The sequence below is a fragment of the Bacillus sp. LQ16 genome (assembly GCF_057784645.1).
The window spans coordinates 3,133,658-3,595,030 of record NZ_CM173491.1 but is presented as its reverse complement, the minus strand read 5'-3'; the positions used below and the strand labels follow the sequence as shown (position 1 = coordinate 3,595,030).

Genomic DNA, 461,373 nt, shown 5'->3' with positions numbered 1-461,373 from the left:
TAAAGGGAGTTTGCAAAAGGCCTTGTAAATACAAGGTCTTTTTTATTTTGTATACAAAATATATTTACTCTTTGTTTCTATAGCATAAATGTCGTGTCCTCTTATGAAACTTGTACATATTGTATGTATACGAAGTAAAAAAATTGATAGGAGATTTTATATGCAAAACAGATCGAGTTCAAATGTTACGTTTATTGATGTGTCTCATTGGGAAGGGAATATTGATTGGAATGCAGTGAAGGCATCTGGAATTCCAGCAGCGTATGCAAAAGCGACAGAAGGTGTAAATTATATTGATCCTACTTTTACTAAAAATGTACAAGCAGCCCGAAGTGCGAATGTATTAATTGGTGCATACCATTTTGCACGTCCAGAACAAAATGATGCAATTTCAGAGGCGAAATATTTTGTGAGTATATTACAAAGTAACCAGACAGACTTAATGCCAGTTCTGGATTTAGAATCACCAAAAGATCCGAGTAATAGTAATTTAACTGGTAGCGCTATATCGAATTGGGCAAGAAACTTCATAAATTATGTGAAACAGGCTACTGGAAAAGATGTAATGTTATATACAGGAGTTTGGTATATTAATGAGTTCGGAATTAGCGGATTAAGTGATATTCCACTTTGGATTGCTAAATACTCGAGTACACCGCCTGCTGATGCTGGTGGATGGACAGCGTGGACAGCATGGCAGTACACAGATTCTGGACAAATTTCAGGTGTAGGAAATTGTGATGTATCAGCTGCAGTTTCACTAGAAGCTTTACAAGGGAATGGAGCAAGTGGTGGAGGGAATGTTTCTCCGCCTAATAATGCAACTCCAGTGTACGGGGTTGCTATAATTAATGGAGATAATGTGAATTTGAGAAGTGGACCATCTTTGCAGTCTAGTATAATTCGCCAATTGAATCGTGGCGAAACATATGAAGTTTGGGGAGAACAAGATGGATGGCTTTGTTTAGGGACAAATCAGTGGGTATATAATGATCCGAGTTATATTCAGTATAAACATTATGTGGCGACTATTACTGGTGATAATGTAAATTTACGTGACGCTCCATCATTAAAAGGAAATGTTATAAGACAGTTACATCATGGTGAATCGTATCGAGTATGGAGTAAGCAAGATGGATGGCTTTGCTTAGGGACAAATCAATGGATATACTACGATCCAAGTTATATTCAGTATGGTGTACAATAGAGTGAAAATAAAAGGTGCCCCGTCAGAGGTGCCTTTTATTAAAAATATACAACTTTTACAAAGTCTATATCGAAACCATAGTATACTATAGTAGATATATTTTAAAAAAATAATAGAAAATGAAATAAAGGGGTAAAAATATGAATTATGTGCTAATAGGTGCGGTTTTAATATTATTAGCTGTAGTATTTGTGCTGTTTTATAAAAATAAACAGTTAGAATCAGAGAGTCAGCAAGTAGAATTTGAAAAGAAACAAGCAATTGAAACATATGAAAACGAAATTGCAGCTACGGTGATAGAGCATAAAGAACAACAAAATAATTTGAAAAATATGGAACAGAAAAAATACAATGATTTACAAGTAAGTGCAAATAGAGAAATTGAAAATATGCGTATGATGAAAAATCAATTAGCTATGCAACATAGTAAAGAACGTAGTGAAATACAAAATAAACATAATAACGAAATACATATGTTTCAAAAATTAATTGCAAATTTACGAGAATATACTAAAAACGGCGCTGAAATGAATACGTACGAAACATTACATTATATGAAGCGAGGATTCATAGAGCAAGGCATCATATTAGATGCTGAAATTGAAATCATGCCGAATGTTTTTATTAAAAATAATAGTGAAATAAACGATAATCGAATCCATCATCTCATCTTGTGCAAAACTGGTATTTATCTACTTGAGACGAAAGAATGGGAAGAGAAATTAATTCATGGTTTAACGAAAGAAAATGCTGGTATATATTCATTTATGATTGATGAAATGGGTAAGTATCAACAAGAAGTTGAAAAAGAAGAGACATTTGAATATATAGTAGGTAAAGATTCGTCAACTATGCAAGTGAAAAATGAAGGAAATCCAGTATATAAGGCGAAGAAACTATCTCAAATTTTATACAATTGTTTGAAAGAAATGCAGGCTAATAGTATAAAAGAAAAGGTAAAACCAGTTGTATATTTTTATAATGAAAATGGAAAAGAAATAATAGATCTTTCTAGTGAGGAAACACCTAGATTAAAAGATCGGGAGCAAATTGTAACGTTCTTCAGAAATGAAATCTTAGCAGGGAAAGTAGTATATACAGTGCAAGAATTAGAACAGATTCGAGAAATGATTAGCCGGATGAATTATATAGTGAGTTAAAAGGGGAGATCTCTCTGAACGCTATGCTACGTGGCATTTTGTATGTCTATTTTTGTTTGTATATAGTAATGTACATTCTATTTATATTCGTCATTGATATGGTCCATATACCCTTAAGTGTAAGGAGCATTTTTGTAGTATTCATACCATTTGTTTTATTAGTCATGATTCAAAGGGCTATTTTATATGTTTCTAAAAATCGTAATGAAGAAAAGAAGCAAATGTTGGGGGGGGTAATAGTAGCACTCATACCATTAATAGTATGCACTGTACAACTAAGTGTAAATGAATATACATCAAAGTTTAATCAAAATAGATGGTTAAATCATGCAGATAAGCGGGTATATATGGTAGATGATCTATTACAAAAATATAAATTAATAGGGAAATCAAATGAAGAAATTATACAATTATTAGGGGCTCCAACGGAAACGAGAAGTGGGGAAGAAGGAGTTACCACTTTGTATTATCTTGGGACTGAACGTGGCTTTCTTCCAATAGATAGCGAACAGCTTGTTTTCCAATTTGATAGAGGTGGAAAAGTCATGGAATATACGGTGCATAAAGATTAAAGAAACGTAGAGGGAAGCTATATGTTATAGCTTCTTTTTTATTTTTCAATATGTCACGGAAGGGGGAGAAGGTTTTTGAGTGGAATAAGGAATGAAAGCGGAGGTGATGCATATATATAGATGCATTGGGTGATTATTAGTCCGATTGGTGAGGGGTAATAATTAATAAGTACGGACAAAAACCCCACTCATTAAAGTTTCACTTTATCATATTGTATAAATGAAAAGGAGGTAAGACGGTGAAAGCAATCCCGACTGATGTCCTGAGTAAAGAATTGATGGAAAGAGAAGGAGTTATCTCTATTACAGTAAAGGAATTTGAAAAGATAGAAGTAGCTGGAGTGGTGGTCGCTGGTCCAGCAGTTATTTTGATTAATCAAGATTAAGTACATATCATTGAAATAAAAAGCATCCATCTAGGATGCTTTTTATTTGTATGTAAGGATAAATATGATGGATAATTGTGTTACTGGAGGGAAAGTCTGTGGCAATAATTATAACAATGTTAGTAATGGGTATTTTATTAGGATTTGTTGGAGCTGGAGGAGCTGGGTTTATTATCGCGATACTCACTTTAGTATTCCAAATCCCTATTCATGTTGCTCTTGCAACATCTTTAACTGCAATGGCATTTACGACATTATCAGGTGTTGTAAGTCATTACCGTGAAGGCAATGTTGCACTTATTATAGGCGGGATTGTTGGGGGATTTGGCGCAATTGGCTCTTATATTGGTTCTAAATTTGGTTCACTTATACCAGCACATCTTCTTCATTGGTTTACAGCTGGGATGTTATTTTTATCGGCAATTTTTATGTTTATTAAATTAATTATGTTCCAAAACAAAGAAAAGTCGTCTTTATATAAACATAAAGAGTTTTCCGTGAACTACTTGTTGAAATGTGTATGCCTTGGATTAGTTACTGGAATGATGGCTGGTTCATTTGGGATTGGTTCTGCACCGTTTATTCAACTTGGATTAATGGTTCTATTGGGACTTACGATTCAGCAATCTGTAGGGACAACAATGCTTGTTATATTACCGATTGCAATTGGAGGCGGGATAGGATATAGTTCGGAAGGATATTTAGATTATATATTGTTATTACAAGTATTGATTGGGACCATGTTAGGGGCATACATTGGCGCGAAGTTTACAAATTATGCACCGCGAACGCTTTTGAGGTTTTCGATGATTATGACACCGGTTTTAGCTGGTTGTATGCTATTGATGGAATAAAGTGAAATTATAATCAGTAGGGGGTTACTGCTTACAAATAGCAGGATAAAATTAATATAGCAAACTATTAATATATTTTACGAATGAATTATATAGGTAATTCATATTTCCCATATAAAAGGATTTGTTTTAATATTATGAGTGTAAAGTTCGAGTATTCGAAGTACTACTTGAATTATATCCCTATCCCTTTTCTAAAAATGCGAACAAGTTTTGCCCTATTCTATTCAATAGTTAATTGCATAGAAATATATTGTTCGATGACCATTATGGAACGTACATAATGGGAAAATCCCGATCCTTAAAGAGGATGCCCCTAATCTTCATGTGAAAATATGATCGGATATGAAAGCTGACCAATTTATGGTCAGCTTTCTTTTTGTTCGAAAATTATTTCTTCTTTAATTTCTGTTTGCAATAATACAGTTTTTCCGAAGCGACGTTTGCATTCCGCGCGCACTTTTTCAAGGGCTAGTAGCTGAGTAGTGGCGGGAACTGTGACAATAGCTTGGCGAGGTTTTCGATTTTCTTCACAAAAGACACATTCCACAACATAATTAGAAATCATATTTTCATCCTTCCAGTTTTAATTTCTAAGAAGGGATTGTCTATGAAGTTGATGTAATTTTTCGTCATTGTTTTATTATTTTCCTCTTTTTTTCAAGGGGAAAATAATAAAGAAGGCGAATTTTAGTAGGGGAGGGATGTTTATGGAGAGATGGATAGGTAGTGCAGCGGTATGTGTAAATGAAAAAAATGAAGTTTTAATGGTATTGCAGGGCAAAGAGGGAGAAGAAAAAAGGTGGTCTGTCCCAAGTGGAGGACTTGAAAAGGGAGAGACACTAGAAGAATGTTGTATCAGGGAAGTTTGGGAAGAAACAGGTTACAATGTGGAAGTTGTAAATAAAATATATGAAAAAGAGGGTATTACATACGGTGTTCCAGTGTATGTCCATTATTATTTTGTTAAACAAATAGGCGGTAATATGAAAATCCAAGATCCTGATGAGTTAATACATGAAATTGCTTGGAAAGGGATACATGAAGTTGAACAATTGTGTTTAGCTTTTCCAGAGGATTATGAATTGCTGTGCCAATATATAGATAAAGAAGCAAGTATGTAAATACTTGCTTCTTTAATGTATCCAAGATAAGAAAAGCGGAACGATAACTAAACTAGCGCCTGCTGTTAAAAGCATAGATAAACTTGCAATTGTTCCTTCCACAGGACCGATTTCGAATGCTTTTGATGTACCGGTTCCATTTGCGCTTGTTCCTAACATAATACCTTTTGCGATTGCTGTTTTAATACGGCAAATACGTATGAGAGAAGGGCCGAGCAATGCTCCTGTTAAGGCAGTTAAAACGACAAATACAGCAGTTAATTGTGACATACCACCAATCATTTCTGAAATAGCCATTGCGATTGGTGTTGTTACGATATGTGGCGCTAAACTATGTTCTAGTGATGAATCAATTTGAAAATAATTTGCTAGTAGTGCTGAAGTAATGACTGATAAAAACGAACCGACAATGACATTAAGTAAGATAGCCATTCCATGTTTCTTTAATAAATCAAAGTATTTATAGATTGGCCATGCAAAAGCAACTGTTGCGGGCTTTAATAATTCAGTTAACCAGTGACCACCAGATTCATATGTTTCATAAGGTGTATCTAATCCGAGCAATAAAGCAATTAAAATAATGGGACAGACGAGAAGAGGAGAAAGTAGACTCCAATTCCAACGTTGATACATTTTTTTTGATAGCCAATATGTGAATAGTGTTAATAGTAAACAAAGAAATCCGATCATTGCGTTGATCCTTTCCGCTTTAGTAGCAATTCTGTTAAAAGTCCTGTAACTAAGGTAACGCAAAGAGTGCTAATCATAATAATTAAAATGAGATCGATTCCATATTGTGTTAGTGTATCTCTGTAACGTATGACAGCGACTGCAGAAGGGATGAAAAATAAAATAAGTTCTTTTAATAAAAAATCTGCTCCGTCCTGTATCCATTCTTTTTTAACTAGGTTAAATTTTAATGAAATTAATAATAAAAAAATACCGATTATACTTCCTGGAACTGGGAGGTGTGCCTGTTTTGCAATCCATTCACCTGTCCAAGCGAAACAAAATAGTAATAAAATTTGTCCGCTTAACTTCCACCATTTCATACAGTAACCACCTCTTTCTTTTTTTACATAAAAATTGTAAAAAAGAATTAACAATTTCTACTATACGTTCATTCAAAATATTTGTCTAATATATAAATTATATGTTATTAATATATTAGACATATTAATCGAAAGTGAAAAGGGTGTCCAAAAATGGAATTACGGCATTTGCAATATTTTATTGTTGTGGCAGAAGAGTTACACTTTGGACGGGCGGCTGCTCGTTTACAAATGACACAACCACCACTTAGTCAACAAATACAGCAATTAGAAAAAGAAATGGGAGTTACATTATTTTCAAGAACGAAAAGAAAGGTTGAACTAACAGAAGCAGGAGAAATGTTTTTAAAAGAAGTAAAAAAGGCGTTTGAACAAATTGAAAAAGCAGTAGAAGTTGCACAAAGTGCGCAAAGGGGAGAAGTAGGATCACTTTCAATTGGTTTTGTAGGTGCGGCGATATATGATATTTTACCATCAATTGTTAGGGAATATAGAAAAAAATTTCCGAGAGTGTCTGTTGCATTACATGAATTGTCAACACCAGATCAAGTTCATGCACTTCATGATAACCGTATCGATATTGGCTTTTTACGTCCACCAATTCCAACGCAATTATTAGAATTAGAGCCAATTCAAAGGTTATCATGCACCTTATGTTTACCAAAGGCACATCCACTTGCAGAGAAAGATGAAATACATATAGAAGATTTACGAGATGAGCCGTTTGTATTTATTACGAGACCAGTATGGCCAGCTTTGTATGATACAATTTTATCTCTTTGCAGAGAAGTTGGATTTAGTCCGCGTATTGTACAAGAAGCAACAGAGTATCAAACAGTTATGGGGCTTGTAGCAGCAGGGATTGGAATTACAGTAATACCCGTGTCGGCAAATAAGTTATATAAAACAGAAGTTGTATATAAAGAGTTATATGATTCTAATTTTGTTGCAGAAATGTCAGTGGCTTACAAAAAAATGAATAGTAATCCAGAGCTGCTAGAGTTTTTAAAAATTGCAAGAGAGAAGAAAAGAATAGAAGTAGAAGATGAGCAATAGTAGTAACAGAATATGGATTTAATTCAAATCCATAAAAGTACACCTTATTAAACAATAAAGCGGAAATGCAACTTAAGTTGCATTTCCGCTTTATTGTTCTTTTTTTAGCTCGATACTAAATAGATAAACGTGTTCATTTTTTTTTAAGAGTAGATCAATACCTGTTTCTTCATCAATGGTAGGAACGCTTACAGTTTCTTTACTGGTTTGGATTACAGCAGCTAAAGTTGTTTTTTGATTGTATTTTAAATTTTTTATAGATTGGATTGTAGTAGTTGCAGAGCTATTTACGCTTGGTGGCGCTTCTTCAGGAACAAGTGTTGAACCACCTTCAATATTCAGATACCACTGCCTTTTTTCTTGTATATCTTTATCGAATTGGAAATGTGGTGGTAAAAAAGAAAGCTTTACTTTCTTTTTTGAAAAATGTGAGGTAGCTATATTAGCAATTTCTTTTGTTTTTTTACCATTGTTATAATAATCAATTGTAGCATTTATTTCATCTTTATCATTTTTAAGAGTAACGTTATAAAACATGCTATTTCCTTCTTGAAAAGGAGTCATTTGTAAAATAGAAGCTTGCTCTTTTGTTAATTTGTATGGCTCAACAATGGCAACTTCATTGTTTTTTATTTGGCTACAACTTGTGAGTAATAATAAACACAAGATTGATAGTAATTTTATACGCATGCAATCTCCTCCTTTTTACAATTATATTCTAAATGTGATTTTTTATCATTTCGTTTTCTAGGACTAAAGACTTAGAAGAAATTCCGATTGTAGTGCGATGTTTAAAATGTCATATTTTTATACACTAGTAGTATAGAATGCGTATGTAATAAGGTAGGGGAAGAATTTTATGTCTTTATGTCGGTTAGCGAGAAAAAATATTAGAACATTTGCTACCAAAAGGATGAAGCAATTTATGTGGATTGCTATGAGTACTATGATTTTGTTTTTTATGATATCGTTACAATTTAATGAAGGAGCTATTTTGAAAGTAGGGGATGCATTTGTATTTCAAATGTATTTTTACACACTGTTTATTGTACTAATTTTCATATGTATTTTTACTACATATAAAATGATGTACTCCCTTTTGCTAGTGAGGAGAGAGGAGTTTATATCTTATGTAGCAGAAAATATGAAAAGAAAAGAGGTACTATGTGTATTATGTCAGGAGCAATTATTCATTTATGGAGCAGCATTTGTTTTTGGATTAATTAATGGGATGCTATTTTTGAAATTATTCACGGTTATCTTTATGAAAATCGCAGGGATACAAGGAATAAATAGTGCGCCAATTACAATATATGCAGTTGTAATTATTAGTGTAATTATGGTGACTGTCGTTTTAATATCGATGATGCAATGTTATCGATTTGTTCGAAGTTTAAAAGATGAAAATTCGTTGCGGTTTAAAGAAAGGGCATGAGAAATCATGCTTTTTTCTATTTTACACGTAAAAATAATCATGTTACAGTGAAAAGACCTGACAAAGAATGGGAAGGAAAGGTTGTATAGAATGACAAATGAACAATCAATTGTAAAAGTCGATCGGTTAACGAAGCGAATCGGCTCAAAGACACTTGTACAAAATATTAGTTTTGAAGTGAAAAAAGGCGAGGTTGTCGGTTTACTCGGACCAAACGGTGCTGGAAAAACGACTTTAATGAGAATGATGGTTGGTATGATCCGTATGACAGAAGGTGAAGTATGGATTGATGGTCAATCTGTGAAACAGCAATTTGAAAAAACCGCTGCGAAAATTGGGGCGGTAATTGAGACACCCGAATTTTATCCGTTTTTGAGCGGGTATGAAAATTTAACATATTTCGGACGAATGAATGGTAATGTGACCGAAGGGCGTATCGATGAAGTAGTGAAATTGTTAGGAATGGGACAAGTAATTAATCGTAAAGTAAAGGCATATTCACTCGGCATGAGACAACGTTTAGGAATCGCTCAGGCGCTTATTCACGATCCGGATGTGTTGGTACTAGATGAACCGACGAATGGATTAGACCCTAGTGGAATACATGAAATGAGAATGTACATAAAAAAAATTGCACATGAACAAGGAAAAGCTGTACTTGTATCAAGTCACTTACTTTCAGAAGTTGAATTAATGTGTGACAGAGTTATCATTATTCAGCACGGGGAATATGTGGCTACGCAAAATATTCAGCATAGCCAAAGCGAAGAGATGGAGACGATCCGTATACGTGTAGATGATGCGAATAAAGCAGCGGAAATATTAGGGCATGATGTTTTAGTAAAAGATAATGAATTACTTATTAATGTAAAAGATGAAGAAATCCCAAATGTTATTCGTACATTGCTTGAGAAAAATATTCAAGTGTATCGTGTATATGAAGAAAGAAAAACGTTAGAAGAGCAATTTTTAGAATTAACAGGGGGAAAAGATATTGTTTAATTTAGTATATAACGAACTGTATAAAATATTTAAGCGGAAGCGAACGATTATTCCATTTGCGGTTATTGCAGTATTAATAATCGGATTAGGGTGGGTTACGGTAAAGTATTTTGAACCGGAAACAAAAGGATGGAAAGTAGATTATACAGAACGTACTGTAGAAATTGAGAAAAAGCTTGGCATGAAAAAAGAAGCTATTTTAGCAGAAAAATCAGGGGATGAGCTTGTAAAAGAATACCAGCTTAAGATGAAGCATTTAGATACAGATACAGCACCGGCAAGCAGTTCTCCACTTTCTTTCATGAGAGATACAGGTTTTATCGTATTTCCAATTTTGCTCCCATTTATCCTCGTGTATGCAAGTACAATTTTTGCGAATGAATATAGCTGGGGAACATATAAATTTTTAACGATACGACCAGCGAGTCGCTTTAAAATTTTAACAGCAAAATTTTTAGCAATCGTTATATTTGCAGCTTTATTATTTATATTTAATATGTTCTTCTCTGCTTTATATGGACTTGTTATTTATAAATTCCAACAGCCTGCATGGAGTGAGTTTATTTTCCAAGATGGAAATATAATAAAACAAAACATTTTTGTAGAAGCAAGTAAATATTATGTTTTATCGTGGTTACCAACGGTTGTGTACGCATCGTTTGCATTTATGATTTCTGTGTTAACGAGATCTAGTGGAGGTGCAATTGGTATTTCACTATTCCTTGCTTTATCAGGCAATATTGCGTTATTAGCAGCCACTAGATATAACTGGGCGAAATATTTATTGCCAGCAAACACAGATTTATATAGTATTTCAAAGAATGGAAGTTTTATTGATGGAGTAACATTCCCGTTTGCATCATGTATGTTGCTACTTTATTTGTTCGTATTTTTATGTATTTCATATACTGTGTTTTTAAAACGTGATTTAACTTAATAAGAAAAGCCGTTCAGGGTGCTGAGATGCACTTTGAACGGCTTTTTTTATGAGAATTGTTTAAGTGCTCTTTCGGCTAGTAAAGCAAAGTATTCTGCACTTATAGGCAATGCCTCTTCATTAATTGTAAAAGCAGGATGATGCCATTCATGTGTACCGCTCGTTCCCATAAAGACGAATGAACCTGGTATTTCCTGTTGGTAAAATGAGAAATCTTCTCCAGCCATTGACGGACTAGGCGAGATGATATTAAGATTCATCTTTGTGGCAACTTGAGTAGATAAGTCTGTAAGAGCTTTATCGTTGTGAACAGCAGGAGGACCTGAATAAAAACGGAATTTCGTTTTTACACCTAATGCATCAGATACACCTTTAATAATACGCTCCATGAGTGCTGGAATCTTTTCACGTGTTTCAGCTTGGAACGTGCGAATCGTTCCTTCTAACGTAGCTTTTTCAGGAATCACGTTCCACGTATTTCCTGCATGAATATTTGTAACACTAACAATCGCATTATGAGATGAACTTATATTTCGGCTTACAATTGTTTGCAGTGCCATCACAATTTGAGAGGATGCGACAATAGGATCTACGCCAGCATCTGGTACAGCCGCGTGTGTACCAACTCCGTGAATTTCAATTTCAAATCGATCAACTCCGGCCATCAGTGGACCATCTTTAATGCCAATTGTACCTACTGGTAAATCAGGTTTATTATGCATGCCGAAAATCGCTTGCACATTACGTAAATGTCCAGCATCAATAACTTTGCAAGCGCCATTACTACTTTCTTCAGCTGGTTGGAATATGAAGCGAATCGTTCCATTTAGGGAAGATTCTCTTTCTTTTAATAAGAAAGCAGTACCTAAAATAGCAGCTGTATGAAAATCGTGTCCACAAGCATGCATTTTCCCTCGTACTTTAGATGCATAGGACAAATGTGTTTCTTCTTGAATAGGAAGGGCATCAATATCAGCACGAACTGCTACAATTGGCCCGTTTTTATTACCAGACACTTCAGCGATAATTCCTGTTTCTAAATTGGAATCAATGATAGTAATGTTTTTTTCTTCTAACCAATTTTTTATTGCTTTTGTTGTTTCGAACTCTTCATATGATAGTTCTGGATACTCATGTAAATGTCGACGGATGGAAATAAGTTTTTCTTTTAGTTGATTTGAAATAGATACCATGTAGTATGCCTTCTTTCTTCAGCAAAATATTTACCATAAGTATACAACAATAAAAGAGAGGATTCTCAAATGAAAATCCTCTCTCGTTTATCCCATAAAAGCCCGATTGGTTCAACTAATTAAAGTTTCACTTTATGCTGCGACTTTTTTATGCGTATGATGTTTACGATAACGTCCACGCATTGCGTATGCAATTTGCGGGATTGCAATCCCAATTAATATAAGTGATACACCGAACCATTGTGAAGATAGTACAGCCTCTTTTAAAACGAATACGGACATAATTGTTGTAACTGGTAGTTCCGCTGCACCAAGAATAGTCGCTAAGCCAGAACCGATTTTTGGAATCCCGATTGTAAAGGCAATAGATGGAATGACGATACTAAATGTTCCTAATCCTAAACCGTATTTCCAAAGACCTTGAGAAATGGCACCATTAAAAATAAATGTTGGTGGGAATACAATCATGACTAAAGTTAAAGCACCAGTCATTAAGAGAACACCGCGCGGTAATGAAGGTACTTCAACAGCAACTTTTCCGCTCACGAAAATGTATGTTGCGAATGTAACAGCAGATAATAAACCTAAAATGATTCCAGTCGTATCGAAAGCACCTGCTGATTGTTCTAGTAAACCACTGGATAAAAATGTCCCTACAAGTAAGAAAATAACAGAAATAACTTTTTCTCTTGAAGGTAATGTTTTTGTTGCGACTGCTTCAATGATAATTCCGACCCAAACGAATTGGAATAAAAGAATAATTGCAATAGAAGCTGGTACAGTTTTTAATGAAGCATAATAAAAAATTCCGGTAAAACTTGCAGATGTTCCTGCAACGAATAAAAGTAATGCTTGCTTTAAAGGAACGCGATGTCTAGAAAATAGAAGTGTAATAGCAAGCAAAATAATCCAACCGAACAAATATTGGCTGCCAATTACCTCTCCAAGTGAAAATCCTTCTGCATATGCAAGCTTAACAAAAATAGCTAAAATTCCATAACTACACGCTCCTAATAAAACTAAAAGAGAATAACGAAGCATGAAAAATTCCTCCCATCTATATGAAGTTGTTCCGTATCGAAAATATATAACTAGAGGGAAGTATACAAAATTAGAAATAAAGGGTCAAATGAAAGAAAAGTATGACATTTTATAGAATAATAATAAAAGTATGATATTTATGCATAATCTTGGAATTATTAATAGTAGAAGTATTATAAAATCAACTTTGCATTGTATAGAGACAGCATTTGAAAAAAATATTTTTTAAACCAATATGTAAATAGGCGTACTAGTAGCGTGCTAATTATTTGAGAAACTATGTTACCTTTGTTATGTTAATAACAATTAAAGGAGTTTCATAATGCATTTGATTTTTTTCTATATAATAGAAGGAAATGAAAACGTTTTATTAGAAACTGTGAGGAAGTATGGTTTTTCTTATTACCACGTTGTAAAAGTGATTTCACGAATTGTTCATAGTATTTTTATGTGTTTTTGTTACAATATTTAGGGAGAGGAGTGGAATGATGCAAGATATTAGTATTTTTTTAGCGTTTGGCGCCGGGTTCTTATCATTTATTTCCCCATGTTGCTTACCGCTTTATCCGGCATTTTTATCGTACATAACAGGTATGTCGGTTTCTGAATTGAAAGAAGAAAATGCAATGCTTCGCAAAAGAAGTATGATACATACAGCGTTTTTCTTACTTGGATTTTCAATTATATTTATTGCAATTGGATTTGGTACAAGTTTTATTGGAGGAATCTTTACTGACTATAAAGATTTAATCAGACAGTTAGGTGGTATCTTTATCATCGTGTTCGGTTTAATTATTGTCGGGGTGTTTAAGCCGAAATTTTTAATGCAAGACCGTAAATTTACATTTAAAAATCGTCCAAGTGGCTATTTTGGATCAGTACTAATTGGATTAGCTTTTGCAGCAGGGTGGACGCCATGTACCGGACCAATTCTAGTGTCCGTAATTGGATTAGCAGCAACAAATCCAGAATCAGCAATGATTTACATGATTGCTTACATACTTGGATTTGCTATCCCGTTTTTCGTACTGTCATTTTTTATTACGAAAATGTCTTGGATTAAAAGAAATAGTATGGCCTTCATGAAAGTCGGAGGATACATTATGATTGTTATGGGTGTCTTCCTATACTTTAACTGGATGACGAAAATTATCGTATATTTCTCAAGTTTATTTGGTGGTTTTACCGGTTTTTAGTATTATTCTGCGAAAATGTTGGAAATACTAACGGAAAAGCATATAATGAAAGTATATTTTGCATATAGCCACAAAAAAGGATGAGAAAATATGAACATAGTTGTTTTATCCAGTATCGTTGCTGTTTGTATGGCTGTCGGTGCGATGTTTATTCGTTTAAAAGCAGCTAAGAAACCTGCAACATTGAAAAAAATTATACTTCCGCCATTTTTTATGAGTACGGGCGCATTGATGTATGTTTTTCCTGAATTTCGATTAACTCCAGCAGAAATGTTAGAAGCGATTGGTGTCGGTTTGATTTTCTCTATTTTTCTTATTAAAACATCTAAATTTGAAATTAGAGGACAAGAGATTTATTTGAAGCGTTCAAAAGCCTTTGTTTTTATATTAATTGGATTACTTGTCGTGCGGATTGTATTTAAAACATACTTAAGCCAATCTCTTGATTTAGGACAACTTAGTGGCATGTTCTTCTTACTTGCGTTTGCGATGATTGTGTCATGGAGAATTGCAATGTATCGTTCCTTTACGAAATTACAGAAGGAAATGGAAAAAGAAGATGGTTTTTATAATGAAAAAGATATGAAGCTAACTTAAAAACTGTATATGTACTAAATAAAAAGACAGCGTTAAAGGCGCTGTCTTTTTTATCGAAAATAATATGGAGTTACTTTGCGAGTAAAGATTGATAGTTAGAATAATCAATCTTTTTTTCTTGTAGTTTTTTAATTAAAAATTTATGATCACGCTTTGGTGTGGCAATGATATATCCTTTAATAATTAAGTCTTGTGTAATTCGAGAGGCATTTTCTTGTAATGCAAGTTCCCCGATTTTTCCAGCGATCTTTGATTTTGCAACATCGCGAAATAGTTCTGGAACAGGACTTACAAGCTCTTCTAACAATTGTTTTTGTTCGTCAGCCCATAAATGTCTCGTTTTATTTATGTAGTGTTCTTCCCAATCCAAAATGGACATGCCGTCTTCTTTTGGTAATCGTTTTAAAAATTTTCTGAACATAAAGTATCCACCGATAGACATAAGCCCTAATAAAATAACCGTCCATAATACAATGAACCAACTGAACCATCCTTCGAGCAAGCATATCCCCCCTTAATGATAGCGGTTTTCTTTTATTCATATTATATACAGTGAGATTCATAGAAAGCAAGAACGCTTGGTCATTTTGACCAAGCGTTATAGTTTAAACGAAGTATAGTTGTTCAACACATAAATTATTATTATCGTCTTCAACATACTCAATAATAAGTGTGCCAACTTTACGATCTTTATCTTCAGTTGTGAAAATAGAGTAAGAAGTAAAACGTGTTTTTGATAGGCCGCTTATATGTGTAGGTAAAGAAATGTAGTCGTTATCGCGGAAGAATTCCATCAGTTCAATATCCTCAAATTCTTTTCGGTCAACTTGTTTGTTTGTATAGCGGCGTTGAAGTTGTTTTAAAGACTCATTCCAAGAAATTGCTTTTGTGTCGTATACCATTGTTCTATCTCCTTACTGTATGTAATCATTAAGAACATACGTTCTAATCTAGTATACTCTTTTTATTCGAAAAGGGAAAGCAAAAAATAATGTAAGCTTGGATTTCCAAGCTTACATTATTGATGCGTCCGTCATAATCTCTATTTTTTATTATAAGTTAGATAGGAATAAGAAACAAGATGATATATATAATGTTGAGAGTTTTAAAAATTCTGTATATTATAGGTGTACTAAAGTGTAAGGGAATGAGAGGTATGGTATACGTAATTTCACTGCAAGGGCCGATGGCTAGCGGAAAAACAACATTGGCTAAAAGGTTAGAGAGATGTGGGCTTTCGGTTATATATGAAAATCCTTATCCAATTGTAGAAAAGCGAAAGCGATTAAATTTGGATATGAATTCAAAAGAAGGGTTTATCATAAATCAAAAAATGTTTATCGAAGCAAAAATTAAGGAGTTTCAAAATGTGAAAGGTTCAGTCGTAATTTTTGATCGCGGACCAGAAGACATTGAGTTTTTTACACTCTTTTATCCAACGATTATAGGGGAAGAGTGGGATATAGAAGCTGAATTGAAAGGTGAATTATATAAATTAAGAGAATGTCGTTCAGATGCCATTTTTTATTTAGATGTGACGAAAAAGAATGTATATGATAGAAAAAATAACGATAGGACAAGAAAACGAAGTACATTTGAGGAGCAATTTAAATTAGTAGAAACGGAAAAAGATTGGTATAAACAATTTCCTGTAACTTATTTGGATACGAATAGATTAACAGTGGACGATCTAGAGGTATATTTTATGTACTGGTTAAAGGAGAGAGGGCTATGAAAAAAATCCTTTTATTTGTATACCCAACATTTGCAGAGTTTGAAATAACAGTAGCAACGGCATTGCTGAAAACGAAGTATGAAATCATAACAGCGGGCTTAACAAAAGAATTGATTATAAGTGAAACTGGGTTGCAAGTGCAGCCGCATATAGAAGTAAGTGAAGTATGTGTAGATGAGTATGAGGGGATACTTATTCCAGGTGGAGAAGAAGTACAGTTGGAAGATGCAAAATCTCTTTTTTCAATCATTCGTCAATTTCATGAACAAGAAAAATTAGTGGCGGCAATTTGCGCTGGACCGTATGCGCTAGCAAAAGCGGGCTTATTTAAGGGGATTTCTTATACTGCGACTATAGATTATCAAAAGTTCGATTGTTTTCCAATAGAAAATTTCGTGTATAAAGAAGTTGTGCAACACTCAAATATCATTACAGCACAAGGGCATGCATTTGTACCATTCGGAATAGCAATTGCCTCTTATTTTGGAGTGGCAGACGAACATAATACCAATTTTTATGGTGGTAAAGGCAATGTAGTAATGGAGAAACTTTTACGAGAAAACGTGTAAAAGCTAGCAAATGCTAGCTTTTTTCTTTTTGACATCGATAAATTGCTAACGTTTTCGGATCGCGCCATATACCGTTATGAAGTGATAATTCATTTTCTACTTCTTCTTTTAGCCATTCCTTCATTTCCGCGTGAAGATATGTATTATCAGGTATATTTAGCGACGGAAACATGCTAGAAATATAGTTTACTATTGGAGTAGCATGATGGAAAACGAGCGCATTATGAATAACTGTTTCTTCAACAGTTGGAAAAACGGATTGTAATATCTCTTTACCGTTTTCTAAACAAAATGGAGTGACTGATGATGTTGTTTTCGGTAAATCAAATGCGTCTAACATGCGGTTACACATTTCAACTATACGAGGTAGTGTAACGCTAGAATTTGTTGTAGCTAAAAGTGAGCCGCCGGGACGAATTACTTTATGGAATCCTTGAATTGTTTTTTCAACATCTTTCATGTGATATAACATATGTCTTGCGATTATTAGGTCATAATAATTTGTTTCGAAAGGGAGTTTACTAGCATCCCCTCGTTTCCATTCTATTAAGTTATTTGTCTTAGCAGCCTCAGCAAGCATAGCTTCGGATTGATCCAATCCGGTTAATGGGCCTTTATGACCATTTGTTTGTAAAAGGGAAAGGAATTTTCCACTAGCACATCCAACCTCTAATATGTTTTCTTCCCCTTGAAGTTGTAAATGTTTAATGACAATCGTATCTAAATCTACGTGTTTTTCTTCGTAATGTGTATGTGTGTCGATGCGTGTTTGTAAATGGTTGCTAACGTTATATTGACGTTTTACATCATTCATTTTTTCACATTCCACCTTCGTGCAAAATTGCTGAATCGCATGTGTTAATACGTCGGTTTTCTTTAAACCTTCGTAATGGAGTGCAGTTTCAAACCTTGCAAGTAATTTTTCTTCAATTCGAAAATGAATATCTTTTCGCTTCGTCATTGAAATCTCGCCCCTTTGCATCTGTTAGTGAGACTATAGCATGCTTGGAAAAATTGTGTAAATAATTTATGTACACAAATGGAGGGGATGAAAAAATTGTTTGAATGTGAGTTTAAACTATTGACGATTTAACCGTTTTCATATATTCTTAAATTAAGTAATATTCAAATAATTCAAAAGAAATGAGAGAGTCACATGCTTCTTCAAGGAACACATCGAATTGGTCGTATGGCCATGCTGTTGGCACTTGCGGATGAAAATGAAAGTCCTGTATTATCCATTCCAAAAGGTTGGAAGTATTGTACGGGGAAAGTGGGTTCGATGAATTCGCAAAAGGTTGTCGCAGCAATGGAAACAGCGGCTAAGAGCAACCAAGTTATTGAAACAGACGTTTACAGAGAAACACATGCACTTTATCATGCAATTATGGAAGCTTTGTACGGAGTGACGAGAGGTCAAATTCAGTTAGCAGACGTTCTTCGTACAGTAGGACTTCGGTTTGCGATTGTGCGCGGTACACCATACGACGGAAAAAAAGAAGGCGAATGGGTTGCTGTTGCGCTTTATGGAACGATTGGTGCACCTGTAAAAGGATCTGAGCATGAGGCGATTGGTTTAGGAATTAATCACATATGATTTGCCCATAGTCTATTAGTTAGAAGGGGGCCTTACTTTTTTAGGACAGAAGTCTGTCTTAAAAAGATAAGGTCCCCTTTTGCCTTTTTAAGGAGGAAAAATGATGATTACGTTAACAGGACATACATTGACAGTTGAAGAAATGAAGAGGTTATTACTTGAAGGAGAAGGTGTAACAGCTTGTCCAACTAGTATGCAAAAGGTAGCAGAATGCCGCGAAGTAGTTGAGAAAATCGTAGAAGACGGAAAAGTCGTTTACGGTATTACAACTGGGTTTGGAAAATTTAGTGATGTGCTTATCCAAAAAGATGATGTGAAGGCACTTCAGCATAATTTAATTCAGTCACATGCATGTGGGATAGGCGATCCATTCCCAGAAGAAGTATCACGCGGTATGTTAATTTTACGAGCGAACACGATGCTTAAAGGAGTATCTGGTGTTAGACCGCTCGTTGTAAATATGCTTCTTGAGTTTGTAAACCGTAAGATTCACCCAGTCGTTCCGCAACAAGGTTCACTTGGTGCGAGTGGAGATTTGGCACCTTTATCTCATCTTGCGCTCGTATTATTAGGCGAAGGTGAAGTGTTCTATAAGGGGAAACGCGTTCATGCAATGGTTGCTCTTACAGAAGAAGGGCTTGAGCCAATTGAACTTGAAGCGAAAGAAGGTCTTGCATTAATTAATGGTACGCAGGCGATGACAGCGCAAGGAGTTCTTTCTTATATAGAAGCAGAAGCAACGGCGTATCAAGCTGAACTAATTGCTTCGATGACAATTGAAGGGTTACAAGGCATTATTGATGCATTTGATGAAAATGTTCATAAAGCACGTGGTTATAAAGAGCAAGTGGATGTAGCAAGCAGAATTCGTGACATTCTTCATGATAGTAAGTTAACAACAAAACAAGGAGAACTACGTGTACAGGATGCCTATTCACTTCGTTGTATCCCGCAAGTACACGGTGCTTCTTGGCAAGTTTTGAATTATGTGAAAGAAAAATTAGAAATTGAAATGAATGCCGCAACAGATAATCCGCTAATTTTTGATGGCGGGGAAAAAGTAATTTCAGGTGGTAACTTCCACGGTCAACCGATTGCGTTTGCGATGGACTTCTTAAAAGTAGGAATGGCGGAACTTGCAAATATTTCGGAGCGCCGTATTGAGCGCTTAGTAAACCCGCAATTAAATGATTTACCACCATTTTTAAGTCCAGAACCAGGACTACAGTCTGGTGCGATGATTATGCAGTATGCAGCAGCATCACTTGTTTCTGAAAATAAAACATTAGCACATCCAGCGAGTGTAGATTCAATCCCGTCGTCAGCTAACCAAGAAGATCACGTAAGTATGGGAACAATTGCTTCACGCCATGCACATCAAATTATTCAAAATGCAAGACGTGTTCTTTCAATTGAGATGATTTGTGCGATGCAAGCGGCAGAATATCGCGGGATTGAAAACATGAGTACAGTGACGAAGAGCTTCTACCATCAAGGGCGCCAGCAAGTACCATCTATTACAAATGATCGCATCTTCTCAACGGATATTGAAAATATTGCACATTGGTTAAAAACGAATTATTCGATAAAAGAAAGATTGGATGTAAACGCAGCACTATAAAACGAGAAAAGGGAGAGATTGAAATGGAAAAAGTAAAACAAACAATTCGTGCGCCAAGAGGTACTGAGTTACAAACGAAAGGGTGGGTTCAAGAGGCTGCACTTCGAATGTTAATGAACAATTTAGATCCTGAAGTTGCTGAAAAACCAGAAGAATTAGTTGTATATGGTGGAATTGGCCGTGCAGCTCGTAACTGGGAAAGCTATCAGGCGATTGTAGATTCATTAAAAACGTTGGAAAGTGATGAAACGTTACTTGTTCAATCAGGAAAACCAGTTGCAATTTTCAAATCACATGAAGATGCGCCTCGCGTACTGTTAGCGAACTCAAACTTAGTACCAAAATGGGCGAACTGGGATCACTTCCGTGAACTAGAGAAAAAAGGTCTTATGATGTACGGACAAATGACAGCAGGTAGCTGGATTTACATTGGAACACAAGGAATTTTACAAGGAACATATGAAACATTTGGCGAAGCAGCTCGTCAACATTTCGATGGTTCATTAAAAGGTACATTAACACTTACTGCTGGTTTAGGTGGTATGGGTGGTGCACAACCTCTTGCTGTAACGATGAATGGCGGTGTTGTAATTGCGATTGATGTAGATAAGCGTAGTATCGATCGTCGTATTGAAAAGAGATATTGTGATAAGTATACAGAATCATTAGAAGAAGCATTGGCTATTGCAAACGAGTATAAAGAGAAGAAAGAGCCTATTTCAATTGGATTATTAGGTAATGCAGCAGAAATTTTACCTGAGTTAGTAAATCGTAATATTATCCCTGACTTAGTTACGGATCAAACTTCAGCTCATGATCCATTAAACGGTTATATTCCAGTAGGTTATACGTTAGAAGAAGCAGCGAAACTTCGTGAAGAAGATCCAGAACGTTACGTACAATTATCAAAAGAAAGTATGACAAAACATGTAGAAGCAATGCTTGCAATGCAAGAAAAAGGCGCAATTACATTTGATTATGGAAATAACATTCGCCAAGTTGCTTTCGATGAAGGTTTGAAAAATGCTTTCGATTTCCCAGGATTCGTTCCAGCATTTATCCGTCCATTATTCTGTGAAGGAAAAGGACCGTTCCGCTGGGTAGCACTTTCTGGTGATCCAGAAGATATTTATAAAACAGACGAAGTAATTTTACGCGAATTCGCTGACAATGAGCATTTATGTAACTGGATTCGTATGGCACGTCAACAAGTGGAGTTCCAAGGTCTTCCATCACGTATTTGTTGGTTAGGTTACGGTGAGCGCGCGAAATTTGGTCGCATTATTAATGAAATGGTGGCAAATGGTGAATTATCAGCACCAATCGTAATCGGTCGTGACCATTTAGATTGCGGATCAGTAGCATCTCCAAACCGTGAAACAGAAGCGATGAAAGATGGTAGTGATGCAGTAGCAGACTGGCCAATTTTAAATGCATTAATTAACAGTGTAAACGGTGCAAGCTGGGTATCTGTTCACCACGGTGGCGGCGTTGGTATGGGTTATTCACTTCACGCTGGAATGGTTATCGTTGCAGATGGAACAGAAGCAGCAGCAAAACGTATTGAGCGCGTATTAACTTCTGACCCTGGTATGGGTGTTGTTCGTCACGTTGATGCTGGATATGACTTAGCTGTGGAAACTGCGAAAGAAAAAGGCGTTAACATTCCAATGATGAAATAAGGAGGAGAAAACATGCTGGACACTTTACTAATAAATATTGGTCAATTATTAACAATGGATCAAGAAGATGGCTTGTTAAGACGGGAAGCGATGAACACGCTTCCTGTTATCGAAAACGGTGCGGTTGGAATTGAAAACGATGTAATTACTTTCGTTGGAACGGCGGAAGAAGCGAAAGGATTACAAGCGAAAGAAGTTATTGATTGCGGCGGGAAAATGGTTTCTCCTGGTCTTGTTGACCCGCATACTCATCTTGTATTTGGTGGATCTCGTGAAAATGAAATCGCACTAAAATTACAAGGAGTTCCGTACTTAGAAATTTTAGAACAAGGCGGAGGCATTCTTTCGACTGTAAATGCAACGAAACAAGCATCGAAAGAAGAACTTGTTCAAAAAGCGAAATTCCATTTAGACCGTATGTTATCTTTCGGAGTTACAACTGTAGAAGCGAAGAGTGGTTACGGATTAGATGATGAGACGGAATGGAAACAATTAGAGGCAACTGCACAATTACAAAAAGAGCATCCGATCGATTTAGTTTCCACATTTTTAGGTGCTCATGCAGTTCCGAAAGAATATAAGGGTAGATCGAAAGAATTTTTACAATGGATGTTAGACCTACTACCAGAAATGAAAGAGAAGCAATTAGCGGAATTCGTTGATATTTTCTGTGAAACAGGTGTGTTCTCTGTCGAAGAGTCAAAAGAGTTTTTATTAAAAGCGAAAGAGCTTGGCTTTGATGTGAAAATTCATGCAGATGAAATCGACCCTCTTGGTGGTGCGGAAGCAGCGGCAGAAATCGGTGCAGCATCAGCAGACCATTTAGTTGGCGCTTCTGATAAAGGAATTGAAATGCTTGCAAACTCTAATACAGTAGCCACTTTATTACCAGGAACAACTTTTTATTTAAATAAAGAAAGTTTTGCTCGCGGTCGTAAAATGATTGATGAAGGTGTTGCAGTTGCGTTAGCTACAGACTTTAACCCAGGTAGCTGTCCAACTGAAAATATTCAGCTTATTATGAGCATTGCGATGCTAAAACTGAAAATGACACCAGAAGAAGTTTGGAATGCTGTAACGGTTAACTCATCATATGCCATTAACCGTGGTGATGTAGCTGGGAAAATTAGAGTTGGTCGTAAGGCAGATTTAGTTTTATGGGATGCTTACAATTATGCTTACGTACCGTATCATTACGGCGTAAGTCATGTGAATACAGTATGGAAGAATGGTAATATTGCATATACAAGAGGTGAACAATCGTGGAGCACGGCCACTATTTAAAGAAAAATGCAAAGTTTATTGATCGTGAAGTGACAAAATGGAGTGAGATGATTAAAGATTGGGAGGAAGGCGTAGAAATATTCGGTGCTGCTTTAATTGGAGCACCCCTTTCTAAACCATCTATTAGTCATTCAGGAGCAAGTTTTGCTCCAAAAACAATTCGTGCGATGTTAGATGCATACAGCACATATGCAATTACAGAAGAACACGATATGAAAGAAAGTGTCTTATATGATTGCGGCGATATTACGATGCATGTGACGGATATAAAAGAAAGTCATAACCGAATTGCGAAAACAGTTGGTCATGTAACGAAAGTAAATCCGAACATGATACCAATCGTTCTTGGTGGTGACCACTCAATTAGTTTTCCGAGTATAACAGGCTTTGCAAACAGTAAAGGAAAGGTCGGGATTATTCAATTTGATGCTCATCATGATTTACGTAATTTAGATGATGGAGGCCCGTCAAATGGTACACCATTCCGTAGTTTACTAGAAAATGATGTCATTACAGGGAAACAACTTGTTCAAATTGGAATTCGTAATTTTTCTAACGCACGTACGTACCATGAATATGCAATAGAGCATGGCGTAACAGTGTATACAATGAAAGACGTACGAGAGCGAGAAATAAAAGATATTATCACGGAAAGTATTGAAGTGTTAAGAAAACAAGGTGTGACTTCTATTTATATTTCTCTTGATATGGATGTACTAGACCAAGCGTTTGCACCAGGTTGTCCAGCAATTGGGCCAGGTGGAATGGATAGTACGACTTTACTAGATGCGATTGAATTCCTTGGTAAAGAACCGCTCGTTCAAGGGATGGATATAGTAGAGATTGATCCAACTCTTGATTTCAGGGATATGACGAGTAGAGTAGCAGCGCAAGTGATTATGAGTTTTCTTTTAGCGAGGGAAATAGTTAGTAAGCAGGTTAGTATATAGACGGAAAAGTAGATCTTTATCTATGCCTTATCAAAAACACATTACTACTCAAATGTAGTAATGTGTTTTTATGTTAAAAGAGAATGAATGTGGGTGCAACCGTTAATAAAATTGCGGGTTTTTATAGTGTGTTATGTAAATTTAATTTCTTGCTTTTGAAGTATTGACGTGTAAAATAATTTTATGATAAAATAAAAATTTTGCTAAAAAACTAAAAGTGTGTTAAGCTTGAGAAGGTTACCATATATGGAGGTGGATTATTTGTTTCAAATTGGCGATAACATTGTTTATCCAATGCAGGGAGCAGGTATAATTAAAGCCATAGAAGAGAAGGAAGTCTCAGGAGAAAAACAACAGTATTATGTTATAAAAATGTCGGCTAGTAATATGGAACTAATGATTCCAGCAGGGAGAATATTGAATTCGAATATACGACCAGTGACGGATATAACCGCATTAGCACACATAATGGATATTTTTCAACATGGGGAATCAGATAGATTACTTACGTGGAAACAAAGGTATAAATTGAACACTGATAAAATAAAGACGGGTAAAATGCAAGAAGGTGCTGAAGTCGTGCGCGATTTAATGCGTATACAGAAAGAAAAAGCACTTAATGCAAGCGAAAAGAAGATGTTAGATAACGCATATGAATTTTTGATTAGTGAACTGGGATTAATTGAAGGTATCACAGAAAATCAGATAAAAAGCTTTTGTTAAGGTTCATTACAAATAATGTATTATATCCCAAAAAAGATCTTGAATTTTTTGGGAACATAATTATAGAAAATTTATCATTTCAAAGACATTCAACTCTTTCAAACCACTTTTAGAGCATTACCTCTATTGTTATTACTACAATCAAATCCATTTTTATTTTTTAATTTCATTTATGAATGTTCGAAGTTTAATTGAATACTTCGATAAAATAGTTACTTGATTTTTGCAATCCTGATTCACACTGGCACGGACGAGGAGCCGTAAGGATGAAAGAGAGGTAGGGCTTTCATTGTTTTAGGTATATAAGTTATTATTTTTAGAAGAATACTGAACCATATTCACTTCTATTGATAAGGTATTTTTTATATTAAAGAGATAAACGAATTGACAGCCATATATGGTCAACAAAAAAGGTTTCCTTCTAAGGAAACCTTTTTAATATTATTTATAGTATTTTATTTTTTTGATATTCGAATTTTTTATTGTAAAGTCGTAAAAATTGACGTTACTATCTAAAAGTAAGTATGATGCGATTATAGTAAGATTTTTTAGGGGGAAGAAAAATGACAAGTTCAAGTAATAAAGCAGCGAATATTTATGAAGGAACAAATGTAAACGCTGGTGGATCTTTTGAAAACGTTGAAGAAACAAAGTTGTTTGATCCAATTCAAATTGGAGCTTGGTCTCTTCGTAATCGTATAGCGATGGCACCGATGACAAGATGCTTTGCAGATAATGAAACTGGAGTAGTTGGTGCTGATGTAGTGGAGTACTACAGAAAACGTGCTGCGGATGGAATTGGACTAATTATTACAGAAGGAATTGTCATTAGTCCGAGAGCAAAAGGAAACCCAGGAGTACCAGGTATTTATACACAAGAACAAATCGATTCTTGGAAACCTGTTACAGAGGCAGTACATAAAGAAGGCGGGACGATTATTGCTCAAATATGGCATGTTGGGCGTATGAGTCATCATGAAATAATTGGTGGTCAAATGCCACAAGCACCATCTGCTATCGCTGCAGAGGGAAATGTTCCACGCTTTCGTAAACCGTTTGATACGCCAGAAGCAATGACGTTAGAAGAAATACAAGAAGTAATCGGTCAATACGCACAAGCTGCGAAAAATGCAATCGAAGCTGGATTTGATGGAGTAGAAATTCACGGTGCACACGGATATTTAATCGATCAATTTACGTATGAGTTTGCGAATAAGCGAACAGATAAATATGGCGGTAATTTAAAACAAAGGTTAACGTTTATGAAAGAAGTAACGGCGGCTGTAATAGAAGCTGTTGGAGCTAATAAAACACTTCTTCGCTTCTCTGCTTTCAAAGGCGATAATCCTACTTATATGTGGGAAAACCCTGAGCTTGCAATTGAAACGTTCGTAAATATGTTCAAAGAAGTTGGATTAACGATGATCCATCCCTCAACGATGAATTATACGCAAGAGATTGCTGACGGAAAGAATTTTCATCAACTAGTAAGAAAATATTGGGATGGTACGATTGTTGGGGTTGGTAATTTAAATCCGAAAGAGGCCGAAGAAGCGTTGCAAGAAGGAACAATTGATGTAGTGGCATTCGGCAGACCGTTAATTGCTAATCCAGACTTTGTTCATCGAATTAAACATGCTGAAAGTTTAGTTGAATATGACGCGAAAGAGCATCTTGCTACGTTAGTATGAATAAAGATAAAAGGAGAGCACACCGAGTGTTCTCCTTTTATTATGGGATTTCATAGGGGGAAGCGGGATGAGTGAAACGCTACTCGTTATTATTAGTATATTACTATTTTTAATGTTGCTTTTAATCATCTTTTTTATCATTACATTTTTTATAAAAAAACGAACACATCATTCTATTTTAAAGTTACATCCGTACTTAGGAAGAATGCGCTACTTACTGGAAAAGATAGGGCCTGAATTTCGACAATATTGGTTTGATCATGATACGGATGGAAAGCCTTTCTCACGTTATGATTTTCAAAGTGTTATGTTTTTAGCGAAATATCGCTCTGAAATACTTGGTTTTGGATCAAAACGAGATTTTGAAGCTTCTGGCTATTATATTGCTAATACATTATTTCCGATATTAACTGAGGAATTAAGTGTGAATCTTTCGCAAGAGCGGGAAGGTAAAAAGTACATGATTCATAAAGAAGGATTATTTTCAAGAAGAGAAAAATTGACAGCGGATACAACGAATCTTTGGCTGTACGAAGAAGATGATGCAATTATAGTCGGTGAAAACCGTAAATATCCGTGGAAACTACATGGCATGTTTGGAGCATCTGCGACTTCTTACGGCGCGATTGGAGAAAATTATATTTTAGCGAGTGGTTTTGGAGCGAAAATGGCAGGCGGATCGTGGATTAATACTGGTGAAGGTGGCGTTATTCCAGAACATTTACATACAGGAGCGAATATCGTTGCGCAAATTGGTCCAGGGTTATTTGGGTACCGTGATGAGGACGGTAATTTTTCAATGGGAAAATTCATGGAGAAAGCGAAAGAAAGTAATATTAGAGCATTCGAATTGAAATTTGGGCAAGGTGCTAAAATACGTGGTGGTCATCTAGAGGGGCAAAAAGTAAATGAGAAAATTGCTTTTGTTCGCAACGTCCGAAAGGGAGAGACGATTAATTCACCGAATCGATTTTCATTTTTAAAGAATGCAGTGGATACACTTTGTTTTATTCAACAGTTGCAAGAAAGCGGCGGTAAACCAGTTGGAATGAAAATTGTAATTGGTCAGCAGGAGCCTTTGGAAGATTTAATAAAAACAATGAAAGAACTAAATATTTACCCAGATTTTATTACAATAGACGGTTCAGAAGGCGGATCAGGGGCAACGTATAAATCGATGGCAGATTGTATGGGACTGCCGCTTATTCCAGCATTACTTACATTTATCGATACAGCAAATTATTATGGTGTCCGTAACAAGTTTAAAGTATTTGCATCGGGTAAATTAATCACACCAGATAAAGTGGCGATTGCTTTAGCGATTGGGGCGGATGCTGTAAGTTCAGCCCGCGGATTTATGATGGCAAGCGGCTGTATTATGGCCCTTCAATGTAATTCTGGCCAATGTCCATCTGGTGTAGCCACGACGAATCCGCATTATCAAAAAGCGTTAGATCCGTATGAGAAGAAGTGGCGAGTCATGAATTATATTATTAGTATGAGATATAGTTTATTTTCATTAGCAGCGGCAGCGGGAGTGAAGAGCCCGCGCCATTTAACTAGAGAGCATATTGTGTTTAAAGACGAGGTGGGGAGAGTAGTTCCTCTTTCGGAATTGTTTCCTATAGTAAATCAAACCTAAAAGTATATTTGATATGTAAGATTTTTTAAAGGAATAATCATATTTTTGGAAAAATTAGGAGTATAATAGGGAAGTATTTTTAAAAATGACTATTTTTAGGGAGAGATTCACTTGCAGCAAGGTTCTTACAGTATTACAATTTTTTTACTCGTCATAGGGCTCGTTATATTTAGACGCATGCGCTCTATGAATCGACCAATTAATAATAAAGGAAGACGACTACTATTGCCATTATTTTTCTTATTACCAGGTTTTTCTTTATATGCTGCACCGATACAACTTGCTGATTGGCAAATTGGTATAGCTGCTGGGATCGGACTGTTATTGTCAATTCCACTTATTATTTTAAGTGGGTATGAAGTCAGAGAAGATGGTCAAATTTATGCAAAAAAAAGTATCGCTTTTATTGCTACATTTTTAGTTATCGTTCTTTTACGTGCTTATTTTAGAAGACATTTACAAGGTTTAGATCCAAAGTCAATCGGCATTCTTTTCTATACTCTTGCGGTTTGTTATATAGTACCTTGGCGTATTGGATGCTATATGAAATTTCGTAAAGTATATGTAGAAAAAGCGAAAATTGAGACGTCAATAAGCTAAAAGTCATACATTTGTATGGCTTTTTCTTTTAAAATTTATCGGGTAAACGAATAAAAATAAGGTGTGAAAAAACACTGTTTAATTTTCTGAATGTTATTACTTTAATTTCTTAAAAAATCATTGTAATCCATTGGGATAAAGGCGTTTATAAAGGTTTTCACATGTAATGAAAAGTGCTCGTTCACTTGAAAGAACAAAAAATGTTTGTTAAGGTAGGGAACCATAAGCGAAAACAAGAAAATAGAAAAAGTCATTTTTCGAAATTTTGAATGGCTTATGGAATAAGGGAGAGATTTGGTGAAGATTGAAATTATGGTTTCGCTTGCTATTTATATGGCAGGTATGTTGTATATCGGATATTGGTCTTATAAGAAGACATCCGATTTATCAGATTATATGTTAGGCGGAAGAGGACTCGGTCCAGCAGTTACAGCTTTATCAGCTGGTGCTTCTGACATGAGTGGTTGGATGCTAATGGGATTACCTGGTGCGATGTATGCAACAGGATTATCAAGTGTATGGATTGCGATAGGTTTATTAATAGGTGCTTATGCAAACTATTTAATCATTGCCCCACGTTTACGAACGTATACAGAAGTGGCAAATGATTCAATTACGATTCCAGACTTTTTAGAGAATCGGTTTAAAGATCGTACGAAAATACTTCGTTTTGTCTCCGCTATCGTCATTTTAGTATTTTTCACATTTTATGCGTCGGCTGGTTTAGTTTCAGGTGGACGTTTGTTTGAAAATTCTTTCAACCTGGATTATAAAATTGGTTTATTTGTAACAGTGGGTGTCGTTGTTGCGTATACACTATTCGGTGGCTTTCTAGCCGTAAGCTGGACGGACTTTGTACAAGGTTGTATTATGTTTATTGCGCTTGTACTAGTGCCAATTGTTGCTTTTACGGATGTCGGTGGTGTAACAGAAACATTTAATACGATTAAACAAGTCGATGCATCGCATTTAGATATGTTTAAAGGGACCACAATACTTGGCATTATTTCATTTTTAGCATGGGGACTTGGGTATTTTGGTCAACCGCATATTATTGTCCGTTTTATGGCAATCACCTCTATTAAAGATTTAAAGACTTCTCGTAGAATCGGTATCGGCTGGATGACGATTTCAATTATAGGTGCAATGCTTACTGGTCTAATTGGTATCGCTTATTATGCTAAAAATAATGCGACATTACAAGACCCAGAAATGGTCTTTGTAACATTCTCAAATATTTTATTCCATCCGTACATTACAGGATTTTTATTATCAGCTATTTTGGCTTCGATTATGAGTAGTATTTCCTCACAATTACTTGTTATTTCAAGTGCAGTAACGGAAGACTTCTATAAAACATTTTTCCGTCGTAATGCAAGTGACAAAGAACTTGTATTTATCGGTAGATTGTCAGTATTAGTAGTAGCTATGATCGCAGTTGTTTTAGCGTATCATCCAAGTGATACAATTTTAACACTTGTAGGTTATGCTTGGGCTGGATTTGGTTCAGCATTCGGACCAGCCATTTTATTAAGTTTATATTGGAAAAGGACGAATAAATGGGGCGTTCTTGCAGGTATGATTGTTGGTGCAGTAGTTGTTATAGCATGGGTACAAATTCCAAGTTTAAAAGCAATTATGTATGAAATGGTACCTGGATTCTTCTGTAGTTTATTAACTGTTATCGTTGTAAGTTTATTAACGAAAGAACCCGTTAAGGCAGTTCATCGTGAATTTAATGAGATGGAAGCAATATTGGAAAAAGAAACGAAATGATTAGCGAAGAGAGTAAACGAAACTGGAGTTTACTCTCTTTTTATTTAAAATGAAAATAAGGAACTTATTGACAACTAAAAGTAAGTAACTTATAATAAATTTGAGTTCAAGTTAATTTTTACTTTGAATAAAGCTTTCAAATGGAGTAAATATTTTTTAAAAATTATCTCGAATTTGAGATGAATTGACAAGCTGGAAGTTAATGTGTAATTTTATAATCGATATCTCGAATTCGAGATAAAATTATAATGACGGATTTTACTTTGTAGCATGGACAAAATGAATAATGAATTTAAATGTAAAAGAATTTTTATAATGAAATAAAAAAGGAGTGGAAGAAATGGAAAAGAAAACAATGGGAATCCATCACATTACAGCGATTGTAGGGCATCCACAAGAAAATGTAGACTTTTATGCTGGTGTATTAGGGTTACGTTTAGTGAAACAAACAGTGAATTTTGATGATCCAGGTACGTACCATCTTTATTTTGGAAATGAAGGAGGAAAACCTGGAACAATTATTACGTTTTTCCCATGGGCAGGTGCTCGTCAAGGTATTATTGGGGATGGTCAAGTAGGAATTACGTCTTACGTTGTACCAAAAGGTGCAATGGAGTTTTGGGAAAATAGATTAGAAAAATTCGATGTTTCGTATACGAAAATGACTCGTTTTGGAGAGCAGTATTTAGAATTTGATGATCCGCATGGTTTGCATATAGAATTAGTTGAAAGAGAAGCAGGCGAATTAAATAATTGGAGTTTTGGAGAAGTTACACCAGAAGTAGCAATTAAAGGGTTTGGAGGTGCTGTTCTTTTATCTGCACAGCCTCAAAAAACAGCTGAATTGTTAGAGCATATTATGGGTCTTGAGAAAATTGGAGAAGAGGGTGAATTTGTTCGATTCCGTTCTTCTGCTGATATTGGAAATATTATTGATTTGAAATTATCAACAATCGGTCGTGGCCAAATGGGCGTTGGTACAGTTCATCATATAGCTTGGAGAGCGATTGACGATGCTGATCAGCTAGACTGGAAAGAGCATGTGTCGCGTTTGGGATATCACGTAACTCCTGTACAAGATCGAAATTATTTTAACGCGATTTATTTTAGAGAACATGGTGAAATCTTATTTGAAATTGCAACAGATCCTCCTGGTTTCGCTCATGATGAATCGTTAGAGACGATGGGTGAGGAATTAAAGTTACCGGAACAATATGAACAACATAGAAAACAGATTGAACAAACGCTTTTACCATTTGAAGTGAGAAATTTAGATTAAAGTGATTGAAGGGGGAACAGGATTATGATGAAACATGTTTTTCAAAAAGGAAAAGATACGTCAAAACCAGTGTTGTTATTACTTCATGGCACAGGTGGTAATGAATTAGATTTACTACCACTTGCAGAAATAATTGATCCGGAAGCGTCGGTATTAAGCGTTAGGGGAAATGTGTTAGAGAATGGGATGCCGCGTTTCTTCCGCCGATTAGCAGAGGGCATTTTAGATGAAGAGGATTTAATTTTCCGTACGAAGGAATTAAATGAATTTTTAGATGAAGCGGCTAAAGAATATAAATTCGATAGAAATAACATTGTAGCTATCGGTTATTCGAATGGAGCAAATATCGCAGCAAGCTTATTATTCCATTACGAGAATGCATTAAAAGGTGCTGTGCTTCATCACCCAATGGTACCTAGAAGAGGAATGCAATTAGCAAATTTAGCAGGAAAATCTGTGTTTATTGCTGCTGGGACAAATGACCCAATTTGTTCATCAGCAGAGTCAGAGGAATTGAAGGTACTATTAGAAAATGCAAACGCGAATGTAACGATGCATTGGGAAAATCGAGGGCATCAATTAACAATGGGTGAAGTAGAAAAAGCAAAAGAGTGGTATGACAAAGCATTTTAAAAAAAGAAGCATCTGTTAACAATTAGCAGATGCTTCTTTTTTATTTAAGACTGGATTGCAAGATGAGATGAAGAAAGTGGTAGCTCAATATCAACAATCGTACCTTTATTTAATTCGCTTGAAATGTGTAATCTACCATGATGTTCTTCAATTATTTTGTAACACATCATTAATCCTAGTCCTGTGCCTTTTTCTTTTAAACTATAAAAAGGTTCGCCTAGACGGGAGATACGATCTTCAGGAATGCCGCAACCTTCATCGATAATTCGTATTAAGATGAAATTATCCTCTAATGGTTTTGTTTGGATGAAAATATTTCCGCCATTTGGCATTGCTTCTATTGCATTTTTTAATATGTTTATAAACACTTGTTTTAATTGGTTACCGTCACATTGAATATCATATACGTAATCAAAATGATCCATGATGATATGAACGCTATGCATAATTGCAGTCGGTAAAATAAATGTAACTACCTCTTCAATTAAAGTTTGTATGTTACAAGTTTGGATAGATAATACTTGTGGCTTAGACATCGCCATAAATTGACTCGTGATGGATTCCATTTGTGAAATCTCACTTAACATAACATCGATATACCATTTCTGCTCTTCACTTATTTCAGGGAGGAGCAACGTTAGAAAACCTTTTAGAGAAGTGAGTGGATTTCGAATTTCATGGGCAATTCCAGCTGTCAGTTGTCCGACTACTGCGAGCTTCTCTGATTTTCGTAGTAACTTTTCAGTTTCTTTTAGCTCAGTAACATCTCTCCCCATCACGATAAGACCTTTGCGAGAACCATCAGGATGATAAAGCGGAACTTTTGATATACTTAAGATTAGATCGAAATCATCTCTATGTATAATAAATTCCTCGCCATGAAGAATTTGTCTTTGTTGCCATGCTAGTTCATCGATTTCTTCACAATGTAAAAAAGCTTCTCGGTATGCTTCATTATATTGAATGAGTTCGCTATCTTTTTTCCCGTGGTAAGGTACATGATGGAAATTGAAGCAAGAAAGTGCGTAATCATTTGCCTCAAGCCAGCGCCCTTCATGATCTTTAAATATAACAAACGCAGGCATAGAGTTTACTAATGTACGTAATCTCTTCTCACTTTCTTTTAGCATATTCTCAATTCTTTCTGATTTTTCAAGCGGCTTCATAATAGCATATACGCCAGTAAGACGATTTTGAACAAAAATAGGAACTAGTTTTGTCACAAAATCTAATAAGAATCCATTTTTATGATAAATAGATAAGATATACTCTTGTTGATTATCCGCTTCAGTATTCTTTATATTTTGTAATACTTGCTCAGAAATATGGGCTTCTAAAATAGAGGTAATATTTTTCTGTTCTAATTCTAAAGAAGTGTAACCTAATATTCTTTCGGCAGAAGGATTTATATGTAGAATAACTCCTTCTAAATTTAATGAAATAATACTATCAGGATTGTGTTCGAACAGAGATGCGTACATTTCTGTTAATGAACGATCTTGTATATGGTTTCGCAAACGTCTAGAAATGCTCGGATGACGTTTTTTTTGAGTTGGTGAATATTTTTTACGACTCATAATAGTTCCTCCGTACAAATAGCATCTAAAAAGATTTGTCTATTCATAACTATAATATAGATGTAATGTGTATTTCTATAAAAAATGGAAGTTATAGAATAAATTTTGTTTTTTTTATTTTTTGCAAGGTGAATGCAGGATGGTAATAAGGGGAGCTTATATTGTTTTATAAACCTTTTGTAAGTTACAGACGGCTGTTTTCCGTATAACATTAGGGTAGAGGAGGGGGAGAGAAAATGAAAAATTATATTCAAGGGATTGATCACGTGCAAGTAGCTGCACCTGTAGGGTGTGAAGAAGAGGCGCGTGATTTTTATGGGAATACGATTGGTATGGAAGAAATTCCAAAGCCAGAAGAGTTGAAAAAACGAGGTGGATGTTGGTTTAAATGCGGAAATCAAGAAATCCATATTGGTGTCGAGCGGAACTTTACACCAGCTAAAAAGGCTCATCCAGCTTTTTATGTGAATGAAATTAATGAATTTAAGCAAACACTTATAGAGCAAGGTGTTAAAGTGATTGATGATTATGCACGGCCAGATGTAATTCGATTTTACGTGTCAGATCCATTTGGAAACCGAATTGAATTTATGCAAAATAAAGACTAGGTGGATTCCCACCTAGTCTTTAACTTCTTCTGAAAAGTCCTAACACTTCTACAGTTTCTGTAATATTAACGAATGCATTCGGGTCGATTTCAGAAATTGTTAGTTTCATACTTGCTAATTCTTCACGAGAAACGACCGTCATAAGTACACGCTTTTTCTCGCTTGAATAAGCACCTTCGCCATCAAGTAACGTTATTCCACGTACAACAGTTGAAAGAAGTTGTTTTTTCATTTTTTCTGCTTCATTTGTTACAATCATAAGTGTAACTTTACGATGTTTTGTATGAACAGCATCAATTACTTTACCAGTTACATAAATTGAAAGTAAGCTTGTAAGTGCAACATCCCAGGTGAAGAAGAATCCTGCGATTATTACAACGACTGTATTTAGAACAATAAGGAATCCGCCAAGTTTAATGTCTCGCTTGCGGGATAAAAGCATACCGATAATATCAAATCCACCAGTGGATCCATTACAGTTAAAAACAAGACCAATACCAGCTCCGGCGATGACACCTCCGAAGATAGAAGATAACAATGGATCTGTTGCTACGACTTTTACTGGAACGTAATATAATGCAACAGATAATACAACTACAGAGACAACTGTGTTAAAAATTACTTTTTTTCCAAGACCTATGTACCCTAAAATAAGGATAGGTAAGTTTAATACAAAGTTAATAATGCCTGTGTTTACAGGGGTTACAATCCCTAAAATAATAGCAATTCCGCCAATTCCACTACTTAAAATTTTGTGGGGGATAAGGAAAAGATTAAAGGCAACCGCAATAATAATAGAACCGATAATAACACCAAGGAATCTGACCATTTCTTTCCCGTCCTTCACTGAAAAATTCATATTATTTCAAGATTATATATGATATTGAAAGTTTTGGGTAAAAACAGTTTATTTAGGTAAATTAGATTAATCAAAAGAATTTGAGTATTTTATCATTTGAAAGGGGATACAGTTGTGAAGATAAAAACATATCAACAGAAAAGCCCGTTGAAGCAAGAATGTGAGGATTCTTATTTTTGTAATAAAGAAAAAAAGATTTATGGTGTATGTGACGGTGCAACACCACTTGTCCCGTTTCGTGATGAAAAGGGACATAATGGAGCATACATCGCTTCGCATTTATTTGCAAGTTATTTTACTGCATTACGAGAGAATCATAGTTTACAATTTGCAGTTGCCAAAGCAAATGAAGCATTGCAAAGCAAAATGTTAGAATATGAAGTAGACACGAGAAAAAAAGAGCATTTGTGGTGCACATGTATCGCGGCAGTCCAAATAGTTGGTGAGAAAATTGAATATGCGCAGCTTGGGGACTGTATGATTGTCGCAACTTTTCAAAATGGAACGATGCAAGTATTAACGAAAGACACAGTTGAAGGAATTAGTAAACGAGCAAAAAAGAAGAGAGAAGAAGATCGTAAAAAAGGGTTATCTGTACCAGAAGAATATGTTTTTCAAGATGTTCGAGAACAGTTAAAATACAATCGTTATCTTGCAAATATGCCAAATGGTTATTCAGTTGCAAATGGAATGAAAGAAGCGATACATTATTTACAACATGGTGAATTACATACAGATGAAGTGAGTGGGATTTTTATTTGTTCAGACGGGTTATTTCACCCAGATTGGTCATTAGAACAAACTGTTGCATATATAAGAAAGAATGGTATAAACGAATATATAGCAATTATTGAAGAGCTAGAAGCGGAAAAGAGAATAAGGCCAGATGATAAAACGATTATTATGATTGATTTTTAAGAGGAGGCAGTTCAAATGGAAATTAAACGTGTCAATCTAACATTTCAAGATGAATTAGTTCCTTTAGAAAAAGTAAACAAACTGATTATTCACCATACAGCTGAAGATGGATGGGACGTGTATAAAACGCATGAATTTCATCAAACTGTAAGGGGGTGGAGCGGAATTGGTTACAACTATTTTATCGAAAAGGATGGAACTGTAGTGGAAGGACGAGGTTTACATATTGGAGCGCACGCGAAAGACCATAACCGCCATACAATTGGAATATGTATGACGGGAAATTTCGATAAATACGATCCAACTCCTGCACAAGTGAATGCATTATATTCTTTATGTAAACTGTTTATGAAGCAATTTGCTATAAAGAAAGAAAATATACTCGGTCATAGAGAGTTAGAAGGAGTTACAAAAAGCTGTCCTGGTAATCGTTTTTCTATGGTAGAGTTAAGGAAGATACTATCTTAAATATAGAGGAGTAACAACGATGATGAATATAAAAATACCAAATGATAAAAAAGAAGAACTTGTAGCACAAATTCAGCAGTTTTTTATGGAAGAAGATTTAGATGAAATTGGACGTTTCCAAGCAGAGCGTTTAATAGAAGAAATGATTAAATTAGTTGGACCGTTTGCATATAATCAAGCAATTGGAGATGCAAGAAAGCTTGTAAGTGAGAAATTAACGAATATCGAAGAAGATTTATACGTGTTAGAGAAGAATGAAGGAAAATAAAAAAAGAGCCGATGGGCTCTTTTTTTTATTTGATTGATAGCAAAAAAACATGGAGAAAACACGGAAAGGACATTGAAAATACACCTTTTATTTTTAGAATATTCTTAGTTTTAAAATACTTCAGAAAGGAAGATTGTAATGAGATTAACGCCAAGAGAAATTGATAAACTGCTAGTAGTTGTTGCGGCTGATTTAGCTTATCGACGAAAGGAGAGGGGGCTTAAGTTAAACTATCCAGAAAGTATCGCTATTATTACGTATGAAATTTTGGAAGGAGCAAGAGATGGTAAAAATGTAGCGGAATTAATGGAGCTTGGAAAAACCATTTTAAGTGCTGAAGATGTTATGGATGGTATTGCAGACATGATATCAGATATTCAAGTTGAGGCAACTTTTCCTGATGGAACAAAATTAGTAACTATTCATCAACCAATTCATTAAAGGAAGTGAATGTTATGATTCCAGGGCAATATATCCTTGCGAAAGAAGACATAGTATGTAATGGAAATAAAAAAGCAACGAAAGTCAAAGTGCTAAATCAGGGAGATAGACCTATTCAAATTGGATCTCATTACCACTTTTATGAAGTGAATGAGGCGTTAAAATTCAATCGAAGTGTAGCAATTGGACGACATTTAAATATTCCAGCGGGTACAGCGGTAAGATTTGAGCCTGGAGATGAAAAAACGATTGAATTAGTTCCATATTCAGGGGAACAAGAAGTATATGGATTTAAAAATAAAGTGGATGGCGATATTCAATCTTACACAAAAAGAGGGAGATAGCATGAGTTTTAAGATGTCACGTAAACAATATGCTGATTTATATGGTCCAACTACAGGAGATTCTATTCGTTTAGCGGATACACAATTGTTCGCACATGTTGATCGAAATGCCACTGTATATGGTGATGAAGCTGTCTTTGGTGGAGGAAAATCAATTAGGGATGGTATGGGACAAAATTCACAACTTACAAGAGAACAGGGGGTTGTGGATGTTGTTATTACGAATGCAATTATTATTGATTATACAGGAATATATAAAGCGGATGTTGGTATAAAAGATGGAAAGATTTCAGCAATAGGTAAGAGTGGTAATCCTTCAGTTATGGATAACATTGATATCATCATTGGAACATCAACGGAAGTAATTTCTGGTGAGCGGAAAATCGTTACAGCTGGAGGTATTGATACACATGTGCATTTCATATCCCCACAACAAATTGATACAGCATTAGCTTCAGGTATAACAACTTTAATTGGTGGGGGAACAGGACCGGCAGAAGGGACTAAGGCAACTACAATAACACCTGGATCTTGGAACTTAAGAAAAATGCTAGAAGCAGCAGAAGCTTTTCCTGTAAACCTTGGGTTTTTAGGGAAAGGAAATAGTTCAAGTCTACCTGCCCTGGAAGAACAAATATTTGCAGGGGCTATCGGATTGAAAATCCATGAAGATTGGGGAGCAACTTCATCAGCAATTAATCACTCGTTACAGATTGCTGATAAATATGATATTCAAGTCTCTATTCATACGGATACTTTAAATGAATGTGGTTTTGTGGAAGAAACGATAAAAGCTATTGATAATCGTGTTATTCATACGTACCACACTGAAGGAGCTGGAGGTGGGCATGCACCAGATATTATAAAGATTGCTGCGCTGAATAATATTTTACCATCATCAACGAACCCGACCTTGCCATATACAGTGAATACGCTGGATGAACATTTAGATATGCTCATGGTATGTCATCATTTAAAAGCGAATATTCCAGAAGATGTAATGTTTGCAGATTCAAGGATTCGAAAAGAAACAATCGCGGCAGAGGATATTTTGCAAGATCTAGGGGTTTTCAGCATGATTAGCTCTGACTCACAGGCGATGGGAAGGGTTGGCGAGGTTATTATTCGCAATTGGCAAACCGCCGATAAAATGAAAAAGCAGATTGGTAGTTTAGAGGGAGATAAAGAATATAACGATAATAATAGAATTCAACGTTATATAGCTAAGTATACAATTAATCCAGCTATTACACATGGGATTTCAGAATACGTGGGCTCTATTGAAATAGGAAAGTATGCAGACCTTGTAATATGGGATCCACAATTTTTCGGTGTTAAGCCAGATATGGTTTTGAAAAACGGAATGGTAGTGATGGCATTAATGGGAGACGAGAATGCTTCAATTCCTACCCCACAACCATATTACGAAAAAAAGATGTTTGGTGCATATGGAAAAGCAGTACAGTCAAGTTCGATTACATTTGTATCGAAAGTAGCTTATGAGAATAATATTAAAGAAAAATTAGGTTTAAATAAAGTTGTATTACCTGTTAAAAATACGAGAGAGATTTCGAAGCAAGATATGAAGCTAAATAATGCAACACCAGAAATTGAAGTAGATCCGCAGACATATGAAGTTAAAGTTGATGGACAAGTAATCACGTGTGAAGCAGTAGATGTACTACCTATGGCTCAAAGATATTTTTTATTTTGATATAACGGGGGAGATAAAATGATTATTGAAAAAATTAATAACAACGTATGCAATATGAATGATTTCTCAAACACAAAAAAGCATCTTGATAAGATATTAATTTCTAGTGAGCTTTTACTGAAGAGAGTTCAGAAATTATATTCAGAATCTGGTTTTGAAATTGGGGTGTCTTTAGATAGTGGAGAAACATTAAAGAACGGTGATATTTTATATGAAGATGAAAATCGAATTGTGTATATTGAAGTATTACCAGAAGAGGTAATTGTAATTACTCCAAAATCAATAAAAGAAATGGGGATTATTGCTCATAACTTAGGGAATAGACATTTACCAGCACAATTCGATGAAGGGTGCATGATTTTGGCGAACGACTACTTAGTAGAAGATTTACTTAAAAAGGAAGGTGTTCCTTATCAAAAAGAAAATAGAGTATTACCAAAACCGTTCAAGCATGCTTCGCACAAACATATTTAACCTACTTAACCTACTCCAAATTAGTGATTCGAACTTCCCAACAGGAAGTTTTAGTCACTCTTTTGGATTAGAAACATTTATTCAAGAGGGACAAGTTACAAATAAAGCCGAATTTTTCAAATGGGTTAATCGATATATAAAAGTCCAATTAACATACACGGATGGCTTAATTTGCAAATATACTTACGAAGCAATTAAGACTAATGAGAGAGAACAAATTACATTTTTAGATGATTTAATAACAGCACAAACACTGCCTTTTGAATGTAGAAAAGCAAATAGAATGATTAGTAAAAGTACTTCTAAATTATTGTGTGAATTGTTCTCATTTGTAAATTTAAATATATATAAAGAAAATATTATGGGTAATAAATTACAAGGTCATCCGAGTATCGTATACGGAATATTAGGGGCGGAATTGAAAATGACAATAGAAGAAACGCTCTTAGTTTTCTTATACTCAAGTGTTGGAAGTATAATTCAAAACGGTGTGAGAGCCATTCCTCTTGGACAAACAGATGGTCAAAAACTATTACAAGAATGCCATGAATTAATCTGTGAATCTATTGATAGAATTCAAATACTTTCATTAGAGGATTTTGGATTGAATGATCCTGAATTCGAAATAAATCAAATGCAACATGAAGATGTAAATGTAAGGGTCTTCATGTCATAGGGAGGAAAAAATAAAATGATAAAGCCTATTAGAATTGGTATCGGTGGCCCAGTAGGTGCTGGGAAAACAATGTTAGTTGAAAAGTTAACAAAACATCTAAATACAGATTATGAAATTGCAGCAATTACAAACGATATTTATACGAAAGAAGATGCAAAAATTTTATTGAAAACAGGTGTTTTACCAGAAGATAGAATTATTGGTGTAGAGACAGGAGGGTGCCCGCATACAGCAATTCGAGAGGACGCCTCTATGAATTTTGAAGCAATTGAAGAACTTATGATGAGACATAATAATTTAGATATTATTTTTATTGAAAGTGGGGGTGATAATTTAGCTGCCACATTTAGTCCGGAGCTAGTGGATTTTTCAATTTATATTATTGATGTGGCACAGGGAGAAAAGATTCCGCGTAAAGGTGGACAAGGAATGATCAAATCTGATGTATTTGTGATTAATAAAACGGATTTGGCACCTTATGTAGGGGCTGATCTTGGAGTTATGGAGCAGGATACGAAAAATTACCGACATAATAAACCATACTTTTTTACAAATTTGAAGGATGAGGAAGGTTTACAAGAATTAATAAATTGGATGCGACAAAACATTATGTTAGAAGGATTGAAAAAATGAAATCCCCTACAGGTGTCTTAAATATTGATGTGATGGAAAAGAGACATAAAACCGTACCTATTAAGGTTTATCATAAAGATGCCTTAAAAGTAACGCAGCCAATATATTTGGACGAGTATGGTAGAGCATATTACTATATTATGAATTCTGGTGGAGGCTATTTAAAAGGAGATTTCTATTCTATAAATATAAATGTTGGTAAAGATGCGAAAACATATATAACAAGCCAATCGGCAACGAAAGTGTACAAGACTCCAAATAGTTATGCTTTGCAAGAATTGAATTTTTATATTGGTGAGAATGCTGTTATGGAATATCTACCAGACCCGTTAATTATGTACAAGGATGCAGCATATAAGCAAAAAACAAATATATATATGCAAAATAATTCTACATTGATTTTATGCGATTCAGTTACGCCTGGTTGGTCGCCAAATATGGAGAAGTTCACATACCAATATTTTGATTCGTTAACAAAAATATATATGGAAAATAAACTTGTAGTATACGATCATCTATTGTTAAACCCTTTCAAAGAGTCGTTAGATCAAATGGGAATATTAAATCAATATTCCCATTATGGTACTTTCATAGTTATTAATGAGAACATTACAAATGATTTAATTGCAGCATTGAAAACATCACTATCTAACACTAACAATATGAAAATTGGAATATCTTCTACACCATGTAAAGGCTTTGTCATACGCATACTTAGCCATAATACAGAGGATATCGAGTCTATATTTTTTCAGTGTCATCGTTTTGTTAGAGAGAATTGTCTACATGAAGAACTAACATCCTATCGAAAATATTAAGTAAGGGAAGGGATACTATGACTAATGTGGGATTATTGTTTGTCGGTGCAGTTCTATTTATGAATTCACTAGCAGCTTTTAAACTCATTGATAGCAAAAGTGTAGGATACTTTAATTTATTTGTAGGGGCATTACAAACTTTGACACCATTATATTTATTATTTACAGGAAGTCAATCCGATGAGTGGACTATCCTATCTAATGGAACTATTTTTTTATTTGGTTTTACTTATTTATATGTTGGTCTTACGAATATATTAAAACTTGATTCTTCAGGTGTAGGTTACTATTCTCTTTGGGTTGCTATCATTGCAACGGTTATGGGAATAGTGAATCAATTACATGAGAGTGGAAGTCTGCAAAGTACAATAATTTGGTTCTTTTGGGCATTCCTTTGGTTTTTATTTTTCCTACAAGATGGATTGAAAAAGAAGATTCATATTTATGTAGGTATTGTTTGCTTCGTTGAATCCTGGATTACTGCAACAGTACCAGCTCTGTTAACACTTACAAATCATACAGACGTGTTAAATAATTTTGTAATTATTTTAGTGACTATTATAACGATTGTAGTTTTTATTATGGCACTTTTCTTTTTCAAAAGTATTCAATTTAAAGTAGAAAGGGCTAGTAACTATGTGGAAAAGTGAACTGAAAAAGGCAACTAACTTTTTTGTTATTATTATATTTCTTCATGTGCTTGGAATTCTCTTATTATTACCAGCACTGTATAAAGGTAATAGCATAATCGGAATGGCTATTATTGCATATTCTTTAGGATTGCGTCATGCGTTTGATAGTGATCATATTGTCGCAATTGATAATACTGTTCGGAAATTAATTGAAAAAGGTAAAAACTCACAGGGGGTGGGATTTTACTTCTCATTAGGACACTCTACGGTAGTATTTGTGATGATTGTATTAATTGCTTTAATTGGAAAAACTGCAAAACATGGAATGGAGAGCTTCTCAACTATAGGCGGTATTATTGGTACAATCGTTTCTAGTACATTCCTTATCATTATCGGTCTTACCAATCTGTTGTACCTTATTAAAGTGTTACGAAGTCAAGAGGACAAACAGCCAGAAAACCTGGGATTTATATACCGTTTCACGCAGCGCTTATTTACGTTTATTGATAGTCAGAAGCAATTGTATATGATCGGTTTTTTATTTGGGCTTGGTTTTGATACAGCGAGTGAAATTGGATTAATTGCTCTTTCTACAGTAACTGCAACAAGTCAATCTATTCCACTTGTCAGTATATTTGCTTTTCCCATTTTGTTTGCTGCAGGAATGTCATTGATGGATACATTAGATAGTACATTCATGAATACGAATTATAAGTGGGCAATGGAAAATAGTCGAATAAGAAATTCATATAATGTATTAATTACCTCAATATCTGTTATAACGGCTTTTTTAATAGGGGGGTATCAACTATTATCTTTGCTTATTGAAAGCTATAATTTACAGGGACCGTTTTGGAATCTCATACAGGTAGTTAATTTTGATTATCTGGGTATATGTCTTGTTTTATTCTTTATTATTTCTCTTATTATTTTTGCTGTATGGAATAGAAATGTCTTTAAAGAACCACTTACAAAGAGTATAGAGAAATAAAAAAATATCGTATGTTATTTGGTTCATTATATATAAAGTAAAATAAAAAACACGTTAGATGAAAATGCATCTAACGTTTTTTTGTTATTTATGTTCCTTATATTCATGTACTTTTTCTTTCACATTACCGACTGTATCTTTAGCAGTGCCTTTCACCTTATCCCATTTTCCTTCAGCTTGTAACTTCTTATTGTCAGTTACTTTCCCGACAACTTCTTTTACTTCGCCCTTTACCTTATCGATGGCACCTTCTACTTTTTCTTTTAAACCGTGTTCGTGCTTAGTCATACATTTCTCCTCCTTGTAGTTTGATTAGAATTTTCTTTTCATATTGCAAGTTGAATGATGTATCTAGTAATAGCGTAACAAATCTAGTTTGAATATTCAAATGATTAATAGGATAGAAAAGGATTTGTCATAAAATGTTTAAAAATGTAACGGAAGGAGAAATAAAGTAAATTATATGTCTTTTGCGGTCCATATTGATTTTGTATAAGCAATTTTCATGTGGGCACGTTCCATGTTATTTTGACTGCCGCTACCGAACCTTGCTTGTCCAACTATTAAATTACAATTGGATTCAATAGCTGTTTCAATTCGCTTTTGAATTAATGCAGTATGACAGCCTTTACGCTGAAATTCTGGCAAAGTAGCAGAAGCAGCTAATGAAGCAATCCCATTATTTATGTACAGGACACCAATGCCTGCAGGAGTATTTTGAACTTCGGCTATGAAAAAATGCCATCCTGGTTTATCGTAAAGAATTTTGTTATTTTGGCGCACTCCATCTTTTGTAAAGGATGGCATATTAAATCCACGTACATATATGTCTGCCAAAATATGAAATTCATTTTCTTTCAGTTGGCGTACTGAAATGTTAGCAGGAAGCAGGGATGGATCTACTCTCGGTATACTATATAAAGCGGTATGGAAGCTGGATTGGTAAAATCCTTTTTGAGACAAGTATTGAAATAATTCAGCTGTCCCTTGAGCTGGTGTAATTTCAAAACGACAAGGGATTTGTAGTGATTCATAATAAGAAATGATTGCATCAATCGCATCTGCATTTGTAATACCTTTTACCGTATTAAAAGCAGGACCAGCAATTATTTTTGATGAAAAGGCAGTGGCGCTACCGAATTTTTTCATTTGCACTTGCATTGGGTTTCCGCTTATTGTTTGTAGTCTCTCTAATCTAGAAGAGAGCATATCAATTTCTGCATTTTCAATTTCTGTTGCTATATCGAGTGTCATAACAGTAGTCATAAAATTCCTCCGTTAATAAATATATTTCATAGTATATATACGATTTTTGTTTTGAGATTCCTGTTGTAATGTAGGAGAATAAGAAGTTTTTTGGAAGGGAAATGGAATTGAACTGTCGAAGGGAGTAGAAACAGATTAAAGGTGGTGCTCTCATGAAACAAAAAGCCGTGCAGACATGCTCTAATTGTGGTTCTCAAAACATAGGAGAAGGTGAGTTTGTCGGATATGCACAAATACGGAAAAAGGAAACGATGTTCACATCTTCACCGGTGGATGCTTATATTTGTACAGACTGCGGAAATATCCTTTCATTAAAAGTACGACATTATGAAAAGTTTAAGCAGAAGCCGTTATGATTATTGAGTAGTGGTTTTATTAGGGTAGTTAATAAGAGTAATATTTTACATATATATGAGTATGCCTCAGATAAAGAGATGAAAACATATACAGTACATAGTTCGTTATATGACACATAAAAATATATAGAAGAAATTGTGAGGTAGTAGGAGGAAGAAAAAACAGCTCCTCTTGGAATATTTCATATTTAAAACTCCTTTAAATGAATAAAGGAGTTTTTTGATTTTTTATAACAATAATTACCTTTAATTGTTATAATTGGTTATTGGGAGAGGGTGGTTTATTAACGCCATAATCATAGAAGAATAATAGCTAAATCGTATACAAAACCGCTATATAACACAATCGCAACCGTAAGTTGACAAAGTGCAACCGCAGGAAGATAGAGGTAAGAGCAATGTTTACATACAATTTAGTTAAGAAAACGAAGGGGGACACACATATGGGATTTGGTGAGAAGCTTTTTAAATTAAGAAAAGAAAAGGGTCTTTCTCAAGAAGCATTAGCCGAGAAATTAAACACAACAAGGCAAGCGGTTAGTAAATGGGAAAACGGTCAAGGTTTTCCTGAAACTGAAAAGTTAATAATGATTGGAAATGTATTTGAAGTATCACTTGACTATTTATTAAAAGAAACTGCTGAGCAAAGTAACGAAAAGGAAAATGGTTATTATGTAAGTAAGGAAATGGCAGAAGGGTATATAGTGTATGGACAAAAAATTTCTAAATATATTGCATTAGGATTTAGCTTGCTTATTTTATCTACAATACCGTACTTATTATTTAAAGAAAATGCAACAATGTCTACGTTTCTTGTCATTATCATTGCAGTGCTTGGGATCGGAGCAATGATGGCACCTGTAACGATAGAAGAGAGTCGATACAATGTATTGAAAAAGGAAGAACTACTATTTGATCAAAACTTTCTAAAAGAATTGACCAAAAGATATGCGATTATTAAGAAGAAGTATGCCGCAGTGGTGATTGTTGGATTTTGTTTTATTGCCGCAGGCGCAATACCGTTTTTGTTTGAGGAAAAGCATATCACTTCAGGAGAATTAGTGCAGTATTATCCGTACTGTGTTGTACTTATTGCTATCGGAGTTTATCTTTTTGTACGTGTGTTAGGAGTGTTAGAGACGTATCGGATTTTAGTAGAAAATAAGGAATACAGTAATCGTTTTATTTTTAAACTGAAAAAGAAAGTAAGGAAAAAGGTAGATAGTTTATAAAAAATAAAAAACATGTTTCGAATCAATGTATTCAAAACATGTTTTTTATCGTTCTGAATTATTTCCAAAGAAATAATTCAGAAAATACAGAAAAATGTCGTAATCATTTGTAGAAGTCTGCTATAATAAACGAAAAATGAAAACGTTTTAAAGGGGGACATAACCAATATGATGATGAATGTACCGCTAACAATTAGTTCTATGATGGAAAGAGCAGAGAAACTGTTTTCGAAGAAAGAAATTGTTTCACGGACACATGATACAGTTACAGCGTTAACGTATAAGCAGTTAGGGGAAAGAACGAGAAGACTTTCCAGTGCGTTGAAAAAGCTTGGAATTAAAGAAGGTGAACGTGTAGGAACGTTAGCATGGAACCATCATCGGCATGTGGAAGCGTATTTTGCTATTCCTGGTATTGCTTCCGTTTTACACACAATTAATATTCGTTTATCTCCTCAACATATTTCATACATTATTCAGCATGCAGAAGATCGAATTTTACTTATTGATGAAGATCTCGTACCACTCGTTGAAAATATTCAATCACAATTATCAACTGTACAAGCTTACATTATTATGACTGATAAAGATGAACTCCCAAATACTACGCTGAAGCCTGTATATCATTATGAAAAGCTATTAGAAGAAGGCGATCCAACTTTCCAATTTGTAAAAGATATTGATGAAAATACACCTGCTGGTATGTGTTATACGTCAGCGACTACAGGAAATCCAAAAGGTGTTGTATATACGCATCGTAGTACTGTACTGCATTGCATGGCACTCGGTTTAGCGGATACAGCTGCTTTATCGGAAAGTGACGCGGCGATGGCAATTGTACCGATGTTCCATGTGAATGCTTGGGGACTTCCTTTCGCTGCTACTTGGTTTGGATCAAAACAAGTTCTTCCAGGACCGATGTTTACGCCGAAAATTTTATTAGAAATGATCCAATCTGAAAAAGTGACGTTAGCTGCCGGTGTGCCGACAATTTGGCTCGGTGTATTACAAGAGTTAGAAAATAATAGTTATGATTTATCTAGTATGACGAGAATACTATGTGGTGGTGCAGCCGCACCGAAAAGTGTTATTAAAGCATTTGAACAGAAACACAATGTTCCTTTCATCCATGCATATGGTATGACCGAAACAAGCCCACTCGTAACACTTGCACGTTTAAAAAGTTATGAAACAGAATTATCGTATGAAGAGCAATTAGAAATTAGATCAAAGCAAGGGTATCTTGTCCCTGGTGTAGAGATGAAAGTAGTCGGTACAAATGGTGAAGTGAAGTGGGACGGTACGGAGATGGGAGAACTATGTTTACGAGCACCTTGGATCGCTGCAAGCTATTATAACGATGATCGTACTGTCGAAGGTTTTCGCGATGGATGGTTATATACTGGTGATGTTGTTACAGTGGATGAGGAAGGTTGCGTGAAAATTGTTGACCGTACGAAGGATGTTATTAAAAGCGGGGGAGAATGGATTTCTTCGGTCGATCTTGAAAATGCTTTAATGGCACATGATGCTATATTTGAAGCGGCTGTCGTTGCAGTTCCTCACCCTCAGTGGCAAGAGCGACCAATTGCCTGCGTTGTTCAAAAGAAAAATAGTACGGTTACAAAAGAAGAAATATATGAGTTTTTAAAACCACAGTTTGCGAAGTGGTGGTTGCCAGACGATATTGTCTTTATGGAAGAAATACCGAAAACATCTGTTGGGAAGTTTTTAAAACAGGCGCTTCGGAAAGAACTGGAGCATTTGCATAGAGAGAAATAAGTGAATTTCTATTTGTAAACTCTAATACATTAATGGTTGACAAAAGAGGAGTGGAAAGATAATATAATTTTTGTGATATGTTACCTAAAATAAATTTTAAGTTTACAAATAGGAGAAGCAAATATGAATACAAAAAACTTAGTTTTTGTCGCTTTATTTAGTTCTATTATGGGAGTGTTAGGGTTAATACCTCCGATTGCTCTTTCTATTACACCAGTTCCAATTACATTGCAATCACTCGGTGTTATGCTTGCGGGTGGGTTGTTAGGATCACGTCTAGGTGCGTTAAGTCAGCTTATTTTCTTACTTATTGTAGGAGTTGGAGCACCATTGCTTGCTGGTGGACGCGGTGGCCTTGGTGTATTTGTTGGACCAAGTGCAGGATATTTACTTGGTTACATCATTGGGGCGTTTGTTATTGGTTATTTAATTGAGCGTTTACGTGAAGTTTCTATTATAAAAGTATTATGTATTAATATAATTGGTGGTATTTTCGTAGTTTATGTATTTGGTATTACTGTACAAGCGTTCTTAATGGATGTTTCTGTATGGGAGACAATGAAAGTGAGTGCTGTGTTTTTACCAGGGGATTGTATAAAAGCAATTATTGCGGCAGTTCTCGTAACAAAATTACATCGTTCATTGAAACATATTATTACGCCCGCTTTAAAGAATGGAAAATATACAAATGCGGGATGATAAAGGGAAGAAACACGTTAATTGCGTGTTTCTTTTTATTATTATTGTAAAGAAAGGACGTCTCATATGGGGATTACAAAAGAATATAAAAAGCATGCCTCTTTACAACCAAATAAAATAGCGATAAAGGAGAATGATAGAGTTTTAACATATAAAGAGTGGTTTGAATCAGTTTGTAAAGTAGCAAGCTGGTTAAATGAAAAAAAATCGAAGAATAAAACGATAGCAATCCTATTAGAAAATCGTATAGAGTTTTTACAACTATTTTCTGGTGCCGCTATGGCCGGGTGGGTTTGTGTTCCGTTAGATATAAAGTGGAAACAAGATGAGCTCAGAGAAAGAATTGAAATTAGTAATCCGGATATGATTGTGACAGAACGATATAAGGTGAATGATCTATTGGATGAAGAAGGAAGAGTAATTGAAATTGATGAGTGGAAAAGAATGATAGAGAAATATCTTCCTACATATTCCACTGTAGAAAGTGTACAACATGCTCCTTTTTATATGGGATTTACATCAGGATCAACAGGAACAGCAAAGGCATTTTTACGTGCACAACAATCGTGGGTTCATAGTTTTGATTGTAATGTACATGACTTTTATATGAAAAGGGAGGATTCGATTTTAATAGCTGGGACGCTCGTTCATTCTCTTTTCTTATACGGGGCAATAAGTGCATTATATGTAGGACAAACGGTGTACATTATGAGAAAGTTCATTCCAAATCAAGTACTAGATAAGTTAGAAACTGAAAATATATCAGTTATGTATACAGTTCCGACAATGCTTGAATCTTTATATAAAGAAAATAGAGTAATAGAAAATAAAGTGAAAATTATTTCGTCAGGAGCGAAATGGGAAGCTGAAGCGAAAGAAAAAATAAAGAATATATTTCCTTATGCGAAAAGATATGAATTTTATGGTGCATCAGAGTTAAGTTTTGTAACAGCACTAGTCGATGCAGAAAGCGAAAGAAGGCCAAATTCAGTAGGAAAACCTTGTCATAATGTGCAAGTTCGAATATGTAATGAAGCAGGCGAAGAAGTACAAAAAGGTGAAATAGGAACTGTTTATGTGAAAAGTGATCAGTTTTTTATGGGATACATAATAGATGGGGTTTTAACACGGGAGTTGAATGCAGAAGGTTGGATGACAGTGCGAGATGTAGGCTATGAAGATGAAGAAGGCTTTATATATATTGTTGGTAGAGAGAAGAATATGATTTTATTTGGAGGAGTCAATATTTATCCAGAAGAAATAGAAAGTGTATTACATGAACACCCAGCTGTCGATGAAATAGTTGTAATTGGTGTGAAAGATAGTTACTGGGGTGAAAAGCCCGTCGCGATTGTAAAAGGAAGTGCTACGAAACAACAATTAAAGAGTTTTTGCTTACAGAGATTATCCTCTTTTAAAATACCGAAAGAATGGCATTTTGTAGATGGAATACCTTATACAAATAGTGGGAAAATCGCTCGTATGGAAGCAAAAAGTATGATTGAAAACCGGGAGAAAATATATGAATAGAGCAGTTATTGTAGAGGCGAAAAGAACACCTATTGGTAAGAAGAATGGGATGTTAAAAGAGTATGAAGTTCAGCAATTAGCAACGCCGCTTCTTACGTTTTTAAGTAAAGGGATTGAGAGGGAAATAGATGATGTCATATTAGGTAATGTTGTTGGGCCAGGAGGGAATATTGCGAGACTATCTGCTTTAGAGGCGGGACTTGGCTATCATATTCCTGGTGTAACGATTGATCGGCAATGTGGTGCTGGTTTAGAAGCAATTCGAACTGCGTGTTATCTCATTCAAGGCGGGGCAGGTAAGTGTTATATCGCCGGGGGAGTAGAGAGTACAAGTACGTCACCTTTTCAAAAAAGAGCACGATTTTCACCTGAAACAATTGGTGATCCTGACATGGGAGTAGCGGCTGAATATGTTGCAGAACGTTATAACATCACGAGAGAAATGCAAGACGAGTATGCTTGTCTTAGTTATAAGCGGACACTGCAAGCGTTAGAAAAAGGATATATACATGATGAAATATTTTCTTTTAATGGATTATTAGATGAATCTATAAAGCCAGAAATGAATTATGAACGAATGATTAAAAGAACAAAACCTGCATTTTTACAAAATGGTACAGTAACGGCGGGGAATTCATGTGGTGTAAATGATGGAGCATGTGCCGTTCTTGTAATGGAAGAGGGGCAAGCCCGAAAATTAGGATACAAGCCTGTACTTCGTTTCGTTCGTAGTGCTGTAGTGGGAGTAGATCCAAATCTTCCGGGGACTGGTCCGATATTTGCGGTGAACAAATTATTAAACGAAATGAATGTAAAAGTAGAGGACATCGATTATTTTGAAATAAATGAAGCATTCGCCTCAAAGGTTGTTGCTTGTGCAAAAGAGTTACAAATTCCGTACGAAAAAGTAAATGTAAATGGTGGAGCAATTGCGCTCGGTCATCCGTACGGTGCATCTGGTGCTATGCTTGTAACACGTTTGTTTTATCAGGCACAAAGAGAGTCTATGAAATATGGAATTGCTACATTAGGAATTGGAGGCGGGATAGGGATTGCGCTATTATTTGAGAAAGTAGAAGACTAGTGAGGTAACTAGTTGTCTACTTTTTGAGGAACATAAATATTGCTACCAGGCTTCGCTTTCATTTCGTTCCAAGCAGCAATCGCATCAGCTTTTGATTTCCCTTTGTTATTTGGATCTTCGAAAAAGTCGCGAGTGAAACGATTGTATTCAAACTGAGAGCTGATAGTTGTTTTATAAGTAGGATCTTTTTTTCGTTCGTTTTCTTCATACCAAAACGTTATTGCGTCTTCATATGTTTTTCCAACATTCTCTTTGAAAAATTTTTGAAGAGCTACTGTAAAGCGGAAGTTTGTTCCGATTTTTTCTTTGAAAAAAGCACGAACATCTTCGCTACAGCGGTGATTGTTAGTAATAATCGTTTGAAGAGAAAGGTCTTTATAGGATAGGGAAGCTTTACTCACCTTTTGAACAGAGATGTTTTTTAATATTTTACCAGTAGTTAAATAATGTGAGATACGCTCGGTTATTTCGATCTTAGAGCCACTAGCTGGCAACCCATTCTCACGACAAAATGTTTGGAGTTCTGCTTTTAACCAATAATAGTTTTCGAAATCTTCAAGTGATATAGACTTTGTTAAAGTTGGACGCATGAATGTAACAACTACTTTCTTCCATAATTTTCTTCAATTATAAAACGTATGTTCTTTTTATGGAAGGGTTAATTTGTAAATATAATGGGAAGAGGAGATTACATATGGAAAATGTAATGCAAGTTCGTGTTACGGGAATTTTAATTGAAGGTGAAAAATTATTGCTAGTAAAGCAAAAAGTTGCTAATAGGAATTGGTCTTTACCTGGAGGAAGAGTGGAGAATGGTGAAATGTTAGAAGAGGCGATGATTAGAGAAATGAGAGAAGAAACGGGATTAGAAGTTAAAATTAAGAAGCTACTCTATGTTTGTGATAAACCGGATGCCAGTCCATCTTTATTACATATTACATTTCTACTTGAAAAGCTTATAGGGGAAATTATGTTACCCTCTAATGAATTTGATCATAATCCAATTCATGATGTGCAAATGGTGCCGATTAAAGATTTAAGTCATTATGGTTTTTCGGAAACTTTTATAACTCTTATAAGTGAAGGTTTTTCAAATGCAGGGAGTTACCAAGGATTGAAACAAAATATTGGTTTGTAAGTATAGAGTAAGGATAGCTGTTAGCTATCCTTACTAAAAATGCTTTACACCGCCGACTGTAAAGAAGAAACAAGCTGATTTAAAAATTCATCTCCGCTTATAATTGCTTTCCCGCCACCGCGAGCACTCTTCTTATTTCCGCCACCTTTTCCTTCGATTGTAGGAAGAGCGTCTTTTAAAAGAGCATTCATATCGAGTGATACTGATTTTCCGCAAGCGAGAATACATTGTAGTTTGTCATCATTTTCGATGATGAAATACGTAATTGCATGCTCTTGTTGTTCTGTAATAATAGCGGAAAGCTTTGCGATTTCTTGCATAGAACGATTTGTAAATACTTTAGAAATAAGTATGTCAGCATGAATTTTTATAGGCTGTAGAAGTAGTTCATTTGCCTCTGCAAATAATAATTTTTCATTCATTGTTTGTATTGCTTTTTCGTTTTCTTTTTGAGAAGTAAGCAGTTGCGCCACTTTTGCTGGAATATCAGTTTCGCTACTGTTTAATTGTTTAGAAACATCTTTCATAATTTGTTGCTGTTGTCCCATTAATTTAAGTGTACGCCAACCAGCGATAAACGTTAAGCGTATACCACCTTTATTGCGCTCCCATCCTAGTACTTGAATAGGACCAACTTCACCAGTTCGTTTCGGATGCGTTCCACCACAGCCGTTGTAGTCAAAGTTTTCGATAATAACAACCCGTATATTTTCTGTCATAGTCGGTTCTTTACGAAGGGGCAACGTTTTCGCTTCTTCTAAGGTCATCCACTGGATGCTGATTGGACGGTTTTCAAAAACAATTTTGTTTGCAATTTGTATTGCTTTTTCAACCGTTTCTGCATGAAGATTTTCTGTTTCTAAATCAATTGTTACTGTTTCTTTACCAAGATGGAATCCAATTGTAGGCATGTTAAAATGGTCCCAAAAAGCAGCAGATAAAATGTGCTGAGCTGCATGTTGTTGCATATGATCAAAACGGCGCTCCCAATTGATTTTACCTTCTACGTCTTCTGTATGTAATTGTTCTGCAATGTAGTGACGAATTTCTCCGTTTATCTCTTCTACATTGATTACATTGATATCATTTAATGTACCAGTATCATATGGTTGTCCGCCACCTGTCGGATAAAATGCTGTTTCATTCAAAACAACGTATAAGTTACCGTCTTTATCATAATCTTGCTTTATAATTTTAGTAGTAAAGTCTTGCTTATAAGCGTCAGTGTAATATAATTTGTGCTCCAATTTTCTTTCTCCTCTCGCATTAACTAGTTTCATTGTAATGCAATTGAAATTAGTTTCCTAATATTTCAGAAGAAAGAAACTATTTTTAGAATTTTCTTGCTATAATAAGGGAAAGAAAATGCGGGGGTGGAATAAATATGTTATATGAAAACGGCGTAGATAAACTGCTTAGTTTAAGTAGAAATATTTCCGAATTATATCGAGAATTAAACGAAATGACCCGGATTTTAACGGATTGTAATCGAGAAAGTGTGAAGTTTGATCGATTATATGTAAAAGAGTTACTTTGGAAGAAAGAAGATGTAATAGAGAAATATGACCAGCTACTTGTACAACTTTGTATTAACGAATGCTTTGATCTAAAAAGTGTCATTACAGGGGAATATAAGTATACATATGAAGAAGTAGAAAACATAGTTTTACAATTTAATGAAAAGTATAATGTCGCAATCTTAATTAAAGATGTGTGTAAAGAATTACAGTTCACATATGGAATTGATATGGACATAACGAGAACAACTCGGGTATCAACAGCTCAAGTATAGAAAAAGGAAAAGAAAGCAGATCCTTTGCTTTCTTTTTTTTGTGAAAATAGAGAGAGTAGGTTTAACGATGAAGGGGAAGTTACAGCATATTCATCCGCTTGGAATGAGTATTATTTTAGGGACATTGTTTGCTAGGTTTGCAACTTCAATGAGTATCCCTTTTTTAGCGATTTATTTAACGACTGTTAAAGGTGTATCAGCTGGAATGACTGGTGCTATTATCGGAACGAGTGCACTTGTTGGTGTTTTTGCTAGTTTTATCGGAGGGAATTTATCAGATCGATTTGGCCGGAAAACGATTATGCTCTGGTCCATGATCGTTTGGATTTTTGTGTTTATAGGTTTTTCACTTGCGGATCATGTTTTAAGTTTCTTTTTATTAAACGCTTTAAATGGATTATGTAGGTCGTTTTTTGAGCCAACATCAAGAGCATTATTATCAGATTTAACAAAGCCTGAGTATCGGTTACTCGTCTATAACTTACGATACGGTGCAATAAATGTTGGAGTTGCAATTGGACCAATTGTTGGATTACAGATTGGAAGTGCAAAATCAACAATTCCTTTTTTAGTAGCAGCTGGGGTATATATTCTATATACAGCTATATTAGCGTTCCAATTTAAGAAGTATCCAATGGAAAAAAAGAAAGTGAGTACAGAAAAACCAGTTACAATGCTAAATGCAATACGTATATTGCGAAAAGATATAGTATTTTTAGTTGCTTTAGTCGGTATTATTTTGAGTAATTGCGGTTTTTCACATTTAACGACGACAGTATCTCAATATTTTGCAAATGCACATATATTTGAGGATGGGGTGAAGCTATTCTCATATATGCTCGCTTTAAATGCAATTGTTGTAGTGATTATCCAATACCCTGTTATTCAAATGTGCAAAAAGTATACACCGTTAACATCAATTATGGTTGGGACTTTATTTGTGAGCGGGGGATTATTTGGCTTTGGAATAGTAGAATCTATGCTAGGTGCTGCCGTTTGTACAATTATTTTTACAATTGGAGAAGTCTTAATGTTTTCGATGACGGATGTATTTATTGATGATATTGCTGTTGCGCATCTAAAAGGAACATACTTCGGTGCGATGGGCTTTTCGGGAATTGGAGCAGTAATAGGTCCGTGGTTCGGAGGGGTACTTCTCGATTACTACGGGTACCAAAATGGGTTTGCGGTATTTTCAGCACTAGCTATATTTTCAACTGTGGCATTTCCTGTGCTTTTAGTTACAAAAGGTTTATCGAAAAAAAGATATGATAGAAATTCTAATATAGAAATGCATGCGAAATAACATAAGCCCCAGTAACCAACTGGGGCTTAGTTTGAATTATATTAACTCTTAATTTGAAAAAAGAACTTTTTTTTCATGCTTATCAGCAACTTCATTTTTGGAAATATGAATGGCTAAAAATCCGTTTTCTAAGCAGGCTAGCATCTTTTTATAAATGATAGTAGTAGGTAAAGGGATTGTTCGTTGTAAGGAAATGTTTTTATGAAGTATGCATATAGCTAGGCCTGTCTCTAACTTTTTAATGAGTACATTTTGTTCCGTGACATTTTGTACATCTGTTTCCAAAATATATTCTTCTTCGGTTTCGCAAAGATCGATGTGAATTTGATTTGGAAAGCTAAAGTTACTATAAGAATCGGAACAAAATTGATCCATCCATTCTTCGAAACCATCAACATGAAAAAGACAATTCTTCTTTTTCTTGCCCATGTAAGACACCCTCCGTAAAATATCAATTCATATCATGTTATGCATGAATGAAACAGAGGTGAAGAATAAATGATGAAATACAAACATTTTATGTTGAATGTGCACGGTATGTGAATGTTTTTATTACATATCATGATGTGAATGTTTTTTTTGGCGTGAATGGTTACGGTTTTTTACTTTATGAGATCCGCTTAATGGTTCAGGTTGTCCTTGTTTTTCTTTTGATTCACGGTTGTTTTTACCCATTGTATATGACACCTCCTCTTTCTTTTTAGAATGAGAGAAGTTGGCGATTTTATACGAGAATGTTTTTAGAAAAAAAGGTAAAGATAAAGGGGACTAACAATTATAGAAAGGGGATTATATAATGCCATATCATAAAGATAAGCAACAAGCCTTTCAAGCGGCACAGCAAGGAGTTACACAAGCAGAAAATGCATTTAATAATATTGTGAAAAATGACCCTAACTACGGTCATGATTTAAAAGAGTTACGCCAAGAGGTTCAGGAAGCATATGAACAAATTCAAAATGCACTAGAGGTAGCTTCAGAAACACAACGTCCACAACTTGAGCAATATGAAAATAATCTCCAAAATATAATGCGAAATGTAGATCAATTAGAAAAGTAAATGAGGTTGTTGTTTATTCGACAACCTTGCTGCTTTAGTAAACATTATGCTAAAACAGAAAATTTTTCTATTAGTTTTTTCTTTGCTATGTGCAGTACATATATTTCAAGTGGAAAAAGTGGAAGCGAAAATGTTGCTCAGAAAAGAGTTAGAACCAACTGGTTATGTAACATGGGAAGTACCTAATAATGAAAAAATTATTGCAATTACATTTGATGATGGGCCAGATCCAACGTATACACCACAAGTTTTAGATTTATTACGTCAATATAAGGCGGAAGCGACATTTTTTATGATTGGATTTCGAGTTCAGCGTAATCCATATTTAGTGAAGCAAGTGTTAAAAGAGGGACATGAAATTGGAAATCATACGATGAATCATTTGTACGCAAGTAATTCGTCAGATGAAAAATTAGAAAATGATATTTTAGATGGAAAGAAATTTTTTGAAAAATGGGTGAAAGAACCTTTGCTATTCCGTCCTCCTGGCGGATATATTAACGATGCTGTATTTAAAACAGCGAAAGAGGCTGGCTATCAAACCGTTCTATGGTCGTGGCATCAAGACCCGCGTGATTGGGCAAATCCAGGGGTTGAATCCATTGTAAATCATGTAGTGAAAAATGCTAAAAGTGGCGATATTGTATTGTTACATGATGGAGGGAATGATCGTAGTCAAACGGTAGCAGCGCTAGCAAAAATTTTACCTGAGCTGAAAAAACAGGGCTATCGATTTGTAACGGTTTCGGAATTACTACGTTATAAACATTAGAAGAAATCCCAAAAGGAAAATAGACCTTTTGGGATTTTTCTTTACTGGTTCTTTTTACGTTTCTTATTATTTTGTCGCTCTGCTGGAGTTAAAGGCTCGTTTGCAAATTCTTCATTGTAACCAGTTCCTTGTCCTTGTGCAGATGCAGCATTCATTCCTGAAATAGTATGATTTGCTTTTCTTTTACCCATTTTATTTCACCTCTATAACATTTTTTGTATGTTGAATGATGAGCAGTTCATAGTATGTATGAACTGTAAGTAAACCGCTGATAGAGCACTTTACTTTATGATAATAGTATTCATAAGGAGCATGAAAGCTATTCAAATTTAGAAACATAAAGAAAACTTATGATAATCTATAAGTTTCTTATTATTTACTTATTTAGAAAGTTGTAATAAGATATTATCGTAAGGTATTGAAAAGTTTGTCTACATTTTATATTCAGACAACTTAGTCACGTTTAACAGGGGGGAAACATAATGGTCAAACATAATCCATTTCAATCACGTGCAACTTTTGAAGTAGATGGAAAAACGTATCATTATTATGATTTGAAAGCGCTTGAAAATGCAGGGGTTGGCAACGTATCTCAATTACCATATTCCGTGAAAGTTTTACTTGAATCAGTACTTCGTCAAGTAGACGGACGTGTAATCACAGAAGAGCATGTTACAAATTTAGCGAAATGGGGAACGAAAGATGTGCAAGATATCGATGTTCCATTTAAACCATCTCGTGTAATTTTACAAGATTTCACTGGTGTTCCAGCTGTTGTTGATTTGGCTTCGCTTCGTAAAGCAATGGCAGACATGGGTGGGGATCCTGACAAAATTAATCCTGAAATTACTGTAGACCTTGTAATTGACCACTCTGTACAGGTTGATAGAGCGGGTACGGCAGACGCGCTTGCATTCAACATGGACTTAGAGTTTAAACGTAATGAAGAACGTTATAAATTTTTAAGCTGGGCACAAAAATCATTTGATAACTACCGTGCAGTTCCACCAGCTACAGGCATTGTACACCAAGTAAACCTTGAATATTTAGCACCAGTTGTTCATGCTGTGAAAAATGCTGAAGGTGACTTAGTTGCATACCCAGATTCATTAGTTGGAACAGACTCACATACAACAATGATTAACGGTATCGGCGTTCTTGGATGGGGCGTTGGTGGTATTGAAGCAGAAGCAGGAATGCTTGGACAGCCTTCATACTTCCCAGTACCTGAAGTAATCGGTGTGAAATTAACTGGTACACTTCCAAGTGGTACTACAGCAACAGACGTTGCATTAAAAGTAACACAAGTATTACGTCAAAAAGGTGTAGTTGGTAAATTTGTTGAGTTCTTCGGTAATGGACTAAAGAGCATGCCTTTAGCTGACCGTGCAACAATTTCAAATATGGCACCAGAATACGGCGCAACTTGTGGATTCTTCCCAATCGATGATATTTCATTAGAATACTTACGTTTAACAGGTAGAGATGAAGAGCAAATTCGTATTGTTGAAGAATACTGTAAAGCGAACGGTTTATTCTATACAGCAGACAGTAAAGATCCAATCTACACTGATCTTGTTGAAATTGATTTAAATACAATTGAATCTAACCTTTCTGGACCGAAACGCCCACAAGATTTAATTCCACTTTCAGATATGAAAGATGCGTTCCACAAAGCTGTTGTAGCACCAGTTGGAACACAAGGACTTGGATTTAATGAGCAAGAGTTCGATAAAGAAGTGAAGGTTACATTAGAAGATAAAGAAGTAACGATGAAAACAGGTGCAATTGCAATCGCTGCAATTACAAGCTGTACAAATACATCAAACCCATATGTATTAATTGGGGCAGGTCTAGTTGCGAAGAAAGCAATTGAAAAAGGACTTGTAGTACCTGAGTACGTAAAAACATCATTAGCACCAGGATCTAAAGTTGTTACAGAGTACTTAGATAAGTCTGGTTTAACAACATATTTAGATCAATTAGGTTTCCAAACAGTTGGTTACGGCTGTACGACTTGTATCGGTAACTCTGGTCCATTAGCGCCAGAATTAGAAGAAGCAATCGCAGCAAACGACTTACTAGTAACATCTGTTTTATCTGGTAACCGTAACTTTGAAGGTCGTATTCATCCTCTTGTAAAAGCAAACTACTTAGCATCACCACCACTTGTTGTGGCATATGCACTTGCAGGTACTGTTGATATTGACCTGAAAAATGATGAGATTGGTAAAGATGCAAATGGCAATGCTGTTTACTTCAACGATATTTGGCCATCAGCTAAAGAAATTGAAGATGTAGTTCAAAGTGTTGTTACATCTGAACTGTTCAAGAAAGAATATGCACAAGTATTTAACAGCAATGAGCGTTGGAATGAAATCCAAACTTCAAACGAAGCTTTATATACTTGGGATAATGATTCAACATACATTCAAAACCCGCCATTCTTTGAAGGTTTATCTAAAGAGCCAGGTGAAGTTGAAACATTATCAGGTTTACGCATAGTTGGTAAATTTGGTGATTCTGTAACGACAGACCACATTTCACCAGCAGGTTCAATTGGTAAGCACACACCAGCTGGACGCTACTTATTAGAAAACGGCGTACAACCAGTTGACTTTAACTCTTACGGTTCTCGTCGTGGTAACCATGAAGTTATGATGCGTGGTACATTTGCAAACATCCGTATTAAAAACCAAATCGCACCAGGAACAGAAGGTGGATATACAACATATTGGCCAACTGGTGAAGTAACATCAATCTATGATGCTGCTATGAAATATAAAGAAGATGGAACAGGTCTTCTAGTTGTTGCTGGTAAAGATTACGGTATGGGAAGTTCTCGTGACTGGGCTGCGAAAGGTACTAACTTATTAGGTATTAAAGCAGTAATCGCAGAAAGCTTCGAACGTATTCACCGCAGTAACTTAGTATTAATGGGTGTATTACCACTTCAATTTAAAGATGGCGAAAGTGCTGAAACGTTAGGTCTTGTTGGTAACGAGTCATTTGAAATTCAAATTGACAAAACAGTTAGACCGCGCGATCTTGTAAAAGTAGTTGCAACTGATTTAGATGGCAACGAAAAACAATTTGAAGTAGTAGCTCGTTTCGATAGTGAAGTTGAAATTGACTACTACCGTCACGGTGGTATTTTGCAAATGGTTCTTCGTGAGAAAATCGAAGAGTCTAAAGTGTCAAACTAAATAATTGAAATGAATATTTATAGCTGAACAAAAAATTAGTACCAATTTAATTATTAAGCTTTATTTAGAATAAAAAACCAATTATTGTTGGTTTTTTATTCTTTTTATGCTTATTGGACTTATAAGGTCTTTAAATATCTACAATTAATCAGTTTATAAAGTTATATTCATACCTTTAAAGGGTGGGAAGTTATGGTCGATTTCACAAGGATGAAAATAAGCGATTTAGTGGTACATCGCGTAGGAAATAAATTAAAAAATGATGGTATTGTAGTATCAAAAGAGGGGATAACTAATCCATCGATAGAGTTGCAAGAGGTATTACTCAGATATTTCTTAACCTCTTTTAAGAATGAGCAATATTTTAAATTTGTTCACTCAACAAGTTTAGATTTAAATGAGATATATAATTATACCAAAAATATATTCAAAGACCAGGCAAGTTTTCATGCGAATTCAGTTAATATATTGAAGCATTTATATGAATCTTCCACACATCCAAATATAAAAAGTGGTGAATTGTATGTGGTAATGTTCGAAGATTGTTGTGTGGATGGCGAATTGATAGATGCTATAGGAATATTTAAATCAGAAAACAAAGATATTTATTTAAAAGTACTGCAAAATGGCGAGAGTTTAGGAATGGATTTCGAAAAAGGAATAAATATTAAAGAATTAGATAAAGGTTGCATTATTTTTAATATTGAGAATGAAGTCGGTTACAAAGTAGCGATTGTTGATAAAGCAAGTCATTCAGAGGCAATATTTTGGAAAAACCAATTTCTTTCTTTGGCGGAATATAAAGATGAAAACTACCATACAACAAATTACATTAACATATGTACTCGATTCAGTAAGGAGATTATAAAAGGTGAAGAAATTGGGGATTCGACTGGAAATATGGTGTTTTTAAGTGATACTCTGGAGTATTTTACAAATAGTGAAGAATTTGATTTGAGTACATTTACTAATGATGTTATACGAAAACCAGAATATATTGAAAAATTCATAGAAGTTAAAGCGGCTTATGAGAAAGAAAAAGAAATTGAAATACAAGATAATTTTAATATTTCATCGGAAGCGTTAAAAAAAGTAAAGAAAAAGATGAATAATCATGTGAAACTGGATACTAATGTGGAAATAAAGATTAATCGTTTACAAGAACAACAATTTCAATTTATTGAGAAGGGATTTGATAGTGAGAAGGGTATGTATTTTTATAAAATATTTTACAATCGTGAGAAAGGGATGTAATAAACAATATGGGAGAAAAGGCTAAGAAGTCTGGGGAAGCAGGGGAAAGAGTAGCAGAAAAATTTCTTAATTTAATTGGTTGGTCAAATCATTTAGATGGTTTTGATATCCCTTGTGTAAAATCAGAGAAACATGCGCTCAAAGAGAGTAGTAAAAGAAGAACTCATGGAATAGATTTTTTAACAGCATATCGTTGTCCATTCTTTGACCAAAAGCTGGAGATTGTATCTGTTTCTATGAAATATAGAAAAGATTATCCTGCAACTGCCAACTCGAAATTTAAAGAGTTCTTACAAGATATTGCTTGGGCAATGGAATGTGCAAAAACTAGTGAAGTTAGTACATTAAAGCAAAAACATGGTGTTAAAAAAGGGGCTTATACAGGGGTAATTATGTGGTTAGCATATGAAGAAGAGAATGATCAGGATGTAATCGGAGAAATCACCGATTTTAGAAATATGGAAGGTGTAAACTTTGAGACTGTATATCTAGTAGACAATCGTAGAATTAATTTTATTTTAGGGACTTTAGATTTTATTCAATCTGAATTTAAAAATGCAGAATTTGAATATTTTTATCCTAACTCTGGATATAATAGCGCGAGCCTTAGTAAGCGTTACAGTGGAAAAATATTACCCGTTCAATATATTAATTCAAGCATTTTACCGGTAAAGATTATTGAATCTAATGGTATCGAACATCTAGTACTATCAGTGGTTGATGAATTTAATACAGAAACGTTTAAAAGAGTATTGTGGTTGGCACAAGATATAACAGCTTCTTGGGGACAACGAGTTATTATTACATTTCCAGATTATCACGCTTTGACTCATGAACAGGAAGTGAAAAGGGTTAAATTAGATTTTTCAGATATCCGATTTATGAGCAAAGTAGAAGTGAAAAAAAATTCAATGGGAGATTTTAGAAAACTGGAGGAGGATTGAAAATATGTCAGATAAAGAACAAAGTCATGTGGATGTGGAAGCTATACTTCCGTATGGGGAAATGCTTCGTCCTTTAATTGTTTCTTCTGCGCTTTCTAAGAATGACTTGAAAAGAACATTGGCTAGAAGAGGGATTTTTGTTTCTAATAAACAGTTAGATCATACGGTTCCACTACTACTTACCACAATTCTTTCACCTAGAGAATTTGAGGAGCTGAGAGAGAAGCAACGAACAAAAGAAGATAATATTAAAAGGAAAACACAATCGATTGTTTGGAATAATGAAGAAACATTATTAGATGCTGTAGAGGAATTGGGATTTGATATTCATACGATTGTACATGAAGAAGATGCTAATTTTGAAGTGCAAGGAGATCCTGATTTTAGAGTGGAACAGAGGAATCCAAATGAACTGGCTATGCGATATCAAATAGAGAGAAGAGATTTAACGAAAAACTGGGTTAAGCATAAGTCTATTCATGAAGGGAATATTGTGTTTCAAAGACAGGAAAATGGTAATGTAAAAATCATTATGGAACATACTTCGAATGAGACGAAGGAAGTAAACGAAAAAGTTAAAACGCATTTAGTTAAAAGTTTTAAAGAGAAAGGTTTTATTGGATCAGAGGAATTAATTGAAAAGATTACAGCGAGCAGATTTTCTAATGAAAAAAGAAATGAATTTCTTATCAGTTTACTTTGTGATGATGATAGCGGCTCACTTGTTTTTAAAGAAGTAACAAATGTAGAGATCGGACCAGACTCCACCAAAGATTCATTACCAGATGAAATTGAATGGATGAAAGAACATGTGAAAAATCTTATTTTAAAAGGACAGTCGCTGCATAGTATGAATTTTTTTAAAAATGAAGATTGGCGAAATGCAATTATTATTCAAGAGGTTGAAGCTGTATTTGAGTATAAGTTTAGAAATATAAGTGGAAATTGTAAAATTAACTTTGGTTTCCCTTCGCTACTAAAAAGTCTTAATGGTGGTATTGAATTTGAAATAAATACCCAGGTGATTCTAGGGGCGAATTATGCTCATGTGAATAAAAAAGAGGTAGAGAAATTTATTTTTAATACATTTGATGCCATCAAAGACAAAATTAAAATAAGGCATTTAGAAGAGCGAACTGTTTGAAAAAGTTTGCTCTTCTATTTTTGGGAAGAGATGTAGATTTGATAATCAAGAGCACATCGGTATTTGTTATAGTCAATTAGAGGCAAGTTGATTAAATAACAGTCGAAAGGGTTTTGTTCTAATCCAATACCTAGTAATTGTCCCTTTATATTTATTCTGATTTTATGGAATTTATTTATTTCAGATAAAAGTATTATTTTAAATTCATTATATCCGTCATTAAATGATGAATTAATTTTTTGTTTGTAGTAGTTAAAAAAGACTTCGCCCTCCTGTTCTAAAATAAATTTGAATTCTATATATTCTTCGCTATCCGGAGGGAAGAATACTAAGGGGGTATGTACTTGCATGTGAATCACCTCTGTCAAAATAATAATTTTTATCAGAATTGCTGAAGTTTATCGTGACGGGTCTATTTTATTGGAATTCGATAAGAACGTATGTTCTTATTTTAAGCGAGAAAGAGAACAGTTACAATAGTGATGTAAGATTTTTACTAGGGTAAGTTTGTAATAATCTATGGGAGTAGGGGAATTTAATGGGATTCAAAAATAAAATAAATGATTGGAATGATTTAAAAATCTTAATTAATATCTAATTATTGAGTACTATAATAGTATTTTAATAAATGACAAATATGATATGTATTTAAAAGAGGTAGTAGAATAATGTATTGTTATAGAGTGTATATGTGTGCAAACGTTTTTAACCTGGGGAGAGAGAAGAGATGAATCCTATTAGAAAAATATTAATAAAAATCTTTCTATGTGTAAACTGTATTTTATCATTTGTTTACACAGAATATTTGGGGGCTAAACTATTTCAACGAAAGAATTTACTTCTTTTAATTGTAGGGATACCTGTTTTTTTTATTTTGTATTTATTTATAACTCCTATTTATTATATATTTTTGTTAATTGCTATTTATATTAGTCTATGCGCAATAAATCAAGTATTAGATAGAGTATTAAAAAGGCTGTTGGGTTTGAAAAGAATTATTATCAAACCGATGAATCGCTTTTACGCAAACTCCTATTTTGAAAAAGTAGGGATTGATTTTGATGAATATAAGGATGCACAATACTATGATTTTCATTTAACTCATCAGCGTATAAAAGGAAATAAAAATAAGCGGCAACGTGAACTAATATCCCTATTTTATAATGAAATAAAAAGTGATTTAGCAAGAATTGATTTTTTAATTGATCAAGGTATAATTCGAAAAAAAAGTGTATTTTTTGCTAATTCCCACTTTAAATTGTCCGAGAAGTTATTTAATACAAAATATTTATCTGGAAAAATATTTGAAGGGTATTTTAGTGAGGCGATGTATAAAGGATTTACAACGAAGAAGTATAAAAAATTACAAAAAAAGATTTTCGGGAAAAATTTAGATGGACATGATGAGAAGGATTTAACTATCTGGAAAATATATGTTATTACATATTTGGGGGAGGAGAAATAGAGATAACGCTAGACAGAGAGAAGGTTTTTAAGATAAAAGAAAGGGATGAAACCATTTGGTTTCATCCCTTTCTTTTTACTATAAAAATGGAGGGGATATTATGAAAGAATATAAAAGAATATTGTGGCCGTTACGAAAAGAGAAAATATTAGTAATGGCAGCTGTATGTAGTGGGATAATTGCTGCCATTTTAAATTTATCACGCCCAAATTTCATGGGATTAATTGTAGACAATCTTATTCAAAGGGAGCTAAAAGGTGCGTATTTATATATAGCTTTGTTTGCGGGTATTCGCTTTTTAATGTGGACGAACAATCTTTTATTTGATTATATAAGCTCAAAAGCCAGTCAACGTATATTACAAACGAAACGTATAGAATTATTGCGTCACTATTTCTCATTACCGTTTGAAGAGAGTGAGAAGATTAAGCAAGGGGAGTTAGAAACTTTGGTCGTATCTGATATTCCGAACTGGGTCAGATTATATGGCTCTATATTAATAGAGTATATACACGCTATTGCCCAATTTATTGGAGCTTTCATAGCACTACAACATATAGATTTGCAGTTTATATTGTGGGTAACTCCGTTTTTATTTTTAAGTGCAATTGTTCCAATACTGATGGGAGGAAAGGTAAGGGATATTGCAAGCATTGCTCAAAAAAATCAATCGAGTGTTGTAGAGATGGTGTCACAGTTTGTAAAGGGTATACAAGATTTACGTAGTTTACAAAAAGAAAAATGGGCCATTCGCTTCTTTAAAGGAGTAACGGCACAATCTTATAAATCGGAAGTAAAGAAGACGATGATGCAACATTGCATTGGAGTAGTTGAAACAGTGATTGAAACAGGAGCATATATCGTTGTTCTCATTGTAGGTGCACAAAAAATAATGAAAGGGGAAATGGAAGTTGGTTCACTTGTTAAAGTGTTAGCTACAATTGAAATGCTCTTTTTCCCAGTCCGTTACGTGGGCGATTTATTAATGACGACACAAGTTGCAGTCGCTTCGGCAAATAGAGTTTTTTCCTTTTTAGATAAACGAGTGGCAAATAGTAATGTAGAAAGAGCGATGGGGATGATAATAACAAATGTTTCATTTCAGGAGAGTGAAGAAGAGAAATGTAGAATTAATAATATTGATTTGCAAATTAATCCTGGTGAATTCGTTATCATTGTCGGAGAAAGTGGTGCAGGAAAAACAACGCTTTTAAAATTAATGACAGGTTTGTATAAACCATCTAACGGTAGTGTTGTTTATTATGGTCAAAAGGCTCGAATGACTACAGTGTGGCAAGAACCACGTTTTTTCCGAACGACGGTAACAGAGAATATGTATTTCGGGGAAGAGGGTTTAGAAAATCAGTTAGAAAAAAATAGTGAACTTATAAATGCAACGCCGATTATTAGAGGGTTACCTGAAGGGAGTCAAACTGTGCTACATAAAAGCGGTGAAGAGTTTTCAGGAGGCGAAAGAAAACGTCTTGCATTATTACGAGCAATTGGTTCAAATCCGAATCTTATTATTTTAGATGAACCGAATGCGGGGTTAGATCCGAGTAATCAAGAAACTGTTTGGAATATGATTGAAGGACTAGGAAGAGATGTAACGAGAATTGTGGCAACACATGATGTAGAGAAAGTGATACTAGCGGATCGTGTTGTCATAATGAGAGAAGGAAGTATTGTTGCATGTGGAAGTCCTGAAAAATTAATAAATAGTCATTCATTTTGAAAGAGATGTGAATAAAGATAAGAGCAGTGACCTTATCTTTATTCAACATCATTTATTTGATATTGGATAGATTCTGAATGATTTAGATCTACGTTAAAAGTAGCAGTCATAAGGAAAGTTGCAATTCCAAGGATTAAGAAAAGGACGAATGAGACTAGAGAGATGTAAAGACAAATACGCCCTACGTTCTTTTTTTCAAGATCGTTACTAAAGAGTGAAATGATCCATGTAATAATACCGATTGGGTATAAAAGAAAACTAAGAATATATAATGTTATTTTTTCGAATGAATTCATAAAAAATCCCCCTTTTGTTGAAGTTTATATAAGTACGAAAGTAAAAAGGTGAATGGGCCCATAAGAAGATAAACAACACTTCATCTGTTTTTCTAATTATATGATAAAAAAGAAAAAATTACACTTCGAATAAGAATATTCTAATTATTTCGACTCTGAATATTTCCAAGCTTGTCCGTATAAGCTAAAATAAGGTATATAGTATTTTGATGAATGTGTTAAAAGAAGATAATACGTTAGGGTGATATAAAATGTGGCGGAAGCTTACGATTATTGTAGTGTTACTTTGTTTAGCAGGATATGCAGCTTATGAACAGTTTGGTAAAAAAGAGCAGGTGGTACAAGGGGAGCAAGAACAAAGTGAAGCTGCTATGAAAGAGATGATTGCAAGTAATGGTATTGAAATAGGGAAGAGTGCGCCAGACTTCGAATTAACGAAGTTAGATGGAACGAATGTAAAGCTATCAGATTTAAAAGGAAAGAAAGTGATTTTAAACTTTTGGGCAACGTGGTGTGGACCTTGCCAACAAGAAATGCCGGATATGGAGGCTTTCTATAAAGAACATAAAGAAAACGTAGAAATTTTAGCAATCAACTATACGCCTTCAGAAAAAGGTGGGGGGGAAGAAAAGGTAAGCAATTTTGTTAAAGAAAAAGGAATTACTTTTCCTATTTTATTGGACAAGAACATTGATGTGACAACAGCTTATAAAGTAATTACGATTCCAACTTCGTATTTTATAGATACAAAAGGTGTCATTCAAGATAAGTTTATTGGGCCGATGACGCAAAAAGAGATGGAAAAAAGGATTGCGAAATTAAAATAATGGTGAAAAGGTAGAGGTGGAGAGTTCCCATTTCTGCCTTTTCTTTTTCAAGTAGTAATAACTTCATGATATGATGTAAGAAATATAAACGTTTAGAGATAAAGGAGTGTATGGAGTGGGGAATGTATCCTTACCGTTAGATTATGTTGTAATTGATTTTGAAACAACAGGATTTAACCCCTATAATGATAAAATTATTCAAGTTGCAGCGGTGAAATATCGTAATCATGAACTGGTAGATCAATTTGTTTCATACGTGAATCCAGAGCGGCTAATTCCGGACCGAATAACGAGTTTAACCGGTATTACCAATTATCGTGTTTCAGATGCACCGACGATTGAAGAAGTATTACCTTTATTTTTAACATTTTTACATACAAATGTTATTGTGGCCCATAATGCTTCTTTTGATATGCGCTTTTTGAAAAGTAATGTAAATATGCTAGGGCTACCTGAACCTAAAAATAAAGTAATAGATACTGTATTTTTAGCGAAGAAATACATGAAGCATGCGCCTAATCATAAACTTGAAACGTTAAAGCGAATGCTTGGCATTCGTTTAAGTTCTCATAATGCATTTGATGATTGCATTACGTGTGCTGCTGTTTATCAAAAGTGTGCAGCTATTGAAGAAGAAGGGAACCGAAAAGTAAATAAGGCTGTGCTTGATGAAACTGCGGTATACGAAGCGGTGAAAGAAATGCTTGCACGTAATAAACGTAATGTAGAATGGCTACGTTGTATGAATGTAGGAAGTTATTTAGATATAAAAGCTTTTTATCCAGTTATGAGAGTAAAGGTAAAAGGGCGAAAGAAATATATATTAACAGAGATATTAGAAGATGATGTGAAAGAAATATGTACAAGCTTAAAATGTGAACCAGCGTTAAAAAGTGAAGTTGGTAATACGAGAATTATGCTTAATAGCTTAGAGGATGTTATGAAATTAGAAAGTTATATTTTAGAACAGTATGATTTTTTATTACAGGCGCTTCATGATTATAAAGAAAATGAAATGAATGCAGATGAAAAGTTGAAAGAGTATTTAAATATTATGGTATAAAAAACTCCGTGTGCAATATATTGTACACGGAGTTTTTTTAGGAGTACTAAAACATAAAATTTTCTTACAAATCTGATTAAAGAGTTTTTCGTTTGCTCATACTATGTAATAAGAAAGCGAAGGAGAGAGGGTGAACAACATGAGAAGAAGTCGCCGTAAATCGTTTGAAGAACTTGTAAATGAAAATAAACAACAATTATTAAGCGATCGTGATGCAATTGAGCGCATTGAAGAGCGCATTGAAAAACGTTATGAAATGAAACTTTTTAAGCAAGCTGAATAATTCTTAACACTAGTACGATACTAGTGTTAAGGAGGCGATAGTAATGGGTAATCCGAAAAAAAATTCAAAAGACTTTGCACCAAATCATATTGGAACACAATCGAAAAAAGCTGGTGGAAATAAAGGAAAGCAAATGCAAGATCAAACAGGTAAACAACCGATTGTTGATAACGGTTAAAAAGGAGAATGTTATCATTCTTCTTTTTTGTGAGGAAATGAAAGATGAGTTTTTAGCAGTAATATGAAAAAAGGGCTGACTTTTGTCAGCTCTTTTTCGTAATCGTGAAATTTTCAACGAGTAAACGCCAATTTTGCGGGAATGGTAAACCGATTTTCCAGTAACTAATACCACCTATACCTTGTTCTTTCATTAAATTGAATTTACTTTGAACAGACCGTGAATCTTCAAACCAAACTTCGTGTTGCACGCCGTTTTCATCAAAATAATTAAAATGAGGAGCTTGGGCTGTGAAATCATAACGAATAGGAACATTATATTTACGAGCTAGTGCAACAGCTGCGACAGAGCTAATTGCTTTTGCGGGTGGATTTCCTTGTTTAAATGGAAGCTTCCAATCAAACCCGTATAAATTTTGCCCCATCATAATTTTTTGTGGAGGCATTTGAGATTTTGCATATTGAAGTACTTCTTTCACTGGACCGATAGGAGAAATCGCCATCGGTGGACCGCCTTGCCATCCCCAGTCATATGTCATAATGACGACGAAATCAACAATTTGCCCTTGCGCTTTATAATCGTGAGCTTCGAAAAATTTTCCCTTTTGATTTGAACTTGTTTTCGGTACGAGAGTTGTGCTCAATGTGTACCCGCTAGGTAAGCGTGTTTTTACATTTCGTAAAAAGCGATTATACGCCTCGCGGTCTTCAGGTGCTACACTCTCGAAATCGAAATGAATGTCTCGCATGCCATATTTTTCAGCTGTTTGCAAAATGTTAGTAATAAATTTGTTTTGAATCGTTGCGTCGCGTAAAATAACTGATGTTAGATCGGCACTGAAATTACCATTTTCAATATTTGTAATAACGAGCATAGGGATTGTTTTACCTTGCGTTGCAATATTAGCGATTTTAGCTGTTTCAGTAGGTTCTTTTAATGTGCCATCTCTTTTTGCCTCAAAACTAAAATAAGCTAAGTATGTTAAGAATGGATTGATGGCACGTGTAGCATTAACTAAACTCTCTTTAATCGGTATAGTTGAAGGTTGTAAATAAGCGATGGATTCTACAGCTCGTTTTGTACCTTTTGGTACGTATAATTGTTGTCCGACATGGAGAATAGATTTTAAAGATAAATTATTCACTTTAGCTAAACTAGCGAGGGGGACATTATATGTTTGAGAAATTCGATATAGGCTGTCACCAGGCTGTACATAATAATTATTCCCTTTCGTATTAACGATAAGTGCCTGACCAACAACGAGTGTTTCAGCTGGATTTAATCCATTGTCTTTTACTATTTCGTCAGGTGTTGATCCATATTTTGATGCCAAGCTATATACGCTATCACCACTACGAACAGTTACAATTTGAATCATATGCTGGCTCCTTTCGGGAAAAGATTCACTATTTTTATTTTATTTTTGATGTCACTGTATTATGATTAAATGTATGCAAGGTAGCAGAAGTGAAAGAAGGCGAATACATATGTTTGTAGCAGAACATGAAGTTGAAATCCGTTATGCGGAAACAGATCAAATGGGTGTTGTTTACCATTCAAACTACTTAGTGTGGCTTGAGTTAGGTCGCACGAAACTTATACAAGATTTAGGTTTTTCATATGTTGAAATGGAGAAAGAAGGAATTATTTCTCCTGTGTTAGATTTACAAATTTCATACCGTAAAGCGATGCGTTACGGAGAAAAAGCAATCGTAAAAACATGGGTAGATACTGTGAGCCCACTTCGCGTTGTATATGGATATGAAATATATAATGGTGATGGTGAACTTTGTATTACTGCAAGTACGACGAATATTTGTGCGAAAAAAGAAGGGTTCCGCCCTGTATCATTTAAAAAGTTATATCCTGAGTGGTATGCGAAATATGAGGAAATTAAGAAAAAATAAAAAAGCGTGGCAGAAGCCACGTTTTTTTATTTTTCATAATTAAATTGTGGGAAGTCGTCACCTTCGTTAAGTGTAACAGATAAATTATGTCCATCGAAGAACCATTCATCATCGCCTTCAATAAAGAAGTTAATACCTTCTTCTTGAATTTGAACAGCAGGATGTGCAGGATCATCTTTACGAATACCTAAAGAAAGTCCTTTTTGCACAGTACTGCAACCACCGTATTGTACGAAAAAGCGTAGTGTTTCATTTGATTGTAAGTTTAATTCATTTTTATACCATTGTGCTGCTTCTTTTGTTACGGAAAGATTCATGTATAGTTCCTCCAAATTATGTTGCTTTTCTTTAGTATAAAAAATAACGCAAAAAGACGCTATTAATATGCTTCACGTTTTCTTTTTGCGTTATGTGGGTTACGATCTTATTTTTGCTTTTTTGAAAAGTTTGCTTTTGGTTCAGTTTTATTTATAATTCGTCCGATATTTGCACGGTGTTTATAAATAACCATACCTGCTAATAAACACATCGCAATAATGAAGATTTTATCCCCGCTAACAATGGATGCAATAACAGCAACAACTGCTGTTACCATAGAAGAAAGTGATACGTATCTTGTTGTAAATAAAAGGGTGAAAAATACAACAGCCAATATTGCAAAAACAACTGGTGAATAGCATAATAGCACCCCAGCAGAAGTTGCAACTGCTTTACCACCACGGAATTTCGCGAAGATCGGGTAGACATGTCCAAGAACAGCCGCTAACCCGAACCATAGTGGGTGAATATCTAATCCGAAAATCATTGGTAGACTTGTTGCTAATGTCCCTTTTAAAATGTCAGCAATTGTAACGGTAAAACCTGCTTTTTTCCCTAATGTACGGAATGTGTTTGTTCCGCCTAGATTACCGCTCCCGTGCTCACGAATATCGATTCCGTAGCCAATTTTTCCAACAACTAGTGCAAATGGAATCGAGCCAAGCAAGTAGGCAACGATAAATAAAAGATATGTAGTAACCATAAGTTCAGTCTCCTTTATTCAAATGTGTTGATAAAGGGTAAAAAGAGTTTTTCCCGTATATTGTACCATACATTTGTAAAGAGCACATTTCTTTTTTGTAAATGAAAAATTCATTATTTCGTGAAAAAAATTTCACAGTAATGTTACATTTCTCACAGAAACAGCAAGACTATATGTAGTAACATTTTAATCAAAAGACAACAACATATTGGTGGAGGGTTATAAATGTTACAAAATAATACACGTGGAGAAGAATTAATGAAAGTGTTCGAGACGATAGTCCACGGCAATGAACAAGATTTAATGCAAGAAAATGCAAATGTAGACGGCCGCTCTCCAATGGGTGTAATGGGAACGTTCGCATCTGAGAGTGCAAAATATTATGCTGTTGAGAATTTATTGTCAGATCAAGTGAAAAAAGCGATAAATGAAAATATATTATATCCACATGATTTAGATTTTTATGCGACAGGAACGACGACTTGTTCGCAAATTCCGTTAGCGCAAATGCTTGCTAACGGTTTTCATACTGGACATGGACATATGAGACAACCACAAGACATTAAAAGTGCATTGGCTCTTTCGTCTATTATTTTTCAAGCGAATCAAAATATGCAGCATGGCGGTCAATCGTTTGCACTCTTTGATATTGATTTAGCACCTTATGTACGAAAAACAATTGAGAGACATAAAAAACGATTACAATCATATCCGCTTACGAAAGAACAAATAGAAGAATTTGCATGGAAAGAAACGGAAAATGATACGTATCAAGCGTGTGAGGCTTTCGTTCATAATTCGAATAGTATGCATAGTAGGGGCGGAGGACAAGTACCGTTTATTTCTATTAATTACGGAACAGATACATCAAAAGAAGGAAGAATGTTAATTAAACAACTATTAAAAGCAACACAAGCTGGACTTGGTAAAGGAGAGACACCAATTTTTCCGATTCAAATTTTCAAGATGAAAAAAGGTGTGAATTTTGAAGAAAGTGATCCGAATTACGATTTATTTGAATTAGCATTAGAGACAACTGCAGAGCGATTATTCCCTAACTTTTCATTTTTAGATGCTCCGTTTAATGCAGTGCATTATGATGGAAGACCAGAAAGTGAAGTATGTTACATGGGATGTCGTACCCGTGTTATGTCTAATATACATGGAGAAGAAACAGCGATTGGTAGAGGGAATTTATCATTTACGTCTATCAATTTAGTGAAATTAGCGTTAATTAGTGGTTCAAAAGAAGCATTTTTTGAAGCGCTAAACTACTATTTAGATTTAGGAATTAAGCAGCTATTAGAAAGATTTGCGTATCAATGTACGAAGCGAGCAAGAGATTTTCAGTTTTTATATTCACAAGGTGTATGGCGTGGTGGAGAAACATTGCATCCTGAAGACTCCGTAGCCTCGATTTTAAAACAAGGGACGTTAAGTGTTGGTTTTATCGGTCTTGCGGAATGTTTAGTAGCCTTAACAGGAAAGCATCATGGGGAAGATGAAGAATCATGGAAACTTGGGTACGAAATTATTTCCTTTATGAGAGATAGAATGGATAAAGCGACAGAAGAACATCAACTGAATTTCTCAGTAATTGCAACTCCAGCAGAAGGATTATCAGGGAAGTTTGTGAAAAAAGATAGAGAAGAATTTGGCGTGATTAGCGGTATAACGAACCATAATTACTATACGAATTCATTCCATATTCCAGTTTATTATAACATTCAAGCGATAAATAAAATCCGTTTAGAAGGTCCGTTCCATGCTCTATGTAACGGGGGACACATTACGTATATTGAACTAGACGGAGCAGCAATGCATAACAAAAAGGCATTAAAACAAATTGTACAAGCTATGGCAGAACATGGCGTTGGATACGGTTCAATTAATCATCCTGTTGACCGTTGTAAGTGCTGTAGTTATCACGGGGTTATTGGGAATGAATGTCCAAGTTGCGGGAATGAAGATGAGGCTAATATAGAAAGAATTCGCCGTATAACAGGCTATCTTGTAGGAGATATGTCAAAGTGGAATAGTGCGAAACGTAGTGAAGAGATAGATCGGGTGAAACATAAATGAAAGTGATGAATATTATTCATGATAGTGTAGTAGATGGAGAAGGATTGCGGACAGTCGTGTTTTTTGCGGGCTGTCCGCATCGTTGCGTTGGTTGCCACAATCCGAAATCGTGGAATATTTGCAACGGAATGGAAATGACAGTAGAAGAAATTGTGAAAGAGATTGCAAGTAATCCATTAACTGATGTAACATTTTCAGGTGGAGATCCATTTTTTCAAGCTGCTGAAGTGAAAAAGGTAGCAAAAATCGTGAAAGATTTGAAAAAAAACCTATGGATGTATACAGGTTATACGTTAGAAGAGATACAGAGTTCTCAAAATAATGATATGATAGAGTTGTTACATTATGGGGATGTTTTAGTCGATGGAAGGTTTGAAATTGAGGAAAAAGATTTAACACTTCCATTTCGCGGAAGCTCCAATCAACGTATTATTCGATTGAAAGAGTAAAAAGGCGGGATAGATTATATGAACAAAACAGTATTGCTTGTTGAAGATGAAAGAAGATTACGTGAAATTGTTAGTGATTATTTTCGTAATGAAGGCTTTGAAGTAATCGAAGCAGAAGATGGAAAAAAAGCGTTAGAGTTATTTGCAGAGCATGAAATTGATTTAATTATGTTAGATATTATGTTACCGGAAATAGATGGATGGTCTGTTTGTAGAAGAATTAGAAAAGAATCAGCAGTACCAATTATTATGTTGACAGCACGTTCGGATGAGGATGATACATTGCTAGGTTTCGAATTAGGTGCAGACGAGTATGTAACGAAACCATTTAGCCCGAAAGTATTAGTAGCTCGTGCAAAGACGTTATTGAAACGTGCGGATGGTGCGGTAGGAGTAGCGGAAGAAAATGCTATGTCTTTAGCTGGAATAGAAGTGAATCGTCTATCTAGAACTGTTTTAGTAGATGGAGAAGAAATTATATTGACACATAAAGAATTTGAACTTCTTGTGTATTTAATGGAGAACAAAGGAATTGTGTTATCACGTCAACATTTATTAGACCAGTTATGGGGATATGACTATTACGGTGATGACCGAACGGTTGATACCCATATTAAAAAACTTCGAAATAAGCTAGGAGATAAAGCGAAGCATATCGGTACTGTTATTCGAGTTGGTTATAAATTTGAAGAATAATCTAGAACGATTTGTGTAATTTAGCCTAGGGAAATGGCAATTTTATACTCTCTTTTGAAGGTAGAATGTACAAAAAATACTTTTCTTGTCTACAATGTTAGATAGGAGTATTTTTTTAATTGGATTTCACGATGAGTTCACAAGAAGGACACAAAACGTGACTATACTGAAAATACGAATTCACCAGAGAGGGGAAATAAAACATGGGATATTACGACGGACCAAATTTAAATGAAGAGCATAGTGAAACGAGAGAAGTGAGAAAATCAGGTAGTAAAAAAGGCTATTTCTTCACAGGTTTAGTGGGAGCTGTAGTCGGAGCGGTTTCGATTAGTTTTGCAGCACCATATATGCCATGGGCTCAAAATAATGGAGCACCAGTATCATCATTTAGTTCGGATTCAAAAGTAGAAGGTACTGTAGTTCCTGTTGTAAATAAAGCGAAAAATGAAACTGATTTACCTGGTATGATTGAAGGAGCGAAAGACGTTGTTGTAGGTGTTATTAATATGCAGCAAAGTGTTGATCCATTTGCAATGCAACCGACAGGTCAAGAACAACAAGCTGGTTCAGGATCAGGTGTTATTTATAAAAAAGCAGGAAATAAAGCATATATTGTAACAAACAACCACGTAGTAGATGGTGCAAATAAACTTGCTGTAAAACTAAGTGATGGTAAAAAGGTAGATGCAAAGTTAGTAGGGAAAGATCCTTGGTTAGATTTAGCTGTTGTTGAAATTGACGGCTCTAATGTGAATAAAGTTGCAACTTTAGGTGACTCAAGTAAAATCCGTGCGGGTGAAAAAGCAATTGCAATCGGTAACCCACTAGGATTTGATGGAAGTGTAACGGAAGGCATTATTAGTAGTAAAGAACGTGAAATTCCAGTTGATATTGATGGCGATAAACGACCAGATTGGCAAGCACAAGTTATTCAAACAGATGCAGCGATTAACCCAGGTAATAGTGGTGGTGCATTATTTAACCAAAATGGTGAAATAATTGGGATTAATTCAAGTAAAATTGCACAGCAAGAAGTTGAAGGAATTGGATTTGCTATTCCAATTAATATCGCAAAGCCAGTTATTGAATCACTTGAAAAAGACGGAGTAGTAAAACGTCCAGCTCTTGGAGTAGGTGTCGTTTCGTTAGAAGATGTGCAAGCTTATGCAGTCAATCAATTGAAAGTACCGAAAGAAGTAACAAACGGTGTTGTATTAGGTAAAATTTACCCAATATCACCGGCAGAAAAAGCTGGTTTAGAGCAATATGATATTGTAGTAGCATTAGATGATCAAAAAGTAGAAAACTCACTTCAATTCCGTAAATATTTATATGAAAAGAAAAAAGTAGGCGAGAAAGTAGAAGTTACATTCTACCGTAACGGTCAAAAAATGACGAAATCGGCTACTTTAGCAGATAATTCAGCTACAAAGAATCAATAATCGAAATAAAAGAAAGTCTCTTTCATATTGAAAGAGACTTTCTTTATCGGCTATACTAAAGGAATAGGAGGGATTAATTATGACAATTGAAAACCCAACTCGTACGGAAATTGGTGAAGTGTTAAAGAGAAGCAAAACAATTGCGGTTGTTGGATTATCAGATAAGCCAGAACGTACATCGTATATGGTTTCAAAAGCAATGCAAGATGCTGGATACCGTATTATTCCAGTTAATCCAACAGTAGATGAGGTGCTTGGAGAAAAGGCAGTTTCTTCACTAAAGGATATTAAGGAACACGTTGACATAGTAAATGTATTTCGTCGCTCAGAGTTTTTAATGGATGTTGCAAAAGAATTTGTAGAGATTGATGCAGATGTTTTTTGGGCACAATTAGGAGTACAAGATGAAGATACATATAAACTTTTAAAAGAAAAAGACTATACTGTAATAATGGATCGTTGTATTAAAGTAGAACATGCGATGACAAAATAGTATAGATTTAAAAGTAGAAAGATTGATTCAGCCCTCATTATAGATAAGTAGGGCCGATGAACGAGGTGTTCATCATGAGATTTTTTAAAGGCTGTTTTTGGGGATTGTTATTTGTAATCCCATTTTGGATCTTGATCATTTGGATCATAATAAAGGTTTGGAATGTGTAATCTTGGAATACATATCCATTTCTCGTTGACAAACGATTATTTTTCTGAAATAGTAGCCTAGAGGAATCCTTGTGAGAAAACAAGGATTTTTCTATTGAAGATGGTATATAAAAGAGATAAGATAACTTGCCAAAACTATAGTCGAGGCGTTATTCTATAATAGAAACATATGTTCTGATTTTGGATTAGGAAAGGGGCAAGGAGTTTGGCGAAGCATCAGTTCCAATATAATGAAGATGCGATTCAAGTGTTAGAAGGACTTGAAGCCGTTCGAAAACGCCCGGGTATGTATATCGGGAGTACGGATAGCCGTGGATTGCATCATTTAGTATATGAAATAGTAGATAACTCCGTTGACGAAGCGTTAGCGGGATTTGGCGACGAAATTTCAGTCGTAATACATAAAGATAATAGTATTAGCGTTATAGATAAAGGGCGAGGAATGCCTACGGGAATGCATAAACTTGGGAAACCTACACCTGAAGTTATTTTAACTGTACTTCATGCAGGTGGTAAGTTTGGTCAAGGTGGCTATAAAACGAGTGGTGGTTTACACGGTGTTGGGGCATCAGTTGTAAACGCTTTGTCAGAATGGTTAGTAGTAACAATTAAACGTGATGGTAACATTTATGAACAACGCTTTGAAAATGGTGGCGTTCCTGCAACGACGTTAGAGAAAATCGGGAAAACAAAAGAGTCTGGTACGACAATGCACTTCAAACCAGATACAACGATTTTCAGCACGACAAATTACAATTATGAAACATTATGTGAGAGATTACGTGAATCTGCATTCTTATTAAAAGGAATGAAAATCTCGATAAAAGACGAACGTAATGATTTAGAAGATATATTTCATTATGAAACAGGAATCGAAGCTTTCGTTTCATATTTAAACGAAGAAAAAGATTCAATTCACCCGGTTGTATATTTCACTGGTGAACAAAACGGAATTGAAGCAGAACTAGCATTCCAGTTTAATGATGGTTACTCAGAAAATATTCTTTCGTTTGTAAATAACGTACGTACAAAAGATGGTGGAACACACGAAGCTGGATTTAAAACAGCAATGACGCGTGTGTTCAATGAGTATGCTCGTAAAGTTTCATTATTAAAAGAAAAAGATAAAAATTTAGAAGGTACAGATATTCGTGAAGGTGTAGCGGCTATCGTTTCTGTACGTGTACCAGAAGAAGTACTTCAGTTTGAAGGACAAACGAAAGGGAAACTTGGTACAAGTGAAGCTCGTTCTTCTATTGATGCCATTGTATCAGAGCATTTAGCTTACTTTTTAGAGGAAAACCCGGATGTAGCTACACTTCTTGTGAGAAAGGCAGTTAAAGCAGCGCAAGCACGTGAGGCTGCTCGTAAAGCGAGAGAAGAAGCACGTAGTGGTAAGAAGAAGAAAAAATCAGAAGGTACGTTAAGCGGGAAGTTAACACCTGCACAATCACGTAATCCTCAGAAAAACGAATTGTATTTAGTAGAGGGTGACTCTGCTGGTGGTTCAGCGAAACAAGGACGAGACCGTCGTTTCCAGGCCGTATTACCATTACGTGGTAAAGTAATTAATACAGAGAAAGCAAAGCTTGCTGATATCTTTAAAAATGAAGAGATTAATACAATCATTTATGCGATTGGCGGCGGTGTAGGAAATGAATTTGATGTTGAAGATATTAACTACGATAAAGTTGTAATTATGACCGATGCCGATACGGATGGAGCTCATATTCAAGTATTGTTATTAACGTTCTTCTACAGATATATGAAGCCACTTATCGAAGCGGGTAAAGTGTTTATCGCACTCCCTCCTTTATACAAAGTAAGTAAAGGAAAAGGTAAGAGTGAAGTAATTGAATACGCTTGGTCAGATGAGGAATTAGACGGTGTAACGAAAAAAGTTGGAAAAGGTTACATGTTACAACGTTATAAAGGGCTTGGTGAAATGAATGCGGATCAATTATGGGAAACAACAATGAATCCTGAAACGCGTACATTAATTCGCGTGAAAATTGATGATGCAGCAAGAGCAGAGCGCCGCGTTACAACATTAATGGGCGATAAAGTAGAACCGCGCCGTAAATGGATTGAACGTAATGTACAGTTTGGTATGCAAGAAGAAGGAAATATTTTAGAAAATGAAATGATTATGGAGACGGAGGTGGAATAACATGCAAGCAGAGAAGTTTCATGACCTCCCGCTTGAAGACGTGTTAGGTGATCGCTTTGCACGTTATAGTAAATATATTATTCAAGATCGTGCACTTCCAGATGCACGTGATGGCTTAAAGCCAGTACAAAGACGTATTTTATATTCTATGTATGTAGAAGGTAATGTACATGATAAAGCGTTTCGTAAATCAGCTAAAACAGTAGGTAATGTTATCGGTAATTATCATCCACATGGAGATTCCTCTGTATATGAAGCAATGGTACGCTTAAGCCAAACTTGGAAAGTACGTAATGTTTTAGTTGAAATGCATGGTAATAACGGTAGTGTAGATGGGGACCCAGCGGCAGCAATGCGTTATACGGAAGCTCGTTTATCACCAATCGCATCTGAATTATTACGTGATCTTGATAAAGAAACAGTTGAATTCGTGTCAAACTTTGATGATACGAGTGAAGAACCGGTTGTATTACCAGCAGCGTTCCCGAATTTATTAGTGAACGGATCTACAGGGATTTCCGCTGGTTATGCAACAGAAATTCCTCCGCATCATCTTGGAGAAGTTATTGATGCTACAATGATGCGTATTGATAAGCCAAATAGTACTGTTGATGATTTATTAACAGTTATGAAAGGACCAGATTTCCCAACAGGCGGTATTATTCAAGGGATTGATGGTATTAAAAAGGCGTATGAAACAGGTAAAGGTAAAATTATTATTCGTGGAAAAGCAGAAGTTGAAACAGTGCGCGGTGGGAAACAACAAATTGTAATCACTGAAATTCCTTACGAAGTGAATAAGGCAAACCTTGTAAAGAAAATGGATGAATTACGTCTAGATAAAAAGTTAGATGGTATTGCTGAAGTGCGTGATGAGACAGATCGTACTGGTTTACGAATTGTTGTTGAATTAAAGAAAGAAGCAAACGCCGAAGGTATTTTAAATTATTTATATAAAAATACAGATTTACAAATTCCATATAACTTTAATATGGTAGCGATTAATAATCGTCGTCCAACACTTATGACATTACCAAAAATTTTGGATGCTTATATTGGACATCAAAAAGAGGTTATTACGAGACGTTCGCAATATGAATTAAGAAAAGCAGAAAATCGTCAACATATTGTAGAAGGTTTAAAGAAAGCATTATCGATTTTAGATCAAGTAATCGAGACAATTCGAGCTTCAAAAGATAAACGTAATGCGAAAGATAATTTAAGTGCAAAATTTGGCTTTACAGAAGCACAGGCGGAAGCAATTGTTTCCTTGCAATTATATCGCTTAACGAATACAGACATTACGGCGTTACAAGAAGAAGCAGATGAGCTTAATAAGAAAATTCTAGAGCTACAGTCAATTTTACAAAGTGAAAAAAGATTACTTCAAGTCATTAAAACTGATTTGAAGAGAGTTAAGAAAACATATAGTGATGATCGCCGTGCTATTATTGAAGAACAAATTGAAGAAATTAAAATAGACGTAGAAGTGATGATTCCACAAGAAGATGTCATCGTTACTGTAACGAAAGAAGGATATGTGAAACGTACTGGATGGCGCTCACATAATGCATCAAACGGCAAAGACTTCGGTATGAAAGAGGGTGACATCTTACTTGAACGATTCGATACGAATACGACTGAAACAGTTCTTTTATTCACAAGTAAAGGGAACTATATATATCTTCCAGTATACGAAATGCCAGATATTCGTTGGAAAGATTTAGGTCAGCACGTTGCAAATATCGTTTCACTCGACCGAGATGAAACGATCATTTGGGCAACGGTTGTACCGAACTTTGAGGAAGAAAAACGATTTATCGTATTTGTAACACGAAATGGTATGATAAAGAAAACAGAATTAAATCAATATAAAGTTCAGCGTTATTCAAGGGCATTCGTTGCTGTAAACTTGAAAAAAGATGATGAAGTTGTCGATATATTTGCGACAGATGGAACGAGTGATATCGTTCTTGCTACACATGGTGCATATGCACTTATTTTCCATGAAGATGAAGTAAGTCCAGTCGGTGTAAGAGCTGCTGGTGTGAAAGCAATTAATTTAAAAGAAGATGACTATGTCGCTTCTGGTAAACCGTTAAATGGTGATAAAGATCAACTTATTCTCGTAACGCAGCGTGGTGCTGTAAAACGTCTAAAAGCATCAGAAATTGAAAAATCAACGAGGGCGAAGCGAGGTCTTGTTATTTTCAAAGAGTTAAAACGTAATCCGTACCGCATTGTCGGTATTGAAATTGTTCGGGACGATGAATTAGTTTACATGAAGACAGAGAAAAACATTGTAGAAGAGATTGATCCGAAAGCGTATCGAAATAAAGACCGGTATAGTAATGGTAGCCTAGTGCTAGATGTAAATGATACTGGTGAAGTAGTAGAAACGTGGACGAAGAAAAGACCAGAATAAAGAGGGCATCTTGCTATGAATAGTAGCAAGATGCTTTTTTCTAGGCAATTTATTATGTAAATAATAATAATCTTGTTATAATAACTGAATGAAATCGTTCTCATAAAGTTCAACTAATCGGGCTTTAACAAGCAGTTGATTCCTCACCTAATTCCCTAGCTTTCACTGAATTTGGGGTTAGGAATCTTACTGCCCGTTAAAGGGGCACAAATGGAGGGGCAACATGAAAAAAATAGGTGTAGGGATTGTAGGATTTGGTTTTTCTAGTACGACATTTCATATCCCACTATTACAAACAATAGAAGAATATGATATTCGTGCTGTATTATCCTCAAAAGAAGAGGTAGTAAAAGAAACATTACCAAACGCTAATGTTTTTAGTACAATTGATGAATTGGTGAAGCGAGCTGATGTTGACTTAGTTGTTATTACATCACCTAATACAACTCATTTTCCATATGTAAAAGAAGCAATTTTAAACGGTAAGCATGTTGTTGTAGAAAAACCATTTGTTGTTTCAATTGAAGAAGGGGAAGAGCTTATTACATTAGCAGAGCAGCATAATGTAATGTTAAGCGTATATCATAATCGTCGTTTTGATAATGATTTCTTAACAATTAAGAAATTGTTAGGAGAAAACAGAGTAGGGAATGTATACGCATATGAATCGAATTTTGATCGTTTCCGTCCACATGTACGTGATCGATGGAGAGAAAAAAATCTACCAGGCTCCGGTATATTATACGATTTAGGATCGCATTTAATTGACCAAGCGTTATCAATATTTGGGAAACCAGATGCGATAAGTGCAGATGTAATAAAACAACGACCAGGTGCAGAGGTGGATGATTATTTCCACATAGTACTGCATTACGGATTTAAACGTATCATTTTACGTAGCAGCAGTTATGTGAAAAAAGCTGGACCGCATTTTATAGTGCATGGAGAGAAAGGTTCTATCGTGAAGTACGGTATGGATTCGCAGGAAGAGCAATTAAAAAATGGAATGAAGCCAGGCGATAACGGTTATGGGGTAGACGATGAAGAGAATTTTGCTACGTTAGAAACAGAAGAAAGCCTAGAGCGTATTCCAACAGAAGTCGGTTGTTATGACAATTATTATAAAGGTGTACGAGATAGTATATTAAATGGTGAGAAACTACCTGTAACAGCAAAAGAAGGTTTAGATGTTATTAAATTGATTCAATTAGCGATTGAAAGTAGTGAAAAGGGTAGAGTCATTTCTATAAAATAAAAAGACACGAATTTCGTGTCTTTTTTATTAGGAATATGTGAATATGATTAATTAATTAGTTTAGTCGTTTATCATACATTAATTGGATTTGTATGCCATAAGGATCTTCAATAATACCATATGCTTCACTAAATATATTTTTTTCTAGCGGAGAGATTATTTTCACATGCTTATCGGAAATTAAATTATTATAAAACCTTTGTATTTCTTCTAAATTAGCGCTTTGAATGCAAAGTGACATGTTATTTCCAACGTTATAACGTTCATTAGTATTCATTGTATCTTCTGCTATCATTAGCTTTGTATTCCCAATTTGTAAAACAGAGTGAGCAATATGATCTTTATTTTCACTTGTAATTTTAAAAGAACTATCTCTTTTCGCCAGTTCTTCATACGTAACAATCATTAACTTTTTAGCTTCTAAATTACGTATATAAAAATTAATCGCCTCCTTTGCTTGCCCATTCATTGAAAGAAAAATAGCTATTTCTAATGTCATAAATATATAACTCCTTTATTAGTTGATAATTATAATATAGATTAAAAGGGTTTCAATACATGACACCTTTTTGGGAGGGAAATATGAAAAAAACGGAACGAATAAATGATATGCTTATTTTCTTAAAGAATAAAAGATATTTTAATTTAAAAGATTTAATGGCTAGATATGATATTTCTAAAAGTACCGCGTTGCGAGATATTCAATCATTGGAAGAAATAGGTGTACCCATATATTCTGAACTAGGTAGAAATGGAAGTTATAAAATTATAGAAAATAATGTGTTATCACCAATTTATTTTAGTGTGGATGAAATGTATGCGTTATACTTTTCAATTCTTACGCTAAATGGATATAAGACAAAACCATTTAATGTAGAAAGTATTGCGCTTGAAAATAAATTTAAACATGTATTACCTGATAATGTGAGTAAAAATATTTCAATCATGGAACTAACGCTTTCCTTTGAAGTAACAAATCATAGTAATTTTAGTCCGTTCTTAAAAGAAATTTTACAGGGGATTTTTGCTGAGCGAGTTTATCATTTAACATATTTAAAAAAAGGTGAGGAGAAAGCATTGGTTGTCCAATTTATTCGAATAGAATCTAAATTTGGCCAGTGGTATGCTAAAATCTTTAATTTTGAGACAAATCATGTTCAAATAATTAGATGTGATAAAATTCTCTCTATTGTGGAAACAAGCAATGTTCATCCAAAAAATCTTGAAGAATTATTAAGTTATCTTACTACTTTTCACAGGAAGCCTGATGCAATTGATTTTAGCGTCATTGTTAATCAAAAAGGAAAAGACATTTTTGATAAAGAGAATTACCCTTCCATGAGGTTGCAAAAGGAAAATGAAAATTACATTATAACAGGCTATTTTAACAAGCAAGAATCTGATTTTATTTCAAATTATTTTCTGAATTTCGGTGAAACGATTATTTCGATTCAGCCTGTTATGCTAAAAGAGTTAATCTATAATAAGGTGTTATCTATAAAGCAGCATTTAACTTCTTTAAGATAAAGTTAGTTTTAGCTATTTATTTGATATGAGAAAGCCCTTGAGATTTAAATATCCAAAGGGCTTTTTGGTGATTCTATTTGTTCTTTAGAAAAATTATTTTTTTGGGACGGACAGTCCATAAAAGAACATCGTAACGATATCTTGTATATGTTTTTCACGATCTCCTTCAAGAAGTTGTGCCCCAAAATCATCACCTAATTTAGTAAACATTTGAATGTAAAGTAACATCATTTCTTTAGTAAGGTGTGGATTAATTTCGTTTTTGCGCTGAGCTCGTTCTAATATTTCTAAATACCAGGGCAGGATTTTTTCATTTTGATAACTATAAATAAACTTACGGAGTTCTTCGTCCCTTTGCATCATTTGCAGTAACATATCAGGTTGAAATAACCCGCCAGTATTCATTTTTCTTACAATCATTTTTTGCATCATATCATTAAAAGGTAATTTTTCTTCTGCAAGCTCTTTATAATATTGAAATTCAGATATGATAAATTCTTGTATAAGCTCCCTAAATAACGCATCTTTACTTCCGAAATGATTATAAATTGTAACTTGAGAAACGTTTGCTTCTTTTGCGATATGTTCTATTTTCACTTCATTAAATCCGCGTTCTGAAAATAATACGAATGCTGCTTCTTTAATGGCACGCTTTTTCTTTTCTTTTACTCTTTCAAAGCCGTTCAATGCAATCACCTCACTTAAAATATACAAGAAAAAATAATGGAAAACAATAATTTTGAAATATGGACTAATAAATATTTCAAAAATTTGTTGCGAATATGGAAGATGAGGAGTACAATAATTTTGAAATATCACATATTCAATATTTCAAAAAAATGAGGTGGAATTATGATTTCAGTTCAAGATGTCACAAAACAGTTTTCGAATGGAAAAGGTTTGTTTCATATTACATTTGATGTAAAAGAGGGAGAAGTATTTGGTTATTTAGGACCGAATGGTGCCGGAAAATCAACGACGATTCGTAATTTAATGGGATTTATAAAACCGACAGCTGGTAAAGCGACAATTTTTGGATTAGATTGTTGGAATGAAGCAGCGAAAATTCAAAGGGAAGTTGGTTATTTACCGGGTGAAATTTCTTTTATTGAAGGAATGAACGGATTAGAGTTTTTAAAATTAATGCAGGGAATGCGTGGATTAAAGGATACGAAAAGACGAGATGAACTGATAGAGCGTCTGCAATTTGATGTGAAAACACCGATTCGCAAAATGTCTAAAGGAATGAAGCAAAAAGTAGGGATAGTCGCTGCATTTATGCACGATCCAGAGGTGTTAATTTTAGATGAACCAACATCTGGACTTGATCCACTTATGCAACAAGTGTTTATAGATTTAATATTAGAGGAAAAGCAAAGAGGAAAAACAATCCTAATGTCATCACATATTTTTACTGAAATTGAGAGAACTTGTGACAGAGTAGCTATTATTAAAGATGGTCGACTCGTAACGGTTGAAAATATTCACGATTTACAAAGTATGAGAAGACAGGTGATAGATGTAACAGTATCATCACAAGAAGAGATTGAGTCCCTTATAAAGTGTAATTTGCAATTTGAAGCGGTAAAAGGTAGAGAGGCATCTATCATTGTACAAGGAAACTATCAAACTGTTTTACAAACACTTTCAAACTATAATGTAACGGCACTTCAAACGAGAGCGATGGATTTAGAACATTTATTTATGCATTATTACGATAAGAAAGAAGGGGTAACGCATGAATAAGCAATTGTTTTTAGCTAGTTTGAAAGAAACACAAAAAAGTATTTTGAGTTATGCGTGTGGTGCGGCTTTATATTTGTGGTTATTAATTTGGATATTCCCGTCAATGGTATCAGCGAAAGGGCTAAATGAATTAATAGCTGCCATGCCTGATAGTGTGAAAAAAATCGTTGGTATGGAAAGTCCGATTCAAAACGTAATGGATTTTCTAGCGGGCGAATACTATAGTCTATTGTTTATTATCATTTTAACAATTTTTTGCGTAACAGTTGCGACACATTTAATTGCTCGTCATGTAGATAAAGGAGCAATGGCATACTTGCTAGCAACACCTGTATCTAGAGTGCAAATTGCTATTACACAAGCTACTGTTCTCATATTGGGACTACTAATCATTGTATCTGTTACGTATGTAGCTGGGTTAGTAGGTGCAGAATGGTTTTTACAAGATAATAACTTAAATAAAGAATTATTTTTGAAGATAAATATAGTCGGAGGTCTCATATTTTTAGTCGTTAGTGCGTATTCATTTTTCTTTTCTTGCATATGTAATGACGAAAGAAAAGCACTAAGTTATTCAGCGAGTTTAACTATCCTATTTTTCGTATTGGATATGGTAGGGAAGTTAAGTGATAAGTTAGAATGGATGAAAAACCTATCATTATTCACGCTGTTTCGTCCGAAAGAAATTGCTGAAGGAGCGTATAATATATGGCCGGTAAGTATAGGGTTAATTGCCGGAGCACTTTGTATTTTCATAGTAGCAATTGTAGTGTTTAAGAAGAGGGATTTACCGTTATAAAGTAGAAAGTCCACTAGAAAGTGGGCTTTTTTTATTTGTAAATTAAAACTAGTATGTTTATCGCATAACACTTATAAAGGATATTTATCTTTTTAATTAAGAAAATATTCAAAAAAATGAACCTTTTTCTAGGTTCATACGTCTAATACATGTAAAGTTAAATTGGAAGTGATGAAGTGAGGATGAAACAGGAGGAGCAATTGTGAAAGTAATCCCTTTATATAAAATGATTATAAAAGAAGAAACGGATGTTTCTTTAGCGAAAAAAGGTAATCATGAAGCCTTTATAGCGCTTATGCATACAGAAAAAGTGAAGATGTATCGAATAGCAAAGGCGATGTTACGTGATGAGACAAATATAGAGGATGCGATACAGACAACAATTTTAAAGGCCTATGAAAATATAAAAAAATTAAAAAAAGAAGAATTTTTTCAAACTTGGTTAATTCGAATACTAATAAATGAGTGTAACAATATTATTAGAGCGTATAAAAATGTAATTGTGACAGAAGAGAATGATTACAATATGAGTGCGTGTGATCAGTATGAAGATATAGATTTGTGTAATGCGATTCAATCGTTACATGAAGAATTAAGAGCTGTTACGGTGCTTTATTATTATGAAGATATGAATCAAGAGAGTATAGCAAAGCTGTTAGAAATACCGAAAGGAACAGTGAAATCAAGATTGTCACGCGCGAGGGAACAACTACAAAAACGATTAAAGATGGAATAGGGGGTGTAAAGGATGGATAATGAAAAATTATTTGATGAGAAATTAAAAAAGAGAATAAAAGATGAAAATGTTATAGTACCTCCAGAGTTAAATGAAAAAATTAATGGCACGCTACATAATCTTAAGGTAAAAAAGAAGAGTTACAAAATTCATATGATGATGATAATTAGTGCAGCGGTTTGTATACTTTCAGTGGTATCTATGTCTGAGTTTTCTATACAAAGTTTTGCGCAAAATGGTGGAGTATTTGAATATGTAAAGAAAAAAGCGTTTTCTGATTTTGAAAATGAAGAAGAAATAAAATCGAATGTACATTATCCAGATAAAGAAAAGATTCATCAAAAAATGCTAGATTCTATTGATTATTTTAAAAATATTTCAGGACAATTTGAGGAATATTCTAGCTCATCAAGAATTGCTACAACATATAAGTATGCGATTGATACGGAAAAACAAAGAGGTATCTCTTCGAAAGAAGATAAACTAGCGAAAAAACGAACAATTATATATAACGAGGGCAAGAAAAAAGAGTTTGATGATGAGAAGTATACCTATAAAGAGACAAAATGGAACCCGAAAGAAAGAAACAATGAACTATTAAAATTAAATCCTACGGAAAGGTTATTGAAAAAAGCAGGTGAAAAAAAGCGATATGATGATGAATATATAGGGCTAGCTAAATATAGTATTCAATCAGAATTCGCAGATTTGTTAATTCGATATAAAGATTGGAATTATAAAGAAACGAAATATCTTGGATTAGATTGTTACAAAATTGAAGGAGTCATCAACATAGAGATGCCTGTTAGCACCTCTGAAGATTTAAGAGGGAAATTCGAAATGGTTGTGGAGAAAAATACAGGGATTATGTTGAAATTTCTTAGTTTTCAAGAAGGCTTGATTCAATATTCAGTTACGACTGAATGGATACAAATAGATAAGGGATTGAAAGAAAGTATGTTTCAAAAGGATAGCGCTAAATATGAAAGAATGAAAAATATTTTGGATGAATAGAAACAGGAGGAGAGTAAATGGAGAATCATTCATCTTTAAGAGAAGAGAAAAATAAGCAAAAATATAAAAAGAAAACGATAATAAGTTTACTACTGGCGGTATTACTATTTGGTGGAATTGGCTATGGAGCCTATGTATATATGAAAACTTCTAGTCTCGTACAAAAATCTAATTTGAATTTAGCACGAGGTGAAAAATCCAATTTACGTGAGAAATCTGTAAAGCCAATTGCAAATCATGTTTCACTTTTAATTATGGGAATTGATGAAAATCAAGAACGACAAAAGGAATATAATGGTGCATTTCATACAGATGCATTATTGTTAGCGACTTTTAATAAAGACGATAAAACAGTGAAATTAACGAGCATACCGCGTGATACATATACATATGTTCCAGTTGAAAAGAAAAAAGATAAAATAACCCATGCATATGGAAGTGGTTTCGTTAAAAATGGTACAGATGGAGGACCGCAAGCTTCTGTGGAAGCGGTAGAAAAATTGTTACAGGTGCCCGTTGATTATTTTGTGAAATTTAATTTTGGTTCCTTTACTAAAATTGTTGATGGGTTAGATGGTATTGAAGTGGATGTCCCGGTTGAATTTACGGAGCAAAATAGTAAAGATGAACCTGATGCGATTCATTTGAAAAAAGGATTACAAAAATTAAATGGCGAAGAAGCACTTGCACTAGCAAGAACGCGCCATATTGATAGTGATGCAATGAGAGGACAGCGCCAACAACTTGTTATTGAAGCGATTTTAAGTAAATTAAAAAGTGTAGGATCGATTACGAAGCTAGAAAAAATAGTTGAGGCGGTTGATAGTGATTTTAAAACAAATTTAGTAATGGATGATATTTTATCTTTTTATAAATACGGTTTAAACGGTTCAGTTGAAAAAATACAATTAGCTGGTGATGATTTATACTTACCTAATGGCCCAAACGGGCAACGTGTATATTATTATAATCCTAATAAAAAAGATCTACAGAGTTTGAGTAATACTCTTAGAACACATCTAGGGTTAAGTGAAAAGAAAATTGAGGAGAATTAAAGCAGACGAAATGTCTGCTTTTTTATTTTTGTAGAAAAGAGGTTTGTTACGATATACATTATTTATTAACAATAATTTACAAGTTATTTTATAGTAAAGGGATATAAAGACTATTAAATCAATACATAGAATTCCATGAGGTATAGTGTTTCGAAAGGTTAAGTAATTTTTATGAATATTACTGTAAAAAAATAATTTTTTAAAAATTTTCAATAATAACACTTTACAAAACTCAAAAAATTAGTAGAATAATAGTTAATAAGAATCTTCTGATAAATATATAAAGAAAAACAGAATTATCAGAAAATTCTTAAATGAGAGCGTTAAGAATTAGGGAGGGTACAGAAAGTGAAAAAGAAAAAAATGAAAAAACTAACAGCGGTTGTAGTACCAGTTTTAGCAATGAGTATGGCATTAACAGCATGTTCTACATCAGGTGGAGATAAGAAGACAAGCACAAATTCTAGCTCTGGTGGAGATAGTAAATCAGAAGGAAAATTAGCAGCAAAACAAGTACTAAATCGTACTGAAACAAATGAGATTCCAACAATGGATACTTCTAAAAATACAGATACATTAGGTTCTCAAATTTTAGGGAACACAATGGAAGGTTTATATCGATTAGATAAAGATAACAAACCAATCCCAGCTGCTGCAGAATCAAGCACGAAGAGTGAGGATGGTAAAAAATATACATTTAAACTACGTAAAGATGCAAAATGGTCAAATGGTGATCCTGTAACAGCGAAAGATTTTGCATATGCATGGCAACGCTTATTAGATCCAAAAACAGCTGCTGAATATGCATTTATTGCATTTCCAATTAAAAATGCGGAAGCGGTGAATAAAGGTGAAAAACCTGTAGCAGAGCTAGGAGTAAAAGCGGTAGATGACTATACGCTTGAAGTTGAGTTAGAACAAGCAGTACCATACTTCTTAAACTTAGTAGCGTTCCCATCGTACTATCCATTAAATGAGAAGTTCGTGAAGGAAAAAGGAGATAAATATGGTTTAGAGTCTGATACAACAGTATATAACGGACCGTTCGTTCTTACTGATTGGAAGCATGAGCAAGGTTGGAAATTAAAGAAAAACGACCAATATTGGGATAAAAAGACTGTAAAACTAGATGAAATTAACTATAGTGTAGTAAAAGAAGTAGCTACAAGAGTAAATTTATATGATACAAATGCAATTGATTTTGCACTTCTATCAGGTGAATTCGTTGATAAGTATAGAAATAATAAAGAAGAGTTTGGCACATATTCACAAGTAAGCACATACTTCTTACGTCTGAACCAAAAACGTGGCGGACAAGATACACCGTTAAAGAGCCAAAAATTACGTGAAGCAATCGCGCTTTCTATTGATAAGAAAAATCTATCAAATGTAATTTTAAATGATGGATCTAAACCTGCGGACTTCTTAGTACCAAAAGGATTAGCAACCGGACCGGATGGTAAAGATTTCCAAGAAACATTTAAAAATGGTATTAAGCCAGATGCGAAAAAAGCAGCAGCTGCATGGAATGAAGCGAAAAAAGAACTTGGAAAAGACCAAGTTACAATTGAGCTATTAAACTATGATACTGGTAATGCGAAAAAAGTTGGAGAATATGTAAAAGACCAGATCGAGAAAAACTTAAAAGGTGTAACAGTTAATATTAAACTTCAGCCATTCAAACAAAAGTTAAAATTAGAAACAGAGCAAGATTATGATTTATCATTTGCTGGTTGGGGACCTGACTACGCTGACCCAATGACATTCTTAGATATGTTCCAGTCTAATCATTCTCATAACCAAATGAGCTTCGCTGATTCGAAGTATGATGATATGATCAAAAAAGCTGGCGGAGAATTAATGGGTGACGCGAAGAAACGTTGGGAAGAGCTAGGAAAAGCTGAGAAATTACTTCTTGAGCAAGATGTAGCGCTTGTACCTTTATACCAACGTGGTGATGCATATGTTCAAAAACCAAATGCAAAAGGTATCGTTCACCATAACATCAGTCCAGAGTATAGCTTCAAGTGGGCATATATGACTGAAAAAGATGGAAAATAATTTTTAAACAGTAATGTTATCTTTAAGTGGATGTATACAAGTTTCTTAGCTTATTTTGTAGTGAGAAACTCGTACAATAGAAAGATAAATGATAGAGCATTCCAAAAGTAGACTATTTACTTTTGGAATGCTCTTTTTATTATGAGATTACATGTAAATAAATCGATAGATGTAAGGAAGAATTTGTATCATGACAATTGTAAAAAATACGTTTTACTATAATAAAAAAATAATTTTTAGAATATTTTAAAAATAACTTTACAAAAGCGGAAAAATTAGTAGAATATTAATTAATAAGAATTTTCTGATAACTAGTTATTAGAAAGTCTAACAAAAATGGTTTCGTACATATAATTGGGGAGGGTACAAAAATGAAGAAAAAGATGAAAAAGTTCACGGCGGTTGTAGCGCCAGTTTTAGCAATGAGTATGGCGTTGACAGCGTGTTCTGGATCTGGTGGGGAGAAGAAATCAACTACGACGTCTAGTGGTGGTGGGGAAGAGAAAAAAGCTGAAATTAAATATGCAGCGAAACAAGTATTAAATCGTACAGAAAATCAAGAAATTCCGACGATGGATGTTTCAAAATCTACTGATACATTAGGTTCTCAAATTTTAGGGAACACAATGGAAGGTTTATATCGATTAGATAAAGATAATAAGCCAATCCCAGCTGTGGCAGAATCTAGTACGAAAAGCGAGGATGGCAAAAAATATACATTTAAATTACGAAAAGATGCAAAATGGTCAAACGGTGATCCTGTAACAGCGAAAGATTTCGTATACGGATGGCAGCGCTTACTCGATAAAAATACAGCTGCAGAATATGCGTTTATCGCTTTCTATATTAAAAATGCAGAAGCAATTAATAAAGGTGAAAAACCTCTAACAGATTTAGGAGCAAAAGCGGTAGATGATTATACACTAGAAGTAGAATTAGAAAAGCCAGTACCGTATTTCTTGAATTTAATGGCATTCCCATCGTACTATCCTTTAAATGAAAAGTTCGTAAAAGAAAAAGGAGATAAGTTCGGTTTAGAAGCAGATACAACGTTGTATAACGGACCGTTCGTTATGGCGTCATGGAAGCATGAACAAGGATGGCAATTAAAGAAAAATGATCAGTATTGGGATAAAAAGACTGTGAAATTAGAAGAAATTAACTATAGTGTAGTAAAAGAAGTTGCGACGAAAGTAAACTTATATGATACAGGATCAATTGATTTTACACTATTATCAGGAGAATTTGTTGATAAATATAAATCGAACAAAGAGGAGTACGGTGAGTATTCAGAAGCAAGTACATTCTTCTTACGTTTAAATCAAAAGCGTAACGGACAAGATACACCGTTAAAGAGCAAAAAACTACGTGAAGCAATTGCATTATCAATTGATAAAAAAGGCCTAGCGAATGTTATTTTAAATAACGGTTCAAAAGCAACAGATCAATTAGTACCAAAAGGGCTTGCGACAGGGCCTGACGGTAAAGATTACCAAGATACATTTAAAAATGGTCTAAAATATGATCCGAAAAAAGGTGCAGCAGCTTGGGAAGCAGCGAAAAAAGAACTTGGAAAAGATCAAGTGACAATTGAACTACTAAGCTATGATGATGGAACTGCGAAAAAAATTGCTGACTATTTTAAAGATCAAATTGAGAAAAACTTAAAAGGTGTAACGGTTAACACGAAAATTCAGCCGTTCAAACAAAAACTGAAATTAGAGTCAGCGCAAGATTATGAAGTTTCATTTGCAGGTTGGAGCCCAGATTATTCGGATCCAATGACGTTTATTGATATGTTTGAATCGAAGAGCCCATATAACCAAATGAGTTATTCGAATCCAAAATACGATGAAATGGTAGCGAAAGCAGGTAATGAATTATTGTCTGATCCGAAGAAGCGTTGGGAAACGTTAGGAAAAGCAGAGAAATTGTTCCTTGAAGAAGATGCAGGATTAATTCCTTTATATCAAACAGGTAGAGCGTATGTAATGAAACCGAATGTTAAAGGAATTGTGAAACATAACATCAGTCCAGAATATAGCTTTAAGTGGGCTTATGTAACGGAAGGGAAATAATAAAAAAGAGCGTTTTAAAGGTAGATAATGAAGTGACCCCTAAAAGTTAGACACGGTTATTTCATTAGGCAGCTTGATAAAAATGAGTCCGGTATTGTACCGGGCTCATTTTTAATTTTGCCTTAATCCGTTTCGTATTATAATAATCTATATATTTTTCTAATTCTATTTTAAAGTGCTCTACATTTTCAAATTCTTTTATGTAGAGGAACTCCGACTTCATAATCCCAAAGAAATTTTCTATTACTGCGTTGTCGTAACAGTTGCCTTTTCGAGACATACTCTGGACGATAGCTCTTGATTCAAGTGTACGGACGTACTGTCTCATTTGATAATGCCATCCTTGATCTGAATGCATCAGTAGCTGGTGGGTTTCAGGTAAACGTTCCAATGCTTTCTCTAACATGTCTGAAACAAGCGAATACGTCGGTCTAGAACCAATTGTATAGGTAATAATTTCACCATTATACAAATCTAATACAGGTGATACATACAGTTTTTCTCCAAACAATTTAAACTCTGTGATGTCTGTTACCCACTTTTGATTCGGTGCATCTGTATGAAAATTACGCTCTAAAATATTAGGTGCAATTCTACCGACTTTTCCTTTATAGGATTTATATTTCTTCATACGCACAACACACTTTAACCCAAGCTCTTTCATAATGCGCTGAACCTTCTTGTGGTTCACTTTCTGGCCACGATTCGTTAATTCATCACGAATGCGACGGTAACCATAACGACCTTTATTTTCCTCATAAATCGCTTTAATCTCAATTTTCAAATCGGCATCTACATCTGGACGATTCATTTTCTTTACTAAATCATAATACGTGCTTCGAGGAATAGTAGCTAGCTCCACGAGTGCCTTCACCGAATATTTATGCCTTAATTCATAGACTACTTGCGCTTTGTCTTGTTTTGTGATTTTTCCTTGTTTTGAACTAAGGCATTTAACTTTTTTAAGTACTCATTTTCCATCTCAAGCTGTTTAATGCGTGCTTCAAGTGCTTCGACTGACCCTTCAGCTAAAGGTTGTTTTAATTGTTTATTTGAATCTTTTTTCATGGATGGACGCCCCTTTTTCTTAGATTGAAGGGCATCAATTCCTTGTGTTTCGAGCTGTTTTTTCCAAACAGAAATCGTTGAAGGGGCAGGAATATTAAAGATAGCTGCCGTCTCAAATAAGGACATACCGTTTTCAATCATAAAGTTTAGTACGTCTAGTTTAAATTGTTGTGTGTAATTTGTACATCGTTTTAGAAAAGCTTCCAGACCATTCTGTTTATATTGGTTTACCCAATTCAAAATGATTGTGTCATTTATACCGAGCGATCTACCTATTTCTCGATAACTTTCATTTCCGTTCAAATAACGTAGAACGATTTGTATTTTTTCATCAGCTGTAAATTTAGCCATAGAAAAACTGCACCCCCAATTGTTAGACTGTGTCTAACAATTGGGGTGCAGTTCATAAATGACTTTTAGAACGCTCTTTTACTATTAAATTAAATAGAGAAGAATAAGAAAAGTGGTACTTACATATAGTAGATGTGGGAGAATTCGTATAGTAGTAATAGATTGTTATCGAATTAAATAAATTAATTATTATGAATATTTTTAAAAATACTTTACAATCTTAGGAAAATTAGTAGAATAATAATTAGTAATAATTTTCTGATAATTCAAATTAGAAATCTCTCAAAGTTAGTTTCGTACATATAATTGGGGAGGGTACAAAAATGAAGAAAAAGATGAAAAAGTTTACGGCGGTTGTAGCGCCAGTATTAGCAATGAGTGTGGCGTTAACAGCATGTTCTGGATCTTCTGGTGGGGAGAAGAAAACGACTACGACGTCTAATAGTGGCGGGGAAGAGAAAAAATCCGATATTAAATATGCGGCACAGCAAGTAATGAATCGTACAGAAACGAATGAAATTCCGACGATGGATACTTCTAAAAATACAGATACGTTAGGTTCTCAAATTTTAGGAAACACGATGGAAGGGTTATATCGTCTAGATAAAGATAACAAGCCAATTCCAGCGGCGGCAGAATCTAGTACGAAAAGCGAGGATGGCAAAAAATATACATTCAAATTACGAAAAGATGCAAAATGGTCAAACGGTGATCCTGTAACAGCGAAAGATTTCGTATTTGCATGGCAACGTCTAGTAGATCCAAAAACAGCTGCTGAGTATGCGTTTATTGCTTACTATCTTAAAAATGCAGAGGCAATAAATCAAGGGAAAGCAGAAGTTTCTACATTAGGTGTAAAAGCGGTAGATGATTATACGCTGGAAGTTGAACTAGAGAGACCAGTACCATATTTCTTAAATTTAATGGCATTCGCGTCATACTATCCATTAAATGAAAAGTTCGTAAAAGAAAAAGGAGATAAATACGGTTTAGAGTCTGATACGACAGTTTATAATGGACCGTTTGTACTTACTGATTGGAAGCATGAACAAGGTTGGAAATTAAAGAAAAATGATCAGTATTGGGATAAAAAGACTGTAAAACTAGAAGAAATCAACTATAGTGTAGTAAAAGAACCAGCTACAAGAGTAAATTTATATGATACAGGTGCGATTGATTTTACACTTTTATCAGGTGAATTTGTTGATAAGTATAGAAATAATAAAGAAGAGTTTGGTGCATATTCAGAAACAAGTACGTTTTACTTGCGTCTAAATCAAAAACGTGGTGGGCAAGATACACCGTTAAAGAGTAAAAAACTACGTGAAGCAATTGCATTATCAATCGATAAGAAAGCTTTAACGAATGTCATTTTAAATGATGGTTCAAAACCAGTGGATTATTTAGTACCAAAAGGTTTAGCAGCTGGACCAGATGGTAAAGATTTCGCAGAAACGTTTAAAAATGGTTTAAAACAAGACTCTAAAAAGGCAGCAGCAGCCTGGGAAGCTGCGAAAAAAGAACTTGGAAAAGATCAAGTGACAATAGAGCTATTAAATTATGATACTGGTAATGCGAAAAAGGTTGGGGAGTATGTAAAAGATCAAATTGAAAAGAATTTAAAGGGTGTAACAGTAAATATTAAACTGCAACCATTTAAGCAAAAACTAAAATTAGAATCAGACCAAGATTATGATTTCTCATATGGCGGCTGGAATCCAGATTATGCGGATCCAATGACATATCTTGATATGTTTGAAACGAAAAATTCACAGAATCAGATGAGCTATTCAAATTCAAAATATGATGACATTATTAATAAAAGTAAGACGGAATGGATGGCTGATGCAAAAAAACGTTGGACAGAGCTAGGGAAAGCAGAAAAACTGTTACTTGAAGAAGATGTAGCGCTCGTACCTTTATATCAAAGTGGTAGATCGTATGTTATGAAACCAAATGTAAAGGGAATTGTAAAACATAATATTAGTCCGGAATATAGTTTCAAATGGGCGTATGTAGAAGAGAAATAGTAAAAGAAAAAAGCGTTTTCAAGTTGCAACATTGCACTTGAAAATGCTTTTTTTTCTGTGCACTATTTTTTTGAGGATGAATATATGTATTATAGAAAACTTGAAGGAGAGTCCTATGAAGCGAAACACATACATCGATTTCCTAGCTTATTACGGAATAGGAAGTGCTCATCCTGGTGGTTTTACGTTAACAAAACAATTGTTAGCACAACTGCCTTTTAAATATGGAGCGAATGTCCTTGAAATAGGTTGCGGTACGGGAAAAACAGCGGCATATATGACAAGGGAATTTGGTTATAAAGTAACAACTGTTGAAAAGAATGAAATTATGATTCAAAAGGCAAAAGATAGATGGTTGTTTGAAGGGTTAGATATACAATTAATTGAAGGAAGTGTAGAGCAATTACCTTGTTTGAATAACTCATTTGAGTTCGTACTTGGAGAATCAATCATCGCTTTTACAGAGAAAGAAAGGGTTATCTCGGAGTGTTATCGTGTATTACAGCAGGACGGTAAGCTTGTTGTCATTGAAATGATTATTGATAGGCACATTGATAAGGGTGAGGAAGAAAAAATCGCCCAATTATATGGCATGAAAGAACTATTAACTGAGAATGAGTGGGTACAATTATTTCAGAAAGCAAATTTTAAAAGAATTACAATTGCTGGCGGTGGCACGATTGCAGAAACGATCTCTGGCTATGTAGAAGAGCCAGAGTGGAATGTATCCTCACATATTCCGAATGAGTTATATGAGGCGTGGGTACAGCATGAAAATGTACGGCTTATGTACCAACACATTTTAGGGCATCGTATTTTTATATGTGAAAAATAAAGAAAAAGAGTTGGCTAAAGGTAGCCAACTCTTTACTATGTTAAATGAAAAATAATGCAGCTAATGTAATTCCGAAGATGAAACCAAATCCGAGTTCAACACCCCAGCCACAACCGCCGCCACCCCAGCCGCCGCCACCACAACTACCGCAACCACGGCCACCACATCCGCAACTGCTGAATCCACCACCGCATCCAAATCCGCAACTATCACATCTGCTAAGGCCGCCGCAAAGGTCACAACCACCGTTTGCATAAGCATCATAGTATCCGAATCCTGAATCAAAAGATGAGCGCTGTTGCACCGGTTCGATCCATACAGAGTTTTGTGTCAAATCGATTATTTTACCTAAATGTATACGGCCATCACGGTCTTCAATCCGAACAACTTTTCCAAAATAACGTCGGCATGTATCATAACATTTTTGTCTATGCATGTTCTTTCCTCCTTCCGCATTACAGTAATACGATATGTAAGGGGGACAAGTGCGGCTTGTACGAATGTCCTATCTATCATAATTGTTATAGGAAAGGGGAAATATAAGAAGAGGATATATAAGGAGGAAAAGGCATGAAATCTACAGATCAGTTTCAGACATACGAAGTACCGTGGGAAGAATTTATTGAAGCGTTGCGAGAGGAAATGAAGAAGCAAGTAGGGGCAGATATTATTGATACAGTAGTTTGCAATTTAGAAGATGGTTTTGAAGTGTATACATATGTGCAGGGGGATTTAGATTTTGAATATAAGGAAGGGCTTGAGAGAAAATACGGAAGTGATGCGAAGATACCTAATGTGTTAACGATAATGTTATTAGCTAGTATTTATAATACAAGTGAAGCGAATATACGCTTGCATGCGGATAATAAAGAGAATCCGATTGTTGAAGTGTATGTAAAGCAATGAAACACGCTGTGAAAAGCGTGTTTTTTATTTGTATGATAAAATGTTAGAAAATTGAGAAAGAAGGTGAAGGATTGGGAATTAAACATCTTAATTTAACAGTTACAGATGTAACAGCATCTAGAGCGTTTTTAGAGAGGTATTTTGGTTTGATTTGTAGTGGAACAAGGGGGAATGCTTTTGCAGTTATGCGTGATAATGATGGATTTATACTAATTTTAATGAAAGGAAAAGAAGTTCAGTATCCAAAAACATTTCATGTAGGATTTCCACAAGAAAGTGAAGAACAAGTAGATAAGATAAATCAAAGATTGAAGGAAGATGGATTTTTGGTGGAGCCTCCTAAGCATGTCCATGCGTATACGTTTTACGTTGAAGCACCTGGTGGATTTACAATAGAAGTGATGTGTTAAGTCAAAAATCAAACTTTTTGTTATGTGTTTTTAAAATAAAAAGTAGGAAAAGTCTGTTTTAAGCGTGGAACTTAAACAGGCTTTTTTACTTATATAATTGGATAGAGAATGCTAGAAGGAATATTACCAAGTGTATGATCTGTTTACATAATAAAGTTATGGCGAGTTAGTTGTCCTAAAATACAAGTCATATATCTTGTTTCCTCTCATAAATTTAAACATAGGAATTTGTCTACAAAGGTGGCGAAGCCTCATCATGAAAATTCGAATTTGTGCCACGTTCATGTTGTTTCTATTTATATGTTTACCTTTATCAGCTTTTGCAAAAGGAGAGGAGGCAAAGGAAAGGGTCGTTTCACTTGTATATGACGATTCGGGCAGCATGAGAAATAACGATCGCTGGAAATATGCCAATTATGCTTTGCAAAGTTTAGTTGCGCTATTAGATGAAAAAGATAAATTTTCTTACGTTCCAATGAGTAAGCCGAATGATCCATTAAACATTTCGTTAACGAAGGATAAAAGGCAAACAGAAATTGAGGGAATTGGAGCGTGGAAAACGTATTTAAATACTCCATTTAGCGCGGTAGAAACGGCGATGCAATCTATAAAAAAGGAAGCAGATATAGATGGAAAACGTGAATTTTGGCTTATTGTATTAACTGACGGGGCATTTAATGATTTAGAGAAAGATAAGGTTGGCGGAAAAGAACAAATTTTGCAGAAATTAGCCCAGTTTAAGAAAGAAATGGATGCAAAAAAGATATCGTTACACCCAGTCTTAATTACGATGGAAGAAGATTTAGGACAACAAGAAAAAGAACAATTAAACACGTTCAAAGAAATATGGAAGAAAGAGATAAATGGTGTTACTATGCCGTCAAGCGGAGAAGATGGCATTGTAAAAAGTGTAAATCAAGTGGCAGCATTAGTTGCAAATCGTGATCCATTCTCCTCTGTTGAATCGATTGTAAAAACGAAAGTAGTGGGGAAAAGAGTAGAGATTACAACACCGTTTCCATTAAAGCGTATGACGCTTGTACGACAATCGCCTTCTCTGCCTGATTATCAGGTCACACAAATTTCTAAACCATTACAATTACAATCTTCTTTTTCCATACATGCACCAGGAGAAGCAAAATTGTTCGGAAATATAGTTCATATAAGTACGGAAAATCAGGAAGTTATTAAACCAGGAACTTATACGATAGAAGTGGACCAGGACATTGAGAAAGAAGGACTACAAGTACTAGTTGAACCGGCGCTTAATTATACGGTTTCTACTTATGACAAAGATGATAGTAGTCAAAAAAATGTGGAGGAAATGTACGAAGGTGTTACTGCTGTTATTGAAGCGAAGCCTACGGAGTTGCCAGTTCAGTCTTCTTACTTTCAGGCAGAAGTAGAAATAGACGGAAAACAATATCCGATGAAGTGGGATGATAAAAGGCATGTGTTTTATTACGAAACTAAGCTTGGTAAAGGGTTAGTACGCGGGAAAGTTCATATGAATATAAAGGGGTTTTATAGACAGACAAAAGAATTTAAAATTGAAACAGCTGAGAAACCAAAATTATCACTTCAAACTGTTACAAAAGATTATGAAGAAAAAGTGACAAATTTAGAGAATAGTAAACCATTTGTTTTGCAGCCACAGTTAGATGGTAAGCCGATGACAGAAGAAGCTGTAAAAAAACTATTAAAATCTACTGGTGTCACATCTAAACAATCAATCAATTATGAAATAAAACAACATGGAAATCAGATCTATGTTTATCCTCGTCCCTATTACTCCGACACATTTAATTTTACAGATACTGGCACCGTAGAAGCTACCATCGTAATGCAAGATTCAAAATTACAAGAAGTAAAGAAAAACATAACATTCCATATTCAAGATGCTCCGTTTTATGAAAAATATGCGCTCATTTTTAAGTTTGTCATTCCTATCACTTTATTACTGCTAGTAGTAGGAATCATTGTTTTAGGATGGATTGTTCGGCCGAGATTTCACCGGAAGGCACTACTGTATTATGAATGGGATCAAGAGGTAGCGAAAGATTGGCTATATCAATCTGAGCCAGAATTACTTCGAAATAAATGGTGGAACCATTATTTTGGTATCCCATTTAGAGCAGAAAGAAAAACGGTGCAATCCGTTACGTTTATAGCGAAGAAAGGTTCGAAATCTGTCTTTGTAGCGAAAGAATCACAAGTAGTTGGAATGATTATTGATGGGATGTTTATAACAAAGGATGAAGTAGGAATGGAACATAAGACACTATATCCAAATGAACTTTTACTAATTGATAGAGGATATGGTAAGGAGATTTACAAGTACGAATGTGAATAGTAGATAGGGATAAGAAGGGGATGGAGTATTGATTCTCTTTCCCTTTTTTCAAACAAGCAAGAATAGGAAGGTGGTTCACATGACATTACAAGTTCCAACAATATTAATTGGTTTAGGTGGAATCGGTAGTACTGTGACGCATCAAATATATGAAAAATTGCCTGAAGAGCGCCGGAAAAAGGTAGCAATGCACGTATTTGATACAGATGTGAATACATTGAGTAAATTTGATCATATTCGAAAGTTTAAGACACAAACGAGTTCGAGCAAAACGCCCAGGGAGTATATTGCAGGAGATCCAACGATCCCAGAGTGGTTTCCGATGGATCCGACTATACTTGATAAACCATTAACAGAAGGAGCAGGACAGTTACGCGTCATTTCACGTTTAGCGTTACGTGCTGCGATGAAAGAAGATAAATTAACGTCCTTTTGGCAAGAAATTGAGAAAATTTTTCCGGTTACAAGTGATCAAACGGAATATGGTGTGCGTGTCATTATAGTAACATCACTAGCAGGCGGAACAGGTTCAGGGATGTTTCTGCAAATTGCATTATATTTACGTGAAATGCTTCGGAAGAAATTGCAGCATCATAACATTTTAATACGCGGTGCGTTTTTAATGCCGGATGTTTTAGTAAAGACGAGAACGGTTAGTGCGAAAGAATTTGAAACGGTGCAAGCAAATGGCTATGCATCGTTAAAAGAATTACATGCTATTACGCTCGGTTCTACTGGAGAATTATCAAAACGCGGCGGTGTAACAATTGAATTAGAGTATCGCCCTGATCAAGTAGATGAAGACGGAAGAACGAATCATACAATTAAACAACATCATTTACCGTACAATTATTGTTTCTTATACGATTACGAAAATCTACATGGACACCATTTACACAATTTATCAGACTATATGGAACAGATGGCAAATACAATTTATTTACAGTTATTTAGCCCGATGTCTACAAGTCATTTTGCACAGGAAGACAATCAAATTCAGCAATTAGCAGAATCAAGTGGAAAAGGACGATATTGCGGGGCAGGAACGGCAAAACTCATTTATCCATATGAGCATGTGTTAAAATATTGTGCTTTAAAATGGGCGGTGCAAGGTTTAGATGAATCGTGGCTGCATTTAGATCAACTGTTTCAAGAGAAGAAGCAAAGATACGACCAAGATGTAAAACGTGGGATGCAGCGTGAAAAGCCGGAGAGAGGTAAAAGTTATTTAGAGGACTTGGAGCATCTTGCTACCCGTCCAGAGCAAGCTCATATTTTCTATAGACAAATGTACAATGAAACACGTGAAGGAGCAGAGGGTGGTAAGCTCGGAGTTGCGAAATCAAAACTGTTTTTAGAAGCTGTAGAAAGTTATGTACAACGAACGGTGCAAAAAGATGAGGAATTAAATCGTCTGCAACATGAGTGTAAAATTTCAGCTGCGAAACTGAAAATGATGGAACAAATGAAAGGTGAAGTGGCAAGAGTGGATCATGCGGTTCGTTTATATGCGTATGCGATTCCGAGCCGTGTACATGAACATGTAACGACACTTTTATATGACATGATTGAATCAGATCGCTTTTCACCAAGTGGTTCTGAAGGGCAGTCCTATCAATTAAATACATGGTTTTTAAAGAAAACAGATCCAGTTCACCCAGTAGCAGCACGTTTTATGTTATATGAAATTCGAAAACAGTTAGTAGAAAAAATGAATCGACTACATGAAAATAATGAACAAAAGCGCAATGTAATTCAAAACTACGATAAAAAATTTAATGTAGGTAATATCGATGGCACGGTAACGGCTGTACGCCGAGTAGAAATTGCTCAACAACAAGGCTGGTTCGGAAAAATGATTAATAATCAGCAACGTTTATTCAAAAGAGAATTTGAAGACATCGTAACGCAATATGTACACAAATTAAATGAATATCGAAAAGAAATGCTATTAGAACTTGTGTATCAATCGCTATATCAGGCAGTTAATAAAATGATTCAATATTGGGAAAGATTTTTTGATAATTTACATGAAACACGTGAAAATTTATTGTTTGAAATCCAAAAGCGCAGTAAGGAATTTGAAGGGAAAACAAACCCGACGAATGTTTATGTATTAGCAGAGGAACAGCTGCAAGAAAAGATATGGCAAGATATGCAGCAACATTTAAATTTAGGTGTACTACCGAAAGATATATCAGCGGAAATTTATATGAGTTTGTATGGGGAATATTGTCGTGATGCGAAAACAGAAGAGATTCAGTCGAAAAAGGTAGAGGATTTCTATCGCGAACATATACTGAGCTATTGTTATGACGAACTGCAAGTACGCTATCGTGATAAATTAGAATTGAATATTATTGAAGCGTTGCGAAAAGAAGCAGATTATAAGAAACGTGATCGCGATGAATACGTGCGTGAAAAAATTGAAGACCTGTTCCATTTAGCAAGTCCATTCATTCCGAAAGTTGCTCATCATAGGGAATTACAATATTGGGGTATACATCCTTCTTTAAAGAAAGAGCTACAAGAGGAATTGATTCAAGAAATGTTTAAAGAAAAAGATACAGTACACGAAGCCTTTTCGCCATTTGAAGTGATCTGTTATCGAGCACATTATGGCTTATCGCTGCAAGATTTCCCCAAATTATCATCAGGACATATTTCAAACGGATTTATGAATGATAAAGGGGACTATTTCCAATCGTATTATCGCCGTGTAAACAAATTAAATAGTAAAAAATCTAGTTTAACGCCGCATTTAGATAAGTATTGGCACTTACCAGCCTTTATGCCAGATTTGAATGCGACTCAAACAAAATTAGATTATGATAAATGTAATCGTGCCTTACTATACGCATATATGTATCGCTGGATTAGTTTAGTTGCTGTTGATGGACAGTTTGTGTATCAATATAACGGTGTGGGACGTAGCTTTTTAATTCAGTCGATGGGGAAAAATATTTCAAGCGAAAGTTATAAATTACACAGAGCATTGCTTCATAATCCGTTTATTTATGAAAACATCTTGTCACGATTTGAAGAAGAGCAAGAAAAGGCGATGATACAAGGTGGACATTTATATACACATCCGTTCGTATTAGGAGCCCAAGATGTAAGATGGCTTAGAAAAGAACATGTCCACAATCTTTTAGACATGATTTTAATGTATGACCGTGAAGCGAAGTATGATCCGACGTTAGAAGAAACATCAGATGAATTATTAAGACTATTCCTTGATGAAATCGAGTTGTATTTCCAGAACTATTACGGTACAGGTGCTGATATGGTTGCAAAGAAAGAGAAAGAAATGTTTATTAAACAATTGTGGGATCGCTCGCATGCGAAAGGATATGTAGATCCAAATAGCGCTCCGTATAAAAAATGGCAAAATTTATTAAGTATTCAAGATGAAGAAGAAACGCCAAAAACGAATGTATAGTGAATGAAAAGGGAATCCTTAAAAGTGGCAATACAACTTTAGAAAAGAGGGATTCTGATGCCGTTTTTAGGAAGTGTATATCAAATATTTGGGTTATATCCGGAACTTTATTATGGGATGATTTCAGCAGAGTTGCAAGAGGAAGCTCAGAAGGAGCATCTTGAAAATAGTAGTGCAGAAGCTGAAGTGGAAGAATAAAAAAAGTGCAGATGAAAATCTGCACTTTTTTGTTAGTATTAAAATGGTGAAATAACCTCAAATTAATTATTATTTTTAAATAATAATTAATTTTCATTACATACAATTTTCATTACATTGTATGTAATGAAAATTGTATGAAAATCAATGTAATAAAATACATATGAATATTAAGGTGGAAAACAACAATGTTTTTAAGAAAATAATTATGTATAAAAATAACATTTGATACATAATCAACCGATTATTTTTGAGTGATTTATTATTGACAATATAATTAATTGTATGATAAATTCAATCAGCATTCTTAATAGTTTTTTGGTATGATTAATATTTTGAAAATTCAATACGGTATAAAGAGATTGAATTTTCTGTTTTTATAAGTTGGGTTACTAAGTCTATAGGGGAAGTGAACTATGTATATTTTTATTTTTAAAATAGAACAGTAATAAAGAATGTAACAAGTAAGAGATAAACTTGAAAAAGAGGTTTCAAAGAATGAGTCTTTTCATAAAGAAAGCAATGGATGAAGAAAAGAAAAAAGTATTGAATCAAACTTTAGGAGCGATTGATTTAACTCTTTTAGGTATTGGAGCAATTATTGGTACAGGTATTTTCGTATTAACTGGTATTGTAGCAGCGAAACATGCTGGTCCGGCGATTGTATTATCTTTTGTATTAGCGGCAATTATATGTGCATGTGTAGCTTTCTGTTATGCTGAATTTGCATCTACAGTTCCAGTTTCGGGAAGTGTATATTCATATACATATATGACACTAGGTGAGATTTTTGCATTTATAGTTGGCTGGTGTGTTATGCTGGAGTATTTATTAGCGACTTCTGCGGTTGCAGCAGGCTGGTCAGCATATTTTCAGTCACTGCTACTAGGTTTTAATATTCACATTCCTACGGTTTTTGCTTCGGCACCAGGAATGGGGAAGGGTGGAATCATTGATTTACCAGCAGTTCTTATTATTTTAGTTGTTACATTTTTATTAAGCCGTGGTGCAAAAGAAAGTGCACGAATTAATAATATAATGGTTATTATTAAACTGGCTGTTATTGTAGGATTTATTGTTGTAGGGACACAATATGTAAGACCAGAGAATTGGCAACCATTTCTACCGTTTGGTTTTCACGGTGTGGTAGGGGGCGCTGCTACTGTATTTTTTGCTTTTTTAGGATTTGATGCAGTTGCAACAGCCGCAGAGGAAGTGAAGCGTCCACAACGTAACGTGCCAATTGGGCTACTTGTTTCCTTGTTCATTTGTACCGTTCTATATGTAGGTGTTTCATTCGTGCTAACTGGAATGGTTCCGTTTACGGAATTAAATGTTGCTGATCCGGTTGCATATGCGTTGCGCACTGTAGGAGAAGATAGAATTGCTGGGTTGTTATCAGTGGGAGCGATAGCGGGGCTAACAACAGTTCTGTTAGTAGCTATGTTTGCATTTGTTCGTGTATCTTACTCGATGAGTCGAGATGGACTGTTACCAAAAAGACTTTCAAGTGTCCATAAACGTTTACAAACTCCATTTTTTAATACGTGGGTTACAGGTATACTAGCAGCTTTATTAGCGGGATTAGTGGATTTGAATTTATTAGCTAATTTAGTGAATATGGGAACGATAACAGCATTTGTGTTTGTATCTATAGCTGTCATTGTATTAAGAAAGACACATCCTGATATGAAGAGGCCATTCCGTGCCCCTCTAGTACCTTTTTTACCTATCGTTTCAATAGTAAGTTGTATATATTTGGCTTTGAACCTTTCTAAGCTTACTTTAATTAGTTTTGTGGCATGGATTATAATAGGCGTTTTCATATATTTTGTATATGCTAAAAAACATAGTAATGTTAGAAATGGAAATAGAGTATAGTCCATTGAAATAATACTTGTAATGGAAATGAAAACACGCTACTTATTCATATAAGAACAAGTAGCGTGTTTTTTCTATTTAATAATCCCATTTTCTAAAATTTTAATAGTTGGTGCCACTTTCACATTAGCTTTTGAAAAGGAACTTGGCCAATCATCTTCAACTTGTTTCCATTCTTTATATTGAAACGCTCTCGCATAATCACCAAATCCGAATGGATCAAGTTGCTGTTTTTGAATTTTGTGGATTAAATCGTTTAAATCATTGTTTAGTTGTTTTGTAATAAGAGAAGTTAATTTTTTTCTATCATTTTCTATATCCATGTTGAATGTAAGTTCAGATACGGCAATTTTTAAATCCATTTTAATATTAAATTTGAAGCGGTTATCGCTATAGTCTGTACCGATATCATGATTCATACTAAGAACATTTATTGTTATAAAATCGTCGCCTTTTGTATCTTTTAGATGGCTATTACTTTCAACTAAATTAGAGGGGATTTTCATTGTAAGTGAAACGGGTATATTAGCTTTCTTTTGCACCATAAGAAGAAGGGCACTTTCGTAGCGATTTAAAGACATCTTATAAGTTCCACGAGAGGTTAATAGTGCCGAACCGGTAACAATAACATCTTTCTTCCCTTTTTTTATTTCTGAAATAGCAGGAGTTACGCCTTTATTAAAAGTTTGTCTATGAAATTCATGGAATGTCGTAAACACGGTCCGATTGTATAGTTTGTTCGTATTAATTAAATCTGTTAAATATTCAGGAAGAGCAGGCTTATCTTTGAAATTATTATATATAACAGAAGAAATGGGGCCATCTACTGCAATCATGCGCATATTCCCTGTATTTTTAGGGTCGCGATACCAAACATCCAGATAAGGCATAGCTCCTTCTTGTTTTAAAAAATTCGTGCTAAACAATATAAGCTGTAACTTTTCTGTGGACACTAAACCGCTGCTTGAACTGTTAAACGTATCTTTTGCTTCTCGGGGTGTATGTACTTTCGCTTCATGAATTTCGTACTTTTTCTCTACATCTTCATTGAAAATAGGATTTACGTGATACACAATTAATTTTCCTTTTGCTTTTGCGTCAAAACCGTAAATTAATGAGATGGATTGTTTTTCTAAATCAAGCCGATCTTCACAACCTGCTAAAAAAATTATGAGAAAACAAAATATAATAAAATGAATAAAGCGTCTCATTTAAACTTTTCTCCTTTTCCAATGCTGATAAAGTGTCATGTATAAGAGAAATATAACTGGGAATAGAAAAACGATAAAATAACTAGCAGTTCCCCAAAATTCCCGCAACGCACTTATCTGATAAGAAGAAGGGATATAAAAGAATAAGATGAAAATACACCCGAATAATAAAAAATAAATAGGTAATGAACTGCCTTTTTTGTTAAGTAATTGATTAATGCCATCTGAAGCAGTAAAAATATAAGGAATACAGGAATCAAAAATAATAAAGAGATAAAATGACAAAAAGATAATTTCAAATCGCTCAAGAAATGAGAAGTGAAACGGTGTAACAAGAGAAAGAGTCGGCCATAAAAACTTTGTTATACCATCTGGACTAAAATAAATAAAAGAAACGAACGTGATTTGAAGATAAATAAATAACGTAATCAAATTTGCAATAACAATTCCTTTTTTTGCAGATGCTTTGTTAGTTAAATAAGGATAAAGGACAAACGCAAACTCGAATCCGAGAAACGCAATGATAGTTGATTTTACGGTGTTTATAATTGGTAGCCACCCTTCCTTGATAAGAGGAAGAAGATATATAAAATGCCCATCTTTAAGAGGAATAAATAATAATAATGGCATCCAAAGTGTAAAGATGACAGTGAAAACAGCAAAACGACTAATAATAAGTGCTCCTTTACATGCAAGCATAAGCATTGGAATAGATAGCAAAATCATAATTAAAGACATAGGAGATCTAGGTAAAATCCAAATATGAATAACGTATAAGAGGGAAAAAATTAAGGAAACAGCTGCGAGTACAGCATATAAAATCCAAAAAATCATTACTACTCTTCCTAGCCATTTTCCAAGATAGCGTATCAGCACATCAAGTAAAGTATATCCTGGATGTTTTTCCATGATTTTTACAATACATAGACTGACTAAAGTAGTAATGACACATCCGATAATAATAGACATCCAGCCATCTGTATTCGCTCCTTGTGCAACTTCACGCGGAAGTGTAAGTACGCCGAATCCGACTTGAACACCACTAATAGTTAAAATGTATTGAAATAAAGTGATCTCCCTCTTTGCACGTTTTGTCACTAATTCTCCTCCTTTTCTTCAACATCTCTTTGCCGGTTATCTTGTTTTAATTGTAGAGATAGTGGCCGTTTCTTCATAATTTTCCATGGGAAACGTATAAGGGTATCTTTTAAATCCGAAGCATATGACGGAGAAAAAGGACTACCATATGGTACACCAAGTGATTCCATAGAAAGAATATGGATGATAATGATTGCCATTCCAACCATAATTCCAATGACGCCAAATAAAGAGGCGGCTATCATCATTGGGAATCGAAGAAGCCGAATTCCTGCTGACATTTCTAAGTTAGGAATAATGAAGGAGGCAACCGCAGTAATTGATACGACGATAACCATAACGTTACTCACAATCCCAGCTTGAACCGCAGCTTGTCCAATTACAATTCCTCCTACGACGCCGATTGTTTGTCCAACAGGCCCAGGAAGCCGAATCGCTGCTTCTCGGAGCATTTCGAGAACTAATTCCATTAATAAAGCTTCTAATATGGGAGGAAAAGGAATTTTGGCTCGAGATTCTCCAATAGTTAACAACAATTTGAGCGGAATCACTTCATAATGGAAGGAAATCATAGCAATATAAAGAGCAGGAGCAAATATTGCAATAAATAGCCCAGTGAAACGAAGGAGTCGTATAAAAGATGGAATCATAGGTCTGAAGCTGTAATCATCTATCGTCTGAAAGAAGGATGAAAAGGTCATAGGTCCTATTAATACGCCTGGTGAGCGATCTACAACAACAGCAATTCGCCCATTCAAAATATGATGTGCTGTTGTGTCAGGACGTTCAGTGATAGACAATTGTGGGAAGAGAGTATAGGAATTATCTTCAACAAATCCTTCTAATTCACCGGTAGTAAGAATAGCATCTACTTTGATTGATTCAATGCGGCATGCCATATCTTGTACAACATCTTCGTTTGCAACATCTGCAAGATAAAGTAAAAAAACTTTAGAGGTTGCTCGTTCGCCAACAGTGAATTCCTTCACTTTTAATTCGCGATTTGGAATATAGCGACGAATAAGTGCGATACTATCACTTGCCACTTCATTAAATCCTTCGTGTGAGCTTTTTATGGAAGTCTCTGTTGTAGGTTCTTCAATACTCCTTTTTGGCGCCGCTTGCGTATCTAGTTCTAAAGCTGATAATTGCCCGTTTATAAATAAAATACTTTTGCCATGTAAGAGAGATTGCTCAATGTCTATCCACTTCTGAACTTTTTTAATATTCCCTATAGAAACAGAAGATCCCCAAAAATCATCTTCATTCCATTCTTTAAATAAGAGAGGACGAAGAATATCTACATTAATAACAGTTTTATCTACAAGCCCTTCCATATATATAAGAGCAGCTTCTTTTCCGTTTTTTAACGGGAAAGTGCGTGTAATTAATTCTGGAATACCACTAAATAATTTGGATAAGTGTTTAAGATTAAGCGGCATGGAGGAAGAAATTTCTTTATTTAATACAGTTTCAGATTGCTCATGTGTAGAGAAAGATTTTTCGCCCCTTATCCATTTTCGAAAAGATCCCATATATTCACCTTATTCCTCGTTGAACTTTATATGGGTTATTATGGATAGTTACATACAGACATATGCGCAGTTTAAAATTTATATTGTATATTTGTACATTTAACGCTATAATTATAGTGTTAAAGATGGAATCGTGATATGACCTGTTATGAATCTATCGTTTTATTTATGAATAAATGGATTGGTATTTTAGCAAGATGTGCTAATAAACTACTCCACCATGATGATAGCGTGCCCAAAATGTGGTGCGTATATTTTCGTGGTGGAGTTTTTTTTATTCTCAAAAAGGGGGAAAGACCATGAATGACAACATGGTTCATATTACAATTGACGGAAAAAAGTATACAGCGGAGCCTGGTTCAACGATATTGGGTGTTATTAATGAGAACGGGATTGAACATCCGCAAATTTGTTACGTGCCGGAAGTAGATCCTATTCAAACATGTGACACTTGTATTGTAGAAGTTGACGGAAAGTTAATGCGTTCTTGTTCGACGATAGCAACGGAAGGTATGAACGTTGAGCGTGCTTCTGTTCGCGCAAAAGAAGCACAAACAGAGGCGATGGATCGGTTACTAGAAAATCATTTATTATACTGTACAGTATGTGACAACAACAATGGGAACTGTAAACTGCATAATACAGCAGAATTAATGGAAATTGAACATCAAAAATATCCTTATGAACCGAAAGTAGATGTAAGTGAAGTTGATATGACGCATCCGTTTTATCGCTATGACCCTAATCAATGTATTGCATGCGGTCAATGTGTTGAGGTGTGTCAAAACTTACAAGTAAATGAAACGTTATCGATAGACTGGGAAGCGGAACGCCCACGAGTTATTTGGGATGAAGGAGTAAATATTAATGATTCTTCATGCGTTAGCTGTGGTCAATGTGTAACGATTTGCCCTTGTAACGCTTTAATGGAGAAAACGATGCTCGGTGAAGCTGGATTTATGACGGGATTAAAACCAGATATTCTTGAACCGATGGTAGATTTAATTAAAGAAGTTGAGCCTGGATATAGCGGTATTTTTGCGGTATCAGAAGTGGAAGCGGCCATGCGTGATACTCGTACGAAGAAAACGAAAACAGTATGTACATTTTGTGGTGTAGGTTGTTCGTTTGAAGTGTGGACGAAGGGGCGTAAAATCCTTAAAGTACAGCCATCTTCAGATGCACCAGTTAACGCAATTTCCACTTGTGTAAAAGGGAAATTTGGTTGGGATTTCGTAAATTCTAAAGAACGAATTACAAAACCTTTAATTCGTAAAAATGGAACGTTTGTTGAATCTACATGGGAAGAAGCACTGAATGTAGTTGCAAATAAATTAGGTACTATTAAAGAAGAGTACGGTAAAGGTTCTATCGGATTTATTTCTTCCTCTAAAATTACAAATGAAGATAATTATGTAATTCAAAAATTAGCTCGACAAGTATTTGGAACGAATAATATTGATAACTGCTCACGTTATTGCCAATCACCAGCAACGGATGGTTTGTTCCGTACAATTGGTATGGGCGGTGATGCAGGAACGATTAAAGATATTGCGCAATCTGGTCTTGTTATTATTGTAGGATGTAATCCGACAGAAGGTCATCCTGTTTTAGCTACACGTATTAAACGTGCACATAAATTACACGGACAAAAGTTAATTGTAGCTGATCTTCGTAAAACAGAAATGGCAGAGCGATCAGATGTCTTTATTAGTCCAAAACAAGGAACAGATCAAGTTTGGTTAATGGCTGTTACAAAATATATGATTGATCGAGGTTGGCATGATCAGGAATTTATTAATGAGAATGTAAACTTCTTTGAAGATTTCAAAGAAAGTCTAGAAGAATATACACTTGCATATGCAGAAGAAGTAACAGGTATTTCAAAAGAAACACTTATTCAAATGGCTGAAATGATTCGTGATGCAGATGGTACATGTATCCTTTGGGGTATGGGGGTAACGCAAAATACAGGTGGTTCTGATACTTCCGCTGCAATTTCAAACTTACTTCTTGCAACAGGGAACTATCGTCGTCCAGGAGCAGGTGCATACCCACTTCGAGGTCACAATAACGTACAAGGTGCTTGTGATATGGGTACTTTACCAGGATGGCTTCCAGGATATCAGCACGTTACTAACGAAATGGAACGTGCGAAATTTGAAACTGCTTACGGAGTGAAAATTGATAGTGAACCAGGTCTTAATAATATTGAAATGCTTCACGCAATTGACGAAGGAAAAATGAAAGCAATGTATCTTGTCGGAGAAGATATGGCTCTTGTAGATTCTAATGCAAATCATGTACATGAAGTGTTGTCGAGCCTTGATTTCTTCGTTGTGCAAGATGTTTTCCTTTCTAAAACTGCTCAATATGCAGATGTTGTATTACCAGCAGCGCCATCTCTTGAGAAAGAAGGTACTTTCACAAATACAGAGCGCCGTGTCCAAAGATTATATCAAGTTCTTCCTACGCTAGGAGATGCGAAACCAGACTGGTGGATCGTCCAGGAGGTTGCGAATAAACTAGGGGCAAACTGGAATTATAGCCACCCAAGTGAAATCTTTGCTGAAATGGCAAGTTTATCACCATTATTCTCGCAAGCGAACTATGAAGTGCTTGAAGGATGGAACAGTTTCCATTGGGGAAGTTTTGATGGAACAAATACACCACTTCTGTTCCAAGATGGATTTAACTTCCCAGATAAAAAAGCTCGTTTTGCAATTGCTGACTGGGTACGTCCAGCTGAATTTCCAGCTGAGTTCGACCTTCACATTAACAACGGTCGTATGCTTGAACATTTCCATGAAGGGAATATGACAAATAAATCAACAGGTATTCAAACGAAAGTACCTGGTGTTTTCGTTGAAATCTCTCCAGACCTTGCAAAAGAACGTGGCGTAAAAACAGGTTCGTTAGTTCGTCTTGTCTCTCCTTTTGGAGCATTAAAATTACGTGCACTCGTTACAGATCGTGTAAAAGCGAATGAGTTATATTTACCGATGAACTCTACAGATAACGAAACGGCAATTAATTTCTTAACAGGTCCTGCTGTGGATGTACGTACGAATACACCTGCGTATAAACAAACGAAAGTGCGTATGGAAGTGTTAGAAGTTGATGGCGAAAATCCGATGCCAAAAGCGAACCCACGCAATAAAAAACGTCACCCTCAAGCTGGAATTGAGGTACATCGTAAGTGGGCACGTCCAGGGTATGTGCATTTAACGGATAAGTAGGAGGAGAAAACTATGGCTGCACCTATAAAAATGATTCAAAAACAAGAATTAACTGAGGAAGAAATAAAACAGCAAAAATTAGATGATTTAAAGGAGCTTTTAACAAATAATGAAGAAGCTCTAAATCAGATGTTTAATATAGTAGGGGAATTAAATGACATTGGAATGCTAGAAGCTGCAAATTCTATGCTGAAAGCGAAAGAACCAATTGCAAAGATTGTTCTAGGTCAAGTAACTCGTGAGCCTGTTACAAATTTAATTAATAATATGATGGGCGCTGCAGGTGCGTTAACTGAACTTGACCCAGAACTTACGAAAAAGCTTATGGGTAGTTTATTAGTCGGGCTAGAAGAAGGTAATGAACATCTAGAAAGTAATAAAAAAGTAGGGGTATTCGATCTTATGAAAGTATTGAAAGACCCAGATATTAACCGTGCTATCGGGTTTGGGCTTCATTTCTTAAAAGGTATGGGGAAAGGGTTAAAAGACGAATAAACTTCATGAAGTGAACCTTTCCGCCTAAATATTTGTACGAAATAGTTTGGGCGGAAGGCTCATTTTGGTAAAATATATAATAAAGTAAAATGAGGCTTTTGGGAGGTATGATTGTATGTCAAAAAAAGTACATGAATTTAATGATATGATCCGAAAACTTCGAAAAGAACTTTTCGGAAAAGGACCAGAACGAATTCATACTGTTTTTGCAGAAAATATGGCTATAGCGACTCTTTATGGAAACTTAACACCTACTGAAAAATTTATTTCAAGTACGATGGACGGTGCGGAAATGGTTCATATGGCTAGAACGAAAATGATTCAAGAGGTGTATGCTGCGAATTCCCGTGAACATTTGGAGGAACTTGTTGGAGCAAAATTAGTGAATTTGTTTTCAGATATGAAAGTAGAAGAAGATATTGCAGTTTCTGTATTTGTTTTTGATAAAAATATAACGTGAGAGAAGGATACTGATCGTGAAACCGATACAGGTAGAAAGAGAAATCTTTCGTTATGAACAAGGAGCATTTAAACATATAGAGGACAGCATTGTAACAGAGTTTCCTGTCACCATTAAAATGAACGGACAGGAGTTTGTTACAATGGTTAGTACTCCAGAATATATAGAAGATATGGTAATAGGCTTCTTAGCGTCTGAAGGAATCATTCGGAAGTATGAAGATATTGATAGTGTATGGGTGCAGGAGAAAGAAGGATTTGTGCATGTAACAACGACAAAAGTAAATCCGTATTATGAACAAATGCAAAATAAACGCTATATTACGTCTTGTTGTGGTATGAGTAGGCAAGGGTTTGTTTTTGCAAATGATGCACTAAGTGCAAAAAAAATGAAGGGTGTCCATGTACAGGTTGCTGCAGAGGATTGTTTTCGGTTAATGAAAGAAATGCAGCAATCTGCGGATACGTTTCATCATACTGGTGGGGTTCATAATGCAGCTTTATGTGATGTGAATGGTATTATTTTAAGTCGAATGGATATTGGTAGGCATAATGCATTAGACAAAATTTACGGTTATTGTTTAAGAAACGATATTTCTATAAAAGATAAAATCATTGTTTTTAGTGGTCGTATTTCTTCGGAAATATTATTGAAAGTTGCAAAAATCGGTTGTGAAATTATACTATCAAAATCAGCTCCAACTGAGTTAGCTTTGCAACTAGCGGAAGATTTAGGTATTACGACAATAGGATTTATTCGTAATCACTCCTTAAATGTATATACCCATCCAGAACGTGTTTTAAATATAAAATAAAAGTGAGGCAATGAAGATGAAATCAGCTACATTAGACAAGTTGCAACGTCCGTTAAAGGATTTACGTATTTCAGTTACTGATCGCTGTAATTTTCGCTGTCGATATTGTATGCCAGAAGAAATATTTGGTCCTGATTACTCGTTTTTGTCTAATGATAAAATTTTATCTTTTGATGAAATTGAAAGGATAACACGTATTTTCGTTTCTTTAGGTGTGAGAAAATTACGGATTACGGGCGGAGAACCGTTACTTCGAAGAGGGCTTCCAAAGCTTATTGAGCGCCTTAATAAAATTGATGGTGTAGAAGATATCGGTTTAACAACCAATGGATCGTTACTTAAAAAGTTTGCTCCTGATTTATATAAGGCGGGACTATCACGTGTAACAGTTAGCTTAGATTCCTTAGAAGAAGAGCGGTTTTTCTATTTAAATGGTAATAGGAGCAAAGTGCAAAGGGTTCTGGAAGGAATACAGGCTGCAGCTGAAGTTGGAATGAAAATTAAAATAAACATGGTCGTTCAAAAGGGAAAAAACGAACAGGACATTTTGCAGATGGCGCAATATTTTAAGGAAAATAAGCATATTCTTCGTTTTATTGAGTATATGGATGTTGGAAATTATAATGGTTGGGATTTAAAAGAGGTCGTCTCTAAACAAGAAATAGCAGATACGATTCATCAAGTTATGCCGTTAGAACGGATAGAAGCAAATTATTCTGGTGAAGTGGCTACTAGGTATCGTTATATAGGAAGCGATGAGGAAATAGGTATTATTTCATCAGTAACAGATTCTTTTTGCTCATCATGTACGAGAGCTCGTATTTCTGCAGAAGGAAAATTATATACTTGCTTATTTGCTTCTAAAGGAAATGATTTAAGGGAATTGCTTCGTTCTGAACATACAGATGAGGACATTACAGATGTAGTACGCGATATATGGAATAATAGGGAAGATCGTTATTCAGATGAACGCTTAAATCATACAAATAAGAAAACAATACCTAAAATTGAAATGTCACATATCGGTGGTTAATATATAAAGCTAGCTTCATAGTGAAAAATGGAAAATTTACAAGAGTTGTGGATTTTCTATTTTATAGTAAAAGTGATGATTGATATCTCTGTAAAAGATGTGCAGAGAAATTAAGCAGCATTCAAAAACCTTTATTTTGAGGAGGTTTTTTGAAGCTGCTTTTTTATTTGGAGAAAATGGAGGAATGGGTAATGGCATTTCATAAGCCGGAACAAATTGCTGAGCTTGTCATTGAGGCCGGTGTTCAAAAAGTAAGACAGACATTGCCAGCGATGCTTATTCTCGGTTTTTTAGGAGGAGCGTTTATTGCGATAGGTTTTTTACTTAACATTCGAGTTTTAGGGAATTTACCTGAGCGCTGGGGAAGTCTAGTGAATGTTTTAGGAGGAGCAGTATTTCCTGTTGGACTCATGCTCGTAGTATTAGCAGGAGGAGAATTAATTACGGGAAATATGATGTCACTGTCTATGGCGCTTTATGCAAAGAAAATTACATTGATAAGCGTACTGAATAACTGGGTTTGGATTACTCTCATGAATTTTATTGGGGCAATTTTCGTTGCGTATTGCTTTGGGCATCTTGGCGGATTAACAGAGGGAGAGTATTTAAATAAAACGGTAGCGATAGCGGAAGGGAAGTTACATGAATCATTTGGGAGAACTTTAATTTTAGCAATTGGTTGTAATTGGCTCGTTTGTCTTGCTCTTTGGTTCGCTTACGGGACGAGTGATTTTGTCGGAAAAATCATCGGAATTTGGATTCCAATTATGGCATTTGTAGTGATTGGATTTCAGCAAGTAGTAGCAAATATGTTTGTCATTTCCGCTGTTATTTTTGCTGGTCATCTAACGTGGATGGATCTGGCTAAAAATTTTGTTCCTGTTTTTATCGGAAATGTAATTGGAGGAGCTGGGTTTGTTGGTTTTGCTTACTTTGCTTGTTATCAGAAACAACATTCTAATATGAAATAGAGTTCTTGAGAGGAAGGGTATGTAATGGCTGATCGGTATTCACGACAACAGTTGTTCAAACCAATTGGGAGTAAAGGACAAGAAAAAATTCGAAATAAACATGTGTTAATTGTAGGGGCAGGCGCATTAGGAAGTGCAAGTGCCGAAAGTTTCGTACGTGCAGGTGTTGGCAAGTTGACGATTATTGATCGTGACTACGTTGAATGGAGTAATTTACAAAGGCAACAATTGTACTCTGAACAAAATGCGAGAGAGAAAATGCCGAAAGCAATTGCTGCAAAAAATCGGTTAGAACAAATTAATTCGGAAGTACAAATACATGCTTTCGTAATGGATGCAACTTCAGAAAATATGGAAGGTCTATTAAAAAATGTAGATGTAATCATTGATGCAACAGATAATTTTGATATTCGATTTGTAATAAATGATTTATCACAAAAACATAATATTCCTTGGGTATATGGTTCTTGCGTTGGATCGTATGGTATGAGTTATACAATTATTCCGCAAGAGACACCGTGTTTACATTGTATGCTGAAAAATATTCCTGTTACAGGTGTGACATGTGATACCGCTGGAATTATTAGCCCGACTGTTCAAATCGTCGCAGCATATCAAGTGGCAGAAGCACTCAAAATTTTAGTGGAAGATTTCTCAGCAATTAGAAAAACATTTTTCATGTTTGATATATGGAGTAATCAAAATCATTTTATAAAATTAGGGAAAATAAAAACAGACACTTGTCTCTCATGCGGTTTGAATCGAACTTATCCTTATTTATCATACGAAAATCAAACGAAAGCAGCTGTTTTATGCGGAAGAAATACAGTTCAAATTAGAACAGTAGACAATAGGAAATACAATTTTGATGATATAGAAAAAGTATTACAAAAACTGGGGAAAGTAGATCGGAATCCGTATTTACTATCTTGCCAATTCGATGATTACCGCGTGGTTGTTTTTCGAGATGGTCGTGTTTTTATTCATGGTACAAATGATATTTCGAAAGCGAAACAACTATATTATCGCGTATTCGGTTAATAGAGAGGGTGTCAACAATGGAAAGAAGAGTGCCAATTACGGTTGAAGAAGCTGTTCGTAAAGTGATGGGATTTGCTGATAAAGGCTTAAAGGAGCTATTACCAATTGAATTAGCTTATGGACGTATATTAGCAGAGGATTTAGTAGCTGACCATGATGTACCGTCATTTAATCGTTCGCCGTATGACGGATTTGCTATTCGAGCAGAAGATACTAATTTAGCAAGTTATGAAACGCCAATTGTATTTGAAGTAGTGGGTGAAATTGGTGCAGGATCGCTATTCCATGAGAAAGTAGGTCCGTTTCAAGCAGTTCGAATTATGACGGGAGCACAAATTCCGAATGAGTGTGATGCGGTTGTTATGTTAGAGCTGACTCGTCAATATGAGAAGAATGGCAACAATTATATGGAAGTGAAGCGATCATTCAAAACGGGCGACAATATTTCTTTTCAAGGTGAAGATGCTCGTAAAGGAACGGTTCTTGCAAAGAAAGGATCGTACATTAATCCAGGTATTTCAGCTCTTCTTGCTACATTCGGTTATAGTGAAGTGCCAGTTGCGAGAAAGCCTGTAATTGGACTGTTAGCGACTGGGAGTGAATTGCTTGATGTCGATGATTCATTACAGCCAGGGAAAATCCGAAACAGTAATACGTATATGATATTGTCTCAAATTCGAAGAGCGGGCGGCAGAGTAAAATATTTTGGGAAGTTTAGTGATGATTTTAATACGTGTTTTACAGCTGTGAAAGAAGCGCTTGGCCAAGTAGATATGTTAATTACAACGGGCGGTGTATCTGTAGGAGATTATGATTATTTACCAGCTATTTACGAAAAGTTAGGTGCATCTGTTCTTTTTAATAAAGTTGCAATGCGACCAGGAAGTGTTACGACTGTAGCGCAATTAAATGGCAAGTTATTATTTGGTTTATCAGGAAATCCATCAGCTTGTTACGTAGGGTTTGAATTATTCGTAAGACCGTGTATTCGGACGTATATGTTTAGTGAAAAAGTACATTTAAAAAGAGAAAAAGCGTTATTAGGAGAAGATTTTCTAAAACCGAATCCATTTACAAGATTTGTACGAGCAAAATTGCAATATGATGAGGGGAAATTAATCGCTTATCCATCAGGGTTTGATAAATCTAGCTCAGTTTCTTCATTGGCAGAATCAAATGCGTTTATCGTATTGCCGGGCGGGACAAGAGGATATAAAAAAGATATGTTTGTTGATGTTCTTTTATTAGAAGATAACGAAGGTAGTCAATGGCCTTGGACATTTCATAAAGTGAGAGGTGGTTCTAATGGGACAAGCGCTATTTGAAATTGTAGATAATCCGATTTTAGTTGAAGAAGTAACGAATAAAGTCGCAAGAAGGGGAGCAGGTGCGATTACAACATTTATTGGTACGGTGAGAGAATTAACAAAAGGAAAACGAACGCTACATTTAGAGTATGAAGCATATAAACCGATGGCAGTAAAACAACTTATGAGAATTGGTGAAGAGATTAGTGAAAGATGGCCGGATGCAAAAGTAGCAATTACGCACCGTGTAGGGCGGCTAGAAATAATGGATATTGCGGTAGTCATAGCAGTTTCATCACCGCATCGTAAAGTAGCTTATGAAGCGAATGAGTACGCGATTGAACGTATAAAACGAATTGTTCCAATTTGGAAAAAAGAATTTTGGGAAGATGGAACGATGTGGATTGGAGATCAACTTGAAAACACACCATATCCAGAAGGAAAACCAAAGAAGGAAGAGTGAGAAAATGATTACAATTTTATTATTTGCAAATTTGCGTGAGGAAGTTGGATCGGATCGATTAGTAATTTCAGAAAAGCAAGAAATGACAGTGCAGCAATTAAAAGAATGGCTCAAAGTCAGCTATTGTTTACAATCGCTGGATAAAGTGATGGTGGCTGTTAATGAGGAGTTTGTAATGAATGAAGAGATGATAAAGGCTGAAGATATAGTCGCATTAATCCCGCCCGTTAGCGGCGGGTAATAAGCTTTTTCACCAGATGAAGCGCCAAGAAGATGTTGTATATAAATTAGAATAAGAGAAGGGATGAGTTCCATGCTTACTCAAGAACAAATAATGAATGCATTAAAACATGTAGAGGATCCAGAGTTACACAAAAGTGTTGTAGAATTAAATATGGTTAGAAATATACAAATGAACGGAACAGAGGTTAAACTTGAAGTAGTACTAACAATCCAAGGTTGTCCGTTAAAAGCAAAAATTCAACAAGATATTGAAGAATCACTTTACGCAATTGGTGCTTCTAAAGTGGAGATAACATTTGGTTCTATGACACAAGAAGAACGTGCAGCTTTAACAGAGAAGTTAAAGAAAAATACTAGAACAGAAACTGGTATGCCGAGTATGCTTCGCCCGGAGTCAGGAGTACGTTTTATTACTGTAACGAGCGGAAAAGGCGGAGTTGGAAAATCAACGGTGACAATTAATCTTGCAACTGCACTAGCTCGTATGGGGAAAAAAGTGGGGATATTAGATGCGGATATATATGGTTTTAGTATTCCAGCTATGATGGAAACGAATACGAAACCAACGATGATTGATCAAACGGCAATTCCAGTCATTAGTCACGGTGTTAAAATCATGTCGATGGGATTTTTTACAGAAGGAAATAACCCAGTTATGTGGCGCGGTCCGATGCTAAATAAATGGATTCAAAATTTCCTTGCGAATACGCACTGGGGAGAATTAGATTATTTATTACTTGATTTACCACCAGGTACAGGAGATGTTGCGATTGATGTTGCAGCGATGATTCCGCAAGCGAAAGAAATAATTGTTACAACTCCGCACAATGTAGCTTCATTCGTTGCTTCAAGAGTCGGTGTAATGGCAAAACATACGAAGCATGAGATTTTAGGTATTGTGGAAAATATGGCTTATTATGAAGAGCAAGATGGATCGAAAAATTATCTCTTCGGAAAAGGCGGCGGCGAAATGCTTGCAGAACAATTGCAAGCAGAAGTAATTGCCAAGATACCTTTTGCAAAACGTGAAGAAAATAGCGGTTCATCTGTATACGATGAAGATTCTCTTGTTGGAGAAGTGTTTACATCGTTAGCTGAGGATATTATTTATAGAGGATAGAGGGGGAAGTTTAGTATGGCGTGTAACATTGATCATTCTATTGAAGATGTGATGAATAAGCTCGAAAGTCAAAAGAATTCTTTACCTGAAGGGATCTTTAAAGAGTTAAAGAGTTTTTTACAAGGTAATCATTCGCAGAAATTATTAAATGATATTTTTCACCTTCTAAAAAAGTATGATTTAGTCAGTGAGGAAGAACGAGAGACGAGAAACGCACAATTATTGCACATTTTGAATTAAGTACTCTTTGGCTTTAGAATTTTTTCAGAAGGGGTGAATGTGATGGATATGAAAAAGATGATTGAAACGATAGAAGTAACTAGAGTGACTGAAGAGGAATTATCGATTTCGAATTTACATCCAAAGCTTGTGAAGTTGTATAGTCAAAAAGATAGTACAGAGTATACGAAGCTATTAAAATATATTTTATCATTATCCGTGCAGTTGAAGCTGAATCTCGTATTGAAATATTTTGGTGTGCGTCCGATTGTTGCTGCAGACGAGCGTATGCAATTTCAAGAGATATTTAAATGCTTAGCTAAGAAAGATGAGAATGGGGAATGGTTTCTAAATTTGGTTTCTTTATATGTAGGGCTAATTGTAGTTCTTCATTTTGAGGAGAAAGTGATTGAGAGCAGTTTTTTTGATGATATGGTAGTGGATGAATGTAATGAAATATAGGATTCTGCTCATAACATTTTTCTATATTAAATGCTTTAACTGCGATTTTAGTTGGTTATGTAAATATGAAGGTAACTAATTAAGAAAAAGGAATGAAACTAGTTGGATAAAAAGAGTTCTTCAGTTGTTTCCGTCGTTTTTTCGTGTTACCATTAAGCGAATTTTTCATAAGGAGAGAAAGCGATGAAATGGATTTATTTTCTTATTATTAACATTATAGCTTTTAGCCTTATGGGGCTTGATAAACGAAAAGCGAAGAAGAAACAGTGGAGAACGCCAGAAAGTACGTTGTTTTTATCAGCGGCAGCTGGGGGAGCAGTTGGAGCTTGGATTGGCATGTATATGTTTCATCATAAAACTCATAAAAAAAAATTTGTTTTCGGCATACCGTTACTTGTTGTAATAACGGTATGTTTATTATTCGTTGTATGAGAAATGTCGAAAGAAATGCAGATTGATTATTGGTAAAGTGAGCATGTGAGACCGTATAATGGAGAAAAAATGAGAAGAGGAGAAAAGGAAGATGGGGAGTCAATCAGCAGAGCAAAAAAAAGGGATACTATATGCGGCTGGTGCTTACACGATGTGGGGAATCCTACCGATTTATTGGAAATGGGTTGAGGAAGTTCCAGCAGATGAAATATTAGCACACCGCATCGTTTGGGCGTTTGTTTTTATGTTACTCGTATTAGGTGTTACGAAGAGGTTTCGCCAGTTTATTGGGGAATTTGTAAATCTTTTTAAACGACCTAAATTATTAATGTCATTAACAATAGCTTCAGTCTTGATTAGTGGAAACTGGTTTGTTTACATATGGGCCGTTAATCATAATCATGTTATTGAAGCGAGTCTTGGCTATTATATTAATCCGCTTATTAGTATTTTACTTGGTACAGTCGTTTTAAAGGAAAAGTTAAACTTTTGGCAATATGTTGCAGTTGGTTTAGCAGGAGTAGGGGTTGTCATTTTAACAGTACGTTTCGGATCTATTCCGTGGGTTTCTCTTTCACTTGCCTTTTCATTTGGATTATACGGATTAACGAAAAAACTATTAAATTATGATGCTACAATTGGACTTACGATGGAAACCATGTTAGTGACGCCGTTTGCGATCATTTATCTTGTTATGACAGGAGCACATGGTTTCGGCTCATTTGGATCTATTTCAATGTTATCAACGTTACTTTTAATAGGAGCAGGTATTGTAACAGCATTACCACTATTTTATTTTGCAAAAGGAGCACAACTTATTCCGCTTTATATGGTGGGATTTTTACAATATATTGCGCCAACAATTAGCTTAATTTTAGGTGTATTTGTATTTGGTGAACATTTCACATCCACACATATGATTGCATTTTTCTGTATATGGGTTGCTTTATTTGTATTCTCGGTAGCGAAGACAAAGTTCTTAGTGCAGAAACAACCGAAATTTATAAAAAATAAATCAGCAAAAGTATCATAATGCGTAGTATTTTCTACGCATTTTTCTTTATACTGATACTATATAGGATTTCCATCATAGCTAGTAGGGAGCTGAGAACGTGGAAACAATTTTACATAATGATCCGCTTATGGCCGCTGTAATTTCATGGTTTTTAGCACAATTAACGAAAGTAGTCTTTAAATTAGTCAAAACGGGTGAATTTGATTTTGCAAAGTTTTTCGCTTCAGGTGGGATGCCGAGTTCTCATGCTTCAACTGTTACAGCACTTGCTACAGGAGTTGGGGTAGTAGAAGGTGTGGAAAGCTCGATGTTTGCGGTTGCTACTATTTTTGCCATTATTGTTATGTATGATGCTTCAGGAGTAAGGCTTGCAGTAAGTAAACAAGCAAAAATATTGAATGAGTTTTTTCACGGTAGACAAACAGAATATAAGAAGTTAAATGAACTTGTTGGGCATACACCGTATGAAGTAGTAGTTGGTGCTTTATTAGGGATTATTGTCGGAGTAGGATATTGTTTATGAGCGGAACATTTTATATGTTCTGCTTTTCTTTGTTTTTATACATATTCAGCTACCTTTTTGAATATCGTTATACGGATTTCGAAAGGGTGGGTGAGTAACTTGTTATTATATGAAAAAGTGCATGAAGAAATAGCGAGAAGAACAACTGCACTTCAAACAATGCAACGGCAAGATGGTACGTGGCAGTTTTGTTTTGAAGGAGCGCCACTAACAGATTGTCATATGATTTTTTTATTAAAATTATTAGGTAGAGATAAAGAGATAGAACCGTTTGTAAAAAGGTTAGCATCACTTCAAACAAATGAAGGAATATGGAAATTGCATGAAGATGAAGTGGGTGGTAATTTATCTGCTACAATTCAATCTTATGCTGCCTTACTTGCATCGGAAAAATATACAAAAGAAGATGCGAATATGAAGCGAGCGGAAATGTTTATAAATGAGCGCGGGGGGGTAGCGCGTGCTCATTTTATGACGAAGTTTTTATTAGCAATTCATGGAGAATATGAATATCCTTCACTCTTCCATTTACCAACACCAATCATGTTTCTACAGAATGATTCCCCCCTCAGTATATTTGAATTGAGTAGCTCAGCACGTATCCATTTAATTCCGATGATGCTGTGCTTAAATAAAAGGTTTCGAGTAGGGAAAAAGTTATTGCCAAATTTAAATCACATTGCAGGCGGGGGCGGAGAATGGTTTCGAGAGGATCGGTCTCCAGTTTTTCAAACGTTAGCAAGTGACGTGAAGAAAATTATAACGTATCCACTTTCTTTGCATCATAAAGGATATGAGGAAGTAGAACGTTTTATGAAAGAGCGTATTGATGAAAATGGAACATTATATAGTTACGCAACTGCTTCGTTTTATATGATTTATGCTTTACTTGCATTAGGACATTCTATTCAATCACCAATTATTCAGAAGGCTATAACGGGAATCACATCTTATATATGGAAGATGGAGAGAGGGAGCCATTTGCAAAACTCTCCGTCAACTGTATGGGATACAGCTTTACTCAGTTATGCTTTGCAAGAAGCTCAAGTTCCGAAAGCAAGTAAAGTGATTCAAAATGCATCAGCGTATATACTAAGAAAACAGCAAACGAAGAAAGTAGATTGGAGTGTACATGCACCGGATCTCTTCCCAGGTGGTTGGGGCTTTTCGGATGTGAATACGACGATTCCAGATATTGATGATACAACTGCTGCGTTAAGAGCATTGGCGCGAAGTAGAGGGAACGAAAATGTAGACAATGCTTGGAAGCGAGCGGTTAATTGGGTTAAAGGATTGCAAAATAATGATGGTGGTTGGGGGGCTTTTGAAAAAGGGGTAACGAGCCGTATATTAGCAAAGTTACCAATCGAAAATGCAAGTGATATGATTACAGATCCTTCTACACCAGATATTACAGGAAGAGTGTTAGAATTTTTCGGGACGTATACGCAAAATGAATTGCCCGAGAAACAAAAACAAAGTGCGATAAATTGGTTAATGAATGTACAAGAGGAAAATGGATCGTGGTATGGGAAATGGGGAATTTGTTATATATATGGTACGTGGGCAGTGTTGACGGGTTTACGGTCACTCGGAATACCATCTAGCGATCCATCATTGAAACGAGCAGCTTTATGGCTTGAACATATACAGCATGAAGATGGTGGCTGGGGAGAATCTTGCCAAAGTAGTGTGGAAAAAAGATTTGTTACTTTGCCATTTAGTACACCATCCCAAACAGCATGGGCGTTAGATGCCCTCATTTCTTACTATGATAAAGAAACGCCAGTCATTCGCAAAGGTATTTCATATTTGCTCTCCAACCCTTATGTAAATGAAAAATATCCTACTGGAACAGGTTTACCAGGTGGGTTTTATATTCGTTATCATAGTTATGCTCATATATATCCGTTGCTTACTTTGGCTCATTATGCAAAAAAATATAGAAAATAAACCGAGAGATGTCTCTCGGTTTATTTTGTTGGGTAGTAGGTCCCTTTTGAAAAGAATAAGGTTGTGATGTACCTTATTTTTCGGTTGATGGGCGTTTTTGACGTGCATCAGCGGCATTTGCACGTGCGTTTGCTTCTAAGTCATTGTGGTCAGCGAGTTCGCGAGAGAACTCAACATCAATGCCATCAGTTGCTTTGCTTTGTTTGAAATTCTTTTTGTTCATTCGACACAATCTCCTTGCACTTTATGCGACGTTGCAAAGTTAGTTTGACACAAATAGACTTTTTTATACAAAGAGGAATTGGAAAGCAAAAAGCCGAAATATACAGTATAAGTAATAGAAATGGGGGATAGGAATGGAGTTTTTAAATGGGAAAACAGCTGTTGTAACAGGAGCTGCACAGGGAATTGGAAAAGAGATTGCAAGGGTTTATGCAAAACTAGGGGCGAAAGTATTAATTAGCGATGTAAATGAAGAGAATCTACAAAAAACGACACGTGAGTTATCAGATGAAGGATATGAAGTGTGCTCATATCGATGTGATGTGAGTAATCAAAATGAAGCAAAGTCATTAATTGAATATGCGGTTCAAAAATTTGGTACATTACATATTTTGGTGAATAATGCTGGAATTACAAGAGACGCAATGTTACATAAAATGGAGAAGTCTGCTTGGGAACAAGTATTACAAGTGAACTTAACTGGAGTTTTTTATTGTATGCAACCAGCGCTTCTTTACATGAGACAACAAGGGTATGGACGCATTATTAATATATCTTCAATTAGTAGAGAAGGAAACATAGGTCAAGCAAATTATGCGGCTACAAAGGCAGGAGTTGTCGGTTTAACGAAAACAGCAGCAAAAGAAGTTGGAAGCTTCGGTATTACTTGTAATGCGATTTGTCCGGGTTTTATGGATACAGATATGACAAAAACGATACCAGATAAAGTGAAAGAAAAGATGGTTGGTGCTATTCCAGTTGGTAGAATTGGAACGCCAGAAGATATTGCGAATGCAGCAGCTTTTTTAGCATCAGAATACGCATCTTATATTACAGGTGAAGTATTAAATGTGAGCGGAGGACTGCAAGTTTAAAGGAATACATAATGAAAAGAACCTGACCAGGTAGGTCAGGTTCTTTCTCATTAATTTAAGTTAAGCCAAACGCTCTTTACTTCTGTATAGTTATTTAATGCGTAAGATCCCATTTCACGGCCAAGACCAGATTGTTTAAATCCTCCAAATGGAGATGCTGCATCAAAGACGTTATAACAGTTTACCCATACTGTACCTGCACGTACTTTACTTGCAACATAGTGTGCTGTTTTAACATTTTCTGTCCACACACCAGCCGCTAAGCCGAATTGTGATTTATTTGCACGTTCAATTACTTCATCAATATCGTTAAACGGTATTGCAGAAATAACTGGACCGAAAATTTCTTCTTTTGCGATCGTCATTTCATCATTTACGTCAGCGAATACTGTAGGAGAAACGAAGTAGCCTTGATCGAATGGATTACTTCCTCCGCATAGTACTTCAGCTCCTTCTTCAATCCCTTTTTCAATGTAGCCCATTACACGTTTTTGTTGTTCTTCAGAAACGAGAGGACCAATTGTTGTTTCAGGGTTAAGACCGACACCTTGATTTAGTTTTTTAGAATAGAGGACGAGATCAGCCATGACATTATCATACATTTTCTTCGGAACAAATAAGCGTGACCCAGCAGAGCATACTTGTCCTTGGTTAAACATAACACCAGAAAGTGCACCAGGAATCGCGCGAGATAAATCAGCATCTGGCAAGATGATATTTGGTGATTTACCGCCTAATTCAAGTGTAACGCGTTTTAATGATTCGGATGCTTGTCGCATAATTTGTTTACCGACAGGAGTAGAACCGGTAAATGCAATTTTATCAACGAGTGGATGATTAACGAGAGCTTGTCCAGCTGATTCACCGAATCCAGGTACGATATTAATAACACCTTTCGGGAATCCAGCTTCTTCAATTAATTCAGCTAAGTATAGAGCAGATAGTGGAGTTTGTTCTGCAGGTTTTAAAACGATTGTACATCCTGTAGCAAGCGCTGCTCCCATTTTCCACATTGCCATAAGAAGCGGGAAGTTCCAAGGGATAATTTGACCAACGACACCAACAGCTTCATGGCGTGTATAGTTAAAGTAATCACCGGAAACAGGAATTGTTTGACCAACGATTTTCGTAGCCCATCCAGCGTAATAGCGCATATGCTCAATTGCAAGTGGTATGTCTGCTGCCATTGTTTCACGGATTGGTTTTCCGTTATCTAATGTTTCGAGCTGTGCAAGCTCTTCTTTATGTTCTTCCATTAGATCAGCTAACTTGTACATGAGACGGCTTCGCTCAGCAGTGCTCATACGAGACCAAGGACCTTCGTCAAAAGCCATACGAGCTGCGACTACTGCTTTATGAATATCTTCGCGACCAGCTTCAGAAACGACGGCAAGTGTTTCACCAGTTGCTGGGTTAGGTGTTTTAAATGTTTTACCGGAAGCGCTTTCAATGAAAGATCCATTCACATATAACTTTTTTGTACCTTGAAGAAACTTTTCTACCTTTTCATGAAGATTTACAGCTAGTTGACTCATTGTATAACCCCCTTGAAAATATAATGTAAACGCAGTACGAGACGGCGCTTATTCCGAAATCAAGGATGTGGAAACTAGATGGAAAGCCTCTAATTAAAATCATAATTAATAAATACTGAAAATTCAAATTTCATTTATGTTACAATTGTAAAAAATATGTAATGTAAGAGAAGCTTCTATATGATTATAAAAAATCCTGCTTGTTTTTGCTTTCTAGTAGGAAAAACTAGAAGAACAATGGTACAATAATACATCGTGAGAGGAGGGGGAAAAATGAAAGATTATCATGATGATCCACGCTTTCGAATAGCCCATAGAGAAGCGTTAATTGGTCTTGGACTTGCTATTATTAATTTTATAATATGGTACGGATTTGCTTATGGGCTTGGTAGTAAAGATCCGAGTGAATATACATATGTATTAGGTTTTCCCGCATGGTTTTTTTATAGCTGTATCGTTGGATTTATCGTTATGGTTATTTTACTTAGTTTAGTTGTTCGTTTTGTATTTCAAGATATTTCACTCGATGAGGAAGAAAAAAGTGAGGAATAATAGATGAATTGGTATGTAATCATTCCAATGATAATTTCGTTTATCGTTGTATTTTTAATTGGTGTATATGCTTCAAGACGCGTGCAAGCAACAGCACATAATAAATTTTTACAAGAATATTTTCTTGGTGGGCGTGAGTTAGGCGGTTTATTATTAGCGATGACAATGATTGCTACGTACGGTAGTGCAAGTAGCTTTATTGGTGGTCCCGGTATTGCTTACAATATGGGGCTTGGATGGGTACTATTATCTGCGATTCAAGTTGTAACAGGATATATCGTTTTAACGGTTATCGGTAAAAAGTTTGCAATTATTGCTAGGAAGATGGAAGCAATTACTCTTATCGATTATTTAAAAGGGAGATACAATAATAAAGCAGTTGTTATACTCTCTGCGTTATGTATTATTATCTTTTTATTTTCAGCGACAGTAGCCCAGTGGGTCGGCGGTGGACGATTAATCGAGTCACTAACGGGTCTATCGTATACAACAGCACTATTTTTATTTACTTTTTCTGTACTTGTGTACGTATTAATTGGTGGATTTCGTGCAGTCGCGCTATCAGATACATTATTAGGAATCATTATGTTAGTTGGAACGACAATCATTTTAATTGCTACTGTCATTGCTGGTGGTGGAATTGAAAAGATTATGCAGGAACTTGTTCAAATTAATCCAAATTTAATTACACCATTCGGAGCAGATGGCAGTTTAACGAAATCATATGTTACATCATTTTGGATTTTAATTGGAATTGGCGTTGTAGGTTTACCGCAAATTAGTGTGCGTGCCATGTCTTATAAAAATTCAAAAGCTATGCACCAAGCTTTAATAATTGGAACAGTTGTCGTTGGTACAATTATGATTGGTATGCATTTAACAGGTGTATTTGCAAGAGTAGTACTTCCAGGTATAACGGTACCAGATAAAGTAATGCCGCTACTCGCGATGGAAGTGTTGCCACCTTGGTTAGCTGGAGTTTTCTTAGCTGCACCAATGGCGGCGATTATGTCTACAGTAAACTCTTTATTATTACTTGTAAGCTCGTCAATTATTAAAGATATATACGTAAATTACATAAATAAAGATGCAGCAGACAGTACGATAAAAAAAGGAAGTTTGTGGATTACTGGTATTGTAGGGCTACTCGTTTATGCAGCGGCGATTAAACCACCAGATTTTTTAATATGGCTAAATTTATTTTCTTTCGGTGGATTAGAAGCAGCATTCATTTGGCCAATCGTATTAGGGTTATATTGGAGAAAAGGAAATGCTACAGGAGCGCTTGCTTCCATTTTCGTTGGAGTAGGTTCATATATGTGTATTCATCTTTTCTATCCAAATCCGTTCGGTATACATACAGTTGTCTTCCCAATTTGTTTTGCGTTTATCGCTTATGTTATTGGAAGTATGAGTGCTGTAAAAAAAACAGTATAGGTTAGCTGAAGAACGTAGTCCTTATAAGACTGCGTTTTTTCGTATGAATTTGTTCTTTTTTATTCTGTATATCCACGTTTATTCATAAATTAATAACAACTGAGGGGATGGAGTTGAGGTCGATGAAAAAAGTGTTATTTTTAGGAGACCCAGGCATTGATGACTCTTTAGCAATTATGTATGGATTGTTGCATCCTGATATTGATATTGTTGGAGTAGTAACGGGATATGGAAATGTAACACAAGAAAAGGCGACAAGTAATGCCGCATATTTATTGCAAATGGCAGGACGGGAAGATATACCTGTTATTAATGGTGCGAAAATTCCTTTATCCGGAGATGTTACAACGTATTATCCAGAAATTCATGGGGCAGACGGTTTAGGGCCAATTAAACCTCCAAAAACTTTTTCGCCAAATATAAAGCCTTTTTGTGCATTTTTTGATCTTCTTGAAAAATATAAAGGGGAATTAATAATAGTCGATGCTGGTAGATCAACAACACTAGCGACGGCATTTATTTTAGAAAAGCCGATGATGAAGTATGTGAAAGAATATTATATAATGGGCGGTGCTTTCTTAATGCCTGGCAATGTAACACCAGTCGCAGAGGCGAATTTTCATGGTGATCCGATTGCGTCGCAATTAGTTATGCAAAATGCTAAAAATGTGACATTAGTACCACTTAACGTTACATCTGAAGCAATTATTACGCCGGAAATGGTAAAATATATTACGAAACACTCTAAAACGAGTTTTAATAAGTTAATCGAGCCGATATTTACGTATTATTATAAAGCTTATAGAAAGTTAAATCCGAAAATAAAAGGAAGCCCAGTACATGACGTCGTTACAATGATGGTTGCGGCAAATCCATCTCTTTTAGACTATGTATATCGTCGTGTCGATGTAGATACAGCTGGAATTGCAAAAGGAGAGAGTATTGCTGATTTTCGGCCTCAACCTGATGCAAAAGCATTAAAAAATTGGGTGCGAATTGGTTGGTCGTTACATTATAAAAAGTTTCTTGAGGATTTTGTGAAATTTATGACGTAGACATAATAGGAGCATACAAGTTAAAATAATGGAGATGGTTATTTAAATGACCATCTCCATTATTTTGTTTTTTAAATGATAAATAGAGAAGAGTTACACAATAGGAGAGGAATTTTACTTGAAAAAAACTATAGTATGCGCAGTAATTGTGGGTATTTTTGTTTTGCTAATATCGGGTAACTTTTTAGTGAAAAAAGTGTGGAGTTCAAATAATGATGATGCACAGTATATTGCATCTTTTATTGAAGAACATAAAGATGAAAAAAATAGTGCGCTTCTAGTAAAGAGAAATGATAAAGTTGTTTATTCTGTAAACCCAAATGTTGTATTGCCAGTTGCAAGTACGATGAAATTAATTGTGGCGCTTGAATATACGAAACAAGTTACTGAAGGGAAAATTGATTCGTCTAGTTTTGTGTCGATTAACGATGTGAATCGCTATTATGTGCCGAATACAGATGGTGGTGCACAAGATAGATGGCAAAAGTATTTGGAGAAGACGGGCAAGATAACTGAAGGAGCGGTTTCTTTAGAAGAAGTGGCAAAAGGAATGGTTAAGTTTAGTTCGAATGCAAATGCTGAATACTTAATGGAATTGTTAGGATTAGACAACATCAATCGAAATTTACAAAGTTTATCACTTCCTGCACATCAACCACTATTTCCAATCGTTTCATCTTTGTATATCCCGGGATATTTGCATAAAGAATTACATGTTCCAAAATATAAAATAGAGAAAAAGTTAAAAGAAATGTCTCAAGAGCAATATCGTGAATATTCGATGATTATTCATGAACGCTTAAAGAAGAAGGGACCATTATTACAGAAGGAAATTCCGCTTTATTTAGAGGAACGTTACGACAAAATTTGGTCAGATAGATTACCAGCAGCTTCTGCAAATGATTATATGGTATTACTTCAAAAGGCAAACCATAAAGGTGGCTTGACAGAAGCTGAAGAAAAAGTGTGGGCAAATATCGTTGAAACAGACATGAATGCTAAGAAATACCGTAAAACATTTAGACATGCTGGACAAAAGAATGGTTACACACCATGGACGGTTACAAAAGCGGTTTACGCTATGGATAAACGTGGAAACTGTACAGAAATTGTGTTTTTGGCGAACAATTTAAATGAAGACGATAGTGCAGAAATACGGAAACATTTAGCAAACTTACATTTCCAAGTATTGCAAAGTGATAAGTATGATGCGACTTTTATTAAATAAACTCGGTGCAGAGAGCACCGAGTTTATTTTTATGTACAGGCACTTTTTTTCTATCAATGGGTATGATGGGTAGTAATACTTAGGTGAGAGGGGAAAAGGTGATGAAACAGAGTAAGGAAGAGTTTATAAAGAGTGAAGGCGCTGATTTCCCTGGAAAAACATATGTGGATTGTGTATTACAACATGTATTTGATTTTCAACGAAATTACTTATTGAAAGATATGTTTCAAGTGCATAAAGCACATATTACGATGCTGACTGAAGAAAGTTTAATGAAAATAGAAGAAGCTAAAGTTATATTAAACGCACTTAGAAAAGTAGAGCGAATACCAAAAGATAAATTGGTATATACAGAGCAGCATGAAGACCTCTTTTTTTTAATCGAACATTTAATTTCTCAAGAAGCGAAATGCGATTTTGTAAGTAATATGCATATTGGTAGAAGTAGAAATGATATGGGTGTAACGATGTATCGCATGAGCTTAAGGCGGTATATATTACGATTAATGGAACAGCATTTGTTATTGCAAGAAAGTGTACTGCAACTTGCTGATGATCATAAGGAAACGATCATGCCAGCTTATACACATACACAACCGGCACAGCCAACAACATTTGGTCATTATACTTTAGCAATTTATGATACGATGCAAAGAGATTTAGAACGAATGAAAAAAACGTACCAGCTTTTAAATCAGTCTCCAATGGGGGCGGCTGCACTCTCTACAACAAGTTTCCCGATTAAACGAGAACGAGTTGCTCATCTACTTGGATTTACAACTGTAATTGAGAACTCATATGATGCTGTTGCCGGAGCGGATTATTTATTAGAAGTTAGCTCGCTACTTATGGTAATGATGACGAATACGAGTAGATGGATTCATGACTTTTTGTTGTTAGCAACGAAAGAATATGACGGTATTACTGTTGCAAAGCCATATGTACAAATTAGTAGTATTATGCCGCAAAAACGAAATCCGGTTTCAATTGAACACGCTCGTGCAATTACGAGTAGTGCTTTAGGAGAAGCATTTACAGTATTTCAAATGATTCATAATACACCATTTGGTGATATTGTCGATACGGAAGATGACTTGCAGCCATATTTATATAAAGGGATTGAAAAGGCGATTCGTGTTTTTTGTATGATGAATGCAGTGATCCTAACGATGAAAGTAGAAGAAGAAACGTTAAAAAGTCGTTCCTATAAACATGCAATAACGATAACGGATTTCGCTGATGTTTTAACGAAAAATTATGAAATTCCATTTCGGCATGCTCATCATGCAGCAAGTGCTATTGCAAATATGTCATTGGAGCAGAAAAAAGAACTACATGAATTACACTTCAAAGATGTAAATATGTATTTGCAAGAACATTTTAAAATAAATTTATTAGAAAAAGAGTGGAAAGAAATTATATCGCCAGAAGCTTTTATTCAAAAAAGAAATGTATACGGTGGACCGAGTAAAAAAGAAATGAAGCGTATGATTAAAAATCGAAAAGAGTCCTTTCGAAAAGAAGAAGATGTATTTGAAAAGGAAAAACAGAGAATTTTACAAGCTGAAAATGCCTTGAATACATTAGCTTTGAATATTATTGAATCGTAAAAGAGGGATTTAATGAATTAATCGCCAATACTTAATTAAAATATAAATAGAGAGAAGAGATTGTCGATGATTCAATTACATGTATATGAAGAGATTTTTCATTTTAAAGAAGATGTTACACCATTTCTAGAAAAGAATGAGCAGGAAAACAATCTCATATTAGGTGTATTACAAATGGTTCAAGAACCGATATTTATGGGGATAGCGAAACAAGGAGAAGACATTGCGGTTGTATTTCTGCAAACAGAAGAGAAGAAACAAATCATTGTTGCAACTTCTGAAATTTCGGGAGTAGCTATTGAGGAACTTGCAAAAGAGTTAACGAAAGTATATCCAGATATTCCTGGATTGATCGGTAATAAGAAAATTGTACAGAAATTAGCGGAAGAGATTGCGGTATTAGAAAATAAGAAAATGAATGTTGCAATGGAGCAAGGTGTGTATGAGCTGAACAGAGTAAAGAAGAAGTGTAATGCGAACGGACTTTTCCGGGCGGTAAATAATGATGAATTACCATTAATAGAACAGTGGATATATCAATTTTGTGAAGACGTAAAGCTTCCTACTACGAAAGAAGAAGCAAAACAAACTGCGCATACATTAATAACTACAAATCGACTGTTTGGTTTGGAAGTAGATAGGAAACTTGTTTCTGTAGCTGCAAAAACGAGACCAACTAAAAATAATATAACAGTTAATTTCGTATACACGCCGAAAGAAGCAAGGAAAAAGGGATACGCATCTAATTGTGTAGCGGCACTTAGTCAACGTATGTTAGATGAAGGATACAAGACGACTACGTTATATACTGATTTAGCGAATCCGATATCGAATAAAATTTATCAAGAAATTGGTTATGAGCAAATTGCGGAGTCTGTGCTTATATTTTTAGAGAAGTAAAACAAAAAGGTGTGCAATTTTAGCACACCTTTTTGTTATTCATCAATTCTAATAATCTCGCCTTGAGGGAAGTCCTCAGTTTCTAGTAAGTTACGAATAGCTTTCGCAACATATTCAGGTGATAATAGTTTTCCTTCTTCTTTTAATGCAATGAAGCGGTCCAAATTTATGAAATCTTCTTTATTTGTTTCACGAATTTGTGATTGCATATTAGTATCAACAACACCAGGTGCAAAAGCGACGATTTTTACTGGATATTCTTTTTCTACTTCTTCAGTTGCTACGCACTGTGTAAACATATTTACACCAGCTTTCGTTGTACAATAAGCGCCCCAGCCAAAGTAAGGGTTTTTTCCTGCACCAGATGAAATGTTAATAACGCGTTTATCTACTTTCCAGTCTTTCGTATGTTTCATAAATGTAGATGTAAGAATCATAGGTGCAAGTAAATTAATGTGAACGTTCGTAATGAATTGTTCACTTTCAGCTTTTTCAATTGGCTTCATAGGTGCAACTGTACCCGCATTATTAATTAAATGAATAGAGGATACATTGTCTTTTTTAATAGATGAAATGATCTCTTTAAAGTTAGTTTCTAAGTTATGTACATCTTGAAGATCTAGGGAAAGAAAAATGAAATTGCTGTTATATTGCTCTGCAAGTTTTGTAAGCTCTTTATTTTCTCTTCTAGAAATAGAGATGACAGTTGTATTTTTTTCTAATAATTGCGTAGCGATTGCCTCACCTAAACCTTGTGAAGTTCCTGTTATGATAACGTAGCGCATAGTTTTATAAACCCCTCCCATATGTGCGGAATTTTGTTGGACAACGTACATTGTATAGTTTGTCTACATTTTATAGTATAGAGCACTTTTTACTATAATTGAAATGAGATGATTGTGTGCCTTTTATAAATAGGTTTACGACAACAGTACCTGGTGCCGTCACGTTTACTGGGAATACGCTGGGACTTAGCCCTACATCACCTGCACCAGGTAATATTTTTGGTACACTTGCTGTGTTTACGACAGTAAATACAGCATTGCAAGTACCAGGGTTCCCAGCAGGGACAACAGATGAATGGCAATTGAATTCTTCAAGTGCAATTTTAAATCTTCCAGCGGGAAGCAGTGTATTATATGCAGAATTAGTTTGGGCTGGTACTTTCCGGACTGATACGGAAGATGTGTTACCATTTTTAAATGATAACATTACATTTACAACGCCAGCAGGGACGTTTTCTGTTACGCCAGATCCTGCTACCGCGCAGCAAGGTTCAGTAGGAAATCAGTTTTATTATGCTCGCTCTGCCAATGTAACAAATCTTGTTAGTGCAGGTGGAGCAGGCACATATACAACGGGTGCTGTGCCAGCTGCAAGAACTTCAGCCGACCCAACAATCAGTCGTTCAGCTGGATGGACGCTTGAGGTTGTGTATCAAAATGCAAGTTTACCACTTCGAAATTTGTCAGTATATGCAGGTCAAGAAATTATCGATGCTTCATCCCCGCCAGTTGATGCTACAATTTCAGGTTTTGCTACGCCGGCAACAGGAGCTGTTACAGGAAGAGTGCTCGTAACTGCTCAAGAAGGTGATTCTAACATTGTTGGAGATCAACTTCGCTTTGGGCCGAATGCAAATGCTACAGTTGCATTATTCGGACCGAGAAATCCTGCGAATAATTTCTTTCAGTCACAAATTTGTAATGATAGTGGAAATTTAGATACGAGCGGCACGTTTGGAGATTTGAATCAGCCGTTAGGGGTAGCTTTGGCCGTCCGAAGACAAGGGTGGGATATTACGAATGTAGATGCCTCCTCATCTTTAGTAAACAGTCAAACATCAGCAACGGTTCGATTTGTTACAAATGGAGATGGATACGCAGCAGCTGGTTTTGGTGTTCAAATTGATGCAACAGGTCCAATTATTAATCCTGTTAAATCAGTTAATAGAACAGTCGCGGGGGTAGGGGATACTCTCACTTATACAATTACGGTCCCAAATACAGGAACAGGAAGTGCAGAAAACGTTGTATTACGTGATAGTATTCCGAACGGAACGACGTTTGTTGCAGGTAGTGTTACGGTAGGGGGAGTAACACAGCCGAATGCAAACCCTGCTAATGGAATTAATTTAGGTACAATCCCAAATAACACGCAAAGAATTGTTACATTTCAAGTTCGAATAACATCATTCCCGAATCCCAATCCTATTTTAAATCGTGCAATGGTGTCATATCAATTCCGTCCCTTCGTTGGTAGTCCTCCTATTACAAGTACGTCTTCTTCAAACACAGTACAAACGACAGTGAACCAAGCAACTATTAGTATGCAAAAATCTGTAGATTTACAGACGGCAACACTTAATGATGTATTAACGTACACAGTTAATGTCACAAATAATGGAAACGTCACTGCGAACAATGTTATTTTTGTTGATAGTATCCCTGCTGGAACAACATTTGTCGCAAATAGCGTTACGGTAAATGGAGTAGCGCGTCCAGGAGCGAATCCAGCAAGTAGTATTAATCTTGGAAGTATTAATGCATCGCAAACGACTGTAGTGCGCTTTCAAGTTCGAGTAACATCGAACCCTCTTGTCAATCCAATTCCAAACCGTGCGAGTGTAACATTTAACTTTACTCCAGTGCCTGGTCAACAACCAGTTTCAGGGCAAGCGACAAGTAATACTGTAGTTACAACAATTAATATAGCTGATATAACAACGAGAAAAACAGTGGATAAAGCTTTTGCAACGGTTAACGACGTTCTTACGTACACGGTAACAATTCAAAATACAGGAAATGTACTTGCAACGAACGTTATTTTTCAAGATCCGATCCCAATTGGAACGACATTTATCGCAAATAGTGTGACTGTGGATGGGGTTTCACAACCTGGGGTAAATCCAGCGACTGGGTTTACAGTAGCTAATATATCTCCTGGCGGAAGTAGGACTGTTACATTTCAAGTACGAGTAACATCTACACCATCGGGAGGTACGATTGCGAATCGCGGAAATGTATCTGCTAATTTCGTCGTTATTCCGAATCAGCCACCGATAACAATTAATAGACAAACGAATACAGTTGTGACACAAGTTAATACAGGCGGTTTAAATGTAATAAAAGAAGTAAATACAACGCAAGCGGCGGTAGGGGATACTTTAACGTACACAATTGCCGTCCAAAATACAGGGAATGTTCCGTTAACAAATGTATTTTTCCAAGACCCTATTTCTTCTGCTGTTTCATTTGTTGCAAATTCTGTAACAATTAATGGAGTACAGCAAAGTGGACTAAATCCGAATACAGGATTCTCTCTTTCGAATATTCCTGCGGCTCAAACGGTTGTAGTCACATTTGACGTAGTAATTGTACAGAATCCAGAAAATGAAGATATTTTAAATCAAGCAAATGTAACAGCAAGCTTTCAAGTGAATCCGAATGAACCACCAGTAACAATCAATGTACCGAGTAATGTTGTGAATACGACAGTACAATCAGGAAACTTTGAAGTTGTGAAAGCAGTCAATACGGATGTTGCAACAGTAGGGGATATTTTAGTATATACAATAGAAGTCATAAATGCAGGTAGTGTACCAGCTACGAATGTATTTTTCCAAGATTCAATTCCCCAAGGGACATTATTTATTGAAAATAGTGTAGTTGTGAATGGTGTTTTACAAGAAGGGGCAGATCCAGAACTTGGATTCCCATTAAATAATTTGCCTACTGGCGCCAGTGTTATTGTTACATTTGAAGTATTAATTGATGAAATTCCCCAAGGAAATAATGTTGTAAATAATGCGAATGTAACTGGAGATTTCCTTGTAAATCCAACAGAGCCGCCGATTACTGTAACAGTACCAAGTAATACTGTTATGACGATCGTGAATTCTTCAGGGTTAAATGTAATGAAAAGTGTAAGTGCTACTGAAGCCGGTGTAGGAGATACGTTAACGTATACAGTTCGTATACAAAATAGTGGAACGGTGACAGCGACAAATGTATCATTCCTTGATCCGATTCCAGTTGGAACCACTTTTGTAGCGAATAGTGTAACAATAAACGGGACACCTCAACCAGGTTTAAACCCGACAACTGGATTTCCACTTGCTAATATTCCAGTAGGAGGGATGGTAACAGTTACTTTCCAAGTGACAATCACGAGTGTACCACCAAATAGAGTTCTTCCGAATAATGCGAATGTCACTGCTGATTTCCAAGTAAGTCCTCTTCAGCCACCAATTACAATTGTAACGATTAGTAATATTGTTGTGACGCGAGTGAATGTAGGATCACTTAATGTAATGAAGAGTGTAAATACACCACAAGCCGGTGTAGGAGATACGTTAACGTATACGATTCTTATTCAAAATACAGGAACTGTTCCTGCAACGAATATTGTTTTTCAAGATCCAATTCCGTCTGGTACTGCCTTTGTAGCAAATAGTGTGACGATAAATGGAGTCGTACAGCAAGGCGCGGATCCTATGCTAGGTTTCCCAGTACCAAATATTCCGGTCGGGCAAACGGCTACGATTACGTTTCAAGTTACAGTGACGAGTGTTCCGAGCGGTGGAAATATAAGAAACCAATCGAACGTTACTGCAAGTTTTCTTATAAATCCAGCAAACCCTCCAATAACGACTGTTACAAATAGTAATTTTGTAGTGACGCAAGTAAACACAGCACAGTTAAATATACAAAAATCTTCATCTGTACAACAAGCAGCACTTGGAGAAACTTACACGTATTCTGTTGTCATTCGAAATAACGGTACAGTAACAGCAACGAATGTCTCTTTCCTTGATCCAATTGCTTTAGAAACAACTTTTGTAGCAAATAGTGTAACGATAAATGGAACGCCACAACCTGGATTTGACCCAAATGTTGGTTTCCCGCTTCCTAATATTGCAGCTGGAACATCATTGACAGTAACGTTCCAAGTTACGGTAGTTGCACCGTCTACACGTGGAGCAGTATTAAATACAGCATCTGCTACAGCCACTTTCTTATTAAATCCTTTACAGCCACCTGTAACAACAACGAATTCAAGTAATACAACGGTAGTTACAATACCGTTACCTCCTCCTGGTGAAGTAACTGCAACAAAAACAGTTGATGTTGCAACTGGGGCCGTTGGGGATGTATTAACGTATACTGTGCTCATTTCAAACGTAGGAATTATCCCTGTTACAGATGTGTTCTTCCAAGATGTCATACCAGGAGGAACGACGTTTGTTGACAATAGTGTAACGATAGGTGGAGTGCAGCAACTTGGTTTAAATCCAGAAATAGGATTTACAGTTACTCCATTATTAATCGCTGGTGGAAGTATTGAGGTCACATTCCAAGTGACGATTACAGAAATTCCAGATAATGAAGTCATATTAAATGATGCAGATGTTACATTTACTTCACAACCAAATCCGCAGGAACCACCGATTACGGAAACGATATTAACAAATTTAGTCGTTACGACAATTAATATAGCGTTTATTTTTCCATTGAAACTAGTAGATAAAGAAGTAGCGACGGTAGGAGAAATATTAACGTATGATGTATTGATTTTTAATTTCGGAACAGTGCCAGCGACGAATGTTCAATTTATCGATACTACTTCCGCGGGTGTAGCATTTGTACCAGGAAGTGTGAGCATAAACGGGGTACCAGCACCAGGATTAGATCCTTTCATTGGTTTTACAGTTCCAGATATACCTGTCGATGATTTTGTACTTGTCACATATCAGGAAGTGGTTACAAGCATACCAGAAGGTGGAACGATTGTTAATTTTGTAGACGTTACAGCTACATTTGCTGTAAGTGAAACAGAACCGCCTATTACGGAAACAACGACAAGTAATACGACATTAACAGAAATCAATGAGCCTGGTTTGAATGTTTTAAAATCAGTAAGTCAGCCGGTTGTTGCAGTAGGCGATACAATCACATATACAACAGTAATTCAAAATACAGGGACAGTGCCAGCGACGAATGTTCAATATAGTGATGTATTACCTTCCTCTATAGCATTCGTGCCGAACAGTGTAACGATAGATGGTGTGTTACAACCTGGATTCAATCCGAATAACGGATTCCCGCTTCCAGATATAAATCCAGGTGAAAGTGTAGAAGTCATCTTCCAAGTAACCGTTGTTAGTGCGCCATCAAACGGAACAATTGCCAATACGGCAAATGTAACTGGAAGTTTTGTATTAGTACCAGGAGAACCACCAGTTATAGTAACAGAGCCGAGCAATACAACACTTACAACTGTAAATAGAGGGCAATTTAATGTTATTAAACAAGTAAATAGGGTTGCTACTCTCGTTGGAGATATATTAACGTATACGGTTCAAATAACAAATACAGGAACAGTAACAGCTAATGCTGTTCAGTTTGTTGATACCATTTCAGCAGGAGCGTCATTTGTACCAAATAGTGTAACGATAAATGGAGCCCCGCGACCAAACTTAAATCCGATTACTGGATTTGGAGTTGGAGATATCCCAGTTGGTGAAATAGTTATAGTGACGTTTCAAGCGACAGTTACAAACATCCCGTCATCAGGAACAATTACGAACGTTGCAAATATAACAGGAAGCTTTACTTTAGTGCCAGGAGAACCACCAGTTGTAGTAACAGAGCCGAGTAATACGACGATAACTAGAGTGAATAGAGGACGATTCAGCGTTATAAAATCTGTAAATAAAGAAGCGACACGATTAGGAGATACGTTAACGTATAGTGTGCAAGTTACAAATACGGGAACGGTAACAGCAACGAATGTTCAGTTTATCGATGTTCCATCACCTAGTTTAGAATTCGTTCCTGGAAGTGTACAAATAAATGGGATTCCGCAAGTAGGTTTAGATCCATTTGTAGGCTTTGCATTGCCTGATCTTGCAGTAGGGGATAGTGTATTAATTACATTTGAAGTAAATGTAATCGCAGTTCCGCCTTCTAGTAGCATTATGAATACAGCAAGAGTAACGGGTGATTTCGAATTGATTCCAGGAGAACCTCCGTCTACAATTACAAATTCAAGTAATACGACGGTTACGCCGGTAAATAGAGGCAGCTTAGATATGCTAAAAGAAGTAGACCATTCAGTTGTTGGTGTAGGAGAAACGGTAACGTATACTGTTCGTATATTAAATACTGGTACTGCTGATGCAATGAATGTTCAATTTATCGATGTGCTATCTCAGGAAGCTGATTTCGTTCCAAATAGTGTAACGATAAATGGGGTTCCGCAACCGGGGTTAAATCCGCAGATTGGATTTACGATACCTGATATACCAGTTGGTGAGACGGCACTTGTAACATATGAAGCTACGATTACAAGTTTTCCGGATGGTGGTACAGTAGTGAACGTTGCTGGGGCGTTAGCAGAATATATTTTAGTACCAGGGGAGCCGCCAGTTACAGTGATGGATACAAGCAATACAGTTATAGTGACGGTAAATACTGCAATCTTATTTGTTGCAAAAGGAGCAAACTTTGAAGTAGCAATGATAGGGGATGTTGTCACTTACGGAATCGCTGTTATAAATGATAGTACAGTTCCTGTGACCAATATTGTGTTAACAGATATCATTGATCCGAATACGCTATTTATAAATGGTACGGTAACGGTAAATGATGTACCTCTTCCATTTGCTAATCCGAATACTGGTATTCCGTTAGGTGATTTTCAGCCAAATGATGCAGCAATTATTAATTTCCAAGTTGTAATAATAGGAGGGCAAGTAAATAATTTAGTTACAAATACTGCTACAGCGAATGGGCTTGCAACTGTAAATCCGAATGAGCCGCCAGTAGTAGTTGAAGGTGATAGTAATACAGTTGTTATCCCGTTTATTCCTCAAAATGTCTCAACGACAGTCGTAAAAACGGCAGATTTACAGGTAGCAACAATTGGAGATGTCATTACGTTTACGACAGTCATCACAAATACGGGTGATACTGTAATGCAAAATATTCGTTTTCAAGATATGTTAGATAGTAGTGTTCGATTTGTTCCTGGAAGTGTAACAGTTGATAATACGCCAGTGCCGAATGTAAGCCCGGCAGTAGGGTTTCTTATCGGAAGTTTAAATCCTGGTGAAGCAAGGACAGTTTCGTTCCAAGTAGCAGTACAGAGCGCGCCAAATGGTTCAGGAAATTATATAAATCAAGCGAGTATTCGTTTTGAACATCAAGTAGGCACAGTATTGCCACCTGTTACACAAATAGTAGAAAGTAACATAGTTGTCATTCCATTTGTTCCAACGATTGAACAAATTTGCGAAACAAACTTTAATTGCTTAGATAAGATTCCATTTCAATGTTCTCCGTGTAATCATTTGCATGGACATAAAAAATAAAAACAGAAAGAGCATCCTGGAAAATAATTGGATGCTCTTTTTGTTTTAATCATATAGATTCATTTTCGGGCGAGGTGAAAAATTCGTCGATTTTGTCGGAGAGTAGTAATGGAATGGCTCCTTTTATAACAGAAATGTCCCAGTCCCACCATGCGAGATTCTCTAGTTTGTCAATCGTTTCTTGTGGGAAACGATATCGAACAAATTTTGCAGGATTACCAGCTACAATTGCATACGGGGGTACGTCTTTTGTAACAACGCTCCTGGCGCCGATAATGGCCCCGTTACCAATTGTAACACCAGATAAAATACAGGATTGATAACCAATCCATACATCATTGCCGACTACGATATCACCTTTTGAAGAAGGGTGACCAGTAATATGTGCTCCTTCATCAAAAAGTGCATTAAATGGATAAGTCGTTATCCAGTCTGCGCGATGTTCACCGCCAAGTATGAAAACGACTTCTTCTGCTAATGAACAAAACTTACCTATTTTTAATTTTGTTTCATCGTTCCAAGAAAAAATGGTTGGCCCTACTTTACTATAAGTATAATCACCAATATCATATTTATTATATTCAGGTTTTTGATTTAAATATAACATGCTTCTTCAGCCTCCTTTCTCAATTAAGCGATACGTATGGAATATTATATGCAAGATGTAGTAATGTGAACTGTATTAATAGGTGAAATGAACAAAAGGGAGTGGGATGTATGCGATACGAAATGGGTTTATATAATAAACCGTTTCAGTCAATTCAATCAGGAAAAAAAGTATATGAAGTACGCCTATACGATAAAAAACGTCAACTAATAAACAAAGGTGATGAAATCGTATTTACGAATCTTACGACAACAGAAATGATGACGGTAAAAGTAACGGAAATAAAGCGATACGAGAGCTTTAAATCTATGTATGAACAAATTGATAAAAAATTATTGGATTGTGAAAATGATAGTTTAGAGGAAATGTTAGAAAGTACATACAAAATATATACGAAAGAACAAGAAAAAGAGTGGGGAACAGTCGCGATTCGTATTGAGGAAATAAAATGATAAGAAATCGCGGGGCGGCTATTATTGTACAGGAAGGGAAAATCGCTCTTATAAAACGTATTCGAGAAGAGGAAATATATTATGTTTTTCCTGGCGGAGGGATTGAGGAAGGTGAAACGCCTGAAGAGGCAACGAAAAGAGAGGTATACGAAGAATTAGGGCTACATATAAAAGTGAAGAACCTTATTGCAAAGGTAAAATATAAAGGAAATGAATATTATTATGGTGCCTATATTACAGGTGGAGTGTTCGGAAGTGGAACAGCTGAGGAATTTCAGCGGGAAGGTAGAGGAAGTTATATTCCGTTATGGCTACCGATAAACGAGTTGGAAAAAGTGAATATAAAACCTTATGAAGTGGTCGGAAATATATTTAATCATTATAAAATATAACGTCTGACAACATACAAAAAAAACCATTGACATAGGCTTCTGATTTAAGTATTGTATTCGAGTATGTTTATAATCAGGAGGTTTATATGAGCAATCAAACTACTACACATCATGTGAAAATGACAACAGCGGATCCATCTGGAATTGGTCTATTTGGATTAGCGATGGTAACACTTGTAGCATCATCTCAAAAGTTAGGCTTAACAGATGGCGTTTCACTTGTATTACCATGGGCAATCTTTTTAGGAGGATTTGCACAAATCTTTGCTTGCATTCACGATGCAAAGCATAACAATACATTCGGTACGACAGCATTTGGTGCGTACGGCCTATTTTGGTTAGGTGTTGGAATGACTTGGTTAATTCAACTTGGAGTATTTGGCGAAAAATTAGCACAAGCTGCAGATTCAAAACAGCTTGGTGTAGCCTTTATCGGATATTTGATTTTCACAATCTTTATGACGATTGGTGCAATGGAAACACATAAAGTATTATTTATGATCTTCGTCCTTATTGATTTCTTATTTATTGGTCTTTCATTAAGTACTTTAGGTGTTATGCCGCACGCAATGCATAATTTAGCAGCATATTCTGAACTTCTTATTTCATTATTATCTTTCTATGGTTCAGCAGCAGCAGTGTTAAACACACACTTCGGAAAAGTTGTTTTACCAGTAGGGAAGCCTTTTGGTATTTTTAAAAAGTAATAAAAAAGCACAGATGATTGTATAGTCATCTGTGCTTTTTTTTATTCCTCTATTTGTGGGCTGTCTGAAAAATCCTGATTGGTGAGGACTCATTAAAGTTTCACTTTATTTGAAATAAGTAATGTGAAATGTAAATAAAAGTAGAAAAAAATCAATTGAAATTGATTCTCATTATTAATATAATGAGAATGAGAATCATTTATTGTTAGAGGGGGATGCCAAAGTGGCAAAAATTTTAATAGCTTATGCAAGTATGTCAGGAAATACAGAGAGTATTGCTGATTTAATTAAAGTTAGTTTAGATGCTTTTGATCATGAAGTAGTATTGCAAGAGATGGAAGGCATGGATGCTGAAGAATTATTAGCTTATGATGGAATCATTTTAGGATCTTATACGTGGGGCGATGGTGAATTACCATTTGAAGCGGAAGATTTTCATGAGGACTTAGAAAATATAGATTTAGCTGGGAAAAAGGTAGCGGTATTCGGATCAGGTGATACGGCGTATGAACTGTTTTGTGAAGCGGTAACGATATTTGAAGAACGCCTTGTAGAACGAGGTGCAGAGCTTGTACAAGAAGGGCTGAAAATTGAATTAGCTCCAGAAGATCAAGAGGATGTTGAAAAATGCAGTAATTTTGCAATTGCATTTGCTGAGAAGTTCTAAGAATGGGAGTGTCAACGTGGAGACGATGTTAAGTGCAACTGCTATTACAAAGTTAAGAGATGGAAAACTGTTGTTAGCTACTACATATAATGGCTTATTTGTTGAACAAGACGGAGAATGGAAACGAATTTTAAATGGTTTTCAAAAACGAATTAGGGATTTACATAGCGAAGATAATGTAGTTTATGGTGTAGGTGACGAAGGGATTTTTATTCGTAGTATGAATGGTGGAGAGAACTGGACAATTCAGCGTTTTCCAACAAAAGCAACAAGTTGGAATGTATGTAGCAATGTACAAGGAACTGTTGTTGCTCATGGAGAAAAAACGCTGTATCTTTCTAATAATTTCGGTTCGACATGGGAGACTATTCATCCGTTTCTTGAGTATGGCAGTGCAGCACCGTCTATTCGATCATTATTTTTATATAAACATTACTTATTTATTGGTACGAAAATACATGCTAAGTATGGTGGTGTTTGGCTCTTTGATTTGAAGACACGTAAATTAAAGAGGATTAAAATTACAATGAATCAAATGATCTCTGCGTTGACTTTACACAATTCTTATTTAGTAGCGGCAAGTGGATCGTGCAAGGGAGTTAGCGGGAATATTTCTTATTGTAAAATAGATGACAGTATTGCGAGTGAAAAAATATATTGGCATACATGTCAAAGTGAGCAGAAAGCAAGTAGTTATTTAGACTTAAGTGTAGACCAACATGTCTTATATACAACTTCAACGCAAAATAAGGCGGGTATTAGTAGTGTGTGCCGTGTACTTCTTGACGAAGGTATTGTTACAGTATGTGATTCAGTTAAAGGGCACGGATGGCGCATTGTTAATCAAAAAGATGGTTATGTAGTAGCTGGATCAGGTGAATTAAAAGCAATGCAGTGGGAACAAAAAATAATTTAAGAAAAAACTTTACTTTTATTATATTGATATGATATAGTATGTTTAAACCATTTTACTTTTAATAATATAGAGATTTAAATGAGCTGTAACTTCCGAGGAGGATAGCAATGTTAAATCTCCTCAGGGGTTGCAGTTTTTTAATATCTGGCTTATTATTGTAAGGTGGTTGAAAATGAATATGTACATATAGGTACATTGTAGGAGGATTTTTTTCATGCAAAACGGTAAAGTAAAATGGTTTAACTCAGAAAAAGGTTTCGGTTTCATCGAAGTTGAAGGCGGAGAAGACGTATTCGTTCATTTCTCAGCTATCCAAGGCGAAGGCTTCAAAACTTTAGAAGAAGGTCAAGAAGTTACTTTCGAAGTAGAACAAGGTAACCGTGGACCTCAAGCTACTAACGTAAACAAGAAGTAATTTTTGAAAAAAGAAGGGCTCGCCCTTCTTTTTTTTTGCATTTTTATAGATATCCTCCTACTTACATATCATAACAAGACTGAATTTTCATTTATTTATTCGTAGTATTTTTGTATAAAGTACATGAATAAATAAATACTGAAAATAAAGTGTTTGTGTGAAAAGGAATTTAGAAAGAGGTAAATAAATTGAAAAACGCTACACATTTCATTGTGTTTGACATTGAGAGGAATTTCAGACCGTATAAATCAGAAGATCCGTCAGAAATAGTTGATATCGGAGCTGTAAAAATAGAAATAGGTACAATGAAGATAATTGAAGAATTTTCGGAGTTAGTAAAACCAAGTGCACGATTAACTCGTCATACAACAAAATTAACCGGTATTACGAAGAAAGATTTAATGGATGTAGAAAAATTCCCTCAAATTATAGAGAAATTTATTCAGTTTATCGGAGAAGATTCTATATTTGTTTCATGGGGAAAAGAAGATTATCGCTTTCTATCTCATGATTGTACATTACATGGTGTTGAATGCCCCATTATAGAAAAAGAAAGTAGAATTGATTTGCAAAAATTTGTTTTCCAAGCATATGAGGAATTGTTTGAACATACGCCAAGTTTACAATTTGCGGTAGAACAGCTCGCTTTAACGTGGGAAGGGAAACAGCACCGTGCTTTAGCAGATGCCGAAAATACAGCAAATATACTTCTTAAAGTGTATAGCGAGAGAGATATTAATAAGCGATACAAAAGACATGGTGAACTTGAACTTGTAAAGAACGGGAAACTAACGGAAAAAGCGAAAAAAAAGATGCGAAAATGGGTGTTTAAAGAACTAAAGAAAAATACAGAACGCCCTTTTGAATGGAGTACATTTGAAAGTAGTGACACGTGGGAAAGTATAACGGAAAGATATTATATAAGTGAAAATACAGTAGAACTTCTGAAAAAACATTTTCGTACGGCAGTGAGAAAAGCGGAACGACAGATTAGGTATTTGGCTGAGATGGAGGAGAATGTAGAGGTTAAATGATATTCTCCTCTATTTCTAGCTACATAAATTAAAATTCATCGTATTAAATAGCGATTAATTTGTTGCTGTAATTGAGCAGTCATTATTGCTTTGAAATTTAGGGCGTTAGTCAGAATGTTAATCTGTTGAGGAGTAGTTAATTTTTCAAATCCTTTTGCATGTGCAAAGAAATGTTGTAGGAATTTTTTCTTCTCTTCAGTTAACCTTTTATGATTTCCTATTGGAAGACCTGCGCATTTATATAAAAATTGTTTAGTATTACTTTTTAACTTTAAATCACTAATCCAATTCATAGTTTTTTCAGTGGTATGGCTGTTTATGTAGTTTTTTGGAACGGTTACTTTATAATTGTAATCCCGTAAATCATTTTTAGTAAAACCTGTCTGCTTTAAAATTTGTAATAGAGGGAAATGATTTTCCTCAAGTTTATTTAAAATAAATTGTCTATTGGTTTTATTAGAATCGCCTTTGTTATGAAGTCTACGAAGTATTTTGAGGTATTGTGAAGGTTTTTCTGTAAAATCTTCAATAATACAGGGGATTTGTTTTATATGTGGATTATTAGTTATGAAATTGTAACAATCGTATTTTCCAACTAAAATGTATTCATCTTTTAGAGGATGCTTTTCGACTGGTAAGAGTAAATCAAATATATCAAGATATTCAATAGTACTGTTCATTTTTTTAGAATAAGACTTTGTAATGTGTGGATTATACAATAGATTTATTTTTTCAATAGGAATCATGCTAATTTCAGTTAAAGAATGAGGACTATGGTAAATGATCATATGTATTTACCTCCTTAAATCAAATATATAGCGTTAGAAAGTTGTCTTATGATAGCAATAGGAAAATACGTGATTAATGTGAAAGATCCTACCTCTTTTATAGAGGTAGGATCTTTTGCAGTTGTTCTATTCAATTCCTTCTGGACTATAGCTATACTGCTGCTTATTCTCAATCCGCTCAATCACATCCTGCAGCTCATCTGGCTTCAGAAACTCAATCGGAGAGAAGCCCTTCTCAAATGTAAGTGTATCAGCCTCAATCATTAATACGTATCGATCATTTACCTTTGCAATATGTATTTGATCCCCGAAATCAGCAAGCAAAGCCTTCACAGAGATATGATCTGCTTTTAGTTTTAATTCCACTTCAGGAGCATGCTCGACGATTTGGGCAGTTGCTTCCATTACTTCTTCGGTTGAAAATTGTTCCATAATTTCGCGTTTCGGACTGGCAGCCCATACTTCCATCGCTTGGTCGAATTGTTCGCGTTCTTCCGTACCTTCTTCAAATACATCTTCAATTTGGTCGTATACCATGTCCATTACTTGTGTTTTCATAATTTCAGGCATAGAGCGTTCATATTCGACGAATTTTAAGAAGTCTTCAAAGTAGCGGGCATGTGATGCTTGGTGTATTTTTAGTTCGCCTACTTCAACCATACCTTCTTCAGGCATGTATGGGTATTGGATAGATTTCATATTCTTTGTTGTGATGGCCATTTCAACGTTACGAATCAGTGTTGATTCATCAGAAATAGAAGCAACCTTTGGTTCGAAGTCGCATTTCATTACGAATACAAATGGATCATCAAAGTATTTGCGTAGTTTTGCCTGAGCAATTAAAAATACACCACCGCGTACAGCGCTTGTGTCAAGATATGTATAAACGAGAGGTTCGCTCATATCTTTAAAGTTGTCCTTTGTTTCTGCAAAGCGAATACGATTAAAAAGGTTGTAATGAGGGTTTGAATCAAGTTCGTGCCCTTCCTCTACAATAAAGCGACCAATTTTTGTTGGGGCTTGTTCTGTTTTTGCATGACGTTCTACTTTTCGCTTCGATATTTTTAATAACTCACCATTCAAAAATTCTTTTAAGGAGCTATCTTCATATTCTTCAGCGTCTAAAGTTTGAAAATGTTTGTAGCGTTTATCAACTGCTTCACCTTTTCCTTCTACTTGTACAACATAAAAGGAAAGATAATTTATTTCAAAATCCATATTTATCACCTTGTTTCATTTCATTAACTCTTATCAGTATAGAGATGGAAAAAACTTTCGTCAATTTATATAAGGAAGGGGGAGCCCCTTCCTTATATAATTTTTATTTTCTCGATTAAAATCCGTCTTCTAATGCTGCGAATGGAATGTTTAGTCTGTTTTCTACTGTACGTAAACGTTGGTTTAAGCGGTTTAGTCTACGTGTATGGCGCTCAACTGTATTTTCTAGTTGACGTACTCTTTGTTCAAGCTCATTTACGCGTCTTTCTAATTGACGATTTCCAGTGCCAGGAAAAGAGATTGGAAGTTGGAATTGTCTATTTTGGTCATATGGATTCGTTTGCTCTGCTTGATCTATATAAGATTGATATTGTGCTTGTAAGTCATACTGTGGTTGTTGGTACGCATATTGATTATATGGATCATATGGATTGTAGGGATACATAATAACATCCTCCATTTCTTTAAAATAGGTTGAATTCACCATAATGTATGTGCAAAAGCGGAGCGGTGGCACGGCAAATACCTATTTATGTTGACGGGATTTTTCTTTATCCCGCATTAACGGGCAGTAAGACCCCACTGATTAAAGTTTCACTTTATAAAAAATAGCTTGAGGGTTTTTGATTTGTATTTCTTTTGCTTGATGGTATATACTGGATAAAAGAGAGAGTTTACATAAAAGTTACAATTCTATCAAACTCAAACTTTTATGTAAATATGTATAGACATTTATAAAAGAAAAGAGTAATTTATATAGAGTGAAAAATAACTTGTAACATTTTATAAACATATTGTAAAATGATTGTAACAAAACATACATAAAAATGAAATAAATACATAATAGTGATGTTGGGGAAAGGGAGAGAGTATATTGTTCCGTAAAGTAAAGGGTATATTAGTTGGGGTGTTATGTGTAGCTGTAGTGAGTGGTTGTGGTGCAAAAGTAAGTGATGTTGCATTGGTAAGTGATATTGGTGGGCACACTGTAGAGGCTAAAGCAGAAGTGCAAGATACTATTAGTTTAGTTGATGGTCGAACTGGTACTGAAGTGAAAAAATTAGATTTATCTGGTTTAGGCTATTTTGAAGATGAAGCGAAATTTAAAAAGTCTGTAACAAAGGTTGTTGGTGAGGTTGGAAAAAGCGTCGACAAAAAAATGGTTCCTTCACGTATAGCACCTGATGGAAGTTGGCAAGAAGGAAAACCTTCTTATGAATTAATGGAAAAAGAATTAGTAGATAAATTGTTAAACGTTGGTATGTGGGATGCTACGTATCAGTTGCCGATTGTGGAGAAAAAACCAGTCGCAACATTAAGTGATGCGCAAGGAAATGGTACGGTAATTGGTAGATATGAAACGAACTTAGGTGGTTCAACAGGTGGCCGTATTGAGAATATTCGTTTGTCAGCAGCGAGCATAAATGGAGTTGTGTTAGCAAAAGGAGACCGTTTCTCTTTTAATTCATTAATCGGTGATACGACACCAGATAAAGGATATCAATTAGGGAAAGAAATAGTTGATGGTAAATTAGTAGATGGATATGGCGGTGGTGTTTGTCAAACATCTTCAACTTTATACAATGCAGCAGATCAAGCTGGCCTGAAAATGGTGGAGAGAACTACACATTCTAAAACGGTAGGTTATGTTCCACAAGGAAGAGATGCTACAATTGCATATCCATATTTAGATTTAGTATTTGAAAATACGAATGATGCACCTGTGAAGCTTTATATGGGCATTCAGGGTGGAAAGCTAGTTGCTGAAGTACATAAAATGAGATAAGTATAATACCTTTATAAAAAAGCCATTATTTCTAAGTTTGATAGAATTAATGGCTTTTTTGTGCAATCAATATTACACCTCAAGATATAATGAACAGGAGGAAATTTAATAGGAGTAAGACAGTCTAAAAAAAGCATTAAATTTAATTCATAGTTTTCTTATTGACATTATTAGTAATGGGGTGTATTCTTCATAATAACAACTAAATAAATGGAAAAATTTATTGGTTTTCTTATCAAGAGAGATGGAGGGACTGGCCCGATGAAATCTCAGCAACAGGCTGTATCAAAGTACTGTGCTAACTCCAGCGAACGCAATAGGCGTTTGAAAGATGAGGAGAAATGGATTCACATTTAACTCTTCTTATATGCGTAAGAAGAGTTTTTTGTTTAGAGAGGGGGGATAGAGTGAAGTTTGATGTAACGTATTTTTTAGAAAGTTTTCCGCAATTATTTAAATATGTATACATAACTTTAGGGATTACTGTAGTTTCAATGATTATTTCCTTCGTTATAGGGATCGGCTTGGCGATCATAACGAAAAATAAAACGAAATATTTATATTCAATTGCAAGAGTGTATATCTCTTTCTTTAGAGGAACCCCGTTATTAGTTCAATTGTTTGTTTTATATTTCGGATTACCACAAATCTTTCCGACATTTACAGTGCTTACAGCTATGCAAGCAACTTTAATTGGCCTAAGTTTAAATAATGCTGCTTATTTATCAGAGATTATTCGAGGTTCATTAAATGCTGTGGAATCAGGGCAAATGGATGCCTGTTTATCAGTTGGAATGACAAAGGCGCAAGCGATGCGACAAATTATTTTTCCGCAAGCTATTCGTGTCGCAGTACCGTCACTTGGAAATAATTTTGTTGGATTGTTAAAAGAATCTTCGTTATCTTTTGCACTTGGGGTGGCTGAAATTTTAGCACAAGCGAAAATGCTAGCGGCACAATCATATCGTTATATGGAAAGTTATTTAGCGGTAGCGATAGTATATTGGATTATTACAATCGTAATTAGCTGGGGACAGAAAAAGTTAGAAAAGAAACTTGATGCACCATATTTGTAACAGAAATGAGGTGATATATATGATTGAGATAAGAGATTTGTATAAGTCTTACAAACATAATGAAGTACTAAAAGGGATTTCACTTACTGTAAATAAGGGAGAAGTAGTAGTCATTATTGGACCTTCTGGTTCGGGTAAATCGACATTATTAAGGTGTTTAAACTTATTAGAACAACCGAATGATGGCAGTATTAGAATTGAAGATTTAGAGATTCATGCGAAGAGACTTTATAAAAAAGAAATAATACAATTGCGTCAAAAAACGGCAATGGTTTTTCAAAATTATAATTTATTTAAAAATAAAACAGCATTGCAAAATATTACAACGGCATTAACGGTTGTACAGAAAAAAAGTGAAGAAGAGGCAAAGGGAATATCGAGAAAAATATTAAAACAAGTAGGCTTAGCTGATAAAGAAGATTTTTATCCAACAATGTTATCAGGAGGGCAACAGCAAAGGATAGGGATTGCTAGGGCAATGGCTTTAAATCCCGCAGTATTATTGTTTGATGAACCGACTTCCGCACTTGATCCAGAATTGGTGAATGAGGTATTGCAAGTTATTAAAGACTTGGCAAGACAGCACATAACGATGGTTGTTGTTACACATGAAATGAATTTTGCAAAAGAGGTGGCGGATCGCGTTATATTTATGGCTGATGGCATTATTGTAGAGCAGGGAACACCAGAAGAAATTTTCCGAAACCCACAAAATGAACGTACGAAAAAGTTTTTACGACAATTGAATGCTTCAGAAGAAGGCAATCATTTCGTTATTTAGGAGGAAGAATTGTGAGGAAATCATCATTATTACTAACATTAGCATTAACAGTATCAGTTGGAGTTTTATCAGCTTGTGGTTCAAATACAGCAAGCGAAACAACAAATGAAAAAGTAGTAAAAGTTGGGACATCTGCAGGTCGTAGTCCATTTATTTTTAAAGAGGGTGAGAAAGTAAAAGGCTTTGATGCTGAAATTATTGAAGCGGCTGCTAAAAAGGCTGGGTATAAAGTAGAATGGAATGTTTCTGATTTTGAGGGGTTATTTGGTTTATTAGATTCAGGACGAATTGATACAATTGCAAATGAACTATCAGTTTCTCCGGAAAGAAAAAAGAAATATGATTTTTCAATTCCGTACGTGTATTCTGGTTCTGTATTCGCGGTGAAGAAAGATAATCATACCATTAAATCGCTAGAAGATTTAAAAGGTAAGACTGTAGGTGTCGGGCTTGGTACAGCTGGAGAGCAAGAATTAAAAGCATTAAATAAAAATAATGCTTTTACAATTAAAACGTTCTCAGAGGATCCGACAGCGGAATTGAATGAAGTAGGACTTGGACGCGTCGATGCCTATTATAATGATAAAGTTCAAGTAGAAACAACTATAACAAAGGCGAAATTGGACAACGTCAAAATAGGATTTGGTCCACTTGAATGGGGAGAGATTGCATTTCCATTTGCAAAAAAGAGTGAAAAGTTAGAAGATATAAATAAGGCGTTGAAAGAATTAGAAAAAGATGGCACATTAAGTGATATATCGAAAAAATGGCTAAAAGTTGATGCTACGAAAAAACAAAATTAAGGTGTATTCGTTGAATGGAGTTATCGCCTATCAACTGATATAAAAAATTAAAGGAAACTAGAGAGGAAGTTATTCATGGTACAAATTCATCCGAAAACACGTATTGGTCATGTTGAATTTAAAGTGAAAGATTTAGAGCGTCAAATTGCTTTTTATGAAAATGTTGTAGGCTTAGAGGTAATTAAGCAAGAGGGAAATAAAGCATATTTATCTGGAAAAGGTGGAAAGAACGCGTTACTTGTTCTTGAAAAGTTAGAGGACGGGGTACTGCAAGAACCGCGTACGACTGGTATATATCATGTAGCCTTTTTAGTTCCGACTCGTGAAGCTTTTGCTTCTGCGCTATTTGGGGTTCTTCGTAATAAGAATGTAATTGACAGCCCGGCTGAGCAAGAAGGGCGTTATACATATTCAAATGAAATTTTACCAATTTCAAGGTTTAATAGTGCAAGTGATCATACATATAGCGAAGCTTTTTATTTGCAAGATTTAGAGGGGAATGGTATTGAAATTTATGCAGACCGTCCGCGCGATCAATGGGGAGAAGGGCCAGGAGGAAGTACACCACTTGATTTAAAAGAATTGGCAACACTCGTTGATTATGAGTTTGCTGGTTTGCCTGCTAATACTGTCGTTGGGCACGTACATTTACGAATAGCTGATGTAGAGAAATCACATGAATTTTATGTGGAAACAGTAGGTTTTGAAGTACAACAGCGTGAAGAGGATTGCTTATTTATTTCAGCAGGGGGATATCATCACCATATTGGTGCAAATACGTGGAACGGAGTAAACAATCCACACCCACCAGTACATGCAACTGGACTAAAGGTATATGCGATTGTACTACCGCATAAAGAAGCGTTAGATGAAGTGAAAGAAAGATTAATAGAAAAACAACATGAAATAAATGAAACTACAAATGGGTTTGCGGTGGTAGATCCAAGTGGTATTACAGTGCAGTTTGAAATAGAAACAGTGTAAAAGAAGCGAGAAAGTGTATAATCACTTTCTCGCTTCTTTATGATCATTCATAGCTCAATCCAATATCTTCTTACTACAATCCCATCTTCCTCAGTGAAATCATCATCACGAAGCCCGCCGTTATGTAAAATCGTTTTTTCAGAAGCGGTATTCACTGCGTCGCAAACGACAAGTACTTTCGTGATGTTTAATTCCTTCGTTTTTTCTAATGATAATGCTAGTAATTTCGTAGCATAACCTTTTCTTCTTTCAGAAGGGCGAATGCCATAACCAATATGACCGCCAGCGTTAAATAGATGTTCAGTTAAACGATGACGTATATTAACAGCTCCGACAATTCTATTATTATCTGTAACGAGCCAATATGTAGAATCTGGTACCCAAGTTTCAGGGATATTTATTCCGTTATGCGCATCGAGAAGTTCTTGAACCATAGCTGGGAAGTTGGCAGGATTTTTTGTGATAACCCACGGGATCATTGTTTCACCGCTATCTTTCCATTCGTTATAGAAATCTAAGTATTCTTCTTGTAAATCAGTAGTAGGTGTAAGTAACGAGACGTTCATTGTTAGTAAGCTCCTTTATTTATGTAGTTTTTATAAAAAAATTATGACACAAAATGAAAGCGTTTTCTGAAGTTTCTCAACCTAATCTCATGTAATCCACCTTTGGTTTTTTAGAAAATTAGTGAAGGTTTAAAATTAGGAGTTATTTATTTTATGTTAATATTTAAAATTAACATAAAACGGTCGGAGTATTAAGTGTATTTTAGTGGTATTCTTTCATGTTGATAAATGGATGTTTGTGATAATTTTTGTTTTATCTATCTATAATGAATGAAAGGGGGAAGTGCCCGTGAGTGTAGATTTTGATTTTATTATACGAATCGGTGTTGCTGGCTTGTTAGGAGCAATGATTGGTATTGAAAGAGAAATTCGATCGAAAGAAGCTGGATTAAAGACTCATTTCCTCGTAGCGGTAGGAAGTGCGTTAATAATGGTTGTTTCGAAATATGCCTTTTCAGATATTGTGTTTGAAGAGCATATGTCTCTAGACCCAAGTCGTATTGCAGCACAAGTCGTTAGTGGAGTTGGCTTTTTAGGTGCAGGCACAATTATTATTCAAAAGCAGGCGGTGAAAGGATTAACGACAGCGGCTGGTTTATGGGCCACAGCAGGAATTGGATTAGCAATTGGGGCTGGCATGTATGTAGTAGGGATTGGAGCGACGATTCTCGTTTTAATTGGTTTAGAAATTGTAAGTCGTATTTTTAAAGTGCAATTTTTATTTCCACAAAATATAACAGTGCAAATGTTTGTAAATAAACATGAAGCAGTACAACAAATATTAGAAACACTACAAGTGAAAGGTATTCCAATACTTTCATATGAAGTAGAAGCTTCACAGCAAGGTACAGAAACTGTTTATAAGGTAGGGATGCAACTGAAAAATATATCGTCAGAAGAAAAGAATGAGTTTATTCAGTATATGCAAACATTACCGGAAGTTACGTTTATAAAGTTAAAATCATAGTGTTGAAAACGAGGATAGATGTAGCAGGAATTTTGCTATTATCTATCTTTTTTTGATATAAAATGCACGGAAAGTCAAGCGTTAATTTTACATGGAATGGATACATGTGTGAACGTTACCTTATTTTTTCTCAATACAGGACAAAAAGTGAAAATAGTAAAATAATGGAGCGGGACACTAAAAATGTAAGGTAGGGGAGAGTATGAAAGGCTATTCAAAAAAAATGTTAGTAGGGGTAAGTTTTGCTAGTTTAATGTTAGGGAGTTTTCAAGGGGTAAGTTTGGCAGAAGATACTAAGGGAGAGCAAGTTTCTTATCGAAATGTGCTCAAAATGGAGCCAGTAGGTGTACAACTACCAGTACAAGAATTAGCTCATTCATCGAAAGTGCTCGAAAGCAAGTCTTTTGAGAAAAGGCTACAATTTGCCGATTTATCACAAAGACCGCCTGAGGTAAAAAAGGAAAGTAAGCAATTAGCTGTAGCGAAAACTTATACAATTGCTGAATTAAATCAATTAAGCAATCAGCAGTTAGTAGATTTACTTGTAACAATTGATTGGGAGCAGATTACGGGGCTATTTCAGTTTAATACAGACAGTCTAGCATTCTATCAAAATGATAGTAGAATGCAGGCGATTATTGATAAATTGAAGCAGCAAGGACAAGCCTATACGAAGGATGATTCAAAAGGGATTGAGACATTAGTAGAGGTATTACGTTCAGGATTTTATTTAGGATTTTATAATTCGGAACTTAGTAAATTAAATGAACGAAGTTATCATGATAAATGCTTACCTGCATTAAAAGCGATGGCTAACAATTCAAATTTCAAGCTGGGTACATTAGAGCAAAATAGAGTGGTATCATCATACGGAAAGTTAATAGGAAACGCTTCGAGTGATGTGGAAACGATAACATCAGCTGCAAAAATTTTTAAACAATATAATGATAATTTTTCTACATTAGTAGATAATCTTTCAGCTGGAAATGCTATTTACGATATTATGCAAGGTGTTGACTACGACATTCAATCGTATTTGTACGATACGAGGAAAGCACCGAAAGATACAGTATGGTATCAGAAAATAGATAGTTATATTAATGAATTAAGTCGTTTTGCATTAATAGGAACGATTACAGCAAAAAACGGTTGGCTTATTAATAATGGCATTTATTATACAGGTAGACTCGGTACGTTCCATAGTACAGGAACGAAAGGGTTACAAGTTGTAACAGATGCGATGAAAATTTATCCGTATTTAGGGGAGCAATATTTCGTAGCTGCTGAGCAAATCGCAACGAATTATGGCGGAAAAGATGCAAATGGTAAAGTGGTGAATTTAGATCAAATAAGAGAAGATGGAAAGAAAAAATATTTGCCAAAAACGTATACGTTTGATGATGGGGCAATTGTTTTAAAAGCTGGAGATAAAGTGACAGAAGAAAAAGTAAAACGTTTATATTGGGCGGCAAAAGAAGTCAAGGCACAATTCCATCGTACGGTTGAAAGTGATCAACCTTTAGAAAAAGGAAATCCTGATGATGTACTAACGATGGTTATTTATAATAGCCCAGCAGAATATCAATTTAATCGTCAATTGTACGGTTATGAAACGAATAACGGTGGTCTTTATATAGAAGGAACAGGTACGTTCTTTACTTATGAGCGTACGCCAGAAGAAAGTATTTATAGTTTAGAAGAATTATTCAGACACGAGTTCACGCATTATTTACAAGGTAGATATGAAGTACCAGGGTTATGGGGACAAGGGAAAATATATGAAAATGAAAGATTATCTTGGTTTGAAGAAGGGAATGCTGAATTTTTTGCAGGGGCAACGAGAACGGATAATGTTGTACCGAGAAAGAGTATTATAGGAGGATTATCTTCAAACCCAGCGGAGCGTTATACGGCAGAGCGAACGTTAAATGCAAAGTATGGAACGTGGGATTTCTATAATTATTCCTTTGCTTTACAATCTTATATGTACAATAAGAGATATGATATGTTCGATAAAATACATGATCTTATTAGGAAAAATGATGTAACAGCATATGATGCATATCGCTCTACATTAAGTAAAGATGTGAATTTAAATAAAGAATATCAAGACTATATGCAAATGCTAGTTGATAATCGTGAGAAATATAATGTGCCATTAGTATCAGACGATTATTTAGCGAATCATGCATCAAAGCCAGTTTCAGATATTGCGGCAGAAATCACAGCGGAAGCAAAATTGAAAAATGTATCAGTAAAGAAAAATAAATCACAGTTCTTTAATACATTCACACTACAAGGAACATATACAGGAACCGCAGCAAAAGGAGAATATGAAGATTGGAAAACAATTACACAAAACGTTAATGATACGTTAAAACGTTTAAGTGCAAAGGAATGGACAGGCTATAAAACAGTAACAGCATACTTCGTAAATTATCGCGTGAATGCATCAGGACAATTTGAATATGATGTTGTGTTCCACGGTATTAATACAGAAGAAGGTGCAGAGAATAAAGCACCAGTTGCAGTTATAAACGGTCCGTATAGTGGAAATGTAAATGAAGCAATTTCATTTAAAAGCGACGGATCAAAAGATGAAGACGGGAAAATTACTTCGTATAAATGGGAGTTTGGTGATGGAGCAGTAAGTAATGAGCAAAATCCAACTCACGTATATACAAAAGAAGGAACGTATACAACGAAATTAACGGTAACAGACGATAAAGGAGCAACTAATACTGCTATAGCGACTGTAACTGTTCAAAAGAAAGAAGATAACAGTGTAGAAAAAGAACCGAATAACTCATTCCAAACAGCAAACAAACTGCAGTTAAATCAAGTCTTACGTGCTAGTTTAGGAGATGGCGATACAAGTGATTTCTTTGAAATTAATGTGGAGACTGCTAAAAACCTTCAAATTAACGTAACGAATGAAAATAATATCGGAATGAACTGGGTACTTTATTCTGAAGCAGATTTAAATAATTATGTTACGTATGCTCAGCAACAAGGGAATAAACTAGTAGGTAGTTACTACACGTATCCAGGGAAGTATTATTTACATGTGTATCAGTATAGTGGTGGAACAGGGAATTATACGGTGGAAGTAAAGTAGTAAAAAGGGAGTTGTCTTTTTCAATGAATGGCATAAGGTCTGTACTTTAATGGAAAAACAATTGTAGGAAATGTCTATAATGATAATAACAAATTAAGTGCCGAGAGATGTTATATTTACATTAAACAAATCTAATCAGTAAATGAGATAAAGTCGATGAACTATTCTTTCATCACGATGTAAGAATAGTTATAAATATTAAGTGCGTTTAATGTAATTAAACTAAAGGATTAGAGTGTATCTGTAACAATAGATAAGCTCTGATCCTTATTGTTTTTAATTAACGCACATAAATTTAAGATAATTAATAAGTAAGTTAGCTAGCAGGATTCTTAAAATGTGCTTATGTAATTAACTAAACAGAAAATTTTTATCACATTAGCAAGGGATACTAATAGAAAAGCGTGTCCCTTTACCCAATTCACTCTCTATCTCTATATCTCCGTTTAATTCTCTAATAATACTATAAGCAATCATAGTACCAAGCCCAGTTCCTTTTTCTGTTGTTGAATAGAATGGCAAAGCAATTCGTTTTATTTGTTGAGATGACATCCCAATTCCTGAATCAATAATATCAATTATGATATTTCCTTTTACTTTTTGTATATTTATTTGTAATAATCCACCATTTTTCATAGCCTCAATTCCGTTTTGGATGATGTTGTTTAGACAGAGTTTGAATTTTTCGGGGTCCCCATTTATATAAAAGGAATCTGTACTATTTTGTTTGATTTCAACTTTGTATGATAGAGCGAGTGGTGAAATAGTATCTTTCACCTGATTTAAAATGTGATTAATATCTATTTTCTCTTTTAGGGTGTTCTGTGGTTTGGTTAAAGATAAATAGTTATTAATAGTAGATTGTATTTGCTGCATTTCAATTAACATGATTTCTAAGTATTGATCCTGAGATAGCTTAGAGGCATGTTTTTCATTTAATAATTGAGTGAATCCATGTACCGTGGTTAGTGGATTGTGGATTTCGTGTGCAATTGACGCTGCTAGTTCGCTAGCTATATAAAATTTTTCAGCCCGTTGTAGCTTTTCTTTCATTTTATATTTCTCGATCATTCCCTCTATTAAATAAACTGATAATAATACTGTGAAAATATTAATGATTATGTAATTTAATAAAAATTCTATGAGAGTAGAGTCTATTTTCCCTCCTGTATGTATTTGAGTTACAATACCGCAAATAGAAAGGGAAGTTGTACATACTAAAATAAGGAATAAGCTTAATAATACTTTTTTTTCTTTAACATACATAGGTAATAAGTAACGAAAGAGCATTGTTATACCAAAAATAATAGTGAAGATAATAAATGATGGAAGAACGCCATTTCCGCCTAAGTAAAACCGATAAGAAAGATATAAAATTCCTATAAAAACAATGTTTTTTGTATTTCCATATAGAAAAACTAATATTATAGGAATAAAACGTAAATCATAAATAAATCCCACATGTAAATGAAAAGGAAAAGTCATACAAAAAATAATAGCAATGGAGGAAAGGATAGAAAATAACATATTATTACATGTTATTTTTTCTTTAAACTCTAGCCAGAATACGTGATAGCTAAGGATACAAATTATTATAATAAAGGTATTTAATAAAAGAGTAGAAATTCCCATAGTTTTGCATCTCCAATAGTTTGTAAGTAGAATTATGTATGAGTTGGACAAAGATGTTTAGTATTAGTAGACTTTTTATCTAAAAAGGAAGGGTACTTGAAAAGTGCTGTTATATTACTCGTATTAAAATCGATAAGGAAAATAGGAAAAAATAATAGATAAAAAATCTATTTAAATTTATGTGCATATGAAATTATAAAATAACTTTTGTATAGGTAAAATTTAGATTGAGTTACTGATAAAATAAGGTTTTTAAGTATGAATATTCTGTGAAAATGATATGCGTGGTGACTCCTGTTTGTAGCCTTCGTTATATTAACATGGAATATATCAAATTACAAAGTGAAATTTTAGAAAAATTTTATTAGTACATTTTATCTGAAATAGAAATGCTATTTATGTGAGTATTTTAGTACTTACTCGTATAAAACTTTGTTAGAAAAAGAATTTAAAATTTACATGTTTTTTATGAAGCGTAATATTGTAACTTTATCTATGTGGGTTTCTCAATAACTATTAAGGTGAAGAGTTAAGATATATAGGTTTATAGATATGAATTATTACATAAAAACGCACTTGGAAAAGGATGTATGATGGTAATAGAATACAAACATCAAGGGGGAACTTAAAATGAAGTTAAATAAACTAGTGCTTAGTTGTGGAGTAGTTTCAGCATTAACACTTGGTGTGTTAGGGAATAATACTTATGCTGAAGAAGTACACAAAACGAATGATCCAATTCATGTAGTTGAACATGTTTCTGCAGACTTATTATTAACCCAAACAATGGATTATAGTGGCGAGGCTGAAACTTCTTTCGTATATGATGGGAGTACTGACTTAAGCTTTTCTATGAAAAATAATGGTCAAAATACAATGGGATATAGTGTAAAAGGTCCAAATACAGAGCTAATTGTTGGTGGTTATATAAAACCTGGAGAACAACAAATTAATGTTACAAATGTACGGAATGCTTTATCTCCATTACCGAATGGAACATATAAAATTTATGTTTCAAATGATGATGGTTCTAAGGGGCAATTCCAAGTTTCAGTAAGATCTATGAATTAAATTTAAAACGCTTTGTTTTTAAGTTAATTTAATCTTTACTTATTGGAAAGAAGCTAAAGTGAATTGTGAATTACCGATAAAAATGAAAACGAGCACCTTATCTAATTGTGAGAGGGTGTTCGTTTTTTGCTATTAAACAGAAAACAATTACTTCCAACCACCTATAAATATATTTTGATATTTTCATTGCTAATCTACTAGTTTGTGTCAACGAGAGAATGTCTACTATAAAAGATATTAAAATAAAGGTGATGTAACATTCAGCTAAATTATATGGGGAAATAGAAAAACCACTCTTATATGAGTGGTTTTTAGTAATTATTTTTAGGTTATACATTTAAAATTAGGCTAAGTTATAGAAATAATAAACATTTAATCCCGCATCAACTGCCAGTAAACGCCCGATTGGTTCAACTAATAATCAGTGGGGATGAACAAAACCCCCACTGATTAAAGTTTCACTTTATCCGTTGTTATTATTTTGGTTCTGGATAATGATTGTAGTATGAGATTCTAATAAATTCTTGGTAGACATTTGTTAATTTTGCATCTCTAAGAGCATCGTTGAATTTTTGCATACGTACACTCCCTTGAGCGTAGCCTCCACCTGGATTATAAGGGTTTCTTGCTTCAAAGTCATCCAAAAATACTTTTAATTTTTTATAGTCTTGAGATTGATAGAAAGCCACGGCCTCTTCAGGAGTGACATCAAAGTAAGAGGATGACGTTGAGTTATAAGAAGCTGCTTGAGCAGTAGGTGCCTCTAGCATAGTTGCAGCTCCACCGAACATAGTAAGCGCCATAGAAGATACAATAATTTTTTTAAACATAATAAAACCTCCATGTAGAATATTGGATTAATAGTAATCCTGTAATCATTATAGTTACACTGAAAATGATTATCAAATGCAATATTGCATAATGTATCCCGCTATTTTGGGGCAGTAAGACTCCCGCCCAAAAATTCAATGAAAGCAAAGAAGTTAGATGGGAATCGGGAGGATTAAAGTTTCAGTTTATTCTTTGAACGAGAAGTCACCTTTATATTTAATTGGAGGAGTGCAATAGATTAGAAGAGGTGTATAAGTTACTCAGGTTAACAAGAAAATGAAGAGGATATTTTTAATAGGGGAAAGCTTAATAACTGGAGTAAAGGAATTGCTATTTATATATTTAACATACATATTTGTATTTTAAATTGTAGGCGTGTTTTAGGATTTGTATATAGTAAATTCGTTAAAAAACTTGATAAATAATAAAATGTGTAAATTTTTTGACTATTTTATTAAAATTATTTAATATTTGTAATTTATTGTTTTATAATGATAAATGGGTCGATCGTGAATGTTTTAGATATTGCGATATATACTCGGATTAATTTATTCTAGGGAGGTTACAAAATTGGGTAAGAGAGTCATTATAAGAGTTTTTACATTATTATCAGTACTGGCATTATTCCTTAATGTATTTTTACCTAGGGCTAGTGCAGAGGTTATGACGCATGAGAAATATTCAATGGACTGGAGTTATAGTAATAGTCTAGGTAAGTACATTCGCACTGAAATGATTAAAAATTCAAGTGGTCAAATTGCTTATTGCTTAACTCTTGGATTAAAATCACCAAATGGTGAAGATCTTCCTGAAATGGGGAAAACAGATAATGTAGTATATAGAGTCTTATTAAATGGTTTCCCGCAAAAAAGTGCTGAACAGCTGGGAGTAGCTAATAAAAATGAAGCGCATTATGCAACGCAACTTGCGGTTTGGAATGCATTAGGTCAACTCGATGTAAATGAATTAAAACATGAGAATAAAAATGTTGAAAAAGCAGCTAAGGCTATTATTAGTAATGCTAATAATAGTGAAGAGACTCAAGATGTTTTTATGAATGTCATTCCTGCTGAAAAGCAAAAAGCAGAATTAAAGGGCGAATTCTTCGAAACAAATCTATATTCAGTACAAACAAATGCTAAGAGTGGTTCTTATAAGGTAGTAGCGAAAAATGCACCTAATGGAGTTAGAATTGTAAGTGAAAATGGAGAAGTGAAAGATCAGCTCTCAGTTGGAGAAAAATTTCGTATCCAAATTCCTAAGAATACAAAAACGGGTGAATTTAATTTAAGTGTTGCTGCTAATTTAACTAAAGTTCAAGCAATTGCTTACCGTGGTACGGATACTATTCAGAATGCTACAGTACTATTAGAGAGAAATGAAGAAAAGCTTAGTAGTGATCTTGCAGTAAATTGGGAAGCAGCTGGTTCTTTAAAAATTAAAAAGGTTGGAGAAAATGGAGAAGTTTTAGCTGGTGCAGTATTTGAGGTCTTTAATGTAAATAATGAATCAGTCGGAAAAATCACGACTGGTGCTGATGGTATGGCAGAATTAAACAACTTACCAATTGGTACTTACACATTAAAAGAAATTAAAGCACCAACAGGCTATGTTTCAGATGATAAACCACAAACTATTGAAGTTAAGACAGGAGAAACAGGAGCTGTCCAAATAGTAAATAACAAAGTAAAAGGTAACATCGAAATTAAAAAGCTCAGTGATTCAGGAAAGGTTTTACCAAATGTTGAATTCACAGTCTTTACTGAAGATGGAAAAGAAGTGCAAAAAGTAGTAACAAAAGAAAATGGAATTGCAAACGTTGAAGGTCTTACGTATGGTAAGTATTATTTCTTAGAGACAAAAACACCTAATGGATATATTGGAAATAAAACAAAGTATCCTTTTGAAATTAAAGAGCACAATAAAACACTTACTTTTACAGTGGAAAATACCGAAGTGAAAGGTAGTGTAAAATTACTAAAAGTAGATAATGAAGATATTAGTAAAAAACTAGAAGGTGCAGCATTCGAGCTAAAAGATGCAAGTGGAAAAGTAGTTGGGGAATATAAGACAGATAAAAATGGTGAGATTAACGTCAAAGATTTAGCGTATGGTAAATATTCATTTGTAGAAAAGGCTTCTCCACATGGTTACGTTCTTGTTAAAGAACCAATTATGTTCGAAATAAAGGAACATGGGAAGATTATTGAGTTATTGGCAGTTAATCATCTTATCAAAGGTGATCTAGAAATTACAAAGGTAGATGTAGCTGATGGAAATAACAAGCTTCCAAATGCAGAATTTACGATTTATAACGAAGCAGGAAAAGAAGTAGTAAAAGGAAAAACAGACGATAAAGGAATCGCTAAATTTGAAAAATTACCATTTGGAAAATACACATATAAAGAAACTGTTGCGCCAAAAGGTTATGTATTAAATGAAGAAACGTTCTCTTTTGAAATTAAAGAGAATGGTCAAATCATTAAACACATTGTCAAAGATGAAAAGATTCCTTCAATAAAAACAACAGCTACTGATAAAACAGATGGTACAAAAGAAATGCACACGTCTAAGTCTGTAACAATCCAAGATAAAGTGGAATACAAAGACCTACAAGTAGGTAAAGAATACACTTTAAAAGGTAAATTAATGAATAAAGAGACTAATAAACCATTAGTTGTAAATGGTAAAGAAGTAACAGCTGAAACGAAGTTTACACCAAAAGAAGCAAATGGCTCTATTACATTAGACTTCACATTTGATGCAACTGGTTTAGAAGAAAAAGAGGTAGTAGTATTCGAAGAGTTATTGAAAGAAGGAAAAACTGTTACAACACATGCTGATATCAATGATAAAGGTCAAACAGTTAAGTTCGTTAAGCCATCAGTAAAAACGACAGCAACAAACAAAGCTGATGGTGGAAAAGAGATTCATTCAAAGGATTCTATCACTATCCAAGACAAAGTGGAGTATACTAACTTAGTTGTAGGTAAAGAGTACACTGTAAAAGGTAAACTAATGAACAAAGCTATTAACAAACCATTATTAATTGATGGAAAAGAAGTAACAGCTGAAACGAAGTTTACTGCAAAAGAAAAGAACGGTTTTGTAACATTAGACTTTACTTTTGTTGGTGCTGAACAGCAAGGAAGAGAAGTAGTCGTGTTTGAAGACTTATTACATGAAGGGCAAGTAATTACAACACATGCTGACATTAACGATATAGGTCAAACAGTTCGATTTGTAGAACCTTCTATTAAAACGACAGCAACAAACAAAGCTGATGGTTCTAAAGAGTTAGACGCTTCTAAATCTGTAACAATCCAAGATACAGTGGAATACAAAGACTTAATCGTGGGTAAAGAGTATGTTGTAAAAGGTAAACTGATGGATAAAGCAACAAACAAGCCATTATTAGTTGATGGTAAAGAAGTAACAGTAGAATCTAAGTTTATTGCTAAAGAGAAGAATGGTTCTATCACACTAGATTTCACATTTAATGCTTCTGCATTACAAGGTAAAGAAGTAGTCGTGTTTGAAGAACTGTATCAAGATAATATATTAGTAGCTATTCACGCTGAAATTGAAGATAAGGGACAAACAGTGAAATTTAAAGAGGTAAAGCCGGAACAACCTAAACCAGAACAGCCAAATTCAGATAAAAATACTCCAACACCAGAGCAGCCTAACGAGCAAGTAAAAGAACAACCACAACCTAAGCAAGAAATTCAATCTAAAATTGGATGGTTACCGCAAACAGGTACTAATCTTACAAGTTGGATCTCTATGGCTGCAGGCGCATTACTGTTAATTGTTGGTGGAGTGATTTTCTTAAAACGTAAAAATGCATAGAAATTAAAAAATAAGCACATCTGTTTTTATAACAAGATGTGCTTATTTTTATCATTTTAGCCAAGAAGACTCCTATATTCAAGCGTGAATGGCATTTAAAATAGCAAATTTATTTGTAGTAAATAATACATAATTTTGTTTTACTGTTTTAATTAAAATACGGTCTGTTGTCCCATAAGCTGTTCCAATACGTATGACATCTACTTCTTCAACACCAGCATAGGTAGCATCTTCGGTAATCTCAATCACATCACGTAATGGAATTGTAATCTCCGCCAATTGCCATGAAATAATTAACTCTTCATTTGTTTTTTTTACATTAATGCCTAGCATTATACCAAGACCCTTCAATAATAATACGCTACACTTCTAATCTTATTATATAAATTTTTAGATTTTTTATCTATATGTAGGAATAGAATTTATTTATATTTGTGAGCATCTTAATGATGTCAAACAAATAGAAGGATATACAGTCTTTCTATTAAGAAATATGGTAAGAACAAAAGTTCACTTCAAATTAATATGAATTTGATATGGTTGAGATATTATGAACGAGAAATAGTAAGAGTTGCAGGAAGGAAATGAATAATGAGACTTAAATTAGTAGGAATTTTCATTTGTGTAATTATGATGTTAGGTATCTTTATAATTTACACCAATCAATCTATTGGTAAAGAACCAGATAAGACGAACTATGAATCTCGTGAAAACTCCATAAATAAAGAGAAAGATAGTAGAGGAAAAGGGCAATCAAAATACAATGAAAGTTCTTTTGCTAGTATACAGGCTGTAGTTAATAAGGAATATGGATTACCCGAAGACTATAAACCAGAGGATTTAGTTGTACCAAATGTACCATTCTCATTTAGTGGAACGGTAGAAAAGAGCCACCTCCGTAAAGAGGCGGCAGAAGCACTGGAAAAGTTATTTGATTTAGCAAAGCAGGAGGGGATTCAGTTAAATGCTGTTTCGGGATTTCGTTCCTATGACTATCAACAACGATTGTATACAAACAATGTGAAAAGAAAAGGACAAGAGCATACGGATCGCTTCTCGGCAAAACCAGGACATAGCGAACATCAAACAGGGTTAACAATGGACGTTTCTTCTAAAAGTGCGAACAATGAACTAGAGTTATCCTTTGCTAATACGAAGGAAGGAAAATGGCTGAAAGAAAACGCGCATCGCGCAGGGTTTATCATTCGTTATCCTAAGGGAAAGGAAAGTATTACAGGTTATGCATATGAACCTTGGCATATTCGCTATGTAGGAGATATTGCTGAAAATATATATAAACAAAAGCAGACTTTAGAAGAATACATGAATCTATGAAAATAGAATTGAAGAATTAAACTGGCTATCAATAGACGTGAGATTGTAAAAGGCAGGGGATATAAATTAAGGTGTTTTTTAATTTTTTTGGTGAAGAGGGAAGGTATTCCTCTTCTTTTTTCAGTCCTTGTAAAATTTGAGGATGTCTTAAGGGAGTGAAAAGATGGATTGTGTGAGTGTATTAATAAAGGCTACTTTAGGTGGCTTCTAGAGATTTTTTTTGAGGAAATACTAGTATTCATTGCAGCAATCGCCTATATTATAGGAGCATTCACGTTGGGATATAACAGAGAATTATAGAGTAAAGTAGGATTCAAAAGCATTGTTGAAAATGCGGTGGTTATAAGTTATTTTCCTATTAAAATAATTAGTCTTTGTTCAAAATTTAAGATTGTTATTTTATTATATCTAGTAACTATTTATAATATTTAATAATTACTTGGTTTACTATTAAGGTGGTTATCTTACAAAATTGTAAGGTTATTTTAATTGACACTCGTATGTATAAGTAACTATACTGGTTACACGATGTTGGTGAGTATATTTAATAATCTCTATCTATAAGTGTATGTCCGAGGATTATTTTTAGAGTAATAGTTCGATTTAAAATTCATTATCCGTTATATAGTAATATAAACGAATTAATCTATTCTTTATTCAAGGTCGTATTATTTAAAGATTAATTATAAATGATATATTTACCAAATTGTAATAACTTGATAGAGGTGTTCATTTTGAAATACAAATTAATTGCTACAGGAATTCTTGCTGGAAGTTTATTATCCTACTCATCTAATACATTTGCAAATACTCATAAGTTCCCAGATGTTCCTGCATGGGCGGACAAATCCGTTAATTATTTAGTTGATAAACAGGTATTGAATGGCTATCCAGACGGAACTTTCGGTTCAAATGACTCATTAGACAGAGCTTCAGCTACAAAAATTATGACAAAAGTTTTAGATATACAAATTGACTCTAATGCAAAACCATCATTTACAGATTCACAAAACCACTGGGCTACTCCGTATATTGCTGCTGCTGAAAAAGCTGGTATTGTTAAAGGTGAGGGTAATGGAATCTTCAATCCATCCGGAAAAGTAACTCGCGCTGCTATGGCTACGATGCTAGTAAATGCATATAAACTACAAAGCACACCAAATCATAACGAGCAGGTTAAATTTGAAGATTTAAAAGGCCATTGGGGAGAAAAATATGCCAATATTTTAATCGGTTTGAAAATTTCTAATGGTACTGAGAACGGTTGGCAACCAAATAGATTTATAACACGTGCTGAAGCTGCTCAACTTACTGCAAAAACAGATATGATGCAACATCGTCCAAAAAACCCATTAGAAAGCAAAATAATCATTATTGATCCTGGACATGGTGGCGAAGATCCTGGGAAATCCACAAAGGGATTACCTGAAAGTAAGATTGTACTAGACACTTCTTTACGTCTACAACAATTACTTGAAAAGCATACACCATTTACAGTTTTATTAACTCGTCAATCTGATAATAGACCAGGACATGATCAAAAAAGTTCTTTACAGGAACGTGTTAAATTTGCTAAGAAAAATCAGGGTGATATCTTTATAAGCGTACATGCAAATGCTTTTAATGGTAATGCAAAAGGGACAGAAACATATTACTATAAATCTTCTAAATCCGAAAAAACAAATCCTCATGTGGAAGAAAGTCGTGTTTTAGCGGAAAAAATTCAAACACGTTTAGTAGAGGCACTTCAAACACGAGATAGAGGAGTTAAACATGGAGACCTTCATGTTATAAGAGAAAATGACATGCCAGCTGTGTTGACGGAACTGGCGTTTATAGATAATGGTATTGATTACAGTAAATTATCTACGGAAAATGGCAGACAAATTGCAGCAGAAGCCATTTATGAAGGAATTTTAGATTATTATGAATGGAAAGGAAATAATGTATCTGAATATAGGCTGTAATAAGTAATTGAAAATATAGTAATTCTCGAAATGAAGAATTCTATAATTTTTTTGCAGTTTTTTAAACAACAATTTTAAATTTGTATTTAAAATTGTTGTTTAAATCGTTATTTTATGTTTTAATAATGTTGATAATAGTTATCAATAATAGTGAGAGGAAGATTAGTGAAACATGTGTTTTTAGTTAGTGTCATAAAAGTTAATGAATTTCTATATTGTATGGCTATGAATCTATCTCTATTTTTGTGAACTAGAAATAATATATTTATATCTTTTAAATGTTTAAGAAGGAGTGGCTGTCTGTATGAAAAAAGCAAAAGAAATAGCTAAATGCGTTGCGGTAGCGTCCGTTATTATGTCTGGATCATTTGGTTTACAAGCAACATCTGCATTTGCAGATTCTAAAGGAACTGTAGAAAATCTTCAAAATGGTGGGAAGGTCTATAATAGTTTTAAAACTACTTATGACATGAAGCAGAATATCAAAAATTCAGTAAAAGTTTCTTTTATTGAGGATCCTTACGCAGATAAAAAGATTGCAATTGTTACCACTGATGGTAGTAATATAGATGCTAAATATACAATTAATAGCGGATACTATAACGCAGGTTTAAAATGGCCATCAGCCTATCATACTGAAGCAGAAATAACAAGTGGTGATAGTGCTCAATTCCATAAAGCTGCCCCAGTTAATACAATGACTTCAGCAAAGGTCACTTCTGAGGTAGGGTATACACTTGGTGGAAGTGTTAAAGTAGGAGTAAATGATAAAGGGCCAAATGCCGATGCAAGTATCACAGGTAGCTTTGCTTGGAAAGAAAGTGTATCTTATGATCAAGTAGATTATAAAACGGTATTAGAGACTCACACAGATAAAAAATTAAATTGGAAAGTAGGATTCCAATCATTTAATTTCCCAGAATGGGGAATTTATAATCGTGATTCATTCAATACTTTCTATGGTAATCAACTATTTATGAAATCACGTAGTTATAATGAAGGAACGAATAATTTTGTTTCAAAAGATACAGTACCAGCTTTAACAGGCTATGGTTTTTCTCCAAACGTAGTAGCGGTTATTACTGCTGATAAAACAGAAACTACATCAGATTTAAAAATAACAAATCGTAGAGTTTCAGATCAGTACAATATCGAATGGGTAAGTTCAAAATGGTGGGGAACAAATAATAAAGATACATATAATGAATTCTTTACGAACCACTATAAATTAGACTGGAAAAACCATCAAGTTACTCTTGATAACCAAAAAGCCCTTGAAGAACAAATGAATAGTATCAACAGCGTGAATGATAAACTTAACAAAGGAAAAGGAAAATTATCTCTTTCAATGAATGGAAATCAACTCAAAGCTACGTCTAGCAATGCTGGTTATGGTATCAGTTACGAAGATAAAAATTGGGGTATCTTTGTAAATGGTGAAAAGGTCTATACTTTTAATGAAAAATCAACTGTAGGCAATATATCTAATGATATTAACAAATTAAACATTAAAGGACCTTATATCGAGATTAAACAGATTTAGTCAGAAAATGATGGACGATTGATGGATAATTATCTCATCAAGATACGAGTATACTAGTTTATCCCGCATTAACGGGCAGCCCGATTGGTTCACCTAATAATCAGTGGGGGATGAACAAAACCCCCACTGATTAAAGTTTCACTTTATTTTAAATCTGTATAATGTAACGAAAGGACCAAAGTTTATCTATAAAATAAATAAACTTTGGTCCTTATTATGTTTTTATTCGCGCACGAAATTAAGATGAAATTAGATGTTTTTTGTCTATTCTTTTACTCAATTAGAAAAGAGCGTAAAGTAGTTGAAAGCTATTGATGCTACGCAAGGGGATATTGTTTAAAGTAATCAGAACTTCATCGGTTGTTAAGTTACCACTTTAAATATATAATTAAATTTCATTAAAAAGATACTCTATTCAAAGTCCTTATTGGGTTTTTGAAGTGAAATATATACTATTTGAGGTGTGTGAAATGGGGAAATCTCGAGAGCAGACGATGGAAAATATCTTAAAGGCTGCTAAGAAAAAATTTGGAGAGCGTGGCTACGAAGGTACGAGCATACAAGAAATTGCAAAAGAAGCGAAAGTGAATGTTGCTATGGCCTCTTACTATTTTAATGGGAAAGAAAACCTATATTATGAGGTGTTTAAGAAATATGGTCTTGCTAATGAGCTACCCAATTTTCTTGAGAAGAATCAATTTGATCCTATCAATGCCCTTAGAGAATATTTAACGGTTTTTACTACACATATAAAAGAGAACCCTGAAATTGGATCATTGGCATATGAGGAGATTATTAAGGAAAGTGCACGATTAGAAAAGATTAAACCGTATTTCATAGGTAATTTTGAACAGTTAAAAGAAATATTACAGGAGGGTGAAAAGCAAGGAGTTTTTCATTTCTTCTCCATAAATCATACGATACATTGGATCACTTCTATTGTTTTATTTCCAAAGTTTAAAAAGTTTATTGATTCTTTAGGGCCAAATGAAACGAATGATACAAATCATGAATGGATGCCAGAAGACTTAGTGGACAGAATTGTTACTGCATTAACAGATAAACCTAACGTGTAAATTATTCAGTGTATATGAATTCTATTATTACTATTTAAAGCCTAATTTCTCAATGTATTGTAGAGAAATTAGGCTTTTTTCAACACGTCATTAAAGTATTTATAATTCAATGACTCAATTTGCTGATTATATTTTCAAGTATTCGTTTTGAGCTACATAGATATAGTTTTTGTTGCAACTGTTTGTTGAAATGCTTTATCATGCTCAACAATAACCATTGTGGGATTAAATTGTTGAATAAGCTCTTCGATTTGCATACGGGAATAGATATCTATAAAATTTAGTGGTTCATCCCATATATATATATGAGCTTTTTCACATAAGCTTTTAGCGATAAGCAGTTTTTTCTTTTGTCCACCAGAATAATGAGATATATCTTTCTCAAATTGAATTCGGTCAAAGTCCATCTTACGTAGGATGGATTTAAATAAGGTCTCATCAATCTTGTGCTGTTCAATAAAGTCTGATAGCGATCCCCTTAAATGAGAAGTATCTTGTTGGACATAGGAAATGATGAGTCCTGTACCTAAAATAACTAAGCCTGTATGCTGTATCGGATGTCCTAGAATTAGTTTTAGGATACTACTTTTTCCGCTCCCATTCGTTCCATCAAGTACAATTCGGTCACCTTGTTCAACTATGAAGCTAATCGAATCATTCACAATTTGGTCATCGTACTTAACGGACACATCAACCAAAGTAATCAATTCATTTGATTTAAATTGTAATTGTTCCAATTTTAAGGACTCAGTTTTCTCCACATTTTTTAGTAATTTTGACTTTTCTTCAATAGCTTTTTGTTGTCTTGATTCAAGGTTTTTTGCTCTTTTCATCATCTTGGCTGCTTTATGACCTACAAACCCCTTATCCAACTTAGAGCCTGAATTCCTCGTTCCATTTTTTGAAGCTTCCACATCATGAGACCAACTTGCTGAACGCTTGGAAGACTGTTTTAATCTCCCTATGTCTTTTTGTAGACGCTCATTTGTAGCCTCTTCGTGCTCTTGCTGTCTATCAAAATTTAACTTCCAAGAAGAATAGTTACCACTCTGAACTTCAATATTTGCTCTATTTATAGATAGGATATGGTCAACGCACCCATCTAAAAAGATTCTGTCATGTGAAATTAAAATAAATCCTTTTTTCTTCCTTAGATAATCAGAGACTATCTTTCGTGCATCAGTATCTAAATGATTTGTTGGTTCATCAATTAATAGGAATTGGCCCTCATTTAAAAACAGTGCAGCAAGCAACACCTTTGTTTGTTCCCCATTTGATAATGTTTTAAATGGTCTGTATATGACCTCAGCATCAACATTTAAATAGGATATCTCACGCAGAAATTCCCAATCTTCTGCTTGGGGACAAATTTCTTCAAGGATTTCATGAGTGAATTTGTTCTTATCTGCAACAGAGTAGGGGAAGTAATTGAATTCTACCGAAGCAAGGATTTTCCCACCATACTCATAATTCCCTAACAATAAATTAAAGAATGTCGTTTTACCTCGTCCGTTTCTACCGATAAATCCTAGCTTCCAATCCGTATCTATTTGGAAGTTTACACTTTCAAAAATATTATCAAAGCTACCTGGGTATGAAAAAGTTAAATCTTGGACTTTTATCATTGACATAATAATTCCTCCTTTATATATCGAAACGTTTCGTATAAAGTCGGAACATCCATCCATTTTTTAATTGCTCTATATAAGTTTGATGGATATTAACGACTTATATAGAGCATTACATGTGTAACAATAGTGTCTGAAGTACTCATTTTTCTCGCTCCTTTATTTGTTAGGTACATTTAACAATTAATAAGTTCCAACTAACATAAACGGGAATAAAAAAATCCCCCAATTGTAATCGGAAGGATTAGTCTTTCGTCTATACTTAATAAGTACTTATTAATCATTTGAATCATGACAAATAAAGTATGAACTGAATTTTAAAAATGGATAGACTAACCCTATATTTTGTAGTTTGAAGTTATAAAATTCAACTTAAAATATAAATTAGTTAATCATTATTCATCCATCATTCCTTTCATAATTCTATTTTTAGAGTAACATTCTTTTTAGAGAGATGCAATATCAGCTTCAGCTTCACCTAATCCTAGATTATTTATAATTCTTTGAGTAAGGAGGAAAGATGAAATTGACATCAATCTAAGTTGTAACTATAATTGTTACAGTTAGTTTCGAAAACTAATTCGAATTTCTATGTTAAAGATAGTATATTTTCATTCCTTTTTAAGTGTGACAGTTAGCAACTAACTATAATTCAATAGAGGATTAGATTTTATCTCATATTTAAAGAGTAGATAAGTTGTACAATCCAAATTTACGATGCACAAATAATTGAAAAACTACATTTTTTAACTGATCCTTTTTGGAATCCTCAGTATTGGAAATTGTAAAAATCTACAAAAAGTTAATAAGACTGTTGTATGTAGAAAAAAATCTTTTAAAAAGGTCATAATATGGATAATAGATAGCACACATTTTAATTAGTAGGAGTTGTGCCACTATCAAGACATTTCTTAATAAAAGTATAGAAAAAACTCAAGAAGGTGAGTCCATTGCGTAAACATGCATATGTGCAATTTTATGTATTGATATTGGCTTTAATAGCTTATATAAGCTTTTGCTGTATATTTTTATTTGTTCTTCCGAATCATTATTTCGTATCAGATTTTAATATCCGGCTATCATCTTTAGTTGTTGAAACTACTGTATTTATTTCATTACTGTATTCTATATTATCCAGAAAAATTAAGTTAGGAGTATTCTGGATTTGCATAATTATTGCGATAGGGTGTTTCCTGATAGGAAATTTCATATCTGCTTTTCAAGTACTTAATGTAGAATTACCAATACAAAATTTTAGTATCTCTGATGTATTTTTGTTGTTTTTCTTATTTTTCTTTCTCTTTGCGTTTTTTTATAAAATTATGATGGAATGTAACAAATGGGAGAAAGCGTATTTACTTTGTGATTTATGCATTGTTGTTACTGCTATTTTTACATTAGAGTGGTACCTATTTAATAAACCTTCTGCAAATATCTTATTCTTTTCAATTGGAGATGTTTTTCTTTCATTTATTTTTCCGATTATAGATTTATTGCTTCTATTACTTGGAGTTACACTAATCTTTCGACCTGCTATTTTCAATGCAAAAAGTAAATTGTTTATTTTTATCCTAGTATTAACTGGATTGGCTATTACGGACTACTTATATTTTTACTTACAAGATGATTTGTCAGATCGTTCAGTTATATTATTAAGGTGTTTGTATAGAGTTTTCCTATTATTTATCGCTATTGCTGCTACAATTCCAAAGAATACTTCTTCTAAAAGAAATTATTTTATTGTCAATCCAACATTTGGAGAGAAACTTCTTGTCATATTTCCTTATCTTGCAGTTGCAGTCTTAATTGGCTTTACTTTGAAAGAACAAACTTCTTCAGCTACATTGATTACGGGAAATTGTATTGCTTTTGTATTTGTACTGATTCGTCATACAATTGTACGAATGCAAAACAAGGATTTAACCGAGGCCTTAAAAGTGTTTAATAATCAATTAGAACGAACAGTAATTCAAAGAACACGGGATTTAATAAACAAATCTAATGATTTGGTAAAAAATCAAGAGAGATTTAAGTCTTTATATGAGTATCATCCAGATCCTATTTTAACGATTGATTCAAATGGTATCGTATTAAATATAAACCAGGCTGGAAGTATGTTATTAGGAAAAGAAAGTGCTGCATTAATAGGGAAAGAGTGCTTCTCTATTTTTTTAGATGAAGATAAATCTGAATTGGAATCGGCTATAAAGAAAGGGAAACGATGTAGTTCATCTTCGTTACAGTTACGTGTGAAAAATAACAATGAGAAGGATATCCTCTTTTGGTATGTCACTATAGTTCCTATTATGATAGAAGGACAAACCTTTGGGAGTTATGTAATGGTAAAAGACATAACGAGGATGAAACAACAACAGGATGAGATAAATTATCTTGCATTCCATGATACGGTGACGGAGATTGGAAATCGTATATTCTTCCAACAAGAATTAGATAGATCCATTAAGCGTGCACAAAAAACACAGGATAAGTTCGGGCTCCTGTATATTGATTTAAATCGCTTTAAGACCATTAATGATACATTGGGTCATTCGATTGGTGACAGAGTTTTAAAAGAAGTTGCCAAACGTTTTAGGACATGTCTGTCACCGACTATTCCTCTAGCAAGAATAGGTGGAGATGAGTTTGCAATCATTGTCCATAACCAAACGGAGCAACAGCTATTGGATTTGTGTAAAACTCTATTTCGTATAACTGAAGAACCATTTGTAGTAAATCAGCATAGTTTTTACTTATCTCTTAGTATAGGAATAGCAGTGTATCCATTTGGAGGAATAAATACTACTACACTTTTACAACACGCTGATATCGCTATGTATAGCGCAAAGGAAAAAGGTAACAATGCTGTTTGTATGTATGACGAGACATTATCACAAAAAGTAACTCGTCGATTACGATTAGAACAGGATTTACCAAATGCAATTGAAAATAATGAGTTGTTTTTATTGTATCAACCACAAATTGATAGTAAGGCAGGTAAGGTTATTGGTGCAGAGGCTTTAATACGCTGGCAACATCCAGAGCTTGGGCTGATTTCTCCTTTTGAGTTTATACCTATCGCAGAAGAAACGGCGCAGATTATTTCAATTGGGAAGTGGACGTTACAGAAAGCGTGTCGACAACTGAAAGAATGGTATTCTGCGGGCTATTCAAATCTAAAGATGGGGATAAATTTATCAGCTATAGAGTTTGAACAGAAAGATTTTGTTCAAACAATGATATCTACCATAGAAGAGATAGGAGTACCTGCTAATTCAATTGATTTGGAATTAACAGAGCGAATAGCAATGGTAGATGAAAAAGAAACCTTATCGAAGTTAAAAGTATTAAAATCATATGGTGTACATTTATCAATTGACGATTTTGGTACAGGTTATTCTTCACTAGCGTATTTGCCTCTTTATCCAATTGATACTTTGAAAATTCCAAAAGAATTTGTTAATAGGATCGGAACTTTTACTGATGGAGATGAAATTATACAAACCATTATTTCACTTGCTCATACTTTAAACATGAAAGTGATAGCAGAAGGGGTAGAAACGAAAGAACAATTAACAGTGTTGCAACGTAATGCATGTTATCTAATTCAAGGCTATTACTACAGTAAACCTGTAAATGAAGATGAATTTATCGATTTTTTAAGTACAATGCAAAATGAATAAGTGAAAAATCAGTATCTGTATAAAGTAAAGTGAAAAGACGTTCTATCCATATGGATTTGAACGTCTTTCTTATGTTTATTTTCAGTAGTTATGCAGCAAGGTTTCAGCCTTTGAAAGTAAAATAAGTATCTATATTCCTGGTATTTTGGGCTAATGGGATATGAGGTGAAAATTGCTTCTTGTGAAAACGCATTAGGGACAGCTTGTATATTCTTAAAGCAATTTGAAAAAGGATTAGCAGTTTGTATGGGATTAGGAAATGAAGAGTATGTATATCATTTCAATATTTTACGTTCTCTTAATGAAGATGAAGCAATTAAACTCTTAGAAGAAGTGAAAAAAGTATTTCTTACTTCGAAAAGCAAGGTTTAGGGGATTTCGTAGAAGAATATGCAGATCTAAAAAAGGAAGAAATTATACAATAATCACATGCTATCATTTTTAATAGCTAATTAACAAAGGGACTCCAATTATGGAGTCCCTTTGTTAATGGGGTAATGCTCTGGTTTATCTAATTATAACAATATTTGTAAAAAGTGTAAAGGGGTCCTAGTTTGGAGGGAGAATTATTTAATCTTTTTTATTTAATAAAAGGGATAATATTTAGTTATCTGCGCTTCTTAATTATGTTTTCTATCACAATTTGAAGTGAATTTCATTTAATCTTATTTATTTTATAGGAATTATAAGGTATACTAAAAATAGGTGCAAAATGTACCATTTGAAAAAGAGTGAATTGCAAAAAGGAATCCGTAAAGGATTCCTTTTTTGTTTCTTTGAAAATGAAGCAATGTTCTAATTATCTCTTTCATTTTTATGAATGCGCTGCGATCTTATAAACTAAAAAGGAATTTTTGGGGAATTGCCATATTCCTGTAACAAAACAAAGGTATGTTATGTGTGTTAAATATAAAGAGAAAGAAGGAAAAGTTGTGAAAAAAATTTTGCCAATTGTTGCGTTATTAGGCATGATGAGTTTTGGAGTACAGGAAATGAATGTAAGAGCTGATACATACCACAAGGGCGATTCAAAAATTAGTTTTTGGGATTCGAAAAGAAAGGGTACTAATTTCATGAATAGTACGTCATTACCTGAAAACTATAAAAGTGCAAAAGAAGCTAATATTGAATATGTACGTTTAGCACCTGATAAATGGGCAAAAGATAAAGGTTTTCTATTTGAGGATAAACCAGATACTTATGGAAAGGATTTTCTGATAGGTAATGCAGATAACTATCAGGGATTAGTAAAGGAGGATTTAGAAAAATTAAAGGCGGATTTAGATGCCGCACAATCACAAGGAATGAAAGTTGTTCTTACAATGTTATCCTTACCTGGTGATCGATGGCGCCAATTTAATAATAACAAGAATGACGACAGAATATGGGAAGAAGAGAAGTATCAAGAACAAGCAAGTCAATTTTGGAAGGATCTTGCTCTGGAATTAAAAGATCACCCTGCGGTGGTTGGTTATAATATTATAAATGAACCACATCCAGAAACAGCTAAAAATAATAGATATAATGATTTTTGGACGGAAGATTATGAGAAATGGTATTCAAAAGTGAAGGGAACGACAGCCGATTTAAACAGATTGTATCAAAAAGTGATCAATTCCATTCGTGAAGTAGACCAGGAAACGCCGATTATTTTAGATTCAGGTTTATATGCTACTCCATGGGCCTTTAAATATTTAAAACCAGTAAATGATAAAAAAACACTATATGCATTTCATATGTATGAACCATATGAATTAACGAGTCAAGGTGAAAAACAAAACAAGGAGTATCAATATCCAGGATTAGTAAAAGTAGGAGATTTAGAGAAACCTGTAATGTGGAATAAGCAGGGATTAGAGAAATTTTTGAAGCCAATCCAACAATGGTCTAAGAAAAATCATGTATCATCTAATCGAATTATTGCAGAGGAGTTTGGAATTAACCGTACTGTTCCAGGAGCTACCCAATACATGCAAGATCTTATTTCTATCTTCAACCAAAAAGGTTGGCATAAATCATTCTATGCATTCCGTGAAGACACATGGACAGGGATGAATTATGAATTGGGAACCGGAAAAATAAAATGGGATGAAGAGGGTAAACCGATGCCTCAAGATAATTCACTCTGGGAAGTAATAAAAAACGATTTACAAGCACATAAATAGTTTAGAATATTTGTCCTAAGGACTAAAAGTAAGCATCTAATTCAAATGGAATTAGATGCTTTTTTTTCAAAAAAGGTGGAGACTTAAACAAATGTGGTTGCAATTGTATTAACCTTTAAAGTAAAAAAGTTTTATGAATTTTTCGTGAGATTTCAATCCTTATATGCTGAAAATTATTTACTTATTTCTCCAATTGGGTATATTTCTCCAATCGGATGGAAGTTTAGAATACAGAATCAAAACATAATAAGCTGTTATCGATGAGTTTATCGTAAAGTTGTTATTTAATGTGTCATCAAATAACATTTATATACAATAATAAATAAAGAAAAGGAGATATTTATGAAAAAATATAGAGTAATAGACACAACTTAAATAGTATGAATAGTTTAGAGTGTAAAAACATGAAGAAGAAAATAAAAAAATTCTTAAAAGTATTAAGGAAAAATGAGGAGATAATATGGGGAATAATTCAAAACACAAAACTAGAAAAATACTTGCAGCTACTGCTACAGTAACTATGCTTGCGACTGGAATGATGTCTTCATCAGATGTCTTTGCAGAGAAAAAGGAGCAGCAAAAAAAATTATCGACATCACTGCAAAGTGAAAAGTCAGTTAAATCAGAAAATAGAACATTTACAGTCCCAGGAAAAGGGGATGTTGAGGTATTAAAACAACAGGAAAGAAAAAGTATGGCATTTAGTCCGTATGAACCAACTGGTTTATATGCAAAGCCAAATGAACAAATAACGATTAATGTAGAAGGTAATCAAGATATTCAGGTATATATTGGAACGTATTCGTATGATGCTTCTTGGAGAGAAGATTCTAAGATAAAATCATTTACATTAAAACCTGGTATAAACACAATCCAATCTCCAAATGGGGGGATGATTTATTTTTATAATAAACAACAAGGAGATAGCATTCGAACAACAATTACAACAGGTGGAACGACTACGCCTTTCTTTGAACTAGGAAAGCATACGAAACAAGATTTAATAAACATGCTGGACCAGTATCCTAATGCACATGCAGTGGAGTTAAAAGGAGAACGTGTATTAATTACGGCCAGCCCTGCACGTGTTAAGAAATATTTGTTGGGTTCTAATACAGATCCTGTACAACTCTTAAAAAAGATGGATGAAGCTACTCGAATTCAAGACAAAGTAGCTGGATTATCTGAAGAACAAGTAGATAAACATTATGTTCATTACGTAGAAGAAAATCATTCTCCTGATTATTATATGTATGCAACTTCTTATCGAACAGCATATGTAGGAGATGCAATCCAATACGTGTTAGATATTAATAAATTTATAACAGATGGCTGGGGCCCTTGGCATGAGGCAGGACATTTGAGACAACAATCGCCCTGGAAGTTTTATAATATGACAGAAGTACAAAATAATATATACAGCCTTTCTGTAGAAAAAGCATTTAATCAACCATCCAACTTAGAGAAAAGTGGAATTTATCCAAAAGCATTTCAATATCTAGAGCAAGTGAATAAAAATTATGATGAAATTAGCGATGTTTTTGTAAAGCTTGTTATGCTTTGGCAACTACAGTTAGCGTATGGAGAGGATTTCTATCCTAAATTGCATCAATTGTATAGAGACATGCCTTCAAGTGAACTTCCACAAACTGATGAAAATAAAAAACAATTATTTATGATTTCAGCATCAAAAGTAGCCAAACAAAATTTGATTCCTTTCTTTGAGAAGTGGGGATTACGTCCAAATAACGATACCATTCAAAAAGTAGCTGCATTAGGATATCCAATTTTAACAGCAGAGATTTGGAAGGGTACGGATGCTAATCCAATTAAACCAGATATGCCTAATGTAAATAATATATTAGAAGGAAACCAGTTTGCATGGTCGCTGAAAGGGATTGGAGATTTTGAATTCGCAAAAGTAAATTTAAATAAATCAACAGAAGAAATGCAAATTGATCTAAAAGCAGGTGTACCACATAACTACTTTAATAGTACATATGCAAGTATTAAAGTGCAAAACACATCAGGTAAAGTAGTATATAACAAGGAGTTTTATGGGAATAAACAGCAAAATGCTGGAACACAAAAAGTTTCAGTAAAGACCGGCGATTTTATTGAGCTTACACATTTAGAAGGCGGAGAGAGGGCAACATTAATAAATTTAGATAATAATAAACGTGAAAGTCTTGATAAAAAAGTAATGTATGAAGTTACAAAGGATGGCCTGAAAAAAGTAAATCAAATTGTTAATCCGAAACCAGATACAGAAGCTCCCACACAGCCACAAGGATTATATGCAAACAATCTTACTTCTAACAGTGTAGAGCTAAAATGGAATCCTTCTACAGATAATATAGGTGTAAAAGAATATCAGGTATTACGTGATGGACAATTGATTCAAACCGTACAAGGAACGACATTTATTGATCAAAACTTAACAGCTAATAAGGAATATAAATATGCAGTGAAGGCTGTAGATGCAGCTGGAAATACATCAATTCAAAGTGAAATTCTTCCGGTAAAAACCAAAGATCAAAATGTATCTTATGAAAAATGGGATCCAAAGAAGGCATATACAAAGGGCGATAAAGTAGAACATCAAGGGATAGTGTATGAAGCGGTTCAAAATCATCAAGGAAATGGTGACCCGAATTGGATATTTGCGTTATCTTTATGGAAACCACTTACAATCAAATAACATGTAAGAATCAGATGTGAAGATAGAACAACATAAAATTGGGGCAGTATTTTAAAGATTTACTGGATGTTGTTTGAATTTTGATAGATTTCTCTACTAAGTTATTATTCAATAATAAAAATTAGAAAAGGATGTAGATTAGTGATTAGTCAGAAAACGAAGAAAAGATTTAATAAAGTTATTATAATGACCGCAACATGTAGCATGTTTTCTATGTTTGGAACGTCTATTTGGCACACTAAAGCTGCAACACATTCAGCTGCTCCAGCAGTTTATGTGAGTCCCCAAAATATACCTGCCTCAGATATTATTAGTATAGACTGGTCACCAGTTCAGACTCCACCTTATACGTACTGGGCTGTACACAACTGGAATGCAGGTGGTGAAGCTGGAGGATATGCTGGTTTTCAACAACAAAGTGGGTTTGATGAAAATGGAAAACGTACTTTACATTTTGCCTTATGGGATCCAATTTCCTCTAAAGAAGCAATAAAGGCCGAATACTTATCTCCGAATTCGCAAGCTGGACCCTTTGGAGGAGAAGGAACAGGAATGAAGGTTCAAACAACTTATGGTTGGAAAGACTACAATTGGTACACAATGACAATGCGTTCATGGCAAGAAAATGGTCATACTAAATTTGGACAATGGATGAAAGATGTAACAAAGAATAAATGGCATCAAATTGCAATTATGGACTTTCCGGTTGCTAATGTTGCATTTAATCATGGATTAGGAATGTTTCAAGAAGACTGGGCTGATAGTGGACAGAATGTTCGAGAAGCGCGCCTAAAAAATGGTTATAGCCGAAAATTAGTTGATAAACAATGGAGTTCTTGGAATAATCAAAGTATTTCTGGAACGCATGATAATACTTATCAATATGATGGAGGATCTACTTCAGAATATGTATGGGTCAAAGCAGGAGGTAATACGCAGTCTACTATTGGGGCAGGAAAAATATTCACGCTAAATCAACCTACTCAACCTGAAATAGGAAAACTAGATTTTGATATCCAATCTATATATTATGAAAATGAAAAATTAAATGTATCTTGGAAACTAAAAGAAAATAGTACACCGCAATTTAAGGGGAAAATTGAAATTTATAACAATGAAAATATGACGGGCCAACCTATTAACGTAATTAATGATATTAAATCCTATCAAAATGTAATCAGTCAATCTATATCATTACCAACAAATGCTTATGCAAAGATTGTATTAACGGATATATTTGATCAAACTGTTGAGAAAAAGGTACAAATCAAAAATGAGTCTCCAAACATTTTTGAAGGTAATGAATTTGCATGGTCGCTGAAAGGGATTGGAGATTTTGAATTTGCGAAAGTAAATTTAAATAAATCAACAGAAGAAATGCAAATTGATCTAAAAGCAGGTGTACCACATGACTACTTTGATAGTACATATGCAAGTATTAAAGTGCAAAACACATCAGGTAAAGTGGTCTATAACAAAGAGATTTATGGAAACAAGCAGCAAAATGCTGAATCGCAAAAAGTTCCAGTCAAAGTAGGCGATTATATAGAGTTAACACATCTAGAAGGTGTACATAGAGCTACTCTTACAAATGTAGATAATAGTAAACAAGAGAGCTTTGGAAAAAAAGCCATATACGAAGTTACAAAGGAGGGTCTGAAGAAAGTAGAAAAAATGCCAGAAGCAACAATTTTAGAAGGAAACAAGTTTGCCTGGTCATTAAAAGGATATAGTGATAGAGAAATTGCAAAAGTAGATTATGATAAAACGGTAGAAGAGATGAAGGTAAAACTAGAAGCAGGTGTACCACATTCCTATTTTGCTAGTACGTATGCGAGTATTAAGGTCCAGAATTCTTCTGGTAACGTTCTGTACAATAAGGAAATCGTGGGAAATAAACAACGAAATGCCGAAAGCCAAACTGTGCCCGTCAAGGTAGGGGATTACATTGAATTTACCCATATAGAAGGAGAAGCAACAAAGGAAAAAACGCGAGCAACTTTAATTAACCTTGAAAATAACAAAAATGAAACCATTGGAAAAACAGCAAGATATCAAGTTACAAAAGAAGGCTTGAAGAAAGTAGAAAAAATGCCAGAAACAACGGTTTTAGATGGAAATCATTTTGGGTGGTCTTTAAAAGGATATAGTGATAGAGAAATCGCAAAAGTAGATTATAATAAGACAACAGAGAAAATGCAGGTGAATTTAGAAGCGGGCGTACCACATTCTTACTTTAATAATACGTATGCAAGTATTACAGTAAAGAATTCAACCGGTAGTATTTTGTACAATAAGGGAATAGTGGGAAATAGACAGCAAACTGCTGAAAGCCAAACCGTACCCGTAAAAGTGGGGGATTACATTGAGTTTACCCATATAGAAGGGGAAGCAGTAAAAGAAAAAACACGCGCTATACTTATTAATCTTGAGAATAATAAACAAGAATATATGGGCAAAAAAAGAACCTATCAAGTAACTTCAACGGGATTAAACAAAATAGAGTAACATGAAAAACATTCTAATTATTAGTTAGATGCAAATAGTCGTTCATTATGAACGGCTATTTGGCTTTTATTTAAAGAGAAGTGAAATGAAAATATTCTCTCTTTTGTATATACTCTCGTTGCTATCAACTGCTACATTCTTTTATCAGGAGAAAATAATTTAAAAAATGTGCTTGAGAATTGATACATGTTTAAGTGCTATAGATTTGAGAAAAAAGAAACAGAATAGTAAGGTATTTGTTGATAAATCAACTTTTATATTACAATATTTTACATATTTAGTATGATGTATATGAGTTCTGTATATTAAGGGAGGAATGGGAATGAAAAGGTTCATAACACGTGCAAGTGGTAGTGCAATCTCAAAAAAGTTAGTTTTAATGGTGTTGTCGATGGTTTTAATGATATTGATGATTACCCCATCGAATGATGTATCGGCAGCCAACCTATCAAAAGCAGGTTCACTAAAAGGCGTGAATTTATTTAATGGAAGTTGGACAGTTGCTATCCAGGCAGCAAATTTACAATATGTTTCCGCTGAGCCTTTTGGAAATGTAATAGCAAATCGTAATGCAGTTAATGAATGGGAGAAATTCGAATTAATTCCGACTGGGGAATTATATACGTACGCTTTAAAAGCTAAAAGTAATGGGAAGTATGTTTCGTTTGAGCCAAATGGTAGAGTAGTAGCAGATCGTACATCAATTGGGGCATGGGAAAAGTTTATCTTATATAATGGTGGAGACAATAGGATATATGTATTACAAGCATTAAGTAATGGTAGATATATATCAGCAAATGGTGGTAGAGAATTAACAGCTACTAGTTATGTAGCTGGAAGCTGGGAAAGATTTGTTATTGTATACTTCTAAACTTTGAAGTGTTATATATTTAAATGATAATGGCATGTTTAGTTTTTATAAACGCCTTAATACAATAAAGTATTAAGTATTTAATACAAGTGTATATTAACGTGTAAAAGGGCTGCAAGTAATTAGCAGTCCTTTTTACATGTTAAATAAGGACTTACTGAGGTTATAATGAAAAGAAAAAGAACCCTATAGGGTTCTTTTTCAAGGCATATTAACAGTAAGGAGAATCATGAAATGCTACTTCAAATCTTTATTAGGGGAAAGATTTTGAATAAGCTTAACATACATCTATTTTTACATAAATGTAATATATAGTAAATTGATAATGTTTATACTTACTATTACTAATATTCAATTAAGATAATTAACACTATTTGTATAGTGTTAATTAAGTCTGTATTTAGAAAACTAATAATAGTCCCCAAGTTGGTTATATATGTATAATATTATATTATACATATATTATATTTGCTAAAAGAGCTTATAGATATATCATTTTAAAAATTAATTAACATTTAAACAATTTTAACTGAAATTGGGTGTGTATTATCTAAAAGCAAATAAAATAAACAAAGACCCTGTAATTATTGTAGTAAGGTACATAGAACTAAAACCAAGATATTCTTGCGAACTCAAAAAGCCTAAATTCCTTAATTTAGGAATTTAGGCTTTGACGCTATGTCATGGATTACAATCGGAATGGAATCGGGCATATCTACTACAACAGAGTTATAATTTCTTCAGCTCACTAAATTAGAAACTGGTGTTTGATTACCGTAGTTGAATTATTTCTCTTTTAAAAGAACGGAAAGATTTTTTACGTTAGCATTTTTTACATAATAATTATTTAAGAGAAAAAATACTACTGAGTAATGCTATTAAATCCCAGTCTAATTTCTAATGGTCCCAGTATCTTTTATTTTGACGTGCGTCTTTACATTTATTTTAGCCTCTGCTAACGCTTGCAACCAATCACCTTTTACTTTTTTCCACTCTTTATATTGAAATGCTCTAGCATATAGGGATAATCCGATTGGATCAATTTTATTCTGCTGTATTTCATACAACATATTTTGTAAATTATTATTAATTTCTTTTTGAATAGCCCTTTTTAAATTATTTATATTTTTTTTATTATCATAGTGTCCCTTAATTAAATTCGCATTGGTTTTTTCTATTAAAGCTACATTAGCATATATATCGAGATTAAATACAAACTTTCCGTTTTGAAAATTAACAACTACCTTCCTTGTCGCGTTCTGTACGAAGATAGAAGTGTTTGTTTTTTTGTTCGACTTTTTAGGAGGAAGCGCAAGGTGTAGTATCATTCGCCCGCTACTTTTTTGCTTATTTATAAGATTGAAAAATTTAACATCTTTTTTAGGGATATGAGTTAAATATTTCCCTTTTCGATTTAAAAATGCAATTCCTACTGTGTCGATTTCATTCTTTGTTTTTTTGATAATTGGAACAGCTTGCGTCATTCCTTCTTCATTTTGTTCTCTCATTAATTGTTGAATTGTAGAAGAGACGGATTGGTTATTTTGAATTGACGATTCAATTACACCATTTATATAAGATGAAAGTGATGGTTTACTAGGCTTATGAATTTTAAAAATTTCTTCTGCAGGTCCATCTACAAGTACTACTTTAGCATTAATGGTAGCGTAAGGATCACGGTAAGAAGAATCAAGCTCCTGCAACCAATTTGCTTCTTGCGCTAATTTTTTCCCAATTAAAATGATTTCAGCTTTGGAAGCTGTCATAAAGCCCGTTAACTTCGTATCTATCTTACTGAATCCAGTATATACAGTTGATGCTTGTGTCCAATGTTCTATAGTACTTTTTTGCTGTTTATGATGAAAGAGTGGTATGCTTGTTCCAACTTTTATATCTCCATTAGGGGTTCTATCCAAGCCAATTAACAGGATTAATGAAACCTTCTCAAGAGGAATTCTCTGACTACAACCAATTATATATACACAACAAATTACAATCCATATCCATTTTCGAATCAAAGTTGTTTCCTCCTAGTAATCCAAGTAAAAAGAATACTGTAAGTGAAAAATAAGATTGGTAATAGAATAAAGAAAACGACATTTAAGATATCCATAAGAGAATATATAAACAAATATTGATCCACATCAGGATTTAGGAAAATAAATAGGCCAACTATAAATAACATAAAAGCAAGCAGCACCCAATTGCGGGCGTTTTTTTGAAGTGAAATGGTCACAGATTCAAAACTGAAAAATAAATACGGATATATCGTAGTGGAAAATACAATTAAATAGTAAGCGATATATATAATTTCTAATCGTTCCATGAAAGAAAAACGAACCCCTTTTAACAGATGAAATACTGGCCAGATTACGTCTTTTATCCCCTCTGGACTAAAGTATATATAAGAAAGAATAGTAACATATAGATAGAAAAACATGGTTCCAGTATTCGCTATTAGTAGTCCTTTTATGGCTTTTTGTTTTTTTTGTAAGAATGGGTATATATAATATGCAATTTCTAGCCCAGCATAAGGAGTAATGGTTTCTTTTGTTGCTTTTACAATAGGGTATAATCCTTCTTTAAATATAGGTAGTAGGTGTAAAGGATTGTAGTTAGTCTTTAGTGAAAAAAGAAGAAATAGTGGCATCCAAGTCGTGAAGAAGAAAACAAGCATAGAATAACTAGTAAGAGCCCTTAACCCACTCAGGGCTAAAATAATGAAAGGTAATAGTAATAATATGGTGATTTGATAAGCAGGAGTGGAAGGGAATATCCACACTTTTACAATATCAGTTGCCTTTAATAAAGTATTAAATCCAGCAAAAAATAGATAAAAGGCATATGCAAGAAAAAGAATTGTCCCTATCCATTTACCAAAGTATGTTTTTAAGATTTGTGAGAAATTTTTGTTAGGATTTTTTTGTAACATTAATATAATAAATACACCGATTATAGAAGTAACTATCCATCCGAGAATGATCGAAATCCAGCCATCTGTACCAGCAGTAGTAGCAAGTGGGCTTGGCATAATTAACATACCAGATGCAAGTTGTAGCGAATGAATGAAAATAATAAATTCGAATAAAGTTACTTTTGGGAACTTAAGATACCCCATGTTAACCACCTTCTTTTTTCTTTCTTTGTTTCGGCTGTCCTGTACTCGAGCGGGTGGTAATCATCGAAATAGGAAATCTTACAAAAGAATCTTTTAGCTCTTGGAGACGAAATGGTGCGATTGGCATGCCGTATGGTGAACCATAGGAAGTTAGTGAAACAAAATGAGCAAATAAGAGCATTAATCCACTAACAATACCGACAATCCCATAAAAGTAGGCCAATAACATCATTGGAAAACGGATAAGGCGTATAGAACTTGATAAATCATAATTAGAAACAATAAATGAAGCAATGGCTGTAATAGATACGATAATAACCATAACGTTACTAACAAGACCAGCTTGGACAGCTGCCTGTCCAATTACAATCCCTCCAACGATCCCAATAGTTTGTCCAATTGGTTGTGGTAAGCGAATACCAGCTTCACGTAGCATTTCTAGTGTAATTTCCATTATAAAAGCTTCCAATAAGGGGGAGAAAGGGACTTTGACTCTTGATGTTGCAATAGAAGTGTATAAGTCTATAGGAATAATTTCAAAGTGAAAAGAGACTATAGCAATATAAAATGCGGGTAAAAAAATAGCTATAATAAATCCTGCAAATCGTAATAAGCGAAAAAATGATGCGATGAGCCAATGAATATTATAGTCATCTGGGGTTTGAAAAAATCCAATCAAATTCATAGGAACAACCATTGCACCAGGAGATCTATCCATTAATACTGCTACTTTCCCATCAAGTATATGATTTGAAATGGCGTCTGGGCGCTCGCTTAAATAAGCCTGTGGAAAAGGAGTCCAATTTTGATCTTTTGTATAATTAGATAGCTCTCCAATACTTAATACCGCATCTGTTTTGATTTTACAGATTCTAGTTTCAATTTCTTGGACTACATCTGCGTTTGCTACATCACCTAAGTAAATTAAATAGACTAAAGAAGTGGCTCGTTCTCCAATCGTCAGCTTTTTGATTTTTAACTCTGTAGAAGGAATATATCGACGGATAAGACCTATATTTTTTGTGGCATTTTCAATAAATCCATCATGGGATCCTTTAATAGTAACTTCTGAAATTGGCTCTTGAATTGCTCTCTCTGCCCAGCCTTTTGTATTTATTAGAAGTGACCGCTTTTCTTTCTCCATAAACAGTACACATTGCCCCTCAAGTAATCCTTCTTTAATTTCATTCCATGTATATACTATTTTGGTATGAGTAGCAATAATATTAGAATTAAATATTTGACTGTCTTCATTTACTTCTTGTAATAATGGTGTAACAACATTGGTTTTTAATGCAACACCATCTGTAAGGCCTTCAAAATAATATAGTAAAATATTCGTGTTTGTTTTTAATTGCAAAGGATGTTCAATTAAATCTGCACTAATATCAAAGATATTATCTAGTGTATTTTTAAGTTGTTTTAAGTTACTTGTTTGGATCTTTTCAATGGTTTTATCTGTCTTAGTTTCTAAGGTCTCTTCATTTAAGGACAAAATTGACACCTCTTTAATATATAACGATTAGTTGTATTTATTATTTTTATATGATTGAATTTTATTCACTAATTTAAACTAATTGAAGATAAGAATTAATAAATTTGATGTGCTATATTATTAATTCAATAATTGAGAGCAAAAAGTAGATGTAATTTGTGTGGAAATGTAAGTATTAAGATAGAATTGAAATTTGAATGATTATAATAAAAAGAACCCTCGATAGGTTCTTTTTATTTGGTAAATATGTTGTCAACAATAGATGGCGATAAAGGTAGTAATTTAGATGTCTTTATGTTAATCAGCTAAATTTTGTAGGAAGAATTCTTTTTTCATACCTTAATACTCAATGAAAAAGGATATTTCATTTATTTGGATGTTCTAGTGTATTTGAATTTTGCGCACCAACAAATTTTGTTTAGGGACAAAATGCATTTTCTTAATTATCAGAAAAAACAGCGCAACAAAATTCCTATTCATTATTTTGGTAGGTATCAAATATTTCTTTGGCCTTATTTTCTTGATATTACCGTACGTTTATATGTTTCTAAGGGAAAGAAATACTTTCATTTTTATTACCATCTATTGTTTGATTAAGATGGTAACATGAAAGTGAAACGTTTACAACCAGAAAATAAAGAAAAAATATTAAAATACGACTTTTTTCGACAATTATTCTATGTTTATATTTAATTTTATTATAGGAAAAGGCGGAGGGAAGCGGACCTTTTCCTATAAACTGTTTTGTTGGAATTAGAAATAACTAAAAAAGTAATAATAGCTTAAAAGGAAAATGAAATTCAATGATAAAGTTATTATTGAATTTGTGAACCTCAGGTATCTTGAAAGTATGGTCAAATTTTAATCCACTTTGCGTTTCTTCCTTTTGTAACTAGCTTAATATGGCCAAACAGTTGCAAGGAATTTAAAGCCTTACTGATTGTGCTCTCTGCAATGTCTGGATAAGTGTTACGAATACTTTCCTTAGTAAAGGGTTGTTTTTGTTTAAGTATAAAATTCTGAATTCTCTCAACTTTAGTATGTTTACATATAGAATCTAGAACTGTGTTATGAAGATCTTTGTAAGCCTCTAATATAATTGTTAAAAACGTTTTTAACCAAAAGCTATTATTATGTTCCTCGCAGTACCAATTCACCGAAGATTTATAAATCGAATTGTAATAATCAGATTCATGTTTCTTAATATATTTATCCAAACATACATATTTTACAAATGTGTGTCCACTCCTAATTAACAGCAATTGCATTAACATAAATGCCAACCTGTTATTACCTTGATTGAAAGGGACTATGCAATAAAAATTTAATATAAAACGAGCTATTAATAAAAGTGAATGAAGCCCCTTACTAGTATTTAATGAGTTGTATTGATCACATAATTGCTCCATAAACTGTGGAATAAGTTCATGCGGAAGAATGCGGTAACTATTCAAGTGCATTCCATGTTCTGGAATTCCTGGAATAATAAAAGGTTTTTCACGCCATTTGGCACTGTCAGAGGTAATGTAATGTATTAGTTGAAAATGTAATTCCTGTATAGTTGCTGGATTGATTAATAAAGTACAGGAGTTTTTATGTACAAAAGAAAGTGTTTGATAATAGCAAAAAATAGCATCTTCCGAAATATTTTGAGGTACGATATCATCTAAAATAAGTTCTTTTAATCTTTTATTAGGAACTTTTATATCCTCGTAAATAGTTGTGAAATTTTTTATGTAATGTAGTGGTATAGTTTTTTCTAAGCTATTAAATATGTCCGGGTTTTGTTCCTGATAAGCAGCTAATTTTCCTTTGAATTCGCTAATTTCACTTATTAAATTTATTAACCTCCTTTTCAATTCAATATTTTTATACTTATCATCAAAAAAGTCTCTCATTTTTGTTCCCCCTGTAACCCCTTAACACGTTGTTGCATATATCTTTCCATTCTAAAGGTATGCCACGACATCATTGTAAAATAACGACATTTTCATTCTGATTTTAAATATATATCAGAATCAATATTTTTATTTAACAATTAAAACATGGAAATTATAAAGAAGAATCGTTAGGATTCAATTTTAATAGGCATAATCCTAACATCAAATGTACAAATGTACAATAAAAAAATAAAAAATATAAAACTATTGACTCTTTTGAAAGATTATTTAAAAGAATTTTAAGAAATTGTAGGTACAGAGGTGCTTTAGTTTAGCGGTAAATATTGAAGTGGTAATAAAGTTTTCATAGCTAATCAAAAAGTAGATAAACTATTAATTTGTGACAATTATGTGCCTAATCTATTATATACTTTTATGAGAATTCTAAAATTAAATCCTAAAGAGCTGAATTTTCTATATTTATCATAAAGATTAGAAGAGGCCTGTTGATGAAATGTATCATTTTATATAAAAATATGTAACGTTTAATACTCGTATTGTAAAATATTTTGACATACGTTAATTTAAATATTAGGTACAGGAACATTTAATAAAAACTCAGTACTAAAGTACCCTTTAAACGTTCCACCCTAAGAACGTTTCTCAAGCACACTGAAGTTCATCCTTTGTTTCTGTACCTTATTAGATAAAAATAACACAACAAATTATTAAAATACGATAATTAAAATTAGATTTTTAAATCATTTCTCTTTTCTTGGACATTAATAATCTCTTGATAATCTGTTTAAAGTAAGGAAATACAGGATAGAAAATGGCTATTAATAAAGAAAATATAGTTAAGCTAGATACCTTAAGTTATTTTATGAGTAATTAAGCGTTAGTTTGAATTAGTAGGAGTATTATATGTGTTTGTTAAAAGGCTTGTTTTATTTGATTTGTTACTATTAATTTATGAATTTTAACATCTAGAAGCTAGTCAATATATAGATAATATTAGTTATGTGGGTTTTAACCTCAAGTGTATATGTTTAAGGTTAAAGGATTTGTGGTGGTATAAAAGAAGTGAAAGTCTGGAAGAAACGGATATAATCGGTTTCTTCCAGACTTTTTTTGCTTTTTTTGTAATATAAAAAATTTATTTTTCCTACATGATTTAATTATCTGTTTTAATATTTGAATTTTTTGTGAAATCAAACGGAGTTTTTAGTCTTCTTTAAATACATAATGTTACAAAATAGCGTAATTGTATTTACTTTATTTTTATAGGAGATTAAAAATAATAATAAATGTACCAATTTATGAGAGATATTAATATATTAATTGGTGATTTGTTCGTTTATCCCTATATTGCTATTATATTAGCGAGAACAATATATTGGGGGGACAAGAATGAATTTGAAATTAACATCTAAATTGGAAAGATTAAGAAAAAGTAAAAAAGGAATTGGTGCTTGTGTTCTGGCTGCAGGGGTGACGGCAATTACAATGATTCCTCAAAGTGCGTATGCACATGGGTTTGTTGAAAAACCGAGTAGTCGTGCTGCTTTATGTAGTCAGAATTATGGGGCATTAAATTTAAATTGTGGAAATGTAATGTATGAACCTCAAAGTCTAGAAGCACCTAAAGGGTTTCCAGATGGTGGACCGATTGATGGGAAAATCGCTTCGGCAGGAGGATTATTTGGAGGAACTCTTGACCAACAAACAACAAATCGTTGGTTCAAAAACACAATTAAGGGTGGAGAAAATACATTTACATGGAAATATACAGCAGCACATTCTACAAGTAAATGGCATTATTACATTACAAAAAAGGGATGGGATCCTAACAAACCGTTAACACGTGCTGAATTAGAACCAATTGGTACTGTGAAACATGACGGTTCGGCTGCATCAAATAATTTAACACATACAATTAATGTACCAACTGATCGTAATGGTTATCATGTTATTTTAGCTGTATGGGATGTAGCAGATACGTCAAATGCCTTTTATAATGTAATTGATGTAAATTTAGTAAATAATGAAACACCTGATACAGTAGCTCCAAGTCAACCAACTGAATTAAATGCCTCTAAAGTTTCTGCCAATAGTGTTGAAATAACATGGAAGGCTTCTACTGATAATATAGGTGTAAAAGAATATCAAGTGTTACGTAATGGAGAAGTAATTGATACGGTACCAGGTACAACTTTTATTGATAAAAAGTTAAAAGCAGATACGGAATATACCTATACAATAAAGGCATTAGACTCTGCTGGAAACATATCAAAAGAAAGCGAAAAACTAAAGGTTAAGACAACACATGCAATCCCAGATATAGAGGCTCCAAGTCAACCAAAAGGATTACATATTATGGGTACAACAGCGACAACTGTTGATTTGATGTGGAGTCCGTCAGAAGATAATGTAGGTGTTGACCATTATATTGTATATAGAGAAAGCGCTGGGGTTATGAATAAAATTGGGACCGCGGCTAATTCATCCTTTATGGATAAAGATTTGAAGGCTAATACATCGTATAAATATGTAGTGACGGCGGTTGATTTAGCTGGAAATGAATCTAGTAGAAGTGATGTTTTGAATGTAACAACAAAGTCAGAGGATTCCGTATATGAAAAATGGGATGCAAGAAAAGCATATACTAAAGGTGATAGAGTAGTACATGAGGGGAAAGTGTATGAAGCAGTTCAAAATCATCAAGGAAATGGCGACTCAAATTGGATTTTTGCTTTATCGCTTTGGAAGCCAGTTTTGAATAAATGATAAGCTGAAAAAGGTAGTTAACAATTTTGGATTGCTCTTTAAAAATTAAGGGCTGTTTCAAATATAATTATCTAATGGATTAAATGATATGTTAATAAAGTGAAACTTTAATCAGTGAAGGTTTTGTTCATCCCCCACTGATTATCATCCCTCACCAATCGGGCTTTTACGGGCGCCCGTTAATGCGGGATAAAATTTAAACGCCATCCTAATGTTTACGAAATGAAATTAAAAAAGAATCCCAATGGAATTCCATTGGGATTCTTTTTTTCTAATTTGTAATAGCGTATATTTTCACTGTGAATTTGCTAGTGGCACCAATTGGACTTGCAATATAATATTTAGTATTTGTGTAAGCTTCAGTCCTAGATTCATGTGAAATATTTTTCCAACGAGTGGAATCTATTCCTAGGGAAACATCAATCATTACATTGAAAGAAATAGTAGAAGGATAATCTTTTTCTGAAGGCACAATAACCCATTTTAATTCTTTGGTACCTACAGGTAAACTATCAATTTTAAAGTTTTGGCTGGATCGATTTTGTTGCCCTGATAAAGGACTAGATTCAGATGATATTTGTGAAATTAATATTTCCTTTTCATTTGAATGTATACCATTTAATTTAATGATACTATCAATTAAACCTGGACCGGGAAAATCAGCTGCGATGATACCAGAATGTTTAATTGCGCCTTGTTGTAAGAGTTCGGTCCCAAGTGTATTCATCCCCCCATAGTATACTTGTCCGTTTCTATCGCGAGGGAAATCACTCCACGCATTAGTGGAATTCGTTTGAATCAATTTAGGACTACTGTCAGTATTTCTGCTCTCTTTTCCGCTTGCAACAAACCAAGGATATACATTATTTAAAAATGCGGCTGCGCCCCCCGTACCACTAAAATGGTTGAGATAAATTTTTCCATTATTAAAATTAGTATTTGTATTTTGTAGATGGTTTTTTATCGCAATCCATTTTGTATATATTTCGTCTGGTCCGCTTCCAATTTCAAATTTATCTTGTATATTCAAACCTTCGTAATCAATCCCGTACAATTGAGTGGATGTAAAGTTTTGTAAGATTACAATTTTCCCGCGGGTATCTCCTAAAGTAGGGTTATTTCTATCTGAAGTTGGTACGGAATTAGGATCCCAAAAATATGAAGCATTAACGTTTTTATATTTTAAAAATATCTCCTCAAATGATAGAGATCCACTTTCAGGAGTAGTTTCTTCTTTTAAGCGCATTAATATTGTTTCTGTTGGGTGATCTTTTAAAAATTGAATGGTCTCTTTTAATACATCTTCAAACACAGCTTTTTGATTTACAACGCCATGATACATTGCAAAAGAATCTTTTACACGTTTAACACGCATATCTACATATCGAATTCCGGAATTTAATTGTTGGGATAAACTCATAGTTTGATTTCTTGTCAAATTTTCATCAAGAAAACTCGCTCCATGTAAAGCCATCGTACCGTGAGTCCCTGGAATAGATATTTCACTTATTTTTGTTGAACCTTCTATTTTCGACATCCACGATGGATTTTGATACCCTATATTGGATTCGTAGGAGTAACCTGGATGACTATCAGCTAAAATAGTAGATGGTGTACTTAAACTTGCTAGTGTAATACAAGTAAGGATGCTAATTTTAAAGAAATTTCTCATTTTTATTTTGTTCATTTTTTCTCTCCTGACCTTTAAACAATTGTTAGATGATTTTTTACTATATTTATTGTTTTTCATTCTTAAGATAATAAATTTTTGTATTTAAAAATAATTAACAATAGGGGGAGTAAGTTATTTGAGACTTTAATAATTTTTTATTATAAATTGTCCCTAATAGCTAAACAGATTCTTGAAAACTCGAAGTATAGCCTCCAAAAAACAACTGTTTATCGTATTGAATAAAAACAAAACAGAAGTCCTAAAAAAGACTTCTATTTTGTGACATATAATGAATGATAAGGTGGTAAACAAGTCAAGATAATGTGATTGAGTGGTAAAAATTTATTAATAGCTGTTTTAGAATCTCTTATAACAAGGCTGATTACAAAAAGCAGATCTCTACACTGCTAATAAAAATTGAAAAATTCTACTCATTAAAACTGAGACTAACTACAGTTGCAATTGATTGGGCTGCATGTTCCCAGCTTCCATCTATAACTTTACCAATCTGCTGACCAAGTGCATTTAAATCATTTGGATTAACTGGAATTCCATTATACGCAGCAAGAATTGATAAAAGTGGAGCAGCAAATGGTGTCCAACCACCTCTATCAATATTAAATACAGGTTTATCTAGTACCTTTCCATCTTGTACTGTAAACTCATAATAAAATTGATCATCTGGACGAAAACTTAAATGATGAGAGATTTGCCCCTTAACATATTTTTTTCCTGCACCTAGATTTACTACTTCTATTTCTTTTACATTAAATTCATGTTCAAATACTTTGATTTTTTTGACTTCTGGACCATTTAAGGCAGCTTGAACGGCTGTTTCCAAATTGTTTTGTGCAAAAGGTTGAATACTTAATTGTGCCTCTTTTGGTTGAATGGGAGCCTCCTTTTCTGCAGCAAACACTGAGGTAGTAGGTAGTGCACCTGTAGCTAACGTAGCTGCAAGTGCTGTTGTCATCATGATTTTCCTTTTCATCTTCATAGTTTTTCTTCCTCTCTAAAAGTTTTGATATATAATCTTTTAAAGACTGACACGGTGCATTTTTTTTCATAATGTAAGCAAAAAATCAGTTTAAGAATTATGTGAAATCGTGTCAGAAAATTAAAAATCATATATGTATTTAAGATGATATCCATCTACACATATTTTTTCAATTTTTAGATAAATGTAATAGTAATGACTTCTTGAGAATTAATTTAGCACCTTGTTTATTTAAAAAAGTCCTATAAACACATTTAGTTCATAGTAAAAGTAATATATTTGATATTAAATGTCTTGTATAATGCGATAAAATTTCACAATTTTTTATCATTATATACAGAAAAAGGTAAAGAAACTTAAGTGATATTTAATGCTTGTCTTAGTTGTGAATTATGTGAATCTACTTATTGTAACAGCTAAGATGTTAGATCTTGTTTTTTTTTAACATTACTTATCCGGATTCATGAAAAGTATTTTAAGATATTAGTTTTATTCGATGTAACAATATATGGTTTTGTTATTTAAAATAAAATATGGAAGTAACATAGGGGAGTTACGCATATAGTAATGGTAATGGTGTAATTAACGGAATTTTCACTTAAATATGATAAAACTATGGTGTTTTTAACTTATAATAATGTTACTACGATGAAAATATGGCTACTAATTAGTTAATTTAAAAATCAATTTTAGATAGGAAGAGGATAATGAAGACTAGAGATAGTTATAAAATTATTGTCATTGGTGCCGGGACTGCAGGACTATCTTCTACTGCACATTTATTACGAAATGTCCCCCTATTGAAAGAAAGTATAGCGATTATTGATCCGTCAAAAAAACATTATTTTCAGCCACTATGGAGTTTAGTGGGGGGAGGAATTGTTTCAAAGGAAAGTACGATGCGTGATCAAGAATCACTTATTCCAAAAGGGGCAACGTGGATCCCTAAAAGTGTTGTTAAGTTATGTCCATCTGAAAATAAGATACTTTTAGATGATGGACTGTTGCTTGAGTATGAAATTCTTATTGTAGCAGCCGGAATACAAATAAATTGGGAAGGTATTAAAGGCTTAAAAGAGTCTATTGGGAATAATGGGGTTTGTAGTAATTACTCTTATAAATATGTTGATTCAACTTGGAGAGAAATTGAAAAATTTAAAGGAGGAAATGCGGTTTTTACCCACCCCAATACTCCTATTAAATGCGGTGGTGCTCCACAAAAGATTATGTATTTAGCAGAAGAGTATTTTTCTAATAGCGGTGTAAGAAACAAAAGTGAAGTAATGTTTTATACTGCGAACGCTAACATATTTCAGGTTCCACGTTATGCAAATACTTTAGAACAAGTGCTAGAAAGAAAGCAAATTATAACAAATTATAATAAAAACTTAGTAGAAATTATTGCCGAAAAGAAAGAAGCAATTTTTGAAGATACGCAAACACTGAAAAGAGAAACTGTACCATACAGTATGATCCATGTTGTTCCACCAATGGGGCCACCTAATTTTATTAAAGAGAGTGAGATAAGTGATTCTCAGGGGTGGGTAGATATAAGCCCTTATACTTTACAGCATATACAGTATAAGAATATTTTTGGACTTGGAGATTGTACCAATTTACCCACCTCTAAAACTGGAGCGGCAATTCGAAAACAAATACCTGTCTTAAAACAAAATATTATGGACGTAATTAACGGAAGAGACTTGCATGCTAAATATGATGGATATACATCCTGTCCGATTGTTACAGGATATAAAAGTCTTATACTCGCTGAATTTAATTATGAACATGAGCCCCAAGAAACGTTTCCATTTAATCAAGCGAAAGAACGGTATAGTATGTTTTTACTTAAAAGATATATGTTGCCCTATATGTATTGGAATTTAATGTTGAAAGGGACCTTATAGGAGAAGATAAAAAGTGGTTATAAAAATTGAAAAACAATTTGAAATAACTATTTGGAGGGAATAACTATGCTTTTAAAATATTTTTATGATGAAAAATTAGCACATGCTTCCTATTTAGTCGGTTGTCAGAAGGAAGGTGTAGCAATTGTAATTGATCCAGGTCGCTATATAGAAAAATATATAGAGTTTGCTAAGAAAGAGGGGATGGAAGTAATTGCTGCAGCTGAGACTCACATTCATGCAGATTTTCTTTCTGGATCTAGAGAACTTTCTAATCTTTATCATGCAAATTTATATGTATCTGATGAAGGAGATTGTGATTGGAAATATCAATATCTTAACGAAGGTCGATACAAATTGGTTAGAGAGGGCACAGAGTTTAAAGTAGGCCATATAAAATTTAATGTAATTCACACCCCAGGGCATACGCCTGAAAGTATTTCTTTTTTAGTAACTGATACAAGTCAAAATAACTATACCAATGATAAGCCGATAGGAATATTCACAGGTGATTTTATATTTGTAGGGGATATAGGAAGACCGGATTTATTAGAAACTGCTGTCGGCATGAAAGATACTGCAAAAATAGGAGCGAAACAATTATTTGATTCTATACAAAAAATAAAAATACTCCCTGATTATTTGCAAATATGGCCTTCACATGGTGCAGGAAGCGCATGTGGAAAAGCATTAGGAGCAATTCCAACTTCTACATTAGGTTATGAAAAGATGTTCAATTGGGCATTTCAGTGTACTGAAGAAAGTGATTTTGTATCGACTTTATTGACGGGACAGCCAGAGCCTCCAAAGTATTTTTCATTAATGAAGAATTTAAATAAGTATGGTCCGCCAATTCGTAAGAAGAGAAAAGGTACTGCTATTAATACAGTAGAAGAACTTCAAGAAATTTTGAGGAGCGTTCATCAAATAGTTGATATAAGGGATGTAGAGAGTTTTGCTGCAGGTCATATTGAGAAATCAATTAACATACCTTATAACAATTCATTCACAACTTGGTGTGGATGGTTATTAGATTATAAAAAAGAAACTTTAATAATTCTAGATGAAGAAAAAGTTAAAGTGGAGGCAGTTATTAGAGAATTTGAATCCATTGGGTTAGATAATATTATTGCTTTTGCACCCTTAAAAGTAATACAAAGACTTGATAGATTTGAAAGTTATAAAGAAAAAACATCGATTGAATTATATCCGCATATAAAAGGTGAAAGCGTTAAGGTTATCGATGTGCGTAGTAAAAAAGAGTGGGAGGAAGGACACCTTCATGATGCAATACATATCACTTTAGGTAATCTAATTGAACAGATAGATTATATACCGAAAGATTGTCCAATAGTTTTGCAATGTCGAACCGGACTACGTTCCGCTATAGCAGCTAGTATTTTACAAAGAGCTGGTATAAAGGAAGTAGTGAATTTAAAGGGAGGATTTCTTGCATGGAAAAAAGAAGGGCTTCCTTATACAACATGCAATCTCAATGTGTAGGAAAATATTATATGATAGGTAAGGATAATTAAAAGAAGTTATAGATGACGTGTTAGACAAGGAAATCATAATTGTTGCAGCTTCAGGAAATACATTAGGATTATTAATTGATTATCCGGTAAATATGAAAATGTAATATTTGTTTTAGCATTAATGAATTTAACATTTGATCCATCTTTTATGGAATGGTAGTGTTGGAAGTACTTAGGTATTATCAATATGAACCCAATCAAAAATTCTCTTGGATGCAAGAGAATTTTTTTATTGGGAATAGTAAGGGGGAGGGGAGGTGCATTACATATGGGAAAAGGTAGAAGTAATAATGCTGGTAAAAAGCAACCGAATTTTGATGATTCATCTAATTTTGCTAAACAAAGCCAACCGACAGAAAAGAAGAAGAAATAAGAACAGGAGCTCTCTTGATAAAGGGAGCTCCTATTAAAAGTGTATTAACGCTTCAGAACAACATATCGAAATAGCTATAAATACAAGGTTTTAATTTTTACGAATGGCACCTCATTTAATATTATTGTCCCGCTTTTTTATACTTATTGACGCGTTAAATCTATTTGAGATGCTCCTTAATGGCGTTGGGCGTGACCTTAATTAAAATTTTTTAAACCTAATGGGACTTACCATTAAGAGGGCGAGGATTAAAGTAATCCATGCATTACTATATGAAAACAATGCCATACCAGCCAATGATAATCCTGCAGCTGGAATAGGTAATCCCTTAAAATATCCAATAGTTGGTTTAATACTAAATTTAGCTAATCTTAAAGCACCCATTGTTGGGAATAGGATAAATGCCAAAGAAGTTAAAATAGAAGGTGTTGCTATCGTATGAAATAAAAGCGCAGGAGCGACGCCGAAACTAACAATATCAGCTAAGGAATCCAATTCTACGCCAAACTCACTGTTCACTTTTAATTTTCTCGCAATTCTTCCATCAAGAAAATCTAAAACAGCTGAAAAGAAAATGAGAATGGAGGCTGTTCCTAAATATTCACTCATATTCAAGGTAATTGAGAAAACACCGCACAATAAATTTCCAATCGTAAATAAATTCGGTATAATTTTTACAAGCTGATTAAACAAGTTTGTTCCTCCTAAATTAATTAAACTTCACATTTCTGTAGCAATTTCTATATATTCTTCCGTTATTCTTAAAAATATATGACCACTGTATTACTGTAAGCTAATTAAATTTCGATAAGAGAAAAATTGATTTCTTAAATGTTCCACTGGTTTATAAAAATGTTTAATCATTTTCAGTACGCGTTATTGAATATTAGCACTTGATAGTTGATATTTCGAGTAGTTAGGGATTTTCCGGTTCTGGTGCAAAAAATTCAAGGTAATTAAAAATAATCTCTAAAAAGGAGACATAATGATACTATTATTCTAAAAAGTTTCGTGGTTGGTATCGAATATAAAATGGGGTTTTTATACAAAAAGCACCCGAAAGGGTGCCTTTTGTATCTCTTAAAATGACTGAAGATGCGTTTACTTGAGTTCATTAGGTAGTTAGAGACTATCTTTAACGAAAATGTTGAATAGTTTATCATCATTATATATCAATTTAGTAATGAATAGGAATTTAGAAAGTTCCATGGAAAGTACATATCAACCTCATTGGAAGATTGGAAATTTAATAACTGGTGATACATTTTACTTAACGCAACATTTTGGTGCGCAAATGAAAAATTTTAAAGTCCACACAAATGGTACCCTAGAACGATTTCAAACAATAGAACTAGAATTAAAATAAAATTTTTGCAGGATCAATTAAATTCATTTCTTGTTATGCAAACACATTTTCAGCGAAACTAACTTCTTTACTATTTTGCGCAGGACAGACTTTATAAAAAATGGCTACGTTTCCTGATTTTGAAATAATCCTCTTAAATTGCAATTCTGCTTTTCTAAAAGCTTTACTGCATCAACAATAGAAGTAATTGCTACAAAGGTTATTCAAATGAAATTTATAAAAGCTTGATAGGCGATACCAAGTGAAAATACCGTAGCTACTATATGTGCAGTTCATTTATGCATATTTAATTTCAATACGGTATTGTACAAGATTCCATATACGATACAAATAATTAATATAAATGCAATGAATTGAAGAACTAATAAAAATAGCGGTTGTTCCATTTATTTTCACTTCCTTTATTTAATATATTAATATATTTTCTTTAGAAGTGAAAGTTTTATTTCTGTAAATTTCCAAAAATGTGATATGAAAGGAATAGTGGTAATCACAAGAATTACTGCAAAACTATAATGTAACTAAAAGTATTATTACGAGATCAGTAAAGTAGTAAAGAAGGTCGCCATTCAAGGCGACCTTCTTTACTATGCGTTATACCCAAATAATTTTAAATCTTCTCCTGAATCTGAAATGATTTTCTCAAATCGTAATCCTACTTTTTCTAAAAGCTTTCCTGAGGCGATGTTATCTATAGAAGTAATTGCTACAATTCGTTTCATGCCGAGCTTTTGTACACCGTATTCGATTATCGCAGAAGCTGACTCGTAGCCATATCCTTTTGAACGGAATGTTTCTAAAAAGGCAAATCCGATATCAACGTCTTCTAATGAATCTCTTTTAATAAGGCCACACATACCAAGTGGAGTGAGATCTTCTTTGCATTCTACTAAGTAAAGGCCAAATCCGAGTTTGTTATACATATCGATGGGACCGTTTACAATATAATTTTTTGCATCTTCTAAGTTTCTAACTCCTTTGTCACCGATAAACTGAATCCATGCAGAATCGTTTACTAACTCAAGAATAAAAGGAGCGTCTTTTATATCAAGCCAACGAAGGTTAAGACGTTCGGTTTCAAGAACTATCAATGATTACACCACCTTTAAAAAGTTATAACAATTAGTATGGATTGTGTAAAACAAAAGTGCAACATATTTTAGTGGGGCTTTGTTTGTTCACATAAAGTTCGTTTGTTTTGTATAGAGAGATATTTTATAATTAAGATTGATTGTAAAGAGTGAGATGCTTATACAATGACTCCTAGGTGACTAGGAGTTTTTACTATATAACTATCATTATTACTAAATATGACACACTACACATTCTACTCAAGGAGGTACATAATGAAGAAATTATATAATGCATCGTTTACGTATTTGATTATCGGTTTATTATCAGGGATTTTCGCTAGGGAGTATGGTAAGTATAAAGGGATTTTAGGATCTACTTTGTTAAATCTTTTGCATACACATACACTTGTACTTGGCTTTTTCTTCTTTTTAATTGCTTTAGGATTAGCAAAAGTATTCGCGTTTCATGAAGTGAAAGGGTTTAATAAGTGGTTTGTTTTACATAACATTGCATTAACATTAATGTTAGGTTCGCTAGCAGCGAGAGGGCTTCTTCAGTTAAATGGAGCTGACTTTAAAGGGTTAACTTATATTGTAGGGTTTTCTCATTCGTTGATGGCAGTTACTTTAATTTGGTTTATGTTGTTAATAAAGAAATCGTTTAAAATGTAGTGAAAAAGAACTTGTAGCGTGTGCTGCAGGTTCTTTTTTCTATGTTCACGCTAAATAATCTTATTTTTCTAATTATTTTGTATAAAAATGGTATACTAATTTTAAACTTAAAAAGGAGAGTTGATTATGGAAATAACAATTGAACATGTAGTAAATGAATTAAAAGGCATACTTCCTGAAGATCGAGTAGTAATAAATATGACAGTAAGAGAGTTACATAGTAAAGATGAATCTTACCATGTTAGTAGTTTACCTGATGTAGTTGTTTTTCCAAAAACGACCGAAGAAGTTAGCGCGATAATGAAAATAGCGAGTCAGCATGGGACAGCTGTCGTTCCATTTGGAGTAGGGTCCAGTTTAGAGGGACATGTAATTCCTTACGAAAAAGGAATTACAATGGACTTTTCTCTTATGAATAAAATACTTGAAATAAGAGAAAAGGATTTTCTTGTGAGAGTACAGCCAGGGGTGACGCGCTCTCAGCTTAATAAAGAATTGAAAAAGTATGGATTATTTTTTAGTGTAGACCCAGGAGCTGATGCAACGTTAGGAGGAATGGCTGCTACAAATGCGAGCGGAACGACAGCGGTAAAGTATGGGGTAATGCGTGATCAAGTTCGAGATTTAAAAGTCGTTCTTGCTGATGGAGGAGTAATACATACCGGGAATTTAGCGGCGAAGTCATCATCAGGTTATCATTTAAATGGTATTTTCGTAGGCTCAGAAGGAACACTTGGATGTTTCACGGAGTTAACTTTAAAAGTATACGGTATACCAGAACATGTTATGGCTGCGAGGGCATCGTTTCCAACTATAAATGATGCAGTAGAAGCTGTAATTAACATATTACAAGCAGGTATTCCAATCGCGAGAATTGAACTCGTTGATGAATTATCTATGAAACAAGTAAATCATTACAATGAAACAAGTTACAGAGAAGAACCGACACTGTTTTTAGAGTTTCACGGCAATGAAGCAGGGTTAAAGCAAGATATTGAATTTACGAAAGAAATCGTTCTTGATCATAAATGTATAGAAATTGCATTTGAGACGGAAACAGCAGCGAGAAATAAACTGTGGGATGCAAGACATAACTTAGCGTACTCTTACGTGCATAGTTATCCTGGTAAAAAGCTAATGAGTACAGACGTATGTGTGCCAATTTCGGAATTAGCTGGCGCAATTCAACATGCGAAAGAGGTATTAGATAAAGTAGGCCTTATTGGTGGTATTCTCGGTCATGTTGGGGATGGGAATTTCCATGTACTCTTAATGATTGACGCAAATGATAAAGAGGAAGTGAAGAAGGCAGACGAAATAAACGAAAGTATCGTTTTGTATGCTCTTAAACGAGGAGGAACGTGTACAGGAGAACATGGCGTTGGAATCGGAAAACGAAAGTATCAAGAAGAAGAACATGGGGCGGCATTATTTGTAATGGAGAAAATAAAGAAAGCTCTTGATCCGCAAAATATTTTGAATCCGAATAAGGTGTTTCAATTAAAAGATAGGGGCTGAGTGGATGAAAGTACTAGAAGCGATAAGTAATATAGCTGGAAAGTATTTTGCATTTTGGACCGGCTGCTGCACTCCCAAGTGTATTAGCGGCAGTATGGCATAACATTGCAGGGCCAATATTAGCAACCATCTGGTCAAAAAATGCAAAGAATACTTTCAGCGATGAAAATGTATTAATAAATATAGAAAAATAGGAATGATAAATAATGCAAAAACGTATTGTACATTTTGAAGGAATGGTTGTATTTTTAGCCACGATTTATATGTATTCAATATATGAGTTTAATTGGATTATATTTTTTGTATTCCTTTTAGCGCCGGATTTATCCATGTTAGCGTATGGGATCAATAATCACGTTGGTGCGAAAATATATAACGTATGTCACACATATATTATATCCATATTAATTGTTCTAATAGGTGTCTATTTTAAGATAGATACCGTTATAGTGATTGGCTTAATATGGACAGCACATATTGGAATGGATCGAATGTTTGGATATGGGTTGAAATATGAGACGGATTTTAAGGATACCCATATTCAAAGATTATAATTGCTTTTGAGGAGAGGGATACGTTGAAACAGAGAATTACTATCGAAGAATATAACATCAAATGGGAAAGTGAATTTAATAAGCTACAAACTCTCATTAACGATGTGATGGAAGACAGCATTTTATCCATTGAACATGTTGGGAGTACATCTGTTAAAGGGCTTGCATCAAAACCAATACTAGATATCGATATTGTAATAGAAGAGTACGAAATTTTTCATGAGGTAGTAAAAAAACTTGAGAAGATAGGGTACTATCATCAGTTAGAATGGAGCTTTAAAGGAAGAGAGGCGTTTGGAAGAAAGGATATGTTCGTTCCATGGAACGAGGGAAATACAGTTTGGATGGAACATCATTTATATGTGTGTGATAAAAATAGTGAAGAGTTGAGAAGGCATATAGCGTTTCGAGATTACCTTCGTGAACATACTGAAGTAGCTAATGAGTATGGAAACTTGAAGGAAGAGTTAGCAAGAGAGTCGAAAAATCGATCTAGTTATATTGAGGGTAAGACCGTATTTATTACAAATATATTAGAAAAAATAAACTAAAGCAGCATGGAATACATGCTGCCTATTGTTTTGAAATAGAAAGCTGCCATTATAAAACAAATGCAAACTGGCCCTGTTGATTGATGCGGTTACTAAATATAATAGGAAATAAATTAGAAAAGATCGGAAAAGAGGGAGCTTATGTACATACCAAAATATTTCGCAATACAAGATGAAGAGATGAAGTACGAAATAATGGAACAAAATAGCTTTGCGACATTATTTTCTCAACATAACGGAGAACCATATGCAACGCACTTGCCGTTGTTATTAAATAGGGAGACCCTTACTTTACAGGGTCACTTCGCACGGCCGAATGAACAGTGGAAAGATATTGGGACTCAGCAAGTACTAGCTATATTTCAAGGACCACATAGTTATATCTCTCCGTCATGGTATGAAACAAACAATGCAGTACCAACATGGAATTACGTTGCAGTGCATGTATACGGTGAATTAGAAATTGTTGAAGATGAGAAGACATTAGTAGATTCTCTTCAAGATTTAGTAAATAAATATGAAGATCCAGAGAGCACCTACTCACTTAATGATGTAGATCCAAATTATATGGGAGGATTAAGTAAGGGAATAGTTGGATTCAAAATAAAGATAAATAAAATAGAAGGAAAAGCGAAGTTAAGTCAAAATCATTCTGTAGAGAGACGAAATTTAGTTGTGGAGAAACTTGAGAAAGTTGGTAGTGAGGAGAGTAAGAGGATTGCGGAGTTGATGAGAAAATAAAGTCTACATGAAAGGAAAATATTCTAAATAAGCGTATTTAAAAAGACCTTCTTAATTGAAGGTCTTCCGTTTTTTAAAGTGCTTTTTCAGTTGTTGTTGAGTTGTAGTCTTTACTTACGTCAACGGATTGAACAAGGTCAGGTCTTTGGGGTGCCGGGAAATCCGCATGACCTGCTTGATATGTAAATGAACTATTTAGACCAATAGATACAATACTTAGTACAGATAATCCTAAAACGATAGAACTAATTTTTTTTATCATTTTAATGCCCCTTTCTCAAACGTTTTTTCTTTTGCTTGTAACGCTTTATGAAAATACTCACTTGCTTTTATATGGTTATTTTCATCGTAAAGTTTAACGGCTAACTTTTCTGAATATTCTTGAGTATAGTTATATAAAGATTCTTTGTCGAAATACGTAATTCCTTCAAGAATAATTTTTTCTAAGTCTTCAGTTGACTCGTTATTGTTAAGGGAATCTAAAATTTTAAAGTGAAGCATATATTCTTCATTGTTAAGTTCTGTACAAATTTTTAATCCTTTTTTAATAAATTCTGAAGCGATATTTATTTCACCAAGTTTAGAATGTTCTCTTGCTTGTAAGAAAATTGCTTTAAAATGTGTAGGCATTTTTGTTGTCACTTCAGATAAATGACGAATAGCTAATGTTGATAAGTTTTGATTAGCATATAGCCACCCTAAGTTATTACGTACTCTTAACAGTAATGATTCTTCATCCTGTTTCTGTAAAATGTTGATTGCCGAATTATATTTTTCCTCTGCTTGCTCGTATTGTTTTAAATATACAAATGCTGCGCCTAATACGCTTTCACAAGAGGCGACATTCTTTTCATACCCTACAGCTTTTATGAAGAATTCTTTCGCTTTGGTTGCATATTCAATAGCCTCAATTGGCTGGTAAAAATGATAATAGAAAATAGCCATTCGATAATTAAATTCCCCTTTTTCTAGATCATCAATGGCATTTACCAGTAGTCTCGCAGCTTTTTCATAATGTTCACTTGCTAAATTATAATTTGTTGTTAAAGTAGCATGAATTGCTTTAAATAAATGATAGTAGTAAGAAAGTTGGTGATTAGGTGAAATCGCGTAAGAATCTATCTTATTAAAACTGTCTTTTGTGATACTTAAACCATCAGTTAAAACTTTGAAACGAAAATTTAGTAGAGAATAGTATAATGCTAAGTTTTCATCTTCTTCAAAGTTTAGTTCCTTTTCCTCAATTTCATGCTTTAAGTTTGTCGCTTGGGACACATCTTGTTTTAGCATAGCCAAATACCAGTCATTAAATAATTTTGTAATTTGTTCATTACCTTGTAGTTGAACGTTCATGATATCCCCTCACTTTTTGAATATTCTTATAAAATATAGTATCAAAAATAAAAATATTTAGAAATGATGTTTTATATTTCTCAATATTTGTTTAACAAGCTTACGAGTAATTCTATTGGAATAGTGTAGAATTTATTTTGGATTAAAGAAATGGCATCGGGGGGTGTGCATTTTAAAGTTTTAGTTGAGTGGGGGGATATAAAAAGGGTGCGTTCACACAATTTATATGAACGCACCTTTTTACATATTAAACAATCAAGTCCCACAAAAAGTACGATAAGGACGACTAGTAGGCGCAGGCGGAATGCAGTATTCTTCTTGATCTGTAGAATACGCATAAGGGTTTGATAAAGCTTCAAGAAGTTGCTCCATTACGCTATAGTCGTCATTTGTAACAGCTGCTTCTAGTGCTTCTTCTACACGGTGGTTCCTCGGGATGATTGATGGGTTATTATTTTTCATCATCTCGTAGGCGTTTTCTTTTGATTGTTCTTGTCTTTCTAATCGAGATTGCCACAGTTTGTACCATTCTTTAAATTCAGGACTTTCAAATAGAGCTGTATTTTCGATAGCATCGAGAGTTAATGAACGGAATGTATTTGTATAATCCGCTTTATATTTCTCCATCATTTTTAAAAGTTGCTCAATAAGTGATTGATCTTGTTCTTCGTTGCTAAATAGTCCTAATTTCTTTTTCATTCCAAGGAACCAATTGTTTTCATACTGTACGCTAAATTTCGAAATTTCGTCTTGAGCGATTTTTAGTGCTTCTTCATCATCTTCGTGCAGAATCGGTATTAAAGATTCTGCTAGTCGTGCGAGATCCCATGCGGCCATATATGGTTGATTTCCATATGCATAACGACCTTGTGTGTCAATAGAGCTAAATACGGTTCCTTGGTCGTAATTGTCCATAAATGCACAAGGACCGTAATCAATTGTTTCGCCACTGATCGTTATATTGTCAGTGTTCATTACGCCGTGAATAAATCCAACAAGTTGCCATTTTGCGATAAGACTGGCTTGTCTTTTAATGACTTCTTGTAGTAATGCAGTATATCGGTTTTCATGAGATTCAATTTCTGGGTAATGCCTTTTTATCGTATAGTCAGCTAGTGATTTCAGGTCCTCTATTGAACCACGAGCTGCAGCATATTGAAATGTACCGACGCGAATATGGCTACTAGCTACTCTAGTTAAAATTGCTCCAGGTAACTTTGTTTCACGATAGGTTGGTTCACCGGTTGTGACAACTGCTAAACTGCGGGTAGTTGGAATATCGAGTGCATACATTGCTTCGCTAATAATATATTCACGTAGCATCGGACCGAGTGCAGCACGGCCATCTCCTCGGCGTGAATAGGGAGTAGGGCCAGAACCTTTCAGTTGAATATCGAAACGCTCACCTGAAGGAGTAATTTGTTCGCCAATTAAAAGAGCACGACCGTCGCCTAACATATTAAAATGTCCGAATTGATGGCCAGCATATGCTTGAGCTAATGGATGAGCTCCTTCTGGGAGTGCATTACCAGCGAAAATAGCAATTTCAGCTTCCTTTTTCAGTTCTTCAGGGGTCAAGCCAAGAGATATCGCTAATGAATGGTTTAGTTTAACTAACTCCGGTGAACTTACGGGAGTAGGGGGGATTTCTGTATAAAATGATTGTGGTAAAGTCATATAACTATTATCTAAATTCCAACCTGTTTCATTATTTTTAGTCATTGTATCTCCTCCTTTTTGTATTTTAAATTATGTATTTGTACGTATGTATTCTTTGTAAAGTTAACTAAAAGTATAATACAATATTTCCCCTTGCAATCTATTGTAAGGACTTCATTGTACTATGTCTATTTAACAGCAAATTTAAAACCTCCATTTTTAAAAATGGAGGTTTTATTATTATTTAATTTTTACAATTAATTTTCCTTTTGCTCTTCCAGACTCTGAATATTCCATTGCTTTTTGCGCATCTTCAAAAGGGAAAACTCGATCGATTACCGGTTTAATTTTTCCGGCTTCAATATAGTTTGCAATAGTACGTAATTGATCCCCGCTTGGCTTCATAAATAAAAATGAATATTGAGCATTATGCTTTTCTTCAAGTGCAGTAAGTTTTTTGCTGGCTAATGAAAATAAGAGAGTTTTAAAGAATCCTGAACCAAATTCTTTACCGAAGCGAGCATTCGGCATACCTGAAACTGAAACAATGTTTCCTCCGCTTTTTATAATATTGAATGATTTTTCAAGTGTTGCACCGCCGATTGTATCAAATACCGCATCATAATTTTTTAGTATATCTTCAAATTTTTCTGTTTTGTAATTAATAATTTCATCTGCGCCAAGAGACGTTACTAAATTCGCACCAGCTTCACTAGCAGTCGTTGTAACAATGGCACCCATTATTTTTGCTAGCTGAATAGCGAAAGTACCAACACCACCGGATCCAGCGTGAATTAAAATCTTTTGTCCTTTTTGTAATTGCATGATGTCATGTAATGCTTGATATGATGTTAAGCCAACGAGTGGAATCGAAGCCGCTTCCTCAAAACTTAAATTTTTCGGTTTTAAAGCAATATCATCTTCATGAATGGCTATATACTCCGCGAAAGTACCAATCTTATTTTTTCTTGGACGAGCATATATTTCATCACCGACTTTAAAGTTAGTCACTTTTGCCCCAACCTTTACGATGACACCGGAAAAGTCATTACCAAGGATTAGGGGCATCTCATATTTAAGCAACATCTTCACTTTTCCATCGCGTATTTTAAAATCAATTGGATTAATACTAGCTGCATGAATTTCTGCGAGCACTTCATACTCATTAATTTCAGGAGTAGGTACCTCTGCCATACGCATTGGGACTTTTCCGTACTTATCAATTATCATTGCTTTCATTTCTTATACCTCCAAGTTTTAATAAAAGTTTTGCAATAGCTTCTCAATATCTAATACAAGATTTTTTAATAAACCTAATTTTGTACGTATATCAATATAATAAAAATTCTTTGTACCTTCTTTTCTCATTAAAATAATGCCAGCTTCTCGTAAAATCTTAAGGTGATGTGATACTGCTGGACGGGAAAGGTGTGTTTGCTTCGTAATTTCTCCTACACGTAATCCTGTTTGACATTCTGTTTCCATTAGCACTAATAAAATAGCTTGACGTGTTTCATCACCAATTGCCAATAATACTTTTTGAGAATCAATAAAATCTTTTTTTATAATATTTAATTGTTCTTGTTTATTCATTTCAATCACTTTGCCTCCAGGTAATTAGTCGAAAGGTTTAAGATGATGAACCATTACTTCGATACGGTAATGCTACATGATTGTTGTATGAGGTGCAATATTGAGAAAGAAAATCGAGACGAATGAATTTTTTATTGTTGAAAATTATAGGGAGATAGAAAAGGGATTGGAAGGACTACATAACACAATAGATGAGGTTTTAAAAACAAAAAATGATGTAACAATAAAATAAGCGGTCGTAACCTTGTATAATCCATAAGGTTACAATCGCTTATAATGTTTGTATTATTTTTGATTTTTACGATAGAACATGGTTCAACGTAAAGTACGTTCTTTTGTTTTACACTTTCATACAGACACAATTCAGGTGGATTATAGATGTATGAAAAAGTAAAAGTAATTTGGGGCGTAATCTATCTATATGATAATTTAAAATGAAATATAAGTCTATATCTTTGTTGTTTTTTTGATTATATTTATGTCACTGAGCTCAGAACAATGATGTGGAGGGTAAATATATGAAATCGAATGATGTACCAGTTTTAATTGTTGGAGGAGGATTATCAGGATTAGCATCTGCGCTATTCCTTGCAAAACATAACGTTGATTATTTACTGGTTGAAAGGCACCCGTCTACTGCAATTCATCCAAAAGCAGGTGGAATCACTTTTCGTACGATGGAGTTATTTCGAGAATTGGGTTTAGAACAAAGAATTAGATCAGCGGGTAAAGCGTTAGAAAATTGCCGCGGAAGAATAGCAGTTCATACAATAGCTGAGGCGAATAAGGAAGAATTGGTACAAATGAGGGCGGCTCAGTATGGAAACGATGAAGAGTTACTTCAAAAAATAGAAAAGATTAGTCCATCAAAACAAACTGCGTGTTATCAAATTATTTTAGAAGAGATGATGTTACAAGAAGCGAAAACATTAGGCGGGCAACTATCTTTTTATCATGAATTAGTTTCATTTGAACAAAATGAAAACGGGGTAAAAGCAACGATTCGAAATCGTGAAACAGAAAAAGAAAGTGTCATACATTGTGACTATGTAATTGCAGCAGATGGAGCGAAAAGTAAAATACGTGAGCAGTTAGGGATTAAAACTGAGGGGCGTGGAACCATTGGTGGCTATTATATGAATATTTATTTTGAAGCAGACTTAAGTGAGTTTATACAAGGAGACGCATTCGGTTTTTCTATGGTAGTTCATCCGGAGGTTCTTGGTGCACTTATCCCGGTTGATAACGTAAAAAAATGGATTTATCATGTAGCCTACGATCCATTAAAAGGAGAGGGGCTAGAGGACTTCACTATAGAACGTTGTAAACAAATTATTCAAATAGCAATTGGAAGTACAAATGTTGAATCAAAAATATTAAGTGTTTTACCGTGGGAAGCGGCCGAAAGTACAGCGGTGAAATTTCAAGAAAATCGAATTTTTTTAGTTGGAGATTCAGCACATATTATGCCGCCAACAGGAGGATTTGGTTCAAATACAGGAATACAAGATGCACATAACTTAGCCTGGAAATTAGCGGCTGTTATAAAAGGGAAGGCAAAACCAAAATTGTTAGAAACATATCATGAAGAGAGACACTCTGTTGCAAAATTAACGACAGCTTATGCAAGTAGTTTACTGTTTCGTGCTGCGAATAGAGAGGAAGGCAGTTTGAATAATATGGATAGTTTAGCTGTTACAGTTGGATATCAGTATTGTTCAGAGGCGATTATAGATAATTTAGTCACTCCACATAGAATGGATAGCATAGAGTTGAACGGGAGACCTGGAACGCGAGCGTCACATTTATGGGGAAAGTATGAAGGGAAGAAAGTTTCTACATTAGACTTATTCGGTAACAGTTTTGTATTACTTACAGGAGTAAAAAATAGTTCTTGGGCTGAAGCAGCACATACTGTTTCAGCTAAATTAGGAATAAATATAAAAGGGTATCGTGTTGGCTTAAGTGGAGACTTTATTGCTCCAGAAGATATTTTTAGCAAATTATATGGTATAGAGAATGGAGGTGCTGTATTAATTAGACCAGATGGCTTTATAGGATGGTGTCCGGAAAAAACGGTAGTAAATCCAGATATAGTATTGGAAGAGGTAATGAGAAATTTATTATGTGATTTTTAAGTGAAAATAGAAGTATTGTCTTATATGGGACAATACTTCTATTTTTTTAGCTGACAAAATAAAAATTATGAAGTGAAAAGACATTATTATTATAAAAATATGTATTAATTCTCTTTCTTTTTTGTTGTTAGAATTTTTTTAGTTTTTAGTTTTAAACGTTGGTAATTACTAGATTGAATCATTTTTTTATTGTATTATATTTCCTAGAGATTACATATTACACTAGGGAGTGGGACTACTTGACTATTGAACCTCTTATTTTATCAAATAAAGAAGTATATGTATTAACTGGTATATTTGACCATGAAACGATGATTGGAATTGAGAACCCCTTTGAAAATTGGTCAGATGAGGAAATAGACAAAGAATTGGATGTAATGTACGAGAATTGGACAAACGAAGAGCTACTCATAATAAAAGAAGATGAAACATTATGTGACAAACAACTTTTAGAATATTTTCGTATTTGTTTAACTACAGGATTTGTTATTGAAGTACAGATAAGTAAAAACAGCGCTTTAGAAAAAAATATTTTCTATTTTAGTGAAAAAAAAGTTATACAAAATGTAATAACAGATACTAACGGTGAAAAACAATGTACATTTAAAGAATGCGGGACACCAGAGGTAGCTTGGCAATTTATATATCAAGCATTACAGCCTAAAAATACTTTCTCTCGTCCAAATTATACATTTAAAATCCCTTCTTCTGCATATAAGGAAAACATTTTAAATCAATCAAACAAGCAATTAGTAGATTACTTAAAACTTTACTTAGATGATGAAGCTTCCTTAGAGTTAGCAAACATTATACATAATCGTGAAGAGTTAAATACTGTTCAAGTTCATTATTATATAAAAGACTCATGGTCTACAGACTGTATTCAGTTTTTATATAGTCAAAATCAATATTGGCTAATCCAAAAAGTTTTAGATAATGAGCAAACACAAACGAATTTTATTTGTCTTGACACCTTTACAATTACTGAAGAGATAAAGAAAATGGTACTTTATCTTAAATCATTAGGCGGTGAAACAAGGTGAGTGGCGAAATTAAGGTTACTCCTGACCATTTAAGGAAATTGTCTTCTAATATAGAACAAACAGCTCATGAGCTGTTTGAAACATATCAACGTATCAATCAGCAGTTATTTGATATTCCATTCCAGGTATCTGGAAGAGATGCTGTGTTGAATCAATCCCAATACGCAGGCTCAGTATTAGCTACTATAACGACAGTTTTAAAAGAACAAAGTGATGCATTAAGAAAAATTGCTGATCGTTTTGAGAAGGTTGATCAACAAGAAGTTTCATTTGGGGAAGAAGCAATTGATATTAATTGGTTTGCACCGATGGGTGGCGATATTGATGATTGGAAAGATAACCCTACGGGATCTTTATTTACTTTACTTGGTACTGTAACTGAAGGTGCAGCTGCTTACAAGTTGGCAGCTTTACATAATAAAGGTTTGCGTGTAACCCCCTACAAAAATAACAAAGGAAAAGAAATGGTAAGATTTCAAAATCGCACCGTACTAAAGGATAAAAATGGACTTAATGTGATAAGGCGTACAAAATTACCTTTAGCTGAAGTAAAGCAAATAGACGATGTAAAAAGACATGTTTTATCACCAAAAGAAATTCTGAAAGATTCATTGAAATTAAAAACAAATGCTTTAGGCTATGCAGCTATAGGATGGGATGTAATTAATGATACAAAGGAAAATATTGAAAATAAAGCGTCAAAAACTAAGATAGCTGGTGATATCATTGGTGATGCAGCAATTGGGGTTGGTACAACTGCTGTAAGTGCCTTTGCGGGTGCTCAGGTAGGTGCAGCTGTTGGAACTGTTTTTGGAGGTCCAATTGGAACTGTTGTTGGAGCTTGTTTTGGTTTTGGTGTTTCTATAGGAGCTAGTATAATAACAGATGGAATTAAGTTTAATAAAGGTGATTGGAATCATGATGGTAAACAGGATTCGATAAAAGATAGAGTTAAATCTGGAATCGGAGCAACTTTAGATAAAATTTTTTAGTTTTTGGGAGATTAATATGGAAAAATACTACGGAAAAAGCACAGAACAAATTATTCGAAAATTGATGCCTTACAGTGTTAGATCGAGTGTCATTATGGTGTGGGTAGTTATTAATTTTATGATTTTAACCCCATTTTTATTTCCTCCAACCTTTACTATATACTTATATATAATTTTACCATTTCTTTTGACTGCTAATATATGGGGGGGATGGGTATTTTTTTGTAAACCAAATGAGCCAAGGTTGGTACACATTTTATATAATGGATTTATGGGTATAACTTTTTCATTTGGAAGCTTTATAGTGATTCAAAAGATTGCATATACTTTTATTAAAATTGAAACACCTCTGTTTTTTATTGTTACTTTTGTGCTTTACATTTTTACAATTTATAAATTAATTTCTATTGGAATGAAAAGTTTTTTAAGGCGATTAAACAATGAAGAAAATGATAATATAAAAATTTCTCCAATTGTTTATTTATCAGGTTTGGGATATATTATTGGACAAATATGTGTAGGTACATTATCACAAAACGGTTTAGCGACGGTCTTAATTTTAGTCTTTTCTTTATTGGCTGTTGTGTCTAGTATATATGGTGTATACATATGTGTATATATTGATTTAAAGAAGCGGAAAACCAAGCTAGATTCCTTAAATTCTTAACAAAATACAATTAATAAGGAGGAAGCCATACAATGAATTCGCAACTTTTTCCTATAGGCTCTATTGTAATTTTAAAAGAAGGTACAAAGAAACTCATGATTTTTGGACGTAAACAACAAGTGGAAACAGATGAGATAAGAAAATTCGATTATATGGGATGTCCTTATCCAGAAGGCTATATTAATCCAGATTTCACTTATTTATTTAATCATGATGATATTCAAGAAGTTGTTTCAACTGGATATGAAGATCAGGAAGAGCGTACTTTCCAAAAAAATGTATTATCTAAAATAAAATAAGAAATAATGTAAAAAACTGTTTAAACAAGCAGTTTTTTTTACATTATTTCTTATTAGTGATGCAGCAAACGGATCTTTTATTGGAGTGGAATAAGCTTGGATGTTTTTATAGAAATTAATATAGAAACTGATGGAATCAAATTTAACAAAGGTGATTGGAATCATGATGGTAAACAGGATTCGATAAAAGATAGAGTTAAATCTGGAATCGGAGCAACTTTAGATAAAATTTTTTAGTTTTTAGGAGAGTAATATGGAAAAATACCACGGAAAAAGCACAGAACAAATTATTCAGAAATTGATGCCTGGCAGTGTAAGATCGAGTGTCGTTATGGTATGGGTAGTTATTAATTTTATGATTTTAACCCCATTTTTATTTCCTCCAACCTTTACTATATACTTATACGTGATTTTACCTTTTATTTCCATTGCTAATATATGGGGAGTATGGGTATTTTTTTATAAACCAAATGAGCCAAGGTTGGTACACATTTTATATAATGGATTTATGGGGCTAACTTTTTCTTTTGGAAGCTTTATAGTGATTCAAAAGATTGCATATACTTTTATTAAAATTGAAACACCTCTATTTTTTATTGTTACTTTTCTGCTTTACATTCTTACAATCTATAAATTGATTTCTATTGGAATGAAAAGTTTTTTAAGGCGATTAAACAATGAAGAAAATGAAAATATAAAAATTTCTCCAATTGTTTATTTATCAGGATTGGGATATGTTATTGGACAAATATGTATAGGTACATTATCACAAAACGGTTTAGCGACGGTCTTAATTTTAGTCTTTTCTTTATTGGCTGTTGTGTTTAGTATATCTGGAGCGTATATATGCATATATATTGATTTTAAGAGAGAGGAAATGGATGGGATGCATAATGGACAAATATAATGGCAACAACATAGTGGATTGTATACGAATATTAATACCATTTGATATAAGGAATGTTGTAGGGGCCTTTATGTGGGTTATCATGAATTTTATGCTACTTATCATTTTATTCATATTTCCACCGTTCAATATATACTCTTACGTAGCCTTACCATTTTATGTGATATGTAATCTATGGGGAATTTGGGTTTCTATTCATAAGCCTCGGCAGCCTCAATTGCAACATTTACTATATTCTGGATTTGTTGCTTTAAGTATTTCATTTTGTAGCTTCATAGCTGTACAAAAGTTTGCTTACGAATTCGTAGAAATAGAGTCACCTTTATTTTTTACTCTATCGCTTATTGCATATAGTTTAATTGTTTATAAATCTGAATTATTCTGGATTAAATATTTTACAGCCCGCTTAAGGGGGACAACTGATCAAGATGTGAAAATTCCTAAAATTGTATATTTTTCTGGTTTAGGTTATATGATTGGTCAAGTTATTATTGGGATTTTGAGCCAAAAAGCTATGGCGATTGTGCTAATCGTTATATTGTCATTTATTTCAGTTGTTTTCCTAGCGCTAAGTACACATTTGTATTTTTACTTTGATTTCAAAAAACAAGGTATTACTTCGCGACATTTAAAAAAATTACATTCTCAAAAGAAGCCTAGACTGTCAAGAAAGGAAAGGAGACAATCCACGGCTGCTTCGGGACATGTAAATATACCACATTCTCAAAAGAAACCTAAACTTACAAGAAAAGATATACGAAATTAAGAATTTGTAATTAAATAAAACCTAGGTTTACGTAAATATCACGTCAAATGATAATAGAATTTTATCTTGTATGAATGGAAATTAAAGAAGTTAGATAGGAATCAGGCTGTACAGAAAAATTCGATAGGTTCAAATACTAATTAGTATGAGATATATAACTTATACTGGTTAAAGCTTCGTCGTACTGAAAAAATAATATTCACAAATATTAATAGGTTTGGTATGATTAATTTCGACAAGTTAATCGAGGCCGGAGATATTTGAGAAAAGCCATAAATTTATTTAGGGATACAGGAGTGTAGCCTAAATAATTTATGGCTTTTTTTATTGAATGAACCGTACAAAATAGGGAGTTACATGTGAAAAGGAGGGCTATAGGAATTAAATAGGATAATACTAGTTTTCTATATTAATAATATAGAGAAAGTATATTTGTAAGATTGGAATTTTAATATAGGTTTATAAAAATATTGAAAGTGTGTCTTCTATTTCGTGTAAATCTCATTAGCTTGTTGAAATTTGCAACGTAGGAAGGGTTAGAAGGATGAGAAAAATTATTAGCGTTTTAGTTATTTTCTTTATGACGGGAAGTATCTTTGCTGGGGGAGCTGTTCATGCAAAGACAGAAGGAAAGCATGAGGGGAATGCGAATAAGTTTTTAAATATTGCACATCGCGGAGCAAGTGGACATGCACCTGAGCATACTTTTGCTTCTTATAATCTAGTGAAAAAAATGAAAGCGGATTATTTAGAGTTAGATATCCAATTAACAAAGGATGGCCAATTAATTGCAATGCATGATACAGCAGTTGATCGCACTACAAATGGAACAGGCGAAGTACGTGATAAAACGTTAAGCGAAATAAAGAGTTTAGATGCAGGATCATGGTTTAATAAAGCGTATCCAGAAAAGGCTAAGCAAGAGTATGTTGGGCAAAAAGTTCCAACTCTTGAAGAAATTTTTCGAAAGTATGGAAGAAGTATGAAGTATTATATTGAAACAAAATCACCAGATGTGTATCCAGGAATGGAAGAGAAATTGTTGGCGTTGCTACAAAAATATAATTTAGTAGGTCAAAACATGTCTTCTAGCCGTGTTATGATTCAATCATTTAGTAAAGATAGTTTGAAAAAGATTCATAGTATGAATGAAAATATTCCGTTAGTTCAATTGCTTTGGTATTATCCAAATGAAAACAATGAAATTGTCGAATGGTCTGGCATTACACATGAACCGAAAAGTGTAACGAATGATGATTTTCAAGAAATTAAAAAGTATGCAGCTGGTATTGGACCAAACTTACGTAATGATAACGGAGAACTAATTATTGATGAGTCATATATGAAAATGGCTAGGAAAAATGGACTGTTAATTCACCCTTATACAATTAACGAGAAACCAGATATGAGACTGTTAATCAAATGGGGTGCTACAGGAATGTTTACAAATTATCCGGATCGATTACATAGTGTATTGAAGGAAAAATAAGTGGAAAAGGGTATACCAGTGTTTTAGGTATACCCTTTTTAATTTAACTCCCCGATAAACAGAATCTCTTTTTCATAGCATTCATCTTCATCATAAATAATTTCTTGAAAGCGAAGTGTTTGGAAGGAATGATAAACCAAAATTTTCCATATCTCCCAAAAATCAATTTCATTTGAAAGAAGAATCCATTTTTGAAATTCACTATTTCTATTAAAGAAATTATGAAAGTAGTTCTCATTTTTAAATATAATGATTTGCGAATCACACAAATTATTTATAGAAATCAAAACAACAACTCGATATGTATGTGTATCGCTCGGTTTCATATTTATTAAATGATTTGCTTGATTTAATAAGGTTTGAATACATAATCGCTTTACTTTTCTAGGTGTTTTACGAGAGTCAATAAAAGCTTGCGAAACTGGCAATAGCATATTCCAATATTCATCGTTATAGAAAGTAGAAGGGAATGTTTTTGTATGTTCCTCAATTCGCTTTATCATAGTGTTTGTTTTTCGTTTCATACCACGTATTTTCTTTTCACGCATTGAGAGTCATCTCCATAAATTTTTGTAATGCAGCAGAGTGATATATATCTTTTCTAGTAATAAAAGTAGTAGGAACTTTTTTGAAGCTATTTGGCAAAGGATTGAATGATATGTCATGTTTATGACCATTTAAAATAGACTTCATCATAATTGCTACGCCCATACCTGATTTTACACATACGAGTATCGCTTCAATTGTTCCAAACTCTAATACTCGTTTAGGTGAAATTCCTTCTTCTTGAAGCCAATTTTCTAATAAATTTCTATAATAGCACCCGTGACTAAATGCAAGTAAATTCATGTCTCCTATGTCTTTAAAGGAAGATAAAGGCTTTTTGCTAATGAGAACTAATTCTTCTTCACGAAATATATTTGTATGAAGTTCAGCATGCTGAGTAGAGCCAGCTATAAACGCTCCGTCCAGTTTTCGTTCTATTACAAACCTAATCAATTGTTCCGTCGTATTTGATTCTAAAATCAATTCGACTTTTGGGTATTTCTCATAATAGGCCGTTAATATAGATGGAAGTCTTACAGCGGTTGTAGATTCTGTACATCCAATTTTTAAAGTGCCCCTTGGTTCGATCCCATTACTTTGAACTGCTTTAACAGATTCATCCATTAAGTGGATAATTTGTTTAGCGTATGTTAATAAAATCTCACCGTTAGAAGTTAAAGTTACACCTTTTCCGTTTCGGTAAAATAAAGGTACACCTAGTTCGTTTTCTAGTTGTTTCATACGCATCGTTACGCCAGACTGTACATAGTTTAAATTTTTAGCTGCGTGAGATATGTTTTTTTCTTTCGCAACTTCGTAAAATACAGTTAAATCTTTTATATCCAAGTATCATCCCTCCATAAAAGGTATCATTTTTTTTGATGGATTACATGATAAATCTTTATTTTATATGATATCAGAACTTTCATACAATGGAAGGGGATGGAGGGATTATTGTGTTAATGGAAGAAAGGATAAATGGTACTTATAAGTGGGTTATGTTAATTTTTGCGACAGTTGCTCAAACAACAGCGACACTTATAACGTATGGTGTTGGAGCATTTGCTTTATTTTGGAAAGAAGAATATGCACTTACGAATACGGAGAGTGGATTGTTAGTAAGTGTTGTAAATATAGGACCGCTATTTTGTATGCTTTTTGTTGGGCGGCTACTTGATCAATACAATGAAAAGTTGTTAATTTCGATAAGTTTATTTTTACTAGGGGGTTCGTTTTTACTGACTAATATGGTCAATGGATTTAATGGGTTACTCTTTGTACTTTTATTAGTAGGAACGTTTTATAGTGTTTCGCAGCCAGGAGGAAGTAAGGTGATAATGAAGTGGTTCTCAAAAGAAAATCGCGGGTTAGCGATGGGGATTAGACAAGCCGGTATACCGATTGGTGGTACATTAGCGGGAGTATTGATCCCGTTTCTTATAATAAAATATAATATGGCCTATGCGGTAAATAGCATTGCATGCATTTGTATAATTGGAGGGTTTTTATTTTTTATATTTTATAAGGAACCATATATTCAAGAGAAAGTTAAACAAGAACGTAGTAAACTTTCTTTTTGGATGCAGTTAAAAGAAGTGATGTGTAAAAAAGAGTTGTATGCAATTTATATAACTGGCATTTGTATGATTTCATTGCAAATGGTGTTAGTTGCACACTTTATAAAATTTTTAGTATTGGAACAATCAATCACGCCAATTTTAGCTGGAAAAGTATTTTCCGTTATGTTCTTTTCTGGAATGGTTGGTAGGGTTATATTAGCAGCTACTAGTGATTTATTTTATAAGGAGAATAGGCGTACCCCCTTATTTATAACTGTTTGTATTTCTATTTTCTTCATTCTAATATTAGTAATGAGCATACATACAATAACGAATGTATTGTATGGCGTAAGTGCATTGTTAGGGTTCTTTTCAATTGGATGGTTTAGTCTTTTTATAACTGAAGTTGCGGAATCAGCAAGTGAAGAATCGGTAGGGATGACAGTGAGTTTTGCACTTACATTAAATCAAATTGCTATTATTGTTGCGCCTGCTTTATTTGGTTATATTGTAGATAAGAAGGGATATACGTACGCGTGGTTATGCATAGTTGTATTACTAACTATTTCAGCGGTTAGCTTATATAGGAAGTATAGAAAATGAAGGAATGTTAGCAATGTAAATTTTTTATGAAGAAAGTCTAAAGAAATGTTGAATGAGCAACATTTCTTTTTTATTTGTTGTATAATCAAAATGTAAATGAGATTCGTTTTCAATTTCGTTCATTACCTCTTTTGAAATTACCTGTAATTTTAGCCATAATTAGCTGTTTTTCTTTATCGTTATTTGCATGATTTATTTTATTTAAAAATTTTTCAGCATCATTTCCTTTTAATACCATAATCTGTTTTCTGTAATATTCAATTAATACCATGTTGTTTTTTATTATCCGATAATGAAACATTTTATCATCTAAACGATTGCGTTTATCGGTGTTTTTCATATTACATCTCCATTCTTTTTAGTATGTAACAAATGTTACAAAAGAATTTGAAATTATAGTGTAATGCATCCGATTGTATGTTGGAAATTTTGCAAGAAAGAAATACAATAGAGAGTAGTAAAAATTGAAAATGAGAAAAAGGAATCTAGTTTTAACAGAGTGAATATTAAATAATATTATAATATACTTGATAATTAAAAGATATAAAATAGAATGGATGTACGTTAAGTGAAACTAGATAAAAGAGGGTTCCTAGTATGTTAAAGAAATGGTTAATCGTTTTCTTTATTTTTGCTGTTTTTTGTGGGAGTGTTGTTACACTAATACATGCAAATAAAGGAAAAAAATATGATACAAAGGCATTTTCTAATGTAAATAATAAGCAAAAAGATGTTAAGCAGGAAGTTGATGCGAATGAGAAAAAGCGTTATGAAATTGCAGCTGGAAAACTAGATCAGTACTTAAAAGATAAAGGATTTAATGGGAGTGTTCTTGTAGCAAGTAAAGATCATGTCATTTTACGAAAAGGCTACGGTTATGCGAATGTGAAAGATCAAGTATTAACAACGCCAAGAACGAAATATCGCATTGGGTCTATTACGAAAACAGTAGTTGCAATATCTATTATGCAACTAAAAGAAAAAGGGAAGTTGAACATTGAAGACAATGTAAATAAATATATCCCATCGTTTCCGGCAGATAAAAACATTACGTTACGAAACTTGTTAACACATACGTCTGGATTACCAGAACAGGGACAAGGTAGTGTTGACGCAGCATCACGGTTAAAATTAGTAACGTGGATTGGGGCACAAACGTTACAATTTCCAGCAGGGACAGGATGGAAATATACAGATTATAATTATATGGTGCTTGCATATATTGTAGAAAAAATATCGAATAAACCACTTGCTGAATATGTGAAAGAAAATATTTTGACTCCTGTTGAAATGAATGAATCTGGAATGGGCGCAACACTCCCAGAAGATATTTTCTTAGCAGAAGGGTATACGAAAAAAGATAATAAGTTAATAGCCACGCCTCGCTTAAAAATGAACTGGCTGTATGGTTGTGGTGAAATGTATACGACTGTTGAAGATATGAAAAAGTTAGATGAAGCTATTATGGATGGTAAACTACTTTCCAAACAAAGTGTATCAGATATGTTTTCTGCATCACCTGCAAGAAAATATGGATTTAGTTTCTATATTTACCCAGATTATTATCATAACCACGGTGTATTAGCTGGCTGGAACACTTTTAATAATTTTAACTGGGATAAACGAACGTTTGTCATATTATTTTCTAACGTCCAAAATGGTATGAATGATGCATTTAATCAAGAATTTAGGAAAATGGCGAATGATTTAATAGAAGGAAAGTAATTATAAAAAAATCGGTATTGATATGTAATTATCAATACCGATTTTTTTATTTTGTAAAGTTTTACTTACTGAATAAAGTGAAACTTTAATCAGCAGGGCCCCACCTAACTTCTTTGCTTTCGCTGAATTTTGAGGTGGGGGTCTTACTGCCCACAAATGGCGGGATAAATAGGTAAAAAAGGTGATTGGCATTTGAATAAATCTAAATAGGTAGTTAAATGATAAGTAATGCAAAGAACAATTGGTAATTTTTACATTGATAAAAAAGCTTGAGCTTCACACTATGTGAAGCTTTACAGTATTGGAGACAAGAACAGGAGGTTGGAAAAATGAAAAAAGCAATAAAGTTTTGTTTAATAGCTACATTATCTACAACGATTATTAGTGGATGCTCTTTTGAGGGTAACAATGAAAATGTTAAAGGGAAAGAAGGAGAAAAAGTAGAGGTACAGAAAAATGCTGGGAAATATACGATGCCAGATGAAAAAGATAAACATGAAGGTACATGGCTGCAATGGCCACATGAATACACATATGGTGAAGAGTATAAGCAGGAAGTTGAACCTATTTGGGTTAAGATGGCAAGTGCTTTAACTGAGGGTGAGAAAGTTCACATTGTTGCATATGACCAGGAAGAAAAGGAGAGAATCAATAAGCTTTTAACAGATGAAGGGTTAAATATGGAGAAGATTGATTTCTTTATCGCGCCTACTGATGATGTATGGGCAAGGGATAGTGGACCAATTTTTGTTTATGACAGCAACAAAAATCTCAAAATATTAGATCCAGCATTTAATGGTTGGGGGAAGAAGACACCTTATAAAAATGATGCTCAAATACGTAAGAATGTTAGTAAACAATCAGGAATTGAAAGAATTGATTGGGGGAAATTTGTCCTTGAAGGCGGCGCAATTGAATTAGACAGCAATGGGACTGCTTTATTAACTCGAAGTGCGGTAACGAATAAAAATAGAAATCCTGATTTATCAGAAAAGGAAATTGAAAAATATATAAGTGACCTTGGGGTATCAAACTTTATTTGGTTAGACGGAGTACCTAATTTAGATATTACGGACTTTCATATTGATGGATTTGCTAAATTCCATAATAAATCTACCATTGTAACGATGAAAGAAGATGACCTAGCTGAATGGGGTTTATCTAATAAAGATATGGATACATTGTTAGATGCCAAAAATGCTTCAGGACAGAAATATAAGTATGAATACTTGCCGCTTAGTAAAGAAAAGGTTGCTTTAGAGAATGGAAAAACTCTCGATTATAAGGGATCGTATATCAATTATTATATTGGGAATACAGTTGTATTAGTGCCTAATTATAATGATCCGAATGATAAAATCGCAAACGATACGATTCAGAAGTTATACCCAGATCGTAAAGTAGTCGGTATTGATGTGAGGGAGTTGTATAAAAACGGCGGTATGATACATTGTGTGACACAACAACAACCAATTGCATTGAAGTAATTAATTGTAATTTTGTTGTGCTGCTATATAGACAAAATAGGTGAAATCTTATCTTTACCTATTTTGTCGTTCCTTATTATTTGTAAAAATAAAAATTAAATATAATGATAATTGAATTGTAGTGTATGTTCGCTTTTCGTTTTATATGGTAAAGGAGAAAAATGTTTGTGTTAAAGAATTTTAAAATAGTGTTTTCGTATTTCCCTATCGTTTTACAGTACATTTTAAATGTAGCTTTAATTTGCTTAGGGGTTGTTCTAAGTGTATTTCTTATGAAAGAAGTCATTCAGTTTATACAAGAACTGAAATTGGATGGTAATGAATCTAGTTATCATTTAATTGATAGTATCGTCGTATTCTTTCTGTACTTCGAATTCATCGTAATGATTATAAAGTATTTTCAAATGAATTTTCATTTTCCATTACGATATTTTATATATATAGGTATAACAGCTATTGTTCGTCTTATTATTATAGATCACGATAGTCCGTTAGATTTATTGTTATATGCCTGTGCAATCTTTGTATTAATTAGTGCGTTGTTCATTGCGAATTCTAAAATGATGCGTCGAGATTTAGAATAGTGAACATTTGTTGTTGAATTAAATAAGATATTTTATCTTTTTGAAAAAAGGAGTAACAGTATTGAAAGAAATAATCTTAACCAGCCTCATAATGATAGGGTTTATGATTCTATTATTTAATTGTATACTTTCATGATTTAAAAGAATAAAAGGTTAATAGAGAAAGAGGTTTTTGTAAATATGGTTCATTACAATAATCAAAATAGTTTACATCAAATATTTACATTAAAAGGGACAATTATAAGAGATATTTTCCCGCAAATCGTATTATATACGTGTATTTCAACGATAGTAGCTGTGATTAATTATTACTATACAGAAATAAATATAAATCAGACTCCTTGGGTAATCGTCGGAGGAGCTTTAGGATTACTATTAGTGTTTCGTACGAATACTGCCTATGATCGGTACTGGGAAGGTAGAAAGCTCTTTGGCACGATTGGTGCTTGTACTAGAAATTTAGCAATTAGTTTTTTATGTCATTGGGATTCTAAAGGGAAGAGTATGGAGCAGGAAAAAATAAAATTTTTACATTTATTAATTGCATTTCCAAAGTTAGCGAAAGGACACTTGAGAGAGGAAAAAAATCTATCTGAAGTGAAATCATTGCTCGCTGTCTGTTCTGAGAAGGAAAAAGCACTTTTGGTTGAGTCCAATCATTTACCGATTAGTATAGTTTTTATGTTGAAAACTATACTATCAAAAGGTTTGAAAACGGGGCAAATTCATCCAAATGCGATAATTAGTATGGAAATGGATTTGAATACGTTACTTACATCTGTGGGTGGATGTGATCGTATCAAAACAACACCTATTCCTTTTGCATATTTTGCTCATATAAAAATTTTATTGATTATATTTTGTGCGACTTTACCGATTGGTCTTGTTGATAGTCTCGGATGGTTTACAGTACTTGCGACTACGTTTATAAGTTTTGCATTCATAGGTATTGAAGCAATAGGGGTTGAAATTGAAGATCCCTTTGGTCAGGATCCAAATGATCTTCCGCTAGAAGGAATTTGTATAGGAGTAGAAGCGCATTTAGTGAATTTATATAATCAAAACGATCTATTAGAAGTAATGGGTTTGAATCTTGATACAAAAATCATTTAATCATTTATTGTTGTTTTAAAATAGGTTATTTAAAAAACTTGTCAAGAGTCAATTTAAGGCTTAACGTCAGCTTTATATTTTTTATATAAATATATAATATTTCTCCATGCTATAATCCATTCATGAAATATACGCGGTTCATGAGTTGTAATGAAAAGAGAAATGAATTGAGGAATAGTTGGCTTTGTGAAATCAGTTATGTAACTACTATTAAAAAGCGAGGTAAATAATATGGAACAAAAACATAATGGGATTATTTTTACTGCAATACCAGACGAATCGAATGAATATTATCAACCATTTTATGAAGACTTGATTTACTTTAATGAATGTTTAAATGAAAAGAAATCAATTGCGGATCAACTTATATCTTTATCTGTTGAAGAACAAGACTTTCATACGAGCTGTTTTGAGTATGATGATATTTGGCTAAGAGATGTTGCACCGGTTGTCACAAATCATCTAGTTAAATTTAAATATCGACCAAATTATTTGCCAGATGATCAAGGGCGATATTTAGATCAACAGTTTAATAAATGGTTGAAAAAGAATGACTTTGAATATGTGAAATCCCCATTAATATTAGATGGTGGTAATCTTATTTGGAATAAAAAAGATACCGTAATATTAACAGAACGTATATTTGATGATAACGATGATTGGACAGAAGAGGAAATTATTGAGCAGTTAGAATGGGATTTAGATGTGAGTCGAGTTATTATTATTCCTGCTGAAGAAGGGGATGTACTAGCACACGCAGACGGAATGGTTAAATTTATTGATGAACATACAATGTTTATTAGTGATTTTTTAGGAGATCATGAATTTAGATATAGTGTTCAAGAGATTATTCAAGAACAAATGCCAGAAGCTGAATTTATAGTTGTTCCTTCATCATATACAGAGAAAGGACAATATGATCAAGAGATAGCATCAGCAAAAGGGTTGTATATAAATATGTTAGAATCATGTGATGCTCTTTATGTTCCTAAGTTTGGACTAGCCAAAGATGAGGAAGTTTTACGATATATTCAACAGTATACGGAGAAGCAAGTTATTCAAATTCATGTAGGAGAAATATCAACAATGGGAGGTGCAATGAATTGTTTAACGTGGTATTGTCCAAGCCATTTGTTACCTTCGAAAATGAGAAGATTGAAAAATCAGAATGAAGATTTTTCAATGAAGAAGATTTTTGATTGGTTTTAATAAATAAGTAATGAAAAGAAAATATATTCAAGGAGTATTGATATGTATACCATCGCTGAGTTTTCTCGGATTTGTAAAATGAGTACGCGGATGTTAAGACATTATGACAAAGAGGAGATATTAAAACCGGCATATGTGAATCCGGTTAATGGGTATAGGTATTATGAACAAGAGCAGCTGGAAGTAGCATTGAAAATAAAAAAGTTAAGGGAGTATAAATTTCCTCTTCCAAAAATTAAAATTGTTTTGCAGTCATCGGATCAAGATTCGTTTGTTCAACATATACAATCACAAATTATCGAGTTGTCTCATGAAGTGAAGCAAAATTTACAGGTTATTTCAGAAATGAATGAAATGGTAATGGTGAATAGTAGTCTAAATATTGCTCGCCATAGAAGTTACGATATATTAATGGGAATGAGGAACGAAGTAACGATAATTACTCAAAGAGTAAAAATAGATATAGATGATATAGATGATTATTTTTATGACTTATATGAAGAGGTACAAAAAAATAACTTTCAAATAGTCGGTTCGCCATCTGCAGTCTTTTATGATGAAGAATATATTCCAAGTAACAGTGATATTGAATTAAGAATCCCGGTTATGCAGGGGAATGATGAAGATGTAGTACAAGAATATGAAATGAAAAAACTAAGTCCACATCAAATCGTTACTACTATGCATTATGGAAGTTACGACTATATAGGTTACGCTTATATAGCGTTAGAAGAATGGGTTGAAAAAAATGGGTATGTAATAGTTAATTCGCCATATGAGGTTTATATAAAGGGACCTGAATGTGATTGTTTAGCAGAAGAGTATGTGACACAAATTTGTTTTTTAGTTACGAAAATAGAATGAGAATAAGGATTGACATTAACATTATGTCAATCCTTATTCTACGTACGAAAGCAATTTATCATAATAAAAAGGCGAAATAAAGAGTCACCTTATAAAGTTGCTACAAGTAAATGAAGATATTCCTGTTGACCTTAACACGATGTCAAAGTATAGACAGTACGTACATTCATATAAGGGGTGAACACGTATGAGAAATATAGAAAATAGTTTGTTTTATATGCCTGCGGAATGGGAGAAACATGAAGGTACATGGCTCCAATGGCCACATGATAAAGCACATAGAGGTGAAGGTTATAGAGCTAAGTTAGATGATATTTGGATATCGATGGCAAAGGAGCTTCACTATGGAGAAAATGTCCATATTGTTGTATGTGATGAAGAAGAGAAAATACATGTCCAATCGAAGTTAATGGAAGCTAATGTAAATATGGATAAAATTGATTTCTTAATTCAAGAAACTGATGATATTTGGATAAGAGATAACGGACCAATCTTTGTAACGGATAAGGAAGGGAATCGCTGCCTAACGCACTGGATATTTAATGGTTGGGGAAATAAATATCCGTACGAAAAAGACGCTAATATTCCGAATAAAATAAGTGAAATGTATCGCATTCCAAAAGTTGAATCTAGTGTCTGTCTAGAGGGCGGGGGAATTGAGATAAACGGAAACGGGACCTTAATGGCGGCGAAAACGTCTATTATAAATGAAAATCGAAATCCCACACTAAGTCAGAAAGAAATTGAAATGGAATTAACGAAATATTTAGGAGTAACGAATTTTATATGGATAACTGGTATACGCGGAGAAGATAATTATGATGAAGATACGGATTATCATATTGATGGCGCGGCACGGTTTGTAAATGAAAATACGATACTGTATGAATATGATCCTTTCGGTGAAGGAGAGCCATACCTTTTGGAGGCGTACGAAAAGCATTATCAAGAATTACGACAAGCGAAAAATATAGATGGAAAGCCATTTCAGCTCATTCCAGTACCAGTAACAAGAAAAGTGGTAAAAGAAGCAGACTGTAAGGGTTCATATTTGAATTTTTATATTGGTAATGAAGTTGTATTAGTTCCTGTATATGGTGATGAACATGACAAGTTAGGGCTGCAAATTATTGAAGGTCAGTTTCCAGGAAGAAGAATTGTCGGTATTTATGTGAATGAATTGTATGCGTATGGTGGTATGATTCACTGTGTGACGCAGCAGCATATAGAATAGAGTAATTCAAATGAAAAAGCATGCAGAGCATATACTCTGCATGCTTTTTATAATGCTGAAAACTCCTCAACAAGTTGAGTGAATTGTTTCAATGCACTTTCAATCGGTTCTGGCGTAGTTAAATCAACACCAGCTTTTTTCAATAGGTTTAGTGGATAATCAGAACTTCCACCTTTCAGGAATTCAATATAATTTTTCTGAGCATTCGGATCACCGCTTAATAGTTTATCAGCGATTTGAATGGCAGATGCGAATCCAGTTGCATATTTGTATACGTAAAACGGGCGGTAGAAATGAGGGATTCTAGCCCATCCGTATTTTACTTCTTCATCAAATACAAGTGAATCACCGTTATATTCTTTAAATAGTTTTTCATAAATTTCACTGAAGACTTGTGCATTTAATGGTTTACCTTGTTCCGCCATTTCATGTGTGATTTTTTCAAATTCTGCAAACATAATTTGTGTAAAGAAAGTACCTTTGAATTTTTCAATAAAATGGTTAACTAAATGGTTACGCATGTTCGTTTCTTTTGCTTCTTTTAATAAATAGTGAATTAATAACACTTCATTTACTGTAGAAGCGACTTCTGCCACAAAGATAGAATAATGTGCAGAAATTCTTGGTTGGTATCCATGTGAATAGTGCGTATGCATACCGTGCCCGCATTCATGAGTAAGAGTGAACAGGCTATTTAAATCATCGTGATGATTTAAAAGAATGAAAGGATGAACACCATATACACCAAAGTTATAAGCACCAGAACGTTTTCCTGGTGTTTCTCTTACGTCTATATATCGTTTATCTTTAAAACTTTTTAATGTCTCAATATATTCTTCTCCTAAAGGAGCTAGTGATGCAATCATAATGTCAAATGCTTCACTATATGGGATGTCTTGTTTTGCACCTTCTACTAAATCGACGCCTAAGTCGTATTGTCTTAGTTCATCTACGTTTAATTTTTCTTTTCGAATTTCATTGTATGTATGTAATGTTTGAATGTTTTTTTTCGTTGTATCAATAAGGTTTTCATATACTTCTTTCGGAACCATATCGCCAAATAATGATTTCTCTAGCGCTGATGGATAGTTTCTTAGCTTCGAAACGGTAACATTATTTTTAATAGCAGCGGATAAAGTAGATGCGATGGAATTCTTTAACTGAACATATGGTTTGTAATATGCTTTATAAGCTTCTTTACGCTTTTCACGATTCGTATCTTCTATTAACTTTGCATACATTCCGCGTGTTAAGTTCACTTTTTCTCCATCGTCAGTCGTCACTTCACCAAATAATATATCTGCATTGTTTAACATACCAAATGTGTGCTGTGGAGAAGAAAGAGCTTCACCCATCTGTGATAAAATTGCTTCTTGGTCCTTATTCAATACGTGTTTTTTATAACGATATAATTCAAATAAGTCTTCTTTATAATATTGTAGGCCTTCTGTTTCTTCTATGTAAGAATGTAATGTGCTTTCGTCTATGCTAAGTAAGAAGGGGGAAAAGAAAGATTTAGCTGCACTTACTTTTACGTGTAATTGTGATACTTTATCCACAAGAGATTGCGCGTCAGTATCGCGTGTATCAAGGTCAGATTGTAATCGTGCATAAGCGAACATTAAAGATATTATGCTAGAAATTTCTTCACTCTTCGTTAAATAAGCTAATAAACTATTGCCATCGTCAATATTGCCATTAAACTCGTGTAATTCCTTCGTTAATACTTCAATTTTATGAAAATCACTTTCCCAATCTTCAATTGTATGGTAAATGTCTGTTAAATCCCATTTTTCTATATCAGCTACTTGTAATCGATCTTTAAGTTCTGTCATAATCATTTCCTTTCTAAACATGTAGTTATATTTCTATATAACTATGAAATACAACAAATTGCAAAAAATCCCTGCTGAAAATTGAAAAGCCTTGCTAAAATAACAAGGCTTACATACTTATAGTGTAATTCCAAATTTTGAATGTAAAAGGTTTGTAAATTGCATGTCTGTAACGGTTTCTTTCGTTTTTTTACCATTTTTCGCTACTGTAAGGCTATCTTTCGTTAAAGAGGCATGCCCATCTTCAGTTAGTTTTACAATAAGAGGTAGTTTATTAAAGGGTGACCCTTCATGTTCAACGATAATTTTTTGTGCTGTATTTGCTTTTTCTTCATCCACTTCTTCTATATAAAATGCATAGCCTAATGTCCAATCATCAGCAGAAGATTGATCCAAGAACTCATTGTTTTTCCGCATCTCTAAAATGTAGTTTCCCTTTTCGGTCATTTCTTTACGAATACGATAATCTCCTGTAACAGAGTGAATGACTTCACCTGAGAAAGGGACAGGGGCAAGAGGTAAGTATGATCCGAATCCTACTTCGATTAAATAAAGTTCATTATGATGTGTTAAAACGGTTGCGATATGGCCAGAATCAACAGCCCATATGGAGTTTGCAGCGTTATAAACTGTTCCTGAAACGAGATGAACATCGAATCCAAAATCTTTCAGGAAGTAATACATAGTAGGATTGAGTTCATAACAAAGACCGCCACGGTTATTTACTAAAATTTTCTCTTTCAAATTTTCTTTTGATATTTCTTTAAAATTCTTTTCGAGAATATTTAAGTTTTCAAAAGGAACAGTTTGTGCCATTGCGTACATAATGTTAGATAAATCTTCAAATGAAACTGTGTCTTTTTCTTCTATATGTAATCGTGCGAAAAATTGTTTTTGAAAGTCTGTCATAGAAATCCCTCCGTTATGTTTTTATAGGTAAATTGTAAACAATCTTGAATAGGATGTGAAATTAAAACTACGTTTAATATTTGAAGTGAGATTAAAAATAATGTGGGAGAGTGAGAGATTGCTACTTTACTAACGGTGGAACGAATATTATAATAATTCTGATAAACCATGCAAACGTTTTCTTGGAAGGGGATGGTCTACAGATGTTTAAAAGAATAACAATAGTCGGATTGTCAGTTGTTTTGTTTTTACCTGGTATATATGGGAAGAGTAAGGCATATGCAGATACAGTTAACAATGGAACGTTAATGCAGTATTTTGAGTGGTACGCTCCGAATGATGGGAATCATTGGAATCGTTTGCGTACTGATGCTGAAAATTTAGCGCAAAAAGGAATTACATCTGTTTGGATACCACCTGCATATAAAGGAACTACGCAAAATGACGTAGGATATGGAGCGTATGATTTATATGATTTGGGGGAATTCAATCAAAAGGGAACAGTGCGGACGAAATATGGGACGAAAGCACAATTGAAATCTGCAATTGACGCTTTACATAAGAAAAACATCGATGTATACGGTGATGTAGTTATGAATCATAAAGGTGGGGCTGATTATACGGAAACTGTCACAGCAGTTGAAGTAGACCCGAGCAATCGAAATGTTGAAGTATCAGGTGATTATGAAATTAGTGCGTGGACAGGCTTTAACTTTCCAGGGCGTGGAGATTCTTATTCTAATTTCAAATGGAAATGGTATCATTTTGACGGAACAGATTGGGATGAAGGAAAGAAATTAAACCGAATTTATAAATTTAGGGGCATAGGTAAAGCGTGGGACTGGGAAGTGTCTAGCGAGAATGGGAATTATGATTATTTGATGTACGCGGATCTTGATTTTGATCATCCAGATGTTGCGAATGAAATGAAAAAATGGGGAACGTGGTATGCAAATGAATTAAATTTAGATGGCTTTCGTTTAGATGCTGTTAAACATATTGACCATGAATATTTGCGCGATTGGGTAAATCATGTTAGACAGCAAACGGGGAAAGAAATGTTTACAGTAGCTGAATATTGGCAAAATGATATCCAGACTTTAAATAATTATTTAGCGAAAGTCAATTATAATCAATCTGTGTTCGATGCACCACTGCATTATAATTTTCATTATGCTTCAACAGGAAATGGGAATTATGATATGAGAAATATTTTAAAAGGAACGGTAGTTGCGAATCATCCTACACTTGCGGTTACTCTAGTTGAAAATCATGATTCACAGCCTGGTCAGTCATTAGAATCTGTAGTGAGCCCTTGGTTCAAACCGTTGGCATATGCATTTATTTTAACGCGTGCAGAGGGATATCCTTCTGTTTTCTATGGTGATTACTATGGTACAAAAGGAAATAGTAACTATGAAATTCCAGCGTTAAAGGACAAAATTGATCCGATTTTGACGGCACGAAAAAACTTTGCATACGGTACGCAGCGTGATTATTTTGATCATCCAGATGTGATTGGCTGGACAAGAGAAGGTGATAGTGTACATGCTAATTCTGGTTTAGCAACATTAATCTCTGATGGACCAGGAGGGTCAAAGTGGATGGATGTTGGAAAGAATAATGCAGGGGAAGTATGGTACGATATTACGGGTAATCAAACAAATACTGTAACAATTAATAAGGATGGTTGGGGACAGTTCCAAGTAAGTGGAGGATCAGTTTCCATATATGTTCAGCGGTAGGTTTCCCCCTTCTTTTTTACATGCTGCATAGTTATAAAGGTATGACACCTTTACTTCTCACTTAACATATAGTATGATGAATTCAGTAAATTAGATTTCAATGACTATAATATAAATTAATGAGAGGTGCTTTTTTGTGAGTGCGGTAGGTACTAAATAGGAAAAATTTAATGAAATAAATCGGATAAAATCAGGGGATTTTTATGTGTATCATACCCCTAAATTTGTCATGGATTTATTTCGATACCTATGAAGATACCTACAACACTTTATAAAGCGTGTAATAAGGGACTGCCATCTATTTTTATGGCTTATTTCCTCATACGTTATTACACATGCCTTGTAAATGTAAAAGCTGCGGTATCCCCGCAGCTTTTTTGTATATATTTTTAATGTATAAAAATGGTAATTAAATAATGTAGAGCTCATTGGAATCTAATGAGTAGGTATCTTCATTTATGATAAAAATCAATCATAGTGAGGAGAAACAAAATGAATACGATGACTTTTGAAAAGTTACAATATAACGAATTAAAGGATATAGTGAAATCTTATTGTGTAAGTGGATTAGGTAAGGAATTAGTAAACAAATTAGAGCCGAGTACGAGTATAAAAGTAGTGAGAAATCGCTTGAATGAAACGACAGAAGCACGAGCTATATTAGATGCAGAAGGGCATGTTCCTTTCTTCGGCATTTCTAATATTGCTAGTACAATTCAAAAATTAGAAAAAGGGATGATTTTAGATCCAGAAGAATTAGTAAGTGTTTCAGACTTTTTACGTGGGTGTAGAAAGATTAAAAAGTTTATGTTAGATAAAGAATTTTTTGCACCAGTATTAGCTTCTTATGCAAATTCAATGACTGAATATAAAAGTATTGAAGAGGAAATTAACTTTTCAATTAAAGGAAATAGTATTGATGTAGCTGCAAGTAAAGAGTTAAAACGAATTCGAAATAATATCGATTCTGTAGATGGGAAAATAAAAGAACGTTTAACGAAGTTTTTAAATAGTAGTGCAAATAAGAAATTCATTCAGGAATTCTTTATTAGTAAAAAGGATGACCGTTATACGATTCCAATTAAGTCTTCCTATAAAAATCAAGTTGCTGGAAGTATTATTGAAGCCTCGGCAAAAGGTTCTACTGTATTTATAGAACCACATACGGTTACGAAATTGAATGCAGAATTAGCAGGCTTGAAAGCAGAAGAAGCGGTTGAAGAGTATCAGATTTTAGCGACTTTATCAGGAATGGTGTTAGAAAACATTTATAGTATAAAGATTAACATGGAGCTAATTAGTCAGTATGATATGGTATTCGCGAAAGCGAAGTTTAGTAAATCGATTGATGGAATAGAACCGAAGTTAAACGATCATGGCTACATTCATTTAGTGAATTGTAAGCATCCGCTTTTAACAGGGCAAGTTGTACCGTTACATTTTAAAATTGGTCAAGAGTATCGTAGTTTAATTATTACAGGGCCGAATGCGGGCGGAAAGACAATTGTGTTAAAAACGATTGGATTGTTAACATTAGCTACAATGTCAGGCCTTCATATTGCAGGAGATAAAGGTACAGAAATTGCTATTTTCGAAAATGTATTCGTAGATATTGGTGATAATCAAAGTATTGAAAATGCACTAAGTACATTTTCTTCTCATATGAAAAATCTTTCTGAGATTATGAGGATGTCAAATAATAATACGTTGCTATTATTTGATGAAATAGGGAGCGGTACAGAACCGAATGAAGGTGCAGCACTTGCAATTTCTATTTTAGAAGAGTTGTACTTTGCGGGATGTATTACCGTTGCGAGTACGCATTACGGAGAAATTAAACGATTCTCAGAAATGCATGATGACTTTATGAATGCAGCGATGCAGTTTAATAGTGAAACGCTAGAGCCGCTTTATAAATTAGTTATCGGAAAATCAGGAGAAAGTAATGCACTTTGGATTGCGAATAAAATGAGCGTAAAAGAACATGTACTGAAAAGAGCGAAAGAGTATATGGGAAATAAAGAGTACGCTTTAGAAAAAGTGAATGAAAGTAAAATTAGAAAACCGAAATTTGTACAAGAAAAAAGAGAATCTCATTATGAGTACAAAATAGGCGATCGTGTTAATTTATTGGATCATGATGATTTTGGTATCATCTATAAGGAAAAAGATAATTTTTATAACGTTGTTGTATATTATAACGGTGAATTCGTTGAAGTAAATGTAAAACGTATTACTTTAGAAGTAGCAGCGAAGGAGTTATATCCAGAAGGATACGATTTAAATACACTATTTGTTGATTATAAAGAAAGAAAAATGCAACACGATATTGAGCGCGGATCGAAAAAAGCACTGCGTAAAATTCAAAAAGAAATAAGAAAGAATAGAGGATAAGTTAAAATGGTAACGATTAGACAAGAACAAAAAAATGATTATAGAAAAACAGAAGAAGTCGTAAAAGAAGCATTTTTAAAGGAAGAATTTAGTGATAAAACAGAACATGAACTTGTAAAACGTATTAGAGAATGTGACGCGTTTGTTCCAGAGTTATCAATTGTTGCGGTAGATGAAGATATAGTTGGTCACATTATGTTATCGAAAATTACAATAGAACAAGATGGAACTTCTGTAGAATCGTTAGCACTTGCACCAGTTTCAGTTGCTAGGGGTCATCAGAAAAAAGGAATTGGTGGAAACCTGATTGTAGCTGCATTAGAAAAAGCGAAAGAACTTGGATACGGATCAGTTGTAGTATTGGGACATCCAGAGTACTACCCGAAATTTGGTTTTAAGAAAGCAAGTGAGTGGAATATAAAAGCACCGTTTGAAGTGCCTGAAGAGGTATTTATGATAATGGAATTAACAGAAAATTCTCTTCGAGGTGTAGAAGGAATTGTACAATATTCGAGTGCTTTTGCTGAGTAGGAGTAACGGTTAAGAAATGTAATCATAAAAGATGCTATCTTTTTGTATGGATATACAGAAAGATAGCTTTTTTTATTAAGCGGATCTACTGACGTATATTTTGCTCAATGAATAATTGAGGTGGTAAAATTGATATAGAAACGTAAAGGGAGAGAATGAAATGAATAAGCGAGAAACAGATAGCAATGAGAATGCAGTTACGTTATATGTTACAAGACACGGTAAAACAATATTAAATACGAATCATCGCGCGCAAGGTTGGGCTGATTCTCCATTAGTAGAAAAAGGTGTTGAAGTTGCCACAAATTTAGGAACAGGATTAAAAGATATTCATTTTATGAATGCGTATAGTAGTGATAGCGGCCGAGCGATTGAAACTGCTAATTTAGTATTAAAATATAGTGAGCAATCAAAATTAAAACTTGAGCAAAGAAAAGATTTGCGAGAATTAAATTTCGGTATTTTTGAAGGTGAAAAACTTGAGAATATGTGGGATGTGGTTGGAAAAGCTGCAGGCGTTGCATCACCAGAAGAACTTATGAAGTTTTCTATTCAAGAAGTGATTAATCTTATTAGAGTAGCAGATCCTACAAAACAGGCGGAAGATTGGGAATTATTTTCTACTCGTATAAAAGCTGAGATAGATAAAATTAGTGAAGAAGCTGCTGGAAATGGTGGCGGTAACGTTTTAGTTGTCGTTCATGGGCTTTTGATTACTACCTTAATAGAAATGTTAGACAGTAGCAAAACAAAACTTGGGGTGGAAAATGCTAGTGTGACGAAGATTGTATATCAAGATGGAACATATACAGTCGAGTCGGTTGGAGATATGAGTTATGTTGCAAAAGGGAAAGAAAGTGTGGAAATATAATTAAATCTCAAATAGAAATAAGAAAAGGAAGGTAGAGAAATCTAGCTTCCTTTTCATTTTGTGAATTATGGGATTAATAAAATCTTCCCTGTGCTTTTACGGCTCTCTAATAATTCATGAGCAAGAGCACCGTCTTGTAAAGAGAATGTAGTAGGATTTGAAATGTTTAATTTTCCAGTTGCGATCCAATCGAATAATTGAGTAGATCGTTTTTTACGTTCTTCATAAGTGGTAAGAACGTTCCAAAGGTCTCCGCCAGTTAAAGTTTTTGAAGTATCCATAAGCATACGTGGATCAACTGGAGCAGGATTACCACCAGCCATTCCGTAAAATACGACAGTACCGCCAATTTTAGTAGCGTTAAAACTTTCCTCTAATGTAGAACCTACTGATTCATATACGAGATTTACTCCAGTTCCATTAGTCATTTCAAGTACTTTCGTATGCCATTCTTCGTTATATAAAAATACGTGATGGGCACCAGCTAATGTAGCTATCTTTGCTTTTTCTTTTGATGATGTAAGACCAATTACTGTTCCGCCCTGTAGTTTAATCATTTGAATAAGAAGTTGACCGACGCCACCAGCTGCAGCGTGTACTAAAGCTATATCACCTTGTTTTAGTTGATAGCTATCGTGCGTTAAATAATGTGCAGTTAATCCTTGTAATAAGACAGAAGCGGCTGTTTCAAAAGAAATAGAATCTGGTAGTGGGATTACTTTTTCAGATGGAACGGCAACTAGTTCTGCATTTGCAAATGGGACGTCCGCAAATGCAATACGGTCTCCTAGGTTGATAGTAGTAACGTCAGCTCCTACTTTTTCAACAATTCCAGCTCCTTCATAACCTAATACATAAGGCGGATTGCCAGCAAGATGATAATCGCCGCGGCGTCTATAAATATCAGCGAAGTTTAATCCGATTGCTTTCGTGCGGACAAGAATTTCATTTGGACTTATGATTGGATCGTGTATTTCTTTATAGTGTAGAACATTAGCGTCTCCGAATGTTTCGAAACAAAGTGCTTTCATATGGAATACCTCCATTTATATTGTTTATAGATGTTCTTTATCATACAATACAAATATCAATAGACAAAGAGGATTATTTCGATGGAATCAATCGGAAATATCGATTGAAAAGAGGGATGATAAATGGAAATAAAACAGTTAATTACATTTAAAGTAGCGGCACATACTTTGAACTTTACACAAACTGCGAAGAAATTAAACTTTGCTCAATCGAGCGTGACAGCGCAAATTAAAACGTTAGAAGCTGAGCTTGGTACACCGTTATTTGAAAGATTAGGAAAACGTCTTTTCTTAACTGAAGCAGGTAGGAAGTTTCAACTATATGCCGACAAGATGATTGCACTCAGTAACGAAGCGAAAATGGCTGTGAAAGATGATGAAGAAATAGCAGGTACGTTAATAATTGGTGCACAAGAAAGTCAATGTACATACAGACTGCCTTCTATATTAAAGCGGTTTAAAATACAATTTCCAAAAATAAAACTTATATTTAAACCAGCACATTCCAATAAAGATGCGAAGGAACAATTGATGGAGGGGAAAGTAGATCTTGCATTTATTTTGGACGAATGTAAAACAGAAGATGTTTTACATGTGGAACCACTTATGAAAGAAGAATTAAAAGTAGTAGCTACTCCTACGCATCGTTTACTTGAACAACCTTCAGTTTCTATAAAAGATTTAGAGAGTGAAACACTTTTACTAACAGAATTAGGCTGCTCGTATCGGACTTTATTTGAAGAGCTATTTCGCTGGGAAGATGTATATCCAGCAAATAAAATTGAGTTTGTTAGTGTTGAAGCAATTAAACAATGTGTTATTGCAGATTTAGGCATAGCCGTTTTACCAGCAATAGTAGTAGAAAAAGATATACGAGAGGGGACGATAAAAGAGTTACATTTAGAAAATACAATCTCTCCGATTTATACGCAAATCGCTTGGCATAAAGACAAATGGATGACAGTGCCACTGCGACAATTTATTGATGTAACGAGGGAGTTTTTTGTAACGGATTAAGTGGAGAAATATTTATTTTATATAAAAGAAAAAATGGCAATTTTGTATAAAGAACCGATGCTTGAATATAACAAGTATCGGTTCTTTTATGTTTTAAATAAAGGATGCTATAAAATGTGTATTTCTCAACTTTTTTTCTTAGACGGATACGTAAATTTCTTCGTATATTCCAATAATTATAAGGGAATTTACAACGTTTATTCGTTTCTGTAAGATGCCTCTAGGAAGCGTGAAAGGAGGACTTACATAGCAGTATAGCTTGTCTTTAGTATACGTACTTATTGTGAGGAGGAATTTAAAATGTTTAAAAAGTTAATGAAAGTATGCGTGTTAAGTGCGGCAAGTATAGGTGTATTATTTAGTTTTCAAGGAAGTACATTTGCAGCTACTGATTTAAGTAGTTATTATGACGGGAAAAATCCAGCAACAACGAAAGTATACGGGGGAAGTACGACGTGTGATGCAGATGGATTTAATGCAAAATCTACAGCTGTATATGAAGGTAGTAAAAAAGTAGGGACAGTGTATTTACGTTACAGTAATAAATGTCATGCAGCATGGGCTAAGTTTGTTTTAGATCAACCAGCACCAGCTGTTTCAGGAGGAGTGTACGCGTACGCTGTTGTGAATAAATATAAAAATGGTGTATTCCAAAAATCAGTTACTTCTAATCAGGGGAACGGCACAATAAAAACAGGTCAAACGAGCACTTATACAGGAATGGTATTTGATTTAACTGCTGATTTCGGATACACAGCAGATGCTGAAGCAGTTACGTTTAATAACGGTTACGGGAAAACAGCACGTTATTAATAAAGGAGTGAAATGATATGAAACTTTTAAAAAAGACGAGTGCATGTTTATTGCTATCTTTACTCGTTGTAACTAGTATGTTTAGCACGACTAATAGCGATAAAGCATACGCAGAAGACCATTCATATGATGGGAAAAGTCCTTATTATAACAGCTGTGATCAATCTGCAGTAACGAAAGAAAAGAAGTGGATTGATTCAAATTCTTATGTGGAATTAAAATTTAGCACGACGTGTAAGACAGCGTGGGCAAAAGTTACTGTAACTCGCCTGGCAGTTTATAATAACGAAGCTGATGCAAGGATTGTTAGAAAAACAGATGGAAAGGCATACACTTGTGGAAGTGCTGGAGGAAATGGTGTTGTAAATAAAGGGCAAACATCATGCTATACGCCAATGGTATATGACTTAGATCCAAGAAAGGCGCAAGCACAGGGGAAACATGCAATACCAAATAGTGATGCTTATAATTATGCGGAGACTATTTGGTATTGATGAGGATATGGAGATTGTAAGATAGAATATTTTAAGAGCATGTTTTGATTGGATTTCAAAACATGCTCGTTTTGTATTCATTCTAATTTTTTCGGTAATCATGGACCATTGAATTAACTAAGGTCTGTATCAGGAGGATTGTATCCAAGGTGACGAGCCATTGATACAATTTGTCCTTTATGATGAAACTCATGAGTCTCTGTATGAGTTAAAAGCCATAGCGGAGTTGTGCTCCAAGGTTCTCTTTGCCATTTCACTTCATTTGCTATGTTTTCAAGCCAACGATCATTGTATTCATTTAAAAAACTTTGTACAGTCTCATCTACTAATTTAAATCTAGCACGGACTTTCGCGACATCTGCATGCTCAATTTCGTAATCGCTAGCAAATGAAAAATCTGCTCTTTTTTGCTTGAATGCGAATGACCCAAGCCAGTATCGATAGCAATCGGCTACATGAATATGTGTCTTTATAATGCTACCGCTCCCGAAATTCGGAACAGTGCTATGTAATTTTTCTAATGGGATTTCTTCTAAAAATGTGAATAGAGTTTCTCTTGTAGAGCTAATAAGATTATATTGCTGTTTTAAAATATGTAACATGCAAGTACACTCCTCTTTTATTTACATAGTAAGTAATTCTATATTTACGAGGAGTGAACCTTTTTATTATTTTTAATAAGCATATTAGATGTATTTCTTATTTGTTTCTGATAGATTAAACAAGGTGAAACTTTAATAAGTTGAACATTATTAGTTCATAATAAATTGTACATCAAGAAGGGGAACGATAAAATGAACAGACTAGTGGGTTTAAAACAATTTGAAATAACGCGCGGGGCGTTACTTAAATTTATGGAAACGTTAGATGATAAAACTGCGGATACGCAGCCAGAGGGTTTTAACAATACAATTCGTTGGCATATCGGTCACGTGTTAACAGCAGCAGAAGTTTTCATGTTTGGAAAAGAATTCAAACAATTACCAACTGAATATCCAGGTATGTTTGGGTATGGATCACGACCATCTAAATGGAAAACAGAAGGACCATCGTTAGAAGTGTTAACGGCTCAATTAAAAGAACAAGCAAAACGTATTAACGAAATTCCAGCAGAAGCATTTGAAAATAAACTGCCAGAGCCATTCCTAGGATTGGAAACAGTAGGGGAGCTTTACGGTATGATGCTTTATCATGAAGCTGATCATATTGGGCAAATGAAAGCGATGGAACGTATTATTAAAGCTCTTTAGTCTTAATTGCATATAAAACAAGCAATACAGTTGTAATGTTAAATAATATATACAAAAAAGGTAGATAAATTATTATCTACCTTTTTTGTATAACTTCTTGAAGGATTAGGGATTATCATCGTGGTGCTGATGAAGAAGGATAAGAGAATTTTATAATTTTTATGGTGTGATTATTAATTATAGTATTCCTAAATATGGAATATACGTATAATAATAGAGAAGAACTAGAAATAGGGGTGAATACTATGATTACATTAGAGCAAAAGTTGGAGCAATATAAACATACATATGTACAGTTAAAGGGAGAACTAAAATGGAAAACGAGTGATTCTCGAACAGGAATGATGATTGCTGCTATGTATGCAGGTAGTGATAAATTGTTTGATCTCGGACGTTTTTTAGAAATTAGTAGTTATATTAAGAATCAGGTAGGGATGTTTTCATACTTAAAGTCTTATCATCGTTTTGTAGTGGCCGCAACATTAGATATTCACTTTACAGATTACAAGGAAGCTTTTCGGAAGTTTTTAGATTTATATGAACAATTGGTCACTGGTGGCTTTAGCCGGAGTATATTTACTTATCTCGCAGCAGCTGTGCTTTTAACAGAAGAAAATGAACAGCATGGCGCGCACATTCAGCGTTCGATGCAAGTATATAAACGCATGAAAAAGGATCACCTCTTTCTTACAAGTACAAATGATTATCCGCTCGCAGTTTTATTAGCAGGACAATCAGAGCATGTAGAAACACTTATGGACCGAGTGGAACGTCTTTATCAGAAACTAGCGACAGCTGGTTTGCGTAAAGGGAATGATCTTCAATTTTTGAGTCATATTCTTTCACTAAAGAAGGATGTCAGGGAAGAACTATTAGTTGCAAAATGTACAAATACATGGAATTTGTTAAAGCAAGAAAAGGTAAAAGTAAAACAGATGCATTACCCAGCTATCGGGCTACTAGCGTTACTCGAGGACGGAGAAAAAGAGATTCATTCTATTCGAGCATTTATTGAAAAATTGCAGGGGGATAAATTGTTCCGTTGGCATACAGATACAACTATTCTTATTGCTATTCAACTGTTCGTAAGTCAGAAAGGTGAGGAAAGTAAAGCTACTAACACAGGTTTACAAACAATGATAGAAGTCCTCATACAAGCACAACAGGCAGCCATGATGGCAACGATTGCCGCTTCATCTGTAGCAACATCTTCTGCTAGTAGCAGTTCATAATGTGTAATTGCTTATACTCTTGTAAATTATAACTCCCTTGAGAAGGACGGTTTAAAAAATATTACTAAAAACAGTTAGCTCATCACTCTCTAATGAGTGATGGGCTAACTGTTTTTACATAATCAGCATTATCTTTTTGATTCCTTCAAATGTTTGAGCTGCGTGACAATCATAATGCTAATAACAACGAGTAAAAACCATGAACTAATTTTGCTTAAGTGAACGAGACTCCATGCTTCCCGTTGATTTGGATATTGCCATGCTCCGAAAAATGTTGCGATGTTCTCTGCAATCCAAATGAAAAATCCGATAAGGAAAAAGGAGAGAACGAGTGGCATTTTATATGTAACGCCTTGTAATGAAAATTGTACAAATGTGCGAGAGAAAACAATGAATAGTAGTAAAGTTAATATCCATCTAAAATCGTATGTAAAGTGGTGTGTGAAAAAATTGAAGTAAATCATAGCTCCTAACGGCACGGCAAAAATAGCTTTCGGCCAATGATGCATTTTTAAATGCAACCTTCTCCACGCTTGACATATGTAACTCGCGACACTCGCATACATAAAACCGCTGTAAAGCGGAACTCCAAAAACCTTCGAATATGCCTCTTCGGGATAACTCCATGAACCGAAATGTACTTTATATATTTCTAGTAAAAGGCCGATGAGGTGGAAGATGGTAATTACTTTTAGTTCGTCTTTTGTTTCAAGACCCGTCTTGTACATAATCCACTGCATAAGAAGGCATACGATGAGTATGAAATCATAGCGGTATAACCCTGGGATTGAAACAATTTTTGAAAGGGCTAGTGTTAAGAAAATAATGACTGGGAATAAGCAAGATAATGCTTGTTCGTAAGTGAAATGTAGTAGTTGTTTTATATAGAACATTGTGTCACCTTCGATGTTTTTATTGGGAAAATCAAAATAATCAATAAGTATACTACAATTTAAAAAATAATCCAGTAGTCTATTTTGCATGTATTTGTAAGTTTTAGAAGGGAATTGTAATGAGTATTTTAATATTGTAGAAAAGTGAAAAAATAGTTTGCTATTTAAAAAAAGTGGGGATATAATATCTAAATGAAAATGATAATTATTATCAATAATAATTATAAATAAAAAATAATTACAAAAAACAACTGAATATAAAGGATGAAATGAAACATGTTACATAAGTCTACTGTACATGCTGGTAATAACCGCTGGATACATATTAAGTTCATATGTTTCATGAGCTTAACAATTTTATGTTTAATTGGATCTATATTTTTAGCCATTTCATTTGGTGCAAAGGATATTCATTTACAAACGGTGTGGACTGCGGTTTTGGATTACAATCCGAAATTAACGCAGCACCAAATTATTTATGAATTAAGGCTCCCGAGAGTAATTGGAGCAGCAGTTGTAGGGGCAGCTTTTGCGGTCGCTGGAGCGGTTATGCAAGGAGTAACACGAAATCCTTTAGCTGATGCAGGTGTACTTGGCATAAATGCAGGAGCGATGTTTGTAGTAGCACTTAGTTTTGCTTTTTTTCCGCATATGCCGTATTCCTATTTAATGATTGTTTCCTTTATTGGAGCAGTCTTAAGTACAGTACTTATTTTTGTTATTGGATCAGCAACATCAGGCGGGTTAACACCAATGAGGTTAACGATTGCTGGAGCGGTTATGGCAGCGCTTTTACATTCATTAAGTTCAGGTGTTGCGATTTATTATGATTTAAGCCAGGATTTAGCGTTTTGGTATGCTGGTGGTGTTGCAGGGGTTAAGTGGGAACACTTGAAATTTTTAGTCCCTATTATTCTTATAACGATTATTTTTGCAATAGTGTTAGGGCGATCTATTTCACTCATATCAATGGGGGATGATGTTGCTACAAATTTAGGAGTGAAAACGAACCGAACGAGAATACTAGGGATGATTATAGTAGTTATTCTGGCAGGTGTTTCTGTTTCAGCTGTTGGTTCTATTGGATTTGTAGGATTAGTTATCCCGCACATTGCTAGAAAATTAGTTGGTGTGAATTATAGACTCATTATTCCTATGTCAGCATTATTAGGAGCTATGTTATTAGTTGTAGCTGACCTAGGAGCAAGAACAGTAAATCCTCCTAAGGAACTTGCGATAGGGATTATGGTAGCTCTTGTTGGAGTTCCGTTCTTCCTCTATATAGCACGTAAAGTTGGGAGGGAGTTATAAGTGAAAGATCTTTTTAACACGGATAAAAAGAGAGCTATTACTGTAACTACAATATTCGGATGTGTAAGTATCGCTGTAATTTTAATCAGTCTAAATACAGGGACACTGAGTATAGAGCCACTTAAAGTAATTCAAACACTTTTTGGTTATGGTGATTTTGAGAGCGCAACCGTGCTATATGATTATCGTATGCCAAGAATTATAATCACAATGTTAGCTGGTATTGGCCTTGGGATTTCCGGTGCGATTTTGCAAGGATTATCCCGTAATGCACTTGCAGACCCTGGTATTCTTGGACTGCATTCAGGTGCATCTTTTGGGCTAATTATATTCGTTACATTCTTTCATTCTATTAATGAAAGTGCATCTATTTTAATACCGTTATTTACATTTGGCGGAGGAGTATTAGCTGCATTTCTTATTATTTTACTTGCGAGTGATCGGTCAAATGGTTTACTTCCCATTAGACTTATTCTCGTTGGTATTGCAGTTTCAGCTGGTTTTAGTGCAATTTCGTTATTTTTCTCTCTCAAGTTAAATGATGAGACGTATACATTCGCTTCTAGATGGCTAGTTGGTAACGTGTGGGGAAGGGATTGGATTCATGTCCTTGCATTATTACCTTGGATTTTCATACTAACCCCTTATGCGTGGCTAAAATCTAAAGCGTTAAATGCATTGTCACTAGGTGATAGTGTAGCGGCAGGACTTGGTGTTTCTGTTCAAAAAGAACGGTTATTACTTTTAGCTACAGCGGTTGGATTATCTTGCGCAAGTGTATCGATGGCAGGAGGGATTGGTTTTATCGGTTTAGTTGCTCCGCATATCGCAAGGAAGTTAGTAGGTACTACATATCAACACTTTCTTCCTTTAGCTGGCATTATCGGAATGATTATTTTAGTGCTAGCAGATACGATAGGTCGTTCTATATTTGAGCCAAACTCTATTCCAGCTGGTGTAGTAGTGGCGGCATTAGGAGCACCGTATTTTCTTTATTTACTTACAAAAACAAAATAAATACTTCAAAGAGGAGAACATATGAAAAAGAAACTTACTATTTTATTTAGCATGATGTGTATTTTAGTATTAGCAGCATGTGGTCAAACTAAAGCTAATGAAGAGGCAACGAAAAAAACGGAAAAAAGTAATGATCCAAAAATCGCCTCTATGTCCATTCATTTAACAAATAATTTACTTGCATTAGGAATTACACCAGTAGGTTCTGTTATTGGTGGAGATTTAAAAGATTTCTTACCGCACGCTAAAGAGAAGTTGAAAGATACGAAGAAGCTTGGTGTTGTAACAGATCCGAATATGGAAGCGTTACTTCAATTAAAGCCAACGGACATTTATGTTGATGAAAAATATGCTGGTAAAGATGTAGCGAAATACGAAAAAATTGCAAAAACACATTCTTTCAATTTAGATGAAGGTACGTGGAGAGATCATTTAAAACAAGTTGGTAAACTTGTAAACCGTGAGAAAGAAGCAGATAAATATATTCAAGATTACGAAGAGCAATCAAAACGAGTAAAAAGTTTAATAGATAAAGAGCTAGGTAATAACGAAAAAGTAATGGCAATTCGCGTTACTGCAAAAGAATTACGTGTATTTAGTACAAAAAGACCGATGGGACCAATTTTATTCCAAGACTTAGGATTACAACCTGCAAATGGTGTAGAGAAAATTGATGGAAACCGTCCTTTCGAAGTCATTTCACAAGAAGTATTACCTGACTTTGATGCAGATGCTATTTTCGTTGTCGTTAATAGAGATGATAAAGCGAAAGCTGCATTTAAACAACTTCAAGAAACACCAATTTGGAAAGACTTAAAAGCTGTTAAAGGTAAGCACGTATACATTATTAATGACCAACCATGGCTTGACTATTCTGCTTTAGGTAACAAAATGGCAATGGATGAAGCGGAGAAAATGTTTACGAAATAATATAGTTTCGCTATTAGGAAAGGCCCTCTAAATTTGGAGGGCTTTTTATTATTGTTAGAATAAACGAAAAATTATACAATGAAGTTAATTTCGTGTAGAGGAGATGTGCCAATGTCAGCGCTTATTGTAAGTATCCCGTGTATAAAGCAGTTTATAGAATAAGGGGATAAATAGGCTAATAATTATCCCTGTTATTAAAAAAGGGGGAGTTTGAAATGACAATGAATCTTTTTCAAAATAAAACGATTAAATTATCAGCTATTAGAGAAGCAGATGCTGAAGTAATGGCTATGTGGCAAGAAGATAGTGAGTATTTAAGGAATGTAGATACAGATGTAGCATTCCCGCAATCGATACAAGAAATAGCAAGTGATGGGCTATTAAAGGGACGGAGATCGAATAGTGTTTCTTTCATGTTAAGGACAGTTCAAGATGATCGCTTAATTGGTTTTGTTGCAATTCATGGCATAGAGTGGAATAACAGAACGGGTTTATTAGCCATTGGTATAGGAGATGCAAATGATAGAGGAAAGGGATATGGAAGAGAAGCAATCCATCTTATCTTAAAATATGCTTTCTATGAATTGAATTTACACCGCGTCGGTCTGGATGTGATTTCTTATAATAAAGCAGCCATTGCGTTGTATAAAAAGATAGGTTTTCAGATGGAAGGGTGTATGAGAGAAGCGGTTCAAAGAGATGGGAAGTGTTTTGATCGTATCATTATGGGGATATTGCGGGATGAATGGATAGGGTTGCAAGATTAGCGAATACATTCAATATTATATATGTAGTATGCAGGAGATATAATGATAATTGGCGAAAATTTACAGTGAACTGATTGAATTTATAAGGAGTTATGTAAAATGAATTTAGAAAAAGCAAAACCAGTAAATGAAGAGGTCGCTGAATTAAAGGAACTAATTAAAGAGTTACACGGAAGTGTACATCAACTGCAAAGCGAAGTGCAACAACTAAGGCACGAAAGACCAGTTGTTGAAGTGAGAAAAGGTGTTCAATTATCACCAATAATTGTCGGACAAATTGGTGGTATGATTTTAGGTGGGTTAGCAATTATCGGTATATTTTGGTGATGAAAAAAGGTTTGCAGCACGATGCTGCAAACCTTTTGGATTTGACGATATAATTTCATGCAATACAACTTTTACATTAAATAACGTAAATATATATAAGCATGTGATAACAAGAGTGCAACAATAGTTAATGGTAAACCAATTTTTAAGAAGTCCATATAAGAGAAAGCATGTCCTTCACGTTTTGCAATACCAGCAACGACTACGTTTGCAGATGCTCCGATTAGCGTTCCATTTCCTCCTAAGCAAGCTCCAAGAGATAACGCCCACCATAGTACTTCGATTTGCGGAGAATCGACAGATAGTCCGAGTCCTGTAGCTAAGTCTTGAATAAGAGGAATCATCGTAGCGACAAATGGGATGTTGTCGATTGTCGCAGATGCGATGCCAGATACCCATAAAATCAGTATAGCTGCGAATCCGATGTCACCGTTTGTTACGCCGATTACTTCTTTTGCAAGTGAAGAGATAAGTCCGATATCAATTAACCCGCCAACGAGAACAAATAGTCCGGCGAAGAAGAAAATGGTTACCCATTCAACGTGGGCAAATACATCTTCAATATCATGTTCTTTCACGCCGATTAACATAAGAAGTGTAGCGCCTGTCATCGCGATAACAGCAGCGTCTACATGAATAATCGAATGAAGTACGAAGCCTAAAATAGTTAGTCCTAAAATCGAAATAGATTTTAAAAGGAGGCTTTGATCTTTAATGTAATCTTTTTCGTTTAATGCCATTAGTTTTTCGATTTGTTCAGGTGTTGTTTTTAGTTTGTTACGGTACATGAAGTAAATAATGCCAAGTGTCACAATAGAAATAATAATTACGATTGGAGCTAAGTTAAGTAAAAAGGCGTTAAAGTCTAAATGCTTGTTTGCTGATCCAATCATAATATTAGGTGGATCACCGATTAATGTTGCTGTTCCGCCTATATTTGAAAACAGCACTTCTGAAATCAAATAAGGTACAGGATTTACTTTTAAAATACGTGTAATGGATAATGTAACAGGAACGATTAATAAAACAGTCGTTACATTGTCCAAAAATGCTGATCCGACAGCAGTTAATAGGGATAGTAATAATAAAATGCGAATCGGTTTTCCGCCAGCTGCTTTTGCCGCTTTAATGGCCACAAATTCAAAGACGCCTGATTGACTCGTAATATGTACGAGAATCATCATCCCAATTAAAAGGGTAATCGTTTCCCATTGAATATGTGATGTGAAAGCAGTATGTAAATCTACAACTCCAAAAATAATCATAATAGCAGCACCGAATAGTGCGATTACAGCACGATTCAATTTCTCAGAAATAATAAATCCGTACGTGATTAAAAATACGGCAATTGCAAAATAATATTGCCAATTTGCTACTTCATGTGCTGACTGTTCCAATCATGTCACCTTCTTTAAATTATGTATTCAATTGTCGAAATGTATCTCGCTGCAATAATACGGGATAAAATATATTGTAGCAAATTCAAAAAAGAAAGAAAACTATTTAACAAAGTGAAGGAAAAAATGTATTTTTTACATATCATATAAAAAATATAAAAAATACAGTGCAAATTATTAGGAAAAGTGAGCGTTGTCCTCTAATATAGAGATAGCAATTTACATTATTTTTGCGTAAAATGGTTTAAAGAGGTGAATTCCGATGGAAATAGTAAAAGATAGTTCTCTTATTCAAAATGAAATTGAACGTTTTGTAAATAAAGATGTATATATTCATTTAGAAACGACAAACGGAGCGTATGCATCACACATAAATGAAAAGATGATGACAGTTGGTGCTTTCATTCGAAATGCAATTATCCGTTTTGAACGCGGGAAGATAACTGGAACAAATCCATACCGAGTTGGTCTAAAAATGGATCATGGTTGGGTATATGCTGAAGGTATTACGCACTGGGAAGTAGATGGTCAAGAGCGTTTATTACTAGCTGGACATGATAATTTAGGTCGTCTAGCAGTTGCACTTGAGTTAAGCTTAACACCATTTAAGTAAGAAGGAGGGAAACTTATGGAGAGACATGTACTTGTTGTATTTCCGCATCCAGATGATGAAGCATATGCTGCGGGAGGAACAATTCGCTTATTAACAGATCAAGGAGTACCTGTAACATATGCATGTGGTACTCTAGGACAAATGGGACGTAACATGGGTAAGAACGTATTCGCTAACCGTGAAACGATCCCAAATATCCGTGAGAAAGAATTGAAAGATGCTTGTGAAGCGATGGGCATTAAAGATTTAAGAATGCTTGGCTTCCATGATAAAACGTTAGAATTTGAAGATGTTGATTTCGTTGCTGACAAAATTGAAGCAATCATTCAAGAAGTAAATCCATCTCGAATTATTACATTTTATCCAGAGCACGGTGTACATCCAGATCATAATGCATTTGGCCGCGCTGTCGTTCGCGCTGTATCACGTATGCCAAAAGAAGAGCGCCCAGTTATCCATGCTGTTGCGATTACGAAAAATCGTGAGGCAGTATTAGGAGAACCGGATGTTGTAAATAACATTAGTGAAGTATTTGATCATAAATTAACGGCACTAGGTGCGCACCGTTCACAAACAGAAGCAATGCTTGAAGACACGCATGCAAAAATAAAAAACAAAGATGCAGCAACATTAAAATGGCTGCAACTTGAACAGTTTTGGACTTATAAATGGGAGTAGGCTAGAAGGATATCTTCTAGTTGCTCTTACATAGAAAAAGCGCCGTCACTTGTGATGGCGCTTTTTCTTGTTGAAGACTATATATTTTTTAGGGTGCTTCAAAATTTAAAAATTAACGTGCAGTATAGCCTCCATCAACAAGAAGTGTTGTACCGTTAACAAAACTAGCATCATCACTTGCTAAAAATAAGACAGCTTTAGCGACTTCTTCTGGTGTTCCAAGTCTGCCTTGTGGATGAAGTGAAGCTAAATATTCTTTTTGTTGAGGATTAACACTACCTAGTAAAGGGGTGTCAATATAACCAGGGCACACCGCATTAATGCGTATTCCATATTTAGCGTAGGCAGTACATAAATTTTGAGTTAATAGTTTCACACCACCTTTTGCAGAGGAGTATGCTGTTGGGGTAGGTAATGAAACAAAACTATGAATCGAACCAGCGTTAACGATGACACCACCTGTACCTTGTTTAAGAAATTGTTCAATCGAATATTTATCAGAAAGGAATACCCCAGACAAATTAATATCAATAGTTCTTTTCCACTTTTCATAGGATAATTCGTTTGCCGGTGCATCATCAGCAACGCCGGCATTGGCATACATAATATCTAAATTACCGTATGTACTTACTGTCTCATGAATTAGCTGTTTAATATCTGCCTCTTTTGTTACATCGGTTTTAATAAATAACGTATTGTATCCATGTGCATTCAATTCATCTGATAGTTCTTTTCCACGTTCAGAAAAGTCAGCAATAACTACTTTTGCACCTTCTTCGATAAAAAGACGAACAGTAGATTCGCCAATTCCACTTGCACCACCAGTTATGATTGCTACTTTGTCTTTTAATTTCATATAAACCTCTCCATTCATCAATGAATTTAAGTCGAATTTTTAAATCTTGTTACTAAACTATTAACCTTAAATAGTAAGTAGATAGAAGAAAAAGCTCGCGTTTACTTAATCGTGAGAGTGCTATTTTTCTTTAGTGTACTTTTTGATACAGTTATGGACGAAAATATTAATTTGGTCAATTTTATCATTAGATTGAATATTTGGTAAAGAGCTCTCGAACAGAGCGAGTACGGATGCTGAAAAATTAAAATAAACATGCAGTATTATTTGTAGGGTAAGGAACAAGGGGGGGAGAGAAGCATAACGAAAACTACTACTCTAGTTAAATAGGAAAAAGCCTTGCAGGGGGGCAAGGCTTTAAACAGGGTATTAAAAATTATTGATTTATTAAGAATAACTTCTTCTTGTGAATAAACTAATTTTAGCATGATAACTCATATGTATGTGTTACGAATTTGTGAATAAAAACTCAATGATAAAAGTATGAGTGAAAGGAAATAATGTATTTGAAATATGTATTATTACAGAAAGTTCAGTTGAAATAGTGAGGAAAATAAAAAAGTGCAATGAGCAAAATGATTAAGAGACGAATTATACGAAAGGTCAGTGGAACGCCTAATATTTAATTTGTTTCACTATAATATTAATTCCGATGCTACAAAATTCAAGAGATGACTTATCAATATAAAAACAAAAAGTTCTCAGAATCTACGGCTTTAAAATCAAAAAAATTTAATCATTGGCATAAGGGAATTTTATATTGCTTGGTCGAAGAAGGAGATTTGTATATTTAATTTCTTTTTGCATTTAATTCTTTAGAACTGATTTTTAATAATGTATATAAGAAGCGTATATTTTGAATTATTTAATAGAATAATATATATTTATATTGATTTAATGATTTTAGTTTGTTAAAAATGGGGAAATCGATATGAAGGTTAAATTTGCCGTAATAAAAGATGAGAATTTTGATTGTAGTTTATTGGAAACAAAATTATTGAAAACTTTTAAAGAAGTAGATTGTGAAGCAGATATTGTAAAGGTTGAGGATGAAATTTTTGAAAACAATGATGTACAAACGCATTTATCAGAAATAACCATTCATGTTACTGGAAAAAATATCGGATATAGATCTGTTTCAGCCAGTATATTTATTGTTCTAGAGAGTTTATCAATACAGCTATTTCATATTCATATTAGTATACTTTAAACAGTTCAAAAAGTGGATTTATATTGCGTTGTAAATATGAAAATGGTGATGAAAACAATAGAAATTATCGTATGTGCTCCCGAATGTTGGATTGCACTTTGTTTGTTGTTAAATAAGCAAGGGGTCCCTTTTTAAATTTTAATGTATCTTAACGCTAATTTATAAATAGAAGAATGGAAACATGTGAGTAATTCAATTAGATTGTACAAATAATTTGGTACGCGGATATACGCAATGTATTCACAGGTAAGAGGGTTGTCTCATAATATATATAGATTTTTCTATTAAGATGAACAGAGGGTGTGAATATATGGAAGATGTTTACGCTAAAATTGACAGTCTCAAGGCGGAGCAAAAAGAAATGATGAGAGACATTCGAAATTTAGAAACGCGTACTACTATTAATGAGAAAGATATAGCAACAATCAATAAGCAATTAGAAAAAATAAGTACAAACACTACTTGGATTTTGCGAATTATTATTAGTGCGATAATAATGTCAGTTTTAGGATTGATATTAAAAGGGATGATTTAAAAGAAAGAGGGGAGCTCCCTCTTTCTTTTATGTAAATGAGAAACTATAAATTTTCCGTTTCCTTTTCGTCTGCATACTTATCCTCTAAGGAAATTAATAGAGGGATTGATATAGTTACAAGAATGATTAAAGTGGTGATAAAAGATTTAGAAAGAGAAAAAGAACCTTCAATTAAAGGTAATAAAAACTTGAATGAAAGTATACTTGTTATGAAGGAAATTACTAAAAAGCTCAAAAGAGATATATTTTTATTCTTTATAGATGTCTCTATAAAGTCTTTAACACAGGTTATTACGACAAATATAGTTAATATGATAATAGAAACAAAATAATGTGTTAAATTCGTCATACTAATAGTAGGATCGTCTATTATGTAAGCAAGTAACTTAGATACTAATATTCCTCCAAACAATAAAATAATAAAAGCAAGTAATCCTTCCGATATATAAGTGCTTAAATTGTCTTTCTTGTTAAAGAGTTTATAGTTTAGAGTAGATTGGGTTATTTGAATTAGGAATAGGGTAATAATCCATACATAATATACAAATGGTAATTCTCCTGAGAATAGAGAAATTAGAAAGTTTACTACTGTCCTTAAAATTTCAATCATTACGAAAGTCCTCCTACTTGTTCAGCTTTATGATATTAGGAATATATGAGTCTATCATTTTATAATTAGGTTTATAGATTCAAACTATTTCTAATTATTCCATAATAAGGTGGTTATATCAAGTAGTTATCTTCTATGGTGTGTATTAGTTGTTCACTAATATAAAAAGAAAATTTGAACGTTAATACTAGAAAAATAAAAGTAATATGTAATATAATTGGAAAAGTATATTTAAAAATCGATGTTAATATTACCCTCCTATAAGTATTAACATACGTAATTGAGGTGTTTTCTTTGTTGTTTTATGACCGGATTTCTATAATGGCCCCTCCTGTTCCGTAGCTTAGGAAAGTCTTTTTACTTCTGAGATTTTCAAAGTTATAGGAGGGTATGAAAAATGAAAAAAGTCTCAGTACCATCACTTTTGTTAATGATTGTTCTTGTCGCATTTCCGCAAATTAGTGAAACGATTTACACACCGTCTTTACCGGACATTTCAAAGGCGTTACATGTAAGTAATAATGAGGTGCAGTTAACGCTTAGTGTGTATTTTGCTGGATTTTCTTTAGGTGTATTTTTTATTGGATGGCTATCAGATATAATTGGCCGTCGCCCAGCAATGTTATTTGGAATTGTAATATATGGCGCTGGGAGTTTCTTATGCTATATTGCAAATTCCATTGAAGTTTTATTGGTAAGTCGTTTTATTCAAGCGTTTGGAGCAAGTGCAGGATCCGTGGTTACACAAACGATTCTTCGGGAAAGTGTAGAAGGGCATAAGCGGCATGTTATGTTTGCTCAAATCTCGGCAGTCATTGCTTTTACACCAGCGATAGGACCTTTAATTGGTGGTTTTCTTGATCAAATGTTTGGATTTAAAATAGTATTTTTAAGTTTAGTAGTTATGAGTGTCGGAATTTTTCTGTATACATTAGTTTCTCTTCCCGAAACTAAGATGGGTTCAGTAACGAATAAAATAAATGTGTTTTCAGTCTTGAAGAGGCTAATTACAAATCCGAAAGTAGTAACATATGGGCTATTAATTGGAGGAGCAAATGGTGTTTTATTTAGCTATTATGCAGAAGCGCCGTTTATCTTTATTGAATACTTTCAATTATCGCCTAGTATGTATGGATTTTTAGGAATTGTTGTAGCGTCTGCTTCTATTGTTGGAGCGAAAGTTTCGAAACGTTTACTTGCTACTTATAAACCAGAGAAAATTATATATATCGGTTGTCTCGTAATGACAGGAGGAGCTATCCTTTTATCTGTTATTACGTTTGTGGAATCAAATCCGAATGTAATATATATGGTTGTATTTTTAATAGCGATGTTTATATTGCTATTAGGAATTGGAGTAGCGTTACCTAATTGTTTAAGTTTAGCGTTAGTAGATTTTCAAGATGTCATTGGTACAGCCGGAGCATTGTTTAGCTTAGGATACTATGTAATTGTAACGATGACAATTTTGGGGATGAGTCAGCTGCATACGGGCTCGTTACTGGTGATGCCACTTTATTTTCTGGCTATAGTAGTTATCATGATGGTGTTTACTAAAGTATTTATTCTAGGTAAACAAACTTCAAAAATGATTTAAATATGAAATGGTAAAAGGGTCTCATTTTTAAATGAGGCTCTTTTATATTTTGGCTGGGGTAAAGAAGTTAGTAGTTTATTAATATATTAAATTTCTCATTGGTATATAAATCGAATGTGTGGGAAATTACGTTATCAACTATAAAGGTTGAAGTATTTGACATATGAAACCGAGGAAGAAATGCTCTCCTCTGTTATTTATATTGTAATAATATACATGCCGGAATCATATTGAATAGATGTATTTTATTGTTAATTTAGTTAAAAATTAATCAGACTTATGTATAATAATTTATTGAAAAAATAATTGAATTTTTCAGATTAATGAATTAATATAAGGTAAGTAATTTTAAGATTTATAGAATATTGGAAGATGAAAGGTTTTGAGAATTTTATTAGGAGCGCAAAACGATTTTAGGATAGCTTTAAAGCTAGTGTAAAATGACGTTTGCTTCATCATTTTCAGGGCCGAAAGGAATTAGGGGAAAGCATCTTGTTTTAAATGCGGCTATGAATCATCTAAGAGGGGGAAGTGAAGTGGCAAACAAAGAATTGAAAAGAGGTTTAGAAGCACGTCATATTCAAATGATTGCTTTAGGCGGAACGATTGGTGTTGGTTTGTTTATGGGGTCAGCCAGCACAATTAAATGGACAGGTCCGTCAGTAATGCTTGCTTATGCAATTGCAGGTATTTTCATCTTCTTCATCATGCGTGCCATGGGAGAAATGTTGTATATGGAGCCAAGTACAGGCTCATTTGCGACGTTCGGTCATAAGTATATTCATCCGCTAGCTGGTTATATGACAGCTTGGAGTAACTGGTTCCAGTGGGTTATTGTTGGGATGTCAGAAATTATCGCGGTTGGAGCGTATATGCAATATTGGTTCCCGGACTTACCAGCTTGGATACCAGGTATAATCGCAATGGTCATTCTTGGCGCAGCTAACTTAATTTCTGTTAAGTCATTTGGTGAATTTGAATTTTGGTTTGCGATGATTAAAATCGTTACGATTCTATTAATGATTATTGCGGGATTTGGTCTTATTTTCTTCGGAATTGGTAACGGCGGAGAAGCGATTGGCATATCTAATCTTTGGTCAAATGGCGGTTTCTTTACAGGTGGTTTTTCAGGATTCTTCTTTGCATTATCACTTGTAGTTGGAGCGTATCAAGGTGTGGAATTAATCGGAATTACTGCTGGCGAAGCGAAAAATCCGAAGAAGACACTTACAAGAGCGATTCAAAGTACAATTTGGCGTATTTTAATATTCTATATTGGTGCTATTTTTGTTATTGTAACTGTATATCCGTGGGATCAATTAAGTACAATTGGTAGCCCGTTCGTAGCGACTTTTGCGAAAGTTGGTATTACGGCAGCAGCTGGACTTATTAACTTCGTTGTAATTACAGCGGCAATGTCTGGTTGTAATAGTGGTATTTATAGTGCTGGACGTATGCTTTATACGTTAGGTGTAAATGGACAAGCACCGAAATATTTCACGAAACTTTCTGGAAATGGTGTACCTTTATTCGGTACAGTTGGCGTAATTATCGGTCTGGCGGTTGGTGTTGTTTTAAGTTACATCGCACCGAAAAATTTATTCGTATATGTATATAGCGCGAGTGTACTCCCTGGTATGGTACCATGGTTTGTCATTTTAATTAGTCAAATTAATTTTAGAAAAGAAAAGGGAGCAGAGATGAAAGATCATCCGTTCAAAATGCCATTTGCTCCTGTAACAAACTATTTAACGATTGCCTTTTTAATTATGGTATTAATCGGAATGTGGTTTAACGATGATACTCGTATTTCATTAGTTGTAGGTATTATTTTCTTAGCTATCGTTACAATTAGTTTCTATGCTTTTGGAATAGGAAAGCGAGCTCCGTTAGACGTTCAAAATAATAAAGAGATTTCAAGTAAATAAAGAAAAGGCTGTTCATCTGGAACAGCCTTTTCTTATTGTTGTTATTTGTCGATAAATCAATATACCTTGTCGAATCGTTGATATAATTTGATTTGTGATAGATATATTTGAAAAATCGTTGATATATTGTACGTTATGATAGATATATTCGAAAAATCGTTAATATAATTTTACATACTATCTGTCACTATCATGATTAAAATTTCTCTAATACGATTTTTCCAATGGTGTGCCCGCTTTCAAGTAGTGCATGTGCTTTCTTTAAGTTTTCAGCGTTAATCGGTGTTAATGTTTCATTTTTATGTAAGCTGTACTGATAGTCTAGAAGGAGTTTATTTCTAAAAAGAAGAATTTTTTACTGTATTACTTTATCCAAAACTAAATGTAAAGGTGGATACATAATGACAGTAAAGAAACTTTATTTCATCCCAGCAGGTCGTTGTATGTTAGATCATTCTTCTGTTAATAGTACACTCGCGCCGGGGAATTTATTGAACTTACCTGTATGGTGTTATCTTTTGGAGACGGAAGAAGGTCCTATTTTAGTAGACACAGGTATGCCAGAAAGTGCAGTTAATAATGAAGGGCTTTTTAACGGTACATTTGTTGAAGGACAGATTTTACCGAAAATGACTGAAGAAGATAGAATCGTGAATATATTAAAGCGTGTAGGGTATGAGCCGGACGACCTTTTATATATTATTAGTTCTCACTTACATTTTGATCATGCAGGAGGAAACGGTGTTTTTACAAATACACCGATTATTGTGCAGCGAAAGGAATATGAGGCAGCACTTCATAGAGAAGAATATATGAAAGAATGTATATTACCGCATTTGAACTACAAAATTATTGAAGGGGATTATGAAGTGGTACCAGGTGTTCAATTATTGTATACGCCAGGTCATTCTCCAGGCCATCAGTCGTTATTCATTGAGACGGAGCAATCCGGTTCAGTTTTATTAACAATTGATGCATCGTACACGAAAGAAAATTTTGAAGATGAAGTGCCGTTCGCGGGATTTGATTCGGAATTAGCTTTATCTTCAATTAAACGTTTAAAAGAAGTTGTGATGAAAGAGAAGCCAATTATTTTCTTTGGTCATGATATAGAACAGGAAAAGGGATGTAAAGTGTTCCCTGAATATATATAATGCAAAAAGTCATGAGCTTACGTGCTCATGACTTTTTCGTTTAAATAATTTTTTTGAATAAGTTATAAACCTTTTTTGAGCTATCTTCATTTAATTGATAGTACTTGAGGTTTACATCATCAGGAGTATCTTGCTGAGCAATCATCACTTCGCTGCTGTGATGATCAACTACCCATATGAAATATTTTTTATAAGTTCCATCCTCGAAAGTAATCCACATATCACAATCTATTAAGTCTGATCCTTCTTCATCTAATGTTAATTTACCTTTTTTTGCGGTATTCATACTGTTAATAAACGTTTTTAATTCATCTGTTTTTGTGAGAAAGATATCCTGTTTTGTTTTAATTGATTCTACATGTATATCTTTTATTTCCTGTTTTCCTAAAAAAACAGGGGGCTCATTTGGATCTCGCGAGCTTGAAATAATAGTAGCTTTCTTTTTCGGTTTATTTGCAGTATAGAGATCTTGAATAGATTTTCCCGAGTTTATAAACCATGCAATTCCAGAAATAATTAATACGCTACCTAGCAATAAAATAATTTTTTTAATAGGATTTTCTCCTCTCTATTACTTCGTGTGAAGAGCTTTTCTATTAATATATGATAGGTAAGCGTAAAGTATTATAGTTGAACTTGGTTATGCTTCACAGTTTTTATCGGACGATCTATGAGTAAATTGTAAGTGAGCCCAATTAATACGAAAATGCCACCGATAACTTTACCAATTGAGAGTTCATTTGTCAGGAAGAAATCAATAATAGTCCCCGCAAATAATTGTCCGATAAAGATGAGTAATGTTAAATAAAAGGCTGATATTTTAGGAGTAATATAGTTGGATAATGAAATAACGATAACGCCTACTAATCCGCCTAAGTATACGGCGATAGGAATAGATTGCAACTTATGAATAGGGATATACAATGAATCTGAACTGAAAATTAAAAATAACATAGAGAAAAATAATCCAGTAATATAATTGAAAAACGTGCCTTCCCAGTTTCCAATTTCCTTTGCTAAATTCGCGTTAATAATTCTAGCAACGACGATAGAAACACCAGCTAAAATAGCGATCGTAATATATAACATATTTTTGCCCCCATTAATATATTGTCATGATAATAATCCCAGAAGAGATGAATGCTAATCCAACTAGTTTTTTCTTTTCAAACTTTGCAACTTTCATTCCTAATAAACCGAAATGATCAATAACTATGGAAGCAATGGATTGACCGAGTAAACTTAATGCGATCGTAATAGAAGCACCAAGGACGGAGAAACTTATATTGTTAAAAAGAACAGTGAATACTCCAATCGCTCCAGCGCTATATAAAAAAAGTGGAATACTTTTATCGAAACGAATTTTGTTTTTGTTTATGATTAAAATGAAGATAACTGCAATTAAACCGACAAGGTGAATGACCACGCTTGCTGTGTACTTGCCAATTAACTCAGATAAAATCCCATTCAGTGGAAGCATAACGGCGATGAGCACACCAATAAAGACAGAAAGAAAGTTATACAATGTAATATCCCCTTTGTAATTCATATTTGTAATGACTGTATCATGCTGAAATTGTGTATTGTTATGACATATGTCATAGTGGAAGAAGAAAATTTTGATTACAATGGGGATGAGTTGTAAAGGTGGGGGACTATGAAGAAAATATGTAATTCAATTAAATTAGCAGAGTATATAAAGCAAAATAACATTGATTCATTTTTTACTAATAATATGAAACCATATATGGAGCTTATATTTTTTAAAAAGAATGAGTTTATTTGTAGAGAAAATGAAGAGATAGATTATTTATATTTCTTTGTTGAAGGAAAAGCGAAAGCGTTTAACACATTAAGTAACGGAAAATCGGTATTATTATGTTTTTACGATAGTTTGCAGTTACTTGGAGATGTGGAGTTAATTCATTCTCAAAGAATCACTTCAAACGTACAAGTGATGGCAGATTCGTATTGTGTGGGGTTACCTTTAGGAAAAGTGAGAAATAAGCTATTTCATGATGCGAAATTTTTAAGATGTATTTGCGGATCATTAGCACATAAATTAAACCGACTTTCCAAAAACAGTACAATTAATTTATTGTATCCACTTGAAAATAGACTGGCGAGTTACATGTTAGCAGCAGGGGAACGAGCAGTTCAGCATGAAAATAGAATTGTGTTTAGTGGGAATTTAACGGAAATAGCGGAATTGTTAGGAACGAGTTATCGGCATTTATTACGTACTTTGAATCTCTTTTGTGATAAAAATATAATCAAGAAAAACAATGGTTGTTTTGAAGTAGTGAATGTAGAAGTTTTGAGGGAATTGGCTGCGGATGTTTATAAATAATATATTAAAGTAGGGATTAAGATGAAAATAGCTATAATTTCAGATATCCACGGAAATAGTCACGCTTTAAAATCGGTATTAAAAGATATTACACGTCGCAAGGTCGAAATGATAATAAATTTAGGAGATAGTGTGTATGGGCCGTTAGATCCTTTAGGGACAATGGAAATATTAATGAATAGCGAGATGATACATATTAAAGGCAATTGTGATCGCATGCTTTGGGAACCTATACAAGAGCAATCTACTACACTAACTTTTGTTCAAAATCAATTAACAAATTATCATATAGGTTGGTTAAAACAACATCCTTCACAATTTATTGTAGACGATATGTTATGTTGTCACGGTACGCCGACTTCGGATGAGGTGTATTTATTAGAAGAGATGGACGAAAATGGTGCAATATTAAAGAATGAAAAAAATATAATGGATCAACTCCAAAATATAGAACAAAAAATAATAGTGTGTGGACATACGCATATTCCTAGAGTTGTCTATTTAGCGAACGGAAAGATCATTATAAATCCAGGAAGTGTAGGACTTCCAGCATACAAAGATGAGTTACCTGTTATGCATAAAATGGAATCAGGAACTCCGCATGCAAAATATGTAGTGATAGAAAAGGTTTTGGGAGAATGGACAATTGAACAAATTTCAGTTCCTTATAATTGGGAAGAATCTGCTGAATTGGCTGTTCAACAAGAAAGATATGACTGGGCACAGGCGCTAAAGACTGGGAAGATAGAATGAAGGGGAGTTTACTTTATGGTAAACTGCTCTTTTTTATTTTGAGTAGATATTGAATTATATAAAAATAAAATGTTATGATTATGGAAACGTATGAATATATGAACAAGTATTCATATGTAAGAGAAGGAGGGATTAGAATGAAAGACCTAATTATTATTGGAGCGGGTCAAGCTGGATTAACAATGGGACATTACTTGAAGCAAGAAGGGTATAATTTTTTATTACTTGAGGCAGGAAAACGAGTTGGTGATTCATGGAGAAATCGATATGATTCTTTGCAGCTTTTTACCCCAAGGTCCTACAGTAGCTTGCCGGGTATGGCGTTAATAGGTGAAAAAAATGAATTTCCATATAAAGATGAAATTGCAACTTATTTAGAAGAATATGCAAGACATTTTCAATTACCGGTACAATTACAAACGGAAGTTCTAAAAATAAAGAAAGAAAAAGAAATAGTTGAATTACATACTCCTACAGAAATTTTACAAACGAAAAAAGTTATTATCGCATCAGGTGCTTTTCAGCAACCGTTTATTCCCTCAGTTTCAGCAAATCTATCATCACATATTTTTCAAATACATTCATCACAATATAAATCACCATCACAAATTCCTAAGGGAAAAGTACTAGTAGTAGGTGGTGGGAATTCAGGAATGCAAATTGCAGTAGAACTGGCAAAGACTCATGAAGTTACGGTGTCTATTAGTCATCCTTTAACGTTTTTACCGTTACAACTTTTTGGAAAAAGTATTTTTAATCTGCTAGAAAAAGTGGGTTTATTGTACGCTGAAATAAATACAAAGAGGGGAAGATGGTTTCAGAAGAGAAAGGACCCTATTTTCGGTTTTGAAGGTAAGAAACTTATTCGTAATGGAGCAATCAAACTGCAAGAAAAAGTAGTAAGTGCATCAGGAAATAACATTATGTTTCAGAATGGTGATACTTATAGTGCAGAAAGCATTATATGGTCAACTGGTTTTGTTCAAAATTATAATTGGATTGAAATTGAACAGGCAGTGAATGAGAAAGGATTTCCTAATCATATAAAGGGAATCAGTCCAGTAAAAGGATTGTATTATATCGGTTTACCATGGCAATCTCAAAGGGGTTCTGCACTTATTTGTGGTGTAGGAAAGGATGCAGAGTATGTACTTTCTGAAATCAAAAAAATAGATCAGTAGCAATAACTACTGATCATCCATATGTACATGAATTAGGAGAGGTCAAACATTTATTAACTTTATTATAATAGATTTTCATAGAATTAAAAACTGAAAATTCAAATTTAATGTTGAGAAAGTTTTTTGTATCGAAATATATGAAAAAATAGGGATTTTTATTAAAACAGAAAAAGATATTTCTATTTTAGTAAATTATGATATAGTCTAAATAAGCGTGTTTTTCCATAAATGTAATTATTTTCATTGTAATTTTGTTTATATGAGGGAAGGAGAAGTAATTATGAAGTTTGATGATCAACGCTTACTAGGAGTCCGATTAGGTTCTGTACTTGTGACAGAGGAAAATCAATATTTAGTAATTAAGAAAAAAGATCATTATGCACTGTTAAATATACATAATTTAGAATGCACTCATGTTGAAGTGCAGTTAGAACATTTGGAAGAAATGTTGCGGGAAGATTTCCAAGAAAGTATAACGGAGATTATCGCACCAGAACATATAAAAATTGTTGCGAAAAATGTTATATAGATAAAGAAGCTGGAAGGAACAGCTTCTTTATTTTCATTATAAGGATAACGTTTTTACAACCTCACCAATGATCCCTTCCATTTGATGAACACCTAAATCGGAATTAGTCATAATAACAGCACCATTCCCGCAGTATGGATAACAAACCATCATACATTGAAATCCAACGCCCCATCCGAGTGAATAAATCTGTAATTCTTCATTAGAATCATCTAGAAAAACACCTAATCCAGTCCATTTTGAGCAACCTTGAGGAGAAATCATGTCTATTACTAATTTTTGAGAAAGTTTTAGTTTGCCCTTTCCTTGTAAGGAATGAATGATTTCAATAACTAAAGCTGATAAGTCAGTTGGTGTTGTCCAAATACCTGAAGCAGCTGCGAATGGATAAAATGGATACTTCTCATTTGTTACAGTTCTATCTTTATTATGTCCGCAAGCAAAAACATCGGTTTTATCTATGTCTTTTGGAGAAAAAAGTGTACTATTTTTCATTTGTAATGGCTGGAAGATGTGTTCTTCTAATAACTGACTAAATGATCTTCCTGTAATATCTTCTAGTAGTAGTTCGATTATACAAAAGTTTGCGTCTGAGTAGTGAAATTCACTTTCTGGTTTATAAGTTACTTCAATAGGTACGGAGCAATATGATGTTTTACCGGCAAGGAGTTCAGACATGTTTGGTTGCCCTTGTGCAAGTGTATAATGCTCAAAACTATTAGGAGGATCAATGATTCCAGATTGGTGACTTAATAAGTTCCGCAACGTAACTTTTTTCTGTGAAGTAAATAAATTGGTAGGAATATTCCAAGATGTGAGTTTATCATTTACGTCTTCGTCTAAATGCAAGATTTCTTGATCTGATAACATTAGTACGAGCATTGTAGTGATGAATTTGCTGATAGAACAAGAATTAAAGAGAGAATTTGTAGTAACAGCTCTAGTTGTTCCAGCTTCAAGTGTTCCAAAGGCAGTCGCTTCATCTAGTTTGCCATTACATATAACAGCGAGGCTTAAACCTGCAACGGAATATTGGTTCATTTTCTCGTAGATATTGCTACTTTTTAAGTTCATGGTGACTCCTTTCTTTAAAGACAGAATAGTATTTTTATTATACAGTAGTAAAAAAAGAAAATACTTCGTCATTCACCAATGAAGTGTTTTCTTTTTTAGTTAGTTTGAAGTGAACTTTTGAAAAAATTTGTCTCGGTACATGTACATAACCCATGAGATTGTTATTAAAGAAATGATGATTTGTTTGTTTTTAATTGGTGCATTGAAAACAAGCCAACCAACTATATCAAATAACAAATGTAGCACGATTGAAAGAACTACAAATTGAAGTAACGTATTTAAAAATCTTTTCATAAAGTGTCCCCCTAAAATAATAGGTTTTATTAACAGATTGATATAGTGATATTATACATTAAATGTTTATTGTGGTAAAATTTACACAAGTTAGTGGGATAAAGCAAATGAAAGTTAGTAAGGGGGAACATTCATGGAATTCTGGATGGTTATACTGATAGTAGCCTTTGGTTTCATTTATATCGCTGAAAAATTAACTACAATTGAAAAGAAAAATGATGCGCGTTTAAAGAGAATTGAAGATAGATTACAATTAATTACGAAAGAAATGGGAATTATAGAAAGAGAACCTGAAATTAATAAAGAACTACGCCAGCTTGTAGAAGAAGGCAAAAAAATTACAGCAGTTAAGAGAGTAAGAGAAGCTTTTGGTTTTTCCTTACTAGAAGCGAAGCAATATGTTGATAAATTATAAAAAAGATCATCCATTTGGGTGATCTTTTTTCACTGCACCATGCGTGTATTTACATAAGCGGCGATAATAAAGTGTCCAATTATAATGATAGGAATAACGATTGTGACATTAGGAGTAGTGAAGACACTACCGATTGTGGCAATGACACCAGCAATTAAATTATAAAGACCAACTATTTTTGATAACTTCACTTTATCAGGCACGCGGCGTTCGTTGAATCCTGATAAGAGCCAAGTGTATTGTTTTACTCCAATGAAATAAGCTAGTGCAAATGAAATGATTGCTACTATAAATAATGTTGGTGAAGCGAAGAGAGTCATTGCAAACACCTCCGTTAATGGGCTATAAATAAATTATAGTCCGAATGTTATAATTTAACAAAATATAATTTTGGTTTTAAGTGTAATAGAAAAATGGAAAAGAAAAGTATATTGATTTGAATGTATTTTATGGGAATGAGGAAGAGTTTGAGAATTATGGAATGGAAGATTAAGTTTTAAAGCGTACAAAATTTTGTACGCTTTTTTGTTAATTACATAAAAGTATGCAAATGAAGATGGAACAAACATTTGAGATGAATTGTCTAATATAGGTAATAACTATTTAGCTTGAAAGAAAGGGTTGATAACATGAAAAAGAATACGTTGTTAAAAGTAGGATTATGTGTAAGTTTACTAGGAACAACTCAATTTGTTAGCACGATTTCTTCTGTACAAGCATCACAAAAGGTAGAGCAAACAGTAATTAAAAATGAGACGGGAACCATTTCAATATCTCAGTTAAACAAGAATGTATGGGTTCATACGGAGTTAGGTTATTTTAATGGAGAAGCAGTTCCTTCGAACGGTCTAGTTCTTAATACTTCTAAAGGGTTAGTACTTGTTGATTCTTCTTGGGATGATAAATTAACGAAGGAACTAATAGAAATGGTAGAAAAGAAATTTCAGAAGCGCGTAACAGATGTCGTTATTACACATGCGCACGCTGATCGAATTGGCGGAATAAAAACGTTGAAAGAAAGAGGCATTAAAGCGCATAGTACAGCATTAACCGCAGAACTAGCAAAGAACAGTGGATATGAAGAGCCGCTTGGAGATTTACAAACAATTACGAGTTTGAAGTTTGGCAATACAAAAGTAGAAACGTTCTATCCAGGGAAAGGACATACAGAAGATAATATTGTTGTTTGGTTGCCACAATATCAAATTTTAGCTGGAGGCTGTTTAGTAAAATCTGCGGAAGCTAAAGATTTAGGAAATGTTGCGGATGCGTATGTAAATGAATGGTCTACATCGATTGAGAATGTGCTGAAGCGATATGGAAATATAAATTCGGTAGTACCTGGTCATGGAGAAGTAGGAGACAAGGGATTACTTTTACATACATTGGATTTATTAAAATAAGAAATTGTAGAAATACAAAAGAAAGGAGAAATAATTTTCTCCTCTCTTTCTTCTAACTATATTTAAATGCTGAATTTGTCGATTACGTCAGCATATATTACTGAGATTTTAATTCCAAGTATACAAATACTAGTACTGTCATAATTGCAATAACAACGTAAGTAGCATCAAGCATTATAAGTGTTTTTAAAGTTTCAGTCATCGTAATTCACCCCTGTTATAAAAATATAACATGATCTTTTTATTGATTAGATTAGAGATCATAAAGATAAAATGTATATGAAATTTCTTAAATAGCTTCTATATAAATATATCATATAAATAATGTAAGTAATGTTAAGATAGTGTAAATGTATTGTAAATAAAGAGGTTTACAATGAAGGCTTTAATAAAAAAATGATAGTTCCTTAAAATAAAAAATACGCTATTTTCATATGTGATGAATTGCAATTATTTGTATAAGGGATTCAAAAAAATTTTTTCGTTGTATATATTTCTCCAAATTAATTATTTAGCTATTTAAAAGTATCGAAAGATGTGTGCACACTAATGTATATTTTTTGGATGTCAATAAAAGTATTATGTCAACAATATGAACTGTCACAAATATTTATATATTATTGTGATTGATATCACATCACTTTTTTTCAATGGGTATTATGCTTAAGGTGTAATGAATGATTGGGAGAGGGTGGGATGATATGTTTTGTTATCAATGTGAACAAACGCCAACAGGCGGATGTAAAGTAATGGGTGTTTGTGGCAAGAATGAAACGATTGCGACTTTACAAGATACGATTGTGTTTGGGCTAAAAGGAATTGCAGCTTATCGCACACATGCTGCTCAGCTAGGGTATACGGATGCATTTGTAGATGCTACAACACAAGAAGCTTTATATATGACATTAACAAATTCTAACTTTAACGAACAAGAGCATATTGATTTGGCTATGAAAGTTGGGAAATCAGCTTTACGGGTGATGGAGTTATTGGATGAGGCACATACGAATCATTTTGGTGTGCCAGAGCCTGTACAAAGTACACAAAATCGTGTAGAAGGTAAAGCAATTGTAGTTACGGGCCATAATTTATTTGCACTAGAAGAACTATTAAACCAAACAGAAGGAAAAGACATTAATATTTATACACATTCTGAAATGCTACCAGCACACGGATACCCGCAGCTGAAAAAATATAAACATTTAAAAGGAAACATCGGTAAGGCATGGTACGATCAAAGACGCCTTTTTGAAAAATTTACTGGTGCCATATTAGCTACAACGAACTGTGTTATGCCAATTAAAGGCTCGTACTCTGATCGATTCTTTTCATATGATATTGCAGGTTTAGAAGGTGTACAAAAAATTGAAAATGATGATTTTACACCATTGATTCAAAAAGCACTAGAACTTCCAGAAGTACATATGGAGTCGGATGAACAGTTAGTGACAGGGTTTCATCATAATACAGTATTATCATTAGCTCCAGAAATTATTGATGCAGTAAAAGAGGGGAAGATAAAGCGTTTCTTTGTTATCGCCGGTTGTGATGCACCGGGAAAAGGCGGAGAATATTATCGTGAATTAGCAACGTCACTTCCGCCAGAAACGGTTATTTTAACAACTTCTTGCGGGAAATTCCGCTTTAATGATGTGGATTACGGTGTTGTACCTGGTACGGAAATTCCGCGTTACATTGATTTAGGACAGTGCAATAATTCAATTTCTACAGTGAAAATAGCGGCTGCTTTAGCTGATGCTTTTCAATGTGAAGTGAATGAATTGCCAGTAAGTATTGTACTATCATGGTTTGAACAAAAAGCGGTTGCCATTTTACTCGGGCTATTTAGTCTTGGGATTCAAGATATTCGCATCGGTCCAAAGGCTCCTGAATTTATTTCACCTGGCGTGCTTGATGTATTACAAGAAACATTTGGTTTAAAACTAATTACAAATGCAGCAGAAGATATGGCTATGATGTTATCGTAATAAAAAATGATCTGTCTTATTAATAAGAAGAGCTAGCCATATTCATTAACTTTGGTATAGTATAGCGCCCCAAAATAAAAATGTAGAATTTTTGTTTTGGGGTATTTTCTTTTCTTAGTGGGATAGGTATGGGGCAAAATAAAAAAAGAAAATAGGCTGTATCGAATAGGTAATAGTTGATTTTAGAAAAAATATAAAAATCGAGTTGACATCCATCACTACTTAGTCATACAATGTACTTGTAATAAGCAATACTGAGTAGTGTTGCTTCTCAAAATATTTTCAGTAGACAATAGGTAATAGCGGATTTTAGAAAAAATTTGAAAATCAGTTGACATCTATCACTACTTAGTCATACAATGTAGATGTAATAAGTGATACTGAATAGTATGGATTCAAAAAACTACTCAGTAAAAAATTCGCCTTAGTACTCTGTGATACTGAATATAAGTCAGACAGAATAGGGGGTAAAGGAGGATCAGGACATGGAAAATTTAACTGAAATGCTGAAAGGTTCACTGGAAGGGTGTGTACTGGAAATCATTAGTCGCCGTGAAACGTATGGCTATGAGATTACCCGCCACCTAAATGATCTTGGGTTTACCGAAGTTGTGGAAGGTACGGTGTATACCATCCTCGTACGATTAGAGAAGAAAAAGCTTGTGAATATTGAAAAGAAACCATCAGATATGGGACCGCCTCGTAAGTTTTATTCATTAAATGAAGAAGGCCGCCAGGAGCTTGAATTGTTTTGGAAAAAATGGGATTTTGTATCGTCAAAAATTAACGTCTTGAAGTCAAAATAGGTTCATAAGATAAAATGTTCCGGCCGATATTTTGAGAATTTCTTGTTTGGTTTTATAAAAAAGGAGGAAAATAAGATGTTAGAAATGTTCAAAAAGTTAATTGGTGATAAAAAAGAGTACAAAATGATGATGGCACGAGTTGAGGCTCTGCCAGAGGACTACCAATTTGTATTTAAGAAAATTCAAAACTACATGTGGAATTTTTCAGCGGGTAACGGGATGGATATGTTACACATACAGTATGAATTAATCGATTTGTTCGAAGCGGGTGCAGCGGAAGGAAGACAAGTGCTTGACATTACTGGGGATGACGTGGCTTCCTTTGCTGACGAACTAGTGGCAAATGCTAAAACTTACGTCTCCAAGTATCGTGAAGATTTGAATGAAAGTATTATGAAGAAATTGAGAAAAAAATAAATGGAATAAGTAGTACCGACTGATTAGCTGGTTACACATATGAATTGCCATCATAGCTATTCAGTTATATTTTTAACTCGGTACTAAGTAATACAGAATATCAGTGATACTAAATAGATAGAGGTAAATAAATAGTCTTCGCAAAACATTTTTATAGGGAGGAAAAAAGTATGAGTCATGCAGCGATTTCTGTAAAAGGCTTGAAAAAATCCTTTAAAGACAAGGAAGTTTTAAAAGGGGTAGATTTTGAGGTGCAGCGTGGAGAAATTTTCGCGCTGCTAGGCTCAAATGGAGCTGGAAAGACGACAACGGTTAACATCCTTTCGACGCTAATGAAGCAAGATAGCGGTGAAGTAAGTATTTGCGGATTTGATGTACAGCGTCAACCAGACCATGTTCGTCAAAGTATCAGTTTGACAGGGCAGTTCGCAGCTTTAGACGGTATGCTGACTGGGAGGGAAAACTTGATAATGATCGCCAAATTACGTGGTGTTTTCAATCCCGCTCAAGTTGCTGACAATCTACTTGCAAGATTTAGCCTGACTGATGCGGCAAACCAAAGGGCAGATCAGTATTCAGGCGGGATGAAGCGCCGGCTTGATGTCGCGATGAGTTTAATTGGGGCGCCAGCAGTTATTTTTCTTGACGAACCAACGACTGGACTTGATCCTGAAGCGCGAATCGAAGTGTGGGATACAGTCAAGGAACTTGCCGGTAGCGGCACAACGATTTTGCTTACGACTCAGTACTTGGAAGAAGCCGAACAACTAGCAGACCGTATCGCTATTTTGCATGGCGGAAAAATTATTACGACAGGTACTCTTGCTGAACTAAAAGAGATGTTCCCGCCAGCAAAAGTGGAGTATATCGAAAAGCAACCGACATTGGAAGAAATCTTCCTTGCGATCATTGGTAAAAAGGAGGAGATGTAAATGAAAAGTAGAACAGGTGTATTACTAGGTCGTTTAATGCGTAACATTATGCGCAGCCCGGATACAATTATTACAGTAGCGATTACGCCGATTATGATGATGCTATTATTTGTCTACGTGTTTGGCGGCGCAATAAAAACAGGAACGGAAAATTACGTCAATTATTTATTGCCGGGAATTTTGCTAATGGCTATCGCATCCGGTGTAGCTTACACTTCCGTGCGACTCTTTACGGATGTAAAGAGTGGGCTGATGGCACGTTTCATTACGATGCCTATTAAGCGCTCATCGATATTGTGGGCTCACGTTTTAACCTCTCTGGTTGCTAATGTACTTACTATCGTGGTGGTTATTCTTGTTGCACTCTTAATGGGCTTTCGTTCCAGCGCTAATATTCTAGATTGGCTTGCAGTAGCTGGGATACTAGGGATGTTTACGCTGGCGCTAACATGGCTAGCTATCATTCCAGGATTGAAAGCGAGGTCTATGGAAGGGGCGACTGCTTACTCGTACCCGCTAGTTTTTCTTCCATTTATTAGTTCGGCCTTTGTACCTACCGAAACGATGCCAAAAATTGTTCGTGTGTTTGCGGAGAATCAGCCTGTAACTTCAATCGTGAATGCGATTCGTGCTCTTTTATATGAAGGAACTGTTGGTAACGATATTTGGATTGCGCTCGCTTGGTGCGTAGGTATAATGGTCATCTCTTACTTTTTCGCCAGTAAAGCATTTAAACGTCAGTTAGGGTAAGAAACGTGATAAACGAAACCTTCAGGAATAATATATATTTAGAAAAGCACGGGAGATTTTCCGTGCTTTTATTATTTATCATGCTCTCATTGTAGTAAATGAAATGGTATTTAAAAATAGGATAATTATCCAGTGATAAAGCTTAATATTTGAGGCTCACTGCTTATGGAATGTATAAGCACACTCGTTTTTGTAAATCTGCTAATACTTCATCGGGTATTTCTTTGATTTTAATATCCTTCCCTAGAAAAAGCAGCCAATTTATTATTTCCGTCACTTCATCGGGATTGTTAACATTGATAAAAGTTTTTAAAATGGCTGTGGATTGGTAAGGATTAGTATAAGATATTGAAATTTTTAAAGGATGGTATTTTTTGAACTGGGCAATTGCTGTCGGACCAAGTTCAAATACAAGGTTAATTGCTTCGTCCTTCTTACTTAGTTTTTCTAAAATCTTTTTCTTATTTAGCCTTTTGTTCGTCGTGTATGGTTCGATATTAATGAGATCATCGACAGGAAACATCATCTTCTTTTCTTTTTTTAAGTCAAACCCTTCAATGATCCAATGGCTTTTTTCTTGATAAAGGTGCAATAGATAAATTGGATAAGACTTGATTTCTTCATCTTCTTTCATAGTAATCAATAAATGGTTATCCAAAAGAAGGATTTGAATGAGTTTTTCTAACATAGGATGGGGGAGATCAGAAAGCTCGAGTAGATCGGGATTATGAGGGTTAGTCCCTTGGAAAAGCAAGAGTTGATTTAAAAGAACGAGATCATCTTGCTGGGTTTCTGAGATGAGTCCTAGTAGTTTTTCGGCTAAAGATTGACGACTCTTTAGGTAGGGAAGTTGTTGATTCCTCGTAGCCATAAAGGCAATAAAAAGAGCTTTCACTTCATTATCAGTAAAGCGAACAACGGGCAGGATAGAGTTGTGCATAACAAAATATCCCCCGGTCCTCCCAACTTCAGCGACAAGTGGCATTCCCATAGCTTCAATTTCTCTAATGTCTCTAATAGCTGTCGACCGTGATATGTTAAATTCTTGTATAATTTCAGAAATTGTAAAGTGAGAGCGGTTGTTGATATACCGCATAATTGTATTAATCCGTTCAACCTTTTTCATTTTAGTCTCCTAAACAGTATCATTTTTTGACATGGTTTAAAGGTATTATAAACGTATCAGATGAAAAGATAAATCGTTTGATTAATAAAAAAAGAGGCAGGTTTTGAATATGAAAAATTATACTATAGAAGAAAAAGATAGCTTTATTGTGTTAGGTATTGGAACTGAAATTAAGAGTGAATACACAGACTTTGCTGGAATAAATAAAGAAAAGGAAGACTTTTGGTCGGCTGTTAAAGAAGATGGAAGGCTGGACACTTTAAAAGCTTTAGCTACAAATGAATACATTTTTTCCGTGAGCGAAGCGGTGAATAACAAAATGATGTATTATGCGGGTGTCATGACAGAAGCACAAATAGAGGAAGAATCTAGAGTGATTCAGTTTCCGAGGGGAGAATACTTAGTAGTGAAAGGGGAAGACAAAACGGCTAAAGAGCTAAGTAATAAGCTTACTGGCATCGCCTTCGGTCAAGCTTTACCAGAAGCAAAGGATTTTGCCTATGTTGGTGGACCTAATACAACGGTTGAGATGGGACAGAGAAATGGCCTAGTATTTGGTGAAATGTGGATTCCGGTTGTTAGGAAGTAAAGTGATAAAAGGTGCGAATATGGAAAGTAGAGGCTAACGATCTTGTATTGTTGGCCTTTTTGAAATGAATATAATATTCATATACTGCTACACAGTATGTTCTGATAAAATGGAATAAAAGGGAATTCCTGTAAGGTGGTGGCGGATTGAATAAAAAAAGATTATTTGAGCTATTCATAGTAACGTTTGTTTTTCTATTCCTTCATGTAAGTACATTTACTAATGAAAAATTTAACGATAAATTGGGATCTTTTACTTACATTGTTTTATTTCTTATGCTTACTATCAACGCTATATTTATAGAAAGGTATTTTGGTGATATACAAAAGTGGATTCGAAATATTACATGTTGCTTTGCTTTATTCGTAGTGGTTTTAGTAGCTCTATGGATAGGTTATTTTTAGTCCTTACTTAAGAGAATGAGAAATATGTGATTACACTACATTTGATCCGATACTATTACTTAGCTGCATCGGTTTATATTAATCTTTTCTCTCCTCAATCATGATAAAATGTACAATAGGAAATTTTATGTAAGATAAAGAAGGAAGGTTTACGGTCAGCCTGAGTACTTTGCTAGCTTTTGCGCTTGTTTCACTTAGTATGGTGAGCCTATTTTGATTTATCTTATTTCTCATTCCATTACACAGGGGCGTATGGCAGGATTTATTTTTTTATTAAGCATCATGCTTGGATTTGTAATTCATATAAATGAAGCAACTTTAGTATTCACTCAAAAATCCATTGTCTATGAAACAACTAGATTTGTAAACGGCTTTAATAGAAAGATGTCTATTGTATTTTTTGCGGCAAGATTAAATAGCTTTTTTGTTACTTTACAATAAAGTATACTTAATATCAGTAATTCATGTAATTAGGGGTGGTTTCTATATTTAGAGAAAATACAAAAAGGATACTTCTGTCATTAGTAACAAATCCAATACTAATAATTGTATATGGGATTTTTTGTTATGAGTTGGCCTTATACTGTAAGTACGGAAGAATGAATTATAATATTTATATTATGTTATTATGTATAGTACTTTTTATATCCATAACTGCATTTACTACAATGCGGGTGATGAAAAATAGAGAATATAAATCTAAAAAATTAACTAATTCAATAGTATGGAGATCCATTTCTATTATCATTATTGTTACAATTACATCATTTTATGGGATGCAGATTTATAAAAGTGCAATAAATTACAATGGCAAATTGGCATGGTTTATAGAAAAGTTAAAACATGAAAGGTCAGTTAAACTTAAACATAATAATATATATAAATCTGGAGTAGAAGGTATTTTTGAAGATATAAATAAAAAATATCCTTTGCCAAAGAAATTGTATATGGCAACTGATTTTGATCTTACATTTCATTCAGATGGAACAATCACAGCGTTTGATACATTTGTTTATGGGAAAAATGTTGATGGGAAAGAAGAAACTTATTTAATCTCTTATAATAAGAAGAAATCAGAAGATATTACTATAATACGAGATGGATATGCAAAGCCTGATTATAATGATGATAAATTAGTAGAACCTTTAATTAAAACGGTTAAGGCGATCCCAGTTAAGCAAACGGTCAAAAAATGGAATGAAAGTAAGTATGGGTTGATTTATTATGGAAAAAGGAATTGGGGATCCAATACAGAGGGAATTATTAATATTACTGAGGATGGTAAGGGGCAGAGTCTTAAAAAAGCAGCTTCTGATATCATTGGATATACTGTATCTATATTTGTCCCTGGAAAAGAGCAAGAGCTAGTCCCTGCTAGATATAATTTAATAAGTGACGCAAGTTGGAGTAAATCAAAGACGCCTCCAAAAGAAGATATGCTTAAAGAGAAGAAACAACAAGATTTAAAGAATGAAAAAGAACAGTTTTTCCTATCGAAAGAAGTTGGTTATAAACTAAATATGACAGATAAAGCATTAGGGAGCGCCTTTTATTCATTAAGCAAGACTAGTGATGAAGGGAAAACATGGGAGGTTATCAATCCAGACCCATTTAATGGGGGGATTGGTAGTGTATCAGGAATCACTTTTATAAATGATAAACTTGGGTTTTTAGGAGCAATTAGGCCTTCTGGTAATGAAGGAGAGTTATATCGCACAGATGATGGGGGAGTATCTTTCAAAAAGGTAGAATATCCGCCGCATGAAGTGAAATTAGATCATACACAGTCCACAATAAGTCCTTTTGATTCACCTAGTATGCCATATGAGAAAGATGGGGTTTTTAATATGTTAGTTGGACAAGGGGCAGATGGAGACTACAATGGCGATAGTAGTGCACTTTATCAATCAAAAGATAACGGAGAGACATGGGAATTTGTAGAAGAAGTGAAAAAGAAATAATCAGAATTTTTTTGGAAAATAAGGTAACTACTCAGCTATACATTTTATTTAGAAGTTTGGTAAGGGGTATAATTCCAGCCATGAAGATAAAAATGGACCTATACCTCGCTGCCTTTCTTTGTTTTATTTCTTATGCTTACTATCAACGCTATATATAGAAAGGTATTTTGGTGATATACAAAAGTGGATTCGAAATATCACATGTTGTTTAGCTTTATTTGTAGTGGTTTTAGTAGCTCTATGGATAGGGTACTCTTAGATCCTTACTTAAGAGAATGAGAGGTATGTGATTACAATACATTCGATCCGATACTATTACTTAGCTGCATCGTTTTATATTAATCTTTTCTCTCCTCAATTATGATAAAATGTACAATAGGAAATTTTATGTAAAATAAAGGGGGAAGGTTTATGGTCAGCTTGAGTACATTGGTAGCTTTTGCAATTGTTTCGCTTAGCATGGTTTGTTCACCTGGGCCTAATATGATTTACCTCATTTCCCGTTCCATTACGCAAGGACGTATGGCGGGATTTATTTCTTTATTGGGCATCATGCTCGGATTTGTAATCTATATAATCGCAACTATGTTTGGACTTACAGTTCTATTCGTTGCTGTTCCCGCTGTATATGAAGCAGTAAAGTGGGCAGGTGCTGCTTACTTGCTCTGGCTCGCCTGGAATTCGATTAAACCGGGTGCTACATCTATTATGGAACCTCGTATGATTTCTAATGAGCCACCAAGGAAATTATTTCTGATGGGACTCATGACGAATCTTCTGAATCCAAAGATTGCTATTTTGTATGTATCACTTCTACCTCAATTTGAAGATCTAGAGAAGGGATCGTTGCTTTTTCAAGGTGCAGTTTTGGGGCTTACGCAAATCACTGTTAGCTTTATAGTTAACCTTGTAATTGTATGTACAGCAAGTAGAATTGCAAAATGGTTTGGCACACGCCCGACGTGGCTACGAGTACAGCGTTGGCTTATGGCAAGTGTTTTAACGGGGCTTGCTGTACGTCTTGCTTTTGAACGTCGACAGTAAGAGCCTCTTTACCGTCAGTTTCTATAATATAACCTAATAAATATTAATATAATTTATGTATAGTAGATATTTACCTTATAAAATAAGGGGGGAATATTATGACTGAGACAAACGAATCTTCAGGAGTTAATTTGAAAAAAGATGTGAAGTTTTCTATTATAATTCCTGCGCATAATGAAGAAAAGTACATTAGAAAATGTTTAGATTCAATTGCAAAGGCATCAGAGGCATATAAAGAGCAAACGGAAGTTATAGTTGTTTTAAATCGTTGTACAGATAAAACAGAGGAAATAGCAAAATCTTATAATTGTGTTACATTGAAAAATAACGATAAAAACTTATCTAAAATTCGAAATGCAGGGGCTAAAATAGCTAATGGAGAAATAATCGTCACTATAGACGCTGATACCATAATGACAGAGTCTATGTTGTCTAATGTAGATAAATATTTAGCTTCAGGTACATACATTGGTGGTGGGGTAAATGGGAAGTTTGAAAGAATATCTTTAGGAATATTTCTCTCCGCAATGTTAATCATAATCCCCTTACTTTTTAAGTACGGAGCTATATCTGTAGGGATTTTTTGGTGCTATAGAAAAGACTTTATGGCAATCAACGGATTTAATGAAAACATGCTTATGGCAGAAGATGCAGATTTCGCTAAACGTTTAAAAGAGTGGGGAAAGAAAAATAATAAGAAATTCGGTACTATTAAAAATGGAATGATAACTTCATGCAGAAGATTTGATACATATGGAGACTGGACTTTACTTAAAAATCCAAAAGTAATTTTAGCTTATCTAAAAGGAAATGATAGAAAATACGCAGATAAGACATATTATGATAAACAAGAAAGATGAAAATGGAGAAAATCGGCAGAGGATAGCTAGTACTTTTTTAGATATAATGAGAATCCAACTTAATTTAATAGATATTATAAGAAAACCATCAATTTGATTATCTTTTTTCAAATTGATGGTTTTTATTTTTGAAATAAATATGTATTTTTTTATGAAAATATTTTTTGACCCCCATAAAACTATGTATTCCTCCGAATATGTATAGTGAAGAAAATAAATAGAAGAAAAATGACTATGAAAGAATATAGAAGCATTAATAAAATTACTAGATTAAGTGGGCATCCAAAATGGAAGGATGAAATTACCAATTATATAAAGAAGAGTTATTCAAGGATTGCAGATAAAATAGAAAGAGAATAAGCAAAACGAACGGTAGAAAATAAGAAAGTAGATAAAAATACAAACTTAACTGTAGTGCCGAGAGAAAAGGAAAAATCATTAAGAAAACGTTAGACTCTAAAAATATAACTAACAGCAAGAAAACAAGACCGAAGAAAAGTACCAAGAAAATCTGGTTAAATGGTCACTTTTGTAGTGGCCATTTTGCTATTTGAAGGAGGCTGGGAGATTACAAGTGTTGAGTTTAGTAATGAAGATCTTAAGAAAACCGAAAATAGAAGATATCGTATGTAACATACAAAACAACGAAGAAGATAAAGAAGCGTTTATCGTACAGTATCAGCCTTTTATTAGAAAATCAATCTCATCTGTCTGCCGCCGATATATTACAGAACAGGATGATGAATATAGCATTGGATTGTTTGCATTTAACGAAGCAATTGAACAGTATTCATATACAAAAGGAAAATCCTTTTTAGCGTTTGCTGATCTTCTTATAAAAAGAGATGTAATTGACTATATACGTAAGGAGTCTAAACATAACTTTGTCTTTTTAAAAGAAGATGAGCAAGAGGAAATGTTAGAAATGCAAGTGTCGCTTACGGAGTATATGAAAGCGATGGAAAATAGTAACCGTAAGGAGGAAATTCTTCATTTTCAAAGTGTGCTAGCTGAGTTTAAAATCACATTCTCAGAGCTTGCTAAAGAATCTCCTAAGCATCGTGATACGCGTGAGCACTTAATAGAAATTGTAAAAATTATTATAAAAGAAGAGGAAATGATGGAAGAGCTGTTCCGAAAGAAAAAGTTACCGCTTAAACATATTGAACCGCGTGTTAGGGTAAGTCGTAAAACGTTGGAACGACATAGAAAATACATTATTGCAATGTGTATTATTTTTGCAAACAACTATACATATATTCTGGATTACATAAGAGGGGAAAAGCATGATGAATAAAGGAATTGTGATGGATATAAAAAAGCATAGCGTAGTTGTTTTAACACCAAATGGAGAGTTTATTACGTGTAAAAGAAAAGGGGATTCTTGCATGATTGGGGAGGAAATCTCATTTGATGAGCAAGAACAAAAAGCATCGCATTTTTCGATCCCTTCCTTTTTAAAACCTGCATCAATACTTGTTGCTTGTTTTCTATTTGCAGTGCTGTTTTTCTACAACCAACCAGAAGAAAAAGTATTTGCTTACGTCTCAGTTGATATAAATCCAAGTTTAGAGGTGAGCGTAACGAAGGATTTTCGTGTTATAGATTTACAGGCTTGTAATGATGATGGAAGGCGTATTTTAAAAGAATTGAAGCAATGGGAAAATAAACAATTACAAGAAGTAATACGTACTATTATAAAGCAAAGTCAAGAGGATAAGTATTTAACGAATGATAAGCAAGTTATGCTAACAGCTGTTGCAAAGGACAAGGCGCTAGAACCACAGTTAGAAAAGGCAATGAAAGAATTGAAGAAAGAATATGAGTTAAAACATATTACAGTTGAATATCAAAGTAGCACGATGCAAGTACGAGAGAATGCTAGAAAAGCTGGAATTGGCACAGGTGTCTATATAAAGCAAGAGAATGAGAAAAACAAATCGCTTACTCCTCCTGCCACGCCGCCTAATCCGGTGGAAAATGAAGAAGAGGTGCAATCACAGCCGGAGTCATCTCCTGATGCATCAATGGATTTATCTCCTGTAGACGAAAAAAAATATGAAAAGCAAGAGCAGAAAGAACAAAAGAAAACAGAGGAACAGCCATCGAAGCAAATAAAAGAAAACAATGGAAGAGGATCTCAGCAAGAAAATAGAGGGAATCAACAGGAGAATAAAAGTAGAGAAGCTCAACAAGGAAATAATGGGAATCAGCAAGGGAACAACGGAAGAGGCTCACAACAAGGGAATAATGGAAATGGGAAAGGAAGCAACGGAAGAGGCTCACAACAAGGGAATAATGGAAATGGGCAAGGGAACAACGGAAGAGAATCTCAAAAAGGAAATAACGGGAACGAGCAAGGGAACAACGGAAGAGGATCTCAACAAGGAAATAATGGAAATGGGCAAGGGAACAACGGAAGAGAATCTCAAAAAGGAAATAATGGGAATCAGCAAGGGAACAATGGAAGAGGATCTCAACAAGGGAATAATGGAAATCAGCAAGGGAGCAATGGTAGGGGGTCTCAGAAAGAAAATGATGGAAACGAGCAAGGGAACAATGGTAGGGGGTCTCAACAAGAAAATAGAGGCCACCAGCAAGGGAATGAAAAGAAGAATCAATAGAATATGGAAGTGAGAGATTCATTTCAAAGCTAAAAGGATTTCTCTCGCTATTGTGGGCAGTAAAACTCCCATCTCAAAATTTGGCTGGGGCAAAGAAGTTAGGTGGGAGTTGGGCTGCTTGTAAATGCCCAATTGGTGAGGGCTGATTAAAGTTGCACTTTATTATTTTATAGTTCTATTAAGAAGGAGTATGTGAAAAATATAATGGAGAAAAACATTCAACAAGAGAAAGATAAAGAAAAACCTGTTTTTTATGATCCGAAAGGAAGGAGAAATATAGCCTTTATTTGGTTTCTATGTATCTCAATAGTTAGTGTAGGTGTTGTATTCTATTTTTTCTTTCAAAGTATTTTTTCAACACCAGAAATTCCAAATATGAATACCGCTGTACAACAAGATACTAAACTTGTACCAATTAATCAAAAACTTAGTGATCAGCAGTTAAAGAAGGAAGAATTTAACCCAAATACCGAAACGAAGGATAATAAAAATTTGGTGAATCCACCGAAGGATAGTAAACAACCTAAAGAAGTGTATGGTTTTTATGTAAATTGGGATGAAAATAGTACCGCTTCTTTAAAAGAAAATATCGATTCCTTAACTACGTTAGTACCAGAGTGGTATCATTTAAAAGCAGATTTAACGATTAGAAGTGAGATAAAACCTGAGATAGTAAAGTTGGCAGAAAAAAATCAAGTGAAGATTATGCCTTTGCTTACTAACTATACTGAGGAAGCTTCTGGTCCTGATAGTGGGCTAATTCATAAGTTACTGAATTCCTCAAATGATGTAAAGACAAAGTTTATTAATGATTTAGTAAGCCAAGTTAAAAAGAATCATTTTTCAGGAATTAATATTGACTTTGAGGCCGTACCTGAAAGTGATAGAGAAAACTTAACAAATTTTATGAAAGAACTTACTACGGAATTTCATCAACATGATTTGCTCGTTACACAAGATGTTCCAGCTAATGATAAGGCTTTTGATTATAGTGCGTTAGCAAAAATAATAGATCGAATGATTGTAATGATGTACGATGAGCACTATGGAGCCGGGGAACCAGGACCAATTGCTTCAAATAAATGGTTCCAACATACATTGAAAGAACTGAATATTCCGTCTAATAAGCTTATAGTTGCTTTCGGTAACTATGGATATGATTGGCAAGTAAATAGTAAAGAAGCTGCGAAGTCTTTAACTTTCTCAGAAGTTATGGCAATGGCTCATGATTCAAATATGAAAATTCAATGGGATAAAATGAGTGGAAACCCTTATTTTAGGTATAAAACAGAAGGGAAAGAACATACTGCTTGGTTCTTAGACGGTGTAACTCTTTATAATCAAGTGAAAATCGCAATGGACAATCATGCAAAGGGATTTGCGTTATGGAGACTAGGAGCAGAAGACCCTACAATATGGAAAGTTTTAAAAAATCCGATTGAGGCACAAAAAAATCCTAATGTATTACATAAAATCAATAGTTTAGATGAAGTAAATTATTCTGGACAAGGTGAAATTTTACAGATTGAGAATGAAAGAAAAAATGGATTGAGAGATTTTAAAGTAGGCAAAGATGGTTACCTTACAGATGAAGTATATCAATCCTTACCATCTGCATATGAAGTGCAACGATATGGAAAACCAAATGGGAAACAAGTAGTATTAACATTTGATGATGGACCAGACCCGAAATATACGCCAGAAATTTTAGATATATTAAAAGAGAATCAAATAAAAGCTGCTTTTTTTGTACTTGGTGAAAACGCACAACTAAATACTAGTATTGTAAAAAGAATATACGATGAAGGGCATGAAATTGGCAATCATACTTTCAAGCATCCTAACATAGCTGATACGTCTTTACTACGAACGAAAGTAGAACTTAATACGACGCAACGTTTAATTCAGGAAGTAACTGGACATTCTACGGTTTTATTTAGACCGCCATATGAAGCGGATGCTAACCCGGATTCATCAAATGAAATATTGCCTATTTTACGTGCACAAAATATGAACTATACAATGGTAGCGGAAAAAGTTGATCCCGAAGACTGGGCAACACCATCAACAAATGAATTAGTAAAGCGTGCTCTTAATCCCATTTATAAGGGAGAGGGAAATATTATTCTTCTCCATGATGCGGGAGGGAATCGTACACATACAGTAGAGGCGCTCCCAATCATTATTAAAGACCTAAAAAAGCATGGATATAGTTTTGTAACAATTTCAGATTTAATGAATAAAGAACGAGATGAAATTATGCCTCCTGTTTCTTCTGAGGGGAAGCAATATTTACTTTACAATAAAGCTGTCTTTTCAGGAGCTGGATATTTTAAGCATATATTAACAACTATTTTTTATATCGCTATTGGATTAGGGGTTTTTCGATTCTTATTCTTAATTTATTTTGCATGGAAGCAGAAAAGACAGACGTTATCTCGCTATATTAATTCGTCTTATCAACCTTTTGTTAGTGTTGTCATAGCGGCATATAATGAAGAAAAGGTGATAGCTAAGACGATTCGCTCAATTTTGAATAGTAATTATAGAGAATTTGAAGTTATTGTTGTGGATGACGGATCGACAGATGGTACGTCAAAAGTAATGAAAGAAACATTTTATAAACACCCTAAAGTTCGTTTCATTCAGAAAGAAAACGGCGGGAAATCATCGGCAATGAACCAAGGGTTTCAACAATCGCGAGGAGAAATCATTGTCACTTTAGATGCGGATACTATTATTGCGCAAGATGCTATTTCTTTAATGGTTAGACACTTTGAAGATCAGAATGTAGCTGCAGTTTCAGGTAATGTCAAAGTGGGGAATAGACGGAATTTGTTAACTACTTGGCAACATGTTGAGTATATTACAGGGTTTAATTTAGAACGTAGAGCTTTTGATGAGTTAAATTGTATTACAGTCGTTCCAGGAGCTATTGGGGCGTGGCGCAAGAAGAATGTAGTTGAATCTGGATATTTAAGCGAAGATACATTAGCAGAAGATACGGATCTTACTATTACATTTTTACGTCAAGGGCATAGAATTGTATATGAAGAAAAAGCGCATGCTTTTACGGAATCACCTGAGGATGTGAAAAGTCTCATTAAACAGCGATATCGTTGGTCATATGGTACACTTCAATGTCTTTGGAAACATCGAAAAGCGTTGTGTAATTCAAAACATAAAACATTAGGATTTATTGCACTGCCTAATATGTGGTTATTCCAATATGTTCTGCAATTCATTGCTCCTTTTGCAGATATATTAATGATTATAGGACTATTTAGTAGTAATCCGCTAAAAGTTTTAGGATTTTATCTTGTATTCTTTTTAATGGATCTTCTCGCTTCTCTGTTCGCATTTAAATTAGAGGAAGAGAACCCAAAACCATTGGCATGGTTAATTTTACAACGTTTTATTTATCGTCAATTTATGACTTATGTTGTCATTAAATCTATATTCTCATCGCTTCGAGGAGTAGCGGTAGGGTGGAATAAACTAAAGAGACTGGGGAGTGTTAAACATTCCACGGAACATAAGGAGGCATCATAAAAGAGCGGACTATCTGCTCTTTTTTTCATTGATTTTAGTTAGTTGAATGTAGAGTTGTAGCATAAAAACTGCTGCTTCTATAACGAGATTCCTATTCATTATGAATAGTGAGACAGTATGTTAAGCTAATCCTTTAGTTTCGGATTAAAGTTTTTTTATATTTTTTTAAAATGACGGACACAAAAACGCATATACCTTCGAATTATATATATGGATAACATAAATATGTATATAAAAGGGGAGAAATAAGATGAAAGAAAAAAAAGAAATGTTTCAAGAAATCGCTGAGGTGTTAAAGGTATTGGCGCATCCAGTTCGTCTATCTTTAGTAAAAATAATGCTTGCAAAAGGTCCTACTAATGTAACAACAATGTATGGGGATTTACAAATGCCTCAAAGTACAATTAGTCAACATTTATCTAAACTAAAAGCTGCTAAAATGGTTACAGGTACTCGGAAAGGATTAGAAATTTATTATGAGGTAACTGACAATCGCACAAAATCAATATTAGCATGTTTAGTTTAAATACATACTTCTATTTCAAAATAAAAAACGCTATTCTTTTCTATGATTTTACAGAGAGAATAGCGTTTTTTATTTTTAAGGAGTATCTTTTTATATGCCTATAGAATGGAGTGAAAGGTTTATGGGTCTAAATGTACCTACTATTACCTTAGGTTCTAATGCGTCTAATAATAAAAAAATTCTCGGTTTAGGGGTGCTTCTTTATAGCTTACGTACAATTGAGATTAGAAAAAGTAGAGCGAGCGCTTAATGAGGCGGAAGTAGTGTTTATATGCGAAACTTTATAGAAATCTCATTTTTCTAATTGTATCTTTTTAGATTGATGGATGTGGGGTCACGTCCATCAATCTAAGAAAACAAGTTAGCTAAAAAATGATGAAAATAAACTTTATAGAAATAAAAAATATGAACGTTGAGGATTAAACAAAGTATATAGTGCTTTTTTAGTCATGTAATCTTTTAATCTGATGATCTTTTCCCCATTCAAACAGATCATTCATTATTTGCATTAAAGATTTTCCGTATTCACTTATGGTGTACTCAACCTTTGGTGGTACTTCTTGATATACGGTACGATAGATAATCCCATCAGCTTCAAGTTGCCGAAGTTGTTGTGTAAGAACCTTTTGTGTAATGTTTGGGATTTCTCGTTTAATTTCATTTGTTCGCATTTTTCCATCCGACAAAATACATAAAATATGAACTTTCCATTTTCCACCGATTACATCGAGTGTTGTTGCAATTGGGCAATTATCATTTTGATTCATATAACACCTCCAAAGGTACTTCAAGGTTCCTATAGTACCTGAAAGTACGTACTTTTCAATTATATGTAACTCATTCATACTAATACGTAAAGGATTGATTAATTTATAAAGGGGCTGGAAAATGATGAGAACACTTGTAATTGTAGCACACCCTCATATTGAAAAATCAAAAATTAATAAAAGATGGATAGAAGAACTTGAGAAACATTCAGATGAAATTACGGTGCATGAATTATATAAGGTGGCACCCGATTGGGAGTTTAATATTGAAGAAGAGCAAAAGTTATTAGTAGAACATGACAGATATATATTTCAATTTCCGCTTTACTGGTACAGCACACCACCATTATTAAAAAAATGGTTCGATGATGTATTAACATATGGATTTGCGTACGGATCACAAGGAGATAAAGTGAAGGAGAAAGAATTTGGTGTAGCTATTTCTATAGGTGGATTAGAAAAAGACTATGAAAATAGTGGGATTACAATGGATGAGTTGACGAAACCATTCCAAGCTACATGCCTATATACAGGTATGGAATTTATACCTTCCTTTTATTTATATGGTGCAGAATATAAACTAAGTGATGAAGAGATTGATAAAAGTGCACCTGAGTATGTGCAATATGTAATGAACAAGAAGTATTCTAATATATAATGAAAAATAGCCATTTACTTGTGAAGTAAATGGCTATTTTATATTCTTCTTATATTCACTAAGTGTAATCTTTAGTAAATTAATAATTAATCTGGTAAAATAAAAAATCTAACATATATAAAGGGGAGTTTTACTTGAGAACGATGCGACAATTATTACAAAAGAGAGCAATGCAGTCACCAAATTTGGAAGCGCTTGTAGGAGGGAAGAAAAGATATTCGTTTCAGCAATATAATGAACGAGTAAATCAGCTTGCACATTATTTGTTACATAATGGTGTGCAAAGAGGAGATCGTATAGGAATACTATGCAAAAATAATCACCCATTTCCAAGCGTTATGATGGCAAGTTTAAAAATTGGAGCGGTATTTATTCCGCTAAATCATCAGCTTACTGTATATGAATTAGAAACAATTGTAAAAGAAGCGAAATTAAAAGTGTTAGTTATTGATGAAGAATTTAGTGAAGTGTTATTAAATGTTGATGCTGTTAAAGAAATTCCTTATGTAATTCAAACGACAAAAGAAGGTTTTGGTTCATTTGAATTAGAGCTGCAAAAACAGCCAACGACAGAACCGAACGTAGAAGTTCATGAAGAAGACGACGCCATTTACTTATTTACTTCAGGAACGACTGGACAGGCGAAAGCATGTGTAATTGGACATAAAAACTTACATCACTATTTTGCTGAAATTGCGGGACAAAGAGAAATACCAGCAGGTGAACGCTTTTTATCTGTGCATCCATTGTTCCATATGAGTGGCGTGCTTTCTATTTTAAATTGTATTTATCATGGCGTTACGATGATTTTCTTAGCTGATTCGAATCCTACTCTTATTTGGGATAAGATTGAAGAAGAGAAAATTACTACGATGCTTGCGTTCCCTGCTGTTTATAGTTACATGCTTGATGAATTAAATAAAAAAGAACGTAATATTTCAACCTTTAAAGTAGCACAAAGCGGTGGTACAAAAGTGCCAGAAACACTCATTCAAAAATATATGGAAAAAGGAATATATATGGTGCAAGGTTATGGTAGTACAGAAGGTTGGGTTGTAACCTCATGGCATCCAATGATGGGAAAAGAAAAGATGTCTTCTGTAGGAAAAACCTTGAAAAATGTAGAGGTGAAAATTGTTCATCCGGAAACAGGACATGAACTAACAACAAATGAAGTTGGAGAGATTCATGTGAAAAGTCCATACATGTTTAAAGGGTATTGGAATAATGAAAAGGCGACAAAGAAGGTAGTAAAAGATAACTGGTTTAACATGGGTGATGCTGGCATGATAGATGACGATGGATTCCTGCATATTATGGGAAGATATAAAGACGTTATTATACGCGGTGGTGACAATGTATATCCAGATCAAGTAGAAGATGTTATTCATGAAATACATGGTGTTTTAGAAGTTGCAGTAGTTGGAGTTCTAGATGACTTTTGGGGAGAGGTTCCAAGAGCTTTCATTGTGAAGGATAGCGAAACAATATTAACAGAAGAAAGTATTACTCAGTATTGTAAACAGAAATTAGCCAGTTACAAAATACCAGAAGTGGTATTCATAGATGAGTTACCGAAAAATGCTTTAGGAAAAGTGTTGAAGAGGGAATTACGAGATGTAGTTCTTGTGAAATAGAAAATTATGAAACGATGGAGAACCCAGTTATGTATAAAGCATGACTGGGTTTTTGTTAATGTTTCTGTTAGTGGAGAGTATAAACGTTTTTGTTTTTTTGATGCAATTTTTTAGCTTGGTAACGCTCGAACGATATTCGGCTATTAGGCAATTTAAACCTCGCTACCTCCACTTGAAATTGTTATAATTAAAATGTTTTTAATATTTCAATAATTAGGAGGCTAGAGAATGAAAATTGCGATAGTCTGTTTCGATAACTTTACTGATATAGATGTTTTTTTACCATGGGATTTATTAAATCGTGTACGTTTAGTTGGCGGTATTTCTGATTGGAATGTCCAGCTATTAGGAACGGAAAAAACTCATATATCCATGTCTGGCTTACGTATCCCCATGACAGGAAGCATATCTGATATACCTTCCGCTGACGCAGTAATATTTGCAAGTGGCAAGGGGGTCCAAGGTTTATATCAAAATCAAGAATATCTTAATAGCATTCATGTAGATCTTCAAAGACAATTAATAGGCTCTATGTGCTCTGGTTCACTACTACTAGGAGCTAAAAAATTGTTAACTGGCAAAAAAGCAACTACATATCCATCTGTAGTAGAACAACTTAAAGAATTTGATGTAGACGTTATTGAACAAAGCTTCGTAAACGAAGGGAATATCTCGACTGCCGCAGGTTGTTTTGCTGCTCAAGACCTCTCAGCTTGGATTATAAGAACCTTGATTAATGAAGAAATGGTTGACACTGTGCTTGAAACTGTTCAGCCAGTGGGCAAAGGTTTATATTTTAAATAATCAAGTTAGAAATAGATAATCTGACTTGATTATTTAAAATGACGTTTTGGTACAATTTCTTCATTAGTGAATCCAAGTAATTCTCCTAAGGAGGGCGACCGTCACATCGTTATCAAGCCAAGGGTTTGGAATTACCTCAAAATGAAAAATTTCCCCTTATACAGTTAATTATAGAATTCGACTTATTTTTTTCGTATTGGGGAACTACTAATTTCTTAAGTTGATGGGCATAAGGTTTGTTACTAGATTTTGTATTTCGTGTAAGATGACAAAGAATATTCAATCAATTACTGGAGGAAGAGATGTAAATGAAGCTGCCGCTATTACAAGTAGAGACAGAGAAACTTATGATCCGTCCATTTCAAAAAGATGATTACGAAAGTTGGTTAGATGGATTTAATAAGAGACTGCCATCGCAGTATAAATATGACGATGGCTATCAAGTTATGGCATCACGAACAAAAGAATGGTTCACGGAATGGATAAGAGGCTTTGATGAAGCAGCACATCGAGATGAGATGTATGTATTAGGTATTTTTCGTAAAGAAGACGGAGCTAATATTGGAAAGCTAGAGCTAATAAAAATTTTACGTATGGATTATCAGTGGGCAATGATGGGCTACTCTATTCATAATCAATATTGGAAAAATGGATATGGGGTAGAAAGTGTAAACGCTACGTTATCGTTATTTTTTAATAGCCTTAATTTTCATAGAATCGAATTACATATACATGTTGATAATGAGCCATCAGTGCGTCTTGCGGAAAGCGCAGGCTTTTCATTTGAATGCAAGAGAGAGGCATTTTCATTAGAGAATGGTAAGTGGATGGATTTTCTTATTTATTTTAAAAATAAGGAGATGAGTATATGAGAGTGGTTATTACAGGTGGAAATCGGGGATTAGGGTTACAGTTAGTAAAAGTATTTCATGAAAAGGGGCATATCGTTTATCCGTTAGTTAGAACTGAGGTTGCGGTAACGCAATTGAAGCAAATGTTTAGTGGTAGATGTTTTCCTATATTGGCAGACTTATCGGCTGATGAGAGTACGGAGCAAATTAAGAAGCAGCTTGAGGAATATACAGAGTATGTTGATCTAGTTATAAATAACGCTGGCATTACTGGGAAGGAGACTGAGATTTTACATACAAATTCAGAAGAATTAACAGACTTATTTAATATTCATTGCTTAGGTGTAATTCGGGCTGTAAAAGGTACATATATGGCGTTAGCTAAATCGGATCATCCGAGAATAGTAAATGTGTCCTCTCGATTAGGATCATTACATAAAATGGCGAACAAAGAGTTTCCGCAAGGCCAGTTCTCATATTCATATCGAATTGCTAAAGCAGCACAAAATATGTTAACACTCTGCTTACAACAAGAGTTTGAGAATAAAGGAATTCGTGTAACGGCAATTCACCCTGGGAAATTAAAGACTGACATTGGTGCTTTTGATGCGAATATGAATCCGGCTGAAGGAGCAAAGAATATATATGATTGGGTAATAGATTCAAATGAGGATGTTTCAGGGAAGTTTATTGAGCCTGGTATGGGGGAATTGAAGTGATGATATACGATCTTGCAATCATTCAGAATCTATTTGGTCCTTCTAAAAAAGTATTAAATGGCTTACCAAATGCAGTGACAATTGAAGAAATAGAAGAAGATGTTTTGTATAACGTACAAACATATAAAGAAAAGATAAGTAGCTTTGAAGAGGTTTGTTTTAATTGGGAGTTAAAAAGAGCGAGTATTGTATTAAACAAGAGGTTTAGTAGTTATAACTCAAACGCAAAAGTGTTACTTGATGCCGGTTTTTCTTTACATGCCGCAAAGATAGAAGTATGTAGAGAATTGAACAATATAGAAGGGCTTGAAAGACAATATACATATCGATCAATAGCAGAAGGAACGTTATCGGAAAAAGAATTTAAATATGTTTGGGAACAATGTATGTCGGGTTCAGGGAATCAAACTTCAATTTTAACTATCGATGAACATTTTTATTCCGTGCAAACAGAGTTAGGTAAGGGTTGGGAAAAGTCATGTATTGTTTTTTATGATAAAACTGAGCCAATTGGTATGTCCATACCGCATATAGAAACTGGAACAGAAAGTGAAGGAAGATTATTTTACTTTGGAGTAATGCCTTATTATCGCGGGAAAGGAGTTGCTTCTCATATGCATCTTCAATCTTTACATATGTTAAAGGAAATGGGGGCTACTTATTACATCGGAAGCACGCATACTTCAAATGAAAAGATGCAGAGGATATTTTGGAGAAATAATTGTTTGATGAAAACGGAGACAGAGCTTTATTATAAAATTTTTAAAGTAGATTAGGAGAAAAGAAGATGAAGACTATAAACGTATTTCATTACGATGCATTTACGAATAAACCAAATAAGGGAAATCCAGCAGGTATTGTATTAGAAGCAGATGGATTAACGGAAGAGGAAATGCAAATTATTGCTGAAAAAGTTGGATATAACGAAACAACTTTTGTTCTTTCCTCAGAAGTAGGAGATATAAGAATGCGCTATTTTACACCTGGTTTTGAAATGGATTTATGTGGTCATGGGACAGTAGGGACGATATATGCCTTGCGCGAAAAAGGTTTATTAGAAGAGAAAAGTAACCTTACGATTGAAACGAAGGCAGGGATTTTACCAATACAAATAGGTGTAAATGAAAAGGGAGAAACCTTTATTAAAATGAGGCAGACAGCACCTCAGTTTAAAGATTTTGCAGGTTCAAAAGAAGAATTAGCTCATAGTATTGGTTTAGAAGTAAATGATTTAGATGAAAGTTTACCGATTGTATATGGAAGTACGGGGAATTGGACTGTAATTGTACCGATTAAAAATCTTGATGCGTGTGAGAGAATGAAACCTAATACTGATGCATTTCCATCAGTATTAAAAGAAATACCTAATGCTTCCATTCACCCAATTTGTCTAGAAACTTATGATGAACTAGCACAAATGCACGGCCGTCATTTTTCATCAGCTTACGCTGGAACGATTGAAGATCCAGTGACAGGAACAGCTTCAGGTGTAATGGGAGCGTATTATGCGGAGTATTTAGAGAAAGATTTTGAACATGAATTGGATTTAATCGTTGAGCAAGGACAGGAAATAAATAAAGATGGTCGTGTAACTGTTTATGTAACGAAAGGGATAGAAAACGAGAAGTTACAAATAGATATTGCTGGAACAGCGGTATATGTGAAAGAGTTTGAAGTTTTAATATAAAAAAAGAAAGCCCGGCATACATCCGGACTTTCACTATCTGTTCAATACTTCAATATACGAAGCATTTCCAGTTGTTCTTAAAGCAGAGCGAAAATTGTTATTTTCTAGCGTTTTAGCGACTTGTTGTAATTGCTGTGCATCATCATGATGGATAAGTAAGCTGTCAGCACCGCTTTCTTCTATATGAATGTGTTCGACATTTCCGATGGCATCATGTACAGCTTTTAAAAATTCAGGTTTCATATTGTCCTCCTATATGTATGTAACGTTGTTGTTAGTATTTCCTTATTTTTGAAATATAAAAGTAAATGAAAGGAGAAATAAAATGAATATAAAGCAGTTTAACGAACATATAACATCATTATTTGGAGAGCATCTTCATAAATACGGCGATGATGAATATGGTTTTACTCATATAAGTAAAGATGAATTTCACAAAATCGGTTACACAACAAATTTAACAGTAGAAACTATTGAAGAAGCGTATAGAAATGGAGTCGATATGATAGTTACACATCATGCGCCGTGGAGTTTTTTATTTGGTATGGAAGAGGCTTGTATTGAGAAATTGAAGCAATATGAAATGAATCATTTTTGGGTTCATTTGCCGTTAGATTTTGTAAAGTTTGGCACGTGTACATCGTTATTTAACGGAATTGGGATAGATACAATACTGGAATATTCCACGTATGAGGAAGAAGAACTACCGGGAATAGGAGAATATAAAGAAGCGATTCCTTTTTCAAACTTAGTTGGAAAACTTGAAGAAAAAATGGAAGAGAAAGTGAAGAGCTGGAGAAATCACGATAAACCAGTAAAACGGATTGCGATTTTAACCGGTGCAGGAAACAATACAAATTTGATTGAACGTGCATTAGAAAAAGGGTGTGACACGTACATAACAGGTGAAAAAACATTATATACAGTTCAACATGCGAAATTTAAAGGGATTAATTTAATTGTAGGCAGTCATACGTTTACAGAAGTGTTTGGTGTAGAAAGTTTGGCTCATAAATTACAAGACAGAGACCCTGCAATAGAAATTATTAGAGTATATGAAGAGCATTTAGAGTGATAAAATCACATTACCATAAATGGAATATTGAAGAAAGCCATTGTAATAAAATAAAATTATTGTTTGTTATATTAGGATGGATGAGAGGATTTCCCTTGCGTTTGTCAAATAATAGTAAAGCTGCCTTTTGAATTGAGGGAATATTCGGAGTTAAAGGGTGAGAGAATGGACATTTCAATAATCACTGCACAACTAGTTAAGGAAAAAGTTATTTCACATTATCCAAATAGCGTAAAAGCATTAAACGGGGGTACGACAAGTACTATATATTTGTTAGATGAACAATACGTTGTAAAGTTGAATGAATCGGATGTCATACGTGAAGAAGCTTATTTTCTTCAGTTTTATAAAAAGGACGAATTATTTCCAAAGCTTTTATATAAGGAACCTTTAAATCGCTATATTGTTTACTCATTCCTTGAGGGCACAAATTCTTGCAAACTAGGCTATAAACGGAGTGTTCTTTGTAAACTTGTAAAAGAAGTTATCAATGAGTATGAAGTAGCTACAGAGGTTGATGGCTGGGGATGGAAAGAAAATCCGGTTCAATCTTGGAGTGGATTTTTAACAACAAATGTGATAGAAGCTCATGAAAATGTAAGGCGTTACATAAGTGAAGAAGGGTATAGAACGGTTCTTAAGTTAGCGAATAGGGACGCTGGAATAAATCAGCCGTTTTTATTGCATGGTGATCTTGGATTTCATAACTTTATATTTAAAGAGAATGAGCTGCACGGTGTAATTGATCCTTTACCAGTGTTAGGAGATCCTATATGTGATTTAATTTATGCGTTCTGTTCAACTCCGGAAGATTTAACAAAAGAAACGATTGGTTATGCGATGAAACAATGTGTATTTCATAAAAATGACCGTGATTTATATGAAGAAATAGTCATAGGATTATATTTGCGTATAGATACATGTTTACGGCACCACCCGAAAGATTTAGAAGATTATTTAGAAGCTTGGCGTTATTGGATGGGTGAGGTTGAGGTGACTTTATAGTACAAATATTTTTGGGGAGATAGTGAGATGAATGTTGCAGAAGCGAAAAAGGATTTAGCAATAAAAACGAAGAGAGGCTTACCGATTATATTAGCCGGCGTTTTATTTTGGGTAGTTATGAGTATAACGGGATTTGTTCTTTCTGAAAAACAAGTGGTGTGGGTATATTTAATCGGTATGGGCTGTGTGTTTCCTTTTGGCTTAATGATAGCTGCTATATTGAAGATTGATATGTTTGCGAAAGGAAATCCGTTAGGGGTTTTGGCAGGCTTAATTGGTGGAATAAATGTATTGAATATTCCACTTGTATTACTTGCCTATTTTCAATTTCCAGAATGGTTACCTTTTGTAGTAGCGATGTTAATAGGTGTTCATTTTATTCCGTACGTATGGATTTATGAAAGTAAAAGTTATGGTTTATTGTCAGTAGGGACTGTATTTGTAACGTCAGTTTGCGGGATTCTTTTTGCAGAAAAAGGATTTACTGTAATTCCATTATCGGTTACAGTTGTCTATTTACTTACTTTTATAAGTTTGTTAATTGAAAATAAAAAAGCAGATCATTATCAACAAAAGTCAGCTTAATAAAAATATAGGAATAGGGGAAATTATGATGAAAAATTTTGTTTGTACAACGTGTGGCGTGCAGTATGCAGCGAGTGTAGAAGAACCGGTGAGTTGTCATATTTGTGATGAAGAAAGGCAGTATGTGAATCCGAAAGGGCAGTCTTGGACGACTTTAGAAAATTTGCAAACAGATGATACATATAAAAATGAAATAATCAAAGAGGAAAATGGACTTTATAGTATTACGACAAAACCAGGATTTGCGATCGGTCAAACGGCATTTGTGGTGAAAACAGAGTCATATCGTTTACTGTGGGACTGTATTACGTATTTAGATGAAACGACAATTATGAAAATAAAAGAGCTTGGCGGATTAGATGCGATTGCGTTGTCTCATCCTCATTATTATTCAACGCAAGTAGAATGGGCAGAGACATTTGATGTACCAATTTATATACACGAAGATGATAAAGAGTGGGTGATGCGTCCGAGTAGTCGTATTATTTACTGGTCTGGTGAGTCTTTACAATTAGCGGATGGGATTACTGTGCATCGTCTTGGAGGACATTTTAGTGGTGGATCTGTCTTACATTGGGAAGAAGGTAATGACGGAAAAGGGATTTTGTTAACAGGTGATATTATTCAAGTTGTAGCAGATGAGCGGTGGGTAAGCTTCATGTACAGCTATCCAAACTTAATTCCACTACCAGCGAGAAAAGTGGAAGAAATGGTGAATCGAGTGAAGCCGTTACAGTTTAATCGTTTATACAACGCTTTTCATCGAGTAGTAAAAGAAAATGCAAATGAGGCAGTTGAACGTTCTGCTGACAGATATATAAAAGCAATAGAAGGAAAGTTGTTTCATACGTAAAAGGAGAGTAGCTTAATGAAAACGTTAGTATGTTTTGGAGATAGTATTACAGCTGATGAAACATTTTTTGATGGAATGCCGAGATTAACACCACGTTTGCAAGAGATGTTTCCGAACTGGAAAGTAGTGAATGCAGGTGTTCCAGGTGATAATACATTCGATGCGTTAAATAGGATTGAAGAAGATGTAATATCATATAAACCAGATTTCGTAACAGTTTTTCTTGGTACGAATGATGCAGTTTCTTTTTCTCAAGTGTCATTACAAGCATATAAAGAAAACTTAGAGAAGATTGTGAACCAAGTTTTATCAGATAAAGTACTACTGATTAGTCCTGCACCAGTTGATGAAGAAAGACAGCATAATAGAACAAATAGAGTGCTTAGTCAGTATGCAGACGTGGTGGAGAAAGTGGCGAGGGAAACAGGAAGTTATTTTCTAAACGTATTCGCTGAAATGATTCAAGAACGGGATTATAAAAGATTTGTAGAAAATGATGAAAAAGATGGATTACACTTTGGGCCAGAAGGTTATGAGTATGTAGCGAAGTTAATTGGTGAAAAGTTAAAAGGGATTTTATAAGGAGCAAAGCACTTAGTGCTTTGCTTTTTCGTATTTCTTTCGTAGTCCATAAACTTATTGATTGCTGTAATTTGGATAGATATTTTGCATTTTTATCCCGCATTAACTGCCCGTAAATGCCCGATTGGTGAGGGCTAATAATCAGTGGGGGATGAGCAAAAAAACCACTGATTAAAGTTTCACTTTATGTGGGTAAAAGGTTAGTGCTGTTTTAAAGTAATATAAATTTATTTTTAAAAATTTATATTTCGTAGTTGAAAATTAATAAAGGTGTAACTATAATGGTTACAGTAAGTTTGTTGTTTTGAGATGTACATATTGAATTACAAGAATGAAGGGAGTTTTTATGTAAATCAAAAAGCTATAAAATCCATTAATTTTTATAATAAGATAAAATGCTTTTGGTTCATACACATTATTAAATATGTTATTTCTAATAGAAAACTAGAGGTGGAAAAATGAAAAATTTTAAAGGTATGTTAATATCATCACTTGCAATTACAGCTTTTGCTGGGGTAGGTACGACATTTGTAACAAATACAGTACATGCTGCTAATGACGATTCTAGTAAAATACAAGTTCGTTCTAATAAGAGTATAAACACAACAACTGGCTCGAGATTGCCTGTATTATCAGTCAATCCTTATGATGAACCTAGATTTTCAAGACAGGGATATCTTGAAGAGGCACCTTTAGGAATTAATGCTCCTTATGCTTGGGGAATTAAAGGAGGAAATGGCCAGGGAGCAACTTTTGTAGATTTGGAAGAAGGTTGGTTATTAAATCATGAAGATTTAGTCGGTCAAAATATTGAATTTATGTCTGGAAAAATGAGTAATGATCTTTCTCACGGTACTTCAGTTCTAGGTGTTGTTTCTGCAGCTGACAATGGGATTGGGAACATTGGGATTGCACCAAAAGCAAAGGCAAAAGTAATTTCAGTGATCCGAGATAATGGGAGAATCGATGTAAGAGATGCTATTTTAAGTGCCGTAGATTCTTTACAGGCTGGAGATGTTTTATTAATAGAAGAATCCTTTAAATATGATGGATATGGAGATGACCCTTTACCAGTAGAAGTATACCCGAGTATATTTAACGCAATTCGCAAAGGTACAGATAAAGGCATTATTATTGTAGAAGCAGCTGGTAATGGTGGGATTGATTTAGATGAATTTAAAGACCGTAATGGTAAGCAGATTTTAAATCGAAATAGTCGAGACTTTAAAGATTCAGGAGCTATTATAGTTGGAGCATCTACTGCAAGAGTTCCTCATAAACGTTTAGCTTTCTCTAACTATGGTAGTAGAATTGATGTATATGGTTGGGGAGAATATGTTGATACATTAGATACATATCAAAATCAAAATAGTAAAGGACAAAAAGTTACAGATCAGAACATAATTAATCGTTATACTTCTAATTTTCGTGGTACTTCTAGCGCTTCGCCTATAATTGCTGGGGCTGCTGTATCGATTCAAGGGATTGCTAAAGAACATTTAGGTAAGGCATATACACCAAAAGAATTGAGAGCAATTTTAAGTAATCCTAATACAGGCACAAAGACTAATAACCCATCATCTGATAAAATAGGGGTTTTACCAGATTTAAAAGCGATTTTGTCTAACCTTGGATTTCATAATGATTTGACTACCAATGATCCTATGGTATTTCCAGATAACGTAGAAAAAAATGAAGGAAAAGAAAATTCAACTTTCGTATTTCCAGGTGAAGAAACAAAAAGAACAAGTGATAAAAATTCAACTGTAACCTTTCCAGAAGAAGATTTAAAACAGGAGGAAAAAGAAGAGGGATTAATTGTTTTTCCTGATTAATAAAAAAATACTACCTTCCATTTGGAGGTAGTATTTTTTATTTCTTGTCAATAACAAGCAGGCATGAAATTTGTATTTGTTTATCTTTCATAATGAATTTAACTAAAAAAATCGAATATTTGACTGTTAATTTACTTTTTCGTCTCAATCAATTACATGAATTAATCTAGAAATGCTTGCTGTAATGCTTTCAGTCCATCGCTGTAAATACCATGAAACAGATTTATTGCCTCTTCATCACTAACCTCAACAGGAGTGAATGTACCAGACCACTCTACTAACGATGTATTACTTTCAGTACCTTCTTTCACCTGGATTGTAGATAAATAATTAGTGACTGGGAACGGTGCATTCATGATTGAATACGTGTAGTAGCGTTCTTTAGCATTGAATATTTCTAAGCGTTCTATAATTGTATCACCATCTGGATTAGCTAGATGACGTACACGACCGCCTTCCGTTAATTTACTGCTAGGTATATAAGGTAACCAGTCTGGAAGGGAGTTGAAACCTCCGATTAATTGCCATACTTGTTCAGGTGAACCGAAAATTTCCATAGATGTAGTAGTATGTGCCATATTCATTACGCTCCTTTTCATCCCGGTATTTACGGGTAAATAATCAGTGGGGGATGCTCCCACTGATTAAAGTTTCATTATTATTTTACGTTGATTGGTAGTGGTGCATTAGGTGCTACTAGTTTTTGTTCGCGCATTTCTTCCCAGAATGCTGCTGGAATTACTGTATTTAAGGCGTTTTGGTCTTCTACAATTCGTTCCGGTTTACTTGCACCAGGAACAACGGCAGCAACTGCTGGATTTGCTAGTGAAAATTGTAATGCAGCAGCTTTGATGCTGATGTCGTGACGATCTGCAAGAGCTTTGATTTTCTCAACCTTTGCAATAATTTCTGGCGATGCTTTTTGATATTCGAAGTGAGCGCCTCCAGCAAGAATACCTGAGCTATATGGGCCACCAACAATAATATCCATATTATGCTTTACAGCTGCAGGCATTACTCGTTGTAATGCACGTTCGTGGTCTAATAATGAATAGCGACCAGCTAGTAAGGATATATTTGGTTTCGCTTCTTCTAAATCAAGCATAAGTTCAATTGATTCTACTTTGTTTACTCCAAGCCCCCAGCCCTTAATAACTCCTTCTTCACGTAAACGTGTTAGCGCACGGAATGCTCCTGTTCGAGCTGTTTCAAATTGTGAAATCCACTCATCACCATAAAAGTCTTGTGCTAAATCATGAATGAAAACAAAGTCTAGACGATCTGTTTTTAAACGTTTCAAACTTTGCTCGATAGAACGAAGTGTTGCATCTGCGCTATAGTCATTGATCATTTTATTTTTGCGACCAAATTCGAAAAGTCCGCCTTTTTCACCTAAATCACGTGCAGATGGATCTTCTAGTTCATCTGAAATCGTTCGACCTACTTTGGTGCTTAAAAAGTAATCATCACGATTTCTTTTTGACAGTGCTTCACCAAGACGGATTTCCGCTAATCCAGATCCATAAAGTGGAGCTGTATCAAAGTAACGAACGCCATTCTCCCAAGCAGCATCCACTGTAGCGATTGCTTCTTCCTCTGGGATATTACGGTACATATTTCCTAGTGGTGCTGTACCAAACCCGATTTTTTCTTTTAGTAATTTACTCATTATAGATATCCTCCTAAAATGTATTTGAAAATTATTTATTCATTGTGAATGGATGTGAAAATGAAAACATGTCATTTCATCGTCTGACAAAATGTATGATAAAAATACTCACTTTAAAGTACAGGTACTAACAGGTAATTTCTAACACTGCATGACTCACTCAACTCTTACAAATGCTATTATGAAATGTATTTTACATAATGAAAAGTACGTACTTTAAAGTGATATAGATACTAAAAAGTAATACAGGTACTTTTTGGTGCCGTACTACTCATCTGCTGTTTACGTATGCTATTATGAAACATGTTTAACACAATAAAAAGTACGTACTTTAAGGTGCTATAGATACTTAAAAGTAATATTTAAATATTTTAGCTTATTTGTCTTATAAAATTATTAAAGGAGATTTTTATATGAAAACATACAATATTCCTGTAGAGGCAACTTTAGAGGTTATCGGTGGAAAGTGGAAAGTAGTTATCCTTTGTCATTTAAAGAAAGACAAAAAGAGAACGTGCGAATTAAAACAATTAATGTCTGGTATTACACAAAAGATGTTAACGCAACAATTACGTGAATTAGAAGAAGATGGTGTAATCGAGAGAAAAGTGTATAACCAAGTGCCACCAAAAGTAGAATACTCTTTAACTGATTACGGTCATTCTTTAGATTCTATACTCGATACTCTTTGTAACTGGGGAGAAAATCATCTTGAAAAGAATGGTAACACGTCTATGCTTATAACCGCAGCTGAATAAAGAAAGAAAAAACGAACGAGAATACGTTCGTTTTTTCTTTTTGTATAGAGGGAGATTTTTAAGCAGCATAATTACTTTTTTGTAATATAGGTACTTTTTTGTGCTGTAGGAACTAAAATGTGCCGTATAGAAAATTATTTATTTTTACGTAACAATAGATAAGGAATTTATAAAAAAGGAGAGGAGATCGCGTGAAACAATATAATATACCTATAGAAGCAACTTTAGAAATTATCGGTGGAAAGTGGAAGGTCGTCATTTTATGTCACTTAACGAAAGGGACGAAGAGAACGAGTGAGTTGCAACGTCTAATTCCTGAAATTTCTGTGAGAATGTTAACGCAGCAACTACGTGAGCTGGAAGAAGATGGTGTGATTACACGTGAAATTTACAAAGAAATTCCCCCTCGAGTAGAATACTCCCTAACCGATTATGGGTGGTCTTTACAAAATGTATTAAATCAATTAACCGCATGGGGAGAACGATGCATAGATAGAAAAAACACAGAAGTTAAGTGAAATCTCTATATGTAATATTGAAAACACCACCTAATGAAGAGGTGGTGTTTTTCGTTTTAAAACTTTAGAAAGTTGTTATGATGAAAAGTAAAATTTTTGAGGACCTGTTTCAGTCATGGGTACTTAAAAGTGCCTACATCACTTTAAAGTACGTACTATGCTTCATAATATAACCGTTTTATAATGACACTCGTAGCAAGAAGTCATAAAGATTTTAAGCTATGTTCAAAAAGACGTATTAACTAGTATAGTTTTTTGTTCAATTTTTTAGTAGGAGATGTTTTTATGGTTGAAGAACTTTTTTATAAAAAAATACTTAAAAATCTGTTTTCAGATCCAGTTCAAATTACACTTTGGAATGGAGAAACAATACAATATGGCGAAGGGGAACCTCAATTTCATATAACATTCCATAAGCCGCTCTCAAAAAAAGAAATTGCTAAGGATCCTTCTATTGCATTCGGTGAAGCATATATGAATGGGGACCTTGAAATAGAGGGGAATCTTGAAAAAGCAATTCAATCTATTTATAAAAGGCAGGATAGCTTTTTAGGTGATAGTAAGTTGCAATATTTCAAAAGTAAATGGAATTTCTCAAAACAAAAAAATAAAGAAGATATTGCTCATCATTATGATATTGGGAACGATTTCTATAAATTATGGCTTGATGAAACAATGACATATTCTTGTGTGTATTTCCAAAATGAACAAGATTCTTTAACGACAGCGCAGCATAATAAAGTGAATCATATTTTGAAAAAGTTGAACCTTCAAAAAGGTGATACGCTATTAGATATCGGTTGCGGGTGGGGTGAGCTCATTACAGCTGCCGCTAAGCAGTACGGTGTGAAAGCGATGGGAGTAACATTAAGCGAGGAACAATTTGCAAAGACTTCCGAGCGAATTAAACAAGAGGGACTTACGGATTTAGTTGAAGTATCTTTACTTGATTACCGCGATATTAGGAATCGTAAATTTGATAAAATTGTTAGTGTAGGTATGATCGAACATGTAGGAAAAGACAACATTACGCAATACTTTGAAACAGTTAACAAACTACTAAATGATGGCGGGATTTCTCTGCTACATTGCATTACTTCTCCGGCTAATGGTGGTGCTACGAATGGTTGGATTGAAAAATATATATTCCCTGGTGGGTATGTTCCTGCTGTTAACGAATTAATCACGAACATGACAAACGAACAATTTTTCATTGTTGATGTGGAAAGCTTACGTAGACATTACGGGAATACATTACAACATTGGGCTCAAAATTTTGAAAACGTACTAGAGGAAGTTCGCAAAACGAAAGATGAGCGATTTATCCGCATGTGGCGTTTATATTTAAATGCATGTGCAGCTTCGTTCTTTACAGGTAATATTGATTTACATCAATTTGTATTTACAAAAGGGATTAATGATACAATTCCGATGACACGTTCGTATATGTATGAATAAGAGTATATAACCAAGTAGCTCTCAAGTCATTGAGTATAAATAAAATGATGATAGGATATAAGTCTATAACGTAAAGTCGAGATGGGAATCAGAAAATGATTTCTATCTCGACTTTTTTATATATAATTTTGAAATTAAAACTATATACTTTTAAAGATAAAAATATATAATAAATGTAGAAACGAAAATTTATGAGCAAGGAAGTTGAAGAACATGACATTAACAATGGGCTTTATTGGATTTGGAAAATCAGCTAACCGTTATCACCTACCTTATCTAAAGACACGTAATAATATAAAAGTAAAAACAATTTTTGTACGTCAAATAAATGAAAAATTAGCGGCTCCATATGAGGAAAAAGGTGTTTACTTCACTACTGATTTAGACGAATTGTTGAATGACAAAGAAATTCAAGTCGTGACGATCTGTACGCCAGCACATACGCATTATGAATTAGCAAAAAAAGTTATACTAGCCGGAAAATCAGTTATCGTTGAAAAACCATTTTGCGATACAGTAGAACATGCGAAAGAATTATTAGCTTTAGGACGAGAGAAAGGTGTAGTCGTTATGCCTTATCAAAACCGTCGTTTTGATGGTGATTTTTTAGCTGTAAAGCAAGTAGTTGAACAAGGATTCCTTGGTGATATTATTGAGATTGAATCACATATTGATTATTTCCGTCCTGGTTCAATCACTCATGAAGCTCCAAAAGAAGAAGGTTCATTTTACAGTTTAGGTATTCATACGATGGACCGCATGATTTCACTATTCGGCCGTCCAAATACAGTGACATACGATATTCGTAATAATGAAGTGGAAGGTGCGGTTGATAACTATTTCGATGTTGGTCTACATTATGGAAATCAGTTGAAGATTAAGCTGAAAACGAACCATATCGTAGCGAAAGATTATCCACGCTTTATCGTTCATGGAACAAATGGATCATTTATTAAATACGGTGAAGATCAGCAAGAAAATGATTTGAAAGCGGGGATTATGCCTGAGAGTGCAGGGTTTGGTGAAGATTCACCGATGTACTATGGAGTTGCTAAGTATCGTAATGCAAATGGTGACTGGATTGAAAAACAAATTAAAACACCGCTTGGTGATTATGGTCGTTTCTATGATGCAGCTTATGACACAATTGTAAATGGTGCACCAAAACTTGTGAAAGACGAAGAAGCGGTAACGAATATTGAAATCTTGGAAAACGGATTTGCTGCCCCATCACCTTCAGTCTACAAACTTGAGGCTTTACATTTGAATGAATAGAAGCGAGTATGCAGTATAAAGGAGGTATGGAAATGGCAAGCGGATCAACACAAGTAAAATACCTCGGCATTTATCAAAAGATTAAACAGCAAATTTTAGACGGTGAATATAAAATCAATGAAAAAATTCCGAGTAGCCCCGTCCTTGCTGAAGAATTTGATGTTTCAGCACTTACTATTAAAAAAGCGCTGGATCTGTTAGTAAGAGACGGCTACATCATCCGCCGGCGCGGAAGTGGAACAGTGGTGCAAGATTGGCGTCAGCAGGAAAAGGCACGAATGATTCAAACTTTAACAGGTACGAAAGCTGTTTACGGCAGTGAGGTAGAAAGTAAAATTATCGAGTTTGCGATTGTTGGTGCTGATGAAGTAGTTGCTGAGAAATTGGGAGTTTCAATCGGTGATTTCGTCTATAAAATCATTCGCCTCCGCATCATTCACAGCATTCCGACGATTATGGAGCATACATGGATGCCAATTTCGGTTATCCCAGGTGTTAAGGCTTCTGTTTTAGAGGAGTCGATATACTCACATATTCAAAATAAACTTGGTCTTGAAGTAGGGACATCTGTTGTCAGGGTTAAAGGAATTCGCCCAGATGATAGGGAAAAGCAGTTTATGAACTTAACAAATCAGGATTTCCTCATGCGAGTTGAACAAGTAGCTTACTTAACGGATGGACGAACTTTTGAATATTCTTATGCAGATCATCTACCGGAAACCTTTGAGTTTGAAACAGTCATTACGGCAAAAAATTATAAAGAGACATAAAAACTGGTTGAGGCAAGTATTGTCTCAACCTATTTTATGTCTTCTACAGTTATTATTCATCTGCTGTAATCAGCATGGATGTGTTCCCGGTTTTTTCAAGATGAACTTCTCCCCAGGAACAGAGGGAATCGAGTATAGCTCCTAAAGACGAACCGTAATCCGTTAAAGAGTACTCTACTTTTGGTGGTACTTGGTCATATACTTTCCTTTGGATTACACCATCTTCTTCTAGTTCCCGTAATTGTTGGGTTAACATTTTTTGCGTAATACCAGGCATTAAACGTTTTAATTCACTCGTTCTTTTTGTTCCTTTTTTTAAGTGACAAAGGATAACAACTTTCCACTTTCCGCCAATAACTTCTAAAGTCGCTTCTACAGGAATATTGTATGTCTTCATAAAAAAACTCCTTTGATGAATTTAGATTACAGTTATGAGCCTACATCCGTTGCAATACTAAAATTATTTCTTTTTAGTACCTATAACACTTTAAAGTGTGTACTATTTATTGTGCTAAATATCGGTCATAATAACCGATGTAAGAGAGAAATAAGCAGAATGGCACTTGAAAATGCATATGTTACTTTTTAGTACCTATAACACTTTAAAGTACGTACTTTTTATTAGGATGAATATAATCCATAATAGCACTTGTAAGCAAGAAATGCGTGAAATGTGCTTTGAAGGAGCCATCATGCTATGGGGAATTTTACATGAGAATAATTTGTTGTGTTATTAAAATTAATCCAAGACTTAACAGTTGATTAATTGAACTGTAAAGTTTAAAATTACAGTAAGATTTTTAAAAGTGAGTTGTTAACGTCTGTAAAATGTGGCATGAATAATAGAGATAAATGAAACATTGCTGAATAATTAACATTATGTGAATTTGATTCTAAACTGTAATTTTTTTTAATACATTTCAATAAGCGATATTTAAAATGTACGTTTAATAACATTAAAGGAGTGAGTTAAATATGGTAATTCTATATACAACAGCAAGCTGTGCTTCATGCCGAAAAGCGAAAGCATGGCTTGAAGAGCATCAAATTGATTATATTGAAAAAAACATCGTATCAAATTCTATGACAGTTGATGAGCTTAAATCGATTCTTCGTTTAACTGAAGAGGGGGCTACTGAAATTATTTCAACTAGATCCAAAACTTTTCAGGACTTAAATATAAATATTGATGAGCTCTCGCTAAATGAATTTTATACATTAATAATTGAGCATCCACTAATGTTGCGTCGCCCGATTATGCTGGATGAAAAAAGATTGCAAATTGGTTTTAACGAAGAAGAAATTCGCAAATTTTTACCACGTAGTGTCCGAACATTTTTAAACATTGAACTGCAAAAGTTGGCTAATTAATAAGTAATAGTATGAAAGAGAAATTTTTTGAAAGGAGGAAACTGAAGGTGATAGAAGTATGCGTTACAGTTAATTATAAAGACAGAAACTATCAAACAAATGTCATTGTGAACAAAGATACGATTTGGACAAAAATTGAACAGTTGGCAGAAGAACAAGTGAAGAAACAGTGGGGTTTTTAAACTTAATTATTTAAACAAATGAAGTTATATGCTAGAGATTATAACTAAATTCAAAATTTTTCAGGTATTAAATATAAATAAGAAATTTTCTTGAAAGGAGGAAGCAGAAGATGATTGAAGTATGTGTTACAGTTAATTATAATGATAGAAATTATCAAACAAATGTTATTGTGAGTAAAGATACGATTTGGAAAAAAATTGAACAGTTGGCAGAAGAACAAGTGAAGAAACAGTGGAGTGTTTAATTTTCTTTTTAACTTAAAAAGCTAAATGAAGTTATCAGATATAGGTGGGACGGGATAGAATATAAGGGAATTAATTTTTTATGGCAAGAAGCATTCCACATGTTTTAACGTTCTAACCAATCTGTAATATTTATGGCTACAGTATGTTAATATATGAGAAACAATATTTTTAATCGTAGGAGGAAAATCATGAACAGCGACTTTACCTTGGCCATTCACAGTTTAACTTATTTAGCTTTACAGCCAGACCGGATGTCAACAAGTAATGCTATTTCAGAAAGTGCAGGTGTTCATCCAGTACGCATTCGCAAAGTACTAAGTTTGTTAAAAAAACATAAGTTTATACAATCGAAGGAGGGGACTGGTGGCGGTTTTATTTTCGCTCGCGATTTAGATGAAATTAATCTTTGGCATATTTATCAGATAACCTCTGAAGGTGCTTTGCAGCCGAAGTGTCCGGAATCAAACAATCAGTGTGTTGTAGGTTCGAACATGCGAAAAGTTCTTTTCGCTATTTTCTTAGGTGCTGAAGAACATCTAGGTGAATACTTAAAGAATTATACAATGAAAGAAGTTGTTGACCTTATCAATCAAGAGCGTTAAGCGGCTTAATTATTATATAGCCGTGAGTTCTTAATACTTAAATGTAATGAAAAATATTACAGTATAATTTGTTTTTATATCTTTTTTATCGTCACAAAAAATATTTATAGGAAGGTGAAACGGTATGATGTCAAATAATAATCATGTTTTAAAAGTAGGAGATTGGGTTCGTGGAATATCAAATGAAGGTGAATTAATAGTTGGTTATATTGTATCACTTGATGATGTAGAGGATATAGTTACAGTTAGTATTGTGAAACGTGACGGCCAGTACACAATAAACGAAGCGATTTTACTCTTTAGTAAACACGTTAACAAACTCCCTGAATCAAAGGTAATAAATAAGGAACAAATCCTTTATCTTATAGATCTTGCATTATTAACAGGGGATGAAGAATGGTTTATCGAGCTTTCTTCAAAATTAAACTCGATAAACGAGCTAGTTAATGGGGGAGTTTAATTTTTTAGCTTATGCCCTAATCAATAATATCCTCTCTTTTGTTGCATCTTAATAAAAGAGAGGATTGATGTTATGAAAATAAGATTAACAATGGTTAGCATCATATGTCTGTTTAGTTTTTTATTACCATGCATTTCTGCTCAAGCAATTGTAGAAAAGGAAAATGATATAAACAGAAATTTTGGCATAGATTTAACCGGTTATGAACTTTATTCGTTTGGAGACTTTAACCAATTAGATTATAAGATAACGTCACTTACTCAGTTGTTTTTAGGGATAGTGCAAACAGAAGGTGAGTGGATTAATGAACCACGATTATATATTAAGGGAAATAAAGGTTATTTTCATCTTTTGAAAGCGGACGGTACGAATGTTCTTTATACCGTTGAAAAGAGCGGGGATTTTTGGAGGATTATAGATGTAAAAAGAAAGAAAATCAACAGAATACCTGTACCCAAAAAACTTTTAAAAGAAGTAGTAATTGAGCTCTTATTGGAGCCGATAAGCAAAGAGGTTGAAAACTATTATAAGGAACCAAAACTTTGGTATCGAGGTTCTGAAAAAATACTTGAAATAAGAAAAGATACAACAAACTATACTTTTTATGTAACTGTTCAAATTCAAACTTTTGAGGGTGCACACAATCCGCCTTATGGAGAGGACACAATTACTTTTCGCATAAAAGGAAATGATCTAAAAACGATTCATTACAAACATAGAGATATCTCTGAAGAAGAGTCGAACAAACTAGAATTAAAATGACATTGAAGTGATTTGTTTGTGAATCCTTGATAACGATAATTATGTAAATGAGCTGTCCATATGGGGCAGTTTTTTTGTTTTTTGCTCAGTGTATTTTTTAAAAAATGTATATGAATTCAATATTGATAATATATATCCTAAAAATTGGTTTTTGTATTTTGTGAATCTCTTCTTTTTGTCTACATTAATTATTTATTAGAATATCTTTTGTGTTTAAAATAATTTTTTTTGATAAAAGGGGATATAAGTATTTTTAGAATGAGTCACCTAGAAGGACAATATATAATTGTATATTTTTACTAACTAATTCAGCTTTACGCGATAAAAACAATGGCTACATGCTAACTGTAAAATATTATCCATATAAAATTATTCTGCTTTAATATTTCTGAAAATATAAAAATATTAATTTTATAAATATACACGTTATAATGAGGGCGTCGAGAGAAATTTTATTATCTCTGGAGAAAATATAAAAAATGCGATTCTTAGTAAGAAAGGTGTGTGATTAGAGGCGAAATGTATGTAATGTGCTTTAGTGGCTTGTGTAAGCAATATCATCAGTGCTACCGAAGTTATGAAAGTAATGTATAGAATTGAGAAAGAAATGCCTCGCAAATGAAGAGAGGCCGGTTTAGCTAAAATTACTGTTAAAAGTAAAAAAGAGAAACCATTAAAGTAATACACTGTTATTAGAAATGTTGCAACGTATTTATGAAGTCTATTCTATATTGTTCTCTTAAGGGGTCTTTATATAAAGAGCGGATACTTTGAGTAAACTTTTTTGTGAACGCTAACAATTATATTAGGACGCTAACTAGCGAATGTTTCAATTTGGATTCATTATGATGAAGGACATACAATGTGGGGCAACTTGTAAGGAATTCATTTTCCGAAAAGGGAATATTTGTTAGATGCAAAGAGGGATGTAGGAATAGATACAAGGGGGAGTTATTATATGAACGGGAATACTGCAAAGAAAATAGAAGTTCAAGCTGAAAATACCGCACTAAAAAATGAGCAATATGCAGATCCGAAAAAGTGGCATAAGCAGGATACTACATGGGCACTCAGTCTATTTGGAACTGCAATTGGAGCAGGGGTGCTCTTTTTACCGATTAATGCAGGTTCAGGTGGTTTATTATCTTTACTACTAATTACATTGCTTGCATATCCAGTTATGTACTACTCACATAGGGCACTTGCTAAAATGATATACGCTTCTAATTCTGCTGATGAGGGGATCACAGGTACAATTAGAGAGTATTTCGGAAATAAAGCGAGTATCATTTTTAACATCGTATATTTCGGTTCAATTTATACAATCGTACTAATGTATTCGGTTGCGCTTACAAATACTGCAAGTAGTTTTATCGTGCATCAATTGCACATGGCAGAACCTCCAAGGGCTATTTTATCACTTGTATTAGTTCTTGGTCTTATCGCTATACTAAATTTTGGTCAAGATATTACTGTAAAGGTAATGAGTATGTTAGTGTATCCTTTCATAGTTTCTCTACTTTTTATCGCAATATCTTTAATTCCACAGTGGAATACGTCAATGCTTAGTTTTTCAGCTGTTTCAACTGCTTCAACAGGAACAGGCTATTTTGGGACGATATTGATGATTCTACCAATCATCGTATTCTCATTTAATCATTCACCTATGATTTCATCATTTGTTGTGAAACAGAGAGCTACGTATGGAATCGAAGCCACTGATGCTAAATGTGCGCAAATACAAAAGGTTTGTTATATCATGACATTCGCTGTTGTTATGTTCTTCGTTTGGAGTAGCGCATTGAGCTTGACTCCAGATGATATAAAAATGGCAAAAGAACAAAACTTATCAATCCTTTCATATCTTGCTAATGAGCTTAATTCGCCTGTAATCACTATTGCAGCTCCAATTATTGCTTTTGTGGCTATTACAAAGTCTTTCCTTGGCCATTATATAGGAGCATTCGAAGTAATGCGTGACATGATTATTAAGTTCGGTAAATCACGTGGAAAAGATATTGAAGAAAAAACAATTAAGACAATAATCCTTACTTTTGTTGTATTATCATGCTGGTTTGTTGCTTATACAAATCCGAGTATTCTTGGACTTATTGATTCTCTAAGCGGTCCTTTAGTTGCTGCTATCTTATGTCTATTACCGATGTATGCGATTCAAAAAGTACCAGTACTAGCTAAATACAAAGGGAAAATGAGTAACGTATTTGTTATTATTGTAGGTATACTTACAGTTTTAGCAAGTATTAAGTCATTATTCTAATTCACTACTGTTGGTTTTAGTATCAAAATAGTTGGATCTGAGAAAATAAGGAGCAAGTTTTGAATAGTTTTTTTCAAAACTTGCTCTTAAAATATTCTAAGGAATTAATTTTACAAATAAGTTTATTCATATTAGTCATCTAGCGTTTTGGTCATATACTCATCCAATATTATCAAGACCTAAAACAAAAAAATTTAAATATCAAGCGCCTAACGTATTATATATTCCTAATATGTTAGGCGCTTTTATTTTGGATAATAAATTTTGAACCTAAATTTGAATAGTATATTTCTCTATTTGATGCTTATTTAATATTGTAAAATTTGTATTGAAAATTCGAGGTTTTAAAAGTATCATATACATATTCAAACATTTGAAGATGTATATGATACTTTTTGAAATTGAGGAAAAGTAACGGAGGGATTTCAATGGGAAACGAAATGCAACAATTTAAAGCAGATTTCTTTAAAGCCTTAGCACACCCTTTGCGAATAGGTATCTTAGAATTATTGTCAGAAGGTGAAAAAAGCGTAAACGAAATTCAAGATATTCTAAATAAGGAAGGTTCAGCTGTTTCTCAGCAATTAAGTGTACTACGTTCAAAAAATATTGTTGTTGGTAGGAAAGATGGAAAAAGAGTTTTATATTCTTTACGAGACCCTATTATTGTGGATTTATTGGTGGTTGCACGGAAGATTTTTAACAACCATTTAATCGATACGATTTCAATGTTAGAAGAGCTAGATGGAGCAGAAAGTGAAATGATGGCTAAGGAGGGATAGGTTGAGTATTGAGGTTAAGAAAGAAGATATCATCCAACATGGAATTGAAACATTTCGCTCATTAGGAGCTCATTACGTTTGTGAAGTTTGTATAAAAAGTGGAAATTCTTGTTGTTTTTCATGCCAACATTTACAAGATGGAGTTGGATGTCGAAAAAGAAATACTGCTTGTACAGCTTGGTTATGTGGAATTCAAGGTTTTTTATTTGATCAAATAGGATTACTGGATGAATGGAATCGTTTTTGGAGTGAAATTCCAGGACAAATGTTTCGTAGAGATATTACTCCAGATAAGGTAAGGATTAGATCGTTTATTGATACAAAGAAGCTAGATAGTCGAGCCGGAGAACGTTTAGCAGAAAGATTGAAATCCTATGTACAACAAGGTGGAGATATAGGTGAATTGGAGTGTCATTTAAGTAAAACATATAGTAAATATTAGGGTGTTTTTTATTTTTGTGAAAAGGACAATTTTCTGTATAAGGGACCGAGAAATACATTTGTAATCCAGATCTATTAAAAATAGAAAAGAAGGGTTTGTAATGAGAAAGTTATTTACAGGAAGGTTTGAAGGATATTCATTAGCACATTTTCAAAAGGATCTTCTTTCAGGAATGATTGTTGGAGTTGTTGCGATTCCACTTGCTATGTCTTTTGCTATAGCCTCTGGTGTTAAGCCAGAGTATGGGATTTATACAACCTGTATTGCTGGAATACTCATTTCACTGTTTGGTGGTTCGAAGTATCAAATTGGAGGACCTACAGGTGCTTTTGTTCCGATTCTTTTAGGAGTTGTAATTACCTATGGATACGAAAATTTACTACTCGCGGGTTTGTTAGCTGGAATTATTTTATGTCTTATGGGAATCTTCAAACTAGGCTCTTTAATTAAGTTTATTCCACGTCCTGTAACAATTGGTTTTACTTCAGGTATTGCTGTTATTATCTTTACGGGACAAATTGCTAGTTTTTTAGGTTTAACAGGTATAAAAAAGCATGAGGAATTTCTAGCAAATTTGAAGGAACTCTTCACTCATATCAGTACTACCAATTTTTATAGTGTTATAACTGCTTTGATTTGCTTTTTTGTTATACTCATAACACCAAAGATTTTACCAAAAGTACCTGGTTCATTAGTAGGTGTTGTTATTTCAACTGTAATTGCAACTGTATTTTTCTCAGGTCATGTACCTACTATTGGTACAGCATATGGCACGATTACAAATACACTTCCTCAGTTTGATATACCAGAAATCACATTAGAACGTATAAAACAGTTAATTGGTCCTGCATTTGTTATTGCGATGCTCGGTGGAATTGAGTCGCTTTTATCCGCTGTCGTGGCAGATGGTATGACAAATAGTAAACACAACAGTAACAAAGAGCTTGTCGGTCAGGGGATTGCAAATATTGTTACCCCGTTATTTGGCGGAATTCCAGCGACTGGAGCAATTGCTCGTACAGCGACTAATATTAAGAGTGGGGCTGTATCTCCGATGTCGGGTATTATTCATGGGGGATTTGTGTTATTGACACTTTTACTGTTAGCTCCATATGCTTCACATATTCCTCTTGCTAGTATGGCTCCCATTTTAATGGTGGTAGCTTGGAATATGAGCGAACAAAAACATTTTTATCACATACTCAAAATGAAGACAGGAGATTCCCTTGTATTACTAGTAACATTTTTACTTACTGTATTTACTAGTTTAACAACAGCTGTGGAGATCGGTCTTATTTTAGCTGTTATTTTGTTTACAAAACGTATGAGTAATATGCTTGTTATATCTAAAGTGCTTCCTGATCATACAAAAAAGAATGAAAAATTGTTATCGCATGTGGTAAATAAAGCTCATGATTGTCCACAAATTAGTATTTATACAATAGAAGGCCCATTATTCTTTGGGGCTGCTCAAACATTTGAACAAAATATTTTAGCGACTATTCATTATAAACCTAAAGTTTTAATTTTACGTATGGGAAAAGTTCCTTTTATTGATACCACAGGAGAGTCTTACTTTAGGAATATTGTTCAGCACTTCAAAAAACAAGGTGGCGTACTTCTTATTTCTGGAATTCAATCAGAGCTAAAAGCCAATCTAGATAAGAATGGATTGTACGCTGAGATTGGGAAAGAAAACTTTTTTGATCATACAGGGGAAGCAATTAATTGTGCTTTAGGACATCTGAATACAAAAAAATGTATAGGGTGTAAGCATTTTGCTTTTCATGAGTGTACAGGGCTTTCTCAGCAATCGCAGGAAATCAATACAATAAAGAATAAAGTAAATGCATTAGATTTTTAAAAATTTCACTTCACATACAAAGTTTGTTTGATTTAATCTACTTTTTCATCATTTTATTAAAAAATAGAGAAGAAGAAAGTTTGCTTTGGAGAATGTGGAGAAGATTTTTTACAAGGTGTGAACAAGTAGTTTTTTTATACATTCAACAAATAAGTATCAAACAGTAAGAAGAGAATATTTTCCGTATATTTAAACGGAAAAGGGAAATTAAAAATAATATTTATTTAATAGAATACACGAAAACGAGTGGAGGAAATAAAAATATGTCTAATTTACCAAATTGTCCAAAATGTAATTCAGAATACACTTACGAAGATGGGAATCTTTTTGTTTGTCCAGAATGTGCTCATGAGTGGACTTTAGAATTAGAAGCTGAAAATAGTGAAGATACAAAAGTAATTAAAGATGCAAATGGAAATATTTTAAACGATGGTGATTCTGTAACAGTAATTAAAGATCTTAAAGTAAAAGGAACTTCATCAGTTGTAAAAATTGGTACAAAAGTAAAGAGTATCCGATTAGTTGATGGAGATCATGATATTGATTGTAAAATTGATGGTTTTGGAGCTATGAAATTAAAATCTGAATTTGTTAAAAAGGTATAAATACAATTTTGTTACATCAAAATTAGTTTGAAGTTAATGAATATACACTGTTTTTCAGCTGTACCCCGTGCCCAACAACTTAAGAATTTCGAATTACCTTGAAATGATAAAATGAACTTTTGGTTATGATTCAGCAGATTTTTTTGGGGAGTACCATGAAATTTTAGCTTGCTAGCAATATAGTACAGCCGAAATATTTGAAATAGCTATAAGACTATTCTTTCGATGGTATGATGAAAGATGTGGAAAAGGAATAGGTGTCAATCAGACCTCAATATTAACCTTCACTATTAGCAACAAAAAACCACCTCTCATAAAGGTGGTTTTTCAGTATTAATATATTTTAATTAGTCACGTCTAAATGGCCCTTTTGGAGCAATTAGCTCTAAATTAGTACCATCTGGATCGGGGAAGTAGGCAACTCCTGTACCAATTCCAGATTTCTAGCCATCTTCTTGAAAGATAATTGGTTCTCCATATGGGTGCTATCTTATGCCCATCAGGCTAACAAAATGGATTGTCTCTGAAACAAAAAAATGATTTTTATTACTATAAAAAACGTAAAGTATCTGTTTTTAGAAAAAATTAATTTTTATAAATTGATGGAGATATAACTCAATTCTTTTATATATTTAGTTAAATATGATTGTCAGAATAAACTTAAAGTAATTATGATTTCTAGAAATACGAACTGATGTTTTGAATTGGTTTAAAGTTGCTAGAACAAAATAAAACCAATTGAGCAAAAAAACTTGCAAAAATAAAAAGAGAGATGTATATTGATTGATGTATCAATAATTGATATATCAATTAATATTTTGACAAGAAAGAAAAGGAACATTTTATGAAGGAAATGTTCGTAAATATCAGTGGAGAAGAACGCAAAATACTTATTCATGTTCTATTACAGATGCAAAAAAATGTAGAGAATATTAAAGAATAGAGAGTGTAGGGGGCAGAATAGTGTGGAAATAATCGCAGCTATTTTAGTCGGGATCGTAGCATTAGAACATTTGTTTATCATGATCCTTGAAATGTTTTTTATTGATTCAAAAGTAGCGAAACGTGCTTTCAAATTACCGAAGCATTTAGAAGGAGATCGAAACGTAGCCATTATGTTTGCAAACCAAGGTTTATATAATGGATTTTTAGCGGCTGGTCTCATTTGGGGACTTGTACTTGGACTCAATCCAATTGGTTATATGGTCCAATTATTTTTCGTGATTTGTGTGGTGGTAGCAGCTATTTTCGGAGGTTTCACATCTAATAAATCAATTATTGTGAAACAAGGACTTCCAGCTGTTTTAGCACTGGTTGCCCTTTTATGTATGATATAGAATCAAAGTTTCTCAATAAAAGAACTCATTTTTGAAAAGAATACGCTATTCTTTCTTTAAAATTATAGGAAAGGATGGCGTTTTTGTATGTCTATTTCTATAAGTAGTGAATTATAACTATTCCCTCAAGGGACTCAACTGCTTTTCAGCTTTTGGATATATTTTCATCCATCTTTGTTTCCTCCTATTGTTGGATAGTGTAATAATTGATAAAAATTTTGATGAAATTGGATTATAACGATTGATCAAAAAAGTTAGTGATTAAAAATATTATTCTTTAGTACATACATTTTTAAGATGTTAAATATATTTCATAATAGTCTCTGTAAGATAGGGATAAGTAGAATAGCACTTTAAAGTGCGTACTTTTTATAACTTTGAATATCATTCATAATAGCACCAGTAAGAAGAAAACAAGCTTTACGGTACTACTAGTTACCAACGATGTTACAGCAGTTTATTTGGAATCAGATTGATTGAAAGGTTGTACTATATGGCCTAATAATTTCGAAAAAATGTCGGTGTGGCATAAAACAATTATGGAGGTTAAAGATATGAGTACTTCAAATTTGAATGAAATAAGTAAACAAATTTTAAAAGAGGAGGAAACGCTTCAATTTTCCTCTTTTACAAATGAAGATGCCTTGCAACTAGGTTTATTTATCGTTGAAACAGCAAAGCGAGAGGGGAAATTGATTGCTGTTGATATAACGAAAAATGGTGTGCAATTATTTCATTTCAAGATGACAGGGACAAATGCGGAAAATACGAAATGGATTGAGCGTAAAAAACGAGTCGTTTCCCTGCATGATCGTAGCTCGTATTATATGCAGATACAAAGTGAAATAACTGGAATTTCATATAATGAAAAATATCTTTTAGATACTTCGGAATATGCTGCGTTTGGTGGATGCTTTCCTATCAGGATAAAAAACGTAGGGGTTATTGGAATGATAACAGTTTCAGGATTACCACCAGAAGAAGATCACGAATTGGTAGTAAGAGCAGTTAAAAATCATTTGAACCAATAGTTGTAACTAGTCAATAGATAATTAATTTTAGGGGGCAATACTATGCCATTAATCGAGCTAAATACTTGGCCAACCATGTCAACAGAAGAAAAGAAGGAATTTATTTATAGTGTAACGGAACTTACAATAAAACTATTAAAAATTGTCCCTGACAAAATTCAAGTGTTGATAAAGGAACTTGAGAAAGAAAACTGGGGGAAAGCTGGGGCTGTAGCAAGTGATGCTACCTTTGCTGTGAAAAGTAGGGTGTCCGATTGGGAGACAAAAGAGTCTTACGATACACTAGGTCGTAACGTTAATGGAATGGCTATTATTAAGATTGATATATGGAATACATTTGATCAAGAGACAAAGGATAAGTGGGTAAACGAACTTACACAAGTAACATCTAAATATACTCATGCACCTTTGGATAAAGTGCTAATTCTTATTCGTGAAATGATTCCAGGGAACTGGGGACAAAGTGGTGTAACAGGAGCTAATGCAGATTTCCTTTCCAGAAGTCGTAAATTTTAATCGTTAAATAAAAAAGGCAAAAATGAACACATTTCTGTTCGTTTTTGCCTTTTTATTATTTGTCTGTGGTAATGAACATGATCCTTTATATGTTTAAGTAATGTCCTCTAAAGTTGCCTCTACGGGAAAAGTGTATTTCTTCATTGATTTCTATTCAATAAAATGTTTCTGTTTATATTATGACTTTTAAATTACTTTAGACGAGCTAAAGAACTGATTAACAGTATTAAAGTTTGACATAAAATAATGGATTCTATATTATATATGCTATAGCATGTAAATTGCGATTTATTTAGAGGTGGCATATGGACTTATATGAGTTAACAGGACATCTTGTTCATCATACGGATGTGAAGTTAACAAATTATATAATGTAAGTTTTTAATCACATATTGCTTATAAAATTTACCTTTTATATGCTATAGCACATAAATGTCACCTCTTAACTTGTAATGGTAAAGATTCAAATAATACAAGATATATTATGAAACGAGGAGATTTTAGTTATGGAAAAATTCATATTAGCGTTTGATAGAGAACTTGTAATTGCAGAAAAAAAAGACTCAACATGGAGCGTCCAATCGCAGTTTGTAGGTGCGAATCCAGTTGCGTTAGCTTCAGATCCATACGACCCAGAAAGAATGTATTGTGGTACTTTTGATAGGGGATTATGGAGAAGTAAAGATGGAGGAAGTTCATGGGAAGCAATTGGTGCGTTACCTTCATTTGGTGAAGTGTTCCCAGCTAATGCTATTCATATGAGAGCTATTACAGCAGTTTCTGTATCTCCAGCGAAGGGGGATGACGGTAACGGGATTGTATATGTAGGAACTGAACCGAGTGCAATGTTCGTATCCAAAAATGGAGGAGACAGTTTTGAGCTGCTAACAGATTATCGACAAATGCCATCATATTCATCATGGTTCTTTCCTCAAAGAACATATACACACCATGTAAAACATATTGAAATTGATGCTAATAATCCAGAAACTATTTATACGACTATTGAGGTAGGCGGATTAATTAAAAGTGTAGATGGAGGTAAGACATGGACTGAGGAAAAAGAGGGGAACTATCCTCAAGATATTCACATTCTTAAATCACATCGCAATGCCCCAAATCGTTTATACGGGGTGTTAGGTGATTCATTCTTGAAAGAACCAGGTCAAGAGTATGCGGAGAGTAATGATGGAGGTAAGACTTGGAACTATATGTGTAGTGGGCTAAAGCATCATTACGCATATCAAATGGCAGTTAACCCAAATGATCCAGAAAATATTATCATCGCGACATCTTCAAATCCACACGTAGCGCATGATTACAATAATGGAAATTGTGAATCATTTATTTATAAGAAAGAAAAAGATCAGCCTTGGGCAGAAATGAATGCAGGTTTACCAACTCCTAAAGGGGCAATCATACCAGTATTAAAGGCAACAAGTGATGGAACGTTTTATCTGTTTAGCAATAAAGGAGTGTATCAGTCAGTAGACGGTGGTTCAAATTGGACATCATTAGAGATTCCTTGGGAGAATAGATTTATGGAACAACATCCTTATGAGATGTTAATTATTAAATAAGTGACGGGTATAGTTTTTACTACTATTCATTGGTAATGTTTAGTTGAATTTAAATTAAAAATGTAAAAAGCCAGGTAATGTGTTATTCATACTACCTGGCTTTTTTGACCAGCAATTTAAGGTTATTTTCATATTTGTGTAAATATGAAACAAGCAGGATACATGAATAGAGAATGGGTAAAATAATACCGAATGATCACTAGATTGTATCAATGATGCTATAAGTGTTTTTTTAGGGAAACTGAAGCAAGAAGCAGTGGTTTAGATTCAGAATGACTAGCAATTGGTGTTATGGTGTTCGATGGTTCAAAAATGAACTCATTTCAACTCATATTCTCTTCGCAATGTATCATTTTGAAGAATATTAAAACTTAGGAGGAAATGAATTATGACAAAAGATTTCTATACTGCACTGAAAGAAAGACGTACTTACTACGGAATTAATAAAGAGGTAAAAGTATCAGATGAAAAAATTAAAGAAATTGTGGAGTTTGCTGTGAAATATACTCCATCAGCTTTCAATTCTCAAACTGCGCGATTAGTTGTATTATTTGGTGAAGCTCATGATAAATTATGGGATATTACAACTGAAACATTAAGAAAAGTAGTTGGAGATGGAGATTTCTCAGGAACGCAACAAAAAATGGATTCTTTTAAAGCTGGTTATGGAACAGTACTATTCTTTGAAGATGAGGCTATCGTTAAATCGCTTCAAGAAAAATTTGCTGCATATGCTGAAAACTTCCCAATTTGGTCACACCAAGCATCAGGTATGCACCAATTAGTCGTGTGGACAGGTTTAGAAGCAGAGGGATTAGGGGCATCTTTACAACATTATAATCCATTAATTGATGATGAAGTAAAAACAGAATGGAATGTTCCTGCTAATTGGAAACTGATTGCGCAAATGCCATTTGGTAATCCAACGGCTGCACCAGGAGAAAAAGAATTCCAACCACTTGAAGAGCGTGTGAAGTTTCATAAATAATAAACATTATTCATAAGGAATGAGTAAAAAGATTCTAGTTATGAATTCAATCACAAGTGTAACGATATACATTAAAAAAACACGAAGACATTTAAGTCTTCGTGTTTTTTTGATTCATTTTTGAAAGTGATAAAGGAGTATAATGGTTTTTAGTTAATTAGAATAAAAATAATCTTATAACTGTATGTAAGAATGTGTGATTTTACAACCTTTTCTATGATAGAAAAGGATACTACGTTAGTAAATGTAAAGGGTTAGAAATTATGGTTTATGGGTTACTTTTTTGTTCCTATGGAACTTTAAAGTGCGTAATTTTCTTTATCGTTAATATATATCATAATGGTATTTATTAGTTGGTTTTAGCGTTACTCTGTTGTTGATGTGATTTTTTAACATTACAATGATTAGAATCAGAATTATCGAGTAGATCTAAATGATGATAATTTCGATTTTTAATTCAGTACAGAGTCCAGTAGCTACATAATTTTCGTTTATCCCGCTATTTGCCGGGCAGTAAGACCCCCACTGATTAAAGTTTCACTTTATACTCTTTCGAAAAAAGGGTGGATCTGCTTATTTTCTGTTAAAGATAAGAGAAGTGAACCACAATATAAACGTAATTATTTATTCCAACGTAAGTCAATCATTTAGCACATGAATTTGGAGGGATCTATATGCATATGCAATTAAAAGGAAAAACAGCACTGGTTACTGGATCTACGGCAGGGATTGGAAAAGCAATTGCCACTTCATTAGTAGCGGAAGGAGCTACTGTACTTATTAATGGACGCCGTGAAGAAAATGTTAATCAAACGATAAACGAAATTCAAGCGCAGTATCCGGATGCTATCCTTCAACCCGTAGTAGCTGATTTAGGAACAGAAAAAGGGTGCCAAAATGTGATTGAAAAGTACCCTGAAGTAGACATTCTTATTAATAACTTAGGAATTTTTGAACCTGTAGAATATTTTGATATTCCTGATGAAGATTGGTTTAAATTGTTTGAAGTCAATATTATGAGTGGTGTTCGACTTACTCGCTCGTATTTAAAACAAATGATTGAAAGAAAAGAAGGAAGAGTCATCTTTATTGCTAGCGAAGCAGCTATTATGCCATCTCAAGAAATGGCTCACTATAGTGCGACTAAAACGATGCAACTCTCACTTTCTCGCAGTTTAGCTGAGCTGACGACAGGAACGAATGTGACTGTTAATACTATAATGCCTGGTTCGACTTTAACGGAAGGAGTGGAGACTATGTTAAATAGTCTTTATCCTAATGAGCAATTGACAATAGAAGAAGCTGAGAAGCGATTTATGAAAGAGAATCGACCAACCTCTATTATTCAAAGACTTATTCGACCAGAAGAAATTGCCAATCTTGTCACTTTCTTAAGCAGCCCACTTTCTTCAGCAATTAATGGTTCCGCGTTGCGAATAGACGGGGGATTAGTACGTAGTGTGTTTTAAAAAATTAAAAACAACATAATATTCTGTTGAAGGTAAAGATGGTAAGGCAAATGAGTTGTATTTTATCTATTAATGGAAATATACAAAAAGTAAATTGCGACATGCAAACAGCCGAATTTTCTACTATAAGAAAAATTCGGCTGTTATTTTTTACTTGTTGTAAAGGATGGAAAGCTTTTAAGGTTGTGGCACGCCTCTTAAGACAAAGATAAGGCGAAGCAATCCCGCTGTTATTTGTATTATTTAGTGAAAGTTACCAAACGTTTTTCAACACTATTTTCCCAATTGCTTTATTTGACTCCAAATATTCATGTGCTTGTGCAACTTCATCAAACGTAAAAGTTTTAGAATCTAGCAATGGTCGAAGGTGTCCTTCTTCTACTATTTGCGTTAGTTTAGTTAAAATTTCCCCGCAAGCGTCACGTTTATCTGTATGTAATATTTTTAACGCCATAAAAGTAACGTACAGAGAGAGTCCTTTTGCGTGTAAAGGAGAGAGGTCATGGGTTGAACGAGCTGCAATTGTTACGACAGTTCCGTTGACCGCAGCAGCTTCAAAAGAATGATCAAGATTCTTGCCGCCTACTGTATCAAATATAACTTCAAATCCGTTTCCGTTCGTATGTTTTTGTACATATTCTTGAACAGATTCTTCTTTATAATTAATAGCTATGTCGGCTCCTAGACGATGGGCGATGTCTATTTTGCTTTGCTGAGAAGCGGTTGTAAAAACTTTAGCGCCTGCCCATTTAGCTAGTTGAATGGCTACGTGTCCTACGCCACCAGTAGCTCCATGAATGAGAACATTTTGACCAGGTTTAATATTTGCACGATCAAATAAAGATTCCCAAGCTGTAATTGCAACTAATGGTAGAGCAGCTGCTTCTTCCATTGTTAAATTTTTAGGTTTGTGAGCAATTAATCGTGCATCAGCAAGCATAAATTCTGCAAGTGCACCTCCAGTTTCTTTAAAACCTCCGGCACATCCGTATACTTCATCCCCTGATTTGAATTTCGAAACACCTTCTCCTACTTCAATAACAATACCAGCTACATCGCCGTGTAATATAGCTGGAAACTCAGGAGCGACTGCTGAAACAGCGCCACTACGCATTTTTGTATCGATTGGATTTACACTTGTTGCTTTTACATCGATTAGAACATGACCTGGTAAAAGTTTTGGTTTTGAAACTTCTTCTAATTGAAATACAGATGAATCCCCAAAAGAATGGATAATTTGTGCTTTCATAGTTTATACCTCCTGTTTGTGGTTATAGCATAGCAAAGTACGAAAAATAAGTATAATATTTTGAATTTGGTTAGTGAGAATTTTATATAAAGAAGTGGAAAGTGCATGAAATGAAATAATGTAACGTACTTCTAAAAACTACTGTAAAGCTTTTTGAAGAAAGGGTAGATGTTATTTTTGCAGCATGATTTATTATTACTCACTTAGTATAGGTACTTTAAAGTGCCTACATCACTTTAAAGTACGTACTGTTATTCATGTTATGGCCGATTTATAATAACACTCGTAGCACAAAGAAAGTTATAACGATTACAATCGGCAACGATGTGGTGTTACAGTGTTGCTTATGAATTTTGAGAAGAAATATGAAAAGTATAGATTTATATGAATGAAGGAAAGTGAGTGAAACACATGGAAAAGTTTGCGAATCATTTTGGATATAATCGTATGTTTGCGAAAGATCAACTTACATTAGGAGTTCACATTCCGATTGAAAATTATCAGTTTCATGCTCCAACGATGGAAAAACAAGTAGAGTTAGTACAAAAAGCGGAACAATACGGTTTTACAGGTGTATGGCTTCGCGATGTATTACTGCAAGACCCTGATTTTGGTGATCCTGCAACAGGTCAAATTTACGATATGATGATTTATTTGACGTATTTAGCAAGCAAAACAGAGAAAATCGCATTTGGAACGTCGGCAACTGTATTGTCACTTCGTCATCCATTGCGTGTGGCGAAAGAAATTGCTACATTGGATCAACTATTTCCAGAAAGAATTATGCTTGGCGTTTCATCCGGTGACAGACGTGCTGATTTCAAGGCGTTAGGTGTTAGTCATGAAACACGAGGTGAAAAGTTTAGAGAAGCGTTTGCTTACTTGGAAGAAATTTTGTATAAAAACTTCCCGTCTATCCAGTCGACACTAGGAGAAGTTCATGGTGCGAATTTAGTTCCAAAACCGTCTAAACGTGTTCCAACCTTTATTACAGGTTTTAGTCAGCAAAATATGGACTGGTTCGCTGAACATGGAGATGGATGGATGTATTATCCACGTAGTCCAGTACATCAAGCGGGAGCAATTGGACAATGGAGAGAACTAGTAGAGGATTATCATCCAGATGTATTCAAACCATTTATACAACCGATGCATTTAGATTTATCTGAAGATCCAAATGAACGTCCTACACCGATCCGTTTAGGTTACCGTACAGGGCGTAAGGCACTAATTGAATTACTTGATATATATAAAAGTATTGGTGTGAATCATTTATTCCTTGCTCTATTTGATGGTCAACGTCCAGCTGACGAAGTATTGGATGAGCTAGGAGAAGAAGTACTACCTCATTTCCCAGCATTGTAAAGGAGTGTAAAGAATGAAAGCAATAGGACTTATGCAATATGGAGATAAAAGTGTACTACAAGAGATTGAAATGCAGAAACCGCTATTGGGAGACAACGATATACTGATTGAAGTATATGCAGCTGGTGTAAATCCTGTGGATTGGAAAATACGTGAGGGTTTACTTCAAGACGTAATTTCTTATGACTTCCCGCTCGTTTTAGGATGGGATGTTGCAGGTGTAGTTGCTGCTATAGGAAAAAACGTAACAGCATTTAAAGTGGGGGATGAAGTATATAGTCGTCCAGATATTGAACGAAATGGTACTTATGCAGAGTACGTGGCTGTAGATGAGAAGTATGTAGCGAAAAAACCGAGAAATCTATCTTTTGAGGAAGCAGCATCAATCCCTCTAGTAGGTTTGACAAGTTGGCAAAGTTTAGTGAAATTCGCTAATGTTCAAAAGGGTAATAAGGTTTTAATTCATGCTGGATCTGGCGGGATTGGTACGTTTGCTATTCAGCTAGCAAAAAGCTTCGGTGCACATGTTGCAACTACGACTAGTACGAAAAACATACAGTTTGTAAAGGATTTAGGCGCTGATACTGTCATTGATTACAAAACAGAAGATTTTTCTTTGCTTTTGCATAATTACAATATTGTATTTGATGTGTTAGGCGAGGATGTACTAAAGGATAGTTATAAAGTACTTGCACCAAATGGAAAGTTAGCGTCTATCTATGGTCCGAAAGGTATGGAAATTCCGCAAACTGAAATAGCAAGAGAGAAAAATATTCAGAGTGACCATATATTTACTGAACCTAACAGATATGAACTTTCTCTTATTACAGAATTAATTGAGGGCGGGAAGATTAAACCTGTTGTAACACATGTGTTGCCTTTACATGTAGAAGGCGTAAAAAAAGCACACCACATAAGTGAGTCAGAACGTGCTCTTGGCAAAATTGTATTGAAGAAACATTAGTAAAGTATGAGGTTTTAGAGACAATATTTTGCTAAGTAGCGAATGAGCTTATATATTCTATTCTAGCGATTGTTTTAAAAGGGAGAGAACAAATGGATTCAATGACATTTCTTTTATTCGGAGCGACAGGGGATTTAGCGAAACGCAAAATATACCCTGCTTTATACAAACTATTTAGTAATCAACATATACCGCAATCTATTTCAATTATCGGTATTGGCAGAAGGGTAATGTCAGATGTGGAATTTCAAACAAAGGTAGAACAATCCCTTGCTACATTTGCTAGAAGATCTACTAATGATGAATCAGGAGTAGAAGAATTTATTAGCACATTTCGTTATTGTCAAGTAAATACAGCGAATATAGAGGACTATCAAGATTTGTTGAGTCTTGTAAAGAGGCGTGAAACAGAATTAAACATTTCTGAAAACCGCATGTTTTACCTATCTGTTATACCAGAAGTGTTTGATATCGTTGCTTTGAATATTAAAGAGAGTGGATTGTGGGCTACAAAAGGGTTAAACCGTCTTATTATAGAGAAACCTTTTAGTCATCATGTAACGTCTACTCACGAGTTTAACGGAAAATTAATTGAATGTTTTGATGAAACTGATATTTATTATATCGATCATTATCTTTGAAAATGAATGGTAACTAGGAATAAACTTAGAAAAGTATTACGAAATAAATAATATTTAATTCAAGACATTTTTATTGACGATAATAATTTATGTGGTTAATATACTAGACATAAGATTATTTAATTACTAAAAGTAATCAAATATAAAATGTTTCGTTAAATTCTATAAATAAGTAAGTTGTAGTAGAAATGCTTTGAATTGCCACTATTAATATTGGGGACAATGAGAGAGCGAAAGGTATAAAAAGAATTGGAATTAGATAACTCTTTGTTTTTTATAAAAACAGGAAGTATAAGAGTATGAGCTTCTGTACAATTCATTTTTAGTATATTGACGAGGATTATACAACAAGAGGGGGACTGAACTTGGAATCAATGACCTTTGTTTTATTTGGAGCGACAGGGGATTTAGCGAAACGAAAAATTTACCCCGCGCTATATAACTTATATAGAGATCAAAAGCTTCCAAAGCAAATATCTGTTATCGGGCTTGGAAGACGTCAAGTATCTCATGAAGATTTTCAAGAAAGAATAAAAGAATCAATAGAGACGTTTTCTCGTCAGAGGGAAGAAGGTACTCCGGAACTCGAAGGTTTTTTAGATAACTTTCGCTACTGTCCATTAGATGTGAGTAAGCCGGAAGACTATGAGAGGTTATTACAAGTCGTTCGTGAAAGGGAAGAAGAACTACATATAAAAGGAAATAGAATGTTCTATCTTTCAGTTGCACCTGAATTTTTCGAGACAATTGCTTTAAATATTAAGGAAAGCGGACTTGATAAAACGGATGGATGGAAACGCCTGATGATTGAAAAACCATTTGGACACGACCTTACATCTGCTCGTGAGCTTAATGATAAGCTTAGTCGAACGTTTGAAGAAGACGAGATATACCGTATTGATCATTATTTAGGTAAACCGATGATTCAAAACCTTGAAGCACTAGAATTTGCAAATCCCGTTCTCCAATCGATTTGGAACAAAGAACATATAGCAAATGTACAAATTACAGCTAGTGAAACGGTTGGGGTTGAAGAAAGAGCTGGATATTATGATCACGCAGGAGCCATTCGAGATATGGTTCAAAATCATATGTTACAAATATTAATGATGACTGCTATGAATCTGCCGGAAAAGGTTAATGCGTGTGAAATTCGAGAGGAAAAACGAAAGGTAATGGAGACGCTTCGTAAAGTGAAAAAAGAAGACGTTCAAAACCATATCGTTCGCGGTCAATACGCTTCAGGAGAGATAAAAGGTGGGCAAGTTGTAGCATATAAAGAGGAACCAGGAGTAAATCCTTCTTCTAACATAGACACATTTGTTGCTGCTCGCTTGTGGATCGATAATCCGTTTTGGACTGGCGTTCCATTTTATATACGAACAGGAAAACGAATGAAAGAAAAGTCTACTCGTATTGTAATCGAATTTAAAAATACGTTAAAACAGCAATATCAAGATAATAATCCAAATGCAGAACCTAACTTATTAATAATTGAAATTAGCCCAGGTGAGAATGTTTCATTACAGTTAAATAGTAAAAATCCATTGAAAAATGGAGAAATTGAACCGATGCGTATTAACTTTACTTGTGAGCAAGCGGATGTTGGAGTACCTGAAGCGTATGAAAGACTCATTCATGATGCTGTGAGTGGAGACGCTACATTCTTTGCGCATTGGAGAGAAGTTGAATTGTCATGGGAATGGGTACAACCAATTCTTGAAGCATTCGAGGAAAACTTATTGCCACTTCATGAATATGAGTCTGGTTCATATGGTCCAGATGCGTCTAATGAACTGTTACAAGAAAGTGAATTTAAATGGTGGTTAGATCAAAAAACGGAAAAATAAGTACATTCTTTAATGAAGGTATTTAGGGGGACAATTACTATGGTACAAAACATAAATCAATTAGCAGTAAATACACTTCGTACGTTATCGATTGATGCTATTAATGAGGCAAATTCAGGTCATCCAGGTCTTCCGATGGGAGCAGCACCAATGGCTTATGCATTATGGGCGAATCATTTAAATTACAATCCTAATAATCCAGAATGGTTTAACCGTGATCGATTCGTTTTATCAGCGGGACATGGATCTAGTTTATTATATAGCCTCCTTCATTTAGCTGGATATGATGTTTCAATTGATGACTTGAAAAGTTTCAGAAAGTTAAATAGTAAAACACCAGGACATCCTGAGTTTGGTCATACTTCTGGAGTCGAAGCGACGACAGGCCCGTTAGGACAAGGGATTGCCAATGCTGTCGGAATGGCAATGGCAGAAGCGCATTTAGCAGCGAAGTTCAATAAGGATGGTCACTCTATTATAGATCACAATACGTACGCTTTAGTCGGAGATGGTGACTTAATGGAGGGTGTCGCTTATGAAGCGATGTCAATGGCAGGACATATGAAACTTGGCAAGTTAATTGTACTGTATGATTCAAATGAAATTTCACTTGATGGTGAATTAGGCATTGCTTTCTCTGAAGATATTCAGAAAAGGGCAGAATCTGTACATTGGCAATATGTAAGAGTTGAAGATGGAAACGATGTCGATGCTATTACAAAAGCTATTCAATCAGCGAAAGAAAATACTGATCAACCTACTCTTATAGAAATTAGAACTATTATAGGTTATGGAAGTCCAAAAGTTGCTGGAACGAACAAAGCACATGGTAATCCGCTTGGAGTAGAAGAGGCAACAGCGACAAAACAAGTGTATGGTTGGGATTATGAGGAAGATTTCTTTGTACCTGAAGAAGTAAAAGCTCATTTTAATGAACTGAAACAAAAAGGTATTGAAAAAGAAAATGACTGGAATGAGCAGTTCAACTCATACAGAGAGTCGAACCCTGCACTAGCAGATGAATTAGAAAAAGCGATTACAGGTGATGTTTTAATTGAAGCGAAAGACATTCTATCCTTTGATATTGAAAAAACGATTTCCACTCGTGTTGCAAGTGGGGAAGCTATTAATCATTATGTGAAATCGATTCCTTCTATTTTCGGTGGAAGTGCAGATCTTTCTCATTCCACTATGACAGATATAAAAGGTGAAGCTGTGTACGCGGTAGAATCGTATGCTGGACGAAATATATACTTCGGTGTACGTGAACATGCAATGGGCGCGGCAGCGAATGGACTGGCTCTCCATGGAGGAGTAAAACCTTTCGTAAGTACATTCTTTGTATTTAATGATTACCTTCGTCCATCGATTCGACTGGCTGCACTGCAAAAGTTACCTGTTACTTACGTATTTACACATGATTCGATTGCTGTAGGAGAAGATGGTCCAACGCATGAACCAATTGAACAATTGGCAGCGCTTCGAGCAATTCCTGGTCTAACAGTTATCCGTCCGTCAGATGCAAATGAAACAGCAAGTGCTTGGGCGTATGCTTTACAGCAAACGGATGGTCCAGTCGTTTTAGTACTGAGCCGTCAAAATTTACCGGTGTTTAATGAAACGAAAGCGAATATAGAGAATCTCTCTAAAGGAGCTTACGTATTAACACAAACAAATGAAAATCCGGATGTAATTTTAATTGCGACAGGTTCTGAAGTATCCTTAGCTGCTAGTGCGAAAGCAAAATTAGAAGAAGAACAAGTTTCTGTTCGCATCGTTGCAATGCCGAGCTGGGAGTTATTCGATCGCCAATCGAACGAATATAAAGAATCCGTTCTTCCGTCTTCTATAACGAAACGAGTATCTCTTGAAATGGGTGTATCTCTAGGTTGGGAACGTTATGTAGGACAAGAAGGAAAAATATTATCGATTGAAACATTTGGAGCTTCAGGAACTGGAGCTGAAGTCATGAATCTATTTGGATTTACGACAGAAAATGTTGTTCAAATTACAAAAAATGTATTGAATTCTTAAGCTATGACTGTGAATACCTTTCTGTACATACCAACTTATTAGTGCTGAAAGGTATTCCAGATTGTAGTGATATGAATTTTTAATAAAAGATAATCTGAGGAGGAATTATATTATGCAAGTAGGATTAATTGGTTTAGGTAAAATGGGATTAAACTTAGGGAAAAATTTAATGGATCATAAACATGAAGTAGCAGCATTTGATTTAAATTCAAGTGCAGTAGAAGAAATGAAAGAATACGGGGCTACAGGTGTATCTAGCTTAAATGAACTTGTTCAGTCATTACAATCACCAAGAATTCTTTGGGTAATGGTACCACACGCTGTTGTTGATTCTGTTATTGATGAGGTTACACCACTTTTATCAAAAGGAGATATTTTAATTGAAGCTGGTAATTCACATTATAAAGAGTCTATCCGCCGATATGAGCAATTAAAGAAAGATGGCATTCACTTTATGGATGCAGGGACTTCTGGCGGAATGGAAGGCGCTCGTAATGGTGCTTGTTACATGATCGGAGGAGATCAAGAAGCTTGGGACATCGTTGAACCTATCTTCCGCGATACTGCTGTAGAAAATGGATTCTTATATGCAGGAAAAGCTGGTAGTGGTCACTTCTTAAAAATGGTTCACAACGGAATTGAATACGGTATGATGGCTGCTATTGGTGAAGGATTTGAGATTCTAGAGAAAAGTGAATTTGACTACGATTATGAAAAAGTATCAAGAGTATGGAACAACGGTTCAGTCATTCGTTCTTGGTTAATGGAATTAACAGAAAATGCATTTTCTAAAGATGCAAAACTGGATGAAATTAAGGGTGTTATGCATTCTTCTGGTGAAGGAAAATGGACAGTAGAAACAGCATTAGACCTTCAAACAGCAACTCCTGTTATCGCAATGTCTCTATTAATGCGCTACCGCTCATTAGACAATGATACATTTACAGGAAAAGTTGTAGCAGCTCTGCGCAATGAATTTGGCGGACATGCAGTAGAAAAGAAATAAAGTGAAACTTTAATAAGTAGGGGCTTTATTCCATACCAATCGGGCTTTTACGGGATAAGCATATTAAACATGTAAATCATCAACGTTTAAAAACTGGAGGGAATTGATCATGAAATTTTTTATTGATACTGCAAATCTTGAGGACATAAAAAAAGCATATAAACTTGGAGTTTTAGCTGGTGTTACAACGAATCCTTCTTTAGTAGCAAAAGAGGGCGTTAAGTTTGAAGACCGTATCGCAGAAATTTGTCAGGCAGTACCTAAAGTTGAGTCTGTTTCGGCAGAAGTAACGCCAGATGCTGTTACAGCTGAAGAAATGATTGCTCAAGCAGAAGAATTAATTAAAATTAACGGTGGCGATAAAAACGTCACGATAAAACTTCCAATGACGCTAGCAGGATTAGAAGCTTGTCGCTATCTTACTGAAAAAGGTGTGAAAACGAACGTTACACTTATTTTCACTGTGAACCAAGCACTTTTAGCTGCTCGAGCAGGTGCAACGTATGTTTCTCCATTTTTAGGACGCTTAGATGATATTTCTGAAGATGGTGTACTATTAGTTGCTAAAATTGCTGAATTATTCGATGTTCATCAATTAGATACACAAATTATTGCGGCTTCTGTCAGACATCCAGATCATGTAACTCGTGTAGCGATGGCAGGTGCTCACATTGCAACAATCCCTTATAAAGTAATCGAGCAACTTGCTATGCACCCATTAACAGACCAAGGTATTGAGAAATTTGCTGCGGATTGGGCGAAAGCTCCTAAATTATAATACATGAAAGTGAAGGTGCTTTCCGAAAATTGCTTTTCATGAGAGGACAAATCCTAAGTAACTTCATCGTTTAAACTGGATCCCGAGTTTGTAGTCTTACTACGTGAAAAAAGCAGAGATGAAAGTGTCATTCACTTTTAAAAAAGGAAAAATTGATCGCGCGAAGCGTTTATCACAATAACATTATAATTATGAAAGAGAAATCCCCTTATTAGAGAGATGAGTTATAGTGTATCTCTAATAAGGGAGATTCTTTTTATATAAATCATTATGATGTGAAGATGCTTTTAAACGTATAGCAATATGTAAAGGTATCTTTTACTCAAGTAAGAACTAAATAGGTTCTTTTAATTATATAGTAATTATGAAAGGGTTTACATAAAGGGGGATTGAGTATGAATATGTACCTTTTAATTATTACATTATTATCAATTGTAATTGTTATTTTAGGGGTATCGTGGTGGAGATGGCATGCGTTTATTAGTTTAACGGTTGCAAGTTTGTTTTTAGCAATTATGTCTGGAATGCCAATGGATAAAATAGTGAGTGCTTATGAAACGGGAGTCGGAAGTGTTCTCGGGCATTTAGTAGGTATTTTAGTATTAGGTACAATTTTAGGGAAAATGATGGCAGAGTCAGGTGCTGGAATGCAAGTGGCAGAGTTCTTTATTAAATCCTTTGGGATAAAAAACTTACCATGGGCTATGTTAATTGCAGGTTTTATTATTGGAATTCCGGTGTTTTTTGAAGTAGGCATTTTAATATTACTGCCGTTAGTAATTTCAATTCATAAAACAACGAAACAAAATATTTTATTGATAGCATTACCAGCAATTGCTGGGCTATCTGTCGTACACGGCCTTGTTCCTCCGCATCCAGGGGCAATTGTAGCAATTGGTATTTATAAAGCGAATCTTGGGAAGGTACTATTGTATTCACTCATTATTACATTTTTTGCAGCGATTATTGCAGGTCCTATATTTGCGAAATGGATTCACAAACGTGTAATTCCTGAAAATGAGCCAGAATTGATTCGTGTAAATACAAAATCAACGAAATTACCAGGAATAGGAGTTTCATTTTTAGTTATATTGTTACCTGTTATGTTAATGGTTTTAGCTGCAGCAGCTCCTTATGTGCCTCTTTCTAATACTTTGATGAAGATTGTCACATTAATCGGTAGTCCTATAATTGCACTATTGATTGCATGTTTTGCAGCGTTTTATTTTCTTGGATTTCGCCAAGGTATCGATAAAAAGGCTATTAAGAAGGTAACAGAAGATAGCTTATTACCAATTGGTTCAATTGTTGCGATTATTGGTGCTGGCGGGGGATTTAAGCAAATTCTTATCGATAGTGGCGTAGGGAATGCTATTGCTCAAATGTCTGAGCATTTAGCTCTATCCCCAATTGTATTAGCATTTATAGTAGCAGGATTAATTCGAATTGCGACAGGGTCAGCGACAGTCGCTTTAACAACAGCAGCGGGTATCGTTTCGCCAATCGTTGAAAATACAACAGGTGTGAACTTAGAGTTACTCGTTATTGCAACAGGTGCAGGAGCATTAATGTTTTCACACGTAAACGATGCTGGTTTTTGGATGGTAAAAGAATACCTAGGGTTAACAGTGAAAGAAACATTTAAAACATGGACTGTATTAGAAACGTTACTTTCATTTATCGCTTTTGGAGGAGTTTTAATACTCGATATGTTTGTTTAAAATAAGGATATTTTTATATGAATGTAGAGAGATAACTTTAGCACATAACGTTATGAATAGATAAAATAAATGTATTTTTATGGTTCTTATATTATTAGGATACTGTAGGGATTTTTTGTTAGGAGGAAGAAATGGTGAGCTCAAAATATATGATTGGTGTAGACATTGGGACAACTAGTACAAAATCAGTTCTATTTTCTACTGATGGATCTGTTATTGCTAGTCATGGAATTGAATATCCTTTATATTCTCCTACGCCTGAAACAGCAGAACAAGACCCAGAAGAAATTTTTCGTGCAGTAATAAATACGATTAAAGAGACTATACAATCAAGTAGTGTACAGCCAAGTGATATTCTTTGTGTCTCTTTTAGCTCGGCAATGCATAGTATCATTGCCGTAGATGAAAAGGGAGAGCCGTTAACGAGATGTATCACTTGGGCAGATAATAGAAGTGCAAGCTGGGCGGAGAAAATAAAGAATGATATGAATGGTCATGAAATTTACCTTCGTACTGGGACACCAATTCATCCGATGTCACCACTTTCGAAATTAGTTTGGCTACAGAATGAGCAGGCAGAGTTATTCGCAAAAAGTTATAAATTCATTTCTATTAAAGAATATGTTTTTTACAAGTTTTATAAAGAGTATGTAATTGATTATTCTATAGCGTCAGCAACAGGGATGTTTAATTTAAAATCTTTAAAATGGGATGAAGAGGCTTTACATGTTGCGGGAATTACAGATGAAAAGCTTTCAAAGCTTGTTCCAACAACGCACAGTTTAACAGGATTAGATGAAGAGCTTGCCAAAGAGATGAATGTACTTGTTTCTACGCCTTTTGTAGTAGGAGCGAGTGATGGAGTACTATCTAATTTAGGTGTAAATGCAATAGATCCTGGCGTTGTGGCTGTTACAATTGGTACAAGCGGTGCGATACGTGCTGTAACAGATCGTCCTGTAACAGATCCAAAAGGTAGAATTTTTTGTTATGCGTTAACTGAAGACCATTGGGTAATTGGTGGACCAGTGAATAACGGTGGTATGATTTTCAGATGGGCTCGTGACCAATTGGGTACTTCAGAGATTGAACTTGCGAAGCGTTTAGGAAAAGATCCATATGAAGTACTTACTGAAATAGCAGCAAAAGTGAATCCTGGATCTGACGGTTTATTATTTCACCCGTATTTAGCAGGGGAAAGAGCTCCTTTATGGAATGCAAATGCACGAGGATCTTTCTTTGGACTCGGATTGCATCATAAGAAAGAACATCTTATCCGTGCTGTTTTAGAAGGAGTAATTTATAATTTATATACGGTTCTTCTCGCTTTAAAAGAGTTAATTGGCGAACCGAAAAAAATTCAAGCGACAGGCGGCTTTGCAAGGTCGGAACTTTGGAGACAGATGATGGCGGACATCTTCCATCAAGACGTATATGTTCCGGAAAGTTTCGAAAGCTCTTGCTTAGGAGCTGCAATCCTCGGTTTATATAGTTTAGGTGAAATAGATACATTATCTGTAGTTTCTGAAATGGTAGGTGCAGATTTCCATCATGAGCCAAACATGGAAAGTGTGGAAAAATATAAAGATTTAACGCCAATCTATATCCGTCTGTCCCGTCAATTGGAAGAAGAATATGAAAGTATAGCAGCGTATCAAAAAAAGTGGGTTTAAAAGCTATTTACCAAGAAAATATGGTAACGTATAAAGAGGTACTCCGATTTTTTAGGATACTCTTTCAACATAAAATATTTTAAGAAGCATGATGAACGAAAAATATAGGGAGAGAGGGTTATGAAAATGAAGGATAACAAAGAGTTTATTGGATATGTTGGAACTTACACGAAAGAAAATAGCGAAGGAATATATAAATTTACGCTAGATGTAGAAGCAAAAAAAATTAGTAATGTAACACTTGCCGCTAAGCTGGATAACCCTACATATGTAACGATTAACCGAAATAATGAATATCTCTATTCCGTTGTTAAGGAAGGCGAATCTGGCGGTGTAGCTGCTTATTCCATTGATAGTCATACTGGAGAACTAAAAGCGAAAAATAGACAAGTAGTAGAAGGTGCTTCTCCTTGTCATATTAGTGTTGATAGTGGAAATCATACAGTAGTTACAGCGAATTACCATAAAGGAACGATTGAGTCTTTTGAAATAAATGAAGAAAATGGAACTGTAAATCCTGCTTCATCTATTATGGCACATGAAGGTTCAGGTCCGAATAAAGAAAGACAAGAAAAACCACATGCACATTACGCGGGGTACACTCCTGATGAAAAATATGTAGTGGGCGTTGATTTAGGAATAGATAAAATAATTACGTATGAAGTAAAAGATAGTACATTAACAGAAGTGAATCGTTTATCTGTAAAACCAGGAAGTGGTCCAAGACACATTACTTTTCATCCGAATGGAAAATACGCTTATGTGATGACTGAGCTGAGTTCAGAGGTTATTGTGTTAACATATAACTCGCAAGAAGGATCCTTTACAGAAGAACAGTATATTTCTACTCTTCCAGAACAATTTGATGAAAATAGTCAAGGAAGTGCGATTCATATTTCTTCTGACGGCCGTTTTGTATATGCAGGTAATCGTGGTCATAATAGTATCGCTGTTTATAGCGTAGATCAAAATTCAGGTCAGCTTACATTTGTTGAACACATATCTACAGAAGGAAATTGGCCAAGAGACTTTGTATTAGATCCTACTGAAAAGTTCCTTGTTGCTACAAATGAAAAGTCACATAATCTTGTGTTATTTTCAAGAGATGAATCTACAGGTAAGTTAACACTTTTACAATCTGATGTTGCTGTGCCAGAGCCTGTTTGTGTGAAGTTTGTAAATGTTTAAGTTGTGTTCGATATAATTTCATAAACTCAGAAAATAATAAAAAGCAAAGCGATATCGCTTTGCTTTTTATTATTTCTTTTTCGGTCTACGTACTAATTCGCCGCCGCAGTTTGGACAAACGTTATGTCTTTCTTCTGTACATGGTGCGCAAAATGTACATTCATATACACAAATGTATGCTTCAGAATCTTGTTCGAGCGATTGATCGCAAATTTGACAGTTTGTTTTCATTTCTAGTGCCATAATAAGTCTCCTTTTTAGTTAGAAAATTTATAATTTAATTATAATTCATTAAATAGAAATAGTCCTTTTCAATTGAAAGGAAATCGAATAATAAATTTATGAATTGAAACGAAAGATGCTGGTTTATTTTAAAATTGATTATTTATTACAGTTGGAATATTATGAAATAGTCAAAAGACAACAGGGGGTATAGATTTTGACTAATCATAACGATCATTTAAAAGCAAACTGCGAAAAATGCTTCGGTCTATGTTGCGTTGCATTACCGTTTGCAGCATCGGTAGATTTTGCAGTGAATAAAGATGGTGGTAAACCATGTTCCAACTTACAATCAGATTTTAAATGTAGTATACATAAAAATCTTAGAGGAAAAGGTTATAAAGGTTGTACAGTATTTGAATGTTTCGGTGCTGGGCAGAAGATTTCTCAGGGTACGTTTAAAGGGATTGATTGGAGGAAAGATGCAAAGCATGCAAGAAAAATGTACGATGCTTTTCCGGTTATGCATCAACTTCATGAAATGCTTTGGTATTTGAATGAAGCGATTCTTTTAAAGGCAACACAGCCAATTCATAAAGAGCTGGAGACCGCAATTGAGGAGACAGAGCGACTTTCGAATTTAAATCCAGATGAGTTAATGAAAATAAATGTTCCAATGCATAGGGCAGAGGTGAACATTCTTCTTTTAGAAACGAGCGAATTAGTATGGAAGGAAATGAATACTGCGCGTAAGAAACGAATCATTCACCGCGGAGCAGACCTTATGGGAGCGAATCTGAAAAAGAAAAATTTACAAGGTGCAAATTTAAGAGGAGCTTACTTAATTGCGGCTAACTTAAATGGTGCAGATTTAAGAGGAGCAGATCTCATCGGAGCAGATTTGCGAGATGCAGATATTCGCGGGGCTGATTTTACTAATAGTATTTTTCTGACGCAAGTTCAAGTTAATGCTGCTAGAGGGGACAAACATACGAAATTACCGAAATTATTGTCTCGTCCATCGCATTGGAGTGCGTAAAGAGTGAGGAGTATTTAGTGTGGATATATTTCAGTATTTAGAAGAGATGCAAGAGGATGTCTTTTCGTTAGCAGTAGAGCAAATAGAAGCGAAGTATTATGATATTTGTTGCATGTTGGCGTCTACAGAATATGCAGAACGAATTAAAGTAATTGATGTAGAGTCATATAAGGAAAGTATTCGAGTAGGTTTGGATGCAGCTGTAGAAATGGCTACTAATGAAGAAGCAAAAGCGATTTATTTTGAGTATGACCTTGATAACGAGTGGACTAGTCAGTTTTATATTTGTGAGGAGTATGCTCCACTTGAAGAAGAGGATGATGATTGGGCTTCTGAATGGACATATGATGTTGAGGGACCGGGGTCTGTAGAATTAGCGGATATGTATAATGAAAATGGCTTTGACACAAGTGAAAAAGCAATCGGTATCACTTTATATTTAATTGCTAAAACGCTGTGTAGTTTTATAAGTGTACGTAGTGAAGTGCAAAATAATATACCGATTTGTATTGGTTTTCACGATCAAGATCCAATAATGCGAACAGGCAGAGACTAAGAATCTCTGCCTGCTTTTTATTTCTTTTCAAAAGTAGTAATTAAAACGCTACATATAATAAGAATACCACCAATAAAAAAGTTACTATTTAATGTTTCATTTAAGAGCAACCAACCAAGTAACGATCCAACGATAGGTTGGAAGAAGAAAAATAAGGAACCTATGCTTGCATCCAGTAATTCTAATCCTTTATTCCAAAGGAAAAAGGCACCTGCTGTTGAGACGATTCCTAAGTATAATACGCCTAATATTACGTACGTATTTACTGTTCCGATAGAGGCCGCTTGTAGCTCCCATATCATAAAAGGTGTAATAAAAAAGAGTGAAAAGAAAATTGCGTACGTTGTAATAACTAAGGATGAAAATTGGATTGAAGCGATTTTTACATAAATAGATAGTAAAGCCCACGTAATAGCGGCTCCAACTAAAATGATTGTTCCGATAAAATAGGAGCCAATTTCAATATCCCATCCGATTACGATAATGACACCGATTGTCGCTATTATAGTAGATAAAAGTCTACGAGCAGTTAGTTTTTCTTTCAAAATGAGCGCTGCAAATATAACCATAAATGCAGGTGTAGCTGATGTAACTAACGAGCCTGTATGAGCGTCGGATAATTTTGTTCCGATAAATTGGCATGTGATCGAAATGAAATAGCCGATAAATCCAATCCAAGCGAATAGGAGCCAATCTTTTTTGCGAATGGTTACTTTTTTCTTTTGTTTTTTCTCAGCTAGTTTCAAAATGCCATATAAAACAACAAAAGCGATAATAAAGCGTAGCCAAACGAGTGTTAGTGGTGGGATAAAATCGAGTACGTATTTGCTAACAACATACATACCGCCCCATATACTTGCTGCTAGTGATAAGTATATAGCTCCTAAAATTGTTTGTTTCATTTGAAATACCTCCGTCTATTTTTAGGGTAATATGAGCTCCCTAAGACGAGGCATAGTGTATGTGCTAAATGAATGCCCGTCTTAGTTTATAGACGGCCTACAGGTTGATCGTTTTCGAATGAAGTGTTGTAGTACATGAGTGCATTCCTCCTTCATAATTTTATAATGATATTATAACTTAATTTTCAGTTTATTGGAGGTTCTTATGAAATATATCGTTATAAAATCACATGTTAGCAATTATCCTAATCCAATTCGCTTAGAAGAGAGGGGTGTAGTGAAAATGATAGAGAGTTACGTTGGTCCAGAAGACTGGGAAAACTGGATGTTTTATCACGAAGAGAAGTATAACTGGAAAGGATGGGTTTGGTGAGAAGGAACAGATGATGAGAAGGGCTGGACACCAAAGGAAAACTTACAAAAATATTAATAATAATATTTGATCAATAATTAGGAAACATATTTTTGCTTATGAGTATATTGGTTGTAGGATAAAAAGTAGATTAATAGAGAAAGAGGAGGAGATTATTATAACTACAACCGTTATTTCGCATTTTTACAATGAAGAGTATTTATTGCCATGGTGGCTTATGCATCATACAAAACTTTTTGATCATGGTATTTTAATTAATAAAGGTTCAACAGATCGTTCCGTTGAGATTTGTAAAAAATTCGCACCGCATTGGGAGGTGCGAGATTCTGTAAATCCAGAGTTTGATGCATATGCGACAGATCATGAAGTGATGAGGATAGAACAAGAAGTACAAGGATGGAAAATGATTTTAAATACGACTGAGTTTCTTTGTGTGCAAGATAAAAATCAGTTTTGGAAATCGCTAAATGAATTGGGGGGGAGGATGTATTGGCTGGAAGGGCTTATTATGGTTGATGATCCTAACTATAATTATCCGGGACTTAACTTTGGAATACCTTTAATGAAACAGCGATTTCATGGTTATTTACCAGAGGAGTGGAGACTATGGAGAAGGGGCAGATTTATTCATAATCATGAGCATGGAAGTTATACGGTTGGAAGACATTTATCTGCGCATGAATCGATGATTTATCCACCTCTTGCCTGTATATTATGGTTTGGGTTTAGTCCGTGGAACGATGCGATGAGAAAGAGAAAGTTACAAATTGGTCCGACTCTTTCTGAAGCTAGTAAGCATGGGGGAATGGGTACGCATCATATTGTTACGCCGGAAAGATTAGAAGAATGGTATAAGGAATTAGCGAGAGGAACGAAGGATTTACGTTTTAATGATGCATATCGTTATGTTTTTGTATAAATGATTTCCACCATAAAATTGTTTCTTCAATTCCTGTATTTAAATCGTATGTTGGTTTCCAGTTTACTTCAGTTTTTAAACGTTCTACACTAACGCCGACGAATAAAGGTTCATCCTTAGAGAAAGGAATCGCGTCTAGTTTAATTAAATGTTCTTTTCCTATTTTTTTAGAGATGATAGAAGCTAGTTCTTTAATTTGTACAGATTGACCTGAAGCGATATTAATGGTGCCTGTAACGCCATGTTCTAATATTGTTACGAGAGCGTCAGCGACGTCACTCACATGGAGGAAATCTCTCGATTGTTTTCCATGTGTACATAGTGCTTCCTCATTTTTTAATAAGGAAGTGATAATGTTAGAAACGAGCCGATTCCCTTGTTCGTAAGGTCCATACATATGAAAAATGCGGCCCCAACACATGCTGAGGCCTGTTTGTTGTGCATACGTTGCTAACCAGGAGTGCAGTGCGTTTTTACATAATGAATACGGGGTTTTATAAGAAAGAAGCGGCGAATCTTCAAATAATACGCCGTTAAACCATTCGTATTCTGCGCCAGTACCTGCAACGACAACACGCTTTCCGCCGCATGTTGTGAAGTGTTGAATCAATGAAATACTAGAATTTAGCCAATAGTAATTATTAATAGATACATAGCATGCTGGTGGCACTGCTTCCCAAGCAAGGTGGATGAGATGGCTAGGCTGAACGTCGGAAATGAATTGTTTTACTTCGTCATCGCGAAGCAAGTTTACTTTATGCCAATGGCAAGGGAGGTGAGAGGGTTTATTTTTATTATACGTGGCGTGCACTTCATATCCCTTTTGTATAAGTGAATGTACAACATATTTACCTATCCAGCCACTACCACCTGTTACAACAACTTTCTTCATGGCTCGATCACCTCAACTTCTGGAACCGTCACTAAAAATTTACCGCCCCATTCACGAATGAAAGAGCATTCTTTCATAATTTCGTCTTTCAAATTCCAAGGAAGTATGAAAATGTAATCCGGTTTTGTACGTTTAATTTCTGCTGGAGATTTTATTGGAATACGAGTTCCTGGTAAAAGGAGATTTTGTTTGTGAGGATTTTTATCTACTGTATAAGCTAGAAATTCTTTACCTATCCCGCAATAATTCAAAAGGGTGTTTCCTTTAGCTGGAGCACCGTAACCGATAATTTGTTTGTTTAAAGCTTTCGCTTCAATAAAAAACTTTAAAATATTTATTTTCAATTGTTCGATGCGTTTAGAAAAAAGGAGATAGCAATCTAAAGTATCTAACCCGTGGTCGACTTCTTTTTGAATTAATTTTGTAACATTGGAATGGATAGTTGATTGGGCACTTAGATGGTTTACAAAAATACGTATTGAACCACCATGCGTTGAAAGTTCTTCTACATCAACAATTTGTAAATGATGATGAGCTAAAATTTTTTGTAGGCTTATAAGTGAGAAATAGGAGAAGTGCTCATGGTAGATCGTATCAAATTGGTTAAAGGATATAAGGTTTAATAAGTGCGGGAATTCAATCGTTATCGTGCCATCACGTTTTAATAGTGTTTTTAAACCAGCGACAAAATCATGCAAGTTCGGAACATGTGCTAATACGTTATTTGCGACGATTAAATCAGCTTGTGGCAATTTTTTTGCTAAGTCATTACTGAAAAAATTTACTTCAGTAGGAATTCCTTTTTGGACAGCAATTTCTGCTACGTTTTTTGCGGGTTCAATTCCTAATGTCTCGATATTTTCTTTTTGAAAGTATTGTAATAAGTACCCATCGTTACTTGCAATTTCAATTACTTTTGAATGTTTCGTTAAGTTGAAACGCTTAATCGCCATTTCTACGTATTGTTTAGCGTGTAGTAGCCAACTTGAGGAGTAAGAGCTGAAGTATAAATAGTTATGGAAAATATTTTGCGGGGATTCAAATTCATCTAGCTGTACGAGTAAACAAGAGTGACAAATAAATGTGTGCAGCGGATAAAAAGGTTCCATTTTATATGAAGTTTCAGGAGCTACAAATGAATTAGCAAGAGGGGAAACGCCCAAATCTAAAAAAGTGTTGGTTAGTAATGAGTGGCAAAAACGGCATTTTTTCTGTTCCATTTTATAGCCCCCTTATAAATTTTTGAATGCATCGATTTGTTGTCGCGTGAAAGATTCTATATTTTCACCGGATGCATATTTTTTATACCAATCAACAGTCCAAGCGATAGAATCATCTGTTGATAACTTAGGAGTCCAGTCGAGTTTGTTTACTGCTTTTGTACTGTCCAGTGTTAAGATAGGTGATTCATAAGGAGTATTTGTAGAGGGGAAAAGGATTGTTAGTTGTTTATTCCATAATTTTATTACAGATTGAATGACATCATAAACTGTTCTGTTAGGTTCGTTCAACGGGCCGAAATTCCACGCTGTTGCATATTCGGCGTCTTGCCAAAGATTTTCAGCTAAAAGAATATAGCCGTGTAAAGGGTCTAATACGTGTTGCCACGGGCGAATAGCGTTTTTGTTTCTAATAGTTAATGTACCATCTTGTAAATATGCACGAATGATATCTGGGAATAATCGGTCTTCTGCCCAATCACCACCGCCGATGACGTTACCTGCTCTTACTGAGGCGAGTTTCTGAGTATTAGTGCGGAAGAATGATTTTTGATAGGATGTTGCCACTATTTCAGTGCAAGCCTTACTAGCACTATAAGGGTCGAAACCTCCTAGCCGGTCACTTTCCACGAATGCCCGGTTACCGCTTCCGTCATTTTCATAACATTTATCACTTGTAACATTAATGATGCCACGTATACTTTCTATATGTTTTGCCGCTTCTAATACGTGAACAGTACCTAAAACATTCGTTTTGAATGTATCGATAGGATTTTTGTATGAAGCGGTTACGATTGGCTGAGCTGCTAAATGAAATATTATGTCAGGTTTATGCTGTTTCATGGCATGAAATAAAGAATGGTAATCTGTAATATCGCCTTTCATTGTCGTGCACTCTTTTGCTACGTTACCTTGTTCAAAAAGGTTAGGAATGGATGGGGGATGAGAAGAAAAGCCTACTACTTCTGCACCTAAAGAAGTTAAGAAAAGGGTGAGCCATGAGCCTTTAAATCCAGTATGTCCCGTAATAAATACTTTTTTCTTATTCCAAAAAGATGATGAAGCCATATTACCAAACCTTCCATGGAGCGTTATTACTTTCCCATAGCTCGACTAATTTATTTTTATCGCGCAATGTATCCATCGGATGCCAAAAACCAGAATGTTGATATGCGGCCAATTCATTTTTGTTTACTAACTGAACTAAAGTGTCTGTTTCAAAAACAGACTTATCTCCACTAATGTAATTGAAAACTTCAGGATTTAAAACGAAAAATCCACCGTTAACCCATCCGCCATCACCTAATGGTTTTTCTTGAAAAGATGTTACAGACTGTTTATCTAATATGAGAGAACCAAATCTACCAGGAGGTTGTACGGCAGTAACAGTAGCCATTTTCCCATGTTTTTTATGGAATGTAATAAGTTCTTTTATATTTACATTACTTAATCCATCACCATAAGTGAGGCAGAAAGGTTCGTCTCCGACATAATTTTGAATCTTTTTCACTCGGCCACCCGTTTCGGTATTTACACCAGTATCGATTAGTGTAACTTTCCATGGCTCTACACGATGAGAATGGCTAGTAATTGTATTATCGTTTAACTGTATTGTGAAATCAGACATGTGTAAGTTGTAATTTAGAAAGAACTCTTTAATTGCATATCCTTTATAGCCTAAGCAAATAATAAACTCAGTAATCCCGTAATGACTATACAAACTCATAATGTGCCATAGAATGGGTTTTGTTCCAATTTCAATCATAGGTTTCGGTTTTAAATGTGTTTCTTCCCCAATTCTTGTACCGTACCCACCAGCAAGAATAACAGCTTTCATTTTTTCCTCCTAAAATAAAAATTTATTATTTATACAGTATTCATGTTTTATGCAAATGAGATTGTTTTTGATTAAGCGAATGAAAATGTTTGAGGTGATGACGATGCAGAAAATATTACGGTTTGAATTTTGGGAATAATTCTTGATATTCAGGGTTATGACGGAGGTCTTGTGTTAGGTTACTAAGCTCTAAAAAACGTATGTCCAGTACTTCAGGAGATTGACCGTAATGTGTTTGAAGCCCCATTTGAATACCCCTTTTTGAAAGGGTAGGTGTAATTTGTAATTTTCTTGCTTTTGATTGTTCATTCCAAGGGCTAAAATAGAATTTTAAAATAAATGAAGGATAGTCATAAATTATATATCCGTGCCGCGAATGATGTCTACCAGGTAAATATGCACCGTCTAGATGATTGTGAATAAATCTCCAAGCACATCCTAGATTTGGGTTATAAGGGAAGACACCGTGGTATCGCTGTTCTACTAAGGGGATAGAATATCTAGGCTTTGAATAATTATAATTATGATTATCTATCATTAAAATCATTCTAATCGCATACATGTTTTGGCCTAGTGTATGAAGAGATGAAAAAAATTCTTCAGTATTATTACAACAAAAGAATTCAGTAGTATTTAAAACGATTTTCCAACCTGAAACTTCTCTTTCAATTTCCATCACTTCAATATCAGTATTAGTTGGATCAAACTCAAGAAATCTTGAATTTCGTACTTCCCAGTGGGGTGCTAATAGTTTACAAATCTCTACGGAACGATCTGTAGACCCTCTATTAATTAAAATGCCGTGATCGAATATTTTCGTGTGATGCATAAGCCACCATGGAAGTAGGTATTCTTCATTATAAAAATGAGAAATGATTGTCTTTTTCATGTTAATTCCCTCCTATACAAGCAATCGTTATTAGTAGGATATGCTTTTAAATAAGAAAGGTTAAAAAGGGCAGACAATGTAGTGATTAGGTAATAGTTTAGTGATTTTATTGCATAAGTGTAGATTACTCGTATTGAATAATCATAGGATGAGATTGAAATTTTGTATAAATTGTGAATAATAAACCGTCACGTTTGACTGTACAGTTTATGTGTTGTATGATGTAAGTAATATAAACAAGGGGGGAAGATCGTTGGGAAGGTGTATCGAATCGGACAGTTGGCTCTCATGGCTCACGTGTCGAAACGAACGATTGATTATTATACGAATCTAGGTATCTTAAAAGCGGAGCGATCTCAATCTAATTATCGCTATTACGACGAAACAGCATTTGAGACATTACAATTTATTGAGAAGTGCAAAGAAATGCATATGCCGCTTTGTGAGATTAAAGAGAAAATCGAGGAGAAGAAGAAGCTGCTCGGTATCAATGAACACGTTTCGAAACAAGTGAATGAAGTGACAGACCATATTCATCGATTAGAAGTGGAGCTTACTGAGTTAAAACCGCTTTTAGATGAATTGACTGATTCACAACGTGAAAAAATATCGAAATCTTTATCAGGTCAAACGACAGCTTTAATACAGACACTTGCTCTATTATTATAGAATAAGTGAAATCCGACCTCTTTAATTTTTGTATCGGGCTATGTTTTCTAACAAACAAATAAGAAAACATTATAGTATACAGGAGGTGGACACCTTAGTTTTTTAACTAAGGGGATTCATTGGAAATATTTAATTTAGTCATGGTTGCGATTTTAATCGCATTTACTGGATTTTTCGTAGCAGCAGAGTTTGCGATTGTAAAGATACGTTCAAGTCGTATCGACCAGCTTGTTGCGGAAGGAAAACGCGGTGCTTTAGCAGCGAAAAAGGTAACAACAAATTTAGATGAATATTTATCTGCTTGTCAATTAGGTATTACAGTTACAGCTATGGGATTAGGTTGGTTAGGTGAACCGACAATTGAAAAGTTATTACACCCGTTATTTGAGAAATGGAACTTAAATCCTTCTATTTCATCAGTATTAACATTTGGTCTTGCTTTTATGATTATGACGTATTTACACGTTGTAGTAGGAGAATTAGCTCCAAAAACGATGGCAATTCAAAAGGCTGAAAGGGTAACGTTATTATTGGCAGGCCCATTAATGATGTTCTATAAAGTAATGTATCCATTTATTTGGGTATTGAACGGTTCAGCTCGTGTGATAACTGGTTTATTTGGTTTAAAGCCAGCTTCAGAACATGAAGTAGCTCATACAGAAGAAGAATTACGTCTTATCCTTTCAGATAGCTATGAAAGTGGCGAAATTAATCAAGCTGAATACAAGTATGTAAATAACATTTTTGAATTTGATAATCGTATTGCAAAAGAGATTATGGTACCGCGAACAGAAATCGTTGGTTTCTACCTGGAAGATTCAGTAGAAGAACACATGAAAGTAATCCAAAATGAGCGATACACACGTTATCCGATTTTTGGAGAAGATAAAGATGATATTATCGGTATGGTCAACGTAAAAGATTTCTTTATTCGATATATGACCGAGGATCAAAAAGATTTATCATCTATTCGCTCGTATATGCGTCCGATTATTGAAGTGATGGAAACGACTCCAATTCACGATTTATTACTTCAAATGCAGAAGAAGCGAATTCCGATGGCTGTTTTATATGATGAGTACGGAGGAACAGCCGGAATTGTAACGCTTGAAGATATCTTGGAGGAAATCGTCGGCGAAATTCGTGACGAATATGATGAAGATGAAGCACCGCCAATTCAACATGTGAACGAGCAACATATCATTGTTGATGGAAAAGTGCTTATCTCAGAAGTGAAAGATTTATTTGGATTACACATCGAAGAAGATGATGTGGATACAATCGGTGGATGGATTATGATGCAAAATCATGAAATCGAAGAAGGACAACACGTTGAGGCAGAAGGTTATGAATTTAAAGTGTTAGAAAAAGACGCTTACCAAATTAAACGTGTTGAAATTCGTAAGATGGAACAAGAACAAGAAGAAGAGAAAGCAGCAACTGTGTAAGTTGCTGCTTTTCTTCTAAAGTACAAAAATGAGAACTTAGGAGCGGATATTTTGATTCAAGAAGCCTTACGTGTATATCGATTACAATTGTATGTGATCTTTAGTGGTTTACTACTTATGTGGACGATTACTCCGTTTGGAAAACAAGTGACAGGGTTCGGTATTGGATTAGCAGTAAGCGCCTATTGTCTTTGGTTATTAGCTCGCAGAGTGGAGAAACTCGGGAAAAGTATCGTAATGAAGGAAAAGGCTCCTGGATTAGGAGTTTTAAACCGATTTGCAGCTGCTATTTTAGGAGCTATCATCATGTATGAAATTGAGCATGAAATGGAAATGTGGGCATTCGGTACAGGTATTTTAGGTGGTCACTTTTTAATGATTGCAAATTTAGCTTATGCAAATATGCAATTAGTGAAAGAAGAAGAGAAGCAAAGGGAACATGCTTCGAAAAATATAGAGCTATGATGAAAGGGACCTAATCGGGTTCCTTTTTTAGTTTAGCGATAATATACAAGTAATCAAATTAACGACAAATATAATACGCTTCTTTTTTTCGTTTTTCAATAGTATGAAAAATAATAAAAAAATTTTAAAAAACCCATCGATTTCTAAAGGTTATGTATGTTATTATGACAAAAGACTTTTTGAAAGAGGTGGATACCAATGTTACAAGCGCTACTTATTTTTGTGCTTCAAATTATTTACGTTCCAATTTTAACAATCCGTACGATTTTGCTTGTAAAGAATCAAACAAGATCCGCTGCTGGTGTTGGATTGTTAGAAGGAGCTATTTACATTGTCAGTTTAGGTATTGTGTTTCAAGATTTATCAAATTGGATGAACATCGTTGCCTATGTCATTGGCTTTAGTGCGGGACTGTTATTAGGCGGTTATATAGAGAATAAATTAGCAATTGGTTATATTACGTATCAAGTTAGTTTACTAGACCGTTGTAATGAATTAGTAGATGAGTTACGTCACTCTGGATTTGGCGTTACAGTATTTGAAGGCGAAGGTATTAATTCTATACGTTATCGCTTAGATATCGTCGCAAAGCGTTCTAGAGAGAAAGAGCTTTTAGAAATCATTAATGAAATTGCACCGAAAGCGTTTATGTCTTCGTATGAAATTCGTTCGTTTAAAGGTGGATATTTAACGAAGGCGATGAAGAAAAGAGCGTTAATGAAGAAGAAAGATGAACATGCATCGTAAAAAAGAGGAGTAGTGCTGCATTAAAAGCGCAGTATAAGTCTAAATGTAAAAGAGAGGAATCTATTTTGATGTAGATTCCTCTCTTTTTTTATGAAAAATATTCATCTGTTAATTCAAAAAAACTAAATCGTATAATTATGTTTTTTACTCATTCTCAAATTAATGATTAGCCATATAATTTGAAAAAATACCGGTATGATAAACGTGATTAATAAAACGATAAGTGATATTGATTTAATTTCAGGTGTTTGAATAACACCAGCACCATCAACATCTCGTAGCCAAATAATAGCGGCCCATATTCCAAAAACGATAATCCAAAATATGTTACCAATCCACCAAGAAATCCATCGTTTTTTCATGTTAGCACCCCTACATTTATCTACTGTTAAAAGTATATTTTCTTTTGTTACATTTATAATGAAACAACTTTAAAATCAGTTTTTAACTGTATATCTAACTTGTTTGAAGGTTACTATTTCTCCATCATCATCATCGTCTTTCGTTTGTAAAAGTTGAACTTTTGGTTTGTAGTCCGTCCTATGAGCGTGTTCGATATCTTTAATGTTAAGTTTGTAGGATTCACCATTTTTTAGTTTTTGTTCCAACACTTTTTTATTAGCAACATAAATAAAAGTTACTTTATTTTCATCAATGCCTTTAGTTTTAATTTCTAATTCATTGTCTTTTGCTGTGATCGTTGGTGTTAATAATTCCATACTGCCTTTCCCGCTTTCTAAAGAATTCTCTGCTATAGTTGAGCATCCTGATAATATGATTCCAGTGAATAGAAGAACAAGTAATTTCTTTTTCATGACATACCCTCCGATTCTATGTGATTTTTGATTTTGGTATTGTTAGACTGCTAGTGTTTTATGTAAACGTTTAGTGAGCATCCCTTTCGATTGTACCATAATATGTAAAATGATACAGGCTGTATATCCAATTTAAGGGAGATTGAAAGTTTACTTATTATTGTAAATTCGTGTGTTTTAGCTGCTATTTCAATCGAAATGTAGACGAGAAAAAGAAATTTTTTTATAGAAATTATAATTTTTACATTTTACTATAATGATAGAGAATAGATGAATTCATTTACTTCGGAGGTAGTTATTTGAACATTAATGAGAAGGCAATTGAAATGTTTGAACAAAATAAATATGAGGAAGCAATGGAACTGTTTCAACAAGCAGTACATGAATCTAGAGACGTACAATCTCTCAATAATCTTGCCTGGATGTACTTTTATGAGGAAGAGAATGATGATAAAGCTCTTGAATTAATAAGAGAAGTTGTTAAGTTGAATCCTTCTTCATACTTTCCTTATAACATCTTAGGGGACATTTACATGAAACAAGAAAAATGGACAGAAGCGAAAGAAGCATTACAAAAGTCTATTTCGATTCAACCATCAGATGAAGCATATCATAATGTAGCTGTAGCGCATTATAACCTTGGAGAGTTGGAAAAAGCTTCAGAATTTTTCTTGCGAGTTGCAGGGGATTCGGACTATATCATGTATAGCTATGTAAAATGTTTAATTGATTTAGAACGAACGACAGAAGCAAAAGAGAAGTTAGATACTTTTAACAGGGAATCTGATAATTTTTTAGGGGAAATTAATGTAGCAGATTTATATGTTGAGTTGAATTGCTATAAAGAAGCAATTGAATGGTTCGAAAAGGGATATAAAGAATGCTGGAAAAGTCCTAATTGGATTGGTAGGTTTGTGTATGCTCTATATAAAACGAATAATTTCTCCCATATAAATGAAGTTATACGGGAATCTATCGAAGCGAAAACAGCAGAAATAGAAGATGTTCAGAATGAAGAAGTAGAAGAAAACTGGACAGAAAATGATAAGAAAGAGTTAATTGAGGAATATACAGAAGAGAATAATTGTTATAAAACAATGGTAGAACGTATCAAATCTGGATACGTTCCAGGATTAGAGTTTGAAACTGATTATATAGGGGCTTGCTATTTATTTGGTTGTAAAAGACATAATCACCTTGAATATGAAAAATAAAAAGATTCGACTGTCACATATGATGGTCGAATCTTTTTATTAATAGAAGAGCCTGAACCATCGAGCTCGTTTGATGAAGAACTAACTGAGCTGTCTACGAAATATTATTCTTTATATAAAGCTAGGATGGTGCCAACTACTTTTATTATGAAAGCTAGAAAGTAAACTGTTTTTATAAAAGAAGCCTATCATTTCAAACAAATGATAGGCTTCTTTATTTTAATAAAATTGAGGTTAAATGTGTACTTTTGTTATAAAAATGCATTTCATATAAAAAGTGTAATTATTTTTGGGGAGGGGGATTGTTGTGCGTCATCATAGAAATTGCAAAAAATTCGGAGTGGCACTGCCTCTTCCACTTATAGGAGCAACTGGTCCGACAGGTAATAGTGGTCCAATCGGTCCAACTGGAGGGCATGAAGGTCCTGTTGGTCCTACAGGGGTGACTGGACCGACGGGAGCAACTGGGCCCCAAGGTCCTCAAGGTATCAGGGGGATACAAGGTCCCCGAGGGACAACAGGAGCACAAGGAATACAAGGAGCTATTGGTGATACAGGAGAGCAAGGTATAACTGGCCCAACTGGTCTCCAAGGTGCTCAAGGATTAATTGGAAACCAAGGTTTAATTGGTGATATTGGAGTACAAGGATTAGAAGGAATACAAGGAGCTACGGGTCCTGCTGGTAGTCAAGGTATACAAGGCACACAAGGAATACAAGGGGAAATAGGTGAGCGAGGACAAACGGGAGCACAAGGAATGCAGGGAGAGAGAGGCATAACTGGAGTCTCGGGTGTAACTGGTCCACAAGGTCCTCAAGGTGTTCAAGGAATACAAGGAGAGCAAGGGGCTATTGGTATACAAGGAGAAGACGGCCTCCAAGGGATACAAGGAATTACTGGAGAGGAAGGGCCACAAGGAGCTCAAGGAATACAAGGTGAAGTGGGTCCAACTGGTTCTACTGGAATACAAGGTGCTCAAGGGATAAGTGGAATAAAGGGGATAACAGGTGCAATAGGTTTACAAGGCCCACAAGGTGTGCAAGGAATACAAGGTATAACGGGAGCAACAGGCTTTCAAGGGATAAAGGGAATAAGAGGTATAACGGGAGCGACGGGTAGTATTGGTATTCAAGGCTTAGAAGGACCACCGGGCGGTCCGACGGGAACAACCGGTCCAATTGGTCCATCTAGTGGAGTGACTGGTCCATCAGGTCCACCAGGTCCACCAGGAGGTCCAACAGGTCCAACGGGAGCGACTGGTTCAACAGGTGTAAGCGGAGAGATAGGACCAATTGGAGCGCAAGGAGTGCAAGGTATAACCGGTCCAACAGGTCATCAAGGTGTAAGGGGAGCGCAAGGTTCCCAAGGTGTAGTTGGAGCAGTTGGAGTACAAGGTGCACAAGGTCCTCAAGGTAACCAAGGTATAACAGGTCCAACAGGTGCAGAAGGTTCTCAAGGAATACAAGGTCCGCTGGGAGTAACTGGTCCAACAGGTGCAGAAGGTCCTAAAGGTATTCAAGGTATTCAAGGTGTAATAGGTCCAACAGGAGCACAAGGAATGGTGGGAATACAAGGCGTATCCGGTCCAGTTGGTGTTACAGGAGCGGAAGGAACTCAAGGTGCACAAGGAATCCGAGGAGCAACCGGTCCTGCTGGAGCACAAGGAATCCAAGGCGTACAAGGAATTCAAGGGGAAGCAGGAGCAGCTGGAACACAAGGTCCTCAAGGGGTTCAAGGGATACAAGGGACTACCGGATTGACAGGTACACAAGGTGCCCAAGGTCCTCAAGGAGTGCAAGGAATAATAGGACCGACTGGAGCTATTGGTTTGCAAGGTCCTCAAGGAATACAAGGAATAACGGGTCCAACAGGAGCGCAAGGAGTGCAAGGAATACAAGGTGTGCAAGGAATTATCGGTCCAACAGGAGCACAAGGAATTAGAGGCCCTCAAGGAAATACAGGGGAAATTGGTATAACAGGACCTCAAGGAGTCCAAGGAGCGCAAGGTAGTCAAGGGCCCCAAGGTCCACAAGGAAATGTTGGAATTACAGGTACAACGGGTGAAACTGGGGCTACTGGAGCAACCGGGGCAACTGGACCACAAGGTGTGCAAGGAGTGCAAGGGATTACGGGAATACAAGGAATAACGGGAACGACAGGTAATACAGGTGCAACGGGTCCGCAAGGAATACAAGGTATACAAGGAGTTCAAGGTTTGCAAGGCCCAACTGGAGCAAGTGGAGTGACAGGTGCTAGTGGTAGTATAGGCCCAGTTGGAGCACAAGGTAGTCAGGGGCAAAACGGAGCGGTTGGACCTACAGGTGCAACTGGTAGCGTAGGAGCAATAGGCTTCTCGGGAATAGTAGGAGCGACTGGAGCGACTGGTTTACCTAGTGGGGGCGGTTATTTCTTTTCCACTGCAACGAGTGCAATTGCAGCGAATGCGTTAATACCAATTAATTCCGGATCTACAGTTTTTGGTTCTGGTGTAAGTTTAACAAATGCAACAACTGTAACGTTAAGTACGCCGGGAATATATTTAGTAAGCTATTATTTTCAAGGTGATCCAAATGGGGGGAATGAAACGATTTCCGTGAGGCTTACTTTAAACGGAACACAAGTCGCAGGGAGTTTTATTCTTTATGTTACAGGAGGTACTTTTATATTAGAACCAGCGATTTCTAATACGATGGTCATTAATGTTACTTCTTCAAATGCTACTTTATCTTTACAAAATGGTCCATTAGCTATTGGGCATGTAACGACATTAGCGGGAGTAATAACAGCTAGCTTAAACATATTACAAATAGTTTGATGCGTTACAAACGGGAGGAGATGCTTGTGAAGAATCAAGATAAGTGTAGTAAGTTTCAAGCACCTATTCCTTTTCCACCGCCAGGTATTACGGGGCCCACTGGACCAACCGGTCCAACTGGTGCTTTAGGTGGACCGACTGGACCACAAGGAATACAAGGCGTACAAGGTCCAATCGGTCCAACTGGTCCTCAAGGAATACAAGGAGTGCAAGGGGTGCAGGGAGAAAATGGTCCAACAGGCCCAACGGGTTTAACTGGACCACAAGGTTCTCAAGGTAATCAAGGACCTATGGGAGAACGAGGGCCACAGGGAATACAAGGTGTTCAAGGAATTCAAGGTGAAAGAGGTCCGACTGGTCCAACTGGTATTCAAGGGATACAAGGAATTCCTGGCCCAATAGGTCCAACAGGCCCAACAGGAATACAAGGTATACAAGGAATGCAAGGTGAAATCGGATTAACAGGTCCAACAGGAATACAAGGTATACAAGGAGTACAAGGTGAAATCGGTCCAACGGGACCAACTGGAAATACGGGTATACAAGGTGTTCAAGGGAATTTAGGGAGTAGTGGTTTACAAGGGGTAATAGGTATACAAGGTATTCAGGGACCAATTGGCCCGACTGGTCCAACAGGATCTCAAGGAATTCAAGGAGAACAAGGTCCAATGGGACCAACAGGGGTAACTGGGGTCCAAGGTTTACAAGGTCCACAAGGTGAGATGGGGCAGGTCGGTCCAACAGGATCTCAAGGAATTCAAGGAGTGCAAGGTGAAATCGGTCCAACAGGCCCAACTGGTTTACAAGGTGATCCCGGTCCAACAGGCCCGACAGGAGCAACTGGGATAACTGGTCCGACTGGTTCTGCAACAGGTCCGACGGGAGCAACAGGTCCAACGGGGCCACCGGGAGGCCCGACAGGTCCAACAGGTCCAGCAGGATCACCAGGAGGCCCGACAGGTCCGACGGGAGCAACAGGGGCAACAGGGGCGACCGGAGCAACGGGAGCGACTGGAATTCAAGGAGTGCAAGGAGTACAGGGACCAACTGGAGCAACAGGTTTAACAGGTTTGCAAGGAGTGCAGGGACCAATTGGGGCAACTGGTCCAACGGGTGATCAAGGTATTCAAGGACCTCAAGGTGTAATGGGAGTAACAGGCCCAACCGGTCTACAAGGTTTACAAGGGATACAGGGACCGGTAGGGGCAACCGGCCCAACCGGTCCGCAAGGTGTGCAAGGGGTACAGGGGCCAATCGGTCCAACCGGCCCACAAGGAATTCAAGGCATACAAGGTGAGCAAGGCGTAAGGGGAGCAACGGGTCCAACTGGTTTACAGGGGTTACAAGGGATTCAAGGCATACAGGGACCAACTGGACCCCAAGGAATCCAAGGAGTACAAGGGCTGAGCGGCATAACAGGCCCAACCGGTCCACAAGGAATTCAAGGCATACAGGGACCACAAGGAAATATAGGTCCAACCGGTTCGACTGGAATCCAAGGAGTGCAAGGTCCAGAGGGGCCAACTGGTCCAACAGGGGCAACAGGACCACAAGGAATTCAAGGCATACAAGGTCTACAAGGCCCAACCGGTCCACAAGGCATTCAAGGAATCCAAGGAATCCAAGGGCCTATTGGTCCAACCGGCCCAACTGGACCGCAAGGAATTCAAGGGGTAACCGGTTCGACGGGACCAACCGGAGCAACTGGAGCAACAGGTCCGACTGGAGTAACGGGTCCTCAAGGTCCCCAAGGAATTCAAGGACCACAAGGAGTAACAGGGCAGACGGGAGCAACTGGAGAGACAGGAGCAACGGGCTCACAAGGTCCTCAAGGAATCCAAGGTCCACAGGGGATAACGGGTCCGACGGGAGCAACCGGCCCGACGGGAGCAACAGGTCCACAAGGTCCACAGGGAATCCAAGGTCCACAAGGTGTAACGGGTCAGGCGGGAGCAACAGGTCAGACGGGAGTGACTGGTGCAACTGGACCGACCGGAATACAAGGCATACAAGGAATAACTGGAGCAACAGGGGGAACGGGAGTAACAGGCCCAACAGGAGCCACGGGTCCAACAGGCTTAACAGGAGCAACAGGCCCTTCTGCTATATCAACAGGTGGAGGCTATTTCTTTTCTACCTCAACGAGTGCCATTGCGGCAAATGCCAATATTCCAATTAATAGTGGATCTACAGTGTATGGAACAGGAGTATCTTTAACTAGCCCTACAACGGTTACTGTATCTACGCCTGGAATATATTTAGTAAGTTATTATTTTCAAGGGGATGCAAGTGCTGGGAATGAGACAGTATCTGTCAGATTACTATTAAATGGAGCTCAACTAACAGGAAGTTTTATACAAAACGTAACGACATCAACTGTAGTAATCGAACCAGCCATTTCAAATACACTTCTTGTGAATGTGACGAGTGCTAATTCAACATTAATATTACAAAATGGCCCGTTAGGTGTAGGGCATGTGACTACTATAGCAGGTGCGATTACAGCAAGTTTAAATGTAGTGAGAATTTTATAAAGAATATAAAAAACACAAGGAATGTCTTTGTAAGACGCACCTTGTGTTTTTTAATATTAAATAAACATTTTCTTTATCTTTTTGGTTGAAAAATATGTTGAAAGAAGTATTTGTGATGTAAGTTATCTACAACTTTATTTGCTTGATATGTGCGGTGTTGTTCTAATCGAAGTCTTTGCTCCATCATTTTTATTGCGTGATCAGATAAACGTAACATAATACATTCTCCTTTTCTATAAATATAGGTGACTATTTGATATCGATCCCATATTTATAATTAAGGAGGCAAAATGTGTAACATAGGCAAAAAGCACCTTCCTCTCCCATTACGCTTACGAGGTTAGCTGTCGGACTCGGGAAGTGAGAGTTTCCCTACTTAAAAAAGATTCGCCCCAAGTAGCATAGCTACAAAAATGGTTCCCCCGCTCCAAAATTTGGACTCAGCAAAAGGTTTTATAAAGTAAAAAATAACATAAAGGAGCGAACAAGTCAAATTATTTTGTGTATTCTGTCTTTTTTAATTGCGTAAGAATCATACCGTCAGGAAGTATTGTATCTGATACTGTAATGAATCCGTGTTTTTTATATAAAGTAATAGCAGGGGTATTCGCTTTACCTGTTTGTACAATGTATGTCATTGAAGAGGGAAACATGTTAAATATATAAATTAGGAGTTTCGTTGCGATTCCTTTTTGAAAAAAATCGGGCGATACAACTAACCTGTGGATATCGATTAGTTTTTCTTCTTGTACAAAAGAAATAAAACCGACAAGTTTATTTTCAGAAAAATATCCATAGAATGTTTCAACGCAATTTTGAATATCGTTTACAGTATCATATAAACGAGGTATGGCAGTACTATTTAAGTAGTCTGCTTCAACTTTATAAGCTGGAATTTGAACCTGTAAAATGGATGTTGCTACTTCAAAAGAAGTGGAATTTAACTTAAGAATCATAGATAATGAAGCCTCCTTTAAATATGGTATATGAATATAATTGCTTTATGGGTGAGTTTGACAATATTTTTCTTTTTTGCATATAATATATGTATCTCCATATGTAAAATAGTAGTAAATATATTTCTATAGTGAAATATGATTAGCAATGATAAATACATATGTTTGTATTGAATCATACAAACTATAATAGAAATGGAGGACTAAAAATGGGATGGATTATCACATTAATAGTTGGTGCTATTATAGGTGCAATTGCTAGTTCTATAACGGGTAAAAATTTCCCAGGTGGTATGTTCGGAAATATTATCGCAGGTTTATTAGGTGCTTCGTTAGGTGGTAGATTATTTGGATCCTTTGGGCCATCATTTGGTGGGATTCATGTCGTGCCGGCATTATTAGGTGCAATCGTGTTAATTCTTATTGTATCATTTGTAGTGAAAGCTGCAAGGAAATAGAGATATAGATTATGATGAAGAGCCCTGAATAAGGGCTTTTCATCATTCGAAGAGGTGGTTTCATTGGAGAAAATAAATATAAGAAAAAGAGATAAGTTAAGAAAGTTTTTTAGAGAACAAAATTATTTGGCGGTATTACTTGGATTTGCGTTATTGTTCATTAATATTTTATTGCTAACAAAAATATCATTTGTTTTTACACCGTTTATCGTATTTTTAAAAACAATTTTCTTCCCAGTACTATTAGCAGGCGTGCTATTTTATATTTTGCATCCATTCGTTTCGCTTTTAGAAAAGAAAGGTGTTTCAAGAATCGTATCGATAGCTTCCATATATTTAATCGTACTAGGATTATTTGTATTTTTAGTTGTAACGGTTATCCCTATTATTAAAGATCAAATTGATGCATTAATTGATAACTTACCGTATTTTGGCCATGAGATTGAACAAGCAGCACGTAGATTCGGGGAAAGTAATTTACTCGGTAAAATTCAGGAGAATTTAAATATTAATGTTGCGAATATGGTAAAAGACTACACAGTTGATTTTACAAAGTCATTATCATCAGTAACTGGGAATGTAACTGGATTTTTGAGTACTGTTACAGAGGTTGTTTTAACATTTGTAATGGTTCCATTTATATTGTTCTATCTTTTAAAAGATGGTGAGCAATTGCCGAATCACTTTTTAAAGTTTATTTCAGAGCAAAGACAACCAGCAGCAATGAGAATACTAGATGATATGCATTATGCGATTAGTTCGTACATTAGAGGGCAAATTATAGTTAGCTTGTTTATCGGTATTATGCTATTAATTGGTTACCTTATTATCGGTATTAAATATGCAGTACTACTCGCTATTTTAGCGATGATTGTAAATATCGTTCCGTATGTAGGACCAATTATCGCAATTACACCAGCGTTAATTATTGCGTTTATTGATTCGCCAGGGATGGTTTTAAAGGTAATTATTGTAATGATGGTTGTACAATTAGCAGAAGGTAAATTTATTTCTCCGCAAGTAATGGGGAAAAAGCTAGATATTCATCCGATTACAATCATATTTATCATTTTAACTGCCGGAAACTTATTCGGGATTATGGGCATTATTTTAGCCATTCCAGGATATGCGATATTAAAAGTGTTAGTTACGCACGGTTATAGATTTGTTAAGTTGAATACGTGAAAAAAGAGCTAAAACAGTGGGAACTGTTTTAGCTCTTTTTTATTAACAATTCATTTGCATATTGGCGCGCCCATTGATCCGCTTCTAATATAGCATCAAGTGAAGGATCTTTTACATTATGATGAGCTTCAACTGTTTTGTAAATTGTTTTTTCAATATCGAAAAAGGCAATTTCATTTTTTAAGTATAGTGCATTCGCAATTTCATTTGCTGCATTTAATACAGCGGGAGTAGTACCACCGATTTTGCCACATTCATATGCGTATTGTAGACAAGGGAACTTCTCTAAATCTGGTTTTTCAAAATGTAAACTACCGATTTCTAATAAATTTAATTTTTCATAGGAAGAAGGTAGCCGAGTAGGATAGTGAAACGCATATTGAATCGGCATTCTCATATCAGGAGCACCGAGCTGTGCCATAACTGATCCATCAATAAATTCTACTAAAGAATGAATGATACTTTCTTTATGAATCATTACATCAATTTTTTCATACGGAATATCAAATAGCCATCTCGCTTCCATTACTTCAAAGCCTTTATTCATTAATGTGGCAGAATCAATCGTTAGTTTTGCACCCATTAACCAGTTTGGATGTTTTAAAGCGTCCTTAGCTTGTAATGTTTGCATTTCTTCACGTGTTTTATCACGAAAAGCACCACCGGAAGCTGTTACAATTAACTTCTCAATCTCTTTATTATTTTCGCCGTTTAAACATTGGAAAATAGCTGAATGCTCACTATCTACTGGAATTAAGCGACATCCGTTTTGTTGCGCTAGTTCAGTTACGATATGTCCAGCTGCAACCAAAGTTTCTTTATTAGCAATAGCGATATCTTTCTTCGTTTTTAATGCCTCAATTGTTGGGAGTAATCCTGAAACACCGACAACAGAACTTAATACAAGATTTGAATCAGGGTGAGTAGCTACTGCGATTAAGCCATCAGTCCCGTGTGTGATTTTTGTATTTGCTGAAATACGCGTACGAAGCTTGTCTGCTAAGTCTTTTGTCGCAACGCTTACAATACGAGGTTGAAACGTTTTGATTTGTTGCTCAAGAAGATCGATAATTATAATTTGCGGTTAAACCGATGATTTTAAAATGTTCAGGATGAGCTGAAACGACATCTAATGCAGATGTGCCGATGGATCCTGTTGAACCTAAAATTGATATATATTTTACCATGAAAAAACCTCCAAAGTTGTTTCGAATATTTTTGCAAACCTATATAACATTAGACAATTGAAGTGGAAATTCCTGCTATATAAAATAGAAAATTAGGGTTTGTTTGGAAGTGAAATGTGATAAACTGTAAAAAATAACGAAAAAGCAATGAAAGAGAAGAGTACATATTCGAAACTTTTTAGAGAGCTGATGTGTGGTGGAAATCAGTAAGGGATGAATATGGAATGGGCTCTGGAGCTTCTAACTGAAATGAGTAGGTAAAGACGGTTACTTCACGTTATTGAAGTATGAAGTGAGCTAATGATAGCTAATTAAGGTGGTACCGCGGGAGCCTCTCGTCCTTTTTAAGGATGAGAGGCTCTTTTTATTTTGAGAAAGGAGGAGTTAGTGTGAGTGAAAAAATAATGTTAACAGGAATTAAGCCGACAGGTTATCCGCATTTAGGAAATTATATTGGTGCGATTAAACCTGCATTGCAAATGTCAAAGAATAATGAAGGAAAAGCATTGTATTTTATAGCGGATTATCATGCGTTAAATGCTGTGCATGATTCAGAAAAGTTCAGCAGTTATACGAAAGAGGTAGCAGCTACTTGGTTATCGCTTGGACTTGGGGAAGATGTTGTTTTTTATCGGCAAACAGAAGTACCGGAAATTCTAGAATTAGCTTGGATTTTAGCTTGCCTAACTCCGAAAGGTCTTATGAACCGTGCTCATGCGTATAAAGCGAAGGTGGAGCAAAATAAAGAAGCGGGGGTAGAGGTCGATGCAGGAGTGAATATGGGGTTATATACGTATCCGATTTTAATGGCAGCTGACATATTATTATTTCAAGCTACACATGTACCTGTCGGAAAAGACCAAATTCAACATATTGAAATCGCGCGTGATATTGCGACGTATTTTAATCATACATTTGGCACGACATTTACACTTCCGGAGTATGTAGTGCAAGAAGAAGGAGCTATTTTACCTGGTCTTGATGGAAGGAAGATGAGTAAAAGTTACGGAAATGTGATCCCATTATTTGCAGAGCAAGAAAAACTACGAAAGTTAATATTTAAAATCAAAACAGACTCTTCACTTCCAAATGAACCGAAAGAATTAGAAACATTATTTATGATATATAAAGAGTTTGCGACCGAAGATGAAATACAGTCGATGTGTGAAAAGTATGAGACTGGAATCGGATGGGGCGATGTGAAAAAAGAGTTGTTTCGCGTTGTAGATCGTGAGTTAGCTGGACCTCGTGAAAAGTACGCAATGTATATGAATGAGCCGAATTTATTATATGAGGCGTTAGAAAACGGTGCTGAGAAGGCACGCGCTATTGCAAAGGTAAATTTAGCGGAAATTAAAAAACGGATTGGATTTGAGAGGGGGCGCTGAGCGTTCCCTCGTTTTTCGATATAAATTATTCTTCATATCGATACGTAGAGCAAGGAGTTCGCACTTCTTTTCCGAACTTATTAGTTGCATATATGAAAAAGTATGCTAATATAAGGTTACTTATTAAACGTGTTTAATAAGTTTAATTAAAGGCACTTATTAAAGGTGTTTAATAAGTGAATCTCATTCAATAAAAAAGGAGATGAATGTATGAAAACGGAGAAAGAAAAGATGGTGGCAGGAGAAATGTATATTGCGGATGACGAAGAATTGGTGGCTGATAGGGTGGAGGCAAAACGTTTAACACGCCTTTATAACGAGGCGATGGAGACAGGAGATGAGAGGCGTTTTACGTTATTAAATCAGCTTTTAGGTTCTTCAACTGATGGGAAAGCACAAATTAATCCTGATTTTCGTTGTGATTACGGCTACAATATTCATGTTGGAAAGAGCTTTTTCGCAAATTTCAATTGTGTGATTTTGGACGTTTGTGAAGTTCGAATCGGTGATAATTGTATGTTTGCACCTGGTGTTCACATTTATACTGCTACTCATCCATTACATCCGGTGGAACGAAACTCTGGCAAAGAATATGGAAAACCGGTAAAGATAGGTAACAATGTTTGGGTTGGCGGAGGCGCTATTATTAACCCTGGTATTTCAATTGGAGATAATGTTGTAATTGCTTCAGGGGCAGTTGTGACAAAAGATGTACCTAATAATGTAGTTGTTGGTGGTAACCCAGCTAAAGTTATTAAAACGATAGAAGAGTAAAAGGTGTTTCATATGAAGAAAGATTTTGCGGAAAATGATACAAAGACGCTACTTGCCTCTCGAAATGCTCTATTCCTCTTATTTGCTTTGCCAGGTGTGGCATTTGCTACATGGATTTCTAGAACAGCAGCTACTCGAGATATTTTAGCAGTGTCAAATGCAGAAATGGGCTGGATTTTGTTCGGATTATCTGTCGGTTCAATAATTGGTTTACTAAGTGCAAGTCATTTTATTGACGGTAAGGGAGCTAGAGACGTTATTATAGGCAGTATGTTTTTTATGATTGTTGGATTGCTTTGTTTAGGTATTACTATTTATTTTGTTTCTAGTATGGGGGCTTTTGGTAGCTTACTAGTATTTGGAGTAGGATATGGATTAGCAGAAGTCGCATTGAATGTAGAAGGTTCTGCCATTGAGCAGAAATTAGGAACAACTCTTCTTCCGAAATTCCATGGCTTTTTTAGTATAGGAACTTTAGTAGGCGCGCTCAGTGGTTCTGCCGCCATCTCGCTTCACATCCCAATTCTGTATCAATTTCTTGCGATTTCGGTCATGTTTGTATTACTTGTATGTATGTTGTATCGTTTTCTTCCGCATGGGACAGGAAAGAAGGAGAAATCGCGAAACAAAAAGCGAGCGAAACATACTTCTTTACGGATGGAAAAAAAGGTGCTTTTACTTGGTCTTTTTGTGCTTGGAATGGCATTTGCAGAAGGAAGTGCAAATGATTGGTTACCTATTGTGATGGTAGATGGACATGAGCAAAGTGTAGTAACAGGTTCTATTATGTACACTATTTTTGTATTGGCAATGACATTAGCTCGAATGTGCAGTAGTTATTTTCTTGATCGATTCGGTCGTGTCGCGGTTATGCGTGCTACTATTATGATGGCGATTATAGGAATGACAATCGTCATATTTGGGAGTAACTCATATTTTCTAGCACTTGGTGTAGTATTGTGGGGGATTGGTGCCGCGTTAGGTTTCCCGATTGGGCTTTCTGCTGCTGGAGATGACAGTGAAAATGCGACTTCTAATGTTGCTGCAGTTTCTATCATCGGTTTTACAGCGTTTTTAGTCGGATCACCATTTTTGGGAATACTTGGAGAAGCATTCGGAATACGTAATGCTTTGCTAGCTGTTTTATTATTTGTTATCTTGTCTGGAATTGTATCGTCTGTTATGAGAGAGAATGCATCGATTTAAATACGGAGTGCCGCTAGTAGAAATATATCATCTCTATTGCTTTAGAAAATGATGTATGATATATTGTCAACGCAACTTATTAAAAGTGTTTAATAAGTATGTTGATTAAGGTGGTGAGCGATTTGAGTGAACAATTTGTTACTCAAAAATCGATTAAAGAGACGATCCTTCGCGGCATTCGTACAGCTCTTCTAGAGCGAGGTAGTGCAACGAAAGTTGAACTTAGTAATACATTAGAAATCAGTTTTCCAACGATAAGTAAATTTATAGAAAAAATGAAACAAGACGGTGAAGTCACTTTAGCCGGTTTAGATGATTCAAGTGGTGGAAGAAGAGCAAAACGATATGAATATAATCCAGAATATATGTTAGGTTTAGCGATATTTTTAGAAAAAAATGAGACGAACTATACAATTTTTAACTGTTTAGGGGAAGTAAAAGAACAAGGCAGTACTTCAAGTGCATTAATCGATACGGGTCTAAGTGTATTGACAGAACATATAGAAAGTCTTATAGCTACGTTTCCAAAGATAAGTTCAATCTCAATTGGTGTTCCTGGTGCTGTCGATAATGGGCGTATTTTCTATATTCCTGGATATGAAAAGTTCCAAAATTTTAATTTGAAAAGTCACTTGGAGGAACTGTTTTCTATACCAGTAGTAATAGAAAACGATATGAATGCTGCAGTACTCGGCTATCATAAAAATACTGGAAACAATGAATATTCCTCTCTTGTATATTTGTATTCAGGTCAAAATGGCCCAGGTGCGGGGATTATGGTAAATGGAGATGTCGTACGCGGAAGCACATTTTTCTCAGGAGAGATATCTTTCGTCCCGCAGTACGATAATAAAAATTTCTTGCAAGCTTTGAGAAGTGAAGATTCGAATAATCCAGAGGAATATAATATAGATGCTATTACTCGTTTAATAGCTACATGTATAGCTATTATTAACCCTCATGGATTCATCTTCTGTGATGATGAAGTGAACCAAATTGTAATAGATCAGATTGTAAAAAGTTGTCCGCAGTACATTCCGGCAGAACATATTCCGAAAATAACAGTGAGCAACTGGAAAGAAGATTATTTATATGGGTTAAAAAGCCTTGGACTTGATCTTATGATTACGAGAACAAATAAAGAAAATTAAATGTACTGGCAATGAAGCATCCAATTGCCAGTTGAATAACATAAAAGAAAAGGTGTCGATTATGAAAATTGAACATGTAGCAATTTGGGTGAATGATTTAGAAAGAATGCGTGATTTTTATAAACAGTACTTCGGTGGTGAAGAAAATAGCTTATATCACAATCCGAAAAAGCAGTTTGAATCTTATTTCATAACTTTTGAAGGCGGTGCGCGTCTAGAACTTATGAAGCAGGTAGGGATAGACGAGAAAGTACAAACACAAACAATAGGATATGCGCATATTGCTTTTTCAGTAGATAGTAAAGAAAAAGTGAACGAATTAACTAATACTTTAAGAGAAGCAGGATACTCAGTGTTAAACGGGCCGCGTACTACAGGGGATGGTTATTATGAAAGTGTAGTAAGTGATCCTGAAGGAAATCAGATTGAGATAACAATCTAACATTATATTTACTAATAATTGATAAAAAATAAAATATTGTTGTTCCCCAAAATGTGTACGAGAAACCTATTATTTCTGCAGAAAGGGGGACATAATGTTGAGTGAAATCATTTTTATTTTCTGTATATATCCATTGCTTGTTTGTATTGTTTCAATAGCTGGAGCATATAAAGTAGGTACATTTTATGTGATGCCAATAGTAACATTTCTTATTTTTCTTATGTTAAATGTTACAGTGCACGATCCAGCATTTTTCTTTTGGGTGGGCATTTATACTATTCTTTCATTTATTGTTTCTTATATAACTATCCTTTTTATAAAGGGATATAAAGTTGTAAAAAGAGAGCGTTAATATCATTTTGGGAAAATAGGGATTTACGGTGAACGATAACAACCTCATTTCACGTTGTAATGACGGGAAATGAGGTTGTTTGATTTCTATTTTTTATTGGAGTGATGAAAATCGCGAAGAATCTTCTCAATGACTGGATGAAGAGTACTAGGTAACTCATCAAGCGGAAAGAAACGTAATTCTTTTGACTCAGTTTTATCACATACAAGCTCCCCATAAAATTCTCGGCAAATATAAACAACGAGTACACCGTGTACTTGATCGCCATTTGGATAGATTTGAAAGAAATCTGGCCCTGAGTATGTACGGAATAGTTCTGGATTTTTAATAATAAGTCCAGTTTCTTCATATACTTCTCGCTTTAAAGCGTCTTCTAATGTTTCGTTATATTCTAAAGCGCCGCCAATAATGCCCCAGCGGTTAAAGTCTGTACGGAGCTGCAGTAATACTTCACCTTTTTCATTTACTATAATGGCGTGCGAACCTATTAAAATAAGTGGATGATTTCCTACTAAATTTCTCATGTCTTCAATATAACCCATGTTTTGACTCCTTGTTTTTAATAGTAATTAGGAAGTTCTTTTAACATTCTTTCTGTTTTACGTGCTGTAAAGGCTAAGTTATGATCATCTTTCGTTCTGAAAAATAATGTGCGTAAAAAGGTTTTAATGTTGGCACATAAAATACAATACTCATTAAGCGAAAGGCGTTTTCTAATTTGAGGAAGCCTTTTTATTTTTTTATGAATAATAGAAATTAACTCGTTTTGAGGAAAATCATGATACAGCATTGCTAGTAATGGAGTAACAATGCGTTCATCTTCGTTATTATGAAAAAGGTCAGATGGAATAAAGATTTTATTTAATAAACAATGAATTAATTCTTCGTACCACTCAAAGGTCGTATACGTATTATGAACAATTTCGGTAAAAGCATCAGATATGTGAGCAAGACAATGAGCCCATCCTTTATTTTCGATATAGCCCCGAAAATCCGTTTCTAAGTTTGTGTATGTAATGAGTTTATTTTTTATTTCTTCGATATCCTCCTCTGTACAAAAGTAGTGCGAATTAGCGAATTGGAGTATTAACGCAATTAACGAAACAGTGTAAGAACGTGTGAAAACCCCATCTGTATGTGGGGAGTAAATGTCACAATATAAATACTCATCACTTAAACAAGTTTGCAGAAGTAATTTCAGCTGATCGTCCATAAGGAATTCATGATGAATGAAATGCGCAAAACATTTATATATAAGTTGGTAACGAACGTAGCTATCAGTCGTTCCGATATACTGAAGCATGTTCAAAGTTAACTCATTTACGTCTATATGTTGCAGTTGCGTATAGTCATTTTGTTGTATAAGCTCTAACTGTTGTTGCAATGCTGTAATATCCAATGGAGAACCTCCTCCGCACTTTAAAGATGCGATCTTTTCTAGTATTCTATATATTCAAGGACAATCCTGCTCATGCAAGGAGAACGATTAGAAATTCGAGTATGATATAGATGAGGGAAGAATATGACGACGATAGAACAGTTAGAAAAACATTTTAAAATAAGAAGAAGTGCTTCTTCTATTATGATAAAAGAAAATAATGCAGAGGTTTTTACAGAAGAGCAATTAGAAGAGATGTTGCAATATTGCGTTGCTGAAGCTGAAAAAGATGGATTAGAAAAACTACATTTTGAAATCTCTTCAAAAAGTCCAAATTATGATGTGTATAAAAAATGTTTTGAAACGTATGCATTTGAATATATTACGGAAAACATGATTGTATTTAAAGATATATACGAAGTAGAAGATGTAGAAAGTGAAGTTGATTTTAAGTTAATTGAAGAAGTAGGGGAAGAGGCTTTTTATTCACTGTGGAATGAAGCGACGGGAGAACCAGTCGCTCATGATCAATTTGTGCATATGATGCTACAAGAAATTGGTGAGCAATGGAAAGAACATTGCTTAACAGCGAGTGTCGATGAAGAGCCGATAGGAATTGTTATCCCGCATATTGAAAGAGGTACGTTAGAAGAAGGGAAACTTATGTACTTCGCAGTTACTCCAAATATGCGTAACAAGGGATATGAAGCTGCACTATTTGCAGGTGCGATGTTTGTCTTAAAGGAAATAGGTGCATCTTATTATATTGGTGAGACAAATATGCAAAATGAGTGGATGAAGGATGTTTTTGAAAAGAATGGATGTCAGCTGCTGAGTTGTACTGAGCGGTATGTGAGAGAGTTTTAAGATATACCCTGGGACACATCTAGTGGGAACCCGTGTACAAATTTTGAACAAGTAAAAGAACTTTTCGCCTGTTTGTAAGATAAAAAGAAAAATGAGAACGACAAAGTAGTTATTCCTATAATACAATAGAGTAAGATTTGACTATAAGAGAAAGCGTTGGTGAAAGAATGGAGCAGCAAAGAAATTGGCTACAAGCAACTGTAGAGAGAAATGAAGATAATACGTTACAAATAAAATGGGAAAATAATACAGAAGAAGTTCGTATTTATTGGAGTACTTCACCAGAACATGTTGAAGAAACTGGAGAATTACTTGCAACGGTAAATGGAGAATTATCATATACAATTGAAAACCCGAGTGAAAATGAACGTCCATATTTTAGATTAGTAGGAAGTAATGGACAAGCAGTAACAGTAGCTGAGCGTAGACTGCCATTACAAGGCGCGTTTAACTTCCGTGATATGGGAGGATATGAAACGACAGAAGGCCGTAAAGTGAAATGGGGCAAATTATACCGTTCTGAAGAATTAGCAGGACTAACAGAATGGGATATTGCGTATTTACAAAAGTCTGGCTTAAAGTTAATTTGTGATTACCGTACAGACTTTGAAGTGAAGCATAAGCCGAATCCAGAAATTACAGGTGCTCGTCAAGTGTGCTTACCAGTTATGCAAGACTTAGCGAAAGACTTAAATATAAATGAGTTTTTCCAAGTTGGTGACCTTTCTATGTTAGGAAAACCAGGTGAGTATCTTGTGAAAATGAATCAAGATTTCGTAAGTGGTAACGAGGCATTCGTGAGCTTCTTAAACTTAGCGCAAAACCCGGAAAACTTACCATTAGTAAACCACTGCACAGCTGGAAAAGACCGTACTGGATTTGGATCAGCATTATTATTACTTTTACTAGGTGTACCGGAAAAAACAGTAATGGAAGATTACTTATTAAGTAACGGTTTCCGTGAAAAGTTAAACGAGAAAATGATGGCCTTTTTAGGTGCAAAACTACAAAACGATGAGAGTAGAGCGATATTAGGTGCGATGTTTGAAGCACGTGCTGAATACTTGCAAGCTGCGATTGGTGAAATTCAAAAGCAATACGGATCAGTTGAAGCATACGCTGAAAGGGCCCTTGGCTTTACGAAAGAGTCGTTAGAGGAAATGAAAGTGTTATTGCTGGAAGATTAATAATGAGAAGGAGGCTGATTTGGATTAGCCTCCTTTTACTATTGTTGCTATAATTTTGTTAATGAGGATGTTGTGCACCGAGGAGAAAATGGATGAAAAGAACTTAAGAATCGGGGGATAAAATGATTCATACACGTGTAAAAGCAGAGGGGTTAAGAGAAAAGCTGGCAACAATACTAAGTCAAGAGTATAAGGAACTAGCTATTCAAGATTTAAAGGTGATTGGAACGGGAGTGCAAAATATTGTTTTTCAAGGAGATTCAGAAAAGGGGTCTTTAGCATTTCGAGTACCGTGGGAAAGAGAAGTGGAAAATATAAATGAAGACTTATTTAACAGTCGGATTTCGTTGCAAAAGGAAGCGGAGCTGTCTAAGTATTGTCATTCAAAAGGTATTCCAGTACCAAGGATACACGGATTGCATCTTTCAACCGAACTTGATTTTTTAATTTCGGATTGTGTGTATGCTGATCGTACGCCAATTTCCGCATGCAAAATAGGGGAGTTAGTGAGCAAGCTTCATAGTATGCCAATTGATGGTTTGTATTACAAACAAAATATTAGAGAGCCCATTAGTAAGTATATAGCAGAACGAATTGTGAAACGGATAGAAGGGTTTAATACAATCACGGACTGTAAAATTAATCTTCCGAATACAAAAACAATTGAATATATTCTTAGTACAGCAGATCATGTAAAATGTTTATTACATATGGACATTCGACCAGCCAATTTAATCGGGTATAATGGAGAAGTTAAAGCAATAGTTGATTGGGATAACGCTTTAATTGGCCATCCATTGCTGGAGCTTATGAGAATAGCTGAAACAAATGAGGTTAGTTGGGATGAATTTAAAGATGGATATAAGAATGATAGTATCTTTAATGTTACTCCTCATATTGTTAGTTTATTTTATAGACTAGATACAGCGGTCATGCTAGCAAACTTATTTATAGCACATTTGAAAATAAAAGATAAAGGTGTATTCTATAAAGAGCGGGTTAAAGCGCTTCATCACGAAATATATAAAAATTTATAAGCAATGAGAACGAAGCTTTTAAAATAGGAATTGAGGAGAACATCATGAAATACAAAGTTATATTATTCGACGTAGATGATACATTATTAGATTTCCCTGAAACGGAAAGACACGCATTACATAATGCGTTTGTACAGTTTGGTATGTCTACAGGGTATAATGATTATCTTGCAAGTTATAAAGAGATTAGTAATGGATTATGGAGAGACTTAGAAAATAAAATGATTACGCTAAGTGAATTAGCCGTAGAGCGATTTAGACAATTATTTGCAATGCATAATATAGACGTAGATGCGCAGCAATTTAGTGATGTATACCTTGAAAATTTAGGGAAGGAAGTACATCTTATAGAAGGCGCAGTACAATTATGTGAAAATCTACAAGATTGCAAGTTAGGTATTATTACGAATGGATATACGAAGGTGCAACAATCAAGAATCGGAAATTCGCCTTTATGTAATTTCTTTGATCACATTATTATTTCTGAAGAAGTTGGTCATCAAAAACCAGCACGTGAGATTTTTGATTATGCGTTTGAGAAGTTTGGGATTACTGATAAATCAAGCGTACTAATGGTTGGAGATTCGTTAACTTCTGATATGAAAGGCGGAGAAGATTACGGCATTGATACGTGTTGGTATAATCCGAGTTTGAAAGAAAACGTGACAGATGTTAACCCGACTTATGAAGTGGAGAGTCTGCTACAAATTATAGAAATTGTAGAAGTGGCGGAAGAAAAGGTAGCTTCATTTTAATCATGCTGATATTTGTCGAAAAATCGATATATTGAAAAAATCGTTGATATATTGTAAGTTGTGATAGATATATTGAAAAAATCGTTGATATATTGTAAGTTGTGATAGATATATTTGAAAAATCGTTGATATATTGTAAGTTGCGATAGATATATTTGAAAAATCGCTCATATAAATTCATATACTAAGATATAGAACAAAAAAATAGAGCTACTATACAAGGTCATTCACGTGTTATAATGCGTGAATTAAATATGCGTATATAAATAGTTTCCTAGCGTGATGCGATGTCATGTATGATTAGTGTAACAACTAGAGGTGAATAAAGAATGTTAAAGTTTTTATTTGAGTTAGACAAGAATCTCCCGCAGAAGGATGAGCCACGGTATGATGCTTATTCAAAGGGCTTTATCGAAGGAGATGTAACGATTTGCGAGAGTGACAGCGTATTTTTTCAAAAATCATGTATGAAGGTTGCAGAGCTGGGCATTTATTTAGGTCAGTGGATGGAACAAGTTCAACATGGGCAGAACGTGCCTATGAAATATGAAACGGCTGACCGTGAAGAGGTAATTCTTGGTTTCTTCTATGAAGAGGATCATAATCAATGGAATGTTTTTTCCAGCTGGCAAGAATTTGAACTTCAAGAGCGTATAGCTACTACAACATTAATAGAGAGTGTTCAACGCTATTTGTATGAGCTAAATAAAGAACTGCGCATGATAGAATATCCTGTGACGTTTGATCAGTACTTAAGAGGAGAGCGAATGATGCAGCTCTCTTACAAACGACCGTGTGATAGCAAAGCAGATACGACACCGATAGAGGTTTATAATGGAAGTGAGCAAGTAGGCGTAGTAAGGGGCTATTATAAAAATACGCTGATGAGAGTGCTGGATTTTATTCCGAAAATTGGTAGTAATATTATTTATGAAATAAAGGATAGTAAGGACAATATTCGCGTCATTGCAAAGGATGTAAGTAGGCAGCGCCAAAGAAGGATTTTAGTAATGTACAAAGATAATCATGATGCAGAGCATGAAATACTTGTATGTGACGGAAAGTTATTGGATGCAAATTTCTTATTTACCTTTACATATAAGGCAGAAGAATATGTTGTTCATAAAACTTCATTTGGAATGGGAAAGTTATTACGAAAGGGCTATGTAATTGCAGATTGGAATATTCGTCTTGAGGAGGATATGTATTACATTGAGATGAATGTATATGATGAAGATTACATGCAGGATCGATACTTACTATTAGGCGTATTTCATGCGGTTTTATATGGATAATCAATAAAAAATACCGTCATTCTTCTTGGAAAGAATGACGGTATTTTTTATTTATCCTCAAAAATAAAAATCTCATCAATCGTACTATGTAATGCCTTCGCTATATCGTGAGCAAGTTGTAAGGAAGGATTGTATTTACCTTTTTCGAGATGACTAATTGTTTCACGTCGCACACCAACGCTCTTCGCTAAATCTTCTTGTGTCATGTTCAATTTGGCACGGTATTCTTTTATCTTCGTTACGAACGCCATGGTGCATCTTCCATTTCATCAACAGGTTTATCATAAAAGAACATAGAAAAGCCGAATGTAAGAATGAGTGTGCCGAAAATAAGAGCGATATCAATCTCTTGTAGCGTAGGGTTTGGAAATAACATTTCAATAAACATAATGATTGTGGTAGTTAGTAACGTAACGATAAATGCATTGCGACACGATTTATTGACAATTTGTTCAAACAGTTCATCGTGTTGAACTGTTCTATACGATGTGAAAAAGGAGAAGAAACAGAACATAGTAAACAATCCTTTTTCATAAAAAAATCCGAGGAAACCGAAGAAACCGAGAAATCCTAAATATTTTATCCAAGTTGTTTTCATGATAGGTCCTCCTTACGTTGTTAGAAATAAGTCACGTTATGTTACAAATATATCACAATTGGATAGGAATGGTAATAATAGTTTTCCAGTTTGCTTCATAATAATAGTAAAAAGAGGAAATATGCTGCGAAATAAAGAGGATAATATTGTAAAATGGTTGTAAGGAGGGGGAGGAAGAAATGCTAACTTGGATCATGATCGTTGTATTACTTGTAGTGATTACTGTCATTGCGACGGTGTTAATTGGGCGGAATGGTGATGCAAATTATAGCAAAGCGACAAAGGGGAATATTAAACGATTAACAATGATTTATATTATACTAGCTGTCGTTTTAGTTGTTGGATTAGGGGTGTATATTTATTTTAAAGGTTAAATAAACTGAAAAATGTAAAAATCTTAAAATAGAAGTATGCTATAATATCAATATAGTTATTTGGTAATTAAGGAAAGGATTGGATGGAATGATTGAAATTACGAATGTGTCAAAAAGTTATAATGGGTCTACTTATGCAGTAAAAGATTTAAGTTTATCTGTACCTAGCGGCGAAATCTTTGGATTTTTAGGACCGAATGGTGCGGGTAAATCCACGACAATTAAGATGATTACTGGCATTCACGGGGTGGACAAAGGGACTATTACGATTAACGGAAAAAATATTATGGAAGAGCCGATGGAAGCGAAGAAGACGTTTGGTTATGTGCCGGATAGCCCAGATATGTTTTTACGTTTAAAAGGAATTGAATATTTAAACTTTATGGCTGATATGTATGAAGTGCCGAAAGAAGTAAGACAAGAACGAATAGAGTCTTTAGCGAAGAAGTTTGATCTTTATAATGCATTATCTGATCAAATTCAAAGTTATTCGCACGGTATGAGACAAAAAATCGTTATTATTGGTGTGCTCGTGCATGAGCCAGATGTATGGATTTTAGATGAACCGTTAACAGGGCTTGATCCGAAATCTGCATATATTTTAAAAGAAATGATGAGAGAACATGCGGATAAAGGAAAGATTGTATTTTTCTCTACACACGTATTAGAAGTAGCGGAAAAAATATGTGACCGGGTTGCTATTATTAATAAGGGGAATTTGCAGTTTAAAGGAAATTTAGATGAAATGAGAGATCATTTTAAATCCAATGAATCACTTGAAAAAATGTTCTTGGAGATGACGGGCAATGAGTAAAATTTGGACGTTAACGAAGGTACTATTAAAGTTAAATTACGCAGATTTTATAGCAGATAAGAAGAAGCGATGGGCGTATTTATTTTCATTTGCAGCTATTTTATTTGTTGGATTTTTAATATTTGGTTCGATGACGCACGGAATGTATGAAGGTCTGAAACAATTAGGGCAAGGGCCGGGAATGATTATTGCAATGGGACTTGCGATTGCGAGTATATGGGTATTTTTAATGAGTATAACGAACATTTTAACTGTATTTTACTACAGCAATGATATTGAAATGTTACTGCCGTTACCATTAAAACCAGCGCAAATTATTTCGGCAAAATTTTTAACGGTATTAATTACACAATACGTAATGAGTTCATTTATTTTATTACCAATCTTCATTACGTACGGTTTAAAAAGTGGCGCATTTATTACATATTACATATATATGATTTTTATTTACTTACTCTTCCCAATCGTGCCGTTAGTATTAGCTTCGTTACTGATGACAATTATTATGAGGTATACAAATATAGCGAAAAATAAAGATCGAGGAAATATATTTATTGGAATCGTAAGTATATTATTTATTGTAGGAATTAACGTATTTATGCAGTGGAGAAATAAAAGTGCGTTTTCTGGAGATGGGGCTGCGGAATACCTTGTAAATAATCAATCTTCTCTTTTAGTACAAATGACAAATTATTTTCCAACTACATATTTTGGAGCAGTGGCATTAGTAGAAAATGCAAATTGGAAGGGACCTTTATATGTAATAATCTTTGCAGTTATTTCATTTGTCTTCTTTGTGTTGTTTTATTACATAGCAGAGCGTACATATTTAAAAGGGGTTATTGGACTTTCAACGAGTACAGCAAAGAAACAAGTTATTTCGGCGGAAGGTTTACAGAAATCAACAGTACAAAGTTCGCATTTAAAAGCGTATGTGAAAAAAGAATTTAAAACGTTATTCCGTACACCACAATTTTTCTTAAATTGCATTGTACAAACTTTCGTTATGCCAATTATGTTGTTCTTTATTTTATTTGTGCAAGATGGAAACTTAAAGTTTATTACAGAGCATATTAACAATCCAAAGACAACAGGATTTGCAATTGGTGTTGGTCTTTGTGCATCGTTATTTTTAATGGGTAGTAACGTCATTGCAACAACGTCATTTTCGCGAGATGGAAGCTCTTGGTTTGTGAATCGTTATTTACCAGTAAAGGCTTCGGATATCTTTTTTGCGAAAGCAATCACTGCTTGGTTAATTAATGTAATCATTTTAGCAGTATTCGGTATTACGATGGCAGTTGTAGCTGGGATTTCTCCAGTCTTCATGATACTGTGGTTTTTACTAAGTGCGAACGGGTTACTGTTAATTAATTTAATCGGAACACGCTGGGACGCACAAACTGCAGATATTCATTGGGATACAGAGCAGAAATTATTTAAAAGTCGATATACAACTTTATGGAATTTTTTAGCTAATATTTTAATAGCTTTAATTATTGTGGGGGGAGTAAGTGTATTATACTTCTTCCTTCATGTCGGACTGTGGGTTATGTTTATCGTTTTATTTGTAATGTTTACGATTGTAAATTATATCTTTATTAAAATGTTAAAATTAGGTGCTGAACGTATACTGTCAAATATTCAATAAGAAGATAGATCCTCTGTATTCATGCAGGGGATCTGTGTATAGATGGAGGAGAAAAAGGTGAAGAAAATAGCAATTGTAACAGGGGCAACTCGTCTGAATGGAATTGGTGCAGCTGTATGCAAGGTGCTTGCTCAAAAGGGGATAGACATTTTTTTCACGTACTGGCCAAAGTATGATAAAGCGATGCCATGGGGAATGAGTGATCAAGAACCCTTTTTGCTGAAAAAGGAAATTGAAAGTTACGATGTTCGATGTGAAATGGCAGAAATCAATTTATCGCAGTCTTATTCGCCAAATCGTTTGTTTTATATGGTATCAGAACGGTTAGGTGATCCATCTATTCTAGTTAATAATGCAGTATATTCTACTCATACGAGAATTGAGGAATTAGATGTAGAGCAGTTGGATAAACATTATACAGTTAATGTTCGGGCTACTATGCTATTAAGTTCATTGTTTATAAAACATTATTCACTTAAAACGGGCGGGAGTATTATTAATCTTACTTCAGGACAGTCAGTAGGTCCAATGCCAGATGAACTAGCATATGCAGCAACGAAAGGGGCAATTGAAGCATTTACAAAGTCAGTAGCACCAGTTGCGATGGAGAAGGGGATTACAGTGAATGCTGTAGATCCAGGACCGACGAATACAGGATGGATTACAGAGGAGCTGAAGCATCATTTAGTATGGAAGTTCCCGCAAGGTAAAGTAGGAGAACCGGTGGATGCTGCGCGCTTAATTTCTTTTTTAGTAAGTGAAGAAGCGAAATGGGTTACTGGGCAAGTCATTCACTCGAATGGTGGTTATTCATAAAAATATTATGTTAACAAATGTTGAGAAACAAAAAACGAAAGAAAATTTTATTTTTTTGTATAAATAAAATGTCAAGAAAGATAAAAATTTGATAGAAGAGTATATCGTCATATGAAGATAGTAATTCTTAATGTGACAATATACTCTTTTTCTTTTACTTGCAAGTAGAAAAATGAAGTAGAAGAAACTCGAATATTAAAATGAGTTTATCAGTTTTTGTACGTATTATTATGAAGATTACTGTCGGAAAGATGATAATTCGTATGAAAAGGGATTTTTTAAGGGGGAATCGAATCGTAAAGGGGAGGATAAATTATGTAAAACATAGGGGGATTTATATGAAAATGAAAAAGGTCGCTATCGCATCGATAACAATTGGTACAATGCTTACTATGGCAGCTTGTAGTCCTTCAGCAGATAAAGAAACGGAAAAGAAAGAGCAAGTAACTGCGCAAAATGATGGAGAAGCAAAAACGACAAGTGCAGATGAAGCGTCAAAAACAACGAAAGATACTGAAAAAGAAACAAATACTTCTTCAAATGAAAAAACAGATAAGGATGCAAAAAATACGAAAGAATCATCAGGAACAGAAAGTAATGGCAAAACGTCAACTCAAAACGAGAATGTAAAAACAAAAGAAAAAGAGACGACAGGAAAAACGAATGATCAAACGACTAGCGGGAAAACAACAGATACAAGCACAAGTACAAACAATAACGGAAAGACAACGAAAGATCCGAAGAAAAGTGTTGCTGTGAAAACGAATGTTAAAGAAGTTGTAGCATTAATTGATAGCTTGGACAAGCAGTTAGCTGCTAATCCGAAATTGGAAACAGTGAATAAGCTTGGCAAACAAATTAATGAAAAGTGGGATGTAATTGAAAAAGAGCTAGAGGCATCACATCCGACGGATTCTAAAACAATCGGTCAAAGTATGTATCCGTTAATTGTAGGAGCGGAGAAAGAAAAAATCGATATTAATAAAATGAAATCTTTAACGACGAAAACGAAAAAAGATTTAAATCAGTTATTGACGAAACTTTCGTAGTTTCAAAAGCCTACTCGTGTGAGTAGGCCTTTTTTGGTTGTTATACTGTGCATAGTATAACTTATTTATTTTCATTTTCAATTACGATGCGAAAAGAACTGAATGCTTGTTGACTGACATAATCTTCTTCGCTAACTTTAAAAGGAAATGGAAAAGCGACGAGTTGAAAATTACTTTCCTGATCCACTGAAGGCAATATGAAATTAAAGATTTGCCTCGTTTCAGGTGCAACTTTAGTATAAACGACTTTTCTATTGTTAAATATTTCAACTTGTTTCCAATCTTTAAAAGCCACGATTGCGTAAGTCATTTCATCATTCGTTTCATTACCGTTTGATAGGGTTAATTGCTTGCCTTCCTTTTCAAAGAAGACAGTTTGTAAGTTCTCTTCACGGTTCGTAACAAATAATGGTTCGTAAAGACCATCTTTTAAAATAGCATCTGGATCTATATGGGAGAGTTTTATTTTTTCGCTTTCTTTCTGAGGAGGATGCATTGAGTATCGCATACTTAGAATATCTTCTAAAATGGCTGCTTTATTTAAGTTATTATCTTTTAATTTGTATTCAGGTTTTTTAATTATTAAAAAGGTTAATTCACTTGCATTAGGAGAAGTGTGTAAAGAGATTTTCGTAGTCATTGAACTGTTTGGTTTCATATCAAAAAAATAGTGTGATATTTCATTAGTAGTATCTTCTATTTTAAAAGGTTTTTGTTCGTAATCTTCTAGAACAATTAATCCATATTTTCGGTTTTCGTTAATAGTATGTACGAATGATAATGATACATTAATTTTATTATCCTCACTAGTAATTGTACTACCGTTGTTAATATGTTGGCCTTGATTATCCTTCAATCCGTAAGAAATAGTATTGGTTTGTTGCCCTCTCTTATTTTCTTTAGAAGGTGGATGAGGTTGTATGATTGAAGTATTGAACAAAATATAAATTGTAAGTAATGAAATGAGTAAAACACCGATAATAATATATATTTGTTTCATAAATAGCACCTCAATATATGTAAAGTATTAGAGAAAAAAGATATGCAAGATGCATATCTTTTTTCTCTTTCTTACCAGAAGGCTTTTGTTTCATGATTCACATCATTATAACCACTTAATTTATAGGTATGATTACCGATAGCGTAATCATCTCCATAATAAACGCTTGTGTTGGTCGCTGTAGCACTGACAAAGGATGATTTTTTTGCACTATTACTTTTCGTATTTACTAATGAGCCATCGCCATTGAAAGTTCTTGCTTTTGCATAAACATAGTCTTCGGTCGTAGTTGATTTCGATTTAGCAACTGCATATGGGTTACCAAAAAAGGGAGTATATACGCTAATGTTAGAGTCATTCTTAGGTGCAGCTGCAACAGTCAAACTAGGAACACTAGATGTTTTTGTTGATTGAATTGTATCAAAGTCAACTAAAACGGGCTGCTTGTCTACAGTATCGACCTCTGAAGCACTTGCGTTATTAGTAAAACCAAAACCTAAAACCGCTAACCCTAAAGTTGTCACCGATAAAGATTTTTTCATATTCACTAATTTTCCCACCTTTTTAAATTTTTGAGTTCGAACTCAATTCATACAATATATGAAAATTTCGAAACTCTCAATGGTTTATCCCATACTTAACTTTTCTTTTACTTTCGATTCAACATGTCTTCATTTGCAAAAAAGCGAATATATCTTCTAATGCTTAGCCAGCAAGGGATACAGGTTTAATTTTATGAAATTCATGTAAATTTAAATCTATTCATGTCAGAATCTCTGTTATTTTTAAGTTCATATGGGAAACTTATTAAAAAAAGGATGGTGACAAAAATGACAATCGATCGAATTTGTACAATTGGACCCGCAAGTAATAATAAAGAAACATTAGCACAGTTAATAAAGAATGGTATGAAAATTGTTCGACTGAATTTATCGCATGGCACGCATGAAAGTCATAAAGACATCATTCGTTTAGTGAAATCATTAGATGACTCTATTAAATTTTTGGGTGATGTACAAGGTCCTAAAATAAGATTAGGTGAAGTGAAGGGAGAGCAAATTACACTTCAGGCAGGAGATTCTTTTATTTTACATACACAACCAGTTACAGGGAGTAATACAGAAGCAAGCGTTGATTATGAAGGAATTGCGAATGATGTGAAAGTAGGCAGTAGAATTTTAATTAATGATGGAGAAGTTGAATTAATTGTTGAAAAGATAAGAACGGATAAAATAGAAACGAAGGTAAAAACAGGTGGCAATATCTCATCTCATAAAGGAGTTAATTTACCAGATGCGGCTGTTCGTTTACCAGCTATTACAGAGAAAGATAAAAAAGATATTCAGTTTCTTTTAGAAGAGAATGTTGATTTTATCGCGTGTTCTTTCGTAAGAAAACCTAGTCATATAAAAGAAATACGAGATTTTATACAACAGTATAAAGAAACGTCACCTAATGTAATTGCAAAAATAGAAACGATGGAAGCAATCGAGAATTTTCAAGATATATGTAAAGAAGCAGATGGAATTATGATTGCAAGGGGCGATTTAGGAGTAGAGTTACCGTATCAATGCATTCCGCTTTTACAGAAAATGATGATTCAGGAATGTAATCGAACGAATACATATGTCATTACAGCAACACAAATGCTTCAATCTATGGTAGATCATTCTATTCCAACAAGAGCAGAGGTGACTGATGTGTTTCAAGCTGTACTGGACGGGACGAATGCAGTTATGCTTTCAGCTGAAAGTGCATCAGGAGAACATCCAATCGAAAGTGTGAGAACATTACGTCTCGTTTCAGAATTTGCAGAGCATGTTAAAAAAGATGGACCTTTTGCGATGAAAGATGTACTGGAGTTACTGCATAAATCACTGAATGAGTGATGAATAAAAAAAGAGGGTGGATATGCATCCCCCCTCGTGTTTACTCTTGTTCTTGTTCATCTAAAATCTTATCAAAAGCAGCAGATACTTTATCAAACTCTTCATCATTTTCAATGTATGAAAACTCATTATCTTCTTCTACTTTTAAAAAGAAAATATCAATGTCTTCCTCAGTTTCTGTTTGGATATCTTCAACAAAGGCAACTGCAATATATTCTGCACCTTCGACATCCATTGCTCCAAGTACTTCTACTTCCTGATCCTCATTATTCTCATCGCTAAGTGTAAACACTTCGCCAACTTCAATATCAGACATATTCATTCTCCTCCTGTTCGACTCTAAAAATAGAGCACTCAAACTGTATACATACTAACATATCTTTCCATGAAAAACCAAATTCATACGTAAGAAAACAATTGATTCTTCTTTAGTATGAGTATACAGCTATTAGGAGCATTATTTGTCTGTGCTATATTACTTAATCCATTCAACAATTGTATCCATAGTCTGTCTTGTTTTATCACGCTTTGGCTCTTCTTTACGGTAACCAAAGGCAACCATAACTGATACTTCAAGATTAGCGCCTTGTATAATGCCTTCTTGACGAAGTAAAGAATCTACTTCCTCTTTATCAAATCCTTCTATTGGACAAGAATCAATACCGATTTGAGCTGCACTCGTCATCATATTACCTAAAGCAATATAAGTTTGTTTAGATGCCCAATCAAATACAGCACGATCGGATTGTAATAAGTTAAAATCTGTTTCCTGGAACTTTTTGAAGAATTCATATCTGATTTTTTGAGTGTCTTCAGGCAATCCAATAATATCGTTCATCATATATTTAATATACTCTGCATCATAATGCATATCTTTAATGTTTCTTGAAAGAACAATAACAAAATGACTAGCTGTTGCAAGTTGCCCACCAGCGCCCCATGAATACGGTTGTAGTTTTTCTCTTAATTCTTTATTTTGTACGACAATAAATTTCCAAGGTTCATATCCAAAAGAAGAAGGAGATAATCTGCCTGTTTCTAAAATGAATTTAAAATCCTCTTCTGAAATTTTGTGCATAGGATTGAACTCTTTACATGCATGTCTGAAATGAAAAGCCTCCATAATTTTTTCTTTTGTAATTTCTTTTGTATTTGTCATAAAAGTTCCTCTTTTCATGAATTTATTTTTGTAAGTAAAGTATATTTTTAAAGTAACATAGATACAAGTACGCACATTTATGTGGTATAGTATCAAAAAAGATACTAATGTTAAGGGAAGGGAGTTATTATGGATTGTCCAAACGAAAATAATATAAATTACCCATTTTTAAATAAATATTCTTGTCCAGTTGAAGCTATGGTTGAGGTGATTGGAGGGAAATGGAAAGGGGTAATTTTGTATCATTTATTAGATGGTACAAAGCGGTTTAATGAATTAAAAAGATTAAAACCAAATATCACACAAAGAATGTTAACACTGCAGCTGAGAGAACTTGAAGCAGATGGCATCATACATCGCGAAGTATACCGTGAAGTGCCGCCAAAAGTAGAATATTCATTAACTGAGCTTGGTGAATCACTACGTCCAGTGATTCTATTAATGATGGAATGGGCAACTCATAATATGGAGAAGGTTTTGGAGAGTAGGAATACGAAAGATAATAATTAAGAGTTGAAATTGGTATAGATGAGATATGTGAAATAGTTGTAGAAATAAAAGGTGTTTCCATACGTGAAAACACCTTTTATTTCTATATTTTTACTTTTTAACTTCAACTGCTGAAGTTGGAAAGTTATTTAAGTTTGCAATTTGACCATACCAATCAGCATGTTTAAAAACAACACCTTTTCCATATCCTTCAGTTGAAGTACGTTCCCATAGTGTTGTTGAATAGCTAGCGGTAGGGGATGCTGTACGTACAGAAACAATTTGATTTTGCCAACTAGCAGACAAGTTTTTATAACCGCTACTTACAGAAAAATACTCGCTACCTTGATTTGTGCGTTTATAGAAGTCTGTACTACCAGGTCCGCTTCCTCCAACACCAAGGGGAGTGATTGAATTATTCAACCTTTGTTTATCTTTTTCAATAAAAGCCTCTAAACTTTCTTTGCTCGAAAATCCATAAGATAACCAGTCACCATTTTGATTTTGTTTCGGTAGAACTAACGTTATTTTTACGTCTTCATTTAATGGAGCACTCAATTTGTTAAACGAATCAACAGTCTTTTCATCTACAGTTACATATTCGAAAGAGGAAATCGTATAATCTTTTTCGGTACTAGCTGATACTAATCCCATTCCTCCAGTTAACGACGAAACAGTTAATAATGCACCTGCTACCAACTTTTTAAGCATGGATTCATCTCCTTAAAACTTAGATTTTTTACATAACTAAAATGTATGTTAATTCGAATGTATTATAAATATTTAGAAATTTATAAAAATTAAACAGAATATTCTTTTATTAGTCTTGAGTAAGGAAAGTAATTAAAAATGAAAAAAAGGTTTACTTAAAAAGTAAATCCTTTTTGCCGACCTATCTCAAAACTCTATGGATTAAAGTTTCATTTTATCCATCTATGAATCATACACTTCTTTTGCATTCATAGAAACAGCATCTAATAAAAGAAAAATGGCTGCTATAATATGTAGAAGGATTTCTATATAAGGAAAGAAGGCAACTAGAGTAACGATAATACCTATATAATGAGCGTACGTATTCATCCCTGCTTTTTTAGCTAATAAAATAGTAGTGATATGTAAAGCAATCAATAGTAGTAAAGGTAATCCATCTAGGTTAACAAGACTTGGAAATAAATAATAACAAGGAATTAATAAAAGATGATAGATTCCTGTGATCCATTTTAGTGCTTGTATGTAAGTTTTCAAAGTGAACCCTCCTAAAACAATCCATATCTGTATATTACCAAAAATAATAGGTGATTGGATATTAAATACTTGTGGTTTTTAGTTGAATATAATCTTTTTATGTTAACTAATTGTTTCTTGTTCTATAAAATAGAAAAACCACCCAAACGAGGGTGGTTCGTATTATAAATAACTACTTAAAGAAGAAAAGGAGACCTTCACCTCACTACCTTCCTTCATATTTCGCAGCATAACGGTTTCTGTACTAAGTTCGTCTTCACCAATGATAAGCACATAAGGGATATTCTCTTTATTGGCATAATTAAGGGCACGTTTTAATTTGCGTCCTGCTAGTTCAAGTTCAACTTTTAAGGAAGTGGTAGAACGTAATTGCTGGGCAATTTGTAAGCATTGTAATTCTGTCCCGAGTGGGATGATAAATAGATCCGCTGTAGATGAGATTGTTTCTTTCTGCGATAGTGCTGTATAAATAACGTCTAAACCGAATGAAATACCGACTGTTGGATAGTTCATATTATCACCACGGAATGCTCCGATAATGTTATCGTAACGGCCGCCACTACCTATGCTAGATGTAATTGAGCCATCTTTTAGGAAGATTTCATATACAGTCCCTGTATACATTGTGAGTCCTCTTGCTAAAAACGGATTGAATATCGTATTTTCATTTATTCCGAGAGCGATTAAATATTGCTGTAATTGTTGTAATTCGTTTACGCCATCGGCAACGAGTTGGTTATTGAAAGCTTCTTTAAAGTCAGCAATTGTAAGCTTTAGACAAGATAATACAGTATTACATATTGTATCAGCCATTTCTTCAGAAATTCCGCGCTCTAATACATCTTTTCGTACACCATCAATCCCAATCTTTTCGATTTTGTCTAATGATAAAATGACGTCACTCGTTAGTTCAGTAGGGATGTTAATGGACTCGAGAATACCGTTTAATAATTTTCGGTTATTATATTGAATCGTTACTTCTAAGTTTAACGTTCGGAATAGTTCAAACGCCATGCTCATAAGATCAGCTTCTGCCATGACGGATTCTACACCGACTATATCAACGTCGCATTGTATAAATTCACGGAATCTCCCTTGTTTAATTGGCCCATCTCGAAATACTTTCCCAATTTCATAACGTTTAAAAGGGAGGCGAATATTCGGATTCATCGCCACGACTTTTGCGAATGGAATGGTTAAATCGTATCGTAAGGCAAGGTCGCGTTTTCCTTGATCCTTTAGCGTATATATTTCTTTTAATATTTCATCGCCACCGCCGTACTTGTAAGACATAAGCTCATACATATTTAACGTTGGTGTCTCTAACGGTTTGCATCCGTATCGTTCAAACGTATCTTCACAAGCCCTTTTAATTTTATTTCGCAGCACTTGCTCCTCTGGTAAATAGTCTTTCGTGCCTTTTACATTTTTCATTTCCATTGTAATCACTCCTTTTTTAAATTAAAAAAAGCTATGCAGGTATAAAAATACCCACATAGCTTTATGAACGCTTCGTGGGTCAACAGGAAAAGCCCTGTACCCACGAAGAAAAATTTTTCTTCGGATACACGGCGTTACGTATGATGATGAAGTTGGAAAGAAGTATTAAAATTTCGCATTACAAATCTCTCCTTAACATAAGTTTTTCCAAATTATATCAGATGATTTTTGAATTATCAATATTTTTAGTTTTGAAATATACGTGAAGTTATGTAGGAGAAATGGAAAAGGGTGTATAATAAAACTTAATAATATGAAATAACCTTTTAAGGAGAACGTTATGAAAAAAGATAAAACAAATGCGATGCGAATATTAGATAAAGAAAAAATTGAATATTCGATGATGTCATATGATCCAGACGATGGGAAAATTGATGGCGTATCAGTAGCCGAGAAAATTGGACGAGAAGTGAGAGAAGTATATAAAACGTTAATCGCTCAAGGGAATAGTAAAAATTATCATGTGTTTATTATTCCGGTAGATGAGGAACTAAATTTAAAAGCTGCCGCAAAAGCAGTAAGTGAAAAGAAGATTGAAATGATTGCTGTGAAAGATATTACGAAAGTGTCAGGATATATTCGTGGTGGTTGTTCACCAGTCGGAATGAAGAAGTTATTTTCTACATGTATTGATGAAAGTGCTCAATCACTTGAAACGATGATAGTAAGTGGCGGGAAAATTGGTATACAAATTGAGCTTAAAGTAGATGACTTGGCGAAAGTGACGAGAGCGCAGTTTGGAGAGGTAACGAAGTAAATATACATAGGAAAAGAAGTTCTTGTTTTATTAAATTTAGATAAAGATTTATAGGATAATTAGTCCATTATGAGGACGGATTATCCTTTTTTCTTGCTACTGATCATGAGACGTTATGTTAACCAAGTGTGTATACAATATTCAACCGAAAACAAACAACATATCAACTCTATAAAATGGTAAAATAGGGAAAAGGTCATTCTGAATAATACCTTTAGAAACCACTATTTATCACATAGGGGTTTTCAAAAAAGTAAAGGGGGGGATAAATGAAATATATTAATGGATTGTACATAGCACTTATATTGATGATGTTCATTAATTTACTTAATTTCACAATTTTTGATAATAAATACTCAGGGATAACAATGTATCTTTCTTCCGTTATATTCATAATTGGGAGCGCATTTTTTGGAAGTGCAAAACGGCTTAAAATGAGTGAGAAAAAATAAACCTTTTAGGAGGTTATAATCATTAATGAAACAACAAGAACAAGTAATCTTTCGTGAGGTTCAGCGATCCCCAATTTGGGTATGGATACTCATATTAGGGATCTCCATGCTGATGTGGTATGGATTTATTCAACAAATTATTCTTGATATCCCGTTTGGAGATAAACCAGCTTCTAATGGTGTCTTAATTGTTATGTGGTTGTTGTTCGGGATTGCCTTTCCTGTATTAATGCTTGGAGTATTGAAACTGATCATTGAGGTCCGTGAAAAAGGTCTTTATGTCCGCTTTGTTCCTTTTCATTTTCAATATAAGCAGTACCTTTTCAAAGATATACACCATTATGAATGCATTACTTACAGTCCAATAAAACGATTTGGAGGATGGGGAATTCGTTTTAACCTTAAGAATGAAAAGGCCTATAACATGAATGGAAATAAAGGTATAGAGTTAAAGTTGCAATATAACACAGTAGTAATCGGCACTCAAAAATCAGATGAATTAAAAAAAGCACTGGACTCAGTACAAAAAGTATAATGAAAATTAAACTTTAACAAACGGGCACAATTCAACAATTTCTACTAGGTATACCTACTTTAAAAACAACTTAAATTTACTTCCAATATCGAAAATTATGTAAATAAGTTGTTCACTGGATTCCCATAGAAAACTGTGATGAGATGAAATGTTTGATTTTGAAGCACTTCAAAATCTTAGCTAGATGGCTATGTATCGGTACCGACATTAAAAAGGCAGGAACATATCAAATATGTTCCTGCCTTTGATTTTAGACAGATGTTTCCTAACAGTTGATTTTGTAAATGAAAGTCGAATTTAAATCCATATTTTGTGTGAAATATAAAACATATAATAAAAGTATGAGGTGATACAGTGAGAGAGATTCATATTCATAAAATCATTGCGAATAAGAGAAAAGAAAAGGGAATTACGCAGGAAGAGTTAGCGGCGTATATCGGTATTACGAAGGCATCTGTTTCCAAATGGGAGACGGGGCAGAGTTATCCGGATATTACATTTTTACCACTATTAGCATCATACTTTAACATTAGTATAGATGAACTAATTAGTTATACACCACAAATGGAGCAGGAAGATATTAAAAATTTATATCATCGACTAGCCGAAGCTTTTAGTGAAGAACCGTTTGATGAAGTAATGATGGAGTGCAGGGGAATAATCAAAAAATATTATTCTTGTTTTCCATTATTAATTCAAATAGGAATACTTTTTATTAATCATCACATGTTAACAGAGGACACGGATAGAGGAATTGAAATTTTAGAAGAGGCAATGAATCTCTTTAGCAGAGTGCAGGAAGAAAGTGACGATGTTTCTCTTGTGAAAGAGGCGGCATCGTTTCAAGCAACTTGCTATCTTATACTCAATAGACCAAATGAAGTGCTTCAATTACTTGGCGAAACGATACGTCCTAACTTTCCAGAGGAAGATCTAATCGCACAGGCGTATCAAATGCTTGGAAATACTGAGAAGGCAAATGAAGTGATGCAAATTAGTATGTATCAACATTTAATACAACTCGTTGGGACAATACCGAATTATGTAGTAGTAAATGCTTCAAGCGCTGAAAAAGTAGAGGTAATTTTAAATAGAGCTTTTATGTTAATAGATATATATGAATTAGAAACGTTACATCCCAATATGACTTTAAAAGTATACTATGCTGCTGCACAAGTATATTGCATGCAAGGGGATTTTGAAGGTTCATTAGAAATGCTACGGAAATATGCAGCGGTTTGTACGAATAGCTTCACAGTAAATAGCCTGCATTTACACGGCGATTCCTATTTTGATGCGATTGATGGATGGTTTGCAGAATTTCCACTTGGTGCTAAAACAGTTAGAAATGAAGAGATTATAAAGCGAAGCATGCTACAAAGCATTGCAGAGAACCCGGTTTTCGTTCCGATGAAAGATGTAAGAGAGTACAAAAATATAATAGCGAGTTTGAAATTCAAATTAGATATAACGGAATAGAAGGAGGATTAATATAATGATCTTTGATGAATATGAAGTAGCGGTAAAAAGTGAATTAACTTTGCAAGGTACGATTACAAAGCCAAAAGCTGGTGGGAAGTATGCTGCTGTTGTAATTATCGCTGGATCTGGAGAAGTTGATCGTGATGGAACGATAGTACCGCTAAAGCTTGAGTCGAACATATATAAAGATTTAGCACATGTAATGGCGCAACTTGGAGTAGTGACGCTCCGTTTCGATAAGCGCGGAGTAGGAAAGAGTAACGGAGAAATTCTGAAGACTGGAATGTGGGATTTAGTTAGTGATATAGAGGCCATGATAACGTATTTAAAAGAACAACCATTTGTTGATCCAGAAAATATCATTTTAGCTGGTCATAGTGAAGGGTGTATGTTAGCCACTGTAGTAAACGCAAGAACACCAGTTAATGGACTCATACTTATTACAGGAGCTGCAGAATCATTAGAAGAAGCTACAAAAAGACAAAGAGAAATTGCTTATAAAGAACTAAAAGAGCAGAAAGGAATAAAAGGAAAACTAATGCGTCTTCTTAATGTAGAGAAACGCGGAGAAAAACAGATGGAAAAAATAAAAGAGAAAATGATGAACACAGAAAAAGATACGATTAAAGTTGGTTTTAAACCGATGAATGCAAAGTGGTTTAGAGAGCATTTTCAGCATGACATCTATAAAGACTTACAACAAGTAACATGTCCAGTACTAGCTATTGCTGGTGATAAAGATATTCAGGCTGACCCTGAAAGAGCGAAGCGGATCGGTGAGTATGTGAAGGGTGATTCTGAAGTACGTGTAGTAAAAAATATGGATCATAGTTTAAAAAGTTTTGAAGGTGAATTTAAAGCATTAGAGTTTAAAAAGAATTATGAAGAAGGGGCAGGAAAGCCACTTCATCCAGAGTTGGAAGAAATAATTGTGAATTGGATGGATGCGCATTTTATCTCGCAACATGCGGGTAGAAAGATTTCCGGTTCAATATTAGGCGAAAGTGAGGAAGTCGGAAGGGAGAGTAATTGTCTGTAAAAAAAAACGGCTGTTGTAGGTTGATTTAGTTTAGTATATGAATTTATTTTTTTGCGAATTCATTCATTATAAAATGTTCGTTTTTATTAATTAACGCGATAAAAACGAACATTTTTTTATTTTAAATAAATTGGATAATTAAACTATAACATCAATGTGTATCGTTGAATATCATAATAATATAATGGAGGTGGTGTTATATGGCTCTTACTACAGGACCAATTGAAAACGTAGGAAATCAACCTGCTAATGCAAATAGAGTTAGGGTAAAAATCCTTAACCGTACTGCGGGCCCGCTTACTGGAGTAGCTAGAGTTTTTAGACTTGACGGTTCATTAGTATTAATTGAACAGGTAAACTTCAATGTAAATTCTAATGCTTCTACTTTTGCAACTCTAAGTTTAGTTCATCCTGCTCTTGGACAAGCATTTGAATATGAAGTTCAAATTGTTCCTAATCAACCTGGTGGACTATATAGTGTTTATGGACTAACAGCTGACAGTGTTATCATTACTGCACAACGTATTGTGAACTCAGAATTGACACAGTTTCTTTAATTAAAATAGATTGGTGCCTACATGGTATCCAATCTATTTTTGTACGTATTATTCAGAGAAAGAAAGGTTTTACACAAAAATAAAGACAGTTATGGAAAAAGGAAAAGTCGAGCTATCATCTTGATTTTTATCCCGCTATTTGCCGGGCAGTAAGACCACCACCTCAAAATTCAGCGGAAGCAAAGAAGTTAGGTGAGGGAGGAACGAAATCCCACTGATTAAAGTTTCACTTTATCTGTTTTGTGGCACGGTTTTCTTTGAATGCTTTTTATTCAAACTGTTTTTTTTTAAGTATTTATCAAATATGCATTATTGCATAAATAAATTTAAATTTATAAGTTAATATTAAACTACTTTTTAATTGTAAAGAATATTTTAATAATCTTTACGGGAGAAGGATATTTCTTGTGAAAAGTAAAATTGTTTGGAAAGTAGATAAACAAAAAGTTTGGAAATGATATAAACTCAATAGAGTTTTGTATTAAATAAAAAGAAAAGGGTGGGTATGGGTTTCTAAAAGTTTTGGGGGGAGAAAGCATTTTTTAGTTAGTAGCTTCAAATTATATTTTAAAGGGGAATGGGTATATGAAGTTTCGAAATACAAATATTGCTATGATTACGCTATCTTCATTTTTTATTTTAGGTTCTGCATCTCTATCATTCACAGATACTATACACGGTGAAGTAGCTCCTGCATCAGCACAAGAGATTATTGTAAAAAGTTATGACGATACATATTATAATAACGCAATAGGAAAAACGGGCTTAGAATTAAAGAAGGAACTGCATAATATTATTGATAATCATACAAAGTTATCATACAGTGCGGTTTGGGAAGCACTAAGAGATACTGATGAAGATCCAAATAATAAAAATAATGTGATACTCTTATATACTGGTCGTTCGCAAGGGAAGCTTACGAATGGATCAGGAGTAAATAACTGGAACCGTGAGCATGTTTGGGCAAAATCTCACGGTGACTTTGGAACGACTGCAGGACCTGGAACAGATCTACATCATTTAAGAGCGACGGATGTATCTGTAAATAGTTCACGTGGAAATTTAGATTTTGATAATGGTGGTGTGAATCATTCTGAAGCGACAGAATGTAAATATGATAGTGATTCTTGGGAACCTCGTGATAGTGTAAAAGGAGATATTGCTAGAATGCTGTTTTATATGGCTGTTCGTTATGAGGGGGACAACGGCGAAATAGATTTAGAACTAAATGAAAAAGTGAATAACAATAAAGATCCATACATGGGGAAACTATCGGTTTTATTAAAATGGAATGAACAAGACCCGGTCGATGATTTAGAGCGAAAGCGTAATGAAGTGATTTTTACAAAATATCAACATAACCGCAATCCTTTTATTGATCATCCTGAATGGGTAAATAAAATTTGGAACTAAGATTTTTAAAGGTATTATATTTTGATAGAAGGGATTGATCATTATGATCAATCCCTTCTTATATTTTTACTAGAATAAATGATTTTTATAGGATTGAAGAGGAGAATAGGATAGATATTTTATCAAGTTAATTATATATGGGTATTTTAGTACGGTCCCCACTCAATATTCACCCCAACAATAAGAAAAACAAGTCCAATGATAAACCAAATGAGTGCAAGTGGAGCCATGAAACGAATCCATTTTCCATAAGAAATCCCGCTCGCTGCGAGAACGCCCATTAAAACACCAGAAGTTGGATTTAAGCAGTTTACTACACCTTCCCCAAGCATAACAGCCTGTACTGTAACTTGGCGTGTAATATGCATGAAATCAGCTAATGGAGCTAATATCGGAATAAAAATAACCGATTCTCCTGTCCCGGATGAAATAAGGAAATGTAATGCGGCACTACTTACGTACATACCGATAACGCCAAATACAGGGCTTTGTCCTTCAAGAGCTTGTGCGAGTTGGTTAACGATTGTATCAAGTAATTTGCCTTGTTCTAAAATGACTGAAATACAACGAGCCATTCCAACGATTAGAGCACCGTAGATAAGATTTTGGCAGCCAGTTAGAAAAGTAGATGCGATATCGTTTGCTTTCATACCACCTATTATTCCGGCTGTAATTGCTATGAAAATAAAAGTAGCGGTCATTTCTGCGTCCGTCCAATGTAGACGAAAAGCGCCTATTAAAAATACAATTAACGATAAAGCTGAAACGAGTAAAATTAATTTATGACGTATCGTCCAAGGAACTTCTTTTTTCTCCGCTTCTTTTTCGCTTGAAAGAGCGTTACTTGGAAACCAGTTGTCGCCAAGAATGCTTCCTTTATTCGATTTTTTCAAGCACTTTACATACCAATTAATATAAAGGATAGTGGCAAGTAAAAAAGATATATAGATTGCGGTGCGTAAACCAATCCCGGAAAACATCGGAAGTTCTGCGATCTTTTGTGAAATGCCTAAAGGTGAGGGGGATAAAATAGTAGCATTAAAACCAGCATAAGTGCCTAAATAAATAATTGCTACACCGACGATAGCGTCCCATTTTAACGTGCGTGCAACGATGATACCGATGGGGATAAAACCGATAACTGAGTTAACGATAATACCAGTCGTTCCAAGAATAGAAAAGAGCGCAGCAACTATACAAATGAAAAGTAATTGCTGATTCCGAAATTTGTTAATAACATGATAGATTAAACCGTCAAGAGCACCTGTTTTTTCAAGAATTGCAATAGCTCCACCTGTAAATAAAATTAGAAAGATAATAGGAGCAGCAAGTGTCATTCCTTTTTCAATAGCGGTAAAAAAAGAAACAAATCCTACGGGTGATTGCGGAACAGAATGGTAGCTACCTGGTATTGTCGTTGTAACGGTCCCGTTTGTAACCCTTTTAAATTCTCCAGCAGGAACGAAGTACGTAGCAATGGCGCAAAGTAAGGCAATAAAAAATAGTAGTACGTACGCATCAGGCATTTTAAACTTTTGTTTACTAGGTTGTTTTTTTGCCTCAGTTTGTATTTGCATAAAATCCCTCCTTCTTCACTTTGTTAATTTTTAATATTCTGAATTTAATCTGTGAAATAGATTATAATAAAGGTAGCTTCTTAAGGCAATAGTTTTTGTATCCTTTTCCCGCACATACAAATTATTGCAATATTAGACAGGGAAACGATAATAAGCCAAGAATATGTTATGTAGAAAGAAAAAGGAAAAGAGGGAACAAGATGTGGAAAACTACTGATTTATGTGATGAATTTGAAAAGGAATTACAAATATGTCGACAGTCTTTTCGGTCTTTTGGGAAGAAAGAACAATTCTACGGAAAAATTGCAACTGTAAAAGTGAAAGATGATAATGTACTAGTGAAGGAAGGATTGCAAACATTACCAGAAGGAACAGTATTAGTTGTTGATGGCGGAGCGTCTACGAATTGTGCGTTACTCGGTGATAATTTGGCAGCTATTGCGGAAGAAAGAAAGCTAGCAGGAATTATTGTGAATGGGTATGTTCGTGATTCTAGTGAACTAAAGAATATTAATATTGGTATTTTAGCATTAGGAACGATGCCAAATAGAAGTGTGAAAGAAGGAAAAGGAGAACGAAATATTTCATTGCACTTTGGACAAGTAGAATGGAATCCAAATGAATATGTCTATGCGGATGAAGATGGCGTCATTATTAGTGAAAAGAGTTTACATAGTTAAGAGTTAATAAGTTATTATTCTTAGAAAATAAATCCGATAAAGCATGGACAAAATTCTTTGTCAATAGTAAAATAATACAGAAATTTAAAATTTACAGAATGTATAGGTTTATCGTTTTACGATAACTTAAATGGAAGTAAGTTGTGCCAAGAAAAGTGAATGTTATCACAATGATACGTTCATAAACAAAATTATTTTTCCTATACAAATATAGCCGCGAATAATGCGGGTAGGAGGTGTTGTACATTTTTGTTCGACACTTACAAAAAGAGAGTGTCAATCGCACGCCCTTGAAGGGCCTTTTTTTGTGTAAATGGTAGTAAGGGAGGAAATTTTGGGATGGCGATGTTGAAAAAATGGCTGCTTACGTCTTTAATGGCAGTGACACTTGTATTTGTTTCTTTTGCGAATACAGTACATATTACGTTTGCTGAAGGAAATACAGCAAAACTTGCAATTATTGGGGAATCACAAAAAGGCATTATGTTATGTCCGAAAGAAGAGCAAATTAAAGATGGGGAAACAGCTTTAAGTTTGCTGCAAAAGGTCATGGGGGACAAAGTAGAATCTGAAACGATGTCGTTTGGAACATATGTAAAAGGCATCGATGGTTTAATGGCCGGAGCTACAAGTGGTTGGACATACGATGTAAATGATACATCTGCACAAGTTGGGGCAGATAGTTATAAATTAGAGTCTGGAGATGTTGTTGTCTTTCGCTTTGTTTCAGACTGGAGCAATATGAGCCAGGAAACATTGAAAGAAACGTTAGATAAGTTCGGAACGTGTAAAACAGAAGAACCTAACGGTGGCAAAACAGAAGAACCAAAACCAGAAGGTCAAGACGGTAAAACACCAGATGGGAAAAATCAAGGTGACCAAGACGGTAAAACACCAGATGGGAAAAATCAAGGTGACCAAGACGGTAAAACACCAGATGGGAAAAACCAAGGTGATCAAGACGGTGAAAAACCAGATGGGAAAAACCAAGGTGATCAAGACAGTAAAACGCCAGATGAGAAAAACCAAGGTGATCAAGACGGTAAAACGCCAGATGGGAAAAAACCAGAACAACCACAGCAAGAGAACATTCAAGTTCCAAGTGCACAATTAAATGAAGCCATTTCTAAAACATCAGACAAGATGTTACAAGATGGAATTGAAAGTGATTGGGTAGCTGTAGCGCTTTCTCGTTCTGGAAAGAATGTGCCAATTGAGGCAAAATTAAATTATGTTAAGTCAGTAACTGAAAAAGTAGAAAAGCGCATTAATCGCTTTTCAGCGACAGATTTAGCTAGAACAATTATTATGATGAATGCAATGAGTGCAGACCCTAAAAATGTAGGTGGACATAATTTAGTTCAAAAATTGTATGAGTCAGATAAAGTGAATTCTGTTACAGGTTATGCATTTGCTTTACTTGCATTTGATACGAAGAAGTATGAGATTCCAGTTGAATCAAAATGGAACAGAGTCGCTCTAGTGGAAGCACTGTTAAATAATCAGCATACAGACGGTGGATGGACTTATAATAGTTCAGGTAGTAAAGATAGTGCTAGTAGCGTTGATGTAACAGGTATGGTTTTATCAGCATTAGCTCCTTATCAAGAGCGATCAGATGTGAAACCAGCTATACAAAAAGCTGTTGCGTATTTATATAACGAACAGCTGCAAAATGGCGGTTTTTCAGCTGATGGACAAGAAAATTCAAATAGTACTGCGCAAGCAATTATTGGATTATCACTTGTTAAAGATGTAGATCAAAATCTTCTTCATAAGGCAATGCAAAACCTATTATCATATCAACTTTCAAATGGTGAATTTAAATGGTTACCAAGTGATCAAAATGGTAACGGAATGGCTACAGAACAGGCTCTTTTAGCATTACTTCAATTTAAGGAAATGGGAAAATCTATTTATGATTGGTCTAATGTAGACGCTGGTGATGTAATTAAGCCAAAACCGATTGAAGAGCCAGAAAAGGTCGTTGAACCAGAAAATAATGTAGTAGAAAAAGAAGTTACTGAAGAACCGAAAGAACAAAACCAAGTACAACAAGAAACAAAAGATGAAAATCTAAAAGTAGTTGTAGATAACGAACCGGTTAAGAATAAAAAAATCGGAAACGGTAACAGTCTACCAAAAACAGGAGCATCTTCTCATAGTGCAGCAACAGAAGTAGGTATGGGTGTATTATGTATTGCTTCTGCATATGTATTATGGAGACGTAAAGCAGCTTAACAAAAAATTAGGAGCAATTATTTGCTCCTAATTTTCGTATGAAAGGTGAGAGATAGGATGAGTAAGGTGAAATGGTTCATTTCTTTACTGCTTTCGCTTGGGCTACTTGCCGGATGTGAAGAGGCAGCTGTAAAGCCTGAGAAGAAGGTAGAACCGAAGCAAGAAGAGGTAGCGAAACAAGAAGAACAAAAAGATGAAGCGAAGCCGGAAGAAAAAACAGAAGAAAAGCAAGCTGAATCAGAGCAAAAGCAGCAAGAAGAGCAGAAAGAGAAACAAGAACAAAAAGTAGAAGAGAAGCCGAAAGAGGAAAAGCCGCAGGCACAACCAGAGGTAAAGAAAGAAGAGAAACAACAGGAACAACCGAAAGAACAGCCGGCTGTAAATAAGCAACCAGAGCAGCAACAAGCACAAGAAGAGAAACAACAACCGAAAGCACCAGAAGTAAAAGAAGAAGCAAAGGTTGTGAATCAGCCGAAAGAAACACCGAAGCAGGAGCAAAAGAAAAAGTCAGAAGAGAACAATAGTGTACCAGCTCCACCAACACCGGTACCACCATCAAACCCAGTGCCACCACCAGTACCACCAGTACCTAAAGCAAAACAAGTAACAATCTCGGTAAAAGGAAATAACGGATATATAATGGGTGCGAAAAAGATGGATGTACAAGATGGCGATACTGTGTATAAAGTATTACAACGTACAGGATTAGATGTTGATGCAAGCGGATCTAGAGATAGTATTTATGTAAAAGGTATTAATGATTTATATGAAAAAGATATTGCGGATACTAGTGGATGGAAATATCGTGTGAACGGTGCTTTTCCAAACCATAGTGCTGGTGTAGCTACGGTAAAACCAGGAGATACAATTGAGTGGGTATACGTATTACAATAAGAAAGGCATTCGGTAAAGGGCTATGAAAATAAGTTTTTCTTCTTTACATCCTTTTGTGAATTTTTTCTATTATATCGGGGTGATGATACTATGTATGATGTGTCTTCATCCTCTTTTTTTAATTGGAGCAATAGTATTAATTATTATGTTAAATGTGATGCAAGGAAATAGCGAAAAGATAAGAAAGATGCTACCGAGCACAATTGTTTTCTTTTTTATGGTAATTTTATTTAATTCGTTATTAACGCATAGAGGTCGAACTACGTTGTTTTGGTTAGGTGATAGCCGTATTAAGCTTGAGGCGATTATGTTTGGAATAGTAATGGGGTTATTACTAGTTGCAGTTATGTTTACGTTTGCGTCATACAATGATATTATTTCCAGTCATAAATTTTTATATTTGTTTTCAAGAATTTCACCGAAAGTTGCATTGTTAACGATGATTACAGTGAGATTTGTTCCTTTGTTTATAAGGCGATTAAAGAAAATCACACTCGTTCAAAAGACGAAAGGTGTGCAGGTAGATTCAGGTTCGATAATTGAACGCGTCAAAAATGGTATGCAATTGCTGCAAGTATTATTAATTTGTTCATTGGAAGATGCACTGCAAACGGCAGATTCTATGCAAGCTCGTGGATTTGGTGTAACGAAACGTACGACATATATTCGCTATAGAATGGAAAAACGAGATTGGTATACGCTCAGTTATTTAAGTATTCTATTTATAATTGCTATCATATGTAGTACGTATGGCGGAGGAAAGTTAATCATTTATCCGAAAGTCGAATCTATTTTATTTCAGCAATACGATGGGATGATGTTTATCGTATTTACGATGTTTATTAGTTTACCAATTATAATGGAAGGAAGGGAATGGTTATGGTGGCGCATGCAGAAATAAACAATTTATCATTTGTATATACTGATGAAAACGAAAAAGCGTTACAGCATATTTCTCTTTCTGTTCAAAAAGGAGAGTTTATTGCACTTGCCGGCGGATCAGGATCCGGGAAGACGACTTTATTAAAACATTTTAAAAAAGAATTACTTCCAATTGGTAAGCGTACTGGGGATACATATTATGATGGTACTTTATTAGAAAATGTACCTGATTTGTTATCTGCTCAAGAAATTGGTATGGTATTTCAAAATCCAGAAAATCAACTCGTAATGGATACAGTTATTCAAGAATTAGCATTTTCTTTAGAAAATATTGGGTTACCATCACATATTATTCAAAAACGAATAGCAGAGCTTATTAGCTTTTTAGGATTTCAAGATTTATTGCATCAATCTGTTCACACGTTATCTGGTGGGCAAAAGCAACTTGTTAATTTAGCTGCGGTATTAGTTATGCAGCCAAAGTTATTATTATTAGATGAACCGACAGCACAATTAGATCCAATTGCTGCAAAAGAGTTTTTAGGATTATTAAAACGGATTAATGAAGAACTTGGAATTACGATTATTTTAAGTGAACATCGTTTAGATGAAGTTATCCCGCTTGCAACACGCGTTGTTTGTATGGATAATGGCTGTATTATGTATGATGGTAGTCCTAAAACTGTTATTACGAATATGTGGGGAGTAGAAACATTCCGTCCATTTATTCCGCAAATTCCAAGGCTATTTTTAGAGTGGAATGTGAGAGATATTCCGTTTACGGTGCGAGAGGCGCAAATGAAAATGAATAATTTTTCAGCGATATCATATGTAAATGAGCCAATAGCACAAAGTGAAAAGCAAGAGGTAATTTTAAGCGCAGAGCATATTTCATTCCAGTACGAAAAAAATAGTCCGCTTATTTTACGTGATTTATCAGTTTCGATTGAAAAAGGAAAATGGGTAGCGCTCGTTGGGAAGAACGGTACAGGTAAGTCTACACTGTTAACAATTTTAGCAGGATTACAAAAAGCGAGAAGAGGGAAAGTAAAGTGGAACGGGAAAGTGATACATAAAATTGATTCGAAAGAACGGTTTAAAAGTATTGGGTATGTATCGCAGTATCCATATTATCATTTTACATTTGATACAGTGTGGGATGAGGTGTATGAACGTGCACGTGAATTATATGGAGAACAAGGAAAAGAAATAGCAGAAGATACGCTAAAACAGTTTTGGTTGTATTCGCTTAAAGAACGCCATCCGCATGATTGTAGCGGAGGAGAGCAACAACTTCTTGCATTATGTACAACGTTATTATCAAAGCCAACGTTATTATTACTTGATGAACCGACAAAGGGATTAGATCCATGGAAGAAAGAAAGAGTAGGAGAACTATTTAGGAAGCTGCAAAAAGAAGGAACAACAATTGTAATGGCAACGCATGACATTGAGTTCGCTGCGAAATACGTTGATCAATGTATGATGTTATTTGATGGGACAGTCATTATGAATGATGCACCGAAAGAATTTTTTAGCGGCAACTTCTTTTATACAACATCTATCAATCGATTCATTCGAAAAGAATTGCCATATGCATTAACGTGGGAGGATGTGTACGAAGCGTGTCCAAACGATATGTTGCATTCATAATATGTATTTTTGCAGTAATAATAGGCACATTACTCTTTACTACACTTATTATGGACGGTTATTACATGTTAAGTAGTTTGTTTTTATTAGTTGTTATTATGTTACCTTTCTATATCCGTTTTGAAAGAAAGGCGTTTGTTTCACGTGAAATTGTTCTCGTTGCTGTATTAGCAGCAATTGCAGCAGTTAGCCGCGTACCATTTTCTATTTTACCGAGTGTACAACCAACTTCTTTTGTTATTATCGTTTCTGCAATTGTGTTTGGAAGTGAAGCGGGTTTTATGATCGGTGCAACAGCAGCGATTGTGTCTAACATCTTTTTAGGGCAAGGTCCGTGGACGCCGTGGCAAATGTTTTCATGGGGTATGATTGGTTTTATAGCTGGATTATTGCGTAATACATTTTTAATGAAAAAGCTATGGGGAAGACTCCTGTACGGATTGTTTGTTGGATTTTTATTTGGCTGGATTATGAATTTCTGGGGACTTCTCGGTTTTATACGAGAGGCAACGTGGGAAACAGTCATTTCGTATTACATCGCAAGTTTTTATTTCGATTTGAGCCATGCAATTTCGAATGTTGTCTTCTTACTATTATTTAGTACTTCTTGGATTACGATTCTCACAAGATTTAAAAAGAAATACGGTATATTAGATAAGCATAACATAGCATAGAAAAGCATACTCATATAAGGTAGGGTCGCGACTTACATATTCGTTTGCCTCTTTCATGCTTCTTACATATTGTAAGGAGCATTTTTTATTGTCAAAAAATAGTCCAATATATATCCGTTACTATATAAAATTATTCGTATAATAATAGGTGAGAACTATTTTCAAAAGGGAGGTGTATAGTTAATGAAGTTAGTTATTCCGAAGCAACATGGTGCATGGGCGATGCTTGCTATACCATTTCTATTAAGTGTCATACTTGGAAAACCTACTATATATCACATTCCATTGTTTATAGCTTGGTTCTTTATCTATTTAGCTACGTATCCATTCCTTATGCACATAAAACAAAAACGAAAAAAAGAGTATTTACATGCTTCAATTGTATATTTTATTATTGCGTTCGTATTTGGGATGATTTCTCTATTATATGAATGGCGCATTCTTTTATTCGTAATAGTCATGATTCCACTATTTATAGTAAATATGCATTATGCTCGTCAAAAAAATGAAAGGGCACTATTAAATGATATTTGTGCGATCATTGTGTTTTGTGTTGGTGGGTTAATTAGTTATTATTTTTCAATGAAACAAATCGATCATACAGCATTATTCATTGCACTTATTTCATTCTTATACTTTTTAGGTAGTACGTTTTATGTGAAAACGATGATACGTGAGAAAAATAATCCGAAGTATCGTTTTATATCTTGGGGTTATCATATTCTATTAACAATCATTGTATTTGCAATTAATCCGTGGTGCTCCCTTATTTTTATACCAAGTGTCATTCGAGCCATTATATTGTATGGCAAAAAAATTTCTATTATAAAAGTAGGGATTTTAGAAATTGTGAATTCTGTATATTTTTTAATCATAACGGCAATAATTATGAAGTATGCCATTTGAAAAAACTTCCCACCTTATGATGGGAAGTTTTTTCAATCTTGTTCTAAAATGTGAACGGTGTAATCGCAGCGTTGAATAGCTTGTTCGATCGCATAAAGGGATTGCTCAATACGAGCGCGATTAAAATCTTTTTCAACAGTCTGTAATGCTTCTTCTAAACAATGTTTTGCTTCTTGTAATGATTGAAAAGAATCTTGTACATATCCGCGAGCATTTTGATGCATTTCATAATCCTCCTTGCATATTCATATATGTATAGTATGAACAGTAAAGAAGAAAATATTATTTGTTATATTTGTTTGACAATTAAAATGAAATTACGTATAGTAAGAATTAAGTGAATATTTTCTTATCCAGAGAGGTGGAGGGACTGGCCCGATGAAACCCAGCAACCGCGATGCAGGTGCTAATTCCAGCAGAACATATTTGTTCTGGGAGATAAGACGAAGATATATACGTAACTTCTTCTTATCGGAGAGGTTTTTTTGTTGCAAAAAAACCGATTACGAAAATTTATATTAAGAAGAAAGGGGTTGCGCATTGCTGTGACACTCGAAAAATACGTAAAACTGCGTAGTACAGTTTATGAATATATGATAGAGCAAGATAAGCCAATATCATTGTTAGATATTCAAGAACATATCGTTTCGCATCATGAAGGAAAATTCACGAAAAAGATGTTACATCAATTTTATTTATCAAGACTATTAGATGAACTGAAACTGGATGGGAAAATTACATTAGCTGATGAATATCTCTATACTGAAAAAGGGGTATTTTATAAGGCGAGAAAAGGGAGCTAAGCTCTCTTTTTTTTAAAATAACGGAGTATGTAGAGTAAAAGACTGCTTAAGCAGCCTGATACAGGGAATGGTGTTGAGTGTGTAGTGTCAAAAATTGAATGTGCCTGAAAGAGGCAATTCGTATCGGCTGCAAATGAAAAGAGACACCTTCGCCGAATAGGTGTCAGTCGTTTTGCAAAATAGACTTGCTATTTAACAGTTCTTAGAATAACATGCAGGGGTTTGGAAGTCAAAAGGGAATTAAAGGAAGGGGTACAATTATGTACGCTTACTTATTAAAAGATATAACGAAATGGATCCCAAAGTACGTTGTAGATAAGGGATATGAATATTATGAAGATGGACATGTAGAAGATGTTGAAATACAAGATAACAAAGTGTTTGCTTTCGTTACTGGAAATGCAGGGAATTATGAAGTAGTTATTGATCTCGAAGATTTTTCAAAAAGTAGTTGCGAATGTCCGTATGAAAATTATTGTAAACATATGGCGGCAGTTGTTTATGATATTCAAGGTGCTGGTGAGAGTGCAGTTAAAGAGAAACTGAAAGATTTAGAAAAAGAAGAGTTACTTACTGTATTAAATCGACTGTTGCAAAGTTCGAAAAACATGCAAATTGTAGAGAAGATGTTAAAGAAGGGGAAACTTTAACTTATAGAGGGAGTTGTTATGTAGTGAACGTACTAATTGTATACGCTCATCCTAGTCCTTCAAGTTTTAATGCGGCGATTTTAAATCATGTGCAAAAAGGACTACAGGAAACAAATCATTCAGTTACCGTACTTGATTTATACAAAGAACAATTTGATCCAGTCCTCGTATTTAATGAAGAGAAGAAAAGACGTGATTTAGTAAATGAAGAAGAAACAGCTCGATACAGAACGTTAGTAGAAGAAGCAGATACAATTCTATTCATCTATCCAATATGGTGGTGGGGGATGCCAGCTATTTTAAAAGGTTTTATTGACCGTATTTTCGTAGCTGAATTTGCTTATAAATATGAAGGGGCTCTGCCGAAAGGATTATTGCAAGGGAAAAAAGCGTGGGTTATTAATACGTTAGACTCGCCTCTATGGTACGTCGCATTGTTATATCGATCAGCAGATTGGATTATGATGAAGAGAGGTGTTTTACGTTTTTGTGGCATTCGTGATATAAAACGGTCAGTGTTTCAATCTGTGAAAACGAGTAAAGTATCAAAGCGCGAAAAATGGTTATTACAAATAGAAGAAAAGGCTCGTACATTATGAATGAAGTCGATCGTATTATAAACTGTTGTCAGTATGATAACGAACTTTTTCGAAAGTATATTACGTGTTTACTTCAATTGAAAAAATGCAGCGATACATTTCAACAAATTCAAATAGAGTTAAGAAATGATTATTTAATAAGAGGAATTTGTGAAAGAGAAGTAGATGAGGTAGTAAGGGGAAGTAAAGAATATGAAACATATTTTCTTCCTAAAGCGTTACAGTGGAATTTTTTGAGGGAACATCCATACTTGATTGGAAAAATTTGCGAAGATTTTTTTGCATTTGAGTCATTACATCTTACGGAGTTAGAGTGGGAGAAGATTATAAATCGCGTGGGAAATAAGTCATTTATTATGTAAAAAAGCTAGTATAAAACTAGCTTTTCGTTTAAATAAATAAGAAGCATAGACTAATGATAAAACCTGCATATAGTAAGTTCACAACGCAAAATCCCATAATGTCACGAGCACCTAAACCAGCTATCGCTAATGCTGGTAATGCCCAGAAAGGTTGAATTAAATTCGTCCAAGCATCGCCCCACGCAATGGCCATTGCAGTTTTTGCAGCAGGTACACCAAGTTCAGCGCCAGCTGGAATCATAATTGGTGCTTGCACGGCCCATTGACCGCCACCAGATGGAACGAAAATATTAACGATACCAGCACTTAAAAAAGTAAAGAGCGGGAAAGTTGATTCGTTTGAAATGCTAATAAAGAAATTAGAAATAGCTCCTCCAAGTGAAAGTCCTTCACTATTTGCTCCAATCATCATGCCCATAATTCCTGCGTAAAACGGAAATTGAAGTAAAATGCCAGAGGCACTTTTCGTAGAGTCTGAAAAAGCGCGAATATACTGAATCGGAGTGCGGTGGAAAATAAGTCCAGCAATTAATAACATAAAAATCACGATATCGAGAGTAAGATTAAATCCTTTCGTATAAAAGTAATTGAAAATATAAATGAGACCTAACAATCCAACGCAAAGTGTAATAATGATGCTATTTTCCATTTTTTCAGCGAATGTATTTTTTTCTACTTCTTGAGCAGCAGCTTCTTCATGGAACACGCTAGGATCTACAGTTATCGTATGTTTTTCATCTGGATGCATCGCTTTATTAATGAGAGGCATCGTAACGAGAAAAATAATAACTGGAACGAGAGCGTATGGTGAGAATAACGTTTCTGTTATCGGAATTGCCTCTTTAATACTTCCAGCAGTCGTTTTAATTAACGTTTCACCGCCTGTTGCTAACGTAAGAGGGATAGAGGCAGAAAGACCGGCATGCCAAATGAGAAATCCAGAGTAAGAAGAGGCAATTGCTAGTCTATAATCTAATCCGTCCAGTTGCCTTGCCACTTCTTTTGCGTATAAAACAGATACAACAATTCCAAAGCCCCAGTTTATGTATGCACCAAGTAAACTTACAATGGAAATGGCAATAATACCTTGTCCATTCGTTTTCGGTAGTCTGGCAGCTTTCGTTAATCCTTTTTTAATAAGAGGAGCATTTGCTAAAGCAGATCCAGTCACGAGTACAAGTGCCATTTGCATAGAAAAGGCGAGGAGTCCCCAAATTCCATTACCCCAGTGATTAATCATTTCTACAGGTGTTTGGTGAGTCGCAAACATACCAAAGCAGATAACGAAAACAGTTAGTAAACATGATAAAATAAACGGTTCTGGCAAGAAGCGTTGCACTAAGGCGACGCAACCATTTGTAAAGGAACGAAACAAAATAGATCAACCTCCTTATGTATATGTATTACAATTATTCGAGGTTATTTGGGAGATAACCTTCAATATAAAGAAAATTCAGATATTTATAAGAGTGGTAATTTATTGATAGATTGATATAGAGCCTCGTATCAGATTCTGCTTTTAATATACTAGAAGAAAAACGGTTGTAAATGGGGTAGCACTTATAGGGATAGTATAGAGAAAGGTTACTAGCTGGCTTCAAAGCAACTGTTGCAAACTGGTCAAAAAATAAAGTTCATCATCCCGGAAGAAACTCTATTTTCATCAATAGAAGAAATTTTCGACGAATATGAACAGACAATCTTTGTAAGGGAAGTGTTTTAACGAATTCTCCAAAAGGTGTGGATGTATTAGTTAAACACTTAATTAAACATGTAAACTGCTTATATAAATTTTGATAGGTGTGTTTGAAGCAGTTGTTCTTTCAGTATCTTCTAATATATAGGATTATAAATAAAATATCCCAACAAGAAGAAGCTTCCACTACTGTGGAAGCTTCTCTAAATGATGTGAAATATCAATATACATATTTGAGTAAACTGAATGTATTTCATTACTTGGCGTAGCGTTAGAAGAGAAGTGGACAATTACCATATTTGCTTTCGGATCGATGTAAAGTGTTTGTCCGTAACTACCTAACACTTCAAAAGCACCCTGTTCATTGTGGGGAATCCACCATTGATTATGATAAGAAATGGAAGCTCCAGGGCTAATTGCAAGTTCACCTTCTTGGACATTTTTTATATCTTCAGTAATAGAAGAAGGGAGAATTTGTTTTCCGTTATATTCCCCGTTGTTTAATAGTAATTGCCCGAATCTCGCCATATCTCTAGCAGTTGCATTTAAGCCAGCGCTTGCTTGTTCTATTTTCGTTTCATCTGTAACGTAATACGCGTTTTCTTCCATACCAATTTGAGACCAAATTCGTTCGCTAACATTTTCAGCTAATGATTTACCAGTAATAGTTCGAATAACCCAAGCGAGCGTTTCTGTTGATCCGTTATTGTAAGAAAAGGCAGAACCAGGCGGTGCAGTTTCTTCTGCTTCTTGTAACATATCATAAATTTTCATCGGACCGTCGTAATTTTTGCCGCGGGGTAAAATATTGCTAGCTAAATATAATTGTGCATCTTGATTTTCTAGCCCAGGCTGCTCATATCCGTGGGTCGGGTATTCTGCTGAAACTTGCATGTCCATTAATTGCTGAAGTGTCGCTTTTCCGAACGGTGTGTTTTTTAATTCTTTTATGTAAGTGTCAGCTGTTTTCTCTAAATCGATACGATTTTCTTCAGCGAGAGATTGTATAATTGCCCCGGTAAAGACTTTTGCTAATGATGCCATACCATGAGGTTCATTCTGTTTATACCCATTGAAATATCGTTCATATACAAGTTGTCCATTATGTACAACGACAAAAGCATCCGTTTTGTTATCGTCTAAAAGTTTTTTTAGAGGAGTTGTATTTCCGAATCTACGCTCCACAGCAAAATCGTCTAAGTTTTGCAATGCGAAAGGGAAGTGAGCAATTTGGTCAGGATTGTTTTTTACGTCATTAACTAAAGTGAATTCTTTCATATGGGTATACGACCAACGTAAGTAAGGGTCATTTAACCAGTTTTCTTTTGTCACATTATGTTTTGATGGGGTCGTTTTATTTTGTTTGAAGTAAGTAAACCCAAGCCCTGTAATTACAAATATGAATGTTAGTAAAAGTAAGAGTAGGGGAGATTTTTTTAGTTTCATATATGGCCCTCCTTTTTATTTCTACTATAAGTATACGCTCGTCTTGAAGGAAATACAAAATAAGGAAAGTAAACGGGGAAGTTTACTTTCCTTATTAACGTTAAGCGGAAATTTTTCCGTCTGTAGGTTGTTTTTTGAATTTTTGTTTTCGTCCGTGTAATCCATAATATAAAAGTAAAGTGAAAGCAACGATAATAGCTGCGATAAAATACATATTATGATAACTAGATTTCGCTGCGACAATACCTAAAATGAAAGAACCAAAGCCAATACCACTATCAAAGAATGAGAAATACGTAGCTGTCGCAGAACCACGTCTATGGTTTGGAGCAGCAGAAATCGCAATCGTTTGGAAACTCGGAATTAATGTTCCGTAACCTAAACCGATTAGCATACCTGCGCCAAGGAACCAAAATGAAGTTTGTGCTTGGCTTAATATGAACATTCCGATTGTGAAAATAATGATAGCAGGGTAAACAAGTACATTTTCACCGAAGCGATCAAAAATCTTTCCTGTAAATGGACGAGAAATGACAACGACAAGTGCATATACAATGAAGAAATAACTTGCAATTTCACTTAACCCGAGTTCTTTCGCATAAATAGGAATAAAGGATAAAATACCACTATAAGAAAAGGCTAAAACAAATCCTGTAAGTGCAATCGGAATAGAAGATGGTTCGATTAAGTCTTTCCATTTCATTTTTTCACGTTTTTGTTTGCTCACAGGTGCTTCATGCGGAATATTTACAAGTAGTCCTAATAAAAATGCAAGTAATGAAAATACGGAACAAACGATAAATAACACAGTAAACGAAAAATGAGAAATAATTGTTAAACCTAAAAAAGGACCAATTACCATCGGCAGACTCATAAATACGCCGAAATATGCAAGTGCTTCGCCTCGTCTATGAGCTGGCGCAACATCAGTTACAATCGTACCAGTAGCTGTCGTTGCCATCCCGAACCCAATACCGTGCAAGAAGCGAAGGGCAAGTAATAAGAATAAACTTTGCGCACCGAAATACATAACAGTAGCGGCTAAAAATAATGAAAGTGAAATAAATAATATTTTCTTTCTTCCTAAATCATCGAGCCATTTTCCTGTGAATGGTCTACATAAAACAGAAGAAATAAGAAACACAGTTGCAACTAAACCAATTTCCTCAGGTTTTCCTTTTAGGCCGTCTATTACATAGACAGGCAGAGTAGTCATAAGCATGTAAAATGTTAAGAAGAGAAATAGACTACTAAAACAAGTTCCGAGGAAATCCTTCGTCCAAAGTTTCTCACTTTGCATCGTCATCCCTCCAATTTAATCTAAATTTTTAATAATTTGTTGTAACACTTGAAATGCTTGATGTAAATCATCTTCATTAATACCTTCTAGCGTTTTTTCTTCGAAAGTATCAACTTCTTCTTGCCATACTGGAATCATCTTTATCGCTGTTTCGGATAAAGAAATGAGCTTCTCGCGGCGATCTTTACCTTCTGTACGAATAATCCATCCCATCGTTTCCATACGTGTTAACGTACGAGTCATCGTTGGTGATTCAACATTTAAATATTGGCATAATTCTGTTTGCGTACAAGAACCAGTTTGATTAATGCGGAAAATAACAGCCCACTGCGCACTAAATAACCCAGTTGGAGATACACGTTCATTAAATTTCTTCGTAAACTTTCGAGAAGTCTGGCTGACGATATGAAAAAAATGTTGTTTTTCGTCCATGTATTTTGATCCTTTCAAATTAGTTACCTAGCTAACTATATACTTTTTTATAATAATTGTCTAGTAATAGACATGTTGATTTATGTAAAAAATTCTTATAGGTTTTATGTTGCGAACGTATATTCTACGTGCTATTCTTTAATTAAGTAAAGAATTTTCTTTCTATTAAATAGAATGGGGGAACTTGTGATGATTAAGCCTGCAACAATGGAGTTTGTTTCACTATCGAACGGAGAAACGATTGCATATCAGGAAGTTGGAAGGCGAAATACAGATATTCTTGTACTCATTCACGGGAACATGACATCGTCACAACACTGGGATTTAGTTATTGAAAAGTTGCAAGATCAATACCATATTTACGCTCTTGATTTAAGAGGGTTTGGACAATCAACGTATAATCAGTCCATAGATTCATTACAAGACTTTGCAGACGATGTAAAATTATTTATCGACGAGTTAAAGCTAGAGAAATTCTCATTAATGGGCTGGTCAATGGGCGGTGGCGTTGCGATGCAATTTACAGCGAATCACCCAACTTTTGTAGAAAAGTTAATTTTAGTAGAATCAGTAGGAATGAAAGGATACCCAATTTTTAAAAAAGATACGAATGGGCAGCCGATTGTATCAAGTTTAGTAAAGACGAAAGAAGAAATTGCGCAAGATCCAGTACAAATCGCTCCAGTATTAGATGCGATAAAAAATATGAACAAACTATATTACCGTACAGTATGGAATCTATTAATATATACACATAATCAACCTGAACCGGACCGTTATGAAAAGTATTTAGATGATATGTTAACGCAACGTAATTTCGTAGATGTGAATTATGCGCTCATTACATTTAATATTTCAGATGAATATAATGGGGTTGTAGAGGGAAGTAAACAAATTCATCGTATTAAAGCGCCGACACTCGTCATACAAGGTGATAGAGATTATGTCGTACCGCAAGTAGTCGGTGAGGAATTAGCGAAACATTTGCCAAATGCAGAGTTGAAGGTATTAGAAGATTGCGGTCACTCGCCGTTTATTGATTGTTTAGATGTATTTATAAAACATGTAGAGGATTGGTTAGAATAGAAATAATCCCCGAAATGAACAGTATTGCATATACTATAACATTTGTATGTTAAAGGGGAGATTATCAATGCATCAACCATTTTTCATCGCTTATGCGCCATATAATCATTACGCATATACAAAAATGATGATAAACCCGCTGTATATGCAAGTTTCGCCAGCTGTAGTTCCTTTACAAATGCAATATCCGCAGCCACCAATCGCTAACGCACAGCAATACTTATATGGAACTGCATTTTATAAGAATCCGTATTTCAAGCAATTTCATAACAATGTGAAAGCGCAAGTTTGGGAAGGGTAGGAAGCTAAAAGGTTCATTCTTTTAGCTTCTTTTTTATTGTGAATATTCGTACACGCATTTGAAAAAACAGTTTATAATGAAAAGTGGAAGCGTGAGAAGGAGAGGGACAAAGGATGTCAATGCGTTTTACATTTTGGATTATGGTTGGGATTGTAGCAATTTCTGGTTTATCACAAGGAATGCTCTTACCTGCCATTGCAATGATTTTTGAACAAGAAGGGGTTAGTTCAAGTATTAACGGTATTCATGCGACGGCATTGTACATCGGGATATTAGTTATTTCGCCGTTTCTTGAAAAACCGATGCAAAGGTTTGGAATGAAGCCAATTATTGTTATAGGTGGTTTTCTCGTTATTATTTCATTATTCTTTTTTACACAAACATTTTCGTTTTGGGTATGGTTTATCCTTAGATTTCTAGTTGGAGTCGGAGATCATATGCTTCATGTCGGAACACAAACGTGGATCACGACAACATCAGATCCAAGTAAAATAGGGAGACAAGTATCGATATACGGTGTATTCTTCGGAATTGGTTTTGCTGTTGGTCCGTATTTAGCAAGCACTGTGCAGTACGGTCTTGCAACACCATTTATTATATCTACTATACTTTGTTTAATAGGTTGGCTTTTACTACTTCCAACAAAAAATGCATTCCCAGCGCAAGATGAAAGAGAAGTGAAGAGTGAATCATCATTTTCTCGTTATAAACAAGTTGTTGGATTAGGGTGGATTGCGTTACTAGGACCACTTGCATACGGTGTACTTGAGGCCATGTTAAATAGTAACTTACCAGTATACGCACTTCGTAAAGGGTGGTCTGTTTCAGATGTATCCTTCTTATTACCAGCATTTGCAGTTGGGGGTATTATTACACAGATTCCACTCGGTATATTGAGTGATAAATACGGAAGGGATCGTATATTAACGTGGACGTTTAGCATAAGTACGGGCATTTTTCTACTTGCCGCCGTATTTGATCAATATTACTGGATCGTCTTTGCCTGCATGCTTTTAGCGGGTATGGTTATTGGATCGTGTTTCTCTTTAGGGCTTGGATTTATGACTGATTTATTACCGAGACATTTACTACCGGCAGGTAATATATTATCCGGAATCGCTTTTAGTTTAGGAAGTATTATAGGGCCTGTATTAGGCGGCGTATTTATAGAGAAAATACAGTATACAAGCTTTTTTATTGCGGTTATGATTATAATGGGAATTCTAGCAATGTTATATATGGTCTACATGAAGAATCAATTCGCATCAAGAAAAATAGAAAGTAGGTTAGGGCATGACAAAACAACCTAATAAAAAGAAATTTGAAGTACTAGAAAATGAAACAATTACAGACTGCTTAACACGTATGGAGCAAGAAGGCTACGCTCCGTCTCGTCGTATGGAAGAGCCGATCTTTCATGAAGTAAAGAAAGACGGCAAAACAGTAGTTGAGCCGTGCGGTAGGAAGATTGTTTTTGAAGGGAAATTGAAGTAATCCAATAACAAATTCTCTTTATCGTATAGAGCCATCCAATAGCTGGGTGGCTTGTTTTTTTATTAATCAATGAAGGAAGGAATTAATTAAAATGAATCTCCCTTTCATTTCTCCTAATTGGCTTCTTTATATGGGTCAAAAGATTGCTACTTTTTTTGTATATTGGTAAAATAAGTTCTTGGGTCTTACTTATTGTTATCGGTATAATGTTTGTCGCTTAACGTAAAGAAATTAGTTACAATGATTCCATAATATTTAAAGGGGGTACAGCAACGATCCCCTCTTTTTGGAGCCACTCACAAACGTAAAGCAAGAGAAGAGGCTATATGAACTATTCTTCTATCTTGTTTAGATTAAACGAGTTATTGCAATTGGAACAGGTATATGAAACTAGTCGACATCCTGATGGATCATGTTTCTCTAGCAATCTATCAATTCTGATGGAATTGATAGATTGCTAGAGAATGGAAAATGATTATCTGTATATTCCGAAGCAGATGTAACAGAGTGTCCTTCCATAATTAAGGGTAAAACCAAAATACGTTGTTTTAAAGAATGATTTGTTAGAACTGGTTATAAGTAATAAAACAGAAAAGAGGATCACATGTTAGATACTTTACAGAGAAGTAAAAAGTTTTTTTTATTATGTCTTATTTTTTTAGTGCTTTTAACTGCTTGTGGTAATACAGATGTTAAGACATCTAAAGCTTCATTACCACCGGCTGAATCTAATATAGATACATCATTAAAAGCACCAAATTGGGTAGAGAAGAGTCCTATCCAACAGTCTCCTAATTTTACGGAAGATAAAAAAGTAAAATCGGTTGTGAATTTACTAGCAACGGGTGATAATTTATATCATGACGCAGTAATTAAAGATGGCAAACAAAAAGACGGTTCATATGATTATAACTATATTTATGAAAATATCAAAAAAGCTGTTAAATCAAGTGATCTTGCTATCGTGAACCAGGAGACTCCAATTGCAGGAAATAATCTAAAAGTACAGGGATATCCGACTTTCAATACACCTGAAGAAGTAGGCCAATCTTTAGTGGACACTGGATTCAATATAGTGACTCAAGCGACAAATCATGCTATGGATATGGGTATTAAAGGTGTTGCGAATACAAGAGAATACTGGAAGAAATATCCGGATGTTATCCCAGTAGGCATTAATGAGAGTCAAAACGAGCGTAATGAAATAAAAACGATTACCAAAAATGGTATTCGCTTTGCGTTACTAAATTATACATATGGTACGAATGGAATTAAAATTCCGGCTGATAAGTCTTGGGCTTTAAATTTAATTGATAAAAAAGCGATACAAAATGATGTGGAAAAGGCAAAGAGTAGCTCTGATATGGTGATTGTTATGGTGCATTGGGGAGTAGAATATACATCTACACCTTCAAAGCAACAAAAAGAAGTTGCTCAATATTTAACAGATTTAGGTGTAGATGTAGTAATTGGAAATCATCCACATGTAATTCAACCAATTGAGTGGAAACAAAATAAAGATGGACATGAAACGCTAATCTATTATTCTCTTGGAAATCTTATTTCTGCGCAAGAAAAATTAGAAACATTGGTTGGAGGATTATCTTATGTACAATTTGTTGAGTATGAAGATAAAACTTTTGGTATACGACAAGCGGCAATCGTACCGACAGTAACCGACTACGCTGATGGTAAGAAACAATTTAAAATTCAATTTTTAAAAGATTATTCGGATGAAGAGTCTAAAAAACATGGAATTAAAAAATTTGTCGGCCCCGTTTCTTTGAAGGATTTCAAGGAGATTCCTAGAGACGTGTTGGGAAATTGGTATAAAGACTAATAAACAAAAAGGGAATGAGATACAATTAAAAAATTTATAATTTTAGCATTGGTATTGGCAATGGGATGGAGTCTTGCTGCTTGTAGTGGAAAGCAAACATCTCAGGAAACTACTAATAATAACGATAAAAATAAAAAAGAGATACATGCGAATAAAAAAGATGTTTTACCTATCTCTGATCCTAATGATTGGAGAATTATTCTTGTAAATAGAGAGCATATGTTATCAAAGGAACTAGGAATTGAATTAACAAGTATTACCCAAAATGCTAAGCCGAATATGAAAATAGATAGTAGAATTGCAACTTCCTATCAGGATATGGTAGCAGCTGCAAAAAAAGAGGGAATCAATCTTTATTTAAGATCAGGTTATCGAGCTATAAAATTACAACAAACGTATTATGATGCTTCAGTTAAAAGCTATAAATCTCAAGGTTTGTCGGACAAAGAAGCTAGTGCTAAAGCATTGGAATATCTTCAGTATCCTGGTGCAAGTGAACATCATACTGGATTAGCGTTAGACATTATTTCAGTTGAATGGCAGAATACTGTAGAAGATTTAAATGCAAAATTTGAAACTACCGATGCATTCAAATGGTTAGATAAGAATGCTGCAGAGTATGGATTTACTCTCCGCTATCCAAAAGATAAAGAGAATATTACTGGCATTAAGTATGAGCCATGGCACTATCGTTATGTAGGAAAAGAAGTTGCTGTTTATCTAAAAGAAAAAGGGTTAACTTTAGAAGAATATAACGAAAAAATTAAGTCTGGTAAGTAAAAATACACTTTGATTCTATTAAAAAGTCAGATTTGGAGGGTGTGTTAATCTTCCTCCTAGAATTGCGAAAACAGTGTATGATAATGTAAGCACGTATGAACCAGTTATCGTGTGAAACGATGTATGTATAAAAAAGTTACATTTATAAAAGAAGCAATGAAAAAGGATCTGATATTCATATCAGATCCTTTTTCATTCACAACATAGAATACTTACTTAACTAAGCCTTAAAGACTGCCTGCTTTTCAGGTACTACAATAGTAACCTCGCTTTTTTATTTTGGATGTTCGTTTTTCTTAGCTTGATAGACATGTGGAAGTAGTTCAAACAATGCGATTAGCATTTTTTTGTTTGCATGATTTGTGCACCGGATATTCACTATTGATTTCAGTTCAGTAATAACGAATTCTACAATAGATGACAGAACGTATATTTGGTATAATGGAAATATACTACTTAAAATAATGTACATGAGTTATAAAATCTATGTAAAGAGGTAAGGACTACATAACAATAACTAAATGTAAAAGTTCTAGTACATATAGGGTTCAGTTCATGTTAAGCAAATTCGTTATGAGAAAGGAAAAGATGTAATGAATCAAATTTCATTTGAAGATTTATTTGAAGACGAAAAAGAAGATAAAAAAGAAAAGGTAGAGGTAGCCGAAATACCTGCACCTTTATCAGCATTGCAAAAAGATATATTGGAATTAATGGATTCTGAAGAAATAAGTGCACTGGAGTTATGCGAACAATTAATACGATCTGGTAAAATATCAGATGAAAGATTTACAACGAATAAGCCAAAAGCATATGGACAAGTATGCTTAGCATTGGAAGGTTTTGTTACAGAAGGAAAGCTTACTTTTGTTAAAAACGATGAGAAAAGAGATAGGGTGTATAAAGTGAAAGAAGAAATTTCTAACATATAAGTTGTAAAGAGGGAAATGAATTATTTTTAGGGAGGTAGTTCATTTTCTACTTCTACATTAAAAAAGGTGCCAATCTTTCTTGATTGACACCTTTTTTAATAATCTAACATCTAACGTATTTACGTTTGAAACCAACTCTTCCTCTATCGACTTCTTTCTGAATACTTTCGGAAGCATTTAACAAACTGCTTTTTTTATTATCACGTTTTACTTCAACTATACCAACTTCTTTTGCAGTCTCGATTGCTTTTTCGTGTAGTGGCACATATGAAATTGCTACAGTATTTATAAAATTATTCATAGCAGATTTTGTTCGTTCTGGCGCAGCATGAATTGTATTTTTTACAATTTCAAGCATATCGGAAATTTTGCTTTCGACAAATTCATTGTCTTTGCGATTTCCTAAAAGCCAGCAGTAGCAACTCCAGCCCGCTGACATTCGTAGCTCATCCCCACTTGCAATCCATTTATCCGCAACGTCTTGGGCGATAGTTGACTCCGATAAAGTTACTGCTACCACATAATCAGATAGCATATAAAAATATGCCCCGTCCATCCAGTGATCAAAATCAGACTCATTCATAGCTTTTGGATCTGCAATAATGCCTGCAAAGTACATAGCATCGTAGTTACCTGTAGCATAAAGTTCCTCAGCTAACTCTTGATTTACTTTTATTTTCTTAGCGATTGGTTTCATAGCACCTGTAGCTACGCCAAAAACTGGCTCGTGTGCACCGTTAGAGATGTATGTTTTTTTCGTTCTTTCCTTACCAAGGGCTTCAAGCTCTTGCATGACTGTTTTAAAATCCATAGCTGTGCACTTCCTTCCTTAATATAAGTAATCATCTAGCTTATATATTTTCAATTCTAATACTAATCGTATGTGAGTAGGATGTCTACTTTCTATAATATTCCCGTATTAATTTTGAAAGCCTAGCTATTCATACTTATGAGGATACTATATTAATGTAAAGGGAGGGACAATACGGATGTAAATAATATTTTATCTTTGGCTCTTTCTCTGTATTATCATGTTATTTTATAATAAGGAAATAAATAGCATTTTAAATTAAGTATGTGAGGTTAGTTATAAATGATAAAGAAATTTACTAGAGTAGTATTAACTATGGTTATGCCAATCAGTCTTATTACAGGTTGTGGAGCTGCTGAAAAAACTGAAGCACAAAAGCCGAAAGGGGTACAAAAGGAGAAAAAGGACTATACGGATTACTCATATGGTAGCAAAGGTATACTAGTAAGCGGAAAAGCGAAAGAACGGCAACAATACGAGATTGGATATATAGATGATAACAAGTTAATTGGGATTGATGAAAATATTGAAGACTGCATTATTTTAGATAATAAAGATGAAGTAGGTCTCATTTGGAAACAAATAGAGCGTGGATCTATTATTGAAGTGCAATACGGTAAGGATCGCAATGATATTGTAGGCGTGCAATTCGTAGGAGATCGTGAGCCATACGAAATTAGTGATAAGTTTGATCGAAATACGATAAACGAAATTGTCGGACAAGTTAAAGGTAATTTGTAATAGTATATAATGTGAAAGAAATAGCATTTACTATAGCTATTAAAGTGTGGATCGTTGAAAATGCTTTTGACGGTATTGGTAATTAGTTGTAAAATAATTTTTGTTGACGGATTTTGTAAAAAGTATGTTAGATGAAATTCATTTGTAGGGATGACATATAAATATTTTCTTAATGGGCATAAAATAATATAATTTAAATATATAAATAAAAAGAAAATATATTAGAAGTACATAGTAGATTCGTATTTTTAAAATTAATATGACAACAAAAGGAGGTTGAGATATATACACGGCGAAAATGTGTGTATATCTATTTATAATAATGAATAAGACAATCAAACAACAAGTAATCGCACTATCAACAAGTCTAGTGATTTTAGGGAGTGTACCTTTATTAGCATCAGCAGAAGAGATAAACAAATCTCAAACTGATCAACTAAATATTGCTGAAGGAGAACATGGAACGAGCGGATTAAATTATTCTAATTTCAAGTTGGAAGTTCCTGATCATGTACAAGTTAACGAAGCAGAAGTATCTGAAAATGAAAAAATGCTTTTAGAAGAATATAAGCATAAACATGATGAAACAGAAGAATTAAACAAAATGAAAGATGCAAAGAAGGGGCAAGTAGCAGAAAAGGAAGCTATTTCAAATATTGAAAAGGCATTTGAATCTGTAGATGGTCGAAATGATGGATCTGATCGTCAAATGAAACCTGTTGCAAAGCCAAGAGGTATTCAATATAGTGCACCGAGTACGAAGAAATATGGAACACTTGCAGGAGTTCCATTTGTAGAGTGGATTGTTCCAGCAGGAAACTCTGATATTCGTCCTGCAAATCCGATGAAAGCACGTTACATTACAATCCATGAGACGGCAAATACGGCCGCTGGTGCTAATGCTGAAAATCATGCGAAATATTTGTATAAACAAGCAACAGAGGGGACGTTCCGAACAGCTTCATGGCATTTTACAGTAGACGATAAACAAATCTATCAGCACTTACCAACAAATGAAAACGGTTGGCATGCAGGAGATGGAGATGGATCAGGAAACAGGGAGTCTATCGGTATCGAGATTGCGGTTAACCAAGACGGTGATTACAATAAAGCTTTAGAAAACGCAAAACGACTTGCAGGTTATTTAATGAACAAAGAAGGAATTGGTGCAGATCATATTTACAAGCATCAACAATGGAGCGGGAAAAAATGTCCTGACATTTTAATTTCACGTGGTAATTGGGCTGGTTTCGTACAAGGAATTCAATGGTATGCAAATATAAATGCGCAGATTGATACGCCTTTACAAGATAAAAATGAATCATTTGATCCAAATGAAAATAATCCAGCTGAACCTAGCATGGAACTAGTGGTAAATGGTAGTGGCATCAATGTACGTAGTGATGCGGGTATTGAACATCGTGTTGTACGTAAAGCTTCAAACGGAGATCGTTACAAAGTATTAGCGGTTAAAAATGGTTGGTATAAAGTAGGTAATGGAGAATGGATTTTCTATGACCCAAGTTGGATTAAAATTAACTACAATGTACCTAAGGAAGAAGTACAAAAGCCTAAGGAAGAAGTACAAAAACCTAAGGAAGAAGTACAAAAACCAAAAGATGATATTACAGGTGGCTGGTTTGAAGGGCATATTCGTAAATTAAACAGTCTAGGTATTATGCAAGGCGAAGGCAATGGTGTATTTGCGCCATATCGAAATGTAACGAGAGCCGAGTTTGCGAAATTAATCTCGAATGCTCTTAAACTACCAGAGGGAAATAAATCATTTGTAGATATTAATGAGGCACATCCATCACTTCATGACGGTATTAAACGTTGTGCAAGTGCAGGAATTATTAATGGTCGTGGTGAAGGGATTTTTGATCCTAACTCACCAATTACTCGTGAAGAAGTATCTATTATGATTGACAAAGCATTACGATACAAAGGAATTACAGGTGAGTTAGTAGCATTACCATTTACAGATAAGCATTTAATAACATACAAAGAATCGGTTCAACGATTATACAGTCTAAAGGTAGTTAATGGTATTGGAAATAATGAGTTTGATCCTCGAGGCACAGCAACTCGTGGACAGGCAGCTGCCTTTATTGTGAAGATGTTAGATTCAATGCAAAAATAAAATAAAACTTTAATCAGTGGGGCCACTCGCGTTGCAATCGAGCAGTTTATTCACCGAATTTTGAAATGAGAGTTTTACTGCCTGCAAATAGCAGAATAAATTGTATGTAGAAGCTGACATTGGTAGAAGTAAAAAATAAGAAGAATTTGAAAGGAGCTATCCAAAATAATAATTTGGAATAGCTCCTATTTAGTAGGAAGAACAAATTGTATTTCATAGATTGTAATGCAGAATGCCCTTCCAAGCCCCTCATAAGCCCCTACCAAGTAATAAATCACTCAGAAAAAACAAAAACAAACACAAAAACAACTACAAGAACAAAACAAGCACGAAAAAATGAAACCGGCGTTGTAGTAGTAAAAAAAATTGTAATTCGAATGCCAAAACCATTCCCGCATTCCTATTTTTATAATGAAGGATTAAAATCTTCTTATTTACTAGCAAAGAGTGGAGGGAAACATATGGCGGTATACCGTAATGTGCAGGTGAACTTTTGGCAAGATGAATTCATATTAGATTTAACGCCAGAGGAGCGTTATTTTTACATATATTTGTTAACTGGTACGAAAACGAAGCAATGTGGTATTTACATATTACCGAAGCGTGTGGCAGAGCTTGAAACAGGTTATAGTATGGAGACTGTTGAGAAGTTGCTAAACAGGTTTGTTGAGTATGGAAAGATTTTATATGATACGGAAACGAAAGAGGTATTCATAATAAACTGGTTACACTATAACCCTATTTCAAATACGAATGTAGAAAAGTGCGTATTACGTGAGTTAAAGACTGTAAAAAGTAATGAGTTCATACATATCTTTTTACGTAAATGCCTTGAAGAAGAATACACGATTCCATTATTATTGCAGCATTTTGGTATGCCAAAAGAAGAGGATAATAGTAGTTCACAAGTAGTTATTGAAGAGAAAGAAGAAGCGGAAGAGGTAGAACGTATAGAAGAGGACGTTCCAAATAGTGAAGTTTATAAGTTTTATGAACAAAATATTAGTAGTTTATCCCCATATATTGTGAAAGAATTGAAGAATTGGATACAAAGACTTTCTGGAGAGAAAGTGTTAGAGGCACTTAAAATTGCGTTTGAAAATAATAAGAAAACGTTAGCTTATGTGAAGGGGATTTTGAGGAATTGGTGTAGCAAAAAGTTAAAGGATTTTAGTGGGGAGAAGTGTGTAATGGGAAGTTTAGAGAGAAGGAAATGTATGTTGAGTAGTGTATTTTAATTTACATTAATTTAATGTAGAATGTACGTTCGTTTTTGTGGGTTTTATGCTATACTACCATTAAATAAGGGTATTTTTATAATAGATAAAAAGATGCGGGGGGTACAAAGTTTGACTACTAGTACATCTGAGTTGTTTCAATATATTAATATGACAGAAGAACAGGAACAATTATCACTACGATATTTACAGACAAAAGAAGAAGAGATTTTAAAAGATATTGAACTAACGACGATTCGTGATCAAAAAAGAGGCGATTTTGCGGAGCGATTTATAAACGATTTTAGGAAAGTACATAAGCAAGATCCGGGTTTCTTTCGGTTATTTTATCATATACTCGAGGAGCAATTATTAAATGTTCTTGTAGTCCGTTTTGCGCATGTCAGTTTTTCTAAAATGAAGGTTTATTTAGAAAAAAGTGCACTACCTTTGGACAAACTTGTAGCAATTGCATGTAGGTATTTATCTAGTATTTCAAGTTACGTCAATGAAGCAGATGTTTTTCTTAGAGAGTTAACAAAAGAGAAACCGAACTATATAGAGGAACAATTACATACTTTACCAACTAAACAGCAATTAACATTACTTCTCGTAATGTTTGATGTAGAGTATGAAAAGTTTCGTACATATAGTTCTTTATTGAATGAGAGGTTAGAAGAACATACAGAATTTATATTGAAACTGCTAGGGGAAAAGGAAAAGGTTGAAGCAGTTAAACGGTATTTAAAAGGTGAAGATGATAGTGAAGTATTTATAGGTGGGAATTTACCGGAACATATTTGGCGGCTATTATTTTGTGTTCATAAACATTCGAATGTTGCGAGGCGATATATTGAAATATTGGCGAAGAAAAATGTTTGGGGTTTTATAAACTATGCAACACGTTATATGTGTCACACTCTTGGTCAGTCTCAAAACCACAAAAAAACTGGTAGTGTAAATAGAGAAACGTATGAAGAAATTCAAAGTTTTTGTACACAGTTTTGGATTTCTAAGGAAAGATTTTTTGCGCATCGTCTAAGGCAACATGATTTGAATAGTGAGGATTTTTGTAAGACGTATGAATATGAATTGCTATGCTTTATGTTGGAGGAAAATCCTGAATTTATTCAACAAACTTTGCAATATGTAAGTAAAATGAATTATCTCATCATCGCACGAACGCTAGCCGAAAAAGGATATGAGCTAAATAGAGGGAAAATGCGAGAAGAATTTTTTGTTGCTGCTTTGCAAATTAAATTGTCTACATTGCGGGATACATATTGTGATTATTTACTAGGGAAGTTGTCACTTGAGGATATAAAGCAAATACTTAAAAATCCGAAATATAGAAGTATGTATTGGGGTATGCCGGTGTTAGAGGTTGCGCTTCTTTGGGATATAGATGATGTAGCGAAAAGGGAAGCTGTACTTACACTACAGTTTGGAGATGATGATAGTGTTAATTTATACGAACTTCTTTACGAATGTTCTGTCAGAGGAGTAGAGCCGAAACAAGTATTAGAAGATCTGCTTTCGTATGGGTTAAGTAAGGAAAAACTTATCGCTTATGCAGTTGAAGAAGCTGCATGCTACAGTGAAGAGAGAAATAAGGCGAAGGAAGCGCTTCTTTGTGTAATTGTAAAAGAACAAGCATATATAATTGAACGGTTTGATGAGTATTCTGCTATGGCAAAAGCATATATTTTAGAAGAGTTAGCAAAGGATAACATGGTTAAAATGCGTCCGATTTTAATTAAAAGCTTAGGAGATTCATCTAAAAAAATGCGTGAGTCTGTAGTTAAACTGCTTTCAAAAGATGTAGAAGCTGCAGCAGATGTAGCAGTTGAACTTCATAATAAAAAGAAGATTGTTCGTGAAAATGTGATGAAAATACTAATAGAGTATAAGCTTGAAAAATATACGAAACTTGTACAGGAAGCTTTGCAAGAAAGTAAAAATGAATCTTTCGCAGGAAAATTCTCGTTTTTATTTCAAGCGGAGGAAGAAAAGATCGAAGAACTATGTGCACGTATTTTAACGGAACAAACAAGAAATTCACTTCTGCAATTGATTGGGGATGAGCCACAAATCAGTTTACGTGACTCTAATGAAATTGCTGATGCTGCAATTCCGTTAGCCTATTTACAACAGTATATTTCAGATGCTGTTATTGAGAAGAAAGAAACGGCAGAAGTAATTGGTAGAGCTTTAAATGAAGAGGACTTAAAAGAATATGTGCAAACAATATATCAAATATGGATTTCTCAAGACGCAGATGTGAAGAAGCGTGGAATTCTTTCGTTATACGGAATGTATAGTGACGACAAAATGGTCGACATACTTATAAAGCAAATTGATGAATGGGTGCTTCAAATGAGAGGAAAGATAGCAGCGGATGCCGTTCGTGCTTTAGGTTTGTCTTCATCTAAGCTTGCACTTATGTCTATTCATGCAATAGCATTTAAATATAAACATAAGCAAGTACGTAATGCAGCAAAAGAAGCGCTAAGTCTTGCTGCGAAAACACGTGGTATAACAGAGGAAGAGCTGGAAGATCAATTGGTGCCAGACCTTGGCTTTACTATACATGGTGAAAAGATAATTGATTTCGGGAATCGAAGTTTTACTGTCATTTTAACTACAGAGTCAAAAATTGAATTAGAGACAGAGGAAGGAAAACGTATGAAGTCACTTCCAAAGCCGAATGCAAAAGATGATGTAGAAAAGGCTGAAGAGGCTAAAAAAGAATTAGCCTCTTTAAAGAAGGAACTCCGAACTACTCTTTCAATGCAAAAACAACGATTAGAAGCGGCACTTTCGTTAAAGCGTTATTGGTCACATAATGCATGGAAGTCTGTATTTATGGATAATCCAATTATGAAGCAATTTTCTATTTCACTCATTTGGGGTGAGTATAAGGAAGGGAAGTTGCTGAACGCATTCCGTTATGCAGAAGGTGGCGTGTTCTGTACAATTGACGGGAAGAGTTATGAACTTTCATTTGGCACTGTTATTGGTTTCGTTCATCCGTTAGAATTGTCTGGGGCGGAGAAGGAATTATGGAAAGAGCAATTAGAAAGTGCGGGAATTGTTCAGCCGTTCCTACAAATTGAGCGTCCAGTGTTTGTAGTAGAAGAGAATGATGAGAGTGCTATTGAGAGATTTGGTGGTATTTTACTAAATGGTCGTTCGTTATTCGGTAAGATGACGAAGCTTGGATGGATCCGTGGATCTGTTCAAGATGGCGGTGTGTATTATACATTTTACAAAGAAGATACTTGTAACGGATTAGGAGCGCAATTGTCATTTAGCGGAGCGCCGATTGGTTATGAAGATGAAGAAGATGTATGTGTATTTGACATTCAATTTTATAAAGCAGGTACAGTGAAGCGTGGTTCATATGAATACGATGAAATTGATGATGAAAGACGCATTGTACCAAAAGAAGTAGATAAACGCTTCTTTAGTGAAATGTTATATGATGTGCAAGTAGCGACAGGTGCAAATCTTGGGCATAATGAAAGTTGGCGTAGCGAACGATAAGAAAAACCCCCTTCATTGGTAGGAAAATGAAGGGGGTTTTTTTATGTTTTTAAAAGGTTCATTCTCAAAAAGAAGCGAATAGTGTGAGAAAGGGGTGGTTATATGGAGGTAGTTATAAAGAAGAAACGAAAAAGGGGAAGAAGAATTTTTATTTGGGCTAGTAGTATCGTTCTCTTGTTAGTTATTTCCGCTGCGATTTTTTTGAATATTTATACGCTGAAATCTATGCCAAAGATAGATGGAACGATAAAGCTAGAGGATTTACAACACGCTGTTACGGTGAAGCGGGATAGTAAAGGTATCCCGCATATTAAATCGGAAAATGCACATGATTTATATTTTTCACAAGGATATGTACAAGCGCAAGATCGGTTGTTTCAAATGGATTTAAGTAGAAGACAAGCTTCTGGTATGTTAAGTGAAGTTGTTGGGGAAGCAGCTGTTGACCGAGATAAATTGTTTCGAACACTCGGTTTACGGCGAGCTGCAGAAGCTTCAGTTAGTCAATATGATGGAGAAGTAAAATATGCCCTGCAGTCATTTGCTGATGGGGTGAACGCTTTTATACGTGAGGCAAAAGTGGAAAGGAAATTGCCGGTTGAGTTTACTATATTAGGTTATGAGCCTTCTGAATGGTCAATCGTGGATTCTTTAACAATTGGAAAGTATATGGCGTTTGACTTAGGAGGACATTGGCATGGACAGGCGTTTCGATATTGGGCGCTGAAAAACCTTCCGAAAGAGCAAGCAAATGAGCTATTTCCTAAATATCCGAAAGATGCTCCTAGATTGCTAGCTGAACTGAAAAATACAAATGTGGACGTAGCGCAAAGTTTTTCAAAAACGATAATTCCCCCGGAGTTTAACGGTAGTAATAACTGGGTTGTGAGCGGTGAGAAGAGTGCGTCAGGTAAGCCGATTTTAGCAGATGACCCTCATTTATCCCTTGCGACACCTTCTATATGGTATCAAACGAGACTTGAAATGAAAGATTTAAATGTGAGTGGCGTTATTTTTGCTGGAGTACCAGGTGTTATATTAGGCCACAATGACAAAATAGCGTGGGGCGTTACGAATACGGGGCCTGATGTGCAAGATTTATATATTGAGAAGAGAAATCCTAATAATGAAAATGAATTTCTGTATAACGATAAATGGGAGAAAGCTACGGTAGTTGATGAATCGATTAAAGTAAAAGGCGGGAAGACAATTCCTTATAACGTTACGATTACGAGGCATGGGCCAGTAATTTCAGAGTTTGCGGATAAGGGGAAGGAGAAAACGAAAACCGTCTTCTCTTTAAAGTGGACTGCTTTAGAACCGTCAGCTGAGCTAAAAGCTGTATTAAATATGAACAAAGCAAAAGACTGGACGGAGTTTGAAACCGCTCTTCAAGATTTCCATACACCAACGCAAAACTTTGTGTTTGCATCAAACGATGGCACGATTGCTTATAAAGCGAATGGAAATATACCAGTGCGTAAAAAAGGCGATGGTAGCTTGCCTGTTCCAGGATGGACAGATGAATATGAATGGGAAGGATATATTCCATTTGATCAGCTGCCGAAAGTTATAAATCCGAAAGAAGGTTTTATTTCAACTGCGAATAATAAAATTGTTGATGATGATTATCCGTACCATATTAGCAATACGTGGGCACAGCCATATAGGCAAATGCGTATTCAAGAATTTTTGCAAGAGAAGGAAAAGTATACGGTGAAAGATTTAGAAGAGTTACAGATGGATCAAAAGAATTTATACGGGAAAGAGTTTACTCCTATATTTTTAAAAGAGTTAAATAAAGCATCTTTAAATGAGGTAGAGAAAGAAGGTGTAAACCAATTAACAAAGTGGAATTTTTACGATAGTAAAGATGAAGCGGCACCATTAATATTCCATTTATTAATGAAAGAGATTTCAAATACGTTATTTTCAAAAGAAATACCGAAAGATGTAATGGAGTTATTTAAAGGGAAGTCACAAGTTGTGGATGAATTAATCCGGAAACAAGTAGCAGGAGAAAATAGTGCATGGTTTTCTAAGTACGGAGGTTTCACAAAAGTTGTGCATACATCGTACGAGAATGTAATGAAGAAATTGCAGAAGGAATATGGACCCGATGTTGGGGCCTGGAAGTGGGGCGATTATCATCAACTCGCTTTTACACATCCAATTTCGAAATCATCTAGTATGTTAGCGTTACTCGCTTTTAATCGTGAGAAACCAGTTCCAATTGGCGGAAGTCAAGTTACCGTTCAAGCAGCGAGTTACGGCGATAACGGCATTGTAAATCACGGGGCTTCTTGGCGATTTGTTATTGATACGAAAGATATGTCAAACGGTTATCATATCGTAGGGCCAGGACAGTCGGGACATTTTAGAAGCGATTGGTATCATGATCAAATAGATGATTGGGTAAGTGGAACGTATCATACGACTACATTGAATACGGAGGGAATAGAGGGGAAGGTGCTAAATTTAGAACCGAAGTGATAGGGTGTTTTTGTTTGTGGAGGGACTAGTAATAATCTTTTTGATAATGAAAGCTTATCATTTAGAACATAACCCAGTTCTTAAATAATTTTAACAGCCAGCCTACTATCATTTAATTTGATAGTAGGCTGTTTCCATCTTCGAAATACGCTGTAGCAACTTCTTCAGGATTACGATTATTTCCACATGCTGCAAGTGCTGTAACAAATAAAGCCATTACAACTATTAACATGATTATTTCAGTTTTGAGGGGAATTAGTTAACAAAGACCAGGTATTATTTGCAACAGAACGGTCCCTCTGTACCCCTTGTTTCGTCATTTTTCTAGGCCATCCAACTTGACAAATGTTTTTTTATCAAACTACAATGAAAACCATTATCAATAATATAGGGAGGATACTTTTGTCAATAAATGAAAAACAATATATTTATAGGTTAATAACCAGATCTTGTTAAGTCGTATGTACTATTTTTAGTTTAGCGTTGCCCAGAATGTACACCAATTAATCTCGCGAATTACAAGAAAACTATTATTGAAATGAGGCGTGCATTGTGAAGTTGGACGTGAATGAGTTAGCAGAGTATCTTGCCAATAATCCTTTCCGAGTAGAAGGAGTATATCGTTATGCTAAAAATCCAGGTGTGCCTTGTGCTGAGTCTACAGATTCTTTCCCAGGATTTGTATTTCCACTTACAGGGAAGACGCAATTTAAATTTAATGGTACGCCGTATATCCTTTCCCCAGGAAAAGTTATACATGGGGGTGCAAAAATGACATTAGCCCATAAAATGCTTGGTGAAATAAACTGGGAATATATTCTTGTTTTATATCAGATAAGCAATTCAGAACGAGAAGACTCTTGCTTTACTCATCAGCATTTTGAATTATTAACAGGACAATCTCCTCGTCTTGTCGAATTACTTATGCGTCTTTGGGATGTGTATAATCAGCGTGGAGGCATTTCGATGCTTCAGACCGAAATGCTGTTTCGCGAAGCGTTGAATGAAGCTTTATTAAGTGTTGTCAATAGAGAAAACAACTATGAGTCGCATACTTTATTCGAACGAATATCTAGTTACGTCCGTAAATACTATTATAAAGATATTAAAATACATACGCTTACAGAACAAAATAATGTTAATCGAAATCGTCTTTCTTACGTGTTTAGAAAGCATGCAGGTATGGGGCCAGCAGAATATGTATTGAACTATCGTATAAAGATGGCTCAAAAAATGTTATGTACAAGTGATGTGCCTGTACAACAAATTGCGCAGGCTGTTGGAATCGCAGACCCTTTTTATTTTAGTAGAGTTTTCAAGAAGCGAGTTGGCATTTCGCCTACTAAATATCGCGAGAAGTTCATCAATAATCCATACTAATGTCAACAGGGGTCCATTCTTATTTGAAAATCACTGTTCTATACTTATGGAGAGTTAAAGGAAACATTGGATTGAAAGAACTTTTATTGAAATCACTCCTTTGTACTATCTGAATGAAAAGTTCTGGCCGGAGCATTTTCTTTTTAAGCGTAATGACGACTTTTTTACTTAGATTATTGTAATATAGTGGAAGTTAAAAATGAGGAGGGATTATTATCCATTACCAACCTATTAAACTAAATGACGAGTTATTTAAAATTAACGATTATTGGTATCCACGAGTGATTGGTGAAATGAATGATGATCAAATTCAGCTTTTTAAAGCTAATGGAGATTTTATATGGCATGAGCATCCTAATACGGATAAGCTATTTATTGTGCTTGAAGGGGAGATGTTCATCGATTTCCGTGATGGACAGGTGAAAATTTCTAAGGGCGAGATGTTTATTGTCCCGAGAGGCGTTGAGCATAAACCTTTCACTGAAAAGGAATCCCACATCATGTTGGTAGAGCCTAAAAGGGAAATGGATTGATAATCGTAAAAAGATAAAAAAGGAGCGGAAATCCGTTCCTTTTTTATTTATCTTACTATTTTTAGGAGCTTAGTATGAGTAAGATGTGAATAAAGGATGAATAGCATTTTTATCAATAAAAATTTATTTGGATTTTTTGTGGAATATATATGAAACGTTGTATAAAATAATCAAGAAAGCCAAAAATTATAGGGGGAAAGTTGTGAAGAAAAATAAGAGTTTAATAAGTTTTTTAGGAGTGTTTATTATGTTGTTTTCTTTTTGTTTTCAAGGAAATGTACAGGCAGATGTAAATACTGTTCAATCTGGAAAAATCAAATCAGGAAACGTAACAGTATGGGAAGTTGGAAATGTAGCGAAAGTATTAGCGGATGTGGAGCGCTTAAATTTAAATACAGTAAATGTACCGATTCAAGTGGATATCCCGAATGTGACTTCTACGAATATGGTAATTAATCAAGCGCAAAAGCAACAAGCTATTATTTTAATTCAAGAATTATTAAAGCGTAATATTCAAGTTATAGTGGAACCGTTCCCGTATATTCAGCAGGGGAATGTTGGAGAGACAGAATGGAACCCAAGTAACATTAATGATTTCTTCTGGAATTGGAAGACGGTTATTCTGCAAGATATTTTTAATTCCATTACAAGTAAATACAATGTGTATGGACTAAAGATTGCTTCTAATTTCGTGAATATGGAGTATGCAGAAGGATACTGGAGCGATACAATTGATTTTGTTCGTAATCAGTATAAAGGAAATGTTTTGTATCAAATGAACTGGTGGTTAACAGCAAGCTGGGACCCTTCTTATGAAGCGAAGTTTGAAGAGAAAATCAATCGCCCGTATTTAAAAAAGGTGGATATTGTTAGCATAGACAGTTGGTTTGAAGTTTCAGGAAAAAGAAATCCAACATATGAAGAAGTGAAGCAAAGTTTATTTGCGACAACAGTATATAATCGTGGGCAAAATGTTGTTCAGCAATTGGAACAATTACATAATGCAACAGGAAAGCCAGTTTACTTCGGTGGATTTAACGTTCCAGCACGTGAACTTGGATTACAAAATCCATGGAATCCAGATGTTTCAAATGTGTTTTCGAAGGATGTGCAATTAAATGGATGGCGTGCTTACCGCGATGTATTAGAACCGAAACCATATTTTAAAGGTTTTTCAATTTGGTTTATTGGCTCAAATGATAGTACACATGCGTATCAAATACATAGTAAAGAAGCAGAGGCAGTTATTAACGGGTGGTACCGAAAATAAATTTTATAAAATAGGTAAGTTTTAAAGTTTACTACATATATTTCTAGTGAAAGGCCTTTCACCATCTTATCACCTAGGGGGCAATCATAATGAAATTTTTGTCTTACCTTACAGTAATTTTGGTGATTCTTGGCGGTTTGAATTGGTTATTTGTAGCGTTAGATTACAATGTAGTTGAGAAATGGTTTGGTTCTATGCCGGCGCTTGTGGACACTATTTATTGGCTCATTGGTCTCTCTGCTATTTATCAAATTTTTGATCGGTTCTTTACGAACGATTAGCTATTATTCTTTCATTATTAGAGTGTTAAGTACGATTATGTACTTAACACTTTTTTATATGTCCATAAAAAAGTCTGCACTTGCAAGCGATTCCATCGCGTCTTGCGCCCTAATAATAGAAAACAAATTGACCACATATTATATTTTAGGTTATAATTCAGAAAGTTTAAAAAATAATCCGATGAGAAATAGGGAGGTTATGAGGGTAATGGAGAGAGTCTATAATTTTTCAGCAGGACCATCAATACTCCCTTTGCCAGTTTTAGAGAAAGTGCAAAAGGAGCTATTAAATTATAACGGGACAGGCATGTCTATTATGGAAATGAGTCATCGATCTTCTTATTTTCAAAGTATTATAGAGGAAGCGAGTAACTTACTTCGTGAATTAATGAGCATCCCTGATGAGTATGAAGTTTTATTTTTACAAGGCGGTGCGTCATTACAATTCTCTATGATACCGTTGAACTTAATGAATACGTATAAAAAAGCTGGATACGTACTAACTGGCTCATGGTCTAAAAAGGCATTGCAAGAAGCCGAAAAAGTTGGGGAAGTACAAGTGATTGCTTCTTCCGAGCAAGAGAAGTTTACTACGATTCCTAAACTGGACGGTTTATTAAGTGATGAAAAACTAGATTATGTACATATTACAACGAATAATACAATTGAGGGGACAAAATATGTGGACATTCCACATGTAGAAAAAGTGCCGCTCGTTGCGGATATGTCCTCAAATATTTTATCAGAGCGATATGATGTTTCGAAGTTTGGTCTTATATATGCGGGGGCGCAAAAGAATTTAGGACCTGCGGGCTTAACGATTGCTATTATAAAAAGAGATTTAATTGGGGGAGCAGATCGCTCTTGTCCGACAATGTTAAATTATGAAACTTACAGTAAAAATAACTCCTTATATAATACACCGCCGTCCTTTAGTATTTACGTAACGAAACTTGTACTAGAGTGGTTGAAAGAGCAAGGCGGAGTATCTGCGATTGAAGAACAAAATAGAATGAAATCTTCACTTCTTTATCATTTTTTAGATGAATCTAAATTGTTTACTTCACCAGTTGATCCTACGTATCGATCACTTATGAACATTCCGTTTACAACACCGTCAGAAGAGCTGAACAGTGAGTTTTTACAAAAAGCGAAAGAACGAGGACTTGTTACGTTAAAAGGGCATCGATCAGTCGGTGGTATGCGCGCTAGTATTTACAATGCGATGCCAGTACAAGGCGTACAGCAATTAGTAAATTATATGAAGGAATTTGAGCTTGAGAATAGATAGGGAGATGGGGATATGTTTCGTGTTCAAACGTTAAATCAAATTGCAGAAAAAGGTTTGCAAGTTTTTACTGAAGAACGTTATGAAGTAGGAGATAGAATCAAGCATCCAGATGGAATTTTGCTTCGTAGCTATTCTTTACATCAAGAAGAGTTTTCAAAAGATTTAAAGGCGATTGCAAGAGCTGGCGCTGGTGTAAATAATATTCCTGTCGAGCGATGTACAGAAAAAGGAATTGTAGTATTTAACACGCCGGGGGCAAATGCAAACGCTGTAAAGGAACTCATTATTGCCAGTCTTATTATGTCTTCACGTAACATTATTAATGGTGTAAGTTGGACGAAAAACTTAGAGGGTGAAGAAGTACCACAGCTTGTTGAATCAGGAAAAAAACAATTTGTTGGATCAGAAATTGCAGGGAAACGTCTAGGTGTTATCGGACTTGGCGCAATCGGTGCTTTAGTTGCGAACGATGCGTTAGCGTTAGGGATGGATGTTATCGGATATGACCCTTACATTTCAGTTGAAACAGCTTGGCGTCTTTCTACACATGTGCAAAGAGCATTTAGCCTAGATGAAATTTTTGCAACATGTGATTATATTACATTGCATATTCCTCTTACGAATCAAACGAAGGGGATTATTGGGGAACACGCTGTAGAGAAGATGAAAAGAGGGATGCGTCTATTTAATTTCTCTAGAGGAGAACTTGTAGATGAAAAGGTTCTTCAAAAAGCATTAGAAGAAGATATTATTACACATTACGTAACGGACTTCCCGAATGAAAACGTAATAAAGATGAAAAATGTAACAGCGACGCCTCACCTTGGTGCATCTACGTCTGAATCAGAAGAAAATTGTGCAGTAATGGCAGCACGTCAATTACGTGAATATTTAGAGACAGGAAATATTCGTAATTCAGTAAACTATCCAAACGTAGAGCTACCGTATATCGGAAAGAAACGAATTACAATTATGCATCAAAACGTCCCGAATATGGTAGGGCAAATTACAGGATGCTTAGCGGAACATCATATTAATATTGCCGATATGATTAATCGTAGTAAACATTCTTGGGCATACACAATGATTGATATCGATAACGGAATTGATGATATAATAAAAGAGAATATTGTAGAAAATATAAGCAAAATTACAGGTGTTGTAGCCGTTCGAATGATTGTGTAAAGGAGAGAGGAATGTGGCAAAAATACGACCGTTTCGGGCCATTCGTCCAGTAGAGGAAAAAGCGGCACAAGTGGCAGCTTTACCGTATGACGTATTAAATAGTGAAGAGGCAAGGGAAGTTGTAAAAGGGAATCCATATTCTTTCTTGCATGTTGATAAAGCAGAAATTGATTTAGATCCTGAACTGTCACCGTATGATGATCGCGTGTATGAAAAAGCGGGAGACAATTTAAAGCAATTTATACGAGAAGAAGTGTTCATACAAGATGAAGAGCCAGCGCTATATATTTATGAACTGACGATGCAAGGAAGAACGCAGTCAGGCCTTGTCGTTTGTACATCTATTGATGAGTATGAAGATGATACAATTAAAAAACATGAAAGAACACGTCATGAAAAAGAGCTAGATCGTATTCGCCACGTAGATGTGTGTGACGCAAATACAGGTCCGATTTTTTTAACGTACCGTACAAAAGATGAAGTAAAGCATTTAATTAGAAGCTGGAAAGAAGAACATGCGCCAATTTATACATTTACAGCAGAAGACGGTGTTAAGCATGTTGTGTGGAAGATTGCAGAGGAAGATGTAATTACGACTTTAGTAAACGCATTTGAAGATATTCCTAATCTTTATATTGCGGATGGGCATCACCGCTCTGCATCAGCTGCAAAAGTAGGACTTATGCGAAGAGAACAATATCCAAATTACACAGGAGAAGAGGAATTTAATTTCTTCTTATCGGTTCTATTCCCTCATGATGAATTATCGATTTGGGACTATAACCGAGTTGTGAAAGATTTAAATGGCTTATCAGAGGAACAGTTTTTAAATCAAATTACGCAGTACTTTTATGTAGAAGGAGCAACTGTTTCTCCGTATAAACCAAATGAGCCCAAATCATTTGGTATGTATGTAAATGAGAAGTGGTATAAGCTTACTGTGAAAGAGGAAACATTTGATGCAAATGATCTTGTTAGAGGTTTAGATGTATCTATCCTGCAAGATCATTTATTAAGCCAAGTGCTTGAAATACATGATCCGCGATCTGATTCACGCATCGACTTTGTCGGAGGAATCCGTGGATTAAAAGAACTAGAACGTCTTGTAAATAGCGGTGAATATAAAGTGGCGTTTTCACTATATCCGACATCAATGGAAGCTTTATTAGCAATCGCAGATGCCGGTGAAGTCATGCCGCCAAAATCAACGTGGTTTGAACCGAAACTTCGCAGCGGGTTGTTTGTTCATTCTTTAAAATAAATAGACTTCTTTAGTTAGAAAAACCGAAATGATTTTTAGTTTCGGTTTTTCTTATTTTACAAGTGTTTTTGAGGAGGGGTATGGATGAAATTGCAAGTAGGCGAAAAAATCACCTTTGAACGAACTTTTACGAAAGAGGATGTTGCGTTATTTACAGAAGTATCAAAAGATGAAGGCGTTCATCATGTTACACCAGATGAGCAGGGAAGATTTGTTGTACAAGGGCTGTTAACATCAACATTGCCTACAAAAATTGGCGGTGATTATAACGTACTAGCTCGCAAAATGGATTTTGAATTTTTACGTCCTGTTTTTAGCGGCGATACGATTCGTTGTGACGTAACTATTGAACAATTTGAGCCTGATGAAAAAAATCGTACAAAAATTATTGCGACGTTTATATGTAGGAATCAACTTGAAAAGGAAGTTATGAAGGGGAGTTTTTCGGGGATTATTCTTTAATTAGTAAGAAAAGAAATGAATAGGTGGGGGCATGATGTCTCTAGGGCGTAGATTTTTAATTCCCCCATGAAGAAAATTTTATGCATTGCTGAATACTGATAATATACTCTGTTCATTTTTAACTTGAATAAACTCGTCAACAAAAAGGACATTCCTAGTATTACAAGAAATGTCCTTTCCACTAAATTATAAGGTATTTTGCTGAAATTCAAACTCTAAAATTAGTTTACTAGTTTGACCTGTAAACTGATAATTATAGGATCCTCTCAGGTTTTCTAAGTTACCGGTAGCTTTAATAATTGTTCCTGGGGAATCTAAATTTCCTTTATCAAATATTCCTTGCTCTAGAGCTGTAAATGTCCCTTGTTGCCCCTTATAAATCCCTTCAAAGTGTAAAAATCCAGAAATTTTAGCAGTAGCTAAGTGACCATCATTTATATTTGAGTCTAAATAATATAATAAGTATTCAACAAAAGCCTTTCCTTTTAATTCCCCATCAATATCATATTCGACATGAGCAATATTAATAGGGAAATCTTTTTTATTATCATCGATTGGTTTTTCATCCCACTTACTTACTGTAAATGTTACTTCCATACACGTAATCTCCCTCCAATTATATACTTTTAAAAAGTACCAATTCACAGACATATCTCATAGGAGTGTTTTTATTCATTCCACGCCACTTTCCAAAATAGAGAAAGATCCATTTTCACAATTAATTTCTGCCATTGCACCGTAAGGTAAAATAAACTTCGGTTCAGTATGGCCAAAATTTAAATTATAAAGAATCGGCAAATCTTCTAAGTTATGTTCCTTCATAACCTGTAATATTTCCTGTTTATATTCTTCATAGTATTGTTCATCTTTCGGTTTACCAAAAATGATTCCTTTTGCTTTTTGCAGAATACCTTGTGCTGCATAATTTCGTAACCAATATTTTATATAACTTGGTTCTGGATGATCTTCAGAAGTTTCAAAGAAGAGAATACTATTCTCCCAATGTTTTTTCTCAGGCCAAAGTTCCGTTCCTTTTGCAAATTCCAATACTTCAATACAACCACCAATTAAGCGCCCCTGTACAGTGGTAGAGCCTTGAAGTAGCTCATATCCATTGTTTTGCTGCATCGTACGTCTTGTATCCTTATTTATTTCAATCCATTCTAAATGCTCACTTATCCATTCATGAGCTGGTTGAATCTCTCCAATCGTTTCATTTGAAAAGAGAGTACGATTTACCATTTCAATTGTATATGGATCCATCTCTACATTTTCGGCAAAGTCGGTCAAAATTGCTGGACCGTATAAAGAGGAAAGCCCTGCTTTATGGCAAAATAAATGTGAAATAGTAACGTCAGAGTACCCCATAAAAATTTTCGGGTTTTCGCGTATCACATTAAAATCTATATAGGGAAGTAACCGGATGCTATCTTCACCGCCAATATTCGCGATAATTGCTTTCACGCGTGTATCTTTAAATGCTGTCAATATATCTTCCGCACGATCCTCTGGATTGTTATAAAGGTATTCGCTACCTTTTAAGCTATTTGGCATTGGGATAACCGTAAGACTAAAAACTTCTTCTAATCTTTTTACTCCTTGTTCATATCGCCATCTTATTTCAGAATCACCTGCACCGCCCCATGAAGGACTTACTGTCGCTACGATATCTCCTGGCTGTAATCTCTTTGGCTTTATTAACATATGAATTCCGCCCCTATATAATTTAATGAACTACGGCTATACAAACCGTAGAGTTGAAGAACATTGTACATGACATTAGTTTCTCCGTCTTCAATAAGTTCACCTGCTGTAATTTGAGAATTTAGTATTAGTGCTGAATATAGGAATAATCTACAAATATTTTTTGCTAAAATTTATATTTGAAAATCACAGTATGCATCATTGCATGAGGAAAACGGTTGTTATTTTTATAACCTGTAACTATAATGATTACAGGTTGGTCGATACCAATCAAAAAAATAAAATCATCATGAATGGAGATGTTACATATGGGTATGAAAAAAATAATTTTAGCAGGTGCTTTAGGGATCGCAGCATTATCAGGAACAAATGTACCAGGATTAGAACTAACAAAAGCGAGTGCAGCTTCTATTGAATCGAATTTCTCGACGTTAGAAGGACGAGTAGTAGAAGTAGATAACGGTGTGATTGTTGTAAAATCTAAGCAATATGAGGAACCTGTTAGTGTGTATATTGATTCACTTTCAAACGTGAAAGTAGGAGATGAAGTAAAAGCTACTGGATCTATGATGCGTAATTTTACAGAATATATGGTTGCAACTGCAGTTGAAAATACAACAAACAAGTTAGGTATGCACATGAAAGAAGATGGCTCACCTAATTATGTAATTGGAGAAGTATCAAAAGTAGGAACGATGGAAGATGAGGGAGACGGTGCTACTAAATATGTTGTAGTTGAGTATCCATCGCTAAATGGGAAGAAAGATATTATTGATGTTTTCTTAACAAAGGGACAAGTATTTAATGTGGGTGAGAAAGTGAAAATTGATATGGAGTATGTGGGCTGGGGGGGTATTTCTATTAATTGGAACACAGTTGATCATATTGAAAAAGTTCATGAAGCAAAGACGAACGCTGAAAATAATGATGATGTATGGATTTGGTCTTAATAAGGCGAGTATAAGTCGTTATTTGCAATTTTCTCCAAACAATACATGTAAAAACTAAATGTATCATGCAGTACCCATCAAATTATTATGTGTATAACAATTTGATGGGTACTTTTTGTTTTGTGTTTTTTTGAGAATAACGGATTTCCAATAAGAATATGATGTTAACACTAGAGCGAAGGTGAAAAAATACAAGATTGAAAGAGGTGTTTAAGGGTGGAACAAGATGAGGTTTATTTACGAGCTAAAAAAAGGGTAGAGAATTTAAAAGCTTTTTACATTCATTTAACGGTTTATATACTAGTGAACTTAATGCTTTTTATTATAAATATAAGTTCTGATTCAAGTAAATTATGGTTTTTATATCCACTTGCAGGCTGGGGGATAGGTATCGTTATACACGGTTTGACAACTTTTCCAGTTGGGATATTTGGGAAAGAGTGGGAAGAACGAAAGATTAAAGAATATATGGAGAAAGATAAGTGAATTTATTTCTGAAACGTATGAATATAAAATCCCATATGAATTTCTATGATCACACGCTTGATGCGAAGTCTATTCTATAGCTTCGCTTATTTGCTTTGTATTTGAAGTTTGTGCGAGTGAGAGTGTTTATATTCATTTTTAGGCTGAATTGCATGTGAAATCAAAACTTTAGTTGTAGTACATAATAAATACAGTTATTTTACTTTCTTAATTACAAGTGGATATAGGATAAAGTTGACTTATCATCCTATATTAAAATAAAAATAAACCACTGTTCGATTTGAATATTCCACGATATAATGGTGAGAGTTTATGACAGAATAAATATTTACATAAGAAGTGAGGTACTGTATGAAAAAAAGAACGACAGACATTATTTTTATTATTATCGGTGCATTTCTTTTTGCGTTAGGTGTCAATTTATTTGTTATCCCGAACGAGTTTGGTGAGGGTGGAGTAACAGGTATCACGATTATTACGTACTATTTATTTGAATGGTCACCGGGCTTAGTTAACTTAATTTTAAATGCGATTTTGTTAATAGCCGGTTATAAATTTTTAAATAAGATCACAACAATTTATACGATTATCGCTGTAGTTACGAACTCACTATTCCTTCATTTAACAGAAGGTTGGACGATCGCTTCGGATGAAATGCTCGTAAATGCCATTTTCGGAGGTATATTTATTGGATGCGGGATTGGTCTTATTATTCGCGTTGGCGGAACAACTGCAGGTACTACCATCTTAGCAAGGATGACACATAAATATTTAGGATGGAGCATTAGCTACGGTCTACTGTTCTTCGATTTAATCGTTGCGTTTTCATCGTATTTCATCATTGGTGCAGAAAAACTGATGATAACAATTATTATGTTATATGTAGCAACGAAAGTGATGGAGTTTGTAATTGAAGGTTTAAATCCGAAGAAAGCCATTACGATTATTTCTGATAATCCCAATGAAATTGCCGGGAAGGTAACTACCTTAATGGGCAGAGGGGTTACTGTGTACTCAGGTCATGGCTATTACACGAAAACTCCGAAGGAAATTCTTTATGTTGTTATTAATAAGCAAGAAGTAGTGAAGCTAAAACGGATTGTTCAAACTACAGATCCGGCGGCGTTCATCGCTATACACGATGTTCGTGATGTGTTCGGAGAAGGATTTGTTGATATTTCGAAGGCTTAGAAATTATTTTTGATTAAAATAATCTTAATACTAAAACGTAAGAATCTATTTTGAATAATCTTTTTTCAAAATAGATTCTTTTTCTTTTTCTTGCAAAAAATTCAATTGTTTCTTAATGTAGTGATGTAGAAGGATGAACGAGAGAGGGTTTAATGAAGATGATACATATTTTATTAGCTGATGACGATAAACATATTAGAGAGTTGTTGCATTATCATTTACAAAAAGAGGGATTTCAAGTTTTTGAGGCGGAAGATGGAAAGGTAGCGCAAGACGTATTAGAGAAGGAAAATATTCATCTTGCGATCGTAGACATTATGATGCCATTTGTTGATGGCTATACGTTATGTGAAGAAATACGGAAGTATCATGATATTCCTGTTATTTTATTAACTGCGAAAGACCAGTTAGTGGATAAAGAAAAAGGCTTCATTTCTGGTACAGACGATTATATTGTGAAACCATTTGAACCAGCTGAAGTGATTTTCCGTATGAAAGCTTTATTACGTCGTTATCAAATGCTGAGTGCAGATATTATTACGTTGCACGGAACGACAATTGATCGAAAAGGTGTGGAAGTAAAGTGTAACGGTCAAACAATTTTGCTTCCTTTAAAGGAATTTGAGCTATTATCACAACTTGCTAGTTATCCTGGAAGAACATTTTCAAGAGAAGAGCTAATTGAATTAGTATGGGGAATGGATTTTGAAGGGGACGAACGAACGGTTGACGTTCATGTGAAGCGGCTGAGAGATCGTTTCTCAAAACGAACGGATGATTTTCAAATTACGACAGTGCGCGGCCTTGGGTATAAGTTGGAGTTGAAATAAGATGAAATCACTATATTCTAGATTTGTATTTATGACGGTCGGCATTATGCTACTTAGTAGTATTATCGGCTTTTTATTAACGAACGTATATTATCAAGTGAAGTTAAAACCGTATAACAGTGAAAAGATTTTAAAGTATGCTGAAGAAGTTAAATCGTTATATGAAAAGCAAAGTGAAGAAAATCAAGAGGCGTACTTACATTCTATCGCAAAGTTAGGGTATGAAATTTATATTGTCGATGATCAAAAGAATGGAAAGCGTATTGGCAATGCGTTTCGTAAGACGTCTATTAGCGATGCTACTGTTCATAAAGTATTGCAAGGAGAAACGTTTAATGGTGTTTCCACCTATCCAACTCGTCTCTTTATTACAGGGTTTTTCGATAATGAATTAATTAATAGCGTCGGTGTACCAGTGCAACACGGTGATAAACAGTACGCTTTATTTATTCGTCCTGACATTCAGAACCAATTTGGCGAAATGCGAATTTTCTTAGCGGTATTACTTGGGTTTATCGTACTAATAAGTATTATTTTTATAGCGATTGCAGCAGGTTATATCGTTCGCCCAATCCGTAAATTTACGAAGGCTACGCAAAAAATTGCGAGTGGGGAATATAAAATTGAATTAGACGTAAAACGAAAAGATGAAATAGGAACGTTATCTACAAGCTTCCAAAAGATGACGAAAAGTATTAAAGAACTAGATGAAATGAGACAAGAATTCGTTTCAAATGTTTCGCATGAATTTCAATCACCGCTTTCTTCCATACAAGGTTTTTCGAAGACATTGCAAACAGAAAAGATGAGCGTGGAAGAAAGAAACCATTACTTACAAATTATTGAGGGCGAAAGTAAGCGAATGTCTAGTTTATGTAAACAGTTACTTACGCTTGCTTCATTAGATAAGGAGGAAAAGGTTTTACAAATAAAAGACTTTTCCTTACAAAAACAAATTAAAGACGTCATTTTTATGCTTGAATGGAAATGGCGGGAAAAAGATATCGCCGTTGAATTTGATGTGCCGGACATTACAATTCAAGGTGATGAAAACTTACTTCATCAAGTATGGAGTAACATTTTCACGAATAGCATTAAGTTTTCAAACGATGGTGGAACGATTGAGTTTTTCGTGGAAGAGTTAGAGTCTAGCGTTATAATTTCTATATCAGACAACGGAATCGGTATGGAAAAAGAAGAAATGGATCGTATTTTTGACCGTTTTTACAAAGTAGATACAGCAAGGGCAAGAAACGTAGAAGGTAGCGGTTTAGGATTATCAATCGTGCAGAAGATTGTTGAACTGCATAAAGGGACCGTTTCGGTATATAGCACGAAAGGGGAAGGGACGACTGTTCGGGTGGAGCTTCCTAAATAGATAGAAGAGGCTGTTTGGGAACAGCCTCTTTTTTGTTCGTTAGTCTATGTGTAAAGTGAAAAGAGTTGTTTTAAAGATGTGAGTAATCCTAATCCATAATTGGACTTGTTTGTAGAATAAGATTAGGAGGAAGTTTATTTGAAAATGTAGAATCTCTACAGAGTTATAAGGATTTTATTGAAAATTTAGCTATTTAGGGAGGAAATTACTTTGAAACGAATTGACTTGTTATTAAACGTACTAGATTCAACATTCGATAAAGAGAGTTGGTATGCACCGTTTAAACATGCTATAGAAGGACTTACAGCTGAACAGGCTATGTGGAAACCAGCTGGAGAGACAACAAATACTATTTGGGAGAATGTTAATCATCTCACTTATTACAAAGAAAGACTTGCTGCAAACTTGGAAGGACGTGAATGGACACATAATCTTGACGGTAATGACACCTTTTATCTTACTAAGCAATCTAATAATGATACGGAATGGAAGGAAGTCGTTGAACGCTCTGAAAATGCTCAGCGTAATTTAAGACAGGTATTAAGTGCAATTTCTGAAAGAGAGCTTGAACAAAATTCACTTGAAGGTAAATTACTGGACATCATGCTTCATGATGCTTATCATACAGGCCAAATTATTCAATTAAGGAAAATGCAGGGGGCATGGCCATCAAAGCGTTAACGGCACCTTTTAGTTGGTGCTATTGTTGAATAAATTTTAGATATTCAAACGACTTTATTGTTATATTTTAGTGAAGTATTTTACATCCAAAATGAAATAACTATATTTTTAACCCCGTCCCCAATTTAGAACGGGGTTATGTTTGGTTGCTATAAAGCCGCACCTTTCCCGCGTTCTTCCTTAAACCGAAGCTCAAAAGTATCCGCTGTAATTTCATCAGCTTTTGGAAAAGCCCGTAATTTCGGATGAAGTAGCCATACGAGGGAAATGAATAAAATCCCAATGCTAGCAAGCGCGAAAATGAGTTGGCTACTATATACATTCGCAGTGTATCCGCCAATTAAAGAGCCGAGTGGCATAGCAATTGTGCCCATGCTTCGTGTGACTGAATTGATACGCCCAAGATATTGGTTTGGAATTACAATTTGACCAATAGTCGCAAATAATATGTTGGTCGCACCAATTGGTATCCAAGCTAAGCCGAATAAAAAAATGGATAGCCATTGAAACGGTACAACCGTTGAGAGAAACCAAAAGAAAGCGCCAGTCGCAAAGCTAATAATGGAGACACGGCCAACATTATGTTTACCAACCCATGAACTGAATAGTGCTCCAATTAAACAACCGGTGGATATAGCGGCTAAAAAGAAACCATATAATTTTACACCGCCTAAAGAATCAGCGAAAGAAGGGAGTATTGCCATCGTCATACCGATTGAAAAATTAGCGACAACGGAACCAATTAAGAAGACGCCCATTAAGGAACGAAATACGATTGAAAACCCTTCTTTTAAATCAGTAAAATATTGTTTAGTTGAAAGTGTTGTGTCTGCTTCAGTTTGTTTTGGCATTTTTAATGAAAAGAACAAAAGGGCAGTAATCGCGAATGTAAAGGAGTCGATTACATATAAAGTAATGGCGCCAAATAGTGCTACTAATATTCCAGAAAGAGTCGTACAAATTAAATCAATGCCTTGATATGCAAATGAGAAGAGTGAATTTCCTTTTAATAATTGTGTTTTATGCAGTAGAAGTGGTAAAGCTTTTGATTGTGCGGGATAGGCGAATTGTTCAATAAAGGCTACGATTGGCATGATGATGAGTAGTAGGTGGACTGTTAGTAGGTCGAAGTAGTGTGTAATAGGAATGATTAAAATAAGAATGCATTGCAAAACTTGTGTGATGACGAGGGTGTTTTTTATTGACCATCTATCAACGAATGGACCAGTAAGAAATTGTAATGCAGAAGGTAATAACGTAAGGGAACCAGCCAATCCAGAATAAAAAGGATTACCACTTAATTTGTATACGAGCCACATCGCGGCTACATAATACAAACTATCTCCTATGTTGGTGAAAATTCTTCCTAAAAATAATAAGAGGAAATTCCGGTTTTTTAATATGTCCACTTTATCTACTCCTTTATAATAAATTTATTCGGTAAAATAAATTTGACCGTTTATGTAAAAAAAATCGTATTACGATTTTTCTTCTTTTTTAATAAATTGCTGCATTGTTCTCTCAGCGATTTGAAGTGCAGTAGTAGAAATATAATAAGGTTTACTATTCGGATCTTTATCTGCACCTTTTGTGATTTCGTTTAATTCAGCCATTAATTCATAAAACTTTTTTACCCACACTTGAAATTGTTCTGGCGTAGCATCAAATTCCCAGCAGGATGAAACGTAATTCCACTTAGCTGGATCTTCACTTGCATTTCGTAATGTAAAAGCTTCTTCTGGTGCAGCGAGAATTTGGCTTTTCGTTCTTTCTATCATTTGTAAAAAGATTTGGCGACCTGATTCGCTTAATATTTCTAAATGAGGTAATAGATCTGCAGCAGGGGTGAAGCCTTTCGCGACAGATTGATAAAACTTTTGAATAATCCCATTCTTTTCTTCTGTATAAACGATCTCTATAAGACCATTCTTTTCTAATTCTTTTAAATGATAATGAATTTTCGCCCTTGAAATGCCGAATTTCTCAGATAGTAATTGTCCAGTATAAGGACGTTCGCATAGACGTATCATCATTTCGGCACGTAGTGGATCGCTTAATGCTTTTAATTGGCTATAAGTAGTTAGTGTTAATACGGGCTTCAACATGATCAACTCCTTGAATTAAATTAAATTAAATTACTCGGTCAAGATTATTTGACTGAATTGTATCAAGGATTTTGAATGTTTTCAATACTTTCTGAAAATTAAATCTTAATCTCTGTAATCTTCTGTTCATATTCCGTTCATATTTCTTTTTTATGATAAGTGCATAGAAAGAAAGAGGAAGGAGCGAGCGAAATGTTTTTAGCTCTGCGTGAATTAAAACAATCAAAATTAAGATACGGATTAATCGGATTGATTATGGTGTTATTATCATTTTTAGTCCTTGTTATTTCAGGATTAGCAAATGGATTATCATATGATAATGCTTCATCGATTCAAAATATGGAAGCAAATAAGTTCGTTTTAGCGGATGATGCGGAAAATAAATTACTTCGTTCACAAATTAAGAAAGACGATGTAGATAACGTAGTAAGTCAAGTAGGCGAGAAAGAGGCAGTTCCGTTTCGTGTGAAAGTTTCAACATATGAAAAGAAAGATAGTTCGAAAAAGGTTGATATCGCTATTTTCTCAAGCGAACGAGATTCATTTTTAGAACCGAACATTGTAAAAGGTGAGAAATTAGGTACAGCAAACAACGAGATGGTTGCTGATGAATCGATTAAAGAGAAGGGAATCGATATTGGAGATACAATTATCGATCCTGTTTCAAAGAAAGAATTTACAATCGTCGGATTTACGAAAGATCAAATGTTTAGCCATACACCAGTCGTTTATGTAAATGAAGACGTATGGGGCGCTATTTCACAACCAAACCAAAAAGATTATAGTGCAATCGCACTTAATACAGATAAAGAAGTAAAAAATGCACACGTAATTGACAAAAAAGAAGTGCTGCAAAGTATTCCAGGATTTAAAGAAGAGCAAGGAACGTTAACGATGATTATTGCGTTCTTACTTGTAATCGCTGCATTACTAATTGGTGTATTCTTCTACGTTATTACACTGCAAAAAACACAGCAATTAGGTGTATTAAAAGCAATTGGTACGAAGAACTCGTATTTAGCAAATAGCTTAGTCGTGCAAGCGTTATTCTTATCAGTCGTTGCGATGGTAATTAGTATCGTTCTTGTACAAGGATTAGAACAAATTTTACCAGCAGGTATGCCGTTCTTATTAACAACACCGATGATTGCACAATATGGAGCAATCTTTATCGTAATTAGTATTTTAGGAACACTTATTTCGTTATACCAAGTATTAAAAGTTGATGCATTAGAAGCAATTGGAGGCGGGATGTAATGACTTCATTATTAAAATTAGACAAAGTAAGTAAAGTGTACGGAGAAGGAAATACGGAAGTAACAGCCCTTCATCCGATGTCGCTTGATGTGAAAGCTGGAGAATTTATCGGAATCGTTGGTCCTTCTGGATCAGGGAAAAGTACATTATTATCAATCGCGGGTGCTTTATTATCACCGTCAAAAGGAGATATTTACATTCGTGAGCAAAATATTACACAGTTATCGGAAAAGGAAATGACAGACATTCGTTTGAAAAAAATCGGTTTCATCTTCCAGTTTGCAAACCTTGTTCCATATTTAAATGTGAAAGAACAATTGCTTTATATTGCAAAGCTAAAAAAGGAAAGTAAACAAGAATCCGAAAAGCGTGCAGATCATTTATTAGCGGCATTTGGATTAGGAGAAAGAAAAAATCATTATCCAAATCAACTATCTGGTGGGGAAAAACAAAGGGTAGCAATCGCTCGTGCGTTCATGAACAATCCGGATTTAATATTAGCGGATGAGCCAACGGCAAGCTTAGACTCAAAACGCGCACGTGAAGTTGTTGAAATGATGAAACGTGAAGTGAAAGAGAGCCAAAAAGCAGCAATTATGATTACACATGATGAAAGAATGCTTGATGTATGTGATCGTATATTGACGCTGAGAGATGGACAGTTAATATAAAGAAAAAGGCCAACCGTACATGCGGTTGGCCTTTGTATAATTGTTTTTAATAAGTATAATGGCTTTATTTTGAGAATAAGGTTTTAATTTTATTGCGTGTTACTAATAAAATCCCGCCTAATACAGATAGCATTCCTAGAGCCATATTGTTTGATTGCTCGCTACCAGCGTTAGGAAGTTCTTTAGCGTTATTGTTTTTAGTACCATTATCTGCTTGCGTTTGTTTAGACTGTGATACTTCATTAATCTTGTTATCAACATTTTGCTTCGTTGTATGTAACTCAGCTAATTTGTCGTCAATTTTTTTCTCAGTATGCTTAAAGTCGTTGATTTTAATATCTAAGTCTTGTTTTTTCTTTGATAAATCATCTGAAACAGTTTGTTTCGATTGTTTAATTTCGTTAATTTTATTTAGTAAATCTTCTCTAGCCTTTTGTAATTCAGCTAGTTTGTTTTTTACATCTTGTTTAGCTAGTTCTAAGTTAGCGGAAAGACTGTCTAAATTGCCTTTAATTTTCTTAAGTTCCTCTAACGTGTTACCAGTATTCGGCTTGTTTTCTTTTAGTTCAGCGAGTTTGTCTTCAGCAGTTTGTTTCGCTTTCTTTAACTCAGCTAATTTTTCATCTACTTGTTTTTTAACTTCCTTAAGTTCATTAACCTTTTGATCAATGTTCTCTTTATGTTGCTTCATTTCATTCACTTTTTCATCGACAGTTTGTTTATGTTCTTTAATCTCATTCACTTTGTTATCGATATTTTGCTTATGTTCTTTTACTTCAGCAACTTTATCTTCTACTTGTTTTTTATGCTCTTTAATTTCAGCGATTTTATCTTCGGCGATTTGTTTGTCTTGCTGAAGTTTTGCATCTAGTTCTTGTTTATGCTGTTTAACTTCGTTAATTTTTTCATCAGCAACTTGTTTGCGTTCATGTAGTTCATTCACCTTTGTATCAACATTTTCCTTAACTTTGTTAAGTTCATTTAATGTTTGATCCACGTTTTCTTTGTGTTGCTGTAATTTCGCATCTAACTCTTGTTTATGTTGCTTAATTTCAGCTAATCGATCTCCCGTACTTTGCTGAGGAGTAGCATCATTTACTTCTGCATGAGCAGAGTTTGCGCCAGCAATCATTGCTAAAGCTAGTGTAGACGCAGCGATTGTTTGTTTTGTTTTCATATTTTTGTACCTCTTTTCTTTCATATGCATGAGCTATTTTGTGTAAAAATGAGCATATAGAAGTAGATTCTTCCATCATTATATACCATCTACGCCGTCTAGAGGAAGTATTTGCATAATAATCTATGATTATGTAATTTTTATAATCTCTTATTTCGGACAGGGGAGAACTCTTTAGCAAGATGGACAATTTTTAATATAGTAGAGTTTACATCCTTACTGTTACGAATAACAAACAAATAATCAGCCTCGTTTTCTATAGGATCTACCACATCATCGTGAAGTGATTCAGTTTGTTGTCGATCAAGTACTTCTTTGAAACTAGAATATCCACCTCTAAAAATATTCGTACTTCGCGTGCTTCTAGCCACTCTTTCGTAAAGTACATCATCTGGGATGTCAAAGTGAACTAATATGCGTACATATTCATTCTGTGGAAATAATTCGTTTAGTAAATAGAACCTTCCGTTTTTACTGCGATTGGAGTTACAAATAATAAGGTGTAAATTTGTATGTTCTTTCGCATAATCAACAATGAATTTTGAAAGACTGTGCTTTAGTGTATTTGATCCTTCTGTCGGCTGTAATTTTTCATAATGTGTGTTAATAAATTCAGCTTGGTTGTCTTGGTCCATAATAAAAGAATTAGGTAACTCTTTTTCTAGCTCTTTTGCAAATGTAGTTTTTCCACTGTGTGTTTTTCCTACTGTAATGATGACTAATCTTTTCATGACGCCCTCCATTTGTATTGTTATGAACTGGAATATTCGGTGTAGATCGAAATCTTCCTGCTAGAGATTACACAAATTGTTGGAGCGTAGTAGGCTGAAAACTTGACAAAAAAACTTATTTATGCTATAATTTACCAATATAAAAATAAGGTGTATAATAGGGTTCTCCTGGCCAGGGGAACCCTATTTTTGTTGTGAACATGAAGGAGAGTGTATGTGCGTGAAACAAGGTGAAGCAAGTGTAACGTCGTTAGTATCAGCTTTCGGAAGGGCGTATCATAGTGAATTTGATAATCCTAAAATCTTTGATGATTATGTAGCTAAAGATTTCATTTCACAAAAAGAACGTAACAATATTGAAACGAACATGGTTCAAGGGATTCACTTTTTCAATAAAGAAATTGCAGAGCAGTTTCAAGACAATCCAAAAGAAATATTAAAATGGATTACGCAAGTTCAGTTATCACCAACACCTTTAGCACGTGCCGCATATTGTGAAAGAGTATTACTACATGAAATTACATTAGGAGCAAAACAATACGCCATACTCGGTGCAGGCTTAGATACGTTCAGTTTTAGACACCGAGAATTAGAAAATAAAATAGAAATATTTGAAGTGGATCATCCTTCTACACAGGCGTTTAAGAAGGAAAGAATAAAAGAAGTAGAACTTGAAGTTTCAAATAACCTTCATTTTGTTTCAATGGATTTTACGAAAGGATTTTCCTATGAACAGTTACGCAATGAAGGATTTGAACATAAAAAGACTTTCTTTAGCCTTTTAGGTGTTACGTACTATTTAACGAAAGAGGAACTTGCTAGTTTATTAGAATGTTTATTCGAGATGGTTCCGGCAGGTAGTTCTATCGTTTTTGATTATCCTGATGAAAACTTGTTTACAGAAAAGGGACTGTCCAATCGAGTTGAAAATATGGTGAAAATGGCTGCGGTAGGCGGAGAACCGATGAAATCATGTTATTCTTATGCTGAAATGGAAGCACTGTTAGAGAAGGCGGGCTTACTCATTTATGAGCATTTATCACCAGAGGATATTGATGTATTATATTTTGAAGGACGAAACGATTATTTAGAAGCTTTTGAGACAGTGCATTATGTACATGCGGTGAAAAGGTAGGAAATTAGTAGGCATAGGGAGGAATCTCTGTGTCTTTTTTTATAAAAAAGGAAATGAGCTGTAGTGGTGGAAAATATAATTATAAATATATAATATCTATAAATTAATGTTTTGTAGAAACTAAAGGAAAGGGGAAATAGAAGATGTTGAAATTACAAGGGAAATACAATGAAGCAAAAGTGTTTACTACGAATGTAGAAAAAACTGCAGCAGGTCAAATTATTGATCTTTGTAACCAACAATTCGTAAAGGATAGCAAGATCCGTATTATGCCAGATACACATGCGGGCGCAGGTTGTACAATTGGGACAACAATGACAATTCAAGATAAGATTGTTCCTAATTTAGTCGGGGTTAACTAATCGGCTCAGACTTTAAACTACTCACTCAATTGACTGGAAACCCTAACGATAAAAGGCGAGGGCAATCAGCAGCCAGTGGTTATGGTGACATAATCGAATGGTTCAGAGACTTGTACTATGTTAGCAGACTAAGGTACAGAATTATTCCTCATCCATTTTGAATTGAAGAGGAATAATTAATACGGTGAGCCTACAGTAGAGACTGCATATCTCGATGACTGTAGAGAAGGTATAGTCCACTCTTTCAGGAAACTGAGAGGTAAGTACGATATTGGTTGTGGCATGGAAGTTGTTATGATTAATAAGAAAAAAGAGGAAATCAACTTCGATCACTTAGACGAAACGATACGCAAATTTGTCCCAAGTGGTTTTCGTATTCGAGATAAGGAACATAGATTTTCAAAAATGATTGATTTTGATAGTGTAAGAGCCCCGTTTACATTGCAACGTGCTCAAAAAAGTATTGGTACACTTGGCGGGGGCAATCATTTTGTCGAACTGAATGAGGATGATAAAGGAAATGTATACATTGTCATTCATAGTGGTTCGCGTAATTTAGGGAAACAGGTAGCAGAGTATTATCAAAACTTTGCTTACGAGCAACTTATAAACGTTAAATCTATTAAAGAAGAAATCATTGAACGTTTAACGAAAGAAGGTAGACAACAAGAGATACATGAAGCTTTACGTGAAATTAAGAAACCGGTGATTCGCAAAGAATTAGCTTATTTAGAAGGACAAGGATTTAAAGATTACATGAATGATATGAAAATTGCTCAAAAATATGCGGAGTTAAATCGTAAAGCAATGATTGATGAAATCGTCACTAAAATGGATTGGAAAGTAACAGATCAATTCACTACAATTCATAACTACATCGATATGGACAATATGATTCTAAGAAAAGGTGCTATTTCAGCTCAGAAAGATGAACGAGTAATCATTCCAATTAATATGAGAGACGGTTCTATCATTGCATTTGGTAAAGGAAATCCAGATTGGAACTTTTCTGGCCCTCATGGAGCAGGACGTATTATGAGCCGTAAGAAGGCGAAAGAAGTACTTAACTTAGAGGATTTTCAAAATACAATGACAGAGGTTTGGACTACATCTGTTGCAGAAAGTACTTTAGATGAAGCACCAATGGTATATAAGCCAATGGATGAGATTGTTGAGAATACAAAGGACACAATTGATATTAAACATATTATTAAGCCGATTTATAATTTTAAGGCGAACTAGAAGGGGAGTAACTTTTATTGTAATGAGGTATAGTGCTGGAAAGTATTAAGCATGGTGCTATTGGAAGTAGGGAAATTGTGAAGAATAATTTAAATGTTTATTTAGGTGTAAAAGCAGCTGTACGTATGTTTATCCTTTCAATTATTTTTCTATATTTCAACCCTTATAGCACTCAATTACTTGATAAAGAAGTATATATCACTGTATTGTTTATTTTTGTGCTTCCGTCTTTTATTGCAGGGCTTGTTAGGAAAACTGTGTTGCTGATGCTTTGTGGCGCGTGGTTAGTACCTGGGACTCTGTACTTTAGTATAGCTGCAATGCCAACGTTACGGAATTATTTTTAAGGGTTTATTTTATATCTATTGTTTGGGTGAAAAAGAGAATTGCTTAAAGAGAGTAGTTCTCTTTTTATTTTTTATTAAGCTATTGAAACGGAAATGAAAGGATGAGGGACGTAATGAAGAGGGGATTATCTAAATTAGCAGATATACTAGTCAACCATTCTACTAAAGTGCAACCTGGTGATCATGTGTTAATTCAAAGTGTTACGGAAATAGACCCTATAGTAGTTCGTGAAATTATTAAGTCAGTGGAAAAAGCAGGTGGATATGCACATGTATCAATGCGTGACGTTTCTGTTACGCGGCAATTAATTTTGTCTGGATCTGAAGAACAGTTTAAGTTATTTGCAGATTGGGAGTGTTACCGTTTAAGTAAGATGCAAGTATATATTAATCTCCGTAGTCCTAGAAATGCATACGAACTAGCAGATGTACCAGCAGAAAAAATGAAATTATATCAAAAGGTATTTGGAAAGGCTCATAGTGAAGCAGTGTATAAAACGAGATGGGTGACAACTCGAATTCCGAATGCGGCTTCAGCGCAAGAAGCGAATATGAGTACCGAGGCTTATGAGAAATTTTATTATGATGTTTGTACGTTAGATTACAAAAAAATGTCGAAAGCAATGGATCCGTTAAAAGAATTAATGGAAAAGACAAAACAAGTGAAAATCATTGGGAATGGTACTGATTTGAATTTTTCCATTGAAGGAATCGGTGTTTTAAAGGGAGATGGTACAGATAATATACCTGATGGCGAAATATATACAGCACCTGTCAAAAATTCAGTGAATGGGATAGTAGCGTTCAATACAGTATCTATTCAACAAGGTTATGCGTTTCAAAATATTAAGTTACATATTAAGGATGGGAAAATAATAGAGGCATATGCAAACGATACAGAGCGAATAAATCGAATTCTTGATACGGACGAGGGAGCAAGATATATCGGAGAGTTTGCACTGGCTTTTAACCCTTACATACTACATCCGATGAATAATACGTTATTTGATGAAAAAATAAATGGTAGTTATCATTTAGCAATTGGGGATTCGTTACAAGGTGCAGAAAACGGGAATCAATCAGCGATACATTGGGATTTAGTGAATATTCAAAGATCAGAGTATGGCGGGGGTGAAATTTGGTTTGATGATGTACTGATTAGAAAAGATGGGTGTTTTATTTTACCAGGGCTGTTAGGATTAAATGAAGAGAATTTAAAAAGGTAAAGTGCTTTTTGGAAGTTGTGTAAAGGAGATTAAAACCCTAGGACAGGGCAAGATAGGAGGAAGTTAAAATGAGAAAGAGTGAAATGTTTCAGGATTTTAATTTTAAGTTAGTGGTAATTGAAGCTTTATTAGATAAAGAGCCACTATTTCTAAAAGAATTGAAAGACTTAATAGAAAAGCATACGAATAATTTTGAATGGTATTCAGGAGTTGGGCCAATTGTTGAAATCAAAGCTTTTTTAGAAGCGTTAACTTTGGAAATAAGTGATTTGGAAAAGATTGAGTCCCTTTGCTTTGATGGTGGGAATGAAATTTATCATATTTTAAAGCCTGATTGGGACGGTGAAGACAGTTTATTTGATGTTATATCTGTTGAAGGATTTCAAAATCTAAAAAATTTAAAAACAGTGGAATATATTTCAATGTGTTACCCGAAAGTATTAGAACCATTAAAACAAGCTGGAATAGAAATTGAGGATTAATGAAGAGAATTTAAAATGGTAAAGTACTTTATTGAAATTGTGTAAAGGAAATTAAAACACAACATATTAAACGAAGTGATTTATCGTATAAATTTACATTCAGCTAATATTAGTAGGTTAATAGAAAAATTAGTGTTAATTGTTAAATGGGGCGTGTAAAAACGACAAAATCTCTTAAAAAACACTTAACTTTTAACTCCATCTATCTTTACAATCCCTCCCTATAATGTGAATTGGACAAGCACCTAAGAGAAAGCAGAACATGTCAGTTTGTACATTCTATTATTAGGGGGAGAATTTGTATGAAAAAGACAGTTGCTTCGTTAGCAGTTATGGCGGCATTATTACCGACGTTTTCAGTGCATGCGGAAGGGAAAGAGCAAGCCCGAAAATCAGCTACAACTTTTAATGTTATTAGTGATATTCAAGGTGATTTAGGGGATTTTGATCATGTGCTAAAAGATATGAACAAAGTGACGCCACTTTCTAGAGCGCTTATTATGAATGGGGATATAACGCCGACTGGACAACAGTCACAATATGATGATGTAAAGCGTGTGTTAAATAAAAATAAGCATCCAGAAAATGTATGGTCTACTGTTGGGAATCATGAGTTTTATGCTGGTAAATGGACAGCGGATGGGAAACTCTCTCAAAGTACATGGCCAAATGGTGTAACGGAAGAAACACTATTTGGTCGCTACTTACAATTTAGTGGACAAGAAAAGGTATATCATAAAAAAGAATTAGATGGCTATCCACTTTTATTTTTAGGAACTGAAAAATATATGAAATACCACGATTCAAAAATGTGGGACGAAGTATATATGAGTGATGAGCAATTAGGTTGGTTAAAACAAAATTTAGAAGAGTACAGTCAAAAAGATAAAAATAAGCCAATCTTTATTTTCTCTCATCACGTTTTACCTGATACAGTATCTGGATCAAGACAATCACCATATTTACAAGATTATTTAAACGTGGATAAATTGTATGATATATTAAAAGACTATCCGCAGGTTGTTTTCTTCACGAGTCATACACATTGGGATTTAAACTTACCTGACTGGGCTGGTAAAAAGAAAATTAAAGGCGGAGATGAAAAAGGTTTCACTGTTGTAAATACGGGCGGGATTGAAACAGGCTGGATGTCAGCAGGACCAAATGGAGGAGAGAAAACTGCTCCAGATGGCTATTCATTTAAACAAGGGTTACAAGTGAAAGCATATGGTAACGATGTAATTGTGACAGCTTACGATTACAAACGTGATAAGGATATAAAGAAGTTATTAATTAGTGATTCAAAAATTGCGCAGATGGCACCAAATGTAACGGCAGATGATCGTAAAAATATAATTGTCGGTGCAAATGAATATATGGAGTATTCTATAGAAGGAACGAATGAGTGGCATACGTATAGTCAAGCAAATCCTCCGAAATTTGATGGAGATAAAACTGTATACGTACGTAATAAAGGTGAAATGAATTTAGAGCCGGGATTAACGCAGTTACTTCGTTTTTCGGTAAATAAGTGATTGGAGGGAGTCTGCATTTGAATGTGTGGGCTCTTTTTTTGTTGATGAGAAAGGGGTTGCTTGTCTGTCGTTTTTTGTCGATAGATCGATATATTAAGAAAATCGTTGATATACTGCAAGTTACGATCGATATATTTGAAAAATCGTTGATATAAATTTCATGTACCGTAATTAAGTTAAAATCATTAATACGGTTTTACTTATCAAAATGAAATTCTAATACATTTTTAACCGAGAAAGGTGACTTCACCATTTTTACATGTAATAATAGTAACGTTACATATATTGCGAAAGAAGTACAAAAGGAGCGTTACAATGAATTTAGCTAAATTCCCGAGAAAAAAATATACAGAATCATATACACCAATTGAAAAGTTAAACAATTTTTCTGAAGCACTTGGTGGCCCGACTATTTATTTTAAACGAGATGATTTACTTGGTTTAACAGCCGGTGGTAATAAGACGAGAAAGTTAGAATTTTTAGTTGCGGATGCACAGGAAAAGGGTGCAGATACGTTAATTACAGCTGGTGGTATTCAGTCAAATCATTGCCGCCTGACACTTGCTGCTGCGGTAAAAGAAAAAATGAAATGTATTCTTGTATTAGAGGAAGGGCTTGAGCCAGAAGAGAAGAGAGACTTTAACGGAAACTATTTCTTATATCACTTATTAGGTGCTGAAAACGTCATTGTTGTACCGAACGGAGCAGACCTGATGGAAGAGATGAATAAAGTAGCGAAAGAAGTAAGTGAAAAAGGTAGTACACCATATGTAATTCCAGTTGGTGGATCAAACCCTACGGGCGCAATGGGATACGTTGCTTGTGCGCAAGAAATTATGGCGCAATCATTTGAGCAAGGAATTGATTTCAGTTCAGTTGTTTGTGTAAGTGGTAGCGGCGGTATGCATGCTGGTTTAATTACTGGTTTTTCTGGAACACAAAGCCATATTCCTGTAATCGGGATTAATGTAAGTAGAGGAAAAGCTGAGCAAGAAGAGAAAGTAGCAAAACTTGTAGATGAAACTTCAGCACACGTTGGTATTCCAAACTTTATCTCGCGCGACGCTGTTACGTGCTTTGATGAATATGTAGGACCAGGCTATGCGTTACCAACGCCGGAAATGGTAGAGGCAGTTCAGTTACTTGCGAAAACAGAAGGTATTTTACTTGATCCAGTGTATACAGGTAAGGCAGTAGCGGGATTAATCGACTTAATTAGAAAAGGTAAATTTAATAAGGAAGACAATATTTTATTCGTACATTCAGGTGGTTCACCAGCTTTATATGCGAATACTTCTTTATTTGCGTAAGTGTAAAAAGCATTGGGTATCCAATGCTTTTTTTGTTATATACTGGAATTACCGAGAGGTAGGAGGATGATATGAATTCAAATTTAAAATGGATTATATATACGGTACTCGGCATTTCTATTCTATTAATCTTATTTGTGGCTTATGGGGTGTATTCTTATTTTACATTTTAAAAGCGTAATGGAAGTGAACTATTATATACACTAAAGGCGGAGAGCGCTATGCAAATTAGAAATTTGTATTTAGTCTTCAGCGTGATTTGTTTATTTGTAGTAACCAGCTGTTCAAATAATATAGGAAATCATAATCAAACAATCGAAGTGCAAAAACATGCTGGTGATAATCATTATGAGGATTTGAAGGTAATTACAGACAAGAATAAAGTATTGCAAGTAAAGAAAATATTAAATGATACTAACTTTGAAAATAAAAAGGTGGAAATGTCTCGTTCAGCTGATTATCAGTTTGTTTTTCAGTTTAAAAATCCGAAAATAGAAGCGAAAGCTGTTTTATATCAAATGTGGATTAGTCCTAATAAGGATAAAGTAGAAATAATGGCGGGGGATAATCAGTACGCTCAATTAGCAGAGAAAGACGCAGCTGCTTTTATGAAGATTGTTACTGGTGAGAAGTTAGCTGAATAAAAGTATATGGTAGATTTTGCTCTCTAATTCCCCGCTTATTTTTCGCTTTGAGGGATAATTAGTGAGAAATATCGAATGAGAAGTAATCGTGAAATAGTAAAGAATATATTCACTGCTAAAAGAAGAGTTGTTTAAAAAACTCTCCGCATCGTTATGTAATGTTAATAAGAAGAAGTAGAAGGTAGAAGTAAATCTAAATAAAACCCAAAAGGGATAAATAGGAAAATGTAGAATCTTTATATATAAGATGTTCTGAATTTTTAGATATAAGGTAGAGTGGAGGAAGAAAGATGATTCAATTTCCTATGGAAGATGCTGAACAATTTTTTAGATCCTATAGTATTGGTAGGTTTACAGTTAGTGAAGATGAAGGGAAATTAATTTTTAGTACAAACTTAAATGGTCATTCTAATTTATGGGCGATGGATTTACCCAATTTATCCCCTTATCCCTTAACATATTGTAATCAATCAAGCAATTTTATTAAAATGGATTCTTTAAATCGATTTATTTTAGCTGGATTTGATAAAGATGGGGATGAAAATTATCATATTTATGCATTAAAACCAGAGGGTGGTGGATTGCTTGAATTGATTCCAGCAGGAGAGACAGAAAAGGATTACTTTGTGCATTTAACAGAGGATGGGGAACGATTATACTATGTCACAAGTAAAGATAACCCAATGTTCTTAAACTCTCGTTGTTATAATATACGCACAAAAGAAGATACGCTGTTGTTAACTGGTGTGGAGACACCTACATATGTAGAGGCAGTAAGTCCGAATGAATCAAGTTACATTGTTTTAAAGTCATATAGTAATACATATAATGTAGGATATGTAAAAAAAGGAGAAGAACTTATTTGTTTAGTACCTTCCAGTGAGAAAGAACATACTGTAGGCTCCATTTCTTATATTGATGAAAATACAGTGATTTTCGTTACAAATTATGAAGAAGAGTTTTCCTATGTAGCTTCTTTTGATTTAAATAAACAGGAATTCAAACCAATCTGTAAAATAGAGAAGGAAGATATATCCAATATAAAATGGCATGCTGAAACAAAAAATGGCTACATTGTTTCGTCGAAAGGTGTTACAGATAGGTTATATAAATTTGTATGGGATAAAAAAGAGTTAATTCTATTGAATTCTCCGGTAGATACGATAAGTCAAATTGAAATTACAAAATCGGAAAATTTATATTTACTAGGTGAAAGTGCGACGAAAACAGCAAACATCTATTACAAGAAGAATAGAGATACAGAATGGGCAGCATTAACAAAAAACTATGTTATTGGTCTATCTGAATCTTCTTTTGTTGAACCGGATGTTATAACATATGCCTCTTTTGATGGGTTAAACATAGAAGCATTATTATTCCGGGCGAAAGGAGAAGTACAAAACGGATATACAATATTTTGGC

General features: G+C 34.6%; 449 protein-coding genes, 10 pseudogenes, 3 riboswitches and 1 other annotated feature (2 of these 463 only partly in view). Of the genes and pseudogenes, 343 read left to right on the top strand and 116 right to left on the bottom strand.

The window, feature by feature from the left end; genetic code table 11:
* The 6 genes from AC3EMB_RS18000 to AC3EMB_RS17975 all read left to right on the top strand — a co-directional run.
* On the top strand, window positions 1–28 hold the final stretch of the coding sequence (locus AC3EMB_RS18000) for an ABC transporter ATP-binding protein (RefSeq protein ID WP_000229518.1). 1,736 nt of this gene lie to the left of the window's left edge; only the last 28 of its 1,764 coding nucleotides appear in the window; its start codon lies beyond the left edge, outside the window; the stop codon is at window positions 26–28.
* A 132-nt stretch (window positions 29–160) separates the two neighbouring features.
* Window positions 161–1,207 (top strand): GH25 family lysozyme, encoded by a 1,047-nt coding sequence (locus AC3EMB_RS17995; protein ID WP_488517209.1) that lies wholly within the window; start codon window positions 161–163, stop codon window positions 1,205–1,207.
* A 140-nt stretch (window positions 1,208–1,347) separates the two neighbouring features.
* The gene (locus AC3EMB_RS17990; protein WP_063548385.1) at window positions 1,348–2,367 is read left to right on the top strand and encodes an NERD domain-containing protein; all 1,020 of its coding nucleotides are present in this window, start codon (window positions 1,348–1,350) and stop codon (window positions 2,365–2,367) included.
* A gap of 23 nt (window positions 2,368–2,390) precedes the next feature.
* Window positions 2,391–2,939, top strand: a complete 549-nt coding sequence (locus AC3EMB_RS17985) for a hypothetical protein (RefSeq protein WP_488517208.1) — start codon at window positions 2,391–2,393, stop codon at window positions 2,937–2,939.
* Between the two features lie 239 nt (window positions 2,940–3,178).
* Window positions 3,179–3,325 (top strand): BC1881 family protein, encoded by a 147-nt coding sequence (locus AC3EMB_RS17980; protein ID WP_000644411.1) that lies wholly within the window; start codon window positions 3,179–3,181, stop codon window positions 3,323–3,325.
* A 98-nt stretch (window positions 3,326–3,423) separates the two neighbouring features.
* Window positions 3,424–4,179 carry a sulfite exporter TauE/SafE family protein gene (locus AC3EMB_RS17975; RefSeq protein ID WP_000974667.1) on the top strand — a complete coding sequence of 252 codons (756 nt, stop codon included), beginning with the start codon at window positions 3,424–3,426 and terminating at the stop codon, window positions 4,177–4,179.
* A 367-nt stretch (window positions 4,180–4,546) separates the two neighbouring features.
* On the opposite strand, the gene AC3EMB_RS17970 is transcribed toward AC3EMB_RS17975, so the two are convergent.
* Complete coding sequence (locus AC3EMB_RS17970; RefSeq protein ID WP_000625226.1) at window positions 4,547–4,747, bottom strand: DUF3903 domain-containing protein; 201 nt, start codon at window positions 4,745–4,747, stop codon at window positions 4,547–4,549.
* A 142-nt stretch (window positions 4,748–4,889) separates the two neighbouring features.
* Between AC3EMB_RS17970 and AC3EMB_RS17965 the strand changes: the two genes are divergently transcribed.
* Entirely contained in the window at window positions 4,890–5,303 is a 414-nt protein-coding gene (locus AC3EMB_RS17965; protein WP_000442975.1) for an NUDIX hydrolase, read from the top strand.
* A gap of 12 nt (window positions 5,304–5,315) precedes the next feature.
* On the opposite strand, the gene AC3EMB_RS17960 is transcribed toward AC3EMB_RS17965, so the two are convergent.
* Together AC3EMB_RS17960 and AC3EMB_RS17955 are read right to left on the bottom strand one after the other, a co-directional pair.
* Window positions 5,316–5,993 (bottom strand): LrgB family protein, encoded by a 678-nt coding sequence (locus AC3EMB_RS17960; RefSeq protein WP_000578965.1) that lies wholly within the window; start codon window positions 5,991–5,993, stop codon window positions 5,316–5,318.
* Complete coding sequence (locus AC3EMB_RS17955) at window positions 5,990–6,355, bottom strand: CidA/LrgA family holin-like protein (protein ID WP_000872365.1); 366 nt, start codon at window positions 6,353–6,355, stop codon at window positions 5,990–5,992. The genes AC3EMB_RS17960 and AC3EMB_RS17955 overlap by 4 nt, the downstream gene beginning before the upstream one ends.
* 153 nt (window positions 6,356–6,508) lie before the next feature.
* Between AC3EMB_RS17955 and alsR the strand changes: the two genes are divergently transcribed.
* On the top strand, window positions 6,509–7,411 hold the full coding sequence (gene alsR, locus AC3EMB_RS17950) for an acetoin biosynthesis transcriptional regulator AlsR (RefSeq protein ID WP_098852927.1): 903 nt from the start codon (window positions 6,509–6,511) through the stop codon (window positions 7,409–7,411).
* A 90-nt stretch (window positions 7,412–7,501) separates the two neighbouring features.
* Here alsR and AC3EMB_RS17945 read toward each other — a convergent pair whose 3' ends face one another.
* A complete protein-coding gene (locus AC3EMB_RS17945) occupies window positions 7,502–8,101 on the bottom strand; it encodes a histidine kinase (RefSeq protein WP_071731659.1) in 600 nt (199 codons plus the stop codon).
* A gap of 169 nt (window positions 8,102–8,270) precedes the next feature.
* Between AC3EMB_RS17945 and AC3EMB_RS17940 the strand changes: the two genes are divergently transcribed.
* The 3 genes from AC3EMB_RS17940 to AC3EMB_RS17930 all read left to right on the top strand — a co-directional run bounded on the left by AC3EMB_RS17940 (window position 8,271) and on the right by AC3EMB_RS17930 (window position 10,785).
* Window positions 8,271–8,846, top strand: a complete 576-nt coding sequence (locus AC3EMB_RS17940; RefSeq protein WP_071731658.1) for an FtsX-like permease family protein — start codon at window positions 8,271–8,273, stop codon at window positions 8,844–8,846.
* 90 nt (window positions 8,847–8,936) lie between these two features.
* Window positions 8,937–9,848 (top strand): ABC transporter ATP-binding protein, encoded by a 912-nt coding sequence (locus tag AC3EMB_RS17935; protein WP_071731657.1) that lies wholly within the window; start codon window positions 8,937–8,939, stop codon window positions 9,846–9,848.
* Window positions 9,841–10,785: an ABC transporter permease gene (locus AC3EMB_RS17930; protein ID WP_071731656.1), complete on the top strand. Its 945-nt coding sequence runs from the start codon at window positions 9,841–9,843 to the stop codon at window positions 10,783–10,785. Before AC3EMB_RS17935 ends, AC3EMB_RS17930 begins: the two co-directional genes overlap by 8 nt.
* Window positions 10,786–10,832: 47 nt before the next feature.
* Here AC3EMB_RS17930 and AC3EMB_RS17925 read toward each other — a convergent pair whose 3' ends face one another.
* Both AC3EMB_RS17925 and AC3EMB_RS17920 read right to left on the bottom strand, forming a co-directional pair.
* Window positions 10,833–11,978: a M20 peptidase aminoacylase family protein gene (locus AC3EMB_RS17925; protein ID WP_488517207.1), complete on the bottom strand. Its 1,146-nt coding sequence runs from the start codon at window positions 11,976–11,978 to the stop codon at window positions 10,833–10,835.
* 132 nt (window positions 11,979–12,110) lie between these two features.
* Window positions 12,111–13,019 carry an EamA family transporter gene (locus tag AC3EMB_RS17920; protein WP_000947043.1) on the bottom strand — a complete coding sequence of 303 codons (909 nt, stop codon included), beginning with the start codon at window positions 13,017–13,019 and terminating at the stop codon, window positions 12,111–12,113.
* A gap of 322 nt (window positions 13,020–13,341) precedes the next feature.
* Here AC3EMB_RS17920 and AC3EMB_RS17915 point away from each other — a divergent pair, with 322 nt between their 5' ends.
* From AC3EMB_RS17915 to AC3EMB_RS17905, 3 genes are all read left to right on the top strand, one after another.
* Complete coding sequence (locus AC3EMB_RS17915) at window positions 13,342–13,491, top strand: peptidase T (protein ID WP_071731654.1); 150 nt, start codon at window positions 13,342–13,344, stop codon at window positions 13,489–13,491.
* A gap of 16 nt (window positions 13,492–13,507) precedes the next feature.
* Window positions 13,508–14,215, top strand: a complete 708-nt coding sequence (ccdA, locus tag AC3EMB_RS17910; RefSeq protein ID WP_001152676.1) for a cytochrome c-type biogenesis protein CcdA — start codon at window positions 13,508–13,510, stop codon at window positions 14,213–14,215.
* Between the two features lie 90 nt (window positions 14,216–14,305).
* Window positions 14,306–14,812, top strand: a complete 507-nt coding sequence (locus tag AC3EMB_RS17905) for a CcdC family protein (protein ID WP_001028640.1) — start codon at window positions 14,306–14,308, stop codon at window positions 14,810–14,812.
* Window positions 14,813–14,882: 70 nt separating this feature from the next.
* Here AC3EMB_RS17905 and AC3EMB_RS17900 read toward each other — a convergent pair whose 3' ends face one another.
* Complete coding sequence (locus AC3EMB_RS17900; RefSeq protein ID WP_000889378.1) at window positions 14,883–15,314, bottom strand: DUF2621 domain-containing protein; 432 nt, start codon at window positions 15,312–15,314, stop codon at window positions 14,883–14,885.
* Between the two features lie 103 nt (window positions 15,315–15,417).
* Window positions 15,418–15,714 carry a hypothetical protein gene (locus AC3EMB_RS17895; protein ID WP_000262400.1) on the bottom strand — a complete coding sequence of 99 codons (297 nt, stop codon included), beginning with the start codon at window positions 15,712–15,714 and terminating at the stop codon, window positions 15,418–15,420.
* Between the two features lie 245 nt (window positions 15,715–15,959).
* On the opposite strand from AC3EMB_RS17895, the gene AC3EMB_RS17890 reads away from it, so the two are divergent.
* Together AC3EMB_RS17890 and AC3EMB_RS17885 are read left to right on the top strand one after the other, a co-directional pair.
* The gene (locus AC3EMB_RS17890) at window positions 15,960–16,547 is read left to right on the top strand and encodes an AAA family ATPase (protein WP_140157222.1); all 588 of its coding nucleotides are present in this window, start codon (window positions 15,960–15,962) and stop codon (window positions 16,545–16,547) included.
* Complete coding sequence (locus AC3EMB_RS17885; protein ID WP_071731653.1) at window positions 16,544–17,116, top strand: DJ-1/PfpI family protein; 573 nt, start codon at window positions 16,544–16,546, stop codon at window positions 17,114–17,116. Before AC3EMB_RS17890 ends, AC3EMB_RS17885 begins: the two co-directional genes overlap by 4 nt.
* Before the next feature lie 13 nt (window positions 17,117–17,129).
* Here AC3EMB_RS17885 and AC3EMB_RS17880 read toward each other — a convergent pair whose 3' ends face one another.
* The gene (locus AC3EMB_RS17880) at window positions 17,130–18,077 is read right to left on the bottom strand and encodes a class I SAM-dependent methyltransferase (RefSeq protein ID WP_071731652.1); all 948 of its coding nucleotides are present in this window, start codon (window positions 18,075–18,077) and stop codon (window positions 17,130–17,132) included.
* A 195-nt stretch (window positions 18,078–18,272) separates the two neighbouring features.
* Here AC3EMB_RS17880 and hutP point away from each other — a divergent pair, with 195 nt between their 5' ends.
* The 12 genes from hutP (at window position 18,273) to AC3EMB_RS17820 (ending at window position 32,594) form a co-directional block, all read left to right on the top strand.
* A complete protein-coding gene (gene hutP / locus AC3EMB_RS17875) occupies window positions 18,273–18,713 on the top strand; it encodes a histidine utilization transcription antiterminator HutP (RefSeq protein WP_000926516.1) in 441 nt (146 codons plus the stop codon).
* 103 nt (window positions 18,714–18,816) lie between these two features.
* Window positions 18,817–20,334: a histidine ammonia-lyase gene (gene hutH, locus AC3EMB_RS17870; protein ID WP_000631871.1), complete on the top strand. Its 1,518-nt coding sequence runs from the start codon at window positions 18,817–18,819 to the stop codon at window positions 20,332–20,334.
* Window positions 20,335–20,357: 23 nt separating this feature from the next.
* Window positions 20,358–22,016: a urocanate hydratase gene (gene hutU, locus AC3EMB_RS17865; protein ID WP_071731651.1), complete on the top strand. Its 1,659-nt coding sequence runs from the start codon at window positions 20,358–20,360 to the stop codon at window positions 22,014–22,016.
* Between the two features lie 12 nt (window positions 22,017–22,028).
* Complete coding sequence (gene hutI / locus AC3EMB_RS17860) at window positions 22,029–23,300, top strand: imidazolonepropionase (RefSeq protein WP_071714694.1); 1,272 nt, start codon at window positions 22,029–22,031, stop codon at window positions 23,298–23,300.
* Window positions 23,279–24,250 (top strand): formimidoylglutamase, encoded by a 972-nt coding sequence (gene hutG, locus AC3EMB_RS17855; RefSeq protein ID WP_016512447.1) that lies wholly within the window; start codon window positions 23,279–23,281, stop codon window positions 24,248–24,250. The genes hutI and hutG overlap by 22 nt, the downstream gene beginning before the upstream one ends.
* Before the next feature lie 261 nt (window positions 24,251–24,511).
* Window positions 24,512–24,973, top strand: a complete 462-nt coding sequence (locus AC3EMB_RS17850) for a CarD family transcriptional regulator (protein WP_014482101.1) — start codon at window positions 24,512–24,514, stop codon at window positions 24,971–24,973.
* A gap of 563 nt (window positions 24,974–25,536) precedes the next feature.
* Window positions 25,537–26,664: an alkene reductase gene (locus tag AC3EMB_RS17845; RefSeq protein WP_071731649.1), complete on the top strand. Its 1,128-nt coding sequence runs from the start codon at window positions 25,537–25,539 to the stop codon at window positions 26,662–26,664.
* Window positions 26,665–26,731: 67 nt separating this feature from the next.
* Window positions 26,732–28,306, top strand: coding sequence for an FMN-binding glutamate synthase family protein (locus AC3EMB_RS17840; protein ID WP_000005147.1), 1,575 nt, complete (start codon window positions 26,732–26,734; stop codon window positions 28,304–28,306).
* A gap of 111 nt (window positions 28,307–28,417) precedes the next feature.
* On the top strand, window positions 28,418–28,906 hold the full coding sequence (locus AC3EMB_RS17835; RefSeq protein ID WP_043936438.1) for a cytochrome c biogenesis protein CcdC: 489 nt from the start codon (window positions 28,418–28,420) through the stop codon (window positions 28,904–28,906).
* Between the two features lie 297 nt (window positions 28,907–29,203).
* Entirely contained in the window at window positions 29,204–30,682 is a 1,479-nt protein-coding gene (gene putP, locus AC3EMB_RS17830) for a sodium/proline symporter PutP (RefSeq protein ID WP_141240998.1), read from the top strand.
* 340 nt (window positions 30,683–31,022) lie between these two features.
* Window positions 31,023–31,961 carry a ring-cleaving dioxygenase gene (locus tag AC3EMB_RS17825; RefSeq protein WP_098976302.1) on the top strand — a complete coding sequence of 313 codons (939 nt, stop codon included), beginning with the start codon at window positions 31,023–31,025 and terminating at the stop codon, window positions 31,959–31,961.
* A 24-nt stretch (window positions 31,962–31,985) separates the two neighbouring features.
* Window positions 31,986–32,594, top strand: a complete 609-nt coding sequence (locus tag AC3EMB_RS17820; protein WP_488517206.1) for an alpha/beta hydrolase — start codon at window positions 31,986–31,988, stop codon at window positions 32,592–32,594.
* Between the two features lie 44 nt (window positions 32,595–32,638).
* Here the strand turns inward: AC3EMB_RS17820 and AC3EMB_RS17815 are convergent, their stop codons facing one another.
* A complete protein-coding gene (locus tag AC3EMB_RS17815; RefSeq protein ID WP_423097274.1) occupies window positions 32,639–34,171 on the bottom strand; it encodes a BA3702 family sensor histidine kinase in 1,533 nt (510 codons plus the stop codon).
* Between the two features lie 236 nt (window positions 34,172–34,407).
* On the opposite strand from AC3EMB_RS17815, the gene AC3EMB_RS17810 reads away from it, so the two are divergent.
* Window positions 34,408–34,779, top strand: a complete 372-nt coding sequence (locus AC3EMB_RS17810; protein ID WP_000800772.1) for a VOC family protein — start codon at window positions 34,408–34,410, stop codon at window positions 34,777–34,779.
* 19 nt (window positions 34,780–34,798) lie between these two features.
* Here AC3EMB_RS17810 and AC3EMB_RS17805 read toward each other — a convergent pair whose 3' ends face one another.
* Window positions 34,799–35,608 (bottom strand): YitT family protein, encoded by an 810-nt coding sequence (locus AC3EMB_RS17805; RefSeq protein ID WP_000251348.1) that lies wholly within the window; start codon window positions 35,606–35,608, stop codon window positions 34,799–34,801.
* A 126-nt stretch (window positions 35,609–35,734) separates the two neighbouring features.
* Between AC3EMB_RS17805 and AC3EMB_RS17800 the strand changes: the two genes are divergently transcribed.
* The 12 genes from AC3EMB_RS17800 (at window position 35,735) to AC3EMB_RS17745 (ending at window position 44,015) form a co-directional block, all read left to right on the top strand.
* Complete coding sequence (locus tag AC3EMB_RS17800) at window positions 35,735–36,556, top strand: protein phosphatase 2C domain-containing protein (protein WP_144465632.1); 822 nt, start codon at window positions 35,735–35,737, stop codon at window positions 36,554–36,556.
* A gap of 15 nt (window positions 36,557–36,571) precedes the next feature.
* Window positions 36,572–37,024, top strand: a complete 453-nt coding sequence (locus AC3EMB_RS17795; protein WP_000403999.1) for a peptidoglycan recognition protein family protein — start codon at window positions 36,572–36,574, stop codon at window positions 37,022–37,024.
* Window positions 37,025–37,043: 19 nt separating this feature from the next.
* The gene (locus AC3EMB_RS17790; protein ID WP_000981064.1) at window positions 37,044–37,292 is read left to right on the top strand and encodes a DUF2164 domain-containing protein; all 249 of its coding nucleotides are present in this window, start codon (window positions 37,044–37,046) and stop codon (window positions 37,290–37,292) included.
* A gap of 138 nt (window positions 37,293–37,430) precedes the next feature.
* Complete coding sequence (locus AC3EMB_RS17785; protein ID WP_001241328.1) at window positions 37,431–37,733, top strand: urease subunit gamma; 303 nt, start codon at window positions 37,431–37,433, stop codon at window positions 37,731–37,733.
* Between the two features lie 14 nt (window positions 37,734–37,747).
* Window positions 37,748–38,077, top strand: a complete 330-nt coding sequence (locus tag AC3EMB_RS17780) for an urease subunit beta (protein ID WP_016080650.1) — start codon at window positions 37,748–37,750, stop codon at window positions 38,075–38,077.
* A gap of 1 nt (window position 38,078) precedes the next feature.
* Window positions 38,079–39,791 (top strand): urease subunit alpha, encoded by a 1,713-nt coding sequence (ureC, locus tag AC3EMB_RS17775; protein WP_488517205.1) that lies wholly within the window; start codon window positions 38,079–38,081, stop codon window positions 39,789–39,791.
* A gap of 18 nt (window positions 39,792–39,809) precedes the next feature.
* Window positions 39,810–40,265 carry an urease accessory protein UreE gene (locus AC3EMB_RS17770; RefSeq protein WP_000582805.1) on the top strand — a complete coding sequence of 152 codons (456 nt, stop codon included), beginning with the start codon at window positions 39,810–39,812 and terminating at the stop codon, window positions 40,263–40,265.
* Complete coding sequence (locus tag AC3EMB_RS17765; RefSeq protein WP_095690375.1) at window positions 40,243–40,941, top strand: urease accessory protein UreF; 699 nt, start codon at window positions 40,243–40,245, stop codon at window positions 40,939–40,941. Before AC3EMB_RS17770 ends, AC3EMB_RS17765 begins: the two co-directional genes overlap by 23 nt.
* 15 nt (window positions 40,942–40,956) lie before the next feature.
* Complete coding sequence (ureG, locus tag AC3EMB_RS17760) at window positions 40,957–41,574, top strand: urease accessory protein UreG (protein ID WP_016080654.1); 618 nt, start codon at window positions 40,957–40,959, stop codon at window positions 41,572–41,574.
* Window positions 41,571–42,392 (top strand): urease accessory protein UreD, encoded by an 822-nt coding sequence (locus tag AC3EMB_RS17755; RefSeq protein ID WP_048655779.1) that lies wholly within the window; start codon window positions 41,571–41,573, stop codon window positions 42,390–42,392. The genes ureG and AC3EMB_RS17755 overlap by 4 nt, the downstream gene beginning before the upstream one ends.
* Before the next feature lie 17 nt (window positions 42,393–42,409).
* Window positions 42,410–43,042, top strand: a complete 633-nt coding sequence (locus AC3EMB_RS17750) for an AmiS/UreI family transporter (RefSeq protein ID WP_048655778.1) — start codon at window positions 42,410–42,412, stop codon at window positions 43,040–43,042.
* Window positions 43,029–44,015 carry a HoxN/HupN/NixA family nickel/cobalt transporter gene (locus tag AC3EMB_RS17745; RefSeq protein ID WP_071731640.1) on the top strand — a complete coding sequence of 329 codons (987 nt, stop codon included), beginning with the start codon at window positions 43,029–43,031 and terminating at the stop codon, window positions 44,013–44,015. The genes AC3EMB_RS17750 and AC3EMB_RS17745 overlap by 14 nt, the downstream gene beginning before the upstream one ends.
* 84 nt (window positions 44,016–44,099) lie before the next feature.
* Here the strand turns inward: AC3EMB_RS17745 and AC3EMB_RS17740 are convergent, their stop codons facing one another.
* Window positions 44,100–44,303: a CsbD family protein gene (locus AC3EMB_RS17740; protein ID WP_095690377.1), complete on the bottom strand. Its 204-nt coding sequence runs from the start codon at window positions 44,301–44,303 to the stop codon at window positions 44,100–44,102.
* 171 nt (window positions 44,304–44,474) lie between these two features.
* Window positions 44,475–45,281, bottom strand: a complete 807-nt coding sequence (locus AC3EMB_RS17735) for a GNAT family N-acetyltransferase (RefSeq protein WP_327905543.1) — start codon at window positions 45,279–45,281, stop codon at window positions 44,475–44,477.
* Window positions 45,282–45,433: 152 nt separating this feature from the next.
* On the opposite strand from AC3EMB_RS17735, the gene AC3EMB_RS17730 reads away from it, so the two are divergent.
* From AC3EMB_RS17730 to AC3EMB_RS17705, 6 genes are all read left to right on the top strand, one after another.
* Window positions 45,434–45,637, top strand: coding sequence for a hypothetical protein (locus AC3EMB_RS17730; RefSeq protein ID WP_000810194.1), 204 nt, complete (start codon window positions 45,434–45,436; stop codon window positions 45,635–45,637).
* Window positions 45,638–46,080: 443 nt separating this feature from the next.
* Window positions 46,081–46,869, top strand: coding sequence for a helix-turn-helix domain-containing protein (locus AC3EMB_RS17725; RefSeq protein ID WP_366987592.1), 789 nt, complete (start codon window positions 46,081–46,083; stop codon window positions 46,867–46,869).
* Window positions 46,870–47,037: 168 nt separating this feature from the next.
* On the top strand, window positions 47,038–48,651 hold the full coding sequence (locus AC3EMB_RS17720) for a long-chain fatty acid--CoA ligase (protein ID WP_423097262.1): 1,614 nt from the start codon (window positions 47,038–47,040) through the stop codon (window positions 48,649–48,651).
* A gap of 123 nt (window positions 48,652–48,774) precedes the next feature.
* Entirely contained in the window at window positions 48,775–49,350 is a 576-nt protein-coding gene (locus tag AC3EMB_RS17715) for a biotin transporter BioY (protein ID WP_001093334.1), read from the top strand.
* 66 nt (window positions 49,351–49,416) lie between these two features.
* Window positions 49,417–50,880, top strand: a complete 1,464-nt coding sequence (locus tag AC3EMB_RS17710; RefSeq protein ID WP_053563823.1) for an acyl-CoA synthetase — start codon at window positions 49,417–49,419, stop codon at window positions 50,878–50,880.
* Window positions 50,873–51,964 carry an acetyl-CoA C-acyltransferase gene (locus AC3EMB_RS17705; RefSeq protein ID WP_048655773.1) on the top strand — a complete coding sequence of 364 codons (1,092 nt, stop codon included), beginning with the start codon at window positions 50,873–50,875 and terminating at the stop codon, window positions 51,962–51,964. The genes AC3EMB_RS17710 and AC3EMB_RS17705 overlap by 8 nt, the downstream gene beginning before the upstream one ends.
* Before the next feature lie 8 nt (window positions 51,965–51,972).
* Here AC3EMB_RS17705 and AC3EMB_RS17700 read toward each other — a convergent pair whose 3' ends face one another.
* Entirely contained in the window at window positions 51,973–52,554 is a 582-nt protein-coding gene (locus AC3EMB_RS17700) for a DUF6434 domain-containing protein (RefSeq protein WP_488517204.1), read from the bottom strand.
* A gap of 104 nt (window positions 52,555–52,658) precedes the next feature.
* Between AC3EMB_RS17700 and AC3EMB_RS17695 the strand changes: the two genes are divergently transcribed.
* Window positions 52,659–53,102, top strand: coding sequence for an NUDIX hydrolase (locus AC3EMB_RS17695; RefSeq protein ID WP_488517203.1), 444 nt, complete (start codon window positions 52,659–52,661; stop codon window positions 53,100–53,102).
* A 44-nt stretch (window positions 53,103–53,146) separates the two neighbouring features.
* Here AC3EMB_RS17695 and AC3EMB_RS17690 read toward each other — a convergent pair whose 3' ends face one another.
* On the bottom strand, window positions 53,147–54,349 hold the full coding sequence (locus tag AC3EMB_RS17690) for an alanyl-tRNA editing protein (RefSeq protein WP_488517202.1): 1,203 nt from the start codon (window positions 54,347–54,349) through the stop codon (window positions 53,147–53,149).
* A gap of 137 nt (window positions 54,350–54,486) precedes the next feature.
* Here AC3EMB_RS17690 and AC3EMB_RS17685 point away from each other — a divergent pair, with 137 nt between their 5' ends.
* Window positions 54,487–54,894: a hypothetical protein gene (locus tag AC3EMB_RS17685; protein WP_000965149.1), complete on the top strand. Its 408-nt coding sequence runs from the start codon at window positions 54,487–54,489 to the stop codon at window positions 54,892–54,894.
* Window positions 54,895–54,961: 67 nt separating this feature from the next.
* A complete protein-coding gene (locus AC3EMB_RS17680; protein WP_488517201.1) occupies window positions 54,962–56,200 on the top strand; it encodes an MDR family MFS transporter in 1,239 nt (412 codons plus the stop codon).
* A 48-nt stretch (window positions 56,201–56,248) separates the two neighbouring features.
* On the opposite strand, the gene AC3EMB_RS17675 is transcribed toward AC3EMB_RS17680, so the two are convergent.
* A complete protein-coding gene (locus AC3EMB_RS17675) occupies window positions 56,249–56,629 on the bottom strand; it encodes an Hsp20/alpha crystallin family protein (protein WP_000516758.1) in 381 nt (126 codons plus the stop codon).
* Window positions 56,630–56,752: 123 nt separating this feature from the next.
* Entirely contained in the window at window positions 56,753–56,875 is a 123-nt protein-coding gene (locus AC3EMB_RS17670) for a small acid-soluble spore protein P (RefSeq protein ID WP_000517654.1), read from the bottom strand.
* A 121-nt stretch (window positions 56,876–56,996) separates the two neighbouring features.
* Between AC3EMB_RS17670 and AC3EMB_RS17665 the strand changes: the two genes are divergently transcribed.
* Window positions 56,997–57,260 carry a hypothetical protein gene (locus AC3EMB_RS17665; RefSeq protein ID WP_001146295.1) on the top strand — a complete coding sequence of 88 codons (264 nt, stop codon included), beginning with the start codon at window positions 56,997–56,999 and terminating at the stop codon, window positions 57,258–57,260.
* Between the two features lie 46 nt (window positions 57,261–57,306).
* The gene (gene pdaB, locus AC3EMB_RS17660; RefSeq protein WP_061665781.1) at window positions 57,307–58,032 is read left to right on the top strand and encodes a polysaccharide deacetylase family sporulation protein PdaB; all 726 of its coding nucleotides are present in this window, start codon (window positions 57,307–57,309) and stop codon (window positions 58,030–58,032) included.
* A 41-nt stretch (window positions 58,033–58,073) separates the two neighbouring features.
* Here the strand turns inward: pdaB and sspO are convergent, their stop codons facing one another.
* Complete coding sequence (gene sspO / locus AC3EMB_RS17655) at window positions 58,074–58,223, bottom strand: small acid-soluble spore protein SspO (protein WP_000518057.1); 150 nt, start codon at window positions 58,221–58,223, stop codon at window positions 58,074–58,076.
* A 291-nt stretch (window positions 58,224–58,514) separates the two neighbouring features.
* On the opposite strand from sspO, the gene acnA reads away from it, so the two are divergent.
* From acnA to AC3EMB_RS17625, 6 genes are all read left to right on the top strand, one after another.
* Window positions 58,515–61,238, top strand: coding sequence for an aconitate hydratase AcnA (acnA, locus tag AC3EMB_RS17650; RefSeq protein ID WP_063246457.1), 2,724 nt, complete (start codon window positions 58,515–58,517; stop codon window positions 61,236–61,238).
* Between the two features lie 192 nt (window positions 61,239–61,430).
* A complete protein-coding gene (locus tag AC3EMB_RS17645; RefSeq protein WP_488517200.1) occupies window positions 61,431–62,492 on the top strand; it encodes a nucleoid-associated protein in 1,062 nt (353 codons plus the stop codon).
* An 8-nt stretch (window positions 62,493–62,500) separates the two neighbouring features.
* Window positions 62,501–63,436, top strand: coding sequence for a GapS4a family protein (gene gapS4a, locus AC3EMB_RS17640; RefSeq protein ID WP_488517199.1), 936 nt, complete (start codon window positions 62,501–62,503; stop codon window positions 63,434–63,436).
* 4 nt (window positions 63,437–63,440) lie between these two features.
* On the top strand, window positions 63,441–64,580 hold the full coding sequence (gapS4b, locus tag AC3EMB_RS17635) for a GapS4b family protein (RefSeq protein ID WP_488517198.1): 1,140 nt from the start codon (window positions 63,441–63,443) through the stop codon (window positions 64,578–64,580).
* A 727-nt stretch (window positions 64,581–65,307) separates the two neighbouring features.
* Window positions 65,308–66,045 (top strand): hypothetical protein, encoded by a 738-nt coding sequence (locus tag AC3EMB_RS17630; RefSeq protein WP_086413649.1) that lies wholly within the window; start codon window positions 65,308–65,310, stop codon window positions 66,043–66,045.
* A gap of 100 nt (window positions 66,046–66,145) precedes the next feature.
* Window positions 66,146–67,780 carry an ABC transporter ATP-binding protein gene (locus AC3EMB_RS17625; RefSeq protein ID WP_488517197.1) on the top strand — a complete coding sequence of 545 codons (1,635 nt, stop codon included), beginning with the start codon at window positions 66,146–66,148 and terminating at the stop codon, window positions 67,778–67,780.
* A gap of 38 nt (window positions 67,781–67,818) precedes the next feature.
* Here the strand turns inward: AC3EMB_RS17625 and AC3EMB_RS17620 are convergent, their stop codons facing one another.
* Entirely contained in the window at window positions 67,819–68,076 is a 258-nt protein-coding gene (locus AC3EMB_RS17620) for a hypothetical protein (protein WP_069356075.1), read from the bottom strand.
* Between the two features lie 251 nt (window positions 68,077–68,327).
* Here AC3EMB_RS17620 and AC3EMB_RS17615 point away from each other — a divergent pair, with 251 nt between their 5' ends.
* The 4 genes from AC3EMB_RS17615 (at window position 68,328) to sspN (ending at window position 70,427) form a co-directional block, all read left to right on the top strand.
* The gene (locus tag AC3EMB_RS17615; protein ID WP_488517196.1) at window positions 68,328–68,903 is read left to right on the top strand and encodes a TlpA family protein disulfide reductase; all 576 of its coding nucleotides are present in this window, start codon (window positions 68,328–68,330) and stop codon (window positions 68,901–68,903) included.
* A 115-nt stretch (window positions 68,904–69,018) separates the two neighbouring features.
* Window positions 69,019–69,966, top strand: a complete 948-nt coding sequence (locus AC3EMB_RS17610; RefSeq protein ID WP_488517195.1) for a 3'-5' exonuclease — start codon at window positions 69,019–69,021, stop codon at window positions 69,964–69,966.
* A 139-nt stretch (window positions 69,967–70,105) separates the two neighbouring features.
* Complete coding sequence (locus tag AC3EMB_RS17605; protein WP_042969030.1) at window positions 70,106–70,249, top strand: FbpB family small basic protein; 144 nt, start codon at window positions 70,106–70,108, stop codon at window positions 70,247–70,249.
* 43 nt (window positions 70,250–70,292) lie between these two features.
* Window positions 70,293–70,427 (top strand): acid-soluble spore protein SspN, encoded by a 135-nt coding sequence (gene sspN, locus AC3EMB_RS17600; protein WP_000527987.1) that lies wholly within the window; start codon window positions 70,293–70,295, stop codon window positions 70,425–70,427.
* An 85-nt stretch (window positions 70,428–70,512) separates the two neighbouring features.
* Here the strand turns inward: sspN and AC3EMB_RS17595 are convergent, their stop codons facing one another.
* A complete protein-coding gene (locus tag AC3EMB_RS17595; RefSeq protein ID WP_000614856.1) occupies window positions 70,513–71,805 on the bottom strand; it encodes a glycoside hydrolase family 18 protein in 1,293 nt (430 codons plus the stop codon).
* Window positions 71,806–71,914: 109 nt separating this feature from the next.
* On the opposite strand from AC3EMB_RS17595, the gene AC3EMB_RS17590 reads away from it, so the two are divergent.
* Window positions 71,915–72,334 (top strand): acyl-CoA thioesterase, encoded by a 420-nt coding sequence (locus tag AC3EMB_RS17590; RefSeq protein WP_000495812.1) that lies wholly within the window; start codon window positions 71,915–71,917, stop codon window positions 72,332–72,334.
* Between the two features lie 26 nt (window positions 72,335–72,360).
* Here the strand turns inward: AC3EMB_RS17590 and AC3EMB_RS17585 are convergent, their stop codons facing one another.
* Together AC3EMB_RS17585 and plsY are read right to left on the bottom strand one after the other, a co-directional pair.
* On the bottom strand, window positions 72,361–72,651 hold the full coding sequence (locus tag AC3EMB_RS17585; protein ID WP_001054453.1) for a HesB/YadR/YfhF family protein: 291 nt from the start codon (window positions 72,649–72,651) through the stop codon (window positions 72,361–72,363).
* A gap of 107 nt (window positions 72,652–72,758) precedes the next feature.
* Window positions 72,759–73,355 carry a glycerol-3-phosphate 1-O-acyltransferase PlsY gene (gene plsY, locus AC3EMB_RS17580; protein WP_000258974.1) on the bottom strand — a complete coding sequence of 199 codons (597 nt, stop codon included), beginning with the start codon at window positions 73,353–73,355 and terminating at the stop codon, window positions 72,759–72,761.
* 225 nt (window positions 73,356–73,580) lie between these two features.
* Between plsY and AC3EMB_RS17575 the strand changes: the two genes are divergently transcribed.
* From AC3EMB_RS17575 to AC3EMB_RS17540, 8 genes are all read left to right on the top strand, one after another.
* Complete coding sequence (locus tag AC3EMB_RS17575; protein ID WP_053563830.1) at window positions 73,581–75,437, top strand: anaerobic ribonucleoside triphosphate reductase; 1,857 nt, start codon at window positions 73,581–73,583, stop codon at window positions 75,435–75,437.
* Window positions 75,434–75,886, top strand: a complete 453-nt coding sequence (nrdG, locus tag AC3EMB_RS17570; RefSeq protein WP_098127240.1) for an anaerobic ribonucleoside-triphosphate reductase activating protein — start codon at window positions 75,434–75,436, stop codon at window positions 75,884–75,886. The genes AC3EMB_RS17575 and nrdG overlap by 4 nt, the downstream gene beginning before the upstream one ends.
* Window positions 75,887–75,904: 18 nt before the next feature.
* A complete protein-coding gene (locus tag AC3EMB_RS17565) occupies window positions 75,905–76,582 on the top strand; it encodes a response regulator transcription factor (RefSeq protein WP_001044679.1) in 678 nt (225 codons plus the stop codon).
* A gap of 203 nt (window positions 76,583–76,785) precedes the next feature.
* Window positions 76,786–78,027, top strand: coding sequence for a S1C family serine protease (locus AC3EMB_RS17560; protein ID WP_000542643.1), 1,242 nt, complete (start codon window positions 76,786–76,788; stop codon window positions 78,025–78,027).
* Window positions 78,028–78,106: 79 nt separating this feature from the next.
* On the top strand, window positions 78,107–78,520 hold the full coding sequence (locus tag AC3EMB_RS17555) for a CoA-binding protein (RefSeq protein ID WP_000151397.1): 414 nt from the start codon (window positions 78,107–78,109) through the stop codon (window positions 78,518–78,520).
* A gap of 375 nt (window positions 78,521–78,895) precedes the next feature.
* Window positions 78,896–80,860, top strand: a complete 1,965-nt coding sequence (gene parE, locus AC3EMB_RS17550; RefSeq protein ID WP_001062197.1) for a DNA topoisomerase IV subunit B — start codon at window positions 78,896–78,898, stop codon at window positions 80,858–80,860.
* A gap of 1 nt (window position 80,861) precedes the next feature.
* Window positions 80,862–83,285 (top strand): DNA topoisomerase IV subunit A, encoded by a 2,424-nt coding sequence (gene parC / locus AC3EMB_RS17545; protein ID WP_001147467.1) that lies wholly within the window; start codon window positions 80,862–80,864, stop codon window positions 83,283–83,285.
* A gap of 223 nt (window positions 83,286–83,508) precedes the next feature.
* Window positions 83,509–84,540, top strand: coding sequence for an oxidoreductase (locus AC3EMB_RS17540; RefSeq protein WP_488517194.1), 1,032 nt, complete (start codon window positions 83,509–83,511; stop codon window positions 84,538–84,540).
* A 55-nt stretch (window positions 84,541–84,595) separates the two neighbouring features.
* Here AC3EMB_RS17540 and AC3EMB_RS17535 read toward each other — a convergent pair whose 3' ends face one another.
* Window positions 84,596–85,039 (bottom strand): VOC family protein, encoded by a 444-nt coding sequence (locus AC3EMB_RS17535; protein ID WP_000171337.1) that lies wholly within the window; start codon window positions 85,037–85,039, stop codon window positions 84,596–84,598.
* 59 nt (window positions 85,040–85,098) lie between these two features.
* Between AC3EMB_RS17535 and AC3EMB_RS17530 the strand changes: the two genes are divergently transcribed.
* The gene (locus AC3EMB_RS17530) at window positions 85,099–86,067 is read left to right on the top strand and encodes a helix-turn-helix transcriptional regulator (protein WP_071731626.1); all 969 of its coding nucleotides are present in this window, start codon (window positions 85,099–85,101) and stop codon (window positions 86,065–86,067) included.
* Between the two features lie 93 nt (window positions 86,068–86,160).
* On the opposite strand, the gene AC3EMB_RS17525 is transcribed toward AC3EMB_RS17530, so the two are convergent.
* The gene (locus AC3EMB_RS17525; protein WP_488517193.1) at window positions 86,161–86,763 is read right to left on the bottom strand and encodes a TetR/AcrR family transcriptional regulator; all 603 of its coding nucleotides are present in this window, start codon (window positions 86,761–86,763) and stop codon (window positions 86,161–86,163) included.
* Window positions 86,764–86,919: 156 nt separating this feature from the next.
* On the opposite strand from AC3EMB_RS17525, the gene AC3EMB_RS17520 reads away from it, so the two are divergent.
* From AC3EMB_RS17520 to AC3EMB_RS17490, 7 genes are all read left to right on the top strand, one after another.
* On the top strand, window positions 86,920–87,813 hold the full coding sequence (locus tag AC3EMB_RS17520) for an ABC transporter ATP-binding protein (RefSeq protein ID WP_023522720.1): 894 nt from the start codon (window positions 86,920–86,922) through the stop codon (window positions 87,811–87,813).
* Window positions 87,806–88,612, top strand: a complete 807-nt coding sequence (locus AC3EMB_RS17515; RefSeq protein ID WP_001041425.1) for a DUF2705 family protein — start codon at window positions 87,806–87,808, stop codon at window positions 88,610–88,612. The genes AC3EMB_RS17520 and AC3EMB_RS17515 overlap by 8 nt, the downstream gene beginning before the upstream one ends.
* Window positions 88,613–88,814: 202 nt before the next feature.
* Window positions 88,815–89,348: an RNA polymerase sigma factor gene (locus AC3EMB_RS17510; RefSeq protein ID WP_023522718.1), complete on the top strand. Its 534-nt coding sequence runs from the start codon at window positions 88,815–88,817 to the stop codon at window positions 89,346–89,348.
* Between the two features lie 12 nt (window positions 89,349–89,360).
* The gene (locus AC3EMB_RS17505) at window positions 89,361–90,362 is read left to right on the top strand and encodes an anti-sigma factor (RefSeq protein ID WP_488517192.1); all 1,002 of its coding nucleotides are present in this window, start codon (window positions 89,361–89,363) and stop codon (window positions 90,360–90,362) included.
* A 17-nt stretch (window positions 90,363–90,379) separates the two neighbouring features.
* On the top strand, window positions 90,380–91,417 hold the full coding sequence (locus tag AC3EMB_RS17500) for an LCP family protein (protein ID WP_366986725.1): 1,038 nt from the start codon (window positions 90,380–90,382) through the stop codon (window positions 91,415–91,417).
* 348 nt (window positions 91,418–91,765) lie between these two features.
* Window positions 91,766–93,478 (top strand): peptide ABC transporter substrate-binding protein, encoded by a 1,713-nt coding sequence (locus tag AC3EMB_RS17495; RefSeq protein WP_000727535.1) that lies wholly within the window; start codon window positions 91,766–91,768, stop codon window positions 93,476–93,478.
* A 371-nt stretch (window positions 93,479–93,849) separates the two neighbouring features.
* Complete coding sequence (locus tag AC3EMB_RS17490; RefSeq protein ID WP_000728442.1) at window positions 93,850–95,556, top strand: peptide ABC transporter substrate-binding protein; 1,707 nt, start codon at window positions 93,850–93,852, stop codon at window positions 95,554–95,556.
* Between the two features lie 64 nt (window positions 95,557–95,620).
* Here the strand turns inward: AC3EMB_RS17490 and AC3EMB_RS17485 are convergent.
* Window positions 95,621–96,975, bottom strand: a protein-coding gene (locus AC3EMB_RS17485) for an IS3 family transposase (RefSeq protein WP_488517191.1) whose coding sequence is annotated in 2 segments (ribosomal slippage) — window positions 95,621–96,522 and window positions 96,522–96,975 — 1,356 coding nt in all. Because the reading frame shifts where the segments join, the coding sequence is not laid out codon by codon here.
* Between the two features lie 323 nt (window positions 96,976–97,298).
* Here AC3EMB_RS17485 and AC3EMB_RS17480 point away from each other — a divergent pair.
* A complete protein-coding gene (locus tag AC3EMB_RS17480) occupies window positions 97,299–99,005 on the top strand; it encodes a peptide ABC transporter substrate-binding protein (protein WP_053563837.1) in 1,707 nt (568 codons plus the stop codon).
* Window positions 99,006–99,120: 115 nt separating this feature from the next.
* Window positions 99,121–99,840, top strand: a complete 720-nt coding sequence (locus AC3EMB_RS17475; protein ID WP_000828255.1) for a class I SAM-dependent methyltransferase — start codon at window positions 99,121–99,123, stop codon at window positions 99,838–99,840.
* Window positions 99,841–99,880: 40 nt separating this feature from the next.
* Here AC3EMB_RS17475 and AC3EMB_RS17470 read toward each other — a convergent pair whose 3' ends face one another.
* Window positions 99,881–100,276, bottom strand: coding sequence for a hypothetical protein (locus AC3EMB_RS17470; RefSeq protein ID WP_053563839.1), 396 nt, complete (start codon window positions 100,274–100,276; stop codon window positions 99,881–99,883).
* A 134-nt stretch (window positions 100,277–100,410) separates the two neighbouring features.
* On the opposite strand from AC3EMB_RS17470, the gene AC3EMB_RS17465 reads away from it, so the two are divergent.
* The 6 genes from AC3EMB_RS17465 (at window position 100,411) to AC3EMB_RS17440 (ending at window position 109,030) form a co-directional block, all read left to right on the top strand.
* Entirely contained in the window at window positions 100,411–100,746 is a 336-nt protein-coding gene (locus tag AC3EMB_RS17465) for a hypothetical protein (protein WP_000842905.1), read from the top strand.
* A 71-nt stretch (window positions 100,747–100,817) separates the two neighbouring features.
* Window positions 100,818–101,156, top strand: a complete 339-nt coding sequence (locus AC3EMB_RS17460) for a VOC family protein (RefSeq protein WP_488517190.1) — start codon at window positions 100,818–100,820, stop codon at window positions 101,154–101,156.
* A 256-nt stretch (window positions 101,157–101,412) separates the two neighbouring features.
* Window positions 101,413–103,509: a vWA domain-containing protein gene (locus AC3EMB_RS17455; RefSeq protein ID WP_063548312.1), complete on the top strand. Its 2,097-nt coding sequence runs from the start codon at window positions 101,413–101,415 to the stop codon at window positions 103,507–103,509.
* A 79-nt stretch (window positions 103,510–103,588) separates the two neighbouring features.
* The gene (locus tag AC3EMB_RS17450; RefSeq protein ID WP_000175110.1) at window positions 103,589–106,951 is read left to right on the top strand and encodes a tubulin-like doman-containing protein; all 3,363 of its coding nucleotides are present in this window, start codon (window positions 103,589–103,591) and stop codon (window positions 106,949–106,951) included.
* A gap of 57 nt (window positions 106,952–107,008) precedes the next feature.
* Window positions 107,009–107,149, top strand: a complete 141-nt coding sequence (locus tag AC3EMB_RS17445) for a hypothetical protein (protein ID WP_001116193.1) — start codon at window positions 107,009–107,011, stop codon at window positions 107,147–107,149.
* A gap of 498 nt (window positions 107,150–107,647) precedes the next feature.
* Entirely contained in the window at window positions 107,648–109,030 is a 1,383-nt protein-coding gene (locus tag AC3EMB_RS17440; protein ID WP_000051664.1) for an APC family permease, read from the top strand.
* 74 nt (window positions 109,031–109,104) lie between these two features.
* Here the strand turns inward: AC3EMB_RS17440 and AC3EMB_RS17435 are convergent, their stop codons facing one another.
* The 3 genes from AC3EMB_RS17435 to AC3EMB_RS17425 are packed head-to-tail and all read right to left on the bottom strand — an operon-like array spanning window position 109,105 to window position 112,874.
* Window positions 109,105–110,241, bottom strand: a complete 1,137-nt coding sequence (locus tag AC3EMB_RS17435) for a Ger(x)C family spore germination protein (protein ID WP_095690396.1) — start codon at window positions 110,239–110,241, stop codon at window positions 109,105–109,107.
* Window positions 110,242–111,339 carry an endospore germination permease gene (locus AC3EMB_RS17430; protein WP_095690397.1) on the bottom strand — a complete coding sequence of 366 codons (1,098 nt, stop codon included), beginning with the start codon at window positions 111,337–111,339 and terminating at the stop codon, window positions 110,242–110,244.
* A complete protein-coding gene (locus tag AC3EMB_RS17425) occupies window positions 111,339–112,874 on the bottom strand; it encodes a spore germination protein (RefSeq protein WP_488517189.1) in 1,536 nt (511 codons plus the stop codon). Before AC3EMB_RS17425 ends, AC3EMB_RS17430 begins: the two co-directional genes overlap by 1 nt.
* Window positions 112,875–113,173: 299 nt before the next feature.
* On the opposite strand from AC3EMB_RS17425, the gene fdhF reads away from it, so the two are divergent.
* The 17 genes from fdhF (at window position 113,174) to AC3EMB_RS17340 (ending at window position 128,664) form a co-directional block, all read left to right on the top strand.
* Window positions 113,174–116,113 carry a formate dehydrogenase subunit alpha gene (gene fdhF / locus AC3EMB_RS17420; RefSeq protein ID WP_088023505.1) on the top strand — a complete coding sequence of 980 codons (2,940 nt, stop codon included), beginning with the start codon at window positions 113,174–113,176 and terminating at the stop codon, window positions 116,111–116,113.
* A 12-nt stretch (window positions 116,114–116,125) separates the two neighbouring features.
* Entirely contained in the window at window positions 116,126–116,608 is a 483-nt protein-coding gene (locus tag AC3EMB_RS17415; protein ID WP_089171573.1) for a helical membrane plugin domain-containing protein, read from the top strand.
* A gap of 115 nt (window positions 116,609–116,723) precedes the next feature.
* Window positions 116,724–117,068 carry a Na-translocating system protein MpsC family protein gene (locus AC3EMB_RS17410; RefSeq protein ID WP_000039582.1) on the top strand — a complete coding sequence of 115 codons (345 nt, stop codon included), beginning with the start codon at window positions 116,724–116,726 and terminating at the stop codon, window positions 117,066–117,068.
* A 16-nt stretch (window positions 117,069–117,084) separates the two neighbouring features.
* Entirely contained in the window at window positions 117,085–117,882 is a 798-nt protein-coding gene (gene fdhD / locus AC3EMB_RS17405) for a formate dehydrogenase accessory sulfurtransferase FdhD (RefSeq protein WP_000802689.1), read from the top strand.
* Window positions 117,883–117,898: 16 nt separating this feature from the next.
* Window positions 117,899–118,915, top strand: coding sequence for a GTP 3',8-cyclase MoaA (gene moaA / locus AC3EMB_RS17400; RefSeq protein ID WP_095690399.1), 1,017 nt, complete (start codon window positions 117,899–117,901; stop codon window positions 118,913–118,915).
* A gap of 191 nt (window positions 118,916–119,106) precedes the next feature.
* Window positions 119,107–119,886: a formate channel gene (locus AC3EMB_RS17395; RefSeq protein ID WP_488517188.1), complete on the top strand. Its 780-nt coding sequence runs from the start codon at window positions 119,107–119,109 to the stop codon at window positions 119,884–119,886.
* Between the two features lie 24 nt (window positions 119,887–119,910).
* The gene (locus AC3EMB_RS17390; RefSeq protein ID WP_488517187.1) at window positions 119,911–120,927 is read left to right on the top strand and encodes a molybdopterin-synthase adenylyltransferase MoeB; all 1,017 of its coding nucleotides are present in this window, start codon (window positions 119,911–119,913) and stop codon (window positions 120,925–120,927) included.
* Window positions 120,928–120,944: 17 nt separating this feature from the next.
* Window positions 120,945–122,252: a molybdopterin molybdotransferase MoeA gene (locus tag AC3EMB_RS17385; RefSeq protein WP_488517186.1), complete on the top strand. Its 1,308-nt coding sequence runs from the start codon at window positions 120,945–120,947 to the stop codon at window positions 122,250–122,252.
* Window positions 122,233–122,697 (top strand): molybdopterin synthase catalytic subunit MoaE, encoded by a 465-nt coding sequence (moaE, locus tag AC3EMB_RS17380; RefSeq protein WP_377894480.1) that lies wholly within the window; start codon window positions 122,233–122,235, stop codon window positions 122,695–122,697. The genes AC3EMB_RS17385 and moaE overlap by 20 nt, the downstream gene beginning before the upstream one ends.
* A 4-nt stretch (window positions 122,698–122,701) precedes the next feature.
* Window positions 122,702–122,938 (top strand): molybdopterin converting factor subunit 1, encoded by a 237-nt coding sequence (gene moaD / locus AC3EMB_RS17375; RefSeq protein ID WP_454483921.1) that lies wholly within the window; start codon window positions 122,702–122,704, stop codon window positions 122,936–122,938.
* Window positions 122,939–123,010: 72 nt separating this feature from the next.
* Window positions 123,011–124,060, top strand: a complete 1,050-nt coding sequence (locus AC3EMB_RS17370) for a P-loop NTPase (protein WP_265938835.1) — start codon at window positions 123,011–123,013, stop codon at window positions 124,058–124,060.
* A gap of 15 nt (window positions 124,061–124,075) precedes the next feature.
* Entirely contained in the window at window positions 124,076–124,300 is a 225-nt protein-coding gene (locus AC3EMB_RS17365; protein ID WP_000752378.1) for a hypothetical protein, read from the top strand.
* A 42-nt stretch (window positions 124,301–124,342) separates the two neighbouring features.
* The gene (locus AC3EMB_RS17360; RefSeq protein ID WP_095690401.1) at window positions 124,343–124,741 is read left to right on the top strand and encodes a hypothetical protein; all 399 of its coding nucleotides are present in this window, start codon (window positions 124,343–124,345) and stop codon (window positions 124,739–124,741) included.
* A gap of 183 nt (window positions 124,742–124,924) precedes the next feature.
* Window positions 124,925–125,173 carry a DUF1294 domain-containing protein gene (locus tag AC3EMB_RS17355; protein WP_000871346.1) on the top strand — a complete coding sequence of 83 codons (249 nt, stop codon included), beginning with the start codon at window positions 124,925–124,927 and terminating at the stop codon, window positions 125,171–125,173.
* Window positions 125,174–125,264: 91 nt separating this feature from the next.
* Window positions 125,265–126,206, top strand: coding sequence for an EamA family transporter RarD (gene rarD / locus AC3EMB_RS17350; protein WP_000535541.1), 942 nt, complete (start codon window positions 125,265–125,267; stop codon window positions 126,204–126,206).
* A 79-nt stretch (window positions 126,207–126,285) separates the two neighbouring features.
* A complete protein-coding gene (locus AC3EMB_RS17345; protein ID WP_000447822.1) occupies window positions 126,286–126,711 on the top strand; it encodes a divergent PAP2 family protein in 426 nt (141 codons plus the stop codon).
* Window positions 126,712–126,810: 99 nt separating this feature from the next.
* Window positions 126,811–128,664: a terpene cyclase/mutase family protein gene (locus AC3EMB_RS17340; RefSeq protein ID WP_488517185.1), complete on the top strand. Its 1,854-nt coding sequence runs from the start codon at window positions 126,811–126,813 to the stop codon at window positions 128,662–128,664.
* Between the two features lie 73 nt (window positions 128,665–128,737).
* Here AC3EMB_RS17340 and AC3EMB_RS17335 read toward each other — a convergent pair whose 3' ends face one another.
* Window positions 128,738–128,887 carry a YfhD family protein gene (locus AC3EMB_RS17335; protein ID WP_141241001.1) on the bottom strand — a complete coding sequence of 50 codons (150 nt, stop codon included), beginning with the start codon at window positions 128,885–128,887 and terminating at the stop codon, window positions 128,738–128,740.
* Window positions 128,888–129,020: 133 nt separating this feature from the next.
* On the opposite strand from AC3EMB_RS17335, the gene fabG reads away from it, so the two are divergent.
* A complete protein-coding gene (gene fabG, locus AC3EMB_RS17330; protein WP_000395038.1) occupies window positions 129,021–129,761 on the top strand; it encodes a 3-oxoacyl-ACP reductase FabG in 741 nt (246 codons plus the stop codon).
* A gap of 50 nt (window positions 129,762–129,811) precedes the next feature.
* Here the strand turns inward: fabG and dhaS are convergent, their stop codons facing one another.
* Entirely contained in the window at window positions 129,812–131,296 is a 1,485-nt protein-coding gene (gene dhaS, locus AC3EMB_RS17325; RefSeq protein WP_000080279.1) for an aldehyde dehydrogenase DhaS, read from the bottom strand.
* A gap of 273 nt (window positions 131,297–131,569) precedes the next feature.
* Between dhaS and AC3EMB_RS17320 the strand changes: the two genes are divergently transcribed.
* The 6 genes from AC3EMB_RS17320 to AC3EMB_RS17295 all read left to right on the top strand — a co-directional run bounded on the left by AC3EMB_RS17320 (window position 131,570) and on the right by AC3EMB_RS17295 (window position 138,078).
* Entirely contained in the window at window positions 131,570–131,848 is a 279-nt protein-coding gene (locus tag AC3EMB_RS17320) for a YhdT family protein (RefSeq protein WP_000656237.1), read from the top strand.
* Between the two features lie 3 nt (window positions 131,849–131,851).
* Entirely contained in the window at window positions 131,852–133,285 is a 1,434-nt protein-coding gene (gene panF / locus AC3EMB_RS17315; RefSeq protein ID WP_001104824.1) for a sodium/pantothenate symporter, read from the top strand.
* Window positions 133,286–133,407: 122 nt separating this feature from the next.
* Complete coding sequence (locus tag AC3EMB_RS17310) at window positions 133,408–134,340, top strand: nucleoside hydrolase (RefSeq protein WP_000756465.1); 933 nt, start codon at window positions 133,408–133,410, stop codon at window positions 134,338–134,340.
* A gap of 118 nt (window positions 134,341–134,458) precedes the next feature.
* On the top strand, window positions 134,459–135,568 hold the full coding sequence (locus AC3EMB_RS17305; RefSeq protein WP_488517184.1) for a serine hydrolase: 1,110 nt from the start codon (window positions 134,459–134,461) through the stop codon (window positions 135,566–135,568).
* Window positions 135,569–135,669: 101 nt separating this feature from the next.
* On the top strand, window positions 135,670–137,178 hold the full coding sequence (gene argH / locus AC3EMB_RS17300) for an argininosuccinate lyase (RefSeq protein ID WP_488517183.1): 1,509 nt from the start codon (window positions 135,670–135,672) through the stop codon (window positions 137,176–137,178).
* A gap of 66 nt (window positions 137,179–137,244) precedes the next feature.
* A complete protein-coding gene (locus tag AC3EMB_RS17295; RefSeq protein WP_000615371.1) occupies window positions 137,245–138,078 on the top strand; it encodes a GNAT family N-acetyltransferase in 834 nt (277 codons plus the stop codon).
* 35 nt (window positions 138,079–138,113) lie between these two features.
* Here the strand turns inward: AC3EMB_RS17295 and AC3EMB_RS17290 are convergent, their stop codons facing one another.
* Entirely contained in the window at window positions 138,114–138,863 is a 750-nt protein-coding gene (locus AC3EMB_RS17290) for a (S)-benzoin forming benzil reductase (protein ID WP_001271067.1), read from the bottom strand.
* 116 nt (window positions 138,864–138,979) lie between these two features.
* Here AC3EMB_RS17290 and AC3EMB_RS17285 point away from each other — a divergent pair, with 116 nt between their 5' ends.
* Entirely contained in the window at window positions 138,980–146,452 is a 7,473-nt protein-coding gene (locus AC3EMB_RS17285; RefSeq protein WP_488517182.1) for a DUF7507 domain-containing protein, read from the top strand.
* 49 nt (window positions 146,453–146,501) lie between these two features.
* Here the strand turns inward: AC3EMB_RS17285 and AC3EMB_RS17280 are convergent, their stop codons facing one another.
* Complete coding sequence (locus AC3EMB_RS17280; RefSeq protein ID WP_000966308.1) at window positions 146,502–147,059, bottom strand: CatB-related O-acetyltransferase; 558 nt, start codon at window positions 147,057–147,059, stop codon at window positions 146,502–146,504.
* Window positions 147,060–147,169: 110 nt separating this feature from the next.
* On the opposite strand from AC3EMB_RS17280, the gene AC3EMB_RS17275 reads away from it, so the two are divergent.
* From AC3EMB_RS17275 to AC3EMB_RS17245, 7 genes are all read left to right on the top strand, one after another.
* A complete protein-coding gene (locus AC3EMB_RS17275) occupies window positions 147,170–147,511 on the top strand; it encodes an ASCH domain-containing protein (protein ID WP_001268365.1) in 342 nt (113 codons plus the stop codon).
* Window positions 147,508–147,903 (top strand): NUDIX hydrolase, encoded by a 396-nt coding sequence (locus AC3EMB_RS17270; RefSeq protein ID WP_088023544.1) that lies wholly within the window; start codon window positions 147,508–147,510, stop codon window positions 147,901–147,903. Before AC3EMB_RS17275 ends, AC3EMB_RS17270 begins: the two co-directional genes overlap by 4 nt.
* A gap of 86 nt (window positions 147,904–147,989) precedes the next feature.
* Window positions 147,990–148,610: an acetate uptake transporter gene (locus tag AC3EMB_RS17265; RefSeq protein WP_000070938.1), complete on the top strand. Its 621-nt coding sequence runs from the start codon at window positions 147,990–147,992 to the stop codon at window positions 148,608–148,610.
* 223 nt (window positions 148,611–148,833) lie between these two features.
* On the top strand, window positions 148,834–149,277 hold the full coding sequence (locus tag AC3EMB_RS17260) for a flavodoxin (RefSeq protein ID WP_001062759.1): 444 nt from the start codon (window positions 148,834–148,836) through the stop codon (window positions 149,275–149,277).
* Between the two features lie 16 nt (window positions 149,278–149,293).
* Window positions 149,294–150,193, top strand: coding sequence for a WD40/YVTN/BNR-like repeat-containing protein (locus AC3EMB_RS17255; RefSeq protein WP_000449497.1), 900 nt, complete (start codon window positions 149,294–149,296; stop codon window positions 150,191–150,193).
* 214 nt (window positions 150,194–150,407) lie between these two features.
* The gene (gene cspB, locus AC3EMB_RS17250) at window positions 150,408–150,608 is read left to right on the top strand and encodes a cold shock-like protein CspB (protein WP_001179150.1); all 201 of its coding nucleotides are present in this window, start codon (window positions 150,408–150,410) and stop codon (window positions 150,606–150,608) included.
* A gap of 188 nt (window positions 150,609–150,796) precedes the next feature.
* Window positions 150,797–151,642, top strand: coding sequence for an exonuclease (locus AC3EMB_RS17245; RefSeq protein ID WP_053563856.1), 846 nt, complete (start codon window positions 150,797–150,799; stop codon window positions 151,640–151,642).
* A gap of 35 nt (window positions 151,643–151,677) precedes the next feature.
* Here the strand turns inward: AC3EMB_RS17245 and AC3EMB_RS17240 are convergent, their stop codons facing one another.
* The 3 genes from AC3EMB_RS17240 to AC3EMB_RS17230 form a co-directional block, all read right to left on the bottom strand.
* Entirely contained in the window at window positions 151,678–152,430 is a 753-nt protein-coding gene (locus AC3EMB_RS17240) for a hypothetical protein (protein ID WP_000587909.1), read from the bottom strand.
* A gap of 126 nt (window positions 152,431–152,556) precedes the next feature.
* On the bottom strand, window positions 152,557–153,648 hold the full coding sequence (locus AC3EMB_RS17235) for a DUF3900 domain-containing protein (protein ID WP_000345036.1): 1,092 nt from the start codon (window positions 153,646–153,648) through the stop codon (window positions 152,557–152,559).
* A gap of 115 nt (window positions 153,649–153,763) precedes the next feature.
* Entirely contained in the window at window positions 153,764–154,093 is a 330-nt protein-coding gene (locus AC3EMB_RS17230) for a hypothetical protein (RefSeq protein WP_000283711.1), read from the bottom strand.
* A gap of 429 nt (window positions 154,094–154,522) precedes the next feature.
* Between AC3EMB_RS17230 and AC3EMB_RS17225 the strand changes: the two genes are divergently transcribed.
* From AC3EMB_RS17225 to AC3EMB_RS17205, 5 genes are all read left to right on the top strand, one after another.
* A complete protein-coding gene (locus AC3EMB_RS17225; protein ID WP_000488980.1) occupies window positions 154,523–155,434 on the top strand; it encodes a VanW family protein in 912 nt (303 codons plus the stop codon).
* 229 nt (window positions 155,435–155,663) lie between these two features.
* A riboswitch (SAM riboswitch) is annotated at window positions 155,664–155,772 on the top strand.
* Between the two features lie 69 nt (window positions 155,773–155,841).
* On the top strand, window positions 155,842–156,510 hold the full coding sequence (locus AC3EMB_RS17220) for an amino acid ABC transporter permease (protein ID WP_000667177.1): 669 nt from the start codon (window positions 155,842–155,844) through the stop codon (window positions 156,508–156,510).
* Between the two features lie 19 nt (window positions 156,511–156,529).
* On the top strand, window positions 156,530–157,291 hold the full coding sequence (locus AC3EMB_RS17215; RefSeq protein WP_186313198.1) for an amino acid ABC transporter ATP-binding protein: 762 nt from the start codon (window positions 156,530–156,532) through the stop codon (window positions 157,289–157,291).
* Window positions 157,292–157,302: 11 nt separating this feature from the next.
* Window positions 157,303–158,094 carry an amino acid ABC transporter substrate-binding protein gene (locus AC3EMB_RS17210; protein ID WP_098629538.1) on the top strand — a complete coding sequence of 264 codons (792 nt, stop codon included), beginning with the start codon at window positions 157,303–157,305 and terminating at the stop codon, window positions 158,092–158,094.
* A gap of 75 nt (window positions 158,095–158,169) precedes the next feature.
* Entirely contained in the window at window positions 158,170–159,078 is a 909-nt protein-coding gene (locus tag AC3EMB_RS17205; RefSeq protein ID WP_016084530.1) for a VOC family protein, read from the top strand.
* 47 nt (window positions 159,079–159,125) lie between these two features.
* Here the strand turns inward: AC3EMB_RS17205 and AC3EMB_RS17200 are convergent, their stop codons facing one another.
* Window positions 159,126–159,644, bottom strand: a complete 519-nt coding sequence (locus tag AC3EMB_RS17200; RefSeq protein ID WP_016080726.1) for a GNAT family N-acetyltransferase — start codon at window positions 159,642–159,644, stop codon at window positions 159,126–159,128.
* Between the two features lie 289 nt (window positions 159,645–159,933).
* Here AC3EMB_RS17200 and AC3EMB_RS17195 point away from each other — a divergent pair, with 289 nt between their 5' ends.
* Both AC3EMB_RS17195 and colA read left to right on the top strand, forming a co-directional pair.
* A complete protein-coding gene (locus tag AC3EMB_RS17195; protein ID WP_016080727.1) occupies window positions 159,934–160,611 on the top strand; it encodes an MgtC/SapB family protein in 678 nt (225 codons plus the stop codon).
* Between the two features lie 202 nt (window positions 160,612–160,813).
* A complete protein-coding gene (gene colA / locus AC3EMB_RS17190) occupies window positions 160,814–163,729 on the top strand; it encodes a collagenase ColA (RefSeq protein ID WP_488517181.1) in 2,916 nt (971 codons plus the stop codon).
* Window positions 163,730–164,107: 378 nt separating this feature from the next.
* On the opposite strand, the gene AC3EMB_RS17185 is transcribed toward colA, so the two are convergent.
* Complete coding sequence (locus AC3EMB_RS17185) at window positions 164,108–165,361, bottom strand: sensor histidine kinase (protein WP_095690411.1); 1,254 nt, start codon at window positions 165,359–165,361, stop codon at window positions 164,108–164,110.
* 630 nt (window positions 165,362–165,991) lie between these two features.
* Here AC3EMB_RS17185 and AC3EMB_RS17180 point away from each other — a divergent pair.
* Window positions 165,992–166,432 carry a hypothetical protein gene (locus tag AC3EMB_RS17180; RefSeq protein ID WP_000773517.1) on the top strand — a complete coding sequence of 147 codons (441 nt, stop codon included), beginning with the start codon at window positions 165,992–165,994 and terminating at the stop codon, window positions 166,430–166,432.
* Window positions 166,433–166,908: 476 nt separating this feature from the next.
* On the opposite strand, the gene AC3EMB_RS17175 is transcribed toward AC3EMB_RS17180, so the two are convergent.
* A complete protein-coding gene (locus AC3EMB_RS17175; RefSeq protein WP_265938805.1) occupies window positions 166,909–167,262 on the bottom strand; it encodes a hypothetical protein in 354 nt (117 codons plus the stop codon).
* 571 nt (window positions 167,263–167,833) lie between these two features.
* Between AC3EMB_RS17175 and AC3EMB_RS17170 the strand changes: the two genes are divergently transcribed.
* Window positions 167,834–171,115, top strand: coding sequence for a VaFE repeat-containing surface-anchored protein (locus AC3EMB_RS17170; RefSeq protein WP_488517180.1), 3,282 nt, complete (start codon window positions 167,834–167,836; stop codon window positions 171,113–171,115).
* 78 nt (window positions 171,116–171,193) lie between these two features.
* Here the strand turns inward: AC3EMB_RS17170 and AC3EMB_RS17165 are convergent, their stop codons facing one another.
* Window positions 171,194–171,448 carry a SunI/YnzG family protein gene (locus AC3EMB_RS17165; protein WP_000900689.1) on the bottom strand — a complete coding sequence of 85 codons (255 nt, stop codon included), beginning with the start codon at window positions 171,446–171,448 and terminating at the stop codon, window positions 171,194–171,196.
* Window positions 171,449–171,706: 258 nt separating this feature from the next.
* On the opposite strand from AC3EMB_RS17165, the gene AC3EMB_RS17160 reads away from it, so the two are divergent.
* The 4 genes from AC3EMB_RS17160 (at window position 171,707) to hlyIIR (ending at window position 177,036) form a co-directional block, all read left to right on the top strand.
* On the top strand, window positions 171,707–172,450 hold the full coding sequence (locus AC3EMB_RS17160; protein ID WP_001237442.1) for a M15 family metallopeptidase: 744 nt from the start codon (window positions 171,707–171,709) through the stop codon (window positions 172,448–172,450).
* 734 nt (window positions 172,451–173,184) lie between these two features.
* A complete protein-coding gene (locus tag AC3EMB_RS17155; RefSeq protein ID WP_000875658.1) occupies window positions 173,185–174,417 on the top strand; it encodes an N-acetylmuramoyl-L-alanine amidase in 1,233 nt (410 codons plus the stop codon).
* Window positions 174,418–174,721: 304 nt separating this feature from the next.
* On the top strand, window positions 174,722–175,960 hold the full coding sequence (hlyII, locus tag AC3EMB_RS17150) for a hemolysin II HlyII (protein WP_053563863.1): 1,239 nt from the start codon (window positions 174,722–174,724) through the stop codon (window positions 175,958–175,960).
* Between the two features lie 470 nt (window positions 175,961–176,430).
* Window positions 176,431–177,036 (top strand): hemolysin II regulator HlyIIR, encoded by a 606-nt coding sequence (gene hlyIIR / locus AC3EMB_RS17145; protein ID WP_053563864.1) that lies wholly within the window; start codon window positions 176,431–176,433, stop codon window positions 177,034–177,036.
* 152 nt (window positions 177,037–177,188) lie between these two features.
* Here the strand turns inward: hlyIIR and AC3EMB_RS17140 are convergent, their stop codons facing one another.
* Window positions 177,189–178,667 carry an Lsa family ABC-F type ribosomal protection protein gene (locus AC3EMB_RS17140; protein ID WP_016080735.1) on the bottom strand — a complete coding sequence of 493 codons (1,479 nt, stop codon included), beginning with the start codon at window positions 178,665–178,667 and terminating at the stop codon, window positions 177,189–177,191.
* A 947-nt stretch (window positions 178,668–179,614) separates the two neighbouring features.
* Between AC3EMB_RS17140 and AC3EMB_RS17135 the strand changes: the two genes are divergently transcribed.
* The 6 genes from AC3EMB_RS17135 to AC3EMB_RS17110 all read left to right on the top strand — a co-directional run bounded on the left by AC3EMB_RS17135 (window position 179,615) and on the right by AC3EMB_RS17110 (window position 190,589).
* Window positions 179,615–182,344, top strand: a complete 2,730-nt coding sequence (locus tag AC3EMB_RS17135; protein WP_001225479.1) for a sensor domain-containing protein — start codon at window positions 179,615–179,617, stop codon at window positions 182,342–182,344.
* Between the two features lie 153 nt (window positions 182,345–182,497).
* A complete protein-coding gene (locus AC3EMB_RS17130; protein ID WP_488517179.1) occupies window positions 182,498–182,716 on the top strand; it encodes an aspartate phosphatase in 219 nt (72 codons plus the stop codon).
* 524 nt (window positions 182,717–183,240) lie between these two features.
* Window positions 183,241–184,509 (top strand): glycoside hydrolase family 5 protein, encoded by a 1,269-nt coding sequence (locus tag AC3EMB_RS17125; protein WP_014482097.1) that lies wholly within the window; start codon window positions 183,241–183,243, stop codon window positions 184,507–184,509.
* Between the two features lie 460 nt (window positions 184,510–184,969).
* Complete coding sequence (locus tag AC3EMB_RS17120; protein ID WP_095690415.1) at window positions 184,970–187,210, top strand: M60 family metallopeptidase; 2,241 nt, start codon at window positions 184,970–184,972, stop codon at window positions 187,208–187,210.
* 141 nt (window positions 187,211–187,351) lie between these two features.
* A complete protein-coding gene (locus tag AC3EMB_RS17115; protein ID WP_095690416.1) occupies window positions 187,352–189,718 on the top strand; it encodes a putative mucin/carbohydrate-binding domain-containing protein in 2,367 nt (788 codons plus the stop codon).
* Between the two features lie 322 nt (window positions 189,719–190,040).
* A complete protein-coding gene (locus AC3EMB_RS17110; RefSeq protein WP_095690417.1) occupies window positions 190,041–190,589 on the top strand; it encodes a fascin domain-containing protein in 549 nt (182 codons plus the stop codon).
* An 890-nt stretch (window positions 190,590–191,479) separates the two neighbouring features.
* Here AC3EMB_RS17110 and AC3EMB_RS17105 read toward each other — a convergent pair.
* The 4 genes from AC3EMB_RS17105 to AC3EMB_RS17090 all read right to left on the bottom strand — a co-directional run bounded on the left by AC3EMB_RS17105 (window position 191,480) and on the right by AC3EMB_RS17090 (window position 197,100).
* On the bottom strand, window positions 191,480–192,607 hold the full coding sequence (locus tag AC3EMB_RS17105; RefSeq protein ID WP_016080745.1) for a Ger(x)C family spore germination protein: 1,128 nt from the start codon (window positions 192,605–192,607) through the stop codon (window positions 191,480–191,482).
* Window positions 192,604–193,707: a GerAB/ArcD/ProY family transporter gene (locus tag AC3EMB_RS17100; protein WP_075678058.1), complete on the bottom strand. Its 1,104-nt coding sequence runs from the start codon at window positions 193,705–193,707 to the stop codon at window positions 192,604–192,606. Before AC3EMB_RS17100 ends, AC3EMB_RS17105 begins: the two co-directional genes overlap by 4 nt.
* 1 nt (window position 193,708) lies before the next feature.
* Window positions 193,709–195,202 (bottom strand): spore germination protein, encoded by a 1,494-nt coding sequence (locus AC3EMB_RS17095; protein WP_016080747.1) that lies wholly within the window; start codon window positions 195,200–195,202, stop codon window positions 193,709–193,711.
* Between the two features lie 854 nt (window positions 195,203–196,056).
* Window positions 196,057–197,100 carry a Fic family protein gene (locus tag AC3EMB_RS17090; RefSeq protein ID WP_001204212.1) on the bottom strand — a complete coding sequence of 348 codons (1,044 nt, stop codon included), beginning with the start codon at window positions 197,098–197,100 and terminating at the stop codon, window positions 196,057–196,059.
* Window positions 197,101–198,492: 1,392 nt separating this feature from the next.
* On the opposite strand from AC3EMB_RS17090, the gene AC3EMB_RS17085 reads away from it, so the two are divergent.
* Window positions 198,493–199,869, top strand: coding sequence for a lytic polysaccharide monooxygenase (locus AC3EMB_RS17085; RefSeq protein WP_089171539.1), 1,377 nt, complete (start codon window positions 198,493–198,495; stop codon window positions 199,867–199,869).
* A 271-nt stretch (window positions 199,870–200,140) separates the two neighbouring features.
* Here the strand turns inward: AC3EMB_RS17085 and AC3EMB_RS17080 are convergent, their stop codons facing one another.
* Together AC3EMB_RS17080 and AC3EMB_RS17075 are read right to left on the bottom strand one after the other, a co-directional pair.
* Window positions 200,141–201,556, bottom strand: coding sequence for a phosphatidylinositol-specific phospholipase C (locus AC3EMB_RS17080; RefSeq protein ID WP_089171538.1), 1,416 nt, complete (start codon window positions 201,554–201,556; stop codon window positions 200,141–200,143).
* 412 nt (window positions 201,557–201,968) lie between these two features.
* Window positions 201,969–202,538 (bottom strand): methyltransferase, encoded by a 570-nt coding sequence (locus tag AC3EMB_RS17075; RefSeq protein WP_089171537.1) that lies wholly within the window; start codon window positions 202,536–202,538, stop codon window positions 201,969–201,971.
* A 707-nt stretch (window positions 202,539–203,245) separates the two neighbouring features.
* Between AC3EMB_RS17075 and AC3EMB_RS17070 the strand changes: the two genes are divergently transcribed.
* A complete protein-coding gene (locus tag AC3EMB_RS17070) occupies window positions 203,246–204,445 on the top strand; it encodes an FAD/NAD(P)-binding oxidoreductase (protein WP_089171536.1) in 1,200 nt (399 codons plus the stop codon).
* Window positions 204,446–204,511: 66 nt separating this feature from the next.
* A complete protein-coding gene (locus tag AC3EMB_RS17065; RefSeq protein ID WP_488517178.1) occupies window positions 204,512–205,948 on the top strand; it encodes an MBL fold metallo-hydrolase in 1,437 nt (478 codons plus the stop codon).
* Between the two features lie 606 nt (window positions 205,949–206,554).
* Here AC3EMB_RS17065 and pssA read toward each other — a convergent pair.
* The 3 genes and pseudogenes from pssA to AC3EMB_RS17050 all read right to left on the bottom strand — a co-directional run bounded on the left by pssA (window position 206,555) and on the right by AC3EMB_RS17050 (window position 208,810).
* A complete protein-coding gene (gene pssA / locus AC3EMB_RS17060) occupies window positions 206,555–207,046 on the bottom strand; it encodes a CDP-diacylglycerol--serine O-phosphatidyltransferase (RefSeq protein ID WP_000483075.1) in 492 nt (163 codons plus the stop codon).
* An 876-nt stretch (window positions 207,047–207,922) separates the two neighbouring features.
* Window positions 207,923–208,105 (bottom strand): annotated as a pseudogene (locus AC3EMB_RS17055) (hypothetical protein).
* A gap of 201 nt (window positions 208,106–208,306) precedes the next feature.
* Window positions 208,307–208,810, bottom strand: a complete 504-nt coding sequence (locus AC3EMB_RS17050; RefSeq protein ID WP_098127981.1) for a GNAT family N-acetyltransferase — start codon at window positions 208,808–208,810, stop codon at window positions 208,307–208,309.
* Between the two features lie 255 nt (window positions 208,811–209,065).
* On the opposite strand from AC3EMB_RS17050, the gene AC3EMB_RS17045 reads away from it, so the two are divergent.
* From AC3EMB_RS17045 to AC3EMB_RS17020, 6 genes and pseudogenes are all read left to right on the top strand, one after another.
* Complete coding sequence (locus tag AC3EMB_RS17045; RefSeq protein WP_000737891.1) at window positions 209,066–209,464, top strand: DUF2871 family protein; 399 nt, start codon at window positions 209,066–209,068, stop codon at window positions 209,462–209,464.
* 126 nt (window positions 209,465–209,590) lie between these two features.
* Window positions 209,591–210,982: an FAD-binding oxidoreductase gene (locus AC3EMB_RS17040; RefSeq protein WP_459244954.1), complete on the top strand. Its 1,392-nt coding sequence runs from the start codon at window positions 209,591–209,593 to the stop codon at window positions 210,980–210,982.
* Window positions 210,983–211,032: 50 nt separating this feature from the next.
* Window positions 211,033–211,176: pseudogene (locus tag AC3EMB_RS17035) on the top strand (bile acid:sodium symporter family protein); the annotation flags it as partial.
* Window positions 211,177–211,188: 12 nt separating this feature from the next.
* Window positions 211,189–211,536 carry a DUF4260 domain-containing protein gene (locus AC3EMB_RS17030; protein ID WP_446025790.1) on the top strand — a complete coding sequence of 116 codons (348 nt, stop codon included), beginning with the start codon at window positions 211,189–211,191 and terminating at the stop codon, window positions 211,534–211,536.
* A 23-nt stretch (window positions 211,537–211,559) separates the two neighbouring features.
* On the top strand, window positions 211,560–212,087 hold the full coding sequence (locus AC3EMB_RS17025) for a GrpB family protein (protein ID WP_488517177.1): 528 nt from the start codon (window positions 211,560–211,562) through the stop codon (window positions 212,085–212,087).
* A 141-nt stretch (window positions 212,088–212,228) separates the two neighbouring features.
* Complete coding sequence (locus AC3EMB_RS17020; protein WP_488517176.1) at window positions 212,229–212,828, top strand: FMN-binding negative transcriptional regulator; 600 nt, start codon at window positions 212,229–212,231, stop codon at window positions 212,826–212,828.
* A gap of 73 nt (window positions 212,829–212,901) precedes the next feature.
* Here AC3EMB_RS17020 and AC3EMB_RS17015 read toward each other — a convergent pair whose 3' ends face one another.
* The 5 genes from AC3EMB_RS17015 to AC3EMB_RS16995 all read right to left on the bottom strand — a co-directional run bounded on the left by AC3EMB_RS17015 (window position 212,902) and on the right by AC3EMB_RS16995 (window position 217,442).
* On the bottom strand, window positions 212,902–213,090 hold the full coding sequence (locus AC3EMB_RS17015; protein WP_023522648.1) for a Phr family secreted Rap phosphatase inhibitor: 189 nt from the start codon (window positions 213,088–213,090) through the stop codon (window positions 212,902–212,904).
* Window positions 213,087–214,181 carry a response regulator aspartate phosphatase gene (locus AC3EMB_RS17010; RefSeq protein ID WP_488517175.1) on the bottom strand — a complete coding sequence of 365 codons (1,095 nt, stop codon included), beginning with the start codon at window positions 214,179–214,181 and terminating at the stop codon, window positions 213,087–213,089. Before AC3EMB_RS17010 ends, AC3EMB_RS17015 begins: the two co-directional genes overlap by 4 nt.
* Window positions 214,182–214,436: 255 nt before the next feature.
* Window positions 214,437–215,903, bottom strand: a complete 1,467-nt coding sequence (locus AC3EMB_RS17005; protein WP_488517174.1) for a protein adenylyltransferase SelO — start codon at window positions 215,901–215,903, stop codon at window positions 214,437–214,439.
* A 177-nt stretch (window positions 215,904–216,080) separates the two neighbouring features.
* Entirely contained in the window at window positions 216,081–217,079 is a 999-nt protein-coding gene (locus AC3EMB_RS17000) for an NADP-dependent oxidoreductase (RefSeq protein WP_488517173.1), read from the bottom strand.
* Between the two features lie 18 nt (window positions 217,080–217,097).
* Entirely contained in the window at window positions 217,098–217,442 is a 345-nt protein-coding gene (locus AC3EMB_RS16995) for an ArsR/SmtB family transcription factor (RefSeq protein ID WP_000571870.1), read from the bottom strand.
* Window positions 217,443–217,533: 91 nt separating this feature from the next.
* On the opposite strand from AC3EMB_RS16995, the gene AC3EMB_RS16990 reads away from it, so the two are divergent.
* The 10 genes and pseudogenes from AC3EMB_RS16990 to AC3EMB_RS16945 all read left to right on the top strand — a co-directional run bounded on the left by AC3EMB_RS16990 (window position 217,534) and on the right by AC3EMB_RS16945 (window position 225,734).
* Window positions 217,534–217,665: a hypothetical protein gene (locus AC3EMB_RS16990; protein WP_001227549.1), complete on the top strand. Its 132-nt coding sequence runs from the start codon at window positions 217,534–217,536 to the stop codon at window positions 217,663–217,665.
* A gap of 286 nt (window positions 217,666–217,951) precedes the next feature.
* Window positions 217,952–219,571: an FAD-dependent oxidoreductase gene (locus AC3EMB_RS16985; protein ID WP_488517172.1), complete on the top strand. Its 1,620-nt coding sequence runs from the start codon at window positions 217,952–217,954 to the stop codon at window positions 219,569–219,571.
* A 239-nt stretch (window positions 219,572–219,810) separates the two neighbouring features.
* On the top strand, window positions 219,811–220,614 hold the full coding sequence (locus tag AC3EMB_RS16980) for a hypothetical protein (RefSeq protein ID WP_053563876.1): 804 nt from the start codon (window positions 219,811–219,813) through the stop codon (window positions 220,612–220,614).
* Window positions 220,611–221,606 carry a WXG100 family type VII secretion target gene (locus tag AC3EMB_RS16975; RefSeq protein ID WP_428880243.1) on the top strand — a complete coding sequence of 332 codons (996 nt, stop codon included), beginning with the start codon at window positions 220,611–220,613 and terminating at the stop codon, window positions 221,604–221,606. Before AC3EMB_RS16980 ends, AC3EMB_RS16975 begins: the two co-directional genes overlap by 4 nt.
* Before the next feature lie 16 nt (window positions 221,607–221,622).
* A complete protein-coding gene (locus AC3EMB_RS16970; RefSeq protein ID WP_053563878.1) occupies window positions 221,623–222,273 on the top strand; it encodes a hypothetical protein in 651 nt (216 codons plus the stop codon).
* Between the two features lie 32 nt (window positions 222,274–222,305).
* Complete coding sequence (locus tag AC3EMB_RS16965) at window positions 222,306–222,572, top strand: DUF4176 domain-containing protein (RefSeq protein WP_488517171.1); 267 nt, start codon at window positions 222,306–222,308, stop codon at window positions 222,570–222,572.
* 117 nt (window positions 222,573–222,689) lie between these two features.
* Window positions 222,690–222,809, top strand: a pseudogene (locus AC3EMB_RS16960) (WXG100 family type VII secretion target); the annotation flags it as partial.
* A gap of 16 nt (window positions 222,810–222,825) precedes the next feature.
* On the top strand, window positions 222,826–223,479 hold the full coding sequence (locus AC3EMB_RS16955) for a hypothetical protein (protein ID WP_488517170.1): 654 nt from the start codon (window positions 222,826–222,828) through the stop codon (window positions 223,477–223,479).
* Entirely contained in the window at window positions 223,454–224,245 is a 792-nt protein-coding gene (locus tag AC3EMB_RS16950; RefSeq protein ID WP_053563881.1) for a hypothetical protein, read from the top strand. Before AC3EMB_RS16955 ends, AC3EMB_RS16950 begins: the two co-directional genes overlap by 26 nt.
* Window positions 224,246–224,789: 544 nt before the next feature.
* The gene (locus AC3EMB_RS16945) at window positions 224,790–225,734 is read left to right on the top strand and encodes a glycerophosphodiester phosphodiesterase (RefSeq protein WP_488517169.1); all 945 of its coding nucleotides are present in this window, start codon (window positions 224,790–224,792) and stop codon (window positions 225,732–225,734) included.
* Between the two features lie 38 nt (window positions 225,735–225,772).
* On the opposite strand, the gene AC3EMB_RS16940 is transcribed toward AC3EMB_RS16945, so the two are convergent.
* Together AC3EMB_RS16940 and AC3EMB_RS16935 are read right to left on the bottom strand one after the other, a co-directional pair.
* Window positions 225,773–226,282, bottom strand: a complete 510-nt coding sequence (locus AC3EMB_RS16940) for a DUF3916 domain-containing protein (protein WP_488517168.1) — start codon at window positions 226,280–226,282, stop codon at window positions 225,773–225,775.
* The gene (locus tag AC3EMB_RS16935) at window positions 226,275–227,126 is read right to left on the bottom strand and encodes a LysR family transcriptional regulator (RefSeq protein ID WP_488517167.1); all 852 of its coding nucleotides are present in this window, start codon (window positions 227,124–227,126) and stop codon (window positions 226,275–226,277) included. The genes AC3EMB_RS16940 and AC3EMB_RS16935 overlap by 8 nt, the downstream gene beginning before the upstream one ends.
* An 86-nt stretch (window positions 227,127–227,212) precedes the next feature.
* On the opposite strand from AC3EMB_RS16935, the gene AC3EMB_RS16930 reads away from it, so the two are divergent.
* Window positions 227,213–228,442, top strand: coding sequence for an MFS transporter (locus AC3EMB_RS16930; RefSeq protein ID WP_141558580.1), 1,230 nt, complete (start codon window positions 227,213–227,215; stop codon window positions 228,440–228,442).
* Between the two features lie 109 nt (window positions 228,443–228,551).
* Here the strand turns inward: AC3EMB_RS16930 and AC3EMB_RS16925 are convergent, their stop codons facing one another.
* On the bottom strand, window positions 228,552–228,782 hold the full coding sequence (locus AC3EMB_RS16925) for a hypothetical protein (RefSeq protein WP_000798787.1): 231 nt from the start codon (window positions 228,780–228,782) through the stop codon (window positions 228,552–228,554).
* A 257-nt stretch (window positions 228,783–229,039) separates the two neighbouring features.
* On the opposite strand from AC3EMB_RS16925, the gene AC3EMB_RS16920 reads away from it, so the two are divergent.
* The 7 genes from AC3EMB_RS16920 to AC3EMB_RS16890 all read left to right on the top strand — a co-directional run bounded on the left by AC3EMB_RS16920 (window position 229,040) and on the right by AC3EMB_RS16890 (window position 236,658).
* Window positions 229,040–230,167 carry a serine hydrolase domain-containing protein gene (locus tag AC3EMB_RS16920; protein WP_078401308.1) on the top strand — a complete coding sequence of 376 codons (1,128 nt, stop codon included), beginning with the start codon at window positions 229,040–229,042 and terminating at the stop codon, window positions 230,165–230,167.
* A gap of 329 nt (window positions 230,168–230,496) precedes the next feature.
* A complete protein-coding gene (locus AC3EMB_RS16915) occupies window positions 230,497–231,654 on the top strand; it encodes an agmatine deiminase family protein (RefSeq protein ID WP_016080772.1) in 1,158 nt (385 codons plus the stop codon).
* A gap of 167 nt (window positions 231,655–231,821) precedes the next feature.
* Window positions 231,822–232,238 carry a phosphate-starvation-inducible protein PsiE gene (gene psiE, locus AC3EMB_RS16910; protein ID WP_000916570.1) on the top strand — a complete coding sequence of 139 codons (417 nt, stop codon included), beginning with the start codon at window positions 231,822–231,824 and terminating at the stop codon, window positions 232,236–232,238.
* Between the two features lie 180 nt (window positions 232,239–232,418).
* Window positions 232,419–233,351 carry a bestrophin family protein gene (locus tag AC3EMB_RS16905; RefSeq protein ID WP_000233823.1) on the top strand — a complete coding sequence of 311 codons (933 nt, stop codon included), beginning with the start codon at window positions 232,419–232,421 and terminating at the stop codon, window positions 233,349–233,351.
* A gap of 231 nt (window positions 233,352–233,582) precedes the next feature.
* On the top strand, window positions 233,583–234,560 hold the full coding sequence (locus tag AC3EMB_RS16900; RefSeq protein WP_000435519.1) for an agmatine deiminase family protein: 978 nt from the start codon (window positions 233,583–233,585) through the stop codon (window positions 234,558–234,560).
* 42 nt (window positions 234,561–234,602) lie between these two features.
* Window positions 234,603–235,424 (top strand): MerR family transcriptional regulator, encoded by an 822-nt coding sequence (locus tag AC3EMB_RS16895; protein ID WP_000287980.1) that lies wholly within the window; start codon window positions 234,603–234,605, stop codon window positions 235,422–235,424.
* 187 nt (window positions 235,425–235,611) lie between these two features.
* A complete protein-coding gene (locus tag AC3EMB_RS16890; RefSeq protein WP_001244187.1) occupies window positions 235,612–236,658 on the top strand; it encodes an agmatine deiminase family protein in 1,047 nt (348 codons plus the stop codon).
* A gap of 47 nt (window positions 236,659–236,705) precedes the next feature.
* Here AC3EMB_RS16890 and pepF read toward each other — a convergent pair whose 3' ends face one another.
* A complete protein-coding gene (gene pepF, locus AC3EMB_RS16885) occupies window positions 236,706–238,493 on the bottom strand; it encodes an oligoendopeptidase F (protein WP_488517166.1) in 1,788 nt (595 codons plus the stop codon).
* 117 nt (window positions 238,494–238,610) lie between these two features.
* Window positions 238,611–239,402, bottom strand: coding sequence for an arylamine N-acetyltransferase family protein (locus AC3EMB_RS16880; protein WP_048538083.1), 792 nt, complete (start codon window positions 239,400–239,402; stop codon window positions 238,611–238,613).
* Window positions 239,403–239,605: 203 nt separating this feature from the next.
* On the opposite strand from AC3EMB_RS16880, the gene amyS reads away from it, so the two are divergent.
* The 4 genes from amyS to AC3EMB_RS16860 all read left to right on the top strand — a co-directional run bounded on the left by amyS (window position 239,606) and on the right by AC3EMB_RS16860 (window position 244,943).
* Window positions 239,606–241,147 (top strand): alpha-amylase, encoded by a 1,542-nt coding sequence (gene amyS, locus AC3EMB_RS16875; protein ID WP_488517165.1) that lies wholly within the window; start codon window positions 239,606–239,608, stop codon window positions 241,145–241,147.
* Between the two features lie 492 nt (window positions 241,148–241,639).
* Window positions 241,640–243,541: an endonuclease MutS2 gene (locus AC3EMB_RS16870; protein ID WP_001095203.1), complete on the top strand. Its 1,902-nt coding sequence runs from the start codon at window positions 241,640–241,642 to the stop codon at window positions 243,539–243,541.
* 6 nt (window positions 243,542–243,547) lie between these two features.
* On the top strand, window positions 243,548–244,072 hold the full coding sequence (locus tag AC3EMB_RS16865; protein ID WP_048538081.1) for a GNAT family N-acetyltransferase: 525 nt from the start codon (window positions 243,548–243,550) through the stop codon (window positions 244,070–244,072).
* Between the two features lie 160 nt (window positions 244,073–244,232).
* The gene (locus tag AC3EMB_RS16860) at window positions 244,233–244,943 is read left to right on the top strand and encodes a histidine phosphatase family protein (RefSeq protein WP_001042044.1); all 711 of its coding nucleotides are present in this window, start codon (window positions 244,233–244,235) and stop codon (window positions 244,941–244,943) included.
* A gap of 65 nt (window positions 244,944–245,008) precedes the next feature.
* Here the strand turns inward: AC3EMB_RS16860 and AC3EMB_RS16855 are convergent, their stop codons facing one another.
* Complete coding sequence (locus AC3EMB_RS16855; RefSeq protein ID WP_488517164.1) at window positions 245,009–245,974, bottom strand: quinone oxidoreductase family protein; 966 nt, start codon at window positions 245,972–245,974, stop codon at window positions 245,009–245,011.
* A 123-nt stretch (window positions 245,975–246,097) separates the two neighbouring features.
* Here AC3EMB_RS16855 and AC3EMB_RS16850 point away from each other — a divergent pair, with 123 nt between their 5' ends.
* The 3 genes from AC3EMB_RS16850 to AC3EMB_RS16840 all read left to right on the top strand — a co-directional run bounded on the left by AC3EMB_RS16850 (window position 246,098) and on the right by AC3EMB_RS16840 (window position 248,298).
* Window positions 246,098–246,991, top strand: coding sequence for a LysR family transcriptional regulator (locus AC3EMB_RS16850; RefSeq protein ID WP_423097080.1), 894 nt, complete (start codon window positions 246,098–246,100; stop codon window positions 246,989–246,991).
* A 300-nt stretch (window positions 246,992–247,291) separates the two neighbouring features.
* Window positions 247,292–247,804 carry a YjfA family protein gene (locus AC3EMB_RS16845; RefSeq protein ID WP_000473732.1) on the top strand — a complete coding sequence of 171 codons (513 nt, stop codon included), beginning with the start codon at window positions 247,292–247,294 and terminating at the stop codon, window positions 247,802–247,804.
* 17 nt (window positions 247,805–247,821) lie between these two features.
* Complete coding sequence (locus AC3EMB_RS16840; RefSeq protein ID WP_000771162.1) at window positions 247,822–248,298, top strand: DUF2690 domain-containing protein; 477 nt, start codon at window positions 247,822–247,824, stop codon at window positions 248,296–248,298.
* A 113-nt stretch (window positions 248,299–248,411) separates the two neighbouring features.
* Here the strand turns inward: AC3EMB_RS16840 and AC3EMB_RS16835 are convergent, their stop codons facing one another.
* Window positions 248,412–248,900 (bottom strand): DinB family protein, encoded by a 489-nt coding sequence (locus AC3EMB_RS16835; RefSeq protein WP_000902416.1) that lies wholly within the window; start codon window positions 248,898–248,900, stop codon window positions 248,412–248,414.
* 192 nt (window positions 248,901–249,092) lie between these two features.
* On the opposite strand from AC3EMB_RS16835, the gene AC3EMB_RS16830 reads away from it, so the two are divergent.
* Both AC3EMB_RS16830 and AC3EMB_RS16825 read left to right on the top strand, forming a co-directional pair.
* Window positions 249,093–249,548 carry a DinB family protein gene (locus tag AC3EMB_RS16830; protein WP_001081119.1) on the top strand — a complete coding sequence of 152 codons (456 nt, stop codon included), beginning with the start codon at window positions 249,093–249,095 and terminating at the stop codon, window positions 249,546–249,548.
* Window positions 249,549–249,742: 194 nt separating this feature from the next.
* Entirely contained in the window at window positions 249,743–250,780 is a 1,038-nt protein-coding gene (locus AC3EMB_RS16825; RefSeq protein ID WP_454483841.1) for a DUF4003 domain-containing protein, read from the top strand.
* Window positions 250,781–250,908: 128 nt separating this feature from the next.
* On the opposite strand, the gene AC3EMB_RS16820 is transcribed toward AC3EMB_RS16825, so the two are convergent.
* A complete protein-coding gene (locus AC3EMB_RS16820; protein ID WP_000499377.1) occupies window positions 250,909–251,673 on the bottom strand; it encodes a DUF817 domain-containing protein in 765 nt (254 codons plus the stop codon).
* A gap of 276 nt (window positions 251,674–251,949) precedes the next feature.
* On the opposite strand from AC3EMB_RS16820, the gene AC3EMB_RS16815 reads away from it, so the two are divergent.
* From AC3EMB_RS16815 to AC3EMB_RS16795, 5 genes are all read left to right on the top strand, one after another.
* Complete coding sequence (locus AC3EMB_RS16815) at window positions 251,950–252,984, top strand: FecCD family ABC transporter permease (RefSeq protein WP_000902727.1); 1,035 nt, start codon at window positions 251,950–251,952, stop codon at window positions 252,982–252,984.
* The gene (locus tag AC3EMB_RS16810) at window positions 252,985–254,001 is read left to right on the top strand and encodes a FecCD family ABC transporter permease (RefSeq protein WP_000653828.1); all 1,017 of its coding nucleotides are present in this window, start codon (window positions 252,985–252,987) and stop codon (window positions 253,999–254,001) included.
* Between the two features lie 21 nt (window positions 254,002–254,022).
* Window positions 254,023–254,931, top strand: a complete 909-nt coding sequence (locus AC3EMB_RS16805) for an iron-hydroxamate ABC transporter substrate-binding protein (RefSeq protein WP_078994395.1) — start codon at window positions 254,023–254,025, stop codon at window positions 254,929–254,931.
* Between the two features lie 215 nt (window positions 254,932–255,146).
* A complete protein-coding gene (locus AC3EMB_RS16800) occupies window positions 255,147–255,698 on the top strand; it encodes a GNAT family N-acetyltransferase (protein WP_065229144.1) in 552 nt (183 codons plus the stop codon).
* Window positions 255,699–255,797: 99 nt separating this feature from the next.
* On the top strand, window positions 255,798–256,025 hold the full coding sequence (locus AC3EMB_RS16795; RefSeq protein ID WP_488517163.1) for a coiled-coil domain-containing protein: 228 nt from the start codon (window positions 255,798–255,800) through the stop codon (window positions 256,023–256,025).
* A gap of 71 nt (window positions 256,026–256,096) precedes the next feature.
* Here the strand turns inward: AC3EMB_RS16795 and AC3EMB_RS16790 are convergent, their stop codons facing one another.
* Window positions 256,097–257,422, bottom strand: a complete 1,326-nt coding sequence (locus tag AC3EMB_RS16790) for an ArsB/NhaD family transporter (protein ID WP_000437988.1) — start codon at window positions 257,420–257,422, stop codon at window positions 256,097–256,099.
* 262 nt (window positions 257,423–257,684) lie between these two features.
* Here AC3EMB_RS16790 and AC3EMB_RS16785 point away from each other — a divergent pair, with 262 nt between their 5' ends.
* Both AC3EMB_RS16785 and bshB2 read left to right on the top strand, forming a co-directional pair.
* Window positions 257,685–258,035 (top strand): YojF family protein, encoded by a 351-nt coding sequence (locus AC3EMB_RS16785; protein WP_000407046.1) that lies wholly within the window; start codon window positions 257,685–257,687, stop codon window positions 258,033–258,035.
* A gap of 15 nt (window positions 258,036–258,050) precedes the next feature.
* Window positions 258,051–258,713: a bacillithiol biosynthesis deacetylase BshB2 gene (gene bshB2 / locus AC3EMB_RS16780; RefSeq protein ID WP_000439487.1), complete on the top strand. Its 663-nt coding sequence runs from the start codon at window positions 258,051–258,053 to the stop codon at window positions 258,711–258,713.
* 112 nt (window positions 258,714–258,825) lie between these two features.
* On the opposite strand, the gene AC3EMB_RS16775 is transcribed toward bshB2, so the two are convergent.
* Window positions 258,826–259,569 carry an SDR family NAD(P)-dependent oxidoreductase gene (locus tag AC3EMB_RS16775; RefSeq protein ID WP_098680002.1) on the bottom strand — a complete coding sequence of 248 codons (744 nt, stop codon included), beginning with the start codon at window positions 259,567–259,569 and terminating at the stop codon, window positions 258,826–258,828.
* A 931-nt stretch (window positions 259,570–260,500) separates the two neighbouring features.
* Here AC3EMB_RS16775 and AC3EMB_RS16770 point away from each other — a divergent pair.
* Window positions 260,501–260,779, top strand: a complete 279-nt coding sequence (locus AC3EMB_RS16770; protein WP_078994393.1) for a hypothetical protein — start codon at window positions 260,501–260,503, stop codon at window positions 260,777–260,779.
* Between the two features lie 310 nt (window positions 260,780–261,089).
* On the top strand, window positions 261,090–261,314 hold the full coding sequence (locus AC3EMB_RS16765; protein ID WP_000390469.1) for a hemolysin XhlA family protein: 225 nt from the start codon (window positions 261,090–261,092) through the stop codon (window positions 261,312–261,314).
* A gap of 43 nt (window positions 261,315–261,357) precedes the next feature.
* On the opposite strand, the gene AC3EMB_RS16760 is transcribed toward AC3EMB_RS16765, so the two are convergent.
* Window positions 261,358–261,924, bottom strand: a complete 567-nt coding sequence (locus AC3EMB_RS16760; RefSeq protein WP_416474461.1) for a DUF5823 family protein — start codon at window positions 261,922–261,924, stop codon at window positions 261,358–261,360.
* 397 nt (window positions 261,925–262,321) lie between these two features.
* On the opposite strand from AC3EMB_RS16760, the gene AC3EMB_RS16755 reads away from it, so the two are divergent.
* From AC3EMB_RS16755 to aiiA, 3 genes are all read left to right on the top strand, one after another.
* Window positions 262,322–263,521 carry a multidrug effflux MFS transporter gene (locus AC3EMB_RS16755; RefSeq protein WP_488517162.1) on the top strand — a complete coding sequence of 400 codons (1,200 nt, stop codon included), beginning with the start codon at window positions 262,322–262,324 and terminating at the stop codon, window positions 263,519–263,521.
* Window positions 263,522–264,057: 536 nt separating this feature from the next.
* A complete protein-coding gene (locus AC3EMB_RS16750; protein WP_001284410.1) occupies window positions 264,058–265,449 on the top strand; it encodes an amino acid permease in 1,392 nt (463 codons plus the stop codon).
* Window positions 265,450–265,850: 401 nt separating this feature from the next.
* Window positions 265,851–266,603: a quorum-quenching N-acyl homoserine lactonase AiiA gene (gene aiiA / locus AC3EMB_RS16745; RefSeq protein ID WP_488517161.1), complete on the top strand. Its 753-nt coding sequence runs from the start codon at window positions 265,851–265,853 to the stop codon at window positions 266,601–266,603.
* Window positions 266,604–266,643: 40 nt separating this feature from the next.
* Here the strand turns inward: aiiA and AC3EMB_RS16740 are convergent, their stop codons facing one another.
* The 3 genes from AC3EMB_RS16740 to AC3EMB_RS16730 form a co-directional block, all read right to left on the bottom strand.
* Entirely contained in the window at window positions 266,644–267,138 is a 495-nt protein-coding gene (locus tag AC3EMB_RS16740) for a hypothetical protein (protein WP_098127940.1), read from the bottom strand.
* A gap of 89 nt (window positions 267,139–267,227) precedes the next feature.
* A complete protein-coding gene (locus AC3EMB_RS16735; protein ID WP_000965811.1) occupies window positions 267,228–267,692 on the bottom strand; it encodes a DMT family transporter in 465 nt (154 codons plus the stop codon).
* 13 nt (window positions 267,693–267,705) lie between these two features.
* Entirely contained in the window at window positions 267,706–268,152 is a 447-nt protein-coding gene (locus AC3EMB_RS16730; protein WP_071739345.1) for a DMT family transporter, read from the bottom strand.
* A gap of 108 nt (window positions 268,153–268,260) precedes the next feature.
* Between AC3EMB_RS16730 and AC3EMB_RS16725 the strand changes: the two genes are divergently transcribed.
* The 4 genes from AC3EMB_RS16725 (at window position 268,261) to AC3EMB_RS16710 (ending at window position 271,416) form a co-directional block, all read left to right on the top strand.
* Window positions 268,261–268,953, top strand: coding sequence for a cyclic nucleotide-binding domain-containing protein (locus AC3EMB_RS16725; RefSeq protein WP_071739346.1), 693 nt, complete (start codon window positions 268,261–268,263; stop codon window positions 268,951–268,953).
* A 21-nt stretch (window positions 268,954–268,974) separates the two neighbouring features.
* Window positions 268,975–269,706: a metallophosphoesterase family protein gene (locus AC3EMB_RS16720; protein WP_029442897.1), complete on the top strand. Its 732-nt coding sequence runs from the start codon at window positions 268,975–268,977 to the stop codon at window positions 269,704–269,706.
* A gap of 137 nt (window positions 269,707–269,843) precedes the next feature.
* Window positions 269,844–270,887, top strand: coding sequence for a flavin-containing monooxygenase (locus AC3EMB_RS16715; protein ID WP_098127942.1), 1,044 nt, complete (start codon window positions 269,844–269,846; stop codon window positions 270,885–270,887).
* A 280-nt stretch (window positions 270,888–271,167) separates the two neighbouring features.
* Window positions 271,168–271,416, top strand: coding sequence for a hypothetical protein (locus tag AC3EMB_RS16710; protein ID WP_000666948.1), 249 nt, complete (start codon window positions 271,168–271,170; stop codon window positions 271,414–271,416).
* A gap of 36 nt (window positions 271,417–271,452) precedes the next feature.
* On the opposite strand, the gene AC3EMB_RS16705 is transcribed toward AC3EMB_RS16710, so the two are convergent.
* Both AC3EMB_RS16705 and AC3EMB_RS16700 read right to left on the bottom strand, forming a co-directional pair.
* On the bottom strand, window positions 271,453–272,490 hold the full coding sequence (locus tag AC3EMB_RS16705) for a serine hydrolase domain-containing protein (protein WP_488517160.1): 1,038 nt from the start codon (window positions 272,488–272,490) through the stop codon (window positions 271,453–271,455).
* A gap of 99 nt (window positions 272,491–272,589) precedes the next feature.
* A complete protein-coding gene (locus AC3EMB_RS16700) occupies window positions 272,590–272,784 on the bottom strand; it encodes a hypothetical protein (protein ID WP_000819660.1) in 195 nt (64 codons plus the stop codon).
* Window positions 272,785–272,917: 133 nt separating this feature from the next.
* Here AC3EMB_RS16700 and AC3EMB_RS16695 point away from each other — a divergent pair, with 133 nt between their 5' ends.
* On the top strand, window positions 272,918–273,199 hold the full coding sequence (locus AC3EMB_RS16695; protein WP_000397721.1) for a hypothetical protein: 282 nt from the start codon (window positions 272,918–272,920) through the stop codon (window positions 273,197–273,199).
* 29 nt (window positions 273,200–273,228) lie between these two features.
* On the opposite strand, the gene AC3EMB_RS16690 is transcribed toward AC3EMB_RS16695, so the two are convergent.
* Window positions 273,229–273,519, bottom strand: coding sequence for a DUF3784 domain-containing protein (locus tag AC3EMB_RS16690; protein ID WP_000171772.1), 291 nt, complete (start codon window positions 273,517–273,519; stop codon window positions 273,229–273,231).
* A gap of 92 nt (window positions 273,520–273,611) precedes the next feature.
* Here AC3EMB_RS16690 and AC3EMB_RS16685 point away from each other — a divergent pair.
* The 7 genes and pseudogenes from AC3EMB_RS16685 to AC3EMB_RS16655 form a co-directional block, all read left to right on the top strand.
* Window positions 273,612–273,692 (top strand): annotated as a pseudogene (locus AC3EMB_RS16685) (GH25 family lysozyme); the annotation flags it as partial.
* A 136-nt stretch (window positions 273,693–273,828) separates the two neighbouring features.
* Window positions 273,829–274,602, top strand: a complete 774-nt coding sequence (gene bla2 / locus AC3EMB_RS16680; RefSeq protein WP_095690445.1) for a BcII family subclass B1 metallo-beta-lactamase — start codon at window positions 273,829–273,831, stop codon at window positions 274,600–274,602.
* A gap of 701 nt (window positions 274,603–275,303) precedes the next feature.
* Window positions 275,304–276,590 (top strand): hydroxylamine reductase, encoded by a 1,287-nt coding sequence (gene hcp / locus AC3EMB_RS16675; protein ID WP_488517159.1) that lies wholly within the window; start codon window positions 275,304–275,306, stop codon window positions 276,588–276,590.
* 485 nt (window positions 276,591–277,075) lie between these two features.
* On the top strand, window positions 277,076–277,396 hold the full coding sequence (locus AC3EMB_RS16670) for a PadR family transcriptional regulator (protein ID WP_000429488.1): 321 nt from the start codon (window positions 277,076–277,078) through the stop codon (window positions 277,394–277,396).
* Window positions 277,397–277,471: 75 nt separating this feature from the next.
* Window positions 277,472–277,813 carry a DUF1048 domain-containing protein gene (locus AC3EMB_RS16665; RefSeq protein WP_000891986.1) on the top strand — a complete coding sequence of 114 codons (342 nt, stop codon included), beginning with the start codon at window positions 277,472–277,474 and terminating at the stop codon, window positions 277,811–277,813.
* A gap of 170 nt (window positions 277,814–277,983) precedes the next feature.
* On the top strand, window positions 277,984–278,745 hold the full coding sequence (locus tag AC3EMB_RS16660; protein WP_069355998.1) for an ABC transporter ATP-binding protein: 762 nt from the start codon (window positions 277,984–277,986) through the stop codon (window positions 278,743–278,745).
* Window positions 278,746–279,495: an ABC transporter permease gene (locus AC3EMB_RS16655; protein ID WP_071731219.1), complete on the top strand. Its 750-nt coding sequence runs from the start codon at window positions 278,746–278,748 to the stop codon at window positions 279,493–279,495.
* 163 nt (window positions 279,496–279,658) lie between these two features.
* Here the strand turns inward: AC3EMB_RS16655 and AC3EMB_RS16650 are convergent, their stop codons facing one another.
* The gene (locus AC3EMB_RS16650; protein ID WP_065212056.1) at window positions 279,659–280,621 is read right to left on the bottom strand and encodes a helix-turn-helix transcriptional regulator; all 963 of its coding nucleotides are present in this window, start codon (window positions 280,619–280,621) and stop codon (window positions 279,659–279,661) included.
* A gap of 109 nt (window positions 280,622–280,730) precedes the next feature.
* Here AC3EMB_RS16650 and AC3EMB_RS16645 point away from each other — a divergent pair, with 109 nt between their 5' ends.
* The 12 genes and pseudogenes from AC3EMB_RS16645 to AC3EMB_RS16590 all read left to right on the top strand — a co-directional run bounded on the left by AC3EMB_RS16645 (window position 280,731) and on the right by AC3EMB_RS16590 (window position 292,431).
* Complete coding sequence (locus tag AC3EMB_RS16645; protein WP_002195671.1) at window positions 280,731–281,210, top strand: GyrI-like domain-containing protein; 480 nt, start codon at window positions 280,731–280,733, stop codon at window positions 281,208–281,210.
* 146 nt (window positions 281,211–281,356) lie between these two features.
* On the top strand, window positions 281,357–281,614 hold the full coding sequence (locus tag AC3EMB_RS16640) for a DUF3963 domain-containing protein (RefSeq protein WP_001036214.1): 258 nt from the start codon (window positions 281,357–281,359) through the stop codon (window positions 281,612–281,614).
* 199 nt (window positions 281,615–281,813) lie between these two features.
* Window positions 281,814–281,921, top strand: a pseudogene (locus AC3EMB_RS16635) (LysE family translocator); the annotation flags it as partial.
* A gap of 169 nt (window positions 281,922–282,090) precedes the next feature.
* Window positions 282,091–283,575 (top strand): WD40/YVTN/BNR-like repeat-containing protein, encoded by a 1,485-nt coding sequence (locus AC3EMB_RS16630; protein WP_081366353.1) that lies wholly within the window; start codon window positions 282,091–282,093, stop codon window positions 283,573–283,575.
* Window positions 283,576–283,680: 105 nt separating this feature from the next.
* A pseudogene (locus AC3EMB_RS16625) lies at window positions 283,681–283,834 on the top strand (DUF3963 domain-containing protein); the annotation flags it as partial.
* A 152-nt stretch (window positions 283,835–283,986) separates the two neighbouring features.
* Window positions 283,987–284,619: a LysE family translocator gene (locus tag AC3EMB_RS16620; RefSeq protein WP_488517158.1), complete on the top strand. Its 633-nt coding sequence runs from the start codon at window positions 283,987–283,989 to the stop codon at window positions 284,617–284,619.
* Between the two features lie 98 nt (window positions 284,620–284,717).
* Window positions 284,718–285,479, top strand: a complete 762-nt coding sequence (locus AC3EMB_RS16615; RefSeq protein WP_488517157.1) for a glycosyltransferase family 2 protein — start codon at window positions 284,718–284,720, stop codon at window positions 285,477–285,479.
* Between the two features lie 574 nt (window positions 285,480–286,053).
* Entirely contained in the window at window positions 286,054–286,776 is a 723-nt protein-coding gene (sigI, locus tag AC3EMB_RS16610; protein ID WP_423117340.1) for an RNA polymerase sigma factor SigI, read from the top strand.
* Window positions 286,766–288,103 (top strand): anti-sigma factor domain-containing protein, encoded by a 1,338-nt coding sequence (locus tag AC3EMB_RS16605; protein WP_488517156.1) that lies wholly within the window; start codon window positions 286,766–286,768, stop codon window positions 288,101–288,103. The genes sigI and AC3EMB_RS16605 overlap by 11 nt, the downstream gene beginning before the upstream one ends.
* 204 nt (window positions 288,104–288,307) lie before the next feature.
* Entirely contained in the window at window positions 288,308–291,655 is a 3,348-nt protein-coding gene (locus AC3EMB_RS16600) for a trifunctional glycoside hydrolase family 18/polysaccharide deacetylase/glycosyltransferase family 2 protein (RefSeq protein WP_098033507.1), read from the top strand.
* 250 nt (window positions 291,656–291,905) lie between these two features.
* Window positions 291,906–292,181, top strand: a complete 276-nt coding sequence (locus AC3EMB_RS16595; RefSeq protein WP_000660066.1) for an ArsR/SmtB family transcription factor — start codon at window positions 291,906–291,908, stop codon at window positions 292,179–292,181.
* Window positions 292,182–292,275: 94 nt separating this feature from the next.
* Window positions 292,276–292,431, top strand: a complete 156-nt coding sequence (locus tag AC3EMB_RS16590; RefSeq protein WP_488517155.1) for a hypothetical protein — start codon at window positions 292,276–292,278, stop codon at window positions 292,429–292,431.
* Between the two features lie 193 nt (window positions 292,432–292,624).
* Here the strand turns inward: AC3EMB_RS16590 and AC3EMB_RS16585 are convergent, their stop codons facing one another.
* A complete protein-coding gene (locus AC3EMB_RS16585; RefSeq protein WP_001072980.1) occupies window positions 292,625–292,948 on the bottom strand; it encodes a winged helix-turn-helix transcriptional regulator in 324 nt (107 codons plus the stop codon).
* 124 nt (window positions 292,949–293,072) lie between these two features.
* On the opposite strand from AC3EMB_RS16585, the gene AC3EMB_RS16580 reads away from it, so the two are divergent.
* The 7 genes from AC3EMB_RS16580 (at window position 293,073) to AC3EMB_RS16550 (ending at window position 299,304) form a co-directional block, all read left to right on the top strand.
* Window positions 293,073–293,606: an NAD(P)H-dependent oxidoreductase gene (locus tag AC3EMB_RS16580; RefSeq protein WP_488517781.1), complete on the top strand. Its 534-nt coding sequence runs from the start codon at window positions 293,073–293,075 to the stop codon at window positions 293,604–293,606.
* Window positions 293,607–293,749: 143 nt separating this feature from the next.
* Window positions 293,750–295,243, top strand: coding sequence for a class I adenylate-forming enzyme family protein (locus AC3EMB_RS16575; RefSeq protein ID WP_078401561.1), 1,494 nt, complete (start codon window positions 293,750–293,752; stop codon window positions 295,241–295,243).
* A 228-nt stretch (window positions 295,244–295,471) separates the two neighbouring features.
* Complete coding sequence (locus tag AC3EMB_RS16570) at window positions 295,472–296,047, top strand: DJ-1/PfpI family protein (protein WP_053563915.1); 576 nt, start codon at window positions 295,472–295,474, stop codon at window positions 296,045–296,047.
* Between the two features lie 308 nt (window positions 296,048–296,355).
* On the top strand, window positions 296,356–296,919 hold the full coding sequence (locus AC3EMB_RS16565; protein ID WP_097913410.1) for a GNAT family N-acetyltransferase: 564 nt from the start codon (window positions 296,356–296,358) through the stop codon (window positions 296,917–296,919).
* Window positions 296,916–297,617, top strand: coding sequence for an SDR family NAD(P)-dependent oxidoreductase (locus tag AC3EMB_RS16560; RefSeq protein WP_488517154.1), 702 nt, complete (start codon window positions 296,916–296,918; stop codon window positions 297,615–297,617). The genes AC3EMB_RS16565 and AC3EMB_RS16560 overlap by 4 nt, the downstream gene beginning before the upstream one ends.
* The gene (locus AC3EMB_RS16555; RefSeq protein ID WP_423099401.1) at window positions 297,617–298,393 is read left to right on the top strand and encodes a GNAT family N-acetyltransferase; all 777 of its coding nucleotides are present in this window, start codon (window positions 297,617–297,619) and stop codon (window positions 298,391–298,393) included. Before AC3EMB_RS16560 ends, AC3EMB_RS16555 begins: the two co-directional genes overlap by 1 nt.
* 11 nt (window positions 298,394–298,404) lie before the next feature.
* Window positions 298,405–299,304, top strand: a complete 900-nt coding sequence (locus tag AC3EMB_RS16550) for a PhzF family phenazine biosynthesis isomerase (protein WP_048564551.1) — start codon at window positions 298,405–298,407, stop codon at window positions 299,302–299,304.
* A 33-nt stretch (window positions 299,305–299,337) separates the two neighbouring features.
* On the opposite strand, the gene AC3EMB_RS16545 is transcribed toward AC3EMB_RS16550, so the two are convergent.
* The gene (locus tag AC3EMB_RS16545; RefSeq protein ID WP_000801654.1) at window positions 299,338–299,547 is read right to left on the bottom strand and encodes a hypothetical protein; all 210 of its coding nucleotides are present in this window, start codon (window positions 299,545–299,547) and stop codon (window positions 299,338–299,340) included.
* Window positions 299,548–299,629: 82 nt separating this feature from the next.
* Between AC3EMB_RS16545 and AC3EMB_RS16540 the strand changes: the two genes are divergently transcribed.
* The 6 genes from AC3EMB_RS16540 to AC3EMB_RS16515 all read left to right on the top strand — a co-directional run bounded on the left by AC3EMB_RS16540 (window position 299,630) and on the right by AC3EMB_RS16515 (window position 305,239).
* On the top strand, window positions 299,630–300,379 hold the full coding sequence (locus AC3EMB_RS16540) for a Nif3-like dinuclear metal center hexameric protein (protein WP_001022444.1): 750 nt from the start codon (window positions 299,630–299,632) through the stop codon (window positions 300,377–300,379).
* 165 nt (window positions 300,380–300,544) lie between these two features.
* Complete coding sequence (locus AC3EMB_RS16535) at window positions 300,545–301,384, top strand: aminoglycoside phosphotransferase family protein (RefSeq protein WP_488517153.1); 840 nt, start codon at window positions 300,545–300,547, stop codon at window positions 301,382–301,384.
* Between the two features lie 27 nt (window positions 301,385–301,411).
* On the top strand, window positions 301,412–301,969 hold the full coding sequence (locus AC3EMB_RS16530) for a DUF7010 family protein (RefSeq protein WP_406653063.1): 558 nt from the start codon (window positions 301,412–301,414) through the stop codon (window positions 301,967–301,969).
* 25 nt (window positions 301,970–301,994) lie between these two features.
* A complete protein-coding gene (locus tag AC3EMB_RS16525; protein ID WP_003271122.1) occupies window positions 301,995–302,822 on the top strand; it encodes an MBL fold metallo-hydrolase in 828 nt (275 codons plus the stop codon).
* A 15-nt stretch (window positions 302,823–302,837) separates the two neighbouring features.
* The gene (locus AC3EMB_RS16520) at window positions 302,838–303,404 is read left to right on the top strand and encodes an SGNH/GDSL hydrolase family protein (protein WP_340720076.1); all 567 of its coding nucleotides are present in this window, start codon (window positions 302,838–302,840) and stop codon (window positions 303,402–303,404) included.
* A 458-nt stretch (window positions 303,405–303,862) separates the two neighbouring features.
* Window positions 303,863–305,239, top strand: a complete 1,377-nt coding sequence (locus AC3EMB_RS16515) for a S8 family peptidase (RefSeq protein ID WP_488517152.1) — start codon at window positions 303,863–303,865, stop codon at window positions 305,237–305,239.
* A gap of 161 nt (window positions 305,240–305,400) precedes the next feature.
* Here the strand turns inward: AC3EMB_RS16515 and AC3EMB_RS16510 are convergent, their stop codons facing one another.
* Both AC3EMB_RS16510 and AC3EMB_RS16505 read right to left on the bottom strand, forming a co-directional pair.
* The gene (locus tag AC3EMB_RS16510) at window positions 305,401–305,817 is read right to left on the bottom strand and encodes an SRPBCC family protein (RefSeq protein WP_088024547.1); all 417 of its coding nucleotides are present in this window, start codon (window positions 305,815–305,817) and stop codon (window positions 305,401–305,403) included.
* 80 nt (window positions 305,818–305,897) lie between these two features.
* Window positions 305,898–306,908, bottom strand: a complete 1,011-nt coding sequence (locus tag AC3EMB_RS16505) for an aldo/keto reductase (protein WP_488517151.1) — start codon at window positions 306,906–306,908, stop codon at window positions 305,898–305,900.
* A 413-nt stretch (window positions 306,909–307,321) separates the two neighbouring features.
* On the opposite strand from AC3EMB_RS16505, the gene AC3EMB_RS16500 reads away from it, so the two are divergent.
* From AC3EMB_RS16500 to AC3EMB_RS16480, 5 genes are all read left to right on the top strand, one after another.
* Window positions 307,322–307,666: a winged helix-turn-helix transcriptional regulator gene (locus AC3EMB_RS16500; RefSeq protein ID WP_000860820.1), complete on the top strand. Its 345-nt coding sequence runs from the start codon at window positions 307,322–307,324 to the stop codon at window positions 307,664–307,666.
* 191 nt (window positions 307,667–307,857) lie between these two features.
* On the top strand, window positions 307,858–308,184 hold the full coding sequence (locus AC3EMB_RS16495) for a winged helix-turn-helix transcriptional regulator (protein ID WP_000816339.1): 327 nt from the start codon (window positions 307,858–307,860) through the stop codon (window positions 308,182–308,184).
* Between the two features lie 285 nt (window positions 308,185–308,469).
* Window positions 308,470–309,642 (top strand): cyclopropane-fatty-acyl-phospholipid synthase, encoded by a 1,173-nt coding sequence (locus tag AC3EMB_RS16490; protein ID WP_488517150.1) that lies wholly within the window; start codon window positions 308,470–308,472, stop codon window positions 309,640–309,642.
* Between the two features lie 213 nt (window positions 309,643–309,855).
* Entirely contained in the window at window positions 309,856–310,917 is a 1,062-nt protein-coding gene (locus AC3EMB_RS16485) for an oxidoreductase (protein WP_098127962.1), read from the top strand.
* A gap of 32 nt (window positions 310,918–310,949) precedes the next feature.
* Entirely contained in the window at window positions 310,950–311,687 is a 738-nt protein-coding gene (locus tag AC3EMB_RS16480; RefSeq protein ID WP_000146276.1) for a GntR family transcriptional regulator, read from the top strand.
* A gap of 52 nt (window positions 311,688–311,739) precedes the next feature.
* Here the strand turns inward: AC3EMB_RS16480 and AC3EMB_RS16475 are convergent, their stop codons facing one another.
* The gene (locus AC3EMB_RS16475) at window positions 311,740–312,084 is read right to left on the bottom strand and encodes a winged helix-turn-helix transcriptional regulator (RefSeq protein ID WP_000860831.1); all 345 of its coding nucleotides are present in this window, start codon (window positions 312,082–312,084) and stop codon (window positions 311,740–311,742) included.
* 578 nt (window positions 312,085–312,662) lie between these two features.
* Between AC3EMB_RS16475 and spxA the strand changes: the two genes are divergently transcribed.
* From spxA to AC3EMB_RS16420, 11 genes are all read left to right on the top strand, one after another.
* The gene (gene spxA / locus AC3EMB_RS16470) at window positions 312,663–313,058 is read left to right on the top strand and encodes a transcriptional regulator SpxA (protein ID WP_000236189.1); all 396 of its coding nucleotides are present in this window, start codon (window positions 312,663–312,665) and stop codon (window positions 313,056–313,058) included.
* Window positions 313,059–313,105: 47 nt separating this feature from the next.
* Window positions 313,106–313,240 (top strand): BA3454 family stress response protein, encoded by a 135-nt coding sequence (locus AC3EMB_RS16465; RefSeq protein ID WP_000573515.1) that lies wholly within the window; start codon window positions 313,106–313,108, stop codon window positions 313,238–313,240.
* Between the two features lie 110 nt (window positions 313,241–313,350).
* A complete protein-coding gene (locus tag AC3EMB_RS16460) occupies window positions 313,351–313,485 on the top strand; it encodes a BA3454 family stress response protein (protein ID WP_098127966.1) in 135 nt (44 codons plus the stop codon).
* 189 nt (window positions 313,486–313,674) lie between these two features.
* Complete coding sequence (saiR, locus tag AC3EMB_RS16455) at window positions 313,675–314,088, top strand: Rrf2-family transcriptional regulator SaiR (RefSeq protein ID WP_001083465.1); 414 nt, start codon at window positions 313,675–313,677, stop codon at window positions 314,086–314,088.
* Between the two features lie 124 nt (window positions 314,089–314,212).
* Window positions 314,213–314,548, top strand: coding sequence for an IDEAL domain-containing protein (locus AC3EMB_RS16450; protein ID WP_000987464.1), 336 nt, complete (start codon window positions 314,213–314,215; stop codon window positions 314,546–314,548).
* A gap of 72 nt (window positions 314,549–314,620) precedes the next feature.
* A complete protein-coding gene (locus AC3EMB_RS16445) occupies window positions 314,621–315,310 on the top strand; it encodes a DUF3888 domain-containing protein (RefSeq protein WP_488517149.1) in 690 nt (229 codons plus the stop codon).
* Window positions 315,311–316,268: 958 nt separating this feature from the next.
* Window positions 316,269–317,588 carry an aromatic amino acid transport family protein gene (locus AC3EMB_RS16440; RefSeq protein ID WP_459244932.1) on the top strand — a complete coding sequence of 440 codons (1,320 nt, stop codon included), beginning with the start codon at window positions 316,269–316,271 and terminating at the stop codon, window positions 317,586–317,588.
* 428 nt (window positions 317,589–318,016) lie between these two features.
* Complete coding sequence (locus AC3EMB_RS16435; protein WP_000526189.1) at window positions 318,017–318,370, top strand: ArsR/SmtB family transcription factor; 354 nt, start codon at window positions 318,017–318,019, stop codon at window positions 318,368–318,370.
* Window position 318,371: 1 nt separating this feature from the next.
* Complete coding sequence (locus AC3EMB_RS16430; RefSeq protein WP_000021461.1) at window positions 318,372–318,812, top strand: hypothetical protein; 441 nt, start codon at window positions 318,372–318,374, stop codon at window positions 318,810–318,812.
* Window positions 318,813–318,912: 100 nt separating this feature from the next.
* Complete coding sequence (locus AC3EMB_RS16425; protein ID WP_029442866.1) at window positions 318,913–320,676, top strand: SulP family inorganic anion transporter; 1,764 nt, start codon at window positions 318,913–318,915, stop codon at window positions 320,674–320,676.
* A gap of 263 nt (window positions 320,677–320,939) precedes the next feature.
* Complete coding sequence (locus AC3EMB_RS16420) at window positions 320,940–321,281, top strand: zinc ribbon domain-containing protein YjdM (RefSeq protein ID WP_000067658.1); 342 nt, start codon at window positions 320,940–320,942, stop codon at window positions 321,279–321,281.
* Between the two features lie 347 nt (window positions 321,282–321,628).
* Here AC3EMB_RS16420 and AC3EMB_RS16415 read toward each other — a convergent pair.
* A pseudogene (locus tag AC3EMB_RS16415) lies at window positions 321,629–321,763 on the bottom strand (VOC family protein); the annotation flags it as partial.
* Between the two features lie 483 nt (window positions 321,764–322,246).
* Here AC3EMB_RS16415 and AC3EMB_RS16410 point away from each other — a divergent pair.
* From AC3EMB_RS16410 to AC3EMB_RS16385, 6 genes are all read left to right on the top strand, one after another.
* The gene (locus AC3EMB_RS16410) at window positions 322,247–322,618 is read left to right on the top strand and encodes a DUF1304 domain-containing protein (protein ID WP_000402473.1); all 372 of its coding nucleotides are present in this window, start codon (window positions 322,247–322,249) and stop codon (window positions 322,616–322,618) included.
* Window positions 322,619–323,133: 515 nt separating this feature from the next.
* Entirely contained in the window at window positions 323,134–323,649 is a 516-nt protein-coding gene (locus tag AC3EMB_RS16405) for a heme-degrading domain-containing protein (RefSeq protein WP_105559683.1), read from the top strand.
* A gap of 42 nt (window positions 323,650–323,691) precedes the next feature.
* A complete protein-coding gene (locus AC3EMB_RS16400; RefSeq protein WP_488517148.1) occupies window positions 323,692–324,165 on the top strand; it encodes a tautomerase family protein in 474 nt (157 codons plus the stop codon).
* A gap of 506 nt (window positions 324,166–324,671) precedes the next feature.
* Window positions 324,672–325,745: a WD40/YVTN/BNR-like repeat-containing protein gene (locus AC3EMB_RS16395; RefSeq protein WP_043938930.1), complete on the top strand. Its 1,074-nt coding sequence runs from the start codon at window positions 324,672–324,674 to the stop codon at window positions 325,743–325,745.
* Between the two features lie 388 nt (window positions 325,746–326,133).
* Window positions 326,134–326,733: a nitroreductase family protein gene (locus AC3EMB_RS16390; RefSeq protein WP_229132411.1), complete on the top strand. Its 600-nt coding sequence runs from the start codon at window positions 326,134–326,136 to the stop codon at window positions 326,731–326,733.
* A 674-nt stretch (window positions 326,734–327,407) separates the two neighbouring features.
* Window positions 327,408–328,202 (top strand): SDR family NAD(P)-dependent oxidoreductase, encoded by a 795-nt coding sequence (locus tag AC3EMB_RS16385; protein WP_000551091.1) that lies wholly within the window; start codon window positions 327,408–327,410, stop codon window positions 328,200–328,202.
* 253 nt (window positions 328,203–328,455) lie between these two features.
* Here the strand turns inward: AC3EMB_RS16385 and AC3EMB_RS16380 are convergent, their stop codons facing one another.
* On the bottom strand, window positions 328,456–329,451 hold the full coding sequence (locus AC3EMB_RS16380) for a zinc-dependent alcohol dehydrogenase family protein (RefSeq protein ID WP_459244930.1): 996 nt from the start codon (window positions 329,449–329,451) through the stop codon (window positions 328,456–328,458).
* Window positions 329,452–329,862: 411 nt separating this feature from the next.
* Between AC3EMB_RS16380 and AC3EMB_RS16375 the strand changes: the two genes are divergently transcribed.
* From AC3EMB_RS16375 to AC3EMB_RS16330, 10 genes are all read left to right on the top strand, one after another.
* A complete protein-coding gene (locus AC3EMB_RS16375) occupies window positions 329,863–330,816 on the top strand; it encodes an LLM class oxidoreductase (protein WP_488517147.1) in 954 nt (317 codons plus the stop codon).
* A gap of 13 nt (window positions 330,817–330,829) precedes the next feature.
* Complete coding sequence (locus AC3EMB_RS16370; RefSeq protein ID WP_454500673.1) at window positions 330,830–331,780, top strand: NADP-dependent oxidoreductase; 951 nt, start codon at window positions 330,830–330,832, stop codon at window positions 331,778–331,780.
* Between the two features lie 92 nt (window positions 331,781–331,872).
* Window positions 331,873–332,421 carry a glucose-6-phosphate dehydrogenase gene (locus tag AC3EMB_RS16365; protein WP_377857882.1) on the top strand — a complete coding sequence of 183 codons (549 nt, stop codon included), beginning with the start codon at window positions 331,873–331,875 and terminating at the stop codon, window positions 332,419–332,421.
* A 365-nt stretch (window positions 332,422–332,786) separates the two neighbouring features.
* Window positions 332,787–334,271, top strand: a complete 1,485-nt coding sequence (gene zwf, locus AC3EMB_RS16360) for a glucose-6-phosphate dehydrogenase (RefSeq protein WP_366987884.1) — start codon at window positions 332,787–332,789, stop codon at window positions 334,269–334,271.
* Between the two features lie 39 nt (window positions 334,272–334,310).
* Entirely contained in the window at window positions 334,311–336,305 is a 1,995-nt protein-coding gene (gene tkt, locus AC3EMB_RS16355) for a transketolase (protein WP_488517146.1), read from the top strand.
* Window positions 336,306–336,417: 112 nt separating this feature from the next.
* Window positions 336,418–337,311 (top strand): phosphogluconate dehydrogenase (NAD(+)-dependent, decarboxylating), encoded by an 894-nt coding sequence (gnd, locus tag AC3EMB_RS16350; RefSeq protein ID WP_001195916.1) that lies wholly within the window; start codon window positions 336,418–336,420, stop codon window positions 337,309–337,311.
* Between the two features lie 109 nt (window positions 337,312–337,420).
* Window positions 337,421–338,089, top strand: a complete 669-nt coding sequence (gene fsa / locus AC3EMB_RS16345) for a fructose-6-phosphate aldolase (protein WP_000667692.1) — start codon at window positions 337,421–337,423, stop codon at window positions 338,087–338,089.
* 395 nt (window positions 338,090–338,484) lie between these two features.
* Window positions 338,485–339,810 carry a gluconate permease GntP gene (gene gntP / locus AC3EMB_RS16340; RefSeq protein ID WP_488517145.1) on the top strand — a complete coding sequence of 442 codons (1,326 nt, stop codon included), beginning with the start codon at window positions 338,485–338,487 and terminating at the stop codon, window positions 339,808–339,810.
* Between the two features lie 131 nt (window positions 339,811–339,941).
* Complete coding sequence (gene gntK, locus AC3EMB_RS16335) at window positions 339,942–341,483, top strand: gluconokinase (protein WP_098126520.1); 1,542 nt, start codon at window positions 339,942–339,944, stop codon at window positions 341,481–341,483.
* Window positions 341,484–341,603: 120 nt separating this feature from the next.
* Window positions 341,604–342,671, top strand: a complete 1,068-nt coding sequence (locus AC3EMB_RS16330; RefSeq protein ID WP_098126521.1) for a lactonase family protein — start codon at window positions 341,604–341,606, stop codon at window positions 342,669–342,671.
* A gap of 69 nt (window positions 342,672–342,740) precedes the next feature.
* Here AC3EMB_RS16330 and AC3EMB_RS16325 read toward each other — a convergent pair whose 3' ends face one another.
* Window positions 342,741–342,914: a DUF1272 domain-containing protein gene (locus tag AC3EMB_RS16325; RefSeq protein WP_001162788.1), complete on the bottom strand. Its 174-nt coding sequence runs from the start codon at window positions 342,912–342,914 to the stop codon at window positions 342,741–342,743.
* Between the two features lie 196 nt (window positions 342,915–343,110).
* Between AC3EMB_RS16325 and AC3EMB_RS16320 the strand changes: the two genes are divergently transcribed.
* Window positions 343,111–343,932, top strand: coding sequence for a pentapeptide repeat-containing protein (locus AC3EMB_RS16320; protein WP_000181430.1), 822 nt, complete (start codon window positions 343,111–343,113; stop codon window positions 343,930–343,932).
* Window positions 343,933–343,951: 19 nt separating this feature from the next.
* Window positions 343,952–344,488 carry a hypothetical protein gene (locus tag AC3EMB_RS16315; protein WP_043936689.1) on the top strand — a complete coding sequence of 179 codons (537 nt, stop codon included), beginning with the start codon at window positions 343,952–343,954 and terminating at the stop codon, window positions 344,486–344,488.
* A 17-nt stretch (window positions 344,489–344,505) separates the two neighbouring features.
* On the opposite strand, the gene AC3EMB_RS16310 is transcribed toward AC3EMB_RS16315, so the two are convergent.
* A complete protein-coding gene (locus AC3EMB_RS16310) occupies window positions 344,506–345,390 on the bottom strand; it encodes a DMT family transporter (protein WP_000814762.1) in 885 nt (294 codons plus the stop codon).
* Window positions 345,391–345,595: 205 nt separating this feature from the next.
* Between AC3EMB_RS16310 and AC3EMB_RS16305 the strand changes: the two genes are divergently transcribed.
* A complete protein-coding gene (locus AC3EMB_RS16305; protein WP_000875292.1) occupies window positions 345,596–345,763 on the top strand; it encodes an SH3 domain-containing protein in 168 nt (55 codons plus the stop codon).
* A gap of 118 nt (window positions 345,764–345,881) precedes the next feature.
* A complete protein-coding gene (locus tag AC3EMB_RS16300; protein ID WP_089171474.1) occupies window positions 345,882–346,682 on the top strand; it encodes a glycosyltransferase family 2 protein in 801 nt (266 codons plus the stop codon).
* Here AC3EMB_RS16300 and AC3EMB_RS16295 read toward each other — a convergent pair.
* The 5 genes from AC3EMB_RS16295 to AC3EMB_RS16275 form a co-directional block, all read right to left on the bottom strand.
* Window positions 346,651–347,574 (bottom strand): NAD-dependent epimerase/dehydratase family protein, encoded by a 924-nt coding sequence (locus tag AC3EMB_RS16295; RefSeq protein WP_141241010.1) that lies wholly within the window; start codon window positions 347,572–347,574, stop codon window positions 346,651–346,653. The genes AC3EMB_RS16300 and AC3EMB_RS16295 overlap by 32 nt on opposite strands.
* Window positions 347,571–348,794: a methyltransferase domain-containing protein gene (locus tag AC3EMB_RS16290; RefSeq protein WP_446025780.1), complete on the bottom strand. Its 1,224-nt coding sequence runs from the start codon at window positions 348,792–348,794 to the stop codon at window positions 347,571–347,573. Before AC3EMB_RS16290 ends, AC3EMB_RS16295 begins: the two co-directional genes overlap by 4 nt.
* A 12-nt stretch (window positions 348,795–348,806) precedes the next feature.
* Window positions 348,807–349,862, bottom strand: coding sequence for a CDP-glucose 4,6-dehydratase (gene rfbG, locus AC3EMB_RS16285; protein ID WP_446025779.1), 1,056 nt, complete (start codon window positions 349,860–349,862; stop codon window positions 348,807–348,809).
* Between the two features lies 1 nt (window position 349,863).
* Window positions 349,864–350,631: a glucose-1-phosphate cytidylyltransferase gene (rfbF, locus tag AC3EMB_RS16280; protein WP_000648807.1), complete on the bottom strand. Its 768-nt coding sequence runs from the start codon at window positions 350,629–350,631 to the stop codon at window positions 349,864–349,866.
* 115 nt (window positions 350,632–350,746) lie between these two features.
* Window positions 350,747–351,520, bottom strand: a complete 774-nt coding sequence (locus AC3EMB_RS16275) for a glycosyltransferase family 2 protein (protein ID WP_000750972.1) — start codon at window positions 351,518–351,520, stop codon at window positions 350,747–350,749.
* 261 nt (window positions 351,521–351,781) lie between these two features.
* Between AC3EMB_RS16275 and AC3EMB_RS16270 the strand changes: the two genes are divergently transcribed.
* From AC3EMB_RS16270 to AC3EMB_RS16255, 4 genes are all read left to right on the top strand, one after another.
* Window positions 351,782–352,189 (top strand): MerR family transcriptional regulator, encoded by a 408-nt coding sequence (locus AC3EMB_RS16270; protein ID WP_000285639.1) that lies wholly within the window; start codon window positions 351,782–351,784, stop codon window positions 352,187–352,189.
* A 119-nt stretch (window positions 352,190–352,308) separates the two neighbouring features.
* Window positions 352,309–353,637 carry a hemolysin family protein gene (locus tag AC3EMB_RS16265; RefSeq protein WP_000402258.1) on the top strand — a complete coding sequence of 443 codons (1,329 nt, stop codon included), beginning with the start codon at window positions 352,309–352,311 and terminating at the stop codon, window positions 353,635–353,637.
* Window positions 353,638–353,688: 51 nt separating this feature from the next.
* Window positions 353,689–354,102 carry an ATP synthase subunit I gene (locus tag AC3EMB_RS16260; protein ID WP_000613876.1) on the top strand — a complete coding sequence of 138 codons (414 nt, stop codon included), beginning with the start codon at window positions 353,689–353,691 and terminating at the stop codon, window positions 354,100–354,102.
* A gap of 198 nt (window positions 354,103–354,300) precedes the next feature.
* On the top strand, window positions 354,301–354,849 hold the full coding sequence (locus AC3EMB_RS16255) for a DUF2179 domain-containing protein (protein ID WP_000938438.1): 549 nt from the start codon (window positions 354,301–354,303) through the stop codon (window positions 354,847–354,849).
* A gap of 122 nt (window positions 354,850–354,971) precedes the next feature.
* Here AC3EMB_RS16255 and AC3EMB_RS16250 read toward each other — a convergent pair whose 3' ends face one another.
* Both AC3EMB_RS16250 and AC3EMB_RS16245 read right to left on the bottom strand, forming a co-directional pair.
* Window positions 354,972–355,211 (bottom strand): DUF3923 family protein, encoded by a 240-nt coding sequence (locus tag AC3EMB_RS16250; protein ID WP_000747681.1) that lies wholly within the window; start codon window positions 355,209–355,211, stop codon window positions 354,972–354,974.
* 75 nt (window positions 355,212–355,286) lie between these two features.
* The gene (locus AC3EMB_RS16245) at window positions 355,287–355,664 is read right to left on the bottom strand and encodes a hypothetical protein (protein ID WP_000728046.1); all 378 of its coding nucleotides are present in this window, start codon (window positions 355,662–355,664) and stop codon (window positions 355,287–355,289) included.
* A gap of 299 nt (window positions 355,665–355,963) precedes the next feature.
* Here AC3EMB_RS16245 and AC3EMB_RS16240 point away from each other — a divergent pair, with 299 nt between their 5' ends.
* The 4 genes and pseudogenes from AC3EMB_RS16240 (at window position 355,964) to AC3EMB_RS16225 (ending at window position 362,227) form a co-directional block, all read left to right on the top strand.
* A complete protein-coding gene (locus AC3EMB_RS16240) occupies window positions 355,964–356,878 on the top strand; it encodes a tetratricopeptide repeat protein (protein ID WP_098126970.1) in 915 nt (304 codons plus the stop codon).
* Window positions 356,879–356,920: 42 nt separating this feature from the next.
* A pseudogene (locus AC3EMB_RS16235) lies at window positions 356,921–357,043 on the top strand (ubiquinone biosynthesis protein UbiE); the annotation flags it as partial.
* A gap of 142 nt (window positions 357,044–357,185) precedes the next feature.
* On the top strand, window positions 357,186–359,693 hold the full coding sequence (locus AC3EMB_RS16230; protein ID WP_488517144.1) for a collagen-like protein: 2,508 nt from the start codon (window positions 357,186–357,188) through the stop codon (window positions 359,691–359,693).
* 20 nt (window positions 359,694–359,713) lie between these two features.
* On the top strand, window positions 359,714–362,227 hold the full coding sequence (locus tag AC3EMB_RS16225) for a BC_3345 family exosporium-associated protein (RefSeq protein ID WP_075719017.1): 2,514 nt from the start codon (window positions 359,714–359,716) through the stop codon (window positions 362,225–362,227).
* A 73-nt stretch (window positions 362,228–362,300) separates the two neighbouring features.
* On the opposite strand, the gene AC3EMB_RS16220 is transcribed toward AC3EMB_RS16225, so the two are convergent.
* A complete protein-coding gene (locus tag AC3EMB_RS16220; protein WP_000945246.1) occupies window positions 362,301–362,444 on the bottom strand; it encodes a hypothetical protein in 144 nt (47 codons plus the stop codon).
* A 96-nt stretch (window positions 362,445–362,540) separates the two neighbouring features.
* Window positions 362,541–362,683, bottom strand: a riboswitch (cyclic di-AMP (ydaO/yuaA leader).
* A 38-nt stretch (window positions 362,684–362,721) separates the two neighbouring features.
* Window positions 362,722–363,183 carry a GNAT family N-acetyltransferase gene (locus AC3EMB_RS16215; protein ID WP_000601229.1) on the bottom strand — a complete coding sequence of 154 codons (462 nt, stop codon included), beginning with the start codon at window positions 363,181–363,183 and terminating at the stop codon, window positions 362,722–362,724.
* Between the two features lie 209 nt (window positions 363,184–363,392).
* Between AC3EMB_RS16215 and AC3EMB_RS16210 the strand changes: the two genes are divergently transcribed.
* Window positions 363,393–363,641, top strand: coding sequence for a GlsB/YeaQ/YmgE family stress response membrane protein (locus tag AC3EMB_RS16210; protein ID WP_000539733.1), 249 nt, complete (start codon window positions 363,393–363,395; stop codon window positions 363,639–363,641).
* A gap of 63 nt (window positions 363,642–363,704) precedes the next feature.
* Window positions 363,705–364,826 carry an AI-2E family transporter gene (locus AC3EMB_RS16205; RefSeq protein WP_053563951.1) on the top strand — a complete coding sequence of 374 codons (1,122 nt, stop codon included), beginning with the start codon at window positions 363,705–363,707 and terminating at the stop codon, window positions 364,824–364,826.
* Window positions 364,827–364,854: 28 nt separating this feature from the next.
* Here AC3EMB_RS16205 and AC3EMB_RS16200 read toward each other — a convergent pair.
* Window positions 364,855–366,013 (bottom strand): annotated as a pseudogene (locus AC3EMB_RS16200) (1-deoxy-D-xylulose-5-phosphate reductoisomerase).
* A 138-nt stretch (window positions 366,014–366,151) separates the two neighbouring features.
* Window positions 366,152–366,359: a binding site (T-box leader), on the top strand.
* A gap of 43 nt (window positions 366,360–366,402) precedes the next feature.
* Here AC3EMB_RS16200 and AC3EMB_RS16195 point away from each other — a divergent pair.
* The 6 genes from AC3EMB_RS16195 (at window position 366,403) to AC3EMB_RS16170 (ending at window position 371,326) form a co-directional block, all read left to right on the top strand.
* Window positions 366,403–367,401 carry a tryptophan--tRNA ligase gene (locus AC3EMB_RS16195; RefSeq protein ID WP_488517143.1) on the top strand — a complete coding sequence of 333 codons (999 nt, stop codon included), beginning with the start codon at window positions 366,403–366,405 and terminating at the stop codon, window positions 367,399–367,401.
* A 210-nt stretch (window positions 367,402–367,611) separates the two neighbouring features.
* A complete protein-coding gene (locus AC3EMB_RS16190) occupies window positions 367,612–368,175 on the top strand; it encodes a maltose O-acetyltransferase (RefSeq protein ID WP_000845631.1) in 564 nt (187 codons plus the stop codon).
* A 12-nt stretch (window positions 368,176–368,187) separates the two neighbouring features.
* A complete protein-coding gene (locus AC3EMB_RS16185; protein WP_488517142.1) occupies window positions 368,188–369,381 on the top strand; it encodes an MFS transporter in 1,194 nt (397 codons plus the stop codon).
* A gap of 122 nt (window positions 369,382–369,503) precedes the next feature.
* On the top strand, window positions 369,504–370,532 hold the full coding sequence (locus AC3EMB_RS16180; protein ID WP_488517141.1) for an ROK family transcriptional regulator: 1,029 nt from the start codon (window positions 369,504–369,506) through the stop codon (window positions 370,530–370,532).
* A 61-nt stretch (window positions 370,533–370,593) separates the two neighbouring features.
* Window positions 370,594–370,974, top strand: coding sequence for a VOC family protein (locus AC3EMB_RS16175; protein WP_000687573.1), 381 nt, complete (start codon window positions 370,594–370,596; stop codon window positions 370,972–370,974).
* Window positions 370,975–371,071: 97 nt separating this feature from the next.
* Entirely contained in the window at window positions 371,072–371,326 is a 255-nt protein-coding gene (locus tag AC3EMB_RS16170) for a YbeF family protein (protein ID WP_095691543.1), read from the top strand.
* Window positions 371,327–371,412: 86 nt separating this feature from the next.
* On the opposite strand, the gene AC3EMB_RS16165 is transcribed toward AC3EMB_RS16170, so the two are convergent.
* Window positions 371,413–371,868, bottom strand: coding sequence for an NUDIX hydrolase (locus AC3EMB_RS16165; protein ID WP_063220409.1), 456 nt, complete (start codon window positions 371,866–371,868; stop codon window positions 371,413–371,415).
* A 17-nt stretch (window positions 371,869–371,885) separates the two neighbouring features.
* Window positions 371,886–372,725 (bottom strand): DUF2785 domain-containing protein, encoded by an 840-nt coding sequence (locus tag AC3EMB_RS16160; RefSeq protein ID WP_000355450.1) that lies wholly within the window; start codon window positions 372,723–372,725, stop codon window positions 371,886–371,888.
* Between the two features lie 123 nt (window positions 372,726–372,848).
* Between AC3EMB_RS16160 and AC3EMB_RS16155 the strand changes: the two genes are divergently transcribed.
* From AC3EMB_RS16155 to AC3EMB_RS16135, 5 genes are all read left to right on the top strand, one after another.
* Window positions 372,849–373,571 (top strand): GNAT family N-acetyltransferase, encoded by a 723-nt coding sequence (locus AC3EMB_RS16155; protein WP_098125988.1) that lies wholly within the window; start codon window positions 372,849–372,851, stop codon window positions 373,569–373,571.
* 167 nt (window positions 373,572–373,738) lie between these two features.
* Window positions 373,739–374,758 carry a tyrosine-protein phosphatase gene (locus AC3EMB_RS16150; protein ID WP_423096973.1) on the top strand — a complete coding sequence of 340 codons (1,020 nt, stop codon included), beginning with the start codon at window positions 373,739–373,741 and terminating at the stop codon, window positions 374,756–374,758.
* Between the two features lie 122 nt (window positions 374,759–374,880).
* Window positions 374,881–375,795, top strand: a complete 915-nt coding sequence (locus AC3EMB_RS16145) for a phosphotransferase family protein (RefSeq protein WP_366987203.1) — start codon at window positions 374,881–374,883, stop codon at window positions 375,793–375,795.
* Between the two features lie 44 nt (window positions 375,796–375,839).
* A complete protein-coding gene (locus AC3EMB_RS16140) occupies window positions 375,840–376,550 on the top strand; it encodes a YjjG family noncanonical pyrimidine nucleotidase (RefSeq protein WP_488517140.1) in 711 nt (236 codons plus the stop codon).
* A gap of 329 nt (window positions 376,551–376,879) precedes the next feature.
* Window positions 376,880–377,845 carry a tubby C-terminal domain-like protein gene (locus AC3EMB_RS16135; RefSeq protein ID WP_366987202.1) on the top strand — a complete coding sequence of 322 codons (966 nt, stop codon included), beginning with the start codon at window positions 376,880–376,882 and terminating at the stop codon, window positions 377,843–377,845.
* A 47-nt stretch (window positions 377,846–377,892) separates the two neighbouring features.
* Here the strand turns inward: AC3EMB_RS16135 and AC3EMB_RS16130 are convergent, their stop codons facing one another.
* Both AC3EMB_RS16130 and AC3EMB_RS16125 read right to left on the bottom strand, forming a co-directional pair.
* Entirely contained in the window at window positions 377,893–378,096 is a 204-nt protein-coding gene (locus tag AC3EMB_RS16130) for a helix-turn-helix transcriptional regulator (protein WP_000896302.1), read from the bottom strand.
* Entirely contained in the window at window positions 378,084–378,443 is a 360-nt protein-coding gene (locus AC3EMB_RS16125; RefSeq protein ID WP_000859227.1) for a DUF3796 domain-containing protein, read from the bottom strand. The genes AC3EMB_RS16130 and AC3EMB_RS16125 overlap by 13 nt, the downstream gene beginning before the upstream one ends.
* A 179-nt stretch (window positions 378,444–378,622) precedes the next feature.
* Between AC3EMB_RS16125 and AC3EMB_RS16120 the strand changes: the two genes are divergently transcribed.
* The 5 genes from AC3EMB_RS16120 to AC3EMB_RS16100 all read left to right on the top strand — a co-directional run bounded on the left by AC3EMB_RS16120 (window position 378,623) and on the right by AC3EMB_RS16100 (window position 383,147).
* Window positions 378,623–378,817 carry a hypothetical protein gene (locus tag AC3EMB_RS16120; RefSeq protein WP_000958863.1) on the top strand — a complete coding sequence of 65 codons (195 nt, stop codon included), beginning with the start codon at window positions 378,623–378,625 and terminating at the stop codon, window positions 378,815–378,817.
* 88 nt (window positions 378,818–378,905) lie between these two features.
* A complete protein-coding gene (locus AC3EMB_RS16115) occupies window positions 378,906–379,631 on the top strand; it encodes an ABC transporter ATP-binding protein (RefSeq protein WP_000570204.1) in 726 nt (241 codons plus the stop codon).
* Entirely contained in the window at window positions 379,624–381,282 is a 1,659-nt protein-coding gene (locus tag AC3EMB_RS16110) for a putative ABC transporter permease subunit (protein WP_488517139.1), read from the top strand. The genes AC3EMB_RS16115 and AC3EMB_RS16110 overlap by 8 nt, the downstream gene beginning before the upstream one ends.
* A gap of 57 nt (window positions 381,283–381,339) precedes the next feature.
* Complete coding sequence (locus AC3EMB_RS16105; protein WP_000716965.1) at window positions 381,340–382,098, top strand: SDR family oxidoreductase; 759 nt, start codon at window positions 381,340–381,342, stop codon at window positions 382,096–382,098.
* Window positions 382,099–382,436: 338 nt separating this feature from the next.
* On the top strand, window positions 382,437–383,147 hold the full coding sequence (locus tag AC3EMB_RS16100; protein WP_095690491.1) for a hypothetical protein: 711 nt from the start codon (window positions 382,437–382,439) through the stop codon (window positions 383,145–383,147).
* 61 nt (window positions 383,148–383,208) lie between these two features.
* Here AC3EMB_RS16100 and AC3EMB_RS16095 read toward each other — a convergent pair whose 3' ends face one another.
* On the bottom strand, window positions 383,209–384,147 hold the full coding sequence (locus AC3EMB_RS16095) for a hypothetical protein (protein ID WP_098853011.1): 939 nt from the start codon (window positions 384,145–384,147) through the stop codon (window positions 383,209–383,211).
* A 71-nt stretch (window positions 384,148–384,218) separates the two neighbouring features.
* Complete coding sequence (locus AC3EMB_RS16090) at window positions 384,219–384,695, bottom strand: hypothetical protein (RefSeq protein ID WP_001056356.1); 477 nt, start codon at window positions 384,693–384,695, stop codon at window positions 384,219–384,221.
* A 282-nt stretch (window positions 384,696–384,977) separates the two neighbouring features.
* Between AC3EMB_RS16090 and AC3EMB_RS16085 the strand changes: the two genes are divergently transcribed.
* A complete protein-coding gene (locus AC3EMB_RS16085) occupies window positions 384,978–386,036 on the top strand; it encodes a pyruvate kinase (RefSeq protein WP_488517138.1) in 1,059 nt (352 codons plus the stop codon).
* 40 nt (window positions 386,037–386,076) lie between these two features.
* Here AC3EMB_RS16085 and AC3EMB_RS16080 read toward each other — a convergent pair whose 3' ends face one another.
* Window positions 386,077–386,358, bottom strand: coding sequence for a DUF1292 domain-containing protein (locus AC3EMB_RS16080; protein ID WP_003271045.1), 282 nt, complete (start codon window positions 386,356–386,358; stop codon window positions 386,077–386,079).
* A gap of 153 nt (window positions 386,359–386,511) precedes the next feature.
* Complete coding sequence (locus AC3EMB_RS16075; RefSeq protein WP_488517137.1) at window positions 386,512–387,195, bottom strand: NAD(P)H-dependent oxidoreductase; 684 nt, start codon at window positions 387,193–387,195, stop codon at window positions 386,512–386,514.
* A 129-nt stretch (window positions 387,196–387,324) separates the two neighbouring features.
* On the opposite strand from AC3EMB_RS16075, the gene AC3EMB_RS16070 reads away from it, so the two are divergent.
* Window positions 387,325–387,705: a winged helix-turn-helix transcriptional regulator gene (locus tag AC3EMB_RS16070; protein WP_069355954.1), complete on the top strand. Its 381-nt coding sequence runs from the start codon at window positions 387,325–387,327 to the stop codon at window positions 387,703–387,705.
* Window positions 387,706–387,795: 90 nt separating this feature from the next.
* Here AC3EMB_RS16070 and AC3EMB_RS16065 read toward each other — a convergent pair whose 3' ends face one another.
* The 3 genes from AC3EMB_RS16065 to AC3EMB_RS16055 all read right to left on the bottom strand — a co-directional run bounded on the left by AC3EMB_RS16065 (window position 387,796) and on the right by AC3EMB_RS16055 (window position 390,369).
* Complete coding sequence (locus tag AC3EMB_RS16065) at window positions 387,796–388,395, bottom strand: hypothetical protein (RefSeq protein ID WP_488517136.1); 600 nt, start codon at window positions 388,393–388,395, stop codon at window positions 387,796–387,798.
* 222 nt (window positions 388,396–388,617) lie between these two features.
* Entirely contained in the window at window positions 388,618–388,929 is a 312-nt protein-coding gene (locus AC3EMB_RS16060) for a hypothetical protein (protein WP_000860701.1), read from the bottom strand.
* 162 nt (window positions 388,930–389,091) lie between these two features.
* Window positions 389,092–390,369 carry a histidine--tRNA ligase gene (locus AC3EMB_RS16055; RefSeq protein ID WP_265939534.1) on the bottom strand — a complete coding sequence of 426 codons (1,278 nt, stop codon included), beginning with the start codon at window positions 390,367–390,369 and terminating at the stop codon, window positions 389,092–389,094.
* A gap of 340 nt (window positions 390,370–390,709) precedes the next feature.
* On the opposite strand from AC3EMB_RS16055, the gene ybaK reads away from it, so the two are divergent.
* The 7 genes from ybaK (at window position 390,710) to AC3EMB_RS16020 (ending at window position 396,664) form a co-directional block, all read left to right on the top strand.
* Window positions 390,710–391,186, top strand: a complete 477-nt coding sequence (gene ybaK / locus AC3EMB_RS16050; protein ID WP_000710852.1) for a Cys-tRNA(Pro) deacylase — start codon at window positions 390,710–390,712, stop codon at window positions 391,184–391,186.
* Between the two features lie 269 nt (window positions 391,187–391,455).
* Window positions 391,456–391,638, top strand: a complete 183-nt coding sequence (locus tag AC3EMB_RS16045; protein WP_000875160.1) for a hypothetical protein — start codon at window positions 391,456–391,458, stop codon at window positions 391,636–391,638.
* Window positions 391,639–391,663: 25 nt separating this feature from the next.
* Complete coding sequence (locus AC3EMB_RS16040; protein WP_000813121.1) at window positions 391,664–392,173, top strand: DUF6141 family protein; 510 nt, start codon at window positions 391,664–391,666, stop codon at window positions 392,171–392,173.
* A 354-nt stretch (window positions 392,174–392,527) separates the two neighbouring features.
* Window positions 392,528–393,652 carry a helix-turn-helix domain-containing protein gene (locus AC3EMB_RS16035; RefSeq protein WP_488517135.1) on the top strand — a complete coding sequence of 375 codons (1,125 nt, stop codon included), beginning with the start codon at window positions 392,528–392,530 and terminating at the stop codon, window positions 393,650–393,652.
* Window positions 393,653–393,668: 16 nt separating this feature from the next.
* Window positions 393,669–394,694 carry an alpha/beta hydrolase family protein gene (locus AC3EMB_RS16030; protein ID WP_095690496.1) on the top strand — a complete coding sequence of 342 codons (1,026 nt, stop codon included), beginning with the start codon at window positions 393,669–393,671 and terminating at the stop codon, window positions 394,692–394,694.
* A 200-nt stretch (window positions 394,695–394,894) separates the two neighbouring features.
* Window positions 394,895–395,251: a hypothetical protein gene (locus tag AC3EMB_RS16025; RefSeq protein WP_001229424.1), complete on the top strand. Its 357-nt coding sequence runs from the start codon at window positions 394,895–394,897 to the stop codon at window positions 395,249–395,251.
* 585 nt (window positions 395,252–395,836) lie between these two features.
* Window positions 395,837–396,664: an endonuclease I family protein gene (locus AC3EMB_RS16020; protein WP_488517134.1), complete on the top strand. Its 828-nt coding sequence runs from the start codon at window positions 395,837–395,839 to the stop codon at window positions 396,662–396,664.
* 146 nt (window positions 396,665–396,810) lie between these two features.
* Here the strand turns inward: AC3EMB_RS16020 and AC3EMB_RS16015 are convergent, their stop codons facing one another.
* Window positions 396,811–398,241 carry a YfcC family protein gene (locus AC3EMB_RS16015; RefSeq protein ID WP_366987418.1) on the bottom strand — a complete coding sequence of 477 codons (1,431 nt, stop codon included), beginning with the start codon at window positions 398,239–398,241 and terminating at the stop codon, window positions 396,811–396,813.
* A gap of 200 nt (window positions 398,242–398,441) precedes the next feature.
* Between AC3EMB_RS16015 and rraA the strand changes: the two genes are divergently transcribed.
* The 7 genes from rraA (at window position 398,442) to AC3EMB_RS15980 (ending at window position 406,171) form a co-directional block, all read left to right on the top strand.
* Window positions 398,442–398,921 (top strand): ribonuclease E activity regulator RraA, encoded by a 480-nt coding sequence (gene rraA / locus AC3EMB_RS16010; protein WP_000266049.1) that lies wholly within the window; start codon window positions 398,442–398,444, stop codon window positions 398,919–398,921.
* Between the two features lie 339 nt (window positions 398,922–399,260).
* On the top strand, window positions 399,261–401,162 hold the full coding sequence (locus AC3EMB_RS16005; RefSeq protein WP_488517133.1) for a DUF4430 domain-containing protein: 1,902 nt from the start codon (window positions 399,261–399,263) through the stop codon (window positions 401,160–401,162).
* A gap of 57 nt (window positions 401,163–401,219) precedes the next feature.
* On the top strand, window positions 401,220–402,056 hold the full coding sequence (locus tag AC3EMB_RS16000) for a DUF4430 domain-containing protein (RefSeq protein ID WP_095690499.1): 837 nt from the start codon (window positions 401,220–401,222) through the stop codon (window positions 402,054–402,056).
* A 22-nt stretch (window positions 402,057–402,078) separates the two neighbouring features.
* The gene (locus AC3EMB_RS15995; RefSeq protein ID WP_015055161.1) at window positions 402,079–402,957 is read left to right on the top strand and encodes an energy-coupling factor transporter transmembrane component T; all 879 of its coding nucleotides are present in this window, start codon (window positions 402,079–402,081) and stop codon (window positions 402,955–402,957) included.
* Window positions 402,930–404,591 (top strand): ABC transporter ATP-binding protein, encoded by a 1,662-nt coding sequence (locus AC3EMB_RS15990; protein ID WP_488517132.1) that lies wholly within the window; start codon window positions 402,930–402,932, stop codon window positions 404,589–404,591. The genes AC3EMB_RS15995 and AC3EMB_RS15990 overlap by 28 nt, the downstream gene beginning before the upstream one ends.
* Complete coding sequence (locus AC3EMB_RS15985) at window positions 404,564–405,265, top strand: ECF transporter S component (RefSeq protein ID WP_023522507.1); 702 nt, start codon at window positions 404,564–404,566, stop codon at window positions 405,263–405,265. Before AC3EMB_RS15990 ends, AC3EMB_RS15985 begins: the two co-directional genes overlap by 28 nt.
* Window positions 405,266–405,448: 183 nt before the next feature.
* On the top strand, window positions 405,449–406,171 hold the full coding sequence (locus AC3EMB_RS15980; RefSeq protein ID WP_488517131.1) for a YwiC-like family protein: 723 nt from the start codon (window positions 405,449–405,451) through the stop codon (window positions 406,169–406,171).
* Between the two features lie 32 nt (window positions 406,172–406,203).
* Here the strand turns inward: AC3EMB_RS15980 and AC3EMB_RS15975 are convergent, their stop codons facing one another.
* Window positions 406,204–406,395 (bottom strand): hypothetical protein, encoded by a 192-nt coding sequence (locus AC3EMB_RS15975; protein WP_000554029.1) that lies wholly within the window; start codon window positions 406,393–406,395, stop codon window positions 406,204–406,206.
* 122 nt (window positions 406,396–406,517) lie between these two features.
* A riboswitch (SAM riboswitch) is annotated at window positions 406,518–406,616 on the top strand.
* A gap of 40 nt (window positions 406,617–406,656) precedes the next feature.
* On the opposite strand from AC3EMB_RS15975, the gene AC3EMB_RS15970 reads away from it, so the two are divergent.
* The 4 genes from AC3EMB_RS15970 to AC3EMB_RS15955 all read left to right on the top strand — a co-directional run bounded on the left by AC3EMB_RS15970 (window position 406,657) and on the right by AC3EMB_RS15955 (window position 408,585).
* Entirely contained in the window at window positions 406,657–406,974 is a 318-nt protein-coding gene (locus AC3EMB_RS15970; protein ID WP_002094089.1) for a hypothetical protein, read from the top strand.
* Window positions 406,975–407,234: 260 nt separating this feature from the next.
* On the top strand, window positions 407,235–407,624 hold the full coding sequence (locus AC3EMB_RS15965; protein WP_366987413.1) for an SWIM zinc finger family protein: 390 nt from the start codon (window positions 407,235–407,237) through the stop codon (window positions 407,622–407,624).
* Window positions 407,625–407,647: 23 nt separating this feature from the next.
* Complete coding sequence (locus tag AC3EMB_RS15960; RefSeq protein WP_423096950.1) at window positions 407,648–408,223, top strand: NAD(P)H-dependent oxidoreductase; 576 nt, start codon at window positions 407,648–407,650, stop codon at window positions 408,221–408,223.
* Window positions 408,220–408,585, top strand: coding sequence for a group-specific protein (locus tag AC3EMB_RS15955; RefSeq protein ID WP_423096948.1), 366 nt, complete (start codon window positions 408,220–408,222; stop codon window positions 408,583–408,585). Before AC3EMB_RS15960 ends, AC3EMB_RS15955 begins: the two co-directional genes overlap by 4 nt.
* Before the next feature lie 28 nt (window positions 408,586–408,613).
* Here the strand turns inward: AC3EMB_RS15955 and AC3EMB_RS15950 are convergent, their stop codons facing one another.
* From AC3EMB_RS15950 to AC3EMB_RS15935, 4 genes are all read right to left on the bottom strand, one after another.
* Window positions 408,614–409,960: a short-chain fatty acid transporter gene (locus tag AC3EMB_RS15950; RefSeq protein WP_423115417.1), complete on the bottom strand. Its 1,347-nt coding sequence runs from the start codon at window positions 409,958–409,960 to the stop codon at window positions 408,614–408,616.
* Window positions 409,961–410,467: 507 nt separating this feature from the next.
* Window positions 410,468–411,727 (bottom strand): serine hydrolase domain-containing protein, encoded by a 1,260-nt coding sequence (locus tag AC3EMB_RS15945; protein ID WP_423096944.1) that lies wholly within the window; start codon window positions 411,725–411,727, stop codon window positions 410,468–410,470.
* Between the two features lie 100 nt (window positions 411,728–411,827).
* Complete coding sequence (locus tag AC3EMB_RS15940; protein ID WP_001190333.1) at window positions 411,828–413,027, bottom strand: MFS transporter; 1,200 nt, start codon at window positions 413,025–413,027, stop codon at window positions 411,828–411,830.
* 15 nt (window positions 413,028–413,042) lie between these two features.
* Window positions 413,043–413,459: a MarR family winged helix-turn-helix transcriptional regulator gene (locus tag AC3EMB_RS15935; protein WP_000343680.1), complete on the bottom strand. Its 417-nt coding sequence runs from the start codon at window positions 413,457–413,459 to the stop codon at window positions 413,043–413,045.
* 189 nt (window positions 413,460–413,648) lie between these two features.
* Between AC3EMB_RS15935 and phaZ the strand changes: the two genes are divergently transcribed.
* From phaZ to AC3EMB_RS15900, 7 genes are all read left to right on the top strand, one after another.
* Window positions 413,649–414,545 carry an intracellular short-chain-length polyhydroxyalkanoate depolymerase gene (phaZ, locus tag AC3EMB_RS15930; protein WP_366988150.1) on the top strand — a complete coding sequence of 299 codons (897 nt, stop codon included), beginning with the start codon at window positions 413,649–413,651 and terminating at the stop codon, window positions 414,543–414,545.
* A gap of 67 nt (window positions 414,546–414,612) precedes the next feature.
* Entirely contained in the window at window positions 414,613–414,846 is a 234-nt protein-coding gene (locus tag AC3EMB_RS15925) for a hypothetical protein (RefSeq protein WP_141241014.1), read from the top strand.
* A gap of 113 nt (window positions 414,847–414,959) precedes the next feature.
* Window positions 414,960–416,156 carry an MFS transporter gene (locus AC3EMB_RS15920; protein WP_488517130.1) on the top strand — a complete coding sequence of 399 codons (1,197 nt, stop codon included), beginning with the start codon at window positions 414,960–414,962 and terminating at the stop codon, window positions 416,154–416,156.
* Window positions 416,140–416,340 (top strand): NETI motif-containing protein, encoded by a 201-nt coding sequence (locus tag AC3EMB_RS15915; protein ID WP_000166307.1) that lies wholly within the window; start codon window positions 416,140–416,142, stop codon window positions 416,338–416,340. The genes AC3EMB_RS15920 and AC3EMB_RS15915 overlap by 17 nt, the downstream gene beginning before the upstream one ends.
* Before the next feature lie 604 nt (window positions 416,341–416,944).
* Entirely contained in the window at window positions 416,945–418,180 is a 1,236-nt protein-coding gene (locus tag AC3EMB_RS15910) for a CapA family protein (RefSeq protein ID WP_000887596.1), read from the top strand.
* A 48-nt stretch (window positions 418,181–418,228) separates the two neighbouring features.
* A complete protein-coding gene (locus AC3EMB_RS15905) occupies window positions 418,229–418,960 on the top strand; it encodes a M15 family metallopeptidase (protein WP_000241993.1) in 732 nt (243 codons plus the stop codon).
* A 593-nt stretch (window positions 418,961–419,553) separates the two neighbouring features.
* Window positions 419,554–419,892, top strand: a complete 339-nt coding sequence (locus AC3EMB_RS15900; protein ID WP_001071898.1) for a DUF3895 domain-containing protein — start codon at window positions 419,554–419,556, stop codon at window positions 419,890–419,892.
* 103 nt (window positions 419,893–419,995) lie between these two features.
* Here the strand turns inward: AC3EMB_RS15900 and AC3EMB_RS15895 are convergent, their stop codons facing one another.
* Window positions 419,996–420,703, bottom strand: a complete 708-nt coding sequence (locus tag AC3EMB_RS15895) for a DNA alkylation repair protein (protein ID WP_197241123.1) — start codon at window positions 420,701–420,703, stop codon at window positions 419,996–419,998.
* A gap of 282 nt (window positions 420,704–420,985) precedes the next feature.
* Between AC3EMB_RS15895 and AC3EMB_RS15890 the strand changes: the two genes are divergently transcribed.
* The 13 genes from AC3EMB_RS15890 (at window position 420,986) to AC3EMB_RS15830 (ending at window position 438,506) form a co-directional block, all read left to right on the top strand.
* A complete protein-coding gene (locus AC3EMB_RS15890; protein ID WP_000591650.1) occupies window positions 420,986–421,444 on the top strand; it encodes a hypothetical protein in 459 nt (152 codons plus the stop codon).
* A gap of 322 nt (window positions 421,445–421,766) precedes the next feature.
* Window positions 421,767–423,587, top strand: a complete 1,821-nt coding sequence (locus AC3EMB_RS15885; RefSeq protein ID WP_197241122.1) for an S-layer homology domain-containing protein — start codon at window positions 421,767–421,769, stop codon at window positions 423,585–423,587.
* 461 nt (window positions 423,588–424,048) lie between these two features.
* On the top strand, window positions 424,049–424,825 hold the full coding sequence (locus AC3EMB_RS15880) for a DnaD domain-containing protein (protein ID WP_098126809.1): 777 nt from the start codon (window positions 424,049–424,051) through the stop codon (window positions 424,823–424,825).
* A 111-nt stretch (window positions 424,826–424,936) separates the two neighbouring features.
* Window positions 424,937–428,350: a DUF4132 domain-containing protein gene (locus AC3EMB_RS15875; RefSeq protein WP_488517129.1), complete on the top strand. Its 3,414-nt coding sequence runs from the start codon at window positions 424,937–424,939 to the stop codon at window positions 428,348–428,350.
* A gap of 102 nt (window positions 428,351–428,452) precedes the next feature.
* A complete protein-coding gene (locus AC3EMB_RS15870; RefSeq protein ID WP_488517128.1) occupies window positions 428,453–430,843 on the top strand; it encodes a penicillin acylase family protein in 2,391 nt (796 codons plus the stop codon).
* A gap of 552 nt (window positions 430,844–431,395) precedes the next feature.
* Window positions 431,396–432,223 (top strand): helix-turn-helix transcriptional regulator, encoded by an 828-nt coding sequence (locus AC3EMB_RS15865; protein ID WP_488517127.1) that lies wholly within the window; start codon window positions 431,396–431,398, stop codon window positions 432,221–432,223.
* Between the two features lie 293 nt (window positions 432,224–432,516).
* Window positions 432,517–432,756: a cupin domain-containing protein gene (locus tag AC3EMB_RS15860; protein WP_000997182.1), complete on the top strand. Its 240-nt coding sequence runs from the start codon at window positions 432,517–432,519 to the stop codon at window positions 432,754–432,756.
* Window positions 432,757–432,958: 202 nt separating this feature from the next.
* Window positions 432,959–434,026, top strand: coding sequence for a glycoside hydrolase family 113 (locus tag AC3EMB_RS15855; protein ID WP_197241649.1), 1,068 nt, complete (start codon window positions 432,959–432,961; stop codon window positions 434,024–434,026).
* A gap of 89 nt (window positions 434,027–434,115) precedes the next feature.
* A complete protein-coding gene (locus AC3EMB_RS15850; RefSeq protein WP_000670804.1) occupies window positions 434,116–434,307 on the top strand; it encodes a DUF378 domain-containing protein in 192 nt (63 codons plus the stop codon).
* 208 nt (window positions 434,308–434,515) lie between these two features.
* Window positions 434,516–435,598, top strand: coding sequence for a 3-phosphoserine/phosphohydroxythreonine transaminase (gene serC, locus AC3EMB_RS15845; protein ID WP_340720043.1), 1,083 nt, complete (start codon window positions 434,516–434,518; stop codon window positions 435,596–435,598).
* 12 nt (window positions 435,599–435,610) lie between these two features.
* Window positions 435,611–436,783 carry a 3-phosphoglycerate dehydrogenase family protein gene (locus tag AC3EMB_RS15840; protein ID WP_025686842.1) on the top strand — a complete coding sequence of 391 codons (1,173 nt, stop codon included), beginning with the start codon at window positions 435,611–435,613 and terminating at the stop codon, window positions 436,781–436,783.
* Between the two features lie 13 nt (window positions 436,784–436,796).
* Window positions 436,797–438,044 carry a DUF1015 domain-containing protein gene (locus AC3EMB_RS15835; protein WP_001063080.1) on the top strand — a complete coding sequence of 416 codons (1,248 nt, stop codon included), beginning with the start codon at window positions 436,797–436,799 and terminating at the stop codon, window positions 438,042–438,044.
* 84 nt (window positions 438,045–438,128) lie between these two features.
* Window positions 438,129–438,506 carry a MaoC family dehydratase gene (locus AC3EMB_RS15830; protein ID WP_000776360.1) on the top strand — a complete coding sequence of 126 codons (378 nt, stop codon included), beginning with the start codon at window positions 438,129–438,131 and terminating at the stop codon, window positions 438,504–438,506.
* Window positions 438,507–438,692: 186 nt separating this feature from the next.
* Here AC3EMB_RS15830 and AC3EMB_RS15825 read toward each other — a convergent pair whose 3' ends face one another.
* Together AC3EMB_RS15825 and AC3EMB_RS15820 are read right to left on the bottom strand one after the other, a co-directional pair.
* Window positions 438,693–439,103 (bottom strand): DUF3224 domain-containing protein, encoded by a 411-nt coding sequence (locus tag AC3EMB_RS15825; protein ID WP_000454093.1) that lies wholly within the window; start codon window positions 439,101–439,103, stop codon window positions 438,693–438,695.
* 75 nt (window positions 439,104–439,178) lie between these two features.
* A complete protein-coding gene (locus AC3EMB_RS15820) occupies window positions 439,179–440,210 on the bottom strand; it encodes a S66 family peptidase (RefSeq protein WP_488517126.1) in 1,032 nt (343 codons plus the stop codon).
* Window positions 440,211–440,518: 308 nt separating this feature from the next.
* On the opposite strand from AC3EMB_RS15820, the gene AC3EMB_RS15815 reads away from it, so the two are divergent.
* The 6 genes from AC3EMB_RS15815 (at window position 440,519) to AC3EMB_RS15790 (ending at window position 445,726) form a co-directional block, all read left to right on the top strand.
* Complete coding sequence (locus AC3EMB_RS15815; protein ID WP_061457452.1) at window positions 440,519–441,160, top strand: ATP F0F1 synthase subunit alpha; 642 nt, start codon at window positions 440,519–440,521, stop codon at window positions 441,158–441,160.
* A 216-nt stretch (window positions 441,161–441,376) separates the two neighbouring features.
* Window positions 441,377–441,646, top strand: coding sequence for a 2TM domain-containing protein (locus AC3EMB_RS15810; protein WP_000434263.1), 270 nt, complete (start codon window positions 441,377–441,379; stop codon window positions 441,644–441,646).
* A gap of 351 nt (window positions 441,647–441,997) precedes the next feature.
* Window positions 441,998–442,837, top strand: a complete 840-nt coding sequence (locus AC3EMB_RS15805) for a YitT family protein (protein WP_000747488.1) — start codon at window positions 441,998–442,000, stop codon at window positions 442,835–442,837.
* Window positions 442,838–442,989: 152 nt separating this feature from the next.
* Window positions 442,990–443,667, top strand: coding sequence for a response regulator transcription factor (locus tag AC3EMB_RS15800; RefSeq protein ID WP_000781973.1), 678 nt, complete (start codon window positions 442,990–442,992; stop codon window positions 443,665–443,667).
* Between the two features lies 1 nt (window position 443,668).
* Window positions 443,669–445,045 (top strand): sensor histidine kinase, encoded by a 1,377-nt coding sequence (locus AC3EMB_RS15795; protein ID WP_488517125.1) that lies wholly within the window; start codon window positions 443,669–443,671, stop codon window positions 445,043–445,045.
* Between the two features lie 210 nt (window positions 445,046–445,255).
* Window positions 445,256–445,726: a DinB family protein gene (locus tag AC3EMB_RS15790; RefSeq protein ID WP_000821001.1), complete on the top strand. Its 471-nt coding sequence runs from the start codon at window positions 445,256–445,258 to the stop codon at window positions 445,724–445,726.
* Window positions 445,727–445,875: 149 nt separating this feature from the next.
* On the opposite strand, the gene AC3EMB_RS15785 is transcribed toward AC3EMB_RS15790, so the two are convergent.
* Both AC3EMB_RS15785 and AC3EMB_RS15780 read right to left on the bottom strand, forming a co-directional pair.
* A complete protein-coding gene (locus AC3EMB_RS15785) occupies window positions 445,876–447,135 on the bottom strand; it encodes an MFS transporter (protein WP_423117389.1) in 1,260 nt (419 codons plus the stop codon).
* 69 nt (window positions 447,136–447,204) lie between these two features.
* Window positions 447,205–447,828: an ArsR/SmtB family transcription factor gene (locus tag AC3EMB_RS15780; protein ID WP_024927960.1), complete on the bottom strand. Its 624-nt coding sequence runs from the start codon at window positions 447,826–447,828 to the stop codon at window positions 447,205–447,207.
* Between the two features lie 195 nt (window positions 447,829–448,023).
* Here AC3EMB_RS15780 and AC3EMB_RS15775 point away from each other — a divergent pair, with 195 nt between their 5' ends.
* Window positions 448,024–449,088, top strand: coding sequence for an ABC transporter permease (locus AC3EMB_RS15775; protein WP_029442792.1), 1,065 nt, complete (start codon window positions 448,024–448,026; stop codon window positions 449,086–449,088).
* Window positions 449,088–449,759 (top strand): ABC transporter ATP-binding protein, encoded by a 672-nt coding sequence (locus AC3EMB_RS15770; protein ID WP_000202612.1) that lies wholly within the window; start codon window positions 449,088–449,090, stop codon window positions 449,757–449,759. Before AC3EMB_RS15775 ends, AC3EMB_RS15770 begins: the two co-directional genes overlap by 1 nt.
* A gap of 64 nt (window positions 449,760–449,823) precedes the next feature.
* Here the strand turns inward: AC3EMB_RS15770 and AC3EMB_RS15765 are convergent, their stop codons facing one another.
* Together AC3EMB_RS15765 and AC3EMB_RS15760 are read right to left on the bottom strand one after the other, a co-directional pair.
* A complete protein-coding gene (locus AC3EMB_RS15765; RefSeq protein WP_071731914.1) occupies window positions 449,824–450,936 on the bottom strand; it encodes an LPXTG cell wall anchor domain-containing protein in 1,113 nt (370 codons plus the stop codon).
* A 140-nt stretch (window positions 450,937–451,076) separates the two neighbouring features.
* Window positions 451,077–451,667, bottom strand: coding sequence for an ATP-binding protein (locus AC3EMB_RS15760; RefSeq protein WP_071731915.1), 591 nt, complete (start codon window positions 451,665–451,667; stop codon window positions 451,077–451,079).
* A gap of 214 nt (window positions 451,668–451,881) precedes the next feature.
* Here AC3EMB_RS15760 and AC3EMB_RS15755 point away from each other — a divergent pair, with 214 nt between their 5' ends.
* The 10 genes and pseudogenes from AC3EMB_RS15755 to AC3EMB_RS15710 all read left to right on the top strand — a co-directional run.
* The gene (locus AC3EMB_RS15755) at window positions 451,882–452,802 is read left to right on the top strand and encodes a class I SAM-dependent methyltransferase (protein ID WP_488517124.1); all 921 of its coding nucleotides are present in this window, start codon (window positions 451,882–451,884) and stop codon (window positions 452,800–452,802) included.
* Between the two features lie 143 nt (window positions 452,803–452,945).
* Window positions 452,946–453,161 (top strand): annotated as a pseudogene (locus tag AC3EMB_RS15750) (RtcB family protein); the annotation flags it as partial.
* 285 nt (window positions 453,162–453,446) lie between these two features.
* Window positions 453,447–454,406: an RtcB family protein gene (locus AC3EMB_RS15745; protein WP_078401012.1), complete on the top strand. Its 960-nt coding sequence runs from the start codon at window positions 453,447–453,449 to the stop codon at window positions 454,404–454,406.
* Between the two features lie 32 nt (window positions 454,407–454,438).
* Entirely contained in the window at window positions 454,439–454,753 is a 315-nt protein-coding gene (locus AC3EMB_RS15740) for a hypothetical protein (RefSeq protein WP_000893997.1), read from the top strand.
* A 113-nt stretch (window positions 454,754–454,866) separates the two neighbouring features.
* Window positions 454,867–455,979 (top strand): aminopeptidase, encoded by a 1,113-nt coding sequence (locus AC3EMB_RS15735; RefSeq protein WP_071731918.1) that lies wholly within the window; start codon window positions 454,867–454,869, stop codon window positions 455,977–455,979.
* Between the two features lie 68 nt (window positions 455,980–456,047).
* Window positions 456,048–456,461 carry a DUF6892 domain-containing protein gene (locus AC3EMB_RS15730; protein WP_001231958.1) on the top strand — a complete coding sequence of 138 codons (414 nt, stop codon included), beginning with the start codon at window positions 456,048–456,050 and terminating at the stop codon, window positions 456,459–456,461.
* 302 nt (window positions 456,462–456,763) lie between these two features.
* Window positions 456,764–457,996: a DUF4073 domain-containing protein gene (locus AC3EMB_RS15725; protein WP_000754289.1), complete on the top strand. Its 1,233-nt coding sequence runs from the start codon at window positions 456,764–456,766 to the stop codon at window positions 457,994–457,996.
* A 315-nt stretch (window positions 457,997–458,311) separates the two neighbouring features.
* Complete coding sequence (cuyA, locus tag AC3EMB_RS15720; protein ID WP_001046608.1) at window positions 458,312–459,307, top strand: D-cysteate sulfo-lyase; 996 nt, start codon at window positions 458,312–458,314, stop codon at window positions 459,305–459,307.
* A 221-nt stretch (window positions 459,308–459,528) separates the two neighbouring features.
* Window positions 459,529–459,951 (top strand): YhfM domain-containing protein, encoded by a 423-nt coding sequence (locus tag AC3EMB_RS15715; protein ID WP_001167092.1) that lies wholly within the window; start codon window positions 459,529–459,531, stop codon window positions 459,949–459,951.
* Between the two features lie 290 nt (window positions 459,952–460,241).
* Window positions 460,242–461,373: the 5' portion of a S9 family peptidase gene (locus AC3EMB_RS15710; protein ID WP_088022883.1), read on the top strand. It continues 659 nt past the right edge of the window; only the first 1,132 of its 1,791 coding nucleotides appear in the window; it begins with the start codon at window positions 460,242–460,244; the stop codon falls past the right edge of the window.

Excerpts from the sequence above, each read along its gene's own strand:
- AC3EMB_RS15900 (WP_001071898.1), top strand. The coding sequence starts at position 419,554 with ATGAATCAAATTTCATTTGAAGATTTATTTGAAGACGAAAAAGAAGAT.
- AC3EMB_RS17740 (WP_095690377.1), bottom strand. The coding sequence starts at position 44,303 with ATGACTAAGCACGAACACGGTTTAAAAGAAAAAGTAGAAGGTGCCATC.
- AC3EMB_RS17045 (WP_000737891.1), top strand. The coding sequence starts at position 209,066 with ATGAAGAAATTATATAATGCATCGTTTACGTATTTGATTATCGGTTTA.
- fabG (WP_000395038.1), top strand. The coding sequence starts at position 129,021 with ATGGAGTTTTTAAATGGGAAAACAGCTGTTGTAACAGGAGCTGCACAG.
- AC3EMB_RS17100 (WP_075678058.1), bottom strand. The coding sequence starts at position 193,707 with ATGGGGTATCTTAAGTTCCCAAAAGTAACTTTATTCGAATTTATTATT.
- AC3EMB_RS16670 (WP_000429488.1), top strand. The coding sequence starts at position 277,076 with ATGGAAAATTTAACTGAAATGCTGAAAGGTTCACTGGAAGGGTGTGTA.
- AC3EMB_RS16925 (WP_000798787.1), bottom strand. The coding sequence starts at position 228,782 with ATGAAAAACACCGATAAACGCAATCGTTTAGATGATAAAATGTTTCAT.
- AC3EMB_RS16985 (WP_488517172.1), top strand. The coding sequence starts at position 217,952 with ATGAAATCGAATGATGTACCAGTTTTAATTGTTGGAGGAGGATTATCA.
- AC3EMB_RS16575 (WP_078401561.1), top strand. The coding sequence starts at position 293,750 with ATGCGACAATTATTACAAAAGAGAGCAATGCAGTCACCAAATTTGGAA.
- AC3EMB_RS15745 (WP_078401012.1), top strand. The coding sequence starts at position 453,447 with ATGGAAGTTGTTATGATTAATAAGAAAAAAGAGGAAATCAACTTCGAT.
- AC3EMB_RS17475 (WP_000828255.1), top strand. The coding sequence starts at position 99,121 with ATGAAGCGAAACACATACATCGATTTCCTAGCTTATTACGGAATAGGA.
- AC3EMB_RS16150 (WP_423096973.1), top strand. The coding sequence starts at position 373,739 with ATGGAGCAGCAAAGAAATTGGCTACAAGCAACTGTAGAGAGAAATGAA.
- AC3EMB_RS16770 (WP_078994393.1), top strand. The coding sequence starts at position 260,501 with ATGAAGGTTAAATTTGCCGTAATAAAAGATGAGAATTTTGATTGTAGT.
- AC3EMB_RS16525 (WP_003271122.1), top strand. The coding sequence starts at position 301,995 with ATGATGAAAAATTTTGTTTGTACAACGTGTGGCGTGCAGTATGCAGCG.
- AC3EMB_RS16275 (WP_000750972.1), bottom strand. The coding sequence starts at position 351,520 with ATGAAAAAGACAATCATTTCTCATTTTTATAATGAAGAATACCTACTT.
- AC3EMB_RS15735 (WP_071731918.1), top strand. The coding sequence starts at position 454,867 with ATGAAGAGGGGATTATCTAAATTAGCAGATATACTAGTCAACCATTCT.
- AC3EMB_RS16725 (WP_071739346.1), top strand. The coding sequence starts at position 268,261 with ATGAAGAAAATATGTAATTCAATTAAATTAGCAGAGTATATAAAGCAA.
- AC3EMB_RS16005 (WP_488517133.1), top strand. The coding sequence starts at position 399,261 with ATGGCGATGTTGAAAAAATGGCTGCTTACGTCTTTAATGGCAGTGACA.
- AC3EMB_RS15795 (WP_488517125.1), top strand. The coding sequence starts at position 443,669 with ATGAAATCACTATATTCTAGATTTGTATTTATGACGGTCGGCATTATG.
- AC3EMB_RS17675 (WP_000516758.1), bottom strand. The coding sequence starts at position 56,629 with ATGGGCAAGAAAAAGAAGAATTGTCTTTTTCATGTTGATGGTTTCGAA.
- plsY (WP_000258974.1), bottom strand. The coding sequence starts at position 73,355 with ATGGTTACTACATATCTTTTATTTATCGTTGCCTACTTGCTTGGCTCG.
- AC3EMB_RS15925 (WP_141241014.1), top strand. The coding sequence starts at position 414,613 with ATGCATCAACCATTTTTCATCGCTTATGCGCCATATAATCATTACGCA.
- AC3EMB_RS17205 (WP_016084530.1), top strand. The coding sequence starts at position 158,170 with ATGGTACAAATTCATCCGAAAACACGTATTGGTCATGTTGAATTTAAA.
- AC3EMB_RS16490 (WP_488517150.1), top strand. The coding sequence starts at position 308,470 with ATGGTTGAAGAACTTTTTTATAAAAAAATACTTAAAAATCTGTTTTCA.
- AC3EMB_RS17020 (WP_488517176.1), top strand. The coding sequence starts at position 212,229 with ATGTACATACCAAAATATTTCGCAATACAAGATGAAGAGATGAAGTAC.
- cuyA (WP_001046608.1), top strand. The coding sequence starts at position 458,312 with ATGAATTTAGCTAAATTCCCGAGAAAAAAATATACAGAATCATATACA.
- AC3EMB_RS15945 (WP_423096944.1), bottom strand. The coding sequence starts at position 411,727 with ATGAAACTAAAAAAATCTCCCCTACTCTTACTTTTACTAACATTCATA.
- AC3EMB_RS17280 (WP_000966308.1), bottom strand. The coding sequence starts at position 147,059 with ATGTTATATTTAAATCAAAAACCTGAATATAATAAATATGATATTGGT.
- AC3EMB_RS16815 (WP_000902727.1), top strand. The coding sequence starts at position 251,950 with ATGTTACATAAGTCTACTGTACATGCTGGTAATAACCGCTGGATACAT.
- AC3EMB_RS16075 (WP_488517137.1), bottom strand. The coding sequence starts at position 387,195 with ATGACAAATACAAAAGAAATTACAAAAGAAAAAATTATGGAGGCTTTT.
- spxA (WP_000236189.1), top strand. The coding sequence starts at position 312,663 with ATGGTAATTCTATATACAACAGCAAGCTGTGCTTCATGCCGAAAAGCG.
- AC3EMB_RS16485 (WP_098127962.1), top strand. The coding sequence starts at position 309,856 with ATGACATTAACAATGGGCTTTATTGGATTTGGAAAATCAGCTAACCGT.
- AC3EMB_RS16955 (WP_488517170.1), top strand. The coding sequence starts at position 222,826 with ATGGAAAAATACCACGGAAAAAGCACAGAACAAATTATTCAGAAATTG.
- AC3EMB_RS15915 (WP_000166307.1), top strand. The coding sequence starts at position 416,140 with ATGACAAAACAACCTAATAAAAAGAAATTTGAAGTACTAGAAAATGAA.
- AC3EMB_RS17165 (WP_000900689.1), bottom strand. The coding sequence starts at position 171,448 with ATGCTAGGCATTAATGTAAAAAAAACAAATGAAGAGTTAATTATTTCA.
- AC3EMB_RS17590 (WP_000495812.1), top strand. The coding sequence starts at position 71,915 with ATGTTTGTAGCAGAACATGAAGTTGAAATCCGTTATGCGGAAACAGAT.
- AC3EMB_RS16820 (WP_000499377.1), bottom strand. The coding sequence starts at position 251,673 with ATGTTCTATATAAAACAACTACTACATTTCACTTACGAACAAGCATTA.
- AC3EMB_RS17985 (WP_488517208.1), top strand. The coding sequence starts at position 2,391 with ATGCTACGTGGCATTTTGTATGTCTATTTTTGTTTGTATATAGTAATG.
- AC3EMB_RS17265 (WP_000070938.1), top strand. The coding sequence starts at position 147,990 with ATGAGCAATCAAACTACTACACATCATGTGAAAATGACAACAGCGGAT.
- AC3EMB_RS16615 (WP_488517157.1), top strand. The coding sequence starts at position 284,718 with ATGACTGAGACAAACGAATCTTCAGGAGTTAATTTGAAAAAAGATGTG.
- AC3EMB_RS16395 (WP_043938930.1), top strand. The coding sequence starts at position 324,672 with ATGGAAAAATTCATATTAGCGTTTGATAGAGAACTTGTAATTGCAGAA.
- AC3EMB_RS17725 (WP_366987592.1), top strand. The coding sequence starts at position 46,081 with ATGGGATTTGGTGAGAAGCTTTTTAAATTAAGAAAAGAAAAGGGTCTT.
- AC3EMB_RS17120 (WP_095690415.1), top strand. The coding sequence starts at position 184,970 with ATGGGGAATAATTCAAAACACAAAACTAGAAAAATACTTGCAGCTACT.
- pepF (WP_488517166.1), bottom strand. The coding sequence starts at position 238,493 with ATGACAGAACTTAAAGATCGATTACAAGTAGCTGATATAGAAAAATGG.
- AC3EMB_RS16000 (WP_095690499.1), top strand. The coding sequence starts at position 401,220 with ATGAGTAAGGTGAAATGGTTCATTTCTTTACTGCTTTCGCTTGGGCTA.
- AC3EMB_RS17530 (WP_071731626.1), top strand. The coding sequence starts at position 85,099 with ATGACACCTTTTTGGGAGGGAAATATGAAAAAAACGGAACGAATAAAT.
- AC3EMB_RS17695 (WP_488517203.1), top strand. The coding sequence starts at position 52,659 with ATGGAAAATGTAATGCAAGTTCGTGTTACGGGAATTTTAATTGAAGGT.
- AC3EMB_RS15920 (WP_488517130.1), top strand. The coding sequence starts at position 414,960 with ATGTCAATGCGTTTTACATTTTGGATTATGGTTGGGATTGTAGCAATT.
- AC3EMB_RS17995 (WP_488517209.1), top strand. The coding sequence starts at position 161 with ATGCAAAACAGATCGAGTTCAAATGTTACGTTTATTGATGTGTCTCAT.
- AC3EMB_RS17005 (WP_488517174.1), bottom strand. The coding sequence starts at position 215,903 with ATGACTAAAAATAATGAAACAGGTTGGAATTTAGATAATAGTTATATG.
- AC3EMB_RS16930 (WP_141558580.1), top strand. The coding sequence starts at position 227,213 with ATGGAAGGGGATGGAGGGATTATTGTGTTAATGGAAGAAAGGATAAAT.
- rfbF (WP_000648807.1), bottom strand. The coding sequence starts at position 350,631 with ATGAAAGCTGTTATTCTTGCTGGTGGGTACGGTACAAGAATTGGGGAA.
- AC3EMB_RS16855 (WP_488517164.1), bottom strand. The coding sequence starts at position 245,974 with ATGAAAGCACTTTGTTTCGAAACATTCGGAGACGCTAATGTTCTACAC.
- AC3EMB_RS16305 (WP_000875292.1), top strand. The coding sequence starts at position 345,596 with ATGAAATATATCGTTATAAAATCACATGTTAGCAATTATCCTAATCCA.
- AC3EMB_RS17270 (WP_088023544.1), top strand. The coding sequence starts at position 147,508 with ATGATAAGAAATCGCGGGGCGGCTATTATTGTACAGGAAGGGAAAATC.
- AC3EMB_RS17230 (WP_000283711.1), bottom strand. The coding sequence starts at position 154,093 with ATGTATCCCTACAATCCATATGATCCATATAATCAATATGCGTACCAA.
- AC3EMB_RS16555 (WP_423099401.1), top strand. The coding sequence starts at position 297,617 with ATGATATACGATCTTGCAATCATTCAGAATCTATTTGGTCCTTCTAAA.
- AC3EMB_RS16565 (WP_097913410.1), top strand. The coding sequence starts at position 296,356 with ATGAAGCTGCCGCTATTACAAGTAGAGACAGAGAAACTTATGATCCGT.
- moaD (WP_454483921.1), top strand. The coding sequence starts at position 122,702 with ATGATTACAATTTTATTATTTGCAAATTTGCGTGAGGAAGTTGGATCG.
- AC3EMB_RS17090 (WP_001204212.1), bottom strand. The coding sequence starts at position 197,100 with ATGAGAGACTTTTTTGATGATAAGTATAAAAATATTGAATTGAAAAGG.
- AC3EMB_RS17450 (WP_000175110.1), top strand. The coding sequence starts at position 103,589 with ATGACATTACAAGTTCCAACAATATTAATTGGTTTAGGTGGAATCGGT.
- AC3EMB_RS17680 (WP_488517201.1), top strand. The coding sequence starts at position 54,962 with ATGAAGGGGAAGTTACAGCATATTCATCCGCTTGGAATGAGTATTATT.
- AC3EMB_RS16650 (WP_065212056.1), bottom strand. The coding sequence starts at position 280,621 with ATGAAAAAGGTTGAACGGATTAATACAATTATGCGGTATATCAACAAC.
- AC3EMB_RS16115 (WP_000570204.1), top strand. The coding sequence starts at position 378,906 with ATGATTGAAATTACGAATGTGTCAAAAAGTTATAATGGGTCTACTTAT.
- AC3EMB_RS16325 (WP_001162788.1), bottom strand. The coding sequence starts at position 342,914 with ATGGCACTAGAAATGAAAACAAACTGTCAAATTTGCGATCAATCGCTC.
- AC3EMB_RS17180 (WP_000773517.1), top strand. The coding sequence starts at position 165,992 with ATGAAGTTAAATAAACTAGTGCTTAGTTGTGGAGTAGTTTCAGCATTA.
- fdhF (WP_088023505.1), top strand. The coding sequence starts at position 113,174 with ATGAATGACAACATGGTTCATATTACAATTGACGGAAAAAAGTATACA.
- AC3EMB_RS16890 (WP_001244187.1), top strand. The coding sequence starts at position 235,612 with ATGAGAAATATAGAAAATAGTTTGTTTTATATGCCTGCGGAATGGGAG.
- AC3EMB_RS16055 (WP_265939534.1), bottom strand. The coding sequence starts at position 390,369 with ATGGAAATGAAAAATGTAAAAGGCACGAAAGACTATTTACCAGAGGAG.
- AC3EMB_RS16070 (WP_069355954.1), top strand. The coding sequence starts at position 387,325 with ATGGATTGTCCAAACGAAAATAATATAAATTACCCATTTTTAAATAAA.
- AC3EMB_RS16165 (WP_063220409.1), bottom strand. The coding sequence starts at position 371,868 with ATGGGTTATATTGAAGACATGAGAAATTTAGTAGGAAATCATCCACTT.
- rfbG (WP_446025779.1), bottom strand. The coding sequence starts at position 349,862 with ATGGCTTCATCATCTTTTTGGAATAAGAAAAAAGTATTTATTACGGGA.
- AC3EMB_RS15990 (WP_488517132.1), top strand. The coding sequence starts at position 402,930 with ATGGTTATGGTGGCGCATGCAGAAATAAACAATTTATCATTTGTATAT.
- AC3EMB_RS16655 (WP_071731219.1), top strand. The coding sequence starts at position 278,746 with ATGAAAAGTAGAACAGGTGTATTACTAGGTCGTTTAATGCGTAACATT.
- ccdA (WP_001152676.1), top strand. The coding sequence starts at position 13,508 with ATGCAAGATATTAGTATTTTTTTAGCGTTTGGCGCCGGGTTCTTATCA.
- AC3EMB_RS16840 (WP_000771162.1), top strand. The coding sequence starts at position 247,822 with ATGAAACTTTTAAAAAAGACGAGTGCATGTTTATTGCTATCTTTACTC.
- sspO (WP_000518057.1), bottom strand. The coding sequence starts at position 58,223 with ATGGGTAAAAGAAAAGCAAATCATACTATTTCAGGAATGAATGCTGCA.
- AC3EMB_RS16580 (WP_488517781.1), top strand. The coding sequence starts at position 293,073 with ATGAGAACACTTGTAATTGTAGCACACCCTCATATTGAAAAATCAAAA.
- AC3EMB_RS17505 (WP_488517192.1), top strand. The coding sequence starts at position 89,361 with ATGGATAATGAAAAATTATTTGATGAGAAATTAAAAAAGAGAATAAAA.
- AC3EMB_RS15725 (WP_000754289.1), top strand. The coding sequence starts at position 456,764 with ATGAAAAAGACAGTTGCTTCGTTAGCAGTTATGGCGGCATTATTACCG.
- AC3EMB_RS15715 (WP_001167092.1), top strand. The coding sequence starts at position 459,529 with ATGCAAATTAGAAATTTGTATTTAGTCTTCAGCGTGATTTGTTTATTT.
- AC3EMB_RS17175 (WP_265938805.1), bottom strand. The coding sequence starts at position 167,262 with ATGTTTAAAAAAATTATTGTATCTTCTATGGCGCTTACTATGTTCGGT.
- AC3EMB_RS17990 (WP_063548385.1), top strand. The coding sequence starts at position 1,348 with ATGAATTATGTGCTAATAGGTGCGGTTTTAATATTATTAGCTGTAGTA.
- dhaS (WP_000080279.1), bottom strand. The coding sequence starts at position 131,296 with ATGAGTCAACTAGCTGTAAATCTTCATGAAAAGGTAGAAAAGTTTCTT.
- AC3EMB_RS17645 (WP_488517200.1), top strand. The coding sequence starts at position 61,431 with ATGGTCGATTTCACAAGGATGAAAATAAGCGATTTAGTGGTACATCGC.
- AC3EMB_RS17240 (WP_000587909.1), bottom strand. The coding sequence starts at position 152,430 with ATGATCATTTACCATAGTCCTCATTCTTTAACTGAAATTAGCATGATT.
- AC3EMB_RS16480 (WP_000146276.1), top strand. The coding sequence starts at position 310,950 with ATGGCAAGCGGATCAACACAAGTAAAATACCTCGGCATTTATCAAAAG.
- AC3EMB_RS17370 (WP_265938835.1), top strand. The coding sequence starts at position 123,011 with ATGCTTACTCAAGAACAAATAATGAATGCATTAAAACATGTAGAGGAT.
- AC3EMB_RS16620 (WP_488517158.1), top strand. The coding sequence starts at position 283,987 with ATGGTCAGCTTGAGTACATTGGTAGCTTTTGCAATTGTTTCGCTTAGC.
- AC3EMB_RS17965 (WP_000442975.1), top strand. The coding sequence starts at position 4,890 with ATGGAGAGATGGATAGGTAGTGCAGCGGTATGTGTAAATGAAAAAAAT.
- AC3EMB_RS16590 (WP_488517155.1), top strand. The coding sequence starts at position 292,276 with ATGCCTATAGAATGGAGTGAAAGGTTTATGGGTCTAAATGTACCTACT.
- AC3EMB_RS16830 (WP_001081119.1), top strand. The coding sequence starts at position 249,093 with ATGAACAGACTAGTGGGTTTAAAACAATTTGAAATAACGCGCGGGGCG.
- AC3EMB_RS17595 (WP_000614856.1), bottom strand. The coding sequence starts at position 71,805 with ATGATTCAAATTGTAACTGTTCGTAGTGGTGATAGCGTATATAGCTTG.
- amyS (WP_488517165.1), top strand. The coding sequence starts at position 239,606 with ATGTTTAAAAGAATAACAATAGTCGGATTGTCAGTTGTTTTGTTTTTA.
- AC3EMB_RS16645 (WP_002195671.1), top strand. The coding sequence starts at position 280,731 with ATGAAAAATTATACTATAGAAGAAAAAGATAGCTTTATTGTGTTAGGT.
- AC3EMB_RS16695 (WP_000397721.1), top strand. The coding sequence starts at position 272,918 with ATGGAATTCTGGATGGTTATACTGATAGTAGCCTTTGGTTTCATTTAT.
- AC3EMB_RS17435 (WP_095690396.1), bottom strand. The coding sequence starts at position 110,241 with ATGAGACGCTTTATTCATTTTATTATATTTTGTTTTCTCATAATTTTT.
- AC3EMB_RS16120 (WP_000958863.1), top strand. The coding sequence starts at position 378,623 with ATGCTAACTTGGATCATGATCGTTGTATTACTTGTAGTGATTACTGTC.
- AC3EMB_RS16550 (WP_048564551.1), top strand. The coding sequence starts at position 298,405 with ATGAAGACTATAAACGTATTTCATTACGATGCATTTACGAATAAACCA.
- AC3EMB_RS17815 (WP_423097274.1), bottom strand. The coding sequence starts at position 34,171 with ATGAGTCGTAAAAAATATTCACCAACTCAAAAAAAACGTCATCCGAGC.
- AC3EMB_RS16375 (WP_488517147.1), top strand. The coding sequence starts at position 329,863 with ATGGAAAAGTTTGCGAATCATTTTGGATATAATCGTATGTTTGCGAAA.
- AC3EMB_RS17685 (WP_000965149.1), top strand. The coding sequence starts at position 54,487 with ATGTTATATGAAAACGGCGTAGATAAACTGCTTAGTTTAAGTAGAAAT.
- AC3EMB_RS15825 (WP_000454093.1), bottom strand. The coding sequence starts at position 439,103 with ATGGAAGTAACATTTACAGTAAGTAAGTGGGATGAAAAACCAATCGAT.
- gapS4b (WP_488517198.1), top strand. The coding sequence starts at position 63,441 with ATGTCAGATAAAGAACAAAGTCATGTGGATGTGGAAGCTATACTTCCG.
- hutU (WP_071731651.1), top strand. The coding sequence starts at position 20,358 with ATGGAAAAAGTAAAACAAACAATTCGTGCGCCAAGAGGTACTGAGTTA.
- AC3EMB_RS17940 (WP_071731658.1), top strand. The coding sequence starts at position 8,271 with ATGTCTTTATGTCGGTTAGCGAGAAAAAATATTAGAACATTTGCTACC.
- AC3EMB_RS17455 (WP_063548312.1), top strand. The coding sequence starts at position 101,413 with ATGAAAATTCGAATTTGTGCCACGTTCATGTTGTTTCTATTTATATGT.
- AC3EMB_RS17080 (WP_089171538.1), bottom strand. The coding sequence starts at position 201,556 with ATGAACAAAATAAAAATGAGAAATTTCTTTAAAATTAGCATCCTTACT.
- AC3EMB_RS15775 (WP_029442792.1), top strand. The coding sequence starts at position 448,024 with ATGTTTTTAGCTCTGCGTGAATTAAAACAATCAAAATTAAGATACGGA.
- AC3EMB_RS16045 (WP_000875160.1), top strand. The coding sequence starts at position 391,456 with ATGAAATATATTAATGGATTGTACATAGCACTTATATTGATGATGTTC.
- AC3EMB_RS17565 (WP_001044679.1), top strand. The coding sequence starts at position 75,905 with ATGAACAAAACAGTATTGCTTGTTGAAGATGAAAGAAGATTACGTGAA.
- hcp (WP_488517159.1), top strand. The coding sequence starts at position 275,304 with ATGTTTTGTTATCAATGTGAACAAACGCCAACAGGCGGATGTAAAGTA.
- AC3EMB_RS15880 (WP_098126809.1), top strand. The coding sequence starts at position 424,049 with ATGGCGGTATACCGTAATGTGCAGGTGAACTTTTGGCAAGATGAATTC.
- AC3EMB_RS16760 (WP_416474461.1), bottom strand. The coding sequence starts at position 261,924 with ATGATTGAAATTTTAAGGACAGTAGTAAACTTTCTAATTTCTCTATTC.
- AC3EMB_RS16850 (WP_423097080.1), top strand. The coding sequence starts at position 246,098 with ATGGAAATAAAACAGTTAATTACATTTAAAGTAGCGGCACATACTTTG.
- AC3EMB_RS17735 (WP_327905543.1), bottom strand. The coding sequence starts at position 45,281 with ATGACTACTGTTATGACACTCGATATAGCAACAGAAATTGAAAATGCA.
- AC3EMB_RS17955 (WP_000872365.1), bottom strand. The coding sequence starts at position 6,355 with ATGAAATGGTGGAAGTTAAGCGGACAAATTTTATTACTATTTTGTTTC.
- AC3EMB_RS16660 (WP_069355998.1), top strand. The coding sequence starts at position 277,984 with ATGAGTCATGCAGCGATTTCTGTAAAAGGCTTGAAAAAATCCTTTAAA.
- AC3EMB_RS17015 (WP_023522648.1), bottom strand. The coding sequence starts at position 213,090 with ATGATAAAAAAAATTAGTTCTATCGTTTTAGGATTATCTGTACTAAGT.
- AC3EMB_RS17620 (WP_069356075.1), bottom strand. The coding sequence starts at position 68,076 with ATGAATTCATTCGAAAAAATAACATTATATATTCTTAGTTTTCTTTTA.
- AC3EMB_RS17290 (WP_001271067.1), bottom strand. The coding sequence starts at position 138,863 with ATGCGCTACGTTATCATAACAGGAACTTCACAAGGTTTAGGTGAGGCA.
- AC3EMB_RS16900 (WP_000435519.1), top strand. The coding sequence starts at position 233,583 with ATGGAACAAAAACATAATGGGATTATTTTTACTGCAATACCAGACGAA.
- AC3EMB_RS15815 (WP_061457452.1), top strand. The coding sequence starts at position 440,519 with ATGGGTATGAAAAAAATAATTTTAGCAGGTGCTTTAGGGATCGCAGCA.
- AC3EMB_RS16245 (WP_000728046.1), bottom strand. The coding sequence starts at position 355,664 with ATGAAAAAGAAATTACTTGTTCTTCTATTCACTGGAATCATATTATCA.
- AC3EMB_RS16390 (WP_229132411.1), top strand. The coding sequence starts at position 326,134 with ATGACAAAAGATTTCTATACTGCACTGAAAGAAAGACGTACTTACTAC.
- AC3EMB_RS16540 (WP_001022444.1), top strand. The coding sequence starts at position 299,630 with ATGAATATAAAGCAGTTTAACGAACATATAACATCATTATTTGGAGAG.
- AC3EMB_RS17070 (WP_089171536.1), top strand. The coding sequence starts at position 203,246 with ATGAAGACTAGAGATAGTTATAAAATTATTGTCATTGGTGCCGGGACT.
- AC3EMB_RS16085 (WP_488517138.1), top strand. The coding sequence starts at position 384,978 with ATGACAATCGATCGAATTTGTACAATTGGACCCGCAAGTAATAATAAA.
- AC3EMB_RS17040 (WP_459244954.1), top strand. The coding sequence starts at position 209,591 with ATGGAAATAACAATTGAACATGTAGTAAATGAATTAAAAGGCATACTT.
- AC3EMB_RS17480 (WP_053563837.1), top strand. The coding sequence starts at position 97,299 with ATGAAGAAAAAGATGAAAAAGTTTACGGCGGTTGTAGCGCCAGTATTA.
- AC3EMB_RS17780 (WP_016080650.1), top strand. The coding sequence starts at position 37,748 with ATGATTCCAGGGCAATATATCCTTGCGAAAGAAGACATAGTATGTAAT.
- AC3EMB_RS17880 (WP_071731652.1), bottom strand. The coding sequence starts at position 18,077 with ATGACGAAGCGAAAAGATATTCATTTTCGAATTGAAGAAAAATTACTT.
- AC3EMB_RS16865 (WP_048538081.1), top strand. The coding sequence starts at position 243,548 with ATGGTAACGATTAGACAAGAACAAAAAAATGATTATAGAAAAACAGAA.
- AC3EMB_RS17715 (WP_001093334.1), top strand. The coding sequence starts at position 48,775 with ATGAATACAAAAAACTTAGTTTTTGTCGCTTTATTTAGTTCTATTATG.
- panF (WP_001104824.1), top strand. The coding sequence starts at position 131,852 with ATGAATTGGTATGTAATCATTCCAATGATAATTTCGTTTATCGTTGTA.
- nrdG (WP_098127240.1), top strand. The coding sequence starts at position 75,434 with ATGAAAGTGATGAATATTATTCATGATAGTGTAGTAGATGGAGAAGGA.
- AC3EMB_RS17465 (WP_000842905.1), top strand. The coding sequence starts at position 100,411 with ATGAAATCTACAGATCAGTTTCAGACATACGAAGTACCGTGGGAAGAA.
- AC3EMB_RS17130 (WP_488517179.1), top strand. The coding sequence starts at position 182,498 with ATGGGATATGAGGTGAAAATTGCTTCTTGTGAAAACGCATTAGGGACA.
- AC3EMB_RS17235 (WP_000345036.1), bottom strand. The coding sequence starts at position 153,648 with ATGGATTTTGAAATAAATTATCTTTCCTTTTATGTTGTACAAGTAGAA.
- AC3EMB_RS17790 (WP_000981064.1), top strand. The coding sequence starts at position 37,044 with ATGATGAATATAAAAATACCAAATGATAAAAAAGAAGAACTTGTAGCA.
- AC3EMB_RS17805 (WP_000251348.1), bottom strand. The coding sequence starts at position 35,608 with ATGGTCAGATTCCTTGGTGTTATTATCGGTTCTATTATTATTGCGGTT.
- fsa (WP_000667692.1), top strand. The coding sequence starts at position 337,421 with ATGAAATTTTTTATTGATACTGCAAATCTTGAGGACATAAAAAAAGCA.
- AC3EMB_RS15805 (WP_000747488.1), top strand. The coding sequence starts at position 441,998 with ATGAAAAAAAGAACGACAGACATTATTTTTATTATTATCGGTGCATTT.
- AC3EMB_RS16950 (WP_053563881.1), top strand. The coding sequence starts at position 223,454 with ATGGGATGCATAATGGACAAATATAATGGCAACAACATAGTGGATTGT.
- gntK (WP_098126520.1), top strand. The coding sequence starts at position 339,942 with ATGGTGAGCTCAAAATATATGATTGGTGTAGACATTGGGACAACTAGT.
- AC3EMB_RS17700 (WP_488517204.1), bottom strand. The coding sequence starts at position 52,554 with ATGCGTCCAACTTTAACAAAGTCTATATCACTTGAAGATTTCGAAAAC.
- AC3EMB_RS17310 (WP_000756465.1), top strand. The coding sequence starts at position 133,408 with ATGAAAAAAGTGTTATTTTTAGGAGACCCAGGCATTGATGACTCTTTA.
- AC3EMB_RS17520 (WP_023522720.1), top strand. The coding sequence starts at position 86,920 with ATGATTTCAGTTCAAGATGTCACAAAACAGTTTTCGAATGGAAAAGGT.
- AC3EMB_RS17470 (WP_053563839.1), bottom strand. The coding sequence starts at position 100,276 with ATGCATAGACAAAAATGTTATGATACATGCCGACGTTATTTTGGAAAA.
- moaE (WP_377894480.1), top strand. The coding sequence starts at position 122,233 with ATGGGACAAGCGCTATTTGAAATTGTAGATAATCCGATTTTAGTTGAA.
- AC3EMB_RS16330 (WP_098126521.1), top strand. The coding sequence starts at position 341,604 with ATGAAAATGAAGGATAACAAAGAGTTTATTGGATATGTTGGAACTTAC.
- AC3EMB_RS17360 (WP_095690401.1), top strand. The coding sequence starts at position 124,343 with ATGGATATGAAAAAGATGATTGAAACGATAGAAGTAACTAGAGTGACT.
- gapS4a (WP_488517199.1), top strand. The coding sequence starts at position 62,501 with ATGGGAGAAAAGGCTAAGAAGTCTGGGGAAGCAGGGGAAAGAGTAGCA.
- AC3EMB_RS17215 (WP_186313198.1), top strand. The coding sequence starts at position 156,530 with ATGATTGAGATAAGAGATTTGTATAAGTCTTACAAACATAATGAAGTA.
- AC3EMB_RS17085 (WP_089171539.1), top strand. The coding sequence starts at position 198,493 with ATGAATTTGAAATTAACATCTAAATTGGAAAGATTAAGAAAAAGTAAA.
- phaZ (WP_366988150.1), top strand. The coding sequence starts at position 413,649 with ATGATTAAGCCTGCAACAATGGAGTTTGTTTCACTATCGAACGGAGAA.
- ureC (WP_488517205.1), top strand. The coding sequence starts at position 38,079 with ATGAGTTTTAAGATGTCACGTAAACAATATGCTGATTTATATGGTCCA.
- AC3EMB_RS16185 (WP_488517142.1), top strand. The coding sequence starts at position 368,188 with ATGAAGAAAGATTTTGCGGAAAATGATACAAAGACGCTACTTGCCTCT.
- AC3EMB_RS17200 (WP_016080726.1), bottom strand. The coding sequence starts at position 159,644 with ATGAACGTCTCGTTACTTACACCTACTACTGATTTACAAGAAGAATAC.
- AC3EMB_RS16460 (WP_098127966.1), top strand. The coding sequence starts at position 313,351 with ATGATTGAAGTATGTGTTACAGTTAATTATAATGATAGAAATTATCAA.
- alsR (WP_098852927.1), top strand. The coding sequence starts at position 6,509 with ATGGAATTACGGCATTTGCAATATTTTATTGTTGTGGCAGAAGAGTTA.
- AC3EMB_RS16040 (WP_000813121.1), top strand. The coding sequence starts at position 391,664 with ATGAAACAACAAGAACAAGTAATCTTTCGTGAGGTTCAGCGATCCCCA.
- AC3EMB_RS16015 (WP_366987418.1), bottom strand. The coding sequence starts at position 398,241 with ATGCAAATACAAACTGAGGCAAAAAAACAACCTAGTAAACAAAAGTTT.
- hutP (WP_000926516.1), top strand. The coding sequence starts at position 18,273 with ATGCTTCTTCAAGGAACACATCGAATTGGTCGTATGGCCATGCTGTTG.
- AC3EMB_RS16710 (WP_000666948.1), top strand. The coding sequence starts at position 271,168 with ATGAAGTTTGATGATCAACGCTTACTAGGAGTCCGATTAGGTTCTGTA.
- AC3EMB_RS16715 (WP_098127942.1), top strand. The coding sequence starts at position 269,844 with ATGAAAGACCTAATTATTATTGGAGCGGGTCAAGCTGGATTAACAATG.
- AC3EMB_RS16595 (WP_000660066.1), top strand. The coding sequence starts at position 291,906 with ATGAAAGAAAAAAAAGAAATGTTTCAAGAAATCGCTGAGGTGTTAAAG.
- AC3EMB_RS16895 (WP_000287980.1), top strand. The coding sequence starts at position 234,603 with ATGTATACCATCGCTGAGTTTTCTCGGATTTGTAAAATGAGTACGCGG.
- AC3EMB_RS17140 (WP_016080735.1), bottom strand. The coding sequence starts at position 178,667 with ATGTCAATGATAAAAGTCCAAGATTTAACTTTTTCATACCCAGGTAGC.
- AC3EMB_RS16755 (WP_488517162.1), top strand. The coding sequence starts at position 262,322 with ATGAAAAAAGTCTCAGTACCATCACTTTTGTTAATGATTGTTCTTGTC.
- AC3EMB_RS16435 (WP_000526189.1), top strand. The coding sequence starts at position 318,017 with ATGGGAAACGAAATGCAACAATTTAAAGCAGATTTCTTTAAAGCCTTA.
- AC3EMB_RS15980 (WP_488517131.1), top strand. The coding sequence starts at position 405,449 with ATGAAGTTAGTTATTCCGAAGCAACATGGTGCATGGGCGATGCTTGCT.
- AC3EMB_RS17920 (WP_000947043.1), bottom strand. The coding sequence starts at position 13,019 with ATGCTTCGTTATTCTCTTTTAGTTTTATTAGGAGCGTGTAGTTATGGA.
- AC3EMB_RS16425 (WP_029442866.1), top strand. The coding sequence starts at position 318,913 with ATGAGAAAGTTATTTACAGGAAGGTTTGAAGGATATTCATTAGCACAT.
- AC3EMB_RS15840 (WP_025686842.1), top strand. The coding sequence starts at position 435,611 with ATGTTTCGTGTTCAAACGTTAAATCAAATTGCAGAAAAAGGTTTGCAA.
- AC3EMB_RS16290 (WP_446025780.1), bottom strand. The coding sequence starts at position 348,794 with ATGGAACAGAAAAAATGCCGTTTTTGCCACTCATTACTAACCAACACT.
- bshB2 (WP_000439487.1), top strand. The coding sequence starts at position 258,051 with ATGGAGAGACATGTACTTGTTGTATTTCCGCATCCAGATGATGAAGCA.
- saiR (WP_001083465.1), top strand. The coding sequence starts at position 313,675 with ATGAACAGCGACTTTACCTTGGCCATTCACAGTTTAACTTATTTAGCT.
- AC3EMB_RS17905 (WP_001028640.1), top strand. The coding sequence starts at position 14,306 with ATGAACATAGTTGTTTTATCCAGTATCGTTGCTGTTTGTATGGCTGTC.
- AC3EMB_RS16500 (WP_000860820.1), top strand. The coding sequence starts at position 307,322 with ATGAAAACATACAATATTCCTGTAGAGGCAACTTTAGAGGTTATCGGT.
- AC3EMB_RS16880 (WP_048538083.1), bottom strand. The coding sequence starts at position 239,402 with ATGACAGACTTTCAAAAACAATTTTTCGCACGATTACATATAGAAGAA.
- AC3EMB_RS17845 (WP_071731649.1), top strand. The coding sequence starts at position 25,537 with ATGACAAGTTCAAGTAATAAAGCAGCGAATATTTATGAAGGAACAAAT.
- AC3EMB_RS16190 (WP_000845631.1), top strand. The coding sequence starts at position 367,612 with ATGAAAACGGAGAAAGAAAAGATGGTGGCAGGAGAAATGTATATTGCG.
- AC3EMB_RS17825 (WP_098976302.1), top strand. The coding sequence starts at position 31,023 with ATGGAAAAGAAAACAATGGGAATCCATCACATTACAGCGATTGTAGGG.
- AC3EMB_RS16600 (WP_098033507.1), top strand. The coding sequence starts at position 288,308 with ATGGAGAAAAACATTCAACAAGAGAAAGATAAAGAAAAACCTGTTTTT.
- AC3EMB_RS15755 (WP_488517124.1), top strand. The coding sequence starts at position 451,882 with ATGTGCGTGAAACAAGGTGAAGCAAGTGTAACGTCGTTAGTATCAGCT.
- AC3EMB_RS16385 (WP_000551091.1), top strand. The coding sequence starts at position 327,408 with ATGCATATGCAATTAAAAGGAAAAACAGCACTGGTTACTGGATCTACG.
- AC3EMB_RS17490 (WP_000728442.1), top strand. The coding sequence starts at position 93,850 with ATGAAGAAAAAGATGAAAAAGTTCACGGCGGTTGTAGCGCCAGTTTTA.
- ureG (WP_016080654.1), top strand. The coding sequence starts at position 40,957 with ATGATAAAGCCTATTAGAATTGGTATCGGTGGCCCAGTAGGTGCTGGG.
- AC3EMB_RS16515 (WP_488517152.1), top strand. The coding sequence starts at position 303,863 with ATGAAAAATTTTAAAGGTATGTTAATATCATCACTTGCAATTACAGCT.
- rarD (WP_000535541.1), top strand. The coding sequence starts at position 125,265 with ATGGGGAGTCAATCAGCAGAGCAAAAAAAAGGGATACTATATGCGGCT.
- AC3EMB_RS17110 (WP_095690417.1), top strand. The coding sequence starts at position 190,041 with ATGAAAAGGTTCATAACACGTGCAAGTGGTAGTGCAATCTCAAAAAAG.
- AC3EMB_RS16915 (WP_016080772.1), top strand. The coding sequence starts at position 230,497 with ATGAAAAAAGCAATAAAGTTTTGTTTAATAGCTACATTATCTACAACG.
- AC3EMB_RS17755 (WP_048655779.1), top strand. The coding sequence starts at position 41,571 with ATGAAATCCCCTACAGGTGTCTTAAATATTGATGTGATGGAAAAGAGA.
- AC3EMB_RS17810 (WP_000800772.1), top strand. The coding sequence starts at position 34,408 with ATGAAAAATTATATTCAAGGGATTGATCACGTGCAAGTAGCTGCACCT.
- AC3EMB_RS15765 (WP_071731914.1), bottom strand. The coding sequence starts at position 450,936 with ATGAAAACAAAACAAACAATCGCTGCGTCTACACTAGCTTTAGCAATG.
- gntP (WP_488517145.1), top strand. The coding sequence starts at position 338,485 with ATGAATATGTACCTTTTAATTATTACATTATTATCAATTGTAATTGTT.
- AC3EMB_RS17885 (WP_071731653.1), top strand. The coding sequence starts at position 16,544 with ATGAAAAAAATCCTTTTATTTGTATACCCAACATTTGCAGAGTTTGAA.
- AC3EMB_RS16445 (WP_488517149.1), top strand. The coding sequence starts at position 314,621 with ATGAAAATAAGATTAACAATGGTTAGCATCATATGTCTGTTTAGTTTT.
- AC3EMB_RS16370 (WP_454500673.1), top strand. The coding sequence starts at position 330,830 with ATGAAAGCAATAGGACTTATGCAATATGGAGATAAAAGTGTACTACAA.
- AC3EMB_RS17895 (WP_000262400.1), bottom strand. The coding sequence starts at position 15,714 with ATGGTATACGACACAAAAGCAATTTCTTGGAATGAGTCTTTAAAACAA.
- AC3EMB_RS16560 (WP_488517154.1), top strand. The coding sequence starts at position 296,916 with ATGAGAGTGGTTATTACAGGTGGAAATCGGGGATTAGGGTTACAGTTA.
- AC3EMB_RS16400 (WP_488517148.1), top strand. The coding sequence starts at position 323,692 with ATGCCATTAATCGAGCTAAATACTTGGCCAACCATGTCAACAGAAGAA.
- AC3EMB_RS17500 (WP_366986725.1), top strand. The coding sequence starts at position 90,380 with ATGGAGAATCATTCATCTTTAAGAGAAGAGAAAAATAAGCAAAAATAT.
- AC3EMB_RS17750 (WP_048655778.1), top strand. The coding sequence starts at position 42,410 with ATGACTAATGTGGGATTATTGTTTGTCGGTGCAGTTCTATTTATGAAT.
- rraA (WP_000266049.1), top strand. The coding sequence starts at position 398,442 with ATGTGGAAAACTACTGATTTATGTGATGAATTTGAAAAGGAATTACAA.
- AC3EMB_RS16065 (WP_488517136.1), bottom strand. The coding sequence starts at position 388,395 with ATGCTTAAAAAGTTGGTAGCAGGTGCATTATTAACTGTTTCGTCGTTA.
- AC3EMB_RS16140 (WP_488517140.1), top strand. The coding sequence starts at position 375,840 with ATGAAATACAAAGTTATATTATTCGACGTAGATGATACATTATTAGAT.
- AC3EMB_RS17840 (WP_000005147.1), top strand. The coding sequence starts at position 26,732 with ATGAGTGAAACGCTACTCGTTATTATTAGTATATTACTATTTTTAATG.
- AC3EMB_RS17365 (WP_000752378.1), top strand. The coding sequence starts at position 124,076 with ATGGCGTGTAACATTGATCATTCTATTGAAGATGTGATGAATAAGCTC.
- AC3EMB_RS17935 (WP_071731657.1), top strand. The coding sequence starts at position 8,937 with ATGACAAATGAACAATCAATTGTAAAAGTCGATCGGTTAACGAAGCGA.
- AC3EMB_RS17125 (WP_014482097.1), top strand. The coding sequence starts at position 183,241 with ATGTGTGTTAAATATAAAGAGAAAGAAGGAAAAGTTGTGAAAAAAATT.
- AC3EMB_RS17075 (WP_089171537.1), bottom strand. The coding sequence starts at position 202,538 with ATGAAGATGAAAAGGAAAATCATGATGACAACAGCACTTGCAGCTACG.
- AC3EMB_RS15760 (WP_071731915.1), bottom strand. The coding sequence starts at position 451,667 with ATGAAAAGATTAGTCATCATTACAGTAGGAAAAACACACAGTGGAAAA.
- AC3EMB_RS17515 (WP_001041425.1), top strand. The coding sequence starts at position 87,806 with ATGAATAAGCAATTGTTTTTAGCTAGTTTGAAAGAAACACAAAAAAGT.
- sspN (WP_000527987.1), top strand. The coding sequence starts at position 70,293 with ATGGGTAATCCGAAAAAAAATTCAAAAGACTTTGCACCAAATCATATT.
- AC3EMB_RS17960 (WP_000578965.1), bottom strand. The coding sequence starts at position 5,993 with ATGATCGGATTTCTTTGTTTACTATTAACACTATTCACATATTGGCTA.
- AC3EMB_RS16380 (WP_459244930.1), bottom strand. The coding sequence starts at position 329,451 with ATGAAAGCACAAATTATCCATTCTTTTGGGGATTCATCTGTATTTCAA.
- AC3EMB_RS16440 (WP_459244932.1), top strand. The coding sequence starts at position 316,269 with ATGAACGGGAATACTGCAAAGAAAATAGAAGTTCAAGCTGAAAATACC.
- AC3EMB_RS16775 (WP_098680002.1), bottom strand. The coding sequence starts at position 259,569 with ATGAAATTAAAAGACAAAGTAGCAATCATAACTGGTGGTGCAAGTGGA.
- AC3EMB_RS16450 (WP_000987464.1), top strand. The coding sequence starts at position 314,213 with ATGATGTCAAATAATAATCATGTTTTAAAAGTAGGAGATTGGGTTCGT.
- AC3EMB_RS17575 (WP_053563830.1), top strand. The coding sequence starts at position 73,581 with ATGTTACAAAATAATACACGTGGAGAAGAATTAATGAAAGTGTTCGAG.
- AC3EMB_RS16255 (WP_000938438.1), top strand. The coding sequence starts at position 354,301 with ATGTTACAAGCGCTACTTATTTTTGTGCTTCAAATTATTTACGTTCCA.
- AC3EMB_RS17415 (WP_089171573.1), top strand. The coding sequence starts at position 116,126 with ATGGCTGCACCTATAAAAATGATTCAAAAACAAGAATTAACTGAGGAA.
- AC3EMB_RS16295 (WP_141241010.1), bottom strand. The coding sequence starts at position 347,574 with ATGAAGAAAGTTGTTGTAACAGGTGGTAGTGGCTGGATAGGTAAATAT.
- AC3EMB_RS15935 (WP_000343680.1), bottom strand. The coding sequence starts at position 413,459 with ATGGACGAAAAACAACATTTTTTTCATATCGTCAGCCAGACTTCTCGA.
- AC3EMB_RS15820 (WP_488517126.1), bottom strand. The coding sequence starts at position 440,210 with ATGTTAATAAAGCCAAAGAGATTACAGCCAGGAGATATCGTAGCGACA.
- acnA (WP_063246457.1), top strand. The coding sequence starts at position 58,515 with ATGGTCAAACATAATCCATTTCAATCACGTGCAACTTTTGAAGTAGAT.
- AC3EMB_RS16475 (WP_000860831.1), bottom strand. The coding sequence starts at position 312,084 with ATGAAGACATACAATATTCCTGTAGAAGCGACTTTAGAAGTTATTGGC.
- AC3EMB_RS15800 (WP_000781973.1), top strand. The coding sequence starts at position 442,990 with ATGAAGATGATACATATTTTATTAGCTGATGACGATAAACATATTAGA.
- AC3EMB_RS17540 (WP_488517194.1), top strand. The coding sequence starts at position 83,509 with ATGAAAAAAATAGGTGTAGGGATTGTAGGATTTGGTTTTTCTAGTACG.
- AC3EMB_RS17355 (WP_000871346.1), top strand. The coding sequence starts at position 124,925 with ATGAAATGGATTTATTTTCTTATTATTAACATTATAGCTTTTAGCCTT.
- AC3EMB_RS16905 (WP_000233823.1), top strand. The coding sequence starts at position 232,419 with ATGGTTCATTACAATAATCAAAATAGTTTACATCAAATATTTACATTA.
- AC3EMB_RS17425 (WP_488517189.1), bottom strand. The coding sequence starts at position 112,874 with ATGGGATCTTTTCGAAAATGGATAAGGGGCGAAAAATCTTTCTCTACA.
- AC3EMB_RS16730 (WP_071739345.1), bottom strand. The coding sequence starts at position 268,152 with ATGAATTACAAAGGGGATATTACATTGTATAACTTTCTTTCTGTCTTT.
- AC3EMB_RS17915 (WP_071731654.1), top strand. The coding sequence starts at position 13,342 with ATGCATTTGATTTTTTTCTATATAATAGAAGGAAATGAAAACGTTTTA.
- AC3EMB_RS17185 (WP_095690411.1), bottom strand. The coding sequence starts at position 165,361 with ATGGGAATTTCTACTCTTTTATTAAATACCTTTATTATAATAATTTGT.
- AC3EMB_RS17720 (WP_423097262.1), top strand. The coding sequence starts at position 47,038 with ATGATGATGAATGTACCGCTAACAATTAGTTCTATGATGGAAAGAGCA.
- AC3EMB_RS17820 (WP_488517206.1), top strand. The coding sequence starts at position 31,986 with ATGATGAAACATGTTTTTCAAAAAGGAAAAGATACGTCAAAACCAGTG.
- AC3EMB_RS17785 (WP_001241328.1), top strand. The coding sequence starts at position 37,431 with ATGAGATTAACGCCAAGAGAAATTGATAAACTGCTAGTAGTTGTTGCG.
- AC3EMB_RS16125 (WP_000859227.1), bottom strand. The coding sequence starts at position 378,443 with ATGAAAACAACTTGGATAAAATATTTAGGATTTCTCGGTTTCTTCGGT.
- AC3EMB_RS17390 (WP_488517187.1), top strand. The coding sequence starts at position 119,911 with ATGGCTGATCGGTATTCACGACAACAGTTGTTCAAACCAATTGGGAGT.
- AC3EMB_RS17385 (WP_488517186.1), top strand. The coding sequence starts at position 120,945 with ATGGAAAGAAGAGTGCCAATTACGGTTGAAGAAGCTGTTCGTAAAGTG.
- AC3EMB_RS17770 (WP_000582805.1), top strand. The coding sequence starts at position 39,810 with ATGATTATTGAAAAAATTAATAACAACGTATGCAATATGAATGATTTC.
- AC3EMB_RS16210 (WP_000539733.1), top strand. The coding sequence starts at position 363,393 with ATGGGATGGATTATCACATTAATAGTTGGTGCTATTATAGGTGCAATT.
- AC3EMB_RS15890 (WP_000591650.1), top strand. The coding sequence starts at position 420,986 with ATGATAAAGAAATTTACTAGAGTAGTATTAACTATGGTTATGCCAATC.
- AC3EMB_RS17320 (WP_000656237.1), top strand. The coding sequence starts at position 131,570 with ATGAAAGATTATCATGATGATCCACGCTTTCGAATAGCCCATAGAGAA.
- AC3EMB_RS16765 (WP_000390469.1), top strand. The coding sequence starts at position 261,090 with ATGGAAGATGTTTACGCTAAAATTGACAGTCTCAAGGCGGAGCAAAAA.
- AC3EMB_RS16970 (WP_053563878.1), top strand. The coding sequence starts at position 221,623 with ATGGAAAAATACTACGGAAAAAGCACAGAACAAATTATTCGAAAATTG.
- AC3EMB_RS17535 (WP_000171337.1), bottom strand. The coding sequence starts at position 85,039 with ATGACATTAGAAATAGCTATTTTTCTTTCAATGAATGGGCAAGCAAAG.
- AC3EMB_RS17295 (WP_000615371.1), top strand. The coding sequence starts at position 137,245 with ATGATTCAATTACATGTATATGAAGAGATTTTTCATTTTAAAGAAGAT.
- AC3EMB_RS16585 (WP_001072980.1), bottom strand. The coding sequence starts at position 292,948 with ATGAATCAAAATGATAATTGCCCAATTGCAACAACACTCGATGTAATC.
- AC3EMB_RS16570 (WP_053563915.1), top strand. The coding sequence starts at position 295,472 with ATGAAAATTGCGATAGTCTGTTTCGATAACTTTACTGATATAGATGTT.
- AC3EMB_RS16530 (WP_406653063.1), top strand. The coding sequence starts at position 301,412 with ATGAATGTTGCAGAAGCGAAAAAGGATTTAGCAATAAAAACGAAGAGA.
- tkt (WP_488517146.1), top strand. The coding sequence starts at position 334,311 with ATGGTACAAAACATAAATCAATTAGCAGTAAATACACTTCGTACGTTA.
- AC3EMB_RS17065 (WP_488517178.1), top strand. The coding sequence starts at position 204,512 with ATGCTTTTAAAATATTTTTATGATGAAAAATTAGCACATGCTTCCTAT.
- AC3EMB_RS16420 (WP_000067658.1), top strand. The coding sequence starts at position 320,940 with ATGTCTAATTTACCAAATTGTCCAAAATGTAATTCAGAATACACTTAC.
- AC3EMB_RS16225 (WP_075719017.1), top strand. The coding sequence starts at position 359,714 with ATGCTTGTGAAGAATCAAGATAAGTGTAGTAAGTTTCAAGCACCTATT.
- AC3EMB_RS15995 (WP_015055161.1), top strand. The coding sequence starts at position 402,079 with ATGAAAATAAGTTTTTCTTCTTTACATCCTTTTGTGAATTTTTTCTAT.
- AC3EMB_RS16310 (WP_000814762.1), bottom strand. The coding sequence starts at position 345,390 with ATGAAACAAACAATTTTAGGAGCTATATACTTATCACTAGCAGCAAGT.
- AC3EMB_RS17630 (WP_086413649.1), top strand. The coding sequence starts at position 65,308 with ATGAATCCTATTAGAAAAATATTAATAAAAATCTTTCTATGTGTAAAC.
- argH (WP_488517183.1), top strand. The coding sequence starts at position 135,670 with ATGAAACAGAGTAAGGAAGAGTTTATAAAGAGTGAAGGCGCTGATTTC.
- AC3EMB_RS16735 (WP_000965811.1), bottom strand. The coding sequence starts at position 267,692 with ATGTTATATATTACGATCGCTATTTTAGCTGGTGTTTCTATCGTCGTT.
- AC3EMB_RS16805 (WP_078994395.1), top strand. The coding sequence starts at position 254,023 with ATGAAAAAGAAACTTACTATTTTATTTAGCATGATGTGTATTTTAGTA.
- AC3EMB_RS16520 (WP_340720076.1), top strand. The coding sequence starts at position 302,838 with ATGAAAACGTTAGTATGTTTTGGAGATAGTATTACAGCTGATGAAACA.
- AC3EMB_RS16175 (WP_000687573.1), top strand. The coding sequence starts at position 370,594 with ATGAAAATTGAACATGTAGCAATTTGGGTGAATGATTTAGAAAGAATG.
- AC3EMB_RS17585 (WP_001054453.1), bottom strand. The coding sequence starts at position 72,651 with ATGAATCTTTCCGTAACAAAAGAAGCAGCACAATGGTATAAAAATGAA.
- AC3EMB_RS16665 (WP_000891986.1), top strand. The coding sequence starts at position 277,472 with ATGTTAGAAATGTTCAAAAAGTTAATTGGTGATAAAAAAGAGTACAAA.
- hutI (WP_071714694.1), top strand. The coding sequence starts at position 22,029 with ATGCTGGACACTTTACTAATAAATATTGGTCAATTATTAACAATGGAT.
- AC3EMB_RS16860 (WP_001042044.1), top strand. The coding sequence starts at position 244,233 with ATGAATAAGCGAGAAACAGATAGCAATGAGAATGCAGTTACGTTATAT.
- AC3EMB_RS16835 (WP_000902416.1), bottom strand. The coding sequence starts at position 248,900 with ATGTTACATATTTTAAAACAGCAATATAATCTTATTAGCTCTACAAGA.
- AC3EMB_RS16365 (WP_377857882.1), top strand. The coding sequence starts at position 331,873 with ATGGATTCAATGACATTTCTTTTATTCGGAGCGACAGGGGATTTAGCG.
- AC3EMB_RS16135 (WP_366987202.1), top strand. The coding sequence starts at position 376,880 with ATGTTAAAGTTTTTATTTGAGTTAGACAAGAATCTCCCGCAGAAGGAT.
- AC3EMB_RS16130 (WP_000896302.1), bottom strand. The coding sequence starts at position 378,096 with ATGGCGTTCGTAACGAAGATAAAAGAATACCGTGCCAAATTGAACATG.
- AC3EMB_RS15895 (WP_197241123.1), bottom strand. The coding sequence starts at position 420,703 with ATGGATTTTAAAACAGTCATGCAAGAGCTTGAAGCCCTTGGTAAGGAA.
- hlyIIR (WP_053563864.1), top strand. The coding sequence starts at position 176,431 with ATGGGGAAATCTCGAGAGCAGACGATGGAAAATATCTTAAAGGCTGCT.
- AC3EMB_RS17445 (WP_001116193.1), top strand. The coding sequence starts at position 107,009 with ATGCCGTTTTTAGGAAGTGTATATCAAATATTTGGGTTATATCCGGAA.
- AC3EMB_RS16720 (WP_029442897.1), top strand. The coding sequence starts at position 268,975 with ATGAAAATAGCTATAATTTCAGATATCCACGGAAATAGTCACGCTTTA.
- AC3EMB_RS17625 (WP_488517197.1), top strand. The coding sequence starts at position 66,146 with ATGAAAGAATATAAAAGAATATTGTGGCCGTTACGAAAAGAGAAAATA.
- gnd (WP_001195916.1), top strand. The coding sequence starts at position 336,418 with ATGCAAGTAGGATTAATTGGTTTAGGTAAAATGGGATTAAACTTAGGG.
- AC3EMB_RS16795 (WP_488517163.1), top strand. The coding sequence starts at position 255,798 with ATGAATTTAGAAAAAGCAAAACCAGTAAATGAAGAGGTCGCTGAATTA.
- AC3EMB_RS15940 (WP_001190333.1), bottom strand. The coding sequence starts at position 413,027 with ATGCAAAGTGAGAAACTTTGGACGAAGGATTTCCTCGGAACTTGTTTT.
- AC3EMB_RS17605 (WP_042969030.1), top strand. The coding sequence starts at position 70,106 with ATGAGAAGAAGTCGCCGTAAATCGTTTGAAGAACTTGTAAATGAAAAT.
- AC3EMB_RS16785 (WP_000407046.1), top strand. The coding sequence starts at position 257,685 with ATGGAAATAGTAAAAGATAGTTCTCTTATTCAAAATGAAATTGAACGT.
- AC3EMB_RS16825 (WP_454483841.1), top strand. The coding sequence starts at position 249,743 with ATGGAATATACGTATAATAATAGAGAAGAACTAGAAATAGGGGTGAAT.
- AC3EMB_RS17970 (WP_000625226.1), bottom strand. The coding sequence starts at position 4,747 with ATGATTTCTAATTATGTTGTGGAATGTGTCTTTTGTGAAGAAAATCGA.
- AC3EMB_RS17615 (WP_488517196.1), top strand. The coding sequence starts at position 68,328 with ATGTGGCGGAAGCTTACGATTATTGTAGTGTTACTTTGTTTAGCAGGA.
- AC3EMB_RS15770 (WP_000202612.1), top strand. The coding sequence starts at position 449,088 with ATGACTTCATTATTAAAATTAGACAAAGTAAGTAAAGTGTACGGAGAA.
- AC3EMB_RS16025 (WP_001229424.1), top strand. The coding sequence starts at position 394,895 with ATGGCTCTTACTACAGGACCAATTGAAAACGTAGGAAATCAACCTGCT.
- AC3EMB_RS17275 (WP_001268365.1), top strand. The coding sequence starts at position 147,170 with ATGCGATACGAAATGGGTTTATATAATAAACCGTTTCAGTCAATTCAA.
- AC3EMB_RS16095 (WP_098853011.1), bottom strand. The coding sequence starts at position 384,147 with ATGAAACAAATATATATTATTATCGGTGTTTTACTCATTTCATTACTT.
- AC3EMB_RS16080 (WP_003271045.1), bottom strand. The coding sequence starts at position 386,358 with ATGAATATGTCTGATATTGAAGTTGGCGAAGTGTTTACACTTAGCGAT.
- AC3EMB_RS15975 (WP_000554029.1), bottom strand. The coding sequence starts at position 406,395 with ATGCATCAAAATGCTCGCGGATATGTACAAGATTCTTTTCAATCATTA.
- AC3EMB_RS16965 (WP_488517171.1), top strand. The coding sequence starts at position 222,306 with ATGAATTCGCAACTTTTTCCTATAGGCTCTATTGTAATTTTAAAAGAA.
- AC3EMB_RS15955 (WP_423096948.1), top strand. The coding sequence starts at position 408,220 with ATGAATGAAGTCGATCGTATTATAAACTGTTGTCAGTATGATAACGAA.
- AC3EMB_RS16405 (WP_105559683.1), top strand. The coding sequence starts at position 323,134 with ATGTCGGTGTGGCATAAAACAATTATGGAGGTTAAAGATATGAGTACT.
- AC3EMB_RS16155 (WP_098125988.1), top strand. The coding sequence starts at position 372,849 with ATGACGACGATAGAACAGTTAGAAAAACATTTTAAAATAAGAAGAAGT.
- AC3EMB_RS17560 (WP_000542643.1), top strand. The coding sequence starts at position 76,786 with ATGGGATATTACGACGGACCAAATTTAAATGAAGAGCATAGTGAAACG.
- AC3EMB_RS16535 (WP_488517153.1), top strand. The coding sequence starts at position 300,545 with ATGGACATTTCAATAATCACTGCACAACTAGTTAAGGAAAAAGTTATT.
- AC3EMB_RS16605 (WP_488517156.1), top strand. The coding sequence starts at position 286,766 with ATGATGAATAAAGGAATTGTGATGGATATAAAAAAGCATAGCGTAGTT.
- AC3EMB_RS17665 (WP_001146295.1), top strand. The coding sequence starts at position 56,997 with ATGCCATATCATAAAGATAAGCAACAAGCCTTTCAAGCGGCACAGCAA.
- cspB (WP_001179150.1), top strand. The coding sequence starts at position 150,408 with ATGCAAAACGGTAAAGTAAAATGGTTTAACTCAGAAAAAGGTTTCGGT.
- AC3EMB_RS16870 (WP_001095203.1), top strand. The coding sequence starts at position 241,640 with ATGAATACGATGACTTTTGAAAAGTTACAATATAACGAATTAAAGGAT.
- hlyII (WP_053563863.1), top strand. The coding sequence starts at position 174,722 with ATGAAAAAAGCAAAAGAAATAGCTAAATGCGTTGCGGTAGCGTCCGTT.
- AC3EMB_RS17890 (WP_140157222.1), top strand. The coding sequence starts at position 15,960 with ATGAGAGGTATGGTATACGTAATTTCACTGCAAGGGCCGATGGCTAGC.
- AC3EMB_RS15730 (WP_001231958.1), top strand. The coding sequence starts at position 456,048 with ATGAGAAAGAGTGAAATGTTTCAGGATTTTAATTTTAAGTTAGTGGTA.
- AC3EMB_RS17925 (WP_488517207.1), bottom strand. The coding sequence starts at position 11,978 with ATGGTATCTATTTCAAATCAACTAAAAGAAAAACTTATTTCCATCCGT.
- moaA (WP_095690399.1), top strand. The coding sequence starts at position 117,899 with ATGAAATCAGCTACATTAGACAAGTTGCAACGTCCGTTAAAGGATTTA.
- AC3EMB_RS16920 (WP_078401308.1), top strand. The coding sequence starts at position 229,040 with ATGTTAAAGAAATGGTTAATCGTTTTCTTTATTTTTGCTGTTTTTTGT.
- AC3EMB_RS17730 (WP_000810194.1), top strand. The coding sequence starts at position 45,434 with ATGAAACAAAAAGCCGTGCAGACATGCTCTAATTGTGGTTCTCAAAAC.
- AC3EMB_RS17705 (WP_048655773.1), top strand. The coding sequence starts at position 50,873 with ATGAATAGAGCAGTTATTGTAGAGGCGAAAAGAACACCTATTGGTAAG.
- AC3EMB_RS17710 (WP_053563823.1), top strand. The coding sequence starts at position 49,417 with ATGGGGATTACAAAAGAATATAAAAAGCATGCCTCTTTACAACCAAAT.
- AC3EMB_RS15860 (WP_000997182.1), top strand. The coding sequence starts at position 432,517 with ATGAATGATGATCAAATTCAGCTTTTTAAAGCTAATGGAGATTTTATA.
- AC3EMB_RS17795 (WP_000403999.1), top strand. The coding sequence starts at position 36,572 with ATGGAAATTAAACGTGTCAATCTAACATTTCAAGATGAATTAGTTCCT.
- AC3EMB_RS17010 (WP_488517175.1), bottom strand. The coding sequence starts at position 214,181 with ATGAACGTTCAACTACAAGGTAATGAACAAATTACAAAATTATTTAAT.
- AC3EMB_RS17410 (WP_000039582.1), top strand. The coding sequence starts at position 116,724 with ATGTCAAAAAAAGTACATGAATTTAATGATATGATCCGAAAACTTCGA.
- AC3EMB_RS16220 (WP_000945246.1), bottom strand. The coding sequence starts at position 362,444 with ATGTTACGTTTATCTGATCACGCAATAAAAATGATGGAGCAAAGACTT.
- AC3EMB_RS16700 (WP_000819660.1), bottom strand. The coding sequence starts at position 272,784 with ATGAAAAGATTTTTAAATACGTTACTTCAATTTGTAGTTCTTTCAATC.
- AC3EMB_RS17555 (WP_000151397.1), top strand. The coding sequence starts at position 78,107 with ATGACAATTGAAAACCCAACTCGTACGGAAATTGGTGAAGTGTTAAAG.
- AC3EMB_RS17000 (WP_488517173.1), bottom strand. The coding sequence starts at position 217,079 with ATGAAAGCAATGATAATTGATAAGTACGGAAAAGTCCCAATGCGTATG.
- AC3EMB_RS16845 (WP_000473732.1), top strand. The coding sequence starts at position 247,292 with ATGTTTAAAAAGTTAATGAAAGTATGCGTGTTAAGTGCGGCAAGTATA.
- AC3EMB_RS17440 (WP_000051664.1), top strand. The coding sequence starts at position 107,648 with ATGAGTCTTTTCATAAAGAAAGCAATGGATGAAGAAAAGAAAAAAGTA.
- AC3EMB_RS16510 (WP_088024547.1), bottom strand. The coding sequence starts at position 305,817 with ATGGCACATACTACTACATCTATGGAAATTTTCGGTTCACCTGAACAA.
- AC3EMB_RS17395 (WP_488517188.1), top strand. The coding sequence starts at position 119,107 with ATGGCATTTCATAAGCCGGAACAAATTGCTGAGCTTGTCATTGAGGCC.
- AC3EMB_RS16020 (WP_488517134.1), top strand. The coding sequence starts at position 395,837 with ATGAAGTTTCGAAATACAAATATTGCTATGATTACGCTATCTTCATTT.
- AC3EMB_RS17745 (WP_071731640.1), top strand. The coding sequence starts at position 43,029 with ATGTGGAAAAGTGAACTGAAAAAGGCAACTAACTTTTTTGTTATTATT.
- AC3EMB_RS17765 (WP_095690375.1), top strand. The coding sequence starts at position 40,243 with ATGCTTCGCACAAACATATTTAACCTACTTAACCTACTCCAAATTAGT.
- AC3EMB_RS15850 (WP_000670804.1), top strand. The coding sequence starts at position 434,116 with ATGAAATTTTTGTCTTACCTTACAGTAATTTTGGTGATTCTTGGCGGT.
- ybaK (WP_000710852.1), top strand. The coding sequence starts at position 390,710 with ATGAAAAAAGATAAAACAAATGCGATGCGAATATTAGATAAAGAAAAA.
- AC3EMB_RS17160 (WP_001237442.1), top strand. The coding sequence starts at position 171,707 with ATGAGACTTAAATTAGTAGGAATTTTCATTTGTGTAATTATGATGTTA.
- AC3EMB_RS16250 (WP_000747681.1), bottom strand. The coding sequence starts at position 355,211 with ATGAAAAAACGATGGATTTCTTGGTGGATTGGTAACATATTTTGGATT.
- AC3EMB_RS17670 (WP_000517654.1), bottom strand. The coding sequence starts at position 56,875 with ATGGGTAAAAACAACCGTGAATCAAAAGAAAAACAAGGACAACCTGAA.
- pdaB (WP_061665781.1), top strand. The coding sequence starts at position 57,307 with ATGCTAAAACAGAAAATTTTTCTATTAGTTTTTTCTTTGCTATGTGCA.
- AC3EMB_RS16800 (WP_065229144.1), top strand. The coding sequence starts at position 255,147 with ATGACAATGAATCTTTTTCAAAATAAAACGATTAAATTATCAGCTATT.
- AC3EMB_RS16945 (WP_488517169.1), top strand. The coding sequence starts at position 224,790 with ATGAGAAAAATTATTAGCGTTTTAGTTATTTTCTTTATGACGGGAAGT.
- hutH (WP_000631871.1), top strand. The coding sequence starts at position 18,817 with ATGATTACGTTAACAGGACATACATTGACAGTTGAAGAAATGAAGAGG.
- AC3EMB_RS16505 (WP_488517151.1), bottom strand. The coding sequence starts at position 306,908 with ATGAGTAAATTACTAAAAGAAAAAATCGGGTTTGGTACAGCACCACTA.
- aiiA (WP_488517161.1), top strand. The coding sequence starts at position 265,851 with ATGACAGTAAAGAAACTTTATTTCATCCCAGCAGGTCGTTGTATGTTA.
- AC3EMB_RS17030 (WP_446025790.1), top strand. The coding sequence starts at position 211,189 with ATGCAAAAACGTATTGTACATTTTGAAGGAATGGTTGTATTTTTAGCC.
- bla2 (WP_095690445.1), top strand. The coding sequence starts at position 273,829 with ATGAAAAAGAATACGTTGTTAAAAGTAGGATTATGTGTAAGTTTACTA.
- colA (WP_488517181.1), top strand. The coding sequence starts at position 160,814 with ATGAAAGGCTATTCAAAAAAAATGTTAGTAGGGGTAAGTTTTGCTAGT.
- AC3EMB_RS16690 (WP_000171772.1), bottom strand. The coding sequence starts at position 273,519 with ATGACTCTCTTCGCTTCACCAACATTATTTATAGTAGCAATCATTTCA.
- AC3EMB_RS16705 (WP_488517160.1), bottom strand. The coding sequence starts at position 272,490 with ATGAACTTAAAAAGTAGCAATATCTACGAGAAAATGAACCAATATTCC.
- AC3EMB_RS16110 (WP_488517139.1), top strand. The coding sequence starts at position 379,624 with ATGAGTAAAATTTGGACGTTAACGAAGGTACTATTAAAGTTAAATTAC.
- AC3EMB_RS16940 (WP_488517168.1), bottom strand. The coding sequence starts at position 226,282 with ATGCGTGAAAAGAAAATACGTGGTATGAAACGAAAAACAAACACTATG.
- AC3EMB_RS17945 (WP_071731659.1), bottom strand. The coding sequence starts at position 8,101 with ATGCGTATAAAATTACTATCAATCTTGTGTTTATTATTACTCACAAGT.
- AC3EMB_RS16100 (WP_095690491.1), top strand. The coding sequence starts at position 382,437 with ATGAAAATGAAAAAGGTCGCTATCGCATCGATAACAATTGGTACAATG.
- AC3EMB_RS15870 (WP_488517128.1), top strand. The coding sequence starts at position 428,453 with ATGGAGGTAGTTATAAAGAAGAAACGAAAAAGGGGAAGAAGAATTTTT.
- AC3EMB_RS15885 (WP_197241122.1), top strand. The coding sequence starts at position 421,767 with ATGAATAAGACAATCAAACAACAAGTAATCGCACTATCAACAAGTCTA.
- serC (WP_340720043.1), top strand. The coding sequence starts at position 434,516 with ATGGAGAGAGTCTATAATTTTTCAGCAGGACCATCAATACTCCCTTTG.
- parC (WP_001147467.1), top strand. The coding sequence starts at position 80,862 with ATGCAAGCAGAGAAGTTTCATGACCTCCCGCTTGAAGACGTGTTAGGT.
- AC3EMB_RS17335 (WP_141241001.1), bottom strand. The coding sequence starts at position 128,887 with ATGAACAAAAAGAATTTCAAACAAAGCAAAGCAACTGATGGCATTGAT.
- AC3EMB_RS15965 (WP_366987413.1), top strand. The coding sequence starts at position 407,235 with ATGTACGCTTACTTATTAAAAGATATAACGAAATGGATCCCAAAGTAC.
- AC3EMB_RS15830 (WP_000776360.1), top strand. The coding sequence starts at position 438,129 with ATGAAATTGCAAGTAGGCGAAAAAATCACCTTTGAACGAACTTTTACG.
- AC3EMB_RS16215 (WP_000601229.1), bottom strand. The coding sequence starts at position 363,183 with ATGATTCTTAAGTTAAATTCCACTTCTTTTGAAGTAGCAACATCCATT.
- AC3EMB_RS15910 (WP_000887596.1), top strand. The coding sequence starts at position 416,945 with ATGTTAGATACTTTACAGAGAAGTAAAAAGTTTTTTTTATTATGTCTT.
- AC3EMB_RS16030 (WP_095690496.1), top strand. The coding sequence starts at position 393,669 with ATGATCTTTGATGAATATGAAGTAGCGGTAAAAAGTGAATTAACTTTG.
- AC3EMB_RS16145 (WP_366987203.1), top strand. The coding sequence starts at position 374,881 with ATGATTCATACACGTGTAAAAGCAGAGGGGTTAAGAGAAAAGCTGGCA.
- AC3EMB_RS16545 (WP_000801654.1), bottom strand. The coding sequence starts at position 299,547 with ATGAAACCTGAATTTTTAAAAGCTGTACATGATGCCATCGGAAATGTC.